This is a genomic window from Schaalia sp. ORNL0103 (assembly GCF_019429565.1).
Classification (GTDB): Bacteria; Actinomycetota; Actinomycetes; order Actinomycetales; family Actinomycetaceae; genus Pauljensenia.
Genome location: NZ_JAHXSA010000001.1, coordinates 398620 through 859992, shown reverse-complemented (window position 1 = coordinate 859992; position 461373 = coordinate 398620). Strand labels below are relative to the sequence as shown.

At 65.2% G+C, this 461373-nt stretch carries 399 protein-coding genes, 13 tRNA genes, 3 rRNA genes, 1 other RNA gene, 2 pseudogenes and 1 riboswitch (1 of these 419 only partly in view); of the genes and pseudogenes, 134 read left to right on the top strand and 284 right to left on the bottom strand.

Annotated features, from left to right (window positions below; genetic code table 11):
• Positions 1–159: the final stretch of a polysaccharide transporter gene (locus tag JJJ16_RS03850; RefSeq protein WP_219751448.1), read on the top strand. The gene continues 336 nt to the left of window position 1, outside the view; the window shows 159 of its 495 coding nt (coding positions 337–495); the start codon falls outside the window, past its left edge; it ends in the stop codon at positions 157–159.
• 91 nt (positions 160–250) lie between these two features.
• Here JJJ16_RS03850 and JJJ16_RS03845 read toward each other — a convergent pair whose 3' ends face one another.
• From JJJ16_RS03845 to glnA, 3 genes are all read right to left on the bottom strand, one after another.
• Complete coding sequence (locus JJJ16_RS03845; protein ID WP_219751447.1) at positions 251–2167, bottom strand: AMP-dependent synthetase/ligase; 1917 nt, start codon at positions 2165–2167, stop codon at positions 251–253.
• 46 nt (positions 2168–2213) lie between these two features.
• Positions 2214–4079 carry an AMP-dependent synthetase/ligase gene (locus tag JJJ16_RS03840; protein WP_219751446.1) on the bottom strand — a complete coding sequence of 622 codons (1866 nt, stop codon included), beginning with the start codon at positions 4077–4079 and terminating at the stop codon, positions 2214–2216.
• A gap of 115 nt (positions 4080–4194) precedes the next feature.
• Positions 4195–5619: a type I glutamate--ammonia ligase gene (gene glnA, locus JJJ16_RS03835; RefSeq protein ID WP_219751445.1), complete on the bottom strand. Its 1425-nt coding sequence runs from the start codon at positions 5617–5619 to the stop codon at positions 4195–4197.
• A gap of 186 nt (positions 5620–5805) precedes the next feature.
• On the opposite strand from glnA, the gene uvrC reads away from it, so the two are divergent.
• From uvrC to secG, 9 genes are all read left to right on the top strand, one after another.
• Positions 5806–7821, top strand: coding sequence for an excinuclease ABC subunit UvrC (uvrC, locus tag JJJ16_RS03830; RefSeq protein ID WP_219751444.1), 2016 nt, complete (start codon positions 5806–5808; stop codon positions 7819–7821).
• Complete coding sequence (gene purT, locus JJJ16_RS03825; protein WP_219751443.1) at positions 7818–9041, top strand: formate-dependent phosphoribosylglycinamide formyltransferase; 1224 nt, start codon at positions 7818–7820, stop codon at positions 9039–9041. The genes uvrC and purT overlap by 4 nt, the downstream gene beginning before the upstream one ends.
• A gap of 42 nt (positions 9042–9083) precedes the next feature.
• On the top strand, positions 9084–10079 hold the full coding sequence (rapZ, locus tag JJJ16_RS03820) for an RNase adapter RapZ (RefSeq protein WP_219751442.1): 996 nt from the start codon (positions 9084–9086) through the stop codon (positions 10077–10079).
• Entirely contained in the window at positions 10079–11083 is a 1005-nt protein-coding gene (locus JJJ16_RS03815) for a gluconeogenesis factor YvcK family protein (RefSeq protein WP_219751441.1), read from the top strand. Before rapZ ends, JJJ16_RS03815 begins: the two co-directional genes overlap by 1 nt.
• Positions 11084–11128: 45 nt before the next feature.
• A complete protein-coding gene (whiA, locus tag JJJ16_RS03810; RefSeq protein WP_034466824.1) occupies positions 11129–12112 on the top strand; it encodes a DNA-binding protein WhiA in 984 nt (327 codons plus the stop codon).
• Between the two features lie 204 nt (positions 12113–12316).
• Positions 12317–13324, top strand: a complete 1008-nt coding sequence (gene gap, locus JJJ16_RS03805) for a type I glyceraldehyde-3-phosphate dehydrogenase (RefSeq protein ID WP_219751440.1) — start codon at positions 12317–12319, stop codon at positions 13322–13324.
• A 107-nt stretch (positions 13325–13431) separates the two neighbouring features.
• Positions 13432–14622: a phosphoglycerate kinase gene (locus tag JJJ16_RS03800; protein ID WP_219751439.1), complete on the top strand. Its 1191-nt coding sequence runs from the start codon at positions 13432–13434 to the stop codon at positions 14620–14622.
• A 3-nt stretch (positions 14623–14625) separates the two neighbouring features.
• Complete coding sequence (gene tpiA, locus JJJ16_RS03795) at positions 14626–15402, top strand: triose-phosphate isomerase (protein ID WP_219751438.1); 777 nt, start codon at positions 14626–14628, stop codon at positions 15400–15402.
• A 162-nt stretch (positions 15403–15564) separates the two neighbouring features.
• Positions 15565–15810 carry a preprotein translocase subunit SecG gene (gene secG / locus JJJ16_RS03790; protein ID WP_219751437.1) on the top strand — a complete coding sequence of 82 codons (246 nt, stop codon included), beginning with the start codon at positions 15565–15567 and terminating at the stop codon, positions 15808–15810.
• A 121-nt stretch (positions 15811–15931) separates the two neighbouring features.
• On the opposite strand, the gene pgl is transcribed toward secG, so the two are convergent.
• The 4 genes from pgl to tkt form a co-directional block, all read right to left on the bottom strand.
• Entirely contained in the window at positions 15932–16675 is a 744-nt protein-coding gene (pgl, locus tag JJJ16_RS03785; RefSeq protein WP_219751436.1) for a 6-phosphogluconolactonase, read from the bottom strand.
• Positions 16676–16677: 2 nt separating this feature from the next.
• Positions 16678–17619, bottom strand: coding sequence for a glucose-6-phosphate dehydrogenase assembly protein OpcA (locus JJJ16_RS03780; protein ID WP_219751435.1), 942 nt, complete (start codon positions 17617–17619; stop codon positions 16678–16680).
• Positions 17616–19142 carry a glucose-6-phosphate dehydrogenase gene (gene zwf / locus JJJ16_RS03775; RefSeq protein WP_219751434.1) on the bottom strand — a complete coding sequence of 509 codons (1527 nt, stop codon included), beginning with the start codon at positions 19140–19142 and terminating at the stop codon, positions 17616–17618. The genes JJJ16_RS03780 and zwf overlap by 4 nt, the downstream gene beginning before the upstream one ends.
• Before the next feature lie 168 nt (positions 19143–19310).
• Positions 19311–21395 carry a transketolase gene (tkt, locus tag JJJ16_RS03770; protein ID WP_219751433.1) on the bottom strand — a complete coding sequence of 695 codons (2085 nt, stop codon included), beginning with the start codon at positions 21393–21395 and terminating at the stop codon, positions 19311–19313.
• 128 nt (positions 21396–21523) lie between these two features.
• On the opposite strand from tkt, the gene JJJ16_RS03765 reads away from it, so the two are divergent.
• From JJJ16_RS03765 to cmk, 7 genes are read left to right on the top strand one after another with little or no spacing between them, the layout of a single operon-like run.
• On the top strand, positions 21524–22471 hold the full coding sequence (locus JJJ16_RS03765; protein ID WP_219751432.1) for a site-specific tyrosine recombinase XerD: 948 nt from the start codon (positions 21524–21526) through the stop codon (positions 22469–22471).
• Between the two features lie 17 nt (positions 22472–22488).
• Positions 22489–23352, top strand: coding sequence for a ParA family protein (locus JJJ16_RS03760; RefSeq protein WP_219751431.1), 864 nt, complete (start codon positions 22489–22491; stop codon positions 23350–23352).
• Positions 23336–24214: a segregation and condensation protein A gene (locus JJJ16_RS03755; RefSeq protein ID WP_219751430.1), complete on the top strand. Its 879-nt coding sequence runs from the start codon at positions 23336–23338 to the stop codon at positions 24212–24214. Before JJJ16_RS03760 ends, JJJ16_RS03755 begins: the two co-directional genes overlap by 17 nt.
• The gene (gene scpB, locus JJJ16_RS03750) at positions 24207–24767 is read left to right on the top strand and encodes an SMC-Scp complex subunit ScpB (RefSeq protein ID WP_219751429.1); all 561 of its coding nucleotides are present in this window, start codon (positions 24207–24209) and stop codon (positions 24765–24767) included. Before JJJ16_RS03755 ends, scpB begins: the two co-directional genes overlap by 8 nt.
• Positions 24764–25513 carry a pseudouridine synthase gene (locus JJJ16_RS03745; RefSeq protein ID WP_219751428.1) on the top strand — a complete coding sequence of 250 codons (750 nt, stop codon included), beginning with the start codon at positions 24764–24766 and terminating at the stop codon, positions 25511–25513. Before scpB ends, JJJ16_RS03745 begins: the two co-directional genes overlap by 4 nt.
• Complete coding sequence (locus JJJ16_RS03740; RefSeq protein WP_034466846.1) at positions 25510–26709, top strand: prephenate dehydrogenase; 1200 nt, start codon at positions 25510–25512, stop codon at positions 26707–26709. Before JJJ16_RS03745 ends, JJJ16_RS03740 begins: the two co-directional genes overlap by 4 nt.
• Before the next feature lie 26 nt (positions 26710–26735).
• Complete coding sequence (gene cmk / locus JJJ16_RS03735; protein ID WP_219751427.1) at positions 26736–27470, top strand: (d)CMP kinase; 735 nt, start codon at positions 26736–26738, stop codon at positions 27468–27470.
• Positions 27471–27534: 64 nt separating this feature from the next.
• Here cmk and JJJ16_RS03730 read toward each other — a convergent pair whose 3' ends face one another.
• Complete coding sequence (locus JJJ16_RS03730) at positions 27535–28158, bottom strand: hypothetical protein (RefSeq protein WP_219751426.1); 624 nt, start codon at positions 28156–28158, stop codon at positions 27535–27537.
• Positions 28159–28378: 220 nt separating this feature from the next.
• Here JJJ16_RS03730 and JJJ16_RS03725 point away from each other — a divergent pair.
• A tRNA-Pro gene (locus JJJ16_RS03725) sits at positions 28379–28452 on the top strand.
• A 108-nt stretch (positions 28453–28560) separates the two neighbouring features.
• Here the strand turns inward: JJJ16_RS03725 and JJJ16_RS03720 are convergent.
• From JJJ16_RS03720 to JJJ16_RS03695, 6 genes are all read right to left on the bottom strand, one after another.
• Positions 28561–29739, bottom strand: coding sequence for an IS256-like element IS1249 family transposase (locus JJJ16_RS03720; protein WP_005323424.1), 1179 nt, complete (start codon positions 29737–29739; stop codon positions 28561–28563).
• A gap of 583 nt (positions 29740–30322) precedes the next feature.
• Positions 30323–31117: a DUF421 domain-containing protein gene (locus tag JJJ16_RS03715; protein ID WP_219751425.1), complete on the bottom strand. Its 795-nt coding sequence runs from the start codon at positions 31115–31117 to the stop codon at positions 30323–30325.
• Positions 31118–31163: 46 nt separating this feature from the next.
• A complete protein-coding gene (locus tag JJJ16_RS03710; RefSeq protein ID WP_034466856.1) occupies positions 31164–31676 on the bottom strand; it encodes a PH domain-containing protein in 513 nt (170 codons plus the stop codon).
• A 60-nt stretch (positions 31677–31736) separates the two neighbouring features.
• Positions 31737–32372 (bottom strand): DNA-3-methyladenine glycosylase I, encoded by a 636-nt coding sequence (locus JJJ16_RS03705; protein ID WP_048671893.1) that lies wholly within the window; start codon positions 32370–32372, stop codon positions 31737–31739.
• 160 nt (positions 32373–32532) lie between these two features.
• On the bottom strand, positions 32533–34086 hold the full coding sequence (gene der / locus JJJ16_RS03700) for a ribosome biogenesis GTPase Der (protein ID WP_219751424.1): 1554 nt from the start codon (positions 34084–34086) through the stop codon (positions 32533–32535).
• A 79-nt stretch (positions 34087–34165) separates the two neighbouring features.
• Positions 34166–35746 carry a UDP-N-acetylmuramoyl-L-alanyl-D-glutamate--2,6-diaminopimelate ligase gene (locus tag JJJ16_RS03695; RefSeq protein WP_219751423.1) on the bottom strand — a complete coding sequence of 527 codons (1581 nt, stop codon included), beginning with the start codon at positions 35744–35746 and terminating at the stop codon, positions 34166–34168.
• 72 nt (positions 35747–35818) lie between these two features.
• Here JJJ16_RS03695 and pepN point away from each other — a divergent pair, with 72 nt between their 5' ends.
• The 7 genes from pepN to JJJ16_RS03660 all read left to right on the top strand — a co-directional run bounded on the left by pepN (position 35819) and on the right by JJJ16_RS03660 (position 42366).
• Positions 35819–38398, top strand: a complete 2580-nt coding sequence (pepN, locus tag JJJ16_RS03690) for an aminopeptidase N (protein WP_219751422.1) — start codon at positions 35819–35821, stop codon at positions 38396–38398.
• Positions 38395–39255: a DUF881 domain-containing protein gene (locus tag JJJ16_RS03685; protein ID WP_219751421.1), complete on the top strand. Its 861-nt coding sequence runs from the start codon at positions 38395–38397 to the stop codon at positions 39253–39255. Before pepN ends, JJJ16_RS03685 begins: the two co-directional genes overlap by 4 nt.
• Positions 39252–39584: a small basic family protein gene (locus JJJ16_RS03680; protein WP_003796681.1), complete on the top strand. Its 333-nt coding sequence runs from the start codon at positions 39252–39254 to the stop codon at positions 39582–39584. The genes JJJ16_RS03685 and JJJ16_RS03680 overlap by 4 nt, the downstream gene beginning before the upstream one ends.
• Before the next feature lies 1 nt (position 39585).
• Positions 39586–40386, top strand: coding sequence for a DUF881 domain-containing protein (locus tag JJJ16_RS03675; RefSeq protein WP_219751420.1), 801 nt, complete (start codon positions 39586–39588; stop codon positions 40384–40386).
• Between the two features lie 112 nt (positions 40387–40498).
• The gene (locus JJJ16_RS03670) at positions 40499–40933 is read left to right on the top strand and encodes an FHA domain-containing protein (protein ID WP_003792423.1); all 435 of its coding nucleotides are present in this window, start codon (positions 40499–40501) and stop codon (positions 40931–40933) included.
• Between the two features lies 1 nt (position 40934).
• The gene (locus tag JJJ16_RS03665) at positions 40935–41702 is read left to right on the top strand and encodes a MerR family transcriptional regulator (RefSeq protein WP_219751419.1); all 768 of its coding nucleotides are present in this window, start codon (positions 40935–40937) and stop codon (positions 41700–41702) included.
• A gap of 112 nt (positions 41703–41814) precedes the next feature.
• On the top strand, positions 41815–42366 hold the full coding sequence (locus JJJ16_RS03660) for a MerR family transcriptional regulator (RefSeq protein ID WP_034466881.1): 552 nt from the start codon (positions 41815–41817) through the stop codon (positions 42364–42366).
• 82 nt (positions 42367–42448) lie between these two features.
• Here the strand turns inward: JJJ16_RS03660 and JJJ16_RS03655 are convergent, their stop codons facing one another.
• Positions 42449–43963 carry an Hsp70 family protein gene (locus JJJ16_RS03655; RefSeq protein ID WP_219751418.1) on the bottom strand — a complete coding sequence of 505 codons (1515 nt, stop codon included), beginning with the start codon at positions 43961–43963 and terminating at the stop codon, positions 42449–42451.
• Between the two features lie 33 nt (positions 43964–43996).
• The gene (locus JJJ16_RS03650) at positions 43997–44740 is read right to left on the bottom strand and encodes a phosphatase PAP2 family protein (protein ID WP_034466886.1); all 744 of its coding nucleotides are present in this window, start codon (positions 44738–44740) and stop codon (positions 43997–43999) included.
• Between the two features lie 163 nt (positions 44741–44903).
• On the opposite strand from JJJ16_RS03650, the gene JJJ16_RS03645 reads away from it, so the two are divergent.
• Entirely contained in the window at positions 44904–45269 is a 366-nt protein-coding gene (locus tag JJJ16_RS03645) for an RNA polymerase-binding protein RbpA (RefSeq protein WP_219751417.1), read from the top strand.
• On the opposite strand, the gene JJJ16_RS03640 is transcribed toward JJJ16_RS03645, so the two are convergent.
• From JJJ16_RS03640 to pyrR, 23 genes are all read right to left on the bottom strand, one after another.
• Complete coding sequence (locus JJJ16_RS03640; protein ID WP_219751416.1) at positions 45266–46051, bottom strand: polyprenol monophosphomannose synthase; 786 nt, start codon at positions 46049–46051, stop codon at positions 45266–45268. The two genes, JJJ16_RS03645 and JJJ16_RS03640, sit on opposite strands and share 4 nt — an antisense overlap.
• Positions 46052–46070: 19 nt before the next feature.
• Positions 46071–47690 carry an apolipoprotein N-acyltransferase gene (gene lnt / locus JJJ16_RS03635; RefSeq protein ID WP_219751415.1) on the bottom strand — a complete coding sequence of 540 codons (1620 nt, stop codon included), beginning with the start codon at positions 47688–47690 and terminating at the stop codon, positions 46071–46073.
• A 16-nt stretch (positions 47691–47706) separates the two neighbouring features.
• Positions 47707–50475 (bottom strand): DEAD/DEAH box helicase, encoded by a 2769-nt coding sequence (locus JJJ16_RS03630; RefSeq protein ID WP_219751414.1) that lies wholly within the window; start codon positions 50473–50475, stop codon positions 47707–47709.
• Entirely contained in the window at positions 50472–51410 is a 939-nt protein-coding gene (locus JJJ16_RS03625; RefSeq protein WP_219751413.1) for a helix-turn-helix transcriptional regulator, read from the bottom strand. The genes JJJ16_RS03630 and JJJ16_RS03625 overlap by 4 nt, the downstream gene beginning before the upstream one ends.
• Positions 51403–52335, bottom strand: a complete 933-nt coding sequence (locus JJJ16_RS03620; protein ID WP_219751412.1) for a helix-turn-helix transcriptional regulator — start codon at positions 52333–52335, stop codon at positions 51403–51405. The genes JJJ16_RS03625 and JJJ16_RS03620 overlap by 8 nt, the downstream gene beginning before the upstream one ends.
• Positions 52336–52384: 49 nt before the next feature.
• On the bottom strand, positions 52385–53434 hold the full coding sequence (locus JJJ16_RS03615; protein WP_219751411.1) for an ABC transporter substrate-binding protein: 1050 nt from the start codon (positions 53432–53434) through the stop codon (positions 52385–52387).
• Between the two features lie 12 nt (positions 53435–53446).
• The gene (locus JJJ16_RS03610) at positions 53447–54220 is read right to left on the bottom strand and encodes an ABC transporter permease (RefSeq protein ID WP_219751410.1); all 774 of its coding nucleotides are present in this window, start codon (positions 54218–54220) and stop codon (positions 53447–53449) included.
• Between the two features lie 56 nt (positions 54221–54276).
• A riboswitch (FMN riboswitch) is annotated at positions 54277–54406 on the bottom strand.
• A 109-nt stretch (positions 54407–54515) separates the two neighbouring features.
• A complete protein-coding gene (rpe, locus tag JJJ16_RS03605) occupies positions 54516–55178 on the bottom strand; it encodes a ribulose-phosphate 3-epimerase (protein ID WP_219751409.1) in 663 nt (220 codons plus the stop codon).
• Positions 55179–55188: 10 nt separating this feature from the next.
• Entirely contained in the window at positions 55189–56661 is a 1473-nt protein-coding gene (locus tag JJJ16_RS03600; protein WP_219751408.1) for a transcription antitermination factor NusB, read from the bottom strand.
• Positions 56658–57602 carry a methionyl-tRNA formyltransferase gene (locus JJJ16_RS03595; RefSeq protein WP_219751407.1) on the bottom strand — a complete coding sequence of 315 codons (945 nt, stop codon included), beginning with the start codon at positions 57600–57602 and terminating at the stop codon, positions 56658–56660. The genes JJJ16_RS03600 and JJJ16_RS03595 overlap by 4 nt, the downstream gene beginning before the upstream one ends.
• A gap of 34 nt (positions 57603–57636) precedes the next feature.
• Positions 57637–59619, bottom strand: coding sequence for a primosomal protein N (locus tag JJJ16_RS03590; protein WP_219751406.1), 1983 nt, complete (start codon positions 59617–59619; stop codon positions 57637–57639).
• A gap of 42 nt (positions 59620–59661) precedes the next feature.
• Positions 59662–60297: a vitamin K epoxide reductase family protein gene (locus JJJ16_RS03585; protein ID WP_219751405.1), complete on the bottom strand. Its 636-nt coding sequence runs from the start codon at positions 60295–60297 to the stop codon at positions 59662–59664.
• The gene (gene metK / locus JJJ16_RS03580; RefSeq protein ID WP_219751404.1) at positions 60294–61481 is read right to left on the bottom strand and encodes a methionine adenosyltransferase; all 1188 of its coding nucleotides are present in this window, start codon (positions 61479–61481) and stop codon (positions 60294–60296) included. The genes JJJ16_RS03585 and metK overlap by 4 nt, the downstream gene beginning before the upstream one ends.
• Positions 61478–62707 carry a bifunctional phosphopantothenoylcysteine decarboxylase/phosphopantothenate--cysteine ligase CoaBC gene (gene coaBC, locus JJJ16_RS03575; RefSeq protein ID WP_219751403.1) on the bottom strand — a complete coding sequence of 410 codons (1230 nt, stop codon included), beginning with the start codon at positions 62705–62707 and terminating at the stop codon, positions 61478–61480. Before coaBC ends, metK begins: the two co-directional genes overlap by 4 nt.
• A gap of 1 nt (position 62708) precedes the next feature.
• Positions 62709–62975 (bottom strand): DNA-directed RNA polymerase subunit omega, encoded by a 267-nt coding sequence (gene rpoZ, locus JJJ16_RS03570; RefSeq protein ID WP_003792400.1) that lies wholly within the window; start codon positions 62973–62975, stop codon positions 62709–62711.
• Positions 62976–63011: 36 nt separating this feature from the next.
• A complete protein-coding gene (gene gmk, locus JJJ16_RS03565; protein ID WP_219751402.1) occupies positions 63012–63569 on the bottom strand; it encodes a guanylate kinase in 558 nt (185 codons plus the stop codon).
• 27 nt (positions 63570–63596) lie between these two features.
• The gene (gene mihF, locus JJJ16_RS03560) at positions 63597–63908 is read right to left on the bottom strand and encodes an integration host factor, actinobacterial type (RefSeq protein ID WP_007589281.1); all 312 of its coding nucleotides are present in this window, start codon (positions 63906–63908) and stop codon (positions 63597–63599) included.
• A gap of 101 nt (positions 63909–64009) precedes the next feature.
• A complete protein-coding gene (gene pyrF, locus JJJ16_RS03555; RefSeq protein ID WP_219751401.1) occupies positions 64010–64876 on the bottom strand; it encodes an orotidine-5'-phosphate decarboxylase in 867 nt (288 codons plus the stop codon).
• On the bottom strand, positions 64873–68172 hold the full coding sequence (carB, locus tag JJJ16_RS03550) for a carbamoyl-phosphate synthase large subunit (RefSeq protein WP_219751400.1): 3300 nt from the start codon (positions 68170–68172) through the stop codon (positions 64873–64875). Before carB ends, pyrF begins: the two co-directional genes overlap by 4 nt.
• Positions 68172–69359 (bottom strand): glutamine-hydrolyzing carbamoyl-phosphate synthase small subunit, encoded by a 1188-nt coding sequence (carA, locus tag JJJ16_RS03545; protein WP_219751399.1) that lies wholly within the window; start codon positions 69357–69359, stop codon positions 68172–68174. The genes carB and carA overlap by 1 nt, the downstream gene beginning before the upstream one ends.
• The gene (locus tag JJJ16_RS03540; RefSeq protein ID WP_219751398.1) at positions 69356–70675 is read right to left on the bottom strand and encodes a dihydroorotase; all 1320 of its coding nucleotides are present in this window, start codon (positions 70673–70675) and stop codon (positions 69356–69358) included. Before JJJ16_RS03540 ends, carA begins: the two co-directional genes overlap by 4 nt.
• Positions 70668–71654, bottom strand: coding sequence for an aspartate carbamoyltransferase catalytic subunit (locus JJJ16_RS03535; protein WP_060567277.1), 987 nt, complete (start codon positions 71652–71654; stop codon positions 70668–70670). The genes JJJ16_RS03540 and JJJ16_RS03535 overlap by 8 nt, the downstream gene beginning before the upstream one ends.
• A gap of 3 nt (positions 71655–71657) precedes the next feature.
• On the bottom strand, positions 71658–72221 hold the full coding sequence (pyrR, locus tag JJJ16_RS03530; RefSeq protein WP_003792391.1) for a bifunctional pyr operon transcriptional regulator/uracil phosphoribosyltransferase PyrR: 564 nt from the start codon (positions 72219–72221) through the stop codon (positions 71658–71660).
• 356 nt (positions 72222–72577) lie between these two features.
• Here pyrR and JJJ16_RS03525 point away from each other — a divergent pair, with 356 nt between their 5' ends.
• Positions 72578–72874, top strand: coding sequence for a DUF2249 domain-containing protein (locus JJJ16_RS03525; RefSeq protein ID WP_219751397.1), 297 nt, complete (start codon positions 72578–72580; stop codon positions 72872–72874).
• A gap of 171 nt (positions 72875–73045) precedes the next feature.
• Here JJJ16_RS03525 and nusB read toward each other — a convergent pair whose 3' ends face one another.
• The 12 genes from nusB to JJJ16_RS03465 are packed head-to-tail and all read right to left on the bottom strand — an operon-like array spanning position 73046 to position 84360.
• Complete coding sequence (gene nusB, locus JJJ16_RS03520; RefSeq protein ID WP_219751396.1) at positions 73046–73666, bottom strand: transcription antitermination factor NusB; 621 nt, start codon at positions 73664–73666, stop codon at positions 73046–73048.
• Positions 73666–74229 (bottom strand): elongation factor P, encoded by a 564-nt coding sequence (efp, locus tag JJJ16_RS03515; protein ID WP_007589238.1) that lies wholly within the window; start codon positions 74227–74229, stop codon positions 73666–73668. The genes nusB and efp overlap by 1 nt, the downstream gene beginning before the upstream one ends.
• Positions 74230–74253: 24 nt before the next feature.
• Positions 74254–74778: a shikimate kinase gene (locus tag JJJ16_RS03510; protein ID WP_219751395.1), complete on the bottom strand. Its 525-nt coding sequence runs from the start codon at positions 74776–74778 to the stop codon at positions 74254–74256.
• Positions 74775–75857 carry a 3-dehydroquinate synthase gene (gene aroB / locus JJJ16_RS03505; protein WP_219751394.1) on the bottom strand — a complete coding sequence of 361 codons (1083 nt, stop codon included), beginning with the start codon at positions 75855–75857 and terminating at the stop codon, positions 74775–74777. Before aroB ends, JJJ16_RS03510 begins: the two co-directional genes overlap by 4 nt.
• Complete coding sequence (locus JJJ16_RS03500; RefSeq protein WP_219751393.1) at positions 75854–76363, bottom strand: shikimate kinase; 510 nt, start codon at positions 76361–76363, stop codon at positions 75854–75856. Before JJJ16_RS03500 ends, aroB begins: the two co-directional genes overlap by 4 nt.
• The gene (gene aroC / locus JJJ16_RS03495; protein ID WP_225904978.1) at positions 76360–77571 is read right to left on the bottom strand and encodes a chorismate synthase; all 1212 of its coding nucleotides are present in this window, start codon (positions 77569–77571) and stop codon (positions 76360–76362) included. Before aroC ends, JJJ16_RS03500 begins: the two co-directional genes overlap by 4 nt.
• A 60-nt stretch (positions 77572–77631) precedes the next feature.
• Positions 77632–78672 (bottom strand): FKBP-type peptidyl-prolyl cis-trans isomerase, encoded by a 1041-nt coding sequence (locus JJJ16_RS03490; protein WP_219751392.1) that lies wholly within the window; start codon positions 78670–78672, stop codon positions 77632–77634.
• A complete protein-coding gene (pafA, locus tag JJJ16_RS03485; protein ID WP_219751391.1) occupies positions 78669–80054 on the bottom strand; it encodes a Pup--protein ligase in 1386 nt (461 codons plus the stop codon). Before pafA ends, JJJ16_RS03490 begins: the two co-directional genes overlap by 4 nt.
• A 1-nt stretch (position 80055) precedes the next feature.
• The gene (locus tag JJJ16_RS03480; protein ID WP_219751390.1) at positions 80056–80232 is read right to left on the bottom strand and encodes a ubiquitin-like protein Pup; all 177 of its coding nucleotides are present in this window, start codon (positions 80230–80232) and stop codon (positions 80056–80058) included.
• A 24-nt stretch (positions 80233–80256) separates the two neighbouring features.
• On the bottom strand, positions 80257–81777 hold the full coding sequence (gene dop / locus JJJ16_RS03475; protein WP_219751389.1) for a depupylase/deamidase Dop: 1521 nt from the start codon (positions 81775–81777) through the stop codon (positions 80257–80259).
• On the bottom strand, positions 81774–83318 hold the full coding sequence (gene arc / locus JJJ16_RS03470) for a proteasome ATPase (protein ID WP_219751388.1): 1545 nt from the start codon (positions 83316–83318) through the stop codon (positions 81774–81776). Before arc ends, dop begins: the two co-directional genes overlap by 4 nt.
• Entirely contained in the window at positions 83311–84360 is a 1050-nt protein-coding gene (locus JJJ16_RS03465) for a tRNA (adenine-N1)-methyltransferase (protein ID WP_225904977.1), read from the bottom strand. The genes arc and JJJ16_RS03465 overlap by 8 nt, the downstream gene beginning before the upstream one ends.
• A gap of 79 nt (positions 84361–84439) precedes the next feature.
• Here JJJ16_RS03465 and JJJ16_RS03460 point away from each other — a divergent pair, with 79 nt between their 5' ends.
• Both JJJ16_RS03460 and JJJ16_RS03455 read left to right on the top strand, forming a co-directional pair.
• Entirely contained in the window at positions 84440–85294 is an 855-nt protein-coding gene (locus JJJ16_RS03460) for a RecB family exonuclease (RefSeq protein WP_219751387.1), read from the top strand.
• 4 nt (positions 85295–85298) lie between these two features.
• On the top strand, positions 85299–86231 hold the full coding sequence (locus JJJ16_RS03455; protein ID WP_219751386.1) for an aldo/keto reductase: 933 nt from the start codon (positions 85299–85301) through the stop codon (positions 86229–86231).
• A gap of 106 nt (positions 86232–86337) precedes the next feature.
• Here JJJ16_RS03455 and JJJ16_RS03450 read toward each other — a convergent pair whose 3' ends face one another.
• The 6 genes from JJJ16_RS03450 to JJJ16_RS03425 form a co-directional block, all read right to left on the bottom strand.
• Positions 86338–86634: a DNA primase gene (locus tag JJJ16_RS03450; protein ID WP_219751385.1), complete on the bottom strand. Its 297-nt coding sequence runs from the start codon at positions 86632–86634 to the stop codon at positions 86338–86340.
• A 33-nt stretch (positions 86635–86667) separates the two neighbouring features.
• The gene (locus tag JJJ16_RS03445) at positions 86668–87765 is read right to left on the bottom strand and encodes an NAD(P)/FAD-dependent oxidoreductase (RefSeq protein WP_219751384.1); all 1098 of its coding nucleotides are present in this window, start codon (positions 87763–87765) and stop codon (positions 86668–86670) included.
• Between the two features lie 71 nt (positions 87766–87836).
• Positions 87837–88349: a nucleoside triphosphate pyrophosphohydrolase family protein gene (locus JJJ16_RS03440; protein ID WP_219751383.1), complete on the bottom strand. Its 513-nt coding sequence runs from the start codon at positions 88347–88349 to the stop codon at positions 87837–87839.
• Entirely contained in the window at positions 88346–89017 is a 672-nt protein-coding gene (locus tag JJJ16_RS03435) for a DsbA family protein (protein ID WP_219751968.1), read from the bottom strand. Before JJJ16_RS03435 ends, JJJ16_RS03440 begins: the two co-directional genes overlap by 4 nt.
• Positions 89018–89088: 71 nt before the next feature.
• Positions 89089–89175: transfer RNA gene (locus JJJ16_RS03430), tRNA-Leu, on the bottom strand.
• 78 nt (positions 89176–89253) lie between these two features.
• The gene (locus JJJ16_RS03425) at positions 89254–89742 is read right to left on the bottom strand and encodes a MarR family winged helix-turn-helix transcriptional regulator (RefSeq protein WP_187348979.1); all 489 of its coding nucleotides are present in this window, start codon (positions 89740–89742) and stop codon (positions 89254–89256) included.
• An 88-nt stretch (positions 89743–89830) separates the two neighbouring features.
• Here JJJ16_RS03425 and JJJ16_RS03420 point away from each other — a divergent pair, with 88 nt between their 5' ends.
• The gene (locus JJJ16_RS03420) at positions 89831–90508 is read left to right on the top strand and encodes an HAD hydrolase-like protein (protein WP_219751382.1); all 678 of its coding nucleotides are present in this window, start codon (positions 89831–89833) and stop codon (positions 90506–90508) included.
• Here the strand turns inward: JJJ16_RS03420 and JJJ16_RS03415 are convergent.
• Positions 90505–93789 (bottom strand): error-prone DNA polymerase, encoded by a 3285-nt coding sequence (locus JJJ16_RS03415; protein WP_219751381.1) that lies wholly within the window; start codon positions 93787–93789, stop codon positions 90505–90507. The genes JJJ16_RS03420 and JJJ16_RS03415 overlap by 4 nt on opposite strands.
• Positions 93790–93906: 117 nt before the next feature.
• Between JJJ16_RS03415 and JJJ16_RS03410 the strand changes: the two genes are divergently transcribed.
• Entirely contained in the window at positions 93907–94971 is a 1065-nt protein-coding gene (locus tag JJJ16_RS03410) for an alcohol dehydrogenase catalytic domain-containing protein (protein WP_413243681.1), read from the top strand.
• Here JJJ16_RS03410 and JJJ16_RS03405 read toward each other — a convergent pair.
• The 3 genes from JJJ16_RS03405 to JJJ16_RS03395 are packed head-to-tail and all read right to left on the bottom strand — an operon-like array spanning position 94968 to position 100184.
• Entirely contained in the window at positions 94968–98099 is a 3132-nt protein-coding gene (locus JJJ16_RS03405) for a DEAD/DEAH box helicase (protein WP_219751380.1), read from the bottom strand. The genes JJJ16_RS03410 and JJJ16_RS03405 overlap by 4 nt on opposite strands.
• A 39-nt stretch (positions 98100–98138) precedes the next feature.
• Positions 98139–99692 carry a DNA polymerase Y family protein gene (locus tag JJJ16_RS03400; RefSeq protein ID WP_219751379.1) on the bottom strand — a complete coding sequence of 518 codons (1554 nt, stop codon included), beginning with the start codon at positions 99690–99692 and terminating at the stop codon, positions 98139–98141.
• Positions 99693–99701: 9 nt separating this feature from the next.
• Complete coding sequence (locus JJJ16_RS03395; RefSeq protein ID WP_219751378.1) at positions 99702–100184, bottom strand: hypothetical protein; 483 nt, start codon at positions 100182–100184, stop codon at positions 99702–99704.
• A 129-nt stretch (positions 100185–100313) separates the two neighbouring features.
• On the opposite strand from JJJ16_RS03395, the gene JJJ16_RS03390 reads away from it, so the two are divergent.
• Both JJJ16_RS03390 and JJJ16_RS03385 read left to right on the top strand, forming a co-directional pair.
• Positions 100314–100841 (top strand): YbhB/YbcL family Raf kinase inhibitor-like protein, encoded by a 528-nt coding sequence (locus tag JJJ16_RS03390; RefSeq protein WP_219751377.1) that lies wholly within the window; start codon positions 100314–100316, stop codon positions 100839–100841.
• Positions 100842–100846: 5 nt separating this feature from the next.
• The gene (locus tag JJJ16_RS03385; protein ID WP_003792351.1) at positions 100847–101308 is read left to right on the top strand and encodes a tRNA (cytidine(34)-2'-O)-methyltransferase; all 462 of its coding nucleotides are present in this window, start codon (positions 100847–100849) and stop codon (positions 101306–101308) included.
• Between the two features lie 89 nt (positions 101309–101397).
• On the opposite strand, the gene JJJ16_RS03380 is transcribed toward JJJ16_RS03385, so the two are convergent.
• Positions 101398–101889 carry a hypothetical protein gene (locus JJJ16_RS03380; protein ID WP_193390516.1) on the bottom strand — a complete coding sequence of 164 codons (492 nt, stop codon included), beginning with the start codon at positions 101887–101889 and terminating at the stop codon, positions 101398–101400.
• A gap of 212 nt (positions 101890–102101) precedes the next feature.
• On the opposite strand from JJJ16_RS03380, the gene lpdA reads away from it, so the two are divergent.
• On the top strand, positions 102102–103475 hold the full coding sequence (gene lpdA, locus JJJ16_RS03375; RefSeq protein ID WP_007589040.1) for a dihydrolipoyl dehydrogenase: 1374 nt from the start codon (positions 102102–102104) through the stop codon (positions 103473–103475).
• A 27-nt stretch (positions 103476–103502) separates the two neighbouring features.
• Positions 103503–105206: a 2-oxoglutarate dehydrogenase, E2 component, dihydrolipoamide succinyltransferase gene (gene sucB / locus JJJ16_RS03370; RefSeq protein ID WP_219751376.1), complete on the top strand. Its 1704-nt coding sequence runs from the start codon at positions 103503–103505 to the stop codon at positions 105204–105206.
• A gap of 83 nt (positions 105207–105289) precedes the next feature.
• Here the strand turns inward: sucB and JJJ16_RS03365 are convergent, their stop codons facing one another.
• Positions 105290–106624: a protein kinase domain-containing protein gene (locus JJJ16_RS03365; RefSeq protein WP_219751375.1), complete on the bottom strand. Its 1335-nt coding sequence runs from the start codon at positions 106622–106624 to the stop codon at positions 105290–105292.
• A gap of 105 nt (positions 106625–106729) precedes the next feature.
• On the opposite strand from JJJ16_RS03365, the gene JJJ16_RS03360 reads away from it, so the two are divergent.
• The 5 genes from JJJ16_RS03360 (at position 106730) to JJJ16_RS03340 (ending at position 111279) form a co-directional block, all read left to right on the top strand.
• Positions 106730–107422 (top strand): DUF4191 domain-containing protein, encoded by a 693-nt coding sequence (locus JJJ16_RS03360; RefSeq protein WP_219751374.1) that lies wholly within the window; start codon positions 106730–106732, stop codon positions 107420–107422.
• A gap of 140 nt (positions 107423–107562) precedes the next feature.
• Entirely contained in the window at positions 107563–108498 is a 936-nt protein-coding gene (locus JJJ16_RS03355; protein ID WP_219751373.1) for an ABC transporter substrate-binding protein, read from the top strand.
• Between the two features lie 96 nt (positions 108499–108594).
• Positions 108595–109539 carry an ABC transporter substrate-binding protein gene (locus JJJ16_RS03350; RefSeq protein ID WP_219751372.1) on the top strand — a complete coding sequence of 315 codons (945 nt, stop codon included), beginning with the start codon at positions 108595–108597 and terminating at the stop codon, positions 109537–109539.
• A gap of 7 nt (positions 109540–109546) precedes the next feature.
• Positions 109547–110509: an amino acid ABC transporter permease gene (locus tag JJJ16_RS03345; protein WP_219751371.1), complete on the top strand. Its 963-nt coding sequence runs from the start codon at positions 109547–109549 to the stop codon at positions 110507–110509.
• Entirely contained in the window at positions 110506–111279 is a 774-nt protein-coding gene (locus JJJ16_RS03340; RefSeq protein WP_306284407.1) for an amino acid ABC transporter ATP-binding protein, read from the top strand. The genes JJJ16_RS03345 and JJJ16_RS03340 overlap by 4 nt, the downstream gene beginning before the upstream one ends.
• An 82-nt stretch (positions 111280–111361) precedes the next feature.
• Here JJJ16_RS03340 and JJJ16_RS03335 read toward each other — a convergent pair whose 3' ends face one another.
• Positions 111362–112975 (bottom strand): ABC-F family ATP-binding cassette domain-containing protein, encoded by a 1614-nt coding sequence (locus JJJ16_RS03335; RefSeq protein WP_219751370.1) that lies wholly within the window; start codon positions 112973–112975, stop codon positions 111362–111364.
• A 142-nt stretch (positions 112976–113117) separates the two neighbouring features.
• Here JJJ16_RS03335 and JJJ16_RS03330 point away from each other — a divergent pair, with 142 nt between their 5' ends.
• From JJJ16_RS03330 to JJJ16_RS03315, 4 genes are read left to right on the top strand one after another with little or no spacing between them, the layout of a single operon-like run.
• Positions 113118–113807, top strand: coding sequence for a queuosine precursor transporter (locus tag JJJ16_RS03330; RefSeq protein WP_219751369.1), 690 nt, complete (start codon positions 113118–113120; stop codon positions 113805–113807).
• Positions 113804–115129 carry a tRNA guanosine(34) transglycosylase Tgt gene (tgt, locus tag JJJ16_RS03325; protein ID WP_219751368.1) on the top strand — a complete coding sequence of 442 codons (1326 nt, stop codon included), beginning with the start codon at positions 113804–113806 and terminating at the stop codon, positions 115127–115129. The genes JJJ16_RS03330 and tgt overlap by 4 nt, the downstream gene beginning before the upstream one ends.
• A 15-nt stretch (positions 115130–115144) precedes the next feature.
• Complete coding sequence (locus JJJ16_RS03320) at positions 115145–116041, top strand: neutral zinc metallopeptidase (RefSeq protein ID WP_219751367.1); 897 nt, start codon at positions 115145–115147, stop codon at positions 116039–116041.
• A gap of 49 nt (positions 116042–116090) precedes the next feature.
• Entirely contained in the window at positions 116091–117776 is a 1686-nt protein-coding gene (locus JJJ16_RS03315) for an AMP-binding protein (protein ID WP_219751366.1), read from the top strand.
• A gap of 91 nt (positions 117777–117867) precedes the next feature.
• On the opposite strand, the gene JJJ16_RS03310 is transcribed toward JJJ16_RS03315, so the two are convergent.
• The 14 genes from JJJ16_RS03310 to JJJ16_RS03245 form a co-directional block, all read right to left on the bottom strand.
• Entirely contained in the window at positions 117868–118299 is a 432-nt protein-coding gene (locus JJJ16_RS03310) for a metal-sulfur cluster assembly factor (RefSeq protein ID WP_034467046.1), read from the bottom strand.
• A gap of 10 nt (positions 118300–118309) precedes the next feature.
• Positions 118310–118786 carry a Fe-S cluster assembly sulfur transfer protein SufU gene (gene sufU / locus JJJ16_RS03305; RefSeq protein WP_034467049.1) on the bottom strand — a complete coding sequence of 159 codons (477 nt, stop codon included), beginning with the start codon at positions 118784–118786 and terminating at the stop codon, positions 118310–118312.
• A 38-nt stretch (positions 118787–118824) separates the two neighbouring features.
• Complete coding sequence (locus JJJ16_RS03300) at positions 118825–120102, bottom strand: aminotransferase class V-fold PLP-dependent enzyme (protein WP_219751365.1); 1278 nt, start codon at positions 120100–120102, stop codon at positions 118825–118827.
• Between the two features lie 5 nt (positions 120103–120107).
• The gene (gene sufC, locus JJJ16_RS03295) at positions 120108–120860 is read right to left on the bottom strand and encodes a Fe-S cluster assembly ATPase SufC (protein WP_219751364.1); all 753 of its coding nucleotides are present in this window, start codon (positions 120858–120860) and stop codon (positions 120108–120110) included.
• A gap of 16 nt (positions 120861–120876) precedes the next feature.
• Positions 120877–122067, bottom strand: a complete 1191-nt coding sequence (gene sufD / locus JJJ16_RS03290; RefSeq protein WP_219751363.1) for a Fe-S cluster assembly protein SufD — start codon at positions 122065–122067, stop codon at positions 120877–120879.
• Positions 122067–123512 (bottom strand): Fe-S cluster assembly protein SufB, encoded by a 1446-nt coding sequence (sufB, locus tag JJJ16_RS03285; RefSeq protein WP_318836518.1) that lies wholly within the window; start codon positions 123510–123512, stop codon positions 122067–122069. The genes sufD and sufB overlap by 1 nt, the downstream gene beginning before the upstream one ends.
• Positions 123513–123544: 32 nt before the next feature.
• Positions 123545–124240, bottom strand: coding sequence for a helix-turn-helix transcriptional regulator (locus JJJ16_RS03280; protein WP_060567231.1), 696 nt, complete (start codon positions 124238–124240; stop codon positions 123545–123547).
• A 153-nt stretch (positions 124241–124393) separates the two neighbouring features.
• Complete coding sequence (locus tag JJJ16_RS03275; RefSeq protein WP_219751362.1) at positions 124394–125038, bottom strand: NUDIX domain-containing protein; 645 nt, start codon at positions 125036–125038, stop codon at positions 124394–124396.
• A gap of 128 nt (positions 125039–125166) precedes the next feature.
• A complete protein-coding gene (locus tag JJJ16_RS03270) occupies positions 125167–126060 on the bottom strand; it encodes a copper transporter (RefSeq protein WP_219751361.1) in 894 nt (297 codons plus the stop codon).
• Positions 126057–127202 carry a putative cytokinetic ring protein SteA gene (gene steA / locus JJJ16_RS03265; protein WP_219751360.1) on the bottom strand — a complete coding sequence of 382 codons (1146 nt, stop codon included), beginning with the start codon at positions 127200–127202 and terminating at the stop codon, positions 126057–126059. Before steA ends, JJJ16_RS03270 begins: the two co-directional genes overlap by 4 nt.
• Complete coding sequence (gene recN / locus JJJ16_RS03260; RefSeq protein ID WP_219751359.1) at positions 127199–128875, bottom strand: DNA repair protein RecN; 1677 nt, start codon at positions 128873–128875, stop codon at positions 127199–127201. Before recN ends, steA begins: the two co-directional genes overlap by 4 nt.
• Positions 128872–129702, bottom strand: coding sequence for an NAD(+)/NADH kinase (locus tag JJJ16_RS03255; RefSeq protein ID WP_219751358.1), 831 nt, complete (start codon positions 129700–129702; stop codon positions 128872–128874). Before JJJ16_RS03255 ends, recN begins: the two co-directional genes overlap by 4 nt.
• Positions 129699–130526 (bottom strand): TlyA family RNA methyltransferase, encoded by an 828-nt coding sequence (locus tag JJJ16_RS03250; protein WP_219751357.1) that lies wholly within the window; start codon positions 130524–130526, stop codon positions 129699–129701. Before JJJ16_RS03250 ends, JJJ16_RS03255 begins: the two co-directional genes overlap by 4 nt.
• Before the next feature lie 184 nt (positions 130527–130710).
• Positions 130711–132492: an HAD-IIA family hydrolase gene (locus tag JJJ16_RS03245; RefSeq protein WP_219751356.1), complete on the bottom strand. Its 1782-nt coding sequence runs from the start codon at positions 132490–132492 to the stop codon at positions 130711–130713.
• Between JJJ16_RS03245 and JJJ16_RS03240 the strand changes: the two genes are divergently transcribed.
• Positions 132445–133536, top strand: a complete 1092-nt coding sequence (locus JJJ16_RS03240) for a hypothetical protein (RefSeq protein WP_219751355.1) — start codon at positions 132445–132447, stop codon at positions 133534–133536. The genes JJJ16_RS03245 and JJJ16_RS03240 overlap by 48 nt on opposite strands.
• A gap of 89 nt (positions 133537–133625) precedes the next feature.
• On the opposite strand, the gene rrf is transcribed toward JJJ16_RS03240, so the two are convergent.
• From rrf to pheS, 11 genes are all read right to left on the bottom strand, one after another.
• Positions 133626–133743, bottom strand: a 5S ribosomal RNA gene (gene rrf, locus JJJ16_RS03235).
• A gap of 125 nt (positions 133744–133868) precedes the next feature.
• Positions 133869–136992 (bottom strand): 23S ribosomal RNA (locus tag JJJ16_RS03230).
• Between the two features lie 320 nt (positions 136993–137312).
• A 16S ribosomal RNA gene (locus JJJ16_RS03225) occupies positions 137313–138851 on the bottom strand.
• Together the 16S, 23S and 5S rRNA genes form the textbook arrangement of a ribosomal RNA operon.
• Positions 138852–139209: 358 nt before the next feature.
• Positions 139210–140472, bottom strand: a complete 1263-nt coding sequence (tyrS, locus tag JJJ16_RS03220) for a tyrosine--tRNA ligase (RefSeq protein ID WP_219751354.1) — start codon at positions 140470–140472, stop codon at positions 139210–139212.
• Positions 140473–140542: 70 nt separating this feature from the next.
• On the bottom strand, positions 140543–141970 hold the full coding sequence (gene argH, locus JJJ16_RS03215; protein ID WP_219751353.1) for an argininosuccinate lyase: 1428 nt from the start codon (positions 141968–141970) through the stop codon (positions 140543–140545).
• A 43-nt stretch (positions 141971–142013) separates the two neighbouring features.
• On the bottom strand, positions 142014–143369 hold the full coding sequence (locus JJJ16_RS03210; RefSeq protein ID WP_219751352.1) for an O-antigen ligase family protein: 1356 nt from the start codon (positions 143367–143369) through the stop codon (positions 142014–142016).
• A gap of 99 nt (positions 143370–143468) precedes the next feature.
• On the bottom strand, positions 143469–144689 hold the full coding sequence (locus JJJ16_RS03205) for an argininosuccinate synthase (RefSeq protein WP_034466491.1): 1221 nt from the start codon (positions 144687–144689) through the stop codon (positions 143469–143471).
• A gap of 62 nt (positions 144690–144751) precedes the next feature.
• Positions 144752–145273 (bottom strand): arginine repressor, encoded by a 522-nt coding sequence (argR, locus tag JJJ16_RS03200; RefSeq protein ID WP_034466489.1) that lies wholly within the window; start codon positions 145271–145273, stop codon positions 144752–144754.
• 73 nt (positions 145274–145346) lie between these two features.
• A complete protein-coding gene (locus JJJ16_RS03195; protein WP_219751351.1) occupies positions 145347–145835 on the bottom strand; it encodes a flavodoxin domain-containing protein in 489 nt (162 codons plus the stop codon).
• A gap of 102 nt (positions 145836–145937) precedes the next feature.
• Positions 145938–148586 (bottom strand): phenylalanine--tRNA ligase subunit beta, encoded by a 2649-nt coding sequence (gene pheT / locus JJJ16_RS03190; RefSeq protein WP_225904974.1) that lies wholly within the window; start codon positions 148584–148586, stop codon positions 145938–145940.
• 1 nt (position 148587) lies between these two features.
• Positions 148588–149673 carry a phenylalanine--tRNA ligase subunit alpha gene (gene pheS, locus JJJ16_RS03185; RefSeq protein ID WP_219751349.1) on the bottom strand — a complete coding sequence of 362 codons (1086 nt, stop codon included), beginning with the start codon at positions 149671–149673 and terminating at the stop codon, positions 148588–148590.
• A 168-nt stretch (positions 149674–149841) separates the two neighbouring features.
• Here pheS and panB point away from each other — a divergent pair, with 168 nt between their 5' ends.
• The 3 genes from panB to ppgK all read left to right on the top strand — a co-directional run bounded on the left by panB (position 149842) and on the right by ppgK (position 152507).
• A complete protein-coding gene (panB, locus tag JJJ16_RS03180) occupies positions 149842–150702 on the top strand; it encodes a 3-methyl-2-oxobutanoate hydroxymethyltransferase (protein ID WP_219751348.1) in 861 nt (286 codons plus the stop codon).
• 28 nt (positions 150703–150730) lie between these two features.
• Positions 150731–151615: a type I methionyl aminopeptidase gene (gene map, locus JJJ16_RS03175; protein WP_219751347.1), complete on the top strand. Its 885-nt coding sequence runs from the start codon at positions 150731–150733 to the stop codon at positions 151613–151615.
• Positions 151616–151754: 139 nt separating this feature from the next.
• Positions 151755–152507, top strand: a complete 753-nt coding sequence (gene ppgK / locus JJJ16_RS03170; protein WP_219751346.1) for a polyphosphate--glucose phosphotransferase — start codon at positions 151755–151757, stop codon at positions 152505–152507.
• A 52-nt stretch (positions 152508–152559) separates the two neighbouring features.
• Here ppgK and rnpB read toward each other — a convergent pair.
• Positions 152560–152923: RNase P RNA component class A (rnpB, locus tag JJJ16_RS03165), an RNA gene on the bottom strand.
• Between the two features lie 52 nt (positions 152924–152975).
• On the opposite strand from rnpB, the gene JJJ16_RS03160 reads away from it, so the two are divergent.
• A complete protein-coding gene (locus tag JJJ16_RS03160) occupies positions 152976–153788 on the top strand; it encodes a YaaA family protein (protein ID WP_219751345.1) in 813 nt (270 codons plus the stop codon).
• Between the two features lie 79 nt (positions 153789–153867).
• Positions 153868–155205 (top strand): alpha-L-fucosidase, encoded by a 1338-nt coding sequence (locus tag JJJ16_RS03155; RefSeq protein ID WP_219751344.1) that lies wholly within the window; start codon positions 153868–153870, stop codon positions 155203–155205.
• 3 nt (positions 155206–155208) lie between these two features.
• On the opposite strand, the gene JJJ16_RS03150 is transcribed toward JJJ16_RS03155, so the two are convergent.
• Positions 155209–155952 (bottom strand): zinc ribbon domain-containing protein, encoded by a 744-nt coding sequence (locus JJJ16_RS03150; RefSeq protein ID WP_219751343.1) that lies wholly within the window; start codon positions 155950–155952, stop codon positions 155209–155211.
• Positions 155949–156785 carry a Nif3-like dinuclear metal center hexameric protein gene (locus tag JJJ16_RS03145; protein WP_219751965.1) on the bottom strand — a complete coding sequence of 279 codons (837 nt, stop codon included), beginning with the start codon at positions 156783–156785 and terminating at the stop codon, positions 155949–155951. Before JJJ16_RS03145 ends, JJJ16_RS03150 begins: the two co-directional genes overlap by 4 nt.
• Positions 156786–156923: 138 nt before the next feature.
• Between JJJ16_RS03145 and lipB the strand changes: the two genes are divergently transcribed.
• The 4 genes from lipB to JJJ16_RS03125 all read left to right on the top strand — a co-directional run bounded on the left by lipB (position 156924) and on the right by JJJ16_RS03125 (position 161599).
• A complete protein-coding gene (gene lipB, locus JJJ16_RS03140) occupies positions 156924–157601 on the top strand; it encodes a lipoyl(octanoyl) transferase LipB (RefSeq protein WP_219751342.1) in 678 nt (225 codons plus the stop codon).
• A complete protein-coding gene (lipA, locus tag JJJ16_RS03135) occupies positions 157598–158662 on the top strand; it encodes a lipoyl synthase (RefSeq protein ID WP_219751341.1) in 1065 nt (354 codons plus the stop codon). Before lipB ends, lipA begins: the two co-directional genes overlap by 4 nt.
• A complete protein-coding gene (locus JJJ16_RS03130; RefSeq protein ID WP_219751340.1) occupies positions 158659–160143 on the top strand; it encodes a class I adenylate-forming enzyme family protein in 1485 nt (494 codons plus the stop codon). Before lipA ends, JJJ16_RS03130 begins: the two co-directional genes overlap by 4 nt.
• Positions 160144–160231: 88 nt before the next feature.
• Complete coding sequence (locus JJJ16_RS03125; RefSeq protein WP_219751339.1) at positions 160232–161599, top strand: NAD(P)/FAD-dependent oxidoreductase; 1368 nt, start codon at positions 160232–160234, stop codon at positions 161597–161599.
• A gap of 74 nt (positions 161600–161673) precedes the next feature.
• Here the strand turns inward: JJJ16_RS03125 and JJJ16_RS03120 are convergent.
• Positions 161674–161747: transfer RNA gene (locus tag JJJ16_RS03120), tRNA-Val, on the bottom strand.
• 102 nt (positions 161748–161849) lie between these two features.
• Positions 161850–162251: a DUF3052 domain-containing protein gene (locus JJJ16_RS03115; RefSeq protein WP_219751338.1), complete on the bottom strand. Its 402-nt coding sequence runs from the start codon at positions 162249–162251 to the stop codon at positions 161850–161852.
• A gap of 323 nt (positions 162252–162574) precedes the next feature.
• Here JJJ16_RS03115 and aceE point away from each other — a divergent pair, with 323 nt between their 5' ends.
• Positions 162575–165319: a pyruvate dehydrogenase (acetyl-transferring), homodimeric type gene (aceE, locus tag JJJ16_RS03110; RefSeq protein ID WP_219751337.1), complete on the top strand. Its 2745-nt coding sequence runs from the start codon at positions 162575–162577 to the stop codon at positions 165317–165319.
• A gap of 149 nt (positions 165320–165468) precedes the next feature.
• On the top strand, positions 165469–166038 hold the full coding sequence (locus JJJ16_RS03105) for a flavin reductase (RefSeq protein ID WP_219751336.1): 570 nt from the start codon (positions 165469–165471) through the stop codon (positions 166036–166038).
• Positions 166039–166113: 75 nt separating this feature from the next.
• Here JJJ16_RS03105 and aspA read toward each other — a convergent pair whose 3' ends face one another.
• The 18 genes from aspA to rpsB form a co-directional block, all read right to left on the bottom strand.
• A complete protein-coding gene (aspA, locus tag JJJ16_RS03100; RefSeq protein ID WP_048671054.1) occupies positions 166114–167526 on the bottom strand; it encodes an aspartate ammonia-lyase in 1413 nt (470 codons plus the stop codon).
• Positions 167527–167661: 135 nt separating this feature from the next.
• Positions 167662–168033, bottom strand: coding sequence for a phosphopantetheine-binding protein (locus tag JJJ16_RS03095; RefSeq protein WP_219751335.1), 372 nt, complete (start codon positions 168031–168033; stop codon positions 167662–167664).
• Entirely contained in the window at positions 168033–168536 is a 504-nt protein-coding gene (locus JJJ16_RS03090; RefSeq protein WP_003792798.1) for a DUF3145 domain-containing protein, read from the bottom strand. Before JJJ16_RS03090 ends, JJJ16_RS03095 begins: the two co-directional genes overlap by 1 nt.
• Positions 168537–168706: 170 nt before the next feature.
• The gene (gene def, locus JJJ16_RS03085; protein ID WP_016461051.1) at positions 168707–169198 is read right to left on the bottom strand and encodes a peptide deformylase; all 492 of its coding nucleotides are present in this window, start codon (positions 169196–169198) and stop codon (positions 168707–168709) included.
• Between the two features lies 1 nt (position 169199).
• Entirely contained in the window at positions 169200–171008 is a 1809-nt protein-coding gene (locus tag JJJ16_RS03080; protein ID WP_219751334.1) for a proline--tRNA ligase, read from the bottom strand.
• An 80-nt stretch (positions 171009–171088) separates the two neighbouring features.
• Entirely contained in the window at positions 171089–171505 is a 417-nt protein-coding gene (locus JJJ16_RS03075) for a hypothetical protein (protein ID WP_219751333.1), read from the bottom strand.
• A gap of 107 nt (positions 171506–171612) precedes the next feature.
• Entirely contained in the window at positions 171613–172116 is a 504-nt protein-coding gene (locus tag JJJ16_RS03070; RefSeq protein WP_219751332.1) for a hypothetical protein, read from the bottom strand.
• A gap of 21 nt (positions 172117–172137) precedes the next feature.
• Positions 172138–173304, bottom strand: a complete 1167-nt coding sequence (gene ispG / locus JJJ16_RS03065; protein ID WP_034466506.1) for a flavodoxin-dependent (E)-4-hydroxy-3-methylbut-2-enyl-diphosphate synthase — start codon at positions 173302–173304, stop codon at positions 172138–172140.
• Positions 173305–173422: 118 nt separating this feature from the next.
• A complete protein-coding gene (locus JJJ16_RS03060) occupies positions 173423–174664 on the bottom strand; it encodes a M50 family metallopeptidase (protein ID WP_219751964.1) in 1242 nt (413 codons plus the stop codon).
• 2 nt (positions 174665–174666) lie between these two features.
• Positions 174667–175938: a 1-deoxy-D-xylulose-5-phosphate reductoisomerase gene (gene dxr, locus JJJ16_RS03055; RefSeq protein ID WP_219751331.1), complete on the bottom strand. Its 1272-nt coding sequence runs from the start codon at positions 175936–175938 to the stop codon at positions 174667–174669.
• Positions 175938–176486 carry a DivIVA domain-containing protein gene (locus JJJ16_RS03050; protein WP_048671066.1) on the bottom strand — a complete coding sequence of 183 codons (549 nt, stop codon included), beginning with the start codon at positions 176484–176486 and terminating at the stop codon, positions 175938–175940. Before JJJ16_RS03050 ends, dxr begins: the two co-directional genes overlap by 1 nt.
• A complete protein-coding gene (locus JJJ16_RS03045; protein WP_318836517.1) occupies positions 176483–176887 on the bottom strand; it encodes a DivIVA domain-containing protein in 405 nt (134 codons plus the stop codon). The genes JJJ16_RS03050 and JJJ16_RS03045 overlap by 4 nt, the downstream gene beginning before the upstream one ends.
• Complete coding sequence (rlmN, locus tag JJJ16_RS03040) at positions 176884–178104, bottom strand: 23S rRNA (adenine(2503)-C(2))-methyltransferase RlmN (protein WP_219751962.1); 1221 nt, start codon at positions 178102–178104, stop codon at positions 176884–176886. Before rlmN ends, JJJ16_RS03045 begins: the two co-directional genes overlap by 4 nt.
• Positions 178105–178160: 56 nt before the next feature.
• On the bottom strand, positions 178161–179072 hold the full coding sequence (locus tag JJJ16_RS03035) for a phosphatidate cytidylyltransferase (protein ID WP_034466431.1): 912 nt from the start codon (positions 179070–179072) through the stop codon (positions 178161–178163).
• Positions 179072–179629: a ribosome recycling factor gene (gene frr / locus JJJ16_RS03030; RefSeq protein WP_003795334.1), complete on the bottom strand. Its 558-nt coding sequence runs from the start codon at positions 179627–179629 to the stop codon at positions 179072–179074. The genes JJJ16_RS03035 and frr overlap by 1 nt, the downstream gene beginning before the upstream one ends.
• A 38-nt stretch (positions 179630–179667) precedes the next feature.
• Positions 179668–180378, bottom strand: coding sequence for a UMP kinase (pyrH, locus tag JJJ16_RS03025; RefSeq protein WP_219751330.1), 711 nt, complete (start codon positions 180376–180378; stop codon positions 179668–179670).
• 130 nt (positions 180379–180508) lie between these two features.
• Positions 180509–181336 carry a translation elongation factor Ts gene (gene tsf, locus JJJ16_RS03020; protein WP_219751329.1) on the bottom strand — a complete coding sequence of 276 codons (828 nt, stop codon included), beginning with the start codon at positions 181334–181336 and terminating at the stop codon, positions 180509–180511.
• A gap of 25 nt (positions 181337–181361) precedes the next feature.
• Positions 181362–182192 carry a 30S ribosomal protein S2 gene (gene rpsB, locus JJJ16_RS03015; protein WP_034466423.1) on the bottom strand — a complete coding sequence of 277 codons (831 nt, stop codon included), beginning with the start codon at positions 182190–182192 and terminating at the stop codon, positions 181362–181364.
• 552 nt (positions 182193–182744) lie between these two features.
• Between rpsB and JJJ16_RS10170 the strand changes: the two genes are divergently transcribed.
• Complete coding sequence (locus JJJ16_RS10170; RefSeq protein WP_315300632.1) at positions 182745–183131, top strand: M23 family metallopeptidase; 387 nt, start codon at positions 182745–182747, stop codon at positions 183129–183131.
• Between the two features lie 66 nt (positions 183132–183197).
• On the opposite strand, the gene JJJ16_RS03005 is transcribed toward JJJ16_RS10170, so the two are convergent.
• The 17 genes from JJJ16_RS03005 to JJJ16_RS02925 form a co-directional block, all read right to left on the bottom strand.
• Positions 183198–184109, bottom strand: coding sequence for a tyrosine recombinase XerC (locus JJJ16_RS03005; RefSeq protein WP_219751327.1), 912 nt, complete (start codon positions 184107–184109; stop codon positions 183198–183200).
• 9 nt (positions 184110–184118) lie between these two features.
• Complete coding sequence (dprA, locus tag JJJ16_RS03000; protein ID WP_219751326.1) at positions 184119–185279, bottom strand: DNA-processing protein DprA; 1161 nt, start codon at positions 185277–185279, stop codon at positions 184119–184121.
• The gene (locus tag JJJ16_RS02995) at positions 185272–186786 is read right to left on the bottom strand and encodes a YifB family Mg chelatase-like AAA ATPase (RefSeq protein ID WP_219751325.1); all 1515 of its coding nucleotides are present in this window, start codon (positions 186784–186786) and stop codon (positions 185272–185274) included. Before JJJ16_RS02995 ends, dprA begins: the two co-directional genes overlap by 8 nt.
• A 29-nt stretch (positions 186787–186815) precedes the next feature.
• Entirely contained in the window at positions 186816–187256 is a 441-nt protein-coding gene (locus JJJ16_RS02990; RefSeq protein ID WP_219751961.1) for a YraN family protein, read from the bottom strand.
• A gap of 127 nt (positions 187257–187383) precedes the next feature.
• Positions 187384–187683 (bottom strand): DUF2469 domain-containing protein, encoded by a 300-nt coding sequence (locus JJJ16_RS02985; RefSeq protein ID WP_003795316.1) that lies wholly within the window; start codon positions 187681–187683, stop codon positions 187384–187386.
• Positions 187684–187737: 54 nt separating this feature from the next.
• Positions 187738–188409 carry a ribonuclease HII gene (locus JJJ16_RS02980; protein WP_219751324.1) on the bottom strand — a complete coding sequence of 224 codons (672 nt, stop codon included), beginning with the start codon at positions 188407–188409 and terminating at the stop codon, positions 187738–187740.
• Positions 188406–189152: a signal peptidase I gene (gene lepB / locus JJJ16_RS02975; RefSeq protein ID WP_219751323.1), complete on the bottom strand. Its 747-nt coding sequence runs from the start codon at positions 189150–189152 to the stop codon at positions 188406–188408. Before lepB ends, JJJ16_RS02980 begins: the two co-directional genes overlap by 4 nt.
• 110 nt (positions 189153–189262) lie before the next feature.
• Positions 189263–189619, bottom strand: a complete 357-nt coding sequence (rplS, locus tag JJJ16_RS02970) for a 50S ribosomal protein L19 (protein WP_003792825.1) — start codon at positions 189617–189619, stop codon at positions 189263–189265.
• A 172-nt stretch (positions 189620–189791) separates the two neighbouring features.
• Positions 189792–191144, bottom strand: coding sequence for a tRNA (guanosine(37)-N1)-methyltransferase TrmD (gene trmD, locus JJJ16_RS02965; protein ID WP_219751322.1), 1353 nt, complete (start codon positions 191142–191144; stop codon positions 189792–189794).
• Between the two features lie 4 nt (positions 191145–191148).
• On the bottom strand, positions 191149–191661 hold the full coding sequence (rimM, locus tag JJJ16_RS02960) for a ribosome maturation factor RimM (protein ID WP_219751321.1): 513 nt from the start codon (positions 191659–191661) through the stop codon (positions 191149–191151).
• Between the two features lie 89 nt (positions 191662–191750).
• Complete coding sequence (locus tag JJJ16_RS02955) at positions 191751–191990, bottom strand: RNA-binding protein (RefSeq protein WP_003792828.1); 240 nt, start codon at positions 191988–191990, stop codon at positions 191751–191753.
• A 2-nt stretch (positions 191991–191992) separates the two neighbouring features.
• On the bottom strand, positions 191993–192460 hold the full coding sequence (gene rpsP, locus JJJ16_RS02950; protein ID WP_034466400.1) for a 30S ribosomal protein S16: 468 nt from the start codon (positions 192458–192460) through the stop codon (positions 191993–191995).
• A gap of 215 nt (positions 192461–192675) precedes the next feature.
• On the bottom strand, positions 192676–193782 hold the full coding sequence (locus JJJ16_RS02945; protein ID WP_219751320.1) for an amidohydrolase family protein: 1107 nt from the start codon (positions 193780–193782) through the stop codon (positions 192676–192678).
• Positions 193783–193785: 3 nt separating this feature from the next.
• The gene (gene ffh, locus JJJ16_RS02940) at positions 193786–195369 is read right to left on the bottom strand and encodes a signal recognition particle protein (protein WP_219751319.1); all 1584 of its coding nucleotides are present in this window, start codon (positions 195367–195369) and stop codon (positions 193786–193788) included.
• Positions 195370–195471: 102 nt separating this feature from the next.
• Positions 195472–196713: a signal recognition particle-docking protein FtsY gene (ftsY, locus tag JJJ16_RS02935; RefSeq protein ID WP_219751318.1), complete on the bottom strand. Its 1242-nt coding sequence runs from the start codon at positions 196711–196713 to the stop codon at positions 195472–195474.
• A gap of 58 nt (positions 196714–196771) precedes the next feature.
• Positions 196772–197170 (bottom strand): ABC transporter, encoded by a 399-nt coding sequence (locus JJJ16_RS02930; protein WP_219751317.1) that lies wholly within the window; start codon positions 197168–197170, stop codon positions 196772–196774.
• Between the two features lie 126 nt (positions 197171–197296).
• Positions 197297–198982: an RNA polymerase sigma factor gene (locus tag JJJ16_RS02925; protein WP_219751316.1), complete on the bottom strand. Its 1686-nt coding sequence runs from the start codon at positions 198980–198982 to the stop codon at positions 197297–197299.
• A 146-nt stretch (positions 198983–199128) separates the two neighbouring features.
• Between JJJ16_RS02925 and JJJ16_RS02920 the strand changes: the two genes are divergently transcribed.
• Positions 199129–200232 (top strand): polyprenyl synthetase family protein, encoded by a 1104-nt coding sequence (locus JJJ16_RS02920; protein ID WP_219751315.1) that lies wholly within the window; start codon positions 199129–199131, stop codon positions 200230–200232.
• 15 nt (positions 200233–200247) lie between these two features.
• Here JJJ16_RS02920 and JJJ16_RS02915 read toward each other — a convergent pair whose 3' ends face one another.
• Complete coding sequence (locus JJJ16_RS02915; protein WP_219751314.1) at positions 200248–200601, bottom strand: Rv2175c family DNA-binding protein; 354 nt, start codon at positions 200599–200601, stop codon at positions 200248–200250.
• Positions 200602–200684: 83 nt separating this feature from the next.
• Between JJJ16_RS02915 and pknB the strand changes: the two genes are divergently transcribed.
• The gene (gene pknB / locus JJJ16_RS02910; protein ID WP_219751313.1) at positions 200685–202628 is read left to right on the top strand and encodes a Stk1 family PASTA domain-containing Ser/Thr kinase; all 1944 of its coding nucleotides are present in this window, start codon (positions 200685–200687) and stop codon (positions 202626–202628) included.
• Between the two features lie 83 nt (positions 202629–202711).
• On the opposite strand, the gene JJJ16_RS02905 is transcribed toward pknB, so the two are convergent.
• The 3 genes from JJJ16_RS02905 to JJJ16_RS02895 all read right to left on the bottom strand — a co-directional run bounded on the left by JJJ16_RS02905 (position 202712) and on the right by JJJ16_RS02895 (position 206344).
• Positions 202712–204151: a class II 3-deoxy-7-phosphoheptulonate synthase gene (locus tag JJJ16_RS02905; protein WP_219751312.1), complete on the bottom strand. Its 1440-nt coding sequence runs from the start codon at positions 204149–204151 to the stop codon at positions 202712–202714.
• 10 nt (positions 204152–204161) lie between these two features.
• Positions 204162–205379, bottom strand: a complete 1218-nt coding sequence (locus JJJ16_RS02900) for a pyrophosphate--fructose-6-phosphate 1-phosphotransferase (protein ID WP_034467758.1) — start codon at positions 205377–205379, stop codon at positions 204162–204164.
• A 152-nt stretch (positions 205380–205531) separates the two neighbouring features.
• The gene (locus JJJ16_RS02895; RefSeq protein WP_034467755.1) at positions 205532–206344 is read right to left on the bottom strand and encodes a lysophospholipid acyltransferase family protein; all 813 of its coding nucleotides are present in this window, start codon (positions 206342–206344) and stop codon (positions 205532–205534) included.
• Between the two features lie 58 nt (positions 206345–206402).
• Between JJJ16_RS02895 and JJJ16_RS02890 the strand changes: the two genes are divergently transcribed.
• Complete coding sequence (locus JJJ16_RS02890) at positions 206403–208136, top strand: exonuclease domain-containing protein (RefSeq protein WP_225904970.1); 1734 nt, start codon at positions 206403–206405, stop codon at positions 208134–208136.
• 14 nt (positions 208137–208150) lie between these two features.
• Here the strand turns inward: JJJ16_RS02890 and trpD are convergent, their stop codons facing one another.
• The 6 genes from trpD to JJJ16_RS02860 form a co-directional block, all read right to left on the bottom strand.
• The gene (gene trpD / locus JJJ16_RS02885) at positions 208151–209206 is read right to left on the bottom strand and encodes an anthranilate phosphoribosyltransferase (protein ID WP_219751311.1); all 1056 of its coding nucleotides are present in this window, start codon (positions 209204–209206) and stop codon (positions 208151–208153) included.
• Positions 209206–209598: a hypothetical protein gene (locus JJJ16_RS02880; RefSeq protein WP_219751310.1), complete on the bottom strand. Its 393-nt coding sequence runs from the start codon at positions 209596–209598 to the stop codon at positions 209206–209208. Before JJJ16_RS02880 ends, trpD begins: the two co-directional genes overlap by 1 nt.
• 115 nt (positions 209599–209713) lie before the next feature.
• Entirely contained in the window at positions 209714–210715 is a 1002-nt protein-coding gene (locus JJJ16_RS02875; protein ID WP_219751309.1) for an FKBP-type peptidyl-prolyl cis-trans isomerase, read from the bottom strand.
• Between the two features lie 19 nt (positions 210716–210734).
• A complete protein-coding gene (gene erpA / locus JJJ16_RS02870; protein WP_003795276.1) occupies positions 210735–211088 on the bottom strand; it encodes an iron-sulfur cluster insertion protein ErpA in 354 nt (117 codons plus the stop codon).
• Positions 211089–211173: 85 nt separating this feature from the next.
• Positions 211174–212142 carry a glycerate kinase gene (locus JJJ16_RS02865; protein WP_219751308.1) on the bottom strand — a complete coding sequence of 323 codons (969 nt, stop codon included), beginning with the start codon at positions 212140–212142 and terminating at the stop codon, positions 211174–211176.
• A complete protein-coding gene (locus JJJ16_RS02860) occupies positions 212139–213512 on the bottom strand; it encodes a M20/M25/M40 family metallo-hydrolase (protein ID WP_219751307.1) in 1374 nt (457 codons plus the stop codon). Before JJJ16_RS02860 ends, JJJ16_RS02865 begins: the two co-directional genes overlap by 4 nt.
• A 97-nt stretch (positions 213513–213609) precedes the next feature.
• Between JJJ16_RS02860 and JJJ16_RS02855 the strand changes: the two genes are divergently transcribed.
• From JJJ16_RS02855 to JJJ16_RS02840, 4 genes are all read left to right on the top strand, one after another.
• Positions 213610–214191 carry a DUF3043 domain-containing protein gene (locus tag JJJ16_RS02855; protein WP_219751959.1) on the top strand — a complete coding sequence of 194 codons (582 nt, stop codon included), beginning with the start codon at positions 213610–213612 and terminating at the stop codon, positions 214189–214191.
• Between the two features lie 186 nt (positions 214192–214377).
• Positions 214378–214932, top strand: coding sequence for a hypothetical protein (locus JJJ16_RS02850; RefSeq protein WP_219751306.1), 555 nt, complete (start codon positions 214378–214380; stop codon positions 214930–214932).
• An 18-nt stretch (positions 214933–214950) separates the two neighbouring features.
• Complete coding sequence (locus tag JJJ16_RS02845; RefSeq protein WP_219751305.1) at positions 214951–216015, top strand: quinone-dependent dihydroorotate dehydrogenase; 1065 nt, start codon at positions 214951–214953, stop codon at positions 216013–216015.
• 9 nt (positions 216016–216024) lie between these two features.
• Complete coding sequence (locus JJJ16_RS02840; protein WP_219751304.1) at positions 216025–216897, top strand: TrmH family RNA methyltransferase; 873 nt, start codon at positions 216025–216027, stop codon at positions 216895–216897.
• A gap of 113 nt (positions 216898–217010) precedes the next feature.
• Here the strand turns inward: JJJ16_RS02840 and JJJ16_RS02835 are convergent, their stop codons facing one another.
• The 5 genes from JJJ16_RS02835 to glf all read right to left on the bottom strand — a co-directional run bounded on the left by JJJ16_RS02835 (position 217011) and on the right by glf (position 221793).
• Positions 217011–217757, bottom strand: a complete 747-nt coding sequence (locus JJJ16_RS02835; protein ID WP_219751303.1) for an HAD-IIB family hydrolase — start codon at positions 217755–217757, stop codon at positions 217011–217013.
• 9 nt (positions 217758–217766) lie between these two features.
• Complete coding sequence (locus JJJ16_RS02830; protein WP_007589176.1) at positions 217767–217928, bottom strand: methionine/alanine import family NSS transporter small subunit; 162 nt, start codon at positions 217926–217928, stop codon at positions 217767–217769.
• On the bottom strand, positions 217925–219511 hold the full coding sequence (locus JJJ16_RS02825) for a sodium-dependent transporter (RefSeq protein WP_048670540.1): 1587 nt from the start codon (positions 219509–219511) through the stop codon (positions 217925–217927). Before JJJ16_RS02825 ends, JJJ16_RS02830 begins: the two co-directional genes overlap by 4 nt.
• 184 nt (positions 219512–219695) lie before the next feature.
• Entirely contained in the window at positions 219696–220634 is a 939-nt protein-coding gene (locus JJJ16_RS02820; RefSeq protein WP_219751302.1) for an AEC family transporter, read from the bottom strand.
• A 16-nt stretch (positions 220635–220650) separates the two neighbouring features.
• A complete protein-coding gene (gene glf, locus JJJ16_RS02815) occupies positions 220651–221793 on the bottom strand; it encodes a UDP-galactopyranose mutase (protein ID WP_219751301.1) in 1143 nt (380 codons plus the stop codon).
• 161 nt (positions 221794–221954) lie between these two features.
• Between glf and JJJ16_RS02810 the strand changes: the two genes are divergently transcribed.
• The 3 genes from JJJ16_RS02810 to JJJ16_RS02800 are packed head-to-tail and all read left to right on the top strand — an operon-like array spanning position 221955 to position 224543.
• The gene (locus JJJ16_RS02810; RefSeq protein WP_219751300.1) at positions 221955–222665 is read left to right on the top strand and encodes a LytR/AlgR family response regulator transcription factor; all 711 of its coding nucleotides are present in this window, start codon (positions 221955–221957) and stop codon (positions 222663–222665) included.
• Between the two features lies 1 nt (position 222666).
• Positions 222667–224025 (top strand): GHKL domain-containing protein, encoded by a 1359-nt coding sequence (locus tag JJJ16_RS02805; RefSeq protein ID WP_219751299.1) that lies wholly within the window; start codon positions 222667–222669, stop codon positions 224023–224025.
• Entirely contained in the window at positions 224022–224543 is a 522-nt protein-coding gene (locus JJJ16_RS02800) for a GNAT family N-acetyltransferase (RefSeq protein WP_219751298.1), read from the top strand. Before JJJ16_RS02805 ends, JJJ16_RS02800 begins: the two co-directional genes overlap by 4 nt.
• Before the next feature lie 10 nt (positions 224544–224553).
• On the opposite strand, the gene JJJ16_RS02795 is transcribed toward JJJ16_RS02800, so the two are convergent.
• The 3 genes from JJJ16_RS02795 to JJJ16_RS02785 are packed head-to-tail and all read right to left on the bottom strand — an operon-like array spanning position 224554 to position 228711.
• A complete protein-coding gene (locus JJJ16_RS02795) occupies positions 224554–225564 on the bottom strand; it encodes a glycosyltransferase family 2 protein (RefSeq protein WP_219751297.1) in 1011 nt (336 codons plus the stop codon).
• A gap of 31 nt (positions 225565–225595) precedes the next feature.
• Entirely contained in the window at positions 225596–226207 is a 612-nt protein-coding gene (locus JJJ16_RS02790) for a hypothetical protein (RefSeq protein ID WP_219751296.1), read from the bottom strand.
• A gap of 44 nt (positions 226208–226251) precedes the next feature.
• Positions 226252–228711, bottom strand: coding sequence for a glycoside hydrolase family 3 protein (locus JJJ16_RS02785; protein WP_219751295.1), 2460 nt, complete (start codon positions 228709–228711; stop codon positions 226252–226254).
• A gap of 130 nt (positions 228712–228841) precedes the next feature.
• Here JJJ16_RS02785 and JJJ16_RS02780 point away from each other — a divergent pair, with 130 nt between their 5' ends.
• The 4 genes from JJJ16_RS02780 (at position 228842) to JJJ16_RS02765 (ending at position 231810) form a co-directional block, all read left to right on the top strand.
• Positions 228842–229741, top strand: a complete 900-nt coding sequence (locus tag JJJ16_RS02780; protein ID WP_219751294.1) for an HAD hydrolase family protein — start codon at positions 228842–228844, stop codon at positions 229739–229741.
• The gene (locus tag JJJ16_RS02775; protein WP_318836516.1) at positions 229738–231003 is read left to right on the top strand and encodes an MFS transporter; all 1266 of its coding nucleotides are present in this window, start codon (positions 229738–229740) and stop codon (positions 231001–231003) included. Before JJJ16_RS02780 ends, JJJ16_RS02775 begins: the two co-directional genes overlap by 4 nt.
• Positions 231004–231109: 106 nt before the next feature.
• A complete protein-coding gene (locus JJJ16_RS02770; RefSeq protein ID WP_219751293.1) occupies positions 231110–231340 on the top strand; it encodes a glucose PTS transporter subunit EIIB in 231 nt (76 codons plus the stop codon).
• Positions 231337–231810 carry a PTS glucose transporter subunit IIA gene (locus JJJ16_RS02765; protein ID WP_219751292.1) on the top strand — a complete coding sequence of 158 codons (474 nt, stop codon included), beginning with the start codon at positions 231337–231339 and terminating at the stop codon, positions 231808–231810. The genes JJJ16_RS02770 and JJJ16_RS02765 overlap by 4 nt, the downstream gene beginning before the upstream one ends.
• 72 nt (positions 231811–231882) lie before the next feature.
• On the opposite strand, the gene malQ is transcribed toward JJJ16_RS02765, so the two are convergent.
• From malQ to ettA, 3 genes are all read right to left on the bottom strand, one after another.
• The gene (gene malQ / locus JJJ16_RS02760; protein ID WP_219751291.1) at positions 231883–234033 is read right to left on the bottom strand and encodes a 4-alpha-glucanotransferase; all 2151 of its coding nucleotides are present in this window, start codon (positions 234031–234033) and stop codon (positions 231883–231885) included.
• A gap of 41 nt (positions 234034–234074) precedes the next feature.
• Positions 234075–234359: a PTS transporter subunit EIIB gene (locus JJJ16_RS02755; RefSeq protein WP_219751290.1), complete on the bottom strand. Its 285-nt coding sequence runs from the start codon at positions 234357–234359 to the stop codon at positions 234075–234077.
• A 269-nt stretch (positions 234360–234628) separates the two neighbouring features.
• A complete protein-coding gene (ettA, locus tag JJJ16_RS02750) occupies positions 234629–236311 on the bottom strand; it encodes an energy-dependent translational throttle protein EttA (protein ID WP_007589182.1) in 1683 nt (560 codons plus the stop codon).
• Between the two features lie 318 nt (positions 236312–236629).
• On the opposite strand from ettA, the gene JJJ16_RS02745 reads away from it, so the two are divergent.
• From JJJ16_RS02745 to JJJ16_RS02725, 5 genes are read left to right on the top strand one after another with little or no spacing between them, the layout of a single operon-like run.
• Positions 236630–237514: a biotin--[acetyl-CoA-carboxylase] ligase gene (locus JJJ16_RS02745; RefSeq protein WP_219751289.1), complete on the top strand. Its 885-nt coding sequence runs from the start codon at positions 236630–236632 to the stop codon at positions 237512–237514.
• Entirely contained in the window at positions 237501–239294 is a 1794-nt protein-coding gene (locus tag JJJ16_RS02740; RefSeq protein ID WP_219751288.1) for an acetyl/propionyl/methylcrotonyl-CoA carboxylase subunit alpha, read from the top strand. Before JJJ16_RS02745 ends, JJJ16_RS02740 begins: the two co-directional genes overlap by 14 nt.
• Positions 239291–240847, top strand: coding sequence for an acyl-CoA carboxylase subunit beta (locus JJJ16_RS02735; RefSeq protein WP_219751287.1), 1557 nt, complete (start codon positions 239291–239293; stop codon positions 240845–240847). The genes JJJ16_RS02740 and JJJ16_RS02735 overlap by 4 nt, the downstream gene beginning before the upstream one ends.
• 44 nt (positions 240848–240891) lie before the next feature.
• Entirely contained in the window at positions 240892–250119 is a 9228-nt protein-coding gene (locus JJJ16_RS02730) for a type I polyketide synthase (protein ID WP_219751286.1), read from the top strand.
• A gap of 3 nt (positions 250120–250122) precedes the next feature.
• Positions 250123–250587, top strand: coding sequence for a holo-ACP synthase (locus JJJ16_RS02725; RefSeq protein WP_219751285.1), 465 nt, complete (start codon positions 250123–250125; stop codon positions 250585–250587).
• On the opposite strand, the gene JJJ16_RS02720 is transcribed toward JJJ16_RS02725, so the two are convergent.
• Complete coding sequence (locus JJJ16_RS02720; RefSeq protein WP_219751284.1) at positions 250584–251372, bottom strand: single-stranded DNA-binding protein; 789 nt, start codon at positions 251370–251372, stop codon at positions 250584–250586. The two genes, JJJ16_RS02725 and JJJ16_RS02720, sit on opposite strands and share 4 nt — an antisense overlap.
• A gap of 246 nt (positions 251373–251618) precedes the next feature.
• Positions 251619–252266 (bottom strand): oligoribonuclease, encoded by a 648-nt coding sequence (gene orn / locus JJJ16_RS02715; protein ID WP_219751957.1) that lies wholly within the window; start codon positions 252264–252266, stop codon positions 251619–251621.
• An 85-nt stretch (positions 252267–252351) separates the two neighbouring features.
• Here orn and ilvA point away from each other — a divergent pair, with 85 nt between their 5' ends.
• Positions 252352–253638: a threonine ammonia-lyase IlvA gene (gene ilvA, locus JJJ16_RS02710; RefSeq protein WP_219751283.1), complete on the top strand. Its 1287-nt coding sequence runs from the start codon at positions 252352–252354 to the stop codon at positions 253636–253638.
• 176 nt (positions 253639–253814) lie between these two features.
• On the opposite strand, the gene JJJ16_RS02705 is transcribed toward ilvA, so the two are convergent.
• From JJJ16_RS02705 to JJJ16_RS02695, 3 genes are all read right to left on the bottom strand, one after another.
• Positions 253815–254246 carry a winged helix-turn-helix domain-containing protein gene (locus JJJ16_RS02705; protein ID WP_003792882.1) on the bottom strand — a complete coding sequence of 144 codons (432 nt, stop codon included), beginning with the start codon at positions 254244–254246 and terminating at the stop codon, positions 253815–253817.
• A gap of 498 nt (positions 254247–254744) precedes the next feature.
• Complete coding sequence (gene metE, locus JJJ16_RS02700; RefSeq protein WP_219751282.1) at positions 254745–257066, bottom strand: 5-methyltetrahydropteroyltriglutamate--homocysteine S-methyltransferase; 2322 nt, start codon at positions 257064–257066, stop codon at positions 254745–254747.
• A 79-nt stretch (positions 257067–257145) separates the two neighbouring features.
• On the bottom strand, positions 257146–258129 hold the full coding sequence (locus JJJ16_RS02695) for a methylenetetrahydrofolate reductase (protein ID WP_048670500.1): 984 nt from the start codon (positions 258127–258129) through the stop codon (positions 257146–257148).
• A 1132-nt stretch (positions 258130–259261) separates the two neighbouring features.
• Here JJJ16_RS02695 and JJJ16_RS02690 point away from each other — a divergent pair.
• Positions 259262–259780, top strand: coding sequence for a hypothetical protein (locus tag JJJ16_RS02690; RefSeq protein WP_219751281.1), 519 nt, complete (start codon positions 259262–259264; stop codon positions 259778–259780).
• 32 nt (positions 259781–259812) lie between these two features.
• Here the strand turns inward: JJJ16_RS02690 and JJJ16_RS02685 are convergent.
• The 3 genes from JJJ16_RS02685 to rpmF all read right to left on the bottom strand — a co-directional run bounded on the left by JJJ16_RS02685 (position 259813) and on the right by rpmF (position 261494).
• Positions 259813–259885 (bottom strand) — tRNA-Arg (locus tag JJJ16_RS02685).
• Between the two features lie 35 nt (positions 259886–259920).
• Positions 259921–261192, bottom strand: a complete 1272-nt coding sequence (locus JJJ16_RS02680; RefSeq protein WP_219751280.1) for a cation:proton antiporter — start codon at positions 261190–261192, stop codon at positions 259921–259923.
• A 131-nt stretch (positions 261193–261323) separates the two neighbouring features.
• Positions 261324–261494, bottom strand: a complete 171-nt coding sequence (gene rpmF / locus JJJ16_RS02675; RefSeq protein WP_003792889.1) for a 50S ribosomal protein L32 — start codon at positions 261492–261494, stop codon at positions 261324–261326.
• A 175-nt stretch (positions 261495–261669) separates the two neighbouring features.
• Here rpmF and JJJ16_RS02670 point away from each other — a divergent pair, with 175 nt between their 5' ends.
• The 4 genes from JJJ16_RS02670 to JJJ16_RS02655 all read left to right on the top strand — a co-directional run bounded on the left by JJJ16_RS02670 (position 261670) and on the right by JJJ16_RS02655 (position 264608).
• Positions 261670–262326: a YigZ family protein gene (locus JJJ16_RS02670; RefSeq protein ID WP_034463573.1), complete on the top strand. Its 657-nt coding sequence runs from the start codon at positions 261670–261672 to the stop codon at positions 262324–262326.
• A gap of 36 nt (positions 262327–262362) precedes the next feature.
• The gene (gene cysK, locus JJJ16_RS02665; protein ID WP_101601464.1) at positions 262363–263295 is read left to right on the top strand and encodes a cysteine synthase A; all 933 of its coding nucleotides are present in this window, start codon (positions 262363–262365) and stop codon (positions 263293–263295) included.
• A gap of 92 nt (positions 263296–263387) precedes the next feature.
• On the top strand, positions 263388–264032 hold the full coding sequence (gene epsC, locus JJJ16_RS02660; protein ID WP_219751279.1) for a serine O-acetyltransferase EpsC: 645 nt from the start codon (positions 263388–263390) through the stop codon (positions 264030–264032).
• Between the two features lie 84 nt (positions 264033–264116).
• A complete protein-coding gene (locus tag JJJ16_RS02655; protein WP_219751278.1) occupies positions 264117–264608 on the top strand; it encodes a GNAT family N-acetyltransferase in 492 nt (163 codons plus the stop codon).
• A 58-nt stretch (positions 264609–264666) separates the two neighbouring features.
• On the opposite strand, the gene JJJ16_RS02650 is transcribed toward JJJ16_RS02655, so the two are convergent.
• Positions 264667–265704: an Fpg/Nei family DNA glycosylase gene (locus JJJ16_RS02650; protein WP_219751277.1), complete on the bottom strand. Its 1038-nt coding sequence runs from the start codon at positions 265702–265704 to the stop codon at positions 264667–264669.
• A 6-nt stretch (positions 265705–265710) separates the two neighbouring features.
• Positions 265711–268641 (bottom strand): leucine--tRNA ligase, encoded by a 2931-nt coding sequence (locus JJJ16_RS02645; RefSeq protein ID WP_219751276.1) that lies wholly within the window; start codon positions 268639–268641, stop codon positions 265711–265713.
• Between the two features lie 124 nt (positions 268642–268765).
• Between JJJ16_RS02645 and JJJ16_RS02640 the strand changes: the two genes are divergently transcribed.
• Entirely contained in the window at positions 268766–269212 is a 447-nt protein-coding gene (locus JJJ16_RS02640; protein ID WP_219751275.1) for an HIT family protein, read from the top strand.
• Positions 269213–269335: 123 nt separating this feature from the next.
• Here JJJ16_RS02640 and JJJ16_RS02635 read toward each other — a convergent pair whose 3' ends face one another.
• Positions 269336–270004 (bottom strand): metal-dependent transcriptional regulator, encoded by a 669-nt coding sequence (locus JJJ16_RS02635; RefSeq protein WP_219751274.1) that lies wholly within the window; start codon positions 270002–270004, stop codon positions 269336–269338.
• Positions 270005–270149: 145 nt separating this feature from the next.
• Here JJJ16_RS02635 and JJJ16_RS02630 point away from each other — a divergent pair.
• The 3 genes from JJJ16_RS02630 (at position 270150) to JJJ16_RS02620 (ending at position 272965) form a co-directional block, all read left to right on the top strand.
• A tRNA-Lys gene (locus tag JJJ16_RS02630) sits at positions 270150–270222 on the top strand.
• A 34-nt stretch (positions 270223–270256) separates the two neighbouring features.
• A tRNA-Lys gene (locus JJJ16_RS02625) sits at positions 270257–270329 on the top strand.
• 842 nt (positions 270330–271171) lie between these two features.
• Positions 271172–272965 (top strand): cell wall protein, encoded by a 1794-nt coding sequence (locus tag JJJ16_RS02620; protein ID WP_219751273.1) that lies wholly within the window; start codon positions 271172–271174, stop codon positions 272963–272965.
• Positions 272966–273138: 173 nt separating this feature from the next.
• Here JJJ16_RS02620 and JJJ16_RS02615 read toward each other — a convergent pair whose 3' ends face one another.
• The 9 genes from JJJ16_RS02615 to JJJ16_RS02575 form a co-directional block, all read right to left on the bottom strand.
• On the bottom strand, positions 273139–274833 hold the full coding sequence (locus JJJ16_RS02615; protein ID WP_219751272.1) for a hypothetical protein: 1695 nt from the start codon (positions 274831–274833) through the stop codon (positions 273139–273141).
• Positions 274818–275612, bottom strand: coding sequence for an ABC transporter ATP-binding protein (locus JJJ16_RS02610; RefSeq protein ID WP_219751271.1), 795 nt, complete (start codon positions 275610–275612; stop codon positions 274818–274820). The genes JJJ16_RS02615 and JJJ16_RS02610 overlap by 16 nt, the downstream gene beginning before the upstream one ends.
• Positions 275613–275719: 107 nt before the next feature.
• On the bottom strand, positions 275720–276712 hold the full coding sequence (locus tag JJJ16_RS02605; protein ID WP_225904968.1) for a hypothetical protein: 993 nt from the start codon (positions 276710–276712) through the stop codon (positions 275720–275722).
• Between the two features lie 72 nt (positions 276713–276784).
• Positions 276785–277258, bottom strand: coding sequence for a peroxiredoxin (locus JJJ16_RS02600; protein WP_219751270.1), 474 nt, complete (start codon positions 277256–277258; stop codon positions 276785–276787).
• 53 nt (positions 277259–277311) lie between these two features.
• Positions 277312–277392, bottom strand: a tRNA-Leu gene (locus JJJ16_RS02595).
• A gap of 84 nt (positions 277393–277476) precedes the next feature.
• On the bottom strand, positions 277477–278568 hold the full coding sequence (gene mnmA, locus JJJ16_RS02590; protein ID WP_219751269.1) for a tRNA 2-thiouridine(34) synthase MnmA: 1092 nt from the start codon (positions 278566–278568) through the stop codon (positions 277477–277479).
• Positions 278569–279774 (bottom strand): cysteine desulfurase family protein, encoded by a 1206-nt coding sequence (locus tag JJJ16_RS02585; protein ID WP_219751268.1) that lies wholly within the window; start codon positions 279772–279774, stop codon positions 278569–278571.
• Positions 279771–280748 (bottom strand): electron transfer flavoprotein subunit alpha/FixB family protein, encoded by a 978-nt coding sequence (locus JJJ16_RS02580; protein ID WP_219751267.1) that lies wholly within the window; start codon positions 280746–280748, stop codon positions 279771–279773. Before JJJ16_RS02580 ends, JJJ16_RS02585 begins: the two co-directional genes overlap by 4 nt.
• Position 280749: 1 nt before the next feature.
• The gene (locus tag JJJ16_RS02575; RefSeq protein ID WP_219751266.1) at positions 280750–281553 is read right to left on the bottom strand and encodes an electron transfer flavoprotein subunit beta/FixA family protein; all 804 of its coding nucleotides are present in this window, start codon (positions 281551–281553) and stop codon (positions 280750–280752) included.
• A gap of 193 nt (positions 281554–281746) precedes the next feature.
• Between JJJ16_RS02575 and glgX the strand changes: the two genes are divergently transcribed.
• From glgX to glgB, 5 genes are all read left to right on the top strand, one after another.
• Positions 281747–284035: a glycogen debranching protein GlgX gene (gene glgX, locus JJJ16_RS02570; protein WP_219751265.1), complete on the top strand. Its 2289-nt coding sequence runs from the start codon at positions 281747–281749 to the stop codon at positions 284033–284035.
• 48 nt (positions 284036–284083) lie between these two features.
• A complete protein-coding gene (trpS, locus tag JJJ16_RS02565; RefSeq protein ID WP_219751264.1) occupies positions 284084–285184 on the top strand; it encodes a tryptophan--tRNA ligase in 1101 nt (366 codons plus the stop codon).
• A gap of 31 nt (positions 285185–285215) precedes the next feature.
• A complete protein-coding gene (locus tag JJJ16_RS02560) occupies positions 285216–285470 on the top strand; it encodes a hypothetical protein (protein WP_219751263.1) in 255 nt (84 codons plus the stop codon).
• A gap of 188 nt (positions 285471–285658) precedes the next feature.
• A complete protein-coding gene (locus JJJ16_RS02555) occupies positions 285659–287701 on the top strand; it encodes a maltotransferase domain-containing protein (protein ID WP_219751262.1) in 2043 nt (680 codons plus the stop codon).
• 163 nt (positions 287702–287864) lie between these two features.
• Positions 287865–290060 carry a 1,4-alpha-glucan branching protein GlgB gene (gene glgB / locus JJJ16_RS02550; protein WP_219751261.1) on the top strand — a complete coding sequence of 732 codons (2196 nt, stop codon included), beginning with the start codon at positions 287865–287867 and terminating at the stop codon, positions 290058–290060.
• A gap of 107 nt (positions 290061–290167) precedes the next feature.
• Here glgB and JJJ16_RS02545 read toward each other — a convergent pair whose 3' ends face one another.
• The 29 genes from JJJ16_RS02545 to JJJ16_RS02405 form a co-directional block, all read right to left on the bottom strand.
• Positions 290168–290341, bottom strand: coding sequence for a hypothetical protein (locus tag JJJ16_RS02545; protein WP_060566941.1), 174 nt, complete (start codon positions 290339–290341; stop codon positions 290168–290170).
• A 42-nt stretch (positions 290342–290383) separates the two neighbouring features.
• Entirely contained in the window at positions 290384–291286 is a 903-nt protein-coding gene (locus JJJ16_RS02540; RefSeq protein ID WP_225904967.1) for a tetratricopeptide repeat protein, read from the bottom strand.
• A 99-nt stretch (positions 291287–291385) separates the two neighbouring features.
• A complete protein-coding gene (locus JJJ16_RS02535) occupies positions 291386–292384 on the bottom strand; it encodes a hypothetical protein (RefSeq protein ID WP_219751260.1) in 999 nt (332 codons plus the stop codon).
• Complete coding sequence (locus tag JJJ16_RS02530; RefSeq protein ID WP_219751954.1) at positions 292384–293832, bottom strand: hypothetical protein; 1449 nt, start codon at positions 293830–293832, stop codon at positions 292384–292386. Before JJJ16_RS02530 ends, JJJ16_RS02535 begins: the two co-directional genes overlap by 1 nt.
• A 152-nt stretch (positions 293833–293984) precedes the next feature.
• Positions 293985–294227 carry a hypothetical protein gene (locus tag JJJ16_RS02525; RefSeq protein ID WP_219751259.1) on the bottom strand — a complete coding sequence of 81 codons (243 nt, stop codon included), beginning with the start codon at positions 294225–294227 and terminating at the stop codon, positions 293985–293987.
• Between the two features lie 50 nt (positions 294228–294277).
• Positions 294278–295468, bottom strand: a complete 1191-nt coding sequence (locus JJJ16_RS02520; RefSeq protein WP_219751258.1) for an N-acetylglucosamine-6-phosphate deacetylase — start codon at positions 295466–295468, stop codon at positions 294278–294280.
• Between the two features lie 26 nt (positions 295469–295494).
• Positions 295495–296601: a DNA glycosylase AlkZ-like family protein gene (locus JJJ16_RS02515; RefSeq protein ID WP_219751257.1), complete on the bottom strand. Its 1107-nt coding sequence runs from the start codon at positions 296599–296601 to the stop codon at positions 295495–295497.
• Positions 296601–297293, bottom strand: coding sequence for an endonuclease NucS (gene nucS / locus JJJ16_RS02510; protein WP_219751256.1), 693 nt, complete (start codon positions 297291–297293; stop codon positions 296601–296603). Before nucS ends, JJJ16_RS02515 begins: the two co-directional genes overlap by 1 nt.
• A gap of 22 nt (positions 297294–297315) precedes the next feature.
• Positions 297316–297720 (bottom strand): DUF2550 family protein, encoded by a 405-nt coding sequence (locus tag JJJ16_RS02505; RefSeq protein ID WP_060566927.1) that lies wholly within the window; start codon positions 297718–297720, stop codon positions 297316–297318.
• A gap of 25 nt (positions 297721–297745) precedes the next feature.
• Entirely contained in the window at positions 297746–298018 is a 273-nt protein-coding gene (locus JJJ16_RS02500) for a F0F1 ATP synthase subunit epsilon (RefSeq protein WP_003792926.1), read from the bottom strand.
• A complete protein-coding gene (atpD, locus tag JJJ16_RS02495; protein ID WP_219751255.1) occupies positions 298018–299466 on the bottom strand; it encodes a F0F1 ATP synthase subunit beta in 1449 nt (482 codons plus the stop codon). The genes JJJ16_RS02500 and atpD overlap by 1 nt, the downstream gene beginning before the upstream one ends.
• A gap of 25 nt (positions 299467–299491) precedes the next feature.
• Positions 299492–300421, bottom strand: a complete 930-nt coding sequence (locus JJJ16_RS02490) for a F0F1 ATP synthase subunit gamma (RefSeq protein WP_219751254.1) — start codon at positions 300419–300421, stop codon at positions 299492–299494.
• A gap of 3 nt (positions 300422–300424) precedes the next feature.
• Positions 300425–302062: a F0F1 ATP synthase subunit alpha gene (gene atpA, locus JJJ16_RS02485; protein WP_007589411.1), complete on the bottom strand. Its 1638-nt coding sequence runs from the start codon at positions 302060–302062 to the stop codon at positions 300425–300427.
• Between the two features lie 47 nt (positions 302063–302109).
• The gene (locus JJJ16_RS02480) at positions 302110–302928 is read right to left on the bottom strand and encodes a F0F1 ATP synthase subunit delta (protein ID WP_219751253.1); all 819 of its coding nucleotides are present in this window, start codon (positions 302926–302928) and stop codon (positions 302110–302112) included.
• Positions 302925–303485, bottom strand: a complete 561-nt coding sequence (gene atpF / locus JJJ16_RS02475; protein WP_070835030.1) for a F0F1 ATP synthase subunit B — start codon at positions 303483–303485, stop codon at positions 302925–302927. Before atpF ends, JJJ16_RS02480 begins: the two co-directional genes overlap by 4 nt.
• A 5-nt stretch (positions 303486–303490) precedes the next feature.
• Positions 303491–303700 (bottom strand): ATP synthase F0 subunit C, encoded by a 210-nt coding sequence (gene atpE, locus JJJ16_RS02470; RefSeq protein WP_003792932.1) that lies wholly within the window; start codon positions 303698–303700, stop codon positions 303491–303493.
• Between the two features lie 40 nt (positions 303701–303740).
• Positions 303741–304631 (bottom strand): F0F1 ATP synthase subunit A, encoded by an 891-nt coding sequence (gene atpB, locus JJJ16_RS02465; RefSeq protein WP_176748682.1) that lies wholly within the window; start codon positions 304629–304631, stop codon positions 303741–303743.
• Positions 304632–304713: 82 nt separating this feature from the next.
• Positions 304714–305007, bottom strand: coding sequence for a hypothetical protein (locus tag JJJ16_RS02460; protein WP_034467456.1), 294 nt, complete (start codon positions 305005–305007; stop codon positions 304714–304716).
• The gene (locus JJJ16_RS02455; RefSeq protein ID WP_070835031.1) at positions 305004–306110 is read right to left on the bottom strand and encodes an MraY family glycosyltransferase; all 1107 of its coding nucleotides are present in this window, start codon (positions 306108–306110) and stop codon (positions 305004–305006) included. Before JJJ16_RS02455 ends, JJJ16_RS02460 begins: the two co-directional genes overlap by 4 nt.
• Positions 306107–306781 carry an L-threonylcarbamoyladenylate synthase gene (locus tag JJJ16_RS02450; protein WP_070835032.1) on the bottom strand — a complete coding sequence of 225 codons (675 nt, stop codon included), beginning with the start codon at positions 306779–306781 and terminating at the stop codon, positions 306107–306109. The genes JJJ16_RS02455 and JJJ16_RS02450 overlap by 4 nt, the downstream gene beginning before the upstream one ends.
• Positions 306778–307689, bottom strand: a complete 912-nt coding sequence (locus JJJ16_RS02445; RefSeq protein ID WP_070835033.1) for a N5-glutamine methyltransferase family protein — start codon at positions 307687–307689, stop codon at positions 306778–306780. Before JJJ16_RS02445 ends, JJJ16_RS02450 begins: the two co-directional genes overlap by 4 nt.
• A complete protein-coding gene (gene prfA, locus JJJ16_RS02440) occupies positions 307686–308780 on the bottom strand; it encodes a peptide chain release factor 1 (RefSeq protein WP_219751252.1) in 1095 nt (364 codons plus the stop codon). The genes JJJ16_RS02445 and prfA overlap by 4 nt, the downstream gene beginning before the upstream one ends.
• A gap of 94 nt (positions 308781–308874) precedes the next feature.
• Positions 308875–309096, bottom strand: coding sequence for a 50S ribosomal protein L31 (gene rpmE / locus JJJ16_RS02435; protein ID WP_007589405.1), 222 nt, complete (start codon positions 309094–309096; stop codon positions 308875–308877).
• 216 nt (positions 309097–309312) lie between these two features.
• Entirely contained in the window at positions 309313–310512 is a 1200-nt protein-coding gene (locus JJJ16_RS02430) for a DUF5129 domain-containing protein (RefSeq protein ID WP_225904965.1), read from the bottom strand.
• A 51-nt stretch (positions 310513–310563) separates the two neighbouring features.
• The gene (locus tag JJJ16_RS02425; RefSeq protein ID WP_225904964.1) at positions 310564–312228 is read right to left on the bottom strand and encodes a DUF5129 domain-containing protein; all 1665 of its coding nucleotides are present in this window, start codon (positions 312226–312228) and stop codon (positions 310564–310566) included.
• Between the two features lie 84 nt (positions 312229–312312).
• On the bottom strand, positions 312313–313488 hold the full coding sequence (locus JJJ16_RS02420; RefSeq protein ID WP_219751251.1) for a DUF5129 domain-containing protein: 1176 nt from the start codon (positions 313486–313488) through the stop codon (positions 312313–312315).
• Positions 313489–313595: 107 nt separating this feature from the next.
• Positions 313596–315452 (bottom strand): transcription termination factor Rho, encoded by a 1857-nt coding sequence (gene rho, locus JJJ16_RS02415; RefSeq protein WP_219751250.1) that lies wholly within the window; start codon positions 315450–315452, stop codon positions 313596–313598.
• Between the two features lie 100 nt (positions 315453–315552).
• Positions 315553–316503, bottom strand: coding sequence for a homoserine kinase (gene thrB / locus JJJ16_RS02410; protein WP_070835039.1), 951 nt, complete (start codon positions 316501–316503; stop codon positions 315553–315555).
• Between the two features lies 1 nt (position 316504).
• The gene (locus JJJ16_RS02405) at positions 316505–317812 is read right to left on the bottom strand and encodes a homoserine dehydrogenase (protein WP_070835040.1); all 1308 of its coding nucleotides are present in this window, start codon (positions 317810–317812) and stop codon (positions 316505–316507) included.
• A 275-nt stretch (positions 317813–318087) separates the two neighbouring features.
• On the opposite strand from JJJ16_RS02405, the gene pflB reads away from it, so the two are divergent.
• From pflB to pflA, 3 genes are all read left to right on the top strand, one after another.
• Positions 318088–320193, top strand: a complete 2106-nt coding sequence (pflB, locus tag JJJ16_RS02400; protein WP_219751249.1) for a formate C-acetyltransferase — start codon at positions 318088–318090, stop codon at positions 320191–320193.
• A gap of 123 nt (positions 320194–320316) precedes the next feature.
• Positions 320317–320568, top strand: a complete 252-nt coding sequence (gene grcA2, locus JJJ16_RS02395; protein WP_009056454.1) for an autonomous glycyl radical cofactor GrcA2 — start codon at positions 320317–320319, stop codon at positions 320566–320568.
• Positions 320569–320703: 135 nt separating this feature from the next.
• Entirely contained in the window at positions 320704–321582 is an 879-nt protein-coding gene (gene pflA / locus JJJ16_RS02390; RefSeq protein ID WP_070835042.1) for a pyruvate formate-lyase-activating protein, read from the top strand.
• Between the two features lie 34 nt (positions 321583–321616).
• Here pflA and JJJ16_RS02385 read toward each other — a convergent pair whose 3' ends face one another.
• The 8 genes and pseudogenes from JJJ16_RS02385 to JJJ16_RS02350 all read right to left on the bottom strand — a co-directional run bounded on the left by JJJ16_RS02385 (position 321617) and on the right by JJJ16_RS02350 (position 330395).
• Positions 321617–322255 (bottom strand): peptide deformylase, encoded by a 639-nt coding sequence (locus JJJ16_RS02385; RefSeq protein WP_219751248.1) that lies wholly within the window; start codon positions 322253–322255, stop codon positions 321617–321619.
• Positions 322252–322923 (bottom strand): sugar O-acetyltransferase, encoded by a 672-nt coding sequence (locus JJJ16_RS02380; RefSeq protein WP_219751247.1) that lies wholly within the window; start codon positions 322921–322923, stop codon positions 322252–322254. The genes JJJ16_RS02385 and JJJ16_RS02380 overlap by 4 nt, the downstream gene beginning before the upstream one ends.
• Positions 322920–323702 carry a gamma-glutamyl-gamma-aminobutyrate hydrolase family protein gene (locus JJJ16_RS02375; RefSeq protein ID WP_219751246.1) on the bottom strand — a complete coding sequence of 261 codons (783 nt, stop codon included), beginning with the start codon at positions 323700–323702 and terminating at the stop codon, positions 322920–322922. The genes JJJ16_RS02380 and JJJ16_RS02375 overlap by 4 nt, the downstream gene beginning before the upstream one ends.
• A gap of 176 nt (positions 323703–323878) precedes the next feature.
• Positions 323879–324895 carry an adenosine deaminase gene (gene add / locus JJJ16_RS02370; protein WP_219751245.1) on the bottom strand — a complete coding sequence of 339 codons (1017 nt, stop codon included), beginning with the start codon at positions 324893–324895 and terminating at the stop codon, positions 323879–323881.
• Between the two features lie 433 nt (positions 324896–325328).
• Positions 325329–326495 (bottom strand): IS30 family transposase, encoded by a 1167-nt coding sequence (locus JJJ16_RS02365; RefSeq protein WP_413243687.1) that lies wholly within the window; start codon positions 326493–326495, stop codon positions 325329–325331.
• Between the two features lie 129 nt (positions 326496–326624).
• Positions 326625–328538 carry a hypothetical protein gene (locus JJJ16_RS02360; RefSeq protein ID WP_219751243.1) on the bottom strand — a complete coding sequence of 638 codons (1914 nt, stop codon included), beginning with the start codon at positions 328536–328538 and terminating at the stop codon, positions 326625–326627.
• A 202-nt stretch (positions 328539–328740) separates the two neighbouring features.
• Positions 328741–328935, bottom strand: a pseudogene (locus tag JJJ16_RS10250) (adenosine deaminase); the annotation flags it as partial.
• A 128-nt stretch (positions 328936–329063) separates the two neighbouring features.
• Positions 329064–330395 carry an aminopeptidase C gene (locus JJJ16_RS02350; protein ID WP_219751242.1) on the bottom strand — a complete coding sequence of 444 codons (1332 nt, stop codon included), beginning with the start codon at positions 330393–330395 and terminating at the stop codon, positions 329064–329066.
• 126 nt (positions 330396–330521) lie between these two features.
• Between JJJ16_RS02350 and JJJ16_RS02345 the strand changes: the two genes are divergently transcribed.
• On the top strand, positions 330522–331421 hold the full coding sequence (locus JJJ16_RS02345; protein WP_219751241.1) for an aldose-1-epimerase: 900 nt from the start codon (positions 330522–330524) through the stop codon (positions 331419–331421).
• A gap of 6 nt (positions 331422–331427) precedes the next feature.
• Here the strand turns inward: JJJ16_RS02345 and JJJ16_RS02340 are convergent, their stop codons facing one another.
• The 10 genes from JJJ16_RS02340 to JJJ16_RS02295 form a co-directional block, all read right to left on the bottom strand.
• Complete coding sequence (locus tag JJJ16_RS02340; RefSeq protein ID WP_219751240.1) at positions 331428–332216, bottom strand: 16S rRNA (uracil(1498)-N(3))-methyltransferase; 789 nt, start codon at positions 332214–332216, stop codon at positions 331428–331430.
• Positions 332217–332222: 6 nt separating this feature from the next.
• Entirely contained in the window at positions 332223–333341 is a 1119-nt protein-coding gene (gene dnaJ / locus JJJ16_RS02335) for a molecular chaperone DnaJ (RefSeq protein WP_219751239.1), read from the bottom strand.
• Between the two features lie 51 nt (positions 333342–333392).
• On the bottom strand, positions 333393–334436 hold the full coding sequence (gene hrcA / locus JJJ16_RS02330) for a heat-inducible transcriptional repressor HrcA (RefSeq protein WP_219751238.1): 1044 nt from the start codon (positions 334434–334436) through the stop codon (positions 333393–333395).
• 128 nt (positions 334437–334564) lie between these two features.
• Positions 334565–335359 carry a DUF3097 family protein gene (locus JJJ16_RS02325; protein ID WP_413243686.1) on the bottom strand — a complete coding sequence of 265 codons (795 nt, stop codon included), beginning with the start codon at positions 335357–335359 and terminating at the stop codon, positions 334565–334567.
• A 133-nt stretch (positions 335360–335492) separates the two neighbouring features.
• The gene (locus JJJ16_RS02320; protein ID WP_219751236.1) at positions 335493–336311 is read right to left on the bottom strand and encodes a hypothetical protein; all 819 of its coding nucleotides are present in this window, start codon (positions 336309–336311) and stop codon (positions 335493–335495) included.
• Positions 336304–336993 (bottom strand): SatD family protein, encoded by a 690-nt coding sequence (locus JJJ16_RS02315; RefSeq protein WP_048670961.1) that lies wholly within the window; start codon positions 336991–336993, stop codon positions 336304–336306. The genes JJJ16_RS02320 and JJJ16_RS02315 overlap by 8 nt, the downstream gene beginning before the upstream one ends.
• A gap of 298 nt (positions 336994–337291) precedes the next feature.
• Positions 337292–338602 carry a radical SAM family heme chaperone HemW gene (gene hemW / locus JJJ16_RS02310; protein WP_219751235.1) on the bottom strand — a complete coding sequence of 437 codons (1311 nt, stop codon included), beginning with the start codon at positions 338600–338602 and terminating at the stop codon, positions 337292–337294.
• A 48-nt stretch (positions 338603–338650) separates the two neighbouring features.
• A complete protein-coding gene (gene trmB, locus JJJ16_RS02305; RefSeq protein WP_219751952.1) occupies positions 338651–339478 on the bottom strand; it encodes a tRNA (guanosine(46)-N7)-methyltransferase TrmB in 828 nt (275 codons plus the stop codon).
• An 11-nt stretch (positions 339479–339489) separates the two neighbouring features.
• The gene (lepA, locus tag JJJ16_RS02300) at positions 339490–341346 is read right to left on the bottom strand and encodes a translation elongation factor 4 (protein WP_219751234.1); all 1857 of its coding nucleotides are present in this window, start codon (positions 341344–341346) and stop codon (positions 339490–339492) included.
• 117 nt (positions 341347–341463) lie between these two features.
• The gene (locus JJJ16_RS02295) at positions 341464–342480 is read right to left on the bottom strand and encodes a hypothetical protein (RefSeq protein ID WP_219751233.1); all 1017 of its coding nucleotides are present in this window, start codon (positions 342478–342480) and stop codon (positions 341464–341466) included.
• A gap of 165 nt (positions 342481–342645) precedes the next feature.
• Here JJJ16_RS02295 and JJJ16_RS02290 point away from each other — a divergent pair, with 165 nt between their 5' ends.
• Positions 342646–343284 (top strand): type II toxin-antitoxin system PemK/MazF family toxin, encoded by a 639-nt coding sequence (locus tag JJJ16_RS02290; RefSeq protein WP_219751232.1) that lies wholly within the window; start codon positions 342646–342648, stop codon positions 343282–343284.
• 212 nt (positions 343285–343496) lie between these two features.
• Positions 343497–343763: a 30S ribosomal protein S20 gene (rpsT, locus tag JJJ16_RS02285; RefSeq protein ID WP_060566861.1), complete on the top strand. Its 267-nt coding sequence runs from the start codon at positions 343497–343499 to the stop codon at positions 343761–343763.
• Positions 343764–343957: 194 nt separating this feature from the next.
• Here the strand turns inward: rpsT and JJJ16_RS02280 are convergent, their stop codons facing one another.
• From JJJ16_RS02280 to JJJ16_RS02260, 5 genes are all read right to left on the bottom strand, one after another.
• A complete protein-coding gene (locus tag JJJ16_RS02280; RefSeq protein ID WP_219751231.1) occupies positions 343958–345889 on the bottom strand; it encodes an ABC transporter ATP-binding protein in 1932 nt (643 codons plus the stop codon).
• Position 345890: 1 nt separating this feature from the next.
• A complete protein-coding gene (locus JJJ16_RS02275; protein WP_219751230.1) occupies positions 345891–347639 on the bottom strand; it encodes an ABC transporter ATP-binding protein in 1749 nt (582 codons plus the stop codon).
• A 54-nt stretch (positions 347640–347693) separates the two neighbouring features.
• Entirely contained in the window at positions 347694–348671 is a 978-nt protein-coding gene (gene holA / locus JJJ16_RS02270) for a DNA polymerase III subunit delta (RefSeq protein WP_219751229.1), read from the bottom strand.
• A 147-nt stretch (positions 348672–348818) separates the two neighbouring features.
• A complete protein-coding gene (locus JJJ16_RS02265) occupies positions 348819–350369 on the bottom strand; it encodes a ComEC/Rec2 family competence protein (protein ID WP_225904962.1) in 1551 nt (516 codons plus the stop codon).
• The gene (locus JJJ16_RS02260) at positions 350369–351097 is read right to left on the bottom strand and encodes a ComEA family DNA-binding protein (RefSeq protein WP_225904961.1); all 729 of its coding nucleotides are present in this window, start codon (positions 351095–351097) and stop codon (positions 350369–350371) included. Before JJJ16_RS02260 ends, JJJ16_RS02265 begins: the two co-directional genes overlap by 1 nt.
• Positions 351098–351303: 206 nt before the next feature.
• On the opposite strand from JJJ16_RS02260, the gene JJJ16_RS02255 reads away from it, so the two are divergent.
• The 3 genes from JJJ16_RS02255 (at position 351304) to JJJ16_RS02245 (ending at position 355688) form a co-directional block, all read left to right on the top strand.
• On the top strand, positions 351304–353292 hold the full coding sequence (locus JJJ16_RS02255) for a helicase HerA-like domain-containing protein (protein WP_219751228.1): 1989 nt from the start codon (positions 351304–351306) through the stop codon (positions 353290–353292).
• 151 nt (positions 353293–353443) lie between these two features.
• On the top strand, positions 353444–354250 hold the full coding sequence (proC, locus tag JJJ16_RS02250; RefSeq protein WP_219751227.1) for a pyrroline-5-carboxylate reductase: 807 nt from the start codon (positions 353444–353446) through the stop codon (positions 354248–354250).
• Between the two features lie 73 nt (positions 354251–354323).
• On the top strand, positions 354324–355688 hold the full coding sequence (locus JJJ16_RS02245; protein ID WP_219751226.1) for a Na+/H+ antiporter family protein: 1365 nt from the start codon (positions 354324–354326) through the stop codon (positions 355686–355688).
• A gap of 66 nt (positions 355689–355754) precedes the next feature.
• Here JJJ16_RS02245 and JJJ16_RS02240 read toward each other — a convergent pair whose 3' ends face one another.
• Entirely contained in the window at positions 355755–357107 is a 1353-nt protein-coding gene (locus tag JJJ16_RS02240) for a M20/M25/M40 family metallo-hydrolase (protein WP_219751225.1), read from the bottom strand.
• A gap of 223 nt (positions 357108–357330) precedes the next feature.
• On the opposite strand from JJJ16_RS02240, the gene valS reads away from it, so the two are divergent.
• The 4 genes from valS to JJJ16_RS02220 all read left to right on the top strand — a co-directional run bounded on the left by valS (position 357331) and on the right by JJJ16_RS02220 (position 364934).
• Entirely contained in the window at positions 357331–360042 is a 2712-nt protein-coding gene (valS, locus tag JJJ16_RS02235) for a valine--tRNA ligase (protein WP_219751224.1), read from the top strand.
• Between the two features lie 1562 nt (positions 360043–361604).
• On the top strand, positions 361605–361889 hold the full coding sequence (locus JJJ16_RS02230) for a hypothetical protein (RefSeq protein WP_219751223.1): 285 nt from the start codon (positions 361605–361607) through the stop codon (positions 361887–361889).
• 366 nt (positions 361890–362255) lie between these two features.
• Positions 362256–362888, top strand: a complete 633-nt coding sequence (locus JJJ16_RS02225) for an iron chaperone (RefSeq protein ID WP_219751222.1) — start codon at positions 362256–362258, stop codon at positions 362886–362888.
• A gap of 162 nt (positions 362889–363050) precedes the next feature.
• Positions 363051–364934, top strand: coding sequence for an AMP-dependent synthetase/ligase (locus JJJ16_RS02220; protein WP_219751221.1), 1884 nt, complete (start codon positions 363051–363053; stop codon positions 364932–364934).
• 91 nt (positions 364935–365025) lie between these two features.
• Here the strand turns inward: JJJ16_RS02220 and JJJ16_RS02215 are convergent, their stop codons facing one another.
• From JJJ16_RS02215 to JJJ16_RS02195, 5 genes are all read right to left on the bottom strand, one after another.
• Positions 365026–366234: an ABC transporter permease gene (locus JJJ16_RS02215; protein WP_219751220.1), complete on the bottom strand. Its 1209-nt coding sequence runs from the start codon at positions 366232–366234 to the stop codon at positions 365026–365028.
• Complete coding sequence (locus JJJ16_RS02210) at positions 366224–366922, bottom strand: ABC transporter ATP-binding protein (protein WP_007590082.1); 699 nt, start codon at positions 366920–366922, stop codon at positions 366224–366226. The genes JJJ16_RS02215 and JJJ16_RS02210 overlap by 11 nt, the downstream gene beginning before the upstream one ends.
• The gene (locus JJJ16_RS02205) at positions 366919–367995 is read right to left on the bottom strand and encodes a peptidoglycan-binding protein (RefSeq protein WP_219751219.1); all 1077 of its coding nucleotides are present in this window, start codon (positions 367993–367995) and stop codon (positions 366919–366921) included. The genes JJJ16_RS02210 and JJJ16_RS02205 overlap by 4 nt, the downstream gene beginning before the upstream one ends.
• Positions 367992–368468, bottom strand: coding sequence for a hypothetical protein (locus JJJ16_RS02200; protein WP_219751218.1), 477 nt, complete (start codon positions 368466–368468; stop codon positions 367992–367994). The genes JJJ16_RS02205 and JJJ16_RS02200 overlap by 4 nt, the downstream gene beginning before the upstream one ends.
• A gap of 206 nt (positions 368469–368674) precedes the next feature.
• Positions 368675–370117 carry a glycoside-pentoside-hexuronide (GPH):cation symporter gene (locus tag JJJ16_RS02195; protein WP_219751217.1) on the bottom strand — a complete coding sequence of 481 codons (1443 nt, stop codon included), beginning with the start codon at positions 370115–370117 and terminating at the stop codon, positions 368675–368677.
• A 188-nt stretch (positions 370118–370305) separates the two neighbouring features.
• On the opposite strand from JJJ16_RS02195, the gene JJJ16_RS02190 reads away from it, so the two are divergent.
• Positions 370306–373341 carry a glycoside hydrolase family 2 TIM barrel-domain containing protein gene (locus JJJ16_RS02190; RefSeq protein WP_219751216.1) on the top strand — a complete coding sequence of 1012 codons (3036 nt, stop codon included), beginning with the start codon at positions 370306–370308 and terminating at the stop codon, positions 373339–373341.
• Positions 373342–373409: 68 nt separating this feature from the next.
• Here the strand turns inward: JJJ16_RS02190 and JJJ16_RS02185 are convergent, their stop codons facing one another.
• From JJJ16_RS02185 to JJJ16_RS02150, 8 genes are all read right to left on the bottom strand, one after another.
• Positions 373410–374432, bottom strand: a complete 1023-nt coding sequence (locus JJJ16_RS02185) for a LacI family DNA-binding transcriptional regulator (protein ID WP_219751215.1) — start codon at positions 374430–374432, stop codon at positions 373410–373412.
• Between the two features lie 136 nt (positions 374433–374568).
• On the bottom strand, positions 374569–374925 hold the full coding sequence (locus JJJ16_RS02180) for a chorismate mutase (protein ID WP_219751214.1): 357 nt from the start codon (positions 374923–374925) through the stop codon (positions 374569–374571).
• Between the two features lie 46 nt (positions 374926–374971).
• The gene (gene clpX / locus JJJ16_RS02175) at positions 374972–376231 is read right to left on the bottom strand and encodes an ATP-dependent Clp protease ATP-binding subunit ClpX (protein ID WP_219751213.1); all 1260 of its coding nucleotides are present in this window, start codon (positions 376229–376231) and stop codon (positions 374972–374974) included.
• A gap of 242 nt (positions 376232–376473) precedes the next feature.
• Positions 376474–377118, bottom strand: a complete 645-nt coding sequence (locus JJJ16_RS02170; protein ID WP_009059029.1) for an ATP-dependent Clp protease proteolytic subunit — start codon at positions 377116–377118, stop codon at positions 376474–376476.
• On the bottom strand, positions 377118–377729 hold the full coding sequence (locus JJJ16_RS02165) for an ATP-dependent Clp protease proteolytic subunit (protein ID WP_219751212.1): 612 nt from the start codon (positions 377727–377729) through the stop codon (positions 377118–377120). The genes JJJ16_RS02170 and JJJ16_RS02165 overlap by 1 nt, the downstream gene beginning before the upstream one ends.
• A 187-nt stretch (positions 377730–377916) precedes the next feature.
• On the bottom strand, positions 377917–379236 hold the full coding sequence (gene tig, locus JJJ16_RS02160; RefSeq protein ID WP_219751211.1) for a trigger factor: 1320 nt from the start codon (positions 379234–379236) through the stop codon (positions 377917–377919).
• 217 nt (positions 379237–379453) lie between these two features.
• Positions 379454–379735, bottom strand: a complete 282-nt coding sequence (locus JJJ16_RS02155; protein WP_219751210.1) for an FMN-dependent dehydrogenase — start codon at positions 379733–379735, stop codon at positions 379454–379456.
• 47 nt (positions 379736–379782) lie between these two features.
• A tRNA-Pro gene (locus JJJ16_RS02150) sits at positions 379783–379859 on the bottom strand.
• 99 nt (positions 379860–379958) lie between these two features.
• On the opposite strand from JJJ16_RS02150, the gene JJJ16_RS02145 reads away from it, so the two are divergent.
• Positions 379959–380032, top strand: a tRNA-Gly gene (locus tag JJJ16_RS02145).
• 56 nt (positions 380033–380088) lie between these two features.
• On the opposite strand, the gene JJJ16_RS02140 is transcribed toward JJJ16_RS02145, so the two are convergent.
• The 5 genes from JJJ16_RS02140 to JJJ16_RS02120 all read right to left on the bottom strand — a co-directional run bounded on the left by JJJ16_RS02140 (position 380089) and on the right by JJJ16_RS02120 (position 384572).
• A complete protein-coding gene (locus JJJ16_RS02140) occupies positions 380089–381147 on the bottom strand; it encodes an NAD(P)-dependent alcohol dehydrogenase (RefSeq protein ID WP_219751209.1) in 1059 nt (352 codons plus the stop codon).
• Positions 381148–381228: 81 nt separating this feature from the next.
• Positions 381229–381304 (bottom strand) — tRNA-His (locus tag JJJ16_RS02135).
• 91 nt (positions 381305–381395) lie between these two features.
• A complete protein-coding gene (locus JJJ16_RS02130) occupies positions 381396–382313 on the bottom strand; it encodes an ATP-grasp domain-containing protein (RefSeq protein WP_219751208.1) in 918 nt (305 codons plus the stop codon).
• Positions 382314–382365: 52 nt separating this feature from the next.
• Complete coding sequence (locus tag JJJ16_RS02125) at positions 382366–383502, bottom strand: D-alanine--D-alanine ligase family protein (protein WP_219751207.1); 1137 nt, start codon at positions 383500–383502, stop codon at positions 382366–382368.
• Positions 383503–383552: 50 nt separating this feature from the next.
• The gene (locus tag JJJ16_RS02120) at positions 383553–384572 is read right to left on the bottom strand and encodes an NAD(P)H-dependent glycerol-3-phosphate dehydrogenase (protein WP_219751206.1); all 1020 of its coding nucleotides are present in this window, start codon (positions 384570–384572) and stop codon (positions 383553–383555) included.
• Positions 384573–384636: 64 nt separating this feature from the next.
• Between JJJ16_RS02120 and JJJ16_RS02115 the strand changes: the two genes are divergently transcribed.
• Positions 384637–385281 carry a hypothetical protein gene (locus tag JJJ16_RS02115; protein WP_318836515.1) on the top strand — a complete coding sequence of 215 codons (645 nt, stop codon included), beginning with the start codon at positions 384637–384639 and terminating at the stop codon, positions 385279–385281.
• Here JJJ16_RS02115 and JJJ16_RS02110 read toward each other — a convergent pair.
• The 5 genes from JJJ16_RS02110 to leuC form a co-directional block, all read right to left on the bottom strand.
• A complete protein-coding gene (locus JJJ16_RS02110) occupies positions 385278–386051 on the bottom strand; it encodes a lysophospholipid acyltransferase family protein (RefSeq protein WP_219751205.1) in 774 nt (257 codons plus the stop codon). The genes JJJ16_RS02115 and JJJ16_RS02110 overlap by 4 nt on opposite strands.
• A gap of 50 nt (positions 386052–386101) precedes the next feature.
• Entirely contained in the window at positions 386102–387046 is a 945-nt protein-coding gene (locus JJJ16_RS02105) for a diacylglycerol/lipid kinase family protein (RefSeq protein ID WP_219751204.1), read from the bottom strand.
• Between the two features lie 4 nt (positions 387047–387050).
• The gene (gene murA, locus JJJ16_RS02100; RefSeq protein WP_219751203.1) at positions 387051–388376 is read right to left on the bottom strand and encodes a UDP-N-acetylglucosamine 1-carboxyvinyltransferase; all 1326 of its coding nucleotides are present in this window, start codon (positions 388374–388376) and stop codon (positions 387051–387053) included.
• Positions 388377–388444: 68 nt separating this feature from the next.
• Positions 388445–389077, bottom strand: coding sequence for a 3-isopropylmalate dehydratase small subunit (leuD, locus tag JJJ16_RS02095; RefSeq protein ID WP_034467303.1), 633 nt, complete (start codon positions 389075–389077; stop codon positions 388445–388447).
• Between the two features lie 75 nt (positions 389078–389152).
• Positions 389153–390553, bottom strand: a complete 1401-nt coding sequence (gene leuC / locus JJJ16_RS02090) for a 3-isopropylmalate dehydratase large subunit (protein WP_219751202.1) — start codon at positions 390551–390553, stop codon at positions 389153–389155.
• A 171-nt stretch (positions 390554–390724) separates the two neighbouring features.
• Between leuC and JJJ16_RS02085 the strand changes: the two genes are divergently transcribed.
• The gene (locus JJJ16_RS02085; RefSeq protein WP_003793025.1) at positions 390725–391462 is read left to right on the top strand and encodes an IclR family transcriptional regulator; all 738 of its coding nucleotides are present in this window, start codon (positions 390725–390727) and stop codon (positions 391460–391462) included.
• 79 nt (positions 391463–391541) lie between these two features.
• Here JJJ16_RS02085 and pulA read toward each other — a convergent pair whose 3' ends face one another.
• The 5 genes from pulA to gltX all read right to left on the bottom strand — a co-directional run bounded on the left by pulA (position 391542) and on the right by gltX (position 397753).
• The gene (gene pulA, locus JJJ16_RS02080; protein WP_219751201.1) at positions 391542–395660 is read right to left on the bottom strand and encodes a pullulanase-type alpha-1,6-glucosidase; all 4119 of its coding nucleotides are present in this window, start codon (positions 395658–395660) and stop codon (positions 391542–391544) included.
• A 121-nt stretch (positions 395661–395781) separates the two neighbouring features.
• Positions 395782–395857 (bottom strand) — tRNA-Glu (locus JJJ16_RS02075).
• Between the two features lie 21 nt (positions 395858–395878).
• Positions 395879–395951: transfer RNA gene (locus tag JJJ16_RS02070), tRNA-Glu, on the bottom strand.
• 27 nt (positions 395952–395978) lie between these two features.
• A tRNA-Gln gene (locus JJJ16_RS02065) sits at positions 395979–396050 on the bottom strand.
• A 197-nt stretch (positions 396051–396247) separates the two neighbouring features.
• On the bottom strand, positions 396248–397753 hold the full coding sequence (gene gltX / locus JJJ16_RS02060; RefSeq protein ID WP_219751200.1) for a glutamate--tRNA ligase: 1506 nt from the start codon (positions 397751–397753) through the stop codon (positions 396248–396250).
• 144 nt (positions 397754–397897) lie between these two features.
• On the opposite strand from gltX, the gene JJJ16_RS02055 reads away from it, so the two are divergent.
• The gene (locus tag JJJ16_RS02055) at positions 397898–399070 is read left to right on the top strand and encodes a MalY/PatB family protein (protein WP_219751199.1); all 1173 of its coding nucleotides are present in this window, start codon (positions 397898–397900) and stop codon (positions 399068–399070) included.
• An 85-nt stretch (positions 399071–399155) separates the two neighbouring features.
• Here JJJ16_RS02055 and JJJ16_RS02050 read toward each other — a convergent pair whose 3' ends face one another.
• The 4 genes from JJJ16_RS02050 to JJJ16_RS02035 all read right to left on the bottom strand — a co-directional run bounded on the left by JJJ16_RS02050 (position 399156) and on the right by JJJ16_RS02035 (position 403819).
• A complete protein-coding gene (locus JJJ16_RS02050) occupies positions 399156–399953 on the bottom strand; it encodes a purine-nucleoside phosphorylase (protein ID WP_219751198.1) in 798 nt (265 codons plus the stop codon).
• The gene (locus tag JJJ16_RS02045) at positions 399950–401395 is read right to left on the bottom strand and encodes a purine-cytosine permease family protein (RefSeq protein ID WP_219751948.1); all 1446 of its coding nucleotides are present in this window, start codon (positions 401393–401395) and stop codon (positions 399950–399952) included. The genes JJJ16_RS02050 and JJJ16_RS02045 overlap by 4 nt, the downstream gene beginning before the upstream one ends.
• Before the next feature lie 103 nt (positions 401396–401498).
• Positions 401499–402266, bottom strand: a complete 768-nt coding sequence (locus tag JJJ16_RS02040) for a fumarylacetoacetate hydrolase family protein (RefSeq protein WP_048670565.1) — start codon at positions 402264–402266, stop codon at positions 401499–401501.
• 116 nt (positions 402267–402382) lie between these two features.
• Positions 402383–403819, bottom strand: a complete 1437-nt coding sequence (locus JJJ16_RS02035; RefSeq protein ID WP_225905077.1) for an alanine/glycine:cation symporter family protein — start codon at positions 403817–403819, stop codon at positions 402383–402385.
• A gap of 300 nt (positions 403820–404119) precedes the next feature.
• On the opposite strand from JJJ16_RS02035, the gene JJJ16_RS02030 reads away from it, so the two are divergent.
• The gene (locus JJJ16_RS02030; protein WP_219751196.1) at positions 404120–406873 is read left to right on the top strand and encodes a DEAD/DEAH box helicase; all 2754 of its coding nucleotides are present in this window, start codon (positions 404120–404122) and stop codon (positions 406871–406873) included.
• Positions 406874–406979: 106 nt separating this feature from the next.
• Here JJJ16_RS02030 and JJJ16_RS02025 read toward each other — a convergent pair whose 3' ends face one another.
• The 5 genes and pseudogenes from JJJ16_RS02025 to JJJ16_RS02010 all read right to left on the bottom strand — a co-directional run bounded on the left by JJJ16_RS02025 (position 406980) and on the right by JJJ16_RS02010 (position 409532).
• On the bottom strand, positions 406980–407408 hold the full coding sequence (locus JJJ16_RS02025) for a bleomycin resistance protein (protein ID WP_219751195.1): 429 nt from the start codon (positions 407406–407408) through the stop codon (positions 406980–406982).
• 53 nt (positions 407409–407461) lie between these two features.
• Positions 407462–408157 (bottom strand): Pr6Pr family membrane protein, encoded by a 696-nt coding sequence (locus JJJ16_RS02020; RefSeq protein ID WP_219751194.1) that lies wholly within the window; start codon positions 408155–408157, stop codon positions 407462–407464.
• Positions 408147–408281 carry a hypothetical protein gene (locus JJJ16_RS10235; protein ID WP_264081511.1) on the bottom strand — a complete coding sequence of 45 codons (135 nt, stop codon included), beginning with the start codon at positions 408279–408281 and terminating at the stop codon, positions 408147–408149. Before JJJ16_RS10235 ends, JJJ16_RS02020 begins: the two co-directional genes overlap by 11 nt.
• Before the next feature lie 334 nt (positions 408282–408615).
• Positions 408616–409123: pseudogene (gene ybaK, locus JJJ16_RS02015) on the bottom strand (Cys-tRNA(Pro) deacylase).
• Between the two features lie 19 nt (positions 409124–409142).
• Positions 409143–409532, bottom strand: a complete 390-nt coding sequence (locus tag JJJ16_RS02010) for a YccF domain-containing protein (RefSeq protein WP_219751193.1) — start codon at positions 409530–409532, stop codon at positions 409143–409145.
• Between the two features lie 115 nt (positions 409533–409647).
• Here JJJ16_RS02010 and JJJ16_RS02005 point away from each other — a divergent pair, with 115 nt between their 5' ends.
• Entirely contained in the window at positions 409648–410346 is a 699-nt protein-coding gene (locus JJJ16_RS02005) for a YggS family pyridoxal phosphate-dependent enzyme (RefSeq protein ID WP_219751192.1), read from the top strand.
• A 253-nt stretch (positions 410347–410599) separates the two neighbouring features.
• On the opposite strand, the gene JJJ16_RS02000 is transcribed toward JJJ16_RS02005, so the two are convergent.
• A complete protein-coding gene (locus JJJ16_RS02000) occupies positions 410600–411649 on the bottom strand; it encodes a biotin/lipoate A/B protein ligase family protein (protein ID WP_101602009.1) in 1050 nt (349 codons plus the stop codon).
• 23 nt (positions 411650–411672) lie between these two features.
• Positions 411673–413520: a dihydroxy-acid dehydratase gene (gene ilvD, locus JJJ16_RS01995; RefSeq protein WP_219751191.1), complete on the bottom strand. Its 1848-nt coding sequence runs from the start codon at positions 413518–413520 to the stop codon at positions 411673–411675.
• Between the two features lie 322 nt (positions 413521–413842).
• Here ilvD and JJJ16_RS01990 point away from each other — a divergent pair, with 322 nt between their 5' ends.
• The 6 genes from JJJ16_RS01990 to JJJ16_RS01965 all read left to right on the top strand — a co-directional run bounded on the left by JJJ16_RS01990 (position 413843) and on the right by JJJ16_RS01965 (position 419469).
• On the top strand, positions 413843–415036 hold the full coding sequence (locus tag JJJ16_RS01990) for a cobalamin-independent methionine synthase II family protein (RefSeq protein WP_219751190.1): 1194 nt from the start codon (positions 413843–413845) through the stop codon (positions 415034–415036).
• 325 nt (positions 415037–415361) lie between these two features.
• On the top strand, positions 415362–415985 hold the full coding sequence (locus JJJ16_RS01985) for a hypothetical protein (protein WP_219751189.1): 624 nt from the start codon (positions 415362–415364) through the stop codon (positions 415983–415985).
• 24 nt (positions 415986–416009) lie between these two features.
• Positions 416010–417053: a hypothetical protein gene (locus tag JJJ16_RS01980; protein WP_219751188.1), complete on the top strand. Its 1044-nt coding sequence runs from the start codon at positions 416010–416012 to the stop codon at positions 417051–417053.
• Positions 417038–417673: an ABC transporter ATP-binding protein gene (locus JJJ16_RS01975; RefSeq protein WP_219751187.1), complete on the top strand. Its 636-nt coding sequence runs from the start codon at positions 417038–417040 to the stop codon at positions 417671–417673. Before JJJ16_RS01980 ends, JJJ16_RS01975 begins: the two co-directional genes overlap by 16 nt.
• Positions 417670–418743 (top strand): hypothetical protein, encoded by a 1074-nt coding sequence (locus JJJ16_RS01970; RefSeq protein WP_219751186.1) that lies wholly within the window; start codon positions 417670–417672, stop codon positions 418741–418743. The genes JJJ16_RS01975 and JJJ16_RS01970 overlap by 4 nt, the downstream gene beginning before the upstream one ends.
• Positions 418744–418776: 33 nt before the next feature.
• On the top strand, positions 418777–419469 hold the full coding sequence (locus tag JJJ16_RS01965; protein ID WP_219751185.1) for a type 1 glutamine amidotransferase: 693 nt from the start codon (positions 418777–418779) through the stop codon (positions 419467–419469).
• A gap of 215 nt (positions 419470–419684) precedes the next feature.
• Here the strand turns inward: JJJ16_RS01965 and manA are convergent, their stop codons facing one another.
• The 4 genes from manA to JJJ16_RS01945 form a co-directional block, all read right to left on the bottom strand.
• Positions 419685–420902 (bottom strand): mannose-6-phosphate isomerase, class I, encoded by a 1218-nt coding sequence (gene manA, locus JJJ16_RS01960; protein ID WP_219751184.1) that lies wholly within the window; start codon positions 420900–420902, stop codon positions 419685–419687.
• 80 nt (positions 420903–420982) lie between these two features.
• Positions 420983–422746 carry a thiol reductant ABC exporter subunit CydC gene (cydC, locus tag JJJ16_RS01955; protein ID WP_219751183.1) on the bottom strand — a complete coding sequence of 588 codons (1764 nt, stop codon included), beginning with the start codon at positions 422744–422746 and terminating at the stop codon, positions 420983–420985.
• Entirely contained in the window at positions 422743–424344 is a 1602-nt protein-coding gene (locus JJJ16_RS01950; RefSeq protein ID WP_219751182.1) for an ABC transporter ATP-binding protein/permease, read from the bottom strand. The genes cydC and JJJ16_RS01950 overlap by 4 nt, the downstream gene beginning before the upstream one ends.
• Positions 424345–424463: 119 nt before the next feature.
• Entirely contained in the window at positions 424464–425525 is a 1062-nt protein-coding gene (locus JJJ16_RS01945; RefSeq protein WP_219751181.1) for a YeiH family protein, read from the bottom strand.
• 88 nt (positions 425526–425613) lie between these two features.
• Here JJJ16_RS01945 and JJJ16_RS01940 point away from each other — a divergent pair, with 88 nt between their 5' ends.
• Entirely contained in the window at positions 425614–426519 is a 906-nt protein-coding gene (locus JJJ16_RS01940; protein WP_219751180.1) for a LysR family transcriptional regulator, read from the top strand.
• A gap of 83 nt (positions 426520–426602) precedes the next feature.
• On the opposite strand, the gene JJJ16_RS01935 is transcribed toward JJJ16_RS01940, so the two are convergent.
• The 3 genes from JJJ16_RS01935 to JJJ16_RS01925 all read right to left on the bottom strand — a co-directional run bounded on the left by JJJ16_RS01935 (position 426603) and on the right by JJJ16_RS01925 (position 428386).
• Positions 426603–427751, bottom strand: coding sequence for a branched-chain amino acid aminotransferase (locus JJJ16_RS01935; RefSeq protein ID WP_219751179.1), 1149 nt, complete (start codon positions 427749–427751; stop codon positions 426603–426605).
• Between the two features lie 129 nt (positions 427752–427880).
• Positions 427881–428141: a Txe/YoeB family addiction module toxin gene (locus JJJ16_RS01930; protein WP_219751178.1), complete on the bottom strand. Its 261-nt coding sequence runs from the start codon at positions 428139–428141 to the stop codon at positions 427881–427883.
• Positions 428142–428143: 2 nt separating this feature from the next.
• Positions 428144–428386 (bottom strand): type II toxin-antitoxin system Phd/YefM family antitoxin, encoded by a 243-nt coding sequence (locus JJJ16_RS01925; protein ID WP_219751177.1) that lies wholly within the window; start codon positions 428384–428386, stop codon positions 428144–428146.
• A 91-nt stretch (positions 428387–428477) separates the two neighbouring features.
• Between JJJ16_RS01925 and JJJ16_RS01920 the strand changes: the two genes are divergently transcribed.
• On the top strand, positions 428478–428975 hold the full coding sequence (locus JJJ16_RS01920; RefSeq protein ID WP_219751176.1) for a hypothetical protein: 498 nt from the start codon (positions 428478–428480) through the stop codon (positions 428973–428975).
• Positions 428976–429095: 120 nt separating this feature from the next.
• Here the strand turns inward: JJJ16_RS01920 and JJJ16_RS01915 are convergent, their stop codons facing one another.
• The 3 genes from JJJ16_RS01915 to JJJ16_RS01905 are packed head-to-tail and all read right to left on the bottom strand — an operon-like array spanning position 429096 to position 432903.
• Positions 429096–429575, bottom strand: a complete 480-nt coding sequence (locus JJJ16_RS01915; RefSeq protein ID WP_048776440.1) for an S-ribosylhomocysteine lyase — start codon at positions 429573–429575, stop codon at positions 429096–429098.
• A 3-nt stretch (positions 429576–429578) separates the two neighbouring features.
• On the bottom strand, positions 429579–431552 hold the full coding sequence (gene dnaG / locus JJJ16_RS01910; protein WP_219751175.1) for a DNA primase: 1974 nt from the start codon (positions 431550–431552) through the stop codon (positions 429579–429581).
• Between the two features lie 46 nt (positions 431553–431598).
• Positions 431599–432903, bottom strand: coding sequence for a deoxyguanosinetriphosphate triphosphohydrolase (locus JJJ16_RS01905; RefSeq protein ID WP_219751174.1), 1305 nt, complete (start codon positions 432901–432903; stop codon positions 431599–431601).
• A gap of 211 nt (positions 432904–433114) precedes the next feature.
• On the opposite strand from JJJ16_RS01905, the gene JJJ16_RS01900 reads away from it, so the two are divergent.
• On the top strand, positions 433115–435175 hold the full coding sequence (locus tag JJJ16_RS01900; RefSeq protein WP_219751173.1) for a glucose PTS transporter subunit IIA: 2061 nt from the start codon (positions 433115–433117) through the stop codon (positions 435173–435175).
• Between the two features lie 181 nt (positions 435176–435356).
• Here the strand turns inward: JJJ16_RS01900 and aroD are convergent, their stop codons facing one another.
• From aroD to JJJ16_RS01885, 3 genes are read right to left on the bottom strand one after another with little or no spacing between them, the layout of a single operon-like run.
• Positions 435357–436181, bottom strand: a complete 825-nt coding sequence (aroD, locus tag JJJ16_RS01895) for a type I 3-dehydroquinate dehydratase (RefSeq protein ID WP_219751172.1) — start codon at positions 436179–436181, stop codon at positions 435357–435359.
• An 11-nt stretch (positions 436182–436192) separates the two neighbouring features.
• On the bottom strand, positions 436193–437470 hold the full coding sequence (gene dusB, locus JJJ16_RS01890) for a tRNA dihydrouridine synthase DusB (protein WP_219751947.1): 1278 nt from the start codon (positions 437468–437470) through the stop codon (positions 436193–436195).
• 40 nt (positions 437471–437510) lie between these two features.
• Positions 437511–438899 (bottom strand): glycine--tRNA ligase, encoded by a 1389-nt coding sequence (locus JJJ16_RS01885; protein WP_007589590.1) that lies wholly within the window; start codon positions 438897–438899, stop codon positions 437511–437513.
• Between the two features lie 589 nt (positions 438900–439488).
• On the opposite strand from JJJ16_RS01885, the gene JJJ16_RS01880 reads away from it, so the two are divergent.
• Together JJJ16_RS01880 and JJJ16_RS01875 are read left to right on the top strand one after the other, a co-directional pair.
• Complete coding sequence (locus tag JJJ16_RS01880; RefSeq protein WP_219751171.1) at positions 439489–440001, top strand: helix-turn-helix domain-containing protein; 513 nt, start codon at positions 439489–439491, stop codon at positions 439999–440001.
• A 32-nt stretch (positions 440002–440033) separates the two neighbouring features.
• The gene (locus tag JJJ16_RS01875) at positions 440034–440861 is read left to right on the top strand and encodes an IS3 family transposase (protein WP_318836513.1); all 828 of its coding nucleotides are present in this window, start codon (positions 440034–440036) and stop codon (positions 440859–440861) included.
• Between the two features lie 98 nt (positions 440862–440959).
• Here the strand turns inward: JJJ16_RS01875 and JJJ16_RS01870 are convergent, their stop codons facing one another.
• From JJJ16_RS01870 to JJJ16_RS01845, 6 genes are all read right to left on the bottom strand, one after another.
• Positions 440960–441664, bottom strand: a complete 705-nt coding sequence (locus tag JJJ16_RS01870) for a hypothetical protein (protein WP_219751170.1) — start codon at positions 441662–441664, stop codon at positions 440960–440962.
• Positions 441661–442554 carry an ABC transporter ATP-binding protein gene (locus tag JJJ16_RS01865; protein ID WP_219751169.1) on the bottom strand — a complete coding sequence of 298 codons (894 nt, stop codon included), beginning with the start codon at positions 442552–442554 and terminating at the stop codon, positions 441661–441663. The genes JJJ16_RS01870 and JJJ16_RS01865 overlap by 4 nt, the downstream gene beginning before the upstream one ends.
• A complete protein-coding gene (locus JJJ16_RS01860; protein WP_219751168.1) occupies positions 442551–442940 on the bottom strand; it encodes a GntR family transcriptional regulator in 390 nt (129 codons plus the stop codon). Before JJJ16_RS01860 ends, JJJ16_RS01865 begins: the two co-directional genes overlap by 4 nt.
• Before the next feature lie 369 nt (positions 442941–443309).
• Positions 443310–444194: a sugar ABC transporter permease gene (locus JJJ16_RS01855; protein ID WP_219751167.1), complete on the bottom strand. Its 885-nt coding sequence runs from the start codon at positions 444192–444194 to the stop codon at positions 443310–443312.
• A 59-nt stretch (positions 444195–444253) separates the two neighbouring features.
• Positions 444254–445846, bottom strand: coding sequence for an ABC transporter permease subunit (locus tag JJJ16_RS01850; RefSeq protein ID WP_219751166.1), 1593 nt, complete (start codon positions 445844–445846; stop codon positions 444254–444256).
• Between the two features lie 215 nt (positions 445847–446061).
• Positions 446062–447288: a maltose ABC transporter substrate-binding protein gene (locus JJJ16_RS01845; protein WP_219751165.1), complete on the bottom strand. Its 1227-nt coding sequence runs from the start codon at positions 447286–447288 to the stop codon at positions 446062–446064.
• A gap of 165 nt (positions 447289–447453) precedes the next feature.
• On the opposite strand from JJJ16_RS01845, the gene JJJ16_RS01840 reads away from it, so the two are divergent.
• The 6 genes from JJJ16_RS01840 (at position 447454) to JJJ16_RS01815 (ending at position 452399) form a co-directional block, all read left to right on the top strand.
• The gene (locus JJJ16_RS01840) at positions 447454–448470 is read left to right on the top strand and encodes a LacI family DNA-binding transcriptional regulator (RefSeq protein ID WP_219751164.1); all 1017 of its coding nucleotides are present in this window, start codon (positions 447454–447456) and stop codon (positions 448468–448470) included.
• Between the two features lie 74 nt (positions 448471–448544).
• A complete protein-coding gene (locus tag JJJ16_RS01835) occupies positions 448545–449576 on the top strand; it encodes a metal ABC transporter substrate-binding protein (RefSeq protein WP_219751163.1) in 1032 nt (343 codons plus the stop codon).
• Positions 449573–450397 (top strand): metal ABC transporter ATP-binding protein, encoded by an 825-nt coding sequence (locus JJJ16_RS01830; protein WP_219751162.1) that lies wholly within the window; start codon positions 449573–449575, stop codon positions 450395–450397. Before JJJ16_RS01835 ends, JJJ16_RS01830 begins: the two co-directional genes overlap by 4 nt.
• 13 nt (positions 450398–450410) lie before the next feature.
• Complete coding sequence (locus JJJ16_RS01825; RefSeq protein WP_219751161.1) at positions 450411–451340, top strand: metal ABC transporter permease; 930 nt, start codon at positions 450411–450413, stop codon at positions 451338–451340.
• Between the two features lie 13 nt (positions 451341–451353).
• Complete coding sequence (locus JJJ16_RS01820) at positions 451354–451743, top strand: Fur family transcriptional regulator (RefSeq protein ID WP_219751160.1); 390 nt, start codon at positions 451354–451356, stop codon at positions 451741–451743.
• Positions 451744–451856: 113 nt separating this feature from the next.
• Positions 451857–452399, top strand: coding sequence for a hypothetical protein (locus JJJ16_RS01815; RefSeq protein WP_219751159.1), 543 nt, complete (start codon positions 451857–451859; stop codon positions 452397–452399).
• Here the strand turns inward: JJJ16_RS01815 and JJJ16_RS01810 are convergent.
• Positions 452396–453220 carry an isoprenyl transferase gene (locus JJJ16_RS01810; protein WP_219751158.1) on the bottom strand — a complete coding sequence of 275 codons (825 nt, stop codon included), beginning with the start codon at positions 453218–453220 and terminating at the stop codon, positions 452396–452398. The two genes, JJJ16_RS01815 and JJJ16_RS01810, sit on opposite strands and share 4 nt — an antisense overlap.
• Positions 453217–453954: a DNA repair protein RecO gene (gene recO / locus JJJ16_RS01805; RefSeq protein ID WP_003794791.1), complete on the bottom strand. Its 738-nt coding sequence runs from the start codon at positions 453952–453954 to the stop codon at positions 453217–453219. The genes JJJ16_RS01810 and recO overlap by 4 nt, the downstream gene beginning before the upstream one ends.
• 242 nt (positions 453955–454196) lie before the next feature.
• Here recO and JJJ16_RS01800 point away from each other — a divergent pair, with 242 nt between their 5' ends.
• Positions 454197–454736 (top strand): TetR/AcrR family transcriptional regulator, encoded by a 540-nt coding sequence (locus tag JJJ16_RS01800; protein WP_219751157.1) that lies wholly within the window; start codon positions 454197–454199, stop codon positions 454734–454736.
• Positions 454737–454981: 245 nt separating this feature from the next.
• Positions 454982–455566: a TetR/AcrR family transcriptional regulator gene (locus JJJ16_RS01795; RefSeq protein ID WP_219751156.1), complete on the top strand. Its 585-nt coding sequence runs from the start codon at positions 454982–454984 to the stop codon at positions 455564–455566.
• Between the two features lie 70 nt (positions 455567–455636).
• On the opposite strand, the gene leuA is transcribed toward JJJ16_RS01795, so the two are convergent.
• On the bottom strand, positions 455637–457391 hold the full coding sequence (gene leuA, locus JJJ16_RS01790; RefSeq protein ID WP_219751155.1) for a 2-isopropylmalate synthase: 1755 nt from the start codon (positions 457389–457391) through the stop codon (positions 455637–455639).
• Between the two features lie 181 nt (positions 457392–457572).
• Between leuA and JJJ16_RS01785 the strand changes: the two genes are divergently transcribed.
• The 4 genes from JJJ16_RS01785 (at position 457573) to JJJ16_RS01770 (ending at position 461198) form a co-directional block, all read left to right on the top strand.
• Entirely contained in the window at positions 457573–459234 is a 1662-nt protein-coding gene (locus JJJ16_RS01785) for an L-lactate permease (RefSeq protein ID WP_219751154.1), read from the top strand.
• Between the two features lie 99 nt (positions 459235–459333).
• On the top strand, positions 459334–459624 hold the full coding sequence (locus JJJ16_RS01780) for a hypothetical protein (protein ID WP_219751153.1): 291 nt from the start codon (positions 459334–459336) through the stop codon (positions 459622–459624).
• Positions 459618–460802 carry a hypothetical protein gene (locus tag JJJ16_RS01775; protein WP_219751152.1) on the top strand — a complete coding sequence of 395 codons (1185 nt, stop codon included), beginning with the start codon at positions 459618–459620 and terminating at the stop codon, positions 460800–460802. The genes JJJ16_RS01780 and JJJ16_RS01775 overlap by 7 nt, the downstream gene beginning before the upstream one ends.
• 33 nt (positions 460803–460835) lie before the next feature.
• Complete coding sequence (locus JJJ16_RS01770) at positions 460836–461198, top strand: hypothetical protein (protein WP_219751151.1); 363 nt, start codon at positions 460836–460838, stop codon at positions 461196–461198.
• Positions 461199–461373: the final 175 nt, after the last annotated feature.

Here is a 461373-nt window from a genome sequence, read left to right as displayed (position 1 = left end):
AGGGCCTTTCACCTGTTCCTCGTGGTCGCGATGGCGATCGCCGGCATCATGGAGTTTGCCTACCGTCTGGCGTACTGGATTCCGCTGCCCGTCGCGGGCGTCGCTGTCCTCCTCGCTCCCTTCTGTGCATTCGTCGCCGGTCGCAATAGCCGGGATTAGGAGGCATGAACGCACGAAGTGGCCCCGACCTCGTCGATGAACGAGGCCGGGGCCACTTCGTTGGTTCGGGATCCCCGGTCGGGTCGCCGGGTTACTCCTGATTCTTCGCTGCCTCGCCAGACGCGTACAGCGCGTCGACCTCGTCGGCGTAGTCGGCCAGGACACGGCGGCGCTTGAGCTTGAGGGAGGGCGTCATGTAGCCGTTTTCCACCGTGAACGCCGCGTTGACGATGCGGTAGCGGCGGATCGACTCGGCGCGAGAGACCGCCTTGTTGGCGCGGGCAATCGCCTTCTCGAGCGAGTCGCGCACCTCGGGCAGGTTCGCGGCCTGCGCAGCATCCACGACGGGCAGGCCGTGGGTGGCCAGCCACTCGGGCAGCATCTCCGTGTCCAGGGCGATGAGCGCGCCGATGTACGGACGGTTGTCGCCAACAACGATGATGTTCGCGATGAGCGGGTGCGTCGACAGGGACTCTTCGAGGATCTCGGGGGAGACGTTCTTTCCACCTGCGGTGACGATGAGCTCCTTCTTGCGGCCCGTGATCCGCAGGTGGCCGCGATCGTCGATGGAGGCGAGGTCGCCGGTCTTGAACCAGCCGTCGACGTAAGCCTCAGCCGTTGCCTCGGGCAGGTTGTGGTAGCCCTTCGACACGGAGATGCCCTGGACGAGCAGCTCGCCGTCGGGAGCGATCTTCATGCGGTTGCCGGGCCAGGGGAAGCCCACCGAGTCCGGCGGGAAGTCCTGGGGCGTCTCCACGGAGATCGGGCCGGTCGTCTCGGATAGGCCGTAGCCCTGCAGCAGCGTGATGCCCAGGCCTCGATAGAAGTTCGCCAGGTCGAGGGCCAGGGGAGCGCCGCCCGAGATGATGGTGTGCAGGTTCGGGCCCAGGATCGCGCGTACCTTCGACAGGACCAGCGCGTCGGCGACGCGGCCGCGCAGCTTGAGCGCGGTGGACGGGCCGGGGGAGGGCATCGCCGATGCGTCGGGAATGGGCGTCGTGTCCGGGCCGGGACCTGCGACGGCGGACTCAGGCAGGGGAGAGTCGACGTAGGCGGTGGCCTTGGACAGGGCGCGCGCCTGCTTGGCGGCCCAGGCGAACATACGGCCCTTCATGCCGCCGCCAGCCTTCGCCGCCGCGGCGTTGTAGACCTTTTCCATGACGCGCGGGACTACGAGGAGCATTGTCGGCTTGAAGGTCGCGATGTCGTTGACCAGGTTGCGCGTGTCGGGGGAGAACGCGGTGACGCCCTGGCCTGCGAGCAGGCAGTACATGACGAAACGCGCGAGCACGTGGGCAACCGGTAGGAAGAGCAGGGAACGCGACTTCGGGTCGTTAATGAGGAGGGGCAGGAAATCGTAGGCCTGCAGCATCGGCGAGATGAAGTTGCCGTGCGTCAGCACGACGCCCTTGGGCATGCCGGTCGTGCCGGAGGTGTAGATGACCGTTGCCTCGTCGCGAAGCGTCACGGCGTCGGTGCGCTCTCGCACCTGCTCGACGGTCACGCCCTGTGCGGCGCCGGTCAGGACGCGCTCGGCCCCGCGGTCCAGGGAGAGGATATGGCGCACGCCGTCGGTGCGCACGGATTCGACCAGCTCGGCCTGCTGCGTGGTGGCCGTGATGACGATGCGTACGTTGGCGTCGGCCAGGATGTGCGCGATCTGCGACGCGGAGTCCGTCTCGTAGATCGGCACGGTGATGGCGCCGCAGGACAGCGCGGCCACGTCGATGAGCGCCCACTCGTAGGAGGTGGGGGCCAGGATCGCCAGGTGGTCGCCGGGCTCGAGCCCGATGCCGATGAGGCCTCGCGCAATCGAGTCGGCTTCGCCGAGGAAGGTCTCCATCGTGACGGGGCGCCACGCGCCGACGTTGGAGCGGCGCTCGATCGCGACCTGCCCGGGGTGAGACGCCGCGCGCTGGTGGAGCATCTTCGGCAGGTTCATGTCCTCGGTGGCTTCTCGGGTCGCGATCGACTCCCATGAGCCGTCGGCGAGCCTGCGTACCGTCATTGCGGTCCTTTCGTGGGGTGGGCGCTGAGCGCCGTGCGTGGTGGGATCAGTTCTTCTTGCCGCGACCGAAAAGCCCGCGCTTCTTAGGCTGCTCGGCGGAGACGGGGCCGCCATACAGGGCGTCGATCTCGTGGGCGTAGTCGGCGATAACCTTGCGGCGGCGCAGCTTCATCGACGGCGTCACGTAGCCGTTCTCGACGGTGAAGGTGGCATCGATGATACGGAACTTACGGATCGACTCGGCGCGGGAGACGGCCTTATTCGCGCGCTCGACAGCCTTCTCGAGAGACTCGCGAACGGCGGGCAGCTCGGCCGCCTCGGTGGGCGAGCACTGCGGCAGGCCGTGCTTGGCCAGCCAGTCGGGCAGCATGTCGGCGTCGAGGGTGAACAGGGCGCCGACGTAGGGGCGCTGATCACCGACGACGATGACGTTCGCGATGAGCGGGTGCGTGGCCAGGGAGTCCTCGAGGACCTCGGGGGACACGTTCTTTCCGCCTGCGGTGACGATAAGTTCCTTCTTACGGCCCGTGATGGTCAGCTGGCCCTTGCGGTCTATCGAGCCCAGGTCGCCGGTGTGGAACCACTTGCCGTCGGGCATGACCTCTGCGGTCTGCTCGGGCAGGTGGTAGTAGCCGGGCATGACGGACTGGCCGCGCACGAGGATCTCGCCGTCCTTGGCGATCTTGATGAAGTTGCCGGGCAGGGGCAGTCCGACGCCGCCGACGGGGTTCTTGCCGATGTGCTGGACGGAGATCGGGCCGGTGGTCTCGGACAGGCCGTAGCCCTGGATGAGGGTGATGCCCATGCCGGCGTAGAAGTGCGCGAGGTCGGTGGCCAGGGGCGCGCCGCCGGAGACGATGTAGCGCAGGTTGGGGCCGAGAACCGAGCGGATCTTCTTGAGGACGAGCGCGTCGGCGATGCCGTGGCGCATCTTCTTGAACAGGCCGGGGCCGAAGGTCTTCTCGGAGGCCACGGAGAAGGTGCGCGCCTGCTTGGCGCTCCACGCAAACATGCGGCCCTTGATGCCGCCGCCCGCCTTGGAGGAGGCCGCGTTGTAGACCTTCTCGAGTACGCGGGGCACGACGAGGAGCACGGAGGGCTTGAAGGCCTGGATGTCCGGCAGCAGGTTCTTGATGCTGGGCGAGAAGCCGAGGACGCCCTGGCCCGACAGGATCACGTGCATGACGAGGCGCGCGAGCACGTGGGCGACGGGCAGGAAGAGGAGCAGGCGGGTCTCGGGGGAGTCGATGACGTCACCGAGGACCTGGCGCGCGCCTTCCGAGGTCGCGACGAAGTTCGCGTGCGTCAGGGCCACACCCTTCGGGTTTCCGGTCGTGCCGGAGGTGTAGATGATGGTCGCGATGTCAGAGGAGGAGATGGCCGCGCGGCGCTGCTCGACGTTCTCAATGGTGATGCCGGTGGCGGCGCGCGCGATCATGCGCTGGGCGCCGCGATCGAAGGAGTCGACCGCCACGGTGTACTCGGGGGCCACGGAGTGCACGAGCTCGGCCTGCTGGGTGGTGGCCGTGAAGACGCGGGTCACGTGCGCGTCGGTGAGGATGTGCTCGATCTGGGCAGCGGAGTCGGACTCGTAGATCGGGACGGTGATCGCGCCGATGGACAGGAGCGCGAGGTCGAGGAGGAGCCACTCGTACGAGGTCGGGGCCAGGATTGCGACCGCGTCGCCCGCCTGCACGCCGAGGCCGATGAGGCCGCAGGCGGTGTACTCGACCTGGCGCTGGAGCTCAGACGTGGTGAGGGAGCGCGTGGAGCCGACGGAAGAGCGCTGCTCGACCGCCACCTGGTCGGGGTGTAGGAGCGCGCGCTTGGCCAGCATGTCCGGAACGATGTCGTGTTCGCCGACCTTGTAGGCCGGCTTAATCGTGTACGAGCCATCACGCATGCGCTTCATCGTGTCCTCCGGGATGTCGGTTCAAAGACTGAACAACAGGTTCAATGTGAGTCTACTGGTTGTGGCGCGGCCCCCGCCCCTTAATCGGGGTGGGGGCCGCTGAGTGACGATTAGATCACAGGTCGTAGTACATCTGGTACTCGTAGGGGTGCGGGTAGGCGCGCATCGGGGCGACCTCGTTGGTCTCCTTGTACTCCAGCCACGTGTCGATCAGGTCCTGCGTGAAGACGTCGCCCTCGGTGAGGAACTCGTGATCCTCGCGCAGCGCGTCGAGCGCAGCCTCAAGCGAGCTGGGCAGCTTTGCGATGTCCTGGTATTCGGCCGGGGGTAGCTCGTAGAGGTCCTTGTCGATGGGGGCTGCCGGTTCGATGCGGCGCTTAATGCCGTCGATGCCCGCCATGAGGCACGCGGAGAACGCCAGGTAGGGGTTCGCGCTCGGGTCCGGCACTCGGTATTCCACGCGCTTGGCCTTGGGCGACGTGCCCGTCACGGGGATGCGGATGCACGCGGAGCGGTTGCGCGCCGAGTACACGAGGTTGATCGGGGCCTCGAAACCGGGAACGAGACGTCGGAAGGAGTTCACCGACGGGTTCGTGAAGGCGAGGAGCGCGGGCGCGTGCTCGAGCAGGCCGCCGATGAACCAGCGGGCCGTGTCGGACAGGGAGCCGTAGCCGCGCTCGTCGTAGAACAGGGGCTCGCCGTTCTTCCACAGCGAGATGTGCGTGTGCATGCCCGAGCCGTTGTCGCCGAACAGGGGCTTAGGCATGAAGGTCGCGGAATGGCCGAACTCGAGGGCGGAGTTCTTGATGACGTACTTGAACTTCATCATGTCGTCGGCCGCGGTCTGCAGCGTCGCGAAGCGGTAGTTGATCTCCTGCTGGCCACCCGAGCCGACCTCATGGTGGGCGCGCTCGATCGTCAGGCCAACCTCTTCGAGGAGGCGGCTCATCTCGTCGCGCACGTCCGCGTACTTGTCGGCGGGGGAGACGGGGAAATAGCCGCCCTTGATGGGCACCTTGTAGCCCATGTTGCCGCCCTCTTCGGCGCGACCGGTGTTCCAGTACGCCTCGGGGGAGTCAACGGAGAAGAAGGTGTTGTGCGGGGTGACCTGGTAGCGCACGTCGTCGAAGAGGTAGAACTCCGCCTCGGCGCCGATGAAGCACTCGTCCGCGATGCCGGTCGAACGCAGGTAGGCCTCGGCCTTGGCGGCCACCTGGCGCGGGTCGCGCGAGAAGGGCTCGTCGGTGAAAGGATCGACGATCGAGAAGTTCACGACCAGGGTCTTGCGATCACGGAACGGATCGACGAACGCGGAGGAGATGTCCGGGATGAGCTTCATGTCGGACTCGTGGATGGCGGTGAATCCGCGGACCGAGGAGCCGTCGAACATGAGGCCGTCCGACAAAGCGGCGTCCAGGAACTCGCTCACGGGGATCGTAAAGTGCTGCTGAACCCCGGGGACGTCGCAGAAGCGCACGTCGACGAGTTCAATGTTCTGCTCGGAGATAAAGTCTGCGACCTCTTGGGTGGAGGTGAACATGAACGTCCTTCTTTGTGGGAGAGCTGTACTCAAAGGTCAAGAATCGGTCAATTCGCAACCAAGTCCAGTATATGCCCACAGGTGGCGGCTGCGCGTATTGGTTTCATTATTCAAATGTTTCATGACATACAGCACGCCCAAGGTGGGTGCCGGGCACGCCCAGCCCCGGCCTCGTACCCTGGGAGCGTGGCAGATCCTTCGACGTACCGACCCCGCACGGGAGACATCCCGACCTCGCCGGGCGTCTACCGATTCTCAGACCCGCAGGGCCGCGTCATCTACGTCGGCAAGGCCAAAAACCTGCGCAATCGCCTCACCAACTACTTCCAGGACCTGGCGAACCTGCACCCGCGCACCCAGCAGATGGTGACGACCGCGAGCGCTGTCCAGTGGACCGTCGTGCGCTCCGAGGTCGAGGCGCTGACGCTGGAGTTCACGTGGATTAAAGAGTTCAATCCGCGTTTCAACGTCATGTTTAAGGACGATAAGTCCTACCCCTACCTGGCGGTGTCGATGGGGGAGCGTTTCCCGCGCGTGCAGGTGACGCGGGAGCGCAAACGGGCGGGATCGCGCTACTTCGGCCCGTACACGCAGGTGTGGGCGATCCGCGAGACGATTGATCAGCTGCTGCGCGTCTTTCCGATGCGCTCGTGTTCGGCGGGCGTGTTTCAGCGCGCGAAGGCGCAGGGGCGTCCGTGTTTGCTCGGCTATATCGACAAGTGCGCGGCCCCGTGCGTGGGCCGCATCTCGATGGAGGAGCATCGCGAGCTCGCGGAGGGGCTGTGCCAGTTCATGGAGGGGCGCACGGGCCCGGTGATTCGTGACCTGGAGGAGCAGATGCGCCAGGCCTCCATGGAGCTCAACTTCGAGCGTGCGGCGAAGCTGCGCGATGACGTCAAGGCGCTGCGCACGGTGCTGGAGCGCAACGCGGTCGTGCTCGACGACGGGTCGGACGCGGACGTGTTCTCTCTCGTGAGCGACGACTTGGACGCTGCGGTGCATGTTTTCCACGTGCGCGGTGGGCGCATCCGAGGCACGCGCGGCTGGGTCATCGAGCGCGTGGACGGCGCAGACGACGCGGCGCTCATGGCTCGCCTTCTCGAGCAGGTGTACTCGTCGGCGTCGACGGACGAGGCCGGGGCCGGGAAGGCAGCCAAGGTGGCGGCCGTGAGCGTGGACGACGTCGCACACACGCCGACGTCCGCAATCCCGCGCGAGGTGCTCGTCTCCGTTGAGCCCGAGGAGAAGGAAACCATCGCGAAGTGGCTGGCCGAGATCCGCGGCGCGTCCGTCTCAGTGCACGTGCCCAAGCGCGGCCCGAAGGCCCAGATCATGGACACGGTCACGGAGAACGCCCGACAAGCCCTCGCGCTGCACCGCACGAAGCGCGCGGGAGACATTACGGCGCGCTCGAAGGCACTCGAGCAGCTCGCGGAAAACCTCGACCTGCCGGGCGCGCCCCTGCGCATCGAGTGCTACGACGTGTCGCACACGGGCGGGGAGAACCAGGTTGCCTCGATGGTTGTGTTCGAGGACGGCATGCCGCGCAAGGACGCCTACCGCACCTACAACATCCGCGGCGAGGACGGAAACGGAACCCCCGACGACACGAGCGCGATGAACGAGGTTCTCACGCGCCGCTTCTCGCGGCTCCTCGCTGAGGAGGCCGGCGTCGACGGAGAGGACGAAGACGGCGTCGCCTACGCCTCCGGCCCGATCGACGCGATGACGGGACGCCCCAAGCGTTTCTCCTACCGGCCCGACCTTGTCGTCGTGGACGGCGGCCTACCCCAGGTCAACGCCGCACGCGCCGCTCTGGACGCGGTGGGCGCGGACGTACCCGTCGTGGGTCTGGCTAAGCGCCTCGAAGAGGTGTGGATCCCCGGCGACGACTTCCCGCTCATCCTCCCGCGCACGTCGGAGGCTCTGTACCTCCTGCAGTATCTGCGCGACGAGTCCCACCGCTTCGCGATCACGAAGCACCGCAAGCGTCGGTCGAAGGCCCAGCGCCGCTCGGTCCTCGATTCCATCCCAGGGCTTGGACCCGCGCGCCAGGCCGCGCTGCTCAAGCATTTCGGCTCTGTGAAGCGGATTCGAGAGGCAACGCCCGAGCAGATTGCCGAGGTCAAGGGCGTGGGACTCGGCCTTGCGCGCACGATCCGCGATAGGCTAGCGACATCGTCGAGGGAGGATACACCATGACAACGACGCTTCCCGTGCCGCTGCCGGCACGCGTGCTGCTGCTGGGATCGGGCGAACTTGGTAAGGAAGTCGTGATCGCCCTGCAACGCTACGGATGTACCGTGATCGCCTGCGACTCCTACGCCAACGCCCCCGCCATGCAGGTTGCGGACGAATCCCGCGTCTTTGACATGAGCGACCCGCAGGCTCTGCGCGAGGTGCTCGACAGCGTCGACGTTGACCTCATTGTTCCCGAGGTCGAGGCCATCGCGACAGACGAGCTGAGCGCCTATGAAGCGCGTGGCGTGCGCGTCGTCCCCAACGCCTTTGCCGTCCAGGCGACGATGGATCGTCAACGCATCCGCAACCTTGCCGCATCCCTGCCCGGGCTGCGCACATCGGCCTTCCGCTTCGCGCGCAGCGAGGCCGAGCTGGCCGCGGCTCTTGACGAGGTCGGTTACCCCGCTTTCGTTAAGCCCACGATGTCCTCCTCCGGGCACGGCCAGTCCCGCGTGACGGGACCCGAGCAGGCCGCCTCTGCCTGGGCACACGCCGAGGAAGACGCGCGTGCGACGACCGGCGTCGTCATTGTCGAAGAGGGCGTTGACTTCGACTACGAGATCACGCTGCTCACCGTGCGCTCCTGGGACGCAGCTTCGGGCAACGTCACGACGAGCTTCTGCGCTCCGATTGGTCACCGCCAGGAGGGCGGCGACTACGTCGAATCCTGGCAGCCCATGGCCATGAGCGAGGCCGCCCTCGAGGGTGCGCGACAGATGGCCAAGGCCGTGACCGACGCCCTGGCTGAGGCCGGAAACGGCCCGTGTCTCGGCATCTTCGGCGTCGAATTCTTTGTGAAGGGCGACGACGTCTGGTTCTCCGAGCTCTCGCCCCGCCCCCACGACACCGGCATGGTCACGATGGTGACTCAAGCCCAGTCCGAGTTTGAGCTGCACGCACGCGCCATCCTCGGCCTGCCCGTCTCGACCGCCCAGACTACCCCGGGCGCGTCGGCGGTCATCAAGTCGACGAGCGCCGTCGATGTCCCCGTCTACAACGGTGTTGCTCGCGCCCTCGAATCCGCCGACCTCGTACGCATCTTCGGCAAGCCGGTGAGCCGCGCCGGCAGGCGCGTCGGTGTCGTTGCCACCACCGCGAGCACGCCGAAGGAATCGCGAGTCATCGCCAGGCGCGCCGCCGCCGGCATCACGATCGACGACGCCTCCGCGCCTTCCGCCTAACAGCTCCCATCACCCGACCAGCCGACCCGTCAGGAGGACGCCATGCCCGACCACACACCCACGGATGCTCACGACGCAGACGAGGCCCAGGCCTCGTCGATGAACGAGGAGAACCCTCCCACGGTCCCCGAGGGCATCGCTGTGCGCGACATGATGCGCGTCAAGTACGAGCCGCGCGCCTCCAACGAGGTTCTCATCATCACCGGCTACTCCGGAGCGGGCCGCACCGGCGCCGCCCGTGCACTCGAAGACCTGGACTGGTACGTCGTCGACAACCTGCCGCCGACGATGCTGCCCGCTCTCGTCGGCATGATGTCGAACGACCCGGCTGCGGGCGTGCACCGACTGGCTGTCGGCGTGGACGTGCGCTCGCGTACCTTCTTCCGCACGCTTGATGCCACGCTCGAACAGCTTAAGGGAGCGGGCATCGCCTATCGTGTCATCTTCCTCGAGGCCAGCCCCGAGACTCTGGTGCGCCGCTACGAATCCAACCGCCGCCCGCATCCCCTCCAGGGAGCCGGCACCCTCATGGACGGTATCAAGGCCGAGATGCGCTTGCTTGCGCCCCTGCGTCGCGCGGCCGACGAGGTCATCGACACCTCCACGATGAGCGTCCACGATCTGACGAGGCGGATCCGCGACATCGTGGCGGGGGAGGAGCGCCCCCTGCAGGTCACGGTTGAGTCTTTCGGATTCAAGCATGGACTCCCGCTCGACGCCGATCACGTCGTCGACGTGCGCTTCTTGAAGAACCCGTACTGGGTGGACGAGCTGCGCCACCTGACGGGCAAGGACCAGGCGGTCGCCGACTACGTTCTCTCTCAGCCGGGCGCGCGCGATTTTGCTCTCGGATATGCCGACCTTCTTGCCCCCATGCTCAGCGGCTATCTGGCAGAATTGAAGCCATTCGTCACGATCGCCGTCGGATGCACGGGCGGAAAGCACCGCTCCGTTGCGTCCTCTGAGGCTATCGCCGAACGCCTGCGCACACACGGATACACGGTTCGCGTGATGCACCGTGACATTGGGAGAGACTGATGCCCTATCTTGATGCAGCCGGCTGGGTTCAACGTGGAGAATCCGGCCAAAACATCGTCGCCCTCGGCGGCGGACATGGCCTGTCCGCGACGCTGCGGGCCCTGCGCCATATCACCCGCGCGCTGACGGCTGTTGTGACCGTCGCCGACGACGGCGGAAGCTCCGGCCGACTGCGCCAGGAGATGCCGATCCTGCCTCCCGGCGACCTCCGCATGGCGCTGGCGTCCCTCTGCGAGGAATCCGAGTGGGGCCTGACCTGGCGCGACGTCATGCAGCTGCGCCTGGACACGACCGGCCCGCTCAATGGGCACGCCCTCGGCAACCTGCTGATCTCCGGCCTGTGGCAGCTCCTCGACGATCCCGTCGAGGGCCTCGACTGGGTCGGTCGTCTCCTCGGCGCGCAGGGACGCGTCCTGCCCATGTCGTCGACGCCGATCGACATCGAGGCGGATATGAACGACGGTGGCCGCCGCTACGTTGTTTCGGGTCAATCCAAGGTCGCCGTCGCTCCCGGCACCGTCGAGCACGTACGCATCACTCCTGAAGCGCCCGAGGTACCTGCCGCGGTCACCGAGGCTATCTCCGAGGCCGACTGGGTCGTCCTGGGGCCCGGCTCGTGGTACACCTCCGTGATCCCGCACCTGCTGGTGCCAGAGATTAACCGCGCGCTTGCTACGACCGACGCCCACCGCGCGCTTGTGCTCAACCTGGCGCGCCAGCGCGGCGAAACCGATCTCATGTCGACCGCCGACCACGTACGTGTTCTGCGCGAGTACGCACCCATGCTCAAGCTTGACGTTGTCGTTGCGGATCCGACGGCCTGCGACGACATCGACGACCTGATCGTTGCCGCGGAAGAACTCGGCGCGCGTGTCCTGTTGCGGCAGGTTCGCACGGGTGATGGAGCCCCGCATCACGACCCGCTGCGCCTCGCCGCCGCGCTGCGTGACGCATTTGACGGCTTCCTCGGTGAGGTAGGACAGAGCGAAACGTGGTTACCTTAGAACCTGTTGCCTGCTGACAAACGACATGACATATCTGGAGAAGCCGTGTCCCTGACATCTGACATGAAGGACGAGCTGGCGCGCGCCGTCGTTACGACGCCGTCTGAGGTCGCCGCCGAAGTGAGCGCGACGCTGCGTTTCGCGGGAGGCCTGCACCTCGTGGGTGGCCGCATCCTCGTCGAGGCCGAGCTTGACTCGCCCGTGGCCGCGCGCCGCCTGCGCACCTACCTGCAGGCGCTGTACAACGCCGAGTCTTCCGTCGTCGTGGTGTCCGGTTCTTCTCTGCGACGTGGCAAGCGCTACGTCGTGCGCGTCGTCCACAAGGCCGACGAGCTTGCGCGCCTTACCGGCCTCGTCGATTCCCTGCGTCGACCCGTGCGCGGCCTGCCCCCGGTTCTTGTCGCCTCCGGAACCGCGGAGGCCGCGGCTATCTGGCGCGGTGCCTTCCTCGCACGCGGCTCGCTCATGGAACCCGGGCGTTCTTCTTCGCTCGAGATCACGTGCCCCGGTCCCGAGGTGGCTCTCGCGATGGTCGGCTGTGCGCGCAAACTCGGCGCAGCCGCCCGTTCCAAGGAGGTGCGCGGCACCGACCGTGTTTCCGTCCGCGATTCGGACGCGATCGGAACCCTGATCTCCGCCATGGGCGCCCCCCAGACCTTCGAGGCGTGGCAGGAGAGGCGCGAACGCCGCGAGGCCCGAGGCAGCGCCAACCGACTGGCTAACTTTGACGACGCGAACCTGCGCCGCTCCGCCCGCGCGGCCGTCGCCGCGGGTGCCCGCGTTGAACGCGCCTTCGAGATCCTCGGAGACGACGTCCCCGCCCACCTGCTCGAGGCCGGCACGCTGCGTCTGCAGTACAAGCAGGCCTCCCTCGAGGAGCTCGGCAAGCACACGAATCCGCCTCTCACTAAGGATGCCGTCGCGGGGCGTATCCGTCGCCTTCTGGCTCTCGCCGACAAGGTCGCGCACGAACGCGGCATTCCGGACACGGAATCTGCGCTCACCCTCGACATGCTCGAAGAGGACTGAGGTCCCTTTTTCCTGCCGCTTCGTCTCAATCCAAACGAGAATTACCCCACGTGCAGATTTTCTAATTGGATTGTGACTGAGTCCGCTTTTAGGTGTAGATTAGGAACTGCTGGAACCGCAGACATCTGCGGGCCGGGCAGGTAACCCGCAGGCCCGGTTGCATCGAATACCGTGTCCCGTGTGGGCACGAGCAGGAGGAACATAGTGACCACCCGCGTTGGCATCAACGGCTTCGGCCGCATCGGCCGTAACTTCTTCCGCGCCGCTCTCGAGCAGGGCGCGGATATCGAGATCGTTGCCGTTAACGACCTCACCGACAACAAGACCCTCGCTCACCTGCTGAAGTACGACTCGATCACGGGTCGCTTCCAGGGCGAGGTCTCCTACGACGACGAGGGCATCATCGTCGACGGCAAGCACATCAAGGTTCTCGCGCAGCGTAACCCCGCCGACCTGCCCTGGGGCGATCTCGGCGTTGAGGTTGTCGTTGAGTCGACCGGCTTCTTCACCGATGGCGAGAAGGCCAAGGCTCACCTCGAGGGTGGCGCCAAGAAGGTCGTCATCTCCGCTCCCGCGAAGAACGTCGACGGCACCTTCGTCATGGGCGTGAACGAGGCTGACTACGACAACGCCACGATGAACATCGTGTCGAACGCGTCCTGCACGACCAACTGCCTCGCCCCCCTCGCCAAGGTTCTCGAGGAGAACTTCGGCATCGAGCGCGGCATCATGACCACCATCCACTCCTACACGGGTGACCAGCGCGTCCTCGACGCCCCCCACTCGGATCTGCGTCGCGCCCGCGCCGCGGCCCTGAACATGATCCCCACCAAGACCGGTGCTGCCCAGGCTGTTGCCCTGGTTCTGCCCGCGCTCGAGGGCAAGTTCGATGGCCTCGCCGTCCGCGTCCCCACCCCGACCGGCTCCCTGACCGACCTCACCTTCATCGCGAAGAACGAGGTTTCCGTCGAGGCCGTCAAGGCTGCCGTGAAGGCCGCCGCCGAGGGTGAGCTCAAGGGTGTTCTGAAGTACACCGAGGATCCGATCGTCTCCACCGACATCGTGGGCGACCCGCACACCTCGATCTTCGACGCCACCGAGACCAAGGTCATCGGCAACCTCGTCAAGGTCCTGTCCTGGTACGACAACGAGTGGGGCTACTCGAACGCTCTCGTTCGCCTCACCGCCCTCATCGGCTCCAAGCTCGCCTGAGCACACAGCTGATACACCAGCCATGAGCTGATCAGCGAGATGCCCGTGCACGCTCGTGCACGGGCATCTCGTACATCGCCACCGCCTTCAGACCGAAAGGACTCCTCGTGAGGACCATCTCCACCCTGGGCGACCTGCGCGGAAAGCGCGTCCTCGTCCGCTCCGACTTCAACGTTCCGCTCAAGGACGGCGTCATTACCGACGACGGCCGTATCCGCGCGGCGCTGCCGACCCTCAAGACCCTCACCGACGCCGGTGCCAAGGTCGTCATCATGGCCCATCTCGGCCGCCCCAAGGGTCAGGTCGATCCCGCCTTCTCGCTGGCCCCCGTCGCCACGCGCCTCGCCGAGCTGTCCGGCGTGAAGGTCACGCTGGCCTCCGACGTCGTTGGCCCGTCCGCCACCGAGACCGTCGCCGCCCTGGGTGAGGGCGAGATCGCCCTGCTCGAGAACGTCCGCTACGACGCTCGTGAGACCTCGAAGGTCGACGAAGAGCGCGAAGAGCTGGCCCGTGAGTACGCCAAGCTCGGTGACGCCTTCGTCTCCGACGGCTTCGGCGTCGTCCACCGCAAGCAGGCCTCCGTCTACGACATCGCTAAGATCCTGCCCTCGGCCGCAGGCCTGCTCGTCCTTAAGGAGATCGAGTCCCTGTCCAAGGTCACCGGCGACCCCGAGCGCCCCTACGGCGTCGTCCTCGGTGGTTCCAAGGTCTCTGACAAGCTGGGCGTCATCGCCAACCTGCTGAAGAAGGCTGACATGCTCTTCATCGGCGGCGGCATGGTCTTCACCTTCCTGGCCGCTCAGGGCTACTCCGTGGGCAAGTCCCTCCTGGAGGAAGACCAGATCGAGACCGTCAAGGGCTACATCGCCGAGGCCGCAGAGCGCGGCGTCGACCTCGTCCTGCCCGTGGATGTCATCGTCGCCCCCGAGTTCGCGGCCGACGCGCCCGCGACCGTCGTCAAGGTCGACGCCATCCCCGACGACCAGATGGGTCTGGACATCGGCCCCGAATCGCAGAAGCTCTTCGCCGAGAAGCTGGCCACCGCGAAGACCGTGGCCTGGAACGGCCCCATGGGCGTCTTCGAGTTCGATGCGTTCGCCGGCGGCACCCGCGCCGTCGCCGAAGCCCTCTCTAAGGGCTCCATGTTCTCCGTCATCGGCGGTGGTGACTCCGCCGCGGCCGTGCGCCTGCTCGGCTTTGACGAGAACACCTTCTCTCACATTTCCACTGGTGGTGGCGCCTCCCTCGAGCTCCTCGAGGGCAAGGTTCTGCCCGGTATCGCAGTTCTGGAGGACTGACTCATGGCACGTACGCCCCTGATGGCCGGCAACTGGAAGATGAACCTCGATCACCTTGAGGCCAACCACCTCGTCCAGGGCCTGGCGATGGCCCTGTCCGACGCGGACCACGACTACTCCAAGTGCGAGGTCCTCGTCATCCCGCCGTTCACCGACATCCGCACCGTCCAGACCATCGTTGATGCCGATGAGCTGCAGATCAAGTACGGTGCTCAGGACGTGTCGATCCACGACAACGGCGCCTACACCGGCGAAATCTCCACCGAAATGCTGACTAAGCTCGGCGTCTCCTACGTGGTCATGGGCCACTCCGAGCGTCGCGAGTACCACGGCGAGTCCGACGAGCTCGTCGGCGCCAAGGCCCGCAAGGTCTTCGACGCCGGCATGACCCCGATCCTGTGCTGCGGCGAGGCCCTCGAGGTTCGCAAGGCCGGCACCTACGTCGAGTTCGTGCTCGGCCAGATCCGCGCCGCTCTCGCCGGCTGGAAGGCCGAAGAGGTCGCCAAGATCGTCATCGCCTACGAGCCCATCTGGGCCATCGGCACCGGCGAGACCGCTTCCGCCGAGGACGCCCAGGAAGTGTGCGGCGCCATCCGCGCCGCCCTGGCCGAGGACTTCGGCGCCGAGACCGCCGAGTCCACCCGCATCCTCTACGGTGGCTCCGCCAAGCCCGACAACATCAAGGAGCTCATGGCTCAGCCCGACGTCGACGGCGGCCTCGTCGGCGGCGCGTCCCTCAAGGCTGACTCCTTCGCCGCCATGGCGACGTTCTACGCCTGAGAAACCGTCGCGCACTCGCTTCGCTTGGCCACGTCAGCCGGGTCGGAGCGGACGCGAGGTGGGGCCAACCGGTGTGCCGGTTGGCCCCACCGGCATTCTCAGTTAAACTAAAGCCATATGTACCCCGATCCGGGGTGAACTGCGATAGAAACTGGATTGACTGTGACCATTCTGAACAACACGCTGATCGTTCTGATCTTCCTGACCAGCATCCTGCTGACCCTGACCGTCCTGATGCACAAGGGACAGGGCGGCGGTCTGTCGGACATGTTCGGTGGTGGCATCTCCTCGTCGGCCGGCTCCTCCGGCGTTGCCGAGCGTAACCTGAACCGCATCACCCTGGGCACGCTGCTCATCTGGCTGGTGTGCATCATTGGCTACGCGCTGCTCGCGAAGTTCGGTGCCTGACGGCTCTCTCGTCTTTCTAATGGCTCTCCGCTTGTGAGCGGGGAGCCATTTTTTATCCGGAAACCCGTGTGGGGCCGTCCTCTTCATGAAGAGGACGGCCCCACACGGTGATGTTGCAGTATTACGCGAGCTTAATTCGCGCGGCGGCCGCCTCGTCGAGATAAACGCGCGTCGTGGGGGAGAGGATGCCCGCGACCGGGAGGTCGAGGGGAGACGCGCCCGCAAAGGCTTGCCCGAGAGCATCCGCCTTCGCTGTACCCGCCGTCGTCAGCCACACCTCGCCGCACGCGCGCATGACTGGCATCGATACCGTGATGCGCTCGGGTGGGGGCTTGGGAGAATTGCGGATCGCCAGAATGGGGGAGGCCTCGTCCATGTCGACGCGTCCCGGGAAGAGTGAGCAGATGTGCCCGTCGGGGCCCATGCCGATCAGTGCGATGTCAAAGGAACCCTCGCCCATCAGCTCACGCCACGTGTCAGCGAACGCCGTGGTCGCCTCGTCAAGGGAACCCGCGCCAGGAGCGGACGCATCCGAGGTCGGCATACGGACGAACTCGACGCCGGTGGCCGCGTGGAGGAAGCCCTCCCACGCCTGATCATCGTTGCGATCCTCGTTGCCCGCCGGCACATAACGCTCGTCGACCAGCCACACGCGCACGCGTGACCAGTCGATCTTGTCGGCAGACGGGAGCAACGACGGCAAGAGGGTTGTCGTGATGGCGCCCCCCGAGATGGCCAGATTGATGCGCGAGTCAGCTCCGGCCTCGTCGATGAGTGTGTTGAGACGAGCGAGGAACGCGCGGCCGACGGCCTCGTTCAGTTCCTCGACGGTCGGGTAGACCTCGAACGTGTGGACAGTCGCCATCGTCACTCACCCTCAGAGCAAGCAGCCAGCCGCGGGAGTTCCTTGGTGAGGAGCTCCCCGTAGTACACGTCCGGATCCATGCGACGCAGATCCTCCATGAGGGAGTCCTGCACGGAGCGGCGTGCGAGGTTCACGGAGCGATCCTCGAGGCCCGGGCGCGACAGGCGCGCGACCGATGAGGAGGCGCTACGCGACAGCGACACGGTCTCGTCGTCGTCGAAGAAGAACGTGATGTCCGTGATTGTGAGGGCCTCGGGATCCACGACTCGCTCGACGGGCACACCCAGCTGGTGGTGCAGCCACGCGGCCACGAGGAAAGGCGAGGGGTGCGTTGCGTTACCCGCGACGCGGATCGACGTCGGCAGGCGGTCAAAGTCCTCTGCGATGGCCGCAAGTAGTGCCCGCCACAGAGTGACGCCGGCCCACGCGAGATCCGTGTCGCCGGGGGTGTAGACGGCCGAGAGGGCCGACAGGGTATCCATGGGGCACTCGGTTGCGCGCGAATCGGTGATGCGCTTGACCGCGAGGCGACCAAGCGGGTGCGCGCCCGGGTTCTGCGGGGGAACGACCGGCCAGTACGTGACGACCGGCGTATCCGACTGGAGAAGCGGCATGACGAGCGAGTCGATGTTCGACGCGGCCTCACCGCGAGGCTCCAGGATGATGATGTCGGACAGGCCCGCTGCGTCGCCGACGCGGATCTGGGCGTTGAGTCGAGCCGTGCCCTCGGTGGACTCGGGCTCGACGATGACGATCACGCGGCAGGGATGCTCGCGCGAGACCGCGTCGGAGACCTCGATTGCGTTGTCGACGTCGATGAGGTCGGGCACACAGATGAGCAGCGTGAGGACACGGCTCAGAGCGGCGGAACCGCGCTCGTCACGCAGCTCCACGATGCGGGAGGCAACCTCGGCCGACGTGGTGTTCTTCAGGGTGATGATCACGGGAGCCTCCAGAAACGGCCGTCACGGGCCAGCATGTCGTGCGCGGATTGGGGACCCCACGTGCCGGGCGCGTAGGGCTCAGGCTGACCCTGGGTCTCCCAGAAGGACAGGATCGGGTCGAGGATCTTCCACGAGGCCTCGACCTCGCGCTGGTGCGGGAACAGGGGAGCTGAGCCGACGAGCGCGTCCAGGATGAGGCGTTCGTAGGCCTCGGGTGAGTCCTCGGTGAACGCGTGGCCGTAGGCGAAGTCCATGGTCACGTCACGCACCTGCATGGAAGTGCCCGGAACCTTCGCACCAAGCTTGAGGGTCAGGCCCTCGTCCGGTTGGACGCGAATAACGAGCGCGTTCTGACCCGACTCACTGAGGTCGGTGTTGCCGAAGGGTACGTGGGCTGAACGCTTGAAGATGACGGCGATCTCGGTGACACGCTTGCCGAGGCGCTTGCCGGCGCGCAGGTAGAAGGGCACGCCCGCCCAGCGGCGCGTGTCCACGAAGAGCTTGATCGCGGCGAAGGTCTCGGTGGTCGAATCGGCCGGAATGCCGTCCTCCTCGAGGTAGCCGCGCACCTGATCGCCGCCCTGCCAGCCGCCGGCGTACTGCCCGCGAGCCGTATCGATGGCCAGGTCCTCGGGCAGGCGCACCGCGGAGAGTACCTTCTCCTTCTCCGCCCGGATTTCCTCGGGCGTGAAGTGGACGGGCTCCTCCATGGCGGTCAGCGCCATGAGCTGAAGCAGGTGGTTCTGGATGATGTCGCGGGCCGCGCCGATGCCGTCGTAGTAGCCCGCGCGCGTGCCGATGCCGATGTCCTCGGCCATCGTGATCTGCACGGAATCGACGTAGTTCGCCTTCCATAGCGGCTCGAACATCGCGTTCGCGAAGCGCATCGCCATGATGTTCTGGACGGTTTCCTTGCCCAGGTAGTGGTCGATGCGGAAGACGTCCTGCTCGTCGAAAATCTGCGAGATGACGTCGGAGAGCTCTTGCGCGGACTTGAGGTCGTGTCCGAAAGGCTTCTCGATGATGACGCGACGCCATTCGCGGCCCTGACGCTTGTTGAGGCCCGTGTCAGACAGGTGCTTGGCCACGACCGGGAAGTATGAGGGCGGAATCGACAGGTAGAACGCGTGGTTGCCGCCGGTGCCGCGCGAGTGGTCGAGCTCGGCGACGGTGTCGGCCAGCTGGCGGTAGGCATCGGGGTCGTCGAAGGTGCCCGAGACGAAGCGCAGGCCCGAGCGCAGCTGGTTCCAGGTTCCCTCGTTGAAGCCGGTGCGGGTGTGTGCCTCGATGGAGGCGCGCACGTATTCCTCGAAGTCCTGCGGACTCCAGTCACGGCGGGCAAAGCCGGTGAGGGAGAACGCCGGGTGGAGCAAACCACGGTTGGCGAGGTCGTAGATCGCGGGAAGGAGCTTCTTGCGCGCGAGGTCGCCCGTGATGCCGAAGATGACGAGGCCACACGGCGGGGAGATGCGCGGAAGCCTGCGATCCTGGGGATCGCGCAGGGTGGGGATCTCGTTGGTCACGAGTGGTCGCTCCGTTCGCTAGGGGGAAGGACGAGGCCGTGGCCCGAACGCTTCGCCCGCAGGGGGAAATGGAACGGGACCGAGGACCCACACATGTGTAAGAGAATAGGGCTGCTGGCACGCCCTCGCGCGCCAGCAGCCCTATCTCCAGTTCAGTTGACTATAAAGTCACGAACGAGCGGCCTCGATGGATTCCTTCGCGGCTGCGGCCACGTGCTCGGCATCGATGCCGTATTCCTTGAAGAGGAGTTCGCCCGGCGCGGAGGCGCCGAAGTGCTCGATGGAGACTGCGCGGCCGGCGTCGCCGATCCAGCGGTACCACGGCAGGGCGATGCCGGCCTCGACGGAGACGCGGGCGCGCACCGACGGGGGCAGGACGGAGTCGCGGTACTCGCGGTCCTGGGCCTCGAACCAGTCGAGGCAGGGCACGGACACGACGCGGGCGGCAATGCCGTCGGCGGCCAGGGCTTCGCGTGCCTCGAGGGCGACGGAAACCTCGGAGCCGGAGGCCAGCAGGATCACGTCGGGCGTGCCCTCGGTGTCGGCCAGGACGTAGGCGCCGCGCGCCAGGTCCTCGGTGGTGGCCAGGCCCGTGCCTTCGCCACGTGCCGGGTTGGGCAGGTTCTGGCGCGACAGGATGATTGCGGCCGGGTGGGACTGCTCGAGGATGGCCTTCCAGGACGCGGCGGTCTCGGCGGCGTCGGCGGGGCGCACGACAGCGAAGTTCGGAATTGCGCGGTAGGAGGCCAGATGCTCGATCGGCTGGTGGGTCGGGCCGTCCTCGCCCACGCCGATGGAGTCGTGGGTCCACACGTAGGTGACGGGCAGGTCCATGAGGGCGGCGAGACGCACGGCGCCGCGCATGAAGTCGGAGAACACGAAGAACGTGCCGCCGTAAGCGCGGGTGAAGCCGTCGGCGGCGATGCCGTTGAGGGCGGCACCCATCGCGAACTCGCGCACGCCGAAGTGGAGGTTGCGGCCGAACTTGTCGCCGCTGAAGGACGAGGAGGAACGGTGCGCGGGCAGGAACGAGGGCTCACCCTTCAGGAAGGTGTTGTTCGAGCCGGCGAGGTCGGCGGAGCCGCCCCACAGCTCGGGCAGGACGGGGGCGATCGCGTTGAGGACCTGGCCGGAGGCGGCGCGGGTCGCGATAGCCTTGCCCTCTTCGAAGGCGGGGAGCGCGGCTTCCCAACCCTCGGGGAGGCGGCCTTCCAGGAGGCGCTCGAGCAGGGCGGCCTGCTCGGGGTGAGCGGCCTTCCATGCCTCGAAGCGTGCATCCCAGTCCTTGCGGTACTCGGCGGCGCGGGCGGCGGCGCGGGCGCGGACCTCGTCCACGATGGCGGCGTCAGCGTCGAACATCTTCTCGGGGTCGGCGCCCAGGGCTTCCTTCAGGCCCTTGAGGGCCTCGGAGCCGAGCTTGGAGCCGTGGATGCCACCGGTGTTCTGCTTGCCGGGGGTCGGCCAGCCGATGATGGTGCGCAGCGCGATGAGCGAGGGCTTCTTCGTCTCGGCCTTGGCGTTGTCGAGGGCGTCGTTCAGGGCAGCGGTGTTCTCTTCGTAGGAGCCGTCCTCACCGAGCCAGTCGACGCGCTGGACGTGCCAGCCGTAGGCCTCGTAGCGGGCCAGGACATCCTCGGTGAAGGCGATCGAAGTGTCGTCTTCGATGGAGATGTGGTTGTCGTCCCAGATGACGGTGATGTTGCCCAGCTCCTGGGTGCCCGCGAGGGACGAAGCCTCGGCGGAGACGCCTTCCTGGAAGCACCCGTCGCCGGCGATGACGTAGACGTTGTGGTCGAAGACGGACTCACCGAGCGGGGTCTCGGGATCGAGCAGGCCGTGGACGCGACGGGCGTTCATGGCGAAGCCGACGGCGGAGGCGATGCCGGTGCCCAGCGGGCCGGTGGTGATTTCAACGCCCTTGGTGTGGCCGTACTCGGGGTGGCCCGGGGTCAGGGAGCCGGCGGTGCGCAGCGTCTTGATGTCGTCGAGCTCGAGACCGAAGCCGGACAGGTAGAGCTGGACGTACTGGGTCAGCGACGAGTGGCCGGCCGAGAGGATGAAGCGGTCGCGGCCGATCCAACGGGGGTCGGCGGGATCGACGTTCATGACCTTGTTGTAGAGGAGGTAGGCGGCGGGGGCGAGCGAGATGGCGGTGCCGGGGTGGCCCGATCCGGCCTGCTCGACGGCGTCGGCGGCGAGGAGCTTAGCGGTCTTGACCGCTTCGTCATCGATGTGATCCCAGTGAAGTGACACGTTGGTCTCCAGTTGTTGGGCCCCAGCGTTGGGGCAGGAAATGGTTTACCGCGTCACAGTCTAGCGAAAATGTGCGCTTGCCGATAGCGCTCACGCACATATGTTGCACAGTCGCTTACCCTGTCACCATGACATCCCTCGAAGCTCTCGTCCGCGACTGGGTGGACTATCTGCGCGTTGAGAAGGGGGCGTCTGCGCATACAGTTTCGAACTATCGCCGCGACGTCGCCCGCTACGCGTTTGACATGAAGAGTCAAGGGAAGCTCAACGTTGAAGACATCAGTCCCAGGGACATTGAGGATTACACGATGCGCCTGGCATCTGGGCAGGTCACGGGAACTCCGGCGGCGGCGTCGTCTGTGGCGCGCGCGTCGGCGGCAATTCGCGGGCTCCACAAGTACGCGCTGACCGAGGGGGCGGTCGGAACCGATGCAGCGGCGCAGCTGCATGCCCCGCGTCAGGGGCGCCACCTCCCCAAGGCCCTGTCCGTCGACGAGGTGGGACGACTGCTGGACGCCGCCCACGCCGACGACTCTCCGATCGGCCTGCGCGATGCCGCCCTCCTCGAGCTCCTGTATGCGACGGGTGCCCGCGTCTCAGAGGCGGTGTCCCTCAGTGCTGACGACCTCGACCTGGACGGAGACGTTCCTGTCGTGCGCCTGTTCGGAAAGGGACGCAAAGAGCGGATTGTTCCCGTCGGATCGTTCGCCGTGGACGCCCTCGATGCGTATCGGGTGCGCGCCCGCCCAGCGCTCGCCGCACGAGGCCGGGGATCCACCGCGTTTTTCCTGAACTCCCGGGGAGGCGCGCTGTCCCGGCAAAGCGCGTGGACTGCAATCCGCCGCGCGGCGGAGGCGGCGCAGCTGGGGGAGCGGGTGTCTCCGCATACGCTGCGGCACTCCTTTGCGACGCATCTGCTCGAGGGCGGCGCATCCGTCCGTGAAGTGCAGGAGCTTCTCGGGCATGCGTCGGTGGCGACGACCCAGATCTACACGCAGGTGACTGCCGCTGCGCTGCGCGAAGTCTTTACGCTCTCGCACCCTCGGGCGCGTGGCACCGACGCATCCGCGCGGTGATGAATTAGGATGGGGTCGTGACCACGAACTCGCACCCTACGCTGACGCCCGACCTGCACGAAGAGCCGGTCGATTTTCCCGTGCCCGCGCCGCTGTCGGGGCATGGTCCCGCCCGTGTGATCGCGATGTGCAACCAGAAGGGTGGTGTCGGCAAGACGACGACCACCATTAACCTGGGCGCCGCGCTGGCTGAGTACGGGCGCCGTGTGCTGATCGTGGACTTCGATCCCCAGGGTGCCGCTTCTGTCGGCCTGGGGATCAATGCACTCGACATGGAGCAGACGATCTACACGCTGCTCATGAACCCGAAGGCGGACGTCAAGGCGGCGATCTGCCACACGTCGACGGAAAATCTTGACATTATCCCCGCGAACATTGACCTGTCTGCGGCGGAGGTTCAGCTCGTCAACGAGGTCGCCCGTGAGAGCGCCCTGGCTCGTGTCCTGCGTCACGTCGAATCCGACTATGACGTGGTGCTGATCGACTGCCAGCCTTCCCTCGGCCTGCTCGCGGTCAACGCTCTGACGGCCGCTCACGGCGTTATCGTTCCGGTCGAGGCAGAGTTCTTCGCGCTGCGTGGCGTGGCCCTGCTGGTCGAGACGATCGAGACGGTGCGCGATCGCATTAACCCGCGCCTGAAGATTGACGGTATCGTCGCCACGATGGTCGACTCGCGCACGCTGCACTCGCGTGAGGTCCTCCAGCGTCTGCAGGAGGCTTTCGGAGATCTCGTGTTCGATACCCGTATCGGCCGCACGATCAAGTTCCCGGACGCATCGGTGGCCACCGAGCCGATCATCTCCTACGCTCCCAACCACGCGGGCGCTCACGCGTACCGTCGACTCGCGCGGGAAGTCATCGCCCGTGGCGACGCGGCCTGACAGTCTCGAGGTTCAGGGGGAGTTCGACCTCTTCGCGGTTTCGCTCCCGGTTTTTGAAGGTCCTTTCGATCTTCTCCTGTCGCTGATCGCGCGCAAGAAACTCGACATCACCGAGGTCGCGCTCGCGCAGGTGACCGACGAATTCATCGCGTTTATGAAGGCATCCCCGGATTTGTCGCGCACAACTGAATTCCTGGTTGTTGCGGCGACACTACTCGACATGAAGGCGGCGCATTTGCTGCCCAGTGTCGACGAGGAGGATAACGCGTCCGAGGCTGATCTGGAGGCCCGCGATCTCCTATTCTCACGGCTCCTGCAGTATCGGGCTTTCAAGGAAGCCGCGAAACACATCGACGAGCGGATGGGGGAGTACGGCTCGTACGTCGCCAGGGACGTGCCTCTCGAGCCGCATTTCGCGAGCCTCCTGCCCGAACTTCATTGGCTAACAACCCCCGAAGACCTTGCTCGTTTGGCTGCCAATGCCCTGTCATCGACGAGTCCGACGGTTCAGGTCGCCCACCTGCACGATCCCGTTGTGCCCGTCCGCGAGCAGGCTCTCCTCGTCTCATCGATGCTCGCCGAAGCAGGGCGCATGACCTTCCATCAGCTCGTCGAGGATGCACCCACGCGTGCCGTCGTCGTCTCTCGTTTTCTTGCGCTTTTGGAACTCTACAGGCGCGGAGCCGTCGAGTTTGAGCAAGACGGGGCGCTTGGCACGCTGACGATTCAGTGGACCGGCGACGAGGGAAGCATCGACATCGACGTGGACGATTATACGGGTGCCGGTGACGCGGTCCCTGCCACGGCCTCGTCCCCGCACGTGGCCGCGATTGAGACAGAAGGAGAAGACGCCGATGAGTGAGAATACGCTGCGCGGTGCGATCGAGGCGATTCTGATGGTCGCCTCGGAGCCGGTTGCCGCGTCCGATCTTGCCGATGTCCTCGGCGTGAGCACCGCGGACATTGAACAGCACCTGCGCGCTCTCGCCGCCGAGTACCTGGGCGAGGGGCAGGAACGCCCGCGCGGTTTCGAGCTGCGCGAAGTGGCGGGCGGCTGGCGCATCTATTCCGCACGGGCATACGCGGATGTGGTCGGTCGTTTCGTCGTCGGCTCCTCGCACGCGCGCCTTTCTCAGGCTGCTCTCGAAACGCTGGCGGTCATTGCCTACCGTCAGCCCATTTCGAGGGCGCGAATCTGCCGTATTCGTGGGGTGAATGTGGACGGTGTCGTGCGTACGCTGCTCGCCCGAGGCCTCGTGGAAGAGACGGGACTGACACCGTCTGGCGCGCGCCTGTACGGGACGACCGGGGAATTTCTTGAGAAAATGGGATTAACGAGCCTGTCGGAGCTGGTACCGTTGGCACCCTACCTGCCAGACGCCGACGCGCTGGAGGAATTGGAGGAAGAACTATGAGGGCTAACCCCTACACCGAGGGTGGAGTGCGCCTGCAGAAGGTGCTCGCCCAGGCAGGCGTCGCATCCAGGCGCGCGTCCGAACAGATGATCGCCGACGGACGCGTGAGTGTCGATGGCACCGTGATCCGTAACCAGGGCGTGCGCGTGGACCCGGCGAAACAGGTCATTCACGTCGACGGCGAGCGCCTCATCCTGGATGAGACGAAGCACATCGTTCTAGCCGTCAATAAGCCGATCGGCACCGTGTCCACGATGAGCGACCCGGAGGGCCGCCCCACGATCGCCGACCTGATCGCCGACTACCCCGAGCGTCTGTACCACGTGGGCCGCCTCGACATCGACACGTCCGGCCTGCTCTTGCTGACCAACGACGGCGAGCTGGCGAACCGTCTGACGCACCCCAAGTACGAGATTCGCAAGACCTACGTGGCGCGTCTGCACGGTGAGGTCAAGCCCGGCGTCAAGCGCACGCTCATGAACGGCATCGAGCTGGAGGACGGCCCGATCAAGGTTGACTCCTTCCGCATCGTCGATACCTACGGCGATATCACGACCGTCGAGATCGTTGTGCACGAGGGCCGCAACCGCCTCGTGCGCCGCATGATGGAGGCTGTTGGCTACCCGGTGCGCGAGCTCGTCCGCACGGGCTTCGGTCCGATCACTCTCGACCATCTCAAGCAGGGGACGACCCGCCGCGTGAAGGGCAACGCGCTGAGCGCACTGTACGGAGCCGTCGGACTGTGAGCACCTCGGACGGCGTCGGCGCGCGCGTCGTGCAAACGGCGGGGCCGGTTCTCATCATCGGATCGGGTCTGCTGGGTGCGTCCCTGGGCCTCGCGCTGCGGGCCGGGGGAGTGCGCGTTTACCTCGAAGACGCCTCGCCCACCTCGCTGCGCCTGGCCTCCGACGTGGGCGCCGGGCAGGCGTTCGGCGACGTTCTCGCCGAGGCCGGGGTGCACCCTCGCGAGTGTGGCTCGGATACGCCTTCGTATCAGGCACCGTCCATTGTTGTCGTCGCGACTCCTCCGGATGTCGCGGACCGTGTGATCGTCGAATCGCTGCTGCGTTTCCCCGATGCGATCGTCACCGATGTTGCCTCCGTGAAGGACGCGGTTGTCGCCGATGTGCTGCGCGGCTTGGAGCGCGAAGGACGTCTCGAGGAAGCCTCGCGTTACGTCGGTTCGCATCCTATGGCAGGACGCGAGCGCAGCGGTGCGGGTGCCGCAGATGCCGATCTGTTCTACGGACGTCCGTGGGTGATCGTTGCACACGAGTCGACCTGGCCGCGCGCGGTGCTGGTGGCGCGCGCGTTGGCGACGGACGTCGGAGCCGTGCCCCTCGAGATGAACGCGGGAACGCATGACCACGCCGTCGCTCTCGTGTCGCACGTTCCTCAGCTGGTGTCGTCGATGCTTGCTGCGCGTCTTGTTGACGCCCCCGCCCAGGCGCTCGGGCTGGCGGGGCAGGGGCTGCGCGATACCGCCCGCATTGCGGCCTCCGATCCGCGCCTGTGGACAGCGATTTTGGCCGGCAATGCCGGTCCGGTCGCAGACATCCTGCGCGATCTGCGCACCGACCTCGATGACTTGCTGACACATCTCGACGCGGCCGCAGAACTCGGCCCCCTGCGTGGCGGTTCCGTGGGCGCGATCAATCGGGTCATGACCGCGGGTAATCAGGGTGTCGCGCGCATTCCCGGCAAGCACGGTGGGGCTCCTTCTCGGTATCGCGAGATCGAAGTGCTCATCCCCGACGAGCCGGGTGCTCTCGGTAGGCTTTTCAGCGAGCTTGGCGAGGCTGGTATCAACATTGAGGATTTGGTACTGGAGCACTCTGCGGGCGCACAGGCAGGCGTCGCCCGCATCATGATTGACCCGGCGGTCGTTGACCGCGCTGTCGCCGACCTGCAACAGCGGGGTTGGCGACTCATCACCCACTAAACGACCTCGGTGAGGAGAACGTTTTGATGAACGACACGCAGCGTCGAGATGCGATTTCCCGCGTCGGCATCACGATTGCCATCGATGGACCGGCCGGTTCGGGTAAGTCCACGGTCTCAAAGGCTCTGGCGACCCGTCTGGGCATCGGCTACTTGGACACGGGCGCCATGTACCGTGCGCTCACGTGGTACTGCCTGGATGAAGGCATCGATCTGGAAGATACGGCTGCTGTAGCAGCTGCTGCGGATCGCATGCCGCTGCGCCTCGTCTCGGATCCTTCGGATCCGCACGTGTGGATCGGTGATTCAGAGATCACCCTCGAGATTCGCGAGCCGCGTATAGCCCTCGCGATTAAGCACATCTCGACGAATATGGATGTGCGCGCGTGGATGGCAGCCGAGCAGCGTCGCCGAATGATGGAGGCCCGTGAACAAGGCTCCGGCATGATCGCCGAGGGGCGTGATATCACGACCGTTGTCTGCCCTGATGCGGATGTTCGTGTTCTGTTGCTCGCCGATCAGGAGGCCCGTCTGCGTCGTCGGACGCTCGAACTCTACGGGGATGCCACCGAGGAACACATGGAGATTGTGCGGGCCCAGGTCGAGGGCCGTGACAAGGCCGATTCGCAGGTCTCTGAGTTCATGGTGGCCGCCCCTGGTGTCGAGACCGTTGACTCCACGGGACTCGATATCGAAGGCGTTTGTGAGGCCGTCCTGGTCTACGTTGACCGCGATCTCGAGGTCCGCGACGCAACGCGCTGAGACAGCGTATCGATACACGTGAGTGCCCCGTACCTATTGGTACGGGGCACTCACGGTGAAAGGCTCAGAATCCTGTTCCGTAGGGTCCCTGGACGCCCTGCTGGTTGCCGTAGGCCCCTGTGCCGTATGCCGGGAAGCCTGGCTGTGCCGCGTCCGCTGCGGTTCCGTATCCGGCTCCCGCAGTGCCGTAGCCGGCTCCAGGGGTTCCGTATCCGGTTCCAGCGCTTCCATAGCCGGTTCCAGCCGTACCGTATCCGGTTCCCGCAGTGCCGTAGCCGGTTCCAGGGGTTCCGTAGTTGTTTCCTGTCACGCCGTACTGGGGGCCATTGGGGCCGTTGAATGCCGTCGGCGGGGTCGAGTTGCGCTGAGTGGCCTTGAAGATCGCGAAGCGGACCAGAATACCGCCACCAACAATGAGGATTGCCAGGATCCAGGAGATGATTGTGATCGTGGGATTGTTGGAGTGCGAGCGGATTCGGATGCGCCTCGCCGGCATTGTCACCGCCTGCGTCTGTGCTCGCGTTCCCGGAGTCATGCTGGTGGGCGCCTGCGCGGGGACACTTGCAAGCGTGGTCACCGTCGGGCTCGCTAGCGCAGCGGACCCCTGCGTGATGAACGCGGGTGCAAGGAAGCCTGCGGCTGCCAGAGCAAGGCTCGCCGTGACTGAGAGGAGGTGTCGACTGGTCATCAAAAGAAGCTCTCGTAGATGCATGGGATGCGGACGAAGGACAGTGTAGTCACCTTATGAGCGTCTATTCATCTGTTCCGGCTTCTGACACGTGCCTCGGGGGCGAGCTGCGTATCAGCTCAATCTGACGAGGGTGTGGTGCGGCGCACTGCGGTCGGCTTGCCTGACTTCGTCAAGGTGCGCTATAGTTCTACAGGTCGCCACGGCGACGAACTGAATACGGGCTGTGGCGCAGCTTGGTAGCGCACTTGACTGGGGGTCAAGGGGTCGTGGGTTCAAATCCCGCCAGCCCGACGAAAAGAACCGCGAGGACATGCTCCTCGTGGTTTTTTGTATGCGTTGAACCGAAGTTGACGTGGGTTAAGGGTCAAAATGTGTGTCTGGCTCGGCGTGTCGCGGGGGTTAGATTTGGCCTTTTTGAATGCCGATTGAGTGGGTGTAGTCGGTGTCGATAGCGTTGTCGTAGAGGGCTGGGCGTCCTGTTTCGTGGTCGGCTTGGTTCTCGGTTTGGGTCAGGGTGGATACTTTGGCGAGTTGGCCCTGGCCCCAGTCGGACTGCCTGGCGATTCGTACTGGATCGTCAGGCAGTTCCGTTTTTAAGTAGAGCCACCAATCCAGCATGCGGCGTTGTCGTTCGCCTGATCTGCCGCGGTGGGTTCTGGCGAGCAGTTTGAGCTGGGCGTTGATGCCGCCTTCTAAGCTGTTGGTGGTGGATTTGATCCGCTCGGGCGCAAGGACTCCTGCTGGCGGGTTGAGGTAGACAAACAGCATCTCGGACCGCCAAAGATGGTTGAGGCTGTTGTAGGCCTTGCGCACGTTGTGGTGGGTCCACACGCGGGTCCATGCACCTGTTTTGGGGTCTTTGATCATGGTTTTCTCGTTCATCCATTCCCGGTAGATCGTTGAAAACTCGTGCAGTTGCACACCCCACGCGGCGGCTTCATCCAGTGTGGTGATCCGGGTCAGTTTCAGCGCAAGTCGGTAGATGGTGCGCCCGGCATCGGTGCGTGGGTTGGTGGTGGTGTAGCGGCGGACCACGCGTTGGGCGTGGACGAGGCAGCGTTGAATTTTCGTAGTCGGCCAGCACTTTTTGATTGCGCTGTATGCGCCTTGGCCGCCGTCGATGACGGCGATGAGTGGGGCTTCGATGCGTTCAAGCAGCAGTTGGTAGTCGCGGGTGGTTTCGTGTTTGCACCAGTGCCAGGCGATCACGTGGTCGATGGTCGCCGCGACGATCAGGCAGCCACCGGCGGTGTAGGTGCCATCGAGAAATACCTGGTCGTAGATCCGCTTGTGGTGGCCGGCGGTGGGGTCAGGCACATCAACGAGCCAGCACCACTTGAAGCGCCGCTTCATGGTGGCGCGGCTAACACCGTTTCGTTTGGCTAGGTCGTCGAGTGATATTGCGGTGGTGCAATGCTCGATGAACTGGGTGAACACTGCCGCGTTGGTGATGTCGTTTCGACGTTTGACGCTGGAGGCGCCGCATTGTTTGCAGCGCCATCTGGTGGTGCCTTTGCTGGTGGTGCCGTTGCGTTTCATTTCACCGCCGCAGTGGCAGCGTGGTTGGTTCTTCGACATTGCGACACCACACCACGCCGCGCATAGCACATCACGGCTGCCACACCGAGGATTTCCCGTCGGGGGCTAGATATATGCTTCCGGAGCATATACTTTCCGGAAACCTACAGGTCAATCCGTGAAAATCCGCGATTCCGGACACACATTTTGACCCTTAACCCGTTGACGTGCCGGGGATCGGTGGGGACCTCCGTCCCTGATCTGTGTTGCCAACTCGCTTTGTAACCGAAATGTGACGCAGTATTTTGCGGTTTTATTTCGACTGGTAAACGCGGGTTTTCGGCTAATCTTTCACGTAATTTCGCAGGTAGAAGCGGCGGGATTTGCCCGTTGCAACGGACACATTTCATTCAAGGACTGCAGTAAACTGTTTCACAGGTCGAAGTCGTCAACGGGGATGATTTCGACCTGCTTATCTATGCGGCCACGGTGATGGTCATGCGCGGTTGCGGCGCATTCACTCGGCTTCCAGTGCACACACCGATATGCGCACGAGCCGCGTGAGCTGGCCCGAAGTACAGCCCCGGCCTCGTCCAAAGAAGAACGAGGCCGGGGCAGTGCTGCGTCGGGGGCTAGAGGATGCTCACTCGGAAGTCCCAGCGCCTGTGTCGGTGTTATCGGCTGCAAACTCCTCGAGGGTGGGCGCCTGCGAATCGGGGTTCAGGAACTCAGTCACAGTCGTGACGACGTTGACAGCGGGATCGGAAATACTCATGGCCGTCGTATTGCCGGACTCGTCGACAATGTTCAATCGGTTATCGGGAGTCAGTTCCACGATGAAGAGGTCTTCCAGTTCACCGATACCGGCCTGAGAAATTTCGTGTCGCAGCCAATCCTCGTCTCGGTGGGCGAGGTTGAGGTTGTCAGCTACGATCTGGCCATTGGACACCAGGACGTAGTTGACGCCGCCCTCGCCCTTGCGCCGTACCGTCAGGGAGCCGTTGGCTTCGCGTTGTACGAGGCTGATGTCGCTCAGTGAAAAGATGCCCATGCCGCGTAGCTCTGCGAGAAACTCGACTGGGTCGAGCTTGTTATCCGTGTTGTCGAGCGCGTCCTGAGTAAATCGCCCGCCCTCGATGATCGTGTACGCCTTTCCCATCACGAGAGAGCGGGTCGACATGAACTTCGACATCAGGTAGTTCAGGCCGGAGATGATTCCAAAGGTGACGAGCAGGAAGCTGATGTACTCCGCGAACGAGATTGCGTGGTTGTAGATGACGCCGCCGATAACGCCGCCGAGGATAAAGTTCCCGATAAAGTCGATCGGTGTCAGCTGGACCGTCCGCTGCTTGCCAGTGAGGCGCAGGTGGAGGACGATCAGGGTGATACCGATCAGGAGCTTAAAGACCGTCATCTCGAAACCATGAATATCGAACATGAGAGCAGTCTATTCGCACGTGGGGACGCGGTTTGGCGTGGTGTGATCAACTCGTCGGATCCGCGTCGATAGCTCCCTGGATGTCGTGGAAGAGCAGATTGGAGATCTCGACCTGCACCGTCTCAACCTTCGGCACGTCGCGCAGCAGCAACGGATCGTCAGCGGAGGTCTGGAGGGCGAGCGTGCCGCAACCGAAGATCCGGTCGTCGAAGTCCTTTTCGATCTGGATGTCGGAGATGCGGGTGAGCGGCAGGTCGTGACCGGTGCGCTTGATGATGCCCGTGCGGGTGATGACTCGCTTCGTCGTCACCGTGTAGGTTGTCGTAATCCACTTAATCCAGGGAACAAGGATGAGCGGAATCGACAGGAGGAGCACTGCGATCCAGATGGTCGCAAGTGCCCAGTAGCGCGCGTTCTCGGGGACGTAGAACGAACCGACCGCCGCTGCGATCACGAGGATCGACTCCACGATGATCGCGGGCAGCAGGGTCTTGATGTGCGTGTGCATGTGGCGGACGACAACCTCGTCCTGACTGAGAAGCTTCTGTGACAGTGCCATGGCACCATCATGCCAGATTCCGCGGCCCTGCGAGGACGCCAGCCACGTTCGCTGCGTGCTTCACCGAGGCCTGCGGTGCGTTCCCACGATATCGGTGTTGACGATGCCGATCGCCGCCATGAGCGCGAGCATCGTCGTTGGACCCACGAAGCAAAAACCACGGCTCTTGAGGTCGGCGGCGAGCGCTACGGATTCCGGCAGCTGTGTGGGCACCTCGTCCTTCGAACGCGGAAGCGGATCGAGCGTCGGCCGATACGACCAGACCAGTTCGCCCAGATGCGACGGGCCGTCTGCCACGGCAGAATCGTTCCTCATGGCAACCGTCGCGCGAGCGTTGCTGATCGCCGCGTCGATCTTGCGGCGATTGTGAATAATCCCGGGTGTGCTCACGAGGTGATCGACGTCATCGCTTGTGAACGCTGCGACGCGATCGGGAACAAATCCGTCAAAAGCCTGCCGGAAAGCCTCCCGTTTGGCCAGGACGGTGCGCCATGAGAGTCCGGCCTGGAAACCCTCCAAGACGAGACGTTCGAAAACGCCGGCCTCGTCGTGAATGGGCAACCCCCATTCGGTGTCGTAGTAGCTGCGTAACAGCTCGTCGTGGGAGGCCCACGTGGGCCGGATGAGCCCGTCATCGCACAGGGTGAGTCCGGAGGCTAGGGGGAGAACTGCGGATTGGATGAGTGTTGTGTCCATGTGTCGATCCTGCGCGCCCAGCGTTCAACGGTCAAGGGAAGGCCGTGATGCTTGTGGATAACGACGCTGGGCGAAACGACCCTGTGGATACACGCCGGGGGAGTGTAGGTACGGGTGTGGCCCGCCTCCAGGGGGAAGCGGGCCACGCGTCTCAGCGTCCTTACCTGCGTCGCTTCTCGCGCACACGCACCGAAATCTGAATCGGTGTGCCGGCGAAGCCGAAAGTCTCGCGCAGGCGCCGTTCGATAAAGCGGCGGTATCCGGGGTCGAGGAAGCCAGTCGTGAAGAGCACGAAGCGCGGGGGCTTGCTCGAGGCCTGGGTGCCGAAGAGGATGCGGGGCTGCTTGCCGCCACGCAGCGGGTGGGGGTGCGCGGCAACGAGCTGACCGAGGAACGCGTTGAGCTGTCCGGTGGGGATACGGGTCTCCCAGCCTTCGAGCGCAGTGTCGAGGGCACGCACGATGCGGTTAGTGTGCCAGCCGGTCTTCGCGGCCAGGTTGATGCGCGGCGCCCACTGGATCTGAACCAGCTCGCGCTCGAGCTCGTTCTTGATCTCCTTCTGGCGGTCCTCGTCGACGAGATCCCACTTGTTGGTGACGACGACGAGCGCGCGGCCCGCGTCGATGACCTGCTGGACGACTCGCACGTCCTGCTCGGTGAGCGGCGCCGAACCGTCGATGAGGACGAGGGCGACCTCGGCCTTCTCGATCGCAGCCTGGGTACGGATGGAGGCGTAGTAGTCGGCGCCTGTCGTCCGGTGCATCTTGCGGCGGATACCCGCGGTGTCGACGAACCACCACGAGCGGCCGTCGAGCTCAATGAGCTCATCGACGGGGTCACGCGTGGTGCCGGCGAGTTCGTTGACGACGACGCGCTCGCCGCCGGCCAGCGCGTTCAGCAGGGACGACTTGCCAACGTTGGGACGACCGACGAGGGCGACGCGACGCGGACCGCCGGACGGCAGCGCCGAGGCAACGGCCGACTCGGTCGGGAGGACCTCCATGACGACGTCCAGGAGATCGCCGGTGCCACGTCCATGCAGGGCGGAAATGGGGTATGGCTCGCCCAGGCCAAGGCTCCACAGGTAGGCAGCGTCGGCCTCCTGCAGGGGAGAATCCACCTTGTTAGCGGCCAGGATGATCGGCTTCTTCTTGGCGCGCAGCATCTCCACGATGCGCTCGTCCGAGGCAGTGACGCCGACGGTCGCATCCAGGACGAGGACGACAGCGTCAGCGAGGTCGACGGCGATCTCGGCCTGCTCGGCGACGGAACGATCCAGACCCTTGACGTCGATCTCCCAGCCGCCGGTGTCGACGAGCGTGAAGTCACGACCCGCCCATTCGGCGGGGTACGAGACGCGATCGCGGGTGACGCCCGGTGTATCCTGTACGACCGCCTCGCGGCGACCAAGGATGCGGTTGACCAGCGTGGACTTGCCGACGTTGGGGCGGCCGACGACTGCAAGAACGGGCAGACCGGCGGCGACGTCGTCAGAGTCCGCGAGCGCAGACTCGCCGGCCAGGAGCGCCAGGTCCTCCTCGTCCAAGTCGAATTGGTCGAGGTTGGCGCGCATGAGACGGGCACGAGCCTCGGTCTCTTCGTCGCTCAGTTCGATCGCGTCCGGCGCTGCGCCGGCTGCGTCGGCGATGTAGTTCTCGGCGGCGTCCGCGTCGAATTCGGCGGTCGCGTCGGGCTGGTTGTCAAAGTCATTCACCCGCCCAGTCTACGGCGTGGCGCGCCGCAAAGGCCCGATGGGAGCCCCTGCGGCGCGCCAGTTCACAGCTTCGCAGCGTTTATTCGTGCGAGCGCACGTCGCCTGCGAGGACCTCGGCGGCAACGGGAACGTCGTTGTATCGGTGGTGGATCCCCTGGATCTCCTGGTACCACTCGGCGCCCTTACCCGTGATGATGACGGTGTCGCCAGGCTCAGCTGCGAGGATCGCACGTCGCACGGCGTCGCGGCGGCAGGTTGTTACCTCGGTGACGTCTTCCATGCCCGGACGCACGGATGCGATGCCGCGCAGCAGGTAGTCGCGGATTTCCTGCGGGTCCTCGGTGCGCGGGTTCTCGTCCGTCACCCACAGCACGTCGGCTTCACGCGCGGCGATTTGCGCGAGGTGTTCACGCTTGGTGGCATCGCGATCGCCGTCCGTTCCAAAGACGACGACGACGCGGCCGGGGGTCAGCTCGCGGGTCGATCGCAGGGTCCATTCAAGAGCTTCGGGCGTGTGGGCGTAGTCGACGATGACGAGCGGCTGACCGCCGGGCGTCGGGTTGACCTTCTCCATGCGTCCCGGGATCTGGGGAGCATCCTCGATCGCCGAGATCACATCCGCCAGGTCGATACCGAGGCTCACCGCGCTGACGATCGCGACGGCAGTGTTTTGAATATTGACCTCTCCCAGGATCGGCATGGCAACGCGGTGCCCGGTGCCCGACGGGTCGACGAGGGTAAACACGGTGCGTCCGATCGTCTGATCGGGCGTGACATCTCGGACCTGCCAGTCGGCGGCTTCCTCGGTTAGCGCGGACACCGTTGTGACCGGCACGGTCGCCTGCTGCGCGAGGCGGCGCCCCCATTCATCGTCCACGCACACAACGCCGCGGCGTGAATGCTCCGGCGTGAACAGGAGGGCCTTCGCCTGGAAGTAGTTCTCCATGTCGCCGTAGTAGTCCAGGTGGTCGTGCTGGAGGTTCGTAAACGCAGCTACGTCGAAGACGATGCCGTCGACACGGTGCAGCGAGAGCGCGTGCGCGGACAGCTCGATGATGCCGGCGCCGCACTCGTACTCTTCGGTCGCCGCAAGGATGCGCGCGATGACGGGGGCCTCGGCCGTCGTACGCACGGCCTCGAAGGAGATCGGACCGACGTGGGTTTCGACGGTGCCGCACAGCGACGCGTTGGGGAATCGTGATGCGATGGCGGCGCGCATCAGGTAGGACGTTGTCGTCTTTCCGTTCGTGCCAGTCACTGCCATCGTTGTGAGGCGAGTGGCGGGGGACGCGTAGATGTTTGCGCAGAGCTGCGGGACGATGGCGCGCGGGTCGGCCACCTGAATGACGGGCACGCCCAGGCCTCGTTCGAACGCCTGCGTGCGGCCCTCCTCGTCGGTGAGAACGATGCTCGCCCCGGCCTCGATCGCCGCGTGCGCGAAACGAATGCCGTGCTGCTTAAGGCCCGGGATTGCGACGAACAGCCAGTCGGCCTCGCAGTCGTCGGACGACACGGTGATGCCGCGCAGGCTGAGGGGGGACGCGGCGATCTGCGCAGCCGAGCCATCGGAGCCGTAGAGCCCCTGGATGTCCAGGCCCGCTAAGGCAGCCTTCAACGAGACCGGCGCGATCGTGGGACGAATATCAGTCACTGAAGTCATGGGTCTACTCTAGTTCGTCGCGACGGCGGCGCGCGCCACACATACCGGCGGTCACACAGTAGGATAGGGGTTATGCAGATTTTGACACGCAACGAAGCAACCCATCGCGCTGCCCATCTTCATGTCTCCGCTATCGACGTCGTCGTCGATCTTCGAGATGCACAGGACACCACGAATCCGAGCTATCCCGTGACGTCGACGCTGACGTTGACGTCGGATGAGGACCGCGCCTTCATCGACATCGCTGGCGAGGTAAAAGAGGTTCTCCTCAACGGCGAACCCCACCCGTTCGACGACGATGAAGACCGCGTGTGGGTCGGTGGCCTGCCGGTGGGGGAGACGATCACCCTCGAGGTTCGCGCCCTGGCGCGCTACTCGCGCAGCGGCGAGGGCCTGCACCGCTACACCGATCCCGAGGATGGTGAGGTCTATCTCTACACCCAGTTCGAGCCCAACGACGCTCACCGTGCGTGGCCGTGCGTGGATCAGCCGGATGTGAAGCCCGAGTGGACGTTCCACGTCATTGCTCCCGCAGGCTGGGTCGTCTCCTCCAATGGAGTTGAGACTGCCGTCGAGGCCTTGGATGACTCGGGTGCGCTGCGCCATGATTTCACGGCGACCCGCCCGCTCTCGAGCTACATCACGGCGATTGTCGCCGGCCCGTGGGCGGTCATCGAAGGCGGCACGTGGAGCGGTGGCGCGTCGGATGGTGGCCATGCTGAGCTCGAGCTGCGCCTGCTGTGCCGCCGTACGCTCGCGCGCTACCTCGACTCCGACGACGTGTTTGAAGTGACTCGGGCAGGACTCGACTTCTTCCACGAGCGCTACGGAGTGACCTTCCCGTGGGGATCCTACGACCAGGTGTACGTGCCCGAATACAACCTCGGCGCCATGGAAAACCCGGGGTGCATCACCTTCAACGAGAACTACATTTCGCGCTCGACGCCCACCTTCTCCGAGCGCCAGCGCCGCGCGAACACGACGCTGCACGAAATGTGCCATATGTGGTTTGGCGACCTCGCCACACCCTCGTGGTGGGATGACCTGTGGCTCAAGGAGTCCTTCGCTGAGAACCAGGGCGCCAGCGCGATCGCGACGGCAACGCGCTACGTGGGCGAATGGGCGAACTTTGCGATGAACCGAAAGATCTGGGCCTACACGCAGGACCAGATGCCGACGACGCACCCGATCGCCGCTGACATCCCGGACGTTGCAGCCGCCAAGACAAACTTCGACGGCATCACCTACGCGAAGGGTGCATCCGTTCTCAAGCAGCTGGTTGCCTGGGTAGGGGAGGACGCCTTCTACGAGGGGGCCCGTCGCTACTTTGCCGAGCATCAGTTCGGTGCGACCAACCTGCAGGACCTGCTTGTTGCGCTTGAAGGCGCCTCGCAGCAGGAGCTTTCTTCGTGGAAGAGCGCCTGGTTGGAGACCTCAGGCCCGTCGACGCTGTCGGCTTCGTGGGTCACCGATAGCGTCGGTGCGATCACGGACTTCACGCTTCATCAGGGTGGTGAGGCCTGCAACGGTGTGCTGCGTCCCCACCGCGTCACCGTTTCGACGTGGCGCGTCGCCGCCGGGGCGCTTGAGCGTACGCATGTGTTTGACGTCCGTATCGACGGCGACAGCGCCCCCATTGATCCCGAGGGCGCTGTGGCGGTGCCCGGCGGCGCCGCGTCCGCTGACCTTGTCGTCGTGAACGACGATGACCTCACCTACGCGATCTCGCGCCTCGACGAGCGCTCGACCGACGTCGCGCTGGCTTACGTGGGCACCATTGATGCGGCTATCACGCGCGCCGTTATCTGGGCGTCTCTCTGGAACGCGGTGCGGGACGGTCTGCTGGATCCACGCCGCTTCGTAGTCGCGGTTCTGAACGCCGTTCCGTCCGAAACTGAGCCCGCGATCCGCGACCGTCTCCTGTTGTTCGTCGCCGAGGCCATCTCGTCCTTCCTGCCGGGCCAGGCTCGCTCGGACGTCCACGACCAGGTGCTTGCGACGACGATCCGTCTGTCGCGCGAGACCGAGGACTCCGACGCGTGGCGCTCGTACACGCGCGCATTCATCGCTGAATTCGCCGCCCGTGGTGGCGACGAGTATGAGGCGACGGTCCGGGACTTCGCCAGCAGCGACAACCCCGATATCGCCTGGCGTGCGCGCCGCGCCCTGGCTGCACGCGGCCTCGTCGATGAGGAGTCCATCGAGGCCTGGCGCAGTGCCGACGGCTCAGGCGAAGCCGCTCGCATGAGCGTCGAGGCCCTCGCGTCACTGCCCTCGGAAGAGGCTCGCGCGCGGGCCTGGGAGTCGGTGTTCTCCGATTCCCTGTCGAACGACTACCTGACCGCAACCCTGGCCGGCCTACAGGCCTCGTCGTGGGAGGGCGAGACCGGAATTGAGAGCGCCGTCGAGCGCATGATCTCCTACTGGGAGAGTCACACGATCGGCATGGCGCTGCGCTACGCCAACGGTGTCCTCGCTCTCGGTGTCGACGTCGACCGTGATGGCAGCGTCGAGCGCTCCGTCGGACTGCTGCGCCGCTGGATCGACGAGCACGCGGATGCTCCTGCGCAGCTGCGCCGCATCGTCGTTGAGCATCTCGACTCATTCGAACGCGACGAGCGCGTGCAGCGCCGCTGGAGTTCGGGCCAGTGACGCAGCCGGGACATCGAGGTGCGAAGCCGGGGGAGGAGCACGACGACGCTCCTGCCCAGGCCTCGTCCGTGGACCCCGCGGCCTCGATGTCCCTGCTCACGTCGCTCCTCGCCAATCCGCTGGACGCCGGTTACGAGCACTACCAAGCAAACCACGGCTCGCGACCTGCGGGACTTGTCAGCCGCATCGCCGTTTTCGCAGTGGCTGTTGCGCTTGGGTTTGGGTCGGTCATCGCTATCGGTTCGCTGCGGTGCCCGGCCAATGACGTGAAAGCCGACCTGAAAGAGCAGGCTGCCGCGCGGTCGAGCAACGTCGAAGCCTTGAACGATGAGGTGCAGTCGCTCGGCCGTGCGATCGATGACCTGTCGCAGTCCGGCTCACCAATCGCCGTGGATGGTGCGCGAGACCTGGTGACGGCGACACGACCTATCAGTGGCCCCGGCATCACCGTCACGCTCACGGATCGAAGCGGCCCGGGAAAGGGTAGCGGAGCTGTCCGAGACCAGGACGTCGCGATGGTTGTCAACGCCCTCTGGGGTGCCGGCGCGGAGGCTATTTCGGTCAACGGCCAGCGCATTGGACCAGATACTTTCGTGCGCACCGCAGGGTCGGCCATTCTGGTCAATGTGACCCCCGTGTCCTCTCCCTACGAGGTGACGGCAATCGGGGACTCGAACGCGCTGTCCGTCGCGCTTGTCCGGGGCTCGACAGGCGACTACCTATCCGCCGCCCAATCAGTCAGCGGTATGACCGTGAACTCGAAGGTCTCCCAGTCGCTGAGCATGGAAGCGCTGGCACCGACCTCATCGCAGTACGCACAACCGCTGGATACACAACCCGAAGGAGACACTCAATGATCGCCGTCATCGGATTGATCATCGGCATTGTGCTCGGCGTCTTGCTCGACCCGACAGTGCCCGCGTGGCTGGCCCCGTTCCTCCCCGTCGCGGTCGTTGCCGGCCTGGACGCACTTTTCGGCGCGGGACGCGCATGGCTGGAGGGGCGCTTCGCAGACCGCGTGTTCGTGACCTCTTTCTTCTGGAACGTCGTCGTTGCATGCCTGCTGGTTTTCCTGGGGACTCAGCTGGGAGTCGGATCCGCCATGACCACGGCCGTCGTCGTCGTGCTGGGTATTCGAATTTTCTCGAACACCGCATCGATCCGCCGTCTGCTCCTGAAGGCCTGACATGAGTGAACAGAATCAAGAGACGATTCCCTCCGCGTCCGAGAGTGCGCCCGCGCCCCGCGGGCACGGCGTTCACCGTGAGCCACACAGCGGACGGCGCCTGTGGGCCCGGGCGCGACAGGCGTTCTTTGCGCTGCCCCGTGGTTTGCACGTCGTGATGCTCGTGATCTTTATGATTTTGGGGTTCGCTCTTGCCACGCAGGTGAGGGCGCAGCGATCCGACCCCCTCGAAGGACTGTCCGAACAAGATCTTGTCACGGTGCTCGATGAGTTGGGCACGCAGGAGCAAAACCTGCGCACGCGTCGCGGCGAACTTTCCAGTGAACTAGACGAACTGCGCAGCGCCGCCGATGAGGCACAGGCACGAGAGCAGGCGGCACGAAAGGCCGAAACCCAAGCGCAGATCGCTGCGGGTACAGTGCCGGTCCGCGGTCCCGGCGTGACAGTCTCGGTCGTCGACGCCGGCGCAAACCTGACGTCGACGCAGTTCGTCATGACGCTGGGCGAATTGCGCAATGCGGGTGCCGAGGCCATCGAACTCAACGGTATTCGCCTGTCGACTCGGTCGTCCTTCACAGGGCAGGCCGGCTCGATTGCGGTCGATGGAATTCCCATCTCGTCGCCCTACACGTGGAAAGTGATCGGGGAGTCTCAGACGATCGCCACGGCGTTGGATATCCAGGCTGGTTCGGCGGCGCAGATGCGCGCCAAGGGCGCCAATGTGGCGATCACGCCGTCGACGGACATTACGATCGAATCGATTGCGACTCCGCGCCCACCCCAGTTCGCCACCTACCAGTGAGGTCCCACCGTATAATCGGTGGGGGAGTCACCGTGCTCACCGTGCCCGCGCTTGTCGGATGGTGAACGTTTACACTTAATACAGTCCCTGAAATGATCGTTTGGAGCGCACAATGTCCGACAACCAGCCGCTTGACCCGACCGCAACCTCTATCTTCGGCCTCGCGCCTGTGACGGAGGATGTCGAGGAGGCTCCCGTTGCCCTGTCTGCTCGCGATCGTGAGGCCGTCGAGGCACTGCCTGCCGGCTCTGCGCTCCTTATCGTCCAGCGCGGCCCGAACACGGGCGCGCGCTTCCTCCTTGATCCTGAGGTGACGAACGCGGGTCGTTCCCCCAAAGCCGACATCTTCCTGGACGACGTGACGGTCTCGCGCAAGCACTGCCAGTTCATTGCGTCGAACGGCGGCCACATCGTGCGCGATTCTGGCTCGCTGAACGGCACGTACGTGAACCGTGAGCGCGTCGATTCAATTGAATTGCACGCCGGCGACGAGGTGCAGATCGGAAAGTATCGTTTGACCTACCAGCCGTCGACCAAGCAGGCCTGACGTGTGCGCAGCTCTTGCACGTCGTCACGAGGTTGCTTCCGTGGAGGAAGCGACCTCGTGGCCGCATGATGCGGACCATTCGCCGGAGCTGTCGATCGGCCGTGTTGTCGATGCACTGAAGGACGAGTTCCCTGCGATCTCGCTGTCGAAGGTTCGCTACCTGGAGAGCGAAGGCCTTGTCTCACCCGCTCGCACCGGATCCGGGTACCGCAAGTATTCGGCCGCCGACGTCGAGCGGCTGCGCTACGTCTTGACGGAGCAGCGCGACTCGTTCACTCCGCTGAGTGTGATTCGCGGGCAGCTTGATGCGCTCGATGCCGGTCACGAGCCCGTGCGCCGTCGTGTCGCGCAGGTCGTGTCCTCAGAGGGGCAGACGGTGTCGCTGGGGGGCCGTCGGGCCATTCCGGCCGCGGATCTGTCGGACCTGACGGGCGTCGATATGGACACCCTCGAGCGTTATGCGAGGCTTGGGCTGATCACTCCGGATCTGGCCGGTTATTTCCCTTCTCGCTGCGTGCAAGCCGTTTCTACCATCGCGCGTCTCGAATCCGCGGGGGTGGATGTTCGGGTGCTGCGCGGCGTTCGTCAGGGCGCGGAACGTAGTGCGGATATCATCGACCAGACTGTTTCCTCTCAGAGGGGACGAGGCCGTGGCGCGGATCGTGAGCGTGCGCGCGCCCGAGCTATCGAACTGGGCGACCTGTTTGCCGAATTGCATCGGGACATGCTGGCGGTGGCGGTGTCGTCGCTGGCGGAGGACGGGGACTAAGTCTCATGTTCAACATGAAGGTTAGACTCGCCGGGGAGGTCATTGACCGAGCGTTGCTCGTGCTCTACCGTAGTCCTGTTCTCATCACGTATTACCTGCAAGGAGCCCCCGAGTGAGCGCACAAGCGAACGCCGCAAGCCGGCAAGGCATGCTGTTCGGCGATCCCCTTGAGGGGCTCGACACGGACGAGATGGGCTACCGCGGTCCCGTTGCGTGCAGCGCAGCCGGTATCACGTACCGTCAGCTCGATTACTGGGCTCGCACCGGTCTGCTGCAGCCGTCAATCCGCGCCGCGCGCGGCTCCGGCTCGCAGCGCCTCTACTCCTTCCGTGACATTCTCGTCCTGAAGGTCGTCAAGAAGCTCCTGGACGCCGGCGTTTCTCTCCAGCAGGTTCGCGTTGCCGTGTCGTCGCTGCAGAACAGGGGAGTGGATGACCTTGCATCCATCACGCTGATGAGCGACGGTGCGTCGGTCTACGAGTGCACCTCCACCGATGAGGTCATCGATCTTCTTCAGGGCGGACAGGGTGTTTTTGGCATCGCTGTGGGCCGCGTCTGGCGCGAGGTCGAGGGTTCGCTCGCTGAGCTGCCCCTTGAGCGCTCCGAGCCCGCCTTCGTCGACGAGCTCGCCGAGCGTCGTCGCTCGAAGCTTTCAGCTTCCTGAGACGTGTCTTCAACGTAAGTGTGGGGCCCAGGCGCAATGCCTGGGCCCCACACTTATCAAGCGGCGAGCGCCGCCTGGGCGACTAACGCCGGCCGAGAGGACGCGTCACGGTGTAGGCGGTCTCCAGATCCGTGATTTCCACGGTCACCATGCCGTTTTCGTCGACAATGTAGGACTCTTCGATGAGAGGTCCATCCTCGGTGCGGATGACGGGGACGGCCGACAGGTCGATGTCGGAGCGGCGCAGGGAGCGATCGAAGGGGACGATCACTTCGCCGTAGGGCTGCAGGTCACCGCGGGGCACCCCGGCCTCGTCGAACGACGAATACTCGACGAAGCGGAAGTATCCGATGTTGTGCGCGGCGCGGTAGCGGCGCTTAATCGTCAGGGTCTCGCCGGGAGCGAGCTCGGTGTTCGGCTCCAGAAGAGTATCGAACGAGATGAACGAGCCGGCCTCGCGCTCACGGAAGACGCCGACGCCACGCGAGAGCTGTTCGCGCACCGTGTACGCGGCCTCGGGATCGGCCCCGATGGCCAGGCCGATCGCGGTTGAGGCCGCCGTGTGCGGCGAGCGGTGCACGCGTCGGCCAAAGCGCGAACGGAGCACGCGGGCAACCAGCGGCAGCTGCGAACCGCCTCCAACGACGTAGAGGCCGGCGATGTCGCCGCCCAGCTGGCCGACTCCGGATGCATCCGGCACCAACAGGGGCTCCATGGCCTCGATCGTTGCCTCGACCAGGGGAGTGGCTGCCTCGTAGAAGTCGGTGACGGGAATCGTCACAGGCTTACCATCGACGGGCACGGTGATGAACTTTGTCGAAGGGGAGAGGGTCTCCTTCGCGTCGCGTGAGTCTTCGATGAGACGCTCCCACGCATCGTCCCCAAGCTTGCCTGAGTCGGTCCCAGCGGCAGCGGCGAGGCGGGTAGCAAGCACGACGTCGAAGTCATCGCCGCCGACCATGTTGAGGCCGCGCGAGCCCATGACCTCGTGGAGCGTGCCCGTGGCGGACACGATGGAGGCGTCGAAAGTGCCGCCGCCCAGGTCGTAGACGAGGATTGCGGTGCGCTTGGAATTGAGTGTGCCCGCATGGCGGTGCGTGTACTCGAAACCTGCGGCAGAAGGCTCGTTGACCATCGCGAGGACGTCCCATCCCGCGCGGCGGAAGGCCTCAAGAGTCAGGAAGCGCTGTGCTGACCACGCGTGGGCCGGGATGCCGACGAGCGCTTCGAGCGGCTCCGAATCCGGCAGCGAGGCGATGGAGGAGTTGGTGCGTAGCTGGCGTACAACGTAGCTGAGGAAACCCGTCAGCGCGTCGAGGATCGAGACGCTGTGATTACCCAGGCGCAGCGTGGACGTGTCAGTCACCGACGGATCGGACAGCAGACGCTTAAAGGAGCGCAGATGAGGAGCGCCTTCACGGGCAGCGTCTTCGGCGTCGAAACCGTAAACCAGGCGGTCGCCGTCAAGAGCGATGATAGACGGAACGAAATCGACCGTATCGTCATGATTGTTGACGAAAGAGACGATTGGGTAGTTCCCCCGATCGACGATAGCGATCGCAGTGGTCGTGGTGCCAAAATCAACTCCGAGTCTCATGGCACCCACACTAGCGTTTAAATAGGGGAGGACCTAGGACGTCTCGCCGGGCGTTCGCACATTCCCCGGTAAGGCCCTGTTTGCAATGGTGACAAAGAGCCAGGCGAGCAGGAAGTATGCGCAACCAGCAATGGCATCAACCACATAATGATTGGCCGTTGCGACGATTGTCACGATGGTTAAAACGGGGTGGGCGGCGAGAATGAGCCGGGCCCACCATGAGCGCCAGACGTACGTACCGAGCATGACTGCAACCCACACGGACCAACCCGTGTGCATCGAGGGCATGGCGCCGTAGGGGTTCGCGAGCGTGCCGAATAGCTGCGAATATGCGGACGTGTGCTCGGCGACGGCGTCGACGAAACCAAGGTCAGGAACGAGGCGCGGGGGAGCCAGGGGATAGGTCCAGTAGGTGATGAGCGCGCCTAGCGTCATGACGACGAGTGTCCATCGGGCGATCCGATAGTGAGCGGGGGCCTTTAGCCATAAAACAACCATGGCAAAGCCGGTCATTGCGAAGAATGATACCGCGTACTGGGTGGATGCGAGAGACGCGAGCAGCGGGTGGGTCGTGAGCCAGGCGTTTGCGGGGCCTTCAATAAACAGCCCGAAGTGGGACTCAAAGGCGGCGACGTCGTGTGCGTGAGCGACCGCGACAGATTCCGGAGCCTTCGCGAGGAACGACAGGATGGAATACGACAGGCATGCCAGCGCGAGCACGATGGTCTCTCGGATGGCAGGAGGGCGCTGCGAACGCACTTCATGGTCTGTCGTCATGGGTGTAACTGTACCGCGTGGTCGGAGAGCGGTCGATAAAGAATATCGGACATAATGTACATTATCGGATCGGTGGGTGGGGTTGAGACGAGGCCGTGGGAGCGTTCCGCTTGACGTGTCAGATAGAATGGACCCGTTTCGTTCTTTTGTTCAGGAGGCTGTTATGGCTGACCGCGCGCTGCGTGGCATGCAGATCGGTGCGAAGTCCCTCGAGTCTGAGGACGGTGTCGTTTTCGCCGACCGTTTCATCGTTCGTTACGCGTGCCCCAATGGCCACGAGTTCGAGGTGACGCTGTCCAGCGAGGCCACCGCGCCTGCGACGTGGGAATGCAAGTGTGGCCAGGCGGCCGAGCTTATCGGCGAAACTGTCGAGGATGAGGACAATAAGCCCGTCAAGCCTCAGCGTACCCACTGGGACATGCTGCTCGAGCGTCGCTCGATCGACGAACTCGAGGTCGTTCTGACCGAGCAGCTCACAGCGTACCGCGAGGGTCGCCTGCGTCCCGAGGGTTCCTACCGCAAGGGCTAACGCTTCGGCAAGATCCGTCGCGCGGCCTGGGCTAGTCGGCTCAGGCCGCCTTTCGTTACCATCACGAGTTCCTCGACGAAAATCGACGAGTCGAGCTTCGATTCGCCGGCCATGCGTTCGTCGAAGGTGATCGGAACCTCGGCGATAACGGCGCCCAGGGAACGCTCGAGCTCGGTCATTTCGACCTGGAACCCGAATCCTGTCGTCGCTACCCGACCGAGAACCTCGTGTTCGCTCAGGAATGACGCGCGGTGTAGGCGCAGGCCCGCCGTCGCATCGCGCACGGGCGTACCCAGACAAAAACGGACATAATAATTGCCTGCCTTGGACAGGGCGACACGCTTCGCAGACCATCCGTTGATGGCTCCACCCGGCACCCAACGAGACCCGATGACCAGGTCCGGACGGTCCGGGCCAGCCATACGGCTGAGTAACTTCGGCAGATCAATGGGACGATGCGACCCATCTGCATCCATCTGAAGAATGAAGGGGTATCCGTGGTCGATGCCCCAGCCCATGCCGTCGACGTAGGCCGTGGCAAGCCCCGACTTCGCGGGGCGATGAAGGACATGGAGACGCTCCTCGCCCTCGCGTCGGTTGTCGACCCACTCCCCCGTTCCGTCTGGCGACGAATCGTCGACGATAAGCACGTGCGCGCCCGGCACGTTCGCCCAGATGTCGCCCAGAATCGTCGGCAAGGTCGACATCTCGTTGTACGTCGGGATAACGATCAGGGTGTGGTCGCCGGAGGGCGACGGAGAGGAAGGAACAGATTCAGTCATGACTCACATCTTGCCGAATTTAGTGGCCGGACGCACGTCTGGCGCGCGCTGACGCTCTGATTCCTTGTCCGATAACTGTTGCGGTGGTGAGAATCGCCATGATTAGTGTCGCCACCATCACAGCGCCTGGAATCCTCTCCCCCGCCAAAGCTGTCAACGTCTGCGAGGTACGAAGCGGGATGTCGGCGGCGAGCGTCGCCGCCTCCTCGGTACCTGTGCTCGCGAGAATCGAGCCGTCGGGACGAATCACGTACGAGTGGCCGGTCGTGGAAGCCTGAACGGCACTGCGTGAATACTCCATCGCGCGCATGCGCAAGAGCTGGCCCTGCTGCGCGGACTCGCCCGACGAACGGAAATGGTAGTTGTTCGAGGGGACGACGATGACCTGACCGCCACGAGCGACGCCGTCGCCGATCACGAGGGGGTACGCAGCCTCGAAACAGATACCGACGGCCAGGGGAACACTGCGCCCGTCGCGTGCCTGGATAGTCATCAGGGGAGGCTCCTCCCCCGCTTCCATGTCCTTGCTGGACTGAGCAACTTCGGTCGCGAACGAAGCAATGAAGTCCCGGAAAGGAATGAACTCGCCAAAGGGAACGGGAACGTGCTTGGAGTAACGTGCGGCCTCGTCCATTCCCGTGCCTGGCTCCCATACCGCCAGCCAGTTCTTCACGCGGTCGCGCTCGTTGAGATTCGTGTAGCCGATCAGGATCGGCGCATCCAGCGCCGTGGCGGCTCGATCGACGGCCTGACCAATCGCAGGGAATGCAAGCGGATCGCGGTCAACGGATCCCTCGCCCCAGAGCGCGATGTCGATCGGGTGATCGGTGACCTGCGGCGAACTCGCGAGTTCGAGGGACGCCCGCATGTTGTTATCGGTCACCTCGCCCTCACGGCTGTATGCCTCGGCTCCGGGCAACGCGATATCGCCTTGGACGACGCCGACGCGTAACATACCGTTCTCCGCCTGATTGGGCAAAGAAATTGCGAGGGGCGCGACGTATGCGGCGGCGACGATGAGACCCAATGCCGGACGCGAAAACCAATGCTCGCGTATCACTGCGGCGTCGCGAGCCGCGAAAGCGCGGCGTACCAGAACGGCGAGAAAAACGACGACCGCGGTGATAAGCGTCGTGCCTCCGTAGGGTGCGAGATGACCGAGGGGTGAATCCACCTGAGGCAAGGCAACAGATCCCCACGGAAAGCCCGACCACGGCCAGCGCGACCGAGCAGCGTCGACGCCTGTCCAGGTCAGCGCAAACAACAACGCCTGGACGAGCGGACCGCGCGCCCATCGCCACAGCTGAGTCCAGCGGGCAAAGACCACCCAGCCCATGAAGAAGAACGTTTGCACGAGCGCCAGAACGAACCACGGGGGTGTCGTGCCAACGGCCAGCGGAATCCAGTCGATGAGAGGAACCCAGAAGCTCATGCCGAACACGAAGGTCACCGTCAGCGCGCGCGGGGCCCTGGCCTCGTCAATGCGCGACAGAAACAGGGCGAGGGCAGGAATCGATAGCCACCACCAGCCTACGGGCGGAAACGACGCGTATAGCGCGAGGCCGGCAATCGCGGCGATGATCGAATCGCCGCACACGTGCGCAAACGATGCGCGCTGGAAGATGTCCTGATGCCCCACTAGCCCTCCAGGTGTCTCAAATCGTCGACCACGCAACGATACCGCGTCCGATGCGGTCTTTCGCGGCCTCGGCCTTTCGCGCCAGCTCGCCGCTAGACGACGCCGACGCAATCTGGCCGAGGCAGTCCATGACCTGACGCATCCAGCGGACGAAGTCTCCGGCCTGGATCGGCGTGGCATCAATCGCCGTGGCCAGCGTCGAGCCATGCGCCCACGCAAGTGTGGCAGCCATTAGACCGGCGTCGAGGCTCGGGGTCAGGTCGCAGCCACAGGCCTTTTCGACGCGGTGCACGCGCTCCAGGGTCGCGAGGCTCTCGTGCCACGCTTCCTGCAACCGAATGCCCACGCCCGCAGGAGCCAGCTGCTGCGCATCGTCGTCGGAGCGAGAATCGTAGACGAGCGCAGAAACCATCGACGCGAGCTCCGCCTCGTCGAGCTCATTCCACGTGCCCTCGTTCATCGACATGGCCACCACGAGGTCGCGCTCGCCGAAGATTCGGCGCAAGCGTTGACCTGCGTCTGTGACCTCGTCCCCCGACAAAAAGCCGAGGCGCTCGAGAACCGCGCAGACACGGTCGAACTGGGCGGCCACGGAACCCGTCTGGGAGTCGATGGATGAGCGGAGACGATCGATCTCGCGGGCCAGACGTGCCCACTGGGCGCCAGCACGAGCGTGCTCCTCGCGATGCGGGCAGCGGTGAACCGGATGCTGACGCATCGCGACGCGCAGTGCGGAAATCGGATCAGAGGCCTGCGTGGAATCTACTGGGACCTCGTAGAGGCCCTTGGCTGCGCCGGAACGCAGGTCCCCGGCGATGCGCGTGCGCTCCTTCGTGCGCCGTAGCGCAGACCCACCGGGAATGGACATATGGCCGACGACAGCAATTGCACCGCGCACGTCTTCGGGGGCCAGTGCCCTCCACGTGGCGTCCTCCCCGATCACGGAGACCTCAACCCTGCCCGAGGCGCTGGTGGCCTTCGCCCCAACGACGCACAGGCGGGTCTTGCGGCCACGAGTCAGTGCGAGGACGTCGCCCGGGCGCACGCCGGACAGAAGACGACGCGATTCATCACGTGCCTCGCGCTTGCGCGCTCGTGCGCCGGACTTCTCAGCCTGACCCAACTGGTCTCGTAGCGTCAAGTACTCGCGGACGTCACCGTGCGAACACGACAGATCCTCGACCGTCGCGTCGCGTTGAGCCTCTAGCTCGGTCAGTCGCGACGCGAGCGCGACGACAGCGGAATCTGCCTGATACTGTGCGAAAGAGGACTCCAGGACCTTGCGAGTCTGGGCGCGCGTCGAGCGCGCGAGCAGGTTGACGACCATGTTGTACGTCGGAGTGAACGCGGAAATCAACGGGTACGTGCGCTTTGACGCGAGGGCTGCGACCTCTTCGGGAGCCACTCCCCCACGATGCGAGACGACCGCGTGGCCTTCGGTGTCGATACCGCGACGCCCCGCGCGTCCCGACAGCTGCGTGTATTCACCGGCGGACAGAGAGACATGCGCCGAGCCGTTCCACTTCGTCAGCGATTCGATGACGACTGTGCGCGCGGGCATATTGATGCCGAGCGCGAGAGTCTCGGTCGCGTACACCATCTTGACGAGGCCGCGCGAAAACAGGTGCTCGACGCTCTCCTTCATGAGGGGTAGCATTCCGGCGTGGTGGGCGGCGATACCGCGCATGAGGCCGCGTTTCCACGCCTCGGCGCCGAGGACGATGGCGTCCTCGGGAGGAAGGAGTGCGATGACTTCATCCACGTAGCTCTCGATTTCCGCGGCCTCCGAGCGGCTCGTCAGCGTGATGCGCGTAGACAGGATCTGGCGGACCGCATCCTCGCATCCTGCCCGCGAGAAGATGAAAGTAATGGCGGGCAGCAGCCGCGCGCGATCAAGAGAAATCAGCGTCGAGGGACGCGACTCACGACGCACGCGAACCTCACGGTTCCACGAGCGTGAGCCGCGCCCGCCGCGCATCCCGGAGTCCCGCGTCGCTGCCACGAGCTCGGGATTAAGCTTTCCCTTGCCGGTGGGCGCGTACAGGTCAAAGATGTCTTCGCCGACAATCATGTGCTGGTAGAGCGGGACGGGACGCTTTTCGGACACGATGATCTCGCAGGTGGAGCGCACTTCCCGGATCCATGCGCCGAACTCCTCCGCGTTCGACACCGTGGCTGACAGGGCGATGATCGCGACGTGTGCGGGCAGGTGAATGATCACTTCCTCCCAGACTGGGCCGCGCATCTTATCCGCCAGGTAGTGGACCTCGTCGAGGACGACGACGCCCAAGTCGCTCAGGGATGCGCCCGCGTAGATCATGTTGCGCAGGACCTCTGTCGTCATAACGACGACTGGGGCACCGGAGTTCACCGACGTGTCTCCGGTCGCGAGGCCGACGTTGTCCGCGCCGTACAGGTCGCACAGCTCCAGGTACTTCTGGTTGGACAAAGCCTTGATCGGCGTCGTGTAGAACGCGCGCATTCCCTGCTCGAGGGCGACGTAAGCGCCAAACTGGCCGACGATCGTCTTTCCCGCACCTGTGGGTGCAGCAACGAGGACGGAGCTGCCAGCCTCGACGGCATCGAGTGCCTGGATCTGGAACGGGTCCGGGGTGAAGCTCAGCGTGGACACCCAACGGGCGCGCAGCGACGAGGCGGCCTGCGCCTCGGCCTTGTACGCTGCGTAGCGCTGGGCTGCACTGCCCACTCCGAGGCCGACTTCCTCCTCGCGCTGGGTGACGTTCTCAGTGTCCCGGTTGCGGTGTCGACGTCGTTTGGGGCTCACGATGCATCCTCTCGGGTCCAGATCGACAAAACTGAGCGCGCACGGCGTGCGGCTTCGTCGCGCATGTCCGGTGTCGCTGCGCGCAGGTGTGGGGCAATGTCGATGAGGAGGCTCAGGCCCCACTGTTCGTTCCAGACGGGAAGGGTGATGCGCGCTCCCCCACCGTCCAGCTCGGCGATGATGTCACCGTTGTATTCGTCGGCGATCCACCGGGCAGCGCGATCGACGTCGAGCGTCCAGGTGGGCGCATCATGACGCACGCGGCGCGGCTCTTCGACGCGCGGGCCCTCGCCACGCACGTCGCTGATCGACGCGACCGCGAAGCTGCGAGCCTCCCCCGCGCGAGTGCACCAGCCGCGCAGCAGCCAGCCGCTCGCGCTCGCCTCGAGCGACCACGGGTCGACGATGCGGCGCGTGCGAACGCCAGAAGCGGACACGTAGGTGAAAGACACTCGTTCTTCGCGCAGGAGGGCATCGCGCAGGTTCTCGAGGCTCTCGCTCGACGAGGCCAGAGAAGGAATGGCCTCCACGTGCTGTTCGGCGTCGGCCTCTTTCAGGCCCCCGAGCGCGCAGACGACGAGGGCGGCATGCGGAACATGAGCGGCAAGATCCGTGCCAAGCAGCGGGGTGATCGCAGACAGCCCGATGAGAAGAGCCTGCGCCTCTAACGTGGACAGACGCAGCGGCGCCGAGGCGCCCAGCGTCGAGCGTAGTGACACGCGCTGTTCTCGCTCGTAGAGCTCCCAATCGACCTCGAAGGACGCACCGGGCAATGAATCTCCAACGGATGCTAGATACTCGATATCACGACGCACCTGTCGGCGAGTTCGATGGAAATGCGCAGCGATCTCATCGACGCTCGCGCCGGGATGGTCACTCATCCACGCGACCATCGAAGCGAGGCGGACAACGGCCAACTGTACGTTCTCAGGCATTGCGCTCACCCCACGTCGCGGCCGCTTGCAGGCGCGTCACCATCGCGTCGCGCAGGGACTCGGGTGATACGACGACCACGTCACATGCCAGGGGAAGAAGGCGACCTATCCACGTTCCCATCTCTGCGCCTTCAAGCGCGACACGCTCCCAGCCGTGCCGAGGCGAACCGTGCTCCTCAGACAATGCCCCAGCCTCGTAACCGTGAAGAAGTGTGCGCGCAGTGCAGTCCCCACGCACGTCGACGATGGGAGAGACGAACGATGACACACGCGGAAACGCAGCTCCCTCGGGTGGGAGCGATGCATCTCCCGGCTCCCCGATGAATGAAATCTGGGAGCGTATGCGCGACACACGGAATGTGCGCTCGCTGCCGCGATCGAGGTCCCATCCCCACAGGTACAAGGCGCGGCCCTGGACCGACAGGGCCCACGGCTCGACGGAGCGCTCTGTGAGCTCGCGAGATCCCGGGTATTCGAAGCACACCACGCGCCGCTCGCGAATTGCCTGCGACAACACGGTGGCTGCCCCGAGGCCGGTGAGACCGAGACGAATAGTGGGAGCAGCAACATCGTCGGAGGAAGCTGCAGCCGCCTTCGCATCAATGGCATCGGCGAAAAACTCACTACTATCCCACGCGCGTGCAGCCAGCGACATCAGCGCGCGATCGGCACTGGTCACCTCGATGCCGGGTGCAAAAGAATCCCAGGCGATGCTGTAACGCTCCCCCGAGTGAATCGTCATGTGGGCACCCGCGTCGCGCAGCGCGTCTTTGTCGCGCTGGAACTGTGTTTCGAAGGCATCGTCCGCGAGCCCCTGATATCCGGGAAGAGTGCGCAATTGTGCCTTTGTGCGCCCGGGACGCGCGCCCAGGAGCTCCACAAAAAGCTCAAGGACGCGCACGTTAGCGTTGACGGCGGTACTCACCCGCCTACCCTACGCGAAACGCGCGCGTCCCGAGCATACGGCGCACCGTTTAGGACTGAGGCGACGCGGTATTAGCCGTGCTGGCGTACTCGTTGGTCACGATGACGTTCGGATCGACGTCTCCTTCGAGGACACCGATCGACGTCAGGAACGACACCATGGAAGACCAAGTGGCAAGATCCTGCACGCCGTCAGCGTGGGCATCATCTCCGAGCCACAGAGGAACGGTCGCAGCGAGTACAGCATTTGCTGCGGCCAGCGACGTCTCGTCGCTGAGCGTCGTATCCCACTTCGCCGTCGCGTCGATTGCGACCTGGGGATCGGCGGCGATCGTGTTCATCGCCTCGGTTGTTGCGGACACGACCGCGCGTGCCGCATCAGGGTGGGCCTGCGCCCATTCGCGCGTCGTAATAATCGAGGCTGCCACCAGCGGAGTCGAGGCTCCATCCAGTGGGATCTCCCGGATGTCGATGCCCGCCAGTCTCATTTGCACCGCGTCGTTGTTGGTAAAGCCAACGACTGCGTCCACCTGGCCAGCCGCGAGGGCCGCCTGCTGCGTGTAGCCGATCGACGAAATGGTCACGTCAGATGTCTGCAGTCCCCCGGCCTTGATAGCGGCAAGAGTTGCGTAGTAGCTCGAACCATACTCACCTGGGATGCCAATGGTCTTTCCGGCGAGGTCAGCCAGGCTCGTGATCGACGACGATGCCCGGACGATGACGCTTCCCGGGTAGGTCGCGTAATACTGGCCAATCGACACGAGGTCCATGCCCTGCGAGGCGGCAACCGCTGCCTCGTCGCCGGACGCGATGACCACATCCTCCTGGCCGGCGAGAAGCGCCGTGAACAGGCCCTCATCCGAGCCATGATGACGGACTGTGGGCGTGATGCCGGCGTCGTTGTATAGCCCCTGAGAATCGGCGACGTACACGGGTGCAAACTGCACGTTCGGGATGTAGGTTAGGCCGATCGTCACGTCCGAGGCGCCCTTCGAGGACGCGCCCGACTGCGTCGCGCCGGGACCGGCTGTGCAAGCGCCGAGTGCCAGCGAGACGCTGGCACAAATTACGGTCGCGCGAACGATAGTGGATAGCTTCAAGGGATGTCTCCTTCACTGCGTGATGGCGTAGCGCTTCGACCGCTCGATCTGATACACGATGACGTACAGAATTGTTGCCATGATGCACAGGATCGCGATGACGACAAACATGCCGGCGGTGTCCACGTTGCTTCTCATTTGAGTGAGTACCTGCCCGAGCCCGGACCCTCCCATGACCATCTCCCCCACGACCGCGCCCGTCACAGACAGAGCAAACCCATTACGCAGGCCGCCCAGAATGGCGGGAGCGGCAAGAGGTAGCTCCATCTGTGCAGCCATCGTCCAGCCCGTCGCGCCGTCGAGCGCGGCAGCTTCGAGCAGCTCACGATCGATATGACGTAAACCGACGACGGTGGACACAAGGATCGGGAAGAACACCATTAATGCGCACAGCACAATAACCGGTGTGATGCCATACCCGACCCACAGCACGAGAATGGGGGCGATTGCGATGGCGGGCAACGCTTGGGTTGCTCCAAGGAAGGGTTCCACCGCGGCGGCCAATAGCCGCCATCGGTAGATCGCATACGCGAGTGGCAGCGCAACGACCGTTCCGAGCGCGCACCCTGCGATAGCCTCGCCTCCCGTCACCGCAATCTGGTGCCAGGTGGCAGGGCGCTGGAGCAGCGCCACGCCTTTTCGGGCAACAGCAAACGGATCGGGCAGGCGCCAGGCTTCGATGCCGGTCAGCGTCGTCGTCAGCCACCATCCCGCCAGCACAAGGGCAAGGAAGATGATCGGTGCCGCGACGGTGAGCGCACCGCGGGGCTTGTTCCGAGTTGCCACGACTTACTTTCCGACACCGGGGGTACGCGCAGCACAGCAGACGCACGGATGCGCCTCATGCACTCCTCCCATCCGGACTTTAACCGTCGGTGCCGGAATTTCACCGGCTCAACCACCCTCGTTCTGTGAAGGCGGGTCGCGGACTATCACCGCCGGTTCGGACTTTCACCGACCCCGGAGTACTCGTGTGCCATTGTGCCACCGACCGTCGCGCTGCGCGAGGCGTATCCCCTATGAAAGAAAAGGCGGCCGGACGGGATCTCGTCCCGTTCCGGCCGCCGAAATGCGTGTGCGATCAGTGTGAATGGGCGTTGGCGAGTTCGCGCAGCGCCTCGACCTCACGATGAGCGTCTTCCGCGCGGAAGACTGCGGAACCCGCGACGAAGTTGTCGGCGCCGGCCTCGGCCGCACGCTCGATGGTCGCACGCGAGATGCCGCCATCGACCTGGATTGACACCTGCAGCCCTGCGGCGTTGATCGCGGCGCGCGTGCGCTCGATTTTCGGGATCATCTGTTCGATGAAGGACTGGCCGCCGAAGCCGGGCTCAACCGTCATGATGAGGATCATGTCGAACTCGTTAAGGATGTCGACGAACGGTGCGATGTCAGTCGCCGGCTTCAGAGCCAGGCCGGCGCGTGCACCGATGCGGTGGAGCTCGCGCGCCAGGCGCAGCGGCGCTGCTGCGGCCTCTGCGTGGAAGGTGACGGACTCACAACCGACCTCCGCATACTGCGGAGCCCAACGATCCGGGTCTTCGATCATGAGGTGAGCGTCGACCGGCAGAATACCGGACTTGACGACAGCCTCCGCGACGGGCAGACCCCACGAGAGATTGGGGACGAAATGGTTGTCCATGACGTCGACATGAGCAATGTCCGCTCCTGCGATCTTGGCGAGCTCACCACGCAGGTCAGCAATATCGCAGTTGAGAATCGACGGGCTAATTGTGGCGTTCATAACGCATATGCTAGCGCTTGCGCAGACAGGCCACAAACATAAGATCCGTGCCGAAACGGTGATCCCAGAGCTGGAGCGTCCGACCGCTAAACCCCTTAATGACGCCCGCAGATGCCGGCACGTCCAGCGCTTCGGGTGCGCATTCGTTTGCGAGCGCCACGGTGTCAAGCAGCTCAACCTCGCCAGCCTTGAGCAGACGCTCGACCTGTTCACGCGTCTCGGCCGCGTGTGGCGAACACGTGATGTACGTGAGAACGCCTCCGGGGCGTGTCAGCGCGACTGCTCGATCGAGGAGTTCGCGCTGGAGAACGGTCAGCTCCTCCACGTCCGCGGGCGTGCGGTTCCAACGGGATTCGGGGCGTCGGCGCATCGACCCCATGCCCGAGCAGGGGGCGTCGACGACGACACGGTCGAAAGAACCGAGCGGCCATGCACTCTGGCCCCCACCGAAGGTACGACCGTCGCCACTCACGACCTCGATGGAGTCGAACTGCCGTGTCGTGCGCTCCACGAGGCGGGCGCGGTGCGGGTGCACCTCGTTGGCGGTCACGCGTGCTCCGACGCCTGCAGCGAGGCCGGCCAGAAGCGCAGCCTTGCCACCCGGACCCGCACACAGGTCGAGCCAGCGCTCGTCGGTGTCGCCTTCGAGCGGTGCGGACGCAGCGATAAGGGCAGCGAGCTGCGACCCCTCATCCTGTGCGCCGGCACGGCCGTCGCGAATCGAGGGCAGGCGTGCGGGATCGCCGGATTCAAGGAGCACTGCATACGGGGAGACAGCACCCAGGGCGACGCGCGTGTCGAGAATATCCTCGGCCTCGTCGGCGAGTTCGTCGACGCTCATTAGCGACGGGCGCGCCACCAGAGTGACCGTGGGAACCTCGTTATCAGCCTCGAGAACGTCGAGAAGTTCATCCTCGGGGTAGCCGTCGGCCTTCAGGGCGTCGCGGAACGCAGTGACCATCCACGCCGGGTGCGAGTAGCGCACGCCGAGGGCTTGATCCTCGTCGGCGATGGCATTCATAGCCGCCTCACGCTCGGATGGATCCTCGCGAGTGATCGAGCGCAACACGGCATTAACGAAACGCACGGGGCCATCCGTCAGGTGCTCTCGTGCAACGTCCACAGTCGCCGACACAGCAGCATGATCAGGCACTCGCATGTCGAGGAGCTGGTGGGCGCCCATGCGCAGGATGACGAGCGCGCGCGGATCGAGATCAGTCAGTGGACGGTCGATGTGACGGGAGATCACCCAGTCGAGTCGGCCAATCGCGCGCAGCGTGCCGTGGACGAGCTCGGAGGTGAAGGCAGCGTCGCGATCGGAGAAGTGACCGTCGCGCCGGGCTTGGCGCAGAGCCTTCGGCAAAATGATGTTCGCGAACGCGCCCTGCGTCTCGACCTCGTGAAGAACGTCGTAGGCAATACGACGGGGCTCATCGGCCTTGCGAAGTTTGCGGTAGCCGTCCGCGTAACGCCTCTCGCTCATCGCTCTCCCTCCAGCTCTCCACCAAGGTGCAGGTCTTCGGAAGGCCGCGCTCCCCTCGCCCAGGCGGCCGCGTCCATCCACGACTTACCGGCCGGCGCCACCCTGCCGAGCACGAGTGCTCCGCTCGCGCAGCCTACGGTCACCTGCTTCTTCGTGACCTCAAGCTGTCCGGGTTCGAGATCGTCACGGTCCACGGGCGTTGCCTTGTCGAGCTTCATGCGTGCCCCGCCCGGCAACACCGTGTAGGCGCCGGGATTGGGCGTCACAGAACGAATGACACGATCCTCGTACCCGGCATCGTGCGCGAACGACACGTAACCGTCGACGTGCTCGAGGCGGCGAGCGTGCGTGACGCCCTCGGAGGGCTGCGGAGTAGCGGTTGCCCTCCCAGCGGCGAGCGCGTCGACGACGCTGAGCACCTGGTCCGCCCCGGCCTCGGCCATGGACGAGAGCAGCTCGCCAGCGCTCTCATATCCGATCGGAACCTCGACGCGCGAATAGACGTCGCCCGTATCCAGGCCCTCCTCGAGGTTGAACACGCAGGACGCGGTCGTCGCATCCCCTTCGCGAATCGCCCACTGGACAGGAGCAGCTCCACGCCACCTCGGCAGATCAGAGAAATGAAGGTTTACCCACCCGTGTACGGGCATTGCCAGCACGTTCGGGGGAACGAGGCCGCCGTAAGCGACAACGACACCGAGGTCCGCATGCACGTCCTCGATGCGCTGAGCGATGTCGGGGGGTTTCAGCGTCGTTGTCTCTAACAGTTCCACGCCGAATTCGGTGGCAACCTCTGCCACCGGTGACGGGTACATCGTCTTGCCGCGGCCGCGCCGAGCCGGTGGACGAGTGATGACGAGGGCGACCTCGTGGGACGACGACAGCAGGGCCCGCAGCGTGGGAACTGCGGCCTCGGGGGTACCAGCAAAAATAATGCGCACGGTCGCCAGTTTACGGCACTACGCAGGCCCAGACTCAGAAGAGCTCGGGTGGGTTCACGCTCATTTTGACGAGCGGAACCTTGCGGGCACTGCGTGAGCGTCGAATCTCGGTAAGAACGGCGAGCATCGACGTCGCCCCGGCCAACGGGCTTCGCACCAGCGTGCGCACTTCGTTTTCCTCGCCCTCGCGCGTCGCCGGGCGCACGACGGTGCCGACCAGCTCCGCTCCTCCATCGCGAATGACCTGTTCGGCAACCTGACGGACCTGAGCCGCTGGCCCATCGAGGGCAACCATCGTCGTAGCCGGGAAAAAGCCGAGAGCCTCACGCTCGTCGAGAAGTCGATCGGCGTAGTCGGTGGGAGCCCAGCGCACGAGTGCCTGCCCCAAGGCATCGGGAATCGTCCCGACGACGAGGCCGGGGTGGCCTGGGCGGACAAGAGACAGCGCGTTGAGCCACCGCCGGGCAGCCTCCTCCGGGGCCCACAGTTCGGCTCGCCCAGCCAAAGCGTGCGCGTCGAGGATGATGGCGGCGGCGTAACCACCGTCCACGTCTGGCTCCGCTCCGGGAGTAGCAACGACGACCATGGGGCGTGAGGGTAGCTGGCGGCTGATTCTGTGGGCAGCCGACGACTCGAGGACCGATGCGTCCGGGAGGTTGCGTGCAATCTCCTCGGCGGTACGTGTAGACCCCACTCGAGCTGCGCGTAGCTCTGTTCCCGAGCAGTGTGGGCACCGCCAAGTGCCAGTGGCGCGGGCACACCACGAACAGGTGACCTCTCCCCCGCTATTGACTGCGAGGGGACCCGAGCAATGGCGGCAGCGCGCACGCTCGCCGCAACGACGGCACACGACCGTGGGCCAATATCCAGACGCTGCGACCTGGATGAGAACGGGGCCTTCGCGCAGGCCCTGGCGAATCATGCGCAACGCCGCCGGGGGAATGCGCATGTGGCCGCTGGCGCCCTCACGTTCTGCTTCCGTCGCGCCGTGCAGATGCACACGTGGGGTCGCGTCGCGCAGCGCGCCGGGCACCGGATCGAGACTGACTGCCCATCCAGAACGCACGAGAGCCTGTGCCTTCACCGAGCGTGCGAAGGAAGCAACAAGGAGCCCCGCGCCCTCCACCGCGCACCGCTGCACGGCAATATCAAGAACGTCGCAGCGAGGGAACCTGCGCTCTCGCAGCCGATCGTCGCCGTCGTCGCAGATGACGATGAGGCCCAGCTTCGCACACGGAACCCACGCTGCCGAGCGCGTGCCGACCACAATCGGGAGACGCCCGAGCGTCGCGGCTGCGTGGATGCGGTAACGCTCCTCGGGCGCCACCTCACCGCCTGTGACAGCGACGGGCACCCCGAGATCCTCCTCGAGTGCGCGTGCGTATCGTGCGGCGTCCTCTCCGGTGGCAGTCACGATGATGGCACTGCGTCCCGACGAGACAGTGGCAGCGACGGCATCCGACAGGCACGTGCGCATCCGGGGACGCAGCGCGGTCACGACTGCACGCGGAGACTCTCCGGCTGCAAGGCGGTGAAGTAACGCGTCGCCAGCACGATACGATGCCCAGCCTTCGGAAACAGTCGGAGCTTGAAGGGATGGCCACACCGACTCGTGTGCCTGTACGACGGTCTTTTCGCCGCGCGCATGTCGCGGTGGGATAGCGAGCGACAGGACCTGCGAGGTCGTTGCGAGAAAACGCGTCGCGATGCGACGTGCAGCCTCGTACAGTGCGGGCGTCAGCACTGGGATTGCAGACGATACCGATTCGATCTGCGCGGTGTCGTCAAGTACATCGCGACGTGTACGCTCAACGATCCAGCCATCTACGCGTGTGCCGGAAAACCGTACGCGAACTGCGCGACCGACCTCGGCCTCGTCAATGAACTTGTCAGGAACGACGTAATCGAGTGGCCGATCCATGTGCGGCAGATCGACGTCAACGAGCACGCGAGCGATCTCCGCGGCCCGAGACCGCGGCGGATCGAAACCGTCAAGCATGCCCTGTTGGGAAGTCATGATCCTAGTGAATCACGGCCAGCACACATCTGCGTCCCGCTCTCAGCCGAGAAGCTTCAGCCCGTACTTCGCGACTACCATGGCGAGCACACCAAAGACGATCAGACCCCACAGGGCCCAGTCGAGGCCCTGGGCGACGATACGCCGCAGTCCCTCGGGCGCCGGGATGACGCCATCGCGAATATTGATGCGAGTGATTCCTCCGAAGACGAGCGTTGTCGTCAGGGTGATCAACAGGCACCATGGGCACAGCACCTGGATGATGAAATACGACTGTCCGAACAGCCAGAACGCAAAGAACAGCGCGATCGTGTACAGCAGGTTCGTGCCCAGCATGTACCAGCGCGGAAACTTCACGCCCGCGAAAATGGCGACGGAAATAGCGAGAACCACGGCCTCGAAAAAGATGCCGAGGAACGCATTGGGAAAGCCGAGGATCCGTGCCTGCCACGTTTGCGCAACCGCCGAACATGACAAGACGGATGAAATATCGCAGCCGAAGCGCGCCGAAGAATCAGCGGCGAGCTGCCATGCCTCGATCGAGAGGACGAACGACGTGACGAGGCCGATGAAGCCGGAGATGATCATCTCCAGGCTCGTGCGCCGACGCCACGCGCGCCGAGCGTCCTCGGTCTCGTACGAGGGCAGGTAGTCCTCGGCTTCCGCTGCCTCGCTCATGCGAGCGCAGCCTTGAGCTGGTCGACGCGGTTGGTCGCCTCCCACGGGAACTGGTCGCGGCCGAAGTGGCCGTAGGCAGCGGTCTCGCGGTAGATCGGACGCAGCAGATCGAGGTCCTCGATCATGCCGAGGGGACGCAGGTCGAAGACCTCGCGGATGGCGTCCGCGATACGCTCCTCGGGCACCGAAGCGGTGCCGAAGGTATCGACATACAGGCCGATCGGGCGTGCACGTCCAATCGCGTAGGCAAGCTGAATTTCGCAACGCTGGGCGATGCCGGCGGCAACGACGTTCTTAGCCACCCAACGGGCGGCGTAGGTAGCAGAACGATCGACCTTTGACGGGTCCTTTCCGGAGAAGGCGCCGCCGCCGTGACGGGCCATGCCACCGTACGTGTCGACGATGATCTTGCGGCCGGTCAGGCCGGCGTCCGCGGCTGGACCACCCAAAACGAAGCGACCCGATGGGTTGATGAGAGTCGTCATGGAGCCGGTAGCCAGCGCGAGACCGGACTCTTCGATGACGGGGTTAATGACATAGTCGCGTACCGCGTCGGCGATCGCGGACTGCGACAGTGCCTCATCGTGCTGGGTGGACACGACGACCGTGTCGATACCCACCGGGCAACCGTCCTCGTACGCGAGAGTCACCTGAGTCTTGCCGTCGGGACGCAGCCCTTCAACGATGCCCTGCTTGCGAACGTCAGTCAGGCGCTTCGCGAGGCGGTGTGCCAGCCAAATGGGGGCGGGCATGAGGTCCGGGGTGTCCGAAGAAGCGTAGCCAAACATGATGCCCTGGTCGCCCGCGCCGAGACGGTCACGCGGGTCGCCACCCTCGGTGCCGCGCACCTCAAGAGCCTCATCAACGCCACCGGCAATGTCGGGGCTCTGACCGTCGAGGGACACGGACACGCCGCAGGAGGCACCATCGAAGCCAACGCGTGACGAGTCGTAGCCGATCGACAGGATCTCGCGACGCACGATCTCCGGGATCTCAACGTACGCCTCGGTCGTTACCTCACCGGCGATGTGGATGAGACCGGTAGCCGCCATCGTCTCGACGGCCACGCGCGAGTGGGGATCGGCGGCAAGCAGCGCGTCGAGGATCGCATCGGAAATACGGTCACAGACCTTGTCGGGGTGACCTTCGGTAACGGACTCAGAAGAAAAAAGCTGTTGACTCACCGCTTTAGATTATCAAGGAATGAAGCCATATGGCCGACAAGACCAGCGGCCACCTCATCCTTTGAGCCGACGTAACGGCCAGCGATGGTCCCGCGTGCATCGAGCAGCCGAATGTCGTTGGGCACGTCTCCGAATCCGACGGTCTCCCCCACCCGGTTCAGGCAGATGAAATCCGCTCCCTTTCGTGCTGCCTTGTCGGTGCCGTAGGCGAGAATCTCGTCGTCGGTACCGGTCTCTGCTGCGAATCCGACGACGAGGGGCGGGCGCTGGTCGCTGTGCCCGATCTCGGCGAGGATATCGGGGTTACGAACCAGGCGAATCGTCGGAGCTTCCTCGTTGGATGGGTCCTTCTTGATCTTCGACTCCGAGGCGGCCTCGGGCCGGAAGTCCGCGACGGCTGCCGTCATCACAAGAGCATCGGCATCGGCCACCTGAGCGATCGTCGCCTCGCGCATCTGCAGAGCACTGCCCACCCGAGTGACTTGCACGGCCGTCGGCAACGTTGCGAGCAAAGCCGACTCGATGTTTGCGGCGATCACGCGTACCGATGCGCCGGCTCGCGCCGCAGCCGAGGCGATCGCCAGTCCCTGACGGCCGGACGACTTATTGCCTAGAAAACGTACCGGATCGATGGGCTCACGTGTACCGCCGGCGGTAACAACAACCGTGCGACCAGCAAGAGCGTTTGATGCCTGCTCATGAGCACCGAGGACGTCGAGAGCCGCCCGCGCGATGTCCTCAGGTTCGGGAAGGCGGCCGACACCGCTGTCGCCGGAACCAAGCGCACCAGAAGCGGGTTCGATGACGTGGAAGCCGCGCTCGCGAAGCGTCCGAACGTTCGCCTGCGTAGCGGGCGCCAGCCACATGTTGGAATGCATCGCAGGGGCAACGACAACGGGTGCGTCAGATGCGAGAACCGTCAGCGACACCATGTCGTCGGCGAAGCCGCCGGCGAGGCGCGCCAAAGAATTCGCGGTCGCGGGCACGACGATGATGAGGTCTGCGACGCGAGCAAGCTCCACGTGCTCGGCGCGCCCCTCCCCCGCAATGTCCACGGCGACCGGGCGGGACGTGATGCCCTCCCAAGTGGAACGGCCAACGAAATCCAAAGATGCGCGCGTCGCAGCGACATACACGTCGTGGCCCGCGCGTTGACACTCGCGGACCACGATGGGTGCTTTAAAGGCTGCGACGCCGCCGGTCACTCCGACGACGATCGTTGCCATGTCAGGCCTCGGGGTTAGCTTCGAGAGACAGGAGGCCTTCGTTGATCTCACGCAGGGAAACCGCAAGCGGCTTCTCATCCGGCTGCACGTCGACGACCGGACCCACGAACTGGATCATGTTCTGCTGAAGCTGCAGATTGTAGGAGTTAATCTGGCGCGCGCGCTTTGCAGCGAAGATAACCAGTGCGTACTTGGAATCGACGTGCTCCAGCAGATCGTCAATGGGCGGGGACGTGATGCCCACGGGCTGGGCAACAATTCCGGACATGCGTGTATTCCTCTCAGTGGCGGATTCAGATAGATACTACTCCAGGCCAATGAGCCGAGCCAGCTCATCCACCGCGCGCTCCACGTCGTCGTTGATCACAACATGGTCAAACTCAGAGGCAGCCTCAAGTTCAACGCGGGCGGTGGCCAGACGGCGAGCCTGTTCCTCGGGGCCTTCCGTGCCGCGGCCGATAAGGCGACGTTCGAGCTCCTCCCACGAAGGTGGAGCGAGGAAAATGAACTGAGCGTCGGGCCTGTTGGTGCGGACCTGGCGCGCGCCGGCCAGGTCGATCTCAAGAAGCACGGGCTTGCCAGCAGCGAGGGCTTCATCCACGGGTCCGCGAGGCGTCCCGTACTTGTTTTTTCCATGAACAAGCGCCCACTCCAACATGTCTCCGCGGTCGATCATTGCATCGAACTCTTGTGCGGAAACGAAGTAGTAGTGGACGCCGTTCAGTTCACCGGGCCGAGGATCGCGAGTTGTTGCCGATACCGACACGTTGAGCGTCGGGTAGCGCTTCGTAAGCGCAGCGACAACAGTTCCCTTTCCAACGGCTGTAGGGCCAGCGAGGACAGTCAGTTGAGCCTTAGTCATGACTCAAGTGTGCCACGCTTGACCGCGTCAGCCGAAACGCTCGACGAGAGCCTTCCGCTGGACGGGGCCGAGGCCACGCACGCGCCTGCTCTGGGCGATCTTGTACTCGTCCATCAGTACGGCAGCCGTGTTCGTGCCGACGCGCGGCAGCGACTCCAGTAGCGAAACCACCTTCATCTTCGCGACTGCTTCGTCTGAATCAGCGAGTTCCAAAACCTCCGACAGGTTCATCGAGCGCGCCTTGAGCGCGTTCTTCACTTCGGCGCGACGCCTCCGTGCCTGCGTTGCCTTCTCGAGAGCCTGCGCCCTCTGTTCTGGCGTGAGATCAGGTAGTGCCATTCTGATCATCTCCTCGGTTGGGATCTTCGGTAAATAAACTATGTCACCTTCCAGACCACTAGTGCCAGACCAAAACGCTGCTTCTTTAGTAACACAGCAGATTATTGCAGCGAATCGACCGTTGCACGGTAGGCGTCTCGAAGGCCGGCGATACTCGGGCCGGAGCGCAAGATTGCACGGGAAGACGAGGCAAGGACAGCATCTTCGGCGCCGGCGAAAACCTCCCTGACCTGCGCCGGGCCAGCGCCCTGTGCGCCCACTCCTGGAGCCAAAAAAGCGCCTTTCAGCGACGCGAGATCGATGCCCAAACGCTTCACCGCATCGCCGACCGTGGCCCCGACGACGATGCCCGCAGGGCCGAGGTGTTGTTGGTCACACTGCCTGTTAAAGTCCGCCAGTTGGGACACGACGCGGCCCGCTACGCTTGTTCCGTCCTCGCCGCGGGCGTGCTGCACGGAGGCTCCCTCAGGGTTGGACGTGAGCGCCAAGACGAACACTCCCCTGCCGGTCTGTTGCGCCATCTCAAGGGCGGGAGTCAGCGATCCGACGCCGAGGTAGGGCGAGAGCGTGACTGCATCGCCGGCGAGTGGAGAAGAATCCGACAGGAACGCCTGCGCATAGCCGTCCATCGTCGAGCCGATGTCACCGCGCTTCGCATCCACAATGCACAGCGTGCCGACCTCGCGGCAGGCGGCGATGACCTCCTCAAGAACGGCAACGCCGCGAGAGCCGTGACGCTCGAAGAAAGCCGCTTGAGGCTTGAAGGCAGCGACGCGACCGCCGAGCGCCTCGATGACGCGAAGGGAGAACTCTCGCACACCGTTCGCGTTGTCGTCAAGTCCCCATTCCTGCAACAGGGCCGCGTGAGGATCGATGCCCACGCACACGGGTCCAAACGTGCGCATGGCGGCGTAGAGACGGTCGCCAAAGCCGGCGGCGCCACCAGGTTTGATTGCGGCAGTAGTCATCGTGTCTCCTCCGATCGAATCGAATCCCATTCCTGCAGGGAGCGCACGGAGTATGCTCCGCGCATACGCACTTCGATGGCCTGGACCATCGCGTTGAATGCCTGCAGCGTGGTCACCGCGGGGCGGTCCTGCGAGGCAGCGGCGGTGCGGATCTGGTAGCCGTCATTACGCGGGGCGCTGCGCTGAGGCGTGTTAACGACCATGTCGATCGAGCCGTCGTTGATGAGGTCAACGACCGTCGGCTCGCCGCCGTCGCCGCGGCCCTCGGACGACTTACGAACGGCCTGGGCCTCGATGCCATTGCGGCGTAGAACCGATGCTGTTCCGGAGGTCGCGAGGATGTTAAAGCCCATCTCGTGCATGCGGGCAGCCGGCAGAACGATTGCTCGCTTGTCGGTATCCGCAATGGAAATGAAGACGGTGCCCGACGTCGGCATATCGGTCGACGCGCCGAGCTGTGACTTGGCGAATGCGGTCGGGAAGTCGCGGTCGATGCCCATGACTTCGCCTGTCGAGCGCATCTCGGGACCGAGGACGGTGTCGACGATTTCGCCACCTGCCGTGCGGAATCGCTTGAAGGGCAGAACGGCTGCCTTCACCGCGATCGAACCGCCGTCGTGGATCTCGCGGGCGTCGTGGGTGGGCAGCAGGCCCTCCTGGCGCAGCGAGGCGATCGTCGCGCCCACCTGAATGAGAGCGGCGGCCTTCGCGAGCTGCACGCCCGTCGCCTTCGACGCGAAGGGAACGGTACGCGAGGCACGCGGGTTCGCCTCGATGACGTAAAGCGTGTCGGAGAGCAAAGCGAACTGAATGTTGATCAGGCCGCGTACGCCGACGCCGCGAGCGATCGCCTCGGTGGAGGCCGTGATGCGCTCGAGCTCGCGCGCGGACAGGGTCATGGGAGGCAGCACGCAGGAAGAGTCGCCCGAGTGGATGCCAGCCTCCTCGATGTGCTCCATGATCGCGCCCATGAAAAGCTCTTCGCCGTCGTACAGGGCGTCGACATCGATCTCGATGGCCGCGTCCAGGAAGCGGTCGATGAGGAGCGGGCCGCGCGAGAACAGCAGCTCGGAGTCGTGGCTTGCGAGGTATTCGCGGAGCGCCGGCTCGTCGTTGATGATCGCCATGCCACGTCCGCCCAGCACGAAGGAGGGGCGAACGAGGACCGGGTAGCCGACCTGCTCAGCAACGGCGATAACCTGCTCGGGCGTGTTCGCGGTGTCGTGCGCGGGAGCCGGGCACTGCGCCGCCTCAAGAACCTTGCCGAACTCCTCGCGGTCCTCGGCAAGGTCGATGGCGCGCGGGCTGGTGCCCAGGATCGGCACCCCGGCGCGCTCGAGGTCGGCTGCCAGCGACAGCGGAGTCTGGCCGCCGAGCTGGACGATCATGCCCTTGACGGGGCCGGCCGCGCACTCGGCGCGGTAGATCTCCAGGACATCCTCGAGCGTGAGGGGCTCGAAGTAGAGGCGGTCGGAAATGTCGTAGTCGGTCGACACCGTTTCGGGGTTGCAGTTGACCATGATGGTCTCGTAGTGCTCGCGCAGCGACATGGCGGCGTGCACGCACGAGTAGTCGAACTCGATGCCCTGACCGATGCGGTTGGGACCGGCACCCAGGATGATGACGGCTTCGCGCTCGCGCGGACGGACCTCGTTCTCCTGGTCGTAGGTCGAGTAGTGGTAGGGCGTGCGGGCCGCGAACTCGGCGGCGCAGGTGTCGACCGTCTTGAAGACGGGGTGGATACCAAACGCGCCGCGCACCTCGCGCACCGTGTCCTCGGACAGGCCGCGCATCGCAGCGATCTGACGGTCGGAGAAACCGTGGCGCTTCGCCTCGGCGAGGACGTCGCCCGTGAGAGCCTCGGCCTCGCGAATGCGAGTCGCGACCTCGTCGAGGAGGAACATCTGGTCGAGGAACCACGGGTCGATCTTCGTCGACTCGAAGAGTTCCTCGAGGGTTGCACCGCCGCGAATTGCCTGCTGGACCTGGACGAGACGACCCTCGGTTCCGACTGAAGCGGCCTCGACGAGCGCGCGCGTCTCCTCCGGCGTGGGCGCGTCGCCGTCCCAGTGGAACTGCACGCCGCCCTTATCGATCGAGCGCAGAGCCTTTTGCAGGGCCTCCGTGTAGGAGCGACCGATCGCCATGGCCTCGCCCACGGCCTTCATCGAGGTGGTGAGGGTCGGGTCGGCGGCCGGGAACTTCTCGAACGTGAAGCGTGGGACCTTGACGACCACGTAGTCGAGCGTCGGCTCGAACGAGGCCGGGGTCGAGCCAGTGATGTCGTTCGGAATCTCGTCGAGCGTGTAGCCGGTGGCAAGGCGCGCGGCGATCTTCGCAATCGGGAAGCCCGTCGCCTTCGAGGCCAGCGCGGACGAACGCGACACGCGCGGGTTCATTTCGATGACGATAATGCGCCCCGTCTCGGGGTGGATCGCGAACTGGATGTTACAGCCGCCCGTGTCCACGCCCACGGCGCGGATGACGGCGATACCAATGTCGCGCAGACGCTGCATCTCGCGGTCGGTGAGGGTCAACGCGGGAGCGACCGTGATCGAGTCACCCGTGTGCACGCCGACCGGGTCGACGTTCTCGATCGAACACACGACGACGACGTTGTCCGCCTTGTCGCGCATGAGCTCGAGCTCGTATTCCTTCCAGCCGAGGATCGACTCCTCAAGCAGAACCTCGGTCGTGATTGAGGCGGCCAAGCCCTGGCCGGCGATGCGCTCGAGGTCTTCGGGGGTGTAAGCAAAACCGGAGCCGAGCCCGCCCATCGTGAAGGAGGGGCGAACGACGAGGGGGTATCCGAGCTCGGCGGCGGCCGCGTGGCACTCCTCCATCGTGTGGGCGATGAAGGAACGTGCGACCTCCGCGCCGGAGCGCTCGACGATCTCCTTGAACTCCTCGCGGTCCTCACCGGCGCGAATCGCGTCGATCGACGCACCGATCAGCTCGACGTTAAAACGCTCAAGAACGCCCATTTCGGACAGCGCGACGGCCGTGTTCAGCGCCGTCTGGCCACCCAGCGTGGGAAGCAGCGCGTCGGGGCGCTCCTTCTCGATGATCGAGGCCACGACCTCCGGGGTGATCGGCTCGACGTAGGTGGCGTCGGCGATGCCCGGGTCGGTCATGATGGTCGCCGGGTTGGAGTTAACGAGGATGACGCGCAGGCCCTCCTCCTTGAGCACGCGGCACGCCTGCGTGCCCGAATAGTCGAACTCGCACGCCTGGCCGATGACAATGGGGCCCGATCCGATGACGAGGACGGACGACAGATCGTTCCTGCGGGGCATCAGTGGGTCTCCTTAGCAGCAGTCATCAGGGAAATAAAGCGATCAAAGAGCAGCTCGCCGTCGTGCGGGCCCGCAGCTGCCTCGGGGTGGTACTGGACGGAGAAGGCGGGAATGTCCAGGGCACGCAGGCCCTCGACGACGCCGTCGTTGAGGCCGACATGCGAGACCTCGACGCGCCCGTAGCGGCCCGACTCGAAGGGAGCGACCGAAGGCTCCCCCACCGGAGCATCCACGGCGAAGCCGTGGTTGTGAGCGGTGATCTCCACGCGGCCCGTGGCCACGTCCTTCACCGGCTGGTTGATGCCGCGGTGACCATAGTCCAGCTTGTAGGTGCCGTAGCCCAGGGCGCGGCCGAAGAGCTGGTGACCGAAGCAAATACCGAAGTACGGGATACCCGCGTCGAGGACGGCGCGCAGCACGCCGATCTCGTGGTCGGCCGTCGACGGATCACCGGGGCCGTTGGAGAAGAAGACGCCGTCCGGCTTGAGTGCCTCGATGTCGGCGAAAGATGCGGTGGAGGGCACCACGTAGACGCGCGCTCCACGCGCGGCCAGGTGGTAGGGCGTGCGCGACTTGATACCGAGGTCGACGGCGACGACGCGCGCGATGGGTTCCTTGCCCTCGAAGTCGCCGAGGGGCTCCACCACGTAGGTCTCGTCCGTCGACACCTCGGCGGCGAGCGCCTGACCGCTCATCGCGGGTGAATCGGCGACGATGCGCATGAGGGAGGCCACGGCCTCGTCCCCCAGGTACTGCGCGCCCACGGGCAGCGCGTCACCCGAGAAAATGCCGGCGCGCATGGCGCCGCGCTCGCGGATGTGCCGGGTGATCGCACGGGTGTCGACGTCCGCGATGCCGACGATGCCCTGAGAGATAAGCTCGTCCTCCAGCTCGCGGCGCGATCGCCAGTTGGAGGCGCGGCGGGCGGCGTCGCGCACGACGAAGCCCGCGACCCAGATGCGCGAGGACTCGGGATCCTCGTCGTTGACACCGGTGTTGCCAATGTGCGGGGCCGTCATAACGACGATCTGGCGGTGGTACGACGGGTCGGTGAGCGTCTCCTGGTAGCCGGTCATGCCGGTCGAGAACACGATCTCGCCGAGTGTGCGGCCCTTCGCGCCCCATGCGCGGCCCTTGAAAACGGTGCCGTCCTCCAGGACGAGCAGAGCGATATCGGACGTGGTCATCGGTCCTCCTTGGCAATCGGGGTGGCGTCGACGACCGTCGGGACGCCGTTGTAGATCGTGTAACGCACCTGTCCGGGCAGTTCCATGCCGCGGAAGGGGCAGTTCGTGGAGCGCGTCCACTGCTTGGCGGGGTCAACCGTCACGCGCACCGTCGCATCCACGAGGGTGACGTGTGCGGGGGCACCGACGACCAGGCCCTGGCCCTGCGATTCCACGCGGCCGATCTGGGCGGGAACAGTCGACATTACGCGAGCAACGTCCGCCCAGTCCATGCGGCCCGTGTTCACCATCGTCTCGATGATGATCGGCAGCGCCGTCTCCAGGCCGGTCATGCCGAACGCGCCGGCCTGCCATTCGCAGTCCTTCATCTCGAGGGGATGCGGCGCATGGTCAGTGCCGATGCAGTCGATCGTGCCGTCGGCGAGGCCTTCGCGCACGGCCTCGACGTCCTCGGCACGGCGCAGCGGCGGGTTCACCTTGTAGAGCGGGTCGTAGGTGGCGGCCAGCTGCTCGGTGAGGAGCAGGTGGTGAGGCGTGGCCTCGGCCGTGATATCCACGCCCTGTGCCTTACCCCAGCGCACGAGGTCAACCGAACCCGCGGTCGACAGGTGACACACGTGCAGGCGCGAGCCGACGTGCTTGGCGAGCAGGATGTCGCGGGCAATGATCGCCTCTTCGGCGACGGCGGGCCAACCGGCCAGGCCGAGCTCGCCGGACAACGTCGACTCGTTCATCTGAGCGCCCTCGGTGAGGGCCGGATCCTGGCTGTGCTGGGCGATCACACCGCCGAAGCCCTTGACATACTCGAGGGCGCGGCGCATGAGGACGGGATCGGACACGCACTTGCCGTCGTCGGAGAAGACGCGGACCTTCGAGCGCGAGCGGGCCATCGAGCCGAGAGAGGCGAGCTGCTTGCCTTCCAGGCCCTTGGTGACGGCACCGACGGGACGCACCTCGACCCAGTCGGCCTCTTCGCCCAGGCGCAGCACCTGGTCAACGATGGCGGCCGTGTCCTGTGTGGGCGTCGTGTTGGCCATCGCGTGGACGGCCGTGTAGCCGCCGACCGCGGCCGCTCGCGTACCTGTGAAAACGGTCTCGGCGTCCTCGCCGCCGGGCTGGCGCAGGTGGGTGTGAATGTCGACGAGGCCGGGAAGGGCGATCAGGCCTTCGGCGTCGATGATGCGCGGGTCACGCACGGCGTTGCGAGCATCGGCACCGATCGCGACGATGGTGCCACCGGACAGCGCAATGTCGGTGGGTTCCCCGCCGAGTAGCGAGGCTCCGGTGATCAGGATGTCACGGGTCTGTTCAGTCATTGCTGTGTCCTTCCGATGCGAGAAGCAGGTAGAGGGCGGCCATGCGGATGCACACACCGTTCGACACCTGTTCGACGATGACAGATTGGTCTGAGTCGGCTGCCTCAGCGCAGATTTCGAGGCCTCGGTTCATCGGGCCGGGATGCATGACGACGGCGTTGGGCGCCAGTGTGGCGAAGCGTGCCGGGGTGAGGCCGTACTCCGCGTGGTAGGCGCCGGGCGACGGGAAGAAACCACCGCCCGCGCTCGACATGCGCTCGCGCTGCACGCGCAGCATCATGACCGCGTCGGGGCGGCTCGCCAGGGCCTCGTCGAAGTTGTAGGAGGTGTCGCAGTTCCAGGTCTCCACGCCGATCGGCAGGAGCGTCGGGGGTGCCACGAGGGTGACGCGGGCGCCCAGGAGCGTCAGGAGATCGACGTTGGAGCGCGCCACGCGCGAGTGGAGGACGTCGCCGACGATGACGACGTGTGCGCCGTCGAGGCCGGAGCCGGGGGCGGGCGTTCCATCCTCGCCGAGCGACGGTGCGTAGTGGCGGCGCAGGGTCATTGCGTCGAGGAGTGCCTGCGTCGGATGCTGGTGGGTGCCGTCACCCGCGTTGAGGACCGGCAGATTCATCCAGCCGGCGTGCGCGAGACGGTGTGCGGCGCCCGACGAGGAGTGGCGCACGATGACCGCGTCCGCGCCCATGGCCTCCAGCGTGAGCGCGGTGTCCTTGAGTGACTCGCCCTTGGAGACAGAGGAGCCGCGGGACTGGAAGTTGATGACGTCGGCGCTTAGGCGCTTGGCGGCGGTCTCAAAGGAGATGCGGGTGCGCGTCGAATCCTCGAAAAAGAGGTTGACGACGGTCTTGCCCTGAAGCGTCGGAAGCTTCTTCACGCCGTGGCGCTGAGTGGCGGCCATCTGCTCCGCCGTGTCGAGGATCAGAATCGCCTCCTCGCGCGTCAAGTCACGGATCGAAATGAGATGGCTCAGGCTCATCGTTTACAGGCCTTTCCCGAGAAGGACGCCATCGCGCCCGTCTGTTTCGTCGAGCAGAATGGTGACGATTTCGTCGCGGGAGGTCGGAAGGTTCTTGCCAACGTAGTCCGGGCGAATCGGAAGCTCGCGGTGGCCACGGTCGACGAGGACCGCGAGCTGAACGGCCGCAGGGCGACCGATACGAGTAAGAGCATCGAGCGCAGCCTTGATGGTGCGGCCGGTGTACAGCACATCGTCAACGAGGACGACGGTCTTGCCGTTGATGCCAGTGCGAGGCACCAGGGTCTCTTTCGGAGCCCTCAGGGGCTGAGAGGCCAGGTCGTCTCGGTACATCGTGGTGTCGATAATCGCGAGCTCCGCGTAGGTGCCGGAGACTTCCCGAATCCGATTGACGAGACGACGCGCCAACGTTGCGCCACGAGTGGGGATGCCTGCGATGACGAGGTTATCGCTGCCGCCGTTTCGTTCAACGATCTCGTAGGCGATACGGGTCAGGGAGCGTGCGACGTCGCCAACTCCTAATACTTCTTTGCCGCGCGATGCGCGATCTGCGTGCACTTCGGCCACGCTTACTCCTTCCCCGCCTCACGGGACGGTCATTAAAGGATCTGTCGCATTCCATCCTACGCTCCTCGTCAGGAGCCGGTGTGACGCCTCCACGTGTGAAACACCACGTGGTGTTGCCAGAAGGCGATCGTGGCGAAGTCATCGCGCAACATTGTGCGCGCGAAGAAAACAAAGCGGTGTCCCGGAGCGTGCATAGTTTTATACCCGGTAGGGGTATGCGACAATACCCCTACCGGGTATTTCGTCTTCGATGACAATACGTAGTCCCGTTGGCGCTGCAATGAAAGGGGCAAACCCGGTAAAATTCAGTGAGCGCCGACGGCGCCTCAGATACTTCACTATAGAAAGGCCACACCATGACAATCGAACAGCTTCCCCACCCCGAGGTCCACGGTGGCGGCTGTGGCTGCGGTGAACACGATGTTGTCGAGCCGACCATTGATGCGACCGCTATCCCCCACCGTCTGCGTCACGCGGCTGTCCTCGGCGCTGCCCAGTCGATGAACGCTGGTGAATCCTTCATCATTCGCGCTCCCCACCTGCCTCGTCCGCTGCTTGCTCAGATCGCGCAGCTGCCCGGCGAGTGGACCTTCGAGGTCATCGTCGACGGCCCCGAATTCTGGGACGTGCGAACGACTCGCCTTGCCCTCTGACGCAGGCAACAAAGGGGCAGGATCGTCATGATCCTGCCCCGACTCATATGCCCAAGTTCAATCGCATAACCGTCCTGGTCGGCTGCGCCTGTACTTGCCACAGCATTGAAGTAAAAAGTGGGGCCGACTCTCATTCGAGAGTCGGCCCCACTAGGCATGTAGAGCGAACGCTCAGTACTCCTCGAGGAGTTCGTCGAGCTCGTCTTCGACGCTGCCGCCATCCAGCGGCTTGGCGCCGGCAGGCAGAGCGCGCGCGGGCGCTTCCTGCGCGGGCAGCTCATCGTCGGACGACGACTCGGCCTCATCGGAAACGTGCGCTTCCTCTTCCTCGGAGCTGCGACGCGACCATGCGGGGGACGCAAGATCCTTGCGGATCGCGTCGAGGACCGCGTTCACGAACGACGGCGACGTGTCGGTCGAGATCGAGCGAACGATCGAGATGGCCTCGTCGATGACAATGATCGGCGACACCTCGTCGTTCTCGAGCATCTCCCACACCGCCACGCGCATGACCGCAAGGTCGACGGCGGCAATACGATCCAGGCCGGGCACGCGCGCGTGCGCCGAGATCAGCGAGTCAATGCGGCGCAGATTGTCCGCCACACCGGCGATGATCTGGATCGAGAACTCCGGGAGCGGAGTCTGAGCCGCGGTGATGACGCGGCGCTCGCGCAGGAGGTCGCGCAGCACGTCGGGGTTAGACCCCATGCCGCGCTGGTCGGCCTCGTAGACAACGTCGGCCGCGCGCTTGCGGGCCTTGGTACGCGAGGTGAAGCGGTGCTGCTTCGACATTACTCGGTCACGCGACCCGAGTACGAGCCGTCGCGGGTGTCAACCTTGACGCGGGTGCCTTCCTCCATGAAGAGGGGAACCTGGATCTCGTAACCGGTCTCGAGGGTCGCGGGCTTGGTGCCGGCGGAAGAACGGTCGCCCTGCAGGCCGGGCTCCGTGTGCGTGATCGTCAGGACGACGGTGGCGGGCAGCTCAACGAACAGGACGGTGCCGTCGTGCTGGGAGACGATAACGTTCTGGTTCTCCACCATGAAGTTGCGGGCGTCGCCCACGGTTTCGGCGGGAACGTTGATCTGCTCGTAGGTGGACTGATCCATGAAGACGTAGTCGGTGCCATCCTGGTACAGGTACGTCATGTCGCGACGGTCGACGGTCGCGGTCTCGATCTTCAGGCCCGCGTTGAAAGTCTTGTCGACGGTCTTGCCGGACAGGACGTTCTTGATCTTGGTGCGCACGAAGGCCGGGCCCTTGCCGGGCTTGACGTGCTGGAATTCGACAACCTGCCAGAGCTGGCCGTCGATCACCATAACCAGGCCGTTCTTCAGATCATTGGTCGTTGCCACAGGGGTACCTCACTTGAGAAGGAATCAGTAATCAGGGGCCAGTTTACACGCGTGCGCGGCCAAATCCGCGACTTCTTGCGGGGTGCGGGTACTCGTATCCACTGTTGTGTCGGCCACGGAGGCGTATGCCTCGCGCGCTTGTTTCATGAGCTGAGTCAGTACGGCGCGTGGTGCACCGAGGCCAACCGAGCGTGGAGCGCCAAGGCCTTCTCGGCGAGATATCGCGGAAAGATCGGCGCTGAGCTCGATGATGAACGCGCCGTTTGCGCGCGCCCGCTCGATCGACGAGGCAGTGGCTGGGTCGAGCGGCTGAGAGGCGCCGAGCGTGACAATGCCCTCGTCGAGTCCAAGGAGCCGCTCGGCTTCTTCGCGTGCGGTGGCGGCCAGACGCGGATCACGCCCGACGACAAGAGTACGCATAGGTGCGCCGAGGCGTTCTTCGACGGCCTCGTCGACCTCGTAGAGGGGCAATTCGTAGCGGCGGGAGAGCTCGCGTCCAACGGTAGTTTTGCCGGCTCCGGTCACTCCGATCAACACGATAAGGCTCATGCGCGAATGCCGATCTGCGACGCGGGTGCCGGCAGCTCCTGCGGATCGACGGAGACCGTCCTGGGGTTCGCGATGCCATCAAGGAGGACGAAGCGCAGGATTCCACGCCGTACCTTCTTATCGGAGAGCATGATGTGGGTGAGCTCATCGAGAGTGCTTCCCTCGTAGCGGGTGGGTAGCCCGACGCGGGAGAAAAGCTGGTCGTGGCGAGCAACATCGTCAGCGCTGAGCAGGCCACGGGCCTGGGCCAGGCGCGCCGCGAAGCAGCAGCCGACGGCCACCGCATCGCCGTGGCGCCAGGTGTAGTCGTTCGCGCGCTCGATGGCGTGCGCGAGGGTGTGCCCGTAGTTGAGGATTTCACGCAGGCCGCCCTCGGTCAGGTCGGCGGACACGACGCGGGCCTTGACTGCGATCGCGCGGGTGGTGATCTCAGCAAGCTGCGGGCTGTTCGATCGCAGAAGCTCGCTTGGTTCCGTCTCCTCGACGATGTGCAGGATCTCCGGGTCGGCAATGAAACCGCACTTAATGACCTCGGCGGCACCGGCCGCCAGATCGGGCGCGGGCAGGCTCGCGAGGAGATCCATATCGGCAACCACGGAGGTTGCCGGATAGAAAGAACCAACGAGGTTCTTCCCAACGGTCGTGTTGATTCCCGTCTTACCGCCAACGGCTGCGTCGACCATGGCGAGCAGCGTCGTCGGAACATTGATGAGTGTGATGCCCCTCAGCCACGTTGCTGCGACGAAACCAGCCATGTCGGTGGTCGCTCCCCCACCCATGGCGACGATCGCGTCTTTACGCCCGAGCTGGAGACGCCCGCACTCGTCCCACAGGGACGCAACAACCTCGATTGACTTGCCGGCCTCGGCATCGGGGTGGTCGGCAGTCGAGGCCTCGATCCGCTGTTCACGCAGGTACTGCGCCAGGGCCTCGGCTCGGCTAGCGAGAGGACGCGCGTGAATGATGAGCACCTTCGTCGCGGCCTCGTCGAGGGCCTCGTAGATCGGCTCGAAGCCGAGCCCGTGTCCGACAGTGATAGTCGAGGGGTGTTCTCCGGTGACGCGGATAATCGTGCTCATGCGTGCTCCAACTGCTGTGCAATGGCGGTGACGACGTCGTCGACGGGACCTGGTCCCGACTCGACGACCATGGTGGCGACGGATTGGTAGTGAGGCTCGCGCTCGGTGCGCAGGCGCGCGAGCGTCCCGGACGGATCCTTCGCCAGCAACGGCCGATGCGTCTTCGAGGCAGTGCGACGAACGAGTTCCTCGTGAGGAGCATCAATGTAGACGACCGTGTGCCCGGAGAGGAGCTCCCGAACGGCGGAAGTCGCTGCCGCTCCCCCGCCCAACGAGACGACGGCATCGTGCGTCAGCGCATCGGCGACCGCTTCGGTCTCCATCACGCGAAAAGCTGCTTCTCCGTCAGTGGCGAAAATATCAGCGATCGGACGGCCTTCGCGCTCAACGACGAGGGCGTCTGTATCGATGTGGTCAACGCCCAACCGCTCGGCAAGCAGCCGCCCAACCTTAGACTTGCCCGCGCCGGGCAAACCCACAAGGACAACGGGACCCTGAGCACTCATGCGCGTTCCCCCACCACCGCGAGGTACGCCTCGAGATTCCTGCGCATCTCGCCAACAGATCGGCCGCCCGCGTGATCAGACAGAGCATCCGCGAGCACGAGGGCCACCTCGGCCTCGGCAATCACGGCGCCGGGCACGACCTGGCAGGTGTCGGAGCGCTGGTGCAAGCCCACTGCTTCCTCACCCGTTGCGAGGTCGACGCTGCGTAGCGCGTGCGGAACGGTTGAGATCGGCTTGAACGCAGCGCGCGCGACGATCGGCGCGCCGTTGGACGTCCCTCCTTCGATGCCCCCGGCGTGGTTGGAGGCGCGCGTCAGGTGACCATCCTCGCCCCGCACGATTTCGTCGTGGGCCGCGGAGCCGAGCAGTGCGGCCTGAGCGAAACCGTCTCCGATCTCAACGCCCTTGACGGACTGAATCGACATGAGTGCGGCGGCCAAGCGTGCATCGAGGCGCTCGCGCGCGGTCACGTGTGTGCCCAGGCCGACGGGAACGTCGTATGCGATCACTTCGGCGACGCCGCCGATCGTGTCACCCGCCTGCTTGGCAGCATCGACGGCTGCCTCAAAGCGGGCGTTATCCTCCGAATCGAGTGTGCGCATCGAGGCCTCGCACAGCGCCGCCTCGTCCGCGGGAGTAGGCGTCAACGAGGCCTCGGCGCGCTGGGCCCCGACGGAGACGACGTGGGACACGAGACGAACACCGGCGACCTGCTCAAGCAGGGCTTCGGCGAGCACACCGAGTGCAACGCGCGCAGCAGTCTCTCGGGCACTCGCGCGCTCAAGGACGGGGCGAGCCTCGGACAGGTCGTAGGACAGCATGCCGGGAAGGTCCGCGTGACCGGGACGGGGCCTCGTCAACGGACGATTACGAGCGATTTCGCGTTCGTCTCCCGTTCCCGCGTCGATGAGAAGCTCCGACGGATCAACCGGATCGGCACTCATCACCGTCTCCCACTTGGGCCACTCAGAGTTGCCAATGCGAATAGCCACCGGGGCGCCGGTTGTCACGCCGTGACGCACACCGGCCAGGATCGATACCTCGTCGGCCTCAAACTTCTGCCGAGCGCCGCGACCGTAGCCGAGGCGACGACGCGCGAGGCCACGGCGCAGGTCCTCCGTCGCCACATGCAAGCCGGAGGGCAGTCCCTCGATCGTTGCGAGCAGTGCGGGTCCGTGTGATTCACCGGCGGTCATCCATCTCAGCATGCCTCCCAGTGTCCCACAAGCGACAAGCCTTGTGCGAAAGGGCTCTCACGAGCTGAACGCTCACGACTGAGGTGCCTGATCCCCGTTCGTCGCAGTGCCAGGTTCAGTACCGAGAATATCGATGACGACGCACAGCGTGTCGTCACCTGCGGCAAGGTCTGGAGGGATCGTGATGGCGAGTCGTGACCCCACCTTCTGGTCAACGAGAGCCGTCGCGAGGCCCTTCATCGCCGTCCCCAAGTTGATGACCTCGGGGACGCCGGTCTCCCACGTGGATACGCGCACGGTACCGTCGGTCCAGCCGAGAACCGTGAACTGCGCGACAACCCGGTCTCCTTCATGGACCTGCACCCCGTCACCCTTGATAAGGGTCTGGGTCGTGACGCCGCCGGGAAGCGTGTCAATATGGCTAATGATCGGCCCCTCCGGGCTCATCTCGACGCTCATAGGACCAACGCTCGCGTCGACCGGCGTACCAGTGGCAATCGACGGCAGGATATCGACGACGTCGACCTCGATGGTGTTCGGCGATCCGTCACCCATCGTGATGGAACGGAATGCGAGCACACGTGTGCCCTCGCGCTTGCCGGTGACCAGACGTGACAGGTCGTCATTGATCTGGCCGGAGCCGACGATGCCGAGGCTCATCTGGGGGCGGCCGGACTCGGAGAGCATGCGTCCGCTGGTTCCGTCGAAGGCGGTGACAGAGACGAGGACGGGTGAGCCTTCAGTAATCTCACGACCGCTGCCTTCCTCGAGCACGCGCGCTTTGAAACCGTCGATCTCCAGCGGAGCCTTGATCTCGATGGTCGGTGTCGCGCCGACGCGCCCGGACACGGTCACGCGGTCGAACAGGCCGAGGGTTGGCGACTGGGTGGCAGATTCGGGCGCGCTCGCTTCGTTGGCGGCGGGGCGGGGATGGAAAGCCCACCAGGCGAGTCCACCTCCCGTGGCGATGAGAACCACTGCGAGCGCAACGCGCAGGAAGATAGATGCACGGGAGATGCCACGGGAGCGCTGTGCACGCGCAGCCGCTCGCTGAGAGGACCCGCGCGCGCGGCTGACGGCGCGGGAATCAGGGGACGACGACTCGGGGCTCATGCGGGAATCGTAGGAGACTGAGAGTCGATCTGCGCGATGAGCGCGTCAACACGCGGGTCGGCTGTGGCTAACGGATCCTGCAGGGACAACGGAATCGTCGACGACTCATCGAGACGCACGTGCACCCAGTCGACGCTCAGGTCGGCGCGGGCGTCTTCGGCGGCTGCGATGATACGTCCGCGCAGGTGAGCGCGGGTCGTCGCAGGCGCGATCGTCTGCGCGCGACGGACACCGTCGACGGTGGTGAGGCGTCGCATGAGTCCGGCGCGTTCCATTCGCTCCCACAGACCATCAGCGGTGATATCGGAGTACGACAGCTCGAGCCGAGCCACGCGCGGATCAGCGAGGCTTGCCCCACTGCGCGCGCAGTACGACGTGAGAAGCTTGTGCTTGATCGCGATGTCGAGCTCGGTGTCGATGCTGCTCCAGTCGCCGCTGGCGATGGCATCGATGCCCCTGCCCCACAGGTCGACGATGTAGGTGCGCATCGGATCCAGCTCCGCGACGGGGATGCGGGCGAGCACGCGCTCACGGATTTCTCGTTGCAACGCGACGGCGCTCGTCGTGCGCCCATTGGCAAGCTCGAGGGGTGCCGAGCCGGACAGGTCGGAGTTGACCTCGCGGATTGCGCGCATCGGGTCAGCGAGCGCCAGGTCTTCGAGCTGCAGGCCATCCTCGATCGCGTGGATGAGGAGCTCGGTCATACCGACCTTGAGCGCGGTAGTCGGCTCGGCGACGTTCGTGTCGCCGACGATGACGTGCATGCGTCGATATGCGCCAGAATCAGCCAAGGCCTCGTCGCGGGTGTTGATGATCGGACGCGAGCGTGTGGTCGCCGAGGATACGGCGTCCCACATCTGATCGGCGCGCTGGGAGAACTGCAGGCGCGGCGTTGCCGCAGCGGTGTTGATCCATCCGTTACCGACGAGAATCTGGCGCGTCACGAAGAATGCGACGAGCGCATCGGCGACCTGACGGAAGTCGCGGCGCCGATGGAGAAGATAGTTTTCGTGGCAGCCGTAGGAGTTGCCCTGCGAGTCCAGGTTGTTTCGGAACAGGTGAAGGTGCAGGTCTGAGCCGAGCTCGGAGAGGGCCTCGTCTGCCTGAACCGCCAGATCAGCAAGCATGGCGGCGCCGGCGCGATCCTGCTCGAGCAAATCCTCAAGACGATCGCACTCGGCAGTCGCGTACTCGGGATGAGCGCCCACGTCGAGGTAGAGACGCCCGCCGTTACGCAGAAAGAGGTTTGAGGAGCGCCCCTGATGCAGGAGTGGCTCGAACAGCTGGCGAGCGGCGTGCTCGGCATCCATCGGGGCACCCCCGCTCGGGGACGCGGCCGTGAGCCCGTACTCCGTTTCGATGCCGAAAACTCGACGCCTCACGTCACTGGCCGCCCTTCTGGACGAAGCCCTGGACGAACGCCTCGGCGTTGGTTTCGAGAACGGAATCGATCTCGTCGAGGAGGGAGTCGATCGACGAGGTGCGCGCCTGAACCTGGCCGGCCGCCTCGATCGCGTCGTCTTCGGGGGGCGGGCCGCCTGCGAAAATCTGATTCGACATTATTACTCTTCTTTCTGTCGTTCTTTATCGTGTTGAGGTATCACGCGCGTCGGCGATCGGGAATCGGACGAGGTCACCCTCGCCCGGGTCAAGGACGAGCGAGGACCATGATGCCTTCACGAGGTCGGGCCGATTGGCCACCGCCCATCCGCGCACGTGTGCACGGGTGTTCGTGGGCGCCACGTCTGCGGCGCGCTCGACCTCTTCGTCGGACACGAGGCGCGTGACCATGCCAGCCTTCGCGAGTCGATAGACGAGGCCGTGGCTGGGACGCAGGTCTGCCCACTGCAGGTCGATGGCGGCCAGGCGCGGATCGGTCCATTCGAGCCCGGCGCGTTCCTTCTGTCGCTTGACGAGCTGGTACTTGCCCACCCATTCGACCTCGGTGGCCACCGAGAAGAGGTCGGCGCGCATGCGATCCAGCACTGACTGCCACAGGGTGAGGATCTCCTGATCGGCCTGCGTGGGCGTCGTTCCCGTCTCCTCAAAAGTGTCGAGAACCAGATCCAAGTAAACCTGCTGGAGCTCCGCCGCCGTGTAGGCGCCGCCCGCGGTGGTCACCTTGTAGTCGAGGTCGGGATGGTGCGACACGTTCCAGGTTTCCTGCACGGGATCGTCCATGACGATCGAATCCCAGCGCAGGTCGGTGCCCTGCTCGATTGCCCACAGGACGAGCGACGTGGTGCCAAAACGCAGGAAAGCTGAGACATCGAACATGTTGCCGTCGCCGCCGATGACGTGGAGTCGGCGGAACTGAGCCGGATTCGCATGCGGCTCGTCGCGCGTGTTGATGATCGGGCGGTTGAAAGTGGTCTCCAGTCCGACCTCGTTCTCCACAAAGTCGGCGCGCTGGGACATCTGGAAGCCCGGAACCTCGCTCTTTTGCCCGCGTCCCACGCGGCCGGCACCGCAGATGACGGGGCGCGTCACCATGAAGGGCGTCAGACCTCGCACGATCGCATCGAGGTCGGTGATGCGAGGCATCTGGTAATTCTCGTGGGTGCCGTAGGCTGCGCCCTTGCCGTCGGTGTTGTTCTTAACAAGGACGATAGGTTCTTCGCCCAGTTGTTCCAGGCGTGCCATGACACGCTGGGCGATCACCTCGCCGGCGCGGTCCCACAGGAGCGCATCGCGCGCACCGATCGTCTCGGGCGCGGAATACTCGGGGTGCGCGTGGTCGACGTACAGGCGTGCGCCATTCGTGAGGACGGCGGTCGTCGCTGCCGGGAGGGCGAGTTCTTCGGGGGTCGGCCGAGCGACGCGCTCCGAGCCACCGGACGGTGCGAGGTGGTACGGATCGTCAGTGAGCAAAGACGGGTCTGCCGCAGCACGAGACATGCGCATACCACGCAGATCGTTGAGCGGGTCCTCCCCCGTGTAGTCCCAGCGGACGACGCCCGCGCCCTGGGCCGGCGTGCCCTCGCGGCTGATCTCGCCGTACGTGGTGACGACTTTCGTCGACAGGGCGATCGGGTTTGCCCACGCGTCGCCGGGACGGTACACCCCGTACTCGGTTTCGGTACCAATAATGCGTTCGCTGCTCATTTCACCGTTCCAATCGGCTTCACGCTGACGATTTCGGGAGCCAGACCGCTCGTACGAGCCCAGTCTTCCGGCGAGGAAGTGGCAGCCAGTTCGAGCGACTCATTCATCTCCTCGTGCACCCCGCGCAGCAGATGATCCATACTCAGGCCGGACGAGGCGCCCGTCAGCGCGTCCTTGATCGCGTACTTCTTTGCGCGTTCGACGATGCCGGCGATGAGTGCGCCGGACACGAGGTCGGACAGGTAGATGCGCTTGTGGTCGCCATTCACCAGGGTTGCGAGGAAGAGCGCCGTCGTCTCATTGCGCGCGTAGAGCGCATCGACGGCGCGTTTGCTCATGCCCGCCACGGCCTCGTTGATGCCACCGAAACGCTCGATTTCCGAGGCATGGATCGGCACCTGGGGCGTCAGATACTTCGAGAAGATGTCGAGGGCGCCCGCGCGGTCGGGGCGATCCACGCGGATACGCACATCGAGGCGCCCCGGGCGCAACACGGCCGGGTCGATCATGTCCGCGCGGTTGGATGCGCCGATGATCACGACGTTGTCGAGGGATTCGACGCCGTCCATCTCGGCGAGCAGCTGCGGAACGATCATTGTTTCGACGTCTGAGGACACGCCCGTGCCACGCGTGCGGAACAGGGCCTCCATTTCATCGAAGAAGATGACGACGGGGGTGTCGCCGGCTGCGAGGGTCCGCGCACGAGCGAAAATGGCGCGAATCTGGCGCTCGGTTTCGCCGACGAACTTGTTGAGCAGTTCGGGGCCCTTGATCGACAGGAAGAAGGTCGACGCACCCCCACGCTTCGACAGCGAGTTGGCAACGGCCTTCGCAATCAGGGTCTTGCCCGAGCCGGGAGGCCCATACAAGAGAATGCCCTTGGGCGGGCGCAGACCAAACTGGCGGTACAGCTCAGGATGGTTAAACGGCATCTCGATCGAGTCGCGCACCTGCGCAATCTGATCGTCCAGACCACCGATGTCTTCGTACGTGACGTCGGGGACCTCGGGGGTGAGCAGCTGCTCAACATCCTCGCGCACGATGCGCTCGAACGCGATGCCCGCGCGGGCGTCCACGACGAGGGAGTCGCCGGGGCGCAGGTTTCCGTGGCGTAGAGGGCCGGCCAACTCGAGCAGGGTCTCCGCTCCGCCTTCCGTCGCCACGAGCACGCGGTCGGCGCCGACGATTTCGAGCACGGACACGACCTGCCCGCTGCGCGGGAAGTCATCCGCGGCCACGGCGATCATCGTGTCGTCGAGACGCACCCACTGCCCGTACGACAGGTCAGTGACATCGAGCTTCGGCGTGACGGCAACGCGCATGCGCTTACCGCCTGTGACGACCTCGATTTGACGGGACGCGGGAAACGCCCGCACGAACGTCGCCAGAGTCTGCGGAGGACGCGACACGTCCGCCAGCTCGCCCTGGAGCCGAATCAACTCGGTGCGCGCAGTCGTCAGCGCGGTGGTGAGGCGGCCGTTCTTTTCTTCCAGAGATATCAGGCGTCGTTCGAGAGCCTGACGGGCTTCGACCTCACTCATCAGCTGCTGCCTCACGTCCCTCCGACGCCCACGTGTCGGCCTGCGCGACGACGTCGCGGCGGACCTTGCGCACCTTCTTCTCGGAGTTCACACGCTGACCGACCTTCTCCAGCGACCAGTCCTGCTCGTCGTCCCACGCGCCGCCCTGGCCTTCAGCTGCCTTCGCCGGACGTGTTGAGCGTTCCTGCGGAGCAACGCCGGGCGCGAGGAGGCGGGTGACCACCAGGAAACCGGTGTGAGCCACCATGCGGTGCTCGGGGCGTACGGCCAGGCCGTCGAGGTGCCACTCGCGGCGCATATCCTCCCAGGCAATCGGATCAGTGAAACGCTCGGAGGCGCGCAAATCCTCGACGAGACGTGACATCTGCGTGACGGTCGCGACGTAGCACACGAGCACGCCGCCCGGAATCAGCGCATGGGTGATGGCCTCGATGTTCTCCCAGGGAGCAAGCATGTCGAGCACGACCCGGTCAACGCTGCCTTCTTCGGCCGACCACAGCACCTCGTCGACGTCACCGACGCGCAGGTCCCATGCGGGGTGGCGGCGGCCGAACCACAGGTCGACGTTGGCGGCCGCGATGTCAGCGAAGTCCTGGCGACGCTCCACAGAGACAAGGCGACCCTGCGGGCCAACGGCATCAAGGAGAGCCATCGACAGCGCTCCGGAACCCGCGCCGGCCTCGACGACGGTCGCGCCGGGGAAAATATCACCCATGTGGGTGATGACCCCTGCGTCCTTGGGGTAGACGACGGCGGCGCCGCGGGGCATCGACATCACATAGTCGACCTGCAGGGGCCGCAGGATCTGGAACTGGCGGCCTTCCTCCGTGACGATCACCTGGCCGTCGGGACGGCCAATGACGTCGTTATGGTTGAATCCGCCGCGGTTGGATTGGAAACGGCCACCGCTCACGAGAATCACCTGGTGGAAGCGTCCCTTGGGGTCGCGAACCTGCACGCGATCGCCCTCGGAAAGGACGCCTCGGCGGGTAGGCTGGCCAAAATCGTTGGCCGACATCGAATTATTACGCTGAATAGTCATTACGTAAATGATACCGCTTGCCACCTGTTGCGCCCATGGAAGGACACAGATGAGGGCGGCAGGGGTTAGCGTGGTATTCATGACAGACCTGATCACCCCTTCGGCAGCCGAGCGCACGTGGGAGCCCGCACTCTCGGCTTCGCGAGCAAAGGAATACGAGCGTTGCCCCCTGCAGTACCGTCTTCACGTCCTGGACGGATACCGTGAACCGGAGACGCGCGCGAAGGCTCTGGGGACAATCGTGCACGCGGTGCTGGAACATCTTTTCGCTCTACCAGCACAGCAGCGTACACCTGAGGCTGCGCGCAGCCAGGTAGGGCCCCAATACGAGGCCCTGGCATCGAAGAACCCGGAGGTTCCCGCGTTGTTTAGCGACGATGCGGACCGTGACGCGTGGCTCGACGAGGCGCGCGCGGTCATCGATGGGTACTTTGCGATCGAGCAGCCCCAGTGGATTGCGCCGGCAGCGCTTGAGCAGCGCGTGACGACGACGACCTCGGGCGGCGTGCGGCTCCTCGGTTTCATCGACCGTGTTGACCGTGCTCCCGATGGGCGGCTGCGGGTCGTCGACTACAAGACCGGAAAGGCGCCCGGCCCGCGCTACGTCGACGAGGCCCTGTACCAGCTGCGTTTCTACGCGCTGCTTCTCGCGCGCACGCAGGTGCTGCCCTCTCGCATGCAGCTCGTCTATCTGAAGGCCGGCCAGGTCATCACCTTTGATCCTGAAGCAGGCGACATCGCGAACTTTGAGCGTCACATCGACCAGCTCTGGGAATCGATTTCGCGCGACATTGAGAATGACTCCTTTGCACCTCGCAAGAATCCTCTGTGCAACTGGTGCGGGGTGCGTTCGCTCTGCCCGGTGTTTGGTGGAACCACTCCCCCGCTCCCCGAGCAACATGCACGGTGGCTGTCGCGGACTCGGCTAGGCTAGACGCATGGACTTGAAGCAATGCGGCCGCACCGGACTCTACCTGTCGGCTCTCGGCATCGGCACGCTCACCTGGGGGCGCGACACTGACGGCCCCGAAGCGCTCGACATGCTGCGCCGTTTCGTCGACTCGGGCGGCAACCTCGTCGAATGTTCCGCTTCCCATGGCGACGGCATGGCAGTTGACATCCTGTCCGAAGCCATCTCAGCCGTTGGTCGGCACCGCGTGGCAGTAGCGTGGCGCGGCGGCGTGCGCCGGGCCTCCGAAGGCGCGTGGGTGAGCGCTGCCGGACGCGGCGATCTGCTGCGCAGTCTCGATGATGCCCTCGCACGGTTGGACACCGACTACGTGGACGTGTGGATGGTGGAGCCTCGCGCGGAGGTCCCGCTGGAGGAGACTCTTGAAGCAGCGACCGCCGCGTATCGCTCTGGCCGTGCGCGCTACGTGGGACTGTCGCGGGCGACGCATTGGCAGCTTGCCGAGGCCGTGACACGCGGCGTGCTCGGAGCGAGCGCTCCGATCTCGGTGGTCGAGTTCCCGTTCTCCCTCGCGGATACCTCGCAGGCTGCGACGGTGGCCGAGTTGAGTGAACACGGGGTCGGCATCATCGCCGCGTCCGCACTAGCTGGCGGCGCTCTGACGGGCAAGTACCGCCACTCGACGCCCGCGGACTCACGCGCCGCTTCGCCGCATCTTCGCCATCTGGTGGAGGGTCACTTGACGGGCTCAGCGCGCGGCGTCATTGAGGCTGCCACGCGCGCGGGCGCGGGACTCGAACGCTCGACCGGCGACGTGGCGCTCGCATGGGTGCGCGATTATCCGGGTGTCACCAGTGCCCTCGTCGGTCCGCGCACGCTGCGCCAGCTTGAGACGCTGCTCGACTACACGGAGCCGTTGCCAGCGCCCATTCGGCAGGTTCTCACCGAGGTGGCTCAGTAGTAAGGCGCGCTTCACGCAATCGACATCATGTGAGGCACGTTGAGATGGGTGGGGCCCGAACCGCTAGGTTCGGGCCCCACCCATCTTGAACAAGCTGATGATCGAATCAGTCGTCGACCTCAATGAAGTCGTCGTCATCATCCTCATCGCCGTCTTCTTCATCGTCATCGGACTCGTCGAAATCATCGTCGTCATCCTCGGAATCATCGAGAATGTCGAACGGCAATTCCACGCCCAGCTGAGTGAAAAGAATGTCGTCGTAGGTGAAGAACGCGTCACGCAGCGCAAGCTCAGCTGCTTCGAGCGCGGCGTCGTCGGCCTCGTCTCCATCGCGGGCGATGTCGAAGTGGTTTTCGAAAGCGTTGAGCAGGCGCGTCAGCGCGCGGCGGGCATCTCCAGTCATGACAGTCATTCTACCGTGAGACGGCGCACTTTATCAGGGGAGGTTGAGCTGCGAACGAATAACAGACACCATCAGGTCGGTTCCCTTAATCTCGGCGGTCTGCTCCGCGCCAAGAATGCGGGTCTGCCCGTCCGCATCAAGCAGCTGCGACGCACCCATGTTCGGGCCGAGGGGCAGGATCACCCATTCCTTCGTCGGCTGGTAGATGGCGTCGGGCTTCTCCCCTTCGATCTGGGCGGTGATGTTCGCGATGACGACGCGGGCCTGCTGGCGAGCGGCGTCGGCACGCTTCGATTCACGCACATCGGTGAGGTCACCGACGGCGTAGACGTTCGGGTGATCCGCGACCTGCATGGTGCCATCGACACGGATGGTGCCGTTCGGGTTCATGACGGACTCGTAGTCGCTGCCGATCAGGAAGCCGGTGTTGGCGCGGGCACCGTAGCACTGGAACCACAGATCGGCCTCAATGACGTCACCGTTCTTGGTTTCGACCATGAAGTGACCGAGGTCGCCGACGTTCTGCGGGGGCAGGTAAGCGAGCTCAGAGCCGGTCACAACGCGCACACCGAGGGTGCTGAGCTGCTCGCTGATCTCGCTGCGCAGCGCGTCGGTGTAGCCGGGCGTGCCCAGGATCTGATCGGAGGCCTCGACAATCGTGATGTCCAGGCCGGGGAAGGCATTGGCGAGTTCGCCGGTCAGCTCGATGCCGACGGTGCCACCGCCGACGATCATCACAGAGCGGGCCCGTCCGAGGTTCTCATGCAGCTGCTCGAGGCGCGCCTTCGCCACGGACGAGCGGTAAGAGGAGTATTTCGCGGGGAAAGGATAGGTCGATCCGGTTGCGAAGACGACGTAGTCGGCCTCGATCGGGTCGTGGCCGAAGACGTGAACGGTCGTGCCGTCGACACGCGACACGGTGCCTCGCACGACCTCGCCGCGGTGCAGAAGGTTCGTGTAGGGCATGAAGATCGCGTGTTCCCACACGGTGTCGACCGCGGCACGCAGCGCGGCTGCGTGGTGGACGAACTGGTCCTTCTGTTCGATGAGGACAACGTCCGCGATGGGGTCCAGCCCCTTTGCGACCGTGACGCCTCCGTAACCTCCGCCGATGACTGCGACGCGTGCCATGTCTTTCCTCCTTATGAGTGGACCGCGTCTATTGTGTCACCTGGCGGGCACGAATGCGCGTGCTAGGGACCTTAGTCCGCGCCGTTGGCGCTCTTCCCGGTCTCCAGGCCAAGGCCGCGCGCAACATTTGGCGGGAAGAAGTTGGGGCCCTTGAGGACCTTTCCATCCTCGCGTAGTTTGACGGAGCCGTCCGGCATGAGCTTGGAGAGGTTCGAAGCCTGGACCTCGGCGAGCACAGAATCGAGATCCATTCCGGACTCGATCGCCATACCGTAGATGACGTAGATCAGGTCGGCGAGGGCGTCCGCAGCCTCAATAACATCGCGCTCGCCATCGTCTGCCGCTACCGCCTCGGCGGTAGCCGTCTCAATAATCGCGCGGGCGCGCTTGCCGTAGACCGCTCCAACGAGTTCTGCGAATTCTTCTGCGATCAGGCTCATGCGCATGCCGAGGCGTTCGTAGGACAGCGTCGGATCGTCGAAAGAACGAATCGGCATCGAGTATGTGCGATGGAACTCCTGGACGAGTTCCATCGGGCTGGGAGCGCCCTGAGTGTTCGAGGTGGGGGTGTTGTTCTCGCTCATGCGTGATCCTTTCGAGACTGTTCCCAAGCCGTGGCCAGGATGTTCATAAATGCGGTGATCGTTTGATGTCCGTCGACGAGGAACTGCGCGTCAAAGACGTACGTTGGGACGGCGGTGACACCCATGTGCATCGCCATCTGGAAGTCCGAATACACGCGGGACGCCCATTCCTCGTCGCCCACGGCGAGAGCAGCAAGCTCCGGTGGCATTCCAATGTCCTGGGCACACCCGATGAGAACCTCGGGGTGGGAGATGTCCAGCCCCATCTCGAAGTGTGCACGCATGATGGCCTCGGCAACCTTCAGCTGCAGCGAGGATGGACCTACCACCGTATCGGCATCAATATCCGCATCGTGCGCGGCCGCGATGACGCGGTGTGCGCGCGATGTCGGAGCGATGATGAGGTTATCGAAGTCGAAGCGAATCCCCTCGCGCGCGCCGAGTGCCTGCATGCGCTCGTCGGATTCGTGCACTTCTTCGAGCGTCGCAGCGCCGGATTCCACGAGAGCCACGACGCGGGGTTTGTCGACGGGGGCGTCAAGTTCTGGGTCAAGAAGGAAAGCGTGCAGGTAGACCTCGACCTTGTCACGATGCTCGAATTCCTCGAGGGCTGCGCGCAGGTGTCGCAGCCCGAGATAGCTCCATGGGTCGCAGGTGTCGAGCCACATGTCGATACGCACGGTGCCTCCTCACGATTGATATGGAAAACCCCGGAGCCTTTCGGCCCCGGGGCATTTCGTGCGCGGAGGGGGACTTGAACCCCCACCCTCGTAAAATGAGGACTAGCACCTCAAGCTAGCGCGTCTGCCTATTCCGCCACCCGCGCAGGTGAGCGATGCGAACCGTTGCGATCCGCAAGCGAGTAGAAGCTTAACACGATGTGGGCGACATGCGCCAATCGAAACTAGGAGTCCTTTTCGCCGTCGCGCAGGCGCGAGTCAAGAGTGGCGAAAACCTTGGCAATTGAGTCGATATCGGCGTCCGTCATGCCGTCCAGGAGGTACTCGCTGACCGTCTGCTGATGCAGCTCTGTGGCGGCAAGCACAGTTTCAATTCCCTGGGTGGTCAGGCACGCGTCGTAGCCGCGACGATCGACCGCGGAGGGGACGCGCTCGACCCACCCGTCGCGCGACAGATTCGAGACGAGGTAGGTGACGCGCGACGGAGAATAAACAACGCGGTCGGCCAGCTCGCCCATACGCAGGCGATGTCCCGGCGCCTCCCAGAGGGCCAAAAGGATGTTGTAGTCGGGCATGGAAACCCCGTAGGTGCGCTTGAGGCGCGTCTCGAGAATGCCCTGCAGGCGCCCGGACGCCTCGAAGAAGACTCGCCATGCGGCAGCGCGCGCACTATTTGCCTGAACGATCGGCGTCAGTCGTGCTCGTGATTCCATGTCTCCCTCCTCGTGGTCGTGTCGGATGCTTCTCTCGGGATAATAGGGCATAGTGACTAAGAAAGCACCAACAACGCGGGAGAGCCACGTGTCTTTATCCATTTCTGTTGTCCTTTTTGACGTCGACGGAACGATTGTTGATTCCGCTCCTGCCGTCATGAGTGCATTTCGTGGCGCACTGTCAGACTCCGATTTGCCGATCCCTGACGATCAGCGGCTTCGCAGCTATGTTGGCCCGCCGCTGTGGTACTCCTTCGGTGACCTGGGGTACGAGGGTGGGCTCCTAGCCAACCTCGTGAGTGGTTACCGTTCGCGATATCAAGCTCACTTTCTTGATCCCGAGCCTTTCCCCGGGGTCATTGATCTGCTTCATGAACTTCATGATGCGGGCGTTCCGTTGGCGACCGCGACGTCGAAGCAGGCCCCGATGGCTCTCGCTCAGATGGAGCATCTCGGCCTGTCCAGCGTTTTTGATGTGATTGCCGGGGCTACTCCCGATCCGGCATCGAGCAAAGCAACCGTCATTCACGAGGCCTTGACGCGCTTGGAGGCCCGCGGCGCCGACATCTCCCACCCCGTCATCGTCGGCGATTCGATCTGGGATGTGCGCGGCGCCAAGGAGGCTGGCATTCCAGTGATCGGCGTTGGGTGGGGCTACGCGACTGAGGACGGCCTTGACGACGCGGATGCCGTCTGCGACACGGTCGATGACCTGCGCACATACCTCCTGGATGGCGTGGCAAAGCACGCGCGAAGCGCTGGTTAGCGAAAGTCCCGGGAACGTACGTCGATGGGCAGGTCAACGGGGGCGATCCGGAAGGCTTGCACGTTAATCGCGCCATCACCCCATTCGAGCGTCCCGCGAACGAGGAGCGCATTCGACTCCAGGCACACGCGTCGAAACTTCTTCCACGCACCCACCGACACCGAGACGTTGACAAAACCTGTCTCGTCTTCAAGGGAGAGGAACGTGATCCCCCCGCCCGTGTGCGGGCGCTGTCGATGGGTGACGACTCCGGCGATGTCGACGATGCGTCCGGCCAGGTACTGGCTCAGCTCGCCAGCCCGGAGGACGCTAGTGGGCAGCGATCCACGGACGTAGCTGAAAGGGTGGCGCCCCGGGGTCAGCCCCGTCGAAGCGACATCCGAGCACATGCGCTCCACCTCCGATAACGAAGGCAACTCGGGTACGCGGGACCCCACCTCCGTACCCGGAAGAAACGGCTGCCATTGACCGGCCCGAGCCTGTGGCTGCGCGAGCGCCCCAGCAGCCCATGCCCCCTCGCGCCGCCCGACCCCCAGGCATTCGAGAGCGCCGGCCATCGCGAGCTTTTCCATGGCGGAGGCGCTCACGTGGGCGCGCCGCGCGAGGTCCGCCTGACTCGTAAAAGCTCCCTGACGCCTGGCATCGACGATGCGCTCGGCGGCCGCGCCCAGGCCTCGTACCTGAGAAAGCCCGATACGCACCGCAAGCTCGCGATCGACATCGAGGGCAACGGTGCCGCGCGAGGGCAAAGCCTCCGGGCGCCCCGGGTTGTAGGACTCCCCCGCCTCATTTTCGCCCACACGCTGCACGCTCGCGTCGACGAGTGAATCGTTGACCGATGGACCCACCACGCGCACCCCGTGCCTGCGGGCGTCCTGCACGAGGGTCGCGGGCGAATAGAAGCCCATCGGCTGGGAGGCCAGGATCGCGGCATAAAAGTGCTCGGGGGCGTGCACCTTCAGCCAGGAGGATGCGTACACGATGTGCGCGAAGGAAAACGAATGAGACTCCGGGAACCCGAAGTCCGCAAAGCCCTTGAGCTGTTCAAAGATGCGCTCACGCGTGGGCGCATCGATCCCTCGTTCCTCCATGCCCGCCATGAGGTCCCCCTTGAGGGCTTCCATGCGCTCCGGGCTGCGCTTGGCGCCCATCGCGCGGCGCAGCTGATCGGCACGCGCTCCCGATAATCCCGCTGCATCCGTCGCGATGCGCATGAGCTGCTCCTGAAAGAGGGGCACGCCGAGCGTCTGGCGCAGGGCGGGCTCAAGGAGTGGGTGCAGATAGGTGACCTCCTCGCGTCCCGACCGGCGTCGCAGATAGGGGTTGACTGAGCGCCCCTGGATCGGCCCCGGTCGGATCAGAGCGACCTCCACGACAATGTCGTAGAAGCAGCGCGGTTTGAGCCTAGGAAGCGTATTCATCTGCGCGCGCGACTCCACCTGGAAGACGCCCACCGTGTCGGCCGCGCACAGCAAGTCATAGACCCTTGGATCCTCCTCCGGAAGGGTGTGCAGGCCTAGGGGCTGGCCCTCGCGCCCTTGCACGACTCGAGGCGCCCAGCCGCGCAGCTGATTCAAGGCCGCCCCCGCACGCGCACCGCCCGCCTGGAGCTCCTCGAAGGCGACGCGCAACGCCGTCAGCATGCCGAGCGATAGCAGGTCGAACTTCACGAGGCCAGCATCCGCGCAGTCCTCCTTATCCCACTGGAGAACCGTACGTCCCGGCATTGCTGCCCACCCAACCGGGCAGATGCGCGATACCGGCTGATCGGTGAGCACCATGCCGCCCGAGTGGATGCCCATGTGCCGGGGAAGACGCGCGAGCGCCTGGGCCGCATCCCTAACGAGGGGTGGCACCGCTCCCCTGCCCTGGGACCAGGCCGTCGCCGTACCGGCCGGGTATCCGAGGGCGCGCGCGACGTCGCGGATCGCTGAGCGCGGTCGGTAGGTAATGACGTTCGCGACCTGGGCCGCGCGATCCCTCCCAAACGTGTCGTAGACGTACTGGATGACCTCTTCTCTGCGACACGCCTCGATATCGACGTCGATATCCGGTGGCCCTGAGCGCGCATCAGATAAAAATCGCTCGAACAGCAGGTTGTGGCGCACTGCGTCCACCGCTGCGATTCCCAGGCAATAGCACACCGCCGAGTTGGCGGCGCTCCCCCTGCCCTGGCAGAGGATCCCGTTGCGGGCGCAAAAGTCGACGATCTCCTTGACGATGAGAAAGTAGCCCGCAAAGCCGAGGCGCTCGATGACCCCCAGTTCGTGCTCGATCGTCTCCCATGCCCGGGGGTGGTGCGCGCGTGAACCGTAGCGCACGCTCGCGCCCTCGTAGGTGCAGTGCGCGAGCCAGCTGTCCGGGGTGTGTCCGTCGGGGACCTGGGTGCGCGGCAAGCGCGGGGCGACGAGGCGCAGGTCGAAAGCGCATGCGGATGCGACCTCGCACGCATTGTCGAGTGCCCGCGGGTGTGCCCCGTGCAGTCGCGCCATCTCTGCGGGTGAACGCAGGAAGGAGCGGTGTGCGCTCAGGTGAGCCTCCGCCTCGTCCAAGGAAGACCCCAAGCGGGTCGCCGTCAAAATGTCGCCGAGCGCCTGCTTCGAGGGTGAGGACATGCGCGCTCCGCTCGTCGCCACCAGGCGAGTTCCGCTCGCACGCGCAAGCTCCGCGAGCACGTCTCCGACCTCGTCCTCGTCCCCACGCGCGGCCTGCCACTCGACGAGGACCTGGTCGCGCCCAAAAGCGTCTACAAGTCCGTCCAGGACTCGGCGTGCGGGTGCCGCGCCCCCGGCTCGTAGTGCGCGCATGAGCGGCCCCCGCTTACCGCCAGTAAGGACGATGAGCTCCCCTCCGGCCTCGCTCAGATTGACGAGGTCGTGGCGGGGATTGCGCTGCCCGGGTTCGGACAGTGCTCGATCGCTCATCGCTCCCACGAGATGTGCATAGCCGGTGGGGCTGGCCGCCACAATGGGGAGGCGCATCCCCGGATCTTCCGCTCCGGGAGCGAGTCCCCACCCCGGTGCAGATGACCCCGGAATGATGCTCCTCAGAGCGTCCGGCGCGAGCGTGAGCTCAGCGCCGTACACGATCGGCAGGCCGACCGTGCGGGCAGCCATAGTCGTCTGGACCGTTGAGTACATGCCGTCGACGTCGAGAATTGCGAGGGCATCGAGCCCGAGGCGCGCAGCTTCCTCCACCATGCGCGCAGGCTCATCTGTCCCGTCCAGGAAGGTGAAGGCGCTGTGCGCATGCAGTTCTGCGTAGCGTCGTTCCGTGGTCACACAGCCATTATATAGAACATATGTTCGATCCTGTTGTTGGGGGGAAGCTGCGTTGGCGCGTACAGATGAGGTAAAAGGCGCCCCTCCCACGAGGAGCACAAGCCCTATGCTGGGAGCATGGAATCCATGCTCGCAGCGTCGCTTCGCTCCCCCGGCGCCCTGGTACTCGACGAACGCCCCATTCCAACACTCGGCCCGCGTGACGTTCTCCTCTCCGTCGAAGCAACAACTCTGTGCGGCACGGACCTGCGCATCGCAACGGGACAAAAGACGAACGGCGTCACCCCGGGCGTGGTGCTCGGCCACGAAATCGCCGCGCGCGTATGGCGCGTTGGAAGCGACCTCACCGCAGGAGTCGACGTTCCCGCTCCGGGCACGCAGGTCGGACTCGCGCCCGAGATTGCCTGCGGACACTGCGCCCCCTGCACGAGTGGGCGCTCTAACGTGTGCGCGAACATGCGCCTATTCGGAACGGGGGTGGATGGAGGCCTCGCGGACTTCATCCTCATCCCCGAAGAAGCACTCGCGTGCATCACCCCCGTCGCTCGCGAGATCGCCCCGCCTCACCTCGCGCTCGCCGAGCCGCTCTCGTGCTGCATGCGCGCAACAACACGCCTGCCCATCGAATCCGACTCCCGTGTCCTCGTTCTGGGAACGGGACCGATCGGCCTCATCCACTGCGCACTCGCGGTTTGCGCCGGCGCACGCGTCATGGCGTGCGGACGGCAGGCACGCCTCGAACCCGCGCGGGCGATCGGAGCCGAGTTGACGACCAGCGCCCAAGGAGAGGATCTTGTGCGTGAGGTCCTGACGTGGACTGACGGTGTTGGAGCAGATGTCGTCATCATCGCAGTCGGAGCCCCAGGCCTCGTCCCCGTTGCCGCTCAGTGCGCGCGTATCGGCGGCCACATTTCTTTCTTCGCCGGCTTCCCCGCGGGAGCGATGGCTCAGATCGACCCCAACCTCGTGCACTACCGCGAGCTGACCCTCAGCGGCAGCGCCAACGCGACCCTAGATGACTACGCGGCGGCCGTCGAGGCGCTCTCAAGCGGACGCATCAACCTGTCGCCACTCATCACACACGAGTATGAGCTGTCCGACGTCAGCGACGCCCTTGACGCCGTGCGCACACGTGCCGGCTTGAAGGTCGCCGTGCGCCCGAAAGGCTTCGCCACCCTTTAGTCGAGGAGCCCGCGCAGGTCCGCCTCGCTGAGGCGAGCACCCGTCCCGGTCCCATTCATCACCGAAGAAATGAGCTGACGCTTGCGATCCTGAAGCTCCACGACCTTCGCTTCGATCGTGTCAGTCGCGACCATTCGATAGACATTGACTTTCTTTGTCTGACCGATGCGGTGCGCGCGATCAATCGCCTGCTCCTCGGCGGCAGGATTCCACCAGGGATCCATGACGTAGACGTAGTCCGCCTCGGTGAGGGTCAATCCGGAACCACCAGCCTTCAGCGAGATGAGGAAGACTTGGGCATCGCCCGAACGGAACTTTTCGATGACCTCAGCGCGACCACGCGTCGACCCATCGAGCTGCACGACGGATATTCCGCGGCGCTCAAGCATGTGCCGAATACGCTCCAGGAACGAGGTGAACTGGCTGAACACCAGCGCCTGATGCCCGAGAGGCACGATCTCATCCAGGCGATCCGCCAGGTACTCGATTTTTGCCGACCCCACGTGCGCGTACGAATCCTCGACGAGAGCCGGATCGAGCGCTAGCTGACGCAGCCTCGTAATTGACGTAAGCACACTCATTCGGTTCGCATCCACGTCGCGTAGGAGATCGAGAATCCGGGCGCGCTCGCGGGCCAGGTACTGGTCGTAGATATGGCGGTGTTCCTTGCCTAAATCGACGCGCACAATGTCGACGATCTTGTCGGGCAGATCCGGAGCGACCTCCTCCTTCGTGCGTCGCAGGACGAAGGGCGCGACGTACGCCGTCAGACGCCCGAGCATCGCCGGGTCCGTGCCGTTTTCGATTGGCCTGCGCACCTGCTGCTGGAACGTTTCCCACGGGGGCAGGAGGCCGGGGCACGTCAAGGAAAGCAACGACCACAGGTCTCCCAGCGAGTTTTCGATGGGGGTGCCGGACACCGCCAACTTCCAGGGTGACTCAAGATCGCGAAGTGCACGGTAGGTCGCAGTGCGAGGGTTTTTCACCGCTTGCGCTTCATCGATGACGACTCCGCCGAGGCGCACCTGGTTCCACTGCTCTGCCTCCAGGCGGACGAGCGTGTAGGAGGTGACGACAATATCCGCATCGGCAACCTCCTCCTGGATCGTCGTCCCCCGGCGCGCGGCTGTTTCCGTCACCGCGCGTACGCGTAGGTGCGGTGTGAAGGTACGCGCCTGGTCTATCCACACGCCGACGACGGAGGTCGGCGCCACGACGAGAACCGGCGAGGGATCACCGGCGGGTGCATGCGCTCGCAGCGCTGCCACAGCCGACAGGATCTGAACGGTTTTACCCAGGCCCATGTCGTCAGCCAGAATTCCACCGATGCCACTGGACAGGCGAGCCGTCAACCACGCGTGCCCACGGCGCTGATACGGGCGCAGGACCGAACTCAGCGACGGCACCGGCGGCACACCTTTATCCGCGGAGCCGTCGCGCAGCGGGGCAATCCGCGTCCTCCACGCGTCGCTGATACTCACGTGGTCGGATGCGCTCGTGAATAGATCGACGACGCCGACCTGCATCGGCGTGAGCCTGAGCCCCTCGCCGTCCCACCCCGCCAGGGTGCGCGCCTCTTCCAGCAGCGTCGCCAAGGATCGAATACGTTCGCCGTCGAGGCGTACCCACGTTCCCTCGACCTCGACGTACTCCTGCCCGCCTGCGATCGCTTCGAGCGCATCGCGCACGCTGATCGTGACGGCACCGAGGCGCAGGCGCACGTTGAGGTCAAACCAGTCGCGTTCGGCCGGATCAACGCTCACATCGACATCGAATCCGTCGTCTCGCACGTCGATGGCACGCACGTCCTCCGCAACGTCCCACACGAGGCCATCAATGCCCTCGGAATCGACAACTGCCTCTAAGAACGCGGGAACATGCCACGGAGACAGCCTCCCCGTCGTCGGAGGCGCGGTCCACAGGGTGGAGTCCAACCCGCGTCCCCACAACTCGACGCGCCCCACGATCTCAGCCACGGCCTCGTCGTCCGCGCAGTGGGCCACAGGAGTGCGCGAGCGCGACTCACCCTGACGATACTCGGCCCACCAGCGCACAACGACAGATTCACCGTCGCGTCGCACCGTGCCCACGAGGGACACGTCCGGGCGAGCCTGAGCGTCAAAACTTCCATCGGAGGACGCCATCGAAAAACGCCTGAGGAGGGCGGGCAGCCACGTGCCACGAAACTGAGCGACATCGGCGGCAGGAATATGCAGGCCTCGATCGAGAGGAAAGCCGTCGAGCGTTCCCACCCCCTCAATGCGTGCGATTGCGCGCCCTCCATCCAGCAACAGCACACTCGCATCGCGGTCGATGCGCGGCCTCGTGATCACCTCGTCTCCGTTACGCGCGACGACGCTGACGTCAAGGCCGTCGTCACCGGAACGCACATCAATGTCCGCATCCCACGTCGCATGCGAAAGCACCACCTTCTCATCTGCCTCAGGCGAGGCGTAGAGCTCAACCCCGGCCCGCACCAGGCGTGCCAGCCACGCGTAGGCATGCTCACCCAGCGAACTGAGCGTCACTTCCGTGCGCGAGTGCCACGAACGCGATTCACGCGACAGGCGGTAGCCCTCACGCATGAGAGAGACGTGCGTCGGATCCAGCCCGTCCGTCACTGACGCCCACTGCGTCGCCGTCAGATCGAGCCATGAGGCCCTCTTCGTCGTCCACCCGGATGAGGAGCTTCGGCGCAGCGGGATGAGAGACGGCTCGACCCCGGGATCATGCGCATCGACGACGAGGGCCAACGGCTCGCCCAGGCGGTCCCGGTCGGAGCCCAGCATCTGCTCGAGGACACGGCTCCACTCAGGCACCGAGCGCTGCTTGTCGCGGGCATTTTCGCGTCCGACGATGAGCGTCGCGACCGTATGGGGGCAGTCGCTGCGCAGCGGGCATGCACACGCGAGGGACGGACGCACAGCACCCTGTGCGACGCGCACGCGATAGGTCAGCCCGGCTTCCTTCACGCGCGCTTCAGCCTGTTCCCCATCCTCGCTCCAGGAGAATTCACGCACCGCACCACTGCGCGCTAAACGCAGGCCGTTCGCCCACGCCGCCGGGCCAACAAGGGCCATCATGTCATCATCCGACAGTGAGGCCAGCGTGTGCGACAGAGATACCATCCTTTCAGTCTACGGCACCCACCCATCCCCAGCACCGGCTCACTGGGCCAGCCCCTCGATAGCCCACTCCCCTTCCTTCCAGACGAGGAGAATGTCCCGTCCATCCTCAAGCAGAGCCCTCATGTAGGCGCGCGGTCTCTCCTGCGCCCACCAACGACCTCCCACTGGCCAAGGTCCTTCCACTCGCGCGATAGCCGCACGGCGTCCCCTCCCCGACGTGGATTGCGAGGCATCACGCTCGCTCACGAGGTAGGCGGGTGTGGCACTCAAGGTCCCTCGGTGGTCCACACGCACATCGTCGAAGGCACCCGATGCGCCAACGATCCTCACACGCACGGGCTCGTCAAAAAGCGTCGCCGGAGGATGAGTGATGCGCCCCTCCCACGCCCCCTCATGCGGGCGAAGGAGAGGCTCGCTCCCCCATCTGGTCATCACAACACGGCTGCGCGGATCGTATCCGCCCTGCACCCGCGGAATCAGGAGAGAATCCGGCCCCGCCATCCCCTGGATACGCACGACGCTGCGCGAGACATCGCGCTCGCGGTCTGACCGCCCCCACAGTGCTGATGCACTGCGCCCCACCCGCGGATCGCACGCGGTGACGCGTATGCAGGTCACCGCGCCACTGGGCCCTTCGATACCCGAAGCCCACCCCGCGAGCGTCCACCGGACGCGCAGCGCAACATCGTCGGATACGCACACGTCGCATCCACTCCACGTGCGAGTGCGCTGACCGCCCCCAGCATCCTCCATATCAATGCGCAGGGTCTGCGAGACGAGCCCACCCCGCCCCAGCCTCTGAGACAGATCTCGTGCGATGCGGTGAATGGGCACCATCATCGTATCGATGGATTCTCCGCCCACATCAATGACGCACTCCATCGTGATGTCTGGCTGAATGCGCCCGGCCAGCGTGATGGCACTGTCGCCTCCGGAGGCGAGATTCCAGAGTTGTTCACCGACGTCGCCGAAGCGCTCGCACACACGGCCTCGCCCCAGTGCCAGAAAATCCGCGCACGTGTGGACGCCTAGGCCTGTCAATAGCTCGATGGCGTCAGCTGCTCTATCAGCCATCGCAACAGGAACGGCCCACAGGGCACGATGTAACGGGATGCGACCCAGGAATAATTGGTTTTCTCCGGCAGGAACAATGCGTCCCTCGCGCGCCGCCTCCAGGGATGCGACCGGACCATCGGCGATGCCAACAAAACATTCAACGCCGACGGCTTCCTCGATCGCCGACACCAGAGCCGAGGCCGCGTCCTCCTCACTCCCATGCCAACGGGCGGGACCGCGCGCCCGACATCTGGCCACCCCGGGGCGCACGCACTCCACCCCGGCCGCCACCGAATCGAAAGCATCGACAACGGCGCTAAACGCTCGTGCCTCGCGATCAGGGTCGCGAGGCAAGCAGATGAGATCGGGACACACATACGTCGCCTCTCGTACGCTCATGCCGCTCCTCACTCCGGCGCTCCGAGCAGCGCCGCTGGCAACCTCGATGCGTTCGCTGTGCACGACAGCCCCAGTGCCACCCGGCGGCAGATCGGCCACGAGGCAGTGGACGGGCCAATCTGGCACCCACACCACCATGTCACGCACCTAGACCACCAGCCGCATTCGTCGACGTGTCGCTTCACGAGAAAGCCCCGGCCAGGGGCGCAGTGTCACGATGGTGCGTCCCATCGATCGGGCCCGAGCCGCCAGGGCCCGCTGCTGTGCGCCGGACAGTTCAGGAACATCAAGGCAGACAACATCGCAGGCCTCTATCAGAAGGGAACACAGGTCCCCCACCTGGTGATCTTTCCCCGCGTTTAATACCAGTACACGGTCGAGGTCCATCCCCTGCTGTGAGGCCCATTCCCAGCCGATATTCCTCACTCCACACACGCCGATCCACCCCTCGGAGGGACATGCATCGATCAGCAATCGGATGAGTTCAGCTCTGCCAGTCGGCCCCAGAAGGACGGGAGAAATCCCCACCTGCGCATGCTCGATATCGTCACGCGCTCGCAGGCCAACAGCCTGTTCGGCACGGTTCAACACGTCGCGCGCCGCCAGTAGTCGCGTGTGCGCATCGGCCATAACTCCCCCTCCTAGCAATAGAACACATGTTCGATAGTGGAAGTGTAGAACCCCGCTCACACATCTGCGTCCCGAACGCCGATCGTGCGTGAATAGGTCACAATGGGAACACCGAGAAAAGGAGCATGCATGAACATCGACCAGCGCCCCCTTGCCCCCAGCCCCTACGAGGGCCTGGAAGTCCCCACGTTTACGCTGTCATCGAGCGTTCTCACCGACGGTGCACCCATGCCCGAGTCGGCGACCGCCGAGGCCGGATCCCTTTCCCCGGATCTCACGTGGCACGGTTTCCCCGAGGACACGGCAAGCTTCATGCTGACCTGTTTTGACCCGGATGCCCCGATCCCCTCGGGCTGGTGGCACTGGGCAATTCTTGACATCCCGTCGTCCATGACCCACCTGGAGGCGGGCGCCGGAGCATCCGACCTCATGCTGGACGGTCCGGCTTTCCACCTGCGCGGCGATGCAGGTGAGGCCTCCTACTTCGGAGCCGCTCCCCCCACCGGCGACCGCCCCCACCGCTACGTATTCACGGTGCACGCCCTCGATACGGATTCGCTGGGGCTCGACGACGACGCGACCCCAGCCATGGCCTCGTTCGCGGCGCTCGAGCACACGATTGCACGCGCCTCCCTGACCGTGACCCACCAGGCCTGAAGACCATGCTGCACATTATTTTTTGGGAGCCGGAAATCCCCGGCAATACGGGAGCCGCTATTCGCCTGTCCGCATGCACGGGATCGATGCTGCACTTGGTCAAGCCACTGGGCTTCGACATGGACGACGCGAAGCTCCGCCGCGCAGGCCTGGACTACCACGACCTCGCGCACGTCATGGTGCACGATTCCCTCGATGAGGCACTCGCCGAGGTTCCAGGGCGCGTCTGGGCGCTCACGGGCCACGCAACCACCATGTACTCCGACGTCTCCTATGCCGATGGAGACGGTCTCCTTTTTGGGCGCGAGTCGGTCGGCCTCTCCGAGGATGCAATGCATCATCCGCGCGTGGAGGATCGCGTGCGCATTCAGATGGTCGACGGCGTGCGCTCCCTCAATTTGGCCAACTCCGCATCGATCGTGCTGTACGAGGCCTGGCGACAGCTGGGTTTCCCGAACGGCGTCTAACCCCACGACAGAAAGATGTCGAACGAGGCCCGGGTCGGATTACTCCGCCGGGCCTCGTTTACTGCGTTCATCGTTGGATTAGCAGTGGGTCAGTGCGCCCTCCATGGGGTGGACGGACGCTCGACCTGCTCTGCGAGTGAGACGATCCTGCGCGGATTCGAGCGCCACATCCAGATCAAGCCGATGATCGACACAATGAGGGGCAGGAAGTAGAAGTCAGCGCCGAGGCCCGTCCAGGCTGAGCGCGCGGAATTCAGCTCATCTAAGCCGAGCGATGCAACCCACAAAATAATCGGAATGGCGATCGACAAAGAGATCGTGACCCAACCGACCATGCGCATGCGTCGCCCGTTGTGGGTGAGCGCCGTGGCCGCGATGAGATAGTCGATACCCGCGAGGAGAGCAACGATGCGCGGCCCCCAGGGTTGCCCCTGCGCATGAAAAAGATCGAGGATGGCCGTCACGAGAATCCAGGCTCCGAGGAGCCAAAAGAGAGCAATGATGATGCGGCCAAGCCCAAGCGACGGCGGGCGCTGATCGCGCGCACCGACGGCCTCGTTCGTCGTCTCATGTCCGTGCACAGGTCTGATCCTACCGACAGCATTGTCGCGGCGCATCGCATGAGAGATGAGTGCCGCGAGCAACTAAGCCGTGTGGCCTGATGCACCGCGATGGAACACCGAGCTTCAAGACAGCGTTGCACAAACGTGGGACAATGGGCCTATAAGGACCGTGAGGCCCGCCATGAAAACAACCATCTGAGCTTCGGCTCATCAGCGAGGAGTTTTAAACCTTGAGCGAATCGACCTACGACATCGTCATTCTGGGTGCGGGTTCCGGCGGCTACGCGACCGCCCTGCGCGCTGCGCAGCTGGGCATGAAGGTCGCCCTCATCGACGGCGACAAGGTGGGCGGCACCTGTCTGCACCGCGGCTGCATCCCCACCAAGGCGTACCTGCACGCCGCAGAAACGGCCGAGGCCGTGCGCGAGTCGTCCAAGTTCGGCGTCTCCTCCACCTTCAACGGCATTGACATGGCACAGGTGGGTAAGTACCGCGACTCCGTCATTTCCGGCCTGTACAAGGGCCTGCAGGGCCTGCTCAAGTCTCGCAACGTCGAGGTGATCTCCGGCTGGGGCCGCCTCGCCGACGCGAACACCATCGAGGTGAACGGCCAGCGCATTACCGGCCGCAACATCGTTCTGGCGACCGGATCCTACTCGCGTTCGATCCCCGGCCTCGAGATCGGTGGCCGCGTGATCTCCTCCGACCAGGCCCTTCAGATGGATTGGGTTCCTTCCTCCGCCGTTATTCTTGGCGGCGGCGTCATCGGTCTGGAGTTTGCCTCCGTGTGGCGCAGCTTCGGCGCCGAGGTCACGATTATCGAGGCCCTCCCCCACCTCGCCAACAATGAGGACGAGGCCATTTCCAAGCAGCTCGAGCGCGCCTACCGCAAGCGCGGCATCAAGTTCCACACGAACACTCGCTTCGCCTCGGCCACGCAGAACGAGCAGGGCGTGCACGTCACGACCGAAGACGGCAAGGCTTTCGACGCCGACGTCCTTCTGGTCGCTGTCGGCCGTGGCCCCGTGACCGAGGGCCTGGGCTACGAGCAGGCCGGCATCACGCTGGATCGCGGCTTCGTCATCACCAACGACCGCCTGCACACCGGCGTTGGAAACATCTACGCGGTCGGCGATATCGTTCCCGGCCTTCAGCTGGCACACCGCGGCTTCATGCAGGGCATCTTCGTCGCCGAAGAGATCGCCGGCCTGAACCCGACCATGCAGGCTGACATCAATATCCCGCGCGTGACGTTCTGCGAGCCGGAGATTGCTTCCGTCGGTATGACCGAGAAGCAGGCACGCGAAAAGTTTGGAGACCAGGTGCGCACCGTCGAGTACAACCTTGCCGGCAACGGAAAGTCGTCTATCCTGGCCACATCGGGCATCATCAAGCTGGTCTCGGTTGAGGGCGGTCCGATCGTGGGCTTCCACGGCATCGGCGCGCGCATCGGCGAGCAGATTGGTGAGGGCGAGCTCATGGTGAATTGGGAGGCATACCCCTCGGATGTCGCTTCCCTGATCCACGCACACCCCAGCCAGAACGAGTCGCTTGGTGAAGCGGCTATGGCGCTGGCAGGCAAGCCGCTCCACGTCCACAACTGACCGAAATTTTTTAATAGGAGAACACACATGGCAACTTCAGTGACCATGCCCGCTCTGGGCGAGTCCGTCACCGAGGGCACCGTCACCACGTGGCTCAAGCAGGTCGGCGACACCGTCGAGCTCGACGAGCCCATCGTTGAGGTGTCCACGGACAAGGTCGACTCCGAGGTCCCCTCCCCCGTGGCCGGCGTCCTGCTGGAAATCCTGGTCCCCGAGGATGAGACCGTCGAGGTCGGCACCGAGATCGCTCGCATTGGCGATGCATCTGAGGCTTCGGCAGCCCCTGCCGCTGCACCCGCGGCTGCTCCCGTCGAGGCGCCGGCTGCGCCTGCTGCAGCTCCCGTTGAGACCGCTGCCCCGGCGGCGGCTCCCGCGCAGGGTACCGAGGTGCGCATGCCCGCTCTGGGTGAGTCCGTCACCGAGGGCACCGTCACCACGTGGCTGAAGTCCGTGGGCGACGCCGTTGACGCCGATGAGCCGCTGCTCGAGGTCTCCACGGACAAGGTCGACTCCGAGGTTCCCTCCCCCGTGGCCGGTTTCCTCGCAGAGATCCGCGTTCCCGAGGATGAGACCGTCGAGGTCGGCACCGTCGTCGCGATCATTTCTTCATCTGCCCCCTCTGCAGCTCCCGTCGCCGAGGCTGCCACCCCGGCCGCTCCGGTTGCACCCGTGGCACCTGCTGCCCCCGCTGCACCGGCCGCTCCGGTTGCCCCGGCGGCTCCGGTTGATCCTTTCCCGAACGCGTCGACGCTGGCACAGACGGCTTCCGCCGCTCCGGTCGTTGAAACCCCTGTTGCCGTCACCGGCTCCGCCTACGTCACCCCGATCGTTCGTAAGCTCGCCCGCGAGCTCGGCGTCGATCTGGCGTCCGTGTCGGGCACCGGTGTTGGCGGCCGCATTCGCCGCGAGGACATCGAGGCTGCCGCAGCTGCTGCTCGCGCTGCAGTCGCAGCCCCTGCTGCTCCGGCCGCTCCGGCCGCTGCACAGGCCAACGCTGTTCGCGAGCCTTCGCCGCTGCGTGGAACGACCGAAAAGATGTCGCGACTGCGTCAGACGATCGCCCGCCGTATGGTCGAGTCTCTGCAGACCGCGGCTCAGCTGACCACGGTTATCGAGGTCGACGTCACGAAGGTTGCCGCTCTGCGCGCTCGTTCGAAGGACGCGTTCCTTGCCAAGCACGGCACCAAGCTGACGTTCCTGCCCTTCTTCGTAAAGGCCGCGACCGAGGCCCTCGCCTACCACCCGAAGATCAACGCGACCATCAACGACAAGGAGGTCACGTACTTCGACTACGAGCACGTGGGCATCGCCGTTGACACGCCGCGCGGTCTGCTGGTCCCGGTGATGAAGAACGCCGGAGACAAGGACATTGCGGGCATCGCCGCCTCGATCAACGATCTGGCCGCTCGTACTCGCGACTCGAAGATTGGCCCGGACGAGCTGTCCGGCTCGACGTTCACGGTGACCAACACCGGTTCGGGCGGCGCACTCTTCGATACGCCGGTCCTCAACATGCCGGAGACCGCGATCATGGGCGTTGGCACGATCGTGAAGCGTCCCGTCGTGATGAAGGGTGCCGACGGCGCCGACGTCATCGCGATTCGCTCGATGGTCTACCTGTCGCTGTCCTACGACCACCGCCTGGTTGACGGTGCCGACGCTTCGCGCTTCCTCATGGACGTGAAGAAGCGCCTGGAGGAAGGCGCGTTCGAGTCCGACCTCGGACTCTGATCCTCACCGAACGCTGATGGGGTGGGCCTCTGCTGAGGCCCACCCCATCATTGTTGCCTGGATACTTACGTAGTGGTCGGTCGTTATTGCGCCGCCGCACCACTGTCCTGATCAACGGGCTCTGCCTTCACAACCTTGCCCGACACTGGATCGACGCGCACGCGAAGGTCGGTTACTTGGGGCTCCGAGCGCTTCTCACAGGTGCCCGCTCGACATGTTTCGGTGGCGAGAACCGTCAACGTTGCACTGACATCGATGGCGCCCGGCTCACACGCCAACACGGACACATCATCAATCTGGGAGGACAACTGCGAGACGCGCACTCCGTCGCTTTGCATCGTTGCGATGCGCTGCTTGTCTTGATCGAGCAGCTCACCACCGAGAACGCTCGCAAGAGGCGTCGGGTCACCGGCGACCACTGCTTCGTCGCGCGTGCGGATTGCATGGTTAATTGTTTCTGACAGGGCAGAAACATCGCACGCGCTCCCAGCCGACTGCTCGAGCGATTGTGAGGGAGCGCTGTGGACAGATACTTCCGATTGGCCATCGCTGACACCGCTGCGCAGCAAGCCGTACGCCATGATGGACACACCTGCGATGATCGCCATCAGCCCCATAGCGAGGACGCCGAGCGCTCGGCGCCGACCGCGCTGCGCTTCCTGTCTCCCGCCACGCACATTCTGCGGTGTCGACGCAGCCGGGCGCTCGGGCCGCGCATCTCTGAGGGTATCTTCGCGCAGTGCCGCAGCGCGCAAGTCAGCGATGACGCGCTCGGGATCCACGGGCTCACGCGAAATAGGGTGCTCGACGGGATCGTCAACAACGGGCGTCGCGTCTGCAAGACAATCGTTAGGCTCATCGAAGCCAAGCTCAGCCAGTGCCTCGTCCATGTGCAGAAGGTGCGCGAGCTGACGCAGGCACGCGCGATCAGCTCCCTGCCCACTAAGCCCTTGGCTCCAACCCGGGGTTCCGTCACCCTCTCCCAACTCGTCGATGAGATCAATGATGACCGCGCGCCCAGATGGTGTCACGATAATGTTGGAGGGCGTTAAATCCCCATGGACGATTCCAGCGCTGTGCAGAGCACTGACCCCGGCAGCAATTCCTTCGATGATCTGGCGTCTTGTCGCGATTGGACGCAAATCGGGCGAGCCAATTTCCGCATCGAGGGGACGTCCTGCCACATAGTCGTAAACGATTGCCCAGCGGCCGTCATCTGATCGAGCAACATCGCGCAGGGCAACAACGTGTCGCGACGTGATCGAGGCCCACGCCTTCCACCGCTCGAGGCAGCGCTCTCCATCTCCGGCAGCGCGCAGAGACAACAGTGCTTGACCCACATCCGTGCGCGTACGCCATACGGGGCCCGTCGCCCCGATATGGAAGATTTGGCCAACGTCGTAACCGCCAATGTTCATACCGACATTGTCCTAAGCGAAGCAATGTGATGCAACTCATTTCACAAAGTGCCTGATCGGACGGGTGGACTTTCGATCATCAATTGCACGTACAATAATGAGGTTATGAGTGAATCGAATCCCCCCGGCAAGAGGCGCTTCTATCAGAACGTCCTCGACGCATACCGACTGACCAAACGCACCTACCCGGCACTTCCGTGGATGCTTCTCGGAACGGCTGCTGCGGTGATCGCCGTCTTCATGTTGGTGGCCTGGCTGACCAACATGTCGTTTATTGGCTGGCTTGTCGTCGGCATCATGGGCTCGTTCACCGCAGCCCTATTGCTGTTGAGTATTCTTACCCGCCGCGCACTGTACGCGCAGGTCGAGGACACGGCGGGCGCCGTGAAGGTTGCGCTGTCCCAGATTCAGCGCGGCTGGGTGATTCCCGAGCAGCCCGTGGCATACACCCGTGAGCAGGACCTCGTGTGGCGCATCGTTGGCCGCGCCGGCGTCGTTCTCATCTCCGAAGGCCCCGCGTCACGCGTCCGTCCCCTCCTCCAGGCCGAGACGAAGCGCGTCACCAAGGTCATGCGCAACGTTCCCGTTCATCAGATCCAGGTGGGTCACGATGACGGGCAGATCGCTCTGAAGGATCTGCAGCGCGAGCTGCGCAAGTTGAAGAACGTGCTGACCCCCGAGGAAGTTCCCCAGGTCTCTGCGCGCATCAACGCTCTCCGATCGGGCGAGCCTCCCATTCCGAAGGGCATCGACCCCCTGCGCGCCAAACCGTCACGCCGCGCACTTCGCGGCAACTGAACCTCACAAGTGGGCAAGCACCGAGTGCTTGCCCACTTGCGTATCCACGATCCGAGACTCATTCGACATGCATAGTATGCACGTGATTGCATATTCAGTACACGAGATCACTCGAATCACGGATACTGAGGAACATAATCATGCACACCAAGAAGCTTCTCGCCACGCTCACTCTGGCCAGTACCGCGACCGCAATGGCCGCATGCGCAGACCCCACGACGAGTACGAGTACCGCAGACACGACGACAGGGACAGCCACATCGACCACCTCACACTACGACGTCTCATCGATCCCAACTGTCGACGAGATCGCAGCGCTTGTTCCCGACGACATCAAGAAACGGGGCACCCTGCGTAACGGAGCTTCTACCGGATATGCACCTGCCGAATACATGGATGCCGATGGACAGACTCCCATCGGCTACGACATCGACATTAATAAGGCGCTCGCCAAGGTCATGGGTCTGAATACCGGAGAAACGAAGCACTCCGAATTCCCCACGATCATCCCCGCTCTCGGCACGAAGTTCGACGTGGGCATCTCGTCTTTCACCATTACCTCCGAGCGCGAGCAGCAAGTCGACATGGTGTCTTACCTGAACGTCGGATCCGCATGGGGTGTCACCGCTGGCAATCCGAAGAATTTTGACCCGTCTAACCCGTGCGGTGCGACCATTGCGGTTCAGACCGGCACGGCTCAGGAAGAATACGCAGCCAAGCTCTCTGACGAGTGCGTCGCGGCCGGCAAGGAAAAGATCACCGTCATGCCTCACGAGCTCCAGACTGACATTGCCACCAAGCTGATCGGTGGCCAGTATGACGCAACCCTCGCGGACTCAACGGTCATTGGCTACACGAGCTCGCAGTCTGCCGGCAAGATTGAACAGCTTGGCGACACGTTTGAGTCAGCCCCTCAAGGCGTGGCGGTCGCGAAGGATGACGCACAGCTTGCTGAGGCGGTGCAGAAGGCTATGCAGTACCTGATGGACAACGGCTACCTCAACGACATTCTGGCGTCCTACGGCGCCGAGAATGCAGCACTGACGACAGCTACACTCAACCCGACCGTCGACTGATTCGCACCACGCTACGCATAATATGCATTTATATGCATATGGGTGCATAATGGTAGCAATCACGGGCCACGGCCCACTCCCATCGGAAGGCAGATCATGACCATCTCGAAGGCACACGCCCTCATCGTCCTCGCAGCCGCAGCTGCTCTCCCTCTCGCCGCCTGCGCTGATCCGACGGCGACCAGCTCGTCAACGAGCGGATCTGAGAGCACCTCGGGCGCGGCAACCACGGCCTCGTACGACGTGTCGAAGATCCCGACCGTCGACGAAATCGCCGCCCTGGTTCCCGACGAGGTCAAGGAGCGTGGCACGCTGCGTAACGGCGCCTCCGCAGACTACGCACCCGCGGAGTTCCTCGGTGACGATTCGCAGACCCCTCAGGGATACGACGTCGACATCAACAAGGCGCTCGCCAAGGTCATGGGTCTGAACGAGGGAACCACAAACCACGCCGAGTTCCCGACCATCATTCCGGCGCTGGGCACGAAGTTCGACGTGGGCATCTCCTCCTTCACGATCACCTCCGAACGCGAGGAGCAGGCAAACCTCATCTCCTACGTTGAGGTGGGCTCCGCCTGGGGAGTGGCCGCCGGCAACCCGAAGAATTTCGATCCGGCCGACCCGTGTGGCAAGACGATCGGCGTCCAGACCGGCACTGCGCAGGAAGACTACGCGACCGAACTGTCGGACAAGTGCGTAGCCGACGGCAAGGACAAGATCACGATCATGCCGCACGACCTGCAGACCGACATCGCGACGAAGGTCATCGGCGGCCAGTACGACGCCACCTTCGCTGACTCAACAGTCATCGGCTACACCGCATCTCTATCGGGCGGCCAGATCGAGCAGGTCGGCGACGTCGTCGAGTCCGCCCCGCAGGGCGTAGCCGTCAATAAGAACGACGAGCAGCTGACCCAGGCCATCCAGAAGGCCATGCAGTACCTGATGGACAACGGCTACCTCAAGGACATCCTGACCACCTATGGCGCTCAGGACGCAGCGCTGACCACCGCCGAGCTGAACCCGGCGACGAACGACTGAGGATCTCATGGCAACCATCAAAGACGGCGTTGTGCTGATCGACGCGAAACCAGTGCCCCGCCCGGGGAGGTGGGCGAGTGCAATCGTCGCAGCAATCCTTGCGGCAATGGCAGCCCACGCGCTGGTAACGAACGCAAACTTCCAGTGGCAGGTCGTGTTCCAGTGGCTGTTTTCGCGTTCGATCATGCAGGGAGTCCTCTTCACGATCATCCTCACGATCCTCGCGATGGTGGTGGGCACCGCCCTGGCCATCACGATGGCGATCATGCGCCAGTCGGTGAATCCGGTCCTGCGCTGGGTGGCGATGGCCTACATCTGGTTCTTCCGTGGAACCCCTATCTACACGCAGCTGATTTTCTGGTCGCTGCTGCCCACGCTCTACCCGAAGCTCTCCTTCGGTGTGCCGTTCCTCGGCTCACTGTGGGGTTGGGAGCTGACGTTTGATACGGCCACGTATTTCACACCGTTCTGGATGGCGTTCATCGGCTTGGGCCTCAACGAAGGCGCGTACCTCGCGGAAATCATGCGTGCGGGCCTGCTGAGCGTCTCGAAGGGCCAGTGGGAGGCCGCCACCGCGCTCGGCATGCCGCGTGGAACGATCTTCCGCCGCATTATCCTGCCCCAGGCAATGCGTGTGATTGTGCCGCCGATCGGCAACGAGACCATTTCGATGCTCAAGACGACCTCCCTGGTCTCGGCGATTCCCTTCACCCTCGAACTCACATTCATTGCGCGTCAGCGTGGCCAGGCGACGTTCGCGCCCGTGCCGCTCCTGATTGCGGCAGCGATCTGGTACCTCGTCATCACAAGTCTCCTGATGTGGATTCAGTCCTTCATCGAGAAGTACTACGGCAAGGGCTTCGAGCGCCGTGACAACGCCGGCACCCACTCCCCCGCTGCATCGTCCTCCTCTGATGATGACGAAGAGGCCAAGGCCACCAAGCTCAAGTTTTTGGATGTGACACCATGACGACTACGACGCCCATGGTCTCCGTTCGCGGAGTCCACAAGTTCTTCGGCGACCTGCACGTCCTGCGGGGCATCGACCTCGATATCGCTTCCGGCGAGGTCTGCGTCATCCTCGGCCCCTCGGGCTCTGGCAAGTCGACGCTCCTGCGCTGCCTGAACATGCTCGAGGACATCAGCGCCGGCCGCGTGTACGTCGACGGTGAGCTGCTGGGCTATCGCGAGTATGCGGGCGGCGCGCTCTTCGAGCGCCACGATAAGGAGATCGCTGCTCAGCGTTCTCGTATTGGCATGGTGTTTCAGCGCTTCAATCTCTTCCCGCACAAGACCGCGCTGGAGAACGTCATGGAGGCACCCGTCCAGGTCCTCAAGCGTTCGAAGAGCGAGGCGCGCGCCCAGGCTCTCGAGCTGCTTGATCGCGTCGGTCTGGCTGATCGCGCGGACCATTACCCAGCGGAGCTTTCGGGTGGCCAGCAGCAGCGAGTTGCCATCGCCCGCGCGCTCGCCATGGATCCCGAGATCATGCTCTTTGATGAGCCGACCTCAGCGCTCGATCCTGAGCTCGTCGGTGAGGTGCTCCAGGTTATGCAGGACCTGGCCGCGTCGGGTATGACGATGGCTGTTGTCACCCACGAGATCGGGTTCGCCCGCGAGGTCGCCGACCAGGTCGTCTTCATGGATGGTGGCGTCATCGTCGAGGCCGGAGCTCCCTCCGAGGTCATCGATAACCCGAAGTCTGAGCGAACCAAGGAGTTCTTCTCCAAGGTTCTGTGAGCTTCTGACGACGAGGCCGGGGCTGGCGTGTTCCAGTCCCGGCCTTTGTCGTACCTGTCGCGAAACGACCGAGCTATCGTCGTCAGGTGAGGGTAACGAGATCCAGGTAGCTGTCGTCCCACAGGTCCTCATCCGCGTCGGGCAACAGCAGGACGCGCTCGGGGTTGAGCGCCGTGACAGCGCCGGGATCGTGCGTGACGAGGATGACGGCACCCTCGTAGTCACGCAGGGCCGCGAGGATCTCCTCGCGTGAGGCGGGATCGAGGTTGTTAGTCGGTTCGTCGAGCAGCAGGACGTTTGCACCCGAGACGACGAGTGTTGCTAAAGCGAGGCGGGTCTTCTCACCGCCAGACAGCACGGACACAGGCTTTTCAACGTCGTCACCTTGGAAGAGGAACTGGCCGAGAATGTTGCGCACGTGGGTGTCGTCGAGGGTCGGAGCGGCCTCGGCCATGTTTTCGCGGATCGTACGGGTCTCGTCAAGCGTCTCGTGCTCCTGGGCGTAGTACCCGAGCTTGAGGCCGTGGCCGGGCACGACGCGGCCGGAGTCCGGCTCCTCGATACCGGATAGGAGCCGCAGCAGCGTCGTCTTGCCCGCGCCGTTGAGGCCGAGGACGACGACTTTGGAGCTGCGGTCGATCGCTAGGTCCACTCCTGTGAACACCTCGAGAGAACCGTAGGACTTCGACAGCCCTTCAGCGGTGAGGGGAACGCGGCCCGACGGTGCCGGGTCGGGGAAGCGTAGGCGCGCAACCTTGTCCTGGACGATCTCTGAACCAGCCTGGACGAAAAGCTCTTCGGCTCGGCGCAGCATCTGCTGTGCGGCGACGGCCTTCGTGGCCTTCGCGCGCATCTTCTCGCCCTGAGCCTTGAGGTGTTCGGCCTTCTTCAACGCGTTAGCACGTTCTTTACGGCGACGACGTTCGTCTTCCTCGCGCTGCTTGAGATAGGCCGACCAGCCGAGGTGATAGATGTCGATCTGTGCGCGGTTCGCATCGAGGTAGAAGACCTGGTTGACGGTGTCACCCAGCAGCTTGACGTCGTGCGAAATGATCATGACGCCGCCGGGGAAGGTCTTGATCCAGTCGCGCAGCCAGACGATCGAATCGTGGTCGAGGTGGTTCGTTGGTTCGTCCAGAAGTAGCACGTCTGCGTCCGAGAAAAGCACGCGGGCTAGCTCGACCCTGCGTCGCTGGCCACCGGAGAGGGTATCGAGGGTCTGATCGAGTACCCGGTCTTCGAGTCCCAGCGAGTGCGCGATCTGCGCCGCCTCGGCGTTGGCTGCCCAGCCGCCAGAGTTCGTAAACTGCTGGTCGAGCTTCACGTACCGTTCCATCGCGCGCTGTTGACGAGCGCCCTCGGTCGTCGACATCTCGTGTTCGGCCTTGCGGATACGGGCAATAATGGAGTCGATGCCGCGCACGGAGATGATGCGGTCGCGTGCCTTCATCGACGGATCACCCACGTGCGTGTCCTGCGCCAGGTAACCGACCGTCCCATTCGACGAGATGGTGCCGGTGTATTCGGCAGCCCCTCCTCGGTCACCTTCGCCCGCGAGCAACCTCATCGTCGTCGTCTTTCCCGCGCCGTTACGGCCGACGAGGCCAATACACATGCCTTTATCGATACGGAAGCTCGCATGGTTGACGAGCTCGCGGGGGCCGATGCGCAACGAGAAATCCTGGACGTTAATCACCCTCCAAGAGTAGAGGGAGGGGTGCGTGTGGGCGAATCAACCCGCCTGCGAGGCGGCGCTGTTGCGCATGATCACGCAACAAGCGGGCACAATGGGTGTCGGAATTAATCGATATCTACTCTGCTTTGCGAGGTTTCATCCCATGTCCGATAGCCCGGTCCCGTCTGGATCGGCGCGCCCCACGCGCGCCCTTGACATCGTCTCCGTCGCCTTCGTCGCGCTGCTGCTCATCTCGAATATCGCCGCAACCAAGGCGTTTATGCTCGGCACGTCTACGCACTACCTCATTTTCGACGGAGGCGCGATCCTCTTCCCACTCACCTACATCATCGGCGATGTGCTCTCGGAAGTCTATGGATTTGCTCGGGCTAAGCGTGTCATCATCATGGGATTCGTGGCCTCCCTTCTGGCCTCCCTCACGTTCTTCGTCGTGCAGTATCTGCCTCCCGCCCCGGATTACGAAAACCAGGACGCTTTTGCTGCGGTCCTCGGCGTCGTGTGGCGTGCGGTTTTGGCTTCCCTCGTTGGTTACCTGGCGGGTCAGCTGCTCAACTCCTACGTCCTCGTATGGATCCGCCGACGCTGGGGTTCCAAGCACCTGTGGGCCCGCCTGATCGGCTCGACGATCGTTGGTGAGGCAGCAGACACCATCCTTTTCTGCACGATCCTCTTCTACGGCGAGATGTCGCTGGGCAATTTCATCAACTACACCATCACCGGCTACTTCTACAAGGTGCTCCTTGAGGTCGTTCTGCTCCCCCTGACGTACCCGGTCATCGCGGCCATTCGCCGTATGGAGGGACTCAAGAAGGACGAGGTCTTCGACCGATGAACGAGAACTGGCTGTCCGCTCCCGCTCCCGAGCACCTCACGCCTTTCGAGCCCCCGGCCTCGGAGGGAGCGCACCATCCCGATAGAGGCTTCACCATCGGGCACCGAATGGAGTCCCACGGAGGCCTCGGACGCACCGGCGTCATCCACACCGCGCACGGAACGATCGCGACCCCCGCGTTCATTCCCGTCGGCACGAAGGCCAACGTCAAGGCCCTCACGCCCGAGATGGTGCGCTCGCTGGGTGCTCAGGCCGTCCTTGCGAACGCCTACCACCTGTACCTGCAGCCGGGGTCCGACATCGTCGACGAGGCAGGCGGTTTCGGTCAGTTCATGAACTGGTCTGGCCCCACCTACACCGATTCGGGCGGCTTCCAAGTCCTGTCTCTTGGAGCCGGCTTTAAGAAGGTTCTGTCCCAGGAGTTCTCCGGTCAGGCCGACCCGACCGACCCGAAGGTCCAGATGCAGGCCATCAAGGCCTCGAACGCGGTCGTCGACGACGATGGCGTGATCTTCTCCAGCCACATCGACGGTACGAAGCATCGCTTCAATCCCGAGGTGTCGATGGGAATCCAGCACCAGCTCGGCTCCGACATCATGTTTGCTTTTGATGAGCTCACGAGCCTCCTCCACCCGCGTTCCTACCAGGAGGAATCCCTCGAGCGCACCCACGCGTGGGCAGCCCGATGCCTCGCCGAGCACAAACGCCTGACGGAAGAACGCTCTCACAAGCCGTATCAGCAGCTGTGGGGTGTCATCCAAGGTGCTCAGTGGGAGGACCTGCGTCGCCAGGCGGCGCGCACGATGGCGGACATGGAGGTCGACGGCCAGCGCTTCGACGGGTTCGGAATCGGTGGCGCACTCGAGAAGGAGAACCTCGGCACAATCGTCTCGTGGGTGTGCGAGGAGCTGGGCGAGGATCGTCCCCGCCACCTCCTGGGTATTTCTGAGCCTGAGGACCTGTTCGCGGGCGTCGCAGCCGGTGCCGACACCTTCGACTGCGTGAATCCGTCGCGCGTCGCGCGTAACGCCGCGATCTACACGCCGGACGGGCGTTTCAACATCACGAACGCACGCTTCAAGAGGGATTTCAAGCCGCTCGTTGAGGGTTGTGGGTGCTACACCTGCACGCACTACACCCGCGCGTACATTCATCACCTGTTCAAGGCGAAAGAGATTCTATCGGCAACGCTCGCGACCATTCACAACGAGTGGTTTACACTGCGTCTCGTCGATGGAATTCGCGCATCGATCATCAACGGGTGCTTTGACGAGTTCCGTTCCGACATGCTTGGCCGCTACGAGGCCGGGCGCCGCCGCTGAAAGTGTGGAGCAACCATGAGTTTCAATGACAACATCCGTTTGGATCCCTCGCGCGTCGGTACGTCCGGCGCGGGCCGGAAGATCGCAGGTGCAGGCGGTGGCTCACTGCTCGGTGTTCTCTTGATCCTCGGGTTCTCCTACTTCACCGGCATCGATCTGACGAGCCTGCTGTCCTCGCCTTCCGACACGTCGTCGACCTCGTCGTCAGCAGTCGATACGTCCACCTGCCAGACGGGACAGGACGCCAACACTCGCGTCGAGTGCCGCATGGTCGCCACCGCTCAGTCCCTCGACGCGGTGTGGAAGACCCAGCTGTCCGCCCAGGACACTGGCATCGCGTACCAGCTGCCCGATTTCCAGATCTTCACGAACTCCGTCTCCACCGCGTGCGGTAACGCGACGAGCGCCGTGGGCCCGTTCTACTGCCCCGGAGATTCGACGGTGTACCTCGACCTCGGGTTCTTCGACGATATGGTCTCCAAGTACGGTGCATCCGATTCCGTGCTCGCCCAGGAATACGTCGTGGCCCACGAGTGGGGCCACCACATCCAGAACATTCAGGGTGTCTTCCGCGCGCACGACACGCGTGAGTCCGGGGAACAGGGGGCGGGCGTGCGCAGCGAGCTTCAGGCGGACTGCTACGCCGGCGTGTGGATGCACTGGGCATCCAACACCCCGGATCCCTCAACCGGTACTCCGTTCCTGAAGACCCCGACGGCCGATCAGGTCCTGGGTGCGCTCCAGACCGCTCAGGCAATCGGTGATGATCGTCTGCAGGATAAGTACCAAGGGTCTTCGAACCCGGAGACATGGACGCATGGCAGTGCCCAGCAGCGCGCGACGTGGCTGCAGCGCGGACTTGATTCCGGCGATATCTCGACGTGTGACACGTGGAGTGCTCCGCGGGTGTGAGCGCACCTGCATCGGTACAATTGAGTGCGCCGATTTGCAGGAGGAAGTCATGACACGCAGCATCGTCGAGCAGGCTCACGACATGTACGACGCGGTCCCCTACGAGGTGCCCGTGCCTGATGAATCGCTGTACAGCCTATTAGACGATGCAGCACGCTTGTATCCCGACCGCATCGCGCTCGACTACTTCGGGGCAACGACCACGTACACGCAGGTGCGCGATCAGGTTCTGAAGGCCGCGCGGGTTCTGCGCGAGGCCGGGGTCGGGCCGGGCGATACGGTGGCCATCGCGCTGCCGAACTGCCCGCAGGCTTTTGTTGCTTTCTACGCGTGTATGCGTATTGGGGCGATCGCCGCGCAGCATAATCCTCTCGCTCCGGCTTCGGAGATCGCTGGCCAGCTGCGCCGCCACGGCGGCAAGGTGGCGATCGTGTGGGAAAAGTGCGTCGATGCCTATCCGCTCAGCGTTCTCGACACCGTGTTCACGGTGGATATTTCCCAGGGAATGCCTGCCTCGCAGCGTCTGCTCCTGCGGCTTCCGGTCGCTCGCGCACGCGAGACACGCGCGCAGCTGCGCGGCTCCGTCCCTTCGGGCACGCGGTCGTGGGACCGCGCCACGGCCTCGTCGGCGCCCATTGAGCCATCGTTTCCGCTGCCCTCCCCGAATGATCGCGCGGTTATCCTGCATACTTCCGGAACGAACGGCGTTCCCAAGTCCGCTCCCCTCACCCACCGCAACATCGGGGTCAACGTCAATCAGTGCATGTTCTGGGTGTGGAAGCTGCACGAGGGTGCGGAAACTTTCTTCTCGCTCCTGCCCTACTTCCATGCCTTCGGTCTGACGTTCTTCCTGTGTGCGTCCGTGCGCAAGGCGGCCACCCAGGTCGTGCTCCCGAAGTTCGACGCGCAGATGGCTCTGGACGCGCACAAGCGCCGCCCGGTGACGTTCTTCGTCGGCGTTCCTCCCATGTTCGAGAGGATCCTGAAGCAGGCCCGGAAGACGAACACGGACGTGACGTCTATCCGTTATTCGGTCGCCGGCGCGATGCCGCTGTCGACGACGCTCGCTGGTGAGTGGGAGGAAGCCACCGGTGGCATGATCGTCGAGGGTTATGGCTTGTCCGAAACCGCTCCGGTGTTGACCGGTGCGCCTCTGTCGGACAAGCGCCGCCACGGGGTGCTTGGGGTTCCCTTCCCTTCCACGCAGCTACGCCTCGTCTCGCTCGATGACGATACGCTCGACGTTGAGGATGGACAGCCCGGGGAAATTATCGTTCGTGGACCTCAGGTCTTTGAAGGCTATCTGGATGCCCCCGAAGAGACCGCACGCGTCTTTACGTCTGAGGGCTGGTTCAAGACCGGTGACATCGGCGTGAACAGCGACGGGTTCATTTCGATGGCGGACCGCAAAAAGGAACTCATTCTATCCGGCGGTTTCAACGTCTACCCGTCCCAAGTGGAAGCTGCGATTCGCAGTCATCCGTCGGTCAACGATGTTGCCGTCGTGGGGGTTCCCGTTTCGGATGCGACAGAGGAAGTCGCCGCGGCCATCATCATGGAGGACGGCAGCGCTCCGCTGACTCTCGAGGAGGTGCGCGCCTGGGCAGAGAAGACGATTGCACACTACGCTCTCCCCCGCCAGCTCGTCATCATCGCCGAGCTTCCGCGCAACCAGATGGGGAAGATCTTGCGTCGCAAGGTTGCACAAGTTGTACGCGAGGCACTGGGCCGCTAGTTCGCATCCTACCGAGGGAGCTTATCCACTCCACCGGAAACGACAATCCCCCGGAAGCTCACGCTTCCGGGGGATTCACGTCGTGCGTCGATCAGACGTTAAAGCCAATGGCACGCAGCTGTTCGCGGCCATCGGGCGTGATGCGATCGGGGCCCCACGGCGGCATCCAGACCCAGTTGATCTGGACCTCGTCGGTGACGCCAGACAGAATCGTCTGCGCCTGCCGTTCGATGACATCGGTCAGCGGGCAGGCGGCCGACGTCAGGGTCATGTCGAGGCGCACCTGGTTCTCAGAACCGATGACGACGCCGTAGACCAGGCCGAGGTCGACGATGTTGATGCCGAGCTCGGGGTCGATGACGTCCTTGAGGGCCTCCAGCACGTTCTCGGCCGCAAGCGTGCCCTGCTCAATGACATCGGTGCCGTCGATCTGACGGGTGGCCACCTCGGCCGCCGGCGCTTCCTGCGCGGGCGCTCCGAAGCGCTGCTCAACGGGCTCAGACTGAGCCATCGGGTTGCTCATGGGTGTTCCTTTACTGCTCAGCGGGCTCGCCCGCGGTGGAAATATCGATGCCGGACTTGGCCATCGCGTCGCGCAGCGCGTACCAGCCCAGGAGGGCACACTTCACGCGGTTCGCGAACTGCGACGTGGATTCGAGAGCGGCCGCGTCACCCAGGTCGTCGAGAATCTCATCGTCGACGCCGAGGTTACGCGAATGCATCATGACCTCCATGTCCCGGTACAGCCGGCCGATTTCCTCGGCGGACTTGCCTTCCGTCAGGTCGGTCATCATGGACAGTGAGGCGCGCGAGATCGAGCATCCGTCGCCGTCCCACTGCAGGGAGGCAAGGCGCTCGCCGTCCAACGTGACGCCGAGCGTCACCTCGTCACCGCACGTGGGGTTCACCTGGTGCGACGAAGCATCCATACCGCTCGGATCTCCTGCGCCATGCTTCTCGCGGGCGTGATCGAGGATCACCTGCTGGTACAACTGCTCAAGACTTCCCATGGCTACCTTTCCAAATGATTCCGGTACTGTTGTCGATTCTATCGGCCGAAGAAGCCGCGCACCTTCGATAGGCCATCGACGAGACGCTCGATTTCCTCGCCGGTGGTGGTCGGAGCGACCGACGCACGGGCGGAGGAGCGCACTTGGAAGAACGTATGGAGCGGAATTGCGCAGTGGTGTCCGACGCGCACGGCCACGTCCACGGAGTCCATGAACTGGCCGACGTCGTGCGGGTGTACACCGTCGACGGCGAAAGTGACGACGCCGATACGATCGACGTCCGAGTCCGGACCGAGAACCTTAATTCCGTCAATCGACGAGATACCGTCGAGCATCACGGAAGTGAGCGCGTGCTCGTGAGCCTCAACGCGATCCATGCCGAGTGTCGACAGGTAGCGCAGTGCCTCCGACCAGGCGGCGATCTGCGCGACAGGCTGCGATCCGGCTTCGAAGCGCTCGGGAGGAGCCATGAAGGTCGATTCCTCCATGGTCACCCATTCGATCATCGATCCGCCCGTCAGGACAGGCGGCATCGCCGCCAAAAGCGAACGCCGTCCCCACAGGGCACCGGCACCCGTGGGTCCGAGCATCTTGTGGGACGAAAATACCGCAAAGTCAACGTCGAGCGCTGACAGATCGAGAGGCATATGTGCGCTGGACTGGCAGGTGTCGAGGAGAATCAGCGCTCCGACGGCGCGTGCAGCCGCAGACACAGCCTCGACGGGTGAGACGGCACCGGTCACGTTCGACACGTGGGTAAACGCAACCAGACGAGTGTTCGGCGTGATGACGGAGAGAGTCTCCAGATCGATCCGGCCGTCGGGCGTCAGATCGAGCCACGCGAGCTCGGCACCCGTGCGCTCGCATAGCTGCTGCCACGGAACGATGTTCGCGTGGTGCTCAGCGCGGGTGCACACGATCCGGTCCCCCGGTCCCACGCGCAGGGCGGCCGACTCGGCGCCGCCCATCCCCTGCGACGCGTTACCCATGGAGAGGGCGACGAGGTTGATCGCCTCGGTCGCGTTCTTCGTCCACACGATCTCGTCGGGTGAAACGCCGACGAACGAGGCCAGGGCCCCCCGAGCGCTCTCAAAGGCGTCGGTCGCTTCGTCGCCAAGAAGGTGCGTGCCCCGGTGGACCGCGCCGTTGCTACGGCGGTAGAAGTCGGCCTCGGCGTCGATGACGCACGCAGGCTTCTGCGAGGTCGCAGATGCGTCGAGGTACGCAATGGGCGCGCCGCCGCGCCCGACGCGACTCAGAATCGGAAAGTCCGATCGAATCGCGTCGAGCTCGTCGGCAGTGAAGTCCGTAGACACGGTAATCAGAGACCCAGGTACTTGTCGTAGCCGTTCTCTTCGAGCTCGTCGGCCAGCGCGGGGCCGCCCTGAGCGGCAACGCGGCCGTCGACGAAAACGTGAACGTGGCTGGGCTTGATGTAGCGCAGGATACGGGTGTAGTGCGTGATCAGCATGACGCCGCAGCCGGTCTCACCGTGGACGCGGTTGACGCCCTCGGACACGATGCGCAGAGCGTCGACGTCGAGGCCGGAGTCGGTCTCGTCGAGGACGGCGAAGGAGGGCTTGAGCAGCTCCATCTGCAGGATCTCCAGGCGCTTCTTCTCACCGCCGGAGAAGCCGACGTTGACGTCACGCTCGGCGAAGTCAGAGTCCATGCGCAGGTTCTCCATGGAGCTCTTCATGTCCTTGACCCACGAGCGCAGGGCCGGTGCCTGGCCGTCGATCGCGGTCTTGGCGGTGCGCAGGAAGTTGGAGACGGATACGCCAGCAACCTCGACAGGGTACTGCATGGCCAGGAACAGGCCTGCCTTGGCGCGCTCATCGACGCTCATCTCGGTGATGAGCTGGTCGTCGAGCCACGCCTCACCCGAGGTGATCTCGTAGTCGGGGTGACCGGCCAGAGCGTAGGCCATGGTGGACTTGCCGGAGCCGTTGGGGCCCATGATGGCGTGGATTTCACCGGAGTTGATGGTGAGGTTGACGCCCTTGAGGATTTCCTTGGGGCCCTCGGTGGTCTCGACGGAGACGTGCAGATCCTTAATACGCAGAGTCGACATATGTATTCCTTACAGCTCAGTTGTTACGGGACTTGGCCAGCTCGGCCTCGACGGTTGCCATGAGGTGGTCGACCACCTCGGGGACGCCAATCTGGTTGATCAGTTCGGCGAAGAAGCCGCGCACGACCAGGCGGCGTGCCTCGTGCTCAGGAACACCACGGCTCATCAGGTAGAACAGCTGCTCGTCGTCGAAACGACCAGTCGCGGACGCGTGTCCAGCGCCCTCGATCTCGCCGTTCTCGATCTCGAGGTTGGGGACGGAGTCGGCCTTAGCACCCTCGGTAAGCACCAGGTTGCGGTTCAGTTCGTAGGTGTCCGTACCGTCGGCGGCCTCGCGAATGAGGCAGTCGCCGATCCACACCGAGTGCGCGTCCTTGCCCTGCAGGGCGCCCTTGTAGGTGACTCGCGAGAAGCACTTCGGCTGGGAGTGGTCAACGAACACGCGGTGCTCGAGGTGCTGGCCACCATCCACGAAGTAGATGCCGAGCATGTTGAGCTCGGCGCCGGGGCCGCGGAAGTCGGTGTCGGCGCACACGCGCACGAGGTCGCCGCCGAAGCTAACGACGATGTGCGTGAGCTTGGAGTCGCGGCCGAGCGCCAGGCGCTGGTTCGAGGCGTGCACGGCGGTATCGTCCCATTCCTGCAGCGACACGACGGTCAGGTTCGCGCTGTCGCCAGTCTCAACCTCGACGGTCTGGTTGAGCGCAGCCTGCGCGGAACCGGTGTGCGACAGGATGACGGTGGCCTTCGAGAACTTCTCAGCGCGAATCACGATGTGCTGCGCGCGCGTGCCCTCGATGTCCGCCACGTTGATGCGAACGGGAGCGTCGAGCTCGGCCTCTGCCGGGATCTCGACGACGGTTGCCTGCTCAAAGCCGTTCCATGCGACGACGGCCGTGCGATCGCCGGGAGCAAGAACGGTTCCGAGGCGCTTGTCGTCGCGGGTCACGGTTTCGACGACGACGGGAGCGGGAGCGTCGACCGTCACGGGCGCATCGCCCGCGTCGTAGTTGGCGGGTTCGAAGAGGCGCTCGATGCGACGCATCGGGGTGAATCGCCAGTCCTCCTCGCGTCCGTGCGGAACGGCAATGTCGTCCAGGTTGAACGAGGTCGGACGGTCCGCGCGCGACGGGTGAGCCTTCTCAGCGTCAGCGCCGTGCGAGTGGGCCTTGTTCATGGTGTCAACGATAGTGTTGGGGGTCGTCATCAGCCGACGGATCCTTCCATCTGCAGTTCAATGAGGCGGTTGAGCTCGAGGGCGTACTCCATCGGCAGCTCCTTGGCGATCGGCTCGACGAAGCCGCGGACGATCATCGCCATGGCCTCGTTTTCGTCGAGACCGCGGCTCATCAGGTAGAAGAGCTGGTCGGCGCTCACCTTCGTGACGGTTGCCTCGTGGCCCATTTCGACGTCGTCGGTGCGCACGTCAACGTAGGGGTAGGTGTCGGTCCGCGAGATCTTGTCGACGAGCAGGGCGTCGCAGAGCACGTTCGACTTGGAGTGACGCGCACGGGCGTTGACCTGGACGAGGCCACGGTAAGAGGTACGGCCACCGCCTCGGGAGACGGACTTCGACACGATCGACGAGGACGTGTGGGGGGCCATGTGCACCATCTTGGCGCCGGTGTCCTGCTGCTGGCCGGGGCCTGCGAAACCGATGGACAGCGTCTCGCCACGGGCGTGCTCACCCATGAGGAAGCAGGCCGGGTACTTCATGGTGATCGCGGCACCCATGTTGCCGTCGACCCATTCCATGGTGCCGCCTTCCTCAACCATTGCACGCTGGGTCACCAGGTTGAGAACGTTCGTCGACCAGTTCTGGATAGTCGTGTAGCGGACGCGAGCGTCCTTCTTCACGAAGATCTCGATGACGCCGGAGTGGAGAGAGTTCTCGTCGTAGATGGGGGCGGTGCAGCCCTCAACATAGTGGACGTAAGAGCCCTCGTCGGCGATGATCAGCGTGCGCTCAAACTGGCCCATTGCCGACGTGTTGATGCGGAAGTACGCCTGCAGCGGGATCGTCACATGAACGCCCTTGGGGACGTAGACGAAGGATCCACCGGACCAGGCAGCGGTGTTCAGTGCGGAGAACTTGTTGTCGCCCGCGGGCACGCACTTACCGAAGTACTCCTCGAAAATCTCCGGGTATTCACGCAGGCCGGTGTCAGTGTCGGTGAAGATGACGCCCTGACGTTCCAGGTCTTCCTGGATCTGCTGGTAGACGACCTCGGACTCATACTGAGCGGCGACGCCGGAGACCAGGCGCGACTTTTCAGCCTCGGGAATGCCGAGGCGGTCATAGGTGTCGCGGATTTCCTCAGGGAGGTCTTCCCAGTCGTTGACCTGGCGATCCGTCGGACGCACGTAGTACTTGAACGAATCGAAATCCACGTGGGACAGGTCGGGACCCCACGCCGGCATCGGCTTACGTTCGAACAGTTCCAGCGCCTTCAGGCGGCGCTCCCGCATCCACTGCGGCTCGTCCTTCACCTCGGAGATGAAGCGAACGATTTCTTCGTTAATTCCGGTGGGGACGTCCTTCGAGTAGTCGTCGGAGTCGTGCCAACCGTATTCGTAACCGCCAATCGACTCGATGATCTCATCATCGGTCATTCGACGGTCATCAGCGCCCAAGGCGGGTGCCTGCGTCATAGTTGTGTCAACCTCTCGTTCTTAACCAAGTGCTACTTGCGTCGCACATTCCGCGCTCCGGGGCGGATGACGGGCATACCCACGGGAATGTGGGTTGTGCACACGTGTCCCCCGCCAGCAAGCGTGGAAAGTCGTTGCACGTGGACGTCAAGCAGCTTGCCAAAGGCAAGCGTCTCGGCGTCGCACAGCTGCGGGAAATCTCCCGCGACATTTTGAATCGGGCAGTGGCCCTGGCACAGCTGCACCGCGAGCGTTCCACCGCCGATGTCGCGCACAGTGGCCGCGTAGCCGTCCTGAGTGAGTGCATCGGCGAGCGCCTGAGCGCGCACCCGTGGGTCTGAACCCGCGTCGCGTACGATCGGGGCGTAGCGCCGCTCGATCTCGCGAGAACGCGCTGCAGCAAAAGACTCAACGGCTTCATCCCCACCGAGCTGACCAAGGTATCCGAGTGCCTTGGAAGCAAGGTCGGAATATCCATCGGCAAGGTGGACGTGTGCCCGCTCGGTGGCGACATAGTGACGTGCGGGCCTGCCACGGCCGCGCTTCGACGGAGCACTGGGCTCGTGCTCGGCGATCTCCTTGGAGTCCAAGAGGAGCGTGATGTGACGCCGCACGGCGGCCGTCGTCAGTCCCAGGACCTTCGCGATCGACGAGGCCGTGACCGGCCCCTTTTCGACGATGAGATCGAGCACCTGCTGTCGAGTAGTGGCGTCTGATTCTTCTGCCACGTGTCCTCCGCTCCGACGCTCCGTTGCTGCGCCTCTGTGTGCTTTTCTCTGGGAACGAGTGTACGCCAATTTAGATAAATAGGCGTTGCGAAAAGCCGCTTGGAGTGTTGGACGGCCCACACGTTTAGGGACCTAGGACCTACCCGAGAAAGATCACCGGAGCCACGGAGCGTCGGCTGGCCGCAATTCGGCCCACCCTCGCGCGCGAGCGGCGTGCGTAGCGAGCACCCCGATGACGGCAGACGGGTTGTGCAGGCGCCCATCCAGCACCATGGTCAGCGCATCGTCGAGGCTCACCCACGCGTATTCCATCGTCGCCTCCTCGTCCTCACGTTCGAACGCCTCATCGGCGTCACGAAGCTCGCGGGCGAGGAAAATGCGCAGCGGCTCGGTCGAGCCGCCGGGTGAGGTGAAGTAGTCGACGAGGACATCCCAGCGATCGGCAACCAGGTCCGCCTCTTCAGCAAGCTCACGCTCTGCTGCGAGGCGCGGGTCCTCACCGGGAATATCGAGCAGACCCGCGGGAATCTCCCACAGCTCGGCCTTCACGGGATGACGGTACTGACGTTCCAGGAGGATCTCCTCTCCCCCACTCTCACCGCGCAAGACGACGACAGCCACGGCACCCGGATGCCGCGTGTATTCACGAACAACGGGATCCTGCCCCTCGACGACGATGACGTGGTCCTTGACCACGTCGACGATACGGCCGCTCCACACAGTCTCACTCTTGGTCACGGTACGGGGGTTGTGCTGGTCTTCGATGGCCACAGCGTCTTCGGGAGAAAGGAAACGCATGTTCACACTTTCATTCGGGTTCGGCAGTACGCCATTGAGTATAGGCCCGCGCCTTGCGCGACGAGGAATGCGGCGAGGCCCCGGCGGTCACTACGAACCACCGAGGCCTCGACAAAGAGCCGTGCTCGCTACTTGACGGAGGGAATCACCGACTGTGCGCCGGTACCCACGCCGAAAGCGCGGGCGCTTGTCGCGGGCGTCGACAACGCCAAAGCGGTATCAACAGCGGCGAGTGTCGTGCCAACCGAATCAACCGTCGTGACAACGGTACCGCTGGCGCGCACCTGAGAAATCATTGCGTCGCGCGTGGAAGCGTCGCCCACGAGGACGCCATTGGTCGAACCGAGCGCCTGACCGAGGCCGACCCATGCATCCGGGCTCGACGTCACCGCTGCGGGCGTCGCGTTGGAAGCGGCCGCGGCCTGTGCGCGCGGGCCAACCGCGACGATCGCCGTGGCACTTCCATTCGCGTCCTCGTCGACGGTCATGATCGGCGTGGATTCATCGGTGAGAATCTGACGCAGCAGGTCGGTCTCAGCTCCGGTCGTGGTCAACACCTGGACAATCGAATAGCCAACGACGCCATCAGCACTAGCGGTCTTGGCAGCACCCGACGGGAGGTGCGACGCAAGGGTCGTCGACAGCGTCGTGCGGTACTGGCTCATCGAGGTGGACTGCCAGTTGTCGGTAAGCGTCACTCGACCAACGACACTCGCTCCGGCATCGGTCAGTGTCGAACGAATCGCGGTCACGTCGTCGTCAGATGCGCCGGGCAGCACAACAAGAGCAACCTTGGTGGAGCTCAACGAACCGGCCAGTGTCGAGGAAGCGAGAGCCTTGAGGCCGGCAGCCTCGGCATCGGCTTGAGCGCTCAGCAGCGGATCCGCTGCCGAGGTGGTCGTCGACGAGCTGACGCCCGCCTGGATACGGCTCTGCAGCGGGCCGGCCCCCAGAACTACGCCAACGGCCAAAGCGATGAAAATCCCGATGATCGAGACGACGTGGTAGCGGAAGTTAATCATTGGGCTCCTCCTGCGGAGTGCAACAGCGAGACAAAGAATGAAGTGACGGGGTGCAGCAGGTCGTTGCCCCAGGGGGTCGACCACAGGGCGACGCCCATCAAGGCCAGCGCGACCACGGCCAGCAGAACGAGCGTCCAACCGCGCGGACGCGGGCGGAAGGTCGCTGCCACCGCCTGCGCACCGATAAGGTGTGAGCCAACCGCGAGGCGCGAGAAGAACGCGGGGGCGACCAGGGCTCGGCCGGCGTCAACAAGTTCCGCCTCACCGTAGGACACCCCGACGGTGACGACAGCGGGCGCCGTCGAATGCGCGGCAACAACGAGGGCCGCGTCGAGAGAGGTGCCAGCCATGGCAATGCGATCGTAAACGACGCCCATACGGTCGAGACGGTCTGCGCCGGGAGCGAGGCCGTCTCCTCCGACGCGGACGATAAAGGAGCGAGCCTTGCGAATCGCCTTCTCACTCATCAGTTCGGCATCACCGACGACGAGGTCGAGCGACAGTCGGGCCTTCAGTGCCACGTCGGCTCCACCGTCGACGGCGATCACAAACGGGCTGACCTCGGAGCGCCAACGGGCAAGCGCGCGCAACTCGGCCTTCGCGTCGGCAGCGTCCGTCACAAGGAGAATCGGCCGTTTCCCGAGGTCGGAGAGCTTGGGCACGTCGACTCCGCGCAGCACCGTCGCACCATCTTTTGCCAGGTAGTCCTCAATGGAGGCGTCGACACCGGCGAAAAGCGCAGACGAGTCGGCGACGTCGACGTCCAAGTCATCCGAGGACACGAAGGATCCGGTCGCAATGACAGAGCCGTCCACGAGGACCTTCGAGCCTGTGACCGTCACTTCTTGGCCTTCGCGCAAGGACATGATGTCCTGACCCAGGTCGTCGACGAGGACGATGCCGGCCTCGAGAATAAGGCGTGGCCCCAGGGCGGCTACGCGTCCCGTCAGAGACGGCTGCGCGTTCAGCACAGCGACGGGACCGGCAGCAACGAGCGCCGCAGCGCTGTCACGATCGAGGTCCGCAACGTTGATGACGGCGATCTCGCCGCGTTCTAGGCGCGTCGCCAGGTGCTTGGGGCGGTCGTCAATGCGAATCCGCCCGGAGCGCGCGCTCGATTCCTTTGAAAGTGTCTCACTCATCCCTGCGATTGTGACACGGCAGAGGCCAAGACTTGCGAAGCGTGGCGGCGCGCCGCAGCCGAGTGCGGATCCCCACCCATCATGCGGGTGAGTTCAGCTTCGCGGTTCGCACCGCTCACTTCGTGTACCTTCGTGGTCCCATCGTTCTTCTCGATGACGAGGTGCTGGTCGCCAAAAGCCGCAACTTGGGCCAGGTGCGTCACGACAATCACCTGCCGTGATTGTGCAAGCCGCTTGAGACGCGCGCCAACCTCGGTCGCGGTCTGCCCGCCAATACCGGCGTCAATCTCGTCGAAGATAAACGTCGACGACGCCTCGGTGCGCCCCAGCATCAGCTCCAGTGCGAGCATGACACGGGACAACTCACCGCCGGAGGCTCCCTGTCCGAGAGGGCGGGCGGGAGCATGAGGATGCGGCTGCAAGCGGAAGATGACGGTCTCACATCCATGAGAGGTCGGTTTCGTCGGCTCACAATCGATGTGCAGCGTCGCGTCGGGCATCGACAGGGCGTGAAGCTCCTCGTTCACGCCCTCCGCGAGCTGTCCCGCAAGACGCACACGCGCCTGCGTGACACGACGCCCGCACTCAAGCACACGCTCCTGGGCGGCCGCCAGTTCACGTTCGACAGCCGCCGGATCGGACCCGGGAGACGAAAGTTCCTCGACACGAGAGCGAGCCTCGTCAGCCCATGCGAGGAGGCCCTCGATGTCAGCCGCGCGCCCGCGCAGCACGTCTTTGATAGCCGCGCGTCTCGCGTGGATCTGCGCAAGCCTCTCCGGATCAGCGTCGAGGCGCGACAGGTACACCGAGACGTCATCAGCAAGTGCTTCCAACTCGAGCACCTGATTGCGCGCACGGCCCACAAACTCAGCCACGGCCTCGTCGAATCGAGCTGCGTCATCGAGCTGTGCGTAAGCGTGACGGGTCGCCTCGACAGCCCCTGTAAAGTCGCCCCGATCGTCACCCTTGAGATAGCCCAGAGCCACTCCCACCAGCGCACGCAGGTCCTCGACGTTCGTCAGGCGCGCTGCTTCGCGAACGAGGTCTTCTTCCTCACCGATCACAGGATCAAGCTCTTCGATCTGCTTGATGGCGGCTCGCAGATCCTCCAGCTCCTCGGCGCGCTCGCTCGCATCGCCACGCAGCGAATCCAGGCGATGCTTGACATCGACCGCGTGACGGAAAGCTGTACGGTACTCCTCGAGCAGAGCCGCGTGCTCATCACCGCCGAACTGATCGAGCGCTCTGCGCTGTGCGGCTTCCCCCGTCAAGCGGATCTGGTCGGCCTGCCCATGAATCGTCACCATCGACCCGACGATATCCGTCAAGACCGAGGCCGGCACGGGGCGCGATCCGAGGTGCGCTCGCGACCGGCCGGCGGCACGCACCGAACGGCCAACAATCAGCTCACCGCCCTCGATGAGGCCACCGGCCTCCTCAACGCGTGTTGCAACCTCGTCGTTCACCGAGAAAATGCCATCGACGGACAGACGATCAGCACCCGAGCGCACAAGCGCAGCATCCGCTCGGGCACCGAGCAGCAGCTGAAGACTCGACAGCACCATCGTCTTACCCGCACCGGTCTCACCGGTGACGACGATAAGGCCCTCGCCAAAGTCAACGTGGGCGGACTCGATGACACCGAGATGCGAAATATCGAGAGACTCGATCACCGAGGACCATCCCTCCACCCGCGCACGGGAAGATTGAACTTGCGGACGAGACGCGCAGAAAACGGGGTGTCGTCCACGCGTACAAGCTGAACGGGCGACGAACCGACGCGCGCACGCACCACAGCCCCAGCGGGGACTGTCATACGACGTAGGCCGTCGCACCACATCTCGGGAGCTGTCCACATGTCGTCGAGAACAACGATCTCCACGCACGCCGACGGACCGACGACGAGCGGGCGGGTGAAAAGGCCGTGAGCGGCCAGCGGGGCGACAACGATCGCCTCGGTATCGGGCCACACGACCGGGCCTCCCGCGGAGAACGAGTAGGCAGTTGATCCGGTGGGAGTCGACAAAATCATGCCGTCAGCGCCGTACGTCGACACTTCCTGGCCGTCGACGACGAGCGCAAAATGAACGGGATGTGCGACGTCGGTGTGCATGACGACAGCCTCGTTGAGCGCCCAGTCGTCGGCCTTCGATCCGTCAGGACGTTCCATCGTGACATCGAGGGTCATGCGTCGTTCGACCGAAAAGTCGCCATCGGCAATCTTGCGTGCGAGATCGCCCGTGCCCTTATCACCGAGTTCCGTCAGGAATCCCATGTGGCCGGCGTTGATACCGAGAAGGGGAACGTCCAAAGCGCGCGCACTCGACGCAGCGACCAAGAACGTGCCGTCGCCGCCGATCGAGAGGACCATATCGATATCGCCACCCGAAGCGTCGTCGACGACATCGATGCCGCGTTCCTTGAGTGCATCTGCGAGGCTTACGGCGCTCGTCACCGCGTTGGGCCTGTGACGGTGACGAACCATCAGGACACGAGTCATCGGGAACCTCCAGCGGGACCGGCCTCGACCGCACGCCGGATGTAGTCAGTGAGCTGCATGGGATCGATGGGATCCGGGTAGTCGCGCCGCATGTGCACGAAATACTCGACGTTACCGGATGGACCGGGCAGCGGTGACGCAGCGATCGCTGCGATATCCAAGCCAAGCTCGATGGCACACCGCGCAACCGTTTCGACCGTTTCCACGTGGTGCTCGGGATTGCGCACCACTCCCCCGTGGCCGAGGCGTTCCTTACCGATTTCGAACTGGGGCTTGACCATCAGGAGGAAATCGGCGTGGGGTGCGGCCGCGGCGACGAGAGCCGGAAGAACAAGCGTCAAAGAAATGAACGACATATCCCCCACGACCAGTTCGGGGGCGGGAGCAACGGAAGCCGGATCGAGGGTGCGCACGTTCGTCCGATCGTGCACCTCCACGCGCGGGTCGCTCTGCAGCTTCCACGCGAGCTGGCCGTACCCGACGTCGACGGCGATGACGGATGCAGCGCCGCGGCGCAGCAACACGTCGGTAAAACCACCCGTCGAAGCACCGGCGTCCAGAGCCCGACGCCCCTCGATCAGCGGCGCCTTGTCGCCGAGCGCATCGAGTGCTCCCGCAAGCTTGTGAGCACCACGCGATACGTATTCCGGATCGTCCGATTCCTCGACGAGGATCGCCTGAGCGGGATCCATTTGGCGAGCGGGCTTGAGCACGATCTGTCCATCAAGCTTGACGCGCCCGTCCTCGATCATCTGTGCGGCAGCGGCACGGGACTTGGCAAGGCCGCGGCGCACCAGCTCAGAGTCGATTCTGCGTAACTTCATGCGCCGCCCCCGTCGTTGCCTGAACCAGTTGGTTGCGCACCGGGGCGGACCGTGCCGCTCGGCGCGTCGGCAGACAGCGCCCGCCGCAGGTCGGCCTCGATCGCCCGGAGCGTCTCCACTTGAAGGGACGCACCGAGCTGATCGAAACCGACCAGGCGGGCCTCAGTCTGCTCGCTTAATGCCATCAGGCCTGCTCGTCCAGATCTGCCGTGCGCTCCAGGAGCTCCTCGAGCTCCTCCTCACCGGGCAGGAACGCGGGGGTTGAAGCACCCGGTTCGGGCAGCTTGTCGGCATCCGCGGCAACATCGTAGAAGTCGTCCTCGTCCGCGGCGGCAACAGGCTCGGGCTGGGAGACGATGCCAGCAGGATCCTCGTTGTCAACGACCGTGATCTCGGGGCAGCTGACCGGCGTGCCGGCGCCATCCGCGTACTCCCACGCCGCAGCGGCGAGAGCACGGTAGGAGTCGATGCTGATCGTGACAGGCTCGGTCAATTCGACATCGTCGAGCGTGAGCACTCCGGAGCGCGTCGCCTTGGCAACCTGGGAAACACCGCAAGTCCAGGTCCCATCGCGGTGGTGCTTGGGTGCCGGGTGTGCCTCCAGCAGACCGCGCATGTCGATCGCGAGGTAGGTGGGACGCTGCCCGCGCGGGGCGCGGATGACGTCGCGCGCCTGGTGCACACCCGTCAGGACATGCAGGGCAGGCACGCCGGCGGCGACAGCACCCATGATGTCGGTCTCGAGGCGGTCACCGACAGCAAGCGGGTTCTGCGCGCCCACGAGCTCGCCGGCACGGCGGTAGATACCCGGCTCGGGCTTGCCGCCAGCAATCGGACGCTTGCGCGTCGCGTGCTGAATGGCGCGGACCAGCGAGCCGTTGCCCAGTGCCTGGCCACGCTCGATAGGCAAGGTCGCATCAAGGTTCGAGGCGTAGAAGGCGGCCCCGCGCTCGATGGCGAAAGCGCCTTCGGACAGCAGCGCCCAGTCGACCTTCTTGTCGAGGCCCTGAACAACGGCAACAGGCTCCTCATCGGCACTGTCCACCAGAATGAAGCCACGCTCCTCGAGAGCGAGACGCAGGCCGGCGCCGCCGATGACGAAGACCTTCGAGCCCTCCTCGAGCTCTTCGGCCATGATCGCTGCGATGTCCATCGCGGAGGTCATGACCATGTCAGGCGTCGCCTGGAAGTCCATGGAGTTAAGCTTGTCGGTCACCTGCTGGGGGGTGCGCATCGCATTGTTGGTGACGAAGGCGGAAGCCATACCGGCCTCGCGCGCCTCGATCACCGACGCGGCCGCATATTCGATCGTCTCGTCCCCGGACCACGCCGTGCCGTCAAGGTCGAGCAGTGCGCAGTCGTATTCTTCAGCCAGAGCCGCGCCCGAGCCACGAAGCGGGGAACGCTTGCCATCCACGTCGGCATCGGCGTACAGGGCGATATCGACGATCTCCGTGTCCTCAACCTCGGCGGGCATCGAGGCAACGACCTCTGCGGCTTCGTCTTCACGACCAAGGTCGAGCAGTCGCTGCGCCTTCACCTCCATCAGGCGGCGGCGCAGTTCGTCGTCGGCTTCAGCCGGGAGTGCTGCGAGTGCATCGTCAACGATCACGAGGCCGACCTCAGCCTGGCCGAGATCCGCGCGAGCGCCGGAGGACACGAGCACGAGCTCCACCTGCTCGGAAAGGTCGAGGGTCGCGGGATCGGTGGCGTCGATGATTTCGACGGCCTTTTCCGGATGGCCGAGGCCGCGCTCAGCGTCGGCTTCCACGGCACGCAGCGAGGAATCGCCACGCATACGGCGCACGGCACGAACCTCGCGCAGCGCCTCCTCGTACCGACCGGAAGCGTAAGCGGTAAGCGCAGCTGCCTCACGCACAACGTCGACGCGTCCTGCGCGCGCAACGGCAGCCTGCGCATGCTGGTAGGCAGCCTCGGGATCAAGATCAATCAGCTGCCCGGCCATCACCAGGTGACGGGCAACAATGTCACGATTGGGCCCAGAGAGCGTGGTCAGAGCGCGCAGAGCATCGCGGTCGAGCTCCTCTGCGCTGACGCCGGCGGGAATCGTCGGCTCGTTGCCGTTGGGCGAGACGTACTCATCCGTCGAGGAGTAGCTCTTGTAACCGCCATCGTTGCGCTGCGCGCCGCCGCGTCCGCGGTCCTGGAAGCCGCCGCGGCGGTCGTCGCGACGCTGGTAGCCACCGCGGTCCCCACGACGGTCATCACGCGAACCAAAGTCACGACGATCATTGCCGCGCCGGTGGAAACCGCCACGATCACCATCACGACGGTCATCGCGGAAACCACCGCGACGGTCATCCCGGCGATGGAAACCGCCACGATCACCTTCACGGCGATCATCACGACGGAAGCCACCACGCTCGCCGCGGTCGTCAAAATTGCCGCGGCGGTCGTCACGACGCTGGAAACCACCGCGATCACCATCACGACGGTCGTCACGGAAGCCACCGCGACGGTCATTCCGGCGATGGAAACCGCCACGATCACCTTCACGGCGATCATCACGACGGAAGCCACCACGCTCGCCGCGGTCGTCAAAATTGCCGCGGCGGTCGTCACGACGCTGGAAACCACCGCGATCACCATCACGACGGTCGTCACGGAAGCCACCGCGGCGATCATCACGACGGAAGCCACCACGGTCCCCACGGTCCTCGAAATTGTCGCGGCCGTCGTCACGACGCTGGAAACCACCGTGATCACCACGACGATCATCACGCGAACCAAAGTCACGACGATCGTTGTCACGACGCTGGAAATCACGATCACCGTCACGGCGATCATCACGACGGAAGCGACCACGCTCACCGCGGTCGGAACGTTCGCCATCGCGATCGCGCCACTGCGGCTGGCGCTTCTGGTATCCACCACGGCCGAATTCGCCGCGTCCTCGAGTCTCTTCTGCCATGGTGTCTATCCTCTATTCCTGCGCCAAGGGCGCGCTCTTGTTCGTGGTGCGCATCGTGCGCGTTCAACCACCCAATAGTAGACGACGGGCGGCTTATCAGCGGCATGGGGCCGCAAAAACGAGAGGGACGGCACGCTATCGCGGTCCGTCCCTCTCGATCAAGTGTGTTGTGGCGGTGTCCTACTCTCCCACAACCTGGCGGTTGCAGTACCATTGGCGCTGCCGGGCTTAGCTTCCAGGTTCGGAATGGAGGCTGGGCGTTTCCCCGGTGCTATGACCACCACAAGTCTTGGTGTTCAACACTGTTCCCCCGCCGTGGTTTGGTGGGGTGTGGGTTGATCGTGGTTTGTATAGTGGTTGCGGCTGTTTTGCTGGTGTCTTTTTGTTCACCCGGACCTGTTGGTTGGGTGGTTGTTTAGTGTTGGCCCATTAGTACCAGTCGGCTCACGAGCACATTGCTGTGCTTCCACCTCTGGCCTATCAACCCGCTAGTCTGGCGGGGGCCTCTCACCCCACGAGGGGGCGTGGAAATCTCATCTTGAAGCAGGCTTCCCGCTTAGATGCTTTCAGCGGTTATCCCTTCCGAACGTAGCCAACCAGCCATGCACCTGGCGGTACAACTGGCACACCAGAGGTTCGTCCATCCCGGTCCTCTCGTACTAGGGACGGCCCTTCTCAAATTTCCTGCGCGCACAGAGGATAGGGACCGAACTGTCTCACGACGTTCTGAACCCAGCTCGCGTACCGCTTTAATGGGCGAACAGCCCAACCCTTGGGACCAACTCCAGCCCCAGGATGCGACGAGCCGACATCGAGGTGCCAAACCATGCCGTCGATATGGACTCTTGGGCAAGATCAGCCTGTTATCCCCGGGGTACCTTTTATCCGTTGAGCGACCACGCACCCACGTGCCATGGCCGGATCACTAGTTCCTGCTTTCGCACCTGCTCGACCCGTCGGTCTCACAGTCAAGCTCCCTTGTACACTTGCACTCGCCACCTGATTACCAACCAGGCTGAGGGAACCTTTGAGCGCCTCCGTTACATTTTAGGAGGCAACCGCCCCAGTTAAACTACCCACCAGGCACTGTCCCCAACCCGGATGACGGGCCAAGGTTGAGGTGACCGCTTGAACCAGAATGGTATTTCAACGACGACTCCACCACCGCTGGCGCGGCAGCTTCACAGTCTCCCACCTATCCTACACAAGTCCAAGCGAACACCAATACCAAGCTATAGTAAAGGTCCCGGGGTCTTTCCGTCCTTCTGCGCGAAACGAGCATCTTTACTCGTACTGCAATTTCACCGAGTTCGCGGTTGAGACAGCGGAGAAGTCGTTACGCCATTCGTGCAGGTCGGAACTTACCCGACAAGGAATTTCGCTACCTTAGGATGGTTATAGTTACCACCGCCGTTTACTGGGGCTTAAATTCACCGCTTCACACCCCAAAGGAGTGTTGACGGTTCCTCTTAACCTTCCAGCACCGGGCAGGCGTCAGTGCGTATACATCGCCTTACGGCTTCGCACGCACCTGTGTTTTTGATAAACAGTCGCTTCTCCCTATTCTCTGCGACCCCACAACCCCACCCACACGCACGGCGCGGGGAAGTCACGGGGTCCTCCTTATCCCGAAGTTACGGAGGAATTTTGCCGAGTTCCTTAACCACGATTCACTCGAACGCCTCGGTATACTCTACCTGACCACCTGAGTCGGTTTAGGGTACGGGCGCGTCATGCCCTCACGTCGAGGCTTTTCTCGGCAGCTTAGGATCACCACAAGTCCACACACGCGTGTGTCCCTCATCAGTTCTCACCCATCTGTCCCCCGGATTTGCCTGGGAGGCGGGCCACAACCTTAAATACGCACAACCATCGGCGCACTGCAGCTACCTGTCTGCGTCACCCCTGTTAACACGCTTGCCTACAATCACCGGGGCCCCAAGACCCACACACACCACGCAACCCGAAGGTCATGTGGGGGCGTGAGCAAATTGGTTAGCACAATGACTTCAGCATGGGCGGTCATAACGCGGTACCAGAATATCAACTGGTTGTCCATCGACTACGCCTGTCGGCCTCGCCTTAGGACCCGACTAACCCAGGGCGGATAAACCTAGCCCTGGAACCCTTAGTCAATCGGCGCTGCGGATTCTCACCGCAGATTCGTTACTCATGCCTGCATTCTCACTCCCACACAATCCACCAGAAGTTCCCTCCAGGCTTCACCTCGTGCAGGACGCTCCCCTACCCAACAACACACCAGCACTCCAGTTCCTGGCGCCAGCTACTTGTGTTGTTGCCACAGCTTCGGCGGTACGCTTGAGCCCCGCTACATTGTCGGCGCAGAACCACTTGACCAGTGAGCTATTACGCACTCTTTCAAGGATGGCTGCTTCTAAGCCAACCTCCTGGTTGTCACCGCGACTCCACATCCTTTCCCACTTAGCGTACGCTTAGGGGCCTTAGCTGATGATCTGGGCTGTTTCCCTCTCGACTACGAAGCTTATCCCCCGCAGTCTCACTGCCGCGCTACACCTAATGGCATTCGGAGTTTGGCTGACGTCAGTAACCCATAGGGCCCATCGGCCATCCAGTAGCTCTACCTCCACCAGGGACCACGCGACGCTGCACCTAAATGCATTTCGGGGAGAACCAGCTATCACGGAGTTTGATTGGCCTTTCACCCCTACCCACAGTTCATCCCCCAGGTTTTCAACCCTGGTGGGTTCGGTCCTCCACACAGTCTTACCTCTGCTTCAACCTGACCATGGGTAGATCACCCCGCTTCGGGTCTAGAACACGCGACCAACGCCATATTTCAGACTCGCTTTCGCTACGCATACCCCACACGGGTTAAGCACGCCACGTATCACTAACTCGCAGGCTCATTCTTCAAAAGGCACGCCATCACCCCTCAAGGCTCTGACGGCTTACAGGCACACGGTTTCAGGTACTATTTCACTCCCCTCCCGGGGTACTTTTCACCATTCCCTCACGGTACTATGCACTATCGGTCATCAAGTAGTATTTAGGCTTACCAAGTGGTCTTGGCAGATTCACACGAGATTTCACGAGTCCCGCGCTACTCGGGTACCACACCCACACCACACGCCACCGGTCCGTTTACACGACTATCACGCTCTACGGTCAGACTTCCCAGACTGTTCAACTCCCAACAACAAGTGATGCGATCCCCCGGCAGAAGGATCCAATATGGCCCCACAACACCAAACACGCAACGGCCGCCGCCTCTCACACGCATCTGGTTTAGCCTCCTCCGCTTTCGCTCGCCACTACTCACGGAATATCTTTTCCTGCGGGTACTGAGATGTTTCACTTCCCCGCGTTCCCCCCACCACCCTATACACGTTCAGATGATGGTAACCCAGCACAACCCAGGTTAGGTTCCCCCATTCGGACACCCTCGGATAATAACGCTCGCTCGCCAGCTCCCCGAGGCATATCGCAGGCCGCAACGTCCTTCATCAGCTCTTGATGCCAAGGCATCCACCGAATGCCCAATAAAACTAAACAAAACACAAAAAACAGTACAGAACAAATATGCTCGCAACCACTATACAAATCACAAACAACCCACCACACACACCCACACCCAAGAAACCCCCAGGCTGGCTGCGCAGGCAACCACCACCAACAGGCAGCGGACGCTCACACGGTGTTGAACGTGAACCCGACAGTGTGTCTGCTCGCTACAACATTTTTATGCCCAACCCAAAACACGCACCCACACCCACCACCCACATCAGGTGGCGTACATGCGCAGGCACAAGAAAACAACACAACACAACCCAAACAGCCATGCTGCCTTGTTCCCCACAAACTGGGCTCCCTAGAAAGGAGGTGATCCAGCCGCACCTTCCGGTACGGCTACCTTGTTACGACTTCGTCCCAATCGCCAATCCCACCTTCGACCACTCCCCCCGCAAAAACGGTTAGGCCATGGGCTTCGGGTGTTACCAACTTTCGTGACGTGACGGGCGGTGTGTACAAGGCCCGAGAACGTATTCACCGCAGCGTTGCTGATCTGCGATTACTAGCGACTCCACCTTCATGGGGTCGAGTTGCAGACCCCAATCCGAACTGAGACTGGCTTTAAGGGATTCGCTCCACCTCACGATATCGCAACCCTCTGTACCAACCATTGTAGCATGCGTGAAGCCCAAGACATAAGGGGCATGATGATTTGACGTCATCCCCACCTTCCTCCGAGTTAACCCCGGCAGTCCCCCACGAGTCCCCACCATCACGTGCTGGCAACATAGGGCAAGGGTTGCGCTCGTTGCGGGACTTAACCCAACATCTCACGACACGAGCTGACGACAACCATGCACCACCTGCACACGACCAACTAAATGCCACCACATCTCTGCAGTGTCGCCGTGCATGTCAAGCCTTGGTAAGGTTCTTCGCGTTGCATCGAATTAATCCGCATGCTCCGCCGCTTGTGCGGGCCCCCGTCAATTCCTTTGAGTTTTAGCCTTGCGGCCGTACTCCCCAGGCGGGGCACTTAAAGCGTTAGCTACGGCGCAGAAACCACGGGTGGCCCCCACACCTAGTGCCCAACGTTTACAGCGTGGACTACCAGGGTATCTAATCCTGTTCGCTCCCCACGCTTTCGCTCCTCAGCGTCAGTAACGGCCCAGAGACCCGCCTTCGCCACCGGTGTTCTTCCTGATATCTGCGCATTCCACCGCTACACCAGGAGTTCCAGTCTCCCCTACCGCACTCAAGTCAGCCCGTACCCACCGCACGCCCCCAGTTAAGCCAGAGGATTTCACGGCAGACGCGACCAACCGCCTACAAGCCCTTTACGCCCAATAATTCCGGACAACGCTCGCGCCCTACGTATTACCGCGGCTGCTGGCACGTAGTTAGCCGGCGCTTCTTTACCCACTACCCTCACCACAACCATTGTTGCGGCTTGACCATGAGCGAAAGAGGTTTACAACCCGAAGGCCGTCATCCCTCACGCGGCGTCGCTGCATCAGGCTTTCGCCCATTGTGCAATATTCCCCACTGCTGCCTCCCGTAGGAGTCTGGGCCGTATCTCAGTCCCAATGTGACCGGTCACCCTCTCAGGCCGGCTACCCGTCAAAGCCTTGGTAGGCCATCACCCCACCAACAAGCTGATAGGCCGCGAGCCCATCCCCCACCAGAAAAAACCTTTCCACCAACCCCCATGCGAAGGCCAGTGAATATCCAGTATTAGCACCCGTTTCCGGGCGTTATCCCAAAGAAGGGGGCAGGTTACTCACGTGTTACTCACCCGTTCGCCACTCATTCACCCAGCAAGCTGGGCTTCAGCGTTCGACTTGCATGTGTTAAGCACGCCGCCAGCGTTCGTCCTGAGCCAGGATCAAACTCTCCGAACAAAAACAAAAACGTTAAAGCCCAGAAAAACCAACCAACCAAACAAGGCCAGCCAGCAATCCCAACCAAAAACACTCAAAAACAAAAAACAGGCATAAAAAAACAAACAAACACACTATCGAGTTCACAAACAACACCCACACACCCCAGACAACCAAGCCACAAACCCAGCCACCAGAGCGGTGAACCACCACCACAAACTCACTCACAAGCTCGTAGCGACAGGTGAATAATCTACTCACCCCCACACCCAAAGTCAAACCAAAATACCGTGACCCCCACCACACACACCACAAACCCACCAAACACAACGAAAAGAGGGTGCCCGATTGTTATCGGACACCCTCTCTCCCAGGAAGGTCAGCTAAGCTCCAGCACCGCGAGGTTCTTACGGCCCTTACGAATGAGAGCCAGTCCACCGGCGAGAACGTCTTCTTCGCTCAGCACGGCCTCGGGATCCTCAACCTTGACGTTGTTGATGGAGGCACCGCCGGAGGAGATCGTACGGCGTGCCGCGGTCTTGCCCTTCTCAAAGCCGAGAGCAACGAGCGCATCGGCAACGGTCGACTCGCCGATGGTGAGGGACGCGCGCGGCAGATCTGCGGTCGCTGCGGCCAGGGTTGCCTCGTCGAGGTCACGGATGTCGCCTCCGCCCCACAGGGCGTCGGTCGCGGCGAGAACGCGCTGGAGCTGATCGGCGCCGTGTACGAGCTCGGTGACGGAAGCGGCCAGGGCCTTCTGCGCGGCTCGCTGGTGCGGACGCTCGGCGACCTCGACGGCCAACGCCTCGATCTCTTCACGCGACTTGAACGTGAAGATCTTCAGGAAGCGCACAACGTCGTCGTCCGCGACCTGGAGCCAGAACTGGTAGAAGGCGTAGGGGGTCATCATCTCGGGGTCGAGCCAGATAGCACCACCCTCAGACTTGCCGAACTTGGTTCCGTCGGCCTTGGTGATAATCGGTGTGGTCATCACGTGGGTATCGATGCCCTCGACCTTACGGATCAGATCGACGCCGCCCACCATGTTGCCCCACTGGTCGTTGCCGCCGGTTTCGAGCGTGCAGCCGTTACGGCGGTAGAGCTCGAGGAAGTCGTTGGCCTGCAGGACCTGGTAGGAGAACTCGGTGTAGGAGATGCCCTCGTCCGAGGCAATACGGCGGGCAACGATGTCCTTGTTGAGCATGGTGCCCACGCGGAAGTACTTGCCGATCGTGCGCAGCAGGTCGATCGCGCTCATCTCCTGCGTCCAGTCCAGGTTGTTCACCATCGTGGCCGCAGCGGGTCCCTCGAAGTCGAGGAACTTCGAGATCTGAGAATGCAGGCGATCCGCCCAACCCTTCACGACCTCGGTCGACTGAAGCTGACGCTCGCCACTCTGACGCGGGTCGCCGATCTGCCCGGTCGCGCCGCCCACGAGAGCGAGCGGACGGTGACCGGCGAGCTGCAGGTGACGCATGACGATCAGCTGAACCAGGTGTCCATGGTGCAGAGACGGCGCGGTCGGATCATAACCGCAATAGAAGGTGACAGGTCCGGCATTCAGGTGCTCGCGGAGCGCCTCGAGGTCGGTGTGCTGCGCAAGCAGCCCACGCCACTGCAGTTCGTCCAGAATGTCTGTCACGAAAGTTGTCCTTCCTTGCGGATTCGACGGGTCAGTACAGTCTTAGTGTATCGGCTTGCGGGTACCGTCGTTAGCGCAGCGCCGTGGCCGCCCACTCGCGCGCGTCGGCGAGGCCCGCTTCGGCCTCGGCGATCTGCTCGTGCACACGCTCAGGGGCAGTGCCACCACGCCCACGGCGAGCACCGACTGAGCCTTCGACGGTCAGCACCGAACGGACCTCAGGGGTCAGGGCCGACGAGGCCTGGGCGAGCTCCTCATCGGTCAGGTCAGCGAGCTCTACTCCCCTGGCCTCGGCCAGCCGCACGCACGCACCCGAGATCTCGTGCGCATCGCGGAACGGAACGCCCTGCTTGACGAGCCACTCGGCAATATCGGTGGCGAGCGAGAAACCCTGAGGGGCCAACTCCTGAAGACGATCGAGATGGATCGTCATCGTGTCGATCATGCCGGCGACGGCCGGACAGAGGACATCGAGGGTGTCGATCTGGTCGAACACCGGCTCCTTGTCCTCCTGAAGATCACGGTCATAGGCGAGCGGAATGCCCTTGATCACCGCGAGCAGACCGGTCAGGTCACCGATCAGACGGCCGGCCTTGCCGCGGGCCAGCTCCGCAACGTCGGGGTTCTTCTTCTGAGGCATGATCGACGAACCCGTGGAGTAGGAGTCGTCGAGCGTCACGTAGCCGAACTCCTTCGTATTCCAGATGACGATCTCTTCAGATAGGCGCGAAATGTCAATGCCGATCTGTGCGCACACGAAAGCGAACTCAGCAACCACATCACGAGCAGCCGTGCCGTCGATCGAGTTTTCAACGGAGTCTGAGAAGCCGAGCGCAGCCGCGATGCGACGCGGATCCATGCCCAGCGTATTGCCGGCGAGAGCGCCCGAACCGTACGGAGAGATAGCCGCGCGCTTGTCCCAATCACGCAGGCGTGCGACGTCGCGCAGCAGCGGCCACACGTGTGCCAACAGGTGGTGCGCAACGAGAACGGGCTGCGCGTGCTGCATGTGCGTACGCCCCGGCATCACAGCATCGCCGGCGCGCACGGCCTGCCCGACGAGAGCCTGGGCGATATCGAGAACGCGCCCGGCCAGATGACGGGCCTCCTCGCGCAGGTACACACGAATGAGCGTGGCAATCTGATCGTTGCGGGAGCGTCCAGCACGGAGCTTGCCGCCCAGCGTCGCTCCGGCTCGCTCGATGAGGCCACGCTCAAGCGCGGTGTGAACGTCTTCGTCGTCGGGCGCGGGCACAAACGCGCCCGACGCAACATCGGCGTCCAGGCGGGCCAACGCATCATGCATGTCGGCGCACTCCAGGTCGCTCAGCAGTCCGACGCGATGCAGCTCATCAGCGTGCGCATGCGAGCCCGCAATGTCCACGTGCGCCAGGCGGAAGTCGAAGTGCGTCGAAACGCTCAGTGCAGCCAGCGCCTGAGAAGGCCCTCCAGAGAAACGGCCACCCCACAGCGAGACGTGCGTTTCGGACTTCGACATGAGTTTCCTCCTGGGTCGGTGACGACGATGACGTTCGTATGTCTTAAGAATATTCGAGATGTTGGCGAGCCGCCGACGGCCAGACCACGGGAACCTCGCCTCGCACCTTCACCCACGTCGCAATCATGACGAAGAGCATCCAGTTGCCCTCGAAGAGCAGGCGCGACTCAGTAAACGACTGAATGAACATCGCGATGATGATGACCGCAGGAATGACGTCCCACAGGTTGTCGTCGATGTGGGCAACCGCGACTTTCACGACGCGGTAGAGCGTCCAAACGATGGCGACGGCGATCATGGCTGCGCCCACAAAGCCGGTCGTGAGCGCTGCCTCGACGTACACGTTGTGCGCTTGGTTAGTCGGCGTCCCATCTGGCCGGATGACGAGAGAGGCGAAAGGTTCCATCTCCGTGGGCCAACCAATGAACCAGCCCCACCCGCCGATCGGACGCTGCCAGACGAGCGGCGCCACCGCATGCCAGATGACGGAACGCCCGCTCATGTCGGGGCTGCGACCGAAAGCATCGGCGATCATGTGGCGGCAGAAGAACGCTGCGATCGCGGTAAGAACGCCGATGCCTGCGAACATGCCGACGACGCGTAGACGCAGGTGCACCGGAACGCGGCGCTGGACGACCAGGCCAGCGATGACAACCAGGCAGCCGACCGTCGACAGAGCAACCGTCGCGGACTGGGTCAACAACATAACGACGCCACATGCCGCCAGCCAGAGCACCGTCGACAGGCGCGCCGCACGTGTCTGCATATATCGGAGAATCAGGCACACGGCCAGCAAGAGCGCGACAAAAGCAAGAGGATTTCTGTTGCCCGGGAAGCCCTGAATCGGACCTCCTTGAAGCAGGTGTCCATCCACCCAGTAGTAAGAGGCAGGAAGCAGGCCTCTCCCCCACATGATGGGAGGGGCGAGCGGGCCGTGACCAAAGAACGCAACGAGGGCTTCAAGCACGAACGACGAGCCGATGATCCACTGGAAAGCAAGGATGAGCGCGCCCACGAGCTCCGTCAGCGGGAGCGCGACTGCCACGGCTATCGACACCAACGTCAGGGCTACCGACAAGACGGCGTACTGCGCGCTCGCAACGGGAGAAACGGACCACGCGCACGACAGGGCGCACCAGGCAACGAAGAGGCATGTCGTGGTTGGAAAGCGACGCAGCGACAGCGAGCGCCCGGAGGTACGGAAGAGCACCACGAACGACACAAGCAGGATCAGCATCGGAACAAGCGAGCCAATGTCCCCAAAGATGCCACGAACGCCTTTGCCAGCAAAGCCGACAAAGAACATCGCAGCAACCGTGTAGCGCATCATGCGCGTGCGCAGGGCATCATCACGATCGCTCCCCACGGCATCGCTCACAGCGCTCGCCTCATACGTCATACACGAAACAGTAAGCGAGGCGGGAGCGGCCTTCTCGCCACTCCCGCCTCTTGAAACCCAACTGAGACATTCTCTGTGAGAACGCCCTCAACCAAGCGTTCAGTAACCCATGTTCACGCCGAAACGCACATCGCGGGCCGCTGCGAGCTTCGACTGCAGGCCGTAGATGTCGATAAAGCCGCGCGACGAGGACTGATCGAAGGTATCGCCGGTCTCGTAGGTCGCAAGGTTGAAGTCGTACAACGAGGACTCCGAGCGGCGACCGTTCACGGTCGCACGTCCACCGTGCAGCACCATGCGGATATCGCCGGAGACGTACTGCTGGGTATGTTCGATGAACGCATCCATCGACTTCTTGAGCGGCGAGTACCACTGCGCCTCGTACACGAGTTCTCCCCAGGTCTGCTCCAGCTGGCGCTTGTAGCGGCGCTGCATGCGTTCCAGCGTCACCGACTCGAGAGCCTGGTGTGCCTCGATGAGCGCGACGGCGCCGGGGGCCTCGTAGATTTCACGGGACTTGATGCCAACGAGACGATCCTCAACCATGTCGATCCGGCCGATACCCTGGGCACCCGCACGGCGGTTCATTTCCTGAATGGCCTCGAGCGGCGTCACAGGACGGCCGTCGATGGCGACGGGAATGCCCTTATCGAAGGTGATGACGACCTCGTCAGGCAGCGGCGGGTAGGTCGGATCGTCGGTGTAGTTGTAGACGTCCTTGGTCGGAGCATTCCAGAGGTCTTCAAGGAAGCCGGTCTCAATGGCGCGGCCCCACACGTTCTGGTCGATCGAGAAGGGATTGTGCTTCGTGGTCTCAATCGGCAGGTTGTGCTTTTCGGCGTAGTCGATGGCGACGTCACGCGTCAGCGCCAGATCGCGGACCGGGGAAATGCAGTCCATGTCGGGCGCCATCGAGGTAATCGAGACCTCGAAACGGACCTGATCGTTGCCCTTGCCCGTGCAGCCGTGGGCGACGGTCGTCGCGCCAAACTCGCGAGCCGCCTTCACCAGGTGCTTGGTGATGACGGGACGCGACAGTGCCGACACGAGGGGGTACTTGCCTTCGTACAGAGCGTTGGCCTTGAGCGCGGGCATGCAGTACTCTTCTGCGAACTCGTCGCGGGCGTCTGCCACGTACGCTTCCACGGCGCCACAGTCGAGGGCGCGCTGGCGAATGACCTCAAGGTCTTCTCCGCCCTGGCCGACGTCAACGGCAACGGCGACGACCTCGCGGCCAGTCTGCTCGCCGATCCATCCGATGGCGACAGAGGTGTCCAGGCCGCCTGAATACGCCAGGACGACGCGATCTTTGCTCGACATGTGGGTTCCTTCCAATTGTTGGGTTCGTAGTGCCCGGGGCGTCAGTAAGAACGAGGCCGGGGCTAGTTTTCGGGGAGCGCGCCAGGTTCGGCTAGGGCCAGCAACGAGCGTTCGACGTCGGCCGCGCCTTCTTCGCTGCGGCAGATCACGAGGATTGTGTCGTCGCCAGCGATTGTTCCTGCGATCTCGTCGCGCCTCACTGCGTCGATCGACGACGCAAGCAGGTTGGCTGCACCCACCTGGGTACGCAGGACGAGCTGGTTTCCCACCTTCACGGAGGTGACAAGGAGCAGCTGGCACCAGCGCGCCAGACGGACGTTCGCGGCTTCAGCGTCGTGGGTAAGACCGCCGTCGTGGTCCGGCACCGTATAGATGAGCGCACCGGACGCGTCACGGATTTTCGTCGCACGCAGGTCCATCAGATCGCGAGAGAGGGTCGTCTGGGTGACGTCAATGCCCCGCTCGGCCAGGCGAGCGCGCAGTCCCTCCTGGCTACCGATCGACTCGGACGCCAGAAGATCACGAATCATCTCATGACGCGCACTCTTGGTGCTCGGAAATGCGGGTGTTGCACTCATATGCATGATTATACACACTCATGCATATAAATAAGCAAGCGGGCGAGGGATGTCCCTCACCCGCTTGCCATCAACGTTCTCAGGCGCCCAGCTCTGCCGCGATACCGTCCGCCCATGCGTTGATTGCGTCCCAGTCACGGAAGTCGCCCTCAACGACACCGGCGAGGCGCGCAACCGAGCGCTCGCGCAGCGACAGGAGAGCAGGCTTGTAACGGCCCGGGAAGGTACGCAGCTCACGGCAGTTCACGTGGGTGAGGAGCGGACCGACACGATTGCCATCCTGCTCCGAGTGCTTCGGCACACCATTCATGCCGACCGAGAAAGCCCACACCGGCTTGTCACGCAGATCATCCTTGAAGCGTTCCATGAAGTCGTGAGCCTCAGGCATCCACTGAAGAATGTAGACGGCAGAGCCGACAACCACGGCGTCGTAGGCTTCAACCGTGGTCACGTCAGCAGGCGCGACACGATCGACGGTAAAACCCGCCGCTTCGAGACGCTTCGCGATGGCGTCGGCGACCTCATCTGTCGCCCCGTGCTTTGATGATGCAGTAACAAGGATGTGCATGTATCCATCGTAAAGCGAAGACCGGTCGAATCGATGGGCACAACGCCCCAAATGAGTGGGGTGCCACACCGCCGATTCGACCGGTCTGTCGCTTCGTGGACCTTATGCGCGCAACGACGCCCCCAGCACCTTGGCTGCCTTCGCGACGACCTGCTCGCGTACCTGCGAGGATTCCTTCGCAGTCAGCGTGTGGTCGGCCGCGCGCAGGCGCAGCGCAAAGGCGAGAGAGCGGTAGCCCTCGGGTACCTGATCGCCCTCATAGATGTCGAAAAGCGTCACGGACTCGGCAAGCTGGCCGGCCCCCTGGCGCACGATCTGCTCGACGCGCGACGCGGGGATATCGGAGGGCACGACGAGAGCAATGTCTTCCTTGGCCAGCGGGAACGTCGAGACACCCTTGACCTGGATGGGAGCCTCGCTCATCTGAGAGATCAGCGCATCCATGTCGATCTCGAATGCGCACGCACGGGCCGGCAGGCCGAAAGCGCGGCACGCAGCGGGCGACAGCTCGCCAGCAAGAGCGACATCGACGAGGTCACGGCCAGCGCGCACGAAGACGCGCGCGACGCGGCCGGGGTGGAACGGTGCAACCGCAGCGGGATCCGTCGCCGGAGCAGGCATCGGGGCACCCTTGTGCGCGGGCACCTCATCCACCCAGGCACGGGTCACTTCAACGCGAACGCCGAGACCCGACGCCACGCGACGCACATACTCGAGGGCGTCGGCCCAGTCGTAAGCGCGGGTGTTCGCCAGGACACCGGCCGGAACAGCCTGGCCGGTCAGGACACCGCCAATATGCCAGGGCTGCGCAGGAATACCAGCTTCAAGCGCCGCGATTACCTCGTCGGAGGGACGTTCCTCGGCGCTGGGCAGATCCGCCGGCACGGTACCCGCGGGACGGGCAACCTTGGCGACCTCGAAGATTGCGACGTCTGCGTTGGAGCGCGACACGTTACGGCCGGCGACGTCGAGAAGGGTATCGAGCACCGTAGTGCGCAGCCAGGGGGCGTCATCCGCCATCGGGTTGCGCAGGCGCAGGGCCTCGCGACGCGGATCGTCGGCGGGAATGCCCTGACGATCCCAGGTGTCGGACACAAACGGGTAGGACTCGACCTCGACCAATCCGCCATCGGCCAGCGCAGCAGCGGCCAGACGACGAGCCTTCTGCGCGGTCGTCAGGCCGTGGCCTGCCGGTGCGGTCGGCATGACCACGGGAATGTTGTCGTAGCCGTCAAGGCGCGCGACTTCCTCGACCAGGTCGGCTGGCAGCGTAAGATCGGGACGCCACGAGGGAGCCGTCACCGTGAACGCGCCATTATCGGGGCCTTCGACGACGCAGCCGACCGTGCGCAGCAGCTCGGCGATGTGCTCGGGGGTGTGGGCAACGCCGGTCAGGCGCTCAACCTCGCCGACGGGCAGCGAGATAACAACGGCCTCGCCGCGCTGATCCACGTCGGTGACGCCGGCATCGACGGTGCCTCCGCCGTATTCGAGGAGAAGCTCGACCGCACGCTGGGCAGCAACCGCGGGAAGCTGCGGGTCCGTGCCGCGCTCGAAACGCTTCGCGGCCTCCGAGTGCAGCTTGTGTCGGCGCGAGCTGCGGGCGACGGACACCGAATCGAAGTGTGCAGCCTCGAACAGCACGTCAGTCGTGCCTTCGCCAACCTCGGAGTAGGCACCACCCATGACACCGGCGATGCCGATAATGCGCGAACCCTCTCCCTCGGGCGAGTCGGTGATCAGCAGATCCTGCGGGTCGAGCTCGCGCTTTTCCTCGTCCAGGGTCACCAGCGTCTCGCCCGCGCGGGCACGGCGCACGACGATCGGGGCGGCCAAGTCGCCCAGGTCGTAGGCGTGCATCGGCTGACCGAGGTCAAGCATGACGTAGTTAGTAATGTCGACGGCCAAAGACAGCGATCGCATGCCCGCGGCCTCGAGACGCTCGACCATCCAGCGCGGAGTCGCAGCGTTGGGGTTCGTGCCGCGCACGACGCGAGCAACGAAACGGTCCACACCAACGCGGCCACGGATCGGCGCGTCGTCGGAGAACACGACCGGGAAACCGTCGGCGTTCGCAGCAGGCGGCTCAGCCGCGATCACGCCGGGCAGGCCGGGGTCGCGGAACGCGGCACCCGTCGAGTGTGAGTACTCGCGAGCAATGCCGCGCATCGAGAAGCAGTAGCCGCGGTCCGGGGTCACGTTGATCTCGAGGACCTCTTCACCCAAGCCAAGCCACGTCACGATGTCAGTTCCAACCGCAGGAATCTCGCGGTCAGGGAAGTACTTCGGCAGCACGATGATACCGTCGTGGTCCTCCCCCAGTCCGAGTTCGCGCGCGGAACAGATCATGCCGTCAGAGACATGACCGTAGGTCTTGCGCGCGGCGATCTGGAAGTCTCCGGGCAGAATTGCCCCGGGCAAAGACACGACGACCAGGTCGTCGACGTCGAAGTTGTGGGCGCCGCAGATAATGCCACGGCTCGGCAGCTCCGAGGGCTCCTTGCCGGTACCGGGAGCATCGTTGTGCTCGCCGACATCCACGCGGCAGTAGTTCACGATCTTGCCGTTCGATGCGGTCTCTTCCACGCGGGTCAGGACACGACCCACGACGAGCGGGCCGGTCACACGCGCGGGGTGAATCTCTTCTTCTTCCAGGCCGACCTTCACGAGGGCGGCGGCAAGTGCCTGCGCATCCGTCCCCTCGGGGACGTCAACGTGGTCGGACAGCCAGCTCAGCGGAACCATAGGCATGTCAGTTACCCCTTCCATTCACTCCGAACTGCTGGGAGAAGCGAACATCTCCCTCAACGATGTCATGCATGTCGGCGATGCCGTGACGCAGCATCAGCGTGCGCTCGATACCCATGCCGAACGCGAAGCCCGAGTAAACCTCGGGGTCGACGCCGTTAGCGCGCAGCACGTTCGGGTTGACCATGCCGCAGCCGCCCCATTCGATCCAGCCGGGGCCGCCCTTCTTCTGCGGGAACCACAGATCCATCTCGGCGCTGGGCTCCGTGAACGGGAAGTACGAGGGACGCAGACGGGTCTTCGCCTCAGGACCGAACATGGCCTTGGCGAAGTGGTCGAGGACGCCCTTCAGATGAGCCATTGTCAGGCCCTTATCGACGGCGAGGCCCTCCACCTGGTGGAACACCGGCGTGTGCGTCGCATCAAGAGCGTCGGAGCGGAACACCTTGCCCGGGCAAGCCACATAGAGAGGCACGCCACGCGACAGCATCGCGTGCGACTGGACCGGAGAGGTGTGCGTGCGCATCACCAGGTGAGCACCGTCCTCGGTCTCGGCGCCGACGCTACGGCCGTCGATGTAGAGCGTGTCCTGCATCTGGCGAGCGGGGTGATCGATGTCGAAGTTCAGCGAGTCGAAGTTGAACCACTCGTGCTCGATCTCCGGCCCCTCGGCGATATCCCAGCCCATCGCCACGAAGAAGTCCGCAACCTCTTCCATCAGGGTCTCAAGGGGATGACGTGCACCCGCCGGGCGACGCGTGGTCGGCAGCGTCACGTCGACGGACTCCTCGACCAGCATACGAGCCTCATGCTCAGCAGCGAGAACGGCTTTGCGCTCCTCGAGCGCTTCGGTCAACGCCTTGCGCGCCTGTCCGAGGTTCTTACCAGCGAGACCGCGCTGCGCGGGTTCCAGCGAGCCGATCGTGCGATTCGCGGCCACGAGCGGAGCCTGATCGCCAAGGATCGCGGCTCGGACGGCTTTCAGAGCGTCAAGTGAGTCCGCGGCTTCAATATCGGCGAGGCCGGCCTCGCGAACGGCGTTGACGGCTGCCTCGTCAAGAGGATCAAGGTCAGGGGCATTGCCAGCCATGTCCTGCTTCCTTCTTCTTTCCATCTGGGGTCATTACTGCGCGCATCACGCGCACCGCCCACCATCCTACCCGTTCGCCTATCCTCACAGCTCACCAGATCCACGCGCGCGCTACCCTGTAAGACGTGAATGCGCTCTCGCGCTCCATTAGCTCACCGAAGGATATCCGTGTCCCACATTACGCAACCGGAGGGCGTGGCCCCGGCCTCGTCGCAGACGCCAACCCTGTTTTCCGCTCAGCGCGTGCGCATCCAGCACATCGCGCGTGCCAAGGCCGAGGGCATTCCTCTCACGATGCTCACCGCCTACGACGCTCTCACCGCACCCATTCTCGAGGCCGCGGGCGTGGACATGCTGCTCGTCGGCGATTCGCTCGGCAACGTGATTCTTGGCCACAGCTCGACGCTGCCCGTCACTCTGGAGGACATGGAGCGCGCCACCGCCGCCGTTGCTCGTTCGACTTCGCGCGCCATGATCGTGGCGGATCTGCCTTTTGGCACGTACGAGGACACGCTTGAGCATGCTTTTGCCTCCGCTACTCGCCTGATGAAGGCCGGGGCACACGCAGTGAAACTCGAGGGTGGTGAGAGCCGCGCCCATATCATTGCGGGCCTCGTCTCGGCTGGCATCCCCGTGTGCGCACACCTGGGCTACACACCCCAGTCCGAAAACACCCTGGGTGGCCCCCGCATGCAAGGGCGTGGAGCCGGCGCCGATACGCTTCGCCGAGACGCCGAGGCCGTCGAGAAAGCCGGCGCCTTCGCCGTCGTCTTCGAGATGGTACCCGCATCGATTGCCACCGAACTGACCCAGAGCCTGAGCATCCCGACCATCGGTATCGGTGCAGGTCCGAACACAGACGGCCAGGTGCTCGTCTGGTCCGATATGGCCGGCTACTCCGAGTGGACGCCGTCGTTCGTTCGCAAGTTCGGCCAGCTCGGAGCAGCCCTGCGCGAGGCTGCATCGGAGTACGTGGAGGCTGTGCGCGAGCGTTCCTTCCCCGGACCCGACAACTACAAGAACGACTGACGCTACCCGATCGCAGGAGGAACACCCCATGGAAGCATCCGCACTCGCTCGCCGCGCCCCTCTGGGCACTTTGAAGCCGGGACGCGTCTCACCAATGCGCGCCGTGCCCGAGCACATCGAGCGCCCTGAATACATGTTCCACGACGGCCCCGAGCGCGTCACCGCCTCGGAGATCAAGAGCCCCGAGACCATCGCGAAGATCCGCGAGGCCGGTCGTATCGCCGCTGGGGCCATCGAGGCCGTCGGCGCGGCGATCGCACCTGGCGTCACCACCGAGGAACTCGACCGCATCGGCCACGAGTTCCTCATCGCGCACGACGCCTACCCTTCGTGCCTGGGCTACATGGGCTTCCCCAAGTCCATCTGCACCTCCATCAATGAGGTCATCTGCCACGGCATTCCGGACGACCGTCCGCTCGAAGATGGCGACATCATCAACATCGACATCACCGCCTACAAGGACGGCGTGCACGGCGACACGTGCGCAATGTTCGAGGTGGGCACTGTCGACGAGGAGTCGCACCTGCTCATCGAGCGCACGAAAAACGCGATGATGCGCGGCATCAAGGCCGTCGGCCCAGGCCGCGAAATCAACGTGATCGGTCGCGTCATCGAGGCCTACGCGAAGCGCTTCGACTACGGCGTGGTGCGCGACTACACCGGACACGGCGTCGGCGAGGCCTTCCACTCCGGCCTGATCATCCCCCACTACGACGCTGCCCCAGCCTACGACACGGTCATGGAACCCGGCATGGTGTTCACTATCGAGCCGATGCTGACCCTCGGCACGATCGAGTGGGAGCAGTGGGACGACGACTGGACGATCGTCACCGCCGATCGTTCCCGCACGGCCCAGTTCGAGCACACGATCGTCGTCACCGAGGACGGAGCTGAAATTCTCACCCTTCCGTGACACAAATTCTTCGAGGCCCGCCTTTGACTCTCACAGTCTGAGGCGGGCTTCGCTATTCATCGTGACATCCCATACAATTCAGTTACGACGGGCTTCAGGGGCCCGCGGACAACAGGATTTCATTACCCGAGGAGGGGTCATGGCTCACGTCGCATGCGGCATCGATATCGGCGGATCGGGCGTCAAGGGCGCGCTCGTTGATCTGGAAACCGGTGAGTACATCGGCAATCAGGTTCGAATCCCCACCCCAGACCCCGCGACGCCCGACGCCGTCGCTGCGGTGTGCCGCGAGGTCATCGACCAGCTTGACGTCAAGATCGGCGTTCCGATCGGCGTGACCTTCCCCGCCCCCGTCTTTGACGGCGTCATTCCCTACATGGCGAACCTCGACCAGTCGTGGGTCAACATCGACGTCGACGAGCTCATGGAGCGCTACCTGGGCCGCTCCGTCGTCGCACTGAACGACGCGGACGCCGCGGGCATCGCCGAGGTCGCCTACGGCGCAGCCAAGGGCCGCGACGGCGTCATTGTGTTTACGACCCAGGGCACCGGAATCGGCTCGGCGATCATCGTCAACGGCACTCTCCTCACCAACACCGAGCTCGGCCACCTCGAGATCGACGGCACCGACGCGGAGAAGAACGCCTCCTCGGGCCAGAAGACCCTCCAGGGCCTCGACTGGGAGCAGTGGGCACAGCGCCTCCAGCGCTACTACAGCCACGTCGAGTTCCTACTGAACCCCGACCTCTTCGTGGTCGGCGGCGGCGTGTCGGAAAACCACGAGAAGTTCATGCCGCTCCTGGATCTGAAGACGCCGATGATCCCCGCGAAGCTGCTCAACACCGCAGGCATCGTCGGCGCCGCCTACTACGCGGCGCAGCACAGCGCCTGATCGCAGGCTCCCGAGCACGCAGAAGGACCCCGACGCGCGTCGGGGTCCTTCTGGCATCTGTCGGCCTATACGCCGGGTTCTGTCACGCACGCCGTTACCGGTCGTGCGGTGGCGACCATCTATCTAGGACCGCCGTTGCCAACGGCCTCCAGCAACCTACCCGCAGGCGTCGGACGGGCCGCCCTGCCTGCTGCTCGGTCTTGCTCCGGGTGGGGTTTACCTAGCCGACGCGGTCACCCGCGCCGCTGGTGAGCTCTTACCTCACCTTTTCACCCTTACCGACGCATGCGCGCCGGTGGTTTGTTTTCTGTGGCACTGTCCCGCGGGTTACCCCGGGTGGCTGTTAGCCATCACCCTGCCCTGTGGAGCCCGGACGTTCCTCGAGCGTTTCCGCGCGCGGCCGCCCAGCCGGCAGATCCGCATCGATCATAGCGCGCATGGTCGAGCCCCCGCGATAGGGTGGACACCATGCTGATCTGGTTGCCCCCGTCGGAGGGAAAGAACGCGCCTGTGCAGGGCCCGTCTCTCGATGTCCACGCACTGTCCCGCCCGAGCCTCGCAACGAGCCGCCGCACCGTGTGCGACTCGCTCGCGGCTCTCGGGGACGGCCCCGAAGCGGCAGCCGTCCTGAAGGTCGGCGCCAGGATCGACCTCTCCGTCAACACCGCGCTCGATTCCGCCCCCTGTGCCCCGGCCTCGTCCCTGTTTACCGGGGTACTGTACGAGGCGATCGTGGAGTGCGCGCCGGGCGCGTGGTCGAGCGCAGGCGCGGAGCACGTGTCGATCTTCTCCGGGCTCTTTGGCGTCCTCTCCCCCAACGACGTCATTCCGGACCACCGCCTTGCGATGGGCGTGTCCCTGCCCGACCTCGGTGTCCTGTCGACCTGGTGGGAACCCCGACTCGACGAGGCTCTGTCCCCCGAGGCATCGGAGCGCATCATCGTCGACGGCCGATCCGGACCCTATCGCGCCGCATGCAAAGCACCGTGGGCGCGCGTCTGGGAGCTGCGCGTCGAGCGCGAGGCAGACGGCAAACGCTCGGTCATCTCCCACGACGCGAAGCGATGGCGCGGCGCCATCACCGGCCTCCTACTCGCCTCTGACGGCTTTCGCGCCGAAGAAACCTCGGCAGCGGAGAAGGCCGTAGAGGAGGCCGCGTACTCACTGTCACTGGGGGATGCGAAGGGACACGAACACCGCGTGACTGACGTGGAATATGGCCCCGAAAAGCAGACGAAAAAGGGCGGATCGACACGCACAGTCACGTTGGTCACGCACTGAGCGGTAGGCTATCCTTTTTCCGGAACCTGCAAGGTGCAGGACCGGCCAACGCATCGGCCATCAAACGGAAACCATAGGCATGATCAACGAGGACTACCTGGCCAATATTCGGCCCACCCACCGTCAGCTCCAGTGGCAGAAAATGGAGATGTACGCGTTCATCCACTTCGGCATGAATACGATGACGGACCGCGAGTGGGGCGAGGGCCACGAGGATCCGGCCCTGTTCAACCCGGGCAGCGTCGATGTCGATCAGTGGATGCGCGCCCTCGTCAGCGCCGGCATGACCGGCGTGATCCTGACCTGCAAGCACCACGACGGTTTTTGCCTGTGGCCGTCGGCCTACACGAAGCACTCGGTGGAGTCTTCACCATGGAAAGGCGGGCGCGGTGACCTCGTGCGCGAGGTGTCCGACGCGGCCGCGCGTCACGGCCTCAAGTTCGGCGTGTACCTGTCCCCCTGGGACATGACCGAGCCGACCTACGGTCAGGGCGAGGCCTACAACGACTTCTACATCAACCAGCTCATCGAGCTGCTCACCCACTACGGCCCGGTGTTCTCCGTGTGGCTGGACGGCGCGTGCGGCGAGGGCCCCAACGGCAAGGTGCAGGTCTACGACTGGCAGCGCATCTACGACACGGTTCGCGCGCTCGCCCCCGAGGCCGTCATCTCGGTGTGCGGCCCGGATGTGCGCTGGTGCGGCAACGAGGCGGGCTCTGTGCGAGCCAACGAGTGGTCGGTCGTTCCGGCACCGCTGCGCGAGGCCGAGCGCACCGCAGAGAAGTCACAGAAGGCCGACGACGGCGAGTTTTCCCGTCAGGTGGCCTCCGGCGACGAAGATCTGGGCTCGCGCGAGGCGCTGGCAGACTATTCCGGTCCCCTTGCCTGGTACCCCGCCGAGGTCAACACCTCGACCCGCAAGGGCTGGTTCCACCACGACGTCGAAAACTCCCAGGTACGCAGCGTCGAGGAGCTGTTCTCGATCTGGAAGGGCTCGGTCGGCGGCAACGCGACATTCCTCCTGAACGTCCCCCCAAACCGCGACGGCCTCCTCGCGGACGCCGACGTCGAGGTCCTGGCCCGCCTGGGCGAGAAAATCGCTGACTTCCGCTCGCGTCGCATCGAGGCATCCCGCGAGGACGAGGGTGACGCCATTACCCTGCGCTTTGACACACCGCACGTGGTCGGCGCGATCGTCCTCGAGGAGGACATCGCCCAGGGGCAGCGCATCGACGAGGCCGTGGTGACTGCCCGCGTCGACGGCGATAACGAGCAGGAAATCGCACGCGTGCACTGCGTGGGCTACCGCCGCATTGTCACCCTGGAAAACCCCGTGACCGCCACCCAGGTGCGGGTGACGGTCACGAAGAGCAGGCAGGGCTTCTACCTGGCGGAGGCCTACGCGGTTCGCGCCTGATCCTCAGCGCGGCGTGTTCGCCGCCGTGCGCACCACGATCTGTGCCGTGTCTTCGGTCAGGTAGAGTTCGTCGGCGGACGTGAGGCGGATGCGCTCGAGCTCCATCGGGCTCAGGTCGGCGGCGACACCGATTCCGTAGCCGTCGCGGACCTCGATGACGGCGAGAGCGCCGTTGCGGCGGCGAGCATCCTCGTATTCCTCGACCAGGGCGGCGGGCAGGCGGTCGGCGAGCTCGCGACGGGCAGCGATGACGCGGCGCAGCTCTTCGTCAGAGTCGGCGACGTCGGCCTCGAACTGAGCCTTAAGGGCCTCGATGTCGGCGGCGATGGCCTGGGCCTCGGCCTTCATCTGGTCCTGAGCCGCGCGGGCGGCCTCAACGCGTTCCTCGGCCTCCACCTGATCGTCCTCGAGCTTGGCGAGGCGGCGGTCCATCTGGGCGATCTCGTGTTCCATGGCCGAGATGTCGCGCAGGGGCACCTGGTTGTTGTCGATGCGGCTCTGCTGGCGCTTGCGACGCTCGGAAACCTTCGCGATCTCATCTTCGATGCGGGTCACCTCACGCATCGTGTCCGCAATGACGGCGCTCTGGCTGATGGCGGCGCGCTGAAGGTCAGCGACGCGGCCGGCAAACTCGCGAACCGTCGCGTGCGCGGGGTGAGAATCGCGCTTGTGGCGCAGCGCCGACTCCTTCTGGTCGAGCTTCTGGAGCTCGAGAAGTTCGAGCTGGTCGGTGTGCGATGCTTTCACGCTAGTTCTCCCTGGGTGACTCGGTGGCTGGTCCATGGCTCGGTGACAATCGTAGAGACTTCCACGCGAAGTTCCACATCGGCGGCGCGTGCGGACTCGCGCAGCTTTCGTGCGAGGACGGGGAGCCACGGGGACTCTGTCGCCCAGTGGGATCCGCACAGCAGCGCGGGGGCGCCGCCCTCGAGGTGCTCGGAGGCGGGGTGATGGCGCAGGTCCGCCGTGAGATACACGTCAACTCCAGCAGCGCGCGCCGCCTCGAGCGCGCTGTCCCCCGCGCCGCCCAGAACAGCAACGCGCTGCACAGTGGCGTTCTCGTCGCCGCCGACGAAGAGACCGGAGGGGCCCGCAGGCAGCACGGATGCGACGTGGTCAGCGAAGGCTCCGAGCGTGGTCTCATCGACGGTGCCGACACGCCCCAGGCCGATCTCGTGTCCCTCGGCGTCGGTGCCACAGGGCTCCAGCGGCGTGGTATCGCGCAGACCGATCAGATCGGCGAGCGCCGTCGCAACGCCGTCGCAGGCGACATCGGCGTTGGTGTGCGCATTGAACAGGACGATACCGGAGCGGATCAGAGTCGTGACGACGCCACCCTTCGGGTCGGTCACAGGCAGGAAGGACGCGCCGCGCAGGAGCAGCGGGTGGTGCGTGATCACCATGTCGTAGGATTCCCCGTCACCGGACGGACCGGCGACGGCCTGAGCGGCAATAGCCGCGGTGGGATCAAGCGCGAGGAGAATTGACCGCACGGGCGCGGCAGGATCACCAACGATGAGGCCGACGCGGTCCCAGGACTGGGCCGTAGCCGCTGGGTACCAGGACTCCATGAGGGCCATGACGTCGCCAACAGTCCAATTCGATGCGGACGTATCGACCGAGGCAGTACGGCCGTTGGGGTGAGACAAAGACTGCATGCGTCAAGCATACCGGACCCCCATCTAGCAAGGGACCCTGCCCGCGACTATGATCACAACGTGCAGATTTTGAGCCTACTCGACCAGGGGTTGGTCGATTACACGCAGGTTGACGCGCTTCAGCGCTCCCTGCACGAGGAGGTCCTCGCCGGTGGCGAGGACACGCTCATCGTTTCTCAATTTACGCCCACCTGGACGGCGGGCCGCCACACGAAGCCTGAGGACATTCCTTCCACGACTGTTCCCGTGGTTCGCACCGACCGCGCTGGTTCCGCGACGTGGCACGGCCCTGGACAGGTCGTCGTCTACCCCGTCGTTCGCCTGCGCGAGCCCGTCGACCTCGTGCAGTGGATCCGTGCTGTCGAAGCCTCGGTCATCGACACCGTCCGCGAGGTCTGGGGCCTGCCCGTTCACCGCGTCGAGGGCCGCGCGGGCGTGTGGCTGACCGAAGAGGGGCGCCGCGACCGCAAGATCTGCGCGATCGGCCTGAAGGTGGCGCGCGGAGCGACCCTGCACGGCATCGCCCTGAACGTCGACATCGACCCGGTGCACGCCTTCGAGGGCATCATCCCCTGCGGCCTCACGGACGCCGACGTGACCTCCCTGTCGTGGGAAGGCATCCACACAACTGTCTCCGACGCCGCATCCGAACTTCTCCCGCGCATGGTGGAGCACATCTCCCCGTGCCTGGCGACCACTCCCACTTCCGTTTCCTACACGACGAGGTCAACGCTATGAGTACCCTGCCCGATCCCGAAGGACGCAAGCTCCTGCGCATCGAGGTGCGTAACTCACAAACTCCGATCGAAAAGAAGCCCGAGTGGATCCGCACGACCGCCAAGGCCGGCGAGAACTACCAGGACATGCGCTCGCTCTCGCACGCGAAGGGCTTGCACACGGTGTGCGCCGAGGCCGGCTGCCCCAACATTTACGAGTGCTGGCAGGATCGCGAGGCGACCTTCCTGCTCGGTGGTGCCCTGTGCACGCGCCGCTGCGACTTCTGCGATATCGCGACGGGCCGTCCCACGGAGTACGACAAGGACGAGCCGCGTCGTATCGCCGAGTCCGTGCGCGACCTCAACCTGCGCTACGTGACGATCACGGGCGTGACCCGAGACGACCTGCCCGACGGCGCCGCGTGGCTCTATGCCGAGACCTGCCGCCTCATCCACGAGCTCAACCCGGGCACGGGCGTGGAGCTCCTCGTGGATGACTTCCGCGGCCAGGCAGAGTCGATCGACATGGTCATCGAGGCCGGTCCGCAGGTGTTCGCGCACAACCTCGAAACGGTGCCGCGCATCTTCAAGAAGATCCGCCCCGCCTTCAACTACGATCGCTCGCTCGCCATGATCAAGCGCGCCCACGACGGCGGCATGGTCACCAAGTCGAACCTGATTCTGGGCATGGGCGAGACGCGTGAGGAAATCAGCGCCGCCATGCGCGACCTGCATGCATCGGGCTGTGACCTGCTGACCCTCACGCAGTACCTGCGTCCCTCTCCCCTGCACCACCCGATCGACCGCTGGGTCCACCCCGAGGAGTTCGTCGAGCTGGCAGCCGAGGCCGAGGAGCTGGGCTTCGCGGGCGTCATGGCAGGCCCCCTCGTGCGTTCCTCGTACCGCGCGGGCCTGCTGTGGGCCAAGGGCATGCGCGCCCGTGGCTTCGAGATCCCCGAGCAGCTGCGCCACATCGAGAACTCCGGCTCGACGCTGCAGGAGGCCGGCTCCGTCCTGGCGCGCCTGAAAGAGCGCTCGGAGCGCCACGCGGCGATGACCGCGAAGGCCGCCTCGGCCTCGTGATCCCCGACTATTCTCCCGCGCGTGCACTGCTCGCGGCGGCGCGCCGCCACCCGAAGCGGCTATCCCTGGTGGACGCGGCAAACGGCGAGGAGTGGACCGTACGCGAGGCGACAGACACCGTCGCTCGCCTCGCCGCCGCTTTCGACACTGCTGGTATCGGCGAGGGAACGCGCATAGCGGTCATCGGGGCAAACTCGCCGTGGCACTACATCGTCCACGTGGCGGCCTCGTGGCTGCGCGCCGTGACGGTTCCGCTGTCCCCGCGTATGCCCTCAGGCGCGCTTGCCTCGATGTGCGAGCAGGTGGGCGTCTCGTGGGTTTTTCTCGACGAGGCCTGCGCGCCCCACTCTCCCGCGCTGACCGACGCGGGCGCACAGGTCGCGTCGTTTGCGGATCTGGCCGCCTGGGCGGATCGTTCGGCACCCATCGGGCACTCCCCCGCGCGCTGCGGGACCGAGCTCGCGGCCATCTTGTTCACGTCGGGTTCCACGGGCACTCCTCGCCCCGTCGAGCTCACGCATGAGGTTATGTGGTGGGGATCGACGAATTTCCGCGAGGGCTTCGACTACGCGCCGACGTCCTCGGTCGTGGGTGTGTGCGCGCCCGCGAGCCACATCGGGGGCTTCAACGGCACCTCAATGGACGTATGGACGCACGGCGGCACCCTGGTCACGCTCGGTTTCCCGGGCTCCTTCGACGCACGCGGCGTCATCGACGCGGTCGAGCGCTACGGGATCACGATGATGTTCGCCGTGCCCGCGATCGTCCGCGCGATCCTCGATGAGCATGACCGCGGCGGCGGAGACCTGTCATCGTGGGTGCGTCCCCTCATCGGCGGCGACGCGATGACGGCGGACCTCGCGGACGCGATGCGCGCGGCCGGCCTGTCCCCCATTCACGTGTGGGGCATGACCGAGACCTCCGGGGCGGGTACGGTCGCCACACCCGATTCTTTAGCTCCAGCCGGATCGCTGGGGGTTCCCTTCCCCTACGTAGACCTGCGCGTCATGGCCACCAACGAGCGCGAAGCCGACACAGACGAGATGGGCGAAATGTGGGTCCGCGGGCCCGGCGTCGTGAGCGGCGAGGAGTGGCTGCGCACCGGCGACCTGGCAACGCGAGACGCGGACGGCTGGCTGCACATTGTGGGACGCGCCCACCGCATGATCAACACGGCCGGCGAGCTCGTCGCTCCACCGACGGTCGAGCAGGCTCTACGCTCGCTGGACGTGGTATCAGATGCGCTTGTCGTGGGACTGCCGGATGAACGCTGGGGGCAGATCATCGCCGCGCTGATCGTCCCTTCTGTCCAGGGCCGGGCCCAGGCCTCGTCGCTGAGTGCCGATGCGCTGTCGGAGGCCCTGCGCGATTCCCTGGCACCGTGGGAGAAGGTGCGTCGTGTCCTGGTCGTCGACGCGCTCCCGACCACGACGACGGGCAAGCCGGATCCGGTCGCGGCAGCGCGCCTCTTCGACGCGTGAGGCCATTGGGCCCAGGTGCGCCAGACCTCACAAAGTATGGGCACCATATTTAGGTAAGATTAGCCTTGCTTAATTGAAGGAGAGTCTTATGTCCCGCCACCGCATTGTCATCATCGGTTCCGGCTTCGCAGGCCTGACGGCAGCTCGTCGACTGAAGAACGCCGACGCCGACATCACCATCCTGGCCCGCACATCGCACCATCTCTTCCAGCCCCTGCTATACCAGGTCGCGACGGGCATTCTCTCCGAGGGCGACATCGCCCCCACCACGCGCGAGATCCTGCGCGGTCAGAAGAACGTGACCGTCCTGCAGGCCCTCGTCGAGGAGATCGACGTCGAGACTCGCACCGTCAAGTGGCGCAACCACAACAAGCACGAGCGCACCGAATACGACACACTGATCGTCGCGGCGGGCGCAGGCCAGTCCTACTTCGGCAACGACCACTTCGCGGTCTTCGCGCCGGGCATGAAGACGATCGACGACGCCCTCGAGCTGCGCGCCCGCATTTTCGGCGCCTTCGAGCTGGCCGAGATCGAAACCGACCCGACTGCGGTCGAGAAGCTCCTGACCTTCGTCGTCGTGGGCGCCGGCCCGACCGGCGTCGAGATGGCCGGACAGATCCGCGAGCTCGCCTCCCACACGCTCAAGGGCGAGTTCCGCAACATCGACCCGACCAAGGCCCGCGTCATCCTCGTGGACGGCGCAGAGCACCCGCTCCCCCCGTTCGGCGAGGAGCTCGGCATCAAGACCGAAGAGGCCCTGGCCAAGCTTGGCGTCGAGATGAAGATGAACGCCTTCGTCACCGGCGTGGACTCCGAGGGCGTGACACTCAAGTACAAGTCCGGCGAGGAAGAGCGGATCGAGTCCGTCTGCAAGGTGTGGGCCGCCGGCGTCGCCGCAAGCCCGCTCGGCCGCGCGCTGGGTGAGGCGACGGGGGCCGAGGTGGACCGCGCCGGGCGCGTCACCGTCAACAAGGACCTCACACTGCCGGGCCACCCCGAGATCTTCGTGCTGGGCGACATGATGGCATTCCCAGGTGTCCCCGGCGTCGCACAGGGCGCGATCCAGTCCGCACGCTTTGCTGCCGACACGATCGCCGCTCGACTGGCGGGCCGCGCCCCCAAGGCCACCGAGTTCGTCTACAACGACAAGGGCTCCATGGCCACGATCGCGCGTTTCAAGGCGGTCGTGAAGATGGGCAACACGAAGCTGACCGGCTTCGTCGCGTGGGTCGCGTGGTGCTTCCTGCACCTGCTGTACATCGTCGGCTTCAAGTCCCAGGTGGGCACGCTGGTCAGCTGGTTCTTCAGCTTCCTGTCCGGTGCACGCCCCCAGCGCACGACCACGAACCAGCAGCTGGTGGGCCGCCTCGCCCTCGAGCAGCTCGGCGCTGGCGCCTCCGGCAAGCTCGTCGTCGGTGAAGACGTCGCCGAGGAGCGCGCGCAGGAGGACTGACGCACGTCGCACACACTGCTCCAAGCAAACACTCAGGGGCCGGAAGCATCTGCTTCCGGCCCCTGAGCGTTTTGTGGGCCCTACCGGGCTCGAACCGATGACCTTCTGGGTGTAAACCAGACGCTCTAGCCAACTGAGCTAAAGGCCCTACGCACGCGCCAATCTACCAGAAGCGGCGCGTACGGTCACGTTCGAGGCCGAGCGTCACAGCACAGAACAGCGGTGGCCCGCCCATGCCTCGTGAATGAAACTAGCGGCGCGAACGCGGACGCGCAGTCAGGCGCACGCCCGCCCAGTTGTCTCCCAACGCCGTCGAGGTCGTCGCGTGCAGGCCCGCGATCTCGGCGGCCTCCTCCACGTCGCCCACGCGCACGGAGTTGGGGCGGCCCGGCTTGGGGATCAGCACCCAGATCAGCCCACCGTCGTCCAGGTTCGACATCGCGTCCACGAGCACGTCCGCGAGGTCCTCTTCCTCGGCGTCGTCCGCGCGCCACCAGACGATCGCGCCGTCCACGACGTCCGCGTAGTCGACGTCAACGAGCGGATGCCCCGTCTCCCCTTCAATCGCTTCGCGCACGCGCTGATCGACGTCATCATCGACGTAGAACTCCTGCACGATCGCATCGGACGCAAAACCCAGGCTCACTGCCATCACGCAGCACCGCCCATCAACGAGCTGGTGCTCAGTGTCATATCAACGTTCACGCCTTCATCCTAGGGCATTGGAGCTACTCGAATGCAAGGTATGGACCACGATAAAAGACCCCGACGAGCGCTCCCCCGCCTGAGCTGGGGAATTACCCGATGCTAGCCGCCCGCAGTCCGGTGATACGCACCTCATAGTGGATACGTAAGGCAAACACTCGCAAAGACACCCCAATAGTGGGACAATGGTCCCGATATGTGCGGTGTCGCCAGAGGACACCGCTCACGCACGCTGCGCAAGCAGCACCGAGTCAAGCGAGAAGGTACACCGTGAGCCAACTCCACGAGTCCCACCCCGTCGTCAACGGCCTGATTCCTCAGGTTCCCGACAACGATCCCCAGGAGACTGCCGAATGGGTTGAGTCCCTGTCCGGGCTCATCAACGAAAAGGGCGGCCCCCGCGCACGCTACATCCTGCTGCACATGCTGGACGAAGCGCGCCGCAACGGCGTTCAGCTCCCCCAGGAATACACGACCCCCTACGTCAACACCATCCCCGTTGACCAGGAGCCTTACTTCCCCGGCGACGAAGCCATGGAGCGCGAGTACCGCCGCTGGATCCGCTGGAACGCCGCCGTCCAGGTGACGCGCGCTCAGCGCCCCGGCGTCAAGGTGGGCGGACACATCTCGTCCTACGCCTCGGTTGCCACCCTCTACGAGGTCGGCCTCAACCACTTCTTCCGCGGCAAGGACCACCCCGGCGGCGGCGATCACGTGTTCTTCCAGGGACACGCCTCCCCCGGCCCCTACGCCCGCGCCTTCCTCGAGGGTCGCCTCTCCGAAGAGGAAATGGACGGCTTCCGTCAGCAGGTCTCCACGGAGCACGGCCTGCCCTCGTACCCGCACCCGCGCCAGCTCGAGCACTTCTGGGAGTTCCCCACGGTCTCGCTCGGCCTGGGACCCGCCGAGGCCATCTACCAGGCCTGGTTCGACCGCTACCTGCACATGAACGGCATCAAGGACACGTCGCAGCAGCACACGTGGGCCTTCATCGGCGACGGTGAGATGGACGAGCCCGAGTCCCGCGGCATGCTCCAGCTCGCCGCCCAGCAGCGCCTGGACAACCTGACCTTCGTCATCAACTGCAACCTGCAGCGTCTCGACGGCCCGGTGCGCGGCAACGGCAAGATCATTCAGGAGCTCGAGGCCTTCTTCAAGGGCGCCGGCTGGAACGTCATCAAGGTCATCTGGGGCCGCGGCTGGGACCAGCTGCTCGCCGCCGACAAGGACGACGCCCTCGTCCACGTCATGAACGAGACCCTGGACGGCGACTACCAGACCTTCCGCGCGAACGACGGCGCCTACGTGCGTGAGCACTTCTTCGGCCGCGACCCGCGCACCAAGGAAATGGTCAAGAACTGGACCGACGAGCAGCTCTGGGAGCTCAAGCGCGGCGGCCACGACTACCGCAAGGTCTACGCCGCCTACAAGGCCGCCATGGACCACACCGGCCAGCCGACCGTCGTTCTCGCGCACACGATTAAGGGCTACGCCCTGGGCACGCACTTCGCCGGCCGTAACTCGACGCACCAGATGAAGAAGCTGACGCTCGAGGACGCCAAGCAGCTGCGCGACCGCCTCCAGATCCCGATCACGGACGAGGAACTCGAGCGCGATCCCTACATGCCCCCGTACTACATGCCGCCGGCCGATCACCCGGCCCTGCAGTACATGAAGGAGCGCCGCGAGATCCTCGGCGGTTGGGTGCCCGAGCGCCGCGCCGACCGTCAGCCGAAGCTTCCCGCCCTGCCCACGCGTCCCTTCGATGCGCTGTCCAAGGGCTCCGGCAAGCTCGAGGTCGCCACGACCATGGCCCTCGTGCGCCTCATCAAGGACCTCCTCAAGGACAAGGAGGTCGGCAAGTACTTCGTGCCGATCATCCCCGACGAAGCGCGCACCTTCGGTCTGGACGCGATCTTCCCGTCGGCGAAGATCTTCAACACGACCGGCCAGTCCTACACGCCCGTCGACGCGGACATGATGCTGTCCTACCGCGAGTCCGAGCAGGGCCGTATCCTGCACACGGGCATCACTGAGGCCGGCTCGTCGGCCGCCTTCCAGGTCGTCGGCACGGCGTACGCCACGCACGACCTGCCGATGGTGCCGATCTACATCTTCTACTCGATGTTCGGCTTCCAGCGCACCGGTGACCAGTTCTGGGCAGCCGGCGACCAGCTGACCAAGGGCTTCGTCATCGGCGCGACCGCCGGCCGCACGACGCTCGCGGGTGAGGGCCTGCAGCACATGGACGGCCACTCGCACGTCCTGGCTGCCACCAACCACGCGTTCGTGTCCTACGACCCGGCCTACGCGTACGAAATCCGCCACATCATGGCGGACGGTCTGGAGCGCATGTACGGCGACGCAGGCGACCGCGACCCGAACGTCATGTACTACATCACCGTCTACAACGAGCCGATCCACCAGCCGGCCGAGCCGGAGAACGTGGACGTCGAGGGCATCATCAAGGGTATTTACAACCTCGATGAGCACCAGAACTTCGGCGGCCCCAAGGCTCAGCTGCTCGCCTCCGGTGTGGGCGTGCCGTGGGCGCGCGAGGCCCGCGAGCTGCTGGCCCGCGACTGGGGCGTGGACGCCGCCGTGTGGTCCGTGACCTCGTGGAACGAGCTGCGCCGCGACGGCCTGGACGCCGAGGAGCACAACTTCCTGCACCCGTCCGAGCCCCGCCGCACGCCCTACGTGTCGACGAAGCTCGCGGGTCGCGAGGGTCCGTTCGTGGCCTCCTCCGACTTCGACCGCATGCTGCCTGACCAGATCCGTCAGTGGGTCCCCGGCGACTACCACGTGCTCGGCGCGGATGGTTTCGGCTTCTCCGACACCCGTCGTGCGGCGCGTCGTTGGTACCACATTGACGCCGAGTCGATGGTCGTGCGCACGCTGGCTGCCCTGGCCGACAAGGGTCAGGTCGACCCGTCCGTCGTCCAGCAGGCGATCGAGAAGTACGACCTGTTCAACTACTCGATCCAGGGCAACGACCACGCTGGCGAGGAGTGATCGTCGCTAGGCCCGCGCTCCTCCATCGCGGTGCCCAGCGGTCATGAGAACGAGGCCGGGGATCCCCACGCGGGGCCCCGGCCTCGTCGTTTGGGCCAAGCAATGGGATCGGCACTGCCTGCCCGCCGTTTCCAGCAGACAATAGATCCATGCATGTTCCCTACGAAACCGAGAAGTTCTACTACGGCTTTCCCGTCTACATCCTGGCCTACCCGGACGAGGCCGTCGGCGTCGGCATCACGACGGGTTCCTCCTCGTACTCGCTGGGGCAGATGGTCATGATCGGCTGCGACTCAACGACGCATGCTGCCCGCGCGATCAAGCGCTCTGGCGTATGCTCCCTCAATCTGTTCGGCGCCGAGGCCATGGGTCTTTTCGAGTACGCGGGAACAGTCTCGGGCGGCGATAAGCTCCGCGACGCGCAAGTGCCTTCGAGCGATCACGACGGCATCCCCGTGCTCGACGGCTCTCAGATGAGCCTGCTGTGCCGTGTCCTGGAGGCCACGGATGACGGCACTTACACGCACTTCCGCTGCGAGATCACCGGGCGCCTGGTCGACTCCGCGCTAATCGATGATCGCGGCCGCTTCCGCTACGAGGACCTGCGCACCGTGGAGTACGTGGGCGACGCGCGCAGGCGCATCTACCGGTACTTCTCGGACAGGGTGGAGCGTTTTGGCACTTTCGTGCGCTCGTTCAAGGAGTCTCTGCTCCCCTAGCGACGCCGGCACGCAACGAAGGCCGGGGATCCACACGCAGGGTCCCCGGCCTCGTCGTTAGCGCGCGTCAGGCGCTCAGTCTTCCTCGGTGCCCGCGTACTTCGGATTCGCGAGGTTCTCGGGCGACAGAATGCGCTCGACTTCTTCCTCCGACAGGAGCTCCATGTCGTGGATGACTTCGCGGACTGTCTTGCCCTCGGCTGCGGCGCGCTTGCCGACGACGTCGCCCAGGTGGTGACCAATCACGTCGTTGAAGTACGTGACGATGCCGATCGAGTTCTCCACGTAGCCGCGGCACACCTCTTCGTTGGCAGTGATGCCGGTGATGCAGCGCTCGCGCAGCGTATCGCAAGCATTCACGAGGAGGTTGATGGACTCGATGAGCGCCTGTGCGATCACGGGCTCCATGACGTTGAGCTGGAGCTGACCGGCCTCAGCCGCCATGGTGACGGTCTGGTCGTTGCCGATAACCTTGAAGCACACCTGGTTGACAACCTCCGGGATGACGGGGTTGACCTTGGCGGGCATGATCGACGAGCCAGCAGCCATCTTCGGTAGGTTGATCTCGTTGAGGCCGGCGCGGGGGCCGGAAGCCAGCAGACGCAGGTCGTTGCAGACCTTTGACAACTTGACGGCGCTGCGCTTGATCGTGGCGTGCATGGACACGTAGGCGCCCGTGTCGGACGTGGCCTCAAGGAGGTTCGGCGAGCCGACGACGCGCGCACCCGTGATGCGACGCAGGTGGCGCACGACGACCTGCTGGTAGCCGTCCGGGGTGTTCAGGCCGGTGCCGATGGCGGTTGCGCCGAGGTTAGTCTCCAGGAGCAGTTCGGCGTTGTTGACAAGGCGTTCGTCCTCCTCGCGCAGCGTGTGCGCGAAGGCGGAAAACTCGCTACCCAGCGACATCGGAACGGCATCCTGCAGCTGCGTGCGGCCCATCGTCAGAATGTGGCGGAACTCGGCGCCCTTCTCATCGAAAGAGTCGGCGAGCTCATCGATGGCCTTGCGCAGCCGGTTCACCTTGCGCCACAGGGCGATGCGGAAGGCCGTCGGGTAGGCGTCGTTCGTCGACTGGGAGCGGTTGACGTGATCGTTGGGGTTGATGATGTCGTAGCGGCCCTTCTCCTCCCCCAGGATCTCGAGCGCCAGGTTCGCGATGACCTCGTTCGCATTCATGTTGACGGAGGTACCGGCACCGCCCTGGAACTGGTCCACGGGGAACTGGTCCATGCAGCGGCCGTTTTCGATGATCTCGTCGCAGGCTGCGATGATCGCCTCGGCCTTGGCCGGCTTCATGGCCTTGAGCTGCATGTTCGCCATGGCGCACGCCTTCTTCACCTGCGCGAACGCGCGGATGAGTTCGGGTGCTTCATTGATCGTGCGACCCGAGATCTGATAGTTCTCGATCGCTCGCAGCGTATGAATGCCCCAGTACGCGTCCTTGGGTACTTCGCGGGTGCCGAGCAGATCTTCTTCGGTGCGGGTCAACGTTGTTCCTTCCGTCTGTTCGCTGGCCGGTTCATTCCGGCAGGTGCGCCTCCATGGTAGGCCCTGTAGGCCCGAAATTCCGGCACTTTACGAACATTGGAAGCGTCGTTGAAGCTCCGCTGGCACGGCCTTTCGCTAGTGATTGGACGCGGCGTCAGAAACGGCGTCAAGCAGGTCCGCGAGCGTCACCCACTGCTCAATCTGAGAGTCGTTCAGCGTCACCTTCGCCTCACGCTCCACGCGTGCAATAACGGCGTAGAGGGACACGTCGTCCATGTCGAGATCGCCGCGCAGCGTCAGCTCCCCGCGCGCATCGGCGGGATCGAGCTCCGCCTCGTCAAGCACGGCCTCCATCGCAGCCTCGCGGGCACGATCCTGAACGGTCTCAGCAGCGCTCTCGAACGAGGCGGGGGCCGCGTCAGGCGCCTCGTCGGACGCATCGGGGTCGACCAGCTGCGCTAAGCCTGCACGCAGCTGGTCACCGAGCAGGTCGGCGATGGAGCCCATCAGCCAACCCGATTGTTGAGCCAACGCACGGGCGCACCGGCACCGGCGTGACGGAAGGACTCAAGTTCGTCATCCCAGGCCTGGCCGAGAGCCAGGTCGAGGCCCTCGCGCAGCTCCTCGTACGTCGTGGCGGACTCCAGGGCCGCACGGATGCGGTCCTCGGGCACGACGACGTTGCCAATGGTGTCCATCTGGGAGTGGAAGATACCGAGGGAGGGCGTGTGGCACCAGCGGCCACCGTCGCTCGAGGCCGTGGCCTCCTCCGTCACCTCGTAACGCAGGTGCTCCCAACCGCGCAGTGCGGACGCCAAACGGGCGCCCGAGCCGATCGGTCCGACCCACGAGAACTCGCAGCGAACCATGCCCGGCGCCGCTTCCTGGTCCGACCACTGGAGGTGAACCTCCTGGCCGAGCGCGGTGCCCAGCGCCCACTCGATGTGCGGGCACAGAGCAGGCGGTGTTGAGTGCACGAAAAGTACACCGCGGGTGTATGACCCTCTCATTGTTCCTCCTGTTGGCTTTGTCAGGATCGTCTTCCCCTACGCCCTAAACTGCCGTGAGTCGCAATGATCTGCGCCGAGACGGCGCACACGATGTGGTTACAGGATAGTCGAACGCGCCGGGGAATGCACTCCATTCCCCGGCGCGTCCACGCCTCTACGAGGCCATATGCTCAGAAGCCAGCGTTGCGGATGTCGCGCAGCGCCTTCTTGCGGGTCGCCCGATCGAGACGGTCGATGTAGATGTGGCCGTCCAGGTGGTCGCACTCGTGCTGGATGCAGCGCGCCATGAGCTCCTCACCCTCGACAACGACCTTCTTGCCATCCAGGTCGGTGCCCTCACAGCGCGCGTACCAGGCGCGCTCAGTCGGATACCACAGCTCGGGAACCGACAGGCAGCCCTCGTCGCCGTCCTGGTACTCATCCTCGCTCAGAGCAACGATGCGAGGGTTGAGCACGTAACCGATCTCGCCGTCAATGTTCCAGGAGAACGCGCGCAGGCTCACGCCGATCTGGTTGGCGGCGAGGCCGGCGCGGCCGTCCATGTCGACGCCCTCGAGGAGGTCCTCGACGAGTGCCTTCACGTTCGGGGTGATCTCCGTGATCGGGTCACAGACGGTACGCAGGACCGGGTCTCCGATGATGCGGATGGGACGAATAGCCATGTCACTCCCCCTTCAGGGCGGCAGCGTGGAGCTCGCGCAGGCGCGCAACGGCTTCCTCGACGGGTACGACGATGGTCTCACCGGTGGCACGCACGCGGATCTCCACCTCGCCGTCGGCCAGCGAACGACCGACAACCAGGCCGAAGGGCACGCCCACGAGCTCGTAGTCCTTGAACTTCACGCCGGCACTCACCTTACGGCGATCGTCGACGAGAACATCCAGGCCGGCCGTGTCGAGCTGTTCGCCGAGAGACTGCGCGGTCTCGAAGACCTCGTCACCCTTGCCGGTGGCCAGGACATGCACGTCGAAGGGAGCAATCTGCGCGGGCCAGCTCAGCCCCTTGTCGTCGCAGTTGGCCTCGGCCAGGGCTGCCATGACGCGGGTAACGCCGATACCGTACGAGCCCATCGTGACGACCTGGGTCTTACCGTTCTCGTCGAGGACGGTCAGGCCCAGGGCCTTGGCGTACTTGCGGCCCAGCTGGAAAATGTGGCCGATCTCGATGCCGCGCTCCAGGTGGAGGGGGCCCGAGCCGTCGGGCGCCAGGTCACCCTCGCGCACCTCGGCGGCTTCGATCGTGCCGTCGGCGGTGAAGTCGCGGCCCATCACGAGGTTCAGGACGTGACGCTGCTCGGCGTTTGCACCCGTCACCCAGGCGGTGCCCTCGACGACGCGCGGGTCCACCAGGTAGCGCACGGAACCGGAGGCGTTGCCCTCCTCGTCCACGACGCGCTTGGGCGAGTTCGGTCCGAGAACCGTGGGGCCGATGTAGCCGCGCACCAGCTCGGGGTGCGGCTCGAAGTCGGAGTCCGAGGCCATGTCGACCTCGGCGGGGGCCACGGCGGCCTCCAGGCGCTTCATGTCGACATCGCGGTCGCCAGGGACGCCCACGACGAGGAGCTCGCGCTCGCCATCCGGGTGCGTCAGCGTCACAACAACGTTCTTCAGCGTGTCGGCGGCGGTCCAGGGACGGTCCTCGCGCGGGTACTGCTCGTTGAGCAGATCAACAAGCGATTCGATCGTCGGAGCGTCGGGGGTCGGGACCTCGAGGGGCGCGGGCACGCCGGACGCGTCCTGAGTCTCGGGCACGGGGGTGGTCACAGCCTCGGCGTTGGCCGCGTAGCCACCCGGGGACGCCACGAAGGTGTCCTCGCCGATCGGCGAGGGGTGCAGGAACTCCTCGGAGCGCGAGCCGCCCATCGCACCACTCATCGCGGAGACGATGACGTAGCGCAGACCCAGGCGCTGGAAGATGCGCTCGTAGGTGTCACGCTCGGCCTGGTAGGAGGCGTTCAGCCCCTCGTCGTCGATGTCGAAAGAGTAAGCGTCCTTCATGACAAACTCGCGGCCGCGGATCAGACCGGCGCGCGGGCGGGCCTCGTCACGGTACTTCGTCTGAATCTGGTACAGCGTGGCGGGCAGGTCCTTGTACGAGGAGTACATGTCCTTCACCAGCAGGGTGAACATTTCCTCGTGCGTGGGGGCCAGCAGGTAGTCGCCGCCCTTACGGTCATTGAGCTTAAACAGCGTCGGGCCGTACTCTTCCCAACGGTTCGTCGCCTTGTAGGGCTCGGCGGGGATCAGGCCCGGGAAGTGGACTTCCTGAGCGCCCATCGCGTCCATCTCCTCGCGGACGATGTCCTCGATCTTACGCAGCGTGCGCAGGCCGAGAGGCAGCCACGTGTAGATGCCGGGGGCGGAGCGGCGGATGTAGCCGGCACGCACCAGAAGCTTGTGCGAGTTGACCTCGGCGTCGGCCGGGTCTTCACGCAGGGTTCGCAGGAAGAAAGTCGAGAGATTTCGAAGCATGCTCCAAGAGTACGGCACGCGAAGGCCCTGGGGCCACCGGCACAGCCGTGGAGCCCCTCATCGAGGTGTCAGCAACGCCCTCAGATGATTGCGCGGGCACCGAGCTCACGCTCACGAGCGCCCGGGTGCGAGGCGTAGTAGCGGCGAGCCATCCAACCCGGGTACGCCCACGCGGGAAGGCCCCCCAGGTAGAGGGCGCGCACGGCGACGCCCACCATCGCAGCAAGGACGAGCGCGATGAGCATGCAGGTGCCTGCCGTGGAGAAGCCGGAGGCCTCTCGGGCCACAAGGTCGCCCGTCAGGAACCACAGGAGGGAGAGGAAAGGCATGAGGGGCCACACGAGCGCCGACATCTCACCAGCCGCGCTACCGCCGCCGATCTCCAGACGCACCGACATACGTCGGGCGCTCGCGCCGAAACCGAGCCACGCCCACGCCCACACGGATGCGATGACGAGACCGACCAGTGCGATCAGAGCAGTGGAGTTGGCGACCATGCGTCCCCCTTCGGACAATGCAACATCCCCGTTGGCGTTGCGTACAGGCCGATACTACAACACCAACGGGGAGTAATGTCCAACCGAAACGGCGGGAACGAGACTAATCAGGCATCAAGGAGCCCGCCGACGCATGCATCGCGCAGATCGCGCAGCATCGACAGCGAGGACAGTGACTCGGCTGCGACGCCCGCCCACGCGAGCACGCGGTCGCGTCCCTGCGCCTCGTGACGTTCACGGATGTGCAGGAGCGTGCGCGAGGGAGACAGCGGCAGCAGAGCGATGACGCAGGTTCCCGAGGCCTCGGCACCTTCGGGGGCAGCCGGAGGTGCGACGCGCATGAGGATGTGGTCCTCGTCTTCGATATCAATGATCGTCGACTCGTCCTCCGGCTCAAACACGTGGCCGAGGACATCCCACACGACGGACGCGGGCGCGTCGATCGCGATGCCGCGATCAACCACAACATTCGCGCCGGGCAGGATGAGATCTCCCGGGAGCGACACGTCCGCCTGCGAGGCCGTCAGGCCGATGCGACGAGGAAAGCCTGTAGCCGCAACGGCACACGCGCCGGCGACGAGGGACAGAGCGGCAAGAGTGCGAATACGCATGCGATAGTCCTTATCAACAACTCAGAAGTCGATGCCCGGAAGCTTGACCTCCGGGGCGGTGATCGGGGCAACCTCGACGCTTCCGGAACCCGGCTCAAGGCCCAGCTCCTCGGCGAGGGCGTTCGCGCGGCGGATCAGGGTCTCGACGATCTGGTCCTCGGGAACGGTCTCGACGACCTCGCCGCGAATGAAGATCTGGCCTTTGCCATTGCCGGAGGCGACACCCAGGTCGGCCTCGCGAGCCTCGCCCGGGCCGTTCACGACGCAGCCCATCACGGCCACGCGCAGCGGGACCGTCAGGTCCTTCAGGCCCTCGGTGACGTCCTCAGCGAGCGTCCACACGTCCACCTGGGCGCGACCACACGACGGGCACGAGACGATCTCGAGAGTCTTCTCGCGCAGACCCATGAACTCCAGCATCTTCGTGCCCACCTTGATCTCCTCAACGGGAGGGGCGGACAGGGAGACGCGGATCGTGTCACCGATACCCTCGGCCAGGAGCACCGAGAAAGCGGACACGGACTTAATCGTGCCCTGGAAGGCGGGACCGGCCTCGGTGACGCCCAGGTGCAGCGGCCAGTCCCCCGCCTCGGACAGCATGCGGTAGGCCTGGATCATGGTGAGCACGTCGTGGTGCTTGACCGAGATCTTGAAGTCGTGGAAGTCGTTCTCCTCGAACAGCGAGGCTTCCCAGATCGCCGACTCGACGAGAGCCTCGGGCGTGGCGCGACCGTACTTCTTCAGCAGTCGAGGATCGAGCGATCCTGCGTTCACGCCGATGCGCAGCGACACGCCGTGATCGGAGGCGGCCTTGCAGATGTCCTTCACCTGGTCGTCGAACTTGCGGATGTTGCCCGGGTTCACACGCACGGCGCCACAGCCCGCCTCGATCGCCTGGAACACGTACTTCGGCTTGAAGTGAATGTCGGCGATCACCGGGATACGCGACTGCTTGGCGATGATCGGCAGCGCGTCCGCATCCTTATCCGTCGGGCAGGCGACGCGAACGATGTCGCAGCCGGCGGCCGTCAGCTCGGCGATCTGCTGGAGCGTCGCACCGATGTCGTGTGTCTTCGTCGTCGTCATGGACTGGACGGAGACCCGCGCGCCACCGCCCACGGGAACGTCCCCCACCATGATGCGACGCGTCTGCTTGCGCGGGAACGGCGACGCCGCGACTTCGGGCATACCAAGATTGATTTCACTCACCGTGTCATTATCGCGCACAGTGGCCTTCCTTCCCACACGGACCACGAACGCGTGGTCAGGGTCGCTTTTCGGGCAGATATGTGTGACGTGCCGGCGCTCAGCCGAGCGACACTGGCTTCACGATGTCTGCAACGATCAAAATGATGCTCATCGCGACGAGCAGGCCGCCGACGACCCAGGTAACGGGAACGAGGCGAGCCGTGTCCGCCGGGCCGGGATCCTCCGCCCCACGCACGCGGGCCACCGTTCGGCGCACGCCCTCGTAGATCGCCCCGAGAATGTGCCCGCCGTCCAGCGGCGGCAACGGGATGAGGTTGAAAACGAAGAGGGCCATGTTGAGCGACGCCAGGAGGCTCAGCAGTACGGCCACAACCTGACGCGTGTCGCGCAGACCCAGCGCCTGCGAATCACCCGTCACCTCACCGGCCAGGCGCCCCACGCCCACGACGGACACGACACCCGAGGAGTCACGCTTTTCGTCAGTGAACACAGACCGGCCGACCTGCCACACCGCCTGCGGAAGCCGGGTCACGACCGCCGTCGTCCCGGTGAACATCTGCCAGTTCGCCGCTGCCACATCGCCGACAGACGCCGACACGTACTCGTATCCAGCCGTCACGCCCACCAAGCGAGCCCCCTGCGAGCCCGTCACAGGCGAAACACTCAGGTCCACGGTGGTACCGTCGCGCTCCACCGTCAGCACGGTAGACTCACCCTCCTGGGTGGCCCCAACCGCGCGCTGCAGCTCCGCGAAGGTGGCAACCGGCTGCCCATTCCACGCGACGACCGTGTCCCCGGGACGGACCCCTGCCTCGTAGGCGGGAGAAGCAACTTCACCGGAAGCGCTCGTGATCGTGGCCGGCACATCCGCAATCGTGCGCGAGGCCGTGGGAGCGCCGATGCCGATCATCGTCACCGCCGATAACACGATGCAGATCAGCAGATTCATGAGCGGCCCGCCGAGCATGACCGCGATCTTCTTCGGGGCGCTCAGACGGTAAAAGGCACGCTGTTCCTGGCCCTCAGGGATCTCCTCGGCCGAGGCCTCACGGGCCTCCTGGGCGAGCGTCGGCTTACCGCCGCGACCCACGAGCCGAGTGCCTGGACGCGCCGGCGCATACATGCCGACGATCTTGACGTAGCCGCCGAGCAGAATCGCGCGCAGCGCGTACGTCGTGTCGCCAATCTTCTTCTTCCACAGCGCCGGACCAAAACCCACCGCGTAATCGGGGACCAGCACCCCGAACTTCTTCGCCGGGAGCATATGCCCCACCTCATGCAGGGCGACCGACGCCAAGATTCCGATAACGACAACGACGATACCGACGATTGAGCCCACGCTCACATATCCTTCCACTGGCCTGCGCGAACGAGTTCGCGCGCACGCTGATCAGCCCAGCGCTGTGCGGCCACAATGTCTTCCAACGAGGGGTCAGCGACACCCTCGTGCTCATGCACGACGCTCGAGACCGTGTCCACGATCGCAAGCCACGGCACCTCCCCCGCAATAAACGCATCAACCAGCACCTCGTTCGCGGCGTTGAGCACCGCGGGATGCGTCGCAGAGGCCGCGACCGCGAAGCGCGCGAGGTTGATCGCGGGGAACGTCTCGTTATCCACCGGCTCAAACGTCCATTCAGACGCGGACGCCCACGTCAGGGGCTTCTCGACGTCCGCGAGTCGCTCGGGCCAGGTCAGTCCGAGCGCGATCGGCAGACGCATGTCCGGAGGCGACGCCTGGAGCGTCGTCGCGCCGTCACACCACGTCACCATCGAGTGCACGATGGACTGCGGGTGAACGGTCGCGATGATGTGCTCGGGGGCAACATCGAACAGCAAGTGGGCCTCGATGAGTTCCAACCCCTTATTGATCAGGGTCGACGAGTTAATCGTGACGACGGGCCCCATCTGCCACGTCGGATGGGCCAACGCCTGTTCGGCGCGCACGCCGCGCAGCTCGTCTCGTCTGCGACCGCGGAACGGACCTCCCGAAGCCGTGAGAACGAGGTCCGCGACCTCGGAGCGACCGGAGACAACCGGAGAAGTCAGGCCGCGTTCATGCACGCCCGAGGCCAACGCCTGGGCGATCGCAGAGTGCTCGGAATCCACCGGAACGATCTGGCCGGGAAAACGCATCGCATTCTTTACCAGCGCACCGCCGACGACCAGCGATTCCTTATTCGCCAGCGCAAGGCGGGCACCGCACTTGAGAGCCGCAAGCGTCGACGACAGGCCCACGCCGCCCGTGATGCCGTTGAGCACCACCGGCGTTGCTCGCGGGTACAGCTGCGCCGCACGTTCAACGGACGCGCATACGACCTCGACGGACGCGTTCTCGCCGACGAAAACCTCCGGGCACGTGCCACCCATCTGCTCCACGGCAGCCGACAATTCCTCGCGAACGTCGCGAGCCACGCCCACGTACGCGGGATTCAACGCGACGATCTGGACGGCAAGCTCGGTGATCGACGCGCCGCCGGCGCTGAGGCCAAGGACGTCGAAACGCCCGCGGTTCGCCTCAATGACCTCACGCGCCTGGGTACCGATCGATCCCGTCGAGCCAAGCAGGACGACGGGGATAGTGGACGTGTGTTCTTCCACCGACACGGGCATCAGTCAACCGCAAGCAGAATTTCGACGGCGCGCCCAAGGTAGGCGTCCACGGGGCCCTCCATGTACGCCTTCTTGCCGCGCTTGGGGCGGAAGGTCGACAGACGAATCTCGTCAGCGGTCAGCTCCCCGGCCTCGTCGAAGTACGCTGCAATACGATCCAGCAGATCGTCAACTTCCTCGCAGGAGTAACCACGTCCCGACGTCGGGTGCGCGAAGCGCTCGCCGCGAGGGCGCTGCAGACGCGGGTACAGGGTCGTCGCACGATCGGCGACGCGGTCATACCACGCTGCCTCACCCTCAGCTGCGACGGAATCCGCGCGATCACGGTTCACGAAAGCCGCCTCCAGGCGGTTCATCGCGCCGTCCACGGCGTCAATGTTGTAGCCGCGATTCTTCAGCTCAAAAGTGGCCAGGCGCACCTGCTCTGAACTGAACTGCTCCGGGGGAACACCACCCTCGTAGGCACGGCGAGCGTCTTCAAAGAACGCATCGACCTGTGCGCAGTCGTAGCCCTTCGAGAAGAGACCAACCCTAGGAAACTCAGTCATGACTGCTCCTTTTCCTGTGTCATGGAACGAAGAATCTGTTCGACGGCCTCAGGCGTGCCGAAATCAGCATACTCAGAGGAAGCGGTAGTCGGCTCCGCACCTGGGAGCGTCGCAGCGTCGACGTGACTGCCCGCACTATTCTCATGCTGCGCCGCTCGTCTGCGCTCGGCATGACGCAGCATCTCAATGAGACGGTCGATCTCCGCGTCGACCTCCTCGTCATTGAAGCCGCGCAGCTTCGCAGAAAACTCCACATCCAGAGCCTTCTGAGCGGTCACGACCTTTTCGGGGTCCGTCTCCTGGCCCGTCAGCGTGCGCTCGACGTCCCCGAGAAAGGTCAGGACCTCGCTCACGTCGTATCCCATGCGCAAGAAACTGCGAGAAAAATCTGTCCTGATCACGCGTGCTCCTCCCCAACCGGGCGCTTACCGTCAGCAACCGCCGTCGCCAGCTGCCCGCACGCGCCGTCAATGTCCGAGCCGCGCGTATCGCGGATCGACGTCGCAATTCCGTTGTCCTGCAGGCGCTTGACGAACGCCTCCTGAGCAGCCCGCGTCGATGCCGTCCAGATGGACCCAGGCGTCGGATTCAGGGGAATGGGGTTGACGTGCACCCAACCATGGCCACGCTTGTTCAGCTCATCGGCCAGCAGCTGCGCGCGCCATTCCTGATCGTTCATGTCCTTAATGAGCGCGTACTCGATCGACACGCGCCGCCCCGTCGCCAGGAAATACCCGCGCGCCGCATCAAGGAGCTCACCGACCTTCCACCGCGAGTTGATGGGAATCAGCTCGTCGCGAAGATCGTCGTCCGGCGCATGGAGCGAGACCGCGAGCGTTACCGGCATACCCTCCCCCGCCAGCTTCTTGATCGCAGGGACCAGGCCTACCGTCGACACGGTGATATTTCGGGCGCTCATACCGAATCCCTCGGGCGCCGGATCAATCAAACGGTGAAGCGCGGCGACAACCGTCTTGTAGTTAGCGAGGGGCTCGCCCATGCCCATGAAGACAACATTCGACAGCTTCGTCGGCCCACCCGCGAGCTTGCCGTCTCGGCACGAGGCCTGGGCCTCGCGAACCTGATCGACAATCTCCGCGGTCGACAGGTTACGCGTCAGGCCCATCTGTCCCGTCGCGCAGAATGGACACGCCATGCCGCAGCCCGCCTGCGACGAGACGCACAGCGTCGTTCGCTGGGGGTAGCGCATGAGAACAGACTCGACCTGCGCGCCGTCGTACAGGCGCCACAAATCCTTGATCGTGCGCCCGCCGTCAGCCTCCAGTGACACAACCTTCGTCACAAGATTCGGCAGCAGGGCATCCGAGACAGCGTCGCGCATCCCGGCCGGGATATCGCTCATGTTCGCGGGATCGGCCTCAAAATGCGTGAAGTAATGGCGCGACAGCTGATCGGCGCGAAAAGCGGGCAACCCCAGGTCCTTCAGCACCTGCTTACGGGACGCGGCATCCAGATCAGCGAGATGCGACGGAGCCTTTCCACGCCGCTTCGCGGTGAACGACAGGACCGGCTTGGCGTCCTTATGCGTCGCGCCCTCCGGCGGCTGATCGGTCGGACGAACCTCACGGCGCGGGCTGCGACGCTGAAGATCCGACACGCCCAGGGCGTTCGGCGTATGTGCCTGCGCCCCGCGGGGCCCCTTCGTCGATTGGCTCAATGGCTAGACTCCCAAGAAATACCCGGCAGCGCCCACGCGAAAATGAAGTAGGCGACCGGCGCGCTCATGAGCAGCGCGTCCACTCGGTCGAGAACACCACCGTGGCCCGGCAGGATCTGCGACATGTCTTTCAAGCCGGCCTCACGCTTAATGAGAGACTCGGTCAGGTCGCCCATCGTACCCACAAAGGCGATAGAGATACCCGCAACGACACCCCACCACCAGGAAGCTCCCAGCAACCACAGACCGACCACACCGACAGCGATGGCCGTCAGGGCAGAACCTGCGAAGCCCTCCCAGGATTTCTTCGGAGACAGAGCGGGAGCCATCGGGTGCTTACCGAACATGACACCGGCAGCCCAGCCACCGGTGTCGTTAGCGATGACCATGAGCTCAAAGACGACGAACACCCAGGCGTTGTGCCACGCCGCCATCATGAGCACCACGAACGAGGCCAGGAACGGCACGTAGACGGCCGCAAACGTTGACGACACGACGTCGCTCATCCGGGACTCTTGACGACGGTCCAGGAGTCTCCACGCCGCGCAGACGAACACGGTGATGTACAGGGCGAAGAGCATACCCTCTGTGCCCAGCCACCACGCGCAGGTCACCATGCCGATAGCACCGACATACAGAGGCGTCACCGTCAGTGTGATGCCCATGCGCGCGAAGGCGCCCGCGAGTTCCCAGATTCCAACCAGGCACACGAAGGCAATGACGCCCACAAACGCAGGGAGCGACGTGAACAGAGGAATGGCAACAGCAGCGATCAGGACAACTGCGGTCGTGATCGCCTGCGGAAGATTACGCCCAGCCTTCCCCGTTGCCCCACCCGCGGGATGATTGTCACGAGTGGGGCCCGGGGAGAAGACTCGGGCAAGAAGTGAACGATCCGTCGACGCCATCAGATCGTCAGCAGTTCACTTTCCTTCGTCGCGAGCATCTTGTCGATCTGCTCGGTGTGGGCCTTCGTGAGGCCATCAAGCTGCTTTTCGGCGCGCTCGACGTCATCCTCAGAGGCCTCGCCGTCCTTCTTCAGGCGGTCAAGCTGATCCTTCGCCTTACGACGCACGCCGCGCACGGACACGCGACCGTCCTCAGCCTTGCTCTTGGCCTGCTTCACGTACTCCTTACGGCGTTCCTCCGTCAGGGCGGGCAGAACGACGCGCACGACATTGCCATCGTCGGTCGGATTCACACCGAGGTCCGACTCACGCAGAGTACGGATGATCTCCTGGGTCGCGGTGCGATCGAAAGGAGAGATCAGGACGGTACGGGCCTCGGGAATCTGGAAGCTAGCAAGCTGCTGCATCGGCGTCGGCGCACCGTAGTAGTCCACCAGAAGCTGCTCGAACATCGAAGACGTCGCGCGTCCAGTGCGGATGTTCGAAAACTCGTGGCTGGCCGCTTCCACGGCCTTGTCCATCTTTTCCTCGGCCTCGAGGAGAATATCGTCGATCACTATGAGCTCCTTTAAGTCAGTGGTCTGTGAAGGTTATATCACGCCGTCACTAGGGTACCGATTTCATCGCCCATCAGCGCGCGGGTCACGGCTCCGTCGCCACCCATGCCAAAGATGCGCGTCGTCAGTCCGTTGTCGCGGCACAGGGCGAGCGCCGAACCGTCAATCACCTTGAGATCGCGACGCAGAGCCTCAGAATAGGTCAGCGTGTCGAAGCGGTGAGCATCGGGATTCTTGTTCGGATCATCGTCATAAACACCGTCCACGCCGTTCTTGGCGACGAGCAGCTCATCGCAATGAATCTCCAAAGCACGCTGTGCGGACACCGTATCGGTCGAGAAGTACGGCAGGCCCGCGCCAGCGCCGAAGACAACGACACGTCCCTTCTCCAGGTGACGAATCGCTCGAAGCGGCAGGTAGGGTTCGGCAACCTGAGCCATCGTAATGGCCGTCTGCACACGGGCAGGGACACCGGACTGGTCGATAAAGTCCTGGAGTGCGAGCGCGTTCATAACGGTGCCGAGCATGCCCATGTAGTCCGCACGTGAGCGCTCAAGCCCCTCGCGGGCGAGCTGGGCGCCACGGAAGAAGTTGCCTCCACCAACGACGATCGCCACCTGGATGCCCTCACGAACAGCAGACGCGACCTGCTCCGCGATGTTACGGACAACCTTGGGGTCCAAACCGATCGATCCACCCCCGAATGCCTCTCCGGACAGCTTGAGCAAAACGCGGCGGTTCGTCGACATGACGCTTCTCCTTTGTAACGGCCCGGGAAGGGCGGAACGGTTAAGAACCATACTACCTGGTAAAAGGGAAGCGGCCCCGCCGTTCGGCGGGACCGCTTCCCTTTGTCAGCAAGCTGACGAGGTGGCCAGATCAGGCACCGACGTGCACGCGCACGAAGTTGGTGACCGTGGCGCCGGCCTCCTTGAGGACCTGGCCGACGGACTTCGAGGGGTCACGGGCGTAGGCCTGGTCAACGAGGCAGTTGTCCTTGTAGAACGCGTTCAGACGGCCCTCAACGATCTTGGGAACGATGTTGGCGGGCTTGCCCTCCTCGAGGGTGATCTTCTCGAGGGTGGCGCGCTCCTTCTCGAGCACGTCGGCGGGAACCGAGTCGCGATCGAGGTAAGCGGGCATGTAGGCGGCGACGTGCATCGCGATGTCGTGGGCAACGGCCTTGCCGGCGGCATCGGTGACGACGAAGACGCCAACCTGCGGGGGCAGGTCCGGGCTGGTCTGGTGCAGGTAGAGGTCGACGTTCTCGCCCTCAACGCGCACGATGCGGCCAACCTGCAGCTTCTCGCCGATGATCGCGGCGAAAGCGTCCAGGCGGTCCTTGACGGTGCCCTCGCCCATGGGGGCGGCGAGCAGCGCGTCCAGGTCGGCGGCGCCAGAAGCGACGGCGGCGGCCAGGACCTCGTTGGAGAAGTCGATGAACTTCTGGTTCTTCGCGACGAAGTCCGTCTCGGAGTTGACCTCGACCAGCACGCCGACGGTGCCGTCGGTCTGCGCGGCCAGCAGGCCGGCGGAGGCCTGGCGGCCCTCGCGCTTGGACAGGGACTTCAGGCCCTTCAGGCGGATGATCTCGAGAGCCTTCTCGGCGTCGCCGTCGGCCTCGGTCAGAGCCTTCTTGACATCCATCATGCCGGCGCCGGTCTGCTCACGCAGCGCCTTCACATCTGCAGCGGTGAAATTCGCCATCGGATGATTCCTCTCAGTAAAAAGTTCAGTCCTGCTTGGTGGTCGACTCTTCGGCGACCTCAGCGGCGGCAGCTTCGTCAGCCTTGACCTCGCCCTCGAGGAGCTCACGCTCCCACTCAGCCAGCGGCTCAGCGGCGGCTTCTTCGCCCTTGCCCTTGCGGACGTCGGAGCGAGCGATCAGGCCCTCGGCGACGGCGTCGGCGATCACGCGGGTCAGCAGCGCGACGGCGCGGATGGCGTCATCGTTGCCGGGAATGCGGTAGTCGACCTCGTCCGGATCGGCGTTGGTGTCGAGGATGGCGACGATCGGGATGCGCAGCTTGCGAGCCTCGGAGACCGCGAGGTGCTCCTTCTTGGGGTCGACGATCCACACGGCCGAGGGAACCTTGGTCATGTCGCGGATGCCGCCCAGGGTGCGCGAGAGCTTGTCCTTCTCGCGGCGCATCATGAGCAGTTCCTTCTTGGTGTGACCGGAGGAGGCCACGTCGTCGAAGTCGATCTGCTCGAGTTCCTTCAGGCGCTGCAGACGGGTGGCAACGGTCGAGAAGTTGGTGAGCATGCCGCCGAGCCAACGGTGGTTCACGTAGGGCATGCCGACGCGCTGGGCCTGCTCGGCCACGGCTTCCTGGGCCTGCTTCTTGGTGCCCACGAAGAGCAGGGTGCCACCGTGGGCGACGGTCTGCTTCACGAAGTCGAAGGCAATGTCGATGTCAGCAATGGTCTGCTGCAGGTCGATGATGTAGATGCCGTTGCGCTCGGTGAGGATGAAGCGCTTCATCTTCGGGTTCCAACGGCGAGTCTGGTGGCCGAAGTGGACACCGGACTCGAGGAGCTGACGCATGGTAACGATTGCCATGGATCGTCCTTTCCCCGCAAGTCGCGAGTGATCAGTGGGGTTTCCCCCGGGGTTATCGGTTTGCTGTGCGCGTTGCGCACCCTGGTGCCATGACCGGCGACCATCCCCGAAAGGACCGAAGCCGCCGCGCCTCGCTCCCCTGGCGGTTTCCCGTGGGTCGCGATAATGGCACGCGAAGTCACCTGCACAGGGCAAGTGCCCGGCTATCTTACCTCACAAGTGCACAAATGTTCGAAACCAGGGGGATGAGACGTTGCCTACTGGATTCATCGTCGACGAGGCCCGGGCAGTTCGCCACAGACACGCCGTTTTCGCTCGTTATCCACAGGGTCCTTTCGCGTCGCAGCAGTATCCACAACCGGCGCCGGGCGACTAGACCTGTGCGGCGCATCGCCTCACGCTGATGTCATGACCTCAGTAATCCCGAACCGTGGCCGATTCAGCGCCGCTTCACTAACCGTCACTTTCGTCGTAACACTGCTCATCATCGCGGTACCGCCAGGCGCAGCAGCCCCGCACCGCGAGCGGTGGCAGTGGCCGACAGGTGGGCCCGTGGCCGTCGTCGAAGGGTTCTCTCCGCCCGCCCACGACTGGCTTCCCGGGCGTCGCGGGGTGACGTTGCAGTATCCCGCTCCCTCCCCGGTGTACGCGTGCGCATCGGGCACTGTGACCGTTGCCGGTCCCATCGCGGGCCGCGGCGTCATTTCGATTCGGCACGAGGTCGGCGGCCGCGTCGTCTGGTCGACGTATCTGCCCGTGACGCCATCCGTCGCGGTCGGCGATCACGTTCAGAAAGGAGACTTGATAGGCGTTGTCGAAGGGGACTCACCCACACTGCACTGGGGCGCAAAGACCGGCAGGCGCACGTACATCGATCCAATACGTATGACGCTCGGGCGCCCGCGTCTTCTCCCCTGGGACGACGTGTTGGCTCGATAGCCTCATGCGAATTGCCGAACGAGGTCTGCGATCACCAGTGAAACAGCGTCTCCCAGCCCTCGGGTCCTAGGCGCGGGGGTGCGCCCGCTGATAGATCGCGCTCAGACGAGCGGTATCCACGTGGGTGTAGCGCTGAGTGGTCGATAGCGACGAGTGACCGAGCATCTCCTGGACCGCACGCAGGTCGGCTCCACCCTGCAGCAGGTGCGTCGCCGTGGAATGGCGCAGCCCGTGTGGCGCAATGTCGTGCACGCCCGCACGAGCCGCCATCTTGTGCACCATCGAACGCACAACGCGCGGATCGATGCGACCACCCTTATCGCCGAGGAAGAGAGCGTCCCCGCTGCGTTCCCCGGCCAACTGGGGACGGCCTCGTACCAGCCAATGGTCGAGGGCGTCGGCAGCAGGAGGACCGTAGGGAACCACCCTCTCTTTGTTGCCTTTACCGACGACGCGCACGGTGAGGGCCTCACGGTTCAAGGACGAGATATCGAGGCCGCACACCTCGGAGACGCGAAGCCCGCAGGCATACGTGAGCTCGAGGATCGCCCAATTGCGAATCTGGGAGGCCCCTCCCGCCGCAGCTTCATCCCGAGCGGCGTTGAGAAGCAGCCTCGCATCGGATTCGTCGAGTGGAGACGGTAGCCTTTGGTCGGCACGCGGAGATGAGAGGAGCGCAGCGGGGTCGCTCGCCAGGATTCCTTCACGCATTGCCCAGGAGGTGAAGTTGCGAATCGCGGCGGTGTGGCGCGCGATCGTCGAGCGCGCTCCCCCATCCGCGAGGGTGCGAGCTAGCCAGGAACGAACTGCGCGGTGTGTGAGTGCCTCTCGCAACTGCTCAGGGGTCACGTCCGCGTCGAGCGAGAGGAACTCCATGAGCGAGTGAAGATCCCCGAGGTACGCGGAAACTGTGTGGGAGCTCATCCGCCGCCCAAGGCGCAGGTACTCTTCCCAGCGCTCCCCCACGTTGCCTGCCATATCGATATCCTACGGTCTGCCTCCCCCTATTCGCGTCCAGCCACGCGTCGATCCGGCCACTAGGCCCGCAACCGAGAGCTCCATGAGCGCGTAGTTCACTTCTTCGCGCGACAGGGCCGCGGCGACACAGATCGCTTCGACCGACGCGGGAGCGCTCCTGGGAAGCGCCTCCCACACCCGACGCAGAGTTGGCTCTAGGGCATCAACCCCGTGATCGTCGTCGACGGGCATACCGAACAGAGGCTGGGCGGCGTCAACGCTCACCGGGCGCACGAGTTCGAGGGCGTCGCGCCCATCGCGGATGATCGTCGCTCCGTTGCGCGCAAGCTCGAGGCACCCCACCGACATCGGCGCGTCGACCGCGCCGGGGACTGCGCCTAGCTCACGCCCGTATTCCATGGCACGACGCGCCGTCGCAAGGGCACCGGAGCGCGCTCCCGCCTCGACGACCACGGTTGCCCCACTCCATGCAGCAATCAGGCGATTACGGGTCAGGAAACGCCACTTCGCCGGCCTGGCGGTTGGTGCAACCTCGGAGATGAGGGCACCACCGCCGTCGATGACAGCACGAAAGTCGCCACCGTGGCATGCGGGGTACGGATTGCACACGCCACCAGCGAGGATGCAGATCGTGCGCCCACGCGCGGACAGCGCACCCCGGTGAGCTTCGATGTCAATGCCAATCGCTCCCCCAGACACCACCGTCACGCCTGCGGAAGCGACGAATGCTGCCATGTTGCGTGCGCACCTGTTTCCCGCGCCGGTGGACGCGCGAGCTCCCACGATAGACAGATGATGATCCGCCTGCGGAGCCTCGGGCAGGTCGCCGAGGAACCACAGCCCCATCGGCTCATCCTCCCCCAGGCACGCAAGGTGGTCTGGCCAGCGTGGATCGCCGGGTGTCATGAATCCGCCGCCCGCACGAGCGACACGTGTCAGCTCACTGTCGATGTCGACCGAGAGGGCGCGCTGCCTCCACCGATTCCACTGCGTGTGCCAGTCAATCCTCGAGTGACGGGCAAGAGCCAACGGCGGTGCCGACCAGGCCCCGATCAGCCACGCGCGCGCATCTCGATCCCCTAAGGCCTGACGAAGGATGCGTGCGCACGGATCGGCCGGCTCAGCGACGGCAGACCACCAGGCAGCCTCCCACAGTTCTGTGTCATTCATAGTGATCCGCTCCGTTCCGCAGCTGCTGCGCTGCAACAATGTGGTCAAAGGTCGGCCGTGGCGCGGCCTCGAGATCGGCGAGCGTCCATGCCAGGCGTAGCATCCGGTCGATTCCGCGCATAGACGAGTGACCGGAATCGACGAGCCGATCAAGTTGATGAATAAGAGAGGCATCGATGCCTGAGTGGTGTCGCAGCCACGCTCCCGGAAGCTGCGCGTTCATGGTCCACGGCGTCCCCTTAAGGCGCGATCGAGCCCTCGAGCGCGCCTCGATAACACGCTCACGTATCGACGCGGAATCGCGTGTCTGTGTCGACGCCAGATCCGCCCGGCTGGGAGTATGCACGTCGATGCGGATGTCCATCCGATCCAGCAACGGCCCGGACAAACGCGCGAGATACCTGCGTCGATTCATCGAGGAACAGGTGCATCGACGCCCTCCGTATCCGCCTCCGCACGGGCAGGGATTTGACGCCATCACCAGTTGGAATGCGGCGGGATAACGCGCCTGAACGCCGGAGCGGTGCACATGGATGACACCCGATTCAAGGGGTTCGCGCAGCGAGTCAAGGACGGAGGGAGCAAACTCGGCGGCCTCGTCCAGGAAGAGGATCCCTCCATGCGCCAGCGACGCTGCCCCGGGGACGAGCGTGCGCGTGCCGCCACCAATCAGTGCTGGCATGGTCACCGAGTGGTGTGGGGCTTGGAATGGAGGCCGCGTCATCAGCGATATCGAGGGGGGCAACAGGCCCGCCACCGAATGCAACGAGGTGGTGACGAGAGCGGTGTCGGCGTCGAGATCTGGAAGTATCGTCGGGAGTCGGGAGGCGAGCATCGTCTTGCCGGATCCGGGCTCTCCCAGAAGAAACACGTGGTGCCCACCGGCAGCGGCAACTTCCAGAGCCGCAATTGCTTCCGGCTGACCACGCACGTCGGCCATGTCTGCGAGGGTCGTATCACCGTCACGTTCCCCCTCGCGGCGCACACCCATCCTCCCGTGGAACGGAGCCTTCACAGCCTCTCCCCCGGCCCACGCGATCAGGTCAGCCAGATGTGCGAAGTCCAAGACCTCAATGCCGCTGACCAGACGCGCTTCCTGGGCGCATGCCGACGGTACTATCACACGGCGAACGCCCCGCGAACGCGCCGCGAGGACAGCCGGCAGCACTCCGCGCACCGGCTGAATACTTCCATCCAACGCAAGCTCACCAACGAGGACCGCGTCCTCAAAAGCCACCGGCGAGACAAGGCCCGTGGCCAGAGCAATGGACGCCGCGATCGAGAGGTCAAAAGCCGACCCCGACTTCGGAATGCCCGCGGGGGACAGATTCACGGTGATGCGTTGGTCCAAGACGTCCAGGCCGCACGACTCGAACGCAGCGCGCACGCGATCGCGTGCCTCGCGCACGGAGGTGTCGAGCAGGCCGACGAGCGTGAACGCCACGAGGCCCGACCCCGCGTATGTCTCCACGTCGACAAGGTGCCCCTCGATGCCGACGATGCTCATGGAATACGTGCGCGCAAGCCCCGGCCCTCTCATTGCACACCCCGCAACCACATGACCTGTGCCCCCAGAGCGCGAAGATCCACGGCCTCGTCCATGGGAGCCGGCCAGGATTCCAGAGTCCGCGCGTCCACGGTGATGGCAACGACGTCGATACGCACACGCGAAGCAAGGTGACCCTGGGCCCTGCACCACGCACCCGTCAGTGCTCGAAGCCGTGCCACCTTGCGATGGTCGACCGACGCAAGCGCACTCCCCTTCCTGCGCCCAACCCTGGTGCGCACCTCTACGATCACGGTCCACGAACGCGACGGATCGGTCTCGTCACGCGCGATGATATCGAGTTCGCCCCGGCGACCATCACGCCAGTTGGTGTCAAGAAGGCGTAGACCTGCCTCTTCGAGCGCCAGTCGAGCGGTATATTCGCCCGCAGCGCCAATGGCCCGACGATCGGGCCGTATTGAGCATCCCATCACGGATCACCTCCGCACCCACAGTGCGCCCGAGACGCTCAGTGACACAATGCGAAAACCGCCCCCTGTGGATAGGGAGCGGTTCGCGAAAAGGCCTGTGGATAACCGATGACCGGGCGATCACAGATTACGGGATGTCGAGCTCCGGCTTGGAGAGCTCCTCGACGTTGACGTCCTTGTAGGTGATGACGCGCACCGAGCGCACGAAGCGCGACGAGCGGTAGATGTCCCAGACCCACGCGTCACTGAGCGTCAGCTCGAAAAAGACGTCGCCGCCGACCGGGCGTGCCTGCACATCAACGTGGTTGCACAGATAGAAACGCCTCTCGGTTTCCACGACGTACTTGAACAACCCGATGACGTCGCGGTACTCCTTGAAGAGTTCCAGCTCCAGATTGTTTTCGTAACCTTCGATTTCTTCGCTCACGCAACCATCATGCCGGGCCGCGCGCCCAGCCGAGCCACGCCACCCCGGCGCGCCCTACTTTGTGGCCTGCGTCGGCATCTTCCACGAGCGACGATGCTGATCCGACACGCCGAGCTCGACGATCGCGCGAGTGTGGGCGGCCGACCCGTAGCCCTTGTTCGATGCCCATCCGTAGCCCGGATCCTCAAGTTCCTGCATGAGGTGGTCGCGTTCAACCTTCGCGAGGACGGACGCCGCGGCAACGACCGCGCAGGACGCGTCGGCCTTCACCTGCATCTGGACGGGCAGTTCGATGCCGAAAGGATCCTCAGGCCCGTCGATGGCACCGAACAGATCGTCGGGTGCGGAGAGCCAATTGTGGGAGCCGTCCAGCAGAACACCACCGGGAACGAGGCCGTGGCTGGCTACCTCGGCGAGAGCGCGCCGGCCCGCGAGGCGAAGCGCGGCGATGATGCCCCAGTCATCGATCTCCTGCGGGGAGGCGTACCCAACTGCACAGGCCAGCGCCCATTCACGCACGGGATCGACGAGGGCCTCGCGCCGACGAGCGGTCAACGCTTTCGAGTCGGTGAGGCCTTCAGGAACTGGTGGGGCATCGATGCCAATGAGCGCCACACCCACGGCGACAGGACCGGCCAGAGCCCCGCGCCCCACCTCATCCATCCCCGCAACGATCCCCCACCGACGCGCGAGAGAGACCTCAAGGTCACGCGAGGCGGTCGTCATGAGGCGTCCGGAACAGACGCGAATACCTCGTGGTGCGCGATGTCCGTGGTCCAACGCGACGTTGGCCAGATGACCGCCTGAACGGTTCCGACGACCGAGGAAACGGGCACATAGGGCGACTGTCCCGAGCCCATGTGGTAGCGAGAATCAGCCGAGTTCGAACGGTTGTCACCCATCACCCACAGGTGGCCCTCGGGAACGACAACATCAAAAGTGCGCTCGCCACACGGCACCTGCCCATCGGGCACGTAGGTCTCGTCAAGCTCAACTCCGTTGACGCTCACCTTGCCGTTCGCACTGGTGCATGACACACGATCCCCACCGACGCCGATGACGCGCTTCACGAGCGTCTGCTCACTGCCTCCCGGAACGAAACCGGTGAACTCCCCCAGACTGCGCAGTACTGAGGGAGAAGTCGCCTGCGACGAGCCCAGCCAGCCAAGCGTGTCATCGAAGACAACGACATCCCCGCGGTGCACGTTCGAACGAAGCGCGTCGATACGCGAGACGGCAATGCGGTCATCCTCCACCAGCGTATTGTGCATCGACGGTGAGGGAATCCAGAACACCTGGACGATGAAGGCACGCAGCAGCGACGAAATCACGAGGGCAACGACGATGATCATGAGGATCTCGCGCAGCCACACGAGCGGGTTGCGACGAGCGCGAGCCTCCGCGCGATCACGATCCCGTAGAGAAGGCGAATGCAGCGGTCCGAGCGCCGGTCCTGCTGTCGGGGTCATGCAATCTCCTTGTCGTTGCGTCAACCATCCCAGGATACGGCGAGGCCCGACACCGGCGCGCGGTGTCGGGCCTTTCCGTGAAAAATGCCAAGGCGTATGCCTGGCAAGCCTCAGGCGGACTTGCCGGAACGGTGTTCCTTGATCTTCGCGGCCTTACCGTGACGCTCACGCAGGTAGTAGAGCTTAGCGCGACGCACGTCGCCCTTGGTGACGACCTCGATGTGGTCGATCGTGGGGGCGTGAACCGGGAAGGTACGCTCGACGCCCACACCGAAGGAAACCTTGCGGATGGTGAACGTGGAGGACACACCGTGACCGCGACGAGCGATCACGACACCCTGGAAGACCTGGATACGAGAGCGGTTACCTTCGATGACCTTGACGTGCACCTTGAGGGTGTCGCCAGCTCGGAACGAGGGGATGTCATCGCGCAGCGAAGCCGCATCAACGGCGTCCAGCTTCTGCATTTCTTCTCCTTGACGCAACTGCCGCAGGTCGGAAGCGCCTGGTTGGGCGGGTCGAACCCGCTCATTTGACGTGTGATCGTGCGCCTCGGTGTCCCCCTGCGGCAGGATGAACCGCGCACAATCCCGCTTATTATCCCACAGCAGGACGCACCAGGGCTAGTCCGCGGACGCGTTATGCGGTGAGATCACGCACCATGACGACGTCATAGTTACGCACACCGCCCACATCGAAGGTTCTGCTCGATCGCTTGCGGAATCCGTGGCGCTTGTAGAAGGCCTGCGCCTCCTTATTCCCTCGATTGGTGCCAAGCACAACAGCGGCATGCCCCAAGTCTCGCGCATCGGCGACGGCACGCTCGATGAGCGCGTCCGCAACACCGCTGCCACGCCACGCCTCGTCAACATAGCACTTGGACAGGTAGGCACTACCTTCCTCCACACGTCCGGGACGTACGAGATCGCTCGGCAGCGCATCGGGTCCGACGTGGGTGAGCACGTAACCGACGAGGCCACCCCAGACCTCGGCGACGAACAGGCGGTGATGCTCGGGATCGGAAATAAGAGCGTCAAACACGTCGGCGCTCAACTGCGTGGCGATGTGCTCCGCAATCGCTTTCTCGGGCAGGTTCTCCGGGCAAGCATCCGGGAACGTGCGCGCCGCAAGCTCGCTGACTGCGACGACGTCCTCAAGCTCAGCCTGTCGCACGTCGAGCCGTTCCGCCGCGCCAGCTCGCGGATATGCAACACCGCAGCGGGCTAGCATCGCGCGGTCCTCGCGCGTCAGCGACGAAGCATCCAGCGACAACGCGAGATCGGGGCGCACGCGAGCGGTCTTCTCAATCGCCCGATCTCGGCGCCAACGCTCAATCGCCGCGTGATTACCGCCGAGAAGCACCTCGGGGATCTCAAGGGAGCGGAACTCCCTGGGCTTGGTGAACACGGGGTATTCGAGGAGTCCCGCACCCGAGTGAGACTCTTCAACGAGGGAGTCCGGGTTTCCCATAAATCCTTCGAGAAGACGCGCAACAGCCTCAGTAAGAACCATCGCTGCGACCTCGCCGCCGTTCAGGACGTAGTCACCGATCGAAAACTCGACGACCTCGACGCCGGCTTCACGGTAGTGCTCGGCGACACGCGCGTCGATCCCCTCGTAGCGCCCACAGGCGACGATGATCTGATCGGCGCGCGCGAGATCCTCAACCCGCGCCTGGGTCAGCGGCGTTCCCGACGGCGTCGGGATCGCGAGGACGCGACGCGGCGAGGCCTGAGTCCCATCGCCGTCACGCTCCGCTAGCGGCACGGCGAGGACCTCGTCGAGGGCGCGCGCCCATACATCCGCACGCATTACCATTCCCGCGCCACCGCCGTAGGGGGTGTCATCAACGCTGCGATGCTTGCCGGTCGCCCACTCGCGCAGGTCGTGCGCCTGGAGCTGCACGAGGCCGGCGTCCTCTGCCTTCCCCATCAGCGAGAGGCGGAGAGGCGCAAAATAGTCAGGGAAAATCGAAATAAGGTCGAAACGCACGGTGTCAGTCGCCCTCGCGCTCCGACACGGCATCGTCGTCAAACAGGCCGGGCGGCGCATCGATGACGACAAATCCACCCTCGACATCGACCGTCGGGACGAGGGCCGTCACGAAAGGAACCATGACAGTGCCGCGATCCGTGGCAACGAGAAGCAAATCCTGAGCCGCGCCCGGGGTCAGTCCGCTGACGGTACCGAGGATATCGCCGGACGGAGTACGCGCCTGGAGACCCTTGAGTTCATGCGGATACCAGGCGTCCTCCTCGGGGTGAGCATCGACGAGCAGGCGGGCACCGCGCAGAGCCTCCGCATCCTCGCGAGTCACGCATTCCTCAAACGATGCAAGCACGCGATCCTTGTGCACGCGAACGGTGCGCACAGTGAGGCTACGCTGATCTCCCGCAATGTCCAAGCGCGAACCGGGTGCCATGACCTCGGGATCGTCGCTGCGCACGTCCACGATGACCTCGCCTCGCAAGCCGTGGGCAGGGCCGACGATAGCGGCTGTGAGCTGCATGTATTCTCCTGACGATAAACGGGGACTCCCCCGAAGGATACAACGAAGGGGCCCGGCAGTGCCGGACCCCTTCGTGACGTGTGCGAGTCTTACTCGCGATCCGTGTCGACGACGTCGACGCGGACGGTGCCACGCGTGGACAACGCACCCATGACGGTGCGCAGCGCGCGAGCCGTCCGACCGCCGCGTCCGATGACGCGACCCAGATCCTCGGGGTTCACGCGAACCTCAAGAAGCTGGCCACGTCGCATGGAACGAGGCGTCACCTCGACATCTTCGGGGTGGTCAACGATGCCGCTGACCAGGTGCTCCAACGCGTCGGCGAGCATGCTCAGGCATCCTCTCCGGCAGCCTCTTCGGAAGCCTGCTCGCCGGCCTCAGCCTCAGCAGCGGCTGCAGCAGCGGCGGCCTCTTCCTCGGCCTTCTTGGCGGAAGCAGCGGCCTTGGACTTCTCGGCAGCAGCCTCGGCGTCCTTGATGGCCTGCTCGGCCTGGGCGGCCTTGTCAGCCTCGGAGACGATGACGCGGGAAACAGCGTCGGCCTTGCCGTTGAACTTGGCGATGTCACCGGTCAGGACCAGCAGCTTGCGGACCTGGTCGGAAGGCTGAGCGCCAACACCGAGCCAGTACTGGGCACGCTCAGAGTCGATGCGGATGATCGACGGGTTCGGCTGAGGATCGTAGTAACCGACCTCTTCGATGACGCGGCCGTCACGCTTCTTGCGCGAATCGACAACGACAACACGGTACTGGGCAGCGTGGATCTTACCCACGCGCTTCAGGCGAATTCGAACTGCCACTTGAGTGGTCTCTCCATTTCAGATTGGTGTGGACCTTTGCGTCCCAAGGTGGGAAACACAGGGGTCGCATTGGACCGGGACACGACGGCACGCAGTGAGAGGGTCTACGAACCGCCGGGTACAGCTAGCGATTATGCCATATTTCGCCCCTGAATCCCAAGTCAGGAGCGAGTGCCGTGTCGCGCGAATCGGTTAAATCGATCACTGCCGCGAGCTCAGGCGGACGGACGCTCCCACACGGGCGTTCCACCCACCGTGACACGCGCGGGGTTCGCAAGGATCGTCGGATTAGCCCTCGGATCCTCGTCCAGGATGACGAAATCAGCGGGACCCCCCTCGACGAGGCCGGGGTAACCGAGGTAGCGCTGGCTCACCCACGTCGCAGCGTCGATCGTGAACTCAGCGGGCGCGCCCCATTGGAGCCACAGGTCAAGCTCGCCGGCGATCGTGCCGTGATCCTGGTAGCCACCCGAGTCGGTTCCCATGAGGAGAAGGACGCCGGAGTCGACGAGCATCTCGAAGTGTGAGTGTCGCGCGTCGTACATTGCCTGCATTGTCGCCGCGTAGACGGGGTACTTCGCCCCCGCCTGGGCCGCAAAGTCCTTGAAGAGCTCAACCTGGCGCAGCGTCGGCGTCACCGCGATGCCGCGTGTGGCAATCTCGCTGGCCTGATCCTCATCGATACCGCTGCCGTGTTCAATGTCGTCAACGCCGGCCTCGATGAGCGAGTCGATGACGCGGTGCGAGAACGCATGCACGGCAATCCTTGCCCCGGCCTCGTGCACGGCGGCGACAGCGTCAGCCAACACCGCGGGGTCCCACAGGGGCATGAGGTCCGAGTCTGCCCCGGCACTGCGGTCGATCCAGTCTCCGACGATCTTCACCCACCCGTCGGAGGAGTGAGCCATCGACGCGAGGACCACGGGAAGCTCGCTCTGATCGTCAACGTCCAGCGGCAGGTCACGCATGTAGCGCTTCGGACGCGCAACATGGCGACCACAGCGGATCAGGTGCAGACCGGTTGCGCGAGCGGCAGGCGAGTTATCGACCGGCACGCCACAGTCACGCACGACGGTGACGCCGCTCGCGAGCGTCGCGCGCGCCTGCTCCACCATTTCTGCTTCGGACACCGAACCGGTCTCCGAGTACCCAATGTGGCAGTGCGTATCCACCATGCCGGGGACGATGAATCCCACCGACGGCGACTCTTCCCTATCAGAGACGCGGCGGATCGCTCCCCCATCGACGCGCCACGTGCCGCGCACCCACGACGGGCGCTCGGACTCGTTATCCGCCCACAGGGCGAGCCCACTGAACTCCATGCCTCAGAGATGGCCGAGCATGCGCTTGACGTCATCCGGCAGATCGTCGATCGTCGGACGCGGAGCGGGGGCCTCCTGGGCAACACCGAAGGAGGAACCCTGGGGCGCGCTGCGCTCAGACGGAGGCAGCATGGCCTCCAGCTCCTGCTGGCGACGCTTCGCGGGGTTACCGGAGCGTGCGCTCTTCTTCATGCGAGCACGCTGGGCCTGAGCCTTGCGAGCGTTGGCCTTCTGCTTCGCCTTGCCGCCGCGGCCGGGCAGTGCGCCCATACCGGGAACACCGCCACCCATCTGGCCCATCTGCGCCATCATCTCGCGCGCAGCCTCGAAGCGCTGGACGAGCTGGTTCACCTCGGTGACAGTCGTGCCGGAACCGCGTGCGATACGCGCTCGACGCGAGCCGTTAAGGATCGACACGTCCTCGCGCTCGGCCGGGGTCATCGAGCGGACGATGGCCTCCACACGGTCGACCTCGCGCTCATCGAAGTTCTCGATCTGCTCGCGCATCTGCGCGGCGCCCGGGATCATGCCGAGCATCTTCTTCATCGAGCCGAGCTTCTTGATCTGCTGAAGCTGGCTCAGGAAGTCGCCAAGGGTGAGCTGGCCGGCCATTGCCTTGGCCGCAACCTTCTCCGCCTCCTCGGCATCCATCTTCTTTTCGGCCTGCTCGATGAGGGTGAGGATGTCACCCATGTCGAGGATGCGGCCGGCCATACGGTCGGCGTGGAAGCGCTCAAAGTCGTCGAGGCCCTCGCCCGTCGAGGCAAACAGAATCGGCGCACCGGTCACGCCGCGAACGGACAGCGCGGCACCACCGCGCGCGTCGCCGTCCAGCTTGGACAGGACGACGCCAGTGAAGCCGACGCCGTCACGGAAGGCTGTGGAGGTGGAGACCGCGTCCTGACCGACCATGGCGTCGAGGACGAACATGATCTCGTGGGGGTTGACGGCATCGCGGATGGCGATCGCCTGCTCCATCATCTCCTGGTCGACACCAAGACGGCCGGCCGTATCGACAATGACCACGTTGATGCCGCTCTGGCGGGCAAACTCGACGCCGCTACGCGCGACCTCGACGGGGTTGCCCACACCGTTACCGGGCTCGGGTGCCCACACCTTGACGCCGGCTCGCTCGCCGACAACCTGGAGCTGCTGGACGGCGTTGGGGCGCTGGAGGTCGGAGGCGACGAGCAGGACGGTCTTGCCCTCCTCGCGCAGCCACTTACCCAGCTTTCCGGCGAGCGTGGTCTTACCGGCACCCTGGAGGCCGGCGAGCATGAAGACGGTCGGGCCGGACTCCGCGAAGGTCAGCTCGCGCGTGGCGCCACCGAGGATCTCCACGAGCTCCTCGTGCACGATGGAGACGACCTGCTGGCCGGGGTTGAGCGCCTTGGAGCGGGCTGCGCCGTATGCCTTTTCGCGCACCTGCGTGGTGAACTGGCGAACGACGGGGAGCGCAACGTCCGCGTCGATAAGGGCGCGACGAATGTCGGAAATCGCGTGATCGACGTCCGACTCGGTCAGGACGCCGCGGCTGCGCAGGCTACGGAACGACTGGCTCAGACGATCTGACAGGTTTCCAAACACGTGTTTACTCCCAAGATGGCGGCTGTACTAGGCACAGGTTAGCGCACCTCGGCCCCGGGAGTCGTCTCACCGGGGCCGAGGCACGCGTCATGGTGGCGGGGTTCAGCCCTGCGCGGAACCCACGATCGCGTCGACGAAGCCCTGCGGATCGAAGGGGGCCAGATCATCGGCCCCCTCGCCGAGGCCGACGAACTTGACGGGAACGCCCAGCGCACGCTGGACGGAGACGACGATGCCACCCTTGGCGGAACCGTCGAGCTTCGTCAGAACGATACCGGTCACGCCGGTAGCTTCCGCGAAGACCTCGGCCTGCTTCATGCCGTTCTGGCCGGTGGTCGCGTCGAGCACCAGGAGGACCTCGGAAACCGGGGCCTGCTTGGTCATGACGCGCTTGATCTTGCCGAGCTCGTCCATCAGCGTGGACTTGTTCTGCAGGCGTCCCGCGGTGTCGACGAGAACGACGTCGACGTCACGCTCGACACCTTCGCGCACGGCTTCGAAAGCAACAGCGGCTGGGTCGGCACCCTCGCGGTCGCTGCGCACGACATCGACGCCAACGCGTTCGCCCCACGTCGCCAGCTGATCGGCGGCGGCCGCGCGGAAGGTATCGGCGGCCCCCAGAATCACGGACTTGTCTTCCGCGACGAGAATGCGCGCGAGCTTGCCAACGGTCGTGGTCTTTCCGGTGCCGTTCACACCGACCATCAGGACGACTGCGGGTTTGACGGAGCCGTCGACCTCGGGGCGCTCGAGGTTGAGTGAGCGATCCATGGAGGGATCGACGAGGGCGAGGAGTTCCTCGCGAAGGATCTCGCGGATGCGCGCTTCGTCAGTCACGGACTCGACCGCGACGCGACGCTTGAGGGCTTCCATCAGCGTGTCAGTGGCCTCGAGGCCGAGGTCAGCGATGAGGAGAGACTCCTCGATCTCCTCCCAGTCGGCGGCACCGAGCTGGCCGCGGCTGAGAACGCCGAGGATCGCACGCCCCAGCGAGCCGGAAGACGCGAGGCGTTCGCGCAGGCGCTCCATGCGGCCGCGCACGGGTTCGGGGCGCTCGATGGACGAGGCCGGGGTTGCGGGAGCCTCAGGGCTCTGCTCGGGGGTGGGCTCGAGCTCATCTACCGGACCCGCTCGAGGCTGGTCCGCTGTATCAAGCGACGCCTCGGCAGGCGAATCGGGACGAGCCTCGACGGGAGCCTGAGCCTGCGGCTGAGGGGTCACGTCCTGCGAGGGACGGCGACGCGAACTCACGACAAGACAAATAACGACGCCGATAAGCACGGCGACAGCCAGGGCGATAACGACTGCCCACGGCGATTGGAGGGTGGAAATAAAAGCGTCCATAGGGTCATTATCCCCTATGGACGCTCTTGACAGAAAAGCTGAGTGCGGCATCACTGCCTTATGACTGCGGTGACTCCTGCACGGACTCGCCGCCTCCGTCAGCACTACGACGGCTACGGTCAAACCGCACGCTCACGCGGTCAGTCACAGTTTCGAGACGGTCGATGCCGGGTAGACGGTCAGCGTCGAAGTAGGCACTCTTCGAGTCAGCACTTTGCAGGAGCGAGTGCAGGGACGCCGTACGCGGAACCACGGGTCCGTCTGGTGAGGAGGAGGCACGCTTGGGTAGCGAGTGATGGGTCTTCACCTCGTCGGCGATTTCTTCGCTCTCTCGCTTGATGACGCCCTTCCACTCGTCCGCGCTACGGCGCGAGAGCGCCAGCACAGCGACGACGCCGCCAGCGACGACGAGTACCAGAACGACGGTCAAAACGAGAATCAGTGCACCCTCAAGCATGTGATCATCCTGCCCTACGAAAACCTCAATACGCGACGATGCCACCCGCACATGCACGCATTGTGACGATGTTGTCACGAGGGCCGGGAACGATTGTTCCCGGCCCTCGAATATGTCGATAGCGCGTCAGTCGAGGTAGTCGCGCAGAACCTGCGAACGCGAGGGGTGACGCAGCTTCGACATGGTCTTGGACTCAATCTGGCGGATACGCTCGCGCGTCACGCCGTAGACCTTGCCAATCTCATCGAGAGTCTTCGGTTGGCCGTCGCCCAGGCCGAAGCGCATCGACACGACGCCAGCTTCACGCTCGGACAGCGTGTCCAGGACGTGGTGGAGCTGTTCCTGCAGAAGGGTGAAGGACACGGCGTCCGCGGGCACGATGGCCTCGGAGTCCTCGATGAGATCACCGAACTCGGAGTCGCCGTCCTCGCCGAGAGGTGTGTGCAGCGAAATCGGCTCGCGACCATACTTCTGAACTTCGACAACCTTCTCGGCGGTCATGTCGAGTTCCTTAGCCAGTTCCTCGGGAGTGGGTTCGCGACCCAGGTCCTGGAGCATCTGACGTTGGACGCGCGCGAGCTTGTTAATGACCTCGACCATGTGGACAGGGATGCGGATCGTGCGAGCCTGGTCCGCCATCGCGCGGGTGATCGCCTGACGAATCCACCAGGTGGCGTAGGTCGAGAACTTGTAGCCCTTCGTGTAGTCGAACTTTTCGACAGCGCGAATGAGGCCCAGGTTGCCTTCCTGGATCAGGTCCAGGAACTGCATTCCGCGGCCGGTGTAGCGCTTGGCCAGCGACACGACGAGGCGGAGGTTCGCCTCGAGCAGGTGGTTCTTCGCCTGCTGACCGTCCTGTGCAAGGAAGTGCAGCTCGCGACGCTCGCGGCTGGTCATCTCATCGGCCTGGTTCTTCAGCTTGTACTCGGCGTAAAGGCCGGCTTCGATACGGCGGGCGAGGTCCACTTCCTGCTCGGCGTTCAGCAGGGAGACCTTACCGATCTGCTTGAGGTAGTCCTTCACAGGGTCGGCGGTTGCGCCGGCAACCGTCACCTGCTGGACGGGTTCGTCGGTCTCATCGGAATCGGAGACGACGAAGCCACCCTTGACGTGGATGCCGTCGTTCGTGCGTTCACGAAGTGCGGCGCCCTCAGCGAGCTTCGGATCCTCTTCCTCCGCTTCGTCCTCTGCGTCAGCTTCTTCTTCGTCGACGGTCTCAGTATCGAGTTCGGTGTCCTCAAGGTCCTCGCCAGTCGGCTCGAAGTCTTCGTCGACGGTCTCAACGAGCTCCTCGACGACCTCCTCGACGACCTCTTCTTCCTTCTTCTTGCGACCGCGCGTCTTCTTCGCGGCGGGCTTCTTCGTCGCTTTCTCTTCGGCGGCGCCGTCAGCCTTCTTCGCGGTCTTCTTGGTGGCAGTCTTCTTCGTGGGTGCCTTCTTCTCGGTCTCCGCGGCGCCGTCAGCCTTCTTCGTCGTCTTCTTAGCAGCCGTCTTCTTCGTGGGAGCCTTCTTCTCGGTCTCCGCGGCGCCGTCAGTCTTCTTCGTGGCCTTCTTAGCAGTCGCCTTCTTTGCCGTAGCCTTCGGCTCGGCATCTGCAGCGTCAGTAGCCTTCTTCGCGGGAGCCTTCTTCGCCGAGGCCTTCTTCGCAGCAGACTTCTTTTCCTCGGCGGGAGCACTCGCCGCGTCGACCGTGGCGGCAGCCTTCTTGGCGCGCGTGGTCTTCTTCGCGGGGGTCTTCACCTCCGTGGTTTCCTCAGTCGTCGCGGAGTCCTTTGCCGAAGCGCGAGATGCACTCACACGGGTCCCTTTCATTGATGGGCATGCACAACGGAGCCGATTGCAAATCGGCATACCAGCGCCAAGTCTAGTGCCTTGCCGTTTAGTTTTCCTGACGGTAGGTGTGAGGATCCCCCGCCTTGGGCTCACGCGTGCACTCGAACCTCGGTTAGAGTGGCCTCATGACTCTGAGCGACAGTTTCGCAACGCTGCGTCCATCAATCGACGAGGCGACGGCCACCAGCCTCGCACATCTCCTCGCCCGCGCAGGCACTTCCGACCGTTCTGAGGAGTTCTCTCGTGCGGTCCTCGCCTCCGTATCCGGAGGAAAGCGTTTCCGCGCCCTCATGGCCCACGTGGGCTACGCACTCAGTTCCGGAACATCCATCGAGAACGTCTCGCTCCCCCATCTCAGCGCGGCACTGGAGCTCTATCAGGCGAGCGCCCTCGTCCACGACGACATCATCGACAAGGCCGACGAACGACGCGGCATGCCCACCCCTCACCGCACGCTTGCGGATTACCACGCCGTACAGTCGTGGATCGGATCATCGACGGACTTCGGTCGACACGGTGCTATTTTGGTCGGCGACTTCCTCTTTTCGGCGGCAACGGCTGCCGCGGACGAACAGGCCCTGGACCTGCGCGAGGACTGCGCGCGTGCTTTTTCGCGCCGGTTCGCCGATATGCACGCGGAGGTCGCGCTGGGCCAGTACCTCGACATCACCGCCGAACAAACCCCGCTTGATCCTGAGCGCACCGATGCACTCAGCACGAGCGACTCGCTCGAGGTGGCACTGCACAAGTCGGCCCACTACTCGGTCGTCCACCCGGCGCTCCTCGGCGCGATTTGCGGAGCTTCATCGTTCGATTGCGTCGCCGACCTGCTCGATGTTCTCGAGACGATTCTGACCCCGTGGGGCCTGGCTTTCCAACTGCGCGATGATGATCTCGGGGTCTTCGGAGACCCGGCAGTGACAGGCAAGCCGGCCGGCGACGACCTGCGCGAGGGAAAGCGCACCGCACTCCTGGCGCTCACGTGGGAGGCCTCCTCCCCCGCCGAGCGGCGCGCCCTCACCGACGTCCTCGGGGTGGCCGAGGCCTCGGCAGAGCAGATCGCGACTGCTACCGACATCGTGGAGCGCAACGGGCGCGCAGCGCACGAGGCCGAAATTGCACGGCTCGTCGCCGACGGAGACGCCGCCCTCGAGGCCAGCACCTTCGATGAGGATGCTCGCGCCATGCTGCGCGAACTGTGCTCAATCCTGACCGCCAGGCGGGCCTGACAAGACGGGCTAGCCTCAGAAGGCCAGCGTCGAGGCGATTCGATTCACTCGGTGATGACGGCCCGAGGTGAGCGCATCGATCGGGCGCTCGCCCAGCTCGTCCTGCACGGTGTACAGCCACGCCGCTGCTTCCTCCGCCGTGAAGCCGTCGTCGGCCAGCAGAGTCAGTGTGCCCTGCAGGAACGGCAGCGGCTCCCACCCGTTGTCGCCCTTGACGATAACCTCCTGCGGGACGCCGCGCGCCCCGCTGGCGTCGCGCGCTTCGATGAGCACACGATCGCGGATCAGCTGCTTGAGGCGGCGTTCCTCGATGCCGAGGAGACGGCAGACCTCGTCGGTGGAGAGCACGGTGATATCAACACTGGTCATGAGCGCAAGACTACCCCATTCATGCGCCGCACCGACGTGGGCACTTCCCATGATTTCGCGAAAACTCCCATAGAATCAAGCAAGTGAGCGATGAACAAACATTCGACCAGACGGACCCGTTGATCGGCCTCCTCGTCGACGAACGGTACCGGGTGACGCGCAGGCTGGCGCGTGGCGGCATGGCCACCGTCTACATCGCGCAGGATGAACGCCTTGATCGCCCCGTCGCCCTCAAGGTCATGCACCCGCACCTGGCAGACTCCGAGGATTTCGTCGCACGCTTCCGCCGCGAGGCGCGCTCCGCCGCGCGCATCGTTCACCCCGGCGTCGTCTCCGTGTTTGACCAGGGCGTGGTCACAGGCCAGGGGTTCCTCGTCATGGAGCTCATCGACGGCACGAACCTACGCCAGCTGCTGCGCGCGCAGGGTGCCTTCACGATCCCGCAGGCTCTGCGCTACACGACTGACATTCTTGAGGCTCTGCGCGCCGCCCACCGCGTCGGCGTTATTCACCGCGACGTCAAGCCCGAAAACATTCTCGTTCCGTCCGACGGACCCGCGAAGGTGACCGACTTTGGTCTCGCACGAGCTGCCTCCGAAGTGTCCATGTCTTCGACGGGCAACATGCTCGGCACGGTTGCGTACATCGCCCCGGAGATCGCGACGACCGCTCAAGCCGACGCACGCTCAGACATTTATTCGGTCGGCATCATGCTCTACGAAATGCTGACGGGCTCCGTTCCGTGGGCGGGTGAGTCACCTCTGCAGATCGCGACGCATCACGTCTCCGACGACGTACCCAGCCCGTCGGAGACCCAGCCGTGGATTCCGAGAGAGATCGACGACCTCGTCGCTGCCCTGACCGCCCGCGACCCCGCATCGCGCCCCGCCGATGCCTCGGACGCGATCGACCTCGTCACTCGCGCTGCTGCCACCATTCCGTCGGAGCTGGCCAACCGCCGCGCGGACATCGCGCCGGCTGACCGGGCGGGCGCCTCGGAAACGAGCGCGCTCAACACCGAGCTGATCTCGGCTCAGTTTACGAGGCCTCTGCCCCTCCCGGCGCCATCGACGGTCGCCACTGTCCACACGTCGGCCCCGCTTCCCAATGCTTCGGAGAACGGCGGTACCAAGACGTACAAGCGCGCCGCCCTGTGGGCTACCCTCATCGTTCTGCTCCTCGCCGCCGCAGTCGTTGGCGGACGCTGGTGGTGGACCGAATACGGCCCAGGCTCCTACCTGACCATGCCCGCGACGGATGGTCGTCCCCTCGCGGATGTTCAGGCCGAGCTGAATGCGATGGGACTTGCTTCTTCCGTTGAGGAGGAATTCTCTGACGACGTCGCTGCCGGTTCAATCACTCGCTCCGATCCGGAAGGCGGCGAGCCCGTCCACAAGCGCGCCGAGGTCCAGCTCCACGTCTCCAAGGGCGTGGACATGAAGACGGTCCCTGACGTCGTCGGTAAGAACCAGGAGGACGCACGCAAGGCCCTTACCGATGCCGGCCTCGCCCTGGGTGCCATCACCGATGCATACTCCGAGGACGTCCCGCAGGGCCAGGTCATCTCACAGTCCCAGGCTTCTGGTTCACAGCTGGCGCACGACAGCGCCGTCGATGTGGTGCTGTCGAAGGGCCGTGAGCCCCTCACCGTACCGTCGCTGAACGGGATGAGCGCCGATGCCGCAAAGAGCTCCATTGAGGGCCTTGGCCTCGTGGCTACGCCGACCGAGGCGTTCTCCGACACGGTCGCCGAAGGCCAGGTCATCTCGCAGCAGACCAATGAGGGCACGATCCTGCACCGTGGCGACACCGTCGCCTACACGGTGTCGAAGGGACCCGAGAAGGTCGCGGTGCCCGACGTCGTCGGCCGCCAGCGCCAGGATGCTCGCGCCGCCCTCGAGGCAGCCGGGTTCACCGTGCAGGAGGAGGCAATCCTCGGTGGCTTCTTCGGAACCGTCCGACAGACCGATCCCGCCGCCGGAACAATGCTGAAAAAGGGCAGCGTCGTCACGATCACGATCGTCTGAACGCGCCCGAGACACTCGCCCGTCATAAGTATCCCCGGCCTCGTCCATGACAGACGAGGCCGGGGAACTTATGTGCGGTGAACTCACTCCTCGGCGGAGGAACCCTTCGCCAGGTACTGTGCGACCTGGAAAGCCATCTCCAGGCTCTGCTGGTGGTTCAGGCGCGGATCCACGAGCGTCTCGTAACGGTCACGCAACGACTCGTCATCGATGTGCTCACTGCCGCCGATCACCTCGGTGACATCGTCACCGGTGAGCTCGACGTGCAAGCCGCCCGGGACAGTTCCCGCGGCCTCGTGTGCTTCGAAGAAGCCACGCACCTCGTCCATGACCGTCTCAAAGCGACGCGTCTTGTAGCCGGTCGACGACGTGATCGTGTTGCCGTGCATCGGATCCGTCATCCACGTGAGCGGACGACCGTCCTCACGCGCGGCTTCCAGCAGCGGCGGAAGCGCCTCGCGGATGCGGCCGGCGCCCATGCGCGTAATGAACGACAGGCGTCCTTCCTCACCATCCGGGTTGAGGCGATCGATGAGCGAGAGCATCTGATCCGGCGTGGTCGACGGGCCGAGCTTAACCCCAATCGGGTTGCGAACGCGCGACAGCAGCTCGATGTGAGCGCCCTCCTCCTCGCGCGTTCTCTCCCCCGCCCACAGGAAATGGGCAGACGTGTTGTAGGGCTCGCCCGTCCGCGAATCAATGCGCGTCATCGCCGACTCGTACTCGAGCAGCAGCGCCTCGTGCGACGAGAACAGGTCCACGTCGCGCAGCGTCTCAAAGTCAACGCCCGCGGCACCCATGAACTTGATCGCCCGGTGGATGTCTTCTGCCAGCGACTCGTAGCGCGCATAGGCCGGGTTCGACATGAAACCCTGATTCCAGCGGTGCACCTGGCGCAGGTCGGCGTAACCGCCCTTCGTGAAGGCACGGATAAGGTTCAGGGTCGAAGCCGCGTGGTTGTACAGCGACAGCAGGCGCTGCGGGTCGGGCTCGCGCGCTTCGGGAGTGAACTCAAAGGAGTTCACGGCATCGCCGCGGTAGCTGGGCAGCGTGACGCCGTCGCGCGTTTCCATATCCGACGAACGCGGCTTAGCGTACTGGCCGGCGATACGGCCGACCTTGATGACCGGCAGCGAAGCGCCGTACGTCAAGACGACCGCCATCTGCAGCAGCGTCTGAATCTTCAGGCGCACATGGTCCGCCGTCGCCTCGGCGAAGGTCTCGGCACAGTCCCCGCCCATCAGGACGAAGGCCTCGCCGCGGGCAGCCGCACCCATCCACGTGCGCAGGTCGTCAACCTCCCCGGCGAACACGAGCGGCGGCTGACGGCGCAGCTGCGCCGTCACGTCACTGAGGTGTTCCGCGTCCGCGTAGGAAGGCTGTTGGGCAGCGTCCAGGCCGCGCCACGTGTCCCAGGGAGCAAGATCCCCAGACTCGGGCGACCAGAGACGCTCGGGGACGCGGCGGGAGCGAGGCTTGCGCACAGGCTCTCCGCCGCGTCCGGGAGTGATCGAAGGAATCACGCGAAGCGACTCACTCGCCGGCAGGCTCGACGGTCTGGCCGATCTCGGCCATCATCTCGAGGAACCAGGGCTGGGAGATGTCGAAGGGCTTGCCGCCCGCGATGCGCGGGAACGGGATGGCCTTCAGGCGGTCGCCGTCCTCCTCGTCGTGGCCGATAACGCCGGACTCGCCCTTGAAGGCGCACTCGACGGCGAGGTCGGTCATCGACTTGATGAGACGCAGGTCGTCGGCATTGGCACGCGAGGAACGCGAGAAGTAGCCCGACTTCTGGACCATGACCTTCTCGGCGTCGATCTTCTCGGCGAACTGCTTGGCGAACCACTGGCCGGGGTTGATCGTGTCGAGCTTGACGTGACCGAAGGGGTCACGCTGGACCTCGCCACCGGCAGCCTCGATCTCCGCGATGATCTCGGGGACGCCGGCGCCCTCGGACAGGAAGATGTTGACGTTGCCCTGCTCATCCATGATGGCCTTCAGGCGCGCAGCCTCGGCGTCCAGGTCGATCTTCATCTCGGGCAGGAAGATGGCGTGGATGTCCCAACGCTCCTGCGACAGGCCGATCGAGGGCACCCACTCCTGGGTCTTCAGCCAGTCGTGGTAGCACTTCGAACCGGCGGCCGTCAGCCAACCGCAGTGGCGGCCCATGATCTCGTGGATGATGAGCATGCGCGGGTTGGAGCGGTGCTCGCCGATGACGTTCTGGGAGTACTCGGAGACCTCTTCAGCGGCGGTCCATGCACCCAGGGACTGGCGGATCGGCACAACGTCGTTGTCGATCGTCTTGGGCAGGCCCACGACGGTCAGGTGGTAGTCGTGCTCCTCCAGGTAGGCGGCCAGGTCGGCGGCCGTCGTGTTGGTGTCGTCGCCACCGATGGTGTGCAGGACGTCGACGCCGTCGGCGCGCAGCTGCTCGGCGGCCTTCTGCAGCGGATCCTCATCCTCGGACACGAGGCCGCGCTCGACCAGGTTCTTCTTGTTCGTCAGCTTGACGCGGGAGTTACCGATCGGGGAGCCGCCGAAGCGGTGCAGGACGGCGGCGTGCTTGCGCGCTTCCTCGTCCACCAGCACGTAGTTGCCGGTGAGCAGGCCGTGGTAGCCGTTCTGGTAAGCGATGATCTCAACCGTGGGATCAATTTCGTTGTAGCGCTCGATGAGTCCACCGACGGCGGAGGACAGGCACGGGGCGAAGCCACCTGCGGTCAGCAGGGCAACACGACGGACCGACATGAATGTCACCTTTCTCAGGTTGGTTAGGTACGGGCCCGCGCGCGTGCGCAGGGCACAGTTCATTCTACCCGGCCCACATCACGTTTCGCCAAGGACGCCCGTCCCACGAAACGCGATTGCACGCACCAACCATCGGTGACGGCCCGGCCCTGTTACTCCTTGTCCGAGGCCTTCTCGTCCTCGCTGCCCTCCTCCTCGGGAGCGGTCGGAACGGGCACCTCGGGGGCGGTGCGCCCACCGGGCGCGGGCCGGCCGTTGGAGGGCACGGGACCCTCGAAAGCGCCCTCGGCTGCCAGCTGAGCCTTCACGTCGGCGGCGTACAGGTCCACGTACTCCTGGCCAGACAGGAGCATCAGGTTGTACATGATCTCGTCGGTGATCGCACGCAGGACGTAGCGGTCCTTGTCGAGGCCACGGTAGCGCGAGAAGTCCAGGGGCTCACCGATCACCATGCCGATGTTCGTGCGCGAGGGAATCTTCTGGCCAATGGGCTGCGCCGCATGGGTGCCGATCATGGCCACCGGGATAACGGGGGCGCCGGACAGGAGTGCGAGGCGCGCGACGCCGGTCTTGCCACGGTACAGCCGCCCGTCGGGGCTGCGGGTACCCTCTGGGTAGATGCCGAAGAGCTCGCCCTCGCGCAGTCGCTTCAGTCCCGCTTTCAGTGCCGCCTCCGAAGCGCGTCCGCCGGTGCGGTCAACGGGGATGGTGCCGACGGCGCGCATGAATTCCTTTGTCATCCACCCCTTGAGACCCGTGCCCGTAAAGTAGTCGGCCTTACCCATGAAAACGACCTCACGGTCAAGCATCATCGGCAGGAATACCGAGTCCCACACGGCGTTGTGGTTGGACGCGAGGATAGCGGGTCCCTCGGCGGGAATGTTCTCCTTGCCTCGGATCCACGGGTGATAGGCCGCCTTCAGAATGGGGCTGCCGGTCGCCTTGAGAGCCTGATAGAACGCCACTGTCACTCCTGAAGTCTCGACGGGCGCGCGAGCGCGCGAACGAATTAGTATCAACTGTATGACGAAACGAACTCCCGTGCGCGATTGTGGGGAAACCATAGCGCCCGGCGAATCGGCTCGTCCTTTCGCTCGATCAGCGGTCTCTGCGGCCCTGTCGAGGGCCTCGTCGGTGGAGCTTCAACCCAGCCTCGATGCCGTCGGGACGCCGGCCTCGGGCGGGCATTGGGTCGTCGTCGACCTCGAGACGACAGGCCTGGGGGCAGGCGCAGAAATTACTGAGATCGGCGCTGTGCGCGTCCGCGACGGAGCAGTCGTGGACGAGTTTTCTTCCCTCGTGAAGCCCTCGCGTCCGATTCCACCGTTTATCACATCTCTGACCGGCATCACTCCCGCGATGGTGGCCGACGCGGACCCGATCGCATCCGTTCTGGAACGCTTCATGGAGTGGTCAGGCCTTGGAGCTTCGGATTCCCCCGTCATCGTTGCGCACAACGCGTCCTTTGACGTGGGCTTCCTCCGCCGTGCGGCCCGCACGTGTGCGCGCCCGTGGCCGCGCGTGCGCGTCGTCGATACGTTGGCACTCGCTCGGCTCGCCCTGCCACGCCCGCTCGTGCGCAACCACAAACTGGGCACGGTCGCCTCCTACTTCGGTACCACCACCGTTCCCGAGCACCGAGCACTCGGAGACGCGCGCGCGACGGCAGAGATCCTCCTGGGATTCATCGACCTGCTCGCCGTAGCTGGCGCGACCGATGTGGAGGACCTGATCGTGTTGACGGATCAGGCTCCGGCGCGGCGCCCATCAACGCCCGACTTCGTCACGGACCTGCCAACCTCTCCCGGGGTCTATCACTTCATCGATACCGCGGGAGACACCCTCTACGTGGGGTCGGCCTCGTCCCTGAAGTCGCGCGTGGGCAGTTACTACACGAAAGCAGAAAAGCGCCCGAAGGTGCAGCGCATGGTGTCCCTGGCCGCGGGAGTGCGCCCCTATCCGACCGCCTCAATTCTCGAGGCGAGGATCCGAGAACTGCGCGACATCAAGGCCCTCGCCCCGCCCTACAACTCCGCGTCGAGGCGTCAGGGATCCCAGCACTGGGTTATCGCCGAGGCCGGTCGCCCCCGCGTCGTTCCGTCCGTGACGCTCGACGACCTGCCCCGCGCCCTCGGTCCCTTCGGGACGCGCGCGCACGCACAGCGGGCTGCAGGAGCGATCGAGCGGGTCCTCGCCCAGGCCGATCACGACTCCTCGGGCACCATCGTCGACGAGGCCGTGGAAGCCTCGTCATTAGCGGTGCCAAACGCGCTCACTTCTCTGATGGAGCGCCTGTCCACACAGGGGCTGTTCGAGGCGGCGGCTGGAGCGCGCGACGAACTGAGCGCCTACATCGCGGGTGTCGAGCGCTCCACCATGCGCCCCATCCTGGCGGCCCCGCGTATCGTCTGGGGCGCGCGTCGCGACGGTGGAGAACTCGGCTGGATTCTGCATGTCGCCTCTTACGGCCGCCACCTCAGTTCGGTCGTCGTGCCCCCGCGCTCCGACCCGTCGCCGTGGATCGATGTTCTGACCTCCACGGAGCCGATCGAGACCGGTGGGATGGCCGCATCCGTCGCCTCGTGGGCGGAGACGTCACTCCTGTGCGCCGAGCTGTGCCGCGAAGGGACACGCCTCGTCGAATGGAACGGCTCCCTCCCCTGGGCGCAGCCCGTCGACAGCCCGCTACGCGACGGGCGGCTGCGCGAGCTTTTAGCCCACGCAACCGCCCAGCAGCGTCACGACCCGCGCACCTGACGCAGGCATTTCTCTTACGCGTTCGAAGCAGCCACCCAACGCTCGATGAGTCGAGCGCCCGAACCGTCGGCCAACGCCGCCAGGGCGCGCTCGACAGCGCCGCGCATGCGAGGCTCGAAATCGGAGCGCGTCACAGGGTTCTCCAGGCCCTCCCAGGCCAGGATGCCGGCTCCGACGTTGAGGGCGACGGCGTCGCGAACCGCGTCCGCCCCACCGCCCGACAAGACGTCGCGAGCGACGGCCGCGTTCTCGGCCGCCTCGCCACCCGCGAGGTCCTCAATCGAGGAGGAGGCCATGCCCAGGGATTCGCGCGCATCGAACACGGTTTCCACAACCGCTCCACCCGACACGAGCCAGATCTGATTGGCGTCGGTCGTCGTCAGCTCGTCGAGGCCGGTGTTCGCGCCGCGGAACACGAGTGCGCTGAGCCCGCGCGACGCGTACACGCCCGCCATGAGACGCGCGTTCTCCTCGCGAGACGCACCAATCGCGCAGGCCTGCACGCGTGCCGGGTTGGTCAGCGGCCCCAGCACGTTGAACGCCGTCGGGAAGCCGAGAGAGCGGCGCACGGGGGCCGCAAAGCGCATCGACGGATGCATCTTGTTCGCGAAAAGGAACGCGATGCCAACCTCGTCAAAGACGCGGCGCAGCGCGTCGGCATCGAGGTCAAGGTTGACACCGAGCGCCTCGATAACGTCCGCGGAGCCAGACTTCGACGTCGATGCACGGTTACCGTGCTTGACGAGCGGGATCCCCATCGCGGCGAGCACGATGGCGGACATCGTCGAAATGTTGACGGTCTTGTATCCGTCTCCACCCGTACCCACGATGTCTAGAGCACGACTGGGCAGCTCGACGTGCGCCGCATGATCCTGCATGCCGTCGGCCAGGCCGTGGATCTCATCGACCGTGGCGCCCTTGATGGCCATCGCGGTGAGGAACGACGCGAGACGAGCCTCGCCGAGTTCGCCGCTCATGACCTGGTCCATCAGCCAGTACGCCTGGCCGTAGTCGAGGCTCTCTCCGGCGGTGAGGGCAGCAATAATCGGTGCCCACTCCTGCGTGGCCATCACTTGGCTCCGCGCAGCACGTCGGCGACGGTCTCCTGAAGAATGATCGGGTCGATCGGATCGGCCACGACGGCGGCTGCTCCGGCCCACGTAGCCAGCCACTCGTCCTGGGCGCGGGCGGTCAGGAAAACGATCGGGGGAACGCCGTCACGGGTCTCGCGCAGGTCCTGAGCGATGGACATGCCGCCTTCCTTCTTCGCCTCAGCGTCGAGGATCAGCAACGCAAAATCCTGCTGATCGAACGCATCGCGAACGCCGAAACCGGTTGCGGCCTCGACCCACTCGATGCGGGGCGTGTCCTTGGAAGCACGCAGGCCAATGCCGTTGACGACGGCGTGACGGCGATCCTTGTCGTCGCTGAAAACCAGGATAGTGACGGTTTCTTCACTCATGGAAGCTCTCCTTGCATATGTCGGCCAAATCGACGCGATGACCCCATTCTAACGGGTAGCGGGCGGCTCCCCCACTGGGAGCCGCCCGCTACCGTCGACCAAGGCCGTGACGCGGTTACTGCATCGAAGAAGTACCCACGATGTCGACGACGAAGACCGTCGCCTGCGTGGGGGTCGCCTCCTGGCCGGACTGCGCTTCCTGAGGCGGGATCGGGGCCACGATGAGGATGCGCGATCCCACGGTCACTCCCACGAGATCAGCCTGCGCGACGGGAGCCTCAAGAGGTTCCTGGCTCCACGACGACTGAGTCTGGCCCTTAGCGCCAAAACCACCAACGACCTGCTTGTACAGGACAGTCTGATCAGAGGTCAGCGCCTCTCCCGTGCCCTTGTAAATCGTGTACATCTTCTGCTCGGTGGGGGCAGCAACGCTTTCGTCGATCGTCAGGGTGGGCTCGGCGCCGGGGTCACCGGAAACGGTGATCCCCGCGGGAAGCTCCTCGTCGGTCGCGACTCCACTGCTGAGAACGGAGTCATCTGCGACGTCCTGCGTCGCGACGCCCACGATATCCACGACAAAGACGAGGGTCGAGTTAGCGGGAATCTTTGCATTCGCCCGGTCGCCGTAGCCGAGAGAGGCCGGAATCACGAGCTCGACGCGATCGCCGACGTGGGTGTGCGCCAGGCCGTAGGTCCAGCCCTTGACGACCTGGTTAAGGGAGAACTCGCTGGCCTCGCCGCGCTGGTAGGACGAGTCAAAAACGGTGCCGTCCCACAGGGCGCCCACGTAGTTCGCCTTGATCGTCGCGCCCGGGCACACGACCGCTCCGTCACCCTGCTTGAGGGTCTTGACAAGGACCTTGTCGGTCGGCTCGCTTCCCTTGCCTGCGGCGATCACGGGGGTGTCGTCACCGGAGACAGCCGGGAAGTTACCCTTGCCGCTACGGTCAACGTTCGCGACCTGTTCGGCGGAATCGTCCGTCGAGCAGGCGGAGTAATCGATGTCCGCGGGGGCGGAAGACGTAGACGACGAGGTCGCGTCAGTGCATGCCGCGAGTCCGAGGACAAGCGCGGCTGCGCCGGCGAGGGCACCGAAGCGGCGCAGAGAGGACATCATGAGATGGTGTTCTTTCTGCTCAGTGGAAGGACTCACCGCAGGCGCAGGTGTTCTGGGCGTTCGGGTTATCGATCGTGAAGCCCTGACGCTCAATCGTGTCAGCGAAGTCGATCGTGGCACCGCTCAGGTAGGGCACGCTCATGCGGTCGACGACGACCTCGACGCCGTCGAAGGAACGAATCGCGTCGCCGTCGAGCGTGCGATCGTCGAAGTACAGCTGGTAGATCAGGCCGGAGCAGCCGCCCGGCTGAACGGCAATGCGCAGGCGCAGGTCATCGCGACCCTCCTGCTCGAGGAGGCTCTTGACCTTCGCAGCGGCGACGTCGGTGAGGATGACCTCGTGGGTGGGAGCCTGAATTGCGGACTCGGACATGATGCTCCTTTTCGTGACGAATAGATGTATTCGCTTGACACACTACTCCCCCGCAGGCGCCCTGCGCCACGGGTGGAGTGCGCGCTTAGCGTAACCAGGTACGGGCGACGCGGCGTCCAGCGTCTTCGAGCGTGACGGATCCCTCCGTCTCAAAGACACCGTGAAGCCCCCATTCGGCCTTCTCAAAGTGCGACAGGCTGGACCTGTGGGTGATGGCGACAACCGGCAGGGCATGCGTCGCAGCAACGCGAGCCACGCAGTCAAGGGTCGACTCAGCGAGCACCGGGGAGGCCAGTTCGGGCTCGGCGACGATCACGAGATCGACGCCATCGATGATCGCTTCCAAGCCCAGTAGCGACGACAAAAGATCCCCCGTCGATGCGATGCGCCCACCGATGGCCGCAATGACGGCTCCAACGCCGCCGCCAGCGCCGGAACCACGCTGGCGTGCCGGGTGCACGTCCGCTCCGTCGAGCAGCTGGTGGCGCCCGAGCGGACGATGGGCGAACGCCTGCGTGAGAGCGGCAGTAAGAGCGGTGTCCTGTGCCTCAATCGGCTCCAGATCTGGAGCAACGGCGAGCACCGAGTCGAGGCCCAAAAGCGGGCGCTGGGTCGAAGCCGCGCACACGAGGTCCACACCCGCTTCGGCCACGAGGCTCTGCGCGCGCGTGAGGGCATCGGCGAATGCCTCAGGTTGCCTCGGATCGATGCTGGGGACATCCAGGAGACCTTCGAGAAACCCGACGCCGCAATCGGGAGAGGAATTATGTCCACCTTCGACAATCACGGTGCCGCCGTTGCGGAGTGCATCCGCCACGCGCTCGCCCGCCTCGCGCGACGACGAGGCCTGGGTGGGCACGCGCACGAACGAGGCCTGGGAACCCAACGCAGCCACGGCCTCGTCGAAGGTGGGTCCGGTTCCGAACGGAGCCGTGAGCACTGTCGGCTCCGAAGCGCCGGCTACGACACCCCGGCGGATGGCGTCGAGCGCCTCGCCGGTCGGCGCGGCGGGAACTCCCCCATCCCACCGACCGGCGACAACGACACGTTTCACAGGGACGCCACGCGCGTCAGCAGAAGCGCCTCGGCGAGGATCGCGGCCTTCAGGTCGGAGATCGACTGCGACTCGTCCTCAGAGTGGGCGTTCGTCAGCGGATCCTCGACGCCGGTGACGACGACCTGAGCGTTCGGGAAGATGCGCTGGAAGTCCGAGATGAACGGGATCGAGCCGCCCACACCGATGTTGACCGAGGGAACGCCCCAGGCCTCGGTAAGGGACTCGTGCAGAGCCTTCGTAACAGGGGAATCCATGTCGGCCTGGTAGCCGGCTCCCGCGTCCTCGGCGGTGACCTCGACGCGCGCACCGAAGGGCGCATGGGAGAGCAGGTAGTCGACGAGCTTCGCCTGAGCCTCGGTGGGATCCACACCCGGCACGGTGCGCATCGACAGGCGGAAGCGCGTGTGCGGGGCGATCGTGTTCGAGGCGTTGGAGACCGGGCGAGCGTCGAAACCGATCACCGAGATCGACGGCTTGGTCCACATACGGGCGGCGATGTCACCCGAGCCCGCCAGCTGCAGTCCCTCAACCATGCCGGCCGCGGCGCGCAGCTCTTCCTCCGGCCAATCCACGTCCGCGTGATCCGAGCCGCCCAGGCCCGGCACCGCCACATCACCCTTCTCGTCGAAGAGCGAGGCGATGAGCATCGAGGAAATCGCGACGGAGTCGAGCAGCGGGCCACCGAACGCGCCCGAGTGCACCGCGTGATCGGCGACGGTCACGTCGATGGTCACGATCGCGTTGCCACGCAGCGTCGACGTGACGGCAGGCTCGCCCACCTTCCAGTTCGACGAGTCCGTCACAACGATGACGTCGGCGGCGAGCTCATCCTTGTGGGCATCGAGGAACGCCGTGAACGAGGGGGAACCGATCTCTTCCTCGCCCTCGATGAATACGACGACGTTGACCGGCAGGTCATCGCCCAGAATCGACAGGGAACCGAGGTGCACCGTGATGCCGGCGCCGTCGTCGGAGGAACCACGGCCGTAGATGCGATCGCCGCGAACCTCAGCCTTGTAGGGGTCCATGCTCCAGCGGCTCAGCTCGCCCACCGGCTGCACGTCGTGATGCGCGTACAGCAGGACGGTCGGCGCGCCCTCGATGTGAGGCGTGTGCGCGACGAGGGCAGGCTTGCCCTCGGTGCCATCAGCGGCGGTCTCACGGAGAACCTTGGCCTCCAAGCCCAGAGCGGCGAAACGCTCACGGATATGCTCAGCGCTGCGCTCCACGTCAGCCGCATGAGCGGGATCCGACGACACCGACGGAATCGCAACGAGCTGCGTGAGCTCCTCCAGCAGGGACGGGAAAGCAGCCTCCAGGCGCTCCTTCAAAACGGACGTGGACAGTGCATGTGAAGTATCAGCCATACGACCAGGGTAGACCATGGGAGTGCGAGGCGGGTGGGCTATCCGCTAGCCTTGAAGCGTGTTTGGACGAAGCAAGAACAACAACGACGAGACCTCGATGAATGTCGAGCCCGTCTCCACGACGCCCGACGGCAAGAAAGGCCGCCCCACGCCGAAGCGTAAGGCAGCCGAGGCCGCCCGCATCCGCCCCCTGGTCCCCAAGGACCGCAAGGAGGCCAAGCGTGCCGCCCGCGCCGCCCGCAACGCGCGTTTCGACGCTGAACAGCGCGCGATGATCACCGGCGAGGAAAAGTACCTGCCGGCCCGCGACAAGGGACGCGCACGTCGTTTCGTGCGTGACTACGTCGACGCGCGACACTCCTTCTCCGAGTGGATTCTCGCCGTCATGATGGTGTCCATCATCCTGATCATGGTGCTGTCGATGTTCGGCAACAAGGTCCCGCTGCAGTACCAGGCTTACATGCTCTATGGCTCGTCCATCCTCATGTACGGATCCTTCATCATCACCGCCATCGAGGCATTCTTCGTGTGGCGCAAGATCAAGCGTGTCTTCACCGAGGCACACCCCCGCGAGGACATTCCCTCCGGCACCGCCTACTACGCATTCTCCCGCATGATCATGCCGCGGCGCTGGCGTTCGCCTCGCCCGCAGGTCGACCGCGGACAGTTCCCGAAGTAGTCGTCTTTTTCGTCGGCCCCGCCCCATCCACATGGGCGCGGGGCCGACGCGTTTTATCCACAGGGCACCTGGCGGCTCTCCCGTTATCCACAGGGTGTGCCGCGGCGCTGGCCGCCACGTCCTCGCGTGCATGATCCTGTCCGTGTCGGAGCATCGGCGCTCCGTCTCGAACGACAAGGAAGCATCATGCACACAACGATCACGCTGCCCGCCACCTGCAACGTCATGCTCAATGAGGAGGAGCCCTGCCCCGAAGGCATGTACGGCCCACCTCGCTGGCTTGAGGATCGAGGCATCTCCGCTCTGTTAGCTCCCTACCTGTGCGATGGGTGGGACCTGGGCGACTACGCGCGCTTCGCGGACCTATCGGGGACGGATGCCCGTCGGCTCGCATCCTTGCTGCCGAAGGACGCGCGCAACGATCGGCAGAACAACGCCCCACGGATCGTAGACCTCCTACGGGCCGCCTCCCGCATCGACGGGCTCAGTCTCGAAGGCTACGTCATTCGCGCGCCACGACGAGACGAACGCGTCAGCATCGACACGGTGCTCGTCCCCGAATCTGCGATCATTGCTCACACCGGATCTCCCATCGACGAGGAGCGCTATCCGAGCTACCAGCACTGGCTGACCCTCGCCTCGGTGCTTGGCCTCGGCGCGGATGCGGTCCCGCCGGATGAAATGCGTGTGCTCATTCGAGACGGATCATCCATGCGGTGGTGGTGGGCATGGTGGGACTGATCAACTATCCTAGGAAGCATGATCCGACGCGCGTACAACTGGGCTTTCACACACTTCATCTCGCGTTCCAACCCGGAGGATGCACACCACTGGGGTCTGGGAGCGATTTCCTTGGCCGGACGATTCGCCCCGACGCGTGGACTCATGCGCGCCACGCTGGGCCACCTCGATCCGACGCACTCCCCCACGCGAATGGTTGGCGGCGTCGAGGTTCCCCTGACCCTGGGTGAGCGTCGCCTCCCGTCCCGTCTGGGTCTGGCAGCTGGCATGGACAAGGACGCCGAGGCAGTGCTCGGTATGTGTGCCCTCGGCTACGCGTTCGTCGAGATCGGTACCGTGACTCCTCGTCCCCAGCCCGGCAACGACGCGCCGCGCCTGTGGCGACTCATGGAGGAACGCGGCCTGCGTAACCGCATGGGCTTCAACAATGCCGGAGCAGATGCCGCCGCCGAGAAGCTGCGCGAGCTGCGCTCGACTCCTGCGGGCCGCGCCGCGATCGTTGGCGCCAACGTCGGCAAGAACAAGGTGACGTCTGAGGCGGACGCCCCCGCGGACTACGAGTACTGCGCGAAGACGCTCGCCCACTGGGTGGACTTTGTCGTCGTGAACGTCTCCTCCCCCAACACGCCCGGCCTGCGCGACCTGCAGTCCGTCGATCACCTGCGCCCGATCCTACAGGCCGCTCGCCGCGGCTGCGAGGCAGGTGCTCCCGATCGCGTCATGCCGCTCTTTGTCAAGATCGCTCCCGACTTGGCCGACGAGGACATCGTCGCCGTCGTCGAGCTGACGAAGGAGCTTGGCCTGGCGGGCGTCGTCGCCACGAACACGACGATCAACCACGACCTGGGCGAAGGCGGCGTCTCCGGCGCTCCGCTTCTGCCCCGTGCGCTGGAGGTCGTCTCCCTGGTGGCACGACACCTTGACGACGAGCAGATCCTCATCGGCACCGGCGGCATCTCGTCGTCCGAGGACGCGCTGCGCATGATCAGCGCGGGCGCAGACCTGGTCGAGGCGTTCTCTGCCTTCATCTTCGAGGGCCCGTCCTGGCCGGGCGAGGTCTCGCGCGCCCTCCAGCGGGCGTAAGGGACCGCCGTGATTATCGAGCTCACCAGCGCGGATCTGAGCGCAGATTCGCGCCTGGACGACTACACGCGCCTCAAAGACGTCAAACTTCGTTCCAAGATCGAACCGGAACGCGGCCTGTACATGGCTGAGTCCGCGAACGTCATTAAACGCGCGATCCGCGCCGGCCACAGCCCGCGCTCCTTCCTCATGTCGAGGCGCTGGCTGCCGACCCTGACCGACCTCATCGAGGCAGCAACGGGTGCCCCCGACGGCGCGGACGTTCCAATCTTCGTCGCCGACGAGGACGTCTTGGAGCAGATGACGGGCTTCCACCTGCACCGCGGCGCCCTCGCCGCCATGCAGCGCCCCGTCCTGCCGCCCCTCGCCGACCTGCTCGCAACCGCTCACGGCGGTGCCCCGGCACGTCGCGTCGTCGTCTTGGAAAACCTCGTCGACCATACGAACGTCGGCGCCGCATTCCGCAGCGCCGCCGCGCTCGGCGTCGACGCTGTCCTCGTGACCCCGCAGTGCGCTGATCCCCTCTATCGACGATCCGTGCGCGTCTCCATGGGGACCGTCTTCCAGGTGCCGTGGACCCGCCTCGAGTCCTGGCCCGGCGACATCGCCACGCTCCAGGAGGCTGGCTTCACGGTCGCGTCGCTGGCGCTGTCGGACGATTCGGTGTCCCTCGACGACTTCGCTGCGCTGCCCGCCCTCCAGGGGCCGGACGCCCGCCTCGCGATGGTGATGGGCACCGAAGGCGACGGCCTGGGACGGCGCACTATCGCGGCCTCCGACTACACTGTCAAAATCCCCATGGACCACGGGGTTGACTCGCTCAACGTCGCTGCCGCGTCTGCCGTCGTGTTTTGGGCGACCAGGGGCGTCGGCGCGCAGTAACGCGTCACCGCATTGTGCGGCGGCCGTACAATCGCCGCAAGCACCGCAGCCGCACACAACGAGGCCGGAGCTGGTTCCCCAGCCCCGGCCTCGTCATCGTTTACTGCGACGGGTCAGCTCATGGATGCCACGATCTCGTCGATGACGTCCACGCATTCTTCCCATCCGGACACGGCGCGCGTCGCGTAGCCGGCGGCCTTGACCGGGTAGTCATTGCCCTCCGGATCCAGGCGGTCGCCAATGAAGAGCATCTCGGAAGCAGGGATGCCCGTCTCTTCGACGAGCTTGCCCATGCCGAACGCCTTGTCGATGCCACGGGTGGTGATGTCGACCGAGGTCGAGCCACCGCCGCGAACATCGAGCTCGGGTACGTCGGGCTGCACGGCGTCACGCAGAGCGGCCTTCTTGGTGCCGTCCGGATCCCAGGCGCGCTTCGCGTCGAGCGGAGCCTCCTGACCCAGCGCGGAGAAGGTGATCTGCGAACCGCGGTCCTCGATAATGTTGCCCCACGGGTTGGACTCCCACAGGCCGAGCTCACGCGCGTGACGCTCGAGCGAGGCGATCGCGCGGGCGGCCACCTCGGGATCCAGGTCGTGCGCGTAACGCTCGACCCACGCGCCACCCTCATAGCGGTAGTAGCGCGTGCCGCAGGTGGGCATCAGGTGCAGGCGAGAGAGTTCCTCATCCGTGGCGTGCAGGTTGTCCAGCACCTGGGTGCGGAACTGGCCCATCTGGCCGCCGGAGATGATGCACACCTCCACGTGGTCCAGCAGGGAACGCAACGCCTCGTCCATGCGGGCGGGCAGCGGCGACTTCGAGGGCGCCAGGGTGTCATCGAGATCGAAGGCAACGAGCTTCACGATGCCACCCTACTGCTTCGCGGCTTCAGCGGCTTCGATAGCGCGCTGCGCGGCCTCGGTCTCCTCATCGGTGGGCACCGAGAGGACCTGCAGCAGCACGACGGACGCGACGAGGCCACCCCACACGAGCAGGATCGTCAGGATCATCAGAGCGATGGCGGGAGCGGTCACTTGGCGCCTCCTTCAATCGAAGCGGTGTCGTCGGCGTCGTCAGCGAGAATCTGAGCGACCGCCGCGTGGGTGTCCACCGGGCGGTGCTTCCACGGAATAAGAGTGAAAATCAGAGACGCAACGACAGCGACCGCCACGGAGCCCCAACCGAAGAGGAGCACGTAGCCATTCGGGTAGTCCCCGTAGCCCTTGGTCAGCAGGTCGACGATGGACATCGCCATCATGACGAAGAGGACGACCGGGATGACGATACCGACGAGGGGCTCCCAGAGCTTGGGGACCTTCACGCTAGACACCGAGTTGATGTGTGCGCGGAGAACCCCAAGGCGGGGGCCGGCGACCGCGCACAGCACGGCGAACATGATCGCCGAGGACACGACGCCGACCGAGTTGATGAAGTTGTCGACGATGTCGAGGTTGTTCAGGCCCGAGCGGGTGCCGAAGAGCACCAGCGAAATAACGGTCGCAGGGACGCCAAGAACGAGAGCCGAGCGGGCGGGCGACCAGCCGAACTTGTCCTGCAGGCCGCCGGAAACGACCTGGAGCAGGGACAGCAGGGAGGTGACGCCAGCCAGGACCAGGGACGAGAAGAAGAGCACGCCGAAGAGGGGCCCGCCGGGCATCATCGAGATGATCTTCGGGAAGGTCACGAAGGAGAGAATCGGTCCGGTCAGACCCTCAACCTCGGAGACGCTCACGCCGCCCTGGTGCGCCATGAAACCGATGGCGCTGAAGACGCCGATGCCCGCGAGGATTTCGAAGGACGAGTTCGCGAAGCCTGCGACGAGCGCGGTGCCGGTCAGGTTCGACTTGGGCTTGAGGTACGAGGCGTAGGTCAGCATGATGCCAAAGCCCACGGACAGCGAGTAGAAGATCTGCGCGAATGCGGCCAGCCACACCTTGGGATCAGCAAGCGCGCTCCAGTTCGGCGTGAAGAAGGCGTTGAGGCCTTCGACGGCACCCGGCAGGAACAGCGCTCGAACGACGAGCGCGAGGAAGAGGATGACGAGGAGCGGCAGGAAGATCTTGTTCGCCGCCTCGACGCCCTTGGACAGGCCGCGGCCAATGACGAAGAGCACGAGAATCCACACGAGAGCGAGAGGAATCATCACCGACCATGCGGGCGCCCACGAGAAGGTGTCGCCGGGAACAACCTGCAAGAAAGAGTCGGTGAAGAAGGTCGTCGGGTCAGCGCCCCAGGCCTCGTTCACGGAGTAGATGGTGTACTGCACGCCCCACGCGAGGACCGCACCGTAGTAGACCATGATGACGAAGCAGACGAAGGTCTGGAACCATCCGACGAACTCGCCGCCGCCGATGATCTTGCGCAGCGCCCACGGCGGTGAACCGCGGAACTTGTGGCCGACCGCGTAGTCGAGCCACAGCATGGGGATGCCGACGAAGATCAGGGCAACCAGGTACGGGACCAGGAAGGCGCCGCCGCCGTTGGAGTAGGAGACGCCGGGGAAACGCCAGATGTTGCCCAGGCCGATGGCCGAGCCGATGGCTGCCAGGAGGAAGCCTGTCTGGCCGCTCCACGAGTCGCGCGCGCGGGGCGCGGATTTGGGTGCGGAGGATGACATGAAGTGAGTTCCTTGCATTCGTGTCTATACGGGATAATTCCCAGCCAGACTAGGGCTGTTACACCTGGAAGTCTCCCAGAGTCCACGATACAGAACGTGTTTTTGGCCTCTTTTTGACGGGTTCTTTGCTGACCGGGGTCTGCTCGGACGCCCAGAGAGCAGAGCTCATGCCGACAAACCCGAGTTAGGAAACAACCCCACACGCATGGAAAATCGCTGCAATTCCAACGACGACGGGCAGCGATGCAAAGGTCGTCACGAGGACCGTTCCCTGCGCGATGCGCTCCCCCGCCTTGGCGCGCGTCGCGGCGATGTAGGCGTTCTGCGCGGAGGGCAGCGCCGCCATGATGGTCACCGACATGAGCGCCGGACCGGTCAGCCCAAGGAGCATCCCGACGCCGCACGCGATGGCAGGCTGCACGGCGAGCTTAGCAACGGCGGCGCACGCGATAGCAGGTGCCCTCGCGTCGCCGGTCGCGGTGCGGCGGTCCACAAGGGCGGCGCCGAATGACAGCAGGATCATCGGGGGCGCGGCTGCCCCCAGCATGGACGTCGACACGTCGAGGAGCGTCGGCATCGACCACCCGGCCGCGGAAAAGAGAAAACCGCACGCCGCCGCAATGACCATGGGGTTGCGCGCGATGACCCTCACGATGCCGGTCGCAGAAGGGCGCTGGCCCGAGCCGGCCAGATCCGCCAACACGAAGAACATCGGGGTGAAAAAACCGAGCTGAAACACCAGGATGGGCACGACAGCAGAAGCGTCACCCAGCACGTAGACGGCGATCGGGATGCCGATATACGCGCCGTTATTGAGGGACGAGGCCATGGCCCCCAACGTGGTCTCGCCCCGCGTGAGGTGCAAGACCAGGCGGGCGACGGCCACGAAGAGGAGCGCTGTGCCCACACCCGACGCGGCTGCCACGGCGAGCGGAGCCCCGAATACGCCAGATGTCCCCGTTGAGACGATCGCGTGGAAGAGCATGGCCGGGGACGCCACCCAGTACGTCACCGACGCGAGAGAACCCGCCGCCTCGGGACCGAGCGCACCCGCGCGACGAGCCACCCAGCCGACGCCGATAATGAGTGCGATCGAGAGGACCGACCAAAGAACCGACGCCATGCGAACAGGAGCCCCTTCAGCGCCAGGAGGCCACGGCCTCGTCAACCTTGGTGAGGGCCGATGCGATTGCCATGTGCATGTCCAGGTACTGGTATGAGCCGAGTCGACCGCCGAAGAGCACGTTCTTCTCCCCCGCCGCCATGTCGCGGTAGGCGGCGAGCGTCGAGCGGTCCGACGGCGAAGCGATCGGATAGTAGGGCTCGTCGCCGGGGCGAGCGAAGCGCGAGTATTCGCGCTGAATGATCGTGTTGGTCGCGCCTGCGCGATCCCGCTCGGGATGCAGGTGCGCGAACTCGTGGATGCGCGTGAAGGGCACGTCGCGGTCCGAGTAGTTCATGACGGAGCAGCCCTGGTAGTCGGGCACGTCCACGACCTCGGTCTCGAAGTCGAGGGTGCGCCAGCCGAGCTCGCCGGCCTCGTAGTCGAAGTAGCGGTCGATTGCGCCGGTGTAGACGACGGGGACCTGGCCGACAGTCGCGGCCTTCGAGAACGGCGAGGAAGCATCGAAGAAGTCCACGCCCGTGTGCACGGTGATACGCGGGTGATCAACCATGTTCGCGATCCACGCGCCGTAGCCGTTCAGGGGCAGGCCCTCGTAGCGGTCCTGGAAGTAGCGGTTCTCGTAGGTGAAGCGCACGGGCAGTCGCGTGATGATGGACGCGGCCAGCTCGCGCGGATCCGTCTGCCACTGCTTGGCCGTGTAGCCCGCGATGAAGGCGTCGTAGAGGGGGCGGCCGATCAGGCTAATCGCCTTCTCCTCGAGGTTGCCGGGTTCACCCGTGATCTCGGCGGCCTGCTGCTCGATCAGTGCGCGCGCCTCGGCCGGCGAATAGGCTGCGCCGAAGAACTGGTTGATGGTGCCCAGGTTGATGGGCAGCGGGTAGACGACGCCCCGGTAGTTGGCGTAGACGCGATGGCGGTAGTCGTTGAAGGCCGTGAAGCGGTTGACGTAGGACCACACACGCTCGTTCGACGTGTGGAAGAGGTGGGTGCCGTAGCGGTGCACTTCGACGCCGGTGGCCTCGTCGATCGACGAGTAGGCGTTGCCTCCGATGTGGTCGCGACGCTCGATGACGGTCACGTTCATACCGAATCGCTCCGCGGCCTCGCGGGCAAACGTCAGGCCAAAAAAGCCCGATCCAACAACGAGCAGATCCACGCCACTCCCCTTTCACGGTAGTCAGGACAATGGTAGCGGCCCCCACCTGCGGGTGCGCCGGCATGTGATCGACGAGGCCGGAGCGTGGACTCGTGGCAACGGCGCGCTGGCGCTCACTTATCCTTGTTCCTATCAGCTGATACGCGAAGGAGGTTCGGATCATGGTACGCATCGCCGTCGTCGAGGACGAGGCCGTCTCACGCCAGCTCCTCGCCGACTACCTCGCGCGCTACAGCGAAGAAAACAACGTCTCTTTCGAGGTCACCTATTTCGAGGACGGCGGCGCCATCATCGGTGACTACAAGCCTGTGTACGACATCATCCTCATGGACATCCAGATGACCCACGTGGACGGCATGACCGCGGCGCGCGCAATCCGCGAGGTCGATCAGGCGGTCGTCCTCGTGTTCATCACGTCAGCCGCACAGTTCGCAATCCACGGGTACCAGGTGGGGGCACTCTCCTACCTGATGAAGCCGCTGCCCTGGTTCGCGTTCTCCCAGGAACTGTCGCGGTGCCTCGAGGCTGTCGCCAAGCGGCGCGGTGCCTCGGTCCTCCTGCAGTCGGGCACGTCGACCCACCGCATCGACGTCGCGGACATCGTCTACGTCGAGTCAATCAAGCACCGCCTGGACGTGCACACGGTCTCCGACACCTACTCGATCACCTCGACATTAAAGGCCATGGAGGAACAGCTCGCCGGTCACGACTTTTTCCGTTCGAATTCGTGCTACCTCGTCAATCTCGCCCACGTTCGCGGAGTCGCCGACCAGGAGTGCCTGATGACGGGCGGGGACAGCTTGCGCATCTCCCGGCCTCGTAAAAAGGCGTTCATGACGGCTCTGGCGAGCTTCGCGGGTGGGATCCACTGACGTGTTCGAGTCCCTGCCGGACATCCCGCGCCTGTTCACCGCCCTCGCGGAGTGGGGCGCCGCTCTTGTGTACGTCTTCGTCGTCGCGCGCTCGGCGTCGTCCAATGCGCTGAACCCGAACGCTGCTGTCCCCCGCTGGCGGCTCGCCACTGCGGCTGTCGGTGGCCTCGTGGTGCTCGTCGGCGCCCAGGAACTGCTCGGCCGCGCTCCCCTGTCCCTGTGGGTGCCGGGCATGATGACGGCGTACGCGCTCGTGTGGTGTGTCATCCGCGTGGGCACCGCGCTGGACTGGCGCTGGGTAACGCATATGAGCGTACGCGCCTTCATCGTTGCCGAGCTCGCTGCTTCCCTCGCCTGGCAAGTCGTCGTCTACTCCCACGCCGACAAGCCCTACTGGCACCCGTTGTCGTTCAGCGGTTTTGCCGCGATTGCGTCGACGTGCTTGGCCGTCGTCTACTTCTTCGAACGACGCGTCTACCGCCAGGGGGCGCTGCCGGCTCTCCGTTTCGCAGACCTTGCCTCTGGCGTTTTTATCGGCATTTCTATTTTTGCCCTGTCCAACCTCAGCTTCGTCTCGACGGCCACCCCATTTTCCGGGCGCGCAGGCTGGGAGGTCTTCTATATCCGTACCCTCGTGGACCTGGCCGGCTATGCGATCCTGTTCGCGCAATTCGAGCGCATCCAGCAGAGCGCAACCGAGCGCGAACTCGCGTCCATCCAGGCCTCCCTGGATGCCCAGCACCACCAGTATCTGGCAGCTAAGGAGGACATGGAGCAGGTGGCGCGCGCTCACCACGACCTCAAGCACCAGGTGGAGGCGATCCGCGCGGAGCTAGACCCGGGACGCGCCGCCGCATCGTTCGCCTTACTCGAGTCTTCGATCGAGCAGATCGGCCAGCAGTACCACAGCGGCAATGCGGTCCTCGACGTCATCCTCACAACAAAGGGCCGTGCGTGCGCTGCAGCCGGCATCAACTTCACGGCAGTCGCCGACGGCGCCCTGCTGGGCTCCATGTCGTCAATGGACATCGCTACCCTCTTCGGCAACGCCCTCGATAACGCGATCGAGGCCTCGCGGCGCGTCGACGATCCCGCCAAGCGCCTCATCAAACTAGCGCTCTTCCGTCAGGGGCAGATGGCGATCATCCGGGTCGACAACTGGTTCGACGGTCACCTCAACACCGACGCCGGCGGGCGCCTCACGACGATCAAGCCCGACACCGTTCAACACGGCTGGGGCGTCAAATCCATCCAGTGGACAGCCCGCAAGTACGGCGGCCAGGCCGTCACGGACGTGGCGGACCACTGGTTCACGCTGACGGTACTGCTCCCGTCCACGAATGCCCAGGAGGACGAATGACGATCATCGACACCCCGCGCCTGCGCTTACGTCCCTGGACCGATTGGGACGCACCGGAGCTCTACGAGCTGGCCCGCGATCCCCGCATCGGGATGCTGTGCGGATGGAAACCCTTCGAGTGCATCGACGATGCCCACGAGGCGCTGGCGACCGTCCTGGCGGCACCCGACAGCTACGCGGTGACGCTCGGATCGACCGGTGACATCGTGGGCTCGATCGCGCTGCGCATTGACAAAGACTCCCCCGAGGCAACCGTCGCTGACATCGGATACTGGATCGGCGCGCCCTACTGGGGCAACGGATACGCGACGGAGGCGGGTCACGCCATCATCGAGCGCGCGCGTGAGCTGGGCGTCGAGACGATCATTTTGAAATACTTCGACGGAAACGACGCCTCGCGAAGGGTCTCAGAAAAGCTCGGCTTTGCATGGCGCAAGCGCGAGGAGGACGTGGAATACCCGCACATCGGTAAGCGCCTGACCGTCCATTGGACGGAGCTGGTGCTCGCCGGGCGCTGACGGCCGTCCCTTAGTTGAAGCCGAGGACAGCCGCCGCGACCTTGTAGCCGCCGCGAACGACCTTTGGCGACGCGTGGCGCACGAGGCCGGCGAGCAGATCCTGGCGCAGTCGATCCGTGGCCTCGGGATTGATCTGGTCCATGGTCTCCCAGATCTGTTCCTTGAGGGCCAGATGCTCGGGCGTGCCCGACAGCTGAGCCATGACGGAGCAGACGACGGCGTTGATACGCAGGTAGTGGACCATGTAGCGCCACAGCTTGTCCTCAACCTCGGCGCGCGGAGGCAGCGCACGGGTCATCGCCTCGTTCACCCGCGCGAGCTGATCCAGGCGCGTGATCATGACCTTCTCGTTCACGGACTGGTCGTCACGGCCAATGAAGTAGTGGTACAGGTCCACGTCCAGGTAGCGGATCGTGGAAATGTAGGGCAGCGGAACGAACGAGTAGAGGTAGTCCACGTAGAACGTGTGCTCGGGCATCACCAGACCGGAGGCTCGCACGACCTCCGTACGCATCGTCAGGGCGTGCATCATGAGGTACTGGTCGTAGCGGCATCGGCGCAGGTCGGCCCAACCGAAGGTACGTCCGCGAGGCAGAACGTTACGGTAGCGGATGACGGCCTTGACCGACTTTCCCTGCTTGTCGTAGACGTAGTTGGTGACGAGTAGATCCAAGTCGCGCCCGGCCTCGCGCTCCTCGCGCAGGACGTCGAGAACGGCGTTCGTGGCGCGTCGGTCCAGCCAGTCATCGGAGTCGACGACGCGCACGTGCGTGCCGGTGGCGGCGGCGAGGCCGGCATTGACGGCGCCGCCGTGGCCCTTGTTCTCCTGGTGGATGACTGTCACGGAGGGGTAGCGGGCAGCCCACTCGTCGGCGATCTGGGCGGTGCGGTCCTTCGAACCGTCGTTGACGATAATCGCCTCGAGTTCGTCTCCGTATCCGACGAGCGTGGTCAGCGCCCGGTCGAGGTAATCCTCGGAGTTGTAGGCGGGCACGATCACCGTCAGCAGCGGCACGCTCATGGAGTCTCCTCTCGTGAAGTCTGCCAGTAGTCTACTGTGCTGCGCTGACCTGCGCGTCCTCCTGAGAGGGTTCCTGCTTGAAGATCACTTTAAAGATGGGGAAGAACACCCAGAAGGAGATGGCGGCGTTGATGATCATCGTGATGACATCGGCGAAGGTTTCGCCGCCCGCGCCCATCGTCGAAATCGCCCACGCGTAGATCGGGTCCTTGTATAGGACCTGAAGGGCGGCCGCCGCGATCGTGATGACCACGTAAGCGACCGCGTACCAGAAGGCCGCCTTGCCCACCGACGAGTTGGACTTGAAGGTGACGTTGCGCTGAGCGAAGAAGTTGATGACCTGGGCGATCAGCAGGGTGATCTCGACGGCGAGGAAGTACGCGAGGCCACCACCCCCGCCCACCGACATCGAACCGGCCGGGTAGTCGAAGAGGAAGACCGTGTGCCCGTGCGAGACGCCGACGGGCAGGAACTGGAAGGCAGTATCGACGAGGCTCGTGTGCGCGAAAACCGCCTTGAACGCCGGCATGAGAACCAGCTGCAGCACCGTAATGCCGTTGGAGAGGATGAAGAAGATGATGAACTGGGCGGCCGTGGTGTGCTTGTCTTCGAAGGCAGTCCACCAGCGCTTGAGAGCCTGCATGAGTTGTCCTTTACGTCGGTGTGTTGAACGAGGCCGGGGCCGCGTCATCGGGTCTGGTCGAGGTCGCGCTGGGTGGCCTTGTTGGCGCGGGCGTTGGAGATGAAGCCGAGGGCGGCGCGGGTGAGTCCTCGGAGGGGGTGCCCGTTGACGGCCAGGAGGATCGCGTCCACCATGTCGGGGCTTGCAGCACCGTTGCTCATCTTCGCGATGGCGCGGAAAGGCATGTTGAGGACGAAGAGGATGTTGAGGTCCGGGGTTCCCTTCGCGTCCACCTTCGCTTTGAGGGCATGAAGCTTGCGTCCGGCGACGCGGGCAAGCCAGGTCTTGGCGCGCGTCATCTCGGACAGCGGGTCGGAGGCAACGAGGTCGTCCGCGGGGTGAGCGGTCGGGATCGTGCGTCCCAGCAGGACGGCGAACTCGCCGTTGGTGACGTGCGCGACGTCGGCGCTCAGGTAGTGGCCGAGGGCCGGGTCGATCGGCGAGGGCGCGGCTCCTTCGACTTCGAGGGTGGCGCTCAGCGGAGTGTCGGAGACGTTGCGCCCCACGTGGATCGTCCAGGTTCCTGCCTCGGTTTCCCACGCTGCGCGCGACGTCTCCCAGTGACGGAACGTGTATCGGTCAAAGGGAATCCTCACGCTCACCGATGCTCCGGCACCAACCTTGACCTTGGCGAAGCCCTTGAGCTCGCGGGCGGGACCGAACACGCCGCCAGGTGCACTCACGTAGAGCTGGACGACCTCGGCACCGTCGCGCGCAGAGGTGTTGGTGACCGTGAGGGTCACCCCCTCCTCGTCCACGGCGAGGTCGGAGTATTCGAAGCTCGAGTAGGACAGGCCATAGCCGAAGGGGAATGCAACGTCGATGCCCGCGGTCGTGAAGTAGCGGTAGCCGACGAACGGGCCTTCGCGGTAGTACGAGAGCGGTCCGGTCGCCGGGTACCATGCGACAGTCGGGTGGTCCTCGTAGGAGAGCGCGTAGGTTTCGGCCAGGCGTCCCGACGGATTGACGACGCCGGTCAGAACGTCGAGCATCGCGGCGGCACCTCCCTGCCCGGTCAGGTAACCGTTGACGAGCGCGGGAACGGACGAGGCCCACGGCATCTCGACGCTGGCACCGCCGGTCAGGACGACGACGGTGCACGGATTGGCTGCGACGACCGCCTCGATGAGGCGATCCTGGCCCTCGGGCAGGCGCATGTGGGGGCGATCCAGGCCTTCGGATTCGGCCAGCTCGTCGAGGCCGACGTAGACAAGCGCTACGTCAGCGCGCTCGGCGAGGGCCACGGCCTCGGCGATGAGAGCGTCGCTCGTGCTGCCATGACGCTCATACCCGCTCGCATATCCCTCGAGAACGAGGCCTCGAGCTGCCTCTCCCCCGGCTTCAAGCAGTTCACGCGGAGCCTCCACACGAGTGGGGTTGACCTGGGAGGAACCCGATCCCTGGAAGCGCGGCGTGTCGGCGAGATCGCCGATAAGGGCGACGCTCGTGCCGGCGCTCAGGGGCAGGAGCTCCTCCTCGTTACGCAGGAGCGTGATCGCCTCGGCGGCGATGCGCGTAGCCAGCTCGTGGTGCTGCCCAAGGTCATAGGGCCTGGGCGCAGACAAGCCGGCGCTCGCACTCGCAACGTTGAGGACTTCCTGGGCGCGCGCGTAGACGTCGGCCGCGTCCAATTCCCCGGCCTCGACGGCCGCGACGATCTGGCGGGCACCCGCCAGGCCGGGGGCGGGCATCTCGAGGCTGCCACCAGCGCGGGCAGCCTCAACAGCGCTGTTCGAACCGCCCCAGTCCGAGATGACCATGCCGTCGAAACCCCACTCGGTGCGCAGGATGTCGGTCAGCAGGTGCTTGTTTTCGTGCGCGTAGGTGCCATTCACGAGGTTGTAGGAGCTCATGATCGCCCGCGGCTTGGCCGCTCGGCAGACGATCTCGAAGCCGGTCAGGTAGATCTCACGCATCGTGCGCTCATCCACGATGGAATCCGAGGCCATGCGGCGCAGTTCCTGAGAGTTGACGGCGAAGTGCTTGGGGCAGGCTGCGGTACCCGTGGATTGGATTCCTTCGACGAGGCCCGCGGCCATGCTTCCGGAAAGGATCGGATCTTCGGAGAAGTACTCGAAGTTACGCCCACACAGGGGAGAACGCTTGATGTTGAGGCCGGGACCGAGCAGGACGTTGACACCGAGGCCTCGCGCTTCCAGCCCCAGCGCCTCACCCATGTCACGCGCCAGCTCCGGGTTCCACGTGGCCGCGACGGCTGAGGCCGTCGGGAAGCAGGTTGCCTTCTCCGACTCCGCGATACCCAGGTGGTCGGCGTCCCCGAGCTGGCGGCGAACGCCGTGGGGACCGTCGCTCATGACGAAGGAGGGAACGCCCGCCGCGGGGATCGGGCGGGAGTCCCAGGCGCTCGAACCCGAGAGGAGCGCCGCGGCCTGCAGGAGGGTGAGGTCGTTGGCGTCCGTCAGTGCTGCGTGTTCCATCGTCGTGAACTGCCTTTCGTGCTCCATCGCGGGTATCGTCGATGGTTCCAGTGTGGGCCACGGGCACTCCTGTCAATCGACCGTGCGCACGATTTGTCGTTTGCGCGGCGTATTCTGCACGAGTGGGGCCGTTTTCGTACTGGGATAGAATAGTTCCATGACTGACACCGAGGTCCCCCCGCGCAGCGAAAGCGAGGCCGCATATCCCCGCGCCGTCTTCGTCGACATCGACGGAACCCTGTGCGATTCACGCCAGCGGATCCCGGAATCTGCGCTCGAAGCTCTCGACCAGGTCCGAGCGCGAGGCCACCGACTGTTCGCATGCACGGGACGCTCCGCACCCGAGGTCTACCCGCGCTTTTGGGATGTCGGCTTCGAGGGGCTCGTCGGCGGTGCCGGAGGATACGCGGCCGTCGGCAATGCGATTCTCCTGGACGAGCGCATGCCCCGCGAGCACGTCGATGCGTTGACTGCTCTCTGGGAGGAACTCGACGCCTTCTACATCTGGCAGGGTCCCGACCAGATGGGGCCCAGCGATGGCTACCTCGATTTCTTCGTCCCCCGCGCGGGCAAGCATCCCGAGGACTGGATCGAATACGCTCGGTCGATCACTCCCTTCATCGTGGACATCGACGGCGGGGCCTTTACGAAAGTGACGGCCTACGTGCCCCCGGAAAAGGCATCGATGGAACGGGTCAACGCAGCGCTACCGGACGGCTATCGCGCGATCATCGGCTCCGTAGGTGCCGCAGGCTACGTCCCCTTCGAGGTCGTTCCCGCGCATCTGTCGAAAGCAGTCGGCATCCGTGCGATCTGCGAGCACGTGGGCATTCCTCTGTCCCACACCGTCGCGCTCGGCGACTCCAACAACGACGTAGAGGCCGTGGCAACGGCCGGCCTCGGCGTCAGCATCGGACACGACTGCGAGGCCCTCGTGGACGTCGCGGACATCGTCGCCCCCTCCATCTCCGAAGATGGCCTGGCATGGGCTCTGCGCGCCGCCAGCCTGACGGCAGACGAGCGCACGGGGGGCCAAGGCCTCGGCGATGCACGGTGAGCGAGGCACTGCGGCGCTGGCTGCACCATCCCCTCACCCGTAACTCCGCCTTCATGCACCTGTGGGCGGGTCAAACCGCCGCAGAGATCGGCTTCCAGGTGGGAGCCCTGGCGACCTCGGCGATCGCGATCAGCCTCCTGCACGCCAGCGAAACCCAGATCGGACTGCTTTCCGCCCTGCAGACCCTCGCATTTTTGCTTGTCGGCTTGCCCGCCGGCGCCTGGGTGGACCGGTGGCGCAAGCGCCGCGTCATGATCGCCGCGAACCTCACGCGCATCACGGCCCTGACGTCTATCCCCCTGGCCTACATCCTCTCGTCACTGACCCTCGTACACCTCATGGTCGTCGCAACCATCCTCGGCCTATCCACCGTCTTCTTCGACGTGGCCTACCAGTCCTACGTCCCGCTGATCGCCTCCAAGCGGTACATCGGCGCGGCCAACGGGCGCCTCGAGGCCTCGTACCAGGTCGGCCTTGCCGGGGGTCCGGGGCTGGGCGGCTGGCTCCTCGGCATCGTGGCTGCTCCCTTGGTCTACCTGCTGACCACCGCCACCTACGTTGCGTCCACGTGGGCGATCTGGCGCATTCGCACGCCCGAGCCCACTCCTGTGCGCAGCGATGCCACCCTCGGCGCCCAGATACGCGAGGGCCTCGCCTTCGTGCGCGGCCAACGCATTCTCTACCCGCTCTTTTCCTGCATTGCCGCCGCGGCCTTTGCAAACGCGGGCATCCGGGTGCTGCTGCCCCTCCTCGTGCTGCGCACCCTCGGCATGAGCGCGACACAGCTCGGGCTCCTCCTCAGCGCAGGCGCGCTCGGCGGCATCCTTGGCGCTCTCACGAGGCCGGCGTGGATCACGCGCCTGGGAATCGGGCGCACCCTCGTCATCACCAATATCATCGGCATTCTCGTGATTGTCGCCCAGCCGGCCTCCATTCACGCCCCGGGCATGGCCGCATGGATCATTGCTGCCGCCGGCGTCATCTCCTCCTACTTCTTGACGATCTACAACGTCACCCAGATGAGCCTGCGCCAGGAAATCTGTCCGCCCGACATGCTCGGCCGCATGAACGCGATCTTTCGTTTCGCGGTCTGGGGCGTCATGCCCCTCGGCTCATTCGCTTCCGGCATCGTTGCCTCCCACACCGGGATCGAGGCTGCGATGTACCTATTCACGGCGCTCGCCGTCGCCGCTGGCATCGCCATGGCCTTCACCCCGGCTGCCCGTATCCGAGGCTCCAGTGCCTCCCCGACCATCTCATAATGTGACGCGCTCGGTGGCTGCAAGTGTGCCCTTCCGCGCACGGTCGCGATACCATAAGTGTGAGGCAAACCGCAGCGGTTTCGGTCATTGAGCCAAGGAGGACACCATGGACACCGCAACGACCATCATCGAGGCCCTGGGCGGCTGGGACAACATCTCCAATCTCGAGGCGTGCATTACGCGCATCCGCCTGGACGCAGCCAACACCGACCTCATCGACGAGGCCAAGCTGCGCGAGGCCGGAGCCTTCGACGTCGTCATCGTCGGCGACGCCGTGCAGGTCGTTATGGGCCCCGATTCCGAGGACCTCGTCGAGCAGATGCACGCCAGCCGGTGAGCTTCCTCGTCCGCGCACCGTTCAGCGCGCACGTCCTGCCACTGGCCGAGGTACCGGATCCCGTCTTCGCCAGTGGCGTCGTCGGGGATGGACGCGCGCTCCTGCCGGAAGCCGATGTCACGTGCGTGACCGTTCACTCCCCCATCAACGGAGTGGTCACCAAGCTCAAATCGCACGCGGCAATTATCACCTCGACGCGCGGGCTCTCGATCCTCATTCATCTGGGTATCGACACCGTCGGCCTGCGCGGCCGAGGCTTTGCTCCCCTCGTCGAGGAGGGCGATATCGTCGACGCGGGCACTCCCCTCATCCACTGGGATCTCGGCCCCGCCCGAGGGGCGGGGCTATCCCCCTGCGTGCCGGTCATCGTCGTCACCCCACCCGGAGAGCCAGTCTCTCCCGAGTTCGATGAAGCACTGCACACAGTGGGGGTTCTCGATCCGCTATTTTCCCTCCCCGATGGAGACTGATCCCCGCTCATATGCATGAACCCCGTGACCCTTTCGGGTCGCGGGGTTCATGCATCGACCTATTGTCGTCTGTCAGCGGACGGACCCGCGCAGCAGCGCAAACAGAGAAGTCAGGCGCTCATTAGTGGGCAGGTCGTCGATCGCAACTTCTTCACCGTCGGAGTCGCATAGCGGCACGCACCAGTTCGGGTACAGGTCAGCACCCGTGCCCGGCATGTTCTGCGGGCGCACATCCCCGACCGCATCCACGAGAGAGGCGACCACCAGCTTCGACGGTGTCTTCGCGACGTAGCGGTACAGACCCTCGACGGTCTCACGCTCGCTGGGCTCCGCGCCGTCGATGCAGCCGTACTCGTGCAGTCGCGCGCCCATCTGTTCGAGTTCCAGACGATCGCCGGCGCGCACCGTCTCGATGTCGTCCGTCAGCAGACCAAGCTCGGAACGCAGCGTTGTCTGGATGCCGCGAATGTAGCCGAGCGTAGGCGGCAGGTCGTGGATATTGACGGCTGCCAGCGCACGGTCACGGTAGTGCTCGGGACGCAGCGGCCAGCCACCGCCCTCCTTCTCGAACCACACAACTGAGGTGCCGAGGACGCCGCGCTCGCGCAGGTAATCGCGCACCCACGGCTCGACGACGCCGAGGTCCTCGCCGATGACGACGGCACCCGCACGCTGGGCCTCCAGTAGGATGACGCCCATCATGGCCTCGTGGTCGTAGTACACGTACGTACCTTCGGTGGCAGCGCACCCATCGGGGATCCACCAGAGGCGGAACATGCCCAGGATGTGGTCGATGCGAACGGCGCCGGCGTTGGCCAGAGCGGCGCGCACCATGTCACGCAGAGGCAGGTAGCCCGATTCCGCGAGGCTGCGGGGCGACCACGGCGGCTGCGACCAGTTCTGTCCCTGCTGCGAGTAGACGTCCGGCGGGGCACCGACGCTCATACCCGAGGCGAAGAGCTCGGGACGGCTCCACTTTTCGGAACCGTAGCCGTGTACGCCGACGGCCAGGTCAGCCATGATGCCGATCTCCATGCCGACCTCACGCGCCACATGCTGGGCGTGCTCGAGCTGTTCAGCGGCGACCCACTGGCACCACTGGTAGAAGTCAACACGCTCGGCCAGCTCGAGGCGCTCAAGCTCGACGCGAGGCGCAGACGAACGAGCAAGGTCCTCGGGCAGTTCGATCGTGCCCTCGCGCTCGACGAGAGCGCACCACAGTGCATAGTTCGACAGCTCCGAACCGCCACGCTCGATGAAGCGATCCAGCTGGCTCTGGCGATGGTAGGAACGCGGAGCAGCGAAGATAACCTCGAGGGCCTTGCGCTTGGCCTCCCACGAGCGATCACGGTCGATCAGGTCCTCGCGGATGGCGAACTGGCGAGTCTCGTCGCTCAGCTGCTCGATGGCCGCGCGCGAAGTCTGGGGCAGGGAGGCGTACTCCTCAATGCTCTCGGGACGAATGTAGATCGGGTTGAGCCAACGGCGCGACACCGGCAGGTAGGGAGAGTTCTCCAGCGGAGACACCGGCTGCGATGTGTGGACAGGGTTGATGAGCAAGAAATCGGCACCCTTGTCCGCACACACAGCAGCCAGGTCAGCCAGATCGGTGGCGTCACCAATGCCCCACGAGGAGGACGAGCGCGTCGAGTACAGCTGAGCGTTCACACCCCACACGCGACGCGAGGACTCCAGGAGCGGCAGGGACAGCGTGTTCGGCACGATGATGAGGGTCGCGGACTCCACGTGTCCGCCCTCGACAGTCGCCACGAGGCGATGCCAGCCGAGCGGCAGCCAGTGCGGGACGTCAAAGGTCGCACGTCCGACGAGCTCACCATCGATCATGCGCGGAGCGACGTAGCGATCCACCTGATCACACGAGCCCTTACGGCCGTCCTCCAGCACCCACTGAACGTTCACCCACGAGCCGTCCGGCACGTGCACCGGGAACATGTAGCCGCCACCCTGGCGGGCGACGATCGTCGGAGGCAGGGTACGACGCCATTCGCGCTCTTCGGTCAGGCGCAGAGCCTCGTGCACATCCCCCACCGTGGACGATTCGTCGAGGGGCAGTCCAAGAGCGCCCAGGACCTTCAGGAGAGTAGATGCGCTCACGCCCACCCAATTCCCGTACCAATCCCAGAATCCGGTGGCTACGCCATTAGCATCGGCGATACGGCGCAGCTCATCGATGTTGTCAGATGCGGGTGCGTGAATATCCACGAAAAAGCCTTCTACGTTGCGGGCTGATGACATCTTTAATACTAGGCGTGGACGCGCTGCGACAAAGACTCCGCAGGCGTGTCATGGGCCACGCGTTCAAGGATTGAGATCATCGCAGCTGCCACATTGTCGGACTGAGCACCGCACACGATCTGAACAACGTCGCCGGAGCGCACGACGGCTAATACGCCATCCACTCGCAGCGCCGCCTCATCGACGTCCCGTTGAGATTTCACCTGAATACGGATTCGCATCGTGCAGGGTTCTACCTCGACGATATTGAGGTGTCCACCCAGCGCGTCGATGAGCGCTTGTTCAATCGCCATCGGAGCCCCTTTCGCGCCGTCGTAAGTTTGCGATTCGTATCACATACTAGATGTGACCTGCGCAAAAGGCAAGTGGGATCCGTAACACGAGCAATTCACAAACAAACAACCGCTGACAGGAGCGCATCCCACGACGCAGGGCTACAATCCAACGCTCTGTCAAACTATTGACTCAGACTGGCACCCACGACACGGTACCGCACACCGAATCCACAAATAGACGCAATGAGGGGGAGGACCGCCAGGCCCTCCCCCTCATACTGCGTGAATCAGTCGCGCGTCAGCTTGCGGTGCGTCACGCGATGTGGGTTCGCGGCAGCCTCGCCCAGGCGGGCCACCTTGTTCTTCTCGTACGCCTCGAAGTTGCCCTCGAACCAGTACCAGTTATCGGGCGCCTCTTCGGTACCCTCCCACGCAAGGATGTGGGTGGCGACGCGGTCAAGGAACCAGCGATCGTGGGTGACGACGACGGCACAGCCGGGGAACGCCAGGAGGGCATTTTCCAGGGAGCCGAGGGTCTCGACGTCGAGGTCGTTGGTCGGCTCATCCAGCAGGAGGAGGTTGCCGCCCTGCTTGAGGGTGAGAGCCAGGTTCAGGCGGTTGCGCTCACCACCGGACAGGACGCCGGCCGGCTTCTGCTGGTCCGGGCCCTTGAAGCCAAACGCGGAGACGTAGGCGCGCGAGGGCATTTCCACGTTGCCGACCTGAATGAAGTCCAGGCCGTCCGAGACAACCTCCCACAGGGTCTTGTCCGGGTCGATGCCGGCACGCGACTGGTCGACGTAGCTGATCTTGACGGTCTCGCCGATCGTCAGCTCGCCGCCGTCGAGAGGCTCGAGGCCGACGATCGTCTTGAACAGGGTGGTCTTACCGACGCCGTTCGGGCCGATGACGCCGACGATGCCGTTACGCGGCAGCGAGAAGGACAGGCCGTTGATGAGCGAGCGATCGCCAAAGCCCTTCTGAAGATCCTTCGCCTCAATGACGACGCTACCCAGGCGCGGGCCCGGCGGAATCTGAATTTCCTCGAAGTCGAGCTTGCGGGTGCGCTCGGCCTCGGCAGCCATCTCCTCGTAGCGGGCCAGACGGGCCTTCGACTTTGCCTGACGGCCCTTCGCATTAGAGCGAACCCACTCGAGTTCTTCCTTCAGACGCTTGGCCAGCTTGGCATCCTTCTGCCCCTGAACGGACAGACGCTTTTCCTTCGTCTCCAGGTAGGTGGAGTAGTTGCCCTCGTAGGGGTAGAGGTGGCCGCGATCAACCTCGGCGATCCAGCCGGCAACGTGGTCGAGGAAGTAGCGGTCGTGGGTGACGGCAATGACCGCGCCCGGGTAGGACGCGAGGTGCTTCTCGAGCCAGAGCACGCTCTCGGCGTCGAGGTGGTTCGTGGGCTCGTCGAGGAGCAGCAGGTCGGGGGCCTCGATGAGGAGCTTGCACAGGGCCACGCGGCGACGTTCACCACCGGAGAGGACGGACACAGGCTGGTCCGGCGGCGGGCAACGCAGGGCGTCCATCGCCTGATCGAGCTGAGAGTCAATATCCCAGGCATTGGCGGCGTCAATTTCCGTCTGCAGCTTGCCCATTTCTTCCATGAGCGCGTCAAAGTCAGCGTCAGGATTCGCCATCTCTTCGGAGATCTCGTTGAAGCGGGCGAGCTTGCCGAAGATATCGGCGGCACCCAGTCGCACGTTTTCAATGACAGTCTTCGTCTCGTCGAGAACGGGTTCCTGCATGAGGATGCCGACCGTATACCCGGGGGTCAGGCGAGCCTCGCCGTTGCTGGGCTCATCCAGGCCGGCCATGATCTTCAGGATCGAGGACTTGCCGGCACCGTTCGGGCCGACCATACCGATCTTGGCGCCCGGGAAGAAGCTCATGGTGACATCGTCGAGGATGACCTTGTCACCGATGGCCTTGCGAGCCTTGATCATCTGATAAATAAACTCCGCCACGTTTCTCCGTTCGGGTGGTTTGGGGCGCGCCCACGCGCGCGTGTTCCCCCCTATGGTACCGACCCCACACGGGCCAGTGAGCCACCCAGCGGGACGCAGGGGTCGGTGATCCTCATCTCAGCGTCTTTTCTCGGGATTTCCCCGCTCCCGCTCCTCACAAGGGTTCCGCGTTGGTTACGGATCCGTAGTGATTTGCCGAAAACTGTTCCAATTTTTTAAGAAACGCATGCGTAGGTTTGATTTTTAAGACAAACTTTGAAGTACTCGGGGAGGATTATCTCCCCTGTCAAACACGAGGAAGACCCGACAGGAGGTGGCATGCAGCGCGCAACACGCATCCCCATTGCGGGCGTTCACTCCCCCGTCTATTACGTCAGCGACACGTCCTCCACCCTCGATCTCGCAGCTTCCCTGCTCGCCGACACGACGACCGCCACTCCCCACCTGACAACGATCATTGCCGATCGTCAGAGCGCGGGCCGCGGCCGCCTCGGGCGCACGTGGACAACCCCGGATGGTCAGGCCCTCCTCGCTTCCACCATCGTCTCCCTCCCCACCTCATTTCCCACTGAGATGCTCGGCTGGCTCGTACACGCGTGTGCGCTCTCCGTGCGCGACGCACTCTCCCCTCGTCTCTCCCCCCTCGGCCACACCGTTTCTCTCAAGTGGCCCAACGACGTGCTCGTCGACGGAGCACGCAAAATCTGCGGCATCCTCGCCCAGCTCGCCCCGGCCTCGTCCCCGTTTACGACGAGCGCGATCCTTGGCTACGGCATCAACATCGCCCAGGACTCCGATCATCTCGCTACGCCGCAGGCCACCTCCCTGTACGCCGAGGGCGACGCCGAGGCCGGCGCTGATCCCACCTCCGTCTCCCACACCCTGCTTGCCCAGATCCTTACCGGACTCGACTCTCGCATCCGAGGCCTCGTTGCCCATGGAAACGCCCATGATTGCGGCCTGGCTGACGAGGCCGCGAACGCATTGCCGCTTCTGGGGACGCGCATCGCGCTCGCGAAACCGACTGATCCGAATGGTCACCCGGCGATGGAAGGCGTTGCCCTGGGGCTAAGCCCGACCGGCTCCCTCCTCGTAGCCACGGACGATGGCCGCACTCACGACATTAACGCCGGAGATGTCCTGGCAACCGGACTACCTCTGACAACCGTTCACGACACCAAGGAGAAGCGTGCGAACAATTAATCGAATCCTCGTCGCCAACCGTGGCGAAATCGCTCTGCGCGTGTGCCGCACGGCCACCGATATGGGCATTGCGACGATCGCGGTTTACGCCGATCAGGATATGGCCGCGCCTCATACGCGCGAGGCCGACGAGGCCCTGTCCCTGGGTGGCGACGACGCGGCGTCGACGTATCTGAACGGTGACAAGATCCTGGCGATCGCTCTGGAGACGGGCGCGGATGCGATTCATCCCGGCTACGGGTTCCTCTCGGAGAACTCCGAGTTCGCACGGGCTGTCGAGGATGCCGGTATCGCGTGGCTCGGCCCCGCGTCGTCCGTCATCGACGCGCTGGGCGACAAGATCAAGGCTCGCCGCGTGGCAGAGGCGTGCGGCGTGGCTCCCGTCCCCGGCGTGTCCGAGCCCGTGACCTCGCGCGAAGAGGTCGAGGCCTTCATCGCCTCCGCTGGTTACCCCGTGGTGCTCAAGCGCGCCGATGGTGGCGGCGGCCGAGGCATCAGCATTATCCGCTCGCAGGCGGACCTCGACCTGTTCTTCGCGCGTCACACGGACGCCGCCGACCTGGGCGCTCACTTCGTCGAGCGTTTTGTCGAGGTCGCCCGTCACGTCGAGACGCAGTCCGCGCGCGACGCGCACGGCAACTTCCACGTCATCTCGACGCGTGACTGCTCGGTGCAGCGTCGCAACCAGAAGCTGGTCGAAGAGGCGCCAGCGCCCTTCCTGCCCGAGGGTGCGCACGAGACGCTCGTGAACGCGTCGCGCGCGCTGTTCGAGCACGTTGACTACGTGGGCGTGGGCACGGTGGAGTTCCTGCTCGAGCCCGACGGTAACATCTGGTTCCTCGAGGTCAACCCGCGCCTGCAGGTCGAGCACCCCGTGTCCGAGGAAGTCACGGGCATCGACCTGGTGCGCGAGCAGATTCGTATCGCGCAGGGACTGCCGCTGACCACTCCCCCGGAGCCTCGCGGCCACTCCTTCGAGTTCCGCGTGACCTCCGAGGACCCGTCGAAGGACCTGACCCCCACGGCTGGCCGCCTGGATGAGGTGCACTGGCCCCTGGGCCCCGGCATCCGTCTGGAGCTGGGCATCGATCAGGGCGACTCCGTGCAGACCGCCTTCGATTCCATGATCGCCAAGATCATCGTCACGGGCGCGGATCGCGAGCAGGCCCTGGCCCGTTCGCGCCGCGCGCTGGCCGAGTTCTCGGTGCAGGGCGTGGCCACCCCGGTGCCCGTCTACCAGGACATCATCAACGATCCCGACTTCTGCGGCGTCGGCGGCTTCAACGTCTCCACGCGCTGGTTCGAGACGACGTTCATGCCCCAGCACGACTACTCGGACCTGGCTGTGCCCGCTGAGGCCTCGTCGACGGCCGACCTGCCGCGTCAGACCTACATCATCGAGCTGGATGGCCGCCGGGTGTCACTGACGCTGCCGGCCGGCATGTTCAACGCGCCTGCCGCCGCGGCCCCTCGTCCGCCCCAGCCGCTGCGCTCGGCCTCGCGTCGCGCGGGTTCCTCCGCCGTTCAGGCTGGCCCTCACCAGGGCGCTCCCGGCGACATTGTCGCTCCCATGCAGGCGATCGTCGTTGCGTTGGCCGTATCCGAGGGTGACCAGGTCGAGGAAGGCCAGCTCGTAGCCGTCCTTGAGGCCATGAAGATGGAAAAGCCGCTGCTGGCCCCGCGTGCGGGCACCGTCACCTCCCTGTCGGTCAAGCAGGGCGACACCGTGACCGCCGGGACTCGCATCGCCCACATCGCCACTGAAGAGGAGGCACAATGAGCACCCCCAGCCCGCTCACGCGTGACGGGTTCATTCAGGCCCAGGACGCGATCGCTCAGGCCGCCGAGGAGAAGGCCGCCCAGCGCCAGCACGCGAAAAAGAAGCTGACGGCGCGTGAGCGTCTGTCTCTGTTCTTTGACGACGGCGTGTGGCACGAGGTCGGTCAGTTCATCGGTGGTTCTGTGCGCGAAGGTCGGATCGGTTCAGCTGTGGCCGCCGGTTACGGTCGCGTGCAGGGGCGGATGGTCGCCGCCTACGCGCAGGACTTCTCGGTGCTCGGTGGCACCCTGGGCAAGGTCGAGGGCGACAAGATCGTCGACCTGATCGACCGGGGCATCCGCATGCGCATTCCGATCGTTGGCATTCAGGATTCGGGCGGCGCCCGCATCCAGGAGGGCGTCGTCGCCCTGGCCCAGTACGGCCGAATCTTCAAGAAGACGTGCGAGGCCTCGGGCCTGGTTCCCCAGATTTCGATCATCCTGGGACCCTGCGCCGGTGGTGCCGTGTATCAGCCAGCCCTCACCGACTTTATCGTCATGACGCGCGAGAACTCGCACATGTTCGTGACCGGTCCGGACGTCGTCGCTGCAACGACCGGCGAGAAGGTGACGCTCGACGAGCTCGGCGGCGCGACGATCCACAACTTCCAGTCCGGCGTCGCCCACCACATGGCCGACACCGAGGAAGAGGCGATCGACTACGTGCGATCCCTGCTGGACTACCTGCCCTCCTCGTGTGAGGTCGCTCCCCCCAAGTACGAATACATTCCCAATCCCGAGGACGAGGCTGCGGCCCGAGCGGTCGCCGACCTGGTGCCGACGTCGGTGCGTCAGCCCTACGACGTGCGCGACGTGGTGCGTTCGCTCGTCGACCACGGTGAGTACGTGGAGATTCAGGACCTGTTCGCTCCCAACGTGACGATCGGTTTCGCGTGCGTGGACGGCCAGTCGGTGGGCATCGTGGCAAACCAGCCGATGAACGACGCGGGCACGCTCGACGTGGATGCCTCGGAGAAGGCGGCCCGCTTCGTGCGTTTCTGCGACGCCTTCGGCCTGCCGATCGTCACCTTCGTGGACGTTCCCGGCTACCGTCCGGGCACCGAGCAGGAGCAGGCGGGCATCATCCGCCGCGGCGCGAAGGTAATCGTCGCCTACGCGAACGCGACCGTGCCTATGGTGACCGTCATCCTGCGTAAGGCCTACGGCGGCGCCTACATCGTCATGGGTTCGAAGTCGATCGGCGCGGACCTGGCGTTCGCTTGGCCCGACGCTCAGATCGCCGTCATGGGCGCGGAGGGCGCGGCGTCGATCATGTACCGCCGCGAGCTTGCTGCCGCCCGCGAGAACGGGACCTTCGAGGAGACGAAGGCCGAGCTTGTGGCCCGCTACGAGGAGGAGACCGTCAATCCCGAGGTCTCCGTGTCCTCGGGACAGCTCGACGGCATCATCGCTCCCGCCGATACCCGCCAGACCATCATCGATTCCCTGCACCTGCTGGCCACGAAGGACCAGCGTGCACCCCACGTCAAGCGTCACGATAACGGCCCTCTGTGACCGGCGTCGTTTGAGAAGAATTGTCCCCGAAGGAAAGTAAGAACATGTCGTTTGTGTCCTCTCTGAATGAGACCCCCTACGCGCTGACCTTTGCCGGTCAGGCCACCCCGTGGCGCGCCGCCCTTGACGAGATTGCTCGCGATCCCGAGATCGCCGAGATCGTCGCCGGCGTCATCAAGGCCTCGGACCAGGTGCTCTCCCCCGTGCGCCGCTCGCTGGCCACCCAGTCGGTCGCTTCTCTGCCCTTCGAGCTGCCCGCCGCCCCCGAGTCTGCGGCCGTGACCCGCGACGTGGCTGGCCCGGACGAAGCCGCCCTGTCGGTTCCCGGTATCGTCGCCGCCCAGCTCGGTGCGCTCATCGATCTGACGCGCGCCGGCCTGAACATCGTCGCCAACCCGCCCACCGCGTTTGAGGGTCACTCCCAGGGCGTGCTCGGCGTGGAGATCGCCCGTGCGTGGATCGCCGGGGACGAGGCCCGTGCTGCCTCCGTGTTCGCGCTCGCTCGTCTGATCGGCGCGGCTGCCGCTCGCATCACGCGCCGCGCTCGCGCCCCGCACGCCGGCGACGCGACCTACATGGTCTCCGTGCGCGGCGTGTCCGACGCGCTCCTCGGACGCATCATCGAGTCCCTGCCGTCGACCTCGCATCCCCTCTCGATCGCTCTACGCAACGACACCGACACGCACGTTGTGTCGGGTGCCCCAAACGACCTGGCGTCCCTCGTTGCGGCCATTGAGCGCGCCGCTGCCAAGGACAAGGCAGCGCACGACGCCCACGAGCGCGGTGGCCGCCCGCTGACCCCCGTGTGCGAATACCTGCCGGTGTACGTGCCCTTCCACTCCCCCATGCTCGCCGACGCTCTTGCCCTCGTGGACGAGTGGGCCGCCCAGTGCGGTATCGACGCCGAGCTGGCCCACACCCTGGGCGCCGCTGTGCTCACGACGCCCGTGGACTGGCCCTCGCAGATCAGCGCAGCCGCCGAATCCGGCGCGAACTGGATCATCGACATGGGCCCGGGCGCCACGACGGTTCGCATGACCCGCGCCCTTGTCGAGGGCACCGGCGTTGGCGTCGTCGCCGCAGGCACCGCCTCCGACCGCGACAAAGCCGCAACCCCCGGCTGGACCCCCGAGCCCGGCACCGACTGGTCGCACCTGCGTCCCAGCCTCGTGACCCTTCCCGACGGCAAGACCGTCGTTGACACCGCCTTCTCGCGCCTGACCGGCCGCTCCCCCGTCCTCCTGGCCGGTATGACGCCGACGACCGTCGATCCCGAGATCGTCGCGGCCGCCGCAAACGCCGGCTTCTGGGCCGAAATGGCCGGCGGTGGCCAGGTCACCGAAGAGGTCTACAACGAGAACCTGGCGGGCCTGCGTGCCCAGCTGCGCCCCGGCCACACCGCCGAGTTCAACTCCATGTTCCTGGACCGCTACCTGTGGAACCTCCAGTTCGGTCAGGCTCGCATCGTGTCGCGTTCACGCGCGTCCGGCGCTCCCATCGACGGCGTCGTCATCTCCGCGGGTATCCCCGAACAGGACGAGGCCCTGGCTCTCATCGAGCAGCTGCGCGCCGACGGCTTCCCCTACGTGGCCTTCAAGCCCGGCACGGTTGACCAGATCCGTAAGGTCATCGCTATCGCTCGCGAGGCCGATCCGATCAAGGTCATCGTCCAGGTCGAGGACGGCCACTCCGGCGGCCACCACTCCTGGGAGGACCTGTCCGACCTTCTGCTGGCCACCTACGCCCAGCTGCGCGCCCAGTCCAACATCGTCCTCACCGTGGGCGGTGGCATCGGCACGCCGGAGCGCGCCGCTGACTTCCTCACCGGCGACTGGTCGGCTCGTTACGGCCGCCCGCCGATGCCCGTCGACGGCGTCCTCGTGGGCACCGCCGCGATGACCACGAAGGAAGCGCACACCACCAAGGCAGTCAAGGAACTCCTCGTGGCCACGCCCGGTGTGCCTGACAACGACGAGATGGCCGGCTGGGTCGGCGAGGGCGTGACCCGCGGCGGCATGACCTCCGGTCTGTCGCACCTGCGCGCCGACATGCACGAGGTCTCGAACGCGGCGGCCGCAGCCGCCCGCATCATCGCCGAGATCGGCTCCGACGGCGCCCAGGTGCGCGCCCGCAAGGACGAGATCGTCGAGATCCTCTCCCACACGGCCAAGCCCTACTTCGGTGATCTCGAAGAGATGACCTACGAGGCCTGGGTGCGCCGTTTCGCCGACCTGTCCTACCCGTGGGTCGATCCCACGTGGCAGATCCGCTACCACGACCTCCTCCAGCGCGTCGAGGCCCGTCTGGCCCCCGTGGATCACGGCGAGGTCGAAACACTGTTCCCGACCGTCGAGGACGTGGCCGACGCACACGCCGCCGCCGATCGCCTGATGGCCGCCAACCCGAACGCTGCGACCACGCACGTCACCCCCATCGACGCCGCCTGGTTCCCGGCCCTGTGCCGCTCCTACCCCAAGCCGATGCCCTTCGTCCCGATCCTGGACGACGACCTCATCCGCTGGTGGGGCCAGGACTGCCTGTGGCAGGCGCAGGACGAGCGCTACACCGCCGACCAGGTCCGCATCATCCCCGGCCCCGTCTCCGTGGCCGGCATCGACCGTGTTGACGAGCCCGTCGCTTCCCTCCTGGGCCGCTTCGAGGCCGCAGCAGCCGATCGTCTTGCTGCCTCGGGTGCCGTCGCGACGCCCGTCGCCTCGCGCCTGGGTAACGGCAAGCCCGCCGCTACCCGCGAGGAATGGCTGCGCAAGGTCCCCTTCATCTCGTGGACCGGCCACCTCATGACGAACCCGGCCTCCATCCTCGACGAGGATCGCGTGTCCCTGAACCCGACCGACACCGGCGTGGACATGGTCATCCACCTCGACACCGCGTGGGACAACGACCCGCGCGGCGCCGAGAAGCACGCGGTGCGCGAGCTGGTCTTCCCACTGGTTCTGTCCGGCGAGGACGGCGCGGTCCCGGTCATCGACGAGGCCAAGCTGCCCCAGCACATGTACGCGATGCTCGCGGCGACCGCCGGCGTGACCTCCGTGTCCGTCGCCGGTGACACCGTGGATGCTCTGCCGGTCATGGTTCCCTCTGCCAAGTCCGTCTTCGGCGAGGCGCACTACTCCTTCACGCTGGCCCCCACCCTGGGCTTCGACCACGCAGAGGCCACGGGCGCGGCCCTTCCCGCGAGCTACGAGCTGGCTGCCTGGGCACCCGACGCCCTCCTCGGCCCCGCCTGGCCCGCGATCTACGCGGCCCTGGGTTCGGCTATCCACAACGACTACCCGGTCATCGAGGGCCTGCTCAACGCCGTCCACCTCGATCACTCGATCACGCTGGAGTACACGCCCGAGCAGATGCTCGAGCGCGGCATCACGACGATCGACGTGACGAGCCACGTGGCCGCCGTCGACGAGTCCTCCTCCGGCCGTATCGTCACGGTCGCCCTCGAGCTGACCTCGAACGGTGAGTACGTGGGCTCCACGCAGGAGCGCTTCGCGATCCGCGGCCGCGCCACCGGCAACCGCGCCCCCTCCGAGGCCAAGCCCTTCGGCGGCGCAAACGTCGAGGTCGTCGACACGCCCCGCTCGGTCCTGCGCCGCGTGAACGTCAAGGCTCCCGACGACATGACGCCCTTTGCGATCGTCTCGGGCGACTACAACCCGATCCACACCTCCTACGCGGCCGCCAAGGTCGCGGGCATGGACGCGCCTCTGGTGCACGGCATGTGGCTGTCGGCCACCGCCCAGCACGCAGCCGAGGCCGTCGTTGCTGGTCAGGGCGGCGCTCAGATCGCCGGCTGGACGTACTACATGTACGGCACCGTTGACCTGAACGACGAGGTTGAGATCACCGTCGAGCGAGTGGGCCGCGTCGTCGGTGGCGGCCTGTCCCTCGAGGTCACCTGCCGCATCAACAAGCAGGTCGTCTCACGTGCGTCGGCCTACACCTTCGCCCCGAAGGTCGCCTACGTCTACCCCGGCCAGGGCATCCAGAGCGCGGGCATGGGTCTGGACGAGCGCACCAAGTCCAAGGCTGTGGACGAGGTCTGGCGCCGCGCCGACGCGCACACCCGCTCGGCGATGGGCTTCTCCATCCTGGCGATCGTGCGCGACAACCCGACCGAGATCGTGGCGCGCGGCGTGACCTACCGTCACCCCGAAGGCGTCCTGAACCTCACCCAGTTCACGCAGGTTGCGCTCGCGACCCTGGCGATTGGCCAGACGGCCCGTATGCGTGAAGAGGGCGTCCTGGTTCCGGGTGCCGCCTTCGCCGGCCACTCGCTGGGCGAGTACGACGCGCTGGCGGCATACGCCGAGGTCTTCCCGCTCGAAATCGTCCTCGACCTGGTCTTCCAGCGCGGTTCCACGATGCACTCGCTCGTGCCCCGCGACGAGAAGGGCCGTTCGAACTACCGCATGGGCGCCCTGCGCCCGAACCAGTTCGGCATCGACGACGCTCACGTCGTGGAGTACGTCGAGTCGATCGCTCAGGCATCGGGTGAGTTCCTTCAGATCGTCAACTTCAACCTGGCCGGCCAGCAGTACGCCGTCGCCGGTACGGTCGCGGGCCTGAAGGCCCTCGAGGAGGACGCCACCAAGCGCGCCGCCGAGCACGGTGGCAAGCGTCCCTTCATGTATGTTCCCGGCATTGACGTGCCCTTCCACTCCACTGTCCTGCGCAGCGGCGTGGCGGACTTCCGTACGAAGCTCGATGAACGTATCCCCGCCGAGATTGATCCCGCGAAGCTCGTGGGCCGCTACATCCCCAACCTGGTGGCGCGTCCCTTCGAGCTGACCCGCGAGTTCGCCCAGTCCATCCTCGACGTGGTTCCCTCCGACACGGTGCGCGAGCTGCTCGAGACGGAAGGTGCGTGGGACGCGGCCCTGGCCAACCCGGGTGTCCTGACCCGCACGCTGCTCATCGAGCTGCTGTGCTGGCAGTTCGCCTCCCCGGTGCGCTGGATCGAGACACAGCGCGTACTGCTGTCGACCGAAGAGGCTGCTCCCGGCGTTGCCGGCCTGGGCGTTGACCAGGTTATCGAGGTCGGCCTTGGCGCCGCTCCGACCCTGGCGAACCTGGCCTCCCGCACCCTGCTCGCCCCCGAGTTCGCGCTCTCTCGCGTCGACGTGTTCAACGTCCAGCGCGACGAGCCCCGCGTCTATGCGTCCGACGTCGCCGTGATCGAGGACGAAGAGGACGAGGAGGCCACCAGTGTACGGGTGCCTCCCGCAGATACCACCCAACAACGGCTAGGCTTACCCGCCGCCGAGGCCGCTCCGGCTCCCGCCCCCGCTGCCCCGACCGGCGGCCCCTCGGGCGCCGACGTCGCGGACCTGCCCTTCACGGCATCCTCCGCCATCGTCGCCCTGCTGGCACTGTCCGCGAAGATCCGCATCGACGAGGTCGGCGCCACCGACACGACCGAGTCGCTGACCAACGGCGTGTCCTCGCGCCGTAACCAGCTGCTCATGGACATGTCCTCCGAGCTGGGCCTGAACTCGATCGACGGCGCCGGCGAGGCCGACGTGGCCACGCTGTCTGCGACGGTCGACAAGGCCGCCAAGGGCTACAAGCCCTTCGGTCCGGTCCTGGCCGAGGCCGTCAAGGAGCGCACGCGCAAGCTGTTCGGCGCCGCCGGCGTCAAGGCCGGCCACATTGCCGACCGCGTCACCGGCACGTGGCAGCTGGGACCCGGCTGGGCACAGCACGTCACCGCCGAGATCGTCCTGGGCACCCGTGAGGGCGCCTCGACCCGAGACGGCGACCTGGCGACCCTGCCGCTGGATGCCCCGACGAACGCCGCTGGCGTCGATGCCCTCATCGATGCTGCCGTGGCAGCCGTCGCGGCCCGCGAAGGTATCGCCGTGTCCCTGCCGAGCGCAGGTGGCGCGTCCGGTGGCGGCGTCGTTGACTCCGCCGCGCTGGACGCCTACGCCGCGTCCGTGACGGGTGAGGACGGCGTCCTGGCCAAGACCGCTCGCACGATCCTGTCCGAGCTCGGTCTGAACGCCCCTGCCCCCACCGGCGAGGATTCCTCCGACGACGCGCGCGTCATCGACGCCGTCGCCGCCGAGCTGGGTTCGGGATGGGTTGACCTGGTCGAACCTCGCTTCGACGCCGCACGCGCCGTCCTGCTGGACGACCGCTGGGCATCCGCCCGTGAGGACGTCGCCCGCTACGTCGCCGAAGGCACGATCGCCGAGGGCGCATCCTTCGTGGGCACCGGCCGCGCGGTGGCCGAGCAGGCCTCGTACTGGGCAGAGCGCCTGCGCGCTGAGGGCGATCACGATCGCGCCGCTCGCCTCGAGCAGATCGCGGCCGATGCGCGTTCCTCCGCCGAGGACCTGCCCTACGCGAACGACGTCGCCGTGGTCACTGGCATGACCCCCGCCTCCATCGGTGGCGCGGTCGTGGGCGGCCTGCTCGCCGGTGGCGCGACGGTCATCGCGACCTCCTCGTCGATCTCCGCCTCGCGCCTGGCTTTCGCCAAGGAGCTGTACCGCACGCACGCCGCTGGCGGTGCGAAGCTGTGGCTGGTTCCCGCGAACCTGGCCTCCTACCGCGACGTGGATGCGCTCGTGGAGTGGATCGGCACCGAGCAGACCAAGTCCGTGGGCGCCGACGTGAAGGTGACCAAGGAAGCCCTGGTTCCGACGCTGTTCTACCCGTTCGCCGCTCCTCGCGTTTCCGGCACGCTGGCCGACGCGGGCCCGGCCTCTGAGAACCAGATGCGCCTGCTGCTGTGGAGCGTCGAGCGTTCCATCGCCGGCCTGTGCGCGATCGGTTCCGACACGCACGCTGACCACCGCCTGCACGTCGTGCTGCCCGGTTCCCCGAACCGCGGCATCTTCGGCGGCGACGGCGCGTACGCCGAGGCGAAGGCCTCCTTCGACGCCATCGCAACCCGCTGGGCGGCCGAGCCGATCTGGGGCTCGCGTGTCTCGATCGCTCACCCGCGTATCGGCTGGGTGCGTGGCACCGGCCTCATGGGCGGCAACGATCCGATGGTCGCCGCCGTCGAGTCCGCGGGTGTTCGCACCTGGTCGACCGAGGAAATGGCCGAGCAGCTGCTCAACCTGTCGAGCACCGAGGTGCGCGCACAGGCTGCCACCGCCCCTGTGGACGCCGACCTGACCGGCGGCCTGGACTCCTCCATCGACCTGCGTGCCCTACGCGCCCAGGCCGAGGCCGCCATCCCCGCACCGCCCGCCGAGCAGCCGGTTGCAACGGTCTCCGCGCTGCCCTCGCCCTCGCAGGTCGCCGTGCCGCACGTCGACCCCTCGCAGTGGGGTGACACCACCGCGTCGCTGGCCGACACGGTCGTCATCGTCGGTCACGGCGAGGTCGGCCCGTGGGGCAGCGCTCGTACCCGCGTCCAGGCCGAGCTCGGTATCCACACCGACGGCACTGTTGAGCTCACCCCCGCGGGCGTGCTCGAGCTGGCGTGGATGACCGGCCTGCTGACCTGGTCGGACACCCCCGTGGGCGGCTGGTACGACAAGGACGACCAGCTGGTGCCCGAGTCGGAGATCTTCGATCGCTACCGCGACGAGGTCGTGGCCCGCTCCGGCGTGCGCTTCTTCCACGACGACGGACCGCTGCACGACGGGTACACGCCCGAGTCCGCGATGGTCTTCCTGGACCGCGACATCACGTTCACGGTCGAGGACGAGGCCGAGGCCCGCTCCTACGCCGAGGCTGACCCGCAGTTCACCGTCATCGAGCAGACCGCGTTCGGTGAGTGGCAGGTGACGCGCAAGTCCGGCGCCCAGGTGCGAGTGCCGCGTCGTGCAACGCTGAACCGCCGCATCGGTGGCCTGTTCCCGACGGACTTTGATCCGGCTCGCTGGGGCATCCCGGCCTCGATGCTGGATTCGATCGACCCAATCGCCGTGTGGAACCTGGTCTCCGCCGTCGACGCGTTCGTGTCTGCCGGCTTCAGCCCCGCCGAGCTGCTGCGCGTCGTCCACCCGGCGACCGTGGCCTCCACGCAGGGCACCGGCTTCGGTGGCATGCGCTCGATGCACAAGCTCTTCGTCGACCGCTTCCTGGGCGAGGATTACCCGCAGGACATCTTGCAGGAGACCCTGCCCAACGTCGTGGCTGCACACACCATGCAGTCCTACGTGGGCGGCTACGGCTCGATGATCAACCCGGTCGGCGCTTGCGCGACCGCCGCGGTGTCCATCGAGGAGGGCCTCGACAAGATCAAGGCCGGCAAGGCGGACTTCGTCGTGGCCGGCGCGATCGACGACATCCAGGTCGAGTCGATCGTGGGCTTCGGCGCAATGAATGCGACGGCGAACTCCAACGAGCTGCTCGCTCGCGGTATCTCCTCGCGCTTCGTCTCGCGCGCTAACGACCGCCGCCGTGGCGGCTTCGTCGAGGCGCAGGGTGGCGGCACCGTGCTGCTGACCCGCGCCTCGGTGGCCCTCGACATGAACCTGCCGGTCCTGGCTGTCGTGGCGCACGCACAGACGTTCAGCGACGGCGCGCACACCTCGATTCCGGCGCCCGGCCTGGGTGCCCTCGCGGTGGCGCGCGGCGGACGTGACTCGGTCATCGCCCGCAACCTCGCCGAACTCGGCGTGGGCATCGACGACGTGGCCTTTGTGTCCAAGCACGACACGTCCACGAACGCCAACGACCCCAACGAGTCGGATCTGCACACCCGCGTCGGCATGGCGCTGGGCCGCACCCCCGGTAACCCGCTGCTGGTCATCTCGCAGAAGACCCTCACGGGTCACGCGAAGGGTGGCGCCTGCGTGTTCCAGGTGGGCGGCATCATCGACGTGTTCCGCACGGGGCTCATCCCCGCGAACGTCGCGCTGGACTGCGTCGACGACGCGATGGAGAAGTACGGCCCGCTCGTGTGGCTGCGTTCCCCGCTCAACCTGTCCTCGCGTGGACCGGTGCGCGCGGCGTTCGCGACCTCGCTCGGCTTCGGCCACGTCTCCGGCTTCCTGGCGCTGGTCAACCAGGCCGCCTTCGAGGCCATCGTGGAGCGCGAGGCTGGACGCGAGCGCCTCGAGGCGTGGCGTGCCGCGTCGGATCGTCGCCTGCGCAACGGCCAGCGTCACATCGAGATGGGCATGCTGGGCCACGCTCCGCTGTTCACCTCGGTGGAGGGTCGTCGTCTGCCCGACGACCCGGCTGCGGGCGTTGCCGGTGACGCGCACGAGGTCGAGGCCGCGATCCTGCTGGATCCGAACGCCCGCCTCGGCGAGGACGGCTTCTACCACCTGCCGGAAGGCAAGTGAGCGATGCGCGGACTCGGCGTTGACCTGGTCTCCCTCCCTGAGTTTGCCTCTCAGGTGAGGGAGCCGGGTTCGGCCTTCCTGAATGGCGTCCTGACGCCCAGGGAGGCCCGCCGGGTCCGCGCCCGCGCCGCCGCTACCTCTGGCGCGCAGCCCGGTTCCGCCCGCTATGACGAGGCCGCGGCCCGTCACGCGGGCGGCCTATGGGCCGCGAAGGAGGCCTTTATCAAGGCCTGGTCGTGCGCCCTCTTTGGCTCCCCGCCTCTCATCGGCACCGACGACGTCGACTGGCGCGAGATTGAGGTGATCCACGACGAGTGGAGCCGTCCCGCTCTCGCGCTGCACGGCCGAGTCGCAGCTGCCTGCGAGGAGTCGCTCGGAGCGCCTTCCACGTGGAGAGCGCTCGTGTCCATCAGCCACGACGGGGAGTGCGCCATCGCGCAGGTCGTGATCGTGGACGCGTCCGACTAGGCGGCATCGGGCGGCTCGTCCGCGTCGCCATCAAGAGGCTCGAACGCATCATTTTTCGTCGCATCGGTGTGTCCGCGCTCCAGCGCCGAATAGTCGAAGCATGACGACGAGTTCCTCACCGGGTCCGAGGAATGTTCCTCGGACCTTTCGTGTTCTTCGAGCGCGGGAAGCGGTGAGAGTTCTCCTCCCGCTGCGCCAGTCGGAGCGTGGGACGTCGGCTCACTCAGAGAGTGGGCCGCCTCAGTAGGCAGGATGTACGTACCCTCATCCGGCGCAGCTACGTGAGCGTGCACGTCGGTGCCTAGGTCTCCCTGGTGTTCCTCAGCCTGAGCCGTGACCGCAGATCCCGGCCCCTGCCTCGTCGAATAGGGATCCCCCTGCGTCCCACCTGCCGGCTCATCGGTCGCGTGCGCGCCATTCTTCGTGAACTGGGAGGTGCCGCGTGCCAAGTCGTGGCCGACCGAGGAGGCCCGGTAGACGATCGATGACCGAATCTGCCCATTACCATCGATCCAACCGTTCGGGACGGGTCGGGCGACCACGACGACGGGGTCACCCTTGCGGCAGCTGCGAAACACGTTGGAGGCCAGCGTGTCCCAGGTTTCCACCGTGTACCAGTAGGCGCCGTCCTCCACGTAGGAGGCATTGCCCGTGCGCGCATCGCTCGTGAAGCGCCACTTCGTAATTGCGAGCCGGAAGGTCGTCACGCAGACGTCGCCCTTGACGTGCTTCATCATCGGTTCTGATCCGATACGGCCCCTCAGGGTCGTCGATATGTCCTGCATCGTTGCATCCTTTGTCCGTTCTGGCCGGCGTTGGCCGGATGCATCCAGGAAAGCCCCACACGCCACACCACTTCAAGCGCCGCAGCGCACCCTGTGGATGACGCGCGTTCGCCTCGTACCCCTGTGGATAACGGGCATTGCGTACACACCCCTGTGGACGCCACGCTGCGCCCAGCCAGCACTCCCGAAACAGCGAAGCGGCGACACCCCTGTAGGGATGCCGCCGCTTGGCGTGACGAATGACAATCAGGCCTCGGCGGCCTCGCCCATAGCGGGAATGCCCAGGGCGACAACCTCGCGAGCAACCTCACGCGCGCGCTCGGTGGTCACCGGCTCGGCCGGGAAGAGTACGCGGCGGTAGTACTCGAGCTCCTGGATGGACTCCAGGATGTCCGCCAGCGCACGGTGACCGCCGTGCTTGTCGGGGGACTCGGCGAAGGCGGCGCGGTACCAGCGCTTGGCCAGTTCCTTGATGGAGGACACGTCCACAAGGCGGTAGTGCAGGTGGTCGATGACGGAGGGCATGTTCGCCTCGAGGAACATCTTGTCGGTGCCCACCGAGTTGCCCGCCAGGAGCGCCTTGCCCTGCTGGGGCACGAAGCGCTTGATGTAGGACAGGACCTGATCGGTTGCCTCTTCCATGGACACCGCCGACGTCTGCAGGTCATCGAGCAGCCCGGAGGAAGTGTGCATGTTACGCACGAAGTCGTTCATGTTGTCGAGGGCTTCGGCGGGCGGCGTGATCAGCACGTCCATGCCGGGGTCGACAATCGTGAGGTCGCCGTCGGTCACGACCACGGCCACCTCGATGAGGGCGTCGCGCTCGACGTCCAGGCCGGTCATTTCGCAGTCAATCCAGACCAGGGGGTCTTTCAAAGTTTTCACGCCTTCTATGTTAGTGCGCTCTGGGTCATACGGTTGGGTGGGACCTGGGGGCGGTGGCCACTACTACACTAGAAGGGTATTGGAAGGAGTTCCCATGTCCGCTAGTTCTCACGTGACCACGCCGAAGGACATCCGTCAGGCCGCCACCGCCCTGGAGGGGGTCGCCGTTCGCACGAACCTGGATCGTTCCGAGCGTCTGTCCACCGAGGCCGGCGTGGATATTCTGCTCAAGCGTGAGGATCAGCAGAAGTGCCGCTCCTTCAAGGTGCGCGGCGCCTACGCGCGTATGTCGCTCCTGTCCCCCGCCGAGCGCGAACGCGGCGTCGTGTGCGCCTCGGCCGGCAACCACGCGCAGGGCCTGGCGTATGCTTGTGCCCACCTGGGCGTGCGGGGCACGATTTACCTGCCCTCGAACACGCCTCGTCAGAAGCGTCGCCGTATCGCGACGATTGGCGGGCAGTGGGTTGAGCAGGTCATCGTGGATGGCACCTTCGACCGAGCAAACGCGCTGGCCCAGGAGGCCGCGCGCGCCACGGGCCGCACCTACGTTCATCCCTACGATGATCCGTTTACGATCGCCGGGCAGGGCACGATTGGCGTCGAGCTCGAGGAGCAGATGCCCGAGGACACGGCTGCGATTCTGGTCCCCGTGGGCGGCGGCGGCCTCATCGCGGGTATCGCGACGTGGCTGCGCGCGAATCGTCCGGAGGTGAAGATTATCGGCGTGGAGCCCGCGGGCGCGGCCTCGATGCACGCGGCCCTTGAGGCGGGGCAGCCGATGTCCCTGGCGAAGGTCGATCCTTTCGTGGACGGCACGGCGGTGGGCCGGGCGGGTTCGCTCCCCTTCCACATCGCTTCGCAGTTCGTTGATTCCGTGCTGGTCGTCCCCGAGGGCGCGGTGTGCACGGAGATGCTGGAGCTCTACCAGTCCGACGGCGTCATTGCCGAGCCTGCTGGCGCTCTCGCGTCCACGGCCGCGCACGTGTACCTGACCGATCCGGCTGATCGCAAGGCGCTGCTGGGCCGCTCCGACGGCGCGATCGTGTGCGTCGTGTCGGGTGGTAACAATGACCTGACGCGCTACGCCGAGGTCATGGAGCGTTCGCTTCGCCACGAGGGCCTGCGTCATTACTTCCTCGTGACCTTCCCTCAGCAGCCGGGCATGCTGCGCGTCTTCCTGTCGGATGTGCTGGGCCCTGCGGACGATATCGTCCATTTCGAGTACACGAAGAAGAACAACCGCGAGCTCGGCCCCGCGCTGGTGGGTATCGATTTGTCGAACCCGGATGACATCGACGGGCTTCGACACCGCATGGAAGCCTCCCCCCTGCATGTGGAGGAGCTGCCGTTGGATTCGGAGATCACGCGACTCGTGATCTGACGAGGTCGTACAAAGCGCTGGAGAGGGGCGCGGTTTCGGGGACGAGGCCGTGGCCCCTCTCCCCTTTTATCCGGCCCGTGCGGGTGGCTGGGCTGGGAGCCGCCCGGGGTGGCCGCTGGGCCGATGCGCGCGGTGGCGCGGCCGGGTGTAGCGTCGGGGTCCGCCGCGAGGGGCGCTCAGGCGGCGAGGGTGACGGGGCGGGTGACGCGGACGCGCACGGAGGGGGTGGAGTTGAAGCGGTAGCCCTCGCCGCGGACCGTGGAGATGAGGTCGGGCAGGATGGAGAGCTTCTTGCGCAGGCGGCGGATGTGGGCATCCACGGTGCGGGAGTCGGAGCCGAGCTCGGAATCGGCCCACACGGAGGCGAAGAGCTCGTCGCGGGTGACGGAGCGGTCGGCGTTGGCGGCGAGGTGGGCCAGGAGGTCGTGTTCCTTGGCGGACAGGCCGGCGTCGCGTCCGTCGAGGGTGACCTGGCCGCGGTCGATGTCAATGTCGATGCGGGAGGAGCTCAGTCGCAGGCCGGCCAGGACGTCGAGGAATTCCTCGTAGGAGGTGGGGGTGTCGTTGGCGGCACGGACGGAGGCGGCAGGGGTGTTGACGAGGGTCATGGGTGTATCCGATTCTTCGGGGCCGCACTCCCACTATCGGCGTGGGTATATCACTGCGGCGGTGATTGACAGGGGTATCTGGGGCGTCAATCACATACACATTCGCGACATCATGCCACCGCAGGGGCAGCACATGGGGTTCGCGAAGGTCGTCATGGCATTAAGTCTGTCGGACGGATTCCGTCCGAGCAACACGGCGTCCACACAATGAGACTGTGTAACAGCGTCTGATCGCGGGGCGGACAGCCTGTATTCACCGGCTACCACCCTGGCGACAGCTATTAATCGTTGCAATAACACCGATAAGGCAACAGCTCAGACAGTGCATCCCATCTCCCCGATGCACCGTCACATTCTGGCGCTGTTACATGCGTGGGCACAGATGCCCGCTCCCCCGCACGCGGATCACCAGCGCACACGTAGCGCGCCCGCACAGACGCAAACGGTGAGGGGCGGGACCCAAAGGGCCCGCCCCTCACCTATCGCCTAGGAGAACGCTCAGCTCTCCAGGCCGCGCTGGGCACGCACTTGTCGAGTAGCAGAGACAAGGTTGTCCAGCGACGCCTTTGTTTCCTCGTAGCCGCGGGTCTTGAGGCCGCAGTCGGGGTTGACCCACAGGCGCGAGACCGGAACGGCGTCGGCGGCCAAGCCGATGAGCTCGGCGAGCTCTTCGGTGCCGGGGACGCGGGGAGCATGGATGTCCCACACGCCGGGGCCGATGCCGTGGTCGAAGCCGGACTCGGCGAGCTCGGGGACGACCTCCATCTTGGAGCGGGCCGCCTCAATGGACGTCACGTCGGCATCCAGGCCCTTGATGGCGTCGATGATCTGGCCGAACTCGGAGTAGCACAGGTGCGTGTGGATCTGGGTGTCGGGACGCACCGAGGAGGTGGCCAGGCGGAAGGATCCCACGGACCAGTTCAGGTAGTCGGCGTGGCGGTCGGCATCCAGGGGCAGGAGCTCACGCAGGGCGGGCTCGTCGACCTGGATCGCGGCGATGCCGGCTGCCTCGAGATCGGAGACCTCGTCGCGCAGGGCAAGGCCGATCTGGTCGGCGATTTCGCCGAGGGGCAGGTCGTTGCGCGGGAAGGACCACGCGATGATCGTGACGGGGCCGGTGAGCATGCCCTTGACGGGCTTGTCGGTGAGCGACTGGGCGTAGCTGGTCCAGCCCACGGTCATGGGCGCGGGGCGCGAAACGTCGCCCCACAGGACGGAGGGACGCGTGCAGCGCGAGCCGTAGGACTGCACCCAGCCGTTGCGCGTGGCGGCAAAGCCATCGAGCAGCTCGGCGAAGTACTGGACCATGTCGTTACGCTCGGCCTCACCGTGGACGAGCATGTCGAGTCCCAGCTCCTCCTGGAGCGTGATGACCGAGGCAATTTCCTCGCGCATGCGGGCCTCGTAGTCCGCGTCGGACAGTTCTCCGCGAGCGTTGGCGGCGCGGGCCTTGCGGATCTCGGTGGTCTGCGGGAACGAGCCGATGGTCGTCGTGGGCAGCGGGGGCAGGTGCAGGCGCTCGGTCTGGGCGGCCTCGCGCTCCAGGTAGGGCTCGCGGGCGCGATCGGCATCGGTCAGAGCGGCGGTGCGGCTGCGAACCTCGGGGCGCACGACGCCGGGGGCGGCGGCGCGCTGCTCGAGGACGCGGGTGGCCTCGGCAACCTCGGCATCGATGGCTTCCCAGCCCTCATCCACGCCGCGCGCGAGGGTGACGACCTCGAGCACCTTCTGGTCGGCGAAGGCGAGCCAGGCGTGCAGGTTCTCGTTGAGGGTCGCGTCGTCCCAGGTCTCCAGCGCGGTGTCGTGAGGCACGTGCTGGAGGGAGTTGGAGGTGGCGACGGTGACGCGGGCGGCGCCCAGGGCCTGAGCGGCCTTCAGGGTGTCGCGCAGCTGCGCCAGGTCGGCGCGCCAGATGTAGCGGCCATCGACCGCACCGACGACGAGGGTGACGCCGGACAGGTCGGCGCCCTTGGGCAGCGAGCCGCGCAGCGTGTCGACGTGGAGGGCCTCGACGCCAGTCTTAGCCAGAGCACCCACCGCGTGGGAGGCATCGCCGTAGGGCGTGGTGAGCAGGATCTGGGGACGGTTCTGAGAGGCGGCCAGGCGCTCGTAGACGCGGGCGGCGAGCTCGCCCAGCTCAACGCGGGTGCGCGACAGGTTGTCGGAGGTGAGGGCCGGCTCGTCGAGCTGGACCCACGGGGCGCCCGCGGCGTGCAGGGAGGCCAGTGCCTCCTCGTACGCGGCCACGGCCTCGTCGATGCGGGTAAGCGGATCAAAGTCCGGGGTGGCCGGGTCAGCCTTGGCGAGCGCCAGGTAGGTGACGGGGCCGACCAGAACCGGGCGGGTGACGTAGCCCCACTCGCGGGCGTCCGTGAAGCGACGGGTGATCGTGTCGTCGGCGAAGCGCAGGGGCGTGTCGGGGCCAATCTCGGGGACGAGGTAGTGGTAGTTCGTGTCGAACCACTTCGTCATCTCTTCGGGGCCGACCTTGTCATCACCGCGGGCGAGCGCGAAGTAGAGGTCGAGGCCCTCGCGGCCGGCGAAGCGCGGCGGGATGGCACCCAGGAGGATCGTGGCGTCCAGGACGTGGTCGTACAGGGAGGGGGCGTCGGCCAGGGACGCGTCGGAGGGGTTCAGACCCAGCTCGACGAGGCGCGCAAGGTTCTCCTTGCGAAGATCGTTGGCGGCCTGGATCAGCTCAGCCTCGGTGATGCGGCCGGCCCAACGGGCCTCGAGGGCGCGCTTGAGCTCGCGGCCACGGCCGATACGCGGATAGGCCAGGATCGTGGCGGTGGGAAACTGCGTGGTCGCAGCGGACATGGTTTTCTCCTTGGGTGTGCTACTCGTTCGGCGTGCGCGGGAAATCCCGCACCCTGCCGCAGGGTGGATGGTGGTGCGCTCAGGCGCGGGTATCAGGGGTCGAGGCCTGGGACCGCAGCGGGTCAGGCTTCACTCCCATGAGGGCCAGGATGTCCAAGACGGGCTTGGAGCGGTTGAAGGTGTAGAGGTGGACGCCTGGCGCGCCCGCCTCCAGGACGGAGTGGATGAGGCGCGAGCCGAAGACTGCGCCGAACTCGTCGCGCGCGTCCTGGTGGGGATAGTCGGCGAGCGTCGTCAGCAGGTATTCGGGGACCTCAATACCGGTGAGGTCTTGGACGCGGCGCAGACGCGCCGGGTCGGTGGCCGGCAGCAGGCCGGGCACGATCGGGATGGTGACGCCGGCGCGGCGGGCACGCTCGACGAAGGAGGCGTAGACCTCGGCATCCCAGAAGAGCTGCGTAATCGCGAAGGAGGCGCCTGCAGCCTGCTTGACGAGGAGGCGCTCGACTTCCTGAGCGGGCGTGGTTCCGGCTGCGGGGTTGCCCGCAGGGAACGCGGCGACGGCGATGGTCAGAGGCTTGAAGGCGGAGCGCAGCGCCTCACCCGGATGGGCGTCGCAGCGGCGCTTTTCGACGGTGCGGATCAGGTGAATGAGCTCAGTGGCGCTACCGACGCCGCCCGGGCCGGGCTCCCAACCTTCCTGTCCCACCGGCGGGTCTCCGCGCAGCGCCAGGAAGGTGCGCACGCCAGAGTCCAGGTAGTCGTAGACAGTGGAGACGACTTCTTCGGTCGAGTTACCGACGCAGGTCAGGTGCGCGATCGGCTGGATCGGGGTGTCACGCACGAGGCGGCGGACCGTCGCACGGGCGTTGGAGCGATCCTTACCGCCCGCGCCATAGGTGACGGACATGAAGTCGGGACGCACGCGCAGCAGCTGGTCGACAGTGTTCCAGAAGGGTTCTTCCAGGGAGGGCTTGCGCGGGGGCATGACCTCGAAGGACAGGAGCGTGGGCTCGTGGTCGTGGGTGCAGGGACAGGCGTAGGCGTCGTCTGAGAAGGGCACGGTGTAACTCTCGGGTGGCGGCTGGCTTCCACGTGAGTGCGCGTTGACGCGGGCGTGTGGTGGTGGGGCGCGAGCCTAAGGATTGGCGGACGTCGGTGTCAGCTGCACATTCGGGCACGAATAGACCCGCACATGCGACGGGTGGTGTTCGTTCGTGCGTTCATGACCCCAGTATGACCGCCTTCGTGCAGGTGGCGCAGGAGGGGTCCACGTAACGGGAGTTTGTGACAGCGCCCGTCTCACATCCGTGCCAGAGATGACTATACACAGTGCGACGATAGTGCTGCCTCCACGGCACCGCCCCGGGACACCTGCATTCCTGCCGGGGAGCGATTCCGTTGAGAGGAGGTGACTGGGCAATGGCTAAAGACCATCGCCAGCCCCAACGGCGGCGAGGTTGTGACGGGAAGCAGAAAGCCCAGATCGCTGTAGCAGTGATCACGACACTGCCGCAGCTGATCTGGGCGATTGCATTCCCGCTTAGCACCCTGACGGGGAGCTAAGACCATCCCGGAAACCGGGGAGTCGAACAGCGGCAACTGTTCGGCTCCCCCCATTATGCCACGCTGAATCAATCCCCGTGAAGGACACAGGGTTCGACACACTACAGCGACGTGTATCGCTCCGCTCGACCTCAGAGGCGTCATCCAGGCGTTAGGGACGGACCAAGCCTCTCCCCCACTCCAACAAAATATCGCCAACTTCAACCTAAGTTCTCGTACACATGCGCATGACATGCACGTCTCGCTACCACGATGGACCGCAACCACCAAACACTTCTATTGCTCGAGCAAGTTACTTGAACACGAAGGGTAACTGCACCGCCAACGTTCGGATTCATCAATCGATTTTTCCCAGGATTCGCACACATGAGAAAACAAGATAGAAAATATCCATTTTTATTTACATCTATCCCACTTAATTAAACCATTAGTCGCCTAATTTACTAGTTTACTAGCATACTAGCTTACTAGTAATAACCCTTTTAAATATTGCGTGAAAGGAATCTGCATGTAATGCTCTTCTACAGATGAGGCTGCATAGAGCTTGCAGGGCAACTCATAACACACGGCTCCTACACCACCGCGAACCTCATCACTCACCATCACTAATCCTTCAGAGGAACGCCGCCATGAACAGCTACCCCATTACCACGCAACTCGAGCTCGATCTCAAAGCACTCCTATCAGACACCGATAGCACTACTTCAGAGAAACTTGATCAGATGTCACAAGCATTTATTCGGGTAACGAATCAGCTCGAAGACAAAGTTCGAATCCTAAGCCAAGTCGTATGCACTCCAGAAATTTTTCTTGCCCGGAAACGTACGGGAATACGCGAGGAGTCTTCAAGATTCGTCAAGGCGTATGAACTACCGAACTGCTGGGTGCAGGGCGTTCGGGAAAACCAGGAAAAACTCGCCCTCCTTGGCGAGGCCTACGGAGCTGGACCCGGGCACCCTAGGGCAATTCGGGTCACAATCACACCCGGCCTTGAAGTCGTCGTCGACAACATGACGGTCGGAACAGTTTTCAAACACGTAGTCTTCTTTAAAAACTACCTGACCCTGGGAGCAATCGACACGATTGGCACACTCTGCTTCTCAACATCAGAAGACTGTTGGTGTGTCCTCATCGGAGACAACCAGTAAAATCGCAGACTATCGCCACGATTGCTCGTCGGCGCCTCCGACAGGACTCGAACCTGCAACCTCGGGATTAGAAGGCCCTTGCTCTATCCATTGAGCTACGGAGGCGTGGCGCGGTGCGCCGCCTGTAAGACTAGCGGAGGTTAGCGCGCCTTTCCACCAGCGCGCCCCAGCAGGAAGGCGAGCAGCGGGAAGAGCAGCACGGACATCGCGCCAGCGACGACGAGCAGCGAGGCGAGCCACGCGGGCAGGACACCCGTCGAGACGCCCAGCTCGGTGACGGCGACGATGATCGGCAGGCCTGTCGCACCGTACAGGCCGATGCGTGTCGCATCCGTCCAGCCGACTCGCTCGATCGATCCGTGGAAGCGTTCCAGAAGGACGATGGGCACGCCGCGCACGACGAGGATCGCGCCGATGAAGGCGACGAGCAGGAAGGGATATCCCACGACGGCGCTCATCGAGATGTTCATGCCCGAGGTGACGAAGAACAGCGGGATCAGGAACGAGAAGCCGAGGGTGCGCAGCTCGCCCTCAACCATCGTGAAGTTGCCGGGCGCCAGCGCGCGCACGATGATGCCGGCCGCGAACGCGCCGAGCACCATGTCCAGCTCCATGACCGCGGACAGCGCCATGAGGCCGGTGAGGACCAGCATGACGACGCGCATGAGCGTCTTTTGCGAGGTCTGCGCCCCGTGCAGGATCGTCCGCCCGATCGCCGGATGCTTGAGGATGAAGCGCGTCGGGATAGCAACCGCAAGGACCGTGGAAAGCGCGAAGAGCATGAGAACGATCGCGGCGGCCCACGGGCTACGTGCCGACAGCAGCAGCGACATGGCGATGATGGGAGCGAGCTCGCCGACGGCGCCGTGGACGAGGACGGCCTTTCCGATCGTCGTCCCCATGACGCCGGCTTCCATGAGGATGGGCAGCAGGGTGCCGAGCGCCGTCGAGGTCAGCGCGATCGCGAGCGCGATGTAGGTGGCGGTGGCAACCCCCGTCGTCCCCGACGCGGCGACCGCCGCCCAGGAGACTGCCAGGCCGATACCGAAGCACGCCAGCCACGTGAGCAGCGAGCGTCTCCCCGCCCGCCCATGCACCTCTTCAACGTCGATCTCGGTGCCCGCGATGAGGAAGAGCATGCCCATGCCAACCTCTCGGAACACGGAGATCGGCTCGGTGAGCGATGCAAGCCCGAGAACGTTCGGTCCGATGATGACGCCGAGGATGAGCAGCCAGACGACGTCGGGCACGCGCTTGCGCGTGAGCGAGGACAGCAGGGGTGCGACAGCCGCAGCGGCGGCAATCAGGAAGAGGGAGACGATGGCTCCCTCGGTGTCGCTCGTGCTCGACGCTGCGACGAGGCCATGGCCCGCTCCCCCGCTCGCGGCGGGCAGAGACAGTGGCAGGCTCATGTGCGTTCCTTTTCGAGTAGTTGAATTTAGCTCGCGTCGACGACCGTAAGGGTGTTCGCCGAACGCTCAGCAATGATGGGCATGACAAAGGCCCGGGACAACAAGTCCCGGGCCCGTGCGTGGATGCGAGGTCAGCCCTCGACGTCCAGGAGGCCGTTCTTGTAGGCCTTGGCCAGGCGGCGGGGCACGCGGATCTCACGGCCGGCAACCTTGACGGTGTTCAGCTCGGTAAGATCAGCCTTCCAGGTAGACCGGCGGGTGCGGGTGTTCGCACGGGACATCTTGCGCTTGGGAACTGCCATGTCTTACCGCTCCTCTTCTTTCTCGACGACTATTCTGATCGGTGCGCCACGCGGGCGCACGGCGACAACTCGACAAGGTTATCATGGACCAGTCCCTGAAGCACATCGCGAGAGCCTACGCGCCTGCGATCCTGGTTACAGACTGGCGCCGGCCCCTCTCCCTTAAACTGGGCGCATGTCCGCTCTTCGCACGCTCGCCTCCGGTACGCTCCTCACCCACGAGATTGAGATCAAGCGTTCCCGTTTTATCACGACGCTCGCCCGGACGGACACCCCCGAGGAGGCTCGCGAGCTCATCGACGCGGTCAAAGCCGAGCACCCGCAGGCCCGCCATAACTGCTCCGCATACCTGATCGACCCGCCAGACGCCGCACCTTTGCAGCATTCGTCGGACGACGGCGAGCCCTCGGGCACGGCCGGGACCCCGATGCTGGAGGCCCTCCGCGCCTCCGACACGTGGAACGCCACGGCGGTCGTCACCCGCTACTTCGGTGGAATCCTCTTGGGCGGGGGCGGCCTCGTGCGCGCCTACTCCACCTCCGTGTCCGAGGCCGTCGCCCGCGCCCCCATCGCATACCTCGTCGGACGCGACGTCCTCGAAACTCAGCTGAATCCCGGGGACGCGGGTCGCATCGAAGCCGAGCTGCGCGCACGAGGAGCCGCTGTCATCGACACCATCTGGGGCGCGGATGTCACGCTGCGCATTGCCATCGATCCGAGCGACCGAGACTCTATTGACGCGTGCCTGGCCCAGGCCTCGTCCGGTGTTGCAAAGTTTCGCTACGTGGAAACACGGCGAATTGAACTAGACGAGGCTCCGAGCGCGGGATGACAATTCAGGGGTACACCTGCTTAGGAAGGACCCCTCATGGCTCGCATCGCCTCCACCGTCGCCGATCTGATCGGCGGCACCCCCCTCGTCCGAATTAACCACGTTGCCGGCGACGGCGTCGACGTGGTCGCCAAGGTCGAGGCATTCAACCCCGCCTCCTCCGTGAAGGACCGCATCGCCCGTTCGATCATCGACGCGGCCGAGGCCTCGGGCGCCCTGGCCCCCGGCGGCACGATCGTCGAGGCCACCTCCGGTAACACGGGCATCGCCCTGTCGATGGTGGGCGCGGCACGCGGCTACAAGGTCGTCATCGTCATGCCCGCCTCGATGTCCGTCGAGCGCCGCGCGATCGTGCGCGCATTCGGCGCCGAGCTGGTCCTCACCGACCCGAAGGGCGGCGTCTCCGCCGCTGTCGCCGAGGCCGAGCGCATCGCCTCCGAGCGTCCCGGCGCCATCATCGCCTCCCAGTTCACCAACCCCGCCAACCCGGCCGCCCACGTGGCGCACACCGGTGAGGAGATCTGGGCCGACACCGACGGCCAGGTTGACGTCTTCGTCGCCGGCGTTGGCACGGGTGGCACCATCTCGGGCGTCGCGAAGGTTCTCAAGGAGAAGAACCCGAACGTGCGCATCATCGCCGTTCAGCCCGCCGAGTCTCCCCTGCTGACCGGCGGCACCCCCGGCCCGCACGGCATCCAGGGCCTGATGCCCAACTTCGTGCCCGAGACCTTCGACGCGGGCATCGTGGACGAGGTCATCTCCGTCGAGACCGCTCAGGCACTCGAGTTCGCTCGCCGCGCGGCCGCCGAAGAGGGCCTGCTCGTGGGCATCTCCTCGGGTGCTGCCCTGGCGGGTACGGCCGCCGTCGCCGCCCGCCCCGAGCTGGCCGGCAAGAAGATCGTCACGCTCCTGCCCGACACGGGTGAGCGTTACCTCTCGACTGCCCTGTTCGCGGGCCTCGAAGACTGATCTTTCCAGCTTGACGCGCTAAGGTGGCCCCGGATGGAATATCCGGGGCCACCTGTGCGTTTCCGTCTCAGTCAACCATCCAGGAGGAACTCGTGAAGCTCACCGTACGCGCCCTGTCGAAGACCCTGTCGCGCACCCTGCCCACCCGGGCGCTCGGGCTCTTCCGCGAGGACCTCGTGACGGCGCAGCGCCGCGACCCCGCGGCCACCTCCGCCCTGGAGATCGCACTGACCTACCCGGGCGTGCACGCCCTGTGGACGCACCGCGTCTCCCACGCTCTGTGGACTCACGGCGCCCACACCCCCGCGCGGGTGCTATCGTCCGTGGCCCGAGCCGTCACCGGCGTGGACATTCATCCCGAGGCCACCATCGGGCGCCGCGTCTTCATCGATCATGCGACGGGCGTCGTCATCGGCCAGACCGCCGAGGTCGGCAACGATGTCGTCATCTTCCACGGCGTCACCCTCGGCGGCGTCGCCATGACACCGGGCAAGCGCCACCCCACCGTCGGCGATCACGTCATGATTGGCGCGGGCGCGAAAGTCCTGGGACCCATCACCGTGGGCACGGGTGTCAAGATCGGCGCAAACGCCGTCGTCGTCAAGGACGTGCCCTGCGGCAACGTCGCAATCGGTGTGCCTGCGCGCCTGCTTCCCAAGCCCGAAAAGGACACGCGCGACCGCGATCTCATCGTCGATCCCAACTACTTCTTCGAGGAGCCGGCCCTCTACATCTGAGGGCATTCGCCCTCGTCAGATGCGGTCTGTGAGAATCCGTTCAAGACCCGTGACAAAGTGAGAATCCTCACCTATAGTTGGTTTATGGAAGCTCGAACTCTACATGCCCCCCTGGACGCGTTGTCAGCGGCGAATCGGCCTCAGGGTATTGAGATCGCCACGCTCACAACATTCGACATCCCCGCGCTCGCGGTGCTCACCCTCGAGGCGTACGACGACGACGTCACGCCTGAGGCGCTCTTGGAAACCTCCGAAGAACTACGCCTGACGTTTGAGGGCGCTTTCGGGGCGACCACGGAAGACTCGTTCATCGGCGCGTGGGACGGGGGCACACTCGTCGGGGCGATCCTCGTCGTCCGCGAATCACCGTGGGATGACGCGCCGGACGGCCCCTTCGTGGTGGACCTGATCGTCGCCCCCGACTACCGCAGGCGCGGCATCGCGACGGCCCTCGTCTCCGAGGTCGCCGCGCGCTGCTCGCAGTGGGGATTCGACTCCCTCGCTCTGCGCCTGGATACGCGCCACGGCGGGGCCCGCGAACTCTACTCGGTCCTCGGATTCGAAGAGATCGCCTGACAAAGGGCGAGGAGTGCGAGCCTTGCGGCCCGCACTCCCCTGACGATTCTTCGCGCGCTCAGCGCTGGCAGGACGGACACCAGAACAGGCGTCGGTTCTGCATGAGTGCCTCGCGGATCGGCGTCCCGCAGCGTAGGCACGGGCGGTCCGTGCGGTGGTACACGTACCAGCGCGAGGCCTCCTCGTCACCCTCGATCGGCGGGTTGGGGGCTTCCTCCGGGTCCATCGTGTCCAGGCGACCTGCGGCCAGGCCGCGGTTCATAAGGTCGCAGATGAGGACCCACAGCTCACGCAGGCGCTTGATGGAGATATTGGCGCCCTTACGGTGCGGCGAGATGCCTGCGAGGAACAGGGCGTCGGCACGGTAGATGTTGCCCACGCCCGCGATAATCGACTGATCCATGACGATCTCGCCGATCGCGCGCTTCTTGGAGTGAGCGACCTGGGCGAAACGCTCCATGGCCTCGGCATCGGAGCGAGCCCCGGCGTCCAGGGGATCCGGCCCCAGCTTCGACTCGGCCTTGATGCGCTCCTCATCCGTGATGAGGTCACAGCGGTTGGGACCCACCAGGTCGGCAACGGCATGGTCGTTGAACAGGCGCAGGCGCACGGCACCGACCGGCTCCGGCGGCTCCCATTCCCCCGCCTTGGCCTCTCCAAAGCCCTCGCCCCAGCGGGTCTCGGAGTGGCCGTTCCACTCCCCCTTCGGGATGTTGGGGATGCGGTGAGCGACGCCGTGCCCCTCGTCGACGACGGTCTCGTCGCCGTTGAAGCGCCACCAGCCGTACAGGCCCAGGTGGATATGCACCCACCGGTCCGGCCAGGGAGCATCCTCGCCGAGGATCGGCTCCCCGCTGCCGGCCGCTGCGCCCTCCAGGAGGACCACCCCGGCCTCGTACGTCTCACCGTCGATGGGCGGGACGAAACCGATGAACATGTGTTTGCCGTGCACGCGCACCCGCTGCATGACCCACCCATCCAGGAGGGCGGCAGAGGACGCGAAGCGCCCCTGCGGGGACGAGGCCGAGACGATACCCCCGACGAAAAGCTCGTCGAGGGTACCGGCTAGGCGACGGACTGCATCGCCTTCAGGCATGTGACCTCACTTCTTGACGACGACGTTGACCAGCTTCGGCGCGCGTGCGATCACCTTGAGGGGCTCTGCCCCGCCGAGGGCCTTGACGATCGGTGCCTCGGCCAGGGCGGCCGCGATGAGGTCCTCCTCGGAGATGGAGGGAGCGACCTCGATGCGGGCCTTGACCTTGCCGTTAACCTGGACAACAGCCGTGACCGTGTCTTCCTCCAGCAGCGAGGAATCCTCGACGACCGGGAAGGGCTCGCGGGCCAGGGAGGCCTCGTGTCCCAGGCGGCTCCAGAGCTCCTCACACAGGTGCGGGGCGACCGGGGCGAGCATGAGGATCAGGGGCTCGATGGCGTCGCGCGGGACGGCGTCCAGGCTGGTCAGGTGGTTGTTGAGGACGATGAGCTTGGAGATCGCGGTGTTGATGCGCAGGTTCTCGTACTCTTCGGTGACCTCAGCGATCGTGCGGGCCACGAGGCGACGCGTCTTGTCGTCCGCGGGCTCGTCGGTGACCGTGAGCTCGCCGGTCTCCTCGTCGACCGCGTTACGCCACAGGCGCTGTAGGAAGCGCTGGGAGCCGACGACGGCGCGGGTCTCCCACGGGCGCGACAGGTCGAGGGGGCCCATGCTCATCTCGTACACGCGGAAGACGTCGGCGCCGTAGGCGTCGTACATTTCGTCGGGTGTGACGATGTTCTTCAGGGACTTGCCCATCTTGCCGTACTCGCGGTTGACAGGCTCGCCCTTGTAGGTGAAGCCGGTCGTCTCGTCGCCTTCGACCTCGTCGGCGGGCACGTACTGGCCGCGCGCGTCGGTGTAGGCGTAGGCCTGCACGTAGCCCTGGTTGAAGAGCGTGTGGAAGGGCTCGGAGCCCGGCACGTGACCCAAGTCGAAGAGGACCTTCTGCCAGAAGCGTGCGTAGAGCAGGTGCAGGACCGCGTGCTCGACGCCGCCGACGTACATGTCGGTGCCGCCGCTGACCTTGCCCTCGCGCGGACCCATCCAGTAGGCCAGGTTCTCCTCACCGGAGAAACGCTTCGAGTTCGTCGGGTCGGTGTAGCGCATCTCGTACCAGCACGAGCCCGCCCACTGGGGCATCGTGTTGGTCTCGCGCCGGTAGGTCTTGGGGCCATCGCCCAGGTCGAGGGTAACGTTCACCCAGTCCTCGGCGCGGCCCAGCGGGGCCTCGGGCGAGGAGTCGGCGTCGTCCGCGTCGAAGGTGCGCGGGCTGTAGTCGCTGACCTCGGGCAGCTCGACGGGGAGCATGTCCTCGGGCAGGGCGTGCGCGACGCCGTCCTCGTCCCACACGATCGGGAAGGGCTCACCCCAGTAGCGCTGGCGGCTGAACAGCCAGTCGCGCAGGCGGTAGGTGACGGTGCCGTGGCCCAGGCCCTTGGCAACCAGCCACTCGATCATGGCGGCCTTAGCCTCGTCCTTCGCAAGGCCGTTCAGGTCGATCTCGTCGTTCGCGGAGTCGACGGCCACTCCATCGCCCGTGTACGCGCCGGCCTCGAGGTCGGGGGCGTAGGGGTCGTCGGCCGGGCCGATCGTGCGTACGATGTCGAGGTCGTAGGCGCGGGCGAACGCCCAGTCGCGGTCATCGTGGGCGGGCACGGCCATGATGGCGCCGGTGCCGTAGCCCCACAGGACGTAGTCAGCAACGAAGATCGGAACGGGGCGGCCGTTAACCGGATCAATGCCGAACAGGCCGGTAAACACGCCGGTCTTGGTGCGTTCTTCGTCAGCACGCTCGGCCTCGGACTTCGCGGCGGCCTGGGCGCGGTAGGCACTCACGGCCTCCTTCGGGGAGGCGGCGCCACCCGTCCACGCATCCTTCGTGCCCTCGGGCCAGGAGGCGGGCAGGGTGAGGGCGGCCTCGTCGCCGGCGTCGCCACCGACGGTTCCGCCGAGGATCGGGTGCTCGGGGGCCACGACCATGAAGGTCGCGCCGAACAGCGTGTCGGGGCGCGTCGTGTAGACGTCCAGGGAGTCGAGGGAAGCGCCGGCCTCGCGCGCGCCGGGCACGTCGAAGCGGACGGTCGCGCCCTCGGAGCGACCGATCCAGTTGCGCTGCATCGTGCGCACCTTTTCGGGCCAGTTGATCGTGTCGAGGTCGTCGGACAGGCGCTTACCGTATGCGGTGATACGCATCATCCACTGGCGCAGGTTGCGCTTGAAAACCGGGTAGTTGCCGCGCTCGGAGCGGCCGTCGGCGGTGACCTCTTCGTTGGCCAGGACCGTTCCCAGGCCCGGGCACCAGTTGACGGGGGCCTCGGAAACGTAGGCGAGGCGGTAGGAGTCGACGACCTTCGCCTGGGCGGCACGGTCCAGGGAGTTGTAATCGGAGCCGTCCTCGGGGCGAATCTCGCCGGACTCGAGCTTGGCGATCAGCTCGGCGATCGGACGGGCCGCGCCCTGGGAGCCGTCGGGGGCCGTCGCCTCGGGATCGAACCAGGAGTTGAAGACCTGCAGGAAGATCCACTGCGTCCAGTGCACGTACTCGATGTCGGTCGTGGCAAAGGAGCGGCGCGAGTCGTGGGACAGTCCCATGCGGCGCAGCTGGCGGCGCATGTTCGCGATGTTCTGGTTCGTGGTGATGGCCGGGTGCTGGCCGGTCTGGACGGCGTACTGCTCGGCGGGCAGGCCGAAGGCATCGTAGCCCATCGTGTACAGGACGTTGTCGCCCTTCATGCGGCGGTAGCGCGCCAGCGTGTCGGTCGCGATGTAGCCCAGCGGGTGCCCCACGTGCAGGCCCTTACCCGAGGGGTAGGGGAACATGTCGAGAATGAAGAAGGGGTTGTGGGAGGCCAGCGGGCCAGCCAGGTCGCCCGTGGGGTTGTCCGCGTAGAACGTGCCCAGCTCCTCCCAGCGGTCCTGCCACTTCGTCTCGATCTGACCTGCGAGCTCAGCGGTGTAGCGCTGGGCCGGGGCACTCTGCGGATTTTCGCTCATCTGTGCGTTCCTCGCTTAACGATGGGTCGCGTAACAATACTCCCCACCAGGGTAGTTCACGCCCGCCCACCCCGCCGGACGCGCCCACCTACCGAAGTGAGCGCGAATAGGTGACAATAGTCGCATGAGCACTATCTTCGACAACATCATTACGGGTATCTGGCCCGGCCGCTTCGTGTGGGCCGACGACCTGTGCGTCGCCTTCGCAACGATCGAGCCCACCTCGCCGGGCCACGTCCTGGTGGTTCCGCGCACCGCATACGAGGCATGGACGGACGCCCCCTCGGACGTCGCCGCCCACCTCATGACTGTGGCCCGCACGATCGGACTGGCACAGAAGGCCGCATTCGGCGTGCCGCGCGCCGGCCTGGCGATCGCAGGATTCGAGGTGCCCCACACCCACCTGCACGTCATCCCCCTGCGCGACGAGACCGACATCCTCCTGTCGAAGGCGGCCCCCGCCAGCGACGAGGAACTCGATAACGCGATCACCGCCCTGCGCGAGGCGCTCCTGTCCGCCGGACACGGCCGCCACGTGCCCCCGTCAATGGGATCCGCGTCCCTCGCCTGAGGACTTCGCTCCCGCTCCTGTGCGCCCACCGACGGGCGCTCCCAGCCCGCCCGGCCGACTCGGTCAGGTGGGCTGGATCGTTTCCGGGCCTCGTCAATGGGAAGCGGGGCGCACCGGTGTGGCTCAGTCCCGAACGACGATGCCCGAGGCCTGGGCGGGGTCAAGCAGGAGCATCTGCCCATCCTCGAGCAGGACGGTCACTCCCCCGGCGTCGGACGCGATGACGGTGATATGAGCGCCGGGCACGAGGCCAGCTTCCTCCCACGCGCGCAACGCTTCGGGGTCGCGGTCGGGCAGCCGGACGACGATTCCCCCGCCGGTCACATCAAGCGCGTCGAGGGGACTACCCGAGACATCGTCGCTGGAGCCGTCGGCTCGCGGGATCGGATCACCGTGCGGGTCACGGCTCGGGTAGCCGAGGACTCGGTCGAGGCGGTCGAGAAGCCGATCGGAGACCGCATGTTCGAGAATCTCGGCCTCCTCGTGCACCTCGTCCCACGAGAATCCGAGAGCCTCGTGCAGATACGTCTCCAGCAGGCGGTGGCGGCGCACCATGCCGAGGGCGACCGCCCTCCCCTGCGGGGTCAGCCGCACGCGTCCGTAACGCTCGTGCGTGACGAGGCCCTGGCGAGCCAGGCGCTGAATGTTCTCCGTTGCCGTCGAAGGGACGACGCCCATGTGATCGGACACATCCTTGGGCTTGACTCCGTCGCGGCCGGCCTCCTCGGCGCTCCACACGAGTTTGAGGATGTCCTCTGCGACCACGGAGTAGGCGCTCGACGCGTCCGACATGGCGTTCCCCTTTCGTTTCTCGCCCCATTGTAGGTGCCCGGGTGACTCACGCCCGGCGGGCGTGCGACATAGGCCACGACACCCCTCATTGACTTGCGCAGGGAGGAGCACGCCTGTATATTTATCTCTCGGTTGCAAAACCCCCGCGTCATTAGCTCAATTGGCAGAGCAGCTGACTCTTAATCAGCGGGTTGAGGGTTCAAGTCCCCCATGACGCACAGCTTTCCCGGCTCCGGCTGGTGAAAGTATCCCGCGTCATTAGCTCAATTGGCAGAGCAGCTGACTCTTAATCAGCGGGTTGAGGGTTCAAGTCCCCCATGACGCACAGACAACCGGCGACCTTCGGGTCGCCGGTTTTTCGCATCTGTGCCCCCGATTGTATTTCCGGTGTTGGCCGTAACCCGCCAGATCTCCGGCCTCTGCCGCGGCCCGCCAGATCTCCGGCCTCTGCCGCGGCCCGCCAGATCTCCGGCCACCGCGAGGCCTGCCCGCCCGCTCGCCGTCCGCGCTACGAGCTTCGCTCGGCGCGTCGGCTCGAAGCCCGGCCAGGCCCTGCAGGCCTCGCGGTAGCCTCCAATCGGGCGACTTGTCACGCTGTTTTCCATCACTTAGCCAGCCATCGACGCCACATGCGATACAAAACTCGCCCAGCACACCGGAACCATCATGCAAACGGTACAAAACTCGCCCAGCACACACAAAACACCCCCAAATCAGCCATTTTTCGCAAGCAGGGCGAATATTGTCACGCAGATTGTTCGAAGCCCACCGAGCCGGGCGAGTTTCGTCTCACTCACCAGCACCATGTTCACGAGTCCCCATAGCTTGGCCCAGTTGGCAGCGATGCAAACCACCCAACGCGCACACGAACCGGTTATGTCGCATATGGGACGGGACACCCATGCACGGATGATTGGGGGTGCGTGCAATCCAAGGGATCCGCGCACATTCAGGGGCTAGCACGCGATGCGACCACGCCTGATAGAACCGTCAATCCGAAGCTGAGCTCACAATAGGCGATGCGCTGTTCGACAATGTGTATACTTAAAAATCATGAATCATTCCGTTTAATTCGCTCACCTACGACTGGGGAACATCATGAGGAATAGCCGGAGAGTTCTAGCTACGGGTGCTGGTTTAGCTCTTGTCGCTGCAGGTGCGGTATCAATGTTTGCGCCACGCAGCGCACAAGCCGATGCCCAGCCCTTCTCCCTCTCACAATACGTCTCATCAACAAGCACGACGGTGTGCAATACGAACCCTGTCATCACGACCTATCACGGTACCGTCGTACTGAATATTCCGATCACTGCGCTTATGGCAGGCCACGAGGCCGAAATCCGCGCTGCGGCTGCACAGGGACTCTCCCCGCATGACTCGGGCAACAACGACAACCCCGACATCACACTGACCGTGAGTGTCCCTGAGGGAGTCACGTTGGGAACGTCTCCCGCGAAATCTACCTCGTCAATGATCGCCTACACCTCGTTCTCGCCGGGCGCTGAGCGCACACAGGTCACTGCGAATATCCAGCTCAGGGATCTGAACTGGCAGCAGCTACTCGACATCTACGATGCAGAGAAAGCCGACCCCGATCAGCACACGATCAAGGTCCAGGTCCCCTATGCCGTTGGCACAACTGACCCCGCGGAAGCGACTCAACTGGCCAGCGAACAGGTTACCGTGACAGGTACGTTCAACTTCTTCGCATCAGCGACCGCTCCCGCTCAGGTCTTTAACTTCGATACGAAGACCCTGGCACTCGCACAGTCGCCCACCGACTGCTTCGCGTCCGCACCAACGCGGACAACGCGCTGGGTTGATGAAGAAGACGGCCACGACTTACAGCCCCCGAAGACCGGGCCGAACTTCTTCCAAGCCGCAGGAATTCCGGACTACGAATTCTCCACGCAGGAGTTGTCTGCGGATGGCTTGACCGGCATTTACAAGTACAAGAAGGTGTTTGGCTCCCTTCCGGTCAATGGCGATGACCCGACAATCGACACCGATTTTAGGGTCGGCCTGGAGGGGAACACTCCGACTCAGACTGAAAAGATCTACGCCGAGAGCAAAGATTCTCTCCTGACCATCGAGAACGTCGTTCACTTGAACGACCTTCGTGGTGGACGCATTGCGAAGCTCCTCGAGAAATACGACGAGGCACCCAACGCTTTCGACGATATTGCACTGAAGAATGCTCACTTGGGTTTCACAACCCAGATCACTCTTCCTGCGCAGCTGAAGTTTTCTGATCCCTCGGCCATCTCGGTGACTGGGCTTCCCCAGGGCTTCTCAGCGAAAACCGTGGCAGTTAACGGACAGACCGCAACGGTTACCGTGGACTTCGATAACCCCGATCAGATCACCACCATCGCAGCCCTCAAGGACGCGATGAGTGCGCTTCACGGTGATGCGGTGATCACTATTCAGAAGATTGCCTTCACCGAATCCGCAACTGCCGATACGGATTACCAGATCGATCACCTCACGCAGGGCGTTATTTCGGTTGATGTTGAGAAACAACTCGGTGTCATCGTCAGGCCCGGGACGCCTTCACCCGCATGCCCTCCGACGATGGACGACTACGACACTGTCGTACTGGCCGAACCTCGTCCTGTTGTTGGAACAGTATTTGATCCCCCATCGCCCGCTTGTCCCCCTACAGACACCCCTTATTCCGCCGGATGGACGCTTCCCATGACCGGCCCTTCTGCCGGATGGGATGAAGCTCCGCTCATGAAGCACCCCCTGAAGTACACGACCAGCGAGGCGCATCCCGATGTGACGCGGTTTTCCTTCAAGCCCGGTCCGACGCCTACACCGACGACGGTGACGCCCTCGGTTCCTCCTACGCCTGCAACGCAGCTCGCCAAGACCGGTGCTCTCACCGGCGATATGCTGGTGCTCGCTGCCGTGACGGGCACTATTGGCGCCACGGCAATGCGAAGGAAGCGCTCTTAATTCGCGTGTCATAGTCATAGGCGGGGTGCCGGTGAATCGCCGGCACCCCGCCTTATTTGGGTTAACAGACAAAACCCCAAAACCGCTCCAGCACAGTGTGCCACAGCGTCCAACAATGAGGCCGGGGCACCCCCGTGGGTCACCCCGGCCTCGTACATCCACGCAAGGAGAGATCAGTGTCCCGGCCAGCTGCGGATCGACGTGAGCGCGGCGACAGCGTAACGATCCCACACGCGCCCGCCAATGCGGACAGCAGCCTCAAGGACGAGGACCGACCACGCGAGGGCCACGACGTAGGCGACCCAGTCCGGCACGAAGCCGAAGGACGCCAGCACGAGCAGCACGTAGGACGGGATCTGCAGGACCGCGGTACCCGCGAAGCCCACAAGCTGCAGCAGCATCGTCATGAGGAAGGAACCCGTCCCCTTCGTCGCCAGCGGGGACGTGCCCGGGGGCTGCACCGGGTACACCCACCGCGCGTTAACGACGAGGGTCGTCGCGGCCGCACCCGCGAAGAGGACGACGCCTATCACCTGGTGGAACACGAAATCGGAGGCACTCGCACCGCTGACGGCATCGTGAATGAGATAGCCGATGACCTGGGGCACTAACACGATGAGCGAGCCAACGAGGCGTCCGCGACGTTCCTCGCGACCGCTCATCCCCGACGAGACCACGATCCAGGCGCCCGTCGAGTCGTATTGCATGAGCGCGCCGGTCGTCAGGCCCGTCGTGACGGGCACCAGGTAGAGGAAGATACCCGCCGAGAAAGCGAATGACTGCCCCTCAGCAACCAGCCGCCCCATGAAGATCGCAACAATCGGGAAGAGCAACGCGAGCGCCATGTTCATGTTCAGGCGCGTATCGACGATCCAGTAGCGCAGCGTGCGCGCGGCCAGGGAGGCGCTGCGCACCCCGAGGCCGAGGCGCGTGAACAGGTCGACGCTGCGAAGGCCGGCGGCTCGCGACTGCTCGGAGCGGCGACTGCGCGCTTCTTCTTCGAGAGATTCGTCGATGAGATGGCGCCCCTCGTCGATGGCGCGCTGCGCGTCGGCGCTGATCTCACCGGCGTAGCCGCTCATGACGGGGCGCAGGACGGCGAGCCAGGCCCGCCAACCGACGATTGCGGTCACGACCGTGATGAGAGCGCGGATCGCCGCGGCCACCCACGCGCCCTCGAGCAGAGAGGCAACAACGCCGAAAGGCGCTCCGAAGGGAGTCCACAGCGCGACGTTCACACCCGCCTTGAAGGCCTCAACGGAAAAGTTCCGGGTCAGCAAAGACATCCAGTAGCCCAAGGGGGTTAGCACCAGCATGAAGACGACGGCGCCCAGGGCCGTGACGGCATCCTTCTTGCTCGAGCTGTCCAGGCGTACGGCGAACCAGGTCCCAACCGCGCGCGCCCACAGCACCGCGAGAGGCAGCGTCACGAGACCAGCGATGAACCAGCCGAGCGCCTCAAGCCACTGGGCGCGCCACAGCGCGAACCAGACGGGCAGGAAGAGGATCATCGCGGACAGGAGCCCGCCGGGACCGACCGCAGTCGAGGCGGCCAAACCCGCCCCGAGGCGCTTGCTGGGTCCCACGTATGGCGACAGGCGCACGGGATCGAGAGAGTTGTCCATCGAGGCGAAGATGATCGGGAGGACCAGCCACAGCAGGAAGATGAAGGGCCCAACGATCGGCATCACCGGCGCGGCCAGGTAGGCCTCGTCGGAGCGAGCGAGGAAAGCGGTGCCCACGAGAGCGGAGGTGTAGATTCCGCCGAAGTACAGGACGCCGAGAACCGCGAGAACGAGGACGACCGTCTGTTTGCGAACCGTGTTCCAGATGATGCGGAGCTTGAGGCGAATCAGTTGCCCAACCACGACAGGCCTTCCTCAGAGTGAACGCCGCCAACCAGGGAGGTGAAGCGCTCCCCCAGGTCGCCGCCCTGGGCGACCTCGTCGGTGGTTCCGGCGACGAGCACGCGCCCCTTGTCGATGATGGCGACGTGCGTGCACAGCTGCTGGACGGTCGCCATCACGTGCGAGGACAGGATGACGGTGCCACCGCGACGCGTGTAATCGGTGAGGATCTGGCGGATGTTGGTCGCGGAAACGGGGTCCACGGCCTCGAATGGTTCGTCGAGGACCAGGACTCGCGGGGAGTGAATGAGGGCGGCGGCCAGGGCGACCTTCTTCGTCATGCCCGCCGAGTAGTCGCTGATCAGCTTCTTCCCCGCCTCGGCCAGGTCGAGGGCCGCGAGGAGCTCGTGGGCGCGCTCGCGGGCGACGGAGGCGTCCAGGCCGTGGAGCATGCCCACGTGGACGAGGAAGTCGGGGCCGGAGAGGCGGTCGAGGAGGCGCATCCCGTCAGGCATCACGCCGAGGAGGGCACGCGCCTCCTGGGTTCGCGCCCACACGTCGATACCGTGCACGTAGGCGGTGCCACGGTCGGGGGTGAGCAGGCCTGTGGCCATGGTCAGCGTCGTTGTCTTACCGGCGCCGTTGGGACCGACGATCCCGTAGAAGGATCCGGTGGGGATGTCGAGGGACAGGTCGGCGACGGCGACGAGGTTGCCATAAATCTTGACGAGGCCTCGGATCGCCAGTGCGACATCATCCCCCACGGGGGCGGCTGGCACGGCGGGCTGCGAATCGGACACGAGATACTCCTTCACGCATTGAAATACCCGCTCATTTTACGAGCGATACAAGGCAATGCGGTAGAACATATCTCAGATGATGACCCTCCCCCGGGCCGATCACGCCGTCAGCGGGAGCTGACGATGACGGTCAAGCCCTGATCCGGTTCGTACGTCCAGGTCGCCTTATAGGATCCCCACTGCTCCGACTGGGTGCCATCGATCGCGCGGGTCGCGTACATGCGCTCGCGCACCGCCGCTGGGGTACCGAGCTTGCCGAGCACGCACTGGAAGATCGGTGTCGTCAGACTATCCCCACTATCGGAGAAGGCCTCGAGGGTCAGCGAGGTCTCATCACTGGCCAAGCGAGCATGCAAACCACGTGCGTGACAGGAGTCGACGGCGTTCGTGAACCCGGAAGAACCCGTCGAGCGCGCAACATACAGTCCACCGACTACGGCCGCAACAATCAGGAGCGCCGAGATGAAGCCGAGGAGAAACATGACAAGGTCTCCATGGCGCTGCCCGCGGCGAGTGGGCCGCTCACGGCGATCCATGCGCGAGGCACCGACACCCGAGCGTCGTGTCGCACGCTGGGCACGCGACGCACCACCAACCCGAGAGGCCTCTTCGGCCTGTGTTGGCGCGGGCAAAGCCGGTGCCGACGTGCCCCGCTTCTGAGCCACCTGCTCCCCCGCCGAGTCCACGACACGCATCGTCGTGCGGCGCCAGTCATGATGGACAGGAACGCCAGGATGCTGATCGCCCTCAAAGGCCACCCCGGCCTCGTCCAGATGCGCGTACTCGCGCGCGGGAGATTCCACAACGGGTGCGGCCTGCGCGGGGGCGGCCTCGCGCGCAGCTACCTGGTGCTGCGTCACCGCGGCAGCGTCCTTCGAGGGGCGAGAATCATTCGAGGAGCGAGGCGCACCGGAAGCCTTGCGTCGAACCGCCGCGACCTCGGCAGTGACGGCCTGTTCGGCGGGAGAGGACTCGGGCGCGTGGGACATCGTGGGCAGGCTGGGCTGCTTCCGCAGACGCGCGGGCACGGCGTCGGCCGGATACTCCTGCGTCACCTGCCCCGCACCGATTCGATACGCGTCAGGCGTCCTGGCCCCCATAACTCCTCCATTAGTAACTAGCTGTCAGTTTCTTGACAATCATAGGTGCTAGTTACTCGAAAAGCAATGGGATTAGTCGATACCGAGATCCTTACGCAGGCGAGCCACGTGGCCCGTTGCCTTCACGTTGTACTGGGCGAGGGCCACCGTACCGTCGGGGTTGACGACCACGGTCGAGCGGATGATGCCCACGTAGGTGCGGCCGTAGTTCTTCTTTTCGCCCCAAGCCCCGTAGGCCTCGAGAATCTCGTGATCCGGGTCGGAGGCCAGCGGGAAGGTGAGGGACTGCTTCTCGGTGAAGCGCTCGAGGGCGGCCATCGAGTCGGCGGAGACGCCGATCACCGAGTAGCCAGCGCCCTGGAGCGAGGCCAGGGAATCGCGGAAGTCACAGGCCTCCTTCGTGCAGCCGGGCGTGGAGGCCTTCGGGTAGAAGTAGACGATGACGCCGCGCGACGAGGCGGCGAGGAGGTCCGACAGGGACAGGGTTCCCTGAGTGGTCTCGGCGGTGAAGTCGGGGGCCTTGCAGCCAATTTCCAAAGCGCTCATGACCTCAGTCTATCGACCACAACCTCCCCGGGGCGACCGGGCAGGGGCAACTGTGCGCGAGATGGGACTCGAACCCACACGTCAAAGACACTGGAACCTAAATCCAGCGCGTCTGCCAATTCCGCCACTCGCGCGCGCACCCCAGTCTAACGGATGAAGCGCGAAGCCGTCCGCATGCCCTCGCCCACGTCTCTCGACGGCGCGCAGGCCCGAGGCCCTCAGCGCCCGGTTGCGTCGATATTTCCCTCGCCGAGAACGCGAGTTCCGCGGTACACGACCATCGACTGGCCGCGCGCGACTCCACGCGCACTACTCGCGAGGACGACGCTGATGGTTCCGGCGTCCAGGTCGCGCGTCAGCGACTCGACGGGCACGGGCGTGCCGTGCGCGCGCAGCTGCACGAAGAGGTCGGTCGCGTCGGATCCATCGTCGTCGGAGGCGAGCCAGACGGCATCCGTCGCCGTAATGCGGGAGATGGACAGGAGCTCAGAGGCTCCCACGACGACTTGGTTGGTCTCCGGCCTCGTCTCAAGGACGTAACGGGGGCGCCCATCGGGCGCTGGCGCGCCAATACCAAGGCCCTTACGCTGGCCGACCGTGTAGTTCCAGTAGCCCTCGTGGCGGCCGAGCACCTCGCCGTCGGGGGTGACGATCTCACCCTCCGAGGCACCCAGGTGAGAGCGCAGGAAGCCCTGCGTGTCACCGTCGGGAATGAAGCAGATGTCGTAGGAGTCGGGCTTGTTGGACACGCCCAGGCCGAGGCGCTCGGCCTCGGAGCGCACCCACGCCTTGTTGGGAGCGTCCCCCAGCGGCAGGACGACGCGGTGAAGCTCCTCGGGCCCCATGACGGCCAGCACATACGACTGGTCCTTGAGGTTGTCGGCACCGCGGTGCAGCTCGGGTCCGGCCTCGCCATCGACGATGGCCGCGTAGTGGCCGGTGCACACCGCATCGAAGCCGAGCGCGCGGGCGCGGGTGGCGAGCTCGCGGAACTTCACGAACTCATTGCAGCGCACGCAGGGGTTGGGGGTGCGCCCAGCCTTGTACTGGGCGACGAAGTCGGTGATGACGGTCTGCTCAAATTCCTGGGCGAGGTCCCACACGTAGAACGGGATGCCAATGATCTCGGCGGCGCGCGCTGCGTCGCCGGCGTCCTCGATCGAGCAGCACCCACGCGAGCCGATACGGCACTCCTGGGGCTGGGAGGACAGGGCCATGTGGACACCGACGACGTCGTGCCCGGCCTCGACGGCCTTCGCGGCGGCGACGGCGGAGTCCACGCCGCCGGACAGTGCTGCCAGAACTCGCATCTAGCGTTCCTCATTTCGTTCGTTGCGCACGTGGGTGATGCCATCCAGGGCGGCACCCGCGCGGATCGCCATCGGCAGGGCGGCCAGGAAGGCGTCGATGTCGTCGCGCGTCGTCTCATGGCCGAGCGAGACACGCAGGACACCGAGCGCCTGCTCCTCGCTGCGTCCCATCGCCATGACGATCTCGGAGGGGCGCGTGACCCCCGCGTGACAAGCGGACCCGGCGGACACCGCAATCCCGGCCATGTCGAAGGCCATGAGGACGGCCTCGGGGCGGGCGGTGGGCAGGGACAGGTGGATGATGGCGCCCGACGAGGCCGTCTCCCCCACCGTCGGATACGTGCCTTCCGGCAGGTGGGACAGCAGATGCGCGCGCAGGTCGGCCGCACGGGAGGCGAAAGCGGCGCGCTCGGCGACGACCTCGGCAAGGGCGGCACCGAGGGCGCAGGCGCCCGCGACGTCGGGCGTGCCCGAGCGGATCGAGCGCTCGTGGCCGCCACCGGGTCGGTCGGTCGTCATGGGGATGCCTCGTCGAGCGAGGAGAACGCCAATGCCCGCGGGAGCGCCCACCTTGTGTCCGCCGACGCTCATGAGGTCCAGACCGAGCTCCGCAAAAGACACGTCCAGGGTTGGAATGGCTTGGGCGGCGTCGGAATGTACGAGGCCTCCGCTGGCGTGCACGAGCTCAGCGAAGTCTGCGACCGGCTGAATCGTGCCGATTTCGGAGGACACGAGGGTCATGGATCCGAGCGCGAGGCGACCATCCCACGAGGCGGGCGCGTCGTCGTCGGAAACACCGGGCAGCACCGACAGGCCGCCAGCATCCACGGGCAGGACCTCCCAGGAGAAGCCCTCGCGAGAGGCGACCTCGCGCTGGTGGGCGACAGCATCATGCTCGAGGCCCGAGACGACGATCAGGTCGCGCGCGCCGTCGCGCCCGCGCATGCCTCGGGCCGCGGCCATCACGCCGAGGGCGTCAGATTCGGTGGCGCCGGACGTGAAGATGACCTCATGGATGTCTGCTCCAAGGGCCGCTGCGACCTGCTCGCGCGCGTCGTCGAGCATGCGACGGGCCCGCCGCCCTCCGAAGTGAAGGGCGGCGGGATTGCCGGGGGTTGCAGCCAGGTCACGCTGGGCGCGGGTCCACGCCTCGAGGGCGCACTCGCGCAGCGGCGTGGTAGCCGCGTGGTCGAGGTAGACGCTCACGCCTGGGAGCGCGCCTCCTCGATGGCGGCCAGGGCTGCGGGCACGACCTCGGTGACGTCACCGACGACGCCGAAGTCCGCGATCTCGAAGATCGGGGCGTCCGGGTCGTCGCACACGGCGACAATGTGAGCGGAGGACTGCATACCCACCGTGTGGTGGATCGCGCCGGAGACACCCAGGCCGATGTAGAGGTTCGGGGTGACGGTCAGGCCGGTCTGCCCGATCTGCTCGGATCGCGGGGCCCAGCCCTCGTCGCAGGCGACGCGGGTCGCACCCACGGCACCACCGAGCGCCTGAGCGACGGAGCGCACCAGCTCGAAGTCACCGTCCACGCCACGACCACCGCACACGACGGTGGAGGCATCGGTCAGGGACACGCCTTCCTCCTCGTCGGGAACGGAAGAGACGACCTGAATCGCGGAGGCCTCGGGGCTCAGCTCAACGGTCAGCGCCTGCGGGGTCAGGGCGACGGGAGAGGCCACCGGGGCCTCGTCGATGACACCGGAGGCGATGCCGACGATCGGGGTCTGTCCCTCAAGGACGATCCTCATCGACCAGGAGCCGCCCAGGGCGGTCTTTCCGATCTGGAGGACGCCGCCGTCGAAGCCGACGGAGGACGCGCCCGAGACCACGCCGGCCTCGGTGAGGGCGCCGACGCGGCCGGCGATCTCACGACCGCGGTAGTCCGAGCACAGGAGCACCAGGCCAAAGCTGCCGGTCGCCAGCGCGGAAACAAGCGCGTCGGAGGCCACGACCGAGGAACGCGCCGCGTCACCCAGGTCGGCATGCAGCAGCTGGGTCGCACCCAGCTCAGACAGGGCGGCCACGTCGGGGGTGGTGGCCAGGGACAGCGCGACGACATCGGCGGAGGTCAGGGACGCGGCCAGCGTGACCGCCTGGCGAGCCAGGGGCGTCAGGTGATCGCCCGCCTGATCGGCCAGAACGAGGATCGGGGAACTCATCTGCTGCGTCATGTCACTTCACCACCGAAAGGATGTAGTCGGCCAGAGCGCGCCCGCCCTCGCCGGCGTCCTGAATGATCGTGCCCGAGCCGTCGCGGGTCTTCTCCTCGCCGTGGGTAACGGCGGTCAGCGCGCGGCGCATCACGAGCGCCTCGCCACCGGGAACCTCGACGAGGTCATCGATGCCCCACTGATCCAGCGGCTTCTTGCGGGCGGCCTTCATCGCGGCGAAGGCCGGGTAACGCGGCTCGTTGATCTGGTCGGTCACGGAGACGACGGCGGGCAGCGCGGCGCGCACGGTCTCGGTGTAGCCGTCGACGGCGCGTTCGATGGTGACGGCACCGTCCTCGACGCTCAGGGAGCGGGCCAGGCCCAGCAGCGGCATGTGGGCCTTGGCGGCCAGAGCGGCGGGCAGCATGGAGGTCATCGCGTCCAGCGAGGCCATGCCGGTAATCACCAGGTCGACGGAGCCGCACTCCTGCGCGATCTTTGCGATCGCGACGGACAGAACGGAGGCGGTCGTGATGACGTCGGAGCCCTCGAGGAACTCGTCAGACACAATGTACGCACGGTCGGCGCCCATCTGCAGGGCCCGCATCAGGGAGTCCTCGGCGTCCTCGGGGCCCATCGTCAGCGCGACGACCTCGGCCTCACGACCCGCATCCTCCTCGGATTCTTTGAGCTGGACGGCAGCCTCGATGGCATTCTCGTCCAGTTCGTTGAGCACATCGTCCTCACCGCGCACCAGGCGGCCGCCCTCAAAACGGCGTTCGGACTGCATGTCGGGGACATGCTTCACACACACGACAATTCTCATGACTTCTAGCGTGCCACATTCTGCGCAGCACGCCCATATATATGAGGGTTGCCTCACCAGTGCGTGCCGCTGTTCATACCCTCAGCTGGCCCCCTAATCCGACCGCTTAATTAACGGTCACGTATGATGGATGATGGCTGCATCTATCAGGCTACGGTGCAGCCAATAAACTGTAAGAAAGAGGCACTGTTATATGTCCGAGCGTTCCGGCTCGTCCAGCATCCCCACCGTGCGCGTCACCGAACCTAATCCCGTTCCCACCCGTCTGGGGGTTTTCCCGTCGGGCGACGGTCTCGATGTCGCCGTGGTCGCCAGGGCCGCCTCCGGCGTGGACATGTGCATCTTCGACGAGGCCGGGGCTGAGACCCGCTTCGCTCTGCTCGGCCCGAAGACCGGCATCTGGCACGGTCACATCCCCGGATACGGTGCGGGGACCCGCTACGGTTTCCGCGTGCACGGCACCTGGGATCCTGACGGCGGCCAGTTCTATAACTCGCACAAGCTTCTCCTCGACCCCTACGGCCGCGGCCTCGACGGCGTGGTGGACATGAAGCCTGCGGTCTACGCGCACTGCGTGGATGAGGACCTTTACCCCTCCGAGTACCCGCTGCGCCGCTCCCCCATTGACTCCGCGCCGTACATGCCGCGCTCGGTCGTCGTGGAGCCCTCCTTCCCGATCGCGCCGCAGCCTCACACGCCGTGGGAGACCACCGTTATCTACGAGATCCACGTCAAGGGCTTCACGAAGAACATGCCCGGCGTGCCCGCGGAGCTGCGCGGCACCTACGCGGGCCTCGCTCACCCGGCCTCCGTGTCCTACCTGAAGGACCTGGGCGTCACCGCCGTCGAGCTGCTACCCGTCCACGCCAAGTGCGACGAGCCCTTCCTCACCGAACGAGGCCTGACGAACTACTGGGGCTACTCCACCCTCTCCTTCTTCACCCCCGAGCCCTCCTACGCCACCGAGGCCTCGCGCGAACGCGGCGCCCAGGCCGTCGTCGACGAGTTCCGCGGCATGGTCTCGCTCCTGCACCAGGCGGGTATCGAGGTCATCCTCGACGTCGTCTACAACCACACGTGTGAGGGCGGCGACGCGGGTCCGTCCCTGTCCTGGCGCGGCCTCGACTCCGACATGTACTACCGTCACACCACCTCGCGCCCGGTCCAGACGATCGACGTGACCGGAACGGGCAACACGGTCAACATGGATCATCCGAAGTCCATCCAGATGGTGATGGACTCGCTGCGCTACTGGGTCCGCGAGATGGGCGTGGATGGCTTCCGCTTCGACCTGGCGGCCACGCTCGGCCGTTTCTCGACGGGCTTCAGCCCCATGCATCCGCTCCTCATCGCAATGGCGACAGACGAGGTCCTGGCCCACTCGAAGCTGATCGCCGAGCCGTGGGACGTGGGCCCGGGCGGCTGGCAGACGGGTAACTTCCCCGTCCCCTTCTCCGAGTGGAACGACCACTACCGCGGCGCCCTGCGTAACTTCTGGCTGGCGGACGTGCGCGCCCAGGCCTCGGGCCATGTCGTCTCCGGTCCCAACGACCTGGCGACCCGCCTGTCCGGTTCCCAGGACGTCTTCGAACACGGCCTGGGCCGTCTGCGCGGCCCCCGCGCCTCGATCAACTTCGTGACCGCCCACGACGGCTTCACCCTTGCGGACCTGACCGCCTACGACCGCAAGCACAACACGGCGAACCTGGAGAACAACCGGGACGGGTCGGACGACAACCGCTCGTGGAACCACGGCGTGGAAGGCACGCTTGCTTCGAACGGCACGCACCCGGGCGCCGACACCCCCTACGCGATTCTCTCCGACATGACGATCGCCGACCTGCGGGCCCGCTCCCAGCGCAACATCTTGGCGACGATGTTCGTCTCCTCGGGCACACCGATGCTGACGGGCGGCGACGAGTTCGGCCGCACCCAGTACGGCAACAACAACGCCTACTGCCAGGACGATCCGATCTCATGGGTCGACTGGGACCTGGCCGAGAGCCAGCAGGCGCAGATCGACGCCGTCTCCTGGCTGATCTCGCTACGCAAGGCCCACCCGGTTCTGCGCCCCGACCGCTTCGCGACGGGCACTCCCCACAACGGCGACACGATCGCCGACCTGTCTTGGTACACCGCCCAGGGCACGCCCATGCCGGACTACGGCTGGACGGACTGGCACCACCGCACGTTCCAGATGCTGCGCTCGGGCGTAACGTGGGGCGACCGCGACGCGCTCATCATCATCAACGCCAACCTGGACAGCGCCGAGGTCACCTTGCCCGAGGGCCATGACCTCGACTGGCTCGTCGCCTACTCAACCGTGTGGGCCACTCCTGCCGAGGGTGGCGTCGGCTCCACGCTCAACCCCGCCGAGCTCTCCCTCGAGGTCGAGCATGTGACCCCGCGTTCAACGCTGACGATTGAGCCTCTCTCCGTCACCATCCTGCTCTCCGACGTGGCATTCCAGCCCGAGAGCTGACCATTCTTCCATTCCCCCCGTCACTCACACATTGGATAGGATTCACGCATGACTCGCAGTGAAGATGCCCTGGAAACCGCAACCTCTGATGCCTCGCTGGCCCGCTCGAAGGCCCGCAGCGCCGAGATCGACCTGGCGATCGACCAGGACCCCTCGCGTTTCCGCATCCTCACGGGTGACCGCCCGACCGGCCACCTGCACCTGGGCCACTACTTCGGCACGCTGCGTAACCGCGTGCTCCTGCAGAACCGCGGGGTTGAGACCTGGGTTCTGGTCGCCGACTACCAGGTGATCACCGACCGCGACGGCGTGGGCCCGATCCGTGAGCGCGTCCTCGGCCTCGTCGCCGACTACCTGGCCGCGGGCATCGACCCTGAGCGCTCCACGATCTTCAACCACTCGGCGGTTCCGGCCCTCAACCAGCTGATGCTGCCCTTCCTCTCCCTGGTCACGGAGTCGGAGCTGCACCGTAACCCGACCGTTAAGGCCGAGCTGGAGGCGACCGAGGGCCGCGCGATGACGGGCCTCATGCTGACCTACCCGGTCCACCAGGCCGCCGACATCCTCTTCTGCAAGGCGAACATCGTGCCCGTGGGCCAGGATCAGCTCCCGCACCTGGAGCAGGCGCGTCTGATCGCCCAGCGCTTCGACAAGCGCTACGGCCGCGCCACCCCCGAGCGCCCCGTCTTCCCCCGCCCCGAGGCCCTCCTCTCCGAGGTGCCGCTGCTGCTGGGCACGGACGGCCAGAAGATGTCGAAGTCGCGCGGCAACACGATCGAGCTGCGTATGACCGCGGACGAGACCGCGAAGATCCTCAAGAAGGCGAAGACCGACGCCGAGCGCCGAATCACCTTCGATCCCGAGGGTCGTCCCGAGGTCTCGAACCTCCTCATGCTGGCTTCCCTGGCGACGGGCGAGGCCCCCGAGGCGATCGCCGACCGCATCGGCGACGCGGGCGCGGGCACCCTCAAGGCCCTCGTCACCGAGTCCCTCAACGAGATGCTCGCTCCCCTGCGGTCTCGCCGCGCCGAGCTCATCGCGAACGAGGACTACCTGCTGTCCATCCTGCACGCCGGTAACGAGCGCGCCAACGAACAGGCCGACCAGACCCTGTCCGAGGTTCGCACCGCCATGCAGATGGTCTACTAACCCATCACTCACTACGTCATTGGAGACAACTATGGCCTACGACCAATTCCCCGAACGTCCCGACGAGTCCGTCGGCTCGTGGATGCTCACCCTCTTCGTGTCCGGCATCCCAATCATCGGCGTCATCTACCTGCTGGTGCTCGCCTTCGGCTCCGGCTCCGCGCCGTCGAAGCGTAACTACGCGCGCGCCGTCTTCGCCTGGGCGATCATCGGCCTCGTGGCGACGGTCATCCTCTACGTCCTCTTCGGAGCGGCGATCTTCGCAGGGCGCAACAGCGGCCACTGACGTCTCGTCTCACGTCTTCCAGCGGGGCGGCATCCGAATCACTCGGGTGCCGCCCCGCCCTTTCTCGCCAGCCAGGGGCTCTGTCGTTCCTTCACACGCCCCATCACCACACCATGGGAGATCGTTCGCAGAGCCGAGGCGTGGGCCTCACTTTCACGCGCGCGCATCGATAGGCTACTGTGGGTCCCGTGAGCGAGAAACTGTTGCCCCGTATCCCGATCATCGAAGTGTTCCCCGTCATCGAAGACGGCACGCTTCCCGCCAAGGCGACCGAAGGTGAGCCTTTCCCCATTCGTGCGACCGTGTTCCGCGAAGGACACGACGCTTTCGCCGCCGAGGCCGTCCTGCTGCGCCCGGACGGGGGTGAATACTCCCGCACGCGCATGGTCGACATCGCCCCCGGTCTCGACAGGTACGAGGCCTGGGTGGCCGCCGACGCCCCCGGCGCGTGGTCCTTCCGCGTGGACTCCTGGTCGGATCCCTACGCGACGTGGCGCCACGACGCGACCGTGAAGGTCGGCGCCGGCGTTGACGTCGAGCTCATGCTTGAGGAAGGCGCCCTCCTCATGGAGCGCGCGGCCGAAGGCACCGCCTACCGCAACCCCTCCCAGAAGCGCCCCCCGGCCTCGGACATTGACGTCCTGACCGACGCGGCGCGCCGCCTGCGCGACACCAGCCATTCCGCCCAGCAGCGCCTCTCCGCGGGCATCTCCTCGCGCGTGCGCCTGATCTTCCGCGACCACCCGCTGCGCGACCTGCTGGATTCCTCCCGCGTGTACCCGCTCGACGTGGCCCGCACGAAGGCCCTGGCGGGCGCATGGTACGAGATCTTCCCGCGCTCGGCGGGGGCTTTCCAGCGCCCCGACGGCACGTGGGTCTCCGGCACGCTCGCGGGCGCCGCGGAGGACCTGCCGCGCATCGCGGGCATGGGCTTCGACGTTGTCTACCTGACCCCGATCCACCCGATCGGCACGACGCACCGCAAGGGCAAGAACAACGCCCTGGAGGCCGCCCCCGGCGATCCGGGTTCGCCCTACGGCATCGGCTCCCCCGAGGGCGGCCACGACGCCATCCATCCCGAGCTCGGCGACTTCGCTGACTTCGACCGCTTCGTCGAGCGCGCCCGAGGCCTCGGCCTGGAGGTCGCTCTCGACCTGGCCCTCCAGTGCTCCCCCGACCACCCGTGGGTCAAGGAGCATCCCGAGTGGTTCACGACCCGCGCCGACGGCACCATCGCGTACGCGGAGAACCCGCCGAAGAAATACCAGGACATCTACCCCCTGAACTTCGACAACGATCCCGAGGGCATCTACCAGGCCGTGCGCGACGTCATCGAGCTGTGGATCAACCACGGCGTGACGATCTTCCGCGTCGACAACCCGCACACGAAGCCCATCCCCTTCTGGGAGCGCCTGCTGGCCGACATCAAGGCGCAGTACCCGGGCACGCTCTTCCTGGCCGAGGCCTTCACGCGCCCCGCCATGATGCGCACGCTCGGCGCGATCGGCTTCGACCAGTCCTACACGTACTTCGCGTGGAGGACCGCCAAGGACGAGATCGAAGAGTACCTGCGCGAGCTCTCCGAAGAGACGGCGCACCTCATACGCCCGGCTTTCTGGCCCACGACTCACGACATCCTGACCCCGCAGATGTGGGACGGCGGCACCGCGATCTTCGCGATCCGCGCGATGCTCGCCGCGCTCGGTGCACCCACGTGGGGCATCTACTCCGGCTACGAATTCGTGGAGAACGAGCCGCGCGGCACCTACCAGGAGCCCAACGACAACGAGAAGTACGAGTTCCGCCCGCGCCGATGGGAGGACGCCGAGCCGATTGGTATCTCGCGCCTCTTCACGCTGCTCAACGCCGCGCGAGCCAAGCACCCCGCGCTGCGCCAGCTCCACCAGATCCGCATCCACCCGACCTCCTCGGATCGCCTCATCGCGTTCTCGCGTCAGGTGCCCGGCAAGTTCACGGCGGACGGAAAGCCCGACACCGTCATCTGCGTGATCTCCCTGGATCCGCACAACGGCGTGGATGCCTCGGTCGAGCTCGATCTGGAGGCGATGGGCCTGGCCACCCCGGGTGGTCACATTACGGTCGTCGACGAGCTGGACGGACGCTCCTACGTGTGGGGTTCGTCCAACTGGGTGTCACTGTCCCCCGTGACGCGTCTGGGCCACGTCTTCAAGGTCGAGCCCGCGCATTCTTCACCCTGGGCACAGGCCTAACGAGGCTCGTGCGCCCGGCGCTACCACGTCACCGCGCCGGGTGCACGACGCCCCTTCATAACCCCGTCAATATGAGATCCGGCTCCCTTTTTTGCCGGTCAGACGTTAAACTTATTAACACCAGTGAACTGAGCGGTTCACCCTTCTGGAGTAAGGAACATCCATGAGCTTCGAACTTACGCCGATCCCGGTCAATGACGACATTCTCGACGCCGTTGCCTCAGGCTCCTACTACTCGCCCCACTCTGTGCTGGGCGCCCACCTCGGTGACGACGGTGTCACCATCCGAGTCGTCGCGCACCTGGCCGACGCGGTCGACATCATCACCCCCACCGGCGCCTACGCTGCCACGCACGAGCGCGGCGGCATCTGGGTTGCGGCCCTGCCCGGCAAGGAGATCACCGCCTACCGCGTGTCCGTCACCTACGGCGAGGACACGACCGTGCGCGACGATCCCTACCGCTACCTGCCCACCCTGGGCGAGATGGACACCTACCTCATCTCTGAGGGCCGCCACGAGAACCTCTGGAACGTTCTCGGCGCGCACGTGAAGACCTACACCGACGAGCTGGGCGAGACCACCGGTACCGCCTTCGCCGTGTGGGCCCCCAACGCCCGCGCCGTGCGTGTCGTCGGCGAATTCAACTACTGGGACGGCACCCAGACCTCCATGCGTTCGCTGGGTTCGTCCGGCGTGTGGGAGATCTTCGTCCCCGAGGTCGGCGTCGGCGCCCGCTACAAGTTTGAGATCCAGGGCCCCGGCGGCAACTGGTTCCAGAAGGCCGACCCAATGGCTCGCGCCACCGAGATTCCCCCTGCCACGGCCTCGGTCGTCACCGACTACTTCCACGAGTGGACCGACCAGGAGTGGATGTCCGCCCGCAAGGACCGCAACGTCCACAACGGCCCCATGTCCATCTACGAGGTCCACGCGGGTTCCTGGCGTCAGGGCCTGGGCTACCGCGAGCTGGCCGACGAGCTGGTCCCCTACGTCAAGCAGATGGGCTTCACGCACGTGGAGTTCATGCCCCTGGCTGAGCACCCCTTCGGCGGCTCGTGGGGCTACCAGGTGACCTCCTACTACGCGCCCACCTCGCGCTACGGCACCCCGGACGACTTCCGCTACCTGGTGGACGCTTTCCACCGCGAGGGCATCGGCGTCATCCTGGACTGGGTCCCCGCCCACTTCCCCAAGGACGACTTCGCGCTGGCCCGCTTCGACGGCACCCCGCTGTACGAGGACCCGGACCCGCTGCGCGGGGAGCACCCCGACTGGGGCACCTACGTCTTCAACTTCGGCCGCCGCGAGGTGCGTAACTTCCTGGTCGCCAACGCCCTCTACTGGCTCGAGGACTTCCACATCGACGGCCTGCGCGTCGACGCCGTGGCCTCGATGCTGTACCTGGACTACTCGCGCAAGGACGGCCAGTGGCGTCCCAACCAGTACGGTGGCCGCGAGAACCTGGAGGCCATCGAGTTCATCCAGGAAGCCAACGCGACCGCGTACCGTCGTCACCCCGGCATCGTCATGATCGCCGAGGAGTCCACGGCATGGCCCGGCGTGACCGCCCCGACTTCAGGAGGCGGCCTCGGCTACGGCATGAAGTGGAACATGGGCTGGATGAACGACACCCTACGCTACCTGAGCGAGGATCCGGTCAACCGACGCTGGCACCACGGAGAGCTCACCTTCTCGCTGGTCTACGCCTTCTCCGAGAACTACGTGCTGCCGCTGTCGCACGACGAGGTCGTGCACGGCAAGGGCTCGCTCATCTCCAAGATGCCCGGCGACAAGTGGCAGCGCCTGGCGGGCCTGCGTTCCCTGTACGCCTACCAGTGGAGCCACCCGGGCAAGCAGCTCCTCTTCATGGGCCAGGAGATCGGCCAGGAGCAGGAGTGGAACGAGTCCTACTCCCTCGACTGGTGGCTGCTGGACCAGGAGGGCCACGCCGGCGTCGCTGCCCTGGTGGAGCGCCTCAACAAGATCTACGCCGCCTCCCCCGCCATGTGGGATGACGACTACACGGGCTTCGAGTGGATCGACGCCTCGGACGGCGACCACAACCTGATCTCCTACCTGCGTAAGGGATCGGACGATGCGGGCAACCGCGAGGTCGTCGTGTGCATCTCGAACTTCGCCGGCAACCCGCACGAGGGCTACCGCGTGGGCCTGCCGTTCGGCGGCGAGTGGGTCGAGATCCTGAACACGGACTCCGAGGAGTTCGGTGGCTCGGGTGTCGTCAACGTCGGCACGATCATCGCCGAAGACACCCCGTGGAACGGCCGCCCGGTCTCCGCGTCGCTGCGCGTGCCGCCGCTGGGCGCCGTGTGGCTGGTACCCGCCTCGCAGGTGCGCTGACGCCATAGGCTGATACAAGGAGGCCGGAGCAGGGATTCCTGCTCCGGCCTCCTTCGTTTTCTGGTCGTTGCGGCTTCGGCACGCTCCGGTATCAGCGGGCGCGACGTTTAGAAGCCGGCCCTCCCCCGGTCGATCTGCCCCTGCAGCTTGATGAGTTCGCGCCTCACTTCAGGGTCAGACTCACGGTCGATCTTCTTCGTCAATTCGTTGTGCGTGGAATGCCATCCGTACCACACGACGACCAAGACGAACACGACTGCGACGATGATCCATGCTGCCATGATGACGGCCCCTTTCCGCAACTGTGCGTTGGCACGACGGTATCACATGAGGAGCATCGCCAGGCGCGTGCGTGCCTTGGAGACCTCGGGCGTCGATCCCGCGACCCGGAAGAGGTCCAAGAGACGCAGGCGCAGAGCGTCGCGCTCCTCGTCATCCTTCGTAGCGGCCAACAGATCGAGCAGCACGTTGAAGGCTCCAGCGGCGTCGCCAGCGGCAAACAGCGCGTCCGCACGTGCGGCGGGATCGGTGGCGTCGGCCTGCGCGCTACGGGCCGCCAGTCGCACGTGGGACAGGTGAGACTTCGCGTCCTCGTCGCGCGGATTCAGCTCGATAACCTTCTCCCAGCCGGCGATGGCCGCATCGAGGTTACCGGCAGCCTCGGCGGCCAGGGGTGCCTCATGCTCGGGCGGGGTGGGGGCGACGGTGTCCTCGGCGGCCACAGCAATACGCGCGGTGACGCCCATCTGCGCAGCGGCATCCAGAACCTGCGTCACGATGGGGAGCACCTGTTCCTTCGCTGCCGCACCCTGGAACAGCGGAACCGGACGCCCACCGACGAGGGCGACGACCGTGGGCACGCCCTGGATCTGGAATGCCTGGGCGATTGCGGGGGCCTTGTCGATGTCGACCTCGACCAGCTGGAACTTGCCCGCCTGCTCGCGCGTGATCTCTTCGAGCATGGCCAGTGTCGGCTTGGATTCAAGCGAGCGCGGCGACCACATGATCATGATGACCGGCACGGCCTGGGAGGTGGACATGACGTCCTGGAAGTTCTCCTCGTCCGTGGTGGTGATCAGCGGGATGTGCAGGCCCTCCCCCGCTGCGGGAGCGGCGGACTCCTCGGGAGCGGGTGCGCTCGAACGTGCCGACAGGTCGACGGCACCGTGCGAGTCTGCGGGCATGGGCGTCGCCTCGGATGCGGGGCGAGGGTCAGGCGTGGTCATGGTGTCCTCTTTGTCAAAACAGTTGGTGCTAGGAACGATGATATGCGTCGTCCCCACGACTCTAAGCCGCGGGGACGACGTGTGCGCTGTTGGTGAAAATCAGCCCGGGCTCGACGACGGATCGAGCGTCACGGACACAATGGCGTACTCACCGCCAACGATCTGGGGAGTTCCCCCCGCAGTCTTCGAAGGAATACGCATCAGGATCGTTGCCAGGTACTCCGCGGTAGCGGTGCCTTCGACAGTCGTACCGTCAGCACTCATCGTCGCCGTCTTACCGCCCAGGTTCATGGTCGCGCCCGCGACCGTGCGCTGGTAGGTCAGCGTGAACTTGAAGTTGGCCGCAACCAAAGCCGAACCGTCCTGGAGAACCAGGCCGGAGATCGGGTAGTCCGTCGCCGTGGCCGCGGCGGTCACGCTGCCGGCAGCACTCACCGAGGAGTTCAAATCGCTGACGTTCGACAGGTAGGTCTTCGTGAAGTCGTCAGCGACGAACTGCGTCGTGTCCTGGTTGCCCGAGTTCAGCATCGTGATGTACTGAGCGAGCGCAGCTTCAGGGCTCACCGTGAAGCCCTCGGAGGTACCGGTGACGTAGGCGGAGCCGGTTCCCACCGGGGGCAGCGTCAGCTGGGTGCCGCCCAGGAGGCGCGCATAGTTCGTCAGCTGGTAGTCGGAACGCGCCGAATCCTGCACGTAGACCTGCAGCACGGGCAGCGCCGTCGAGGAGGACTCGGAGATGTTGAAGATCGCACGAGGCCACGAGTCGGAGTTCGTGATGGCCAGCGAGGCCGGCGTGAAGTCAAGGGCCTGCGGTGTCTGGCCCGAGGCCTTCGCGTATGCGTACTGGGCAGTGCGGTACGCCAGGGCACCCTGCGAGACGCGTCCCGACAGGTCCGAGGCGTCCTGCGACGCATCCGCAGTGGTCATGGCCTTACCGGTCGCGTCGAGAACGGAGGAGATGCGCTCGAGGTCGAGGTTGGCGGCGCTCTGCGCCTCCTCACCCGACTGGGCGACGATCTCGTTCGAGCAAGCGCTCATTCCCAGTGCGGAGGTCATGAGCAGGGCGGCCGCAGCTGCGGCGAGGGTGCGTCGTTTCATCACTTACCTTCCTGGCGGTCCTTCAGCCAGCCGGACATGATCGAGGTCCAACCGCCGGTCGAGGACGCGTCGTCATCGGGTGCCGACGTCGGCGCGGGAGCCTGCTCGGCGTTGCGCGGACGCGTCACCGGGATCAAGCCCGTGTTGAATTCCTGGCCATCCACCACGACGACCTGCTCGCCGTTGTTGCGGGCCTCGCGTAGTGCGCGGCGCGACGGCAGCGTGCGGCCACCGCGGATACCGGACAGGTCGATGACGCCGGTATCGGTCGTGGCGCGCTCCGGCGGGTCCTGGTCGATCGGACCATTGTCGAGGCCGTGGCGGCCACGACGCTCGAAGGTATCGGTCAGCGGGTCCGGGACGTACTCCTCGGAGGCGTCAACGGTAGGCTGTGCCTGCTCGGCGTTGTCGTCCGAGGCCTCGGCGGGCTGCGCGGGGGCCTCGTCGGTGGGGGCGGTCTCGGCGTTATCCTCGGCCACGGTCTCGTCAGCTTCTGCGACGGGAGCTTCGGCGTCCTCGGCCTCATTCTTGCCGGACGCGAAGGCGGCGGCACCCCACGTGGGAGCGTCGTCCGCAGGCTTCTCCTCGGCCTCAGCCTCACGCTGCTCCGCCTCTTCCACAGACGGCTCGTCGGCCTTTGCCGGCTCGGATGCCGCGACAGCCGCCGGGGCAGCCTCGCGGGCAGCCGCAATGCGCTCGGCGACGGCGGCGGAGTTGATCGAGGAGGTCTCGAGGGAGTCGGCCTTACGGCGCTCTTCGATGCGGGCCTCGCGAATCTTGCGCAGACGCAGGAGCTGCCAGCGCGTGAGGAAGAGCGCGAGCGCAATCAGGGCGAAGACGCATGCGGCAAGGAACGCGATGATGGCGAGGGTGTTGGTCTGCTCGACCTTCCAGGTCAGCGTCAGTGTGAGGTCGTCAGGGCCAGCGGCCGAAGCGGCGAGAGCGGAACGGCCCGACGGAACGTTCTCGAGGTCCAGGCTCACGGTGCCCTCACCGCTGGCCTGCTTGAACCACATGTCGGAGGAGGCGAGCTGCTGCACGAGGTCGGCGGACGACGGCTCGGCAAGGGGCTGCGCACCGGACTGCACGCCCGACTGTGCGCCAGACTGGGCCGGGGTGGGCGACGGGACGCGAGACGGGCCGATCGCATCGTGCGACTCGGCCTTCAGCTTCGTACGGTCGGACTCAACGCCGATGACCTCGGTGTAGGCGGCGTCGCCGATCCAACCCTTGACATCCTGCGTGGTGCCGATGCTCAGCGTCACGGGTGCGCCCGACTTCGACGTCGCGGTGACCGTCACGTCGTCCTTCACGATCGACAGCACGTTGCCGCGCGTCATGATCAGATCGGTCGGAGACACGACCGACGAGACCTGATGCGTCGGCGGCCGCAGCACGGTCACACCGAGCAGCCCGACGAGCACGCATACGAGAGCCACAACGCCCATCGACGATGCCGCCACGTATCGCTTAAAGAGTTCCACGGTTGCTCCTCACGTCCAACACCCGCACTGCGGGCATTCTTCAGGCTCCACTTTACGTGCTCACCCCGTTGACGGCCGAATTCGCACGCGGGGCAGTGATGCATCACATCCGCGCGTCACAGGGGACGCAGTCCTCGCCGCCAGCACTCCGAGTGCCAGTGACGGCGTCCCTCGACTCCCTGGGGCAGGCCAAACGGCGCTTCTTCGGGCCATGCAACCACGTGCGCGGTACCCGCGGGAATCGGGCGCAAGCAGGCCGGGCAGGTGTATTCCTTCGCCGAACCGGGCAGGCGGCGCACCTGATAAGCGCCCCCGTCAGGGCCGCGTTCCGTACGCGGCACAGAGGCGAGGCGGTCCATCTGCAATGGACGCGCCTCGCCCCACGGTCGCTTCTTGCTTCGTTTGCCTCTCACGCAACCACAGTGCCACGTCGCCAGACGCGGCGCACGACGAGGTCAGAGTCGACCTCGACGATATCGGCCTTCTTTCCGGGCGCCAGCGAGCCGATCGTGTCATCGCCCAGAATCGTAGCTCCCTGAGCGGAGGCCATGTACACGGCGTCGACCAGCGGAATCCCGCCCTTGGTGACGGCTACGCGCACGCAGTCCATGAGGTGCGCCGTGCCGCCCGCGATGGAGTTGCCGTGAGCCAGCCGCGCGACGCCGTCCTTCACGATGACGTCCTGGGGGCCGAGCGTGTATTCGCCATCGGCCATGCCGGCGGCCGCCATCGCGTCGGTGATGAGCACGACGTGCTCGCGGCCCACCAGCTCGTACACGTCGCGCACGAGCGAAGGATCGACGTGGACGGAGTCGCAGATCAGCTCGGCGACGGCACCACCGCGCGCGGCGTCCGAGAGGAACTCGGCGATCGGACCGGTGTCGCGGTGGTGCAGCGGGCGCATACCGTTGAACAGGTGGGTGATCGTCGCACGCGGGCCACGCTTGGTCTCCACCTGCGCGAAACGCCCGCGCGAGTAGGCCAGAGCCTCGCGAGCCTTCACAGAGTTGGAGTCAGTGTGTCCCCAGGAAGGCAGCGCTCCCCCGTCAATGAGGGCCTCGGCGACCGAGCCGGGGCCGTAGGCGTTCGGCTTCTCGGGGGCCAGCGTCATGGACAGCGCGTACCCCTGGCAGTCCTCGATGAGGGTACGCGTCAGGTCCGCGTCGGGATCGACGATGTAGGTCGGGTCCTGGGCGCCGCAGCGCTCGTGGGAGACGAAGGGCCCCTCGAAGTGGATACCCGCGAGCTCATCGGCCTTCGCCAGCTCAGCCAGGGTCTTCGCACGAGCACGCAGCACCTCGGCGGAGGCGGTCACGCAGGATGCGACGAGGGAGGTCGTACCGTGACGGCGATGCTCGAGGACAGCAACGAGAGCGGCCTCGGCGGTCTCAGCGTTGGGGAAGGATTCTCCGCCGCCGCCGTGGCAGTGCACATCGACGAGGCCGGGGAGGAAGGTCGAATCACTGGCCTCGGGCACCTCGCCCTCGTACTCGGAAACGGGACACACACGGGTAATAGTCGCGCCGTCGAACTCGATAATTCCGTCCTCAACGACGGTATCTTCCAGAACCAGACGGCCACGCAACACAGAAGTAGTCATGCATTAATTGTGGCACAAATGACACTTCACTGCTGCGTCTCAGACAACCATTTCTCCCAGTCGCCGAACGCCCATCGCGCCGATTCCTCATAGGTCCCGCAGCCGTCGGCAGTCACAACCTGGCTGCCGGGGGCGCGCACGGCAACCACGCGTCCACCTGCGACAGCAATCGGACGGAACATCCCGTTCTTCGCCGGGCAGATCAAAGCCTCGCCCGCCTCGTCCGTCAGACAGGAACGGTCCTTGTAACCGACATGCAGCTCATCAAACGAGGGCAGCGCGAGCATCGCCTCCGCCTCAGCGCGGAAGTCTTCCACGAGATCTGTGAGATCCGCGCGAGCCAGACCGGCTCCACATTCTGCAAGAGGAAGGCCCATGCTCTCTCCCGCCACACGCGCCCCGACCAACGCTCGACGCGCTTCGGTGAGAGTCAACCCGGTCCACCTAGCCAGGTCCGCCTCGTCGACAGGACCATGCCCCCAGGCGTAACGCGCTGCCAGGACCGCGAGGGCTTCTTCGTGCCCCGACTCCCCTTTAGCGACACCGGGAGCGTCCGGTAGTGGGCGCGCGTCGACTATCAGGTGTTCACCTGCGCGCACAGGACCAGCGGTAAGCACACCGTCCAGGTTCAGGCGCATGATGAGGTGGCGGCGCCGTAGCCCGTCCTGCGAGGAGGAAGCCGTCACTGTATCGATCCCACTACTGCCCCACGCCTCGACAAGCTCGGCGCGGCTCACTCCCTGGGGCGAGGTCTCCAGCAGGTCACACGCAACCTGCGCCGCACGTTCGACAAGAGCATCAGTGAGGCCCAGAGAAAGCGCCTGGCGTTCCCACGCCGCACGGCGGTGACGCAGCAGTCGGCGCAGCCAATGGTGGTCGCGGGCGCTCGTCACGTGAACGGTGCCACGCATGGGCCAAGATCGAACCAGCTCACCGCGCGCGAACGACTCCTCGACACGAGCGCGCGACACACCCACGCAGCGCACGCCAATCGCCCACGGGATCGCGCTCGCCTGCTGGCCTTGCAATGCCAGCAGATTCTCCACGGCGTCCATCGGTGAACGCGCCGCGGTCGCAGGAACGAGTCCTTGGGCGATGATTCTCCCCAGGCTCGCCCGACGGGATGCCTCCATCAGAAAAGTCGAGACTCGGGGTCATCCACCCCGCGCATCGCGTCGTAGTCCAGCACCACGCAGCGGATACCGCGATCCTCGGCGAGGGTGCGCGCCTGCTTGGTGATCTCCTGGGCTGCGAAAATACCGGTCACGTCGCCGAGGAGGGCGTCGCGCCCCAGCAGCGACAGGTAGCGCGTCAGCTGCTCAACACCATCGATGCCGCCCCGGCGCTTCACCTCGATCGCCACGTGATTGCCGTCGGCGTCGCGCACCATGAGGTCCACTGGACCCACGGGCGTGGGGAACTCGCGGCGCACCAGCTCCCAGCCCTCACCAAGGATCTGAGGCACCTGCTCCGCGAGAAGCTCCTGCAGGTGCGCCTCGACGCCATCCTTCACGAGGCCGGGGTCGACACCCAGGTCCTCGGAGACATCCGCGATGATCTCGTGGATGCGGATGATCAGCTTGTCGTCAGTCTTGTCGGCCTGAACCGTCCAGACCTGCTCGACGCCCTCCTCGTCCTCGCCGGGTTCCCCCATGGAAACCGTGCAGGGTGCCGTCATCCAGTTGAGCGGCTTATAGGAACCGCCCTCGGAATGGATGAGGACAGAGCCGTCACGTTTGAGCATGATGACGCGCTTGGCAGGGTCCAGGTGGGCGCTCAGACGACCGGAATAATCAACGGTGCAGGTAGCAATAACAATACGCACCCCGTGAGCTTACCAATCCTGCTCACACGAGGCGCGGAGGACCAGACTCCACCCACGAGACCAATCCGTTATATGTCAAGCGTTCTACGGCCACCTCGTAACGATGGTCACCGTACGCCAGGCGCACCTCGACGACGGAACCGTCGGCCGAGTGCGCAATCGGGGCCGAGACCTCCATACCCCGACGCGGGATCGAATACACCGGCTTGAAGGTCAGCCCCACCAGCCGATACCAGGACAGCTCCTCGACGCCATACACGCCGATGCCGGCCGTCCATCCCGAATGAACGTCCGGGCGCGACCAACAGCGGAACGCCCCCAAACGCGAAACGATCCTGCGGGCACGCACATTCATGTACGCCCACAGGATCGCCCCCACGCACGCGAGGAGAACCGCACACCAGATCACGATCGTCATCAGGCTCATGAGGTCCTCCTCGCGTTGCGTCGACTTACTGTTCTGCCACTGTAGCGTGGTCGGCCACGACCGTGACGAAATCCGAGTCGACTGAGGCGAATCCCCCAGTGACCTGGAAGGACACGACCTCATCCGCGCGCGACACCGTCACGGTGCCCTCGCTCAGCTGAGCGAGGAGGGGCTGACGACCCGGCAGCACGCCGAGGCTTCCGTCGACCGTCGGAAACTGGACGGACGCGGCCGCGCCGTGCCACAGGCGTCCCTCGTGGGAGACGACCTCGACCTGCAAGGACTTGCCCGATGCCATCAGGCTTCCTTGGCCAGCTCGTGAGCGTTGCGCTCCAGGTCGTCGATGCCACCGCAGTTGTAGAACGCCTGCTCCGGAACATCGTCGTAGTAGCCCTCGGCGATGCGCTTGAACGCCTCAATGGTCTCCGACAGCGGCACGGTCGAGCCGGGCACGCCCGTGAACTTCTCAGCCATGTACATGTTCTGCGAGAGGAACTGCTCGATGCGGCGAGCACGTGCGACGGTGACCTTGTCGTCCTCGCTCAGCTCGTCGACGCCGAGGATGGCGATGATGTCCTGCAGTTCCTTGTTCTTCTGCAGGATGGCCTTGACGTGCGTGGCGACGTCGTAGTGCTCACGGCCGACCAGGGCCGGGTCGAGGATACGCGAGGTCGAAGCCAGCGGATCCACGGCGGGGTAAATACCCTTGGCCGCAATCTCACGGGAGAGCTCGGTCGTCGCATCCAGGTGGGCGAAGGTCGTCGCCGGAGCCGGGTCGGTGTAGTCGTCGGCGGGAACGTAAATCGCCTGCAGCGAGGTGATCGAGTGACCACCGGCCGACGTAATGCGCTCCTGGAGCAGACCCATCTCGTCAGCCAGGTTGGGCTGGTAGCCCACGGCCGAGGGCATGCGGCCCAGCAGCGTGGAAACCTCGGAGCCCGCCTGGGTGAAGCGGAAGATGTTGTCGATGAACAGGAGGACGTCCTGGTGCTGGACATCGCGGAAGTACTCCGCCATGGTCAGGCCCGTCAGGGCGATGCGCAGACGCGTGCCCGGCGGCTCGTCCATCTGGCCGAAGACAAGGGCGGTCTTGTCGAAGACGCCCGCCTCTTCCATTTCGCCGATGAGGTCGTTACCCTCGCGGGTACGCTCGCCGACGCCGGCGAACACGGAGACGCCGCCGTGGTCCTGGGCCACGCGCTGGATCATCTCCTGGATGAGAACGGTCTTGCCGACGCCCGCACCACCGAAGAGGCCGATCTTACCGCCCTGCACGTAGGGGGTCAGCAGGTCGATGACCTTGATACCGGTCTCAAACATCTTGGTGCGCGCCTCGAGCTGGTCGAAGGCCGGGGGCTGGCGGTGGATCGGCCAGCGCTCGGTGACCTGGAGTGTCTCGCCCTCTTCGAGGTTCAGCACGTCGCCGGTCACGTTGAACACGTGGCCCTTGGTAACGTCGCCGACGGGCACGGTGATCGGGGCGCCGGTGTCGGTGACAGGGGCGCCACGCACGAGGCCGTCGGTCGGCTTCAGCGCGATGGTACGCACGAGGTTGTCACCGAGGTGCTGGGCGACCTCGAGCGTCATCGTGAAGGTCGACTCGCCCTCACCCTGGCCCGCGAGGTTCACCTCGACGGTCAGCGCGTTATACAGCGGCGGGATGCGGTCCGGGGGAAACTCGACATCGACGACAGGGCCGACGACGCGTGCGACGCGTCCCTCGGCGATTGCATGTGTATCAGTCATGGTGTTACTCCGTGTCTCGAAGGGCTTAGCTCGCGTTAAGAGCGTCGGCCCCGCCCACGATTTCGGTGATTTCCTGGGTAATTTCCGCCTGGCGGGCCGAGTTCGCCAGACGCGTGTACTTGGTGATGAGCTCGTTCGCGTTGTCCGTCGCGGTGTGCATAGCGCGCTGGCGCGATGCAAGCTCGGACGCTGCCGACTGAAGGAGCACGTTGTGGATACGCGCCTCCACGTACAGGGGAAGAAGCGTGTCCAGAACAGCTTCCGCAGACGGAATGAACTCGTACTCCGGCTGGGCCAAGGACGGATCGTCCGCGAATCCGCGTTCGGTGGCCCGCTCCTCGTCCGATTCGGGGGCGTCGACAACCGTCAGCGGCAGCATCTGGCGCACCTCGGGAACCTGGCTCATGACGGTCTTGAAGCGCGTGTACACGAGGTGCAGGGCGCCGACACCCGTATCGGGATCCTTGTCCAAGAAACGTTCGAGCAAGACGGTCGCCATCTCACGCGCGGTCTCGGGGGACGGAGAATCCGACTCCCCTTCCCACTCGCGTTCGATGTCAACGCCGCGGAAGCGGAAGTACGCCGAGGCCCTGCGACCAAAGGTGTAGACGACGGGCTCGTAGCCGTCCTCACGCAGGTCCGCGATGAGCTTCTCAGATTCGCGCAGGATGGTCGCCGAGTAGGCTCCGGCCATACCGCGATCCGATGCCACGACCAGGATGGCCACGCGATTGGTGTCTTCGCGTTCCTCGGTCAGCGGGTGGTCGAGGTCCGTGTGGACCGCGACCGCCGCGACCGCCTGGGTCAGGGCCTTTTCGTAAGGCCCTGCCTCGGTGGCAGCGCGCCGCGCCGCGCCAATGCGAGACGCAGCGATCATCTCCATGGCGCGGAAGACCTTCGCGAGCGTCGTCGTCGAGGCGATACGCTGCTTGTAGATCCTCTGCTGTCCACCCATCGCTTAGGCCTTCTCGCTCGTGCGACCGCGCGAGATTTCCTCGCGGGTGCGCTCAGCAACGACCTCGCCGTCCTCGAGTCCGGCGGCGCCACGTCCGGCGCTGATCCACTGGTGGTGGAACTCCTCAACGGCGTTCTTGAGCGCTTCTTCCGTCTCGGAGGTCAGGTCGCCGGTCGCCGCGATCGTATCGAGCACGGTCGAGTTCGCGTGGAGGTGGTCGAGCAGGCCACGCTCGAAGCGCAGGACGTCCTCGACCTCGATGTCATCGAGGTAGCCCTTGGTGCCCATCCAGATCGAAGCGACCTGGTCTTCCATCGCGTAAGGCGTGGACTGAGGCTGCTTGAGCAGCTCCATGAGGCGCTCACCGCGGGTCAGCTGACGACGAGTCGCCGCATCCAGGTCGGAAGCGAACATGGCGAAGGCAGCCATCGAGCGGTACTGCGCGAGCGTCAGCTTGAGCGTACCGGCGACCTTCTTCATGGCCTTGGGCTGGGCCGCGCCACCAACACGGGACACGGAGATACCCACGTCGACGGCGGGACGCTGGTTCGAGTTGAACAGGTCGGACTGCAGGAAGATCTGGCCGTCGGTGATCGAAATGACATTCGTCGGGATGTAGGCCGACACGTCGTTCGCCTTGGTCTCGATGATCGGCAGGCCGGTCATCGAACCGCCACCCAAGGCGTCCGAGAGCTTCGCGCAACGCTCCAGCAGGCGGGAGTGCAAGTAGAAGACGTCGCCGGGGTAGGCTTCGCGGCCCGGCGGGCGACGCAGCAGCAGCGACACGGCGCGGTAGGCCTCGGCCTGCTTGGACAGGTCATCAAAGACGATGAGGACGTGCTTACCCTGGTACATCCAGTGCTGGCCGATGGCGGAACCCGTGTAGGGGGCCATGTACTTGTAGCCGGCGGGGTCCGAGGCCGGGGAGGCCACGATGGTCGTGTACTCCATGGCACCAGCGTCCTCGAGCGTGGAGCGCACCGATGCGATGGTCGAGCCCTTCTGGCCGATCGCCACGTAGATGCAACGCACCTGCTTGTTCGGGTCGCCGCTCTTCCAGTTCTCGCGCTGGTTGAGGATCGTGTCAAGGGCAATCGCGGTCTTACCGGTCTTGCGGTCGCCGATGATGAGCTGACGCTGGCCGCGGCCAACCGGGATCATCGAGTCGATGGCCTTCAGGCCGGTCGCGAGGGGCTCGTGGACGCTCTTACGCGCCATAACGCCGGGGGCCTGCAGTTCGAGCGCGCGGCGCCCGTCCAGGTCCGTGATCTCGCCGAGGCCGTCAATCGGGCGGCCGAGCGGGTCAACCGTGCGGCCCAGGTAGCCGTCACCGACGGGAACCGAGAGAACCTCGCCCGTGCGGTGCACGACCTGGCCCTCTTCGATGCCGCCGAAGTCACCGAGGACAACGGCACCAATCTCGCGCTGGTCGAGGTTCATGGCCAGGCCCAGCGTCCCGTCCTCGAAACGCAGCAGCTCGTTCGCCATGGTGCCGGGCAGGCCCTCGACGTGCGCGATACCATCGGCCGTTTCGATGACGTGACCCACCTCTTCGGTGGCCACGTCCGCCGGACGGTAGGACTCCATAAAGGAGTCCAGTGCTCCGCGGATTTCCTCCGGGGAGATGCTGAGGTCAGCCATGAGGATTCCTAACTAGGTAAAAGAAATTAATGTGTGTACGAGAAGTGCTAGCTGGCGATCGCGTCGCGCGCTGCACTGATGCGGCTGGCCAACGAGGCGTCGATCGCGGTCATGCCCGCGCGCAGACGGAAGCCGCCCACGACCTCGGGATCAATCGAGATCGCCAGATCAACGTCCGTGCCGTAGCGCTTCGAGAGGATGGAACGAAGGCGCTCGACCTGAGCCTCACTCATCGGGGTCGCCGTGGCGACGGTGACGAAGAGACGGTCCTGCATGGTTGCTGCCCACTGGGCGTAGCGGCGCAGATTGTGCAGCAGACGACCGTGGTTCGAGCGTCCGACCGCCCGACGCACGAGACGCATCGTCCAGGTGCTGACGCGCTCGGCGAAGAGCCTCGACGCGACATCGCCGCGCTCGTGTGCGTCGCCCTTGGACTTATCCGACAGGCGCACACGCACCTCGCGGTGGTGTGCGAGGAAGTAGCGGACCTGGAACAGCTCCTCACGGACCTGCTCGAGAGCTCCCTCGGCACCGGCTGCATTGAGCACGCCGAGGATGCCGAGCACCTCGAGGGTGTCCGCCACGTCGGCCGGATGACGCCAGTGGTCGGCGACGATCGCGTTCACGACGGACAGCGTCGCGGCCGTTACGTGCGAACCGAACGCGCTGGAGGCGAGCCCCTGCTTATCTGCGGCCGACCGTGCCGGGTCGGTCGCTGCACGCGCGAGACGAGTGTTCTCCTTGAACAGGTCGGCCAGGCCGAAAAAATCCTCGGCAACCCGCATTGCGTCGGTGCCGGGGGTGGCCAGGGCCGCCGTCAGCTCCTTCGCAAAGGGGACGGACTCGATCGTGCGCATCTGTGTCATCGCTTCTCCTCGACCCGGGCGCTGTCGGCCTCGAGCTCGTCAAGGAAGCGATCGACCACGCGAGAGGTCAGCGCCGTGTCGGTGAGGTGCTCACCGATGATCTTCTCTGCCAGCTCGGAGGCGAGCAGACCCACCTCGGAGCGCAGGGAGATCTGCGCAGCCTGCTTCTCAGCGAGGATCTGACGCTCGGAGGCCTCGAGAATACGGTTGGCCTCGCTGGTTGCGTCGTGACGGGCGGCGGCCACGATGGCCTTCGCCTCCTCGTTAGCGCGCTCACGGATGGTGTGCGCTTCAGCGTGAGCCTCGCGGATAATCTCCTCGCGCTTGAGTGCAGCGGCGGCCTGATCGGCCTTCGCTTGCTCGGCGGCACCGAGGCCCTCCTCGATCTTCGCGGCGCGCTCGTCCATCGTCTTATAGATGCGAGGCAGCGCGTAGCGTCCGACGAGGAGCAGGACGATAAGCAGAACGAGAGCCGACCAGAAAATCTCGTACAGCGGCGGCAGGATGACGGCGAGGCCGCCGACCTCCTGGTCCGACGCGGCGACAATCTGGTGCATGGCGATCACTTAACGATGAGCGGCAGAACGAAGCCGATGAGGCCGAGGGCCTCGACCATGCCGGCGCCGATGATCATGTTGGTGAAGAGACGGCCGGCAACCTCGGGCTGACGGGCGGTCGCTTCCTGGGTCTTGCCGACCATGAGGCCGATGCCGAGGCCGGGGCCCAGGGTGGCGAGGCCGTAGCCGATGTAGGCGAATGCTGCGGTTCCCATAGTGGTTTCCTTCTGTTAGTAACGCCGGGTGGCGTTGGGGTCAGTGATGTTCGACGGAAAGCTTGATGTACACGGTCGACAGGATCGTGAAGATGTACGCCTGCAGGAAGGCCACGAAGACCTCGAAGCCCGTCATGACGAACATGGCGGCGCCGGTGAGCGCGGACGCCGCGGACAGGACGGAAAGCTCGTGGAGCAGAATCGCCGTACCGAAGTAGGTCATGCCCAGCAGGAGGTGGCCCGAGATCATGTTGCACAGGAGACGCAGAGTCAGCGTGACGGGGCGGACGATAAAGTTCGACAGGAACTCGATGGGCGTGATGAGCAGGTACATGGGCACGGGCAGTCCGGGCGGGAAGAGCTGCGAGGCAAAGAAACCGCCCACGCCCTGCTTGCCGATACCCGCACCGATGAAGGTCACGTACGTGATGAGCGCGAAGACCATCGGGACGGCGACGACCGACGATGCCGCGATGTTGATTCCGGGGATGATGCCCGCAATGTTCATGGACAGGACACCGAAGAACAGGAAACCGATGAAGCCGGAGAACTTGCGGCCGGTCTTGGGGCCGAGCATGTCGAGGGCTACGTTGTCGCGAATGTAACCGGCGATCGCCTCGACGGCCATCTGGCCTCGAGTGGGCACCAGCTTGGGCTTACGCGCGACCGCGACAAGAACCAGCGAGACAAGCAGCCCCATGATGATGCGGGCGAGAGTCAGTCGGTTGAACTCGAAGAACGTTCCCTCGCCGAAAATGACGTTCGGGAAGAAGTCCTCGAGGGCCGGCTGGTGGGGGTGCTGTGTGAACGCGGGGTAGGCGGTCGCAGCGATGACGATGAGGAGGATCGCGAGGCTCACCCAATACCAACGCGGCTTGGACGCGGTGCGGCGAGCAGGCGCGTGATCGGACACTGAATGTGCCTCCTTCATCTCAACTCCATTGGTTTATGTCTGCTGCCGGGGCAACTCAACCATTCTATACAGAGAAGGGGCCGCCTAGCGCGCGCAAGGGTTACTGAGTGTCGCTCGGCGCATCCACGTTCATCGTGCGCTTGCGCATCATGACCATCATCTCGACCGTCGAGGACACGATAATCGCGATGATCGTGGCGATTGCGGCCACCCGGACGTCCATGCCCAGGGCGCGCGGAACATACAGCCCGATGGCGAGCAGAGCGATCTTCGCCGCGTATCCGCCGGTCACCCATCCGATGAAGTGGGAGGGCGATCGCAGGGCGCGCGACGTGAAAAACCACTGCGCCGCAACGATGACGACGACCATGGCGAGCGCGAGCACGTAGGTCATGCGGAAACCTCCTCGGGAGTGGTCTCTTCCTTGGGGAATTCTCGGGTCGTGACGGCCACGCCGATAGCCGCAGCGGTGACTGCGACGAGAGTGACGCTCCACCACTCGAAGACGAGGAGCCCGACGGCGGGGACGCAGACAATGGCGGTCCACATCCACAGGATCGCAACGACCCCGCGGTGAGAGTGCCCGGCAACGAGCAGTCGATCATGGAAGTGGGAGCGGTCGGCAACGAAGGGGCTCTTGCCTCGGCTCATGCGGCGAATCGAGGTGACGACCAGGTCGAGGACGGGCATAAAGATGACCGAGAGCGGCAGGATGAGCGGCAGCGCGGACACAATCATCTGCTGGCGTCCGAGCAGCGAGGGGTCGATCTTGCCGGTGACGATGATGCCAGCGGCGGCCAGGACGAGGCCCATGGTCTCCGCTCCCCCGCCCATCATGATCGAAGAGGGGTGGAAGTTAAACCAGAGGAAGCCTGCGCACACACCGAGCAGAGCGATCACGATGAGGCTAGCGGTCGTCGCGTAGGAGGCCGCTCCCATGAGCCGGGTGACGATGTAGGAGTAGACGAAGAAGGACCCTGCGCCGATCGCGATCATGCCGGAGGCCAAGCCGTCGAGCCCGTCGATGAAGTTGACGGCGTTCATAATGCCGACAATGAAGAAGACGGAGACGAAGAGCCACAGTCGGGAGGATCCGAGCGTCAGGCCGAAAATCGGGAACGAGGCCAGCTGCACGCCGCCGAAAGCCATGCCGCCCGCGATGAGGACCTGCCCACCGAGCTTGGCCATCCAGTCGAGTTCGATGATGTCATCGATGATGCCGAGGATGCACATGGCGCCGGCGCCGGCCATGACGGCCCACGGGACCGTGGTCGTAAAGAGTGGCGCCATGTAGGGGATCCGGGAGGCGAGCAGCATCGTGACGATCAGCGCGATGGTCATCGCGACGCCGCCCAGGCGTGGGATGGGCTTCTTTTGCAGGTCGCGTCCGCGCAGGGGCGGCAAGATGTTGAACTGCAGGCACGCCCAGCGCACAGTCGGGGTCAGCAGGATCGTCAGGGCCATTGCGATGGCACCCAGCAGCAGGTAGACCTTCACGAAGTGGCCCCTTCGACGGGGGCGATGGGCACGCCAGCGGCTGCGCTGAGGTCTTCCAGGGAGATGGTCCCCAGGCGGAGCGCGCGGGGCGTCTCGTGCGCGCAGTCAACGATCGACGAGGCCGTGGATCCCTGGGTGGGGCCACCGTCGAGGTAGGCAGACACCAGCGTGCCGAAGTATCCGACGGCCTGCTCGACCGAGGTCGCGGGCGGCTGACCGGTCAGGTTCGCGGAGGTGACGGCCATTGGTCCGAAATCATGCAGGAGGCGCAGGAGGGCCGTCTGGTTCGGCATGCGCACGCCAATGGTGCCGCCGGTTTCGCCCAGGTCCCACCCGAGGTCGGGGCGCGCACGCAGGATGAGGGTGAGTCCACCGGGCCAGAAGGCGCGCGCAAGAGCGCGGGCGGCCTCGGGGACATCGACGCACAGCGAGTCGATCGCATCGACGGACGCGACAAGCACGGGGGGCGGCATCTGCCGTCCGCGGCCCTTGGCGGCCAGGACGGCGGCGACGGCCTCGGGGTTGGCCGCGTCCGCGCCGATGCCGTAGACGGTGTCCGTGGGTACGACGAGGAGATGGCCGTCGCACAGCTCCCGCTGGGCGCGCGCCAGGTCGTCCTCGCTCAGGGAAGGAACGGCGCTCAGGATCGTCTCTGTACTCATCGTGTTCATTGTGTCACGGATGCCGTGGGCTTCGTCGATTCGGGCGCGCGGGCGCTCAGGAAACGACGCCTGCCAGCCAGGTCGGGCAGGGTTGCGATGTCCGTCATTCCGAGCTGGGCGGCGATCGCCGCCATAGCTTCTTCCTGCGTGGGCGAGTGCTCCATCAGCAGGACACCGCCGGGACGCAGGAGGGTGAGCGCGCGGCGCGCGATGCGCGCAGGGATCTCGGTCCCATCCGGGCTTCCCCCGTACAGGGCGACGTGCGGATCGGCGCTGGCCTCGGGCTGCGTGGGCATCTCATCGGCGGGAACGTAGGGCGGGTTGGTCACGACGACGTCGACCATGCCGTCCAGGTGCGCGAGCGTGGCCGGGTCCGTCGCGTCGCCTCGCTCCAAGTGCAGGCAGGGAACGCCCACGGCGTCACGGTTCTGACAGGCGAGGGCGAAGGGCTCGGCTTCCTTCTCGACGGCCCATACCTCGGTGCGGGTCGTCTCGGTAGCCACCGCCAGCCCGATCGCGCCGGAGCCGGTGCACAGGTCGACGACGCGAGCCTCACCGTGGCGGGCGACGACCGCCATGGCCTCGTCAATCGCGAGGCCGGCAAGAACCTCGGTCTCCGGGCGCACGACGAACACGCCGGGGCGCGCGGCCAGGGTCAAGCCGCGGAAAAACATGCGACTCGTGACGTGCTGAAGGGGAATGCGCAGAGCCCTCTCCCCCACCGCCGAGCGCAGTTTCTCGGCCTGGTCCTCGTTCAGCTCCGCCGGCAGGTCCCACTGGGACGAGGCGTCGCACGCCCACTCGAGCAGCTCACGCACGTCCGCATCGACCGAGTCGATGCCGGCCGTCGTCAGGCGCTCACGCGCCCATGCACGCGCGTCGGTCAGTGTCCAGGTCCCCATGTCTCCTCCAATCATGACTGTGCGGCGGCAGCCAGGCGCTCAGCCTCATCAGCCTCCTGCAGCGAAGCGATCACAGCGTCGAGCGCGCCGGACAGGACCGCGTCCAGGTTGTGAGCCTTGAAGCCCGTACGGTGATCCGCAATGCGATTCTCCGGGAAGTTGTAGGTGCGGATGCGCTCCGAGCGGTCCACGGTGCGCACCTGGGAGAGGCGCTGGGCCGATGCCTCGGCCTCCTTCTTCGCCCTCGCCTCGGCGGCCAGTCGCGAGGCCAGCACGCGCATCGCGGCCTCCTTGTTCTGCAGCTGCGACTTCTCGTTCTGCATCGACACGACGATGCCCGAGGGAATGTGCGTGATGCGCACGGCGGAGTCGGTCGTGTTGACCGACTGGCCACCGGGGCCGCTGGACCGATAAACGTCGATACGCAGATCGTTCGGGTCGATGACGATCTCCTCGTCGTCCTCGATCTCCGGCATGACGAAAACGCCAGCGGCGCTCGTGTGAATACGGCCCTGCGACTCTGTGACGGGCACGCGCTGCACGCGGTGTACGCCGCCCTCGTACTTCAGGTGCGCCCACACGCCCTCGTCGGGAGCGGGGGTGCCCTTCGCTCGAATCGCGAGCGTGATGTCCTTGAAGCCGCCGAGCTCGGTGTGGGTCGCGCTCATCTCGGTGACGCTCCAGCCGTGTGCCTCCGCGTAGCGGGCGTACATGCGGGCCAGATCGGAGGCGAACAGCGCGGATTCTTCGCCGCCCTCACCCGCCTTGATCTCTAGGATGACGTCCATCGCATCCTCGGGGTCACGGGGAGCCAGAATCTTCACGAGTGCCTCGTGGGCAGCCGCTTCCTCTTCCTCGAGGGCGGGAATCTCGTCGGCGAAGGAGCGGTCTTCGGCGGCCAGCTCGCGCGCAGCCTCGAGGTCTCCCGAGGCGGAGGCAAGCCGATCGGCGGCGGCCTTCACGCGGCCAAGCTCGGCGTAGCGTCGACCGACTCGGCGCATCAGCTGCGGGTCCGCCAGCGTCTGGGGATCCGCCATCTGCGCCTCGACCTGCTCATATTCCTGCAGCAGGGGGCCCAGGGCGCCGAGTTCATCAGTCGCGGCCACGATTCACCACTTCCTTCGTTCCATACAGTTGACAAAGCGGCGGCGCCGTCGGCCATGGGGCCAACGACACCGCCGTTGAGCTAGCCGCTCACCCTCACTTGGAGGGGCGCACGCGCTTGCCGTAGCGAGCCTCGAACTTGGCGACGCGGCCGCCGGTGTCGAGGATCTTCTGCTTGCCCGTGTAGAACGGGTGGCAGGCCGAGCACACGTCCACGCGCATCTCACCGGAGGTGATGGTGGAACGGGTGTGGAACGAGTTGCCGCACGTGCAGGTCACGACGGTGTCCACGTATTCGGGGTGAATACCCTGCTTCATGGAGTTTCTCCTGGATCGTTTAGTGCCCCGGGTCCGGACATGCAGCGTCCCCCGCATCTGGCGGGGACTCACCTTCCAGCGCGCCAAGAAGCGCCTGGGGCATGCCGGTGAACCGGTAAGCCGACACGACATTATCGCACACGCCCCCACCCCCTTCAACGAGGGAAGGCCCCCGCGGGCGTGACATCGGCTATGAGCGGACACCGAGCACGGCGTTCAGCGTGTGCGCCCGCGCGGACCGAGGTTTGCGGCCGACGTCAGGTAGTTCGCTCGCGAGGAGCCGTACCGCGAGGTTCCATCCCACACGAGGTAGCGATGGAGGTACGCGGGCGGCACGTAGAGCTCCGCGCCAAACGCCGTGAAGCGCGCGGTGGAATGGGCCGCGCTCCCCTTGAGGTTGATACCCGCACTGTTTGCGGTCAGGCGAATCACCTGGGTGGGGTAGTAGGTGTACGTCACGCCGGCGATCCGGTACGCGCCGAGGTAGCGCGTCTCGTTGGTGCGCAGCTTCTCCCCCGCGCCGTTCCTCCAGCGCTTGTAACGCCTCCGCCCGATCATGGACGTGTCGGCACCGAGAGCCGCCTCGACGAGGCACACGAGGCGCACCCTGGCCTCGTCGGCGATCCGATCGAGCTGCGTGAGTGCCCCAGCAGGATCAATCTGCGCGCGCTCGAGGCTCGCCCCCAGGTCGCTCGCGGCCAGGCGCTGCTCATCGAGCCACAGCACGAGGGAGGCAGCCATGCTGAGGACCGTCGGGTCCATGCTTTGGCTCTGGACAGTTTGCGTGATGGTCTCAACGACGGTCAGGTCCTCGTACACCGGCCCCAGCTCGTTCTCCCACACCCTGCGCCAGGCAGGAGCCAGCGCGAACAGATCGCGCGCGGCCATCATCGCGGCGTGGGCATCCATCAGGCCGTGGAAGTCCTTGACGATCTCATCCGCCTCCCGCGCCGTTGCCGCGCTGAGCGAGGCGAGGAACGGAGGTGTCACCACCGTTGCAAGACGAACGCGAAGTTTCTCGCGCTCGGCCCGAGCGGCCTCGAGGCGCGCGCTCAGACCGCGGTCGTAGCGCCCGGCACCGAGGAGTGGGAGAAAGGCACGCTCGACCTCCAGATGACGCTTCTCGAGCGCCTCCCACCCATCGGAGGCCTTCCGCATGTTCTCGCGGGCGAGGCCGCGCAGCATCCACCCGCGCACCCAGAGGCCGACGCCCGCGAGCGTCGCCACCCACGCGTACCAGGTGGGCCACAGCATGCTGTGCGATGCGCCGACGGACACGGCGATGGCGAGCCACACGGGAGCCACCAGAAAGAGGGCCAGCCCCGCCAGGAGTCGCCCACAGCCGCGCACGTTGCGCATGACCGCGCGAGGATGCTGGGGTGCGTGACTCATCGTTTCCGTTGCCTGAGACGTCATGGCTCCACTCTGGCACGGATCGCCTTCAGTTGCCCGGTATCCGGATGGGACTCAGAAGGACGAGGAAGAGCCGGAGCCCGAGAAGCCGCCCGAGGATGAGCCGTAGTCCGCTGAACTGGTCGAGGAGCTGGACGGGTCGTAGTCGACGTAGCGGTCGAGATACGTCGGGTACGCCCAGACAGACACATTGTTCGCCTGGAAGCGACCGGTCCTCTCCGCAGCCTTGCCCATGAGGCGAACGCCCGCGGAGTTCGCGGTCAAACGGATCGTCGAGGCGGGATTGTACTCGTGGCGGTGCCCGTCGCTCAGGTACGTGCCTTTGTAGAGCACATCGCTGGCGCTGACGGTGCCGCCCCTGTTGCTCTCCCAGTGTTCGTAGCGCGCACGCCCCGACGAGGAGGTGTCGGCGACGAGTGCCTGTCCGATGAGCTTCGTCAGGCGCGCCCGGGACTCGGCCGCGATCCGGTCCAGTTCGTCGAGCGCCTGCACCGGAGTGATATCCGCACGCTCCAGGCTGTTTCCGAGTCCGACGATGATGTCCCTCTGCTCGTTCGTCCAGCGGTTAAACGCCTCGACTGCGTTCTTCACTTGACGCTTCTTGACGCGGTTGCGCACCTTGACCGAGATGGAATCCGCCGCCAGCAGGTCTTCGAAGACCGGACCCACCTCGTTGTCCCACAGAGTGCGCCACCGTGGTGCCAGCGCGAAAAAGTCGCGTGCGGCAAAGATCGCGTCATCGGCGGCCGACAGCAGCTCGATATCTTCGAGCAGATCCTCCCTCTCGCTCGCCGCGCCGGCGCTAAGGGATCCGAAAAACCCAGGGGACTTCAACACGGAGACGCGCTCGCGCACCTTCTTGCGCTCCTGGTTAGCGCACCCGTAGCGCACGGTCAGCCCCTTGCTGTAGTGACCGGCATCGACGACCGAGTGGAAGGCTCGATCCACCTCCGAGCGACGCCCCTCCATCTCCTTCCACGCCTCGGCAATACGCTCGGAGCTGTCTCGCACCGTCCGGCGCAGGCTGCGTCCGCGCAGGAGCACGCCGATGCCCGTAAGCGAGATCAGCCATCCCAACCAGTCGGGCCACACGACTCTGTTCTCAATGCTGCGGCCCGATTCGTTCGGGATGGATGCGGCTGCCTTAGTGGCCGCCGCTACCATCCCCTCACTCCAGCGGCCCGCACGGAAGTCATCCTTCGCGGCGTCCTGAATCTTCTCTTGAACGGAAAGCAGAGGTGCAATGTCCTCGCCGAAGTACGTCCCCACCTTGCGATAGGTCGGCGACACCGACAGGATCAGGTAGCCGTCGGCCCACTTGTAGCCATTGGGCGAGATCCACTCCTTGTGCCCCGCCCGCGCGTACTTCAGGGTCGCCTCGTCCAGGTTGTCGTCCACCACGTCATCCGTCGATAAGATGACGAGGTGGATGGGACGTGCGAACGCGACGCCGCCGAGGACGTCTTTCAGCGTGTGACCGTCGATCGGCTCGAAGCTCCCCGTCTCGTCGTACACGTCGACGGACGGAGTAACGAGTTCGTTTGCCGGCACCGTGGGCCGGGTGTAATCAACGAGGGAGAATACCAGCCACACGGGAACGCAGATCGCCATGACGACCCCCAGCAGGATCCGCCCCATGCCCAGGGCTGAGCGCTTCACGTCTCGTGCCGTCATGTGGCCGCGTTCCTCGTTTGCCGATTCGGTCGTCGCAGAAGTCATAGAGTCACTCTGACACGACGGTCAGGTTCGCGCTCGCCGGTTCAGCCGCTTTCGAGACAGGAAAACGGGGCAAGAGCCTATCGTTCAGGTCGACGAGGAACCCTCACCGGCCTCGTCCAGGTCGTCGCTCAGGTATCGATCGAGATACATCGGTAGCAGGTAGACGGGCGAGTGGCCAGCCGTCAGGACACCGGTAGCCGGGGCTGGCAGCCCTTCGAAGTCAACACCCGCGGAGTTTGTGATCAGTCGGATCGTGGCTGCCGGGTTGTACTCGACGTCATTGTCGGCATCCTCGCTCCAGTAGCATCCGTCATACTCCGCGTTCGCCGCGCTCAGGCTGATGCCCTCCCCTTTCCACCGCGCGTAGCGTCGCCGTCCGAGCGACGAGGCATGGGTTGCAAGAGTCGCCTCAATGAGCTCGGCGGTACGCACTCGCGCCTCATTGGTCATCCGGTCGAGTTCTTCCAGTGCCTGATCGGGATCGATCTGCCCGTTCTCAAGGCGTTTGCCGAGGCCTGCCACCGCGTCCTTGTTATCCCCCACACGCTCCCTGAACGCCTCAATGTCCGCCAGAATGCCCGGGTCCGTATTGGCTGCTTCGAGGCTATCCGCGACGTCGTCAAGCACGTCCATGTCTTGGATGATCGGGCCGACCTCGTTGTCCCAGACCTCGCGCCAGCCGGGTGCGAGGCCAAAAAAGTCGCGCGCAGCATTGATCGCGGAATCCGCGTCCGCCAGGCCTTCCATCCGTGCAAGGATCTCATCCCCCGCGCCGCTCGACGTCTCGCTCAGCGACGCGAAGAAACCCGGCGGCCTGTGCTCGGCGACCCGAGAGCCAACCCTGGCGCGTTCGGCTCGGGCAAGCTCGTAGCGCGCCGTCAGTGCGCTCTCGTAGTGTCCGGTGCCCACGAGGATGGAGAACGTGCGCTCGACCTGCGCCCGCTGGCTCTCCAATGCTGCCCATTTCTCGGCGATCATCGCAACTTTCTGGTGTCCCGAGCGTCGAAGACCAGCGCCGCGCCACAACACGCCAATTCCACACAGTGCCATGACCCAGCCGGTCCAATTCGGCCAGTCCACCGCTTCTCCCATCCCATGATGGGCCTGGTCATAGACGGCGATCGCCAGCTGAAGGGGAGCTACCAGCACGAGAAAGAGGCCAAGAATGAGGCGCGCAAATCCGCGCACAGTACTCCAGGACCGCCAGGAGGTTCCCTGTGTCACCAGCGTATTGGTCGAATTCGCTGCTTTGTTCACCATGCCCCCAAGTCTGACACAGCCCTCATCAGTTGTCCGGTACTCAGGCACACACCGAAAAGAGAGCGGGGCGAGCAGCTCTCGCCACTCGCCCCGCTCTCACCCGCCGATCACTCGGAGGGCGTCGTCTTCTGGATGAGCATGAGGAACTCAGCGTTGGACTGAGTCTCCTTGAGCTTGTCGAGGACCAGCTCGAGGCCCTGCTGCTGATCGAGGGTACCCAGAACGCGGCGGAGCCTCCACATGATGCGCAGCTCCTCGGGCTTGAAGAGCAGCTCCTCGCGACGGGTGCCCGACGCATTGAGGTCGATCGCGGGGAAGATACGGCGCTCGGCGAGCTGACGCGACAGGCGCAGCTCCATGTTGCCGGTACCCTTGAACTCCTCGAAGATAACCTCGTCCATCTTCGAACCCGTCTCCACCAGGGCGGAGGCGATGATCGTCAGCGAGCCGCCCTCGGAGATGTTGCGGGCAGCGCCGAAGAACTTCTTGGGCGGGTACAGCGCGGACGCGTCCACGCCACCGGAGAGGATACGGCCCGAGGCGGGCGCAGCAAGGTTGTAGGCACGCGACAGACGCGTGAGCGAGTCAAGAAGGACGACGACATCCTGGCCCAGCTCGACGAGGCGCTTGGCGCGCTCGATCGCGAGCTCGGCGACGGTCGTGTGGTCCGATGCGGGGCGGTCGAAGGTGGAGGCGATGACCTCACCCTTGACAATCGAGCGCATGTCGGTGACCTCTTCGGGACGCTCGTCCACCAGGACGACCATGAGGTGCACCTCGGGGTTGTTCAGCTCAATAGCCTTGGCCATCTGCTGGATGACCATCGTCTTACCGGCCTTGGGCGGAGAGACGATGAGGCCACGCTGGCCCTTGCCGACGGGAGCGACCAGGTCGATAACGCGCGGCGTGTAGGCCTTGGGAGAGGTCTCCATACGCAGCTGCTCGGAGGGGTAAACCGGGGTCAGCTTGCCGAACTCGCGGCGCGCCTGCGCCTGCTCGATCGTCATGCCGTTGACGGAGTCAACGCGCACGAGGGCGTTGTACTTCTGGCGCTGGCGTTCACCCTCGCGGGGCAGGCGCACGGCACCGGCGACCGCGTCACCGGCGCGCAGACCCCAGCGGCGCACGTTGCCGAGCGTCACGTAGACGTCGTTCGGGCCGGGCAGGTAGCCGGAAGTACGCACGAAGGCGTGGTTTTCCTGGATGTCGAGGATGCCGGCGATCGGTGCAAGGTTGTCCTCGCCGCCGCGCGCGGGGCGAGCCTCGGGATTCTCACGGTTCTCGCGGCCCTCGCGGTTCTCGCGGCCCTCGCGGTTCTCGCGGCCTTCGCCGCGCTTCTCGCGGTCGCGGCGACCACGGCGGCCGCGCTCACGACGGGGACGACGGCCCTCGGTGTCGTCACCGTCGGGCAGCTCGATGTTCAGGACGGTCTCGACGACGGCCGTGTCGGGCTCCGGGGTGGGCTCGGTCCGCTCGGCGGCGGGCAGGGGCAGGTCGAGCGTGACGTGCGCCGGCTCGACGGCACCCTGGCTCACCGCGCGGCGGCGGCGAGAACGACGCGGAGCCTCGGCGGGCGCGTCGGAGGCGGGAGCATGCTCAGCCGACTTGTCTGCGACCAGCTTCTCAGCCTTGTCGGCCTTCTTCTTGGACGAGGCAGGGGCTTCCTCGCGGGGAGCCTTTTCCTTCGGGGTCGAGGCGCCGGCGCCGTTGCTCAGCAGCTCGATCAGCTGGGACTTACGAAGCTGGGAGATGCCCTTGAGGCCGCGGGAGGCGGCCAGAGCCTTCAGCTCGGGCAGCTTCATCGCCGACAGCGACGCGGTCGTCTCGGCGGAGGTTTCGTTGCTCACGAAGTGATCCTTACTGGAATGCGCCCACAGCGGGCGAGGTGATTGCTCAAGCATACGAAAAAGCTTGATCAGGAAGATGCGCGAAAGAGGCGCACCGCGAAGGCCGAAGTCGAACATTCGTCTCGACCTGACAAAAATATAGCAAGACCGCCAGCCCGCTGTCGATCAGACGGCACGGCTGGCGGTGCTTGCGCAGAAACTCACAGCTCATCAACGCTCAGAATTCCACCTTAGAGAGGCTTCCTCGAGTGATCTGCACGCCCTGGGGGGCCACTCCCATCGGGACGACCCGCCACCCGGCGGCAGCGGCATCCCGGCGGATATCGGCGCCGACGGACTCCAGGGAGAGGACCGTGGGGCCCGCGCCGGAGACGACGGCGGCAAAGCCTGCGCCGCGCAGCCAATCGACGAGGGCGAGGGATGGTTCCATCGCGGCCCGACGCTGCTCCTGGTGCAGGCGATCGCGCGTGGCCTCCATGAGCAGCGAGTGCAGGTCCGCTCCCCCGCTCGCCTGAGCATTGCCCGAGAGCACGGCGGCCAGCAGTGCACCGCGGGCGACGTTGAAGCTCGCGTCGCCGTGGGGCACGGTCGCGGGCAGCGCGGCACGCGCGGCGGCGGTACGCAGCTCGAAGTCCGGGATGAAGGCGACCGGGTGAATGCCGTCGGGAGGCGTCAGGCGCACACTGCCGACCTCTGAGGTGTCCTCATTCATCCAAGACACGGTGACACCGCCGAAGACGGCGGGAGCCACGTTGTCGGGGTGTCCCTCCATCTGGGAGCCGATCTCGAGGATCTCCGCTCGACCGAGAACGTCCGCGTCGCCGATGAGCGCGCGCGCCAGCGTCACGCCGGCGACGATGGCGCTCGCAGAGGAACCCAGGCCTCGGGAATGGGGAATGCGATTCGTGCAGTGCATGCGCACGCCAACCTGGGGTGCGCCGACGCGGTCGAGCGCGAGGCGCAGGGCGCGCACGACGAGATTGTCCTCGCCCTGCTCGACGTTTCCAGCTCCCTCACCCTCGACGACGACCGAGGTCGCCCCCGTCGTCGCGTGGACCGACACCTCGTCCCAGAGGTCGAGGGCCAGGCCCATGGAGTCGAATCCGGGGCCAAGGTTCGCGCTGGTCGCGGGAACCTTCACCGCGACGAAATCATCACGCAGGCGCACGTCACTCACCTTCAACGCGAATCGTCGAGGTCACTTCGCGCACGGCGTCGGACACGGAGAGCGCGCGGGCGACGGCGCGCAGGTCGGCCTCGCGGGCGCGGTGGCTGGTCACGACGATGACGCAGGCGCCGGGCACCTCATCGTTGCGCTGGTGCACGGACTGGATGGAGACGCCGTGGCGGGCAAAAATACCGGCGACGTCGGACAGGACGCCCAGGCGATCCTCGACCTGCAGACGGATCTGGTAGCGCGTGTACGTCGAGCCGGGATCGAGGATCGGCAGGTGGGCGTAGACCGACTCACGCGGGGCGTGCCCACCAAAGGCGCGGTGATGCGCCGCGGCGACGAGATCCGACAGGACCGCCGAGGCCGTGGGGGCGCCGCCCGCGCCCTGGCCGTAGAACATGAGGCGACCCGCAGCCTCACCCTCGACGAGGATCGCGTTGAAGGCGCCGTCGACGGAGGCGAGAGGATGATCGGAGGGAACCTGTGCGGGGTGGACACGCATGGCGACGCCCTCGCGTCCGTCCTCGCCGATGCGACGCTCGGCGATAGCGAGAAGCTTGATGGTGTGACCGACGCGAGCGGCCTCCTCCATGTCCTCCTTGGTGATGCTCGAGATTCCCTCGACCGCGACGTCGTCGATTCCGACGCGCGTGTGGAAGGCCAGGGATGCCAGGATGGAGCACTTGGCTGCGGCGTCGAAGCCCTCGACGTCCGCGGTGGGGTCGGCCTCGGCGAAACCGAGGTCCTGCGCCTGCTTGAGAGCCTCCTCGTAGCTCAGTCCCTTCGTGCTCATCGCGTCCAGGATGAAGTTCGTCGTGCCGTTGACGATGCCCATCACGGTCGTGATGCGGTCGCCGGCGAGGGACTCGCGCAGGCCGTACACGACGGGGACGGCGCCCGCGACGGCCGCCTCGTAGTAGAGGTCGGCTCCGTGGGAGGCGGCGGCCTCGTACAGCTCGGGGCCGTGCGCAGCCAGCAGGGCCTTGTTGCCGGTGACGACCGAGATGCCCTGGTTGAGGGCGCGCAGCACCAGGGTGCGCGCGGGCTCGATGCCGCCGATCAGCTCGACGACGAGGTCCATGTTGTCGATTGCCTCGGCCGGGTCGGTCGTCAGCAGCTCGCGGTCGATCGGAGCGTCACGCGGGGCATCCACATTGCGGACGAGGACGCGGCGCACCTCCATTTCTGCGCCCGAGCGAGCGGCAAAATCCTCGCGGCTGGACTGCAGGATGCGAATGACCTGGCTACCGACGGTTCCGGCTCCAAGAACGCCAACTCCGAGGACGGGACGGGGTGCAGACATAGGACTATTTCTCCTTTGTGGGACGGGCACTGATACCAGTGTAGGCGGTCAAAGCCCCTCCCTTCTCTCAAGGACCTTGGTCCCACAATTTGACCGCTAGAAACTTTGGACCCATATCCTGAGACGCAGAACATAGACTGTCGGTCGATATGGGTTGTGGAGACCCCCCAAGCCGTAGGACAATGGGCCTAAGCGTTGGAATCCGACGCACATGGGAGTTTTGCTCCTGACATACCGTCCCCACAACGGGATACGGACATCCGAGAAGAGGAAGAATGACGACAGCAGACCAGAAGGCCTGGGAAGGTTTCGTAAAGGGTAACTGGTGCGATGAGATCGACGTTCGTGATTTCATCCAGCTGAACTACACCCCGTACGAGGGCGATGCCTCGTTCCTGGCAGGACCGACCGAGAAGACCCTGCGCGTGTGGAACACTCTCGAAGAGAAGTACCTCTCCGAAGAGCGCAAGGTGCGCATCCTCGACATCGACACGGACACCCCGGCCGACATCGACGCCTTCAAGCCGGGCTACATCTGCGAGGACGATGACGTGATCGTCGGCCTGCAGACCGACGCCCCCCTCAAGCGCGCGATGATGCCGAACGGCGGCTGGCGCATGGTCGAGACGGCCATCCACGAGGCCGGCAAGGAATACAACCCCGAGGTGAAGAAGATCTTCACCAAGTACCGCAAGACCCACAACGACGCGGTCTTCGACATCTACACGCCGCGTATTCGCGCTGCTCGTTCTTCCCACATCATCACCGGCCTGCCGGACGCTTACGGTCGTGGCCGCATCATCGGCGACTACCGCCGCGTGGCCCTCTACGGCGTTGACCACCTCATCGCCGAGAAGGAAAAGGACAAGGATCGCTACGCGAACGAGCCCTTCTCCGAGCACTGGGCACGTTACCGTGAGGAGCACTCCGAGCAGATCAAGGCCCTCAAGAAGCTGAAGAACCTGGCTCAGTCCTACGGCTACGACATCTCCGGTCCGGCCACCAACGCGCACGAGGCCGTGCAGTGGACCTACTTCGGTTACCTGGCCTCCGTGAAGTCCCAGGACGGTGCCGCCATGTCGATCGGCCGTCTGTCCGGCTTCTTCGATGTCTACTTCGAGCGCGATCTGAAGAACGGCACGCTGGATGAGTCCGGCGCGCAGGAGATCATCGACGCCCTCGTCATTAAGCTGCGCATCACCCGCTTCCTGCGCACCATCGCCTACGACCAGATCTTCTCGGGCGACCCCTACTGGGCCACCTGGTCGGACGCCGGCTTCGGCGACGACGGTCGTACGCTGGTCACCAAGACCTCGTTCCGCCTGCTCCAGACGCTGGTCAACCTCGGTCCGGCCCCCGAGCCGAACATCACCATCTTCTGGGACGAGAACCTGCCCCGCGGCTACAAGGAGTTCTGCGCCCGTATCTCGATCGACACCTCGTCGATCCAGTACGAGTCCGATCCGCAGATCCGCGCCCACTGGGGCGACGACGCCGCCATCGCATGCTGCGTCTCCCCCATGAAGGTCGGCAAGCAGATGCAGTTCTTCGGCGCGCGTGTGAACGCCGCCAAGGCCCTGCTCTACGCCATCAACGGTGGCCGCGACGAGATGAGCGGCAAGCAGGTCATGGAAGGCTACGAGCCCGTCCAGGGTGACGGCCCGCTCGACTTCGATGACGTGTGGAAGCGCTACGAGGAGATGCTGGACTGGGTCGTTGGCACCTACGTCGAGGCCCTCAACATCATCCACTACTGCCACGATCGCTACGCCTACGAGTCCATCGAGATGGCGCTGCACGACTCCGAGATCATTCGCACCATGGGCTGCGGCATCGCTGGCCTGTCCATCGTTGCCGACTCGCTGGCCGCCATCAAGTACGCGAAGGTCTACCCGATCCGCGACGAGACCGGCCTGGTCGTCGATTACCGCACCGAGGGCGACTTCCCGACCTACGGCAACGACGATGACCGCGCCGACGACATCGCCGCGACCGTCGTCCACACCGTCATGGACAAGATCCGCGCGATCCCCATGTACCGCGACGCGATCCCGACGCAGTCGGTCCTGACGATTACCTCGAACGTCGTCTACGGCAAGGCCACCGGTTCCTTCCCGTCGGGCCACGAGAAGGGCACCCCCTTCGCCCCCGGCGCGAACCCGGAGAACGGCATCGACACGCACGGCATGGTTGCCTCCATGCTGTCGGTCGGCAAGCTGGACTACAACGACGCACTCGACGGCATCTCGCTGACGAACACGATCACCCCGCAGGGCCTGGGCCGCTCCAAGGAAGAGCAGATCCAGAACCTGGTCGGCATCCTCGACGCTGGCTTCGTTCCGGACGATTCCTGCGCCTACGACGGCACCAAGGGCTACTGATCCACCATCGGCGGGGATCGATGCCTCATCCGTATTGATCCCCGCCACCCCACAAACGTGGGTGTGCCGCACCGCGACCCACCCAATCCGGTAACTCCGGAGTCTCACAAAAGGAGAAAAGTTATGGCAACCAAGACCTACGAAGAGCGCCTCGCCGACATGAAGGCCGCCCGCGAAGAGCGCGGCGACAAGGATGGCCTCTACCACGCGAACATCAACGTTCTCGAGGAGTCCACGCTGAAGGACGCCATGGAGCACCCCGAGAAGTACCCGAACCTGACCGTTCGCGTTTCCGGCTACGCCGTCAACTTCGTCAAGCTCACCCGTGAGCAGCAGCTGGACGTTCTGTCCCGCACCTTCCACCACTCGGCCTGATCGCTGATTGGAGTGGGGCGTCGGGCAACGCTCGGCGCCCCACTGCTATGCCTGCGTTCGTCGGCGCTCTGCGCTGATGATCCCCGGCCTCGTTCCCATCACGGACGCATCCCACTCAACCGCGAAGAAGGAAACATGACGCAGCCCCTCGCTCTCCCCACGTTCCGCGAGCAGGACTTCCAAGCTCCCCAATCACGTACCGTCGGCGCTGGCGTCGAAGGCCTCGAGGAGATCACGGACCTGGAGCGCTCCGAGCGCCTGCGCCGCATGCGTGAGGGCACGCTGGGTTCCATTCACTCTTGGGAGCTCGTCACCGCCGTTGACGGTCCCGGCACGCGCATGACGGTTTTCCTCAACGGCTGCCCGCTGCGCTGCCTGTACTGTCACAACCCCGACACGTTCCTCATGAAGGACGGCGCTCCCGTGTCCGACACGGAGCTGCTCTCGCGTATTGCCCGCTACCGTCGTATTTTCCGCACGACGAAGGGCGGTATCACCCTGTCCGGCGGCGAGGTCCTCATGCAGCCCCAGTTCGCCAAGCGCATCCTCATGGGTGCCAAGGAGATGGGCGTGCACACCTGCATCGACACCTCCGGTTTCCTCGGCGCGAACTGCGACGACGAGATGCTCGATGCCATCGACCTGGTGCTCCTGGACGTCAAGAGCGGCAACGAGGAGACCTACAAGAAAGCGACGGGCCGTTCCCTGGCACCCACGATCGAGTTCGGCGACCGCATCGCGGCTCGCGGCGGCACCACCCGCATGTGGATCCGCTTCGTGCTGGTTCCGGGCCTGACCGACGACCCCGAAAACGTCCGCCAGGTCGGCGAGATCGTCTCCCGATGGAAGGACGTCATCGATCGCGTTGAGGTCCTCCCCTTCCACCAGCTGGGCAAGGACAAGTGGCACTCGCTGGGCCTGGAGTACCACCTTGAGGACACGAAGGCGCCCACGCCCGAGGCCACCGAAGAGGTCCGCAACTACTTCCGTTCGCTGGGCTTCGAGGTCCACTGACGCGAACGTACCGGGGACCCCGGGAGGAAGCGGCTTAGGCCCGCTCCCCCGGGGTCCACGTGTGTCCGCGCCTTCCCCACCCGCGCTCGGCGATGGCCTGCTGGGCCTGCGCTGCGTAGGGCTCGGCAAGGCGGTCAACGTAGAGGGTGCCCTGCAGGTGGTCGTATTCGTGCTGGAAGATGCGCGCGAGCCAGCCTCGGGCAGTAACCTCGATGGCGTTGCCGTTCACGTCGTAGCCGCGCAGGACCGCACCGAGCGCGCGGCGCAGGGGGTAGCCGTAGCCGGGGACGGACAGGCAGCCCTCGGACTCGCGCACCATGTCGGGTTGCGCGGGCAGGATGGCACCCGCCCCCTCGGTGTCCCACACGAGGTCGAGCGTGGGGTTGACGACGACGCCACTCAGGGCCGTATTGAAGCCGCGCGCGGGTCCCGCATCGAGCTGGAGGACACCGCGGTAGTGGGAGTCAAAGGAGCCGGCACCGCCGTACCTCCACACGAACACCTGGGAGCCGACGCCCACCTGAGGTGCGGCGAGGCCGACGCCGGGTGCGGCATGCATCGTCTCGATCATGTCGGCGACGAGGTCGTGCAGCTCCGAATCAAAGGACTCGACGGGAGCTGCAGCCCGGTGCAGGACAGGCTCGCCGGTAATACAGATCGGCAGGATACTCATGCGTGATCTCCCGTGTGTGCGATGACTCCAACGCCCACGGCTTCGATGGCGCGCGGCGTGGTCGGGTCCAGGTCTTTGATGACGCGGGCGGGGTTGCCGACAGCGATGGAGTTGGCGGGGATATCACGCGTGACGACGGCACCTGCTCCGATGATCGAGTTTTCACCGATGGTCACGCCCGGGCACACGACGACGGAGCCGCCCAGCCACACGTTATCCTCGATGGTGATCGGGGCTGAGGACTCCCATTTCGCCCGACGAGGCCCGGGCTCGCTCGGGTGGATCGCCGTGTAGAGCGAGCAGTTGGGGCCGATGAGCACATCCGCCCCGATGACGACCGGGGCGACGTCGAGCACGGTCAGTCCGTAGTTGACCCAGGAGCCGTCGCCGATGGAGATGTTGTACCCATAGTCGACACGCAGCGGAGGCCGGATGTCGACGCCGTCCCCCACCTGCCCGAGAACCTGGGCAAGCAGGTAGGCGGCGATGTCCGGGTCGGTGGGATGGGCCTGCTCGTAGAGGCTCAGGAGGCGAACAGCGCGCTTCGTGAGTGCCGAAAGTTCATCGTCCGCGACGTAGTAGTCGCCGGCTTCCAGGCGCTGGGCGGGCGTGCGTCCATCGTGGCGGAATCGGGGGTCGTCGAAGTTCGTTCCCGGGGAGATGGTCATGCGACCAGGGTAGTCGACGCCCTTTCGAGGCGGGGAGCGCGGCGCGCGTCCAGGTGGCCGAGGAGCGCGTGCAGCTGGGAGATGTCAGCGGCGGGGTCCTCGGGATGCCACTGCACGCCGATGACGGGGGCGTCCATCGATTCGATGGCCTCGATCGTGCCGTCGGGGGCCTGCGCGCTGACCTGGAGGCCCTGCGCGAGGCGCGCAACGCGCTGGTGGTGCGCCGACGAAATAATCAGCTCGGAGTTGGTGAGGACGGGCGCGAGTGCGCGCTCGAGGTTCGTTCCCTCGCCGACGCGCACGCTGTGGCGGATGAAGCGGTGGTCGGACAGGATCTGGTTGTTCGTGTGGGTGCCATGGGCGCCCTCGATGTGCTGCTCGAGCGTGCCGCCGAGCGCCGTGTTGATGATCTGCATGCCGCGGCAAATCCCCAGGAGCGGGGTGCCCGTGCGCACGGCGTAGTCGACCAGGGCAATCTGTCCGCGGTCGGCGCGGTACCAGTGGCGTCCCTCGCCCTCGTAGCCCTGGGAGGCGCCGTACAGGCTGGGGTGGACGTCCTCGCCGCCCATGATGATGATGGCGTCCGCGTGCTGGGCGCGCAGGGCGGCGCCCTCGGCACCGTCTTCCTGCGCGTACTCGCGGATGACGTTCCAGTTCGGCAGCGCGGCCTCAAGGAGACGATCCCACAGGCGCATGCAGATGTTGTTGTATGCCTCGTCCCCCGGGCGTGCCGGCAGGACGTTGGAAATCAACAACGTCGGCTTCGTGTGGTTCGTCATGGTTACTATCTTTGCAGTCTCGCAGCCACCGCGCCGGGTGCGTTCACGGGGTGGCCAATTGTGACAGCGCGTGTCCACCCTGCGCAGACGGGAGAGTAACGCTGCCCCACGCACGACGAGGCCGGGGCGGATCCGCGCGTTGACGGCCTCTGAGCCCCGGCCTCGTTCGTCGATGGTCAGTTCTCGTTCGCGAAGCGGTCCACGCGAGCGAGCAGCTCGGCCTTCTCATCGTCCGAGATCCAGGCGATCTCGATGGAGTTGCGGGCGATGCGCTCCAGGTCCGCGCGGCCGAGGTCGAAACGCTCCGCCAGCGCGAGGTAGTTGTCCCCAACGTATCCGCCGAAGTAGGCGGGATCGTCGGAGTTGATGCTGACCTTGACGCCCGCGGCGGTCAGCTCGACGATCTCCTTGCCCTTCATTTCCTCGGTGACGAAGGAATTGGACAGGGGGCAAGAGGTCAGGCCGATGCCGTGGTCGCGCGCGTAGGCGACCAGCTCGGGGTCCTCGACGATATTCGTGCCGTGGTCGAGGCGCTCGGCGCCCAGCTCAGTGAGGGCCGCGCGGATGTTGTCGATCGAGCCGACCTGGTCGATGTCGCAGTGCATCGTCACGTGCAGGCCGGCCTCGCGGGCCAGGGCAAACACGTCGGCGAACTTCGTGGGCGGGTTGTCGCGCTCGTCGGAGTCAAGGCCGACGCCGATGAACATGTCCTTGTAGGGCAGGGCCGCCTGGAGGGTCTCGAGCGCGGACTGCGCGCTCATATCGCGTAGGAAGCACAGGATGAGGTCGGCGGACAGGCCGGCCTCGCGGGCCTCGACGACGGCACGGTGATAGCCGCGGATGACGGCCTCAATCGCGATGCCGCGCGAGGTGTGCGCCTGCGGGTCGAAGAAGCACTCGGCGCGCACGACACCGTTGGCTCGCGCGCGCTCAAAGTAGGCGGCGGCCAGGTCGTGGAAGTCATCCTCGTCCTGGAGGACGTCCATGGCCGGGTAGTAGACGGCCAGGAAGGACGTGAGGTCGTTGAACTGGTAGGTCGCCTGGACTTCCTCGATCGTGGACTGGCCAATATCGACGCCATTCTTGCGGGCGAGGGCCAGCTTCAGGTCGGGCTCGAGGGTGCCTTCCAGGTGCAGGTGCAGCTCAGCCTTGGGCAGGCCGAAGGCGAAGTCGCGGGTCACGTCGGTGCTCATGTGTCCTCCACAGATAACGGGGCGGGTGTCGCGGAACAATTGTCCCACTCCACCCGCCCCGTGCCGAGGGAGGTCACATAGCGAACGATCCGCCGAGGCGGTGACCGTTCACGTGGTTCGAGAACTAGGTGGATGCGCTCGCGTGTCTGGCGTGCTCGCGCATGGTGGCGTGACTTAGATGTCTCCGCGTGTTCGGTCACGTCTCACACGTGGCGCTCACCGTTGCCATAACTTCTGACGCGTTTTGGCGCGCGTGTCCGCGACGAAAGCCCCGCAGACGCTCACCCAGCCCCCTTGATGGGGGTGTTGGGTGTGTCTGCGGGGCTTTTGCTGTGTGTTCCGGCCTTGCCGGTTGGGGTGGGTGGCCGCGTGGTATCCCCCCCCCTTTTGTGTTGCCGGTTACGGCAGATTCTAGGGGTGGTTGCAACACGCGTTATGCCCTGAGCAGCAGCTCAAGTCGCTGCTTGGGTGTATCCCAGTTTAGCGTTTTGCGTGGACGGTCGTTGAGCTGGTCGGCGATGGCGTCCAGGTCTGCTTCGGTCAGGAGTGACAGATCGGTTCCTTTGGGCATGTATTGGCGCAGGAGCCCGTTTGTGTTCTCATTGGTGCCCCGTTGCCAGGGCGAGTGTGGGTCACAGAAGTACACATCAAGGCCCAGCTGTGAACCGATCTTGCGGTGTTGGGCCAGCTCGCTTCCCTGGTCCCAGGTCAGTGACAGGCGCAAGGAATGGGGTATGTCTGCGAGCTTATCGATAATGGCATCTTGGACTTCAGTAGCTGTATGTCCATTGGGCAAGTAGAGCAGCAGCGTGTACCGGGTCGAGCGTTCCACGAGCGTGCCGACCGCGGATTGTCCTTTGGCTCCGATGATTAAGTCGCCTTCCCAGTGGCCAGGGAGCGCCCGGTCTTCCACGCTGGCGGGCCGTTCGCTGATCATCACCATGGGGTCTTTGAATCGTGGCCGTACCTGGCGAGAGTATGCGGCTGGGCGCCTGCGAGCGCGTCCTTGGCGCATGAGGGAAGCGATCTCTTTGCGGAGTGTGCCTTTGGCTTGGACGAAGATGGACTGGTAGATCGTCTCCACGCACGGGTTCATGCTCTGATTATGCGGGAAACGCATGCGCAAGTATGCGCAAATCTGTTCTGGGCTCCATCTGCGCTGAAGCTTGTCCCAGATGATGCCCCACAAGCCAGGATTGGCGCATTTGCGCTCTTTAGGACGTTTGAGGCGCTTGCCTGCTCGCATGTGAGCGATGTAGGGGTTGTAGCACGTGGATGTAATCCCATTGCGCTTCAGCTCCCGGCTCACAGTCGATGGCGAACGCCCTAACTGTCGAGCGATGTCACGAATAGAGAGCCCTTCAACGCGCCATCCGAAGATGAGCATGCGTTCCTTGAGGGACAAGAACCGTTGACTGATCCGATGCGGTTGGCATTTCATGTACAGACGGTACCAATGGGCCTGAGGAGCGATACTGGCTCGCTCACACCGTCCACTTGAGCGAGTCCGGCCATTACGCCAGACCTTGCCCGTCCGCTTCGAGACCCCAACAGCATGAGCTGCCTGCGTGAAGTTCAAACCATCAGCAAGAGCCCGCACATACTCCCGATGCCGAGCCTGACACGCCTCACGTCGGGAGGGGTACTCAACCCCCTGAAAAACACGACCAACACCAGCCACAACGAACTCCTTCACCAAGATCCGTTGCAACCACCACTAGAACCTAGATTACTGTGCGGGCGGTGGTGGTACCGGCGGGGCGGGAGGCGCGGGTGGGGGCGGTGGTGGTGGAACGCTGCTCCCGGTCGCGGGCGGCGGAGGGGGAGGCGCGGATGTGGCCTCTAGGGTTGCGCGTAGGCTGCTTTTCTCCCAGTCGGGTGGGAGTGACCGTTTGCGGCCCTCCCACACGGCGAACAGTTCACCACTGTCGGTGCCGGGTTTGCGCATGTGTTCGGGTGGCTTCACGCCCGGCGTCTTATGGGGCTGACCTGGCGTGCGTCCAGCGTACTTGTCTGTTGAGCGCGCGTATCCCCTGTAGAGGCTGTCGTTGTCCATGTGGACGCGCTCATACTCGCCTTCGCCGTCATTCTTGGTCGCGCCTCCGTACCCGTTGAAACCGAGGGCAGCCTGCCGCCACTGTAGGTGCTGGTCGCGTTCCCTGTAGGCGCGCGCGTGCGTCTCGGTTGCTTTGAGGACGGGTTTGCGTCCGTTGATGATCTGCCCGAACTCGTAGCCTGGTGCGCTCTCGGTTGGGGTGATGCTGGTCATGCCGGTGTCGGCGACGATCTTGCCGATACTGTAGAAGCTGCCGTCTAGTGGCGTGTCCTCTTGTACGATGATTGTTTCACCGTTGTAGGACAGTTGCGTGCCGATCTCGACGGTGAAGGCCGTGAATCGGCCTTTCTGCCCGGTTTTCGGGTCGTCGAATACCCGCACCCACGAGCAGCCGTCCACCGTGTTAATGCGCGCCTCGCCTTTAGCGGTCACGTTCGCTTTATTGGTAGCGTGCCGGATTGCGCTTCCGTTGTAGTCGCGCACGGTGCCGCCGTCCAAATGCTCAATGGTGCCGCACCTGACGCTGTCGAAATCACAGTCGAGCGCGACCGCGACGTGCCCTTTGCTGCCCAGGGACCTGAATCCGCTGTTGCGGGCGACGTGTACTACGCCGTCACACCGGTTAAACCCGGTCTGGTCAGCCTCGTACACGCGACCTTCCCTGCCGACGGTGACACCCCAGTTGCCGGACAGGTTCACGTTGCCGCGCCTGATCTCAATACTTTCACAGAGCCGGTGTTGTGGGATGGTTGGAACGTTCGCGTAGCTGCTTGGCCCGAAACCGAGGTCGTTGTGTTCGAGGGTGATGTCATCGTTTCCGTCGGTTGCGACGCGCCGTGCATCGTCCAGGTCGGGGCCTTGCACTCCGAGCGTGACAAAAGGTGTTTCCGCGTCGTACACGAACTTTTCCACCCACTGCTTGCTGTCGTAGGCTTCCTGCTTATGACGCATGAACTCTGGTGATTTCTCGTCCCACCATTTCACGCCTGCCGCATTTTGTACGACCGTTGTGTACACGGTTGGCGCGTTCGGGTCGTCTCGCGGAGGCGGCGTGCGCACGAGGAGGCTACCGGGAGCATTTGGCATGTTGTAGTGTGTTTCTACGCCCGTTGCCGGGTCACGTTCGCTACCGTACCCCCATGTGAGTGAGTCGTGGAGGTGTCGCCTCATGGCGTCGGCGACGAGCCTGTTCACTTGTTCTTGGCTGGCGTTGGGGGGGAGGTTGCTGGACGCGTAGTAGAGGAGCCAGTTCGGTGATCCGACATCGCCTCGGGGCATCCAGTCGGGGTTGCCAGTTTGTTCACGCATGGTGAGGATGTAGGCGCGCATCACGGGGTCTGCGAGCGGGTAGTCTCGGTTGACTATATCTTCGCGGTACATGCGGATGTCGTGGTCGTCGGTGGGGAGCGTGAACCCTTGCTCGAAGATGACGCTGTTGAGTGCGCGCGCTTCTTCTTCGGTGAGTTTCCGATGGTCGCCGACGTGGTTGCAGCCGCGAGCGCCGAAGAATGATGCGCTGCACGGGGTCCATGCGCCGTCTTTTTGGCGCTGACCGTATTTTGTTTTCTTTGCTTTGTTGTCGCCCATGCTCTTATTGTTCCTTCTGGTTCTTTCCTGGCCGCTCGTGTGCGCCCGCTTGCGTGCGGCACTATCCGACCGCTTTGTTGCTTTTTGTTTAGCTTCGTATGGCGTTGTGCCTGTTTATTTTTGAGGGGTTTTGTATGGCGTTTGATAGTCGGGTTCGCGGCGTGTTGTCGTCTCGCCACGCGGTGACCGTGGTGGATGCGGAGACCGCCAGGAAGGACGTAAGGTCGTTGAACCGGTAGGTGGCACGCACCTCCTCGACCGTGGACTGGCCGATATCGACACCGTTCTTGCGAGCGAGGGCCAGCTTCAGATCGGGCTCAAGGGTGCCTTCCAGGTGCAGGTGCAGCTCAGCCTTGGTCAGGTCGAAGGCGAAGTCGCGGGTCACGTCGGTGCTCATGCGTCCTCCACAGATAACGGGGCGGGTGTCGCGGAACAATTGTCCCACTCCACCCGCCCCGCGCGAAAGGAAGTCACATAGCGAACGATCCGCCGAGGCGGTCATCGTTCACTGAGTGGCCGACCGTCTCAGGCCAGCGCGCCCATCGGGTCCCAGGCCGGCAGGTGCAGCGGTTCCTCGGTGATGACCGCGCGCAGCTCGGCAGGCAGGTCGTCCACGTGCACAGCCACCTCAAACACGTTGGCGTCGAACCAGGCGGCGTCCATCGTGAAGAAGCCCTTCTCGCCGGGCTCCTCGCCCCAAGAGTTCTCCACGCGGAAGCGGCGGGCGTTGCCCTCCTCGTCGATGTCGACGCCGGTGAAGAGCATCGCGTGGTTCATCGCGGACTCGCCCGTGTTGACGCGCTGCTCCTTCGAGGTGGAGAAGTCCACGCCGAAGAGGTTGTCGAAGTCGTACAGGCCGTCCACGAAGAGGCCGGAGGCTCGGTCGGACTGCTGGCCGCAGTCAGCGCCAAACCAGACGGCGCGGCCCGAAGCCAGGATGGAGGCCGTGATCTCGCGGATCTGCTCGACGGGGGCGTTCACGTAGAGGATCGGGCGACCGCCCACGACATTGCCCATATGGTCGACCGTCAGGGTGTGGCCCTTGGGGTGCTCTGCGCGCGGGTCGTCGACGAGGCACACGTACTGCGTGAGGTCCACGTCCACGTAGCGCTCGTAGAACTCGCGCGGGGTGAGGACGCCGTCGCGGTGGAACTCGCCGTTGTCGTCGCGCCACTCCCACTCGAAGGAGGTCGGGGGCTCACCCAGGCAGATGACGAGGATGCGCCACACGTCGGCCAGAGCGGCCTCCTTGACCTCGAGGATCTCCTCCTCGGAGGCGCCGGCCTCGACGAGGGAGCGCAGCTCGAGGGCGGTGCGGCGCAGGACGACCTTCAGGCGACCGTTCATCGGAGCGGTGTGGCCGGAGGACTCGGTCTCGGGCATCGCGACCTTGGGGACGAGGCCGTGCTTGAGGTAGAGGGACACCGCCATGTCCCACTGGCCACCGTCGGAGAGAACATCGCCGAGCAGGAACTGCAGGAGGCGGCCGTCGAGGTCCTCGGTCTTCGCGGTCGCGATGACATCGGTGAGGAAGAAGTTGGCACGCTCAAACTTGTCCCAGAACAGCACGTAGTTCTGCGAGAACTCGAAGTCCTTGAGGCCCAGGTGGGTGCGCGCGGTGGAGCGCAGCAGGTTGAGGGAGGAGAAGAGCCAGCAGCGGCCGGACTTCTTCTGCGACGTCACCTTCCAGTCGTCCACCTTGTGGGACACGACCGTGGGGGTGGCGACCACCTTGCCGCGGTCGAAGGCGACCGGCTCGACGCCGGCGTGGGCGACGGCGTTGCGTGCGACCGCGCGGGCGGAGTCTGAGGATGCGTGCAGGGAGGCGACGAATTCGTCGGTGATTTCGTGTGCCATGGGACGGAGCGTTCCTTTCAATCGAGAGCCATTCTCTATAAGGATACGCTTCTCGTAGTGACGCAGACGACTTAACTCCGTTTAGAATGAGTGTTATTCGTGTTCAGTGAATGCAAAGGAGCATCAATGTTGAATCGTGGCGCCTCGGGGCGCGAGATCATTCTCCAGGCCGGGGACTACGAGGCGCGGATCGTTACCGTCGGCGCCGGTCTAGCTGGCCTGCGCTACCGCGGACATGAGCTCGTGGTGCCCCACGCCGTGAATGAGTGTCCCCCGGGATACCTGGGCAAGGTGCTCATGCCGTGGCCGAACCGCGTCGCGGGTGGCTCCTATTCGTGGGAGGGCACGTCTTACGACCTGCCCGTCGACGAGCCCACTTTCGGGACCGCGCTCCACGGTTTCGTGGCATTCCAGGAGTGGGAGATCGCCGAGGCCGACTCCACTTCGGTCCTCCTGCACACCCTCATCGCGGCGCGCTATTCCTACCCATGGACGCTGGCGGTGTCCACCCGCTACAGCCTGGACGCGGACGCTGGTCTCACCGTTGAGCTGTCGGCGACGAACATCGGAGAGGGCACCGCCCCCTACGGCGTCGGCTTCCACCCATACCTGGCTGTTGACGGGATACCGGCGGACAAGCTGGAGCTGGAGAATCCCGCGTCGATCATCTACGAGGCCGACGCATCGATGATCCCGGTGGCCGCCCACGACGTGGGATCCTTCGGGTTGGACTTCCGCTCCCCCGCCATCATCGGCACCTCCCGGCTGGACCACGCCTTCGCAGGCCTGCCCGAGGGTACCTGGACCGTGACGCTGCGCGACCCGGCTTCAGGCGTGGGAGTGTCACTGTCCTCGGATGCGCGCTGGCTGCAGGTTTACTCGGCTGACTACATCGACCGCGTGGGCGTCGCCGTCGAGCCGATGAGCTGCCCGCCCAACGCCTTCAACTCCGGTACGGACGTCGTCGCCCTGGGCGCGGGCGAGACCCACACACTACGAGCGCGGATCGCCGGCTTCGAGAGCTGACGGACCCTAGTACTTTCCCGCGGCGGCGCGGATCAGCGTCAGAGCAACCGCGCCTGCCGTGGAGGAACGCAAAACATTGTCTCCCAGCCCGATCGTGCGGGCACCGGCGTCCACCAGCTGCGCCGTCTCCTCGGCTCCGATGCCGCCTTCGGGCCCCACGATGAGCGCGATCCGTGCGGGCAGGGCACCCTCCTCACTGGACTCCTGGATGCTGGCGAGGGAGGCTCCGAGCGACTCCGTGGCCTCCTCGTGGCAGACGAAGGCCACCCCGGCCTCGCCAATCAGGGAGGCGACCCAGGAGGCAAGCTCGCGGCTATCCTTAACGTCCTCAACAACCGGGACGTAGGCGCGTCGGGACTGCTTGGCAGCCGCGCGGGCCACGCCCTCCCACTTCGCGCGCCCCTTCTCGGCCTTCGGGCCCTTCCACTGGACGATCGCGCGCTGGGAGGCCCACGGGATCACCCGGTCGATGCCGATCTCCGTGCAGATTTCGACGGCGGCCTCGTCGCGCCCGCCCTTCGCGAGCGCCTGGACCAAGATGATCTCCGGACTCGGAGTATCCTCCTGCACGAGTTGACGCACGACGAGGGACAGCGAGGCCTTATCGCTCCCGCTCACCTCGCACGTCGCGCGCGCTCCGGCGCCGTCGACGACATCGACCCACTCCCCCGCGCCGATGCGACGCACGGAGGCTGCATGACGCCCCTCAGCTCCTCCAAGCGTCGCGCTGTCCCCCACAGACAGCGATGCAAGGGCCGGGGTCAGATCCGAGCCGAGGAAAACGGGCAGCGTCACGGCGCATCACCCCATGAAGGTGTCGCGGAGCTTGTCAAAGAACGAGGCCTGCTGACGATGGGGTTCCACGCGGACCTCGCCGCGCACCTTCGCCAGCTCCTCGAGCAGCTCACGCGACTTGTCGTCGAGCTTCTTGGGAATCTGAACGTCCACGTGCACGTGCATCGAGCCGCGGCCCGAGCGCTGCAGGTGGCCGACGCCCAGGCCCTCCAGGACGATGTCGTCGTTGGGCTGGGTGCCCGGGTTGATCGTCACGGTCTTCTTACCGTCGAGAGTCTCCAGCTCGAACTCGGTGCCCAGCGCCGCCGTGGTCATCGGGATCGTGATCCACGTGTGCAGGTCGTCGCCTCGGCGATCGAACACGGGGTGCTTCTTCTCGCGAATCAGCAGGTACAGGTCGCCGTTCGGGCCGCCACCCGGGCCAACCTCGGCCTCGCCGCTGACGCGGATCTGGGTGCCCTCTGAGGCGCCCGCCGGAATGTTGATGTTGAGGGTGCGGCGCGTGCGCACGCGACCCGCTCCCGAGCACTCGGCGCACGGGGTCGCAATCGTGTTGCCGTATCCCTGACACGACGGGCAGGGAGCCTGCGTCTGCATACGACCGAAGAGCGAGTTCTGAATCTGGGTGACAAAGCCCGAGCCATGGCAGGTGGTGCACTGCGTGGGCGAGGTGCCCGGCTGGCACATCGAGCCGTTGCAGGCGTCGCACAGGACGTGGGTGTCGAAGGAGACCTCCTTGGCGGCACCGAAGGCGGCGTCCTCCAGGGTGATATCGACGGTCACCTGCTTGTCCTTGCCGCGACGCACGCGGGACGCCGGGCCGGCAGCGGACGCACCGAAGCCGCCGCTGAACATGGCCTCGAAGATGTCGGAGAATCCACCGAAGCCGCCGCCCGCACCCGCGCCACCGCCGCGCAGAGCATCAGGACCACCGATGTCGTACATCTGGCGCTTCTCGGCATCCGAAAGCGTCTCATAGGCAACGGACAGCTCCTTGAAGGCTTCCTCGGAGTCGGCTCCCGCGTAGTCGGGGTGGAGCTTACGCGCGAGCTTGCGGTAGGCCTTCTTAATCTCGTCCTGGCTGGCGTCACGGGCGACACCGAGAACCTCGTAGTAGTCTCTCACGGCTGTTCTTTCTTCTCGTGGGGGATGTTCATCAACGTCTGTGGGGCGACATTAGTCGCCGTGCTGGGAGGCGAGATAGCGTGACAGATAGGCGGCGACTGCTCGCACGGAGCTCATGGTGCGCGCGTAATCCATGCGCATGGGGCCGACGATGCCCAGGTGAGCGGATCCGACGGAGTCGTCGGCGCCGGCACGGTACGTACCCGTGACGACGGCGGCTTCAGCCAGGCCGTCATGGGGATTCTCGGCGCCGATACTCACGTGCACGTCAGCGCCCGGGTCGGCCTCGGCGAAGAGACGCATGAGGACAACCTGCTCCTCGAGAGCGTCGAGGACGGGGGCGATGTCGTGAAAGTCGAGGGCTCCACGGGCCAGGTTCGCGGCACCCGCGACAACGATCTTCGACTCGCTCTGACCGCTCAGGACGTCCGTGAGAGCCGCGCCGATCGCGGCAACGGTACCCACCAGCTCGGGCCGGGCCGAGGCCGTGGCCTCGTCGACGCAGGCCTGCACGGTCGCAGACGTCGCACCATCGCAGTGGCGGCGCAGGTGTTCGCGTACCTCGCGCAGCTGCCCGTCGTCGAGGGGCGCGTGGAGGGTGAGGCTGCGCTCCCCGACCTCACCGTCCGTGGTGATGACGACGACAAGGACCCGACCGGGAGCCAGAGCGATGACCTCAAGGTGCTTAAGAACGCGCACGCGCGCCCCCGGATACTGCACGAGGGCCACCTGATGCGTCACCTGGGCGAGGAGACGAACGGAGCGCTCCACAACGTCGTCGATATCGACAGACTCGGCCAGGAAGGTCTCGAGGGCGTGGCGTTCCGGCCCACTCATCGGCTTGAGTTCGGCGAGTCGATCGACGAACACGCGGTAGCCGCGGTCGGTCGGCACACGCCCCGCCGAGGTGTGGGGCTGATAGATGAGGCCGGCTTCCTCCAGCACCGCCATGTCGTTGCGGATGGTCGCGGATGAGACGCCGAGGCCTCCGGCGGCGATGGCCTTAGAGCCGACGGGTTCGCGGGTGGCCACGTACTGGGTGACGATGGCGCGCAGGACGTCGAGCCTGCGGTTCTGTGCGCTGTTGCGCGTCATGCCATCTCCTCCCGTTCTGGCACTCCTACTTCCTGAGTGCCAATGCTACTCCTCGCAGCCAATCGGGGGCGACATGAGGGCCGAGCCGGGTGTGCGCCCAGCGCGAACCTCACACTGGGCGACGCGACTCATTGCGCCCAGGGCACGGTCACGAAGTCGATGAGCTCCTCAACCCTCCCGAGAAGCGCCGGCTCAAGGTCGCGATAGGTGCGCACGGTGGACAGGATCCGCTTCCATCCCATGGCGATGTCACGCTGGTCGGCGTGCGGCCAGCCGAGGGCCTCGAGGGTTCCATGTTTGATGTCGGTACCGCGCGGGACGTCGGGCCAGCGCTCGAGGCCGACGCGGGCTGGCTTCACCGCCTGCCAGATGTCAACGAACGGGTGGCCGAGGACGAGGACCGCGCCCGGCCAGCGAGCCGATACGGCCTCGGCGATTCGAGACTCCTTCGACCCGGGGACCATGTGGTCGACGAGGACGCCCGCGCGCGCGGTGTCCGTCGGGCCGAAAACCTCCAGGATCGCCTCAAGGTTGTCAACGCCTTCGAGAAGCTGCACGGCGATCCCGGCCTCGGCCAAGTCCTCACCCCACACATGTTGGGCGAGTTCGGCGTCGTGGCGACCCTCGACCCAGATACGCGAGCGCTTGGCAACCTTGGGCCCGCTCGACGCGGGAGCGAAAGACCCGGAGTTCGTGATGCGCCGCCCCGATGCGCTCACCTGAGTCCCCGGCGAGGCCTGGGCAGGAGCCGGGCGCGGAGGCAGCGCCTCAATGGGGCGCCCCTCGAGCCAGAAGCCGGGGCCGAGGGGGAAGGAGCGACGCACTCCTCGACGATCTTCGAGTTCGACAAGGTGAATACCGCCAGACTTCTCCACGCGCGTCACTGCGCCAACCCAGCCCGAGGCCACATCTTCGAGAACCATGCCAATCTCGACGTGGACGGCCTGCGAACGCGGACGCCGCGCTCCCGGCCCGTCGCGATGCGGGTCGTGGGCGAAAATGTTGCGGCCGTAGGGGTCTGAGCTATTCACCCGGCATACTCTAGCGGCACGAGAATCAGTGCAGGCTCACGACACGAATGAGCATCGACACGAGAGCGGCCAGGATCCACGAGGAGACCGAGCCAATCAGGAACTCTTCGGCCTTCTCACCCGTCGAATCCTGCGAGATCTCGGGGAATCGAATGACTCCCTTGGCGGCAACGACTGCCGCGATCGCAACCTCTGCGCCAGCACCGGCCAGAACAATGATGAGCAGACGCTCGAGCGGCCCGATCCAGCGCCCGCCACGCAGAGCCGTCACGTCCTCTTCCTCCGCCTGCGCGCCCAAGACGGGCAGCGCACCGGAGATGACTTCGGGTTCCGCGGACTCCTCCGCATCATCTTCACCACCTTCCGCGTCCACCACAGGCATCGCCGGAAGAACGGGAGCGTTGATCCACCCGGGCACAGGATCGGAGGCACGGCCGCGCGCGCACTGCAGAATCGCCGTAATCAGGTGATTCACAGGACCCGTCACCAGGAAGAGAACCGCGATGATCAGGTCGATGGGGCGCCCTGAGCGCAGCGACAGCAGGGGGAAGTTCAACGGATTCAGGCTCAGCAGTGCAACAAAACCAACGGACGCTAAGGCCCAGCGAGCGAGAACGCCGCGCGCCGACGGATCGACAAGGTCCCACGCGAACCACACGACCGCGAGAGTCGCGCCGATCGCGTTCGCAACGGCACTCACTCCCAGGATGAACCAGGAGTAGCAGATCACTGCGAGGAGCAGCGTCAGAAAGAGCGACAGGCGTCGCGACCAGCGGCGCGGGTCAGAGGTGAGAAGTACGGTCAGCTCCGAGGCGGCAATGCCCAGGAGAAGAACTTCATGCACGAGCGGCCTCCGCGATGATGAGTGAAGACTGAATGAGCCCCGCCCCCGTGCCCCGGGCGAAGTCCGAAATGGCCTGCTGCGACAGCTTCTCGACGCGAGCGATCTCCACCTGCGTCTTACCCAGCAGCAGCGAGGCTGTGATGCGACGATGACGCGCCGACAGCTTGAGAATCGAATGATCGCGCAGGCTCAGCATGGCGTTGATGCAGGTTTGGCAGTGCGAGGAGAACTCGGATTCGACAGACGCATGCGCCATAAACCACGTGCGAATGAACGGGTTGGAGGAATCCTGCACATCGTGCGCGCGATTGATCGCGGCTCGGGCCGCCCACCACGCGGATCCATCCTGAAGAGCTGCCGACTCTGCGCCACGACCGCGGGCCGGAGCCTGGCGATGCACGCCCGACGCAAACTCCTCAATCCGACCGGCACCAATACCGAAGCGCAGCTGAAGCTGCGGGGGAAGGAGAAGCTGCGCACGCAGCGTCAGGAGGAGAGCATCCTCGAGCGTATAGGCAACCGCCTGGAACTCGTCACCCACCGTCGGGTACGGAGCCTGCAGGAGAGCCAGCCCCTCACTGGCCCGCTCCAAGGCTGCTTCAAAGATTCTCTGAGCGTCTGCACGATTGGTCAACGTACGAGAGCCCACGATGTCAGCAATGACAGCGTATCGCAGAGTCACAATACCACACTTTTCCTTGTATCTGCCCCTCCACAAGCCCTCTCAAGGAGACGGCCAGCAGATAGCACGGCTTCACATGACATACCTAGGCAAACATATTTCAACCATGATGTCAACAGTATTGCCACGTAATCCAAGCTTGTCACATTCCCAGTACCCCATAGGTTATGAATGCCTCACAAAAGATTCCAACATTTCACTTGTATTTTAGCTTCTACAAGCGACTCTGCGGATTATTGGGTGTCACCGGCCATTTACCACCGCATGCAGATTACGGAGTGCTGCCACAAAAAAGGACTCAATACCCCATCAATTCGCGGGTCACATAGTCGGCAAGCAGCCGTCCGCGCAGCGTGAGAATCGCTCGTCCCCTGAGGGCGGCGGCGCCATCGACGAGGCCGTCCGCAATGAGCGCGGCGACGCGCCCACCCGAAACCGAACCAGCCCCCAGAGCTGCCCCGGCCTCGTCCGCCTGCCGAGTCCCCGGCAGGCCGGCCAACTCGATCCCCTCGGACGTGCGCACGCCCAACATGACGCGTTCGAGCTCGCGCGTGTCCTCGTCCAAGATCTCCCCCGCGTAGGCAGGGGAACGCCCATCGCGCAGCCTTGCGGCGTACGCGGCGGGATTCTTGACGTTCCACCAGCGCATACGCCCCACGTGGGAATGCGCCCCGGGGCCCAGGCCCCACCAGTCCCAATCGCGCCAGTAGGCGAGGTTATGCGCCGACGCGTGCGCGTAGAACGTGGACGGGCGACCCGAGGCCAGGTCATCGTCGGTCGCGCGGGCAAAATTCGAGATCTCGTACCAGGCGTAACCGGCCTCGCTGAGGAGGGCATCGGCCAGCTCGTACTTGGCGGCCTCGTCGTCCGGATCGGGGGTCGGGAGTTCTCCCCTGGCGACCTGCGCGCCCATCTTGGTTCCCTCCTCGACGACGAGGGCGTACGCGCTGATGTGGTCGGTCTCGTAGGACAGGGCGGCGCGCAGAGACGTCTCCCAGTCGGCGAGGCTCTCCCCTGGTGTGCCATAGATGAGGTCGACGGACGTCGACAGGCCCGCTTCCTTCGCCCACTGGACGACGACGGGCACCCGCTCGGGCGTGTGGGTGCGGTCGAGAGTTTTGAGGATCGCGGGGACCGCAGACTGCATGCCGAAAGAGACACGCGTAAAACCCGCGTCGGCCAGCTGCACCAGCCCCTCGCATGTCACCGTGTCCGGATTGGCCTCGAGGGTCACCTCTGCGCCGGGCGCGATGCCGATGCGCTCATGCAGGCCCGTTAGGATCTCGGCGAGCTCGGCGGTGTCGAGCATCGTCGGAGTGCCCCCACCAAAAAAGACGGTCCGCGCCTCGCGCTCGGGTAACCCGGACTCAGCCATGACGCGGGCTGCCAGCGAGGCTTCGGCCAGGACCGACGGCGCGTAGTCTCCCACCTGGGCGCCCGGCCCGAAGCCCACCGTGTACGTGTTGAAGTCGCAGTACCCACAGCGCACGCGACAAAACGGCACGTGCACGTACAGAGAGAGCGGACGCTGGGCCTCGACCTCGACGAGGCCGGGGTCCAGAGCGCCGTCGTCTGCCCAGCGCTGGCCCTCTGGCTGCGCGGGGCTCACGAGCACCCTCCCGCCAGCGAACAGGCGGCGCCGGACGTCATGCCAGCCTCAGCCACGCGGACGGCGAATACCGACGATGTCGTGGGCATGGCGGCCCGCATCGATGCCTCGGGTCTCAAAGTGCGTGACGACGCGACCCTCAAAACGGGGGGCGAATCCGCCGCGCTCCGGCTGCGGATCCTCCGGATCCGGACGCTCTCCCGCGTGCGGGTTCTCGAAGAGTTCGCAGGCTTCGATAACGTCGCGCATCTGCCACGCGTAGTCGTCCCAGTCGGTGGCCAGGCGCCACACTCCCCCGTCGCGCAGCAGGCGCGCGACCTCACGCGCGAAGGAATCGGAGACGAGTCGACGCTTGCGATGCCGAGCCTTACGCCACGGGTCAGGGAAGAACGTCCAGACCTCGTCCAGGCACGCGTCGTCCAGCATGATCGGCAGTGCCTGGGCGGCGTCGGCCTCGATGACGCGAATGTTGTCCACGCCGGCCTCGACCGCCTTGGAGACAAGCTTGGCAATACCCGGAACCCAAACCTCGAGGGCCAGGAAGTTGCGCTCAGGATGAGCGGCAGCCGCGGCGACAATCTGTTCGCCCGTGCCCGAGCCGATCTCGAGCGTCACGGGCGCGCTGCGCCCAAAGAGCTCGGCCAGATCGAGCGTGAAATCCTCCGCGACCGTCGTGTAGCCGACGCCGCGACGCGGCTCCACCACGTAGCGATGCGCGTGGGCCTCCCACGTGCGCACGAGGTTCGCGGGCAGCTCGCGCGTACGCCGCGTGAAAGACTTCGTGCGGCTCATGAAGACCGTGCCCTCGGGAGCCTCGCCCGGACGGCGATCCGCACGCTGGCAGACGGGAGCGCGGCCCTCCACGGCCTCGTTCATCTGATCCCCACTCACTTCTTGCCTGTCGGAACGTCGGAGGTCAGAGCCGCGATAAAGGCTTCCTGCGGCACGTCGACGCGGCCGATGGACTTCATGCGCTTCTTGCCTTCCTTCTGCTTCTCGAGCAGCTTGCGCTTACGGCTGATGTCGCCGCCGTAGCACTTGGCAAGCATGTCCTTGCGCAGGGCCTTAATCGTCTCGCGAGCGATGACGCGCGCACCGACAGCGGCCTGGACCGGGATCTCGAACTGCTGACGGGGAATGAGTTCCTTCAAGCGCTTCGTCATGCGCTGGCCGTAGTTGTAGGCGCCATCGCGATGAACGATCGCGCTGAACGCGTCGACACGGTCGCCGTTGAGCAGGATGTCAACCTTGACGAGGTCGGCGCTCTGCTCGCCGCTCTCCTGGTAGTCCAACGAGGCGTAGCCGCGCGTGCGGGACTTGAGCTGATCGAAGAAGTCGAAAACGATCTCGGCCAGGGGCAGCTGGTAGTGCAGCTCCACGCGGTCCTCGCTCAGGTAGTCCATACCCTGCATCGAGCCGCGGCGTTCCTGGCACAGCTCCATGATGGTGCCCGTGAACTCGGTGGGCGTCAGGATCGTCGCGTTGACGACGGGCTCGCGCACCTCGGAAATCTTTCCTTCGGGGAACTCGCTCGGGTTGTCGACGCGCACCTCGGTGCCGTCCTCCGTCACAACGCGGTAGACGACGTTCGGAGCGGTCGCGATGAGATCGAGGTTAAACTCGCGCTCCAGACGCTCGCGGATGATCTCCAGGTGGAGCAGTCCGAGGAAGCCGCAGCGGAAGCCGAAGCCGAGGGCCGCGGAGGACTCGGGCTCGAAGGTCAGCGCGGCGTCGTTGAGCTGAAGGCGCTCGAGGGCGTCGCGCAGGTCCGGGAAGTCGGAGCCATCGACCGGGTAGATGCCCGAGAAGACCATCGGGTTCGGGTCGCGGTAGCCCTCGAGAGCCTCGGTCGCGCCGCGCACCTGGCTGGTGACGGTGTCGCCGACACGGGACTGACGCACGTCCTTCACGCCCGTGATCAGGTAGCCGACCTCGCCAGCACCGATGCCCTCTTCAGGCTTCGGCTCGGGCGAGATGACGCCCAGCTCCAGGAGCTCGTGGGTGGCGCCCGTCGACATCATGCGCACGCGCTGACGGGTCGACAGAACGCCGTCGACGACACGCACGTAGGTGACGACGCCGCGGTACGTGTCGTACACGGAGTCGAAAATCATCGCGCGCGTCGGGGCGTCGGGGGCTCCCTCGGGAGCGGGGACGACCTCGACGATGCGGTCGAGGAGGTCCTCGACGCCCTCGCCGGTCTTGCCGGAGACCTTCAGGACCTCGCTCTCGTCGCAGCCGATCAGCTGAGCGACCTCGTGCGCATACTTCTCGGGCTGGGCGCCCGGCAGGTCGATCTTGTTGAGGACCGGGATGATCGCGAGGTCATTCTCGAGGGCCAGGTACAGGTTCGCGAGCGTCTGGGCCTCGATGCCCTGCGCAGCGTCGATAAGGAGGACCGCACCCTCGCACGCCGCCAGGGAGCGGGAGACCTCGTACGTGAAGTCCACGTGACCGGGCGTGTCGATCATGTTGAGCGCGTAGGGGGTGCCCTCGTGCGCCCACGGCATGCGCACCGCCTGACTCTTGATCGTGATTCCGCGCTCGCGCTCGATATCCATACGATCGAGGTACTGGTCACGCATCTCGCGCGCCTCGACGACGCCGGTCAGCTGGAGCATGCGGTCCGCGAGCGTCGACTTCCCATGATCAATATGGGCGATGATGCAGAAGTTACGGATCTGCCCCTGCGGGGTATGGGCCGGGCGAATCTGCGCCTGCTGCTCGGGCGTGGGGATGGGCACGTGAACCTCCGTGAAGTCGTTAACCTCCTTATCGTCCCATTGTCACAGCTGTTTGTGCCAGTTCAGGCGCGGGAAGTCGCGCACAGTGGCCACGCCTCACACCATTTGTTGCCCTCCCTATTCCCCTCCTCCGCTGTCTCCACGCTCCGACTCAGCGAGGAGAGCCGCAGCCTCGCTGAAGTCGCATTCTTCCCAGTCGTCGGGGTGGTCGTCCCGGAGCTTGCGGGCGATCGACATCGCCCGCCCCTCATCTCCGCGCAGCGTCGCGAGAGTCAGCAGGATCGTGCGGATGCGGGCGGTCATTGGATCTCGATCCCCCAGGTACCTGCGGCAGTCCTCGGCCAGAACCGTCCAGAGGTCCTCGCCCGCATCCCGATCCCCGCCCATCCAGGTGTTGCGCGCGATCTCGTTACGCAGCCGCAAGACGCGCCAGTCACCGTGGTCCGCGACGGTCAGCAGAGCGTCCATGTTGCGCTCGTAGAGGGCGATGGCCTCGTCGTAGCAACGATCAGCTGAGAGTACCTCGGCGAGGTTGTCGCGCACCGTCAACAGTGTCATGTCGGCTTCCTCGCGCTGCCCCTCCATCTCGGACAGGAGCTCGCGATACACGCGCGCGGCCTTCTTCCATTTGCCCGTATGCTTCCACGGCATCGCCGAATTGTTGCGGATGGCGATGGAGATCTCAGGGTCGAGACCCGGGCAGTGCTTCATGTCGGCCAGGAGAGCCGAGAACTTGCGGATCGCCATATCGTGCTGGCCGAGGATGGCGAGCCAGTAGGCTTCCGAGTTACGCATCATCAGGATGAGCGGATGGCAGCGCTCCAGGTGCCTCTCCCCCAGCCGCGCAGCCTCGGCGGCCAGCTTCCGACACTGTCCGTAGGATCCGAGAGCCGCGTACCAGTCGATGCAGAGCTTGGCGGCCTCGAGACGCAGCTCGACGGGGGCATTATCGTCTCGATATGCCTCCAAGCCATGCTCAAGCGCCTTGTCCACCTTGCCTGCAGCCCCACAGCGCACCGACTCATGAATCGAGGACCGCGCCCGCGTCGCGCTCGTATTATTCCCCTCGTGCGTGCCACCTCCAGCCAGCGCATCCAGAGAAACAAACGGTCCATGCATCGTTGCAGTCAACATCGTCGTCGCCTTTCTATTGTTGCGTGTTCACCTGCGTACAACAACAGAGTGACACCGCCCGTTATGCACTGTCACGCGCCATCACGAACCCTGTGGATAACTCGCAATCACCGTAGGGACCTGTGGATAAAACATGCTCCCCAACGCCTGCCGTATGCTGGTCCCATGAACTCAATCGTCAGGGGCATCATCAACTTCCTCATCGGCGTTATCTCCGGCACCGCAGAGGACGCGCAGAAGAACACCACGACCACCAAGACGGGGCAGCGTCAGTCAAGCAAGAAGTCGACTCCTCAGCCGCGTTCATCCTCGTCCTCTTCCGCGCATTCCGGCTCCCACCACCACTACGAGGATCCGGCGACCTCGAATCGGCCCCAGACCTCGATCCGCGAAGCCAACATCGCGGACGCACTCGCCCACGCCTCGTACACTCCCGTGATGGACGGCGACGCGGATCCCGGCGAGGTCGTGTGGACCTGGGTGCCCTACCAGGAGGATTCCTCGGTCGGCAAGGATCGCCCGGCCGTCGTCATCGGCGCACAGGGCGAGGGCGTGTACCTCCTGCAGCTGACCAGCAAGGACCACACGCGCGACGCCGCCCAGGAGGCCGCCGCCGGACGCTACTGGCTCGACATTGGCGCGGGCGACTGGGACTCGAAGGGCCGCCCCTCCGAGGTGCGCCTCGACCGCGCCCTGTGGGTCAAGGCCACCGACGTGCGCCGCGAGGGATCGATCCTGCCCAAGGCAACCTGGCAGCTCATCGTCGACGCCCTCGAGGAGCACTACCGCACGCACGGCGGCTGACACCTCCAGCACGTGACCGACCTTACGAGGCGCGAGAACGCCTGGGGGCATGACGAAAACGCCCCACCCTGGTATGATCGGTCGTTGGACTCCCGGCCTGGTCGGGCAGGGGGTCTGGTTAGGACCGTTTGCGGGTGTCCCCACGCCTAAGTCCCGGTCTTGACACAGCCCTCACCGACCCTGTCAGACATACATCAAGGAGAAATCCGACTGTGGCAAACATTAAGTCCCAGAAGAAGCGCATCCTGACCAACGAGAAGCGCCGCGTTCGTAACCAGTCCGTGAAGTCCGAGCTGAAGACCCTGGTCCGTCAGACCCGCGAGGCCGTTGAGGCCGGCGACAAGGAAAAGGCTCTCGCTGCACTGCGCATCGCTTCGCGCAAGCTGGACGTCGCCGTCTCCAAGGGCGTCATCCACAAGAACCAGGCTGCGAACCGCAAGTCCAAGCTTGCTCGTCGCGTCGCCTCGCTCGGTGACTGAGCGCGAACGATAGTTTGACGTGAAGCGGGCCGCCCAGTGGGCGGCCCGCTTTCGTATACCCGCTCCGCCGCGCGCTTCGTACGAGTGGTCGGCACACCTGCCGCGACCACTCCCCCGCGCTCCGGCGCCAGGCACACATAACGAAGCCCCGACCTCGTCGAAACGAGGCCGGGGCAAACGTGATCGTTGAGCGCTTACTCGAGCTCGAAGGCACCCGTGTAGAGCTGGTAGTACAAGCCCTTCTGGGCGATCAGATCGTCGTGACTACCGCGCTCGATGATACGGCCGTGGTCCAGGACCATGATCGCGTCCGAGTTGCGCACCGTGGACAAACGGTGGGCAATCACGAAGACCGTGCGTCCCTCCATGAGGTTGTCCATGCCCTGCTGCACGAGAGCCTCGGTACGCGTGTCGATCGAGGAGGTGGCCTCGTCGAGGATCATCGCCGGCGGGTCGGCCACGGCGGCGCGCGCAATCGACAGGAGCTGAGCCTGCCCCTGCGAGAGGTTCGAGCCGTTGCCGGTCAGCATCGTGTCGTAGCCTTCGGGCAGTCGCCGGATGAAGGAGTCCGCGTTGGCCAGCTTCGCGGCGGCAATGCACTCCTCGTCCGTGGCGTCCAGGCGGCCGTAGCGGATGTTCTCCATGACCGTGCCCGTGAAGAGCTTGACGTCCTGCAGGACGACGCCGAGGGAGCGGCGCAGGTCCGGCTTGTGGATCTTGTTGATGTTGATGCCGTCGTAGCGGATCTTGCCGTCGGCGATGTCGTAGAAGCGGTTGATCAGGTTCGTGATCGTCGTCTTGCCGGCACCCGTGGCACCCACGAAGGCGATCTTCTGGCCGGGCTTCGCCCACAGGGAGATATCGTGCAGGATCTGCTTCTCGCCGTCGTAGGAGAAGTCGACGTCCTCCATGACGAGCTCGCCGCGCAGGCGCGTGTAGGTGACGGTGCCGTCGGCCTTGTGGGGGTGGCGCCACGCCCAGATTCCCGTACGTTCCTCGGTCGGCTCGAGAGTGCCATCGGGCAGCTCGCGCGCACGCACGAGAGTCACGTAGCCCTCGTCCTCCTCGGGCTCCTGGTCGATGAGGGCAAACACGCGGCCCGCGCCCGCCATACCCAATGCGATCATCGGGACCTGCATGGACATCTGGCCGATCGTCTGCGAGAAGTTACGGACCATGCCCAGGAAGGACACAACTACGCCGACCGTGATGACGTCGACACCAAACAGGTGAATGTTCGGCGTCTGCTCCAGGATCATGACGCCGCCGACGATCGCAATGACCACGTACATGATGTTGCCGATGTTGCCCAGGGCAGGCATCAGCACATTGCCGTAGATGTTCGCCTTCTCCGAGGAGTCGAAGAGCTTCTGGTTGTACTCGACGAACTCGTCCTTGGCATCCTGCTCGTGGTTGAAGACCTGGACGACCTTCTGCCCGTCCATCATCTCTTCGATGAAGCCTTCTTCGTCGGCGAGAGCAGCCTGCTGAGTCTTCATGAAGCGGCCAGACAGCCCACCGAGCTTTCCGGTCAGGAAGGCCATGAGAGCACCCACGATGAGGACAACAAGGAAGAGCCACACGGAGTAGTACAGCATCGTGCCGATCAGGACGATGATCGTCAGGCCCGACTGGATGAGCGTCGGGATGGACTGTCCGATCAGCTGGCGAATCGCGTCCGTGTCGTTGGTGAAGGTCGACATGATCGCGCCGTGCGGGTGCGTGTCGAAGAATCGCAGGGGCAGGCGCTCCATGGAGTCGAACATGTCGTCTCGCATGTGCTTGAGCGTTCCCTGGGTCACGATCGCCATGGCGCGGGTGTAGATGAAGCTACCGATGACGCCGGCACTGAAGATGATGCCCATCGTGACGACGAGGCGCACCAGGGTGGCACGCACCGCGTCGAAGCCGCTCTCCAGGCCCGGGGTCACGACGTTGTCGACGATCTGCTGCATGAAGATCGAGCCGACGGCCGAGGCCACGGCTGCCGTAATGATGCACACGACCGTCAGGCTGATGCGCACCGGGTAGTGGTGGAACACGTAGGCCATGAGGCGGCCGAAAGGACGCTCGATACCCTCGAGCTTCTCCGAATCCTCCACGCGGGACTTACCCGAACGTGCCATGTCAGGCCACCTCGCTTTCGCTCGCGGCATTCTGGGAGTCGTAGATCTCGCGGTATTCTCCGCCCGCTGCCATCAGCTCCTCGTGGGTGCCACGTTCCTTGATGCGACCGTCGTCAAGGACGATGATCTGGTCGGCGTGGCTGACCGAAGAGAGGCGCTGGGCGATGATGATCGTCGTCGTACCGGGGATCTCGGTCTCGAAGGCGCTCCGGATCAGCGAATCGGTCTTCGTGTCCACGGCTGAGGTGGAGTCGTCCAGGATGAGAATCTTCGGTTTCTTCAGCAGCGCTCGGGCGATGCACAGGCGCTGCTTCTGGCCACCCGACACGTTGGTGCCGCCGCGGGAGATGACGTAGTCGTAGCCGCCGGGCAGCTGCTGGATGAACTCGTCGGCCTGCGCGAGCTTGCAGGCATGCTCAATCTGCTCGTCGGTCGCGTCCGGGTTACCCCAGCGCATGTTGTCCTTGATCGTGCCGGAGAACAGGACGTTCTTCTGCAGGACGACGGAGACCGCGTCGCGCAGCGCGCTCAGGTCGTAGTCGCGCACGTCGCGCCCGCCGACCTTCACAGACCCCTCAGAGACGTCGTAGAGGCGGCAGATCAGCTGAATGAGTGAGGTCTTGGACGAACCGGTGCCGCCCACGATGCCGAGCGTTGATCCGGACTCGATGCGCAGGTCGATGTCAGACAGCGCGTTCTCTTCGGCGCTCTCGGAGTACTTGAATGACACACTGTCAAAGACGACGGAGCCGTCCGCGACCTCGGTGGCGCCATTGACCGGGGAGGTGAGCGACGGGTCGTGGTTGAGGACCTCGGCGATGCGGTTCGCAGACTCGGCGGCCATCGTCGTCATGACGAAGATGAAGGCCAGCATGAGCATCTGCATCAGGATTTGGATGCCGTAGGTGATGAGAGCGGTCAGGCCGCCCTTCGTCAGCTCGGTACCGCCAGAGTTGACGATGATCGAGGCACCGACGTAGTCGACGGCCATGATCGCGGCGAAGACGAAGAACATCATGACGGGGCTGTTGAGCGCAATGAGCTTCTCGGCGTTCGTGAAGTCCTTGCGCACGTCCTGCGAGGCGGCGCGGAACTTCGTGGTCTCGTGCTCCTCGGTGACGAAAGACTTCACCACGCGGATCGCTGCGACGTTCTCCTGCACGGAGTTGTTCAGGGCGTCGTACTTCTTGAAGATGCGGCGGAAGATCGGGAATGCGATGAGCACGATGGCTGCCAGGATGATGGCGAGAACCGGCACCATCCCAAGGAAGATGAGGGCCATCTGGACGTTAATGCGCCACGCCATGACGATCGAGAACACGATCATGAGGGGCACACGCACCGCAATACGGATGAGCATGCCGAAGGCGTTTTGCACGTTGGTGACGTCCGTCGTCATGCGCGTGACCAGCGAGGACGTGGAGAAACGGTCGATGTCCGCGAACGAGAAGTCCTGCACCTTGAAGAAGAGGTCCTGACGCAGGTTTTTCGCCAGGCCCACCGAGGCGGTCGCCGCGAAACGCGCAGACAGGATGCCGCAGGCGAGCGACGCGAAAGCCAGTCCCGTGAGGATGAGGCCCAAGCGCATGACGGGACTCAGGGAGACCCCGTCGAGCGCATCCACCAGCGAGACCATCATCAGCGGGATGAGGCACTCGAGGATGACCTCCCCGGTGATGAATAGCGGGGTCAGGATCGCAGGTTTCTTGAACTCGCGTAGACTCCCCACCAACGTTCGAATCGTCTTCATGTATCTCCTGTTCGTTCCCTACGTGCTTCTCATAGCCGAGGCCGGGGCGCGCATTCAGCGCCCGTGCAGCCTGCAGATGGTGATAAGTGCTTTTTCGATGGCGCGTTGCGGGTCCCGCGACGCGCCCTTTGTTTCGGCGTCCGCCGTGGCGATGGCTCCGAAGGCTCCTGCCAGCGAGGCGTCGGACCAGCCGCGCAGTTCCCGCCGGGCTCGGTCCACCTGCCAGGGGGCCATTTTGAGGGCGGATGCGGATCCGCCGATCGAGACCTTCGCCATGGCGCGGAATTTCATGGCCAGGGCGGTGACAAGGAGCTGGGGCGCGATGCCGGTGGCGAACGCGTGGCGCGCGAGCGTCAGGGCCTTCGCTGAGTTGCCCGCAACCGCCGCGTCCGCGACGTCGTAGCCCGTGGCCTCAACGCGTCCGGCCTGGTAGCGCCGCACGTCCTCCAGCGTGATGCGTCCACTGACGTCGGAGAGCAGCTGGGCCAGGGCGCCGGCCATCGCGCGCGGGTCGTTGCCGAGGGCGTCCACGAGGGCCTGCTGGGCCTCGGTGTCCATCTGCCGGCGCGCGGCGCGCACGTCGGAGGCGATGAGAGCCAGCTTGTCACGATCGTTCTTAAGTGGTTCGGCGGGGATCACGGGCCATTTGGCTTTTGTGATCGTGTCGATGACCTTCTTGCCGCGGGCGTTGCCCCCGGGGTGTGCCAGAAACATCCACACGTCGGGGGCAGGCGAAGCCGAGTATGCGATGAGGTCGTTCGCGAGGGCATCGCTCATCGTTTCCAGGTCCCGGATGATGACCATGCGGGATTCACCGAAGAGCGAGGGCGACGCGATGACGTCGAGCTGCCCGGCCTGGTAGGTGGCCGCGTTGATGTCGGTGCGCTCGAGGTTGGGGTCGGCCTCGTGGGCAAGGGCGCGCAGCTGGTCGAGGGCACGGTCGACGAGAAGGCCCTCGGGGCCTTTGATCAACACGATGGGTGCCAGCGTGATCTGGGCTGGTGCCGCCGGGCGCGAACCGCGTGCTGCCACGTCTTCCTGCCTTTCCGCTGAAACGGTAACTGTCTAAGTCTGCCACCGAGCGAGCTCGTTTGCGTCCGTCTTGGCCGTGGGCGGACACTAGTCGTGGCAGGTGTCACGAGAGCTTGACGATGCGCCCTCAGTAGGTGTCTGCCCCACTCATGCCCCTTGCTCATCGACGATCGGGGCTACCCACCGTTTCCACGCACGCCACGCAACCCATCCACCTCCGCAGCAGGCGTACACGCCCAAGACTGTCGAGGACCCACCTGGCACGTGCACCCCATTTCCGGGCAGTGCAGCGCACATGCGCGCAGCCCCCGCGATCCATGCGGTCGCCCACGAGGCGAGGACGGCGCATGCCGAGGCGGCGCGAATGCTCAGTGGGGAGATGAGAGCGCCCGCGAGCCCGGCGACGGTGGCGACCGGAACAGCGGGCTCAGCCATGACGTTGGCGGCAATTCCCCACACCGGCACGTTCCCGGACAGTGACACGATGATCGGCGCGGTCGCCAGCTCCGCGAAGGCGGGCACACACACCATTTCCACGAGGCGACGAAGCACCTGTCCCGCGCGCGTGTCACCGCGTATTTTTCGGCGACAGCGCCGCACCAGCGCCGCGGAGGGGCCGACGACCGCGAGCGCGGCGAGCACCGACAGGGCGAATCCGTAGGAGCGGGATGACCAGGGGTCGATGAGGAGGGTGGCGATGACGACGGCGCAGAGGGCGGCGATGGATTGGCCCTCGCGTCCGAGAATGAGTCCGAGTACGGCGACGGCTGCGACGCAGACGGAGCGCACGACTGAGGGGTCTGGTCCGACGAGGATGAGGATTGTGCCCAGGACGAGGATGGTGGCCCCGAGGCGTAGGGGTTTTCGCGCGGGGACGATGAGGGTGACGGTGGCGAGGACGATGACGATGTGGGATCCGGAGACGGCGGTGAGGTGGGTGAGGGAGGTTTTCTTCATTGCGTCGGACAGGTCTGTGGGCATTGCGCGGTCGTCTCCGATCGCCATGCCGGGGACGAGGGAGCGCGCGTCCCTGGGCAGAGGCGCGCAGGCGTGGGTGAAGGCCCGGTGGGTGGAGCGCATCCAGGCGGACAGGCCACCGGGCCGCTCGATGAGCTGGGCACGCCTGACGCGTATGGTGCCTACCGATGGCGCGTCGGCGGCAAAGGTCGCGTCGAGGCTTCCCCAGACCTCGTAGACGTCGCCGCGCGCGGCATCCTGCCACCCGGGCGCGCGCACGAGTGCGGTGGCGTTCGAGGGTTGCCACTCCTCCCCCACGGAGACGGCCTCGATGCGCGCGCGGGCACTACGTGTCGCGGAGAATCCGGACGAGGACGGAGCCGGGTCGGCTTGGAGGACGACGCGCACGTGGATGGGGCCGGAGTCGCGGTGGGCGGGGTCGGCGTCGTATTGTCGGCGGGCGGTGGATCCGACCGCAAGCGCGCAAGCCACACAGGCGAGGAGGAGTGCGAGGCCGAGGCGAGCGGACCGGGGTGGGGTGAGGGCGTGTCTGGGTGTCTTCCGGCCTCGTTGTGAGCGCGCGTAGGAGGCAGCGCATCCGAGCGCGACGAGAGTGCACGCTCCGATCCATGCCCATTGAGCTGGGTGGCCTGTCGCCCACCAGGTGGCGGCCCAGGCGGCGGTGGCTGCGGGCGCGAGGCGCAGGTCGATCATGCGGGGAGCGCATTGGGTGTCACTCATCAGCACACACCCGGCCGGATCTTCTCGATGAGGGATGGGCCGATGCCGGGCACCTCGTCAAGTTCTTCGACGGTGGACAGGCGTGGGTGCTTGGATCGATAAGAGATGATGCGCTGTGCGAGGGCCGGTCCGATACCGGGCAGGGTCTGGAGCTCGGCCTCGGTGGCTGTGGCCAGTCGGATGCACGTCCCCGCGGGGGTGCCAGCCTCGGAGACTGCTGGTGGCGATTCCCCGACGACGCCGACTCGAATCTGTTCCCCGTCGACAAGGAGTCGGGCGAGGTTGATTGATTCCAGGTCGGCCTCGGGCGTTGCGCCTCCGGCTGCCATAATCGCGTCGATGACTCGGGAGGAAGCCGGAAGGGTGAGCACCCCCGGGGAAGCCACGGCGCCGGAGACGTAGACGACGACATCGTCCGTGCGCTCCCCTGCAGGCGCGGGTGCGGATGGAGACGGGCCTGTCGCGACTGCCTCGGCCTCGCTTTCTTCTCGCTCGGAGGAGGATTGGGCGAGGGCTTGGGAGTGCTCACGTACCGCTGCGTGCCTCCACACCCCCACGGCCGCGATCAGGATGACCACGATGATCAGCGCGGCCACGGTCGTTCCTCCAGGCAGGAGGCGGGCGACACTCGGCTCGGCGGGTTCGTCATCCTCAGTGAGGGCGCTGTCGTACACGGCTTTCGTCAGCGCCGCCATGCGCCGACGAGCCAACCATCGTGACACGTTCATGCCCGCACGCTAACCCCGGCGAACGCCAGGAGCACACATGAAAACAAACCCCTGTGGATAACTCCAACACGCGCGTAGGGGTTGTGGACGAATCCCACATCCAACCCACCCCGCATAACTCGCATGGGACCGCGGTCCCAGGGGATACTGTTCCGGTAACGTCGAAGTACAGTGGCGCACTGCGCCCAGAGCCGAAAGGCCACACCATGAGCGAGAACATCGAGGACCTCAAGGCGCAGCTCGCCGCGGCGGAAGCAGCCGCGAAGGTCGCCGAGGCAGAGGCCGCCCGCGCGAAGGCCGAAGCCCTTCGTCTCCAGCTCGAAGCAAAGGGAAGCTCGGCCGCAGAGGCACCTGCCGCCACAGCCGAGGCCGAGACCCAGCAGGCGGAAGCCGCCCGCGCGACGGCCGACACGCTGCGCACCCAGGTGGAGGCCGCCGAGGCCGCCCCCGCACCCGAGGCCCCCGCAGCCGAAGCGCCTGCCGCCCAGGCCGCCCCGACCTCGTCCCCGGCCCCCAGCGGCGAACTGTCGGCTTTCGCCACCCAGATCCAGGGCGCATACTCCTGGGAGGTCCCCGCGGTCACGATCGGCACGCTCATTGACAACGGTGCGCGCGTACCCGGCGTGAGCGCCAAGATGCCGCTGCCCATGTTCAACCGCCACCTCCTGGTCGCCGGCGCGACGGGCACGGGCAAGACCCGTACCCTCCAGCTCCTCGCCGAGGGCCTGTCCGCGAACGGCTCCTCCGTCCTCCTGTGCGACGTCAAGGGCGACCTGACGGGCCTGGCCGAGGCCGGCACCAGCTCCGAGAAGCTCCTGAGCCGCACCGCGGCCAACGGTCAGGACTGGGCGTCCGCCTCGTTCCCGATCGAGCTGCTGAGCCTGGGCGGCGCGGATTCGCAGTTCCCAGGCGTGCCCGTGCGCGCTCAGATCTCCGACTTCGGCCCGATCCTGCTCGCCCGCGCCCTCTCCCTCAACACCACGCAGGAGCAGGCCCTCCAGCTGATCTTCGCGTGGGCGGACGGCCAGGGCCTCGAGCTCATCGACCTGCCCGACCTGCGCGCCGTCATCTCCTTCCTGGCCTCGGATGAGGGCAAGGACGAGCTGGCCACGATCGGCGGCGTCTCCAAGGCCACCGCCGGCGTCATCCTGCGTGCCCTGACCGCGCTCGAGTCCCAGGGCGGCGGCCAGTTCTTCGGCGCCCCCGGCTTCGACACGGCCGACCTCATGCGCATGGATTCGACCGGCCGCGGCATCATCTCCCTGCTCGGCGTCGGCGACATCTCTACGCGCCCGGCACTGGTCAGCGCCGTCATCATGTTCCTGCTCGCCAACCTCTTCTCCACCCTGCCCGAGGTCGGCGACGTCGAGCGCCCCAAGCTGGTGTTCTTCTTCGACGAGGCGCACCTGCTGTTTGCGGACGCCACCAAGGAGTTCGAACGTCAGGTCGTCCAGACCGTGCGCCTCATCCGCTCCAAGGGCGTGGGCGTCGTCTTCGTGACGCAGACCCCCAAGGACATCCCCTCCGACGTCCTGGCCCAGCTCGGTTCGCGCATCCAGCACGGCCTGCGCGCCTCCACCCCCGACGACTTCAAGAAGCTCAAGGCCACGGTCCAGACCTTCCCGAAGACGTCCCTGGAGCTCGACGAGGTCCTCACCACCCTGGGCACCGGCGAGGCCGTCGTGACCGTCCTGGATCCGAAGGGTAACCCCACCCCGGTCACCCCCGTGGGCATCTGGGCGCCCGCCTCCGTCATGGGCCCCGCATCCGCTGACACGGTCGCGCGCATCAACCAGTCCAGCGTCATTATGGGCCGCTACCGCGACGCCGTGAACCCGGACTCGGCCGAGGAGAAGCTCGAGCGCCGCACGGCCGAGGCCCAGGCCGCCCGCGAGGAAGCCATCGCGCAGGAGGAGGCAGCCAAGGAGGCCGAGCGCGCGCAGAAGGAGGCCGAGAAGGAAGCCGAGCGCGCCGCCAAGGAGGCCGAGAAGGCCGCTGCCAAGGAAGAGGCCGCCCGCCAGAAGGAAATGGAGAAGCTGCGCCGCCAGGTCGAGAAGCAGCAGGAGAAGGAGGAGGCCGCCCGCCAGCGCGCCGCCGAACGCCGCACCCGCCAGGTCGAAAACGTCCTCGGATCCGTCCTGCGCACCGCCGGCCGCGAGATCACGCGCTCCATCTTCGGCACGCGCAAGCGCTGACCCTTCCGATTTTTCGGCACGAGGCCGGGGCTCGGGACTCCTTTCAAGGGGACTCGGCCCCGGCCTCGTCTCACAGTGCGGCCATTGTGCCAAGAAACGGCAAAGTGGAGTAAGCTGCATCGCAATCGACCAACTTTCACGGGAGACCCTGATGCGTATCGGATTCATCGGAACGGGAGCCATGGCCCAGGCCATCGCTCGCGGTGCCGTCGCGTCCGGCGTCGATCCCGCGACCCTGGTCTTCTCCAACCGCACGGCCGCCAAGGCCTGCGACCTCGCCGACGAACTCGGCGCGACCGCCGCGTCCTCGAACGCCTCCCTGGCACGCCAGGCCGACATCGTCATCCTGGCGGTCAAGCCCAAGGACCAGCGCGCGGTCATCAAGGAGATCTCCCCCATCGTGGTCGGTCGCACCGACGTCTGCGTCGTCTCCCTGGCGGCGGGGCGCACCCTCGACCAGATCACCACTGACTTCGGCGCGGGCATCCCGCTCGTGCGCGTCATGCCGAACGTCGCGGCCACCGTCGGGCAGTCCATGACCGCCCTGACCTCCGCGCGCGCCACCGACGCACAGGTATCAGCCGTCCGATCCCTCATGGATTCGGTGGGCCGCACCATCCTCATCGATGAGGACTATTTCCCCGTGTTCCAGGCCCTGGCCTCGTGCTCTCCGGCCTGGTATTTCCAGATTGTTGATTCTTTCGCCCGCGCTGGTCTCAAGCACGGCCTGTCCAAGGACAGCGCCGTCGAGATCGCCGCGCAGGCGATGGCGGGAGCCGCTGCACTGCTCCTCGCTGAGCGCGAGGCCGGCACGATCCCCGCGCAACTCATTGATCGGGTGACGAGCCCCGGCGGCACCACAATCGCAGGATTGCTGGCCGCCGAGGAAGGTGGTTTGTCGACCGCACTGGTAGGTGCCGTCGACGCATCCATCCACGCCGACTCCCATCTCGGCTGACACCACCTGCCGCGCTGCGGCTTACGTCCCCCCTTATTTTGCGCACCCGCGCACCCTCAACACAGGAACACACATGTTGCTCTTCAACGCAGTCGTGCTCTCCGTGCTCGTCATGCTGATCCTCAGCGTCGCACGCGTGCACGTCATCATCTCCCTCTTCATCGCCTCGCTCGTCGGCGGCCTGGTCGCCGGCATGGGCGTGTCCGGCACGATGGTCGCCTTCCAGGACGGCCTCGCAGGCGGCGCGAAGATCGCCCTGTCCTACGCCCTCCTCGGCGCGTTCGCCATGTCGGTCGCCCACTCCGGATTGCCGCGCCTGCTGGCCAACTGGATCATCAAGAAGCTGCGCAACGCTGACGACTCGAACTCTGCGCGCGTGGCCCGCTCCGCCAAGTGGGGCATCCTCGGCGGCGTCCTCGTCATGGGCGTGATGAGCCAGAACCTCATCCCGATTCACATCGCGTTCATCCCACTGCTGGTGCCCCCGCTCATCGGCGTCATGAACGAGCTGAAGATGGACCGCCGTCTGGTCGCCTGTGCAATCACCTTCGGCATCGTCACCACCTACATGTTCGTGCCGATCGGCTTCGGCCGCATCTTCCTGCACGACATTCTCTACAAGAACATCGAGGAAGCCGGCATGGCCGTTGAGGGCGCCGTCAACCCGATGGCTGCCATGGCGATTCCCGCTGCCTCAATGGCCGTGGGCTGTGCCATCGCCCTGCTCGTCTCCTACCGCAAGCCGCGCGAATACGAGCAGCGCGAGACCTCCTTCAGCGCCACCGACGATAAGCCCGTCAACATGGTGAAGGTGTGGGCCGCCGTCGTGGCCCTCATCGCCTGCTTCGTCATCCAGGCTGTCCTGACCAAGATGGACTCCGAGGCCGACCCGCTGCTCGTGGGCGCCCTCGTGGGTCTGTGCATGATGCTCGGCATGCGCGTCGTGCCCTGGCAGCAGGCCGACGATGTGTTCAGTGGCGGCATGAAGATGATGAGCCTCATCGGCCTCATCATGATCACCGCCCAGGGCTACGCCTCGGTCCTGAAGGCCTCCGGACAGATCGAGCCCCTCGTCCAGCAGACCTCCGCGATGTTCAACGGTTCGAAGTCCCTGGCCGCGGTCATCATGCTGGTGGTCGGCCTCATCATCACGATGGGCATCGGCTCGTCCTTCTCGACCCTGCCGATCATTTCAGCGATCTACGTGCCCCTGTGCATCGCGCTCGGCTTCTCCCCCATGGCCACGGTCGCCCTCATCGGCACCGCTGGTGCGCTGGGCGACGCCGGTTCTCCCGCGTCCGACTCGACGCTTGGCCCGACAGCCGGTCTCAACATCGACGGTCAGCACGACCACATGCGAGACACGGTCATCCCCGAGTTCATCCACTACAACATTCCGCTATTGGTCGGTGGTTGGATCGCGGCAATGGTCCTCTGAGAGCTCGCCTCTCACCAACGAGGCCGGGGCCGGGTTGCACGAATGCGTGACCTGGCCCCGGCCTCGTTATGCGTCCAGGTAGGTGGTCACAATCTCGTGGAGGACCTCGGCGGTCGCGCGCACGTCCGCCAGGGCGATGTGTTCGTCGTGCGCGTGCAGCTGGGAGTAGACCTGTCCCAGGCTCGCCCCACTGTCCACGGCTCCGAATCCGTACCCGATACCCCCACGCCTGCGGGCAACGCGCAGGTCGGTGCCGCCGGGGAAGAGGACGGGGACGACGCTCGCGCCCGGGTAGCGCTCTGTCAGCGCCGCTTCGATGGCCCGGTACAGGTCGGTGTCGATCGACGAGGCCGTGGCGTCCTCGCACAGGAGGCGTTCGACGGTCACGTGCTCCGCGAGGTCACCGAGGGCCGCCGCAATGGCGGCGTCCACGTCATCGTCGTCGACGCCGGGCAGCGTGCGGATGTCCAGCTCGAGGGTGGCGTGGGAGGGCATGACGTTGATGGGGCCGCCCGAGTGGGCGACCGTCTGGGCGACGGTCACGTGGGAGATCGCGTGGGCGAACGCCGCCAGATCCCCGAACTCGGAGTAGTCGCCCTCGTAGGTGCCGTTGATGAGGCTCGTTTCGGTCGTTTCGTCGAACTCGAAGGCGCGCACGAAGGAAGCCCAGACCTCGTCCGTGGCGGTGGGCCAGCGGGCGGCGGACAGCGCCGCGCTCACCTGAGAGAGCCGCTCGACGGCGCTCGTGCGCCCCAGCGGAACCGAGCCGTGGCCGGCGTCGCCCCGGATGTGCAGGCGGCGCTGGGCGGCGCCCTTTTCGCCGACGACCACGACGACGCTGTCACCGCCCCTGCGCCCGCGAATGTGTGCCCCTCCCATTTCGGACAGGGCCGCGTCCCACGGGAGGGCATCCACCCTGTGCTCGCCGATCCACGGGACGCCGAGCCCTCCTCGTGCTTCCTCGTCAGCGGCGGCCACGAACACCAGGGAACGCGCCGGAGGATTGCCGTTCTTGGCGCGGCGGGCGACCTCGCGGGTCACGACGGCCATCGCGGCGGTCAGGTGGAGCATGTCGACCGTGCCGCGCCCCCACATGACGTCGTCCTCGATGTGCGCGCCGAAAGGATCGCGCGTCCACTTGGCCTCGTCGACGGGCACGACGTCCGTGTGCCCGAGGAGGGTCAGCGGCGTGCCGACACTGAGCGGATCCGCGCCCTCGACCGTGACCACGAGGGACGTGCGACCCGGGTGCGGGGTGATCCGTTCGATTGACACGGGCAGGCCCGCGAAGAAGTCCTCGAGAAGGTCGGCGGCGCGCTCCTCTCCACCCGAATCGGCGGTCAAGTCATTGACGCAGCCCAAGCGCACCAGGCGCCCCAACAGGTCGACGGTCTGCTCACCCAGCGATTGCGCGCTCATGTTCTCCCCTTCCGCGCAGGGGCCTCGTCCCGGCTCCCCTGCCTGACACCACGGTATCCCCACGCGCTTCACTTCACCCGACCGCGCCACGAGAGGAACGTTTGTAACGACGCATGTGAGCAACGCGCCGGGCGCTACAAGGCCCAGCATTGGACCGAAATGCCCGGTGAAACGTAGGCTAGTGGGGCAAACAGTCCACGACTCGGATGGAGACAACTCAATTATGGCCATGAACACCCGTGCGCAGGCGCCTCGCGTGCCCGACCGCGCCGCCCCCGAAGGCCTCGAAGCCAAGTGGGGTGAGGCCTGGGAAAGCCAGGGCACCTACGCTTTTGACCGCACCGCGACGCGCGAGCAGGTGTACTCGATCGACACTCCCCCGCCGACGGTATCCGGCTCCCTGCACATCGGCCATGTTTTCTCCTACACGCACACCGACGTCGTGGCCCGCTACCAGCGCATGATCGGCAAGTCCGTGTTCTACCCGATGGGTTGGGACGACAACGGCCTGCCCACCGAGCGCCGCGTGCAGAACTACTTCGGCGTGCGCGTGGATGCCACCCTGCCCTACGACCCCGACTTCGAGCCCCCGCACGTGGGCGGCGACGGCAAGTCGATCAAGGCTCGCGACCAGAAGCCGATTTCCCGTAAGAACTTCGTGGAGCTGTGCGAGCGCCTCACCCAGGAAGACGAGGCTCAGTTCGAGGCGCTGTGGCGCTACCTGGGCCTGAGCGTGGACTGGAAGCAGAACTACCAGACGATCGGCGCGCGTGCGCGCAAGGTCGCCCAGGCCGCGTTCCTGCGCAACCTGGCGCGCGGCGAGGCCTACCAGGCCGAGGCCCCGGGCCTGTGGGACGTCACCTTCCAGACGGCGGTCGCCCAGGCTGAGCTGGAGAGCCGCGAGTACCCGGGCTTCTACCACCGCCTGGCCTTCCACATCACCGACGCCGAGGCCGCCGCGAAGGCTGCCGCCGCCGGCGCGCCCGTCGAGGACGGCGTGGACGTGTGCATCGAGACGACGCGTCCCGAGCTGCTGGCCGCCTGCGTCGCCCTGATCGCCCACCCGGACGACGAGCGCTACAAGCCACTGTTCGGCACGACGGTCGCCTCCCCCGTGTACGGCGTCGAGGTGCCGATCCTGCCCCACCCCGAGGCGGAGATGGACAAGGGCGCGGGCATCGCCATGTGCTGTACTTTCGGTGACACGACCGACATCGACTGGTGGCGTGACCTGGAGCTGCCGCTGCGCGCGATCCTGCGCAAGGACGGCCGCATCATCACCGAGACCCCCGAGTGGATCACGACGGACGCTGGCCGCGCGGCTTTCGAGGAGATCACCGGCAAGACGACGTTCTCCGCCCGCGAGGCCGTGGTGGCCGCCCTGCGCGAGTCGGGTGAGCTGAAGGGCGAGCCGACCAAGACGATGCGTCAGACCAACTTCTTCGAGAAGGGCGACAAGCCCCTCGAAATCGTCACCTCGCGCCAGTGGTACATCCGTAACGGTGGCCGCGCGTGGACGAACCCGGCCTCGGGCAAGGACCTGAACGAGGAGCTCATCGGCCGCGGCCGCGAGCTGGAGTTCCACCCCGACTTCATGCGCGTGCGCTACGAGAACTGGGTGAAGGGCCTGAAGGGCGACTGGCTGGTCTCGCGTCAGCGTTTCTTCGGCGTGCCGTTCCCGCTGTGGTACCGCGTGGACGCGGACGGCGAGGTGAACTACGACGACATCATCACCCCGTCTGAGGCCGCTCTGCCGGTCGATCCGTCGACGGACGTGCCGGAGGGCTACACGGAGGATCAGCGCGGCGTCGCCGGCGGCTTCGTGGGCGAGCTGGACATCATGGACACGTGGGCGACATCCTCGCTGTCCCCGCAGCTGGCCTGTGGCTGGCTGGATGACGAGGACCTGTTCGCTCGCACGTACCCGATGGATCTGCGCCCGCAGGGCCAGGACATCATCCGTACGTGGCTGTTCTCCACCGTGGTGCGCGCGGACCTGGAGTTCGGTGCGCTGCCGTGGAAGCACGCGGGCCTGTCGGGCTGGATCCTGGATTCGGACCACAAGAAGATGTCGAAGTCCAAGGGCAACGTCGTGACCCCCATGGGCATCCTGGAGAAGTACGGTTCGGATGCCGTGCGTTACTGGGCGGCGTCGGCTCGCCTGGGCCTGGATGCGGCGTTCGACGAGCAGCAGATGAAGATTGGCCGCCGCCTGGCAATCAAGGTGCTGAACGCGTCGAAGTTTGCGCTCACGATGGGCGGCGAGGGCGCGGCGATCGATCTGGATCCGGCGCTGGTGACGGTGCCGCTGGATCGTTCGGTGCTGGCGGCGCTGGCTTCTGTCATCGACGAGGCCTCGGCTGCCCTGGCGTCCTACGAGCACTCCCGCGCGCTCGAGGTCACGGAGTCGTTCTTCTGGACGTTCTGCGACGACTACCTGGAGCTGGTCAAGGAGCGCGCCTACAACCGTGATGGCGCGTGGGACGAGGCCTCGGCCGCGTCTGCCCGTGCGGCTCTGGCGATCGTCATTGATAACGTCGTGCGCCTGCTGGCCCCCTACCTGCCGTACGTGACGGAAGAGGTGTGGAGCTGGTACCGCGAGGGCTCCGTGCACACCGCCCCGTGGCCGGTGGTCGCGGATCTGGCTGGCGTCGAGGGCGATCCTTCGGTGCTCGAGGCCGCGTCCTCTGCTCTGATCGCGCTGCGTCGCGTGAAGTCTGAGGCGAAGGTGTCGCCGCGTACGCCGTTCCTGGCGGTGACGGTGCGCGCCCCGCAGGCTCAGGTGGAGGCCCTGGAGTCCGTGAAGGGTGACCTGGAGGCTGCGTCGAAGGCCGTGGGCGCCCTGACCGTGGCCGCCTCCGACGACGCTGAAGCCACCGAGGCCGTTGTCGAGTCCTTCGAGCTGGGCGAGGCTCCTGCGAAGCGCAAGGGCTGAGCGTTAGGCTGCTGGGGGGCCGCCCGTGGAACACCACGGGCGGCCCCCTTCGTTTTACCCGCCCAATGACAACACCGAACCATCTGCGCAAGTAAAACAACGTATACAAGTTCAGCCGACTACATCGGACAAACCGAACACTACACCTGAGACTTACCACACATCTACTTGTACTTTCAAAACAAGTGTCAAACTGCAACACATAACCATCTTGCATGCAATGATGGGATTGAGAAAATCAAGCACCAACGGAGGAAGGCTCAACATATACCACATCCACTTCACCACTACTCGTAAACATAACACGCAACGTTGACAACATAAATCAACTGCAAGCTAGACACGACCACTCGCCAACTAGAAGCAAATTCATGCTTTCGCCAGCAAACAGGAGCAAAACAGGCAACACAAATCAAATTACTCAAATCGCACTCACCCCCCATTTTCAACACATCAGCGCCGTAACCTTAGTTTGAAAGGAAGAGATAATGCCACTGAACCAAAAGATAACAACACCGAACAACTCTCCATTATACCGACGACTCTCTCCGTTACTTTTTGACGGAAAAAATGACCTTCAACAATGCTTCTACAACTACCTTACAACAGAACCAATTTCATTCAGATCAATCCCCGCCTCACTTATTGACAAACTCAGCAAATTTTACCATTTCAAAGACGGCATGGAAATGGAACACATTTCCTCAACACTCGATCTATTGATCAAACAAGCGGGAAAGATCTTGTCTATTACTAGCACACACCTACACACTCCCGACACTACCGAAACAACCAGGTATGCCCACAATTCACCCGACTGCCTTCTCTACAGGATTTCTGAAACCCCAGACTACTTCTACACAATTAACGAATATCTCCAATTTGACGACGTCCAACTTGATGCGCTCGAACGTGAACTCGGCAGCTTACTGACTGAAATGGGAAAGACATACAAACAGCTGCTGAACGAGCTCGGATTTCACATCGTTTAACAATGGAGGCAACAAGCCCACAAAGATACTCCACAGAACATGCACTGTAATCGGCTTTAATTTACAGGACTGCACACTCTCCCTTCCACATCACAGAACACAAGCATTGTCACACTATTGATGCACGATTGATAGTTTTTCAGAGTATCACCAGAATCGAACGTCAAAACTCGCGGAATGATCATGATGCGGATCGAGACAGAGTCATACGAGCTGTTTATTATTCACACAATTTGCCCATCTCTGCACCTCGACAGGAAAGCCAATCAGAACTAAAACACAAACCGGCACGTTTTAAATTTGACACAAGCAGCACCGTATCCACTGACATGGACACAAGAAGAGCAATAACCAGCCACAACTACACGAGCCACAGCGACAGAATGGGCACATCCAACACTTACTACCACAGTAGTATTCGATCAACCTATTGCCACCACCTAAGAAAGAACACTGCTCACAACATCAGGCCAACACACCCCCACAGGACCCCAATAACATCGCATGATGCTAGAATTCGAAATCTCGTAGCAATTCACTACGAAAACGCACTACCAGAAAGGAACTATAATGTCTTTTCAGCAACACTCCGATCACTTTCCTGAACCAGAGGAGTTCGGTGACTCACTTGCCATTTCCAACTATCTAACACTCTTTACACACACTTTTTCCGATCCAGTTGAGAGTCAACCAGTAGACCAAGGCGAGTACATCTGGACCGTAAGGGAATGGACCACTGAAGATGCTATTGAGCATCTATTCCCCTCCGTCGAGCCAAGAATATTTACCAAGCTGGCCGACAAATTGAACTCTCAGAGCAGCTCCTGGGTTATGACAAAAGATTTAGAGCGTTAGTAACAACTTGGAACTTCAACTCAGCCAGAGCTCCATATACGATTCTTCTATCGTTAAGTGATCCCGTGGCTGTTAGCCAAGGCTGTAGTGAGAGTTTTAGACCATTGCTGACTCGCGCTTTCCTCCGGATCTTCAAGGAATCCGCGCCAGCTCACTATAACCAACACTTTCACGCTCAACTTAGCGTTGCTAGCAAGGTCATTTGCTCAGACATCACTCCTCTTTACCTTGGGCCGCGGGGGGGCCGCCCGTGGGAAACTACGGGCGGCCCCCTTTCGCACATTAGGTGGCGGCGTAGCGCCAAATATCAAGGCGTCCATCACCACGCGTGCCGCAGATGTGCATGGGCGTTGTTAGGGTCAAGCCATGGCAATCAAGACGCTCGAGGAGTTCCTGGCGACCATCCCGAATGATGACAATCGGGCACGGATGGTGGAGGTGTTGAACTGGGTAGCTAAGCGCTACCCGGAGCTGGAGCTGCGCATCGCGTGGAACCAGCCGATGTTCACCCACCACGGCACATACATCATCGGGTTCTCGGCAGCCTCCAAGCACATGGCGATGGCCCCCGAGCGCGCCACCATGATCCGCTTCGAGCAGATCATGCGCGAGCGAGGCACCGACTTCGGCACATTGCTCGTCCGCCAACCCTGGAACAAGCCCTTCGACTACGAGCTCCTCGACGCCTTCATTCAGCACCAGCTCACCGAGAAGCAGGACATCACGTCCTTCTGGCGTCCCAAGGAGCATGAACTCGCAGCCGCTGAGGCCGTCGCATCCGGCGCGCAGCCGCCCACCGTCCGCGAGCGCACGGCAGATGATAGTCAGCTAGCCGATTCCTTCTTGGAAGAGTTCAAGCGTTACGCCGACAACCCCACGCCCGGGCACCCATTCGAGCAGCTCAACGAGCAACTCAAGCAGGCCGTGCGGGACTACGAGGAGCACCCCGACGATGTGTACACGCTCGACGAGGTGAAGGCCGACCTCGGCCTGGACTAGTACCGACGCAGGTTTGCTCCGCCCGGCCACATCAGGCACAGGCAGCCACCCCTAAAGACGCTCCCTCTCTCCCACCCTACGGGCGCGTAGGATAGAGGTAGCAACAGCTGCGCCGCTGGCCCCGTCCCTCGGCGCACACCGCCCAGCGACCAGGGAGTAGACATGACCGCCGAAGAAACCCCGGCCTCGTCCACCAACGACGAGACGACGCAGGCGCAGACAACCACCGAAGCCCTCGAGTGGCACGCCCCCGTCCTGGTGCGCATCGACGAGCACACGACGATCCCCCACCTGCTCAAGGAACGCGTACAGCGCGGCGCGACCCGCCCGCTGATCCTGCGCAAGATCGGCATCGGTGACACGTGGCGTTCCATCACGGCGCGAGAGTTCTACGACGAGGTCCACGCGCTCGCCGCCGGCCTCATCGCGCGGGGACTCGAACCCGGCGACCGGGTCGCGATTATGAGCCGCACCCGCTACGAATGGACGCTCCTCGACTTCGCGTGCTGGGGGGCCGGCCTCGTCCCCGTGCCCATCTACGAGACCAGCTCCATCGACCAGGTCGCCCACGTCCTCGTCGACGCGGACGTCCACCTCATCATCACCGAGACCGTGTCCATGGCGGAGATCGTGCGCGCAGCCGCCGAGCGCGAAAACCGCGACAACACGCACGTCCTCTCCCTGGACTCCGAGGCCATCGAGACCCTCATCGCGGAGGGCTCGGCCACCCCACGTGAGCGCGTCCTCGCCCGCTCCGAGGCCCTCACGAAGGACGACATCGCCACCATCGTCTACACGTCGGGCACGACGGGCACGCCCAAGGGCACGGTCCTGAGCCACGAAAACTTCACGAACCTGTGCCTCAACGCCCACGCGTGGATGCCGGAAATCGCGGCGGGCAAGAACTCGCGCCTGCTCCTCTTCCTGCCCCTGGCCCACGTGTTCGCGCGTTTCTTGCAGGTCTTCCAGATCAGCGGCAACGGCGTCCTCGGCCACGCCTCGAACATCAAGAACCTGCTGGGCGACCTGGCGTCCTTCAAGCCGAGCTACCTCCTGGTGGTCCCGCGCGTGCTGGAGAAGATCTACAACTCGGCGGACACGAAGGCTTCGGGCCCCAAGCGCAAGATCTTCCGCTGGGCGGCGAAGGTCGCGATCGCCTACTCCCAGGCCCTGGATACGGAAGACGGCCCAAGTGCTTCCCTCAAGGCCCAGCATGCGCTGGCGGACAAGCTCGTCTACCAGCAGATCATCCGCCTGGTGGGCGGTAACGCGGACTACATCGTGTCGGGCGGCGCCCCCCTGGCGACCTGGCTCGCGCACTTCTACCGCGGCGTCGGCATCCCCGTCCTGGAGGGCTACGGCCTGACCGAGACGGTCGGCCCGGTCTCCGTCAACACGCCCCGCCTGTCCAAGATCGGCACCGTGGGCCCGGCCCTGCCGCCCATGTCCTTCAAGATCAGCGACGAGGGCGAGATCCTGCTCAAGGGCTCGAGCGTCTTCCAGCGCTACCACAACGACCCAGGCGCCACGGCTGCCTGCTTCACCGAGGACGGCTGGTTCCGCACGGGCGACCTGGGGTCCCTGGACCGCGACGGCTACGTGTCCATCACGGGCCGCGCAAAGGAGATTATCGTGACGGCGGGCGGCAAGAACGTCGCCCCGGCCGCCCTCGAAAATCCGATGCGCTCCCACCCGCTCATCTCCCAGGTCCTGGTCGTGGGCGACCAGCGGCCCTTCATCGCCGCGCTCATCACGCTGGACGCGGAGATGCTGCCAGATTGGCTCGCCGCCCACTCGCTGCCACCGATGAGCGTGGCGGAGGCGGCCACGAACGTCGAGGTCCTGGCCTCCCTGGAGAAGGCGGTGGCCTCGGCGAACACGCACGTCTCGCGCGCCGAGTCGATCCGCAAGATCAAGGTCCTCACGACCGACTTCACGGAGGCGAATGGCCTGCTCACTCCCTCGCTGAAGGTCAAGCGCCTGGAAGCAACGCACCGCCTCGCACCGATCATCGACGAGATCTACGGCGGCCCCGTACAGAACTGACGCGCCCATGAACGAGGCCGTGGCCGGCTCGCACTCCCCCCGCTCGGTATCGGGGTTGGCGAGCCGGCCACGGCTTTTGTGGGTGGGCAACCTACTGCGAGGCGAGCGCCGCTGTGGGCGGTGTGCGGGCCGCTCGGATCGCGGGGTAGAGCCCGGCGACGGCACCGATGAGGAGAGTCGCGCCGAGGCCTGCGGCGATCACCCACCAGTGCAGGGTGGGCGGCCAGCCGTATGCGTAACACATGCCCCAGGTGACGCCGGCGCCGATGAGGCATCCGGCGAGTCCTCCGAGGAAGGACAGGAGCAGGGCTTCGGCCAGGAACTGCACGGTGATGTGTCCCCTCTTCGCGCCCAGAGACCGGCGCAGGCCGATCTCCTTGCGGCGTTCCAGGACGGAGATGATCATCGTGTTGGCCACGCCGATGCCGCCGACGAGCAGGGCGATCGATCCGACGCCGGCGAGCAGCGTCGTGAGCGTCTGGTCGGCCGCGTTCTGGGCGGCCAGCGCGTCGGAGGGACGCGAGACCTTCAGGCCGGTGGCGCCCTGCGGGGCGAGCGTGGGTCCGAGGAGCTCGCGGACGTTCTCCACCTGATCCTCGCTGGAGCGCTCGTAGATCGTCGTGGGCGTCTTGCCCGCGTCGAAGTACGTGCCCGCGGCGGGCACACCGATGAGCGCGGCGTTATCGAGTTCCTCGGCCAGGGGTGCTGGATCCATGATGCCCAGGACGGTGAACGTCATGCCGCCCAGCCACACCTGGGTGCCTGGCTCGACGACGCCGAGCAGCTGCGCGGCCTTCGAGCCCAGGACGACGCCCGGGTACTTCGCGGTGGCGTCGTTGAGCCACGCGCCCTTCTTCATGGTCCCTGAGACGACCTTCAGGAGATTCGTGTCGGCCGCCATCGTGATGATGCCGCCGGTCGCGTTCGGGTCGGACAGCCGCGAGCGGTACACGGAGACGCCGCTCAGCGTCGACGTCGAGGCCGCGTCGGTAACGCCCGGGATCATGAGGGTGCGCCCCACGGAGTCCTCGGGCAGGATGAGGTCCGTTCCCGACAGGTCCGCGCCGCTGCGCGCGGTCAGCATGTTGGTGCCGAGCGCCCGCAGCTGTTCTTGCAGGCGGGCCTGCGAGGATGCGGAGACGCCGACGACGCCAACCATGGCCGCAATGCCGATCGCGATGCCCAGGGCCGAGAGGACGGCGCGCATGGGTCGGGCCCGCAGGCCCGTCAGGCCAAGACGAGCGACGTCCGAGAGACGCAGCGCGGAGCGGCCGGTACCCGTATTCTTCTTACTCGCCATGGTCACCTCCCGGGTGCGCTGAGTCGGAAACGATCTCGCCATCGCGGATGGCGATCTGCCTGGGCAGCGATGCCGCCAGGTCATTGTCATGGGTGATCACGATAATGGTGGTGCCGGCCTCGTTGAGCTCGCGCAGGAGGGCGACGATGGACGCACCCGAGCGCGAGTCAAGGTTGCCGGTGGGTTCGTCGGCCAGCAGCAGCGCCGGGTGCCCGATGATGGCACGAGCGATCGCAACGCGCTGGCGTTCGCCGCCCGACATCTGGTGGGGCTTGTGATCCATGCGGTGCCCGAGGCCCACGCGGGTCAGGGCCTCACGCGCAGCCTCGCGGCGCTTGGCGCGCGGCACCCCCCGGTAGAGCAGTCCGTCCGCGACGTTGTCGAGGGCGGACACGCCGGCCGTCAGGTGGAACTGCTGGAACACAAATCCGATCAGCGAGGAGCGCACGCCGGACAGCTCGGTGTCGCGCAGGGAGGACACGTCCGTCCCATTGATGCACACGCTGCCCGAGGTGGGCCGGTCGAGCGTTCCAATGAGGTTGAGCAGGGTCGATTTTCCGGAGCCGGACGGCCCGACGATGGCGACGAACTCGCCCTCGTCGACGGCCAGGGACACTCCGTTACAGGCGTGCACGGGCGGGCTGCCGAAGGACCGGTGCACGTCGGTCAGTTGCAGGATGTGGCTCATCGGTTGGGCACCACCACGCGCTGGCCTTCGGCGATCTCGTCGCCGCTCACTTCGACGCGGTCTCCCGCGAACAGGCCGACGGTGACGGGAACCCGGCGAATCTCGCCCTTGTCATCAACGACCTCGACGCCGAACTGGTCGGTGCTCAGGGCCACGAGCGCGCCGAGGGGCACGGACAGAACGCCGGTGCGGGTCTCGGAGGTCAGCCCCAGGGAGACCGAGGCCTCCTGCAGCCCTTCGAGGGCGGAGGCGTCATCGGGGGTGACGGTGATCGGAATGATCCGTTCCTTGGTCGTCTCCTTGGATCCCTCCTCGCCTTCCTTCTCGCGCGGAGGTTCAACCGAGGTGATCGTTCCGGTCGTCGTCGCAGCCGAGCCGGGCAGGCGCACAGTCACAGAGTTTCCGACGACGCCGAGGGCCTGGTCGGAAAGCTTCAGGTTCGCGGAGATGACCTGACGCGAGGACGAGGCCGTGAACAGTTCCGTCTCCATCGTGGCGTTGTCGCCGACGCGTGCTTTGAGCGCACCGATGCGCAGGTCCTCGGGGGCAAAGAGGACGGTGCCCAGCGGCAGTGAGCCACTCTGGGGCAGGGTGAGGGCCTTCTGCCACTTCTTGATCGCCGCGATCGTATTCCAGTCGAAGTGGGCATTGGGGGTGGCCTCGAAGTAGCCGAGCTCGGACAGCGCGGTCTCCAGCTGGGTGACATCCTCACCGTCGCTCATGCCCTCCTCGAACGCGCGCCAGGCGGGGGTAGAGCCGTGGAGCAGGTACGTGTTGTTGCCGGCGACCGTGTACACGTGCGATCCCTGAGTGAGGGACGTGCCGGGCGTGGGCAGGGCGGTGACGACGCCTTCGAAGGCACTCTTGAGGGTGTAGGAGTCCGCGTAGTGGAGGGTTCCCTGGACGGTGGTCTCCCCCACCAAGTCGCCCTTCGTGACGGTCGCCGTCGCCCCGTCAAAGGACTGGGGGGCTTGGGCATCCGCGTTGGCACCCGAGCAGGCGGACAGGGTCAGCGCGCCAATCGCCAGGATCGCGAGCACAGCCGCGGGGCGTGGGGTTCGCGGACGCTTCACTTGGCGGCCCCTGACTGCTGGAAGCACTTGTTGAGCACGTCCTCGGGGATGTCCTTGACGCTGATACCTTCGCCGGCCTGCGGGTCCTTGACGTCGTATCCGGCCTCGCGCAGGCACTGCGCCGCCTTGACCATGGCCTCGCGCGCGGCGGGGTCGTTCGCCACGTTGTCCTCGCCGGTCATGCCGGAGACCTTCATCATGCACTCGTTGAGCGCGTTGTTGAAGGCGTCGGAGGTGTCCTTCAAGTTGTCGGGCGTCAGGCCGGTGTCGGGCACGTCGAAGCCCTTCTCGCGCATGCACTGAGCGAACACCAGGTTGGGGTCGTTGCTGGCCGCGTTGGTGGCCGCCGCGCTCGGGCTCTTGGTGCTGGACGCGGACGAGCTGGACGATCCGGTCGATCCGCATGCGCTGAGGGCCGCCGCCAGGGTGATGGCAATGACGGCAAGGGCGCGCGTCTGTGCGCGATTCTTCATCGAAAACTCCTTGAGGACTGCTTATCGGCAATGGTTCTCACTGCCTGTATAGATTACAGTCCACAACCCTGAAAGCTACCTGAAAACTATCCGGGAGCCTGCGCAGAATTTCATCAGACAACCCTGAGAGCACAAAACGAGGCGGGGGACGCTCGCGCATCCCCCGCCTCTCACCCGATTCTCCTCTTCATCGGGCGCTTATTCATTCAGTCTTCAGCAGCCTCGGAGCGAGCAAGGTGTTGCTCCAGGAGGGACACAATCTCTCCGTGCTTGACCTCGGTCAGGGTAACCTTCCGCGCAAAGACGATGAACGCCAGGACGATGACCGCCAAGGGCACGTAGAAGGCCGCGGTCTTGAAGGTCGCGATGTTTCCGCTTGTCAGCAGGGCGGGGTCAACATCGTTGGTCATAGCTGCCGCGATGGCGACGAATCCAACAATGGAATTCGACAGAGCGCCGGCGATCTTATCAAGCATCGGGCGCACCGAGAGGGTGACGGCCTCGTTACGCTTGCCGGTCTTCCACTGCCCGTACTCAACGGAGTCGGTGATCGTGAGGATAGCCGTCATCTGGATGCAAGTAGCAGGCAGGTAGAAGAGAACCAGGGCGACAAAAACGACGAACAGGTTCGACGGGAAGAGAATGAACAGGATGTAGGCGCTGGCCATGAGCACCATGCCACCGAGGTAGAGGTAGCGACGCGGCACGCGACGATTAATCGCTGGATACAGGGGCGTGACCGCCAGGCCAATGACGAAGGCGATGATACCGACGATCGAGTAGATGTCAGGCTTCTGAAGCACGAACTTGAACAGGTAGATCATGAAGCCTGTCGTCGCAACGTTCGCGATCGAGTAGAGAACGTAGGAGAGCGAGACCCACAGCAGCTGATCATTACGCACGATCGCCTGGAACGCCTGCAGAGGGTTGGACTTATCAGACGGATCACGCAGGACACTCTCCTCCTCGTGAGTACCAAACGCGACAGCCAAGCAGGTGACGATGCCGAGGATAGCGATGACTGCACCGAAGCCCGTCCATCCTTCCTGGCTCTCAGAACCAGCTCCCGCAAGAGCACCGAAGAATCCAACCACAGGAACGACGATCGCGGTGACGCCGTTGTAGCCGATGGAGCCCGTGAATGTTCCGAGAGCGGTGTACACACTTCGCTCCTGCGAGGAGGAGGACAGCGCAGGAATCATGCCCCAGTATGAGATGTCACGCAGGGAGTACAGGATGTCAAGGACCACGAAGACGATGACAAAAACAACAATGAACACTCCTTTGTTCACGTTGACGAGGCCGAAGAGTCCGGTGAAGATCGCAAAAAGGAGGATGGATGATCCAACACCACCAATGACTTGCCAGGGCTTGAATCGCCCGAAGCGCGAGGTTGTATTGTCCACCAAGTTCCCAAGCAGTGGATCAATGAAGATCTCGGCGATCCGAATAATGAAGACGAGGGCGGTGATGACCGCGATCATCGCCTTGGCCTCGGAGTCCTCGTAGTCACGGAACAGGGTCTGCGCCGCATAGTAGGTGACAAAGAATGTTGAGAGCGCGTTGTAATACGCAGCCTGCCCCAGATTACCGATCGCGTAGCAGATTCGTGACGCCCAGCTCTTCTGCGCGTTGTCTTCGTGTGCCATGGTCCCTCTCCTTCGAAGCAACTCTTGCTCGGACACCACTAAGGTAACGCATTTACCTGCGAATACCAACGATATTTAGATCACAACAACATCTCTCAGTAACCTCATTGCATTCATGTCATCAACGGGCTACTCTGACCTCAGAGCACGATCGCTCCACCGCAACGTCGCATTTCCGGAAGGTCACCATGTTCCATACGCCCACCGCCTCCACCCCCACATCGGCATGGCTCAGCGATCCGCAGATCTTTGCTGTCAATCGACTTCCCGCGCACAGCGCACACCGCACGAACGCCCCGACACAGAGTCTTGACGGAACCTGGGAAGTCGCACTTACATCGAGTTCGCGCGTGACTCTCGATTCCCCCACCATCACATTCGACCAGGAAGCAGTACACAGCCTTCCCGTTCCCTCAACCCTCGAAGCTGAGGGACTATGGCCTCCGGCGTACGTCAACATTCAGATGCCATGGGACGGCCACGAGAACCCTCAGGCTCCCAAACCACCAGAGGAGTGCCGAGTTGCACTCTACCGGCGCACCTTCAACCTGCATGATTCCCTCCAGGAGTCTTTGAGCAAGCAAGGACACGCACGCCTACGCTTCGAGGGTTTTGCGACGGCTCTCTACATCTGGGTAGACGGCATCTTCGTCGGCTACTGCGAGGACGGGTACACGGCGAGCGAGTTTGATATCACGTCAGCACTGACGCACTCCCAGGAACACGAGATTGTCGTCGCCTGCTACGAGCATTCCAGCGCCTCATGGCTGGAAGGACAGGACTCCTGGCGTTTCCACGGTATTTTCCGTTCCGTATCACTGGTAGCTCTGCCTGCCTGCCACGTCGCTCACCTGGCAGCCAACGCTGACTACGATGCGGAAACAGGCGCGGGAATACTCAATGTCACGGTCGACCTCAAGGGAACTAAGGCCGACAGTACCGCAAGCGCCCAGCTCACCGATTCGAGCGGCGCCATTGTATGGAGCGAAAGCGTGCCCGCAAACGATCCCAGCATCGCGCTTCGGGGTGAAGTAGACGGCGCACACCCGTGGACGGCGGAGGATCCGGCCCTGTATACGCTGAGCCTCACGATTCACGACGCCGATGGAAACGATTACGAGACCGTGACTCAGCGCGTGGGTTTCCGCCGCTTCGAAATCCTCGACTCTGTCTTCATGCTCAACGGCCAGCGCCTCATTTTCCGCGGTGTCAACCGCCACGAGTTTAATCCTTGCACGGGCCGAACGATGTCGATGGAGGACATGGTGACGGACGTGCGCCTGTGCAAGCAGCTCAACATCAATGCAATCCGCACAAGCCATTACCCCAATGACACCCGTTTCCTAGACCTGTGCGATGAGTACGGCCTGTACGTCATTGACGAGGCGAACCTGGAGACACACGGATCATGGTGCACGCCGGGTGACATCCCCACCCCAGCCACGGCGATCCCGGGATCAAAGATGGAGTGGGAGGGCGCCTGCGTGGATCGTGTCGAGTCAATGGTGCACCAGGATCTCAATCACGCCTCCGTGTTGATGTGGTCGCTGGGTAACGAGTCTTTTGGCGGCGAGGTTTTCCGCTCTATGTACAGGCGCTGTCATGAGCTGGACAATTCCCGCCCTGTCCATTACGAGGGTGTCACGTGGGATCGAGAGTTCGACGATGCCTCCGATATTGAGTCACGCATGTACGCGCTGCCTGACGCGATCGAGGAGTACCTGCGTGATAACCCGGCGAAGCCCTATCTGTCGTGCGAGTACATGCATGCGATGGGTAATTCTGTTGGTGGACTTAGCCACTACACGGACCTGGAGCGCTACCCCGCGTATGGTGGCGGCTTCATCTGGGACCTGATCGACCAGGCTCTCTACCATGAGCCGACCGCCGGCTCGGATGGCGAGTTCCTAGCATACGGCGGCGATTTCGAGGATCGCCCCTGTGACTGGGAGTTCTCCTGTGATGGCATCCTATTCGCCGACCGCACACCCAAGCCCTCAGCCATGGCGGTCAAACAGCTCTACTCCCCCGTCACTCTCACGCCGAGCATCGACGGAATCCTTATCGATGCTGTTGTCCTTCCGGCGCCGCTTACTAACCTGTGTGTGCGTGCCCGGATCCTTGCTGACGGCGCGGTTGTCTGGGAGAAAGAGGTCGCGGCAACAGGCATCTCCCGTGGGCGGAGCACCGTCAGTGTGGGATGGCCGTCTGAACTGCTAGCCGACACACAACAAGAGATCGTGTTGGAGGCTGCACTTGTCATCTCCTCCGACACCGCGTGGTGCGAGGCTGGGCACATTGTCTCCGTGGGCCAGACAGTGTTCTCCTACCCCGAGCAGGCCGACACGACACCTAGTGGCCACGCCACATTCACCGTGGGCCGTTGGAACATTGGTATGCGTGAGGGCGAGAACGAGGCTTTGCTGTCGCGTACCGCGGGTGGCATCGTCCAGTGGCGTCGCGACGACAAGGCCATGGTCCTCTTCCCTCCCAAGCTGACAACCTTCCGACCACTCACGGACAATGATCGAGGCTGTGGGCACGGTTTCGACCGCGCGTGGTGGACGACGGCTGGAGCCTACGCACGATGCGTGAACACCACCGTCGAAGAGACCGGCGAGGGTGTCGTCGTTACCTACGACTACCGTCTTGCGGGCATTGCAGATGTCACCGTGCCTGTGCGCTACGAGCTGCGCACCGACGGCACGATTCGCCTAACGGCAACCTACCCGGGTGCGCATGATCTCCCAACGATGCCATGCTTCGGGATCGAGTGGGCGCTCCCCTCGTCGATTGACCGCCTGACTTTCTATGGCCTCGGCCCCGTCGAGGCCTACGCGGACCGCCTGGCCGGAGCAACCCTGGGCGTGTGGTCCCAGAGCGCAGCCGAAGGGCTGGCCCCCTACGCGGTACCGCAGGAGTGCGGCTTCCACCCCGGCATCCGCTGGTGCGAGGTAACGGACGACGACGGACACGGCCTGCGTGTTCAGGCACACGGCGATCTCGGGGTCTCGCTTCTGCCCTACTCCTCCGCGCACATCGAAAACGCTCGACACTGGTGGGAGCTACCGGATCCCTCCCAGCGGCCCGCGACCTACCTACGTCTGCTAACTGCACAGATGGGTGTCGGCGGTGACGATTCGTGGGGGTCGCCGGTGCATGACGAGTACCAGATTGATGCGACCGAGAAGCAGGTCCTGGACGTGACATTGTCTCTCATGTAAGAGACATTTAGCGGCGGCGGGTGTGAGGCAACTCCCCCGCCGCTGCCTTATGCGTTCACGCCTGATCGCTATGCGGTGGCGCCGTGCGCGGGAATAAAGCTCTGTCGCACAACAAGACGGGTGGACAGTAGAACGTGATGCTTATGCATGAAACGGCCCACGATCGCATCTGAGAGCAGCATGAGCGAGGTCTCGGCCAACTCGGAGCGGTCGATCGCATAGGAGCTGAGCGTGGGAGCCGTGTACTCGCAGACCTGAAGATTGTCGATGGATACGACGGCAATCTGGTCGGGTACACGGAGCCCACGGGCAGCAAGCACCTGAATGACGCCAACCGCCAGCGGATCAGCCGCGACAAGGACAGCGTCGGGCAGATCATCCGCGCACGCATCAAGTAGTGCTTCGGCCTGACTACGTCCATTCTCCACAGTGAAGGGACCGGAGGCGCAGACGTAGCCATCGGTGGGCATGTCGAGGAGGTGCGCCCACTCGTTGAAGGCGACGGTACGCGGGTCTTGCGCGAAGACATGAGAGCCCATCATGTGCCCGGCGCCGCCGATAAAGGCGATACGCTGACGCCCCTGCTCACGCAGCGTGTAGATCGCGTCAATGACCGTTTGCTGCAGGTCGGGGCGCACAGAATGAAAGAGCGCCGGCGCGGGGTTGATGTCGATAAACACGCCGTGCGAGAGCGCCTCATACAAACGGTCGAGGTCGTCTTGCGCGATTGGTGCTGGACCGATGGACACAAAGCCAGAGAACTCGTCCGCAGCATCGATGAGCGCGTCCACGGTCGGGAAGAACGCCAGGCTCATCATGTTCTCCACCGCACGCTCTCGCAGTGCCTCACGCACGTCGGAAAAATAGGAGTCCTGGGGTCCATTCGTGGGATCGAAGTTCTCAAGCACCGCGATGGTCTGAGGGACGCCGGCACGCGATGTGCGCAGCGCGTAGCCGAGCTCGTTGGCTACTTGGATGACACGGTGGCGGGTCGATTCCTTCGCGGTGAAACTGGGGTCTCCGGAGAGGATGCGAGACACCGTCGCCTTCGAGTAACCCGTCGCCTTGGCAATATCACCGAGATTGACCATCGATCCCCCTCCCAAAACTCCCTGTGTTCAGCTTATTCAGTCTAGCTGACTCACAGCTCGCTCAGCGGGATCAACGCCGCATCGCTCGGGTACGCAACTGACAAGGCCGGGGCTTGCCCCTCCCCCAGCGCGCAGTTTACAGGCACGAACCCTCGTCGTACTCGGCCTTAATGTCCTCGTGGTGGCGGATGACCTCGCGGACCATGAAGCCCAGGAACTTCTCGGCGAAATCGGGGTCGAGGCCGGAGGACGCCGCCAGGGTACGCAGGCGCTCGACCTGGCGGGCCTCGCGATCCGGGTCGGCGGGAGGCAGGTCCAGGCGCACCTTGATGTGCCCGACGCGCTGGGTGCAGCGAAAACGCTCGGCGAGGATGTGCACGAGGGCAGCGTCGATGTTGTCGATCGTTGCGCGAGCCTCCGCGAGCTCGGCGGGGATACCGCTCACGCCCGCATCCGCCGAAGCGGCCACCGAGGCCTCGTCACGCTGTGCCATTGTTCCTCCCCTAAGGTCTTAACTGACCTCAGTCTAGCGGGCGGACTCAGGCGCTGCGCTTGCCTTCCGAGGAACGCTCCGGGTACAGCTCGGCCTCACCCACGCCCTCGACCAGGTCGCGAGTGATGACCACGCGGGCGACATCGTCGCGGCTGGGCAGGTCGAACATGAGATCCGACAGGGTCTGCTCCATGATCGAGGACAGGCCGCGGGCACCCGTCTTGCGTTCATTGGCGCGCGCCGCGATGGCCAGGAGCGCCTCGTGGGTGAACTCCAGGTCCATACCGTCCAGCTCGAAGAGGTGCTGGTACTGGCGCACGAGCGAGTTCGACGGTTCGGTGAGGACGCGCACGAGGTCCTCCTCCGTGAGCTCCTTCGTGGAGGTCAGGATGGGCAGACGGCCGATGAACTCTGGGATCATGCCGAACTTGTGCAGGTCCTCAGCGGACACGGCCTCGTAGAGGTCGCCCATCTCGGAGGTGCTCTTCAGCTCGGAGCCGAAGCCCGTCGAGCGGCGGCCCAGGCGAGCCTTGACGATGTCCTCGATGCCCGCGAAGGCACCGGCAGCGATGAAGAGGATGCCGGAGGTGTCGATCTCCAGGAACTGCTGGTGGGGGTGCTTACGTCCACCCGTGGGAGGCACGGAGGCGACCGTGCCCTCGATGATCTTCAGGAGGGCCTGCTGCACGCCCTCGCCCGACACGTCGCGGGTGATGGAGGCGTTCTCAGCCTTGCGGCCGATCTTGTCGATCTCGTCGACGTAGATAATGCCCTTTTCGGCCTTCTTGATGTCGCCGTCGGCCTCCTGGATGAGGCGCAGGAGGATGTTCTCCACGTCCTCACCCACGTAGCCGGCCTCGGTCAGGGCGGTCGCGTCCACGATCGCGAAGGGCACGTCGAGGAGACGGGCGAGGCAGCGCGCCAGGTGGGTCTTACCCGTGCCCGTGGGGCCCAGCAGGAGGATGTTGGACTTAGTGCCCAGCATGTCCTCAGCGTTGCCGGCCTCGCGCGAGCGCACGCGCTTGTAGTGGTTATACACGGCCACCGACAGGGCGCGCTTGGCACGGTCCTGGCCGATCACCCACGTGTTCAAGAATTCGTTGATTTCGCGCGGCTTTGGCAGCGGCGTCGTCGACGAGGAGGACTGCTGCGAACCGAGTTCCTCCTCGATGATCTCGTTGCACAGCTCAATGCACTCGTCGCAGATATATGCGCCGGAGCCACCGATGAGCTTACGCACCTGCTTCTGGCTCTTCCCACAGAAAGAGCACTTGAGCAGTTCCGCGCCATCAGTCAGACGAGCCACGAGACCTCCAAGGTGTTGAACGTTTTGCCGTTCGGTCGGATGTGCTTTCGCACTTACTAGCAAATAACGTAGTGCACGCGAGGTATATTCCCGCGTAGCCACGCCTATTGTTATGAAAAGTTCACCCGTAGCCGACAATTGTCAGCGCGACAATCGCCTGACCAGGCACATAGCAACGAGGCCGTGGCACCCCACACACATCAGCGCGGGAAGGCCACGGCCTCGTCAGTGACGAAAAGGCGTCACAGAGCCTTACGAGACTCCAGGACCTGGTCAATCAGGCCGTACTCGGCGGCCTGCGGGGCGGTGAGGATCTTGTCGCGCTCGATGTCGCGGCGCACCTGCTCCACCGGCTTGCCCGAGTGCTTCGAGAGGGTGTCCTCGAGCCACGCGCGCATGCGGTCGATCTCGTCAGCGACGATCTGGATATCCGAGGCCTGCCCCTGCATGCCCTCCATCGCCGGCTGGTGAATGAGGACGCGGGCGTTGGGCAGCGCCAGGCGTTTGCCGGGCGAACCGGCGGCCAGCAGCACGGCGGCGGCAGAGGCGGCCTGGCCCAGGCACACCGTCTGGATCTGCGGCTTGATGTACTGCATCGTGTCGTAGATGGCGGTCAGCGCCGTGAAGGAGCCACCGGGCGAGTTGATGTACATGGTGATCAGCGAATCAGGATCCTGGGACTCTAGGACCAGCAGCTGCGCCATGACGTCATCCGCGCTGGCGTCGTCCACCTGCACGCCCAGGAACACGATGCGGTCCTCGAACAGCTTCGTGTAGGGGTTCTGGCGGCGGAAACCGTAAGCTGTGCGCTCCTCGAAGTCGGGCAGCACGTAGCGGGCCTGCGGCATCTGGCGGGCGACCGCCTCGAAGTAGGGCTGGGTGCTCATCAGTTCTCTCCTCGCGTTCCGATCTCCTGCGGGCTGTCGATCACGCGGTCAACGAAGCCGTACTCGAGGGCTTCCTGCGCCGTAAACCAGTGGTCGCGATCCCCGTCGGCCTCCACCTGCTCGACGGTCTTACCCGTGCGAGAAGCGGTGATGGCAGCGAGTTCCTTCTTCATACCCAGGATCAGATCCGCGTTGATGCGGATCTCCGTCGCGGAGCCGCCGGCGCCGCCCAGGGGCTGGTGCAGCAGAACGCGGGCGTGGGGCGTGATGTAGCGCTTGCCCGGGGCACCCGCGGTGAGCAGGAACTGGCCCATCGACGCAGCCAGGCCCATGCCGACCGTCACGACGTCCGGCTTGATGTACTGCATCGTGTCGTAGATGGCCATGCCGGCCGTCACCGAGCCGCCAGGCGAGTTGATGTACAGGTAGATGTCGCGGTCCGGGTCCTCGGCCGCGAGCAGCAGCAGCTGCGCGCAGATCGCGTTCGCATTCTCATCGCGAACCTCGCCACCCAGCCAAATGATGCGCTCCTTGAGCAGGCGCTGGTAGACCGAGTCGCCCAGTCCCAGCTGCGAGCCTTCGCCGGCAGCCCCGGTATTGTGCACGCTCACGCGTACCTCCTCGTCTGTTCGCGGGCCCAGTCGGCCCCATTGGTGTCAACCGTACCCGCTGCGCGCCCGCTCGTGCGCGCGCCGGGCCGTCGTTTCGCTGTCGGCACATGCACTGAGGGGGCGAGGCTCTCGCCCCACCCCCTCAGTTGAGAGTCAGTCACTCGTCAGCGGGTATGCCCGCCGCGGTTCACTCCTGCTCGTCGGTAACCTCGGTGATGATCTCCGCACCCTCTTCGGTGGCGGGATCGGTGCCGAAGAACTTGCTCAGGTCGACGTCGGCGCCGTTGGTGTCCTTCACCGTGACGACCTTGAGGGCCTCGATGAGGGCCTTGGAGCGTCCCAGGTCGGCCACGACGTTGGCCATCTGCTGGGAGGAGGAGAACAGCTGGTTGATGTCGATGCCGAAGTTCTGCGACATCTGGATCGCGTAGTCGATCAGCTCCTGCTGGGAGACCTGCACGTCGAACTTCTTGGCCAGCGCCTCGGAGAGCAGCTCGGTGCGGATTTCCTTCTCGACGGCCTCGCGGGCTTCCTTCTTGGCCTTGGGCTTGGCGTCCTCGCCGACGCGGTGCTCGACCTGGTGGTCGACCGCGGACTCGGGCAGGACGATCTCAACCTTGTCCAGGAGGAGGTCGATGAGGGCGTCGCGCGCGGCGAGGGCCTGCTGGGACTCCTTGGACTGGGCGGCCTGCTTCTTCAGGTCTTCCTTGAGCTCGTCGATGGTGTCGAACTCGGAGACCATCTGAGCGAAGTCGTCGTCAGCCTTGGGCAGCTCGCGGGTCTTCATGGCCTTGATGGTGATGGTCACCTCGGCCTCTTCGCCCTCGTGCTCGCCACCCTTCAGCTTGGAGGTGAAGGTGACCTCTTCGCCGGCCTTGGTGCCGCGCAGGGCGGTGTCCTGGCCGTCGAGCATGGAGCCGGAGCCGATCTCGTAGGAGACGTCGGAGGCGGAGTCAACCTGCTTGCCGTCGATGGTGGCGACCAGGTCGATGGTCGCGAAGTCGCCGGTCTTGGCCTTGCGGTTGATGGTCTTGAGGGTGGCGAAGCGGCCACGCAGGTCCTCGAGTTCCTTCTCGACGTCCTCTTCGGTGACCTCGGTGGGCTCGACCTCGACGACGAGCTTCTCGTCGATCTCGGGCAGCTCGAAGGCGGGGACGACATCAACCTCGGCGGTGAAGACGAGCTGGCCGCCCTGGGCACCGGTCACGTTGGGGATCTCGGTGACGTCGACGGTGGGCTGAGCCATGGGGCGCAGGTCGTTCTCGTTGACGGCGTCGGAGTAGTAGCCGGGCAGGACCTGGTTGACGACCTGCTCGATGACGGCGGCGCGGCCGAAGCGCTGGTCGATGATGCGCGGAGGCACGTGGCCCTTACGGAAGCCGGGGATGTTGACCTGTCCGGCGATCTCCTTGTACGCCTTGTCCATTTCGGACTTCAGTTCCTCGAAGGGAACCTCAACGGTCAGACGAACCTTGGTGGGCTCGAGGGTTTCAACGGTGCTCTTCACGTGCGTACGCTCCGTAGTCTACAAATCGGGGGAACGCCCATTTCGGGCGCATAACAACTCGCTTAGTGTACGCCACGACCCCGTTAATGTCCTCATTCGCGGGCCGTAAGTGGGCATATCCACCCCTCTACGGGCGCTTCGAGTGCGCAACGCCACACGGGCACGTGCCACTCTCCCCCATTCACGAGGCCGGGGCAGGGTGCGGTGCCGGGTGCACTCAGGGGGCGAGGTAGTGGGAACGCCCTCGCACAACGGCTGCCAAGCGGGCGCGGGGCACCTCGGCGACGAGGCGCACGGAGGACAGAATCTGGCGATGGGTCGCGCGCGCCTCGGCGTCATCGATGGCGGTGAAGCGCGCGGTGACGCGGGGCTGGCCGGAGGCGATGGCGATGTCCCAGGATTCGAGGCGGGTGACGGAACGGGCGGCGGCCTCGACTTCTTCGGGGGCGTGTCCGGGTGCCAGCGTCGTAACCGTCATGATGGTGCGATAGGACGGCATGGACTCCCCCGGGATCGTAAGAAAAAACGCGGTGCTATGGCCGCGGTTGGTCGGGGTGACAGGATTTGAACCTGCGACCCTCTGCTCCCAAAGCAGATGCGCTACCAAGCTGCGCTACACCCCGTTGGACTGGTGTCCGGTGCCCCATCATACGGGAGGGGCGTGTAAATGTCGCGCACGTGGACAATACCCGCTAGGATCTTCGTGTCCCCTTCGGGGGTACGCGGATGTAGCTCAATGGTAGAGCCTCTGCCTTCCAAGCAGATCACGCGGGTTCGATTCCCGTCATCCGCTCCAACACTAGGAAAGCCCCGGGCCACTCGGCCCGGGGCTTTCTTGTCACATTCTCACGCTCACACGGTCTCGGGGAACGTGGAGGTGTCGATGACGTAGCGGTAGCGCACGCGCGAGGCGACGATGTTGTCGTAGGCCTGCGTGATGTCTTCGCCACCGATCATTTCGACCTGCGGGATGACGCCGTGTTCAGCGCAGAAGTCGAGCATCTCCTGGGTTTCGGCGATGCCGCCGATCTGGGAGCCCGCGAAAGACTTGCCGCCGTTGACGAAGGCGCGCAGCGGCAGCGAGACGGGTTCGGTGGGCAGGCCCACATCGACGAAGACACCGTAGGGGCGCAGGGCCGCCATGTAAGCGGCGTAGTCGAGGCCGTCGGCGGACACGGTGCACAGGATGAGGTCGAAGGAGCCGCGCAGGGACTCGAGCACGCCCTCCTCGCTGGTGGCGTAGAAGTGGTCGGCGCCGAAGCGGCGGGCGTCGGCTTCCTTGGAGCGGCCGTGGGAGATGACGGAGACGTCCGCGCCCATAGCCTTGGCGATCTGCACGCCCACATGTCCGAGGCCGCCCATGCCGAGGATGGCGACGCGCGAGCCGGGGCCCACGTTGTAGTGCTTGAGCGGCGAGTAGGTCGTGATGCCGGCGCACAGGAGGGGCGCACAGGCGGAGAAGTCGAGGGATTCCGGCACGTGCAGCGCGAAGTCCTCGCGCACGGTGAAGCCGCGCGAGTAGCCACCGGTCGTCGGGTTGCCCTCGGCGTCGGCGCGGTAGGTCCACAGGGTGCCGGGCGTCGACGTGCACCACTGCTCGTAGTCGGATTCGCACATCTCGCACGTGCCGCAGGAGCCGACCATGCAGCCCACGCCCACGCGGTCGCCCACCTTGAACTCGGTGACGCCGGGGCCAACCTTAGAGACGGTGCCGACGAACTCGTGACCGGGCACGAGCGGGTAGGACACGGGGCCCCACTCGCCACGGGCGGCGTGGATGTCGGAGTGGCAGATGCCCGCGTAGGCGACGTCGAAGTAGATCTCCCCCTCACCGGGTTCGCGAATGTCGATCTGCAGGGGGTGGAACTGGGTGGTGGCATCGTCACAGCCGTATGCAATCACGCTGGGCATGACAACTCCTTTGTCCGGTCAATTGGCTTGTTACAAGCATACTCCAGAAACAAAAACCCCGGCGCGTAAGCGCCGGGGCGGTGGGGTGGCTGACGGGACTCGAACCCGCGACGTCCTGGACCACAACCAGGTGCTCTACCAACTGAACTACAGCCACCATCGCGTCGCCGTGAAGGCAACGGATAGAGCTTAGCACTACCCACCCGAGCTTGGAAACTCGAGCACTGCCCTCGCGGCGGTGGCGTGCGTCACCAGTGGGCGCGAGCGGAAATCGCGTCGGCGAAGTTGCCGAGCGCGCCGGGGGTGGCGCCCAGGTAGAGGTCGGCATCCACGAGGGAGACCTCCATGACCAGGAAGGAACCCTTCCCGTCGGGGACCAGGTCCACGCGGTTGAAGAGGAACTGCTCGTCGTGGCCCAGGCGCGAGCGCACGTAACCGTGCAGGACGCGGCGAATCTCCTCACCCCACTGCCACGCGACGGAGTCGGCGGCCTCGGCGGTCACCACGGCCTCGTGCATCTCCGGGTTGGTGACGGAGGCGGGGTGCAGGGCGGAACGCTTCTCGACGGCGTGGGAGACCAGGCCGTTGAAGAAGACCAGCGAGATCTCGCCGTGCAGGTCGATCTCCTCGACGTAGCGCTGGATCATCACGGAACGCCCCTCGCCGAGCAGGCCCTGGACCTGGCGCATGGCGGCCTGGCGCTGGCGTGTGTCGACGGTCGTGTAGCGGCCGATATCGCGCACGCCGGAGGACACAGCGGGCTTGACGACGAACTCACCGAAGGCCGGGAAGCGCGTGTGGATCTGGTGCTTCGACAGGTTCTGCTCGGGCTCCAGCCAGTTCGTGGGAATCGTGGGCATGCCCAGGGCGGCCAGTTCCTTGAGGTAGTGCTTGTCCGTGTTCCAGTTCAGCACATCCGCGGAGTTCTGCACGCGACGCAGCTGCTTCGTCCACTCCAGGAACGCGGGGCGGTCGCTCGCGTAGTCGGACACGGAGCGCACGACGACCATGCCAGCCTCGGACCAGTCGACATCGGGGTCGTTCCACACCTTGATCTGAGGGTCGCAGCCGCGCGCAGCCAGCTCGTCGAGCAGACCTTCCTCGCCTTTGAAGAGGTTGGGCATGGACTTGCAGGTCACCAGGGTGACTTTGGGATGGGCCGTCATAGTGTTCTTTCTGTCGTGGGGATGAAGGATGTACGAGGTCGTGGCTGGGAACTCACCGCAGGCCGAGCGGGCGCTGCGCGGCCTCGGTCAGCAGTTCGGTCAGCAGGTCCGGGTAGGACAGGCCCGCGGCGGCCCACATCTGCGGGTACATCGAGATGGGCGTGAAACCGGGCATCGTGTTCACTTCGTTGATGATGACGGTGTCGCTGGCCTCGTCGAGGAAGAAGTCGACGCGTGCCAGGCCCTCGCACTCGAGGGCGTCGAAGGCACGCCACGCGGTCTCGCGGATGCGATCGGCGTATTCGGGGGCGACGTCGGCCGGGCAGGACAGTCCGACCACGTCGTCCACGTACTTGTGCTCGTAGTCGTAGAACTCGCCCTCGGGGACGACGATCTCGCCCAGGGGCGCGGTACCGCTGCGCCAGTCGGAGCGCGAGCCGAGGACACCGCACTCGACCTCACGGCCGGAGATGGAGGCCTCGACGATGATGCGCGGGTCGTGGTTCGCGGCCTCCTTGATGGCCACAGGCAGGTCCTCGCGGCAGGTGACGCGCGAGATGCCGACCGAGGAGCCTGCACGGCAGGGCTTGACGAAGACGGGGAAGCCGAGGCGCTCGATGCGGTCCATGCAGGCGGTGGCGTCGGCGTCCCACTGGCGGGCGGTGACCAGCTCCCACTGGCCGACGTCGATGCCGGCGGCGGCCAGGACGGTCTTGGTGAGGTGCTTGTCCATGGACACGGCGGAGGAGGTCACGCCGCAGCCCACGTAGCGCACGCCGGCCATCTCGAAGAGGCCCTGGATGGTGCCATCCTCGCCGTAGGGGCCGTGCAGAAGCGGGAACACGATGTCCACGTGGCCCAGGTCCTCCACGCCGACGACGCGCGAGTCCGGGGCGTCCGGGTCGCCCTCGTAGGTGAGTTCGACGAGGTTGCCCTCGCCCGGGGTGAGCGCGACGCGGGTCGATCCGGCGCTGACACTCTGGCCCTTCCCGTCCTTGAATTCCAGCGCCGACGGGTCATCGGCGACGCGCACCCACTGGCCGTCGCGCGTGATACCCAGCGGGATCACGTCCCACTTGGTGCGGTCGATAGCGGTCAGGATACCGGCGGCAGTCGAGCACGAGATCTCATGCTCGGAGGAGCGTCCACCGAAGACGATAAGGACGCGAGGACGAGAAATTGCAGTCATGGGTCCAAGACTACCGCGCGGGAGGCTTTTCACGCCCGCGTGCGCGGCGTTTAGACCAGCTCGATCTTCCAGCCGTCCATCTTCTGCGGGCGTGCGAGCAGCATGCGGCCCATGTCCTCGATGCTGGCGCGTCCCTCGACGACCTCAACGACGGCGCCCGTAATCGGCATATCCACGCCGACGGAGGCCGCGACCTGCAGGATCGGCGAGGCCGACGCGACGCCCTCAACGACGCCCGGGGACAGGGCCAGCGCCTCGGCCAGTCCCATGCCGGAGCCCAGGCGGTGGCCGAGGGAGAAGTTGCGCGACAGGCGCGAGGAGCAGGTGGCCACGAGGTCGCCGATGCCGGACAGTCCCGCGAAAGTTGCGGGGTCGGCGCCGAGCGCGGTGCCCAGGCGGGTCATTTCCGCCAGGCCGCGGGTGATGAGGGTCGAGCGCGTGTTGATGCCCAAGCCCATGCCCTCGGCCGCACCGATCGCCACCGCAATGACGTTCTTGGTCGCACCCGCCATCTCCGTGCCCACGACATCGGTGGACACGTAGGGGCGGAAGTAGGAATTGTGGCAGGCCTTCGCGATCTCCTTGGCCAGCTCCACGTCGGTTGCAGCCACGACCGTGGCCGTGGGCTGGCGCTCCGCGATCTCGCGCGAGAGGTTCGGGCCGGACAGGACGGCGATGCGGCTACTCGGCACGCCCGAGGCCTCGGCGATGATCTCGTCGACACGCTTGAGGGAGCCGAGCTCGAGGCCCTTGGCCAGGGACAGCAGGGCGACGTCGGGGGCGAAGGACTCGCGCGCGGCGCTCAGGGTGGCTCGCACAGCCTTCACGGGCACGGCCACGACAACGAGCTCGCGGCCGGCGACGGCCTCGGCAATGTCCGTGGTCGCGTTGATGTGCTCCGACAGGGCGATCCCCGGAAGGTAGGTCGGGTTCTCTCCCCCGTTGATGAACGAAATCGTGTCGGCGTTACGCCCCCACATCGTCACGTTCACGCCCGCGTCGGCGAGCACCTGCGCGAATGTCGTTCCCCACGCGCCCGTTCCCAGGACCGCTGCTGTTGTCATACTCATCGAGACCTCCCTGTCGAGACCATTCTACTAGGATCGAAACAACCGACCCGCACCAGGAGGAACTGTGTCTCACCGTCGAGCCCTCGCCGCGAGCGCGGCCACCTGTCTGCTCCTGTTGGGTGCGTGCGCGCCCGGAGCCCCAACGGACGCGCCTCAGTCAGCTGCGGCCACGCCGAAAGGCTCCTCCCCCACGGCGTCTGCGACCGCGAGCGCGACACCCGAGACCACGCCGACGTCCGAGCCGGGTCTGGACGCAACCAAGCCGATCAACGCCGACAACTGGATGTCGAGCGTGGAGGGATTGCCTCCGGTGCGCTCGGATGACCCGGCAAAAGCTCTGGTGCTGACCGGGATTCGCGCGGCGAGGCACGAGGGTTTCACGCGGGTCGTGCTCGAGTTTTCGGGCGAGGGAACGCCGGGAGTGTGGAGCGCAGCATGGACGGATGAGGCGGTGGAACAGGGCCGTGGCCTGCCCATCCAGGTCGAAGGCGAGGCGGTCCTGGATCTGGTCATCGACGGCACGCCGATGACGGCGACCGAGAGCCCCTACCCGGGCGGGACTCATACGCGTGCGGGTGACCTGGACGTCGTCTCGGACGGTACCTTCGAGGACAACACGCACGTCGTCATCGGGGCGCCGACCTCGCGCCAATTCCAGATCGGATTCTTGTCCGACCCGGTGCGCATGGTCGTCGATATCCGCGATTAGCCCTTCTTGCGGGCCTTCTTCGCCTTCTTGGCCTTCTTCGCGAGCTCTTCTTCCCACCAGGGGCCAGCCTGCGTGGTGGGGTCCCACACCTGCTCGGGGACGGGCAGTCCGCGCAGCTTACCCACGCCCGCACGCACGGCGTCGCTAATGCGCTTGGTCGCCTCGTTGACGGCCTCGTGATCCTCCGACCCTGCGGGGCTCATGAGGTCCGACAGGTCGACGGGCTCGCCGAAGTGATACGAGACGCGTCGACCCGGGCGCATGTCGATGCCCTTGGCGTTGTACGGGGCCATGATGTCCTGCGGTCCCCACTGCGAGACGGGAATGACGGGCACGCCCGTGTCAAGGGCCAGGCGGGCGGCGCCGGACTTGAACTCCATCGGCCACTGGTCGGGATCACGCGTGAGAGTGCCCTCCGGGAAGATGCCGACGACCTCGCCGGCTTTCAGTGCCTCGCGGGTGGGTGCCAGAACGGCCGAGGGGTTGGAGTCGCGGTTGACGGGGATCAGCCCCATGCCCTTGATGATCCAACCGAACACCGGCACGGAGAACATCGACTTCTTCGCCAGGAAGCGCACGGCGGTGTCGCGCTTCATGAAGTACCAGCACAGGCACAGCGGGTCCACGTTGGACAGGTGGTTGGGCACCAGGAGGAAGCCGCCCTCGGCGGGCAGGTTCTCTTCGCCCGTCACGGTGAACTTGATCCAGGGCGTCATGATGGGCGTCAGCACGCCCTTCGCGAAGGTGTAAAAGCCGGAGACAGCACTCATGGCTTCATTCTACGGGGACCGCTCCGTCGGCGCGCTGGCCCACACGGACCTCACACCAGGACGGACACGACCCCGGGGGCGACATCGACGGTGAAGGGGATCGAGGCGATGCGGTCACCGTCCGCCATGGCGATCATGCCGGCGGGGGCAGCGAAGGAAACGACGCGGGCGCTTTCCACCTCGATGGCCGGGTGTGCCTTCGCGCGGCCGGCGACGACGCGGGCGAGCACAGGCAGGGCGCGAGAGAGCGGCAGCGGGCCCACGTGGCACACCTCGAGGATACCGTCACTCATGTCGGAGGATTCCACCAGGGTGATGCCGCCGCCGAAACGCCCAGAGTTGGACACCGACGCGATCCAGCCGCTCATGTTGCGCTCAACCCCGTCCACGGTCGCCACGATTTCGGTGGGCTCGTGCGAGGCCAGGGCCGCGAAGGCACCATAGCCGTAGGCCAGTGGGCCCGAGGTCAGCGACGACTCGTTGGCCAGGATGTTCGCGCGCGCATCCAGGCCGATCGAGACGATACCGAGAGCCAGTCGCACGCCGTCACGCGAGCGCACCCACATGCCGTCCAGGGGACGCGTCCGGGAGGCCAGCCAATCGGAGGAATCGACCCCGGCCTCGTCGGAAGAAAAACCCAGTGGCGCCAGGGAACGCGCGCGCACCAGCGGATCCGTGCCGATCCCCAGCGCGCGACACAGGTCGTTGCCGCGCCCGCCCGGCATGGGAACAAAGATCGCGTCGGACTCATGACACCCGCGCGCCACCGCACCCAGGTACCCGTCCCCACCCAGAGCCGCGACAAAGGATCCGGACGCGACCTCGCCAGCAATCGCCGCCGGGTCGTCACCGGGCGTCGTCAGGCGAACCGCGACCTCCCAGCCGCCGCCACGCAGGATGCGCACGATGCGCGGCCCCAGGCGCACGCTGCGCCCGCCCGCCGACATCGACGAGACGAGCAACAAAATGCTGCGGCGCACGCCCGATGCGGCCATGGTCTCAGGCGTCCAGGTAGCGCACGCGAGCGTCCAGCTGGTGGAGCTTGCGCGTGAAGTGCTCGTAGCCGCGCGAAATCACGTCGATGCCCGACACGGTGGACGTGCCCGACGCAGCCAGAGCCGCGATCAGGTGGGAGAAGCCACCGCGCAGGTCCGGAACCTCGATATCCGCGCTGTGCAGCGGGGTCGGGCCCGAAATAACCGCCGAGTGGTAGTAGTTCTTCTGGCCGAAGCGACAGGGCGTCCCACCCAGGCACTCGCGGTAGACCTGGATGTTCGCGCCCATCTTGCGCAGTGCCTCGGTGAAGCCGAAACGGTTCTCGTACACGGTCTCGTGCACGATCGACAGGCCCTCGGCCTGGGTGAGTGCCACGACGAGGGGCTGCTGCCAGTCCGTCATGAAGCCCGGGTGCACGGCCGTCTCCAGGGCGATCGAGTGCAGCGGCTCACCCGGGTGGTAGAAGCGGATGCCATCGGCGTCGATATCGAAGGCGCCACCCACCTTGCGGAAGGTGTTGAGGAACGTCGTCATGTCGGGCTGGTGAGCGCCGCGCACGTAGATGTCGCCGCGGGTGGCCAGGGCGGCCGCGGCCCACGAGGCTGCCTCGATGCGATCCGGCAGTGCCGTGTGGCGGTAGCCGCTGAGCTTGGCGACGCCCTCGATGCGGATCGTACGATCCGTGTCCACAGAGATGATCGCACCCATCTTCTGCAGGACGTTGATGAGGTCGAGGATCTCCGGCTCGATGGCCGCGCCCTTCAGGGTCGTGATGCCCTCGTTACGCACGGCCGTGAGCAGCGTCTGCTCGGTCGCGCCCACGGAGGGGAAGGGCAGCTCGATGATCGCGCCGTGCAGGCCGGTGGCGGGGCGCTTGATGTGCACGCCGTCGGGCTGCTTGTCAACGATCGCGCCGAACTTGCGCAGCGTCTCCAGGTGGAAGTCGATGGGACGGCCGCCAATCGCGCAGCCGCCCAGCTCGGGGATGAAGGCCTCGCCCAGCTGGTGCAGCAGCGGGCCGCAGAACAGGATCGGGATGCGCGAGGCGCCCGCGAGCGTGTCGATGTCAGAGCGCGAGGCAATCTTGACGTTGGAGGGATCCATGCGCAGCGTGCCGCGATCCTGATCGAAGTCGATCTGGACGCCGTGCAGGCTCAGCAGGTCCGAGACCACGTCGGTGTCGCGAATAAGCGGGACGTTGTAGAGCTCGGAGGGGGTGTCGGCGAGCAGCGACGCAACCATCGCCTTGGGGACGAAGTTTTTCGCTCCGCGCACCGTGATCTCACCGCGCAGCGGATGGCCGCCCTCAACCTGAAGGATCGATGACATGAGTGCTCCTCACTAAGACGTACCTGGCCCCTACTCTAGCTAGGTAGGGGCCAGTGTGCGCAGTGCTTTCAGCTACGAGCCGACACGACTTCTTCCTTGGGCAAGAATTTCGCCGGGAGCGTGCGCGGCTTGAAGGACGGGCGCGCGGCCTCGTAAGCCGCGATCTCGTCCTCGTGGCGCAGGGTCAGGGCGATGTCGTCCAGGCCCTCCATGAGGGTCCAGCGCACGTAGTCGTCGATCTGGAAGGTGCCCGAGATCGCACCGGCGCGCCACGTCTTGTCTTCCAGGGAGACGGTCACCTCGGTGCCGGGCTCGGCCTCGAGGAGCTTCCACAGGGACTCGCAGTCCTCCTGGGAGATGATGCCGGTGACCAGGCCCTGCTTGCCGGAGTTTCCGCGGAAAATGTCGGCGAACTTGGGGGCCAGGACGACGCGGAAGCCGTAGTCCTTGAGCGCCCACACGGCGTGCTCACGCGAGGAGCCGGTGCCGAAGTCGGGACCCGCGATCAGCACGGAGCCGTTCTTGTAAGCGTCCTGGTTGAGGACGAACTCCGGGTCACCACGCCAGGCGGCGAAGAGGGCGTCCTCAAAGCCCGTGCGGGTCACGCGCTTGAGGTAGACGGCGGGGATGATCTGGTCGGTGTCGACGTTGGAGCGGCGCAGCGGGACGCCGACGCCGGTGTGGGAGATGAACTTTTCCATAAGTGCGTCAGTCTTTTCTTCCGTGGGGGACGAGGCCGGGGCCCTCCCCCGCTGTCGGGTGGCGGTGGGCGGGCCTCAGAGGTCGGCCGGGGAGGACAGGGTGCCGCGCACGGCGGTGGCGGCCGCGACCAGCGGGGAAACCAGGTGCGTGCGGCTGCCCTTGCCCTGGCGGCCTTCGAAGTTGCGGTTGGAGGTGGAGGCCGAACGGTCTCCCGCGTTCATCGTGTCGGGGTTCATGCCCAGGCACATGGAGCAACCGGCGTTACGCCATTCGGCGCCAAAGTCGGCGAAGATCTTGTCGAGGCCCTCGGCCTCGGCCTGGAGGCGCACGCGGGCGGAGCCGGGCACGACCATGACGCGCACGCCCTCGGCCTTGCGGCGGCCCTTGAAGATGCCGGCTGCGGCGCGCAGGTCTTCGATGCGGCCGTTGGTGCAGCTGCCGATGAAGACGGTGTTCACGGCGATGTCGCGCATCGGGGTGCCGGCCTTGAGGTCCATGTACTCCAGGGCGCGCTCAGCGGCCGCGCGGGCAGTCTCGTCGGTGAAGTCCTCGGGGGCGGGGACGGTCGCGGACAGCGGCACGCCCTGGCCCGGGTTGGTGCCCCAGGTGACGAAGGGCTCGATGTCGGCGGCCTCGAGGATGACCTCGGCGTCGAAGACGGCGTCCTCGTCGGAGGCCAGCGAGGACCAGTATTCGACGGCGCGATCCCAGTCCTCGCCCTCGGGGGCGTGGGGGCGGCCCTTGATGTAGTCGAAGGTCGTCTGGTCGGGGGCGATCATGCCGGCGCGGGCACCGGCCTCGATCGACATGTTGCAGATCGTCATGCGGCCCTCCATGGAGAGCTCGCGGATGGCCTGGCCGCGGTACTCCAGGACGTAGCCCTGGCCGCCGCCGGTGCCGATCTTCGCGATGACGGCGAGGATGATGTCCTTGGCCGTCGAGCCCTCGGGCAGGGAGCCGTTGACCGTGATCGCCATGGTCTTGAAGGGGGCCATCGGCAGCGTCTGGGTGGCGAGCACGTGCTCGACCTGGCTGGTGCCGATACCGAAGGCCAGAGCGCCGAACGCACCGTGCGTGGAGGTGTGGGAGTCGCCGCACACGATCGTCATACCGGGCTGGGTGAGTCCCAGCTGGGGGCCAACCACGTGGACGATGCCCTGGTCGGCGTCGCCCAGGGAGTGCAGGCGCACGCCGAACTCCTCGGCGTTCTTGCGCAGGGTGTCAATCTGGGTGCGGCTCGTGATGTCCGCGATCGGCTGATCAATGTTGATCGTGGGCGTGTTGTGGTCCTCGGTGGCGATCGTCAGGTCGGGGCGACGCACCTGGCGTCCGGCGAGGCGCAGGCCCTCGAAAGCCTGGGGGCTCGTCACTTCGTGCACGAGGTGGAGGTCGATGTAGAGCAGGTCGGGGGCGCCGTTCTCCCCCTTGGACACGATGTGGTCGCGCCACACCTTTTCTGCCATCGTTCCGCTCATTGTTCCTCCTCTGATCCCCACTTTGGAGACACGGTGTCATTCATGCTTCGCCATCAATGGAACCGCCTTATCCGACATGCGACCCGCTGATCTCACGTCTCGGACACCCCTTTGACCTGTTTCACTATCCGACAATTTGCCATCTCAAAAGCTGAGATATTAAATAGTTGTATGGAAGAGCAAACATCCAGTGGCGTTGGCGTTCTCGATAAGGCTGCGTTGGTTCTCAGCGCTCTCGAGGCGGGACCCGCCACCCTCGCCCAACTCGTTTCCAGCACGGGGCTTGCTCGCCCCACCGCCCATCGACTGGCCGTCGCTCTCGAATATCACCGCATGGTCGCCCGCGACATGCAGGGACGTTTTATCCTCGGCCCCCGCCTCCAGGAACTCTCCTCCGCCGCCGGCGAAGACCGTCTCCTCCAGGCCTCCATGCCGGTCCTTCAGGCCCTGCGCGACCACACGAAGGAATCCTCTCAGCTCTTCCGCCGCCAGGGCGATTACCGCGTGTGCGTGGCCGCCTCTGAACGCGAGATGGGTCTGCGCGACTCGATCCCCGTGGGCGCCACGCTCTCCATGAGCGCCGGCTCCGCCGCCCAGGTCCTGCTGGCCTGGGAGGAGCCCGACCGCCTGCACCGCGGCCTGTACGGCGCCTCCTTCAACGCGACCATGCTCTCCGAGGTGCGCCGCCGCGGCTGGGCACAGTCCGTGGGTGAGCGCGAGCCGGGCGTCGCCTCCGTGTCCGCCCCCGTGCGCGGCCCCTCCGGACGCGTCCTGGCCGCGCTATCCATCTCCGGACCCATCGAGCGCATGGGTCGCCAGCCCGGACGCCAGCACGGCCCCTCCGTCATGGCAGCCGCCAACAGGCTCACGGAATTCCTCTCCACCGTCGAGGACGCCGCAGACCTGTAAGCCGCGCTCCACAGTCGAAACAAACGGGTGGGCCGGGACGATTGAATCGTCCCGGCCCACCCGTTTGCGTAGCGATCCGCTAGGCAACCCAGCGGCCCGAACCATCAAAGGTGTAGGCGGTGCCGCCGATAACGACGCGTCCAGTCGCCATGGCGCCCGACGGGTGGCAGAAGTACCAGCTGCCGCCGTCCTTCACCCAGCCGATCGCCATCTGACCGGATTCCGTCAGGTAGTACCAGGTACCACCCAGGTTCGCCCAGCCCGTGGCCATCGAGCCATTGCCGTTCAGGTAGAACCAGGCGCCGCTCAGATTCACCCAGCCGGTGGCCATCGCGCCACTGCCGTGCAGGTAGTACCAGGTGTCGCCATCCTTCAGCCAGCCGGTCGCCATGGCCCCCGTGTCGGGATCCAGGTAGTACCAGGTTCCGCCCACGGCGGTCCAGCCACTCGCCATCGCGCCGGACGGGGCGTAGTAGCGCCACGCGCCATCCTCGACCTGCCAGCCGGTCTTCATCCAGCCATTCGCATCGAAGGAGTACGTGACGCCGTCACGGACAACGCGCTCGTTGGCGGGGTAGCTCCCGTCCGGGTAGCGCAGCCACCAGCGGCCATCCCCCGACGCGACCCACTGCGCGGCAGCCGGATCCGGGGTGACAGTGGGATCGATGCGCTCGCCGGCGGCCTGAGTGAAGACAGCAACCGTGCGAGCGGGAACCGTCACGGAGCCCGTCTTCGCATCGAAGGACGCACCCTTGACGGTCTCGTCTGAGCCGTTCGCCTGTGCATCGTGCAGCTTGAAGACGCGACCCGCCAGGCCATCGACCGCGGTGGTCACGGACTCGCCGCTCGCGTTGAAGACGACGAGAGCACCGTCGAGCTTCGTGTCGATGTCGTTCCCGGCCCCGGCCTCGTCGTTGATGAGCATGAGGATCGTGCCGTCCACGGCGCCCTCACCCGAGTTGGGGAAGGTGACCTTGGAGCGGACCAGATCCGCGCTGCCCAGCGTGAACAGGCGCGAGGAGGAGCGCACGCGCAGGAAGTCCATCGCGATTTCCGAGGAGGTGTCGATCTGCTCCGGGGTCGGCTTCAGATCGGGGTTCTCCAGCAGCGGGCGCATGTGATCCCAGGCCGCACCATTCTTCGACTTCACCGGCAGGCCGCGGCCAAAACCGTTGTCGCGCATCGACCAGTCGATCGCGTTGAAGTGGTCACCGGAGTTGTAGGAGTCGCGGTCCAGGGACTTCGAGCGCAGCATCTCCGTGCCCGAGGCCCAGAAGGAGGGCGACTGTGACAGTGCCACGGAGGCCTGGCTGATCAGCGACATGCGCACGCGGTGATCCATCGGAGCATCCGCCGGCATCTTGTAGGTGACCAGGTCGAAGAGCGTCTCGTTGTCGTGGGCATCCACGTAGTTGACGTTCTCGGCGGGCTGGGAGGCGAACCCGGCGCCCTGGCCGTTGTAGTCCAGCTGCGCGCCCGACACGGTCTTACCGTCGTAGGTGGTGAGCGTGTAGTCCTTCAGGTTGCCCGCCAGGCCCAGCTTCACGAGGTCCACGCGGTGCAGATAGTCAGCGCGACGATCCGCCTCGGAGCGGGTATCGAGACCATTGAGGTCCGAGAAGGCGCCCGAGCCGAAGCCCTGAAGCACGCGGTGATCGTCGTCGAAGGGGCCACCACCGTGCACAGCATCGCGCAGGCGGTCGTTGAACGCGCCGATACCGGTGCCGTCCAGCTGGCCCTGCGTGGCCTGGGTGAACAGCGCGTTGTTCGCGACCTCACCGAAGTTCCAGCCCTCGCCGTAGATGTACAGGCGCGAGCCATCCACACCGTCCTTCTCCAGGGTGAGGGACGCCAGGGCCGCCTTCGCGCGCTTCATCTCCTCGGCCGGGTGGTGGCCCATGAGGTCGAAGCGGAAGCCGTCGATGTGGTAGTACTTCGCCCAGTGGATCATCGAGTCGATCATGAGGTGCTCACTCATCGCGTTTTCGGTCGCGACGTTGGAGCAGCAGGTCGAGGTCTCGACACCGCCGGTGGCGTTCAGGCGCTGGTAGTAGCCGGGCACGACGCGGTCAAGCACCGAGTGGGCGGACTGACCCGCCGAGGGCGTGTGGTTGTAGACCTGATCGAGGACGACCTGCATGCCGATCGAGTGCAGCCCGCCCACCATGGAGCGGAATTCGCGCACGCGCGCGCCGCCGTTCTGGTTGGCTTCGGTTGCGTAGGAGCCCTCGGGGGCCATCCAGTGCAGCGGGTCGTAGCCCCAGTTGTAGGCGTCCTGGTCGGCAACGGCCGCAACCGCCGCCTGCTGTTCCTCGGACGCCGGGCCGGCACCCTCGGGGATCGCGGGCGTCTTCTGGTCGGCGCGCTTCTCGGGGATGGTCGCGATGTCGAAGGTGGGCAGCAGGTGCACCGTGTTCATGCCGGCGCGCGACAGCTCGGCCAGGTGGCGCATGCCGTTGGACTGGAACTGCGTGAAGGCCATGTAGGTGCCGCGCATGGACTCGGGCACTGACGTGTCTGCAGCGGAGAAGTCGCGCACGTGCAGCTCGTAGATGGAGCGCTGGGCGTCGTCCTCGATGGCGGGGGCCTTCGAGTCCGTCCACACCGAGGGGGCGATCGACGGGTTGTCCATGTTGACGGCGACGGAGCGCGTGGAGTCGACGGTCAGGGCCACCGAGTAGGGGTCGGTGACGAGGTTCGTCTCCACCTTGCCCGTCTCGGGCACGTAGACGCTGACCTCCCACAGGTACTGGGCGCCCTCGTGGATCTCACCAGCAACGTTATCCACGCTCCAGCGACCGTCCTCACCGCGCACGGCTGCGGTACGCAGGCCATCACCCTGCACGTCGGCGTCGGAGCCGCGCGGGGTCGACGTGTTCCACGACAGCAGGGTTACGTTCTTGGCGGTGGGTGCCCACAGCGCGAACGTCGGGTTACCGGCCTCGTTCCAGCCCACGCCGTACGAGGCCTGGGTGGCCTTCGCCGCGTAGAGGGAGTCGAGGACGGGGGCGATCTGCACGCCGGTGAAGGCGTTAATGCTCTCGCCCGACTTCTGGGCGACCGCGATCTGGCCGGTGAGGGCCTCGCGGGCCCCGGCCTCGTTGAGGGAGGCCTTCAGAGCGATGTATCCGTTGAGGTTCGGGTGAGCCATCGTCACCTCGGCAGGCAGGTCGCCCGCGACGGTCAGGGCGCTCGTCGAAGCGCCGGTGACGGCACCATCCGCCAGGCCAGCGCCACCCTCGGGGGCGGTCACCAGCTCGTAGGAGAGCATCGCGGAACCGTCGAGGACCTGCGCGCGAGTCACACCCTCGGGCAGCAGCGAAGTCGGCCACGCGAGAATATCCGAGGTCACCCAGTAGGCGCGCTGCTCGCCGGCACCCGCGACCGGGGCGTCAGTGCTCGCGATGTCGACCTTGTGCGTCGCAGAATCGTAGGTGAAGGTCACGAGCTTGTTCGCTTTCGTTGCAAACTGGTAGTTGGCACCGCCGACGGCGCCGTCCTGCCCGTAATTCTCGTTGTCGGACCCGCCGATGGCAACCTTGAACTCATAGTTGCCCTCAGGCAGCGCGGTCGTGGCGTAGGTGTAGGAGCCGCCCCCCACCGGCTCCATGAGAGGCGCCAGGCATGCGGGCTTCCAGTTATCAGTGCAGCCCAGCGCCTTCTGGAACGAGCCAGGCAGCGTCACCATCTGGTCGGTGGCGGTGTTCCACACGCGGTGCGTCGCGCGGTTGTAGAAGAAGGTGACGGAGGTTGTTTCGGTCAGGGTGTAGGAGATGTTCGCTCCCCCCGCAGCGCCCCCGGCACCGAACGACGTGTCCCACGAGCCGCCCTCGGCGACCTTGTACTGATACTCGCCGGCCGGCAACGTAAACGTCGCACTGTACACGCCCGTCGCGTCGCGCGTGAGCGCAGCCTTATCGCAGCCGGGCGCCCAGTCGGCGTCGCATCCCATTGCCTTGTTGTGGTTACCGGGGATTGTCACCAGCACGTCGTCGGCGGTGCCGGCGGCCCCGACCTCGGCAGCGTTCGCATCACTACCTTGGTTTGACGTTTCCGTTCCGGGCGCGGCCCACGCGGCTGGGAGCACACCCCCCATCAACGCAATAGCCGCGCCAACACTGAGCGTTCGGCGCAGGAATGTCCTGTTGAGTCGGTATGTCACGAAAGACTCCCTCGTCCAAAAGCGATCCCCTCCCATGGGGGCTGCTCCTAGGTTAGACACACTGCAACAGTTCCGAAACTTTTCTGCAAAGCACAAGTGAAAACGCGGACCGAGTGGTTAACAAAAAACCTCGCCACCGCTGAGGTGACGAGGTCATTGGTACCCCCAACCGGATTTGAACCGGTGTTAACGCCGTGAGAGGGCGTCGTCCTAGGCCGCTAGACGATGGGGGCCTTGATTCACTTATGAATCCGTACCCCCAACCGGATTTGAACCGGTGTTAACGCCGTGAGAGGGCGTCGTCCTAGGCCGCTAGACGATGGGGGCCTTGACTGAAACTTACGCTTCAGATCGCTGGGGTACCAGGACTCGAACCTAGAATGGCTGAACCAGAATCAGCTGTGTTGCCAATTACACCATACCCCATTGGGTATCACCCGCTTCGCTTTCACGTCGCTGGCGACAGGAGATAACTGTAGCGGACCGACGCCCTCATGCCAAATCGAAGGCCAGTGGTCCCGATCACCCACCGCTTGTCCCCGCGAACGGGACGCCTCCACGCGCGACGAAGCCCCGGCCTCGTCCCTCAGACAGGGCGACGAGGCCGGGGCTCAGTGCAGCGATCAGGCCAGGGAGGCGCGCAGGGCGCGCAGGCGGGCCAGCGAAGAATCGCGACCCAGGATCTCCATGGACTCGAACAGCGGCGGGGAGACCTGACGGCCGGTCACGGCGACGCGCAGCGGGCCGAAGGCCAGGCGGGGCTTGACGCCCATCTCGTCGACGATGCGTGCGCGCAGCGACTCCTCGAGGGCCGCGGTCGTGAACTCGGTCAGGCCCTCGACGGTCTCGATGGCAGCGTCCAGGACGTCCACGGCGTTGTCCTTGAGCTTGGAGACGGCCTTCTCATCCATCTCCAGGGCATCGTCGGCGACGAAGAGGAAGCCAAGCATGCCCGTGGCCTCGCCGAGCAGCTGGATGCGCGTCTGGACGAGCGGCGCGGCCTCGGTGAGGATCTCGCGCTCACGATCGGTCAACGCCTCGAAGGAGTCGGCCGAAACAACCTCGTCGCGGTGCAGGAAGGGCACCAGGCGACCCCGGAAGTCCTCGCCGTCCAGCAGACGGATCTGCTCGGCGTTGATCGCGATGGCCTTCTTCTGGTCGAAGCGCGCCGGGTTCGGGTTCACGTCCGAGATATCGAAGGCCTGGGCCATCTCCTCCATGGAGAAGATGTCGCGGTCCGCGGCAATCGACCAGCCCAGGAGGGCCAGGTAGTTGTTGAGGCCCTCGGGGATCATGCCGGCGGCCTTGTGCAGCAGCAGGTTCGACTCGGGGTCGCGCTTGGACAGCTTCTTGTTGCCCTCGCCCATGACGTAGGGCAGATGGCCGAAGCGCGGCATGAACTTGGCGACGCCGATGGCCTCGAGCGCGCGGTACAGGACGATCTGGCGGGGCGTCGAGGAGAGTAGGTCCTCGCCGCGCAGCACGTGGGTGATCTCCATGAGCGCGTCGTCGATCGGGTTCACCAGCGTGTAGAGCGGGTGGCCGTTGGCGCGCACGATGACGTAGTCCGGAACCGAGCCGGCCTTGAAGGTGATCTCACCGCGGATCAGGTCCGTGAACGTGATGTCCTCGTCGGGCATGCGCAGGCGCAGGACGGGCTGGCGGCCCTCGGCACGGTAGGCGGCGATCTGCTCTTCCGTCAGGTTGCGGTCGAAGCCGTCGTATCCGAGCTTGGGGTCCTCACCCTTAGCGCGGTGACGCTCCTCGATCTCCTCGGGGGTCGAGTAGGACTCGTAGGCGTAGCCGGCCTCGAGCAGGCGCGCGGCCACGTCACGGTAGATATCCATGCGCTCGCTCTGGCGGTAGGGGCCGTGCGGTCCTCCCTTACCGACGCCCTCGTCCCAGTCGAGGCCCAGCCACTGCAGGGACTCGATGATCTGGTCGAAGGACTCCTGGGAGTCGCGGGCGGCATCCGTGTCTTCGATGCGGAAGACGAAGGTTCCTCCCGTGTGGCGGGCGTAGGCCCAGTTGAACAGGCACGTACGGACCATGCCGACGTGGGGGGTTCCTGTGGGCGAGGGGCAGAAGCGGACGCGAACGTCGGCACCGGTGGCAGTTGTTTCACTCATGATTCCTCCATCCTACTCCAGCGGTGGCTGTTGCATTTGCTTGATGGGTGGGCGCGCTGCGACGCGGACCGGGGGCGCGGATAGGCTGGTTGCATCACCGGGATCGGCCCACGCCGCATCCACCGACTCATCCAGGAGGACACCGTGTCCGTTCGTCTCTTTTCCGACTCCCACCTCTACCGCACCGGCTCCCTGAAGTGGACGGGTATCACAACCGCGAGCGGTGAGCCGACGATCGGCGCGTGGGTGGCGGAAATGGACTTCGGGACGGCCCCGGAGGTCGCCGACGCGATGAAGGGAGCGATCGATGACGGCCTGCTCGGCTACCAGCCGACCTGGCTGGAGCCGCGCATCGCGGGCGCGACCGCCGAGTTCCAGAAGCGCCGCTTCGGCTGGGACGTGGACGCCTCGCACGTGCGCCTCGTGGCCTCGGTCTTGCCCGCGCTCGAGGCGACGATTGAGCACCTGGTGCGCCCGGGCGCGCCGATCATCGTGCCCACCCCCGCCTACATGCCGTTCCTGACGATCCCGGGCAAGTTCGACCACCCCGTCATCGAGGTTCCCTCACTGCGTGGCACGCGCGCCGGCGGGCGCGGCTGGGCGCTCGACCTGGAGGGGATCCGCGCCGGGCTCGAGGCCGGGGCCGGCCTCGTCATCCTGTGCAACCCGTGGAACCCGGTCGGCCGTGTCCTGCGCGAGGACGAGCTGCGTGCCCTGCACGACGTGGTCCGCGAGTACGACGCCCTCGTGTTCTCCGACGAGATCCACTCCTCCCTCGTGTTGGATGAGTCGATTCCTTTCGTTTCCTACGCGTCGCTCGGCCCCTCGTTCGCGTCCCACACGGTGACGGCGACCGCCGCGTCGAAGGGCTGGAACATCGCAGGCCTGCCCTCCGCGCAGGTGATCCTGCCCGACGAGGCGCTGCGCGAGCGCTGGGACGTATTCGCCGCCGACGTGCGCCACGATGCCAACGTCATCGGCACCTTGGGCGCTATCGCCGCCTACGAGCGCGGCGATGCCTGGCAGCGCGAGGTCAAGGACCTGATCCGCTCGAACGTTGACCTGGTCGAGCGCGCGCTGGCCGACACCCCGATCGACTTCGTGCGCCCCGAGGGAACGTACCTGACCTGGTGGGGCTTCGAGGGAGTCGACCTGGGTCCCCTCTCCCCCGCCGCGACGCTGCGCGAGCGCGCCCGCATCGCCGCCAACGAGGGCCGCACCCTGGGAGCGGACTACGCCTCGTGGGCGCGCATCAACCTGGCGTGCGCCCCCGACGTGGCCTCGCGGATCGTGGAGAGGGTCCTCGGCCTGCTGTAAGCGTCTTCTACACGAAACGAGGCCGTGGCCGGGAACGGTGGACATCCACCTCCCGGCCACGGCCTCGTTTGCGTCTGGTTCCTGCTCAGGCTCCCAGTGCCGCCTCGATGCCTGCGACCACGGTCTGGCGGGCCGCCGAGGCTGCCTCGACGACGGCGGTCGGATCCGTGGGGGCATCGGCGAAGGACAGGTCGGAGACAACCGACATGCCGGCGACGCGCACGCCCAAGGCATGCAGGGTGATGGCCTCCATGACGGTCGACATGCCCACGCAGTCCACGCCCAGGCTCGCGAGGATGCGGGTCTCGGCCATCGTCTGGTACTCGGGGCCGCGCAGGATCGCGTAAATGCCCTCGCGCTGGCAGACACCGCGCAGCGCCTGCGTCATCTGGGCGTCCCACACGGCCGACACGTCCAGGAAGAGCGGCCCATCGAAGGGCGAGGCGCCACTGACGTTCACGTGGTCGGTGATCGCCATGACGTCGCCCAGGTTCCAGGGCTTCAGGCAGCCGTTCGCGTTCGTGAGGACCGCGCGGCTAATACCGGCCGCAACCGCAGCTCGGGCGAGAGCCGTGACGGGGCGGGCGCCCAGCCCCTCGTAGAGGTGCGTGCGGCCCGTAGCCACGAGGACCACTCCCCCACACGCCTCATAGGCGCGTAGCTCGCCACCGTGCCCGTCCGCAACCGGCGCGACGACTCCGGGGATGTCACCCAGGGCAACGGTGGCCACGGGGGCTCCCCAGGCCTCGTCGAGAGCCTCGGCCAAGCCGGACCCGAGCACGACGAGCGCATCCGGGCGCCCCGCAAGGCCGGTGAGGACCCGGGCGCCGGCCTGGGCCTCGTCGTCGAGGAGAGCCTGAGGGAAGCGCGGGTCAACGCTCACTGCTCATCCTCGCCCGCACCCTCGGCGTAGGTGCGCGAGGGCAGCTTCTCCTGCGCGCGCACGCGGCCCGCGCTGGTCACCCAATAGCCGACGAAGCCGACGACCATCGCCAGGAGGATGCCGATGTTGGCGCCCGCCCAGTCACCCTCGCGGCCACCCAGGGGGCCGAGGAGATAGCCCTGCCAGGACAGCCAGGAGGCGCTCGCGTTGACGACGAGGCCCCAGCCCACCAGCGAGCCGATGATCAGGGAGGCGACCGCACCCCAGTTCACCGAGCCGTAGCGGCCCGAGGGGGTGAAGAGCGAAGGCTCGTCGTAGTCATTGCGACGCAGCGCGATGTCCGCCAGCATGACGCCACCCCACGCGGCGATGACGACGCCGAGGGTCGTGAGGAACGCTGTGAAAGGAGTCAGGAAGGAGTCTGCGAAGAACACGACGACGATCGTGCCGACCGTCATGATCGTGCCATCAATCGCGGTGGCGACCGGGCGCGAGACGGGCACGCCCGTGGCCAGCAGCGACAGGCCCGAGGAGTAGATGTCCATGACGATGCCGCCGATGAGGCCCAGGATCGCGACCAGCGCGAAGGGGATGAGGAACCAGGTGGGAAGCAGCGTGGTGAGCGCGCCGATCGGGTCGCCGCCAATCGCCTCGGAGAGGGACTCATCGGCCGAGCCGACCAGGAGGATGCCGAAGAAGACGAGGATGACCGTGGGCAGCGCCGCGCCCACCGTCGTCCAGCCGACCACACCCTTCGTCGAGGCGGCGCGCGGCAGGTAGCGCGAGTAGTCGGCGGCCGCGTTAATCCAGCCGAAGCCGAAGCCCACGAGGAGCATGCAGCCCGCACCCAGTACCGCAGTCAGGGGCGCCGAGGGGCGCGAGGAGAGGACCGCGAAGTCGATCGTCGGGGCGACCAGGACCAGGTAGACGATCGTCAGGGCCGCGGTGGCCCAGGTGATCCACGTCTGGACCTTCATGATCGCCTCAAAACCGAGGATGCCCGAACCCGCCGCCAGGACGACGACGAGGATCAGGGCGATGATCTGGGCGACAACGTGGTTCGTGAAGCCGAGCGCCCCCATCACCGTGGCTGTGGCCTGGACGGCCATGATCGCCAGGAAGGTCTCCCAGCCCACCGTCAGGATCCACGAGATCGCAGCCGAAATGCGGTTGCCGTTGAAGCCGAAGGCCGCGCGCGACAGGACCAGCGTCGGAGCGGAGCCGCGCTTACCGGCGATCGCGATGAGGCCGCAGACCAGGAAGGACAGGGCCACTCCGACGACGGACACGACGACCGCCTGGGCGAGGGAAAGCCCGAAGCCGAGGACCCACGAGCCCCACGAGATACCCAGGACCGAGATATTCGCCGCGAACCACGGCATGAACAGGTCGGAGGGTTTTCCCTTGCGATCGGATTCGGGGATGACGTCCAGGCCGGCCATTTCGACGGCCAGAGCGCCCGATGACTGGGGTTCGCTCACGGTGTGCTCCTATGCGACGGAGATATTGTCAGAACGACGTAATCCTATCACACAGGTCACACGATCAGGCTCGGACGACGGGATTCGTCAAGCTCCCGATCCCCTCGATCTCGATCTCCACGCGATCACCCGCGTGAACGATCTCGGCACCCGCGGGCGCGCCCGTGGCGATCACGTCGCCGGGCAGCAGCGTCATCTGGTGAGACACGTAGGACACCAGCTCGAAGGGGTTCCAGATCATGTGCGCGGTCGAGGAGTCCTGAGCGATCTCGCCGTTCAGGTACGAGCGAATCGCCAGGTTGGTGACGTCGAGGGCAGGGTCGACCGTGATCCACGGGCCCAGCGGGCACGCCGAGTCGAAAGACTTTCCGCGCGACCAGGGGCCGCCCGTCATCGCGTCGCGGGCGGTGGCATCGTTGGCGATCGTGTAGCCGAGGATCATCTGCGGCGCGTCCTCGACGCTCACATCCTTGGCGAGAGACTTGATGACGATCGCGAGCTCCCCCTCGAAGGCCACCGCGTTCGACCAGGCGGGGATCGCGATCGGGTCGTCGGGGCCCACGACCGAGGTATTCGCCTTCAGGAAGATCGGCGGCTCGGGGCGCTCATCAGCCGGAATCGGGGTATCCGAGTAGTTGTCGCCAATACCGACGACCTTCGAGCGCGGGATCACCGGGGAGAGCAGGCGGACCTCGTCCAGCTCGTAGATCTGGCCGGAGGGTTCCACGGGCGAAAACAGCGGGTCACCCTTGAGCCCCACGATCCTCGTCGAGCCCTCCTCAAGGGCGCCGTAGACCGGGTTCGTACCATCGGAAAAACGTGCGATTCTCATGCCGGTAGCCTAACGCAGCCCCGCGCGCGCCGCGCTGAGCAGCGCCGACATACACGACGCCGGGTGCGCGAGGCACGAGATGTGCCCGGCGCACCCGGCGAGGTGGTCAGCAACTATTACTTCTTCTTCTGCTTGGGGCGCTTCCACACGCTGCCGGGAACGTCGCCGGGCAACAGCGGGTTCTTCTCACCCACGAAGACGGGCTCGGCGACGCCATCGCGACGCTGGGTCTCGTAATCGCGCAGCGCGCCCAGTACCCAGCGGGCCAGGAAGACCAGGGCCACCAAGTTCGTGATCGTCATAACCGCCATCGCAATGTCAACGGCGTTCCACACGACGTCCAGGGTCAGCAGGGCACCGATCGTCGCCGAGGCCACGCACACGACGCGCACGGTCCAGCTCGCCCAGCGGGCATCCCCGAAGACGAAGGACATGTTCGTGTCGGAGTAGACGTAGGCGGCGATGATCGAGGAGTAGGCCAGGACGAAGATCAGGATCGCCATGGGGACGATCGTCCACGCGCCCAGCTCGTGGGCCACGGCCAGGGTCGTCAGGTTCGAGGGGTTCACGTCCGCGCCGCCCCACACCTTCTCGCCTGCGATGAGGATGACGAAGGCGGTCGCGGTGCACACGACGATCGTGTCAATGAAAACACCCAGGGACTGGATGAGGCCCTGGCGCACCGGGTGGGACACGGTCGCGGTCGCGGCGGCGTTGGGAGCGGTACCCTGGCCGGCCTCGTTGGAGAAGAGGCCGCGCTTGGTGCCGTTGATCATCGCGGCGATGATGCCGCCGCCCAGGCCGCCGACGGTGGCGTCCATAGAGAACGCGGAGGTGAAGATCTGGCCGAGCACAGTACCGAACTGCGTGATGTTCATGAGGCAGACGATGGCGACCATGATGACGTAGACAGTCGCCATGATCGGGGCCATCCACTCAGTCACGCGGGCGACCGTGCGGATACCGCCGAAGATGACCATCGCGGAGAAGACGAAGATCAGGCCTGCAACCGTAAGCTGCGCGGCCGAGAAACCGCCCGCTCCCTGCAGGGGTTCCTTCGCGGCCTCACCGAAGGCGCTCGTGAGCGTGCCCGCGATGGCGTTGGACTGCACGGAAGTGATGACGATGCCGCAGGTGACGACGGTGATGACGGCGAAAACGTTGGCCAGGACGCGGCTCTTCATGCCGCGCTTGATGTAGTAGGCCGGGCCGCCGCGGAAGGAGCCGTCGGAGTGCTTCACCTTGAAGATCTGGGCCAGCGTCGCCTCGAAGAACGCTGTCGCCATGCCGACCAGGGCCACGACCCACATCCAGAAGATCGCGCCCGGGCCACCGTACAAGAGCGCCGCGGCCACGCCGAACACGTTGCCGATGCCCACGCGAGCGGCCAGCGAGATCGCGAAGGCCTGGAAGGAGGAGATTCCGCCGTCGGCACCCTTGCGCGAGCCGAGGACCGTGCGCACCATCTCCGGGAAGAGGCGCAGCTGCACGCCGCGGGAGACGACCGTGAGGATCACGCCCACGCCGATCAGGATGACGATCGTCAGGTGCATCGTGATCCAGTCGGCGATGTCCTTTTCAAGCAAGGCAAATTCTTCCACAGGAACCTCCCGGGCTGTCTATCGACGAGGCCGTGGGACAGTCGCGGGGCCTCGCGCGCTTCGCGGGCCGCACCCGCGCGTTGTATGGGACCCGTTCATCTTGCCACAGGGCTGTGCGCCCAGCAGGCGACGTCTCGCCACGCGCACGCCCGTGCGTGAGTGCATGGGGTGCCCCGGCCTCGTCGATGAGCTGCGGGAAGGGACCGGCGGTGCGGGGACGCAGACGTGGGCGCACTCTGGGACAATGGGAGCATGAGCGCGACTTTGAACGAGATCCTGGACGACCTGGAGGACGAGGGCCGTCTGGGCGACGACGACGCCCTGTACGAGGCCTTCGTGTCCTGGGCCGAGGGCACCGGGCGTCCGCTCTACCCCCACCAGGAGGAGGCCCTGGTGGAGATCCTGGCGGGCAACCACGTGATTGCGGCGACCCCCACGGGGTCGGGCAAGTCGATGATCGCGCTCGCCGCGCACTTTACGTCGATGGCGCACGGTGGCCGCTCCTACTACACGGCGCCGCTCAAGGCCCTGGTGTCGGAGAAGTTCTTTGACCTCGTGTCGCTGTTCGGCGCGGACAACGTCGGTATGGTGACCGGCGACGTGTCTCTCAACGCCGACGCGCCCATCATCTGCTGCACGGCTGAGATCCTCGCGAATCAGTCGCTGCGCGAGGGGCCCACGCTGGACGCGGACATGATCGTCATGGACGAGTTCCACTTCTACGGGGACCGTCAGCGCGGCTGGGCGTGGCAGGTACCGCTCCTGGAGCTGAGGACCCCGCAGGTGGTCGCGATGAGCGCGACACTGGGCGACACGACGCGTTTCGAGCGCGCGTGGAAGGAACGCACCGGGCGCGACGTGTCCCTCATCGACGACGCGGAACGACCCGTGCCCCTCGAGTTCGAGTACGTCGTGGACCGCCTGCCCGACACGGTCGAGCGGCTGCTGGGCGAGGGCCGCTGGCCCGTCTACATCGTGCATTTCTCCCAGCGCGACGCGGTCGCCACCGCGCAGTCTTTCGACCGTTCCTCGCTGATTTCTCCCGAGCAGAAGAAGGCGATCGCCGCGCAGCTGGCGGGGGTGTCGTTTACGAAGGGCTTCGGGCAGACCCTGAAGTCGCTGCTGGCACAGGGCATCGGCGTGCATCACGCGGGCATGCTGCCTCGCTACCGTCGCCTCGTCGAACGCCTCACGCAGGCGGGCCTGCTGCCGATCGTGTGCGGCACGGATACCCTGGGAGTGGGCATCAACGTGCCGATCCGCACGGTGCTGATGACGTCGCTCGTGAAGTACGACGGGCGGCGCATGCGCCACGTGAGCGCACGCGAGTTCCACCAGATCGCGGGCCGCGCGGGCCGCGCCGGCTTCGACACGGTCGGTTTCGTGCGCGTCCTAGCCCCCGAGCACGAGGTGGACGCCGCCCGTGAGCGCGCACGCCTGAGCGCCGCGCAGGAGGCCGCGCGCGACGCCCGCGAGGCCAAGCGTGCCGCGAAGAAGTCGGCGAAGAAGCGCAAGGGCCCGGGCGAGGGCGAGATCTCGTGGACGCGATCGACGTTCGAGCGCCTCGTCGATGCGGCTCCCGAGCAGCTCACGAGCCGTTTCGAGATGACGCACGCGATGGTCCTCAACGTGCTGGCCGGGGCTCCCGCGGCCGGGCGCGACCCGGGCGAGCACCTCGTGTGGCTGGCGCGCAACAACGACGATCCGCCCACGGATCGCAACCCGCACCTGCGCCGCCTGGGTGAGATCTACACGTCGATGAAGCAGGCGGGCGTCGTCGAGCACGTCTCCTCTGCGCAGGCCTCGGCGTCGGGTGAGCCTCGCCTCCGCGCCGCCACCGACCTGCCGGATGACTTCGCGCTCAACCAGCCGCTCTCCCCCTTCGCGCTGGCGGCCCTCGAACTGTTGGATCCGGAGTCCCCGACCTTCGCCCTGGACGTCGTCTCGGTCATCGAGTCGGTCCTGGAGGATCCGCGCCCGCTCCTGTTCGCGCAGGAGAAGGCGGCGCGGGCCGAGGCCGTGGCCGCGATGAAGGCGCAGGGCATGGAGTACGACGAGCGCATGGCAGCCCTGGAAGAGGTCACGTGGCCGCGCCCGCTGGCCGATCTGCTGGGGGACGCGTTCGCGGTGTACCTGCACGCGAACCCGTGGATCGAGGATCAGGAGATTTCCCCGAAGTCGGTCGTGCGCGAGATGATCGAGAACGCGCTGACGTTCACGGGGATCGTGGGCCGCTACGACGTGGGCCGCTCCGAGGGCATCGTGCTGCGCTATCTGACGGACGCATACCGGGCGCTGCGCCAGATCGTGCCGGACGAGCTGATGACGGACGAGCTGCGGTCGATCATTGCGTGGCTGTCGGCGTTGATCCGCGCGGTGGACTCCTCACTGCTGGACGAGTGGGAGGCCATGTCCACGGGCCAGGCCCTCTCCCCCGCGTCCGAGGGCGACGGCACGGAGGGCGCGGAGCTGGCGTTTGGCGCGCGGGAGGACGGGACCGTTCCCTTTAGCGCGAACCGTCACGCGTTCCGCACGGCGATCCGTGGCGCGCTGTTCGAGCGCGTGGAGGCGATGAGCCGCGACAACGTCGAGGCCTTGGCGCGTCTGGACGAGGCCTCGCGCACCCCCCTGGTCGCTCCGTGGGGCGAGGACGAGTGGGACGCTGTGCTCGAGCTCTACTGGGCGGAGCACGAGTGGATCGGCATCGACCAGCGTGCGCGCGCCCTGTCGCTCTGTTCCCTGAACGAGGCCCCGACCCGCGAGGACGTGCTGGAGCTGGCTCCCGCTGTGGTTTCTTCCGATTTCGAGCGCGCCCAGGTGACGCGCATCGAGGCGATTGCGGACGCGGTCGATCAGGCTGCGGCCGGCACGTTCTGGCTGGCCACGCAGACCCTGTTCGACCCGGAGGAGGACATGGACTGGCGCATCGTCGCCCTCGTGGACGTGCCCGCCTCAGACGAGGCGAACCGCGTCGCCCTGGCCACGATCACCGTCGGGGCGCGGTAAGTCCCTCCAGCTTCGAGGCGCACGGGCCACCACGGCCTCGTTGTTGTGGCAATTCGGATGAGTCGGGTGTGAACGACGCAGAAAGCCGTGGTCCCCGCCGTCCGAGTTATCCTCGCCGCGCAGGCCTCTCGCCTTTTTCCTGCTGGAGGCGCAGCAGGTAGCCATCGGGATCCTGCACTAGGAACTGCCGGACGCCGATCTCTACATCGCCCGCCCGATACCACTTCTCTTCGGGTTCGACGAAGATCGGCCACCCTGCCTCGGTCATGCGGTGCCATGCATTGTCCAGATTGTCGACCTGAACCTCGAAATTGATACCCCGACCAAGGGGGAACTCAAGGGGTCCTGTCGCCCACGTCCTACCCTGGTCGATCTGGTCGAGCATTAGGTGCGCGTTACCCAGGACGAGGTAGCCGAATCCTTCCTCAGGCCGTTCATAGCGAAGGGAAAAACCGACGAGGTCGCACCAAAAACGGCGCGATGCCTCGTAATCGGTGACGGTAAGTTCAGGGACAAGCCCGGGCTCGTTGCTCATGGCCTCACTCTAGCGGCCTCGGACGAGACCGTGTCCGGGAGGTGCACAGACCGTCAGCGCCGGGACGCCTTGCGGATCAGCCAGTCCGCGCCCGCGAAGAGCGCCATGAAGACCAGGGCGCCAATCAGGATAGCCACGATGTTGATCGCAACCTGCGCGTAGCCGATGCGCCACACGTTCACGAAGCCGTAGGGGTACTGGTGCGTGAAGGAGCCTCGCACGAGCGTGTACGCCACCCACGCGACCGGGATCAGCAGGGCGCGCCCCAGCGTCGCCCACGTGATGCCACCGCGCGGCCCCACGAGCGCGGCCGTACCCACAAAGGCGGCGGGGACGACGATGTGCTGGAGCGGGTTGGTGACGAGCGCGAAGCCGGAGAGGACCTCGTAGGGGCCAATCAGCGTCGCGTAGACGATCGCGGTCACCGTGATCATCATGAGCGCGCACAGGTGCGTGGCCCTCCCCCACGCACCCACACGGCCCCAGCGCGCGAGGACGGTCGAGATGATCGCAACCATGATGTTGGACAGCTCGGTGAAGTAGGACAGGCAATTGATGAGGCGCTCGGGCGCGCCCGCCCAGCCGTGGGCGGCGCCCGCAAAGAGGCCCTCCTCGACGTAGGTCGGCGCAGCGTAGCCATCGAAGGCCGTAATGATGAGGGTGGCGGCGACGCCCACCCAGGCGAGGGCGGCAACCACCCAGTAGGCGGCGCGCCCACGGCGGCTCAGTTCAGTCACGTCAGTTGTCATCGCTCTCCCCAAACGCCTCCACCGCAGAGCCATAGCGCGCAACGGGGAGCCGCCCAGCAGCAATCTCGCGAGCCTCGCGCATGGCCGCCTCAGTCTCTTCGTTGTACCGCAGATCTGCAGACACGTTCACCGTCTCCTCGTTCATCCTCACTCACCCGGGTCCACTCATTGTATGTCGAGCAGCCAACGTGCTAACACGGACCACGGCATCGGATCGGCACGAGTCGTGGACGAGAAGTAGCACTTTCCAGCGGGGTTCCTCAACAACGTCGCACGTAATTCGTTATTCGGATCGGCGCTGAGAGATCAGAAACCGCATGATTTCAACACCTCTCCTTCAAAGACTGAAGGAACGGCCGGGGAATTACGTGCGAAATTTGGGGGCGCAGGAGTATCGGCGGCTGGAATGAAGACCAGGCAGGAGCCTGCGACAACGACTGAAACAGGACGAGGCCGGGTCAGACCTGGGCGAGGTCCGTGACCTCAGCATCCGTCAACTCGACGAGGTCGAGGGGGCTCAGTTCGACGCTGAGGCCTCGGCGCCCGCCCGAGACGATCATGGTCTCGTGGTCCAGGCACGCCGAGTCAATGAACAGCCGGTGCGAGGTGGTCTGCCCGAGGCGGGCTGATGCCGCCCACGACGTAGCCGGTGCGGCGCTGTGCGACGGCCGGGTCAGCCATGGCGGCGCTCTTCGCGCCGGCTGCCTTGGCGATCAGCTTCTGGACAGGTGAGCCAGCGCAGGCACGCAGCCGACGACAAACTCGCCGGTGGGCTCCAGGCGCACCATGAGCGTCTTGAAAGCCTGGGTGGGGTCGATCCCCAGCTTCTCGACGGTTTCTTCCCCGAACGCCCCGGGCGGCCGGTCGTGCTCGTACTCGTGAACGGTAAAGCAACGCCGGCCGCCGTGAGCGCCTCGATGGCGCGGGTGGGGCCACCGCCTGGTCTTTGCTGTGTTTACGAGCCATGACCCCAGTGTAGGACGCGTCAGAGGATTGACGCGGTCGGGTCGTCGATGACGGCCTTGCCGAAGGGGAAGCAGGTGATCGGGATCATCTTGAGGTTGGCGATGGCCAGCGGGATGCCGACGATAGTGACGGCCTGCGCGGCGGCGGTGGTGATGTGGCCGATGGCGAGCCACAGACCCGCGACCAGGAACCACACGATGTTCATGAGGCCAGAGCCCGCGCCCACGCCCGGCTTGTCGATGACGCGCTTACCGAAGGGCCACAGCACGTAACCGGCGATGCGGAAGCAGGCCACGCCCGCGGGGATCGTGACGACGAAGATGCAGGCGACGACACCCGCAAGGAGGTATCCCAGGAAGAGCGGGAGCCCTCCGAAGAAGAACCAGATGATGTTGAGCAGGGTACGCATGGCGTGTCCTTTCGTTGTTCTGTGAACATACTAGTCTGACACGCCGCTCGGCTCAGATGTCCCTGAGTCGCCCCTGATTGGCCCCTGATAGCGCCTGCCCGTCTACCATGAGGGCATGAGCATTCCCGAGGCCATCGCCGCTGCCCGCGACCGCATTGACCGTGCGACGTCCGCGTGCGGCCGCACTGATTCGGTGCACCTGGAGCTGGCGGTCAAGACGCGCACGCCCGAGGAGTGCCGCACCGCCGCCGCTGCCCTGCGCGAGGCGGGCCTACCCATCCTGCTGGGTCACAACCGCGTGCAGGAGGCGCGTGCGACGGTGGACGCGATCCGAGAGGTGCCCGGCGCGCGCATTCACCTGATCGGCCCTCTGCAGTCCAACAAAATCAACCACGCGCTGGCCTGCGTGGACGCGATCGAGTCGCTGGACTCCCCCGCGCTAGCCTCGAAAATCGACGCACGCGCAACCGGCACGCTCCCGGTATTCGTCGAGGTGAACGTCTCCGGCGAGGCCACGAAGCACGGCTGTGCCCCCTCCGACGTCGCCGCGCTGATCGACGCGGTCGAGGCCTCGACCCACCTGCAGCTCGCAGGCTTCATGACGGTGGGTCTGAACTCCCCCATCGAGGCCGACGTGCGCGCCGCGTACGCGCAGCTGCGCGACATCAGGGACGAGGCCGCCTCTCGCCTGGGCGTCGAAGAGTCGGACCTGCCGCTCTCGATGGGCATGAGCCGCGATCTTGAGTGGGCCATCGCTGAGGGGGCGACAATCGTGCGCCTGGGGACCGCTATCTTCGGAGAACGCCGCGCCTGAAAGCCCCACCGCATCTGAAACCCCTAGGCACAAGCCATGCTTGCCTCTTTCCCTTAAAATCTCGCACGTAATTCCCTCACTCCCCATTCCGCGAGCGGACTTGTTTCGTTGCTATTTCAACGATGGATAGTAAGAAATGAGAAAGAACCCCGCTAGAATTACGTGCGAAATTTGGGGGAAGCCGCGCAGGAACGCGGAAGCCCGCCCCGGCCTCGTCGAAACGACACCGAAGCGGGCCACGAATACGGGGCGTTCAGGGGATGCGGTGCACCCACTCCTCGCGCGCGAACTTCGTCTCGCAGCGCTTCCGTGCGACCTCAAGATCCGCCTCGGTGATGGTGCCAACGCTCGCGTTGTACTTCTCCTTGAAGTGATCAAAGAACACCTGCAGGATCTCTTCGCGCGCCATGCCGGTCTGGGAGCGCATGGGGTCCACGCGCTTGACGGCGCTGCGGGTGCCCTTGTCGCGGATCTTCTCCATGCCGATGCGCAGGACTTCGTTCATCTTGATGGCGTCGATGTCGTAGGCCATGGTCACGTGGTGGACCATGTAGCCGTTGGCCCAGCGCTTCTGCGCGGCGCCGCCGATCTTGCCGAACTCGGAGGCGATGTCGTTGAGCGGCACGTACTTGGCCTTGATGCCCAGCTTTTCGAGGACCTCCATGACCCACTGATCGAGGTAGGGGTAGGCCTGCTCGAAGCTCATTCCCTCCACGAGGGCGGTGGGGATGACGAGCGAGTAGGTGATGCAGTTGCCGGGCTCCATGAACATGGCGCCGCCGCCGGTGACGCGCCGCGACACGGTGATGCCGTATCGATCCACGCCGTCCTGTTGGATTTCGTTTTGGTAGGACTGGAAGGAGCCGATGACGACCTGGGGGCCGTTCCACTCCCACAGGCGCATGAAGGGCTTGCGGCGCCCCGCGGCCACGTCTTCGACCAGGGTTTCGTCCATGGCGACGTTGATCATCGGGTCGACGACGGGGCCGTGGATGACGTCGAAGTCGATGTCGTCCCACGACAGGGCGGCGCCCAGCGCGCGGCGTACGGCGATGCCGACGGCCTCGGGGGTCACGCCCATGAGGGTGTCTCCCTCGTGGAGGGCGGCCTCCACGCGCGCGGCCAGATCCTTCGCGCTCGACGAGGCCGGGGCCCCTTCGAGGGACGCGGTGATCCGGGTGAGCGCGTCGTCGGGGTCGAGGAAGAAGTCACCGGACACGCTCACGCGCGCGAGGCGATCCTCCTCCACGTCGGTGTCGACGACGACGAGCTTTCCTCCGGGGACTTTGTATTCTCCATGCATGCCCACGATTGTAGGCGCTTCGCTCACGCCCAGTCGGGCAGGACGCGCACGCCGCCCTTGTCGGCGGATGCGGCGAGCATGCCGTAGACGCGCAGGGCGTCGGAGACTTGGCGGGCGCGAGGCTTAGAGGGCTTCCACGGGGCGGCGCCCTTTTCGGCGCGGCGGCGCTCGAGTTCCTCGTCGCTCACGTTGGCGCGCAGGACGCGGTTGTTGACGTCGATTTCGATCTCGTCGCCGGTGCGCACGAGGCCGATCGCGCCGCCGGCCGCGGCCTCGGGCGAGATGTGACCGATGGAGATGCCGGACGTGCCGCCGGAGAAGCGGCCGTCGGTGATGAGGGCGCACTTCTTGCCCAGGCCCAGGCCCTTGAGGTAGGAGGTCGGGTAGAGCATTTCCTGCATGCCGGGGCCGCCCTTGGGGCCCTCGTACTGGATGACGACGACGTCGCCTTCCTTAACTTGCTTGCTGAGGATGGCCTCGACGGCTTCCTCCTGGGATTCGACGACGAAGGCCTTGCCGACGAAGTGGAAGAGGGACTCGTCGATGCCGGCGGACTTGATGATCGCGCCGTTGGCGGCGATGTTGCCGTAGAGGACCGCGAGGCCGCCGTCCTTCGTGTAGGCGTGCTCGACGGAGCGGATGCAGCCGGCCTCGGAGTCGGTGTCGAGGGACTCGAAGAGGTTGGCGGTCGAGAATGCCTGGGTGGTGCGCACGCCGCCGGGGGCGGCGAGGAAGCGGTGCTTGGCCTCGTCGGTGGCGCTCCCGCTGCGCACGTCCCAGGCGCCCAGCCAGTCGGCGAGGTTGTCGGAGTGGACGGAGCGGACGTCGCGGTTGAGCAGGCCGGCGCGGTCAAGCTCGCCGAGCAGGGCGGGGATGCCGCCGGCGCGGTGGACGTGCTCGATGTGGTAGGTCGTGGAGTTGGGGGCCACCTTGCACAGGCAGGGCACGCGGCGCGAGATCGCGTCGATATCGTCGAGCGTGAAGTCGACACCGGCCTCGTTGGCGATGGCGAGGATGTGCAGGACGGTGTTGGTGGAACCGCCCATGGCCACGTCCAGGCTCATGGCGTTCTCGAAGGCGGCCTTGGTGGCGATGGAACGCGGCAGGACCGAGTCGTCCTCGTTGTCATAGTAGGCGCGGCACATGTCGACGATGCGCGTGCCGGCCTCGGTGAAGAGCTTCTTGCGTTCGATCTGGGTGGCGAGGGTGGTGCCGTTGCCGGGCAGGGCCAGGCCGATGGCCTCGTTGAGGCAGTTCATGGAGTTCGCGGTGAACATGCCTGCGCAGGAGCCGCAGGTGGGGCACGCGTTGGCTTCGATGCTGGCCAGCTGGTTGTCGCTGACGGAGTCGTCAACGGCCATGACCATGGCGTCGATGAGGTCGAGGCGGTGCTCGACGACACCGTCGACGGCAGCGCCAGATTCCATGGGGCCGCCGGACACGAAGATGGTCGGGATGTTCAGGCGCATGGCGGCCAGGAGCATGCCGGGGGTGATCTTGTCGCAGTTGGAGATGCACACGAGGGCGTCGGCGCGGTGCGCGTTGACCATGGTTTCGACGCAGTCGGCGATGAGGTCGCGGCTGGGCAGGGAGTAGAGCATACCGTCGTGGCCCATGGCGATGCCGTCGTCGACGGCGATCGTGTTGAACTCCTTGGCAACGCCGCCGGCTGCTTCGATGGCTCCGGCCACGAGATCGCCCATGTTCTTCAGGTGCACGTGGCCGGGGACGAACTGGGTGAAGGAGTTGGCGATGGCGATGATCGGCTTGCCAAAGTCGCCGTCGGTCATGCCGGTGGCGCGCCACAGGGCGCGTGCTCCGGCCATGTTGCGGCCTTGGGTGGATGTTGCCGAGCGCAGCGGGCGACTCATGATGTGCCTTTCTTTTGCCTTGTAATGACTCCACAGTAGGAGTGTGAGCGCTGCGTTTCCGTGCGGGTTTCGTCTCATGGACGAGGCGCGGGCTGGGTGCGGGTGGTTTTCGCGCGGTATTTCGGGAGCTGTGGTGGGTGGGGCGCCGTGTCAGTGGGTGGACGCTTGTGGGCGTGATTGCAAGGAAAACGCAAGGGGTGCGTGCGTGAATTAGTGTCTGGCCAGATGAGTGGTTGATCGCATTGGTCACGCTTCGGACATTCGGCCTCGTTCTCGAGGCGCGAAACGTAGGCTGAGGGCACAGTGAAGAGAAAGGACTGCGATGACCATTCGCACCACTCATGTTGGTTCCCTGCCCCGTACCCCCGAACTGCTCAAGGCGAACGCCGCGCACCGCGAGGGTTCCCTGAGCGACGCCGATTTCACCTCTGTGCTGCAGGCCGAGGTTGACGGCGTTGTGAAGCGTCAGGCTGAGATTGGCCTGGATATCGTCAACGATGGCGAGTACGGTCACGCGATGCTCGACACGGTTGATTACGGCGCGTGGTGGACGTATTCCTTCTCGCGTTTTGGCGGTCTGTCGTTTGAGAACTCGGGTGGCTTTGAGCTGCGTCCCCCGGCTGGCCGCGATGGCCGCCTGGCTTTCTCGTCGTTTGCTGAGCGGCGCGACTGGCAGCGTTTCGCGGACGCGTACGGTGACCCGGAGTCGGGTATTCAGATCGTGAGCGACAACAAGGTCGTATTCCCGGCGATCGTGGACGAGCTGACCTACATCGGTGCCGAGGCCGTGGAGCGCGATATCGCGGGCGTGAAGCACGCGCTGGAGGCTGTGGGCAAGCCCGTGTCGGATGGTTTCGTGGCAGCGATTTCGCCGGGTTCGGCGGCTCGCGTGGGCAACGCGTTCTACGAGGACGACGAGGCCGTGGTGTGGGCGTGCGCGGATGTGCTGCGCGAGGAGTACAAGCGCATTACGGACGCGGGCCTGACGGTGCAGATTGACGCGCCGGATATCGCGGAGGGCTGGGATCAGATGAACCCGGAGCCCTCCGTTGAGGATTACCGCGCGTTCTCTCGCGTGCGTATTGACGCGCTGAACCATGCGCTGGAGGGCATTGACCCGGATCTGGTTCGTTTCCACGTGTGCTGGGGTTCGTGGCACGGCCCGCACACGACGGATATCCCGTTCAAGGACATCGTGGATCTGGCCCTGCTGGTGAACGCGAATGGCCTGACGTTTGAGGCGGCGAATGCTCGCCACGCGCACGAGTGGACGATCTGGCGCGACATCGAACTGCCTGAGGGCAAGTACCTGATCCCGGGCGTGGTGTCGCACTCGACGAACGTTGTGGAGCACCCGGAGCTGGTGGCGCAGCGTATTCGCCAGTTCGCGGACATTGTGGGCGACGAGCGCGTCGTGGCGTCGACGGACTGTGGCCTGGGCGGCCGTATCTACCCGTCGATTGCGTGGGCGAAGCTGGAGGCTCTTGCTGAGGGCGCTCGTCTCGCATCGAAGTGATCGCCTGACTGCTGGCCTGGGGCGCGCGGGGTGGATGAGTATCCACCCCGCGCGCTTTTCCCAGGGTTTTCTCAGCCAAAGCTCCCTGTTTTTTGAGCTTGGCGTCACACAATGGATGGTGTGTTGCAGCCCCCGTTTCCGGGTCGGCTTGGCGCGGTGGGGATCGCACGCCGCGTCGGGTTCCGGGATTGGGGGCTGCGGCGCGTTTGGGGTCATCTGATCATCCCCATCTCAACTCGCTTCTCCATCATGCGGAAAACGGAGCCCTTTCTTCGTTATTCTGGAAGTAAGCACCCATTGTCGAGGCTGTTCGAGGGAGAACATCATGGGAGCAAACACCAGGGAGGGCACGCACTCCATCCGTTCACACCTTGGTTTACTCGCTGCCGCTCTTATCATCGTCGCCACGGCGTGTGGCTGCCAACAAACCACACCTGCGGCGGAGGGGCCGTGGGCGGCCGACATTGAGCAGGCGCGCAGTGAGTGGGCATCCAACGAGTTCGTTCAATCTGTCCTGGCCGACTCTTCCATCAGCGAGGCAGAACTCCAGGACATGCGTCAGCGCGTGCTGAGCTGTCTGACGAACAAGGGGGTCACCGGCGCATCGTACGGCCCGAGCGGCACGCTGAGCGTCCCCGATCAGCCGGTTGGCTCCTCCATATCTGAGGAACAGCAAGAAGAATTCATCCACGCCTGTTCCATCGATGCCGGTGAGCCGATCATCGAGGCGCTCGAGTTCGACATGCGAGTCAACCCGGATCACCGGGATATCAACGAGCTGTACACGCAGTGTTTGATCCGTAATAAGGCGGTTGAGCCGTCCTTCACGGTCCAAGAATTCACGCGCGCTCGCGAGAGCGGAACACCTCTTGCAAGCTCGCTGCCTTTCATCGACCCATCCCAGGGTCCCGACATTTTGCAACGATGCCTCGAGGACCCCAGCAAATGACCACAACCACCCTCAGGAGTTGAGATGGCATCTTCTCGCCGCTGGCTCGCCCTCACCGCGTTTGTCGCTCTCATCGCCGGTGCGGGTGGGGTCAGCGCGGGTATCCTCATTGCCTCGCCGCCCACCCCGGCCTCGCTGGCATCGTCATCTGCTCCGTCGACGGTCCCCGTCACCACCCGCGAGTTCACTGATACGCGTTCCCTCACCCTCACGATTCCCCCGGCCTCGCCTCACGAGCTCACCTCCCCCATCGCAGGGCGCATCACGGCCCTCCAGGCAGCACCGGGAACTCCCATCACGTCAGGTTCTATTCCCTGCGAGATCGATGGCCTGCCCCTTCTTGCCTTAGCCCTCTCCACCCCGCTCTATCAGGACGTGGTGGACGGAGCCACGGGACCAGATATCGCGGCCCTGAACGCTGAGCTCGCGCGGCTTGGGTATGCGGCTCCGGCGGAATCTCAGCGGGTCACGGCCGCCACGCGAGCGGCCCTGGCCTCGGCAATGGGCGTGAGCGACGGTGCCGGAGGCGTCCCCTCCCGTATCGAAGCCTCTCGCGTCCTGTGGATTCCTGCGCCGACCGTCACCCCCTCGTCGGTCCCCGTTCACCTGGGTGACAGCGTCGATACGCAGACGGTTCTCCTCAACCTTGAGGACTCCCGCGACGCCTTGCGTCTCTCCATCCCACCGGACGCCTATCCCGCGGACCACGTCATCACCCTGGGGGACAAGGACTACCCGGTTCCCTCTGACGGCGTCATCACCGATCCCACCCTGACGGCGACGATCCTGTCCTCGAGCGAATACACGGCCTTCGTCCGTTCCGCCCCGAGCAGCGATGGACCCGTTCAGCTGCCCGTCTCCTGGAAGCTCGCCTCCCCCATCACTGTCACGGTCGTCCCGCCGGCCTCAGTGATCGGAGACGCGACGAACGCGTGCGTCTTTTCAAGCGGCGCGCCGGTTCCCGTCTCTATCGTTTCTTCCCAGCTTGGCCGAACCTACGTCCTGCCAACGACCCCGATCTCCGCCGTCGACACTGCCGTCGAGGGACGCTCATGTCCGTCGAGCTAGACAACGTCGGTCACAAGTTCGCCGCAAGCCCGTGGCTCTTTCGCCATCTGAGCGCCCGCTGCGAGGACGGTGCCCTCACCGCCATCATCGGCCCGTCCGGTTCTGGCAAATCAACGCTGCTGTCACTGATCGCGGGATGGGAGACTCCGACCGAGGGAACGATCAGCGTCCCCCGTCCGTCTGGTGAGCAGAACCCCCGCATTGCATGGGTCTTCCAGAACCCGTTCGGCGTTCGCGCGCGCAGCACCATTGACCACGTGGCGCTGCCCCTGTTGGCCCGCGGCATGAGCCGGGCGCAGGCCGATGTCGAGGCGAAGCGGCTCCTTGATGCCTTCAACCTGGCGCATCTCGCGACCCGCCCATTTCGGGATCTGTCGGGCGGCGAGGCTCAGCGTGTGCTCCTCGCGCGCGGGCTCGCTTGCGCCCCCACCCTGCTCCTCGTAGATGAACCAACCGCGCAGCTTGATCAGTCCACGGCGCGCGACATCGCCTCCACGCTCGGCTCGCTGCGCGAGGACGGGGTGAGCGTCGTGATCGCGACGCACGATCCGTCGATTCGCGCGCAGTGCGACGCCGTCATTGACCTCGCCCGCTTCCAGGATGAGGAGGGGCAGCAATGAGCACACTCTCGTGGCGAGCACTCCTGTCCGAGGCCTGGAGGGACTGCCTGAGCGGGACGGCCCGCGTCGGGATTCTGACAGTTCTGGCCACCGCCCTGGTCGGAGGCATCATCTGCGCCGATGCGTTCTCCCTTCGTTCCGTCAGCGTTGAGGCTGCCTCTTTCCGTGTCCATCTGGGATCAGTGCGAGTTCTCCAAGCGCAAGGCAGCATCGACGGGGCCACTTGCGATGCGCTGTCGCGAATCCCCGGGGTACGTGCAGGAGCCGTTCGCTCGGTCGAATCCGGCTTGTCCCCGCTTGCCCTTCCTGCCTCGTCGCTACCTCTGTATGAGGTCACGCCCGGAACCGTCTCTCTCCTGGGGACAACAACGGCAGATCCGACGGGAATTCTGCTCCCTGAGCAGGTGGCCGAGGATCTCGGCACCACTCAAGGAGCCCTTCTCCCCCTCGCACACGGGCAGGCCGAAGTCGCGGGCACCTACCCGTGGGACGAGAACGACGGGCGTCGTCCCGGCTACGCCTACGCGGCTCTTGCCCCCGTGCCCGCGACGGGGACCTTTGATGAGTGCTGGTACGAATCCTGGCCGCACAGCAACGACGTCGATGCCTTGGTGCGCTCAACCCTCGTTGGAAGCGACGATCAGAACGCCCAGGTCCTGGCCATGAACCCTTCGCGCGGGACGTCCTTCGACGCGGCGGGCCGACTGCGACAGAGGCCGACCTGGTGGGCGTGGATCGCCGCGAGCGCAATCGGTGCCGTGCTAGGGGCCGCTGCCACATGGTGGCGTCGCCTCGAGATCGCCTCGGCTCTGCACGCTGGGCTCCGCACGTCGGATACGACGGTCATCCAACTGTTCGAGGCTGTGGCATGGGTGGGCGGCGCATGCGTCCTCACCTCCGGCATATGTCTGACGATCCTGAGCGGAGCGGCGCCCGAGGATCGCTCCGATCTCATCCGTTTGGTCGCAGCCGAGGGCATCTGTGCCGCGTCGTGGACGCTCATCGGTGTCGTGATTGCCTCCATGACGATCCGCGAGCGCCAGCTGTTCGCTTTCTTCAAGGGCCGATAGGTACCGGCGCGTGATCGCGACTACAATTGATGTATGAACATCCTCGTGATTCAAAACGACCCGATCGTTCCGGTGGGTCAGTTGTCCGCCTTCCTCGGCGGTCACGAGGTGGTGCGCGCCTGGGAGGATCCGCAGCGCCTCCAGGACCTGGCGGCCACTCCCCTGCCGGATGCCCTCATCCTGCTGGGTGGCCGGGCGAACGCCTACGACGACGAGGCCTGGCCGTGGCTGGAAGCAGAACGCGATCTGCTGCGCCGCTGCGTGGCCGCACACATCCGGGTGCTCGGCATTTGCCTGGGCGCCCAGCTGATCGCCGCGACCTTCGGCGGGCGTGTCAGCGTCGCTGACCCGGCGGGCCCCGAATACGGCGTCATCTCCCTGGCCTGGGGCACGAACGACCAGGCGGGCGGCGGCGGAGCCGTCCCCCTGCGCATGGCCCTAGCCTCGACCCACACGGTGTTCGCCGACCATGGTGACGCCATCGTGGAACTCCCCCGGGGCGCGCGCGAGTGGGCGCGCTCGGACAAGTACACGCAGATCTTCTCCTACGGCACCGCCCTGGGCGTCCAATTCCACCCGGAGGTCACGCGCGAGACCGCGACCGTGTGGGCAGTCAACAACGAGGACGTCGACACCGAGGACATCGTCGCCGGCTACAACGCCCACGAGGGCGAGCTGGCCTCCACATGCAAGACCCTGGCCGACTGGGTCTCCGGCGTCTTCTAAGGCGCAAACAGAATCGCAGTGCGGGCACCCCCACGCGGTACCCACACTGCGATTGACAATCGGGCCTCGTCGCAGCGAGCGGAGATGAGGCCCGGCTCCTATTTTAGAGGAAAAAGCCGCAGCTACAAGGCTTTTCCAGGAACCAAGACCACCACGTGGGACGACTTGACAACGCTCCCATTCACGGCCTCGTCACGGCTCGCGACGCACCCCGGTCAGGGGGCCGCGACCTGCACAAACGAGCCGGTGCCGTACGCCCACATGCGACGCTCGGCGGCCGAGACGAACACTGCCTGGCCACGGCTCAGCTCCACGCTGTCCCCGCCCTGCTCCTCGCTCACGTGCAGGGTGACCGACCCGGAGGTCACGATGACGATGCGCGGGCCCTCACCCGGCACGGCGACCTCGTCCACGCGGGACGTGTGCTTGCCGGGCGCGAGCGTCGTCACCGACAGCTCGAACTCCTGGGCAGGTGCCAGGAAACGGTCCGTCGTCGCCGACGGGTGCTCGGGCGCCACGCGCACGGGCGGCAGCGCCGAAAACTCGGTGATCTCCACGAGCTGGGCGGAGTCCACGTACTTGCCGGTCAGGCCCGCGCGCACGACGTTGTCGGAGGAGGCCATGACCTCGATGCCCAAGCCCGACTGGTAGGCGTGGATCTGGCGCGGCGGAATGTAGACGGCCTCGCCAGGGCGCAGGGACACCGGGTTCATGAGGAAGGCAACGATGATTCCCGGGTCGCCCGGGTGTTTCTCCCCCAGGACGCTCACGAGCTCGTCGGTGCGCGGCGAGGGGGACGTGCCGGACGCGAGGCGGGAGCGGCACGCGGCCACGAACTCTTCGACGCGCTCGGGTGTCGCCGGGGAGTCCTCGTCGAAGAGCCACGTGGCCAGGGAACGCAGGCCCCCGCGCACGGTGGACAGCTTGAGGCGGTAACGCAGGCGGTCCGCGAGCTCACCCTCCAGGCCGACGAGGAGCTGGCGGGCCTTGCGCGGCACGCGGAAGCCCACGAGCGCGCTGAACTCGGTGAGCGCGTAGATCATCTCGGGCTTGTGGTTCATATCCCGGTAGACGCGGTGCGTGTCCGTGCGCTCAATGCCTAGGACCTCCTCGCGCAGGTAGCCCTCGCGCGCGATCTCCTTCGTCGGATGCACCTGCAGGCTCAGGGTCTGCGCGGGGGCGATAATCTTGGCCAGGTACGGCAGGGTTGGCCCGAAGGCGTAGAGCAGTCCGCCGCCAAGGGCTCGCTTGGGGTCCTCGCCGATGTGCTCGGCGAGGGTCTGCCCGCCCGTCAGCAACGTCGGTCCGTCCGGGTGGGCGCCGAACCACACCTCGGACACCGGGTCGTCCCCGGCGGCGGCACCCAGGAACTCGGGAATCGCGTTCGTGGAGCCCCACGCGTCAGCTTTCGTCCAGCCGATCAGTCTTTCCATAGGTCGAATCCTATCGGTATCGGGCGCGTAAACACGCGAGGGACGAGGCCGTGGCCCCATCCCCCGCGCGCTTGCGTATGTCAGGCGCTGGGTTGATCGGTGGTTTCGCGCGCCTCGAGAGCAGCGAGCGCACCTCCGCGCGCGTGCAGCTCAGCGTAGGTGCCGGTCTCCACGACGCGGCCCGCGTCCATGACGATGATCTGGTCGGCGTCACGCACGGCGCTGATGCGGTGGGCAATCTCGACGATGGTGCGGCCCTTCGCGACGCGGGCGATGCCCTCGCGCACGCGCGCCTCGGTGGCCGGGTCGACCTGGCTCGTGGCCTCGTCGAAGACGTAGATCGGGGCGTCGCGCAGGAGCGCGCGAGCCAGGGCCAGGCGCTGACGCTGGCCGCCCGAGAGACGCTCGCCCATGTCACCGACGACCGTGTCCAGGCCGTCCTTTTCCGTGGCCAGCCAGTCGGTGAGATCCACGGCTTCCAGCGCGGACTCGAGGTCCTTGTCGGTGGCGTCGGGTGCTGCGAGCAGGAGGTTGGCGCGCAGCGTGTCGTTGAACAGGTAGGGACGCTGGGGCGCGGAGGCGACCGTCGCGCGCAGGTCGCGCAGGGACACCTCGGCCACGTTCGTTCCACCGATGGCGACGGTACCCGAGGCCGGGTCCCACGTGCGGGTCAGCAGCGAGGCCAGCGTCGACTTGCCCGAGCCGGAGGCACCCACGATGGCGGTGCGTTTACCGGCGGGGATACGGATGCTCACGCCGTCCAGTACCGTGGGGGCGGGCGCGGGGGCATCCTCGTCCGTCGGGTAGGCGAAGGTCACGTCGGTGAACTCGATGTCGCCGGGGGTCAGCGGCTTGGGGTCGGCCGGGTCCGCGACGGCAGGCGCGCGGTCGGTGATCGCGAAGACACGGGCGGCCGACGCGAAGGCCTGATCCAGGTCCGCGGCGAACTCCTCGACCGCGAGGACCGGTCCGAAGGACCCCATGGCGATGCCGAGGGCGAGGCCCGCCTGGGGCAGCGTCAACGTTTCGGCGAGCACGCTCGAGCCCGCGACCATGGCGACCGTGACGATGCCGAGGGCAACGGCTGCCTGGTTGAGGCCTCGCCGCAGCGCGATCCAACGCCCCTGAGCGCCCAGGCCCGAGGAGATGCGCTTTTCGATGGCGCTCATCTCGGCCTCGCGGCGCTCCTCGGCCCCAAAAGCGAGGACCTCACGCACGCCCTGCACCGAGTCGGTCACGTGGGCGGCGATCGCACCCCGAGCCTCACGCAGCTCACGCGCCGCACGCGCGGTAGAGCCGGAACCCAGGAAGGGAATGACCGCGCCGACGATCAGCAGGAAGGGCGCCAGCACGGCAGCGAGCGTCCAGGACACGGCGCTGCCCATCCACACGACCGACAGGATCGGGACGATGATGGCCGTCGTGACGGGGGCGAGCGTGTGGGCGAAGAACACCTCGACGCGGTCGATATCCTTCGTCACGCGGTTCATGATGTCGCCCGAATCCAGGCGATCCGTGCCCGCGGGAGCCTGGGGCTCGAGCTGGTCGTAGAAGTAGTTGCGCAGCATCGCCAGGGAGTGGAAGGCCACGAAGTGACCGGCGAACTGCTCGAGGTAGCGGGCCAGACCCTTGAGGAGGCTCAGGCCGATGGCGCAGACAATGATCAGCGCGATGCTCCAGGCACTCTCCCCCGAGGCGAGGCCGGCGACGGCCCAGCCGCCCAGGGCGAACAGGGCGATGCCGATCATGAGGAAGACGATGCGGGCGGCAATGGAGGCCGCGAGGGGCGGCAGGACGCGCCGCGTGATCGACAGGAGTCGAAGAGACAGTTGCCTGCGGGTCATCGGATCGTTCCTTCCTGCAGGGTCGCGACGCGGTCGGCGCCCTTGATGGTGGCGTCTCGGTGGGAGATAGTCAGGGTCGTGCGCCCGGCGCATACGGTCTCCAGCGACGCGAGGATCTCACGCTCGGAGGCCAGGTCCACGTGGGCAGTGGGCTCGTCCAGGATCATGATCGACGCATTCTTGAGGAAGGCGCGGGCGATCGCGATGCGTTGGGCCTCTCCGCCGGACACGGCCAGACCTCGGGCACCCACGCGGGCGTCCAGGCCGCCGGGCAGCGTGTCAACGAACTCCCCCAGGTGGGCGGCACGCAGGGCCTCGACCAGCTGGTCGTCCGTGGCCGCGGGCGAGGCCAGGAGCAGGTTGTCTCGCAGCGTGCCGGAGAACAGGTAGGTGCTCTGCTCGACGACGGCGGTCTGGGCTCGCACCCACGACAGGGGCGCGCTGGCCAGGTCGACGCCGTTGAGGCTCACGCGGCCTCGCGTCGGGCGCAGGAAGCCCTGCAGCAGCGCCGAGATCGTGGACTTGCCGGCACCCGAGGGGCCTGCGAGCGCGACGTGCTCGCCCTGGGTGAGGGTCAGGTTCGCGCCCTGCAGGACCGGGGTGTCCTTGGTGTAGGAGAAGGAGACGCCGCTGAGGCGGATCTCGCCGCGCTGGGGCGGGATGGCCGGGGCCTTGACACCCTTGGCGTCCACGACGGGCGGGGTCTGCTTGATGAACTTCTTGATCTCCTTGTTGGCCGCGATGCCACCCATGCCGATGTAGAAGAACTGGCCGATGCGGTCCAGCGGGTCGAGCATGATCGAGGAGAGCAGCACGAGGGAAATGCCCTCGCCGACGCTGATCGCACCCTGCTTGTAACGGATGAGGGCCAGCGCGATCGCGCCGGTGATCATGCCGAGGGAGAAGACGGAGTCGATGACGAGGAGGATCAGCTGGTTGCCGGCCAGGTAGCTCATGACCTTCGAGCGGACCTCTTCGGCGGCCTCGGCCAGACGCTTGCCCATGTCCTTGCCGGCGTTCATGAGGGCCAGGTCGCCCAGGCCCTGGATGGCGTCGAGCTCCTTGGCGGCGAGCTGGCGCGAGGCGTGGCGATAGCGCGAGGACACCGGCTTGAACGCCTTGCGGAAGCCCATGACGCAGATCGGGACCAGCGGGATCGCGATCGCGAGGAATCCGCCCGCGGCCGGGTCGATCGTCAGGGCGACGACGATGACGACGAGGATCGGGGTCGTCAGCGACGCGATCATGGGGGCCAGGAAGATGCCCTTGTAGGCGGCGACGCGCTCGACGCCGTCGGTGGCGGAGTTGACGACGCGGCCCGCGCGCTCATTGGTGCGCTGCGAGGGCCCCAGGGCAAAGACCTGTCGGATCATCGAGTGGCGTAGCGCGGGTTCCATCTGGTTCATCTGGGCGGCTCCCAGGGCGCTGACCGCCCACGCGAACACGCCGGATCCCAGGGCACCCAGCACGCCGATCCACCACGTTGACCAGGAATGCCCGTCGACAACAGTGTCGATACCCCAGCCAATCGCCAGGTAAGCGGCAGCCAAGCAGAGAGCCGCTGCCCACGAGCAGACGACCACGATCGCGCGTTTCATTGTGCTCCTATCAACATGACACACACGAGTACACAACCAAGGATACCCTTAGTTAGGTTCTGACACCAGTGTCACTTTGGACCGTTTGCGGCGCGTAGTGACGCCCTGGTGAGCCATGTTCAGCCGGCGAAGGTGACTCCGCAATAGGCGATGGTGGCGACGAGGAGGGTGGAGAGCGCGGCCAGGGCGAAGGGCTTGAGGCCCACCTTGATGAGGTTCCGAATCTTGACGCCGCAGCCGAGTCCGAACATCGCTGCAGCCAGCAACCCTGTCTGCAGCAGCCCGCCGGTCGTCAGCACGAAGTCCGGCAGAGGGATAAAGGAACGCAGGAGCACCATGGCGATGAACCCGATGATGAACAGCGGGACGATGGGCGGCAGCTTCGAACTCGACCTCTGTTGACTGGGTTCGCCTGCCGTACGGCTGAGACGGCGCTCCCGGATGCTGAGGATGGCCACGACCGGGGCGAGCAGCAGCACTCGGGCGAGTTTGACGATGACCGCGACCGTGAGCGCTCCGCCGCCGATGATGCCTCCGACCGCGACGACTTGCGCGATTTCATGGATGGAACCCCCGGCCCACATCCCGGCCGTCTCGGAGCCCAGGCCAAGCAGGTTCGTGAGCAGTGGGACGAGGGGAATCATCAGCGTTCCGAAGATCACCACGAGGGTGACCGCGGTGATGGTGTCTTCCTCGGCCTCGTCGTCCGGGTCGGTGACCCCTGCCGCGCCCGCCACGGCTGCCGCGCCGCAGATGGAGAATCCGCAGGCAATGAGCAGCGAGAGCCCGGATGGAACCCGCAGCAGCCTCCCCAGGAGAACGGTGCCGAGCAGACCGCCGGCGACAATGCACACGACGACGACCAGCATTGGGGCTCCGAGGTCGAGGATGTCGGTCAGTACCAGCTGGAGTCCGAGGAAGACGATGCCGGCGCGCAGGAGCTTTTTCGCGGAGAAGTCGATGCCGTCGGAGGCCGCTGCTGGCAGCCGGACGACGTTGGCCAGGAGTACGCCAAGCACGATCGCGATAATGAGCGGGCTGACTCCCGGCAGCAGCAGGCTGACCCCGTACGATGCTCCGGCCGCGGCCAGGCAGAGGACAAGCCCGGGCAGGAGCGCGCGGACTCGGGCAAGCAGCGTGTGTTCCGGTCGGGCAGTCGCAATGTTCTGTGTCTGTGTCATGCATCCATTGTTTCCTGGGACTCGCTTGCGCGAGTAGAGGCAGATACGGTCCGCTATACAAGTTATGCTTGTGGCTGGGAGGCGGAAGATGCACTACGAGCCGGACTTGGAGGCACTGCGAGTCTTGGCGCTCGTCGCGAAGGAAGGCAGCATGTCGGCGGCAAGCGCGCAGTTGGGCGTGAGTCAGCAGGCGATATCTCTGCGCATCCGGAACCTGGAAAAAGATCTGCGCATGCGACTGCTGGCGCGTTCCGCACGGGGCTCCCGACTGACTCCGACAGGCGAGCTGGTTGTTGGCTGGGGAACAACGCTGCTGACAGCGGCCGACGAGTTCTCGGATGCTGTCAACTCGCTCCGCACGGATCGCGGGAAGATGATGCGCATCGCCGCGAGCCTCACGATCGCAGAACACCTCCTACCGGATTGGATCGCCCGGTGGCGCATCTCTCACGGCAATGACGGCCCGGTCGTTCAACTCACAGCCGCCAACAGCAGCACGGTCGTCGAGGCCATACGCGAGGGAACCGCAGACCTCGGGCTCGTCGAGACCCCTGTCGTTCCCGCCGGCCTCCGGTCGGTCACCGTCGCTTACGACACCATCGAAGTCGTTGTGCAGCACGGTCACCGATGGGCGAAGACCCGCCGGGTGTCCGTCCGTGAACTGGCGGGCACTGGGTTGGTGCTCCGCGAGACCGGCAGCGGCACCCGACAAGCGCTCGAGAACGCCCTCACCGAGGCGGGCTTTCCCCTCGCAGCCGAGCCCGCAGCCGTGCTGACGACCACGCTCGGCGTTCGCAGCGCGATTATGGCCGGCATAGCCCCCGGCGCGCTGAGCTCCCTCGCCGTGTCCGAGGACGCCCGCGCCGGCCGACTCGTGCGAGTTCGGATCAACAATCTCCAGATCACCCGCCCGCTCACCGCCATCTGGGCCGGGACGACTCCGCCCCCTCACATACGGGACTTCCTGGACGTCATCGCGCGAACTGACCGGTAACGACCAATTTCGCATCGTGACTACATAAAGAAACCACGGCCTCGTGCAATCGACGAGGCCGTGGCTTCCTCAAGCGATCATGCTCAGACCAGGCGGTACGTCCAGCCGTAGGGATCCTCGGCGCGGCCCCACTGGATGTCAGTCAGGTGCTTGTGGATCTCGCGGGTCTTCTCCCCCACCTCGATCTCCACGTCGAAGTCGTCGCCAGCCAGGCGCGTGATCGGGGTGACCACGGCGGCAGTGCCGCACGCGAACACCTCGGCGACCGCGCCCGAGCGGATGCCATCCACAACCTCGGACAGGGCGATCTTCTCCTCGCGCACGTCCACGCCCTGGTCACGCAGCATGCGCAGAATCGCGCTACGCGTGCCACCTTCAAGGATGACGCCGGTGAGCTCAGGGGTGCGGATGGTCCCATCGGCCATGACGACGAACATGTTCATGCCGCCCAGCTCCTCGAGGTACTTGCCCTCGTAGGTGTCCAGGAAGCAGACCTGGGAGAAGCCCTTGGCCTCGGCCTGGATCTGGGGCAGCAGGGAGGCCGCATAGTTGCCGCCCGCCTTGGCGCTGCCGGTGCCGCCGGGGCCGGCACGGTGGTACTCGCGCTCCACCCAGATGGCCACGCCCGACAGGCCGCCCTTGAAGTAGGGGCCCGACGGCGAGCCGATGACGTAGTAGTCGACGACGCCGGCGGGGTGGACGCCCACGAACTCCTCGGAGGCGAACATGAAGGGACGCAGGTAGAGCGACGAACCGTCGACATCGGGAACCCACTTCACGTCGGCGCGCACGTAGTCCACGAGGGATGCCACGAAGTCCTCGCGGCTCAGCTCGGGCAGGGCCAGGCGGCGCGCCGAGTGGTTCAGACGCGCGGCGTTGTAGCCGGGACGGAAGGTCCACACGGAGCCATCCTCGCGCTTGTAGGCCTTGATGCCCTCGAACACGGACTGGCAGTAGTGGAAGACGGAGGCGCCGGGGGTCAGCTCGAGCGGGCCGTAGGGAATGACGCCGCGGTCATCCCAGCCACCCTCGCGGGTCCAGCGCATGTGGGCCATGTGATCCGTGAACTTCTTACCGAAGGCCAGGGTCGACATGATCTCGTTGTACTCTTCCGGCGTTGCCGGGTGAGCGTTGGGGGTCAGGGGGAAACGACCGGCCAGCTCGTCGGCGGCGGGAAGTACCAGGTCGCCGGCAGCCTCAAGTTCCGTGGGGGTGTGCTGCGTCGATGCCATGGGGTCTCCTGTCGTGGTTTTTCACAAATATGAAGCCAGAATATGCCCGCCGTCCGCAATGTGGCCGATTGATTTCGGCATGTGACCCACTCCCCCGCCCCCTGTGGAAGTTCTCACCCACAGGCCGGCTCACTCGTAATGAGTCCACATGCGCAGGACACGGACGATGCGTTCCTCTTCGAAGACCTCGTAGACGAGCCTGTGCTGAATGTTGATCCTGCGGGAATACATACCTGCGAGGTCCCCGACGGGGCGCTCGCAGCGGGGAGGCGCCGCAAACGGATCCTCAGTCAGAACCTCGATGAGGCTCTGAGCTTTCGCCTTGAGTCCGCTGGCGGAGAGCTTCTTCGCATCCTTCGCGGCCTGCTTGGAGAAAACGACCCGCCACATCGCTACCACTCCACGTCATCGAGGGCGTCGTCGAGATCTTCGCGAGCGGCTTCCTTCAGACTATCCGTCATTCCGGGAATCCCCTGCAGATACAAGGTTTCCTGAATGGCGGACCAGTCTGCCTCGCCGATGAGAACCGCGTTTCCACGACGGCCGGTGATCGTGATCGGAGTCGACTCCTCATTCACGGTGTCAATGAGCCGGTACAGGTCCGAGCGGGCCGCGGTAGCACTCACAGTAGTCATCATTATCCCTTTCCACCACCACCATAACGTACGCGTTCACGTACGTATAGGCCTGTGCGCACGATTTCTGCCGAAAGGATACGATCAACGCATGACGACTCTGCCTGATTCTCTGACCTCCGCCCTGCCCACCCGCGAGCGCCGCTCCCCCGGCCTGGAGCTGGAGGACGGGCGCTGGATGGTGGCCGCGAAGTCGGGCCTGTACGTGTTCGGCGCCGAGGCCTCGTCGACGGACGGGGAGCCCACCCCCGAGGTGTTCCCCTGGTACGACGTGGCGCGTGCGCGCTGGGAGGCCGAGGGCTCGCTCTTCGCCCTGGAGTGGGTGGATCCGGCCCGCCCGGCCCTGGCGGGGCGCGGAGTCGGTGACCCGGAGGACTTCATGCGTCATACGAGCGAGTTCGTGAACCGCTCGATCGTCCTGCACTCCCAGGTGGAGGTCGGCAACGGAACGACGGTGACGGCGTGGGTGCGCCGCGGCGAGGACGGGCTTTTCTCCGTGCTGACGGCCGACGGGCCGCTGGACGCCGACGGGCAGCGCGAGGCGGACGCCCTGGAGGCGCGCGTGCGCGACGCAGTCGGTCTCGACTGATCGACGAGGCCGGGGCTCCCCCTCGGGGTAGGCTCCCCCTCCCACGCGCGTCCTCAGACGACAACGGGACCCATCCTCACCGGATGGGTCCCGCTTCCGTATCCAGGCGAATGCCCAGAATCAGTGGATGACGTCGACGCGCTCGAAGGCGTCGAGGGAGAAGCCCTGCTCGAGGATCGCGCGGCTCCACTCGCGGGCACTGAACAGCGAGTGGTCGCGGTAGTTGCCGCACGAGTACGCGTCGGTGCCGGGCACGTCCTCCCAGGTGACCTCCTCGGCGATCGCGTGCAGGGAGGAGGCCAGCGCCTCGGTCACCTCGCGCACCGAGGGGGTGCCCCACATGATGAGGTGAAAGCCCGTGCGGCAGCCGAACGGCGAGCAGTCGATGACGCCGTCGATGCGGTCGCGCAGCAGGGAGGCCAGCAGGTGCTCGATCGTGTGCAGGCCCGAGGTCGGAATCTCCCCAGCGTTGGGCTGGAGGAGGCGCACGTCGAAGTTCGAAATCTGGTCGCCCTTCGGGCCGGCCTCCACGTTGATGAGGCGCACGTATGGTGCCTTCACTGCGGTGTGGTCCAGGGTAAAGCTCTCAACTTCAGCCATCGGTTAGTCCCTTTCGGTGTAGTTTTGCCGGCGTTGCTCCAGGCGCATGAGCTCCCGGAACGTCTCGGAGTAGGTAGGGTCATCCTCGCTCAAGCGCGACAGGGCCGCACGGGCCTCGCCGAGCTTGCGGGTCAGGTCCATGCGCACCATCGCGGCCACCACGCCGCGGCAGTACGAGCGCACGTCGGCCTCGCCCGCGACGGGCAGGGGCGCGACGGCCAGCTGGGTGACGGCGGGGCCAATGAACTCGCCGGCGGTCTCCAGGACCACCTGGACGAAGTGGCGCGAGGCCGCGAGGGTCGCGTTCTCGCCCGGACCGAAGTGAGCCTCAGCCTGGCGCATCATCTGCGTGAAGGCGTCGAGGCCGCCGACCGCGCGAATCGCGTCGTGGACGGCGCGGTGCGTGGGCACTGTGAAGGACTGCCCGTCGAGCTCCTCGAAGCCAGAGCCCACGGCGTAGAGCGGGTGCTGGAGGACGGCCTCGAGAGCCTGGCGCTCGATGCGGCTCACCGGGTCCTCGGGGCCTCGGCGCTCGGGGGTGGTGGGGCCGGGGCGGCCCGCGCCCGCCATCTCGATCTCGCCGGGGCGCGCCTCGTGCGAGATGACCTCGACGCGACCGGCCGCGCGGATCGCCTGCTCGACCGTGGGGATATCCATGCCGAGCCACCCGGCCAACTGGCGCGTGTACTCGGCGCGCAGGGCGCGATCCTTGATGTGCGCGACGATGCCGGATGAGGCGCGCAGGCCCTGCACGCGGCCCTCGGCGCTGCGCAGGTCCATCTGCGACAGGACAGAGCGGATCGCGAACTCGAAGAGCGGGATGCGCGAGTTCACCAGGTCGACGATCGCCTGATCACCCTGGGACAGACGCAGGTCGCAGGGGTCCTGGCCACCCGGCGCCACCGCCACGAAGGTCTGGGCCGCGAAGTTCTGGTCCTCGCCGTAGGCGCGCAGCGCGGCCTTCTGCCCCGCGCTGTCGCCGTCGAACGTGAAGATGACCTCCGAGCCGTGCGCGCGCCCCGTCGACAGGAGCACGCCAGCGGCCGGATCCGCGTGGTCGCCCAGCAGGCGGCGAATGATCTTGACGTGCTCGGAGCCAAAGGCGGTGCCACACGTGGCCACGGCGTTCGTTACCCCCGCGACGTGCGCGGCCATGACGTCCGTGTAGCCCTCGACGATGACGACCTTGTGCTCCGTCGCGATCGTCTTCTTCGCCAGATCCAGGCCGTACAGCAGCTGCGACTTCTTGTAGATCGGGGTCTCGGGGGTGTTGAGGTACTTGGGCGACTCCTTGTCGCTGTCATCCAGGCGACGCGCGCCGAAACCGACCGTCGCGCCCGTGATATCGCGGATCGGCCACACGAGGCGGCCGCGGAAACGGTCGTACACGCCGCGACTGCCCTGCGAGCCCAGGCCAGAAATCTGGATCTCCTGGTCCGTGAAGCCCTTGGAGCGCAGGTGGCGCGTGAGGGAATCCCACGAGGCCAGGGCATAGCCGACCCCGAAATGCGCGCACATCGCCTGGGTGAAGCCGCGCTCGGCGAGGAACGTGCGGCCCTTGTGCGCCTCGGGGGAGGCCAGCTGCTGCTGGTAGAACTCTTCGGCGACGCGGTGGGCGTCCAGGAGGCGCTGGCGCTTGCCCGGCTCCTCGGTGCGCACGCGCGCCCCGCCCTCCTCGTAGTGGAGGGTGATCCCGGCCTTCGCCGCCAGCATCTCCACCGCCTCGGTGAAGGGCAGGTGGTCGATCTTTTGCACGAAGGAGATGACGTCGCCGCTCTCACCGCACCCGAAGCAGTGGAACATGCCCAGGTGAGGACGCACGTTGAAGGAGGGGGTGCGCTCGTCGTGGAAGGGACACAGGCCCTTGAGGGAGCCGATGCCTGCGGGTCGCAGCGCTACGTGTTCGCCGATGATCTCATCGATCTTCACTGCGTTACGTACCGCTTCGATGTCGTCCTTACGAATCAGACCCGCCATGTCCCTCAGTCTACCGATGCCCGCCCGCGTCTGCGTCCGATCATGCTCACAGCTGCGAGGACAGCATGCCGCACCAGCGAGCGTGCCACGTGGAGGCCGACACGTCGGTGAGCGAGGCGACCTGGTCGATGACAGCGCGCAGGCGCACGCCGTCGTCGGAGGCGGCCCGCCACTGCGCGGCGAACACTGGCTCGAGAGCATCGGCCCCGGCCTCGTAGAGGGCGTCGACGAGGTCGGCCAGGAGCGTGCGCTGCTGGTAGTAGACCGGCTCGGTCTCGCGCGGGCTCATGACGTAGTGGACGGCCATCCCCTTGAGGATCTGGATCTCGGCGCGCACCTCGCGCGGGACGACGAGGTCCGCGCGGTAGCGGCCCAGCGGCTCGTGCCCGAAGGTCTCGCGCGTGGCGGCCACGGTCGCCGAGCAGAAGCGGCCGATCAGCTCGCTCGTCGCGTCCTTCAGGTGCGCGAGGGAGGCGTAGGAGCCGTCGAAGGAGCGCAGCCACACGGGCATGGAGACGATGCGTTCGAGGGCCTCCTCCAGGTCCGAGCGCGCCACCGAGGGCCCGTACCAGTCCAGGGTCGAGGCCACGACCGCCGAGCAGTGCGCGTCATCGAAGAGGTCCGCGGGGTCCAGCTTGCGGGTCGCGACCGCATCCTCCACGTCGTGCACCGAGTAGGCGATGTCGTCCGACAGGTCCATGATCTGGGCTTCCAGGCATCGCCGCCCGGCGGGCGCCCCCTGGCGCATCCACGCGAACACGGGCGCGTCGTCGGGGTACACGGAGTACTTGCGCGTCGACTTGGCCAGGTCAGGGCCGCCGGCCTTGACCCACGGGTACTTGCAGATCGCGTCCAGGGTCGCTCGCGTCAGGTTGAGGCCCGCGGGAACGCCGCCCGCGCCGATGACCTTGGGCTCCAGGCGCGTGACGACGCGCAGGGTCTGGGCATTGCCCTCGAACCCGCCGATCGAGGCTGCCGCCGCGTCCAGGGCGCGCTCGCCGTTGTGTCCAAACGGGGGATGTCCGAGGTCGTGGGACAGACACGCCGCGTCCACGACGTCCGGGTCGGCACCCAGCTCCTTGCCGAGCTCGCGGCCCACCTGGGCGACCTCGAGGGAGTGCGTGAGGCGGGTGCGCACGAAGTCGTCCGAGATCGGGCCCAGCACCTGTGTCTTTTCGCCGAGGCGGCGCAGCGCCGAGGAGTGGAGGATGCGCGCGCGGTCGCGCTCAAACTCGGTGCGCTCGGAGGACTTGTGGTCCTCGGGCACCCAGCGCTCGGAATCGGCGGCCGCGTACGGGCGGCGCGCGTCGCCACCATCAACACCGGGGATCGCCAAGGAAAACTCATTCACGGGGCCATGTTACTAAAACTCATTCACGGGGCCATGTTACTAGGGAAACGCCTGCGCAGAACGAGCCCGTGCCTCGTTACTGTCAAAGCGCCACAAATTACCGACAAAGTACTGTGAGATACCACGTCAGATCTTTCAGCATTTGTTCAAACATGCTAATTGTCAAGAGTCGCATTCAGCGTCGAATCCTCATCCACGGAAGGAGTCCCGCGTGTCCAACACGGCACAGGAAATCCTCGATGCAGTCGGTGGCCCCGGCAACATCACCCACTTCACCCACTGCGCGACGCGTCTGCGCTTCGAACTCAACGACGCGTCGGTCGTCGACAAGGACCGAGTCGAGGCCATTGACGGCGTCCTCGGTGCCGTCCCGCAGTCCGGTGATCGCTACCAGATCGTTATCGGCGGTGCCGTGCAGTCGGTCTTCAACGAGATCAACAACCTGCCGTCAATGAAGTCGGGCGCCGCAGCCTCGAACGACGACGTCAAGGCCGCCGCCCGCGCGAAGGCTCGCGGCAAGAACGCCATCGTTGACGCCTTCTTCGAGTACCTGTCGGACTCGTTCCGCCCGCTGCTGCCCGTCCTGCTCGGCGCTTCCCTGATCCTTGCGTTCCTGGCAGTCCTGGAAGCTTTCGGCGTCGTCAACACACGCGCCGAGACCATCCCGGTGTGGCTGGGCTACGTGAACTCCATGTGGCGCGCGGTCTTCTACTTCCTGCCCGCGATGGTCGCCTACAACGCCTCCAAGAAGCTGGACATCGACCCGTGGGTTGGAACCGCCGTCATCCTGTCGCTGCTCACCCCCAACTTCCTGGGCCTGAGCAACGTTAACAAGTTCCCCGCCACCACCTGTATCCAGCTCGTCGAAGGTAAAGATGATCTGCTGCAGTGCACGACCCAGATCGACAATGTTCCGCTGATCGGCACCCTGCCCCTGCAGCTGTCTGACTACGGCGGCCAGGTCTTCGTGCCGCTGCTGATGGTCCCGATCCTAGCGCTGGTCTACAAGGGCCTGAAGAAGATCATCCCGGCGAACGTCCAGATGGTGTTCGTCCCCTTCATCTCCTTCATCATCATCATGCCGCTGACCGCCTTCCTGATCGGCCCCCTGTCGATCTGGATCGGTAACGGCCTGGGTGGTGGCCTGGCCTGGCTCAACGGCCATGCCCCCATCCTCTTCGCGATCATCATCCCAATCATCTACCCCTTCCTGGTGCCGCTGGGTCTGCACTGGCCGCTCAACGCCCTGCAGCTGGCGAACATCGCCTCGACGGGTTCAGACTTCATCCAGGGCCCCATGGGCGCGTGGAACTTCGCCTGCTTCGGCGCCACCGCCGGCGTTCTCTTCCTGTCGATCCGCGACCGCGACACCGACATGCGTCAGACCGCGTCCGGCGCCCTGGCGGCCGGCCTCTTCGGTGGCATCTCCGAGCCGTCCCTGTACGGCATTCACCTGCGTTTCAAGCGCATCTACCCACTGATGCTCACCGGCTGTGTCGTCGGTGGTGTGGTCATCGGCATCGGTCGCGGCGTGATCACCCACACCTTCGTGTTCACCTCGCTGCTGACGATCCCGGTCTTCTCCCCCATGGCCGTCTACGGCCTGGGTATTGCCGCCGCGTTCTTCACCGCATTCCTGATGGTCGTCTTCTTCGACTACCGCACGAAGGAGCAGAAGGCTGAGGCTCGCGCCAAGAAGTCCCTCCTCGAAGACGATGCCCCCGCCCCCGCTGCCGCTCCGGCCGCTGCTCCTGCCGCCGCTCCGGCGGCCGAGGCCGCTCCCGAGTTCAGCGACGAGGCGAAGGCTGACCTGACGCTCACCTCCCCCATGGCGGGCACGACGGTTGCGCTGTCGGACGTTGCCGACGAGGCGTTCGCCGCCGGCGCTCTCGGCCCCGGCATCGCCGTGTCCCCCGCCGCTGGTGCCGTGGTTGTTGCCCCGTGTGACGGCAAGGTGTCGGTCGCGTTCCCGACGGGCCACGCCTACGGCATCAAGTCCGCGTCCGGCGTCCAGGTGCTCATCCACATCGGCATGGACACCGTCAAGCTGGAGGGCAAGGGCTTCACGCCGCGCGTCGCCAAGGGCGATGTCGTCAAGCGCGGCGACGTCCTGGCTGAGGTTGACTGGGATGTCATCCGCGAGGCCGGCTACGACACGATCACGCCAATGGTCGTGACGAACAAGAAGAAGTTCGGCGAGATCACCCCGGCCGCCCCCGGCCCGGTGGGTATCACCGACACGGTCGTGACTGTATCTCCCAAGGAGGCGTGAGCTTTCCGAGCATCGCTGACTTAGCTGTGGGTGCGGGCCGCGTGGCCCGCACCCACACGTGTTTCTGCCCCGCGTATCACCACGCACGAGGTAGCCGCACACAATAGCGCGAGGGGCGCTGGACAACACTCCAGCGCCCCTCAGACGTTATTGCGGGTACACGGACCCCGCGAAGTAAGCTCTAGGCCTCGGCTCCCTCGGTAATATCCAGGACAGTTCGCACCTGCTCGACGGTGAACTGTCCGGGGGCGCTGCCTTCCCACCCGGGCAGGGTGGCGAAGGTGGCCGCGGAACCGAGGGCAGAGCCCACCAGGCGCGTGGGTGCACCGTGTTCCCCCATGGAGATGCCGATGACGGGGCGGTCGTAGGCCTCGCGCGCCCACGCCTGCGCGGCCAGCACGCGGGCCGCATCCGTGGCGCTGTTCGCCATGCACGCGAACTTGAGGACGTCGGCGCCCGCGTAGTTCATGGCCGCGAGCACCTCGGCGAGCTGTTCGTCGCCGGGAGTCCCCTCAAAATCGTGGAAGGAGGCGACGACGATCGCCCCGCCCTCGTGCACCTCATCGATGAGCGCGGAGGACCCATCGCGAGAGATCTCCACGTCCACACCGCCCGCGAAGGATGCAAGCCGACGCACGAGGGCGCAGTATTCATCGTCGTCCAGGTAAGCCTCGCCGCCCTCGACCGACGTGCGGATGGTCGCCAGCACAGGCAGGGGCGAGGAATCAGCGACGTAGCGGGCCATGCGCACCAGGTCTTCCTCCACGTCCGAGGCGGCCACGAAGTGCGACCCCACGAGGGAGGACAGGAAGGTGTCGGCCCTCCACTCGACGATGTCCGCGCGGCACGAGGCCATCGCCTCGACCTGCCCGCTCAGGGCTGCCGCGTCCCCGCTGACGGGAACGATGACCTGGGTACGTCCCCCGAGCGTCGCCTTCTTGGCGGCTCGCCCGATGGTGACGAGTCCGGGCGCAGGGTCAGGGTCGGGCGCAGATGAGTGAGGCATGATTCCTTCGCTTAGTATCCGATTTCTGCCAGGTGCAGGCGATCTCGTTCGCTCTGCGTGAGGTAGGGGTGGTCCAGCCAGCCGTCGGGCAGGTGGGGGGTCTTTTCGCCGCCTGCTCGGCCGCGAGGTCCGCGTGCGGCGGGCGGGAAGGCCTGGTCGAGGTCGAGGTCCGCGAGGCGCTCGTGGAGCTCCTGGAGAGTAGAGACCATGGACAGGGCATGGCGCTGGGGGCCGCCGACGGCGAATCCGCGCAGGTACCAGCCGATGTGTTTGCGCATCTCGCGCAGCGCGCGCCCCTCGTCGCCCTGGTCGACGACGCACCAGGCGGCGTGACGCTCGATGACGGAGACGACCTCGGCGAGGCTGGGGCCGGGCGGGATCGTCCCACCGTGGTAGGCGGCGACGATGTCGCGGAAGATCCAGGGGCGTCCCTGGGCGCCGCGCCCGACGCTGATGCCGTCGCAGCCGGTGCGCTCGAGCATGGCCAGGGCGTCGGCGGCCTCGAAGACGTCACCGTTGCCGAAGACGGGGATGTCGAGCAGGTCCTTCAGGCGCGCGATTTCGTCCCAGTGGGCCTGACCCGCGTAGTGCTGGTTCTGCGTGCGCGCGTGCAGCGTGAGCGCGGCGGCGCCAAGCTTTTGCGCAGCCAGGGCGGCGTCCGTCGCAGTCTCGTGCTCGGAGTCAATGCCGATACGGATCTTGACGGTCACGGGGATCTCGCGCCCCACGCGCTCCCCGGCCTCGTTTGAGGCGCGCACGACGGCGCCCACAAGGTCGGAGAAGAGGTCGCGCTTCCAGGGCAGGGCCGCTCCCCCGCCCTTCTTCGTCACCTTGGGGACGGGGCACCCGAAGTTCAGGTCGATGTGGTCGGTGAGGTCGCGCTCGACGAGCATCGTCGCGGCCTTCGCCATGACGGCGGGGTTGACGCCGTAGAGCTGCAGGGAGCGCACGCGCTCGGCGGGGTCGGGGCGCACCATCTCCAGGGTGCGCTCATTCTCCTCGACGAGGGCGCGGCTGGTCACCATCTCGGTGACGTACAGGCCAGCGGGCGCATCCACGCGCGGGATGGCGACGTGGCGCGGCTCGTTGGAGCTTTCGCCGGGTGCCTTCGGGGACGAGGCCGTGGCCCCCTCCCCCGACTCGGCCGCCCAGGAGGGGATGCCGACGGGCCGCAGGTGGTCGGGCAGGCCCGACTCGCCCATGATGCGGCACAGGCGTCGGAAGGGCACGTCCGTCACCCCGGCCATGGGGGCCAGGACGACGGGTGTCCACAGGCGCAGCGGCCCCACGCGTAGCGGGGCCGCTGCGGATGTTGAGGCTATCTGCAAGTCAGCAGCCCAGGCGTTCGATCAGGTACGACTTGACCTTGTCGAGCGGGATGCGCACCTGCTCCATCGTGTCACGCTCACGGATGGTGACGGCGTGGTCCTCGATCGAGTCGAAGTCGTAGGTGATGCAGAAGGGCGTGCCGATCTCGTCCTGGCGACGGTAGCGGCGGCCAACGGCGCCGGCGTCGTCGTAGTCGACGTTCCAGATGCCGCGCAGCTCGTCGGCCAGCTCCTGGGCGGGGCCGGTCAGTTCGGGCTTGCGGGACAGGGGCAGGACAGCGGCCTTGACGGGGGCCAGGCGCGGGTCCAGCTTGAGCACGACGCGCTTGTCGACGCCGCCCTTGGCGTTGGGGGCCTCGTCCTCGTGGTAGGCCTCGATGAGGAAGGCCATGAGGGAACGGGTCAGGCCGGCCGAGGGCTCGATGACGTAGGGGGTCCAGCGTTCCTTGGTGTTCGGGTCGAAGTAGTCGAGCTTCGCGCCGGAGGCCTCGGAGTGGACGGTCAGGTCGTAGTCGGTGCGGTTGGCGATGCCTTCGAGCTCGCCCCACTCGCTGCCCTGGAAGCCGAAGCGGTATTCCAGGTCGACGGTTCGCTTGGAGTAGTGCGAGAGCTTCTCCTGCGGGTGCTCGTACTCGCGCAGGTTCTCCGGGTCGATGCCCAGGTCGACGTACCAGGCCTTGCGGTAGTCGATCCAGTACTGGTGCCATTCCTCATCGGTGCCGGGCTCGCAGAAGAACTCGAGTTCCATCTGCTCGAACTCGCGGGTACGGAAGATGAAGTTACCGGGCGTGATCTCGTTGCGGAAGGACTTGCCGATCTGGCCGATGCCGAACGGCGGCTTCTTGCGCGCGGCGTTCATGACGTTCGCGTAGTTGACGAAGATGCCCTGGGCGGTCTCGGGGCGCAGGTAGTGCAGGCCGGCCTCGTCATCGACGGGGCCGAGGTAGGTCTTGAGCAGGCCGGAGAAGGCGCGGGGCTCGGTCCACTGGCCGCGCACGCCACAGTTGGGGCACGCGATGTCGGCGTTGCTCAGGGAGGACTCTTCGACGCCCTTCTTTTCGGCGAGCTCTTCGATGAGCTGGTCCTGGCGGGCGCGCTTGTGGCAGTTGAGGCACTCGATGAGCGGGTCGGTGAAGGCCTTGACGTGGCCGGAGGCGACCCACACTTCGCGCGGGAGGATGACGGAGGAGTCGAGGCCGACGACGTCGGCGCGGCGGCGGACCATGGCGTTCCACCAGGCGCGCTTGATGTTTTCCTTCAGTTCCACGCCGAGCGGGCCGTAGTCCCACGCGGAGCGGGTGCCACCGTAGATGTCACCGCAGGGGAAGACGAAGCCGCGGCGCTTGGCCAGGCTGATCACGTTGTCGAGGCGGGAGGGTCCCTTAGCCACTTGTCACTCCTTGAGTAATTGGGGCACGACTGGCTGTCGTGTCGCCATCGATACTAGTCGATAACTACTGTTTCGGGCGCCTCCGAGCCCTTGCTCGCTCATGGATCCCACCACAGGTGCGCGCTTGGAGTCCTGGCTGGGCTGTGCGTCTCTCTCCACCGCCACGCTCGCGGATAGGTTACGCAGATCCGGATAGGTTATTAACCTATCCAGATGTCAATAACCTATCCACATCGTCGTAACCTATCCACATCGTCGTAACCTATCCACATCGTCGTAACCTATCCGGATCCGTGTGAGCCAGCCCGCCACTCACCCAGCCCCAAAAGTCGCACGTAATTCCCCCTAACCTATTTCATAGTTTGAAATCAGATCGTTGAAATTCCGCCATTTTCAACACATGATTGAATGTTTCATCATCGAATTACGTGCGAAATTGCAGGGCGCACACAGACAATTCACCGACACTCAACGACAGTCGTCCGCGCCCGAATGCATAAAACAGCCCCGGCCTCGTCCCTGGATGAAGCTGAACTGCCTCCCGTTTCTTGGACATCGAAATTGAAGTCCAGGGAATGGGAGGCTTTTCGTGTCTGTGGATCTGGGGTTGAGGCATGATCGTTTGCTTCGGGAGCAGGCGGTGGAGATGTTTGAGAGGGGATGTGGCTATGGTTTGACCGCCAGGAGGCTTGGTGTGTCTGCCGAGACTGTGAGAGAGTGGCAGAAGATGTACCGCGTGATCGGGAGGGGCGGGCTTCTTGCCATGGGAGTAAAGCGGGCCAAATACGACTATGAGACCAAGGTCGCCGCAGCGAGGGCCGTGGTTGACGGTGGGATGAGTAAGCCTGAGGCGATGGTGCGTTTCGGTATTGCGAGCGCGACACCGTTGAAGCAGTGGTGCAGGCTGTACCGCGAGGGCGGCGTGCAGGCGCTCAAGCCCAAGCCCAAGGGCAGGCCGAAGGGGTCGGTGCGGGCGGTGCCACCAACGCGTGAGGAGGAACTCGCCGAGCGCGTGCGCAAGCTCGAGGCGCAGGTGGCGTACCTAAAAAAATCGATTGCCCTGAAGGCGCAGAGGCGCTCCCAAACCGGGACAAAGCCCTAGTGGTCGCCGAGCTTTCAGGGCGCGGACATGCGGTGGGTGATCTCCTCAAGGCCGCCGGTCTTGCCAGGTCGAGCTACTACTACGCGCTGGCTCACCCCAAGGGCGTGACCCGGGCGCAGCTACGTCCCAAGGTCGCCCAGATCTTTTCACGAACCCCCAACGGGTGCGGTCACAGGCAGATCGCCATGTGCCTACGCGCTGAGGCAGGGGAACGCATCGCCGATAAGACGGTCTTGAAGATGATGCGCGAGATGGGGCTGCGCTGCGGCATACGCCGCGAGAGGGCCTATCACAGGTACAACTCCTACAAGGGGGACGTGGGGCAAAGCTTCAAGAACATCATCGGCCGCGACTTCACAGCCGATGGCCCTTGGCAGAAATTGGGTACCGATGTCACCGAGTTCAAGCTCTCCTTCGGTAAGGCCTACCTCGCTCCGGTCTACGACTTTGCCAGCAAAGAGATTGTCGCCTACTCCATCTCTCTGTGCCCCAACCTCGCCCAGCAACAAGAGATGCTCCAGATACTCATGGATGCCAAGCCCGCAGGAGCTGAGCCGATCTTGCACTCGGACATGGGATGGCAGTACCAGCACGAGGCCTACATCAGTGCGCTCGCCGATAACGGTTTCATCCAGAGCATGTCACGCAAAGGCAACTGCATCGACAACGGCGCCACCGAGCAGGTCTTCGGACACATCAAGGACGAATTCTTTCGCGGCCAAGACTGGCCAACCTTCGAGAGCTTCAAAGCCGACCTCGACGCCTACATCACACACTGGAACACAGTAAGACGCCAAGTAAAGCTCAAGGGCCTGACCCCGGCAGAATACCGGGATCAGGCCCTACAGGAAGCCGCATAACGGCTACCATTAAACGCGTCCAACTTTCGGGGCGCAGTTCAAGCGGGAACGAGGCCGGGGCTGGGTCGAGGGGTCATGTTCCCCGGTGCAGCTATCGTTCAGTTGAGGCGGCGGATCCTTCCCGTGAGGGTCAGGCGCCAGTTGGCGATCACAACCGCGAGGGGGATGATTCCCATGAGCCAGAAGGACGGGTGCATGGGACCGGTGACTCCGGCCTTGTGAATGAGGGTCAGCGACAGCCAGGCAGCCGGGACGGCGACGGTAACTGCGCCCACGAAACACGCGATGGCGACTCCCCATCCCCCGCCACGGTGCCGAAACACGTTCGCACCGAGCCGACCCGCGGCATCACAGGTGATCCAAAAGACCACGACGAGCAACCAGGTGTCGACGCCGGGGGTGTAGACGGTTTTCGGCAGGAAGAACAGGTACGGCTGGATCAGGATGAGCACCCACCAGATGACGCTGCCCAGGGCGATGAACACGGCGGAGATGACGTAGCTCGCGAGCGCCAGGGTGCGGCGCGGCGCTCCACTCAGCGCCCCTGCACGCATGTACGAGATCGCCTGGTTGATCCCTGCGACGACGAGGAAGATGCCCATGATGAAAGCTGCGTTAAGGGCTACCAGGCTGACGTTCTCCGGGGCCCTATCGTTGCTTGCGTGGAAGACGATGGCGATGAGTGCGTTGAGCGCAAACTGCGCGAAGACGGTTGCAAGGCAGCTGATGACGGCAGGCTTGATGTTGACCATGCCGAGGCGCCATGCGCTGGGGGTGCGGGAGACGGTGGTTGCGGTGCTCATTGGTCGTTCTCCTGGATGAGGTAGGCGAAGGCGTCCTGGAAGGAACAGGGCGAAGCGGTCAGGGAGTGCGAGGCAAGCTCAGTGTCGCCGACGGCGCTACCGCGCAGGTCCACGACGATCTCTCGCATGGAGCCGAGCTCGCGGCTCGCGATGAGGGCGAGGTCCGGGTGGGCGGCGAGAAAACCCTCAACGTCGGAGGCATGGCCGGTCAGAGCTGAGACTCGGCAGGTGAAGTCGTCGATGGTCTCGTGAGCGAGGAGCGCGCTCTTCTTCAAGACGATGACGTCTTCGGCGACCTTTTCGAGTTCGGAGACCATGTGCGAGGAGATGAGGAAGCGTCGCTGGGGGCGCTTTCCTTCCATAACATCCCCCGCCAGAGCGAGGATCTCCTCGTAGAGGGCGTAGCGCGTGGGCACGTCCAGGGGCGCCTGGATCTCATCAAGGAGCGTGAGGGGCGCGCCCGAGGCCAGCGCAATCGAGGCGGAGAGAATCGCGGCCTGTCCGCCGGAGAGCTTGCGCACGTACTTGCGGTTAATGCGCAGGTCGAAGCGCTCGGCGTAGTGGGCGAAGAGCTGCTCATCCCAGGTGGGACGCAGACGCGCGTAGGCGACGAGAGACTGGCTATACAGCTCGTCGAAGTCGCGTGCGGAGGAAGCGATGATCGATCCGGTGAGCAGGTCGTCATCGCTGGCCTGCGCACCATCGATTGAGATGCTCCCCGAGGTGGGGGCCATCAGGCCACCAAGGATCTGCATGAGCGTCGTCTTTCCCGAGCCATTGGGGCCGACGAGGGCGGTGACGGTGGCGTCCCCAAGGGTGAGCGAGATGTCGCGCAGCGCCGCCTCGTTCTCTCCCGGATACGTGTGACTAATGGAGGTGAGGGTGATCATGAGTTGTCCTTGGCGGTCGTGTCGGCGCTGTACGCGCGGACGTGGTCGATGATGGCGTCGATGTCGAGGCCCAGGGCCAGGCCCGCTTCGACGGCGGGGTTCAGGGTCTCCTCCACGTAGGATGCGAGCCCGTCGGCCACGAGCGCGTGCTGTGCGCCTTCGGCGACGAACATGCCGATGCCGCGTCGCTTTTCGACGAGGCCCTCGTCGACGAGGATCGCGAAGGCCTTGCCGACGGTGGCCGGGTTGATGCGGTAGGTCGCGGAGTACTCCGTGGTGGAAGTGAGCTGGTCCCCGGCACGCAGGGTGCCGCGCAGGATCTGCGCGCGAATGTCGTCGGCGATCTGCACGTAGATCGGGATCCCCGAGACGAACGTGGGTGCCATGCGCAAGTCCTCCCTTCAGCTTCAGTGGTTCATTACATGACTAATGAACCATATAACCAACTATCCTGTCAAGCGCTCACACCACACAACCCCGAGGCACCCCTCTCCCCCGGCCCCAAAAGTCGCACGTAATTCGGCCACACGAACTTTCAAGTACGCCATATAAACGTTGCAATTCCAAGGATTTGATTTGAATATTTGAAAGGTTTACATGGGAATTACGTGCGACATTGTCGGGGAACGATGCCCGCGATACCGGGATTACTCACATCCGACCGCACTTCAGCTGCCGCACCCAGAAACAGCCCCGGCCTCGTCCCACGGGGATAGGGGACGAGGCCGGGGCTGGGCAGGAGGGCGCGGAAGCGCTTACTCCTTGACGCCGCCGGCGGTCAGGCCGGAGACGATGTACTTCTGCAGGTACTGGAACAGCAGGATCACCGGGATGGCCGCGATGACGGAGCCGGCCGCGAAGATACCCCACGGGGCGGTGCGCTCATCAGCCGCCCACATGTACATGCCGACAGCGAGGGTGAACTGGCTCTGATCCTGCAAGACGACCTTCGCGATCACGAAGTCGCCGAGCGAGGAGATGAAGCTCAGCAGGCCGACGACCGCCAGGACGGGGCGGACCAGCGGCATGATGATCGTCCAGAAGGTCTGGGCGTGCGTCGCGCCGTCGATCATGGCCGCTTCATCCAGCGAACGCGGGATCGAGTTGAAGAATCCGTAGAGCAGGAAGGTGTTCGAGCCAAGCGCGCCACCGAGGTAGACGCAGATCAGGCCGAGCTTGGAGTTCAGGCCGAGGACCGGGAAGATGTCCTGGATTCCCAGGAGCAGCAGGTACAGGGCCACGAAGGCAAGCATCTGCGGGAACATCTGCACCAGCAGCAGGCCGGTCAGGGTCGCGCGGCGCCCCTTGAAGCGGAAGCGGCTGAACGCGTAGGCGGCAGCAGCACCCATGAGGACGGTACCCACAGCGGTCGTGGTCGACACGATGAGGGAGTTCAAGACCCACGACCAGTACGCAGAGTACTTGCCGGAGCCCAGCGCCAGGAAGTTCTCGAAGGAAAACGCGGAGAAGAGCTTGGTCGAGCCGGTGAGCGTCGCACCGGGGTTCAGGGACACCGACAGGACGTAGAGCAGCGGGACCAGGCAGTAGATGATCATCAGGACGCCGACGAGGTGGCGCCAGCCGACCTCTTGCAACCAGCGGTCAACACTCATGGACGACGAACGGTATTTGGGAGGCATCGCACCGTTCCTAGAGGCGGCAGCGCGGTCTTGATTGGCCACTGTTGTATTACTGCGCATCACAGCTCCTCAAGGGTCTTCGTCTGGCGGAAACCGAGCCACGCGATCACGCCCACGACGATGAAGATGACGATAGACATGGCCGAGGCCAGGCCGTAGTTCGGGGAACCCGACTCGATCGCGATCTTGTAGACCATCGAGATCAGGATGTCAGTCTGGCCGACATCCAAGCCCGGGTAGTTCGGGCCGCCGCCGGTCAGCATGTAGATGAGCGAGAAGTTGTTGAAGTTGAACGCGAAGGAGGCGATCAGCAGCGGAACGGTCGACTGCAGCACGAGCGGCAGCTTGATGGACCAGACGGTACGCAGGCCGGAGGCACCGTCGATCTTCGCGGCCTCTTCGACGTCACCCGGCAGGGACTGCAGGGCACCCAGGCACACGAGGAACATGTAGGGGAAGCCCAGCCACAGGTTCACGCCCAAGATCGAGAACTTCGCCAGCAATCCGTCCGTCAGCCACGGGATTTTCACGCCGCCGAGGAACACCTGGTTGATCAAGCCAAAGTCCGTGTTGAGCATGCCCTTCCACACCAGGGTGGCCAGGAAGGCCGGGAAGGCGTAGGGCAGGATCATGAGGGACTGGTAGATCTTACGACCCTTGATGCGCTTGTCTGCGAACACGAGGCCCAGGATCAGGCCGAGCGCGAAGGTCGACAGGACCGAGACCGCGGCGAAAACGAAGGACCACAGCAGGGCCTTCAGGAAGGGGCCGGCCAGGTCGCCGCGGGCGAACATGTTCATGTAGTTGTCGAAGCCGACGAACACGCGCCAGCCCGGGTCGACCTGATTGCCGTCCGCGTCAACGAATGCGCCGATCTTATTGTTGGCCTTGTAGACGACGCCGGTCGTCGTGTCGGTCAGGGTGTCGGCGGCCTCGTCGTAGTTGTAGCGGGACTTGGCCAGGTAGGCGGTTGACCCATCGTCACTGCGGTAGCTGCCGTCGTTCGGATTGTCGGAGACCGGAACCTTGATGGCAGAGACCTTCTGCTGCACCTCGGGCTTGAGAATATCCGCCAGCGTCAGGACCTTGTAACCGTCGACCGCGCTGATGACGCCGGCCGCGTAGGTGCCGGACACCTCGTGCAGCGGGGTCTCGGAGTCGCCCACGCGGATCGCGCCCGTCGCGGTGTCGACCACCGCAAGCCCGAGGCCGCTGCTGTCCTCAACGACAGCGGCGGGGAGGCTCGGCGCACCCTCGGCACGCTGCTCAGAGGCCTGCAGGATCGAGGCGACGGCGTCATCCTTGCTGGAGTTGTGGCCCTGGCCGTAGTTCGTGAAGGACACGTAGCCCGTGTACCCCATGACGAAGACCTGGTAGATGAGCAGGAAGACCATGCCGGGAACGAGGTACTTCGCGGGAATAGTCCGCTTGGAGAAATACACCCAGTTGACCGCGAGAAGCAGGACGGCGAGGACGGCGAGAACCGTCCAGGACTTCACCAGGTAAGCGGTGAACATGCCGTAGATCCCCAGGGCATCGATGAGCATCATCAGGACAAGTTTGACGAAGAAACCGGGCCTGGTCACTTCGCTAGCGTGAGAGGCAATGCGCGCCTCTTTTTTCTTTTCTGCAGCCTTCGCTGGCTCAGACATCGTGTCCTCCACACGTGCGCAGTTTGCGCGTCATTGCGACGATACCCGCCTGGCGGCGGGTCGGAAAGCACCCGGAGGTGCGAGTGCACCGCAGCGCGGCGCGAGCGTATTGTGGGCCTCGCACCCGCCCGCCGCGTGGGACGCGGGCGGGTGCGAGGCTGGGTGCTCGCCTCAGGCGAGCGGGGTGCCAGTCGCTATGCAACCGGCGGGTTCGATCACTTGGAGGCGATCGCGTTGTTGATGTTGGTGATCATGGTCGCCCAGCCTTCGGCCGGGGTCTCGGTGCCACTCACGATGTTGGCCTCGGTCTGGCCCCAGAAGTTCCAGACGGAACCCATCGCGGGGATCGCGGGGGCGAGAGCGCCGGACTCGGCGACCTTCGCGAAGTCCTTGATGTCCTGGTCATCCGACTTGTCGGCAACCGAAGGCATCGCGGAGGCGCGACCGCCGAGCTTCTGCATCTCTTCCTGAGCCTCGGGGGTGGCCAGGTAGTTGAAGAACTGCTTGGCAGCGACCGGGTTGGCGGACTTGGCGCTCTGGTAGAACATCTGGACACCAACGAAGGGCTGCGCAGCCTGGGAGCCGGCGGAGGGGACCGACAGGACGGAGACGTCCATGCCAGCCTCGCGGAAGGCAGCGACGTTCCAGGGGCCGGTCACCGTGTAGGCGGCCTTGCCATCGAGGAAGGCCTGCTTGGCGATGTCACCCGTGATGGACGGGGAGAGCACGCCCGCGTCAGCCTGAGCCTTGAGCCAGTTTGCGAAGTCGGTGCCGCCGGAGCCACCCATGGCCAGCTCGGAGGTGTACTCGCCGTCAGCGTTGGTGTTGAAGACGGGGGCGCCGAAGGAGGTCTGGAAGCCGTAGAAGTGGTACGGGTCGCCCTTGTCGCCCATCTGGATGATGAAGGGGTACTGGACGCCGGTGGTCTTGCCGGAGGCGATCATGTCGTCGTAGGTCTTGGGCTCGTCCTTGGTGAGGGCGTTGTTGCGCACCAGGGCAACGGACTCGACGGCGTAGGGAACGCCGTAGGTCTGGCCGTTGTAGGTGACGGCCTTGACGGCGACGTCAGCAAAGTTGGACTTGGCCTCACCCAGGTCCACGGGGGCGACGACACCGTTAGCGACGAGCGCGCCGAGCTTGTCGTGGGCCATGACGATCAGGTCGGGGCCATTGCCGGTAGGCACCTGGGTGGTGAACTCGGTGTCCATGTCGGATTCAGACTTCTGCACGACGTTGACCTTCACACCGGTGTTGGTGGTGAAGTTCTCGGCGAGGCTCTCAACCTGGGAGAAGCGGGTGTCGTCCGCCCAGATCGTCAGGGTCGCCACAGCGTCGGTGTTCGCGCTGTCTGAGGAGGTCGAGGAAGGTGTCGTGCCGTTGTTGCAGGCGGCCAGGGCGGTAGCCGCCGCGAGGACGCCGAGCGCTGCGATGCCACGTCGCATTATTACTCCTGTGTTGGTCAGGCGGGTCGCCTCCATCAGCGACCTGCTACATGGTCACTGTAATACGTCGGATTTTGTTTCTGCAACAATTTTCGCAATTGTGTGCAAGCTGTTACATTTATAGGGAAACAGCTGCACTCGGACGCCCAAAGGAGAGTTGAGCCGATGACCAAAAATCGTACAAGCATGGCCGACATTGCGGCCCATGCGGGCGTATCGACCGCAACTGTTTCACGCGTTTTCAACGGCGTCGGCCAGGTCTCCGAAGACACGCGCCGCAGGGTCCTGACGGCAATCGATGAGCTGGGCTACGACCGTCCACCCAGCGAGCACACGCCCAGCACTCCGACGATCGGCGTTATCGTGCCCGAACTCACGAACCCGATCTTCGCCTCCTTCGCACACCACCTCCAGGAGGAGATTTCGCGCGCGGGCGGCATCGCCCTCATTCGCACGCAGACGCCGGGCGCGACGTCCGAGTTCGACCACCTCTCCTCACTTATTGATCACCGCGTCAGCGGGCTCATCTTTGTCTCCGGCAGGCATGCGGACCTCCTGTCCGATCTCTCCCCCTACCACGACGTCGCCGCACGCGGCATCCCCTTCGTCACGATCAACGGCGCACGCCCGGAGGTCCCGGCCCCCGACTTTTCCACCGGGGACTCCCTCGGTATTCGCGCCGCGGTCACTCACCTGCACGAGCTGGGCCACACACGAATCGCACTTCTCACCGGCCGTACGCACATCGTCCCGGCCCTGCGCAAGGCCGAGGCATTCACGCAGGTCATGGGCGAGCTGATCGGGGACCACTCCCCCATCATCGAAGAAACTTTCTACACGTACGAGGCTGCGGCCGCCTACACGCACGCCCTCCTGGAGCGCGGCGTGACGGCAATCATCACGGGTTCCGACCTGCAGGCCCTCGGCGCCATCCGCACGATCTCATCGCTCGGCCTGTCGGTCCCGGGCGACGTCTCGGTCATCGGTTTCGATGACACGTTCCTCATGAGCCACCTGGATCCAGGACTCACGACGATTCACCAGCCCGTGCAGTCGATCGTCGCATCCGCCGTGCGTGCCCTCTTCGAGGCATTGAACACAGCCGACTACGCTCCTGCACACGCCGATTACGTCTTTTCGCCCGATTTGATCGTGCGGAGCTCAACGGGACACGTCCGATAACTCCCCAGATCACGGCGGTCCGGGCACCGAGATTGACTTGACAAAGATTCTCAATTTCAAAGAGAATCATTTTCATGTCGAAGAGAATCCTTGCTGCCGCATGCGCGGCTGCTACAGCGCTCGCCCTGTCCGCCTGCACCTCCACGGCCACGTCCGGAGATAGCTCCTCCAAGGACGGCAAACTGACCGTCATGGCCTCGTTCTACCCCCTGCAGTACCTGGCTGAGAAGATCGGCGGAGAACACGTTTCCGTCACCTCTCTGACCCCGGAAGGCGCCGAGCCGCACGACCTCGAGCTCTCACCCAAGATGGTCGACTCCCTGTCCTCCGCGGACGCGGTCGTCTACCTCGCGGGCTTCCAGAGCGCCGTTGACGAGGCCATCGAGCAGCAGGCCCCCAAGACCGTCATCGACGTCTCCCCCGCAGCCGATCTGATTGAGGCCGGCACCGACGCCAACCACCCCTCCGAGGAGGAGGAAGAGGCCACCGACGAGGCCCAGTCCGGCGAGACCGAAGCCCACGACCATGATCATGAGGGCCACGACCACGAAGGTCACGACCACGAGGGCCACGAGCACCACCACGACATGAGCGCGGACCCGCACTTCTGGCTGGATCCCACCCGCATGGCGCATGCCGCGACCCTGGTGGGCGACAAGCTCGCCGAGGCTGACTCCGCCCACGCCGACGTCTACAAGGCGAACGCAAAGGCCCTGGCCGAGGAGCTCAACACCCTGAGCGACACCCTGGTCACCAAGACCTCGAGCTGCAAGGTCAAGACCTTCGTCACCGCCCACACCGCCTTCGGTTACCTGGCGGACCGCACGGGCCTGACCCAGGTCGGCATCTCCGGCCTCGACCCCGAGTCCTCCCCCTCCCCCGCGCGCCTGGCTGAAATCGCCCAGATCGCCAAGGAGCAGGGCGTGACGACGATCTTCACCGAGGCCCTGATCGACCCCAAGGTTGCTCAGACCCTGGCCGACGACCTCGGCATCACGACGGCCGTCCTGGACCCGATCGAGTCCCAGACCGACGCATCCAAGGACTACGCCGCGACGATGAACTCCAACATTGACGCCCTGACGAAAGCCCTCGACTGCCAGTGACAACGACTGACAACCCCACGACGGCGGGAGCCCCCTTCGCGGAGGCGACCGCCGTCGTGCGTCTCGACAACCTGCACGTGGCCTGGGATACAGACCTGATCCTCCACGGGATCTCGCTCGATATCCCCGCCGGCCAGACCGTGGCGATCACGGGCTCGAACGGATCGGGCAAGTCCACGACCCTGAAGGCCCTGCTGGGCACCGCACCCATCACAAGCGGTGATGCCCAGCTCTTCGGTCGCTCTATTTCCACTCGCCGCCGCGTGCCATGGAACAAGATCGGCTACGTACCCCAGCGCATCTCCTCGGGCGGCGCGATTAGCGCCAGCGCGATCGAGGTCGTGCGATCCGGCCTGCTCGGGCCTCGTCGCCTGTGGGCACTGCCGGGCGACACTGCGAAGGCTCTGGCCGCCCTCGAACGCGTCGGCATGGCCCACCGCGCCCACTCCCCGCTCAACATCCTCTCGGGCGGGCAGGCACAGCGCGTCCTCATCGCGCGCGCCCTCGTGCGACGCCCCGAGCTGCTCATCATGGACGAGCCGATGGCCGGAATCGACGCGACATCGCGAGCGCGCCTCGCACAGATCGTCGCCGAGGCCAAGGCGGAGGGGACCACGATCCTCATCGTCCTGCACGAGCTGGGCGAGCTCGGCCCGCTCCTGGACCGCGAGCTGCACATCAGCGCGGGTCACGTCTCCTACGATGGCCCACCCCACATCGAGGACGATCACGAACAGCATCACGGCGGCGGGGACCACTGCCACCCCGAGATCGAGGCGGGGCCTGCAACGGGCGACCGCGGCCTCGTGAGCGGAATCTAGACGGGAGCGACGCATGATTGACGCACTGACTACCCTCCTGTCCTCGCCGATGATGCAGCGTTCACTGCTCGCTGCCCTGATCGTGGGCCTCACTGCCCCAATCATCGGCACCTACCTGGTCCATCGGCGCCTGGCAATGCTCGGCGACGGCATCGGCCATATCTCTCTGACCGGCGTCGCGCTGGGCTGGCTGGCGGGCACGTTCGCAAACGTGAGCCCCGCCGACTCGTGGGCAGTCCCCGGAGCGGTCATCATCTCCCTGCTGGGTGCGATCACGATCGAGCTGGTGCGCCAGAGCGGTCGAACGTCCGGCGATACGGCCCTGGCCATGCTGTTCTACGGCGGCATCGCCGGCGGCGTCCTGCTGATCGGCCTGGCGGGCGGCACATCCGCGCAGCTGAACTCCTACCTCTTCGGTTCTATCTCGACCGTGCGGTGGAGCGACATTACGCTGATCACGCTCCTCGGGGTCGCGATCGTGGCGCTCGGCGTAGGCCTGGCCCCCGCTCTCTTCTCGGTGACCAACGACGAGGACTTCGCCCGCTCGACGGGGCTGCCCGTACGCACGCTGTCCCTGCTCATCGCAATACTGTCAGCACTAACTGTGGCCGTCGCGATGCGAGTCGTCGGCTCGCTGCTGGTCAGCGCACTGATGGTCATCCCCGTGGCAATCGCACAGCTCGGAGCGCGCTCGTTCCGCTCCACGATGGGCATCGCGATGGCTCTCGGCGTCATCATCTGCACGTGTGGTCTATCCCTGACGTACTTCGTTGACCTGTCGCCCGGTGCGACCATCGTTGTCGGCGCAATCTGTCTGTACGCGATCGGATTTACGATCCGGGCTATTGTGGACCGTATCCGCAGGGTGCGCAGGCTTCGCGCAGCCCGCGGCCACAACCAGCATCCGGAGCGCGAACACCTCGCTCACGCAGACGCATCATGACGGAGGGAACACCATGCAGCGCATGACGAAGCAGCGTCAGGCGGTCCTCGATGAGCTGACCCGTGTCAGCGACTTCCGCAGCGCCCAGCAGATCTTCGAGGACCTGCACGTCCAGGGGCAGCGCGTGGGTCTGGCGACCGTGTACCGCTCGCTCCAGAGCCTCGCGGATGACGGCCGCGTCGACACGCTGCGCTCCTCCGACGGCGAGGCCCTGTACCGCTCGTGCACGACACACCATCACCATCATCACCTGGTGTGCCGCAAGTGTGGTTTCACCGAGGAGATCGAGCAGTCGCAGATCGAGTCGTGGGTGGATTCGGTCGCAACGGCGCACGGATTTGGAGATGTCGAGCATTCCCTCGAGCTCTTCGGGGTGTGCAGCTCGTGCCAGTCGAAGAACTGACCCACTGAGGCTGTATCAGTCACGACGAGGCCTGGGAGGCCGACGACGCTTTCCCAGGCCTCTTCCGTAGGTTAGGATAGGCTTCGTTTGGTTAGCCTCAGTCTGGGAGTGTCATGTTCGCCGCCGGAATCGACTCCATGGTCCCCGCCTTTGCACGCGAGGGCATCTGGCTCTTCGTCTTCCTTTTTGTGGTCGTATTCTTCCGCGCGCAGGCGACCTACTGGCTGGCTCGCGGCGCCGCCTCCGGCGCAGTCCTGGCGGCAGGACGACAGGGGTTTTTGGGCGCCATGGCCCGCTGGTTCGATGGCCCGGTTCCCCGCAAGGGTGCGGCCATGCTGGACAAGTGGGGCATCATCGCCATTCCCCTGTGCTTCCTGACGGTGGGCATCCAGACGGCGATCAACGCGGGCGCGGGCCTCGTGCGCATGCGCTGGAGCACCTACACGATTGCAATGATCCCGGGGTGCGTTCTGTGGGCTTTGCTGTACGGCCTCGGCACGCTCGCCGTTTTTGCTGCAGCGATCCGAGCGATCGCCGGTTCCCCCTGGGGCTGGGCGGGCCTCGCCCTCATCATCGCGCTGATCGCCGCAAAGATCGCGTGGGGCCGCCGTAAGCGCCGCGCGGTCGACGCAGCACTGGCTACGGACAACGCCTAGGACTGCGCGACGCGGTCGACCGCACCGCCGAAACGGCGGTCACGCCCCGCGAACTCCTCCAGGCATCCCCACAGCTCCTCACGGTCGAACGCGGGCCAGGGGGTGTCGACGAACATCATTTCCGCATACGCCATCTGCCACAGCAGGTAGTTGGACAGGCGCTGCTCCCCCGACGTGCGGATCATGAGGTCGACGTCGGGCACGTCGGGTAGGTAGAGGTGACGCGAGAGCGTCTTTTCGGTGACACCGCGCGGGCTCAGGCGCCCCGCCGCGACGTCTTCGGCAATGGAGCGCGCGGCGTCCGCCAGCTCGGCCCGACCACCGTAGTTCACGCACATGATCAGGTCGAGAGTCTTACAGTGCGAGGTTGCCCGATCAGCCTTCTCCAGCGCGTTGATAACGCTCTTCCACAGCTTGGGCCGGCGCCCACTCCACCGCACGTGCACGCCCCACTGGGCGAGCTGGTCGGTGCGCCGCGCGAGCACGTCGGACGCGTAGTTCATGATGAAGGAGACCTCGGCAGGCGAGCGCTTCCAATTCTCGGTGGAGAAGGTGTAGACGCTCAGGTAGCGCACGCCCGCGTCGATCGCGCCGGCGATCGTGTCCATGAGGGCGTACTCCCCCGCCCGGTGCCCCTCGGTGCGCGCCAGGCCTCGGCTATTGGCCCAGCGCCCGTTTCCATCCATGATGAGGGCGATGTGCGCGGGCACCTCACCCTTACGAAAGACCGGTGCCTCGCAGTGCCACTGGCCGGGGCCGAGCAGCGGCGCAGTGGGGTCGTTCGGTGCGCGGTCCATGGGGGTGGGTCGCAGGTCCGTCATGGGTGACTCCTATCGATGACGCTCAGCGAGCGCAGGCGACGTTCCAGATGCCATTGAGTGTACGAGGAGATGAGGCCCGAGGCCTCGGTGCGCGCGTAGGGTTCGCATCGGTCGGCCCGCTCCCAGTCGCCGCTGAGCAGCTGACCGAGGAGGGCCACCGTGTCGGGCGCGGGTGAGGACGCGCCCGGCGGTCGGCAGGTATCGCAGACGGTGCCACCGTCGGGGATGGAGAACGAGGTGTGCGGTCCCTGGGTGCCGCACACGGCGCAGTCAAAGCAGGAGGGCGCCCATCCGGCGAGAGCGAGGGCACGCAGCGTGTAGGACGTGCGAATGAGGGTCGGGTCGTGTCGGCCTCGCGCCAGGGCATTGAGGGCGCCGAGGAGGAGCAGGTATTGGGAGTGGGTGCCATCGTGCGCGTCCGCGGTGAGGCGCTCGGCGGTTTCGACGACGACGGTGGCCGCGAGATAGAGGTCGTAGTTGGCGGCAATAGCATCGCCGTATTGGGCGATCGAGGCGACCTGGGTGAGGGTATCGAGAGTGCGGCCTCGATGGAGCTGGGCATCGATGACAGAGAAGGGCTCGACGCGTGCGCCGAACTTTGAGGTCGTCTTGCGCACTCCCTTGGCCACGGCGCGCACCTGCCCATGCTCAGCGGTGAGAAGCGTGATGATGCGATCCGCTTCACCCAGCTTGTGGGTGCGCAGGACGATCGCCTCGTCTCGATAGGACTTCATCACACGAACATTGTGTCACGACCGCGCGACTTGGGAGAGGAGGCCCGGCCCGCATCGCATGGCGCGAAATCTGTTGTGAAGTGCGCTGTCACATCGGCCGACAAGCGCCCCCGCGTGCGCTGTCAACAATATATGAGAAACTGACAGCGTGGTCGGTTACACAGCCGGCAAACGGTTTTCGAGTAGATAGTTTCTTCGTAACTGGATATGGTTTACCCATAACCGTCGAAGGAAGGAAACAAATGGCTCCGCCGATTGATGCCCGCGAAAAGCTTGGCACCGCACTGCGTCAGGCCCTGACGCAGACCCCGCTGTCAAAGATCTCTGTCAGCGCACTGACACGCTCCGCCGGGGTCACCCGTCAAGCGTTCTACTACCACTTCAACTCCCTCAACGACCTCAACGCCTGGGTTTTCCGCGAGGAAGTCACAGCGCACCTGACCACCAGTTCGGGAGAATGGCTCGACGCCATCGAAGCGACCATGACGTGGATGCACGCCCATCGCGACGAGACCGCGGCCGCCATGAAGACCATCGAGGCGAACGACCTGTGGGCGTTCCTGGCCTCCCACATTCAGGAACTCATCGAGTCCCGCCTCCCCGGCTCCGCCTCGGCCACGGCGCGCGACGTCGTCGCCCAGCACTTCGCTCTGGCGACCACCGCCCACATGGCTCAGTGGATGCTCTCCGGCCTGGAGGTCAACCCCTCGCTCGCGATTGCGCGCATGCGAGTGCTTATGACCGACCAGACCACCCCTGCTCTGGGCCGTCTCGTCAAGTAATGCGGTAAATTCCCACCAACCGCACGAGGGCAGACACAGCTCACCCCAGGCCCCGGCCTCGTTCCAACGAGACCGGGGCCTCACGCACATCCGCAACATAATCGTGACAACCAATCCCTAGACGCATGACCAGGGCCTCGCTGTACGATTGGTCAGTTCTGTCTAGACAGGCAGTAGGCAGCTCCGCGAATTTGCATGTATAGTTCGCACGTAACCTCATCGTTTCTTGTCGCCGAGGATCACTGATGCCCCACCCCGATGCGAAAGAGCGGCTCGCACGCGCCCTGCGCGACGCCCTCACGACCGTCCCCCTGTCGAAGGTGACGGTTTCCGGAATCACGCGCACCGCCGGCGTGACACGCCAGGCCTTCTACTACCACTTCTCTGACATCCGCGACCTCACCGTGTGGGTCTTCAAGCGCGAGGTCGCCGACCAGATCATCGCCAACGCCACCTACGAGGACTGGTCCGATGGCCTGCTCGCCATGTTCGTGTGGATGCAAAACCACCCCGAAGAGACCCGTTCCGTCGTCTCCTCCATCGGCATGGAGGACCTGCAGATCTTCCTCCACAAGCAGCTGCGAGCCGTCATGGAACCCATCGTCGATCAACACAGCATCGATCTGCAGGTCACCGAAGACGATCGAGTGTTCGTCACCGACCACTTCACTCTCGCTATTCTCGGCCACGTCTCTCAGTGGCTCGCAACCGGCATGAGCACCGACCCCTACATCCTCACCGAGCGCATCGCCCGCGTGCTCGACGGTCAGGTGCGTCGATCCCTCGAGGCCCTGGCGGCCAACCCGATCCCGGCTGCGCAGCGCGCCTGAAGACACGACGAACCCCGGCCTCGTTTCTCCATCAACGAGGCCGGGGTTCGGCCTATCTGTCTGCGAGCGCTTAGCGCAGGGCTCGGTTAACCGCCGAGATGACGGCCTTGTAGGACGCGCGCGTGATCGAGGAGTCGATGCCGACGCCCCACACGATCTGACCGTCGACCGCGGCCTCCACGTAGGCGGCGGCTCGGGCATCGCGGCCCTGGCTCATCGCGTGCTCGGAGTAGTCGAGGATGCGCACATCGAGATCGAACTCGTGCAGCGCCGAGACGAAGGCGTCGATCGGGCCCGTACCCGTGGCCTGCACCTTCACGGTCTCGCCGCCGTCCGTGAGCGTCGCGTTGAGCTCGACGTGCTCGTCGTCGATCGACGAGACCTGGGAGGCGCGCATCTCGAAGCGACCCCACGGCTCCAGACCGGGAGCGGCACTCGTGGGCAAGTACTCGTCCGCGAAGATCTGCCACAGCGTGGCCGCATTGATCTCGCCGCCGTAGGTGTCGGTGTGGCGCTGGACGATGCGAGAGAACTCCACCTGCAGGCGACGCGGCAGCTCCAGGGCGTGCGCCGTCGACATGAGGTAGGCGACGCCGCCCTTGCCGGACTGCGAGTTCACGCGCACCACGGCCTCGTACGAGCGACCCACGTCGTGCGGGTCGATCGGCAGGTAGGGCAGCTCCCACACGACCGCTTCCTCGTCGCCGCCGGCCGCGTCCACCTTGGCCTTGCGGGCGGTGAAGCCCTTCTTAATCGCGTCCTGGTGGGAACCGGAGAAGCTCGTGTAGACCAGATCGCCGACGTAGGGGGCGCGCGGCGAGGTCTCCATCTGCGTGCAGTACTCGACCGTGCGGCGAATCGCGTCCACGTCGGAGAAGTCGATGCCCGGATCGATGCCCTGGCTGAACAGGTTCAGGCCCAGCGTCACCAGGTCGACGTTACCGGTACGCTCGCCCTGACCGAGCAGGCAGCCCTCGATGCGGTCCGCGCCGGCCAGGAGTGCCAGCTCGGCCGTTGCCACGCCGGTGCCGCGGTCGTTGTGGGGGTGCACGGACAGGGCCACGTACTCTCGGCGGCTCAGGTTGCGGCTCATCCACTCGATCTGATCCGCGAAGACGTTCGGGGTGGAACGCTCGACCGTGGAGGGCAGGTTCAGGACGATCTCACGCCCCTCGCCCGGCTCCCACACGTCCATGACAGACTCGCACGCCTCGAGGGCGAAATCGAGCTCGGTGTCCACGAAGATCTCGGGCGAGTACTCGAATCCGAAGATCGTCTCATCGTCCAGGCGCTTCTCGGCCTGCGCAATAATCTCGCGCGCACCGGACTGAGCGAGCTCGATCGTCTGCGCTTTATCAGCGTGGAAGACGACCTCGCGGAACACCGGGGCCGTCGCGTTGTAGAGGTGCACCGTCGCGCGCGGGAAACCCACCATGGCCTCGACCGTGCGCTCGATCAGCTCGGGGCGCGACTGGGTGAGCACCGAGATCGTCACGTCCTCGGGCACCGCGTCATCCTCGATCAGGGAGCGCACGAAGTCGTAGTCAGTCTGCGAGGCCGCCGGGAAACCAATCTCGATCTCCTTATAACCCAGCTTAATGAGCAGGTCGAACATGCGGCGCTTACGGGCTGGATCCATCGGCTCGATGAGGGCCTGGTTGCCATCGCGCAGGTCGGTGGACATCCAGCGCGGCGCCTTCGTGATGCGCTTGGAGGGCCACTGGCGATCCGGCAGGTCCACGGGATTCGTGTCGAGGAACGGCCGATACTTACGAATCGGCATGCGCGAGCCGGAGGGGACGGGAACAGCGGATGTAGTCTTCACGCTTCGTAGTCTATCGACGAGGCCGGGCACGCGAGCAGGAGCTGCGCATACTGGACGTGAGATGCGGCGCGCTCCCCACCCAGCATTGACAAAGAAAAACTCTCAAAAATGTGTACGCCTCTGCGTTCATATGTCATGATAATTGGGTCCAATGTCCCACACACTGACGCGGGGAGCAGCCATGACTTCTCTTTTGTTAGCCCAATCTTTTACCCCGTCGACGACTGCCGTCGCGGGTAACGTCTTCCTGACAGCCGTCGTCGGGCTCCTTCCGCTCGTCGTCTTCTTCGTCCTCATGGGTGTCTTCAAGGTCGCCACCCACTGGTGCTCGATCATCTCCCTGGTGCTGTCCCTGGGCATCGCGGTCTTCGCCTTCAAGATGCCCGTCGGCATGGCGCTCCTGTCAGGAACACAGGGCGCCGCAATGGGCTTCATGCCGATCATCTACATCATCATCGCGGCCGTGTGGCTCTACAACCTCACCGAGAAGTCCGGACGCAGCTCCGACCTGAAGGCTGTCTTTAATACGATCGGACGCGGCGACCAGCGCGCCCAGGCCCTCATCGTCGCCTGGTGCTTCTGTGGCCTGCTCGAGGGCCTGGCCGGCTTCGGCGCCCCCGTGGCCATCACCTGCGCCATGCTGGTGACCCTCGGCGTCCCGAAGATCAAGGCTGCTGTCGTCACCGTCGTCGGCAACGCCATCAACGTGGGCTTTGGTGCCATGGCCATCCCCACGACCACCGCGGGTAAGCTCGGTGGCGCAGACCCCGTCGTCGTCGCCGGCGACATGGGCCACCTGACCTGGATCTTCTGTCTGTTCATCCCGGTCCTGATGCTGTTCATCCTCGACGGCGGCCGCGGCGTGCGCCAGCTGTGGCCCCTCGCCCTCGTTGCGGGTGCCGCAGCAGGCATCGGTCACTTCTTCACACCCTCGGTCTCCTACGAGCTGACCGCCGTCGTCGGCTCGCTGCTCGGCTTCGCCGCCTGCTACGTCTTCCTGCTGGTCTGGGGCCCAACGACCCCCGCGGAGTGCGCGACCAAGGCCGACGAGGCCGACAAGCCCACCGGCTCGCGCATCGGACTGGCCCTGCTGCCCTACGTCCTCGTCGTCGTCATCATCGCGATCACGAAGCTGGCCAAGCCGGTCGCCGCTTTCTTCTCCTCGACGGACGTGAAGATCCCATGGCCCGGCATCTACGGCAACCTGCTGACCGCCGATGGATCGCCCTCGACCGCCGCCAACTACAACCTGCAGATCCTGTCTAACCCCGGCACCTGGATCTTCGTCACCGGCATCATCGTCGCCATCGTCTACGGCACAAACTCCTCGAACGGCCGCTTCCAGACCTCCGTGGGTGAGATGTTCGCGGTCCTGCCTCGCACCATCTACTCGCTGCGCATGGCCATCCTGACGATCGCCTCCGTCATGGCGCTGGCCTTCGTCATGAACTTCTCCGGCCAGACCACCTCGATCGGCGCCGCCCTGGCAACAACGGGCGCGGCTTTCGCATTCCTCTCCCCCATCCTGGGCTGGATCGGCACGGCCGTCGCAGGCTCCGCGACCTCGGCGGGCGCGCTCTTCGCGAACCTGCAGTCGACCGCCGCAGCCGGCGCAGGCCTCGACCCGTCGATCCTGCTGGCTGCCAACACCATCGGCGGCGGCATCGGCAAGATCGTGTCCCCGCAGAACCTCGCAATCGCCGCAACCGCAGTCGATTCGAAGGGCTCCGACGCGGAGATCCTCAAGAAGGCCGCCCCCTACTCGATCGGCCTGCTCCTGGTGCTGTGCACCCTGGTGTTCATCGCATCCCAGGGATGGCTCGGCGCCTACATGCCGCACTGATCGGTGGCTCATGGGCTCGGGAGGTCCCGGGAAGCGAGTTGCTTCCCGGGACCTCCCCCTTGTAGGCTCCCATCAGAAGTACGGACAAAGGAGACGACAGTGCCCGACTTGAGTTTTTCGAGCGACGCCTTACGCACAGCCGCTCAGTACCTGGACGATTCGTCACCCGTCACAGAGCTCACGCCCCCAACGGGAGATCCGTGCAGCCGCGTCTACGCACAGCGGATCAGCGTGCCGATCCAGGCCATCAACGAGGAACAAAAGAGCATCCGGCAAGCGATGAAAGAGACCCGCGCAAACATGCTCGAGACACTCCATTCCTTCGAGACGGCTGAACGAGGCATCGCCGACTCGATTGCCTCCGTGCTGAAGGGGGACGTCTCGTGGTAACGAAAACAGAGCTCTACGCGCTCGACCTGTCGAGCTTCACTGATACGATCGCCAAATGCGATTTGGCACTTCGCGATGATCAGGCGAAGTTGAACGATATTGCGCACGCAAAAGAGCTCATTACCGCGAGGATGCAGGGACAGAGCGCCGACGCAATCCTCGCCAATCTACAGAAGATTGAAAGCCAGATCGACACCCACATCGCGCTGGTTCAAGAGTTACAGACCGTCCTCACGACATATCGCACGAACAAGACACGTCTCCAGGGCGACGTTATTGCGCTGGTCGAGCAGATCGAGCTCCATGGTTTCGTCGTCACTGACACGTGGGGGGTTCGGCCAAGTCCAGAACGCCTAGTGTTTGCCACCATCAAGGACATCGGACGGCTGTTCATCCAGGCAACTCACTTTAGAAACATCCTGGCCCCGCGAGTCTCGGCTTTCGAGCAGTACGACCTGCAGGCTGCAATCACGGCCGGACCGGGAGCGACGCCTTACACGACATCGGGCGGCTATTCGACCGTCGAGCCCGATCGCACTCAGAAATGGGACGAAGATTTCGTCTGGGGGTCAAAGAAGGGGCAGGCCAACGCCGGAGATTATGCCCTCTGGGAGGCGGGACAGAGCGGCCTCGACACTGTACGTGCCCTTGGTCTGACCGACGCAGCGAAGTGCTACGAGCATTTCCGTGATAACACCGGCACGCCCATGACTGTCGATTACGAGAGAGCGTACAAGGAGGACGCAGGCATCCGTAACCACGTCAACGGAGAACTCAATGGTGCGCTGGCAGCGGCGAACGAGGCGGCTTTGGCTGGCCAGTCCGGAGTCACGCTCCACGGACCCGGAACCAGTCTAGGAGCAACCGGAAATTATCCGGAGACAGCCAACTGGAAATGGACACTCGGCGGCCACAACACCTACACCGACACCAACGTTCAGGTCAACGGGGACACAATCACCGCGACCGTGACCGTTCATGCGCGGGACAAGTGGAACTTCAATAAGGGTGACCACGATTCTGTGACAGGACTCGGCGATGATGTCAACGGCCGTTTCGAGGAACTCGGATGGGCCAGGAGCTTCGAGACCAGTGGGAGCATGACCAAGACATACACCTGGAAGGTCGGCCAACAACCACCATTCCAGCCGGTCCACGACAATAACGGTCGCCGATAAAGATAACAGGAACGAGAAAGGAGGCCGCAGCCCATGGTGAGTTTCCGTCAGCTCATGTCAACGGAGATGCTCGACGAACTGCTGCCGACCCACGAGTTTTTTCGTGTGATTGACCGTCGCGTCATTCTGAAGTCCGAGTCGGATCTTCCACTTCCATCGGATAGGTTCATGGTGATCTGCGTTGAGGCAAACGAGGAGTGGAGCAACCTCCTCGTTGACAATTGCACCGGCGAATACACGGGTGATCTGTGGCTTCCCGAGGCCCTCACGCACCTCGCAGGCCAACGCTGGATGACCGGTCCCGACCTGCCGACCTATCTCGGCATTAGCAGCTACACGACCCGCGTCGCGGTCTGCGGACAGTACGTGTACGTGTGCTCGCACATCGGGGCGTGACGGGTGAAGTCCATACGTCAACTCATCCTCCCGATCCTCGTCGCCACTGCGCTCGCCGCCGCGTGCAACCCCTTCACCCCCAGGAACACGCCGACGGCTGCTCCGACTCAGTACCCGCAGGATCCGCGCTTTTCCGAGTTCACTTTTAAGACTGATGGTGTCCCAAAGGTCCGGG

Excerpts from the sequence above, each read along its gene's own strand:
- pflA (WP_070835042.1), top strand. The coding sequence starts at position 320,704 with ATGACGCAGCCCCTCGCTCTCCCCACGTTCCGCGAGCAGGACTTCCAA.
- JJJ16_RS01870 (WP_219751170.1), bottom strand. The coding sequence starts at position 441,664 with ATGAGCACCGCAACCACCGTCTCCCGCACCCCCAGCGCATGGCGCCTC.
- JJJ16_RS02035 (WP_225905077.1), bottom strand. The coding sequence starts at position 403,819 with ATGCACCTGACGATCGTCATCCTGATCGGCGTGGGCGTGATCCTCACG.
- JJJ16_RS03525 (WP_219751397.1), top strand. The coding sequence starts at position 72,578 with ATGACAATCGAACAGCTTCCCCACCCCGAGGTCCACGGTGGCGGCTGT.
- JJJ16_RS03250 (WP_219751357.1), bottom strand. The coding sequence starts at position 130,526 with ATGAAGTTACGCAGAATCGACTCTGAGCTGGTGCGCCGCGGCCTTGCC.
- JJJ16_RS03345 (WP_219751371.1), top strand. The coding sequence starts at position 109,547 with ATGGCAACCATCAAAGACGGCGTTGTGCTGATCGACGCGAAACCAGTG.
- leuC (WP_219751202.1), bottom strand. The coding sequence starts at position 390,553 with ATGAGCGGAACGATGGCAGAAAAGGTGTGGCGCGACCACATCGTGTCC.
- JJJ16_RS02185 (WP_219751215.1), bottom strand. The coding sequence starts at position 374,432 with ATGGTCAATCTCGGTGATATTGCCAAGGCGACGGGTTACTCGAAGGCG.
- JJJ16_RS02820 (WP_219751302.1), bottom strand. The coding sequence starts at position 220,634 with ATGGCGTCGGTTCTTTGGTCGGTCCTCTCGATCGCACTCATTATCGGC.
- JJJ16_RS02010 (WP_219751193.1), bottom strand. The coding sequence starts at position 409,532 with ATGCGTACCCTGCTCAACATCATCTGGTTCTTCTTCGGAGGGCTCCCG.
- JJJ16_RS03245 (WP_219751356.1), bottom strand. The coding sequence starts at position 132,492 with ATGGCCGGGCAGCTGATTGATCTTGATCCCGAGGCTGCCTACCAGCAT.
- JJJ16_RS02915 (WP_219751314.1), bottom strand. The coding sequence starts at position 200,601 with ATGACCAGTGTTGATATCACCGTGCTCTCCACCGACGAGGTCTGCCGT.
- JJJ16_RS02505 (WP_060566927.1), bottom strand. The coding sequence starts at position 297,720 with ATGAGCCTGATGACGATCGTGATCTGGTGTGCGGTTCTCCTCGCGTGC.
- dop (WP_219751389.1), bottom strand. The coding sequence starts at position 81,777 with ATGAGCAGCGAACGCATTATTGGTACCGAAACCGAGTACGGGGTGTAC.
- nusB (WP_219751396.1), bottom strand. The coding sequence starts at position 73,666 with ATGTCGAAGCAGCACCGCTTCACCTCGCGTACCAAGGCCCGCAAGCGC.
- JJJ16_RS03330 (WP_219751369.1), top strand. The coding sequence starts at position 113,118 with ATGTCCGATAGCCCGGTCCCGTCTGGATCGGCGCGCCCCACGCGCGCC.
- JJJ16_RS02005 (WP_219751192.1), top strand. The coding sequence starts at position 409,648 with ATGAGCATTCCCGAGGCCATCGCCGCTGCCCGCGACCGCATTGACCGT.
- rimM (WP_219751321.1), bottom strand. The coding sequence starts at position 191,661 with ATGCAGCTCACAGCCGCTATCGTCGGCCCTGCCCACGGCTTGCGAGGC.
- JJJ16_RS01820 (WP_219751160.1), top strand. The coding sequence starts at position 451,354 with ATGCAGCGCATGACGAAGCAGCGTCAGGCGGTCCTCGATGAGCTGACC.
- JJJ16_RS03105 (WP_219751336.1), top strand. The coding sequence starts at position 165,469 with ATGCATGTTCCCTACGAAACCGAGAAGTTCTACTACGGCTTTCCCGTC.
- manA (WP_219751184.1), bottom strand. The coding sequence starts at position 420,902 with ATGGAAAGACTGATCGGCTGGACGAAAGCTGACGCGTGGGGCTCCACG.
- JJJ16_RS02170 (WP_009059029.1), bottom strand. The coding sequence starts at position 377,118 with ATGAGCACCCAGCCCTACTTCGAGGCGGTCGCCCGCCAGATGCCGCAG.
- tgt (WP_219751368.1), top strand. The coding sequence starts at position 113,804 with ATGAACGAGAACTGGCTGTCCGCTCCCGCTCCCGAGCACCTCACGCCT.
- JJJ16_RS02600 (WP_219751270.1), bottom strand. The coding sequence starts at position 277,258 with ATGAGCGCTTTGGAAATTGGCTGCAAGGCCCCCGACTTCACCGCCGAG.
- JJJ16_RS03445 (WP_219751384.1), bottom strand. The coding sequence starts at position 87,765 with ATGGCACGCGTCGCAGTCATCGGCGGAGGTTACGGAGGCGTCACGGTC.
- pyrF (WP_219751401.1), bottom strand. The coding sequence starts at position 64,876 with ATGACTACTGCCGCAATCAAACCTGGTGGCGCCGCCGGCTTTGGCGAC.
- JJJ16_RS02345 (WP_219751241.1), top strand. The coding sequence starts at position 330,522 with ATGTTGAATCGTGGCGCCTCGGGGCGCGAGATCATTCTCCAGGCCGGG.
- JJJ16_RS03710 (WP_034466856.1), bottom strand. The coding sequence starts at position 31,676 with ATGGCACTGTCACAGAAGCTTCTCAGTCAGGACGAGGTTGTCGTCCGC.
- JJJ16_RS02125 (WP_219751207.1), bottom strand. The coding sequence starts at position 383,502 with ATGACTGCAATTTCTCGTCCTCGCGTCCTTATCGTCTTCGGTGGACGC.
- JJJ16_RS02980 (WP_219751324.1), bottom strand. The coding sequence starts at position 188,409 with ATGACGACCGCCTCGCGTGACCTTGAGGTCTCTCTCGCGCGTCGGTGG.
- JJJ16_RS03425 (WP_187348979.1), bottom strand. The coding sequence starts at position 89,742 with ATGGAATCACGAGCACGACTGACGCCGATCGTTCAGGCAAATAGTGCG.
- JJJ16_RS02245 (WP_219751226.1), top strand. The coding sequence starts at position 354,324 with ATGTTGCTCTTCAACGCAGTCGTGCTCTCCGTGCTCGTCATGCTGATC.
- JJJ16_RS01835 (WP_219751163.1), top strand. The coding sequence starts at position 448,545 with ATGTCGAAGAGAATCCTTGCTGCCGCATGCGCGGCTGCTACAGCGCTC.
- JJJ16_RS03205 (WP_034466491.1), bottom strand. The coding sequence starts at position 144,689 with ATGTCGAGCAAAGATCGCGTCGTCCTGGCGTATTCAGGCGGCCTGGAC.
- JJJ16_RS02540 (WP_225904967.1), bottom strand. The coding sequence starts at position 291,286 with ATGACCACGCCTGACCCTCGCCCCGCATCCGAGGCGACGCCCATGCCC.
- JJJ16_RS02190 (WP_219751216.1), top strand. The coding sequence starts at position 370,306 with ATGTTCCATACGCCCACCGCCTCCACCCCCACATCGGCATGGCTCAGC.
- grcA2 (WP_009056454.1), top strand. The coding sequence starts at position 320,317 with ATGGCAACCAAGACCTACGAAGAGCGCCTCGCCGACATGAAGGCCGCC.
- JJJ16_RS03075 (WP_219751333.1), bottom strand. The coding sequence starts at position 171,505 with ATGGTCGCCAACTCCACTGCTCTGATCGCACTGGTCGGTCTCGTCATC.
- JJJ16_RS02210 (WP_007590082.1), bottom strand. The coding sequence starts at position 366,922 with ATGAGCCACATCCTGCAACTGACCGACGTGCACCGGTCCTTCGGCAGC.
- JJJ16_RS02045 (WP_219751948.1), bottom strand. The coding sequence starts at position 401,395 with ATGGCCGGCCTGGACGTCATCCCCGAATCCGATCGCAAGGGAAAACCC.
- JJJ16_RS03210 (WP_219751352.1), bottom strand. The coding sequence starts at position 143,369 with ATGACGTATGAGGCGAGCGCTGTGAGCGATGCCGTGGGGAGCGATCGT.
- gltX (WP_219751200.1), bottom strand. The coding sequence starts at position 397,753 with ATGAGTGAAACAACTGCCACCGGTGCCGACGTTCGCGTCCGCTTCTGC.
- JJJ16_RS03670 (WP_003792423.1), top strand. The coding sequence starts at position 40,499 with ATGTCCGACAACCAGCCGCTTGACCCGACCGCAACCTCTATCTTCGGC.
- JJJ16_RS03160 (WP_219751345.1), top strand. The coding sequence starts at position 152,976 with ATGCTGATCTGGTTGCCCCCGTCGGAGGGAAAGAACGCGCCTGTGCAG.
- cmk (WP_219751427.1), top strand. The coding sequence starts at position 26,736 with ATGAACGACACGCAGCGTCGAGATGCGATTTCCCGCGTCGGCATCACG.
- JJJ16_RS03600 (WP_219751408.1), bottom strand. The coding sequence starts at position 56,661 with ATGAGCGAGAGGCGTTACGCGGACGGCTACCGCAAACTTCGCAAGGCC.
- JJJ16_RS02535 (WP_219751260.1), bottom strand. The coding sequence starts at position 292,384 with ATGAAACGACGCACCCTCGCCGCAGCTGCGGCCGCCCTGCTCATGACC.
- JJJ16_RS02850 (WP_219751306.1), top strand. The coding sequence starts at position 214,378 with ATGCACACAACGATCACGCTGCCCGCCACCTGCAACGTCATGCTCAAT.
- JJJ16_RS03590 (WP_219751406.1), bottom strand. The coding sequence starts at position 59,619 with ATGACTTCCCAACAGGGCATGCTTGACGGTTTCGATCCGCCGCGGTCT.
- JJJ16_RS02000 (WP_101602009.1), bottom strand. The coding sequence starts at position 411,649 with ATGCATGGAGAATACAAAGTCCCCGGAGGAAAGCTCGTCGTCGTCGAC.
- JJJ16_RS02800 (WP_219751298.1), top strand. The coding sequence starts at position 224,022 with ATGACGATCATCGACACCCCGCGCCTGCGCTTACGTCCCTGGACCGAT.
- JJJ16_RS03720 (WP_005323424.1), bottom strand. The coding sequence starts at position 29,739 with ATGTCGAAGAACCAACCACGCTGCCACTGCGGCGGTGAAATGAAACGC.
- JJJ16_RS03845 (WP_219751447.1), bottom strand. The coding sequence starts at position 2,167 with ATGACGGTACGCAGGCTCGCCGACGGCTCATGGGAGTCGATCGCGACC.
- JJJ16_RS02855 (WP_219751959.1), top strand. The coding sequence starts at position 213,610 with ATGAATGTCGAGCCCGTCTCCACGACGCCCGACGGCAAGAAAGGCCGC.
- JJJ16_RS02725 (WP_219751285.1), top strand. The coding sequence starts at position 250,123 with ATGCGCGGACTCGGCGTTGACCTGGTCTCCCTCCCTGAGTTTGCCTCT.
- JJJ16_RS02255 (WP_219751228.1), top strand. The coding sequence starts at position 351,304 with ATGAGCGAGAACATCGAGGACCTCAAGGCGCAGCTCGCCGCGGCGGAA.
- rpe (WP_219751409.1), bottom strand. The coding sequence starts at position 55,178 with ATGAACGCCACAATTAGCCCGTCGATTCTCAACTGCGATATTGCTGAC.
- JJJ16_RS03655 (WP_219751418.1), bottom strand. The coding sequence starts at position 43,963 with ATGAGACTCGGAGTTGATTTTGGCACCACGACCACTGCGATCGCTATC.
- JJJ16_RS03195 (WP_219751351.1), bottom strand. The coding sequence starts at position 145,835 with ATGCACATCCTTGTTACTGCATCATCAAAGCACGGGGCGACAGATGAG.
- JJJ16_RS03315 (WP_219751366.1), top strand. The coding sequence starts at position 116,091 with ATGACACGCAGCATCGTCGAGCAGGCTCACGACATGTACGACGCGGTC.
- JJJ16_RS03155 (WP_219751344.1), top strand. The coding sequence starts at position 153,868 with ATGATCAACGAGGACTACCTGGCCAATATTCGGCCCACCCACCGTCAG.
- JJJ16_RS02955 (WP_003792828.1), bottom strand. The coding sequence starts at position 191,990 with ATGCTCGCCGACGCGTTGGAGCACCTGGTCAGCGGCATCGTTGACCAC.
- JJJ16_RS03145 (WP_219751965.1), bottom strand. The coding sequence starts at position 156,785 with ATGGCCCTCATGGAGTCCTGGTACCCAGCGGCTACGGCCCAGTCCTGG.
- JJJ16_RS03460 (WP_219751387.1), top strand. The coding sequence starts at position 84,440 with ATGACAGACCTGATCACCCCTTCGGCAGCCGAGCGCACGTGGGAGCCC.
- JJJ16_RS03705 (WP_048671893.1), bottom strand. The coding sequence starts at position 32,372 with ATGGACACAACACTCATCCAATCCGCAGTTCTCCCCCTAGCCTCCGGA.
- JJJ16_RS02730 (WP_219751286.1), top strand. The coding sequence starts at position 240,892 with ATGTCGTTTGTGTCCTCTCTGAATGAGACCCCCTACGCGCTGACCTTT.
- JJJ16_RS02500 (WP_003792926.1), bottom strand. The coding sequence starts at position 298,018 with ATGGCATCGGGCAAGTCCTTGCAGGTCGAGGTCGTCTCCCACGAGGGA.
- atpB (WP_176748682.1), bottom strand. The coding sequence starts at position 304,631 with ATGAAGGAGGCACATTCAGTGTCCGATCACGCGCCTGCTCGCCGCACC.
- recO (WP_003794791.1), bottom strand. The coding sequence starts at position 453,954 with ATGAAGTCCTATCGAGACGAGGCGATCGTCCTGCGCACCCACAAGCTG.
- JJJ16_RS02020 (WP_219751194.1), bottom strand. The coding sequence starts at position 408,157 with ATGACAACTGACGTGACTGAACTGAGCCGCCGTGGGCGCGCCGCCTAC.
- aroC (WP_225904978.1), bottom strand. The coding sequence starts at position 77,571 with ATGCTGAGATGGATGACCGCCGGTGAATCACACGGACCCGCACTGCTC.
- JJJ16_RS03385 (WP_003792351.1), top strand. The coding sequence starts at position 100,847 with ATGCTGCACATTATTTTTTGGGAGCCGGAAATCCCCGGCAATACGGGA.
- JJJ16_RS02430 (WP_225904965.1), bottom strand. The coding sequence starts at position 310,512 with ATGACGTCTCAGGCAACGGAAACGATGAGTCACGCACCCCAGCATCCT.
- JJJ16_RS03540 (WP_219751398.1), bottom strand. The coding sequence starts at position 70,675 with ATGACTGAACAGACCCGTGACATCCTGATCACCGGAGCCTCGCTACTC.
- pulA (WP_219751201.1), bottom strand. The coding sequence starts at position 395,660 with ATGGGAGGGGATCGCTTTTGGACGAGGGAGTCTTTCGTGACATACCGA.
- JJJ16_RS03050 (WP_048671066.1), bottom strand. The coding sequence starts at position 176,486 with ATGACTGAGTTTCCTAGGGTTGGTCTCTTCTCGAAGGGCTACGACTGC.
- pyrH (WP_219751330.1), bottom strand. The coding sequence starts at position 180,378 with ATGTCGACGAACCGCCGCGTTTTGCTCAAGCTGTCCGGAGAGGCATTC.
- JJJ16_RS02780 (WP_219751294.1), top strand. The coding sequence starts at position 228,842 with ATGACTGACACCGAGGTCCCCCCGCGCAGCGAAAGCGAGGCCGCATAT.
- JJJ16_RS02680 (WP_219751280.1), bottom strand. The coding sequence starts at position 261,192 with ATGAGCCTGCCACTGTCTCTGCCCGCCGCGAGCGGGGGAGCGGGCCAT.
- JJJ16_RS02215 (WP_219751220.1), bottom strand. The coding sequence starts at position 366,234 with ATGGCGAGTAAGAAGAATACGGGTACCGGCCGCTCCGCGCTGCGTCTC.
- pheS (WP_219751349.1), bottom strand. The coding sequence starts at position 149,673 with ATGGCTGGCAATGCCCCTGACCTTGATCCTCTTGACGAGGCAGCCGTC.
- rpoZ (WP_003792400.1), bottom strand. The coding sequence starts at position 62,975 with ATGTCCGGAATTGTTGCCCAGCCCGTGGGCATCACGTCCCCGCCCATT.
- JJJ16_RS03240 (WP_219751355.1), top strand. The coding sequence starts at position 132,445 with ATGCTGGTAGGCAGCCTCGGGATCAAGATCAATCAGCTGCCCGGCCAT.
- JJJ16_RS01935 (WP_219751179.1), bottom strand. The coding sequence starts at position 427,751 with ATGGCATCGACGCAGCACACCCCCACGGAACTTGAGGCTGCCGGCGAC.
- JJJ16_RS03730 (WP_219751426.1), bottom strand. The coding sequence starts at position 28,158 with ATGACCAGTCGACACCTCCTCTCAGTCACGGCGAGCCTTGCTCTGGCA.
- JJJ16_RS01810 (WP_219751158.1), bottom strand. The coding sequence starts at position 453,220 with ATGACGGACCTGCGACCCACCCCCATGGACCGCGCACCGAACGACCCC.
- JJJ16_RS02220 (WP_219751221.1), top strand. The coding sequence starts at position 363,051 with ATGACCGCCGAAGAAACCCCGGCCTCGTCCACCAACGACGAGACGACG.
- JJJ16_RS02195 (WP_219751217.1), bottom strand. The coding sequence starts at position 370,117 with ATGGCACACGAAGACAACGCGCAGAAGAGCTGGGCGTCACGAATCTGC.
- JJJ16_RS03395 (WP_219751378.1), bottom strand. The coding sequence starts at position 100,184 with ATGGCCGATGCGCACACGCGACTACTGGCGGCGCGCGACGTGTTGAAC.
- arc (WP_219751388.1), bottom strand. The coding sequence starts at position 83,318 with ATGAGTGAGGTCGAAGCCCGTCAGGCTCTCGAACGACGCCTGATATCT.
- rpmE (WP_007589405.1), bottom strand. The coding sequence starts at position 309,096 with ATGAAGCAGGGTATTCACCCCGAATACGTGGACACCGTCGTGACCTGC.
- rpmF (WP_003792889.1), bottom strand. The coding sequence starts at position 261,494 with ATGGCAGTTCCCAAGCGCAAGATGTCCCGTGCGAACACCCGCACCCGC.
- JJJ16_RS02545 (WP_060566941.1), bottom strand. The coding sequence starts at position 290,341 with ATGGCAGCATGGATCATCGTCGCAGTCGTGTTCGTCTTGGTCGTCGTG.
- JJJ16_RS02180 (WP_219751214.1), bottom strand. The coding sequence starts at position 374,925 with ATGGCACAGCGTGACGAGGCCTCGGTGGCCGCTTCGGCGGATGCGGGC.
- JJJ16_RS03675 (WP_219751420.1), top strand. The coding sequence starts at position 39,586 with ATGAGTGAACAGAATCAAGAGACGATTCCCTCCGCGTCCGAGAGTGCG.
- JJJ16_RS02925 (WP_219751316.1), bottom strand. The coding sequence starts at position 198,982 with ATGAAAGGGACCCGTGTGAGTGCATCTCGCGCTTCGGCAAAGGACTCC.
- atpE (WP_003792932.1), bottom strand. The coding sequence starts at position 303,700 with ATGGGAACCGCAGCATTCGCCTACATCGGCTACGGCCTCGCCACCCTG.
- JJJ16_RS01840 (WP_219751164.1), top strand. The coding sequence starts at position 447,454 with ATGACCAAAAATCGTACAAGCATGGCCGACATTGCGGCCCATGCGGGC.
- JJJ16_RS03645 (WP_219751417.1), top strand. The coding sequence starts at position 44,904 with ATGGCTGACCGCGCGCTGCGTGGCATGCAGATCGGTGCGAAGTCCCTC.
- erpA (WP_003795276.1), bottom strand. The coding sequence starts at position 211,088 with ATGTCCGAGTCCGCAATTCAGGCTCCCACCCACGAGGTCATCCTCACC.
- JJJ16_RS01930 (WP_219751178.1), bottom strand. The coding sequence starts at position 428,141 with ATGTGGCGGGTCGTTTTCTCCAAGCAGGCCGCGAAGGATGCGAAGAAG.
- JJJ16_RS02580 (WP_219751267.1), bottom strand. The coding sequence starts at position 280,748 with ATGACGCAGCAGATGAGTTCCCCGATCCTCGTTCTGGCCGATCAGGCG.
- pflB (WP_219751249.1), top strand. The coding sequence starts at position 318,088 with ATGACGACAGCAGACCAGAAGGCCTGGGAAGGTTTCGTAAAGGGTAAC.
- JJJ16_RS02945 (WP_219751320.1), bottom strand. The coding sequence starts at position 193,782 with ATGGAGTTCAGTGGGCTCGCCCTGTGGGCGGATAACGAGTCCGAGCGC.
- JJJ16_RS03840 (WP_219751446.1), bottom strand. The coding sequence starts at position 4,079 with ATGAAGCGCATGCGTGATGGCTCGTACACGATTAAGCCGGCCTACAAG.
- JJJ16_RS03450 (WP_219751385.1), bottom strand. The coding sequence starts at position 86,634 with ATGACTGGAGATGCCCGCCGCGCGCTGACGCGCCTGCTCAACGCTTTC.
- JJJ16_RS03715 (WP_219751425.1), bottom strand. The coding sequence starts at position 31,117 with ATGTTCGATATTCATGGTTTCGAGATGACGGTCTTTAAGCTCCTGATC.
- JJJ16_RS03480 (WP_219751390.1), bottom strand. The coding sequence starts at position 80,232 with ATGTCGAATCAGATTTTCGCAGGCGGCCCGCCCCCCGAAGACGACGCG.
- JJJ16_RS02890 (WP_225904970.1), top strand. The coding sequence starts at position 206,403 with ATGACGAAACGAACTCCCGTGCGCGATTGTGGGGAAACCATAGCGCCC.
- JJJ16_RS02230 (WP_219751223.1), top strand. The coding sequence starts at position 361,605 with ATGTCTTTTCAGCAACACTCCGATCACTTTCCTGAACCAGAGGAGTTC.
- JJJ16_RS02420 (WP_219751251.1), bottom strand. The coding sequence starts at position 313,488 with ATGGTGAACAAAGCAGCGAATTCGACCAATACGCTGGTGACACAGGGA.
- JJJ16_RS01985 (WP_219751189.1), top strand. The coding sequence starts at position 415,362 with ATGGGAGCAAACACCAGGGAGGGCACGCACTCCATCCGTTCACACCTT.
- JJJ16_RS02405 (WP_070835040.1), bottom strand. The coding sequence starts at position 317,812 with ATGTCTGCACCCCGTCCCGTCCTCGGAGTTGGCGTTCTTGGAGCCGGA.
- JJJ16_RS03490 (WP_219751392.1), bottom strand. The coding sequence starts at position 78,672 with ATGAGCCCCGAGTCGTCGTCCCCTGATTCCCGCGCCGTCAGCCGCGCG.
- trpS (WP_219751264.1), top strand. The coding sequence starts at position 284,084 with ATGACTCGCAGTGAAGATGCCCTGGAAACCGCAACCTCTGATGCCTCG.
- JJJ16_RS03255 (WP_219751358.1), bottom strand. The coding sequence starts at position 129,702 with ATGACTCGTGTCCTGATGGTTCGTCACCGTCACAGGCCCAACGCGGTG.
- leuD (WP_034467303.1), bottom strand. The coding sequence starts at position 389,077 with ATGGAAAAGTTCATCTCCCACACCGGCGTCGGCGTCCCGCTGCGCCGC.
- JJJ16_RS03005 (WP_219751327.1), bottom strand. The coding sequence starts at position 184,109 with ATGGCAGGCAACGTGGGGGAGCGCTGGGAAGAGTACCTGCGCCTTGGG.
- JJJ16_RS02645 (WP_219751276.1), bottom strand. The coding sequence starts at position 268,641 with ATGAGCGAAAATCCGCAGAGTGCCCCGGCCCAGCGCTACACCGCTGAG.
- JJJ16_RS03745 (WP_219751428.1), top strand. The coding sequence starts at position 24,764 with ATGAGGGCTAACCCCTACACCGAGGGTGGAGTGCGCCTGCAGAAGGTG.
- rapZ (WP_219751442.1), top strand. The coding sequence starts at position 9,084 with ATGCCCGACCACACACCCACGGATGCTCACGACGCAGACGAGGCCCAG.
- JJJ16_RS02385 (WP_219751248.1), bottom strand. The coding sequence starts at position 322,255 with ATGAGTATCCTGCCGATCTGTATTACCGGCGAGCCTGTCCTGCACCGG.
- JJJ16_RS02155 (WP_219751210.1), bottom strand. The coding sequence starts at position 379,735 with ATGCCGTCCTATCGCACCATCATGACGGTTACGACGCTGGCACCCGGA.
- dxr (WP_219751331.1), bottom strand. The coding sequence starts at position 175,938 with ATGCCCGTGTCGGTGGAAGAACACACGTCCACTATCCCCGTCGTCCTG.
- pepN (WP_219751422.1), top strand. The coding sequence starts at position 35,819 with ATGCAGATTTTGACACGCAACGAAGCAACCCATCGCGCTGCCCATCTT.
- JJJ16_RS01945 (WP_219751181.1), bottom strand. The coding sequence starts at position 425,525 with ATGACACAGACACAGAACATTGCGACTGCCCGACCGGAACACACGCTG.
- coaBC (WP_219751403.1), bottom strand. The coding sequence starts at position 62,707 with ATGGCAACGATCGTCGTCGGAGTGACCGGCGGCGTCGCAGCCTTTAAA.
- JJJ16_RS02920 (WP_219751315.1), top strand. The coding sequence starts at position 199,129 with ATGACTCTGAGCGACAGTTTCGCAACGCTGCGTCCATCAATCGACGAG.
- JJJ16_RS03815 (WP_219751441.1), top strand. The coding sequence starts at position 10,079 with ATGCCCTATCTTGATGCAGCCGGCTGGGTTCAACGTGGAGAATCCGGC.
- JJJ16_RS03510 (WP_219751395.1), bottom strand. The coding sequence starts at position 74,778 with ATGAGCCTTATCGTGTTGATCGGAGTGACCGGAGCCGGCAAAACTACC.
- JJJ16_RS01980 (WP_219751188.1), top strand. The coding sequence starts at position 416,010 with ATGGCATCTTCTCGCCGCTGGCTCGCCCTCACCGCGTTTGTCGCTCTC.
- JJJ16_RS03360 (WP_219751374.1), top strand. The coding sequence starts at position 106,730 with ATGAGTGAATCGAATCCCCCCGGCAAGAGGCGCTTCTATCAGAACGTC.
- murA (WP_219751203.1), bottom strand. The coding sequence starts at position 388,376 with ATGTCATCGATCCTTCAGGTTGAGGGCGGCCATCCGCTGCGCGGTGAG.
- JJJ16_RS02990 (WP_219751961.1), bottom strand. The coding sequence starts at position 187,256 with ATGGGATGCTCAATACGGCCCGATCGTCGGGCCATTGGCGCTGCGGGC.
- dnaG (WP_219751175.1), bottom strand. The coding sequence starts at position 431,552 with ATGGCGGGTCTGATTCGTAAGGACGACATCGAAGCGGTACGTAACGCA.
- JJJ16_RS03650 (WP_034466886.1), bottom strand. The coding sequence starts at position 44,740 with ATGACGACAGACCATGAAGTGCGTTCGCAGCGCCCTCCTGCCATCCGA.
- sufB (WP_318836518.1), bottom strand. The coding sequence starts at position 123,512 with ATGACGCAGGCACCCGCCTTGGGCGCTGATGACCGTCGAATGACCGAT.
- metE (WP_219751282.1), bottom strand. The coding sequence starts at position 257,066 with ATGTCCGCTGCGACCACGCAGTTTCCCACCGCCACGATCCTGGCCTAT.
- JJJ16_RS02825 (WP_048670540.1), bottom strand. The coding sequence starts at position 219,511 with ATGTCATCCTCCGCACCCAAATCCGCGCCCCGCGCGCGCGACTCGTGG.
- JJJ16_RS01975 (WP_219751187.1), top strand. The coding sequence starts at position 417,038 with ATGTCCGTCGAGCTAGACAACGTCGGTCACAAGTTCGCCGCAAGCCCG.
- JJJ16_RS03455 (WP_219751386.1), top strand. The coding sequence starts at position 85,299 with ATGGACTTGAAGCAATGCGGCCGCACCGGACTCTACCTGTCGGCTCTC.
- JJJ16_RS02520 (WP_219751258.1), bottom strand. The coding sequence starts at position 295,468 with ATGACTACTTCTGTGTTGCGTGGCCGTCTGGTTCTGGAAGATACCGTC.
- JJJ16_RS01865 (WP_219751169.1), bottom strand. The coding sequence starts at position 442,554 with ATGATCACCCTCACCTCCATTAGTCACACGTATCCGGGAGAGAACGAG.
- carA (WP_219751399.1), bottom strand. The coding sequence starts at position 69,359 with ATGACCACGTCCGATATCGCTCTGCTCGTCCTGGAGGACGGCACCGTT.
- JJJ16_RS02755 (WP_219751290.1), bottom strand. The coding sequence starts at position 234,359 with ATGGCGATTGAACAAGCGCTCATCGACGCGCTGGGTGGACACCTCAAT.
- JJJ16_RS03365 (WP_219751375.1), bottom strand. The coding sequence starts at position 106,624 with ATGAACATTGGCGGTTACGACGTTGGCCAAATCTTCCATATCGGGGCG.
- JJJ16_RS03390 (WP_219751377.1), top strand. The coding sequence starts at position 100,314 with ATGAACATCGACCAGCGCCCCCTTGCCCCCAGCCCCTACGAGGGCCTG.
- JJJ16_RS01965 (WP_219751185.1), top strand. The coding sequence starts at position 418,777 with ATGAACATCCTCGTGATTCAAAACGACCCGATCGTTCCGGTGGGTCAG.
- JJJ16_RS03070 (WP_219751332.1), bottom strand. The coding sequence starts at position 172,116 with ATGCGTATTCGCACTCTTGCCGCTCTGTCCCTCGTCGCCGGCGCGTGT.
- JJJ16_RS02490 (WP_219751254.1), bottom strand. The coding sequence starts at position 300,421 with ATGGGTGGACAGCAGAGGATCTACAAGCAGCGTATCGCCTCGACGACG.
- JJJ16_RS02650 (WP_219751277.1), bottom strand. The coding sequence starts at position 265,704 with ATGCCTGAAGGCGATGCAGTCCGTCGCCTAGCCGGTACCCTCGACGAG.
- purT (WP_219751443.1), top strand. The coding sequence starts at position 7,818 with ATGACAACGACGCTTCCCGTGCCGCTGCCGGCACGCGTGCTGCTGCTG.
- JJJ16_RS02325 (WP_413243686.1), bottom strand. The coding sequence starts at position 335,359 with ATGGTTCTCGAAGATGTGGCCTCGGGCTGGGTTGGCGCAGTGACGCGC.
- JJJ16_RS01845 (WP_219751165.1), bottom strand. The coding sequence starts at position 447,288 with ATGCGACGTGGCATCGCAGCGCTCGGCGTCCTCGCGGCGGCTACCGCC.
- gmk (WP_219751402.1), bottom strand. The coding sequence starts at position 63,569 with ATGACTAAGGCTCAACTGACTGTCCTCGCTGGCCCTACAGCCGTTGGA.
- valS (WP_219751224.1), top strand. The coding sequence starts at position 357,331 with ATGGCCATGAACACCCGTGCGCAGGCGCCTCGCGTGCCCGACCGCGCC.
- JJJ16_RS03340 (WP_306284407.1), top strand. The coding sequence starts at position 110,506 with ATGACGACTACGACGCCCATGGTCTCCGTTCGCGGAGTCCACAAGTTC.
- JJJ16_RS02105 (WP_219751204.1), bottom strand. The coding sequence starts at position 387,046 with ATGGCCGCATCGGGCGTGCGCCGCAGCATTTTGTTGCTCGTCTCGTCG.
- JJJ16_RS02655 (WP_219751278.1), top strand. The coding sequence starts at position 264,117 with ATGGAAGCTCGAACTCTACATGCCCCCCTGGACGCGTTGTCAGCGGCG.
- mnmA (WP_219751269.1), bottom strand. The coding sequence starts at position 278,568 with ATGCGAGTTCTGGCAGCACTGTCCGGCGGCGTGGACTCCGCCGTCGCC.
- JJJ16_RS02720 (WP_219751284.1), bottom strand. The coding sequence starts at position 251,372 with ATGCAGGACATATCGACGACCCTGAGGGGCCGTATCGGATCAGAACCG.
- tpiA (WP_219751438.1), top strand. The coding sequence starts at position 14,626 with ATGGCACGTACGCCCCTGATGGCCGGCAACTGGAAGATGAACCTCGAT.
- argR (WP_034466489.1), bottom strand. The coding sequence starts at position 145,273 with ATGCATATGAGTGCAACACCCGCATTTCCGAGCACCAAGAGTGCGCGT.
- trpD (WP_219751311.1), bottom strand. The coding sequence starts at position 209,206 with ATGGCCACGCAGGAGTGGGCACCGATTATTGCTGCCCTCACCGCCGGA.
- JJJ16_RS02735 (WP_219751287.1), top strand. The coding sequence starts at position 239,291 with ATGAGCACCCCCAGCCCGCTCACGCGTGACGGGTTCATTCAGGCCCAG.
- JJJ16_RS02445 (WP_070835033.1), bottom strand. The coding sequence starts at position 307,689 with ATGATTGGAGGAGACATGGGGACCTGGACACTGACCGACGCGCGTGCA.
- JJJ16_RS01990 (WP_219751190.1), top strand. The coding sequence starts at position 413,843 with ATGACCATTCGCACCACTCATGTTGGTTCCCTGCCCCGTACCCCCGAA.
- JJJ16_RS02040 (WP_048670565.1), bottom strand. The coding sequence starts at position 402,266 with ATGAGAATCGCACGTTTTTCCGATGGTACGAACCCGGTCTACGGCGCC.
- JJJ16_RS03035 (WP_034466431.1), bottom strand. The coding sequence starts at position 179,072 with ATGGCGTCGACGGATCGTTCACTTCTTGCCCGAGTCTTCTCCCCGGGC.
- JJJ16_RS01800 (WP_219751157.1), top strand. The coding sequence starts at position 454,197 with ATGGCTCCGCCGATTGATGCCCGCGAAAAGCTTGGCACCGCACTGCGT.
- JJJ16_RS01925 (WP_219751177.1), bottom strand. The coding sequence starts at position 428,386 with ATGACTACTGTGAGTGCTACCGCGGCCCGCTCGGACCTGTACCGGCTC.
- JJJ16_RS02085 (WP_003793025.1), top strand. The coding sequence starts at position 390,725 with ATGGAAGAGCAAACATCCAGTGGCGTTGGCGTTCTCGATAAGGCTGCG.
- JJJ16_RS01795 (WP_219751156.1), top strand. The coding sequence starts at position 454,982 with ATGCCCCACCCCGATGCGAAAGAGCGGCTCGCACGCGCCCTGCGCGAC.
- atpA (WP_007589411.1), bottom strand. The coding sequence starts at position 302,062 with ATGGCTGACCTCAGCATCTCCCCGGAGGAAATCCGCGGAGCACTGGAC.
- JJJ16_RS01850 (WP_219751166.1), bottom strand. The coding sequence starts at position 445,846 with ATGTCTGAGCCAGCGAAGGCTGCAGAAAAGAAAAAAGAGGCGCGCATT.
- JJJ16_RS02880 (WP_219751310.1), bottom strand. The coding sequence starts at position 209,598 with ATGAGTGAAGAAACCGTCACTATCCTGGTTTTCAGCGACGACAAGGAT.
- JJJ16_RS03500 (WP_219751393.1), bottom strand. The coding sequence starts at position 76,363 with ATGAGTGCTCAGGGTCCCGTTGTCCTTGTGGGTTTGCCCGGCGCGGGC.
- cydC (WP_219751183.1), bottom strand. The coding sequence starts at position 422,746 with ATGACCCGCAGGCAACTGTCTCTTCGACTCCTGTCGATCACGCGGCGC.
- sucB (WP_219751376.1), top strand. The coding sequence starts at position 103,503 with ATGGCAACTTCAGTGACCATGCCCGCTCTGGGCGAGTCCGTCACCGAG.
- glgX (WP_219751265.1), top strand. The coding sequence starts at position 281,747 with ATGTCCGAGCGTTCCGGCTCGTCCAGCATCCCCACCGTGCGCGTCACC.
- JJJ16_RS02425 (WP_225904964.1), bottom strand. The coding sequence starts at position 312,228 with ATGACTTCTGCGACGACCGAATCGGCAAACGAGGAACGCGGCCACATG.
- JJJ16_RS03270 (WP_219751361.1), bottom strand. The coding sequence starts at position 126,060 with ATGATTAACTTCCGCTACCACGTCGTCTCGATCATCGGGATTTTCATC.
- JJJ16_RS01825 (WP_219751161.1), top strand. The coding sequence starts at position 450,411 with ATGATTGACGCACTGACTACCCTCCTGTCCTCGCCGATGATGCAGCGT.
- JJJ16_RS03625 (WP_219751413.1), bottom strand. The coding sequence starts at position 51,410 with ATGCCTGAGAACGTACAGTTGGCCGTTGTCCGCCTCGCTTCGATGGTC.
- ispG (WP_034466506.1), bottom strand. The coding sequence starts at position 173,304 with ATGCCCGAAGTCGCGGCGTCGCCGTTCCCGCGCAAGCAGACGCGTCGC.
- JJJ16_RS02770 (WP_219751293.1), top strand. The coding sequence starts at position 231,110 with ATGGACACCGCAACGACCATCATCGAGGCCCTGGGCGGCTGGGACAAC.
- hrcA (WP_219751238.1), bottom strand. The coding sequence starts at position 334,436 with ATGACGCGCAACAGCGCACAGAACCGCAGGCTCGACGTCCTGCGCGCC.
- JJJ16_RS02875 (WP_219751309.1), bottom strand. The coding sequence starts at position 210,715 with ATGATGTCCTCTCTGCGCCGCTTCGGTGCCCTCGCCGGCGCAGCCGCG.
- map (WP_219751347.1), top strand. The coding sequence starts at position 150,731 with ATGGAAGCATCCGCACTCGCTCGCCGCGCCCCTCTGGGCACTTTGAAG.
- sufD (WP_219751363.1), bottom strand. The coding sequence starts at position 122,067 with ATGACGACCCCCAACACTATCGTTGACACCATGAACAAGGCCCACTCG.
- ilvA (WP_219751283.1), top strand. The coding sequence starts at position 252,352 with ATGTCCGCTAGTTCTCACGTGACCACGCCGAAGGACATCCGTCAGGCC.
- JJJ16_RS02460 (WP_034467456.1), bottom strand. The coding sequence starts at position 305,007 with ATGACCTACGTGCTCGCGCTCGCCATGGTCGTCGTCATCGTTGCGGCG.
- JJJ16_RS02860 (WP_219751307.1), bottom strand. The coding sequence starts at position 213,512 with ATGGCTGATACTTCACATGCACTGTCCACGTCCGTTTTGAAGGAGCGC.
- JJJ16_RS02795 (WP_219751297.1), bottom strand. The coding sequence starts at position 225,564 with ATGAGCGTGCCGCTGCTGACGGTGATCGTGCCCGCCTACAACTCCGAG.
- JJJ16_RS01940 (WP_219751180.1), top strand. The coding sequence starts at position 425,614 with ATGCACTACGAGCCGGACTTGGAGGCACTGCGAGTCTTGGCGCTCGTC.
- sufU (WP_034467049.1), bottom strand. The coding sequence starts at position 118,786 with ATGGGAAGTCTTGAGCAGTTGTACCAGCAGGTGATCCTCGATCACGCC.
- JJJ16_RS01815 (WP_219751159.1), top strand. The coding sequence starts at position 451,857 with ATGTTCGCCGCCGGAATCGACTCCATGGTCCCCGCCTTTGCACGCGAG.
- steA (WP_219751360.1), bottom strand. The coding sequence starts at position 127,202 with ATGAGTGAGACACTTTCAAAGGAATCGAGCGCGCGCTCCGGGCGGATT.
- JJJ16_RS02120 (WP_219751206.1), bottom strand. The coding sequence starts at position 384,572 with ATGAGTATGACAACAGCAGCGGTCCTGGGAACGGGCGCGTGGGGAACG.
- tsf (WP_219751329.1), bottom strand. The coding sequence starts at position 181,336 with ATGGCGAATTTCACCGCTGCAGATGTGAAGGCGCTGCGTGAGCAGACC.
- JJJ16_RS02810 (WP_219751300.1), top strand. The coding sequence starts at position 221,955 with ATGGTACGCATCGCCGTCGTCGAGGACGAGGCCGTCTCACGCCAGCTC.
- JJJ16_RS03535 (WP_060567277.1), bottom strand. The coding sequence starts at position 71,654 with ATGAGCCTGAGCCATCTCATTTCGATCCGTGACTTGACGCGCGAGGAG.
- JJJ16_RS03080 (WP_219751334.1), bottom strand. The coding sequence starts at position 171,008 with ATGCTTCGAAATCTCTCGACTTTCTTCCTGCGAACCCTGCGTGAAGAC.
- ppgK (WP_219751346.1), top strand. The coding sequence starts at position 151,755 with ATGGCTCACGTCGCATGCGGCATCGATATCGGCGGATCGGGCGTCAAG.
- JJJ16_RS02635 (WP_219751274.1), bottom strand. The coding sequence starts at position 270,004 with ATGTCGGACGCGTCGAGCGCCTACTCCGTGGTCGCAGAGGACATCCTC.
- JJJ16_RS02200 (WP_219751218.1), bottom strand. The coding sequence starts at position 368,468 with ATGAAGAATCGCGCACAGACGCGCGCCCTTGCCGTCATTGCCATCACC.
- JJJ16_RS01950 (WP_219751182.1), bottom strand. The coding sequence starts at position 424,344 with ATGAAACGCGCGATCGTGGTCGTCTGCTCGTGGGCAGCGGCTCTCTGC.
- rplS (WP_003792825.1), bottom strand. The coding sequence starts at position 189,619 with ATGCAGAAGCTGGACGCCGTTGATGCGGCTTCGCTGCGCGATGACATC.
- rho (WP_219751250.1), bottom strand. The coding sequence starts at position 315,452 with ATGTTCGACTTCGGCCTTCGCGGTGCGCCTCTTTCGCGCATCTTCCTG.
- JJJ16_RS03695 (WP_219751423.1), bottom strand. The coding sequence starts at position 35,746 with ATGACTTCAGTGACTGATATTCGTCCCACGATCGCGCCGGTCTCGTTG.
- sufC (WP_219751364.1), bottom strand. The coding sequence starts at position 120,860 with ATGTCGACTCTGCGTATTAAGGATCTGCACGTCTCCGTCGAGACCACC.
- JJJ16_RS02900 (WP_034467758.1), bottom strand. The coding sequence starts at position 205,379 with ATGTCGGTCCGTCGTGTTGCCCTGCTGACCGCAGGTGGCTTCGCCCCG.
- JJJ16_RS03765 (WP_219751432.1), top strand. The coding sequence starts at position 21,524 with ATGACATCCCTCGAAGCTCTCGTCCGCGACTGGGTGGACTATCTGCGC.
- JJJ16_RS02745 (WP_219751289.1), top strand. The coding sequence starts at position 236,630 with ATGCAGCGCGCAACACGCATCCCCATTGCGGGCGTTCACTCCCCCGTC.
- atpD (WP_219751255.1), bottom strand. The coding sequence starts at position 299,466 with ATGACTGATACACATGCAATCGCCGAGGGACGCGTCGCACGCGTCGTC.
- JJJ16_RS02705 (WP_003792882.1), bottom strand. The coding sequence starts at position 254,246 with ATGACCCTCGTCAACACCCCTGCCGCCTCCGTCCGTGCCGCCAACGAC.
- JJJ16_RS02360 (WP_219751243.1), bottom strand. The coding sequence starts at position 328,538 with ATGGGCGACAACAAAGCAAAGAAAACAAAATACGGTCAGCGCCAAAAA.
- JJJ16_RS02530 (WP_219751954.1), bottom strand. The coding sequence starts at position 293,832 with ATGGGCGTTGTGGCTCTCGTATGCGTGCTCGTCGGGCTGCTCGGTGTG.
- rpsB (WP_034466423.1), bottom strand. The coding sequence starts at position 182,192 with ATGGCAATCGTTACCATGCGTCAGCTCCTCGAGTCCGGTGTCCACTTC.
- JJJ16_RS03095 (WP_219751335.1), bottom strand. The coding sequence starts at position 168,033 with ATGGGCTCCATCGCCGACCTGCTCGGTGACCAGCTGCGTGCAGGCTTA.
- JJJ16_RS03435 (WP_219751968.1), bottom strand. The coding sequence starts at position 89,017 with ATGTGGCTCGACACCTGCGACCCATGGAGCTATCTCGGGCTGCGACAC.
- JJJ16_RS03090 (WP_003792798.1), bottom strand. The coding sequence starts at position 168,536 with ATGAGAGGGTCATACACCCGCGGTGTACTTTTCGTGCACTCAACACCG.
- JJJ16_RS02380 (WP_219751247.1), bottom strand. The coding sequence starts at position 322,923 with ATGACCATCTCCCCGGGAACGAACTTCGACGACCCCCGATTCCGCCAC.
- pgl (WP_219751436.1), bottom strand. The coding sequence starts at position 16,675 with ATGGCGACTGTCCACACGTTCGAGGTCTACCCGACCGTCGAGGAACTG.
- JJJ16_RS02110 (WP_219751205.1), bottom strand. The coding sequence starts at position 386,051 with ATGAGTGCTGTCTCCGGCTTTTACACCTTCGCGAAGGGCGTGCTGACG.
- JJJ16_RS03355 (WP_219751373.1), top strand. The coding sequence starts at position 107,563 with ATGCACACCAAGAAGCTTCTCGCCACGCTCACTCTGGCCAGTACCGCG.
- atpF (WP_070835030.1), bottom strand. The coding sequence starts at position 303,485 with ATGCACCAGATTGTCGCCGCGTCGGACCAGGAGGTCGGCGGCCTCGCC.
- JJJ16_RS02930 (WP_219751317.1), bottom strand. The coding sequence starts at position 197,170 with ATGCTTGAGGGTGCACTGATTCTCGTTTTGACCGTCGTTCTGGTACTC.
- trmB (WP_219751952.1), bottom strand. The coding sequence starts at position 339,478 with ATGAACGAGGCCGTGGAGGGCCGCGCTCCCGTCTGCCAGCGTGCGGAT.
- JJJ16_RS03310 (WP_034467046.1), bottom strand. The coding sequence starts at position 118,299 with ATGAGCAACCCGATGGCTCAGTCTGAGCCCGTTGAGCAGCGCTTCGGA.
- JJJ16_RS03585 (WP_219751405.1), bottom strand. The coding sequence starts at position 60,297 with ATGAGCGAGGCAGCGGAAGCCGAGGACTACCTGCCCTCGTACGAGACC.
- JJJ16_RS01785 (WP_219751154.1), top strand. The coding sequence starts at position 457,573 with ATGACTTCTCTTTTGTTAGCCCAATCTTTTACCCCGTCGACGACTGCC.
- JJJ16_RS02290 (WP_219751232.1), top strand. The coding sequence starts at position 342,646 with ATGAACTCAATCGTCAGGGGCATCATCAACTTCCTCATCGGCGTTATC.
- JJJ16_RS02030 (WP_219751196.1), top strand. The coding sequence starts at position 404,120 with ATGAGCGCGACTTTGAACGAGATCCTGGACGACCTGGAGGACGAGGGC.
- JJJ16_RS03410 (WP_413243681.1), top strand. The coding sequence starts at position 93,907 with ATGGAATCCATGCTCGCAGCGTCGCTTCGCTCCCCCGGCGCCCTGGTA.
- JJJ16_RS02790 (WP_219751296.1), bottom strand. The coding sequence starts at position 226,207 with ATGCAGGCTCTCAAGCGCTGGTGGACTGCCTTCGAAGACAAGCACACC.
- JJJ16_RS02640 (WP_219751275.1), top strand. The coding sequence starts at position 268,766 with ATGAGCACTATCTTCGACAACATCATTACGGGTATCTGGCCCGGCCGC.
- carB (WP_219751400.1), bottom strand. The coding sequence starts at position 68,172 with ATGCCCCGCAGGAACGATCTGTCGTCCGTCCTCGTCATCGGATCGGGC.
- JJJ16_RS02265 (WP_225904962.1), bottom strand. The coding sequence starts at position 350,369 with ATGAGTGACACCCAATGCGCTCCCCGCATGATCGACCTGCGCCTCGCG.
- aroB (WP_219751394.1), bottom strand. The coding sequence starts at position 75,857 with ATGAGCACGATTATCCGCGTCACCGGAGAACACCCCTCGACTATCACT.
- JJJ16_RS03320 (WP_219751367.1), top strand. The coding sequence starts at position 115,145 with ATGAGTTTCAATGACAACATCCGTTTGGATCCCTCGCGCGTCGGTACG.
- JJJ16_RS02620 (WP_219751273.1), top strand. The coding sequence starts at position 271,172 with ATGTTTGCGCCACGCAGCGCACAAGCCGATGCCCAGCCCTTCTCCCTC.
- JJJ16_RS02525 (WP_219751259.1), bottom strand. The coding sequence starts at position 294,227 with ATGGACCGCCTCGCCTCTGTGCCGCGTACGGAACGCGGCCCTGACGGG.
- JJJ16_RS02845 (WP_219751305.1), top strand. The coding sequence starts at position 214,951 with ATGATCCGACGCGCGTACAACTGGGCTTTCACACACTTCATCTCGCGT.
- JJJ16_RS01915 (WP_048776440.1), bottom strand. The coding sequence starts at position 429,575 with ATGGCTGAAGTTGAGAGCTTTACCCTGGACCACACCGCAGTGAAGGCA.
- JJJ16_RS02480 (WP_219751253.1), bottom strand. The coding sequence starts at position 302,928 with ATGACACAGATGCGCACGATCGAGTCCGTCCCCTTTGCGAAGGAGCTG.
- JJJ16_RS02130 (WP_219751208.1), bottom strand. The coding sequence starts at position 382,313 with ATGACGGCCCATCCCAAAGTCACCCTGGTGACCTGCAAGTCCATGCCC.
- def (WP_016461051.1), bottom strand. The coding sequence starts at position 169,198 with ATGGCTATTCGTCCCATCCGCATCATCGGAGACCCGGTCCTGCGTACC.
- mihF (WP_007589281.1), bottom strand. The coding sequence starts at position 63,908 with ATGGCACTACCTGATCTCACGCCAGAACAGAGGGCGCAGGCTCTCGAG.
- JJJ16_RS02605 (WP_225904968.1), bottom strand. The coding sequence starts at position 276,712 with ATGGGGGCCAGGACGCCTGACGCGTATCGAATCGGTGCGGGGCAGGTG.
- JJJ16_RS02670 (WP_034463573.1), top strand. The coding sequence starts at position 261,670 with ATGTCCGCTCTTCGCACGCTCGCCTCCGGTACGCTCCTCACCCACGAG.
- JJJ16_RS02025 (WP_219751195.1), bottom strand. The coding sequence starts at position 407,408 with ATGAGCAACGAGCCCGGGCTTGTCCCTGAACTTACCGTCACCGATTAC.
- JJJ16_RS03440 (WP_219751383.1), bottom strand. The coding sequence starts at position 88,349 with ATGAGCGAGAACAACACCCCCACCTCGAACACTCAGGGCGCTCCCAGC.
- JJJ16_RS03275 (WP_219751362.1), bottom strand. The coding sequence starts at position 125,038 with ATGCGTTTCCTTTCTCCCGAAGACGCTGTGGCCATCGAAGACCAGCAC.
- JJJ16_RS03350 (WP_219751372.1), top strand. The coding sequence starts at position 108,595 with ATGACCATCTCGAAGGCACACGCCCTCATCGTCCTCGCAGCCGCAGCT.
- JJJ16_RS02515 (WP_219751257.1), bottom strand. The coding sequence starts at position 296,601 with ATGGAGGCATCCCGTCGGGCGAGCCTGGGGAGAATCATCGCCCAAGGA.
- JJJ16_RS02575 (WP_219751266.1), bottom strand. The coding sequence starts at position 281,553 with ATGAGAATTGTCGTGTGTGTGAAGCATGTCCCCGACATGCAGTCCGAA.
- scpB (WP_219751429.1), top strand. The coding sequence starts at position 24,207 with ATGAGTGAGAATACGCTGCGCGGTGCGATCGAGGCGATTCTGATGGTC.
- JJJ16_RS02140 (WP_219751209.1), bottom strand. The coding sequence starts at position 381,147 with ATGCCCAGCGTGATTGCATACGGCTGTGACGATGCCACCACCCAGTTC.
- JJJ16_RS01855 (WP_219751167.1), bottom strand. The coding sequence starts at position 444,194 with ATGCCTCCCAAATACCGTTCGTCGTCCATGAGTGTTGACCGCTGGTTG.
- JJJ16_RS01770 (WP_219751151.1), top strand. The coding sequence starts at position 460,836 with ATGGTGAGTTTCCGTCAGCTCATGTCAACGGAGATGCTCGACGAACTG.
- lepB (WP_219751323.1), bottom strand. The coding sequence starts at position 189,152 with ATGACCCCGACAGCAGGACCGGCGCTCGGACCGCTGCATTCGCCTTCT.
- JJJ16_RS02280 (WP_219751231.1), bottom strand. The coding sequence starts at position 345,889 with ATGGCACGTTCGGGTAAGTCCCGCGTGGAGGATTCGGAGAAGCTCGAG.
- JJJ16_RS03405 (WP_219751380.1), bottom strand. The coding sequence starts at position 98,099 with ATGGTATCTCTGTCGCACACGCTGGCCTCACTGTCGGATGATGACATG.
- JJJ16_RS03115 (WP_219751338.1), bottom strand. The coding sequence starts at position 162,251 with ATGGCAGTGAGCCTGGGTTTTGCGTCCGATGCGATCGTGCAGGAGTTC.
- dprA (WP_219751326.1), bottom strand. The coding sequence starts at position 185,279 with ATGAATGACACAGAACTGTGGGAGGCTGCCTGGTGGTCTGCCGTCGCT.
- JJJ16_RS03400 (WP_219751379.1), bottom strand. The coding sequence starts at position 99,692 with ATGGTGGTGTGGGTGCCAGATTGGCCCGTCCACTGCCTCGTGGCCGAT.
- JJJ16_RS02450 (WP_070835032.1), bottom strand. The coding sequence starts at position 306,781 with ATGAACACGATGAGTACAGAGACGATCCTGAGCGCCGTTCCTTCCCTG.
- JJJ16_RS01860 (WP_219751168.1), bottom strand. The coding sequence starts at position 442,940 with ATGGCACCCACGTTCGTCTCGGGGATCCCGATCTACGTGCAGATCGCC.
- JJJ16_RS02295 (WP_219751233.1), bottom strand. The coding sequence starts at position 342,480 with ATGTTGACTGCAACGATGCATGGACCGTTTGTTTCTCTGGATGCGCTG.
- JJJ16_RS03465 (WP_225904977.1), bottom strand. The coding sequence starts at position 84,360 with ATGACTATTCAGCGTAATAATTCGATGTCGGCCAACGATTTTGGCCAG.
- glgB (WP_219751261.1), top strand. The coding sequence starts at position 287,865 with ATGAGCTTCGAACTTACGCCGATCCCGGTCAATGACGACATTCTCGAC.
- JJJ16_RS01970 (WP_219751186.1), top strand. The coding sequence starts at position 417,670 with ATGAGCACACTCTCGTGGCGAGCACTCCTGTCCGAGGCCTGGAGGGAC.
- JJJ16_RS02275 (WP_219751230.1), bottom strand. The coding sequence starts at position 347,639 with ATGAAGACGATTCGAACGTTGGTGGGGAGTCTACGCGAGTTCAAGAAA.
- JJJ16_RS02260 (WP_225904961.1), bottom strand. The coding sequence starts at position 351,097 with ATGAACGTGTCACGATGGTTGGCTCGTCGGCGCATGGCGGCGCTGACG.
- argH (WP_219751353.1), bottom strand. The coding sequence starts at position 141,970 with ATGTCGAAGTCCGAAACGCACGTCTCGCTGTGGGGTGGCCGTTTCTCT.
- JJJ16_RS03125 (WP_219751339.1), top strand. The coding sequence starts at position 160,232 with ATGTCCCGCCACCGCATTGTCATCATCGGTTCCGGCTTCGCAGGCCTG.
- ftsY (WP_219751318.1), bottom strand. The coding sequence starts at position 196,713 with ATGGACGCTTTTATTTCCACCCTCCAATCGCCGTGGGCAGTCGTTATC.
- proC (WP_219751227.1), top strand. The coding sequence starts at position 353,444 with ATGCGTATCGGATTCATCGGAACGGGAGCCATGGCCCAGGCCATCGCT.
- ilvD (WP_219751191.1), bottom strand. The coding sequence starts at position 413,520 with ATGAGTCGCCCGCTGCGCTCGGCAACATCCACCCAAGGCCGCAACATG.
- cysK (WP_101601464.1), top strand. The coding sequence starts at position 262,363 with ATGGCTCGCATCGCCTCCACCGTCGCCGATCTGATCGGCGGCACCCCC.
- JJJ16_RS02690 (WP_219751281.1), top strand. The coding sequence starts at position 259,262 with ATGAACAGCTACCCCATTACCACGCAACTCGAGCTCGATCTCAAAGCA.
- add (WP_219751245.1), bottom strand. The coding sequence starts at position 324,895 with ATGAGCACCGACGTGACCCGCGACTTCGCCTTCGGCCTGCCCAAGGCT.
- lipA (WP_219751341.1), top strand. The coding sequence starts at position 157,598 with ATGAGTACCCTGCCCGATCCCGAAGGACGCAAGCTCCTGCGCATCGAG.
- JJJ16_RS01920 (WP_219751176.1), top strand. The coding sequence starts at position 428,478 with ATGACGACTCTGCCTGATTCTCTGACCTCCGCCCTGCCCACCCGCGAG.
- JJJ16_RS02785 (WP_219751295.1), bottom strand. The coding sequence starts at position 228,711 with ATGGAGCACGAAAGGCAGTTCACGACGATGGAACACGCAGCACTGACG.
- JJJ16_RS03640 (WP_219751416.1), bottom strand. The coding sequence starts at position 46,051 with ATGACTGAATCTGTTCCTTCCTCTCCGTCGCCCTCCGGCGACCACACC.
- JJJ16_RS02225 (WP_219751222.1), top strand. The coding sequence starts at position 362,256 with ATGGCAATCAAGACGCTCGAGGAGTTCCTGGCGACCATCCCGAATGAT.
- aroD (WP_219751172.1), bottom strand. The coding sequence starts at position 436,181 with ATGCCTCACTCATCTGCGCCCGACCCTGACCCTGCGCCCGGACTCGTC.
- JJJ16_RS02560 (WP_219751263.1), top strand. The coding sequence starts at position 285,216 with ATGGCCTACGACCAATTCCCCGAACGTCCCGACGAGTCCGTCGGCTCG.
- glnA (WP_219751445.1), bottom strand. The coding sequence starts at position 5,619 with ATGTTCACCTCCACCCAAGAGGTCGCAGACTTTATCTCCGAGCAGAAC.
- JJJ16_RS02350 (WP_219751242.1), bottom strand. The coding sequence starts at position 330,395 with ATGGCACACGAAATCACCGACGAATTCGTCGCCTCCCTGCACGCATCC.
- JJJ16_RS02995 (WP_219751325.1), bottom strand. The coding sequence starts at position 186,786 with ATGAGCATCGTCGGCATCGAGGGGCACCTTGTCGACGTGGAGACATAC.
- pheT (WP_225904974.1), bottom strand. The coding sequence starts at position 148,586 with ATGCCTATGGTTCCGCTGAGCTGGCTGTCCGACCACGTTGACGTCCCC.
- JJJ16_RS02375 (WP_219751246.1), bottom strand. The coding sequence starts at position 323,702 with ATGACGAACCACACGAAGCCGACGTTGTTGATTTCCAACGTCCTGCCG.
- JJJ16_RS03680 (WP_003796681.1), top strand. The coding sequence starts at position 39,252 with ATGATCGCCGTCATCGGATTGATCATCGGCATTGTGCTCGGCGTCTTG.
- JJJ16_RS02240 (WP_219751225.1), bottom strand. The coding sequence starts at position 357,107 with ATGAGCGCGCAATCGCTGGGTGAGCAGACCGTCGACCTGTTGGGGCGC.